The sequence below is a fragment of the Xanthobacter dioxanivorans genome (genome assembly GCF_016807805.1).
In the GTDB taxonomy this organism is placed as follows: Bacteria; Pseudomonadota; Alphaproteobacteria; order Rhizobiales; family Xanthobacteraceae; genus Xanthobacter; species Xanthobacter dioxanivorans.
Genome location: NZ_CP063362.1, coordinates 3177822 through 3635695, shown reverse-complemented (window position 1 = coordinate 3635695; position 457874 = coordinate 3177822). Strand labels below are relative to the sequence as shown.

Here is a 457874-nt window from a genome sequence, read left to right as displayed (position 1 = left end):
CAGGTCGAGCGCCTGCGCCGCCGCCTCCAGCGGGGCGAAGCCGTAATGGTCGTCCAGGGGGTTGAAGGAGGAAAGGTGCAGGATGGCCGGCACCTCCGCCCCCTGCACCACGCTCTCTTGCGGGATGCGCACGCTCTGGCCGCCCAGGGTGTAGTCGAACGCCTCCGGCCAGCCGTCCGGACCGGGCACCACCCGCATCCGGTCGGGCCGCAGCAGATGCAGCTCGCGCAGGCGCCCGTCCACCGCCACCGCCTCCACATAGGCGTTGCCGGCCACCAGCAGGTGACAGCAGACCGCCTCCATGAAGGCGGAGCCGGTGAGGCGCGGGTTCGGCCGGCGCAGGAGGTCGAGGAGCGGATGGGTCTCCATCTCCTCGCGGCCCGCCATGAGCACCAGCGGCAGCGCTGAGGCCGCCTCGCCGATCAGGCGCACGGCGCGATAGGCGATGGCGTTCTTGGCGAAGCCCTCGCGGGCGAGGGAGGCATAGTCGCGCGGGGTCCAGCGCGGCCGCCCGGCGGAGAACAGGGCGACGAGGCCGGCGGTGCGGCTCGCCTTCGCCTCGGGCGGGGTGCGGCGGAACGGGGCGAGAAGCGCGGCCAGCATGGAGAAGGCTCCGGAAACGAAAAAGGGCCACCCCGAAGGGTGGCCCGAGTGGCGCGCCAGCAGACCGGCGTGCGGGGACGGGCGGCCTGCCGGGGCGGGCCGCGATTGCCGTGGCCGCGATCAGAAGATGCGGCGCGGATATTCGTGATGCTGCGGCGGCAGCCGGTGATAGAGGCTCGTCAGCGCCACCAGGGCGATGCTGCCGGCGAAGACGATGCCGGCGAGCTGGAACGGGTCGCCGGGCGAGATCACCATCAGGATCGGCACCGCGCCCGCGGGCGGATGGGACACGCGCAAAAGCAGCATCGCCAGGATGGCGATGCCCACGCCGAGCGCCGCCGCCCACCAGGCGCCGGGAAACAGCACGGCGACCACCAGTCCCAGCATGGCGGAGACCGCATAGCCGCCGATGACGTTGGCCGGCTGGGCCAGCGGCGTCGCCGGATGGCCGAACAGCAGCACGGCGCTGGCGCCGAACGGGGCGATGAGGAACGGCAGGTGCGTGAAGGCCGCGGCGCCGCCCACCAGCCCCATTCCCAGCATGCCGCCGGCGCCGGACTTGAGCCCGACGAGGACGGAGCCGCAATGGGGCTCATGGCGTGTGAAGAACGCTTTCAAATGCTGTCGCATGGCACCTTAAGGGGCAGAGGGAGCCAATGGGGAGCAAATGTCTGCACACTTCGTTGTCATGCAGCCTCATTTGTGGGCACGATGATGCACGTATTTTGAATTCAAGGCAAATGCGCCGCGCGGGAAACAGCACCCTGCCCGCCGTGCGGCGGCGGCAACCTCGCATCGTCGGCCTTGTCGCGCCGACCTCGTATCGTCGCCGGGCGAACAGGCGTATAAGTCAGGGTGCGGATGGCCCCGGTGATGGATCGGGGCATGGGGGCCGCATCGGGAGGGCGCCATGCTCTATGCCCTGGTCCTCATCGTCACCACCACCACGCTCCAGCCCGTCGCCTCCGGTGCCATGGGCTATGCGCCCGGCGCCTATGCCACGGCGCCCTATATGACCAGCCAGACCTCGCAGCAGATCATCGGCTATTACCGCACCGAGCGCGGCTGCCTCGGCGCCAGCCTCAAGCGCAACCAGAACTGGCCGGATTTCGCCCCGGGCCAGAGCGTCACCGGCCTGTGCGTGCAGGTGGAGATCCCGGTGGGCGCGGACATCATCGGCGGCAGCTGAAGCCCGCTGCGGGACTCGTGCCCCGGCCGACTGGAGCGACAGCGGAAGGAGAGCCGGGGCCCAGCGCAAGGGTTCGCCGAAGGCGGCATGACCGGAGAATGCGGGGTCCAGCGCGAAGGTCCTCCGAAGGCGGCTCCCTCGGAGAAAGCCGCCGATATCGCCGGCTTCGCCGACTTCTCCCCCTGGGCCCCGGCTCGGCGCTCAGGCTGCGCCTTCGCTGGTCCGGGGAACGGGGGAAACCCTCACAGCCCCCGCACCCGCGGCGCGCCGGCCTTGGGGCCGAGCGCCAGGGCGGTCACCGCCCACACCAGCGCATCCAGGCGGTCCGGCGAGCGGCCGGAGGAGAGGCCGTCGGTGCCGAAGTCGCACATCTCGTCCTCCAGAGCGGGAAAGGCGCCCGCATGGCGCACCCGGCCCTGCTCGTAGAGCGCGGCCACCGGCTCGGCGCGCAGATACTTGCCGCGCGTCGCCCGCACCTGCTCCACCGGAACGGCGGGGTTCACCTCGGCGATGACGGCGCGCACCATCTCGCCGCCCTGGTTGACCTCGGCGACGATGAGGTCCGCCTCGAAGCGGGCATAGAGCGCCACCGCCCGCGCCGCCCATTGCGCCGGGCGCAGGCCGCGCTCGCTCTCGTCGGCCAGAACGTGCACCACCCCCGCCGCGTCGATGCCGGCGCAGACGAGGCCGCAGGCGTCGGCCCCGGCGCGGGAGGACGCCGGCGGATCCACCGCCACGCAGATGCGCGCCAGCGGCGGCGCCGCCGCCTCGCGCAAGGCCTCCAAGGCGGGGCGGGAGAACAGGGCGTCGGGGCGGTCCTCGATGATCTCGCCGTCCAGCTCCTGCCGGCCGAGCCGGGTGCCGCCATAGCGCGCCAGCACCTGGCCGAGGAAGGTGGGGGCGAGGTGGAAGGCGTTGTCCGCCGTCTTCGCCCGCGTCACCGCCGTCGCCGGATCGGCGAGGAGCCGGCGCAGCAGCGCGGTGGGGCGCGGCGTGGTGGTGACCATCTGGCGCGGCTGCTCACCGAGCCTGAGGCCGAACTGCAGCATGTCGAAGGTGGCCTCGGCCCGCTTCCACTTGGCGAGCTCGTCCAGCCAGGCGGCGGAAAATTGCGGGCCGCGCAGGCTTTCCGGGTCCTCCGCCGAGAAGCCCTGCGCCACCGCGCCGTTGGGCCATTCGAGGCGCCGGCGGGTGGGCTCCCAGCGCGGGCGCTCGGCCGGCGGATGCACGGCGAGGACGCCAGAGACGCCCTCCACCATCACCTCGCGCACGTCGGACATGGTCTCCGCCACCAAGGCGATGCGGCCCACCGGCCGGTCGGCGAACGGCTTGCGGCCGAGGGCAAGGCCGCGCACCCATTCGGCGCCGGCGCGGGTCTTGCCGGCGCCGCGCCCGCCCAGCACCAGCCAGGTGGACCAACTCGCCCCGCCTTGCGCCACCTGCGGCGGCAGCTGGTCGGGCCTCGCCCACAGCTCCCAGTCGGCCAGGAGCTGCGCCGCCTCGTCCTCCGGCAGGTCAGCCAGCAGGCTCCGCGCCGTCCCCGCTTTGGCGCAGGCGATCAAGGCGGCGCGCAAGCTCGCGGCGGAAGGTGTCGAGGTCTCGGACGGCGTCATCTTCGGCCTTGCCCTTCCTGCTGTCGTGCCAACTCTTGCGCGCCTCGGCCTCCAGAGCGGAGAGCTCGCGCAGGGTGCGCGCCAGCACCGCCAGGGCGCGGGCATCCTTCTCGCTGTCGGCGGCGGCGCGCGGCGACTGCGGCTCACCCTCGGCGGGCGGAACGGCGGCGTGGGCGAGCCGTGCCTCGATCTCGTCGAGCTGGCGTTCCGCCGCCCGCCACAGCCGGATGAGCAACCGGCCCCGCGCCGGCTTTCCCGGTGTGGGCGGCTCGGCGGCGGGCGCGATCCGTCCCGGCGCATCGGGGGCGGCCGCGGCGGCCTCCACGAGATCCGCCCGGCGGCGGGCGGCGGGGCGCAGCGTCACGCTGCCGTCGGGCGCGACCTCCCGGTCGGCCCAGTAATAGACGCTGGCGCGCTTCAGGCCGGTGCGGCGGACGATCTCCGCCACGGCCACGCCGTCGAGATAGAGCCGGCGCGCAACGCCCGCCATCGCGGGCGCCTTGCCGGGCGTCAACGGTTTGCGCATGAGCATGTCCGGAAAGAAGGAGGCCCCAGGGGCCGGCGCCCCGGTGATGATCCACCCGGCGCCGCGAGCGGCGCCTGTCAGGCACACGTCTCGAACATGGGGAAAAGCTACCGGGGCAGCGTCACGCTGTCAATGGATAAATTCCTATTCTAGGAAAAAAACCTCATATCGCGACGCCTCAGCCTGTCCCGCCGGTGGCGGAAGGATCGATGCGCACCCGGTTGCGCCCGTCCAGCTTGGCCAGATACAGGGCGCGGTCGGCGCGGCCGTAGATGTCGGCGAAGGTGTCCCCCGCCCGCGCCTGGGCGATGCCGGCGGAAAAGGTATAGGCGAAGGCCGGATGCTCGGGCTGCGGCCGCGACAGCCGCACCGCCGCCAGCATGCGCTCGACGATCAGCTCGGCCTCCACCACCCCGGTGGCCGGCAGCACCAGCACGAACTCCTCCCCGCCCACCCGGCCGAAGCAGTCCGAGCGGCGCACCTGGCCGACGATGCGGACGGCGAAGTCGCGCAGGATGCAGTCCCCGGCCTGATGGCCGTAGCGGTCGTTGATGTACTTGAAATTGTCCAGGTCGAGCACGCACAGGCAGCCGCCCGGACCACCCGCCGCCAGCATGTCGGCGGCCCGCGCGGCGACGAAGCGGCGGTTGGAGACGCTGGTGAGCTCGTCCGTGTGGGACGCGGAGATGGCGCGGTCGCGGTCCTGCCGCACGGCCCGCTCGTCGCTGCGGAAGGCGGTGACGTCCACCGCGATGGTCAGCATCCAGCCGTTCTCGGCGACGGTCTCGGTGACCAGCACCCAGCGGCCGTCGTAAAACCCGGTCTCGAAGGTCCGGTAGGGCACCTTGCCCCGCCGAGACCGGGTGGAAACGACCCAGGCGTCGAAATCAGCGGTGGTGATGACGACCCCGCGCCGGGCCGCATGGTTGCGGCGCACCATTTCCTCCCAGGTGGGGGTCTCGCCCTCCGCGATGAAATGCGCGGCGCGGCAGGCCGCATTGGCGTAGCGCATGCGGTCGGAGGGGTCGTAAAGGGCGACGAGGAGCGGCGTGATCTCGTACAGGGCGCGGGTATGGTCGAGAAGCTCGGTCATGCGTCGGGCAAGGATAGTGCAAGTCGGCGCGCCGCGCACGGGCTGAACCGGCGCGAGCGCCGCTCACCCCACCCCGGCGGCCGGCGGGGCCATCTCGTCGTCCACGTGGATGCGGTTGCGCCCTTCCATCTTGGCCACGTAGAGCGCCCGGTCGGCGCGGCCGTAGATGTCGGAAAAGCTGTCGTCCGGGCGGGCCTCGGCGATGCCGGCGGAAAAGGTGTAGGCAAAATCCGGCCGCTGCGGCAACGGGCGCGACAGGCGCACCACCGCCAGCATGCGCTCGACGATCAGCTCGGCCTCCACCACCCCGGTGGCCGGCAGCACCAGCACGAACTCCTCTCCGCCCACCCGGCCGAAGCAGTCCGAGCGGCGCACCTGGCCATTGATGCGGGTGGCGAAGTCGCGCAGGATCACGTCGCCCGCCTGGTGGCCGTAGCGGTCGTTGATGTACTTGAAATTGTCCAGGTCCAGCACGCACAGGCACCCGCCGCCGGGACCGCCCGGCGCCAGCATGTCGCCCACCCGCGCGGTGACGAAGCGGCGGTTGGAAATGCCGGTCAAGTCGTCCGTATGGGCGGCGCGCAAGGCGAGGTCGCGGTCCTGGCGCACCGTGCGCTCGTCGGGCCGGAAGCTGGTGATCTCGGAGGCGATGCACAGCATCCAGCCATCCGCCGAGACCGCCTCGGTCATCAGCAGCCAGCGGCCGTCGGCGAGGTCGGTCTCGAAGGCGCGGTAGGATTCCTTGCCCCGCCGCGAGATGGTGGAGACCAGCCACGCTTCCATGTCCGGCGTGTTGACTACCGTGCCGCGTCCCATCCGGTGGTTGCGGCGCATCAGCTCGGCCCAGGTGGGCGCCTCGCCCGGCTCGACGTGGAAGGCGGCGCGGAACGCGGCGTTGGCATAGCGCAGCCGATCGAAGGCGTCATAGGCCGCGACGAGAACCGGCGTGGTCTCGTAGAGCGCAAGGAGCTGGTCGGAAATTTCGCTCATGGACAAAGCTATTATATCGCAAATGCACGATGCTGGCAGCATATCGTGCAGTCCATGTGCGCTTTGGGCGCGCCGTCGCCATCGCACCGCCATCCATGGCTTCGCACCGCAACATGCGCTATGAAAACGGGCCGCCTTGGTGGATCCCGCAACCAGACGTGAGCTTCGATGTCCCAGTTCGGATGGCCGGCGCTGCTGTCGCTCATTGTCGTCGCCGGCATGCTCGCCCCGGCCCATGCTTTGGCGCCGGGCGATCTGGCCTGGCCGGACACGCCGGAGGCGCGGCGGGCGGCGCAGGCGGCCATCGAGGCGCTGAACGCCGAGCTGCTGGCGCAGCCCAGCGCCACCGCCACGCTGGAGCGCTGGTGCGGCGCCCATGGCATCGCCGCGCGCGGCGAGGTCCGGGCCGAGCGCGTGCGCTCCGCCGAGGGGCCGGCGCCGCAGGAGGTGCGCGACCTGCTCGGGGCGGGCCCCGACACGCCGATCCGCCACCGCCGCGTGCAGCTACGGTGCGGCGCCACCATCCTGTCGGAAGCGGACAACTTCTATCTGCCGGAACGCCTGACGGCGGAGATGAACGCCACCCTCGACGGCACCGACACGCCGTTCGGCAAGGTGGTGCGCCCGCTGGATTTTCGCCGCCGCACCCTGGAGGCACGCCTGTTGTGGACGCCGGCCGAGGGCGCCCCGCCCGCCGCCGCGCCCGGCGCGGTGCTGGCCATGCCGCCTCTGGTGCTGGCCCATCGGGCGGTGCTGACACTGCCGGACGGCACGCCGTTCAGCGCCCTGATCGAGCGCTACACCTCCGGCGTCCTCTCCTTCCCGCCGCCGCGCTAGGGGCGCCGAAGGCGGCCTGTCAGAAAGCGGTTCTGGCGGAAACCCCGGCAGGTCCTGCCCGCTGCGCGGACGTTTCCCCGGGCCCCGGCTCGGCGCTCAGGCTGCGCCTTCGCTGGGCCGGGGAACCGGGCGCTCCCGCGCCCCGGCCGACTGGAGCGCCAGCGCAAGGAGAGCCGGAGCCCAGCGCAAGGGCGCGCCGAAGGCGGCGCTATCGGTGAATGCCGCGGCGGCTCGATCAGACGGTGGTGGACGGGCCGCGCGCGCCTCAGAGCGCGTCGCGCAGGCTCTTCACGAAGCTCGAAAGGCCGGTGAGGCGGCGCCGCTTCAGCCGTTCCGCCTGCAGGATGGCGGTGAGCTTGGCGAGACTGTCCTCCACCTCATGGTTGATGAGGATGTAGTCATACTCGGTATAGTGGCTGATCTCGTCGGAGGCCTTGGCCATGCGCTGGTGCACCACCTCCTCCGAATCCTGCGCCCGGGTGCGCAGGCGCTGCTCCAGGTCGGCGGCGGAGGGCGGCAGCAGGAAGACCTTCACGAGGTCCTGCTGCGCGCTCTCGCCCAGTTGCTGGGTGCCCTGCCAGTCGATGTCGAACAGCACGTCCCGGCCGGCCGAGAGCGCCGCCTCCACCGCCGCGCGGGGGGTGCCGTAGAGATTGTCGAACACCACGGCGTGCTCCAGCAGCTCGCCCTCCTCGCGCATGCGCTGGAAGGTGGGCACGTCGACGAAATAATAGTCCTTGCCCTCCACCTCGCCGGGCCGCGGCGGGCGGGTGGTGACGGAGACCGACATGGTGATGCGCTCGTCGGTCGCCAGAAGCTTGCGCGACAAGGTGGTCTTGCCCGCCCCCGACGGCGAGGAGAGCACCAGCATCAGTCCCCGCCGGGCAAGGACGCCCGCGCCCTTCTTCCACCCCGGCAGCGCGAAATGGGACGACACGGACGAGGCGGCGGAGTTGGGCATCGGGTCAGGCTTCACTCAAGATTCTGGATCTGCTCGCGGAACTGGTCCACCAGCAGCTTCAGGTCAAGCCCGATCTGCGTCAGCGCCACGGAATTGGACTTGGAGCACAAGGTGTTCGCCTCCCGGTTGAACTCCTGCGCCAGGAAGTCGAGCTTGCGCCCCACCGGCCCGCCGACGGCCAGAAGGTCGCGCGCGGCGGACAGGTGGGCGGCGAGCCGGTCCAGCTCCTCGCGCACGTCCGCCTTGGTGACGGCGAGCACCGCCTCCTGGTGCAGCCGGTCCGGATCGAGGTTGGCCGCCTCCATCAGCACCCGCACCTGGTCGGCGATGCGCGCCTTCACCTGCTCCGGCGAGCGCTCCGGCAGGCGCTCCGCCCGGAAGACGAGGGAGGCGATGGCGTCGAGCCGCTCGGACAGCACGCCGTGCAGGGCACGGCCTTCGCGGGCGCGCATGGCGCCGAGCTCGGCCAGCGCCTGGTCGAAGGCGGACAAGACGGCGCCGATGAGCGCGCGGCGCTCGTCCTCGCTCTCCTCGGCCTCGGCGATCTCCACCATGCCCTTCACCGCGAGCAGCGCATCGAGGGTGGGGGCCGGCGCGCCGAGCCGGCGGGCGCTGTCGGAGACGGCGCGAAACAGCGCCTCCAGCGCCGACTGGTTGACCCGCACGGTGCTCGCTTCGCCCTCGCGGGTGGCGCTGAGGGTGGCCGAGACCGAGCCGCGGCTGAGCGCCTGGCCGGTGTGCGCCCGCACGTCCGCCTCCAGCGCCTCGAAGCCCGGCGGCAGGCGCAGGCGCAGGTCCAGGCCCTTGCCGTTCACCGCCCGCACCTCCCAGCCGAAGCGCCACGCGCCGTGCGAGCCGGCCACGCGGGAGAAGCCGGTCATGCTGGCAAGGGGAGCGGCGGCCAGATGGCGGCCGGCGGTGGTGACGGAGGCGCGCTTCATGTTCGATCCCGCGAGCGCCCCGGCCCGGCGCTCGTGCTCAGTTCCCCGCGGCCGGCGCGGGCGCCGCCGGCTGGCCCGGAGCGGGCGGCGTCGCCGCGCCCTGCTCGATGGCCCGCCAGCGGGCGACGTTCTTGTTGTGGTCGTTCAGCGTCTCGGCGAAGGCGTGGCCGCCCGTACCGTCCGCGACGAAGAACAGGTCCCGGGTGCGGGCCGGGTTGGCCGCCGCCGCCAGCGCCTCGCGCCCCGGATTGCAGATGGGGCCCGGCGGCAATCCGTCAATGGCGTAGGTATTGTAGGCGGTCGGGGTCGAGATGTCCGTGCGGCTGATCGGCCGCCCGAGCGAGCCGCGCCCGCCGACGATGCCATAGATGATGGTGGGGTCGGACTGAAGCCTCATCTTCTTGCCGAGCCGGTTGACGAACACCGCCGCCACCCGCTGGCGCTCCTCGTCCTTGCCGGTCTCCTTCTCGACGATGGAGGCGAGGGTGACGAGCTCCTGCGGCGAGCGCAGCGGCACGTCGCTGGCGCGCTTGGCCCAGATGGCGGCGACCACCTTGCGCTGCGCCTCGGCCATCTGCTTCAGCACCTCGTCGCGGGACTGGCCACGGGTGATGCGGTAGGTCTCGGGCAGCAGCGAGCCTTCCACCGGCACCGCCGGGGTGCCGGTGAGCAGCTCGTTGTCCATCAGGCGCTTGACCACCTGCTGGCTGGTCAGCCCCTCGGGAATGGTGATCTGGTGCACCACCACCTTGCCGGAGGTGATGGTATCGATGACGCCGGCCAGGGACTGGGCCGGCTTGAACACATATTCGCCGGCCTGGAGCTTGGGGCCGTCCCCCTCGCCGGTGCCCTTCTGGCTGGCCACCAGCTTCTGGCCGGCGACGCCGGCGACGAAGAACAGGGCGTTGCCGATCACCCCCTCGCGCTCGAGGATGTCGCCCATGTCGCGCACGCCCGCCCCGCGCGGGATGTTCACCACCTTCTCGGTGGCGAGGGGACCGGGGCGTAGAAGGCGCGCTCCGCCGACCAGGCCATGAGCCCGCCGCCGACGGCGAGGAACAGCAGAAAGGTGAAGATGCCGCTCATGATCGTGACGGCGGGATGGCGGGCGCTGCGCGAGGGCTTGGGCGCAGCCGCCGCGCGGGCGGCGGCAGACCGGCCCGAGGGATGGGCGACGGTCGTCCTCGATACGGGGGATTTCCGCGGCGCCGGCTCGGGCGGCACACGCTCGGGCGGCGCCGGCTCCGGCGGCACCTCAGGCGGAACCTGCCCTGCGGCGGAGGCGCCGGCCGCCCCGGGCTGGCGCGACACGTCGCCGGCGGATGACGAATCGGCGTGCGGCTCCGCGCCCTCCGGCGCCCCGGCCTGCTGTGATCCGTCGTTGGACTGGGCCATACCGGGCTCCCGTGTGGTCGGCGAAGGCACGCGGTGACGCTTCAAGCCAGTCTGCCACGGCATGGATGGCTTGCTAAAGGCACATTCGGGCGCAACGGCGGCAGGTTACGCCGCCGCATCGGCCACCGGGCGGCACCGCGCGGATTTCCGCCCGGAAGGTGAATCCCTCCTGATCCGCCCGGCCGGACGGCGCCCCGCAACGCCCGCTCCGGCGCCGGGAGGCCCCGCCGTCACGCGTCGGGGCGGCGGAAGATCAGCGAGGCGTTGGTCCCGCCGAAGCCGAAGGAGTTGGAGAGCACCGTGTCGATCTTGCGCGCCTTCGGCGTGAGCGGCACCAGATCGATGGGGGTCTCCACCGACGGATTGTCCAGGTTCAGGGTGGCGGGGGCCACCTGGTCGCGGATGGCGAGGATGGAGAAGATGGCCTCCACCGCGCCCGCCGCCCCCAAAAGGTGGCCGATGGACGACTTGGTGGACGACATGGCGGTCTTGGCCGCCGCGTTGCCGAGCACCCGCTCCACCGCCTTGAGCTCGATCTCGTCGGCCATGGTGGAGGTGCCGTGGGCGTTGATGTAGTCGAGGTCGTCCGCCGCGATGCCCGCCCGCTTCAGCGCCGCCGACATGCAGCGATAGGCGCCGTCGCCGTCCAGGGACGGGGCGGTGATGTGGTAGGCGTCGCCGCTGAGGCCGTAGCCCACGAGCTCGGCATAGATCCTGGCGCCGCGCGCCTTGGCGTGCTCCAGCTCCTCGAGCACCACCACGCCGGCGCCTTCGCCCATGACGAAGCCGTCGCGGTCCCGGTCATAGGGCCGCGAGGCGCGGGTGGGATCGTCGTTGAAGGAGGTGCACAGCGCCTTGCAGGCGGCGAAGCCGGCGATGGAGAGGCGGCCGACCGGTGATTCGGTGCCGCCGGCCACCATCACGTCCGCATCGCCCAGCGCGATCAGCCGGCCGGCGTCGCCGATGGCGTGCGCGCCGGTGGAGCAGGCGGTGACAACCGCGTGGTTCGGGCCCTTGAGGCCGTGGGCGATGGAGACGTAGCCGCCGGCGAGATTGATGAGGCGCCCGGGAATGAAGAAGGGCGAGATGCGGCGCGGCCCGCGCTCCTTGAGCACCAGGGCCGCGTCGGCGATGCCCTCGATGCCGCCGATGCCGGAGCCGATCAGCACGCCGGTGCTGATCTGGTCCTCATGCGTGGAGGGATGCCAGCCGGCATCGTCCAGGGCCTGGGTGGCGGCGGCCATGGCGAAGACGATGAACTCGTCCACCTTGCGCTGCTCTTTCGGCTCCATCCACTGGTCGGCATTGAAGGTGCCGTCGGAGCCGTCGCCGCGGGGGATGTTCGCGGCGATCCTGCAGGCGAGGTCCGACACGTCGAAATGCTCGACCGTCTTCACGCCGCTCTCGCCGGCGATCAGCCGCCGCCAGGTCGGCTCGACGCCACAGCCGAGCGGCGTCACCATGCCGAGGCCGGTGACGACAACACGTCTCATGAGGAAAACTCCGGGAGGCGGGCCGATTGCGCGCCACAGGCGCAGCCCGGTGCAACAACGGCCGCGGGCGCAGAGCGCCGCGCGACCGTCGGGTGAAGGCGCCTGAAGATCAAGCCGCGTTCTTTTCCAGGAACTTGATGGCGTCGCCGACCGTCAGGATGGTCTCGGCGGCATCGTCCGGGATCTCGCAGTTGAAGGCCTCCTCGAAGGCCATCACGAGTTCCACGGTGTCGAGGCTGTCGGCGCCGAGATCGTCGATGAAGGAAGCGTTTTCCGTGACCTTCTCGGCCTCGACCCCCAGATGCTCCGCGACGATCTTCTTCACCCGCTCGGCGATGTCACTCATCGATGCAACCCTCGTTGTTCGGATAATCCCGTTGCCGTTCGGCGGCTGGAGGAGGGCATAATGCCTTTTTTCCGCCGTGCCCAGCCCCCTCCGTCGCGAGCCCCCTCCGTCAAGAGGAAAGCGCGGATCCGGCTGGCCGGTCCTCGCGCCGCACACGGGTGGCGAGCCTTTGTTTGCGCCTTTACCCAGCCCAGCAATGCGGCTCGTTAGCACACTCCCCGCGGCAAGGCCAGTAAGGCTCATGCCCGGTGCGCGTGCGAGTTCGAGGCGAACCGCCGGTGCCCCTGCCCGTCCCGCGTGCAAGCGGGTGCCGGGCCGGCGGCGATCCTCTCCCGTGAGCGCGTGAAATTCAAGCAAAAGCGATGTTTTCCCGCCCCTGGCCGGCCCCCGGCCAGCCCCGCGGCCCGCGCCTGCCTCGCCGGGCGCGTCATCTTGCGCGGGGGATCGCGCCTCGCTACCGAGGATTGCGACGACCCCCGCCCCGAAAGGACCGCCGGTGGAAAAGGACAAGTCGGACAGGCGCGCCGCTGCGCTTCGGGCGAACCTCGCGCGGCGCAAGGAGCAAGCGCGCGGCCGCAAGGCCGCCGCAGAACCCGGGGAGCCGCGCGGCCGCAAGGCCGCCGCAGAACCGGGGGAGCCGCGCGGCGGCGGCGCCGAGGAGGCTGCAAGCCCAGGTAGTGCCAAGCTCACGCCGCGTGAGCCGCCGATTGTGCCGGACGACGAGCCGGGCTAGAGCTTCTCCCTTGATATGAAGCCGGCGGCCCACCGCGCCGGCCCGAGCCCGGGACTGGATCGGCATGGACAAGATTCGCATCGTCGGCGGCAACGAGCTGAAGGGCTCCATTCCCATCTCCGGCGCCAAGAATGCGGCGCTTCCGCTGATGATCGCGAGCCTCCTCACCGAGGAGAAGCTGATTCTGGAGAACGTGCCCCGCCTCGCCGACGTGGCCCTGCTCCAGCGCATTCTCGGCAATCACGGGGTGGACATCACCACCAACGGCAAGCGCAACGGCGACGATCCCTTCGCCGGCCAGACGCTGGAGATCGACGCGCGGGTGATCGTGGACACCACCGCGCCCTACGACCTCGTCTCGCGCATGCGCGCTTCCTTCTGGGTGGTGGGCCCGCTGCTGGCCCGCATGGGCGTGGCCAGGGTCTCGCTGCCCGGCGGCTGCGCCATCGGCACCCGGCCGGTGGATTTCCACCTCGATGCGCTGCGCGCGCTCGGCGCCGACATCGAGATCGATGCCGGCTACGTGGTGGCCAAGGCGCCGAAGGGGCTCATCGGCGCCCGCATCGTCTTCCCCAAGGTGTCGGTGGGCGCCACCCACACCGCGCTCATGGCGGCCTCCGTGGCCCGTGGCGAGAGCGTGATCGAGAACGCCGCCCGCGAGCCGGAGATCGTCGACCTCGCCGACTGCCTCATCAAGATGGGCGCCCGCATCGAGGGCGCCGGCACCTCCACCATCCGCGTGGAGGGCGTGGCGCGCCTGAAGGCGGCCCGCCATGCGGTGCTGCCCGACCGCATCGAGACCGGAACCTATGCCATGGCCGCGGCCATGACCGGCGGCGACGTGATGCTCGCCGGCGCCCGGCCGGACCTGCTGGAAGGCGCGCTCGAGACCCTGCGCCAGGCCGGGGCGGAGATCGACGCCACCAACGAGGGCATAAGGGTGCGCCGCAACGGCGCCGGCATCCTGCCGGTGGACGTGGCGACCGCTCCCTATCCGGGCTTTCCCACCGACCTCCAGGCCCAGTTCATGGCGCTGATGACCAAGGCCAGGGGCCGCTCGCGCATCACCGAGACCATCTTCGAGAATCGCTTCATGCACGTGCAGGAGCTGGCCCGCCTCGGGGCGAAGATCCACATGGACGGGGATACCGCCACCGTGGAGGGCGTGGAGCGCCTGACCGGCGCGCCGGTGATGGCCACCGACCTGCGCGCCTCCGTCTCCCTCGTCATCGCCGGGCTGGCGGCGGAGGGGGAGACCATGGTGCAGCGCGTCTACCACCTCGACCGCGGCTTCGAGAAGCTGGAGGAGAAGCTGTCCGGCTGCGGCGCCGAGATCGAGCGCATCAGCGGCTGAGCCCACGGGAACAGGGGCAAAAAGGCCGTGCTCCAGCTTGAGCGAAGCCCGCGGCGGGCGGCGTCCTCCGGTCCGGGGCGTGGGGCGCGGCCGCCTCTGCGGGCCCCGGCCCGCCCGCCATCCCCCTCACGGCCCCGTTCCCCGGACCCGCGACGGCGCAGCCGGAGCGCCGATCCGGGGCCCGTGGGAAATGTCCGCGCAGCGGGCGATATCCTCCGCGCTCTCCGCCGGAGCCGCCTTCTGATGGCGCCGCCTGCGGCAAACCCTTGCGCGGGGCCCCGGCTCTCCTTCCGCTGGCGCTCCAGCCGGCCGGGGCACGAGATGGTTTTGAATTCGGGCATCCTACCCCGGCGCGCCGGCCACCCCCGCGACACCGGCGCCCCCGCCACCCCGGAGGGCGTGGCGTGAGCCTGCCGAACATCATCACCCTCATCCGCATCCTGCTGGTGCCCCTGGTGGTCTGGGCCATCGCCTCGGGCGAGCCGCTGATCGCCTTCTGGCTGTTCCTGGCCGCCGGCATCTCGGACGCGCTGGACGGCTTCATCGCCAAGCGCTTCCACCTGCAGACCGAGCTCGGTTCCTATCTCGACCCGGTGGCGGACAAGGCGCTCTTGATCTCCATCTATGTGTCGCTGGCGGTGGCGGGCCTGATTCCGCGCTGGGTCGCCATCGCCGTGGTGTCGCGGGACGTGATGATCATCGGCGCGGTGGTGCTGTCCCTGGTCATGGCCAAGCCGGTGGCCATGAGCCCGCTGCTGGTGTCCAAGGTGAACACCGCCATCCAGATCGCCTTCGCCGCCTTCGTGCTGGCCTCCAGCGGCTTCGGACTGGCCCTTCCGGGGCTGTTCCAGCTGGGGCTCGTTCTGGTCGGGGTCTTGACGGGCCTTTCCGCCGCTGCCTATCTCGCCGCATGGACGCGCCATATGGCAAGCTGACCGGGGAGCCATCGGGCGAGCAGCGCCCGCAGGGCCCAAGCCCCCGCGCCCCGAAAGCCGCCACGCCGCCCGGCGTGGGGATGGCGCATGCGCACGCCGCGCTGCCCATGCGGCTGCAGATCCGCTTCTGGGTCGGCGCCCTCCTGCTCACCGCCTTGGCGCTGTGGCTGCTGGCCGGCATCCTGCTGCCGTTCGTCGCCGGCATCGTGCTCGCCTATTTCCTCAATCCGGTGGTGACGCGGCTGGAACGCGTCGGCATCGCCCGCACCCTGTCCGCCCTCGTGGTGGTCGGCATCATGCTGCTGGTGGTGCTGCTGTTCTTCCTGCTGGCGCTGCCGGTGCTGTCGTCCCAGCTGTTCGAGTTCATCCAGCGCCTGCCCTCCTACGTGACCCGCCTGCAAGGCCTGCTCACGGAGGAGAACCGCGAATGGCTGAGCGGCATCGTCGGCGACCGCCTGCCGGACATGCAGCGCTCGGTCTCCGACCTGATGACGCAGGGGGTGAGCCACCTTCTGGGCCTGCTCTCGTCGGTCTGGTCGGGCGGGCAGGCGCTGATCTCCCTGTTCGCGCTGCTGGTGGTGACGCCGGTGGTGGTATTCTACATCCTGTGCGACTGGGACGAGATGATCGGCTTCGTGGACCGCCTCGTCCCGGTGCCGCAGCGCCCGGTGGTGCGGGGCCTCGCCTGCTCCATGGACAATGCGGTGGCCGGCTTCGTGCGCGGCCAGGCCCTGGTGTGCCTGCTGCTCGGCACCTTCTATGCGGTGGCCCTGTCCATGGTGGGGCTGAATTTCGGCCTGCTCATCGGCATCGTCTCCGGCGTCATCACCTTCATCCCTTATGTGGGCTCGCTCACCGGCTTCGTCCTGGCCATGGGGGTCGCCATCGTCCAATTCTTCCCGGACTGGAGCATGATCGGCACGGTGCTCGCCATCTTCGTCGCCGGCCAGACCATCGAGGGCTACGTGCTCTCGCCCAAGCTGGTGGGCGATTCGATCGGCGTGCATCCGGTGTGGCTCATGTTCGCCCTGTTCGCCTTCGGCTACCTGTTCGGCTTCGTCGGCCTGCTGCTGGCGGTGCCCCTCACGGCGGTGGGCGGCGTCCTGGTGCGCTTCGCCATTGCCCGCTACCTCCAGTCCTCCCTCTACACGGGACCGGACGACGACGCCCTGCCGCCGCCCGAGAGCGCCTGAGCATGGCCGGCCGCGATCCCCGCCCGCGCCAGCTGCCCCTCGATCTGCCGGCGCGGCCGGCGCTCCATCGCGAGGATTTCCTCGCCGCCCCCGGCAATGCCGCCGCCTTGGCGCTGATCGACGCCTTTCCCGACTGGTCGGCGCGGGTGGTGTGCCTGGTGGGTCCGGAAGGCGCGGGCAAGTCGCATCTGGCCGCCATCTTCGCCGAGCGCGCGGGTGCGCGCACCCTGGCCGCGCGCGACCTGCAGCGGGAGGATGTGCCCGCGGCCCTCGCCGCCGGCGCGCTGGTGCTGGAAGACCTGGAGCCGGGCGACTTCAGCGAGGCGGCGCTGTTCCACCTGCTCAACCTTGCCCGCGAGCAGCAGGCCTGGCTGCTGATGACCGCCCGCACGCCGCCGGCGCAGTTCGTCCTGGCCACGGCCGATCTCGCCTCGCGGCTGCGGGCGGTGCCGGTGTTCGAGATCGCCCCGGCGGACGACGCCCTGCTGGCGGCGGTGCTGGTGAAGCTGTTCGCCGACCGGCAGCTCGCTGTGGACGAGGCGACGGTGCAGTATCTGCTGCTGCGCATGCAGCGTACGGTGGCCGGAGCCAAGCGCATCGTCGAGGCCATCGATGCCGCCGCGCTCGCCGCCCGGCGGCCGGTGACGCGGGCGCTGGCGGCCCAGGTGCTGCGCGAGGAGGCGGCGCTGCGCGAGGAGGCCGGCGGCGCCGGCGAAGCCGACGACGAGGACGAATGACGCGGCAAGCCGCGGGCCGCACGCGACGGGACCGGGGCGGCGACGTCATAGAGTGGTCATCTAAGCTGGCCATGGTCCGGCCAAACCTCTCGGGGGACCGAACATGGGTATGAACGAGGCCGCCGCGCTCGCCGAGACGGAACTCGCCGCCGACACGGCGCAGCTGGAAGCGACGCAGAGGGAAGCCGCTGACGTGTTTGCGCTGTCGCAATCGCCGCAGCGCTTCATCAACCGCGAGCTGTCCTGGCTGCATTTCAACCGCCGGGTGCTCGAGGAAGCGGCCAACAAGAATCACCCCCTGCTGGAGCAGTTGCGCTTCCTGTCCATCTCCGCCAACAATCTCGACGAGTTCTTCATGGTCCGCGTGGCCGGCCTGAAGGAGCAGGTGCGCGAGGGGGTGCAGGAGCTGAGCCCGGACGGGCTCACCCCGTCCGAGCAGCTCGTGGTCCTCCAGGCGAGCGCCACCCAGCTCATCTCCGACCAGCAGGCGCGCTGGCGGGAGCTGCGGCGCGAGCTGGCCGGAGCCGGCGTGGTGCTGGTGGACGGCGCCGACGCCACCGCCGAGGACATCGGGCTGCTGGAGCGGCACTTCCTCAACTACGTCTTCCCGGTGCTCACCCCGCTGGCCATCGATCCGGCGCACCCCTTCCCGTTCATCCCCAACCTCGGCTTCTCGCTGGCGCTGCAATTGGTGCGGCAGTCGGACGGGCGGGGCATGAACGCGCTGATCCGCATTCCGGCCAAGGTGGACCGCTTCATCCGCCTGAGCGACCTCGGCACCGGCGCGCTGCGCTTCATCACGCTCGAGCAGATGATCGGCCTGTTCATCACCCGCCTGTTCCCCGGCTATGCGGTGAAGGGACAGGGCGTGTTCCGCGTGGTGCGCGACAGCGACCTGGAAATCGAGGAGGAGGCGGAGGACCTCGTCCGCCTGTTCGAGACCGCCCTCAAGCAGCGCCGCTACGGCGAGGTGATCCGCATGGAGGCCGACGCCGCCATGCCGGAGGAGCTGCGCACCTTCGTCGCCCGCGAGCTGGGCGTGAACGACGACGAGATCTTCGTGGTGGACGGCGTGCTCGCCCTCAACGAATTCTCCCAGCTGGTCTCGGTGGACCGGCCGGACCTGAAGTTCACCTCCTTCAATGCCCGCTTCCCCGAGCGCATCCGCGACCATGGCGGCGACTGCTTCCTCGCCATCCGCGAGAAGGACATCCTGGTCCACCACCCCTACGAATCCTTCGACGTGGTGGTGCAGTTCCTGCGCCAGGCCGCCCGCGATCCCAACGTGGTGGCCATCAAGCAGACCCTCTACCGCACCTCCTCCGACAGCCCCATCGTGAAGGCGCTGGCGGAAGCCGCCGAGGCCGGCAAGTCGGTGACCGCCCTGGTCGAGCTGAAAGCCCGCTTCGACGAGGAGGCCAACATCCGCTGGGCGCGCGACCTGGAGCGCGCCGGGGTGCAGGTGGTGTTCGGCTTCATCGAGCTGAAGACCCACGGCAAGCTGTCCATGGCGGTGCGCCGCGAGGGCACCTCGCTTGCCACCTACGTGCATGTGGGCACCGGCAACTACCACCCCATTACCGCCCGCATCTATACCGACCTGAGCTTCTTCACCGCCGACCCGGTGATCGCCCAGGACGTGGCGCGGATCTTCAACTTCATCACCGGCTATGCCAGCCCCGGCGAGCTCGACGCCATGGCGGTCTCGCCCACCGGCCTCAAGCCGCGCCTGCTGAACCACATCGCCGACGAGATCGAGTTCGCCCGCGCCGGCCGCCCCGCCGCCATCTGGCTGAAGTGCAACTCGCTGGTGGATCCGCAGATCATCGACGCGCTCTACGAGGCGAGCGCCGCCGGGGTGCAGGTGGACTGCGTCATCCGCGGCATCTGCTGCCTCAGGCCCGGCATTCCCGGCCTGTCGGAGAACATCCGGGTCAAGTCCATCATCGGCCGCTTCCTGGAGCACTCGCGCATCTACTGCTTCGGCGCCGGCCACGGGTTGCCGAGCCCGAACGCGGTGGTCTACATCTCCTCGGCCGACCTCATGCCGCGCAATCTCGACCGCCGGGTCGAGACCTTGTGCCCCATCACCAACCCCACCGTGCACGAGCAGGTGCTCGACCAGATCATGGTCGCCAACCTGATCGACAACCAGCAGAGCTGGCGGGTGTTGCCCGACGGCGCCTCCGAACGCATAGTCCCCGCCCCGGGCGAGGAACCGTTCAACGCCCATCAATATTTCATGACCAACCCGAGCTTGTCCGGACGTGGAAAGTCTCTCAAAGATTCTTCGCCGCGCAGCCTTTTCGTCCGGCGCTGAAGTCGACGATCATCCCCACCGCGCGCCCGGCCGGCTTCCGGCCGGCCCGCCGGTGGCGGTGATCGACATCGGCTCCAACTCGGTGCGTCTCGTGGTCTATGAGGGGCTGAGCCGCGCGCTCACCCCCATCTTCAACGAGAAGGCCCTGTGCGGCCTCGGCCGCGAGGTGCTGTCCACCGGGCGCCTGCCGCAGGACGCGGTGGACCGCGCCTTCGCGGCGCTGCGGCGCTTCCGCGCCTTGTGCGAGGCCATGCAGGTGGGCGAGGTCCATGCCCTGGCCACCGCCGCCGCGCGCGACGCCGAGAACGGCCCCGCCTTCATCGCCGAGTGCGAGGCCATCTGCGGCACCCGGATCGAGCTGCTCACCGGCAAGCGCGAGGCGGAGCTCGCCGCCGGCGGCATCGTCGCCGGCATCCACGCGCCGGACGGCGTGGTGGGCGACCTCGGCGGCGGTTCCCTCGAGCTGGTGGACGTGAAGGGCCTCGCGGTGGGCACCGGCGTCACCCTGCCGCTGGGCGGCCTCGCTTTGCAGGACCGCTCCGCCCGCTCCACCCGCAAGGCGGAGAAGATCGTCAAGGACATCATGCCGGAAGCCGGCGTGCTGGAAAGCCTCGCCGGGCGCACCTTCTACGCCGTCGGCGGCACCTGGCGGGCGCTGGCGCGGCTGCACATGTTCCAGAAGGGCTACCCGCTGCACGTGATGCACGGCTACGTGATCCCGGCCCGCGAGGCGCTCGACTTCACCCGCATCGTCCACCGGGCCGACACCGAGACCCTTGCCCATATCGACGTGATCTCCGACGCCCGGCGCCCGCTGCTCGCCTATGGCGCGGTGGTGCTGGAGAACATCGTCCGGCAGGGCCGCCCCTCCGAGGTGGTCATCTCCGCCCTCGGCGTGCGCGAGGGCCTGCTCTATTCCCTGCTCACCGACGAGGAGCGCGCCCGCGACCCGCTGCTGATCGCGGCGGCGGAGATGAACCTGCTGCGCTCGCGCTCGCCGCGCCACGGCGAGGAGCTGGTGGCGTGGACCGACGCCTTCTTCGCCTCCGCCCCGGTGCTGGAGGAGGCCGAGGACGAGAAGCGCCTGCGCCGGGCGGCCTGCCTGCTGGCCGACGTGGGCTGGCGCGCCCATCCCGACTATCGCGGCGAGCAGAGCCTCAACATGATCGCCCACGCCGCCTTCGCCGGCATAGACCATCCCGGCCGGGCCTATGTGGCGCTCTCGGTGTTCTTCCGGCACGTGGGCCTGGGCGCGGACGAATCGGACACGCGCATCCTCGAGCTCACCACCACCGGCATGCTGGACCGCGCCCGGATCCTCGGCGGCGCCATGCGGGTGGCCTACATCCTCTCGGCCGCCATGCCGGGCATCCTGCCGCGCATGCCGCTCGCCGTCCGCGGCGAGCAGCTGGTGCTGGGCGTGCCGCGCGCTTTGATACCGCTGGTGAACGACCGGGTGCAGAACCGCCTGCGCCAGCTCGCCCGCCTCATCGGCCGCGAGCCCTTGACCGAGCAGCTGGACTGAGCCGCTGGACCAGGTAGCTGGACGGGGTAGCTGGACGGGGTAGCTGGACGGGGTAGCTGGACTTGGGCCGGCGCCCCGGTCCCCGGCCGCGGCCGGGAAGAGACCGCCCGATGGCGGGGCGAGGCCGTCCCGCCGGCCGGCGGGGCGGTCGCAAGTCCGCCCCAATCGCCCGGCACGATTCCAACCATGAAACAGCTTCTCAATCTGTTCGGCGGCGTCGCGGGCCTCGCGGTGGCGGGGCTGGTGGGCTTCGCCCTGTTCACCCTGGTGGGCGGGCTCATCATCGTGGCCGGCATCGTCATCACCGCCCTGGTCGTGGGCGGGGGCGTCTATGCCCTCCTCACCGGGCGCGCCCCCGCCATGCGGCGTGGCGGCTTCGGCACGGTGCGGGTGTTCGACCTGCGCACCGGCCAGCCCTTCGGCGAGCGCCCGTCCGAGGGCGAGATGATCGACGTCACCCCGCCCAAGGACCAGCGCCGCAGCTGACGGGCGGACCCCCGAACGGGGGGCGGCGTTCCCCGGGCCCCCGGAAGGGACTAACCTCATCATCGGCGCGATGATCCGCGCGCGACGGGTGAGGGGAGCCGGCACGGCACATGACCGGGGGATTGGGATCGGGCGCCTACCTGGCGCTGCTGGTGGTCTGCGCCGCGCTGGCGATGCTCACGGTGACCTCGCACGCGATCGCGCTGGCCATCATCCGCCGGCGGCTCAGCCGGCGGATCAGCGGCAAGACCTACGCGGACCACATGTTCACCGAGGCGGTGATCATCAGCACCACGGTGCTGAGCCTGAGCCTCGCCCACCTGTTCGAGATCTGCATCTGGGCGGCGGCCTATGTGGCGCTGGGCGCCATCGCGAACCCGCAGGACGCGATCTACTATTCCACCTCCACCTACACCACCCTCGGCGCGGACGGCGTGTCCATCGAGCGGACGTTCCGCGCCATCGCCGGGTTCGAATCCCTCATCGGCCCGATGATGGTGGCGTGGTCCACCGCCTTCCTGGTGGAGTTCGTCGTCCGCATGCGCGGCGGTTCCGGCTCCAACTGAGGCGGGCGGACTTTTGTCGTCGAGCGATCCGGCGGGCGCACGCCCGCGCGGCGCGCGGGCCATGACCGACGGCGACGACGGCCGCTGAATCACCCGCATCGGCCGTCGGCAGGAGCCGGGCCGCGCGCGCATCCGCCCGCCCATGCCGACACGGGGAGGCCGGTGAGGAGCGCGAAGCGCGCGAGGTCGGCGGCATACGTGGCGGCGAGATAGGCCACGTCCTGCGGTGCCGGCGCCTCGGACGCGGCGCCTTCGAAGATCCGGCACGGCTCGATCTTCGCCGGCGGCAGCCCGAGAAAGGCGAACACGCGCGCGAGCGTCGCCGCGTGGTCGTTGGCGAGGTCCTCCTTCCGCAGCATCAGCACCTGCCGGCGCGGGAAGACGTCATACAGGCGGTCCACCTGCTGCCCGTAGAATCCCCGCGCCACATAGGACAGGTGCCGGCGCTCCGGCGCCTGGGGCGCGAGGCCGTCGAGGCGACGGCCCTCGGCGCGGATGGCGGTGGAGAAGTCCAGCGCGTCCAGCCCGCGCGCCCGGCTCATGCGCCAGTGGGCGTGGGCGCGGTCCACCGGATCCCGGAACAGGGCGATGACCTTGAGGCGGGGATTGTAGTCGGCCAGCCGCGCCAGCGCCCCCGGCCACCAGATGTAGGAGGGCGTCGCCTCCCCCACCACGCAGCCGCGCCGGCGCGGAAAGCGGCCGTGGTAGTCCCGGTAGTCGGGCGCGTCCCAGCAGCGCCGGTCATCGTCGAAGAAATGCAGCTCCTTGACGGTCGGCATCGCGACCTGGGGGTGCTGCGCCAGGAAGTGGAACAGGGCGGAGGTGCCGGCCTTCTGCACGCCGACAACGACGAAATTCACAAACGGGGTGGGCGGCACGTCCATGGGAGCAGTCCGGTCGTGGGATCGCACCCCCGCGTCGCCCGCGAAGCCACGATCCCAAGCCGCCCTCGTGTCCCGTTTTACCCCTGGGTCATACCGTTGAGGAAGCGGTAGTTGATTGCTGCCCGGTTACGTCTTGTTAACGGATTGTAAAAAACCCGCCCGGCAGGGCCGGACGGGTTCCGATTCCGGGCGATGGCCCGCGGGGCCGCCGCCGGTCACACGCTGGTGGGATAGTTCGGGCTCTCGCGGGTGATGACCACGTCATGCACGTGGCTCTCGCGCAGGCCGGCGGAGGAGATGCGCACGAACTGCGCCTTCTCGCGGAACTCCTTGAGGGTGCGCCCGCCCACATAGCCCATGGCGGCGCGCAGGCCGCCGGCGAGCTGGTGCAGCACCGCGCCCACCGGGCCCTTGTAGGCCACCTGCCCCTCGATGCCTTCCGGCACCAGCTTCAGGGTGTCGCGCACCTCCGCCTGGAAGTAGCGGTCGGCCGAGCCGCGCGCCATGGCGCCCACCGAGCCCATGCCGCGATAGGACTTGTAGGAGCGGCCCTGGAACAGGAACACCTCGCCGGGGCTCTCGTCGGTGCCGGCGAGCAGCGAGCCCACCATGGCGGCGGAAGCCCCCGCCGCCAGCGCCTTGGCGAGGTCGCCGGAATACTTGATGCCGCCGTCCGCCACCACCGGGGTGCCGGTGGCGTAGCACGCCTCCACCGCGTCCATGACGGCGGTGAGCTGCGGCACGCCCACGCCGGCGACGATGCGGGTGGTGCAGATGGAGCCGGGGCCGATGCCCACCTTCACCGCGTCCGCGCCGGCATCGATCAGCGCCCGCGCGCCTTCGGACGTGGCGATGTTGCCGGCCAGGATCTGGGTCTTGTTGGACAGGCGCTTGATGCGGCTGACCTGGTCCAGCACCTTGCGGGAATGGCCGTGGGCGGTATCCACCACCACCAGGTCCACGCCGGCGTCGATGAGGCGCTCGGTGCGCTCGAAGCCGTCCTCGCCCACCGTGGTGGCGGCGGCGACGCGCAGGCGGCCCTGCTCGTCCTTGGCGGCGGTGGGATAGGCCACCGCCTTCTCGATGTCCTTCACCGTGATCAGGCCGACGCAGCGCTCGTTGTCGTCCACCACCAGCAGCTTCTCGATGCGGTACTGGTGCAGGAGGTGCTTGGCCTCCTCCTGGTTCACCTGCCCCTCGCGCACGGTGATGAGCCGGTCCTTGGTCATCAGCTCGGCCACCCGCTGGTCGGGATTGTGGGCGAAGCGCACGTCACGGTTGGTGAGGATGCCCACGAGGCGGCCGGCGATGCCGCCGGTGCCGCGCTCCACCACCGGGATGCCGGAGATGGAATAGCGCTTCATCAGCGTGAGGGCATCGGAGAGGGTCTCGTCGGGATGGATGGTGACCGGGTTCACCACCATGCCGGATTCGTACTTCTTCACCTGCCGCACGTGCTCGGCCTGCAGCTCGGGCGAGAGGTTGCGGTGGATGACGCCGATACCGCCGGCCTGGGCCATGGCGATGGCGAGGCGCGATTCGGTCACCGTGTCCATGGCGGCCGAGATGATGGGCAGGTTGAGGGAGATGGTCCTGGTGAGCTGGGTGGAAACCTCCACCTCGCCGGGCATCACCTCGGAGGCGCCGGGGGTCAGCAGCACGTCGTCGAACGTCAGCGCCTCGCGGAAGCGCGCACGTCCGGGGGCGGCTTCGACGACGGGGGGCACGTTCGCAATCGGGGAGGTCATGGCCAACTCCTGGTGGCGGTGCGAGAGGCAAACCGCTGGATCGGGGCCGGAACGGGATGCGGTGCCGAAGAGGCCTTGGCACCCCGCTACGAGTTGGCAGTGGCCGATACCATGTGTGCACGACGAATAGAAGACCTGTTGCGAGGCATTCGCTGCAGGGCACCCATGCAGCAGGGCGGGCAACGGTGCCCCCGCCGCGCTTCCCGGCGGCCGCGCCTGCCGGGGCAAGCGGCGCCATGGATGCGGGGCACGCCCGGCGCGATCGCGGTCAGCGCGTGACGAGAATCACCGTGTTCCCGGCGCCATAGGTCTGCACCAGGCCGTAGAGGGTGGCCGCGTTGCCCGGATGCAGGCGGACGCAGCCATGGGAGGCCGGGGCGCCGAGGCGGCTCACCTCGTAGCTGCCATGGATCGCGTAGCCGCCACGGAAGAAGATCGAGTAGGGCATGGGTGAATTGTAATATTTGCGCGAGAAATAGGTGCGGTACATGCGCTGGGGCCTGTACGCGCCGGTGGGGGTCACGTAGCCGCGCCGGGCGGTGGAGACCGGCCAGGAATATTGCGGCATCCCGTTCACGCTCACCGTCATGCGCTGGCTGGACAGGTCGATGCGCGCCACCACGGCGGCGGTGCCGGCCCGCGCCGGCAGCACCGCGAGGACAAGGCCGGCCAGCACGGCCAGCACAAGCCTCAGGCCCCACACCGCCGCCTTCCGCATCGCGCCCGCCGACATCTTTCGCCCCTCTTCCCCACCGGGCAGGGATACTGCCACGCCGCCGCTGCAACGCAAGGCTGCAAACCCCTTTCCGGTCAAGCACTTTGCCGTGAGGCCGGGGCGGACTTCCGGGGCGCCCCGCCGCCCGCCGACGCCGCGCCGGACGCGACGGCACGGATGACAAGCACCCGCCCCGCGCACTACTGTCCGCGCCGGCCCGCGGGCGCCGGAGCGGCTTTTCCGGCGACGGCCCCTTTGCGGTGCGTGGAGACGGTTCCATGGTGATGATGCTGCTCGGCCTGTTCGTCTTCCTCGGCATTCACGTGGTGGGAAGCTTCCGGGGCCTGCGCGCTCAGCTCATCGGCCGCCTGGGGGAAGGCCCGTACAAGGGCTTCTTCTCGCTGGTGGCCACCGGCGGCCTGCTGCTCACCGCCTACGGCTTCGCCTTGTGGCGCGCCTCCGGCTCGGCCGTCATCTGGACCCCGCCGGCGGGAATGCGCCATCTCACCCTGCTGCTGATGCTGCTGGCCTGCATCTGCGCGGTGGCGGCCTATGTGCCGAGCCACATCAAGGCCGTCCTCAAGCACCCGCTGCTGGTGGCGGTGAAGACCTGGGCGCTCGCCCACCTGCTCGCCAACGGCGATGCCGCCTCGATGGTGCTGTTCGGCGCGGTGCTGGCCTGGGCGGTCTATCTGCGCATCGCGGCGAAGCGCCGGGGCGCGCCGCTGCCGGTGGCGCCGAAGAACTATGCGGGCGATGCGCTCGCCGTGGGCGGGGGGCTGGTGCTCTATGCCGCGCTCGCTTACCTATTCCATCCCTATGTGATCGGCGTTCCCGTCCTCTGAGGCGGGCGACGACACGGTCCGGAACGCGAAAAGAGGAACGCCATGTCCACTCAGGCCGATGCCCGCCGTGTCACGGCGCCGGAGATCCACGCGCGCAAGGGCGGCGACCCCATCGTGTCGCTGACCTCCTACCATGCCCACACCGCGCGCCTGCTCGACCGCCACGTGGACCTGATCCTGGTGGGCGACAGCCTGGGCATGGTGATGCACGGGCTGGAGACCACCGTGCCGGTCACGGTGGAAATGATGATCGTGCACGGCCGCGCCGTGGTGCGCGGCACCCGGCGCGCGCTCATCGTGGTCGACCTGCCCTTCGGCAGCTACGAGGCCAGCCCCACCGAGGCCTTCCACACCGCCGCCCGGGTGCTGAAGGAGACCGGCGCCGGCGCGGTGAAGCTGGAGGGCGGCCGCCGCATGGCCGAGACGGTGCGCTTCCTGGTGGATCGCGGCGTGCCGGTGATGGGCCATGTGGGCCTCACCCCGCAGGCCATCAACACCCTGGGCTCGTTCAAGGCCCGCGGCCGCGACGACGCGGAGGCCAGCATCATCCTCGACGACGCCCGCGCCATCGCCGAGGCCGGGGCCTTCTCCATCGTGCTGGAGGCCATCGCCGAGCCGCTCGCCCGCCGCATCACCGAGGAGGTGGCCCCGCCCACCATCGGCATCGGCGGCTCCCCGGCCTGCGACGGCCAGATCCTGGTGCTCGAGGACATGCTGGGCCTCGGCGAGCGGGTGCCCAAGTTCGTGAAGAAGTACGCCAATCTCGGCCCCGACATCGAGAAGGCGGTGGCCACCTATGCGGAGGAGGTGCGCGCCCGCACCTTCCCCGCCGCCGAGCACACCTATGCCCCGCGCCTGGTGAAGCCGGCGAAAGCCTCCTGATGGCGAAGGCGGCGGCTGTGCGTGCGCCGGGCCGCGCGCACCTCACGGTGCTCCTGTCCCTCGTCGCCGGCGCGGTGCTGGCCGCCGCCCCGGCGCGGGCGGCGGAGGACTGCCTGCTCGTCACCGACCTCGAAACCGGCCGGGTGCTGGCGAAGCAGGGCCTGTGCGCCACGCGCCATCCGCCCAATTCCACCTTCAAGGTGGCCCTCGCCCTCATGGGCTTCGATGCCGGGCTGCTGAAGAGCGACAGCCAGCCGGTGATCGAGCCGCCGCCGGACGCGGATCTCTCCCGGCCGGAGACGCGCGGGCCGCAGACGCCGCGCTCCTGGATGCAGAATTCGGTGGTCTGGTACTCGCAGGTGCTGGCCCGCCAGCTCGGCGCCGAGCGCATCGCCCACTATCTCAAGGCCTTCGCCTACGGCAGCGAGAACATCGGCGGGGTGAAGGGCGACGACGAGCCGCTCGCGCGCTTCTGGATCTCCTCCTCCCTGCGCCTGTCGCCGCGCGAGCAGATCGACTTCCTGCGCAAGATGCTGAAGGGCGAGCTCCCCGTCTCCGCCGACGCGGTGCGCGAGACCATGCGCATCCTGGCCCTCGACGCCCAGCCGGCGGGCTGGCTCACCTTCGGCAAGACCGGCTCCGGCTTCGGCCGCACCGCCGAGGGGGCCGTCGACCGCGGGCGGCCGTTCGGCTGGTTCGTGGGCTTCGCCCAGAAGGCGGGCCGCACCGCCGTGTTCGTGCGCTACACCGCCCTCGACATCCCCTCCCCCGAGCCCCTCGGCCTGGTGGCGAAGCGGCAGACGCTGGCGGCCCTCGTCCCGGTGCTGGGGGCGCAGGCGCCCTGAGCGCCGCCGCGCGCGGCCCGTCTCCTCCTCCATCCCTTCCGTTCGTCCTCCCCCCTCTCTCTCTCCCCCTCCCTCCCCCGTCCCCGGCAAGGACTTCAAGCCGTGCGCGTCTCCGTCATCGTCTCCGCCTTCATCGCGGCGCTCGTGGGCTTCGGCGGAACGCTCGCCATCATCCTCGCCGCCGCGGCGGCGGTGGGGGCGAGCCCCGGGCAGGCCTCGTCCTGGGTCTGCGCCATCTGCCTCTCCATCGCCGGCACCAGCGCGTGGCTCTCCATCCGCCACCGCATGCCCATCATCACCGCCTGGTCGACGCCGGGGGCGGCGCTGGTGGCCGGCTTCGGCTCGGGCATGGGCATGGAGGCGGCCACCGGCGCCTTCCTCGTCGCCGGGCTGCTGGTGGTGCTGTGCGCCGCCATCCGGCCGCTGGGCGCGCTGGTGGCGCGCATTCCGGTGGCGGTGGCGGCGGCCATGCTCGCCGGCGTGCTCGCCCGCTTCGTGATGGCGCTGGCCGAGCATGCGGTGGCGAGCCCGGCGCTGGTGCTGCCGGTGATCGCGGTGTTCTTCGTCGTGCGGCGGCTTTCGCCCAACTGGGCGGTGCCGGCCGCCCTCGTCGCCGGCATCGGCGGGGCGCTGCTGCTGGGGCGGGTCGGGACCATGCCCGCGCCCGAGCTGTCGGCGCTGGTGTGGACCACGCCGCGCTTCGACGGCCCGGTGCTGCTCGGCCTCGCCGTGCCGCTGTTCCTGGTCACCATGGCGTCGCAGAACCTGCCCGGCTTCGCGGTGCTGCGGGCGAGCGGCTACACGCCGCCGGTGCGCTCCATCCTCGCCGCCACCGGCGTCGCCTCCATGGTCAGCGCCCCCTTCGGCGCCCACGCCACCAACCTCGCCGCCATCACCGCCGCCCTGTGCACCGGGCCGGAGACCCATCCGGACCCCAGGCGGCGCTGGGTGGCGGGGCCGGTCTATGCCGGCTTCTACGTGCTGCTGGCGGCGGCGGGCGCCTCGATGGTGGGGGTGTTCGCCGCCTTGCCGCCGGCGCTCGTCGCCACCATCGCCGGCGTTGCCCTGCTGTCCCCGCTCACCGGCGCGCTGACGGCGGCGCTGAACGAGGAGAAGCACCGCATCGCCGCCGTGGCCACCTTCGCCACCACCGCCTCCGGCATCTCGGCGCTGGGGCTCGGCGCGCCGGTGTTCGGGCTGGCGGCGGGCCTGCTGATCATCGGCCTCGACGCCCTGCGCCGGCGCTGAGGGCGGCGGCGCGCCGCCTACCGCTCGCGCTCGACCACCACCACGCGCGGCGCGCCGGCGCGGCTCTGGCGGCCGAACAGGTAGCCGATGGCGGCGACGATGATCAGGTGCAGCGCCGCGGTGAAATCCGCCGAAACCTGCGACGCCCCCATCCCCGGCACCGGCCCGCCGAACAGCAGCCATGCCAGCGCCGCGATGAGAGCCACCAGCACCGGCCCCGCCCCCTTGAGCTGGTCGAAGAGACCGGGCGGCGGCTCCGGACGCACGCTCGCCCGGCGCGCGGCGGGCGTTGCAGCCGAGGCGGAGGCGCCGGGTGCGGCGGGCGAAGCCCCGTCCCCGGCCACGCCGGCCGGCGGCGCGGCCTGCGCCCCGGCCGGAGCCTCCTCCCCGGCAACCACTTCGGCGGCGGCCACCTCGGCGGCGAAGCGCTTGAAGAAGGCGGCGGACATCTGCCGCGCGGTGGCGTCGATGAGCCGGCCGCCGAGCTGGGCGAGCTTGCCGCCCACCTGCGCCGCCACCTCGTAATGCAGGATGGTGTCGTCCCCGTCCGCCTCAAGGCGCACCCGCGCCTCGCCCCTGGCGAAGCCGGCCACCCCGCCCTGCCCCTCGCCGGAGATGCGGTAGCTGTTGGGCGGGTCGAGGTCGCAGAGCGTCACCGCCCCCTGGAAGCGGGCGGAAACCGGGCCCACCTTCATCACCGCCGTGGCGGTCATCTGGGTGTCGGAGGTCTTCACCAGCTCCTGGCAGCCGGGGATGCAGACCTTAAGGATTTCCGGATCGTTCAGCGCCCGCCACACCGCCTCGCGCGGCGCCGGGATGCGCTGCTCGCCGCTCATGTCCATGTTGGTTCCTCCCTGTCGTCGCCGTCCTGTCTGCCCGCCGCCTCAGCTGTCGAAATCCACCACCAGGCGCACCACCGAGCCGTCGTGCAGGCGGTCGAAGCCGGCATTGATGTCGGAAAGCGGAATGGTGCCGCTCATCAGCCGGTCCACCGGCAGGCGGCCGGCCTTGTGGAGGGCGATGTAGCGCGGCACGTCGCGCACCGGCACGCAGGTGCCGATATAGGAGCCCTTCACCGTGCGCTCCTCCGCCACCAGGCTCACGATGTTGACCGGCAGGGTGGCATCCGGCGGCGGCAGGCCGGCGGTGACGGTGGTGCCGCCGCGCTTCGTCATCTGGTAGGCGCTCTCCAGCGCCCGGGCCGAGCCGGCGAACTCGAAGGCGAAGTCGGCGCCGCCGCCGGTCAGCGCCCGCACCTGCTCGACCGCGTCCGGGGCACGGGCGTCCACCACGGCGGTGGCGCCGATGGCGGAGGCGAGCTCCAGCTTTTCGGCCGACAGGTCCACCGCCACCACCTGTGACGCGCCGGCAGCCATGGCGCCGAGCACGGCGGCAAGGCCCACCCCGCCGAGGCCCACCACCACCACGCTCTCGCCCGCCCGCACCCGCGCCGTGTTCACCACCGCGCCGACGCCGGTGAGCACGGCACAGCCGAACAAGGCGGCGACGGGAAAGGGGATATCCTTGTCTATCTGGACCAATGAGCGGCGCGACACCACTGCATGATCGGCGAAGGCGGAGCAGCCGAGGTGATGGTGCACAATCTCCTCGGCGCAATGCAGGCGCACCGCCCCGGACAGCAATCGGCCCTTGCCGTTGGCCACGGCGCCGGGCTCGCACAGGGCCGGACGCCCTTGCGCGCAGGGCTGGCAGTGGCCACAGCTGGGCATGAACACCATGACCACATGGTCGCCGGGAACGAGGTCGTCCACCCCCTCGCCCACCTCCACTACCGTGCCGGCGGCCTCGTGGCCGATGGCCATGGGCAGAGGGCGCGGGCGGCTGCCGTTGATCACCGAGAGGTCCGAATGGCATAGGCCGGCCGCGGCGATCCTCACCAGCACCTCGCCCCGGCCCGGCGGGTCGAGCTCCACCTGCTCCACCCGCAGCGGCCGGCTGTCGGCATAAGGGTGCGCGGCGCCCATGTGGCGCAGGACGGCGGCGGAAATCTTCATGGCGCGGGCTCCTCCCTGGCGTCGCGCACGGTGGGCCCGGCGGGGCCGCTCCGGCGCGCGGCGGCTTGACATGCAGTATCATAGTCTAATAATGCAAGTCACTAGGGAATGGAAACACCGATGCCGGAGCACAACGCATGAAGCCCGCCCGGTTCGACTATGTTCGCGCCGAGAGCGTCGCCCATGCGGTGGAGGCGCTCGCCCGCGCGGGCGGCGACGGCAAGGTGATGGCCGGCGGCCAGAGCCTGATGCCGATGATGAATTTCCGGCTGGTGCAGCCCTCCGTGCTGGTGGACATCAACCGCATCGCCGGCCTCGACCGCATCGCGCGGCGCGGCGACCGGCTCGCCCTCGGGGCGCTGGTGCGCCACCGCATGACCGCCGAGGACCCGCTGATCGCCCGCCACGTGCCGGTGCTGCACGCCGCCATGAAGCACGTGGCGCACCTCACCGTGTGCAATCGCGGCACCTTCTGCGGCAGCGTCTGCCATGCCGATCCCGCCGCCGAGATGCCCATGATGAGCCTGCTGCTCGACGCCACCCTCGCCATCACCTCCCCGCGCGGATCGCGCACGCTTCCGGCGCGCGACTTCTTCGTCGGTTCGCTCGCCACCGCGCTGGAGCCGGACGAGATGGTCACCGAGATCGAGATGGACATCCCGCCTCCCGGCACCGGCTGGGGGTTCGAGGAATTCGCCCGCCGCCACGGCGACTACGCCCTCGCCGCGGTGGCGGTGACGCTGGAGCGGCGCGACGGCCGCGCCCACGACGTGCGGCTCGCCGTCATGGGGGTGGGCGAGATGCCGGCGCGCCTGGGCGCGGTGGAGGCCCTGCTGGAAGGCGCCACCCTGGACGCGGCGCGGCTGGATGAAGCGGTGGACGCCCTGCGCGCCGCCATCACCCCCACCGGCGACCTCAACGCCTCGGCCGACTATCGCCGGCACCTCGCCGGCGTGCTCGCCCGCCGGGCGCTCAAGGATGCCTGGACCCGCGCCGGGGAGCTGCCGGCATGAGCGCGCGGGCCGAGATCACCGTCACCGTCAACGGCCTGAGCACCACCCGCGCGGTGGACCCGCGCCTGCTGCTCAGCGATTTCCTGCGCCACGAGCTGGGCCTCACCGGCACCCATGTGGGCTGCGAGCACGGGGTGTGCGGCGCCTGCACCATCCTCCTCGACGGGCGCAGCGCCCGCGCCTGCCTGATGCTGGCGGTGCAGGCGGACGGCGCAACCATCGACACCGTGGAGGGCCTCGGCAGCATGGAGGCGCTGGGACGCGTGCAGACCGCGTTCCGCGACCATCACGCCCTCCAGTGCGGCTTCTGCACGCCGGGCTTCCTCATGACCATCACCGACATGCTGCGCCACCACGCTCTGGAGAGCGACGCGCAGATCCGCGAGGCCCTGTCCGGCAACATCTGCCGCTGCACCGGCTACGAGCACATCGTCAACGCCGTGCGCGAGCTGGCGCGCGAGAGGGGACCGCTCAAGTGACCGGCATCGACGCCTCGGTGGAGCTGCGGCCCAGGCTCGTCGGCCAGCGCATCAAGCGCACGGAGGATCCGCGCCTGCTCACCGGCTGCGGGCGCTACGTGGACGACATCACGCCCCCCGGCACCCTGCACGTGGCCATCCGCCGCTCCGACCAGCCCCATGCCCTGATCCGCGGCATCGAGGCGGGCGAGGCCTTCGCCGTGCCGGGCGTGGTCGGCGTGTTCGACGCGAGCGACCTCGACGCCGACATGGCCCCGGCCATCCCCACGTCCCGCATGACGGGCTATTACGCGACGCCCTTCCGCCCGCTGGCGCAGGGCAAGGTGCGCTATATCGGCGAGCCGGTGGTGGCGGTGGTGGCGGAGAGCCGCTACGCCGCCGAGGATGCGCTGGAACACATCGTCATCGACTACGAGCCCCTGCCCTTCGCCATCCGCCCGGCCGAGGCGGCGCAGGACGACGCCCCGCTGCTGCACGAGGAGGCCGGCACCAACGTCATCGTCGCCCGCACCTTCGCCCGCGGCGACGTGGACGCCGCGTTCGCGCGAGCCGCGGTGACGGTGCACGGCCGCTTCCGCATGACGCGCAAGAGCCCCGCGCCCATGGAGAACCGCGCCTACCTCGCCGAGTGGGACCGGCGGCGCCAGGCGCTGACGCTGCATTCCACCACCAACATCCCCGGCATCATCCGCGACGTGCTGGCGTCGAGCCTCGGCCTGCCCGGCAACCGCATGCGGGTGGTGGCGCCGGACGTGGGCGGCAGCTTCGGCGGCAAGGGCTCGCTGAACCACGAGGAAATGCTCGTCTGCGTGCTGGCGCGCAAGCTGGAGCGGCCGGTCAAGTTCGTCGCCGACCGCATGGAGGATCTCACCGCCATGAGCCAGGCGTTCGACGAGCGGATCGACGCCCGGCTCGCGGTGGACGCGGACGGGCGGCTGCTGGGCCTCGACGCCGACGTCATCGGCGACATCGGCGCCTATTCCATCTATCCCTGGACCGGAGCGCTGGAACCGGTGCAGGTGGTGAGCTTCCTGCCCGGTCCCTACCGCATGGAGCACTATCGCGGCCGGGTGCGCGGCGTGCTCACGCCCAAGCCCCCCACCGGCCCCTATCGCGGCGTCGGCCGGCCATCCTCCACCTTCGCCATGGAGCGGCTGATGGACATGGCGGCGCGCGCGCTGGGGCTCGACCCGGTGGAGATGCGCCGACGCAACCTCGTCACCACCGAGGAATTCCCCTACCGCACCGGCTCCGGCATCATCTGGGACCGCTCCGCCTTCCAGGAGTGCCTGGAGGCGGTGTGCCGGCATGTGGACTATCCGGCGCTGGTGAAGGCGCGCGATGCCGCGCGCGCGGCCGGGCGCTGGGTCGGCATCGGCCTTGCGAGCTATGCCGAGCTCACCGGCATCGGCTCGCGCATCGCGGTGGCGCCGGGCATGCCCATCAATACGGGCACCGAGACCGCCGCCATCCGCATCGACGCCACCGGCGCCGTCACCGCCGCCTTCGGCATCTCCTCCCACGGGCAGGGGCTGGAGACCACGCTGGCGCAGATCGTCGCCGACGAGATCGGCTGCCGGCTGGAGGACGTGGAGATCCAGCACGGCGACAGCGCCCTCGTGCCCATGGGCACCGGCACCTATGCCAGCCGCTCCGCGGTGCTCGGCGGCGGCGCCGCCACCAAGTCGGCGCGGGTGGTGCGCGGCAAGCTGCTGAAGGCCGCCGCCCATCTCATGCAGGTGCCGGTGGAGGACCTCGACGCCGAAGCCGGCATCATCCGCGCCCGCTCCTCCAACGCCACCATGACGGTGAAGGAGGTGGCGAACGCCGTCTACTCGCAGATGGGGCGCATCCCCCACGACCAGCGCGAGGACCTCGTCGCCGCCGAGACCTACGATCCGTATCTGGGGACCGCCTGCTCCTCCACCCATCTCGCCATGGTGGAGATCGATCCCGAAACCTACGGCGTCACCATCACCCGCTACGCGGTGGCGGAGGATTGCGGGCGCCTCATCAATCCGATGATCGTCGACGGGCAGGTGCACGGCGCTGTGGCACAGGGCATCGGCGCGGCGCTGCTGGAGGAGGTGGTGCACGACGACGACGGCCAGCTCGTCACCGCGAGCCTTGCCGACTATCTGGTTCCCGTCGCCACCAGCGTGCCGGACATCGGCATCGTCCATGTGGAGGCGGCGCTGCCCAACACCCTCGGCGGCTTCCGCGGCATGGGCGAAGGCGGCACCATCGGCGCCCCCGCCGCCATCGCCAATGCGGTGTCGGACGCGCTGTCCCATCTCGGCATCGAGGTGGACACCCTGCCCGTCACCCCCGACCGCATCTTCCGGCTGGTGGAGGCGGCGCGGGCGAAGGGGATGGGATGAGGCGGGGCTGTGCCGACGCGGCCGACTGCAGGGGTAGCGGACTGCGAGCCGGGCCCCCGCGCAGGGACCCAGCGCAAGGGCTCACCGCGCAGCGGGCGGTGCCCTCTTCCCCTCTCCCCTCGCGGGAGAGGGTGGATCGCGGCGCAGCCGCGAGACGGGTGAGGGGGCTGGTGCCGCTGGGCGCAATTTCTCCGAACCGGGAGAGAGCCTGCCCCCTCACCCCGACCCTCTCCCGCACGGGGAGAGGGGGCGGGCCGGTGCCAGGCCGCCCGGCGGTGGTGTCTTATGAGGCTCTGCCGCCGCCTTTCCCCTCTCCCCTCGCGGGAGAGGGTGGATCGCGGCATAGCCGCGAGACGGGTGAGGGGGATGGTGCCGCTGGGCGCAACTTCTCCGAACCGGGAGAGAGCCTGTGACCCCTCACCCCAACCCTCTCCCGCAAGGGGAGAGGGGGCGGGCCGGTGCCTCACCCCTCCCGCACCATCTCCCGCAGCCGGAAACGGATGATCTTGCCGGAGCCGGTGCGGGGGATCTCGTCCACCTGGTGCACCATGTGGGGGATCTTGTAGGCGGAGAGGCGCGCGCGGCAGTGCTCCAGCAGCGCCTCCACGTCGAGCGCCCCCTCGCGCGACACCGCGTAGAGGGCGGGCACCTCGCCGAGCTGGGCGTGGGGGATGCCGGCGACGGCGCAGTCCAGCACCCCGGCAAACGCCAGCACCACCTCCTCGATCTCGGCGGGGGCGATGTTCTGCCCGCCGCGGATGATCAGGTCCTTGAGCCGCCCGGTGATGGTGACGAAGCCGTTGCGGTCGGCCCGGGCGAGGTCGCCGGTGTGGTACCAGCCGTTGCGCAGGGCCTTGGCCGTCTCCTCGGGCTTGTTGTGGTAGCCGAGCATGACGTTCGGCCCGCGCACGATCAGCTCGCCCTCTTCGCCCGCGTCGAGGTCGCGCAGGCTGGCGGGGTCGACGATGCGCAGCGCCACCCCCGCCAGCGGCAGGCCGCACGAACCCATGATGCGGGTGCCGCCGGCGGAATTCATGGTGACCATGGTGGAGGTCTCGGTGATGCCGTAGCCGTCCAGCAGCGGCACGCCGAAGGCGGCCTCGAAGGTGGCGTTCAGCGTCGCCGGCAGGATGGCGCCGGCCGAGACGCACACGCGCAGGCCGTTGAGGCTGGTGCGTCCTTCCGCCTGTGCCGCCTCCATCAAATAGTGGAACATGGTGGGCACGCCGGGAAACACGGTGAATTCCCCGGTCTCCAGCAGGCGCAATGCCTCGCGGGTGGAGTATTTCTCCAGGATGTACTCGCTCGCCCCCACGGCGAGGATGGAGAGCACCGAGAAGTTCAGCGCGTAGGAATGAAACAGCGGCAGCGGCGAGAGCACGCTGTCGTGCTCGCACAGACCCACCACCGGCCCCCAGCAGGCCGCGGTGATCCACAGCATGCTGCGGGGCGTCAGCAGTACGCCCTTGGCCCGCCCGGTGGTGCCCGAGGTGTAGATGATGAAGCCGGCGGCATCGATATCGTCGGGGTCGCGCGGCGGCAGCGGCGGGGCAGTCCCGGCGAGGTGGTCGAAGCCGAGAGGATCGCCCGCCGGCGCATCGGTGAGGACGAGGGCGCCGACGCCGGGCGCCTGCCCCCGCAGGGCCTCGATTTGCCCGGCGCGGGACGCGGTGGTCACCACGAGGCGGCAATCGGCATCGGTGAGGCGGTAGGCGATCTCCGCCGGGCTCGCCTCGGCAGAGATGGGCACCGAAATGGCCCCGGCGCGGGCGATGGCCAGGCACGCCTCCACCCACGCCACGCCGTTGGGCAGGAAGATCGCCACCCGGTCTCCGGCGCCGACGCCCAGCGTCGCCAGATGCCCGGCGAGGTTGCCGGTGCGCCGGTCGAGGTCGCCATAGGTGACGCCGCCCGCCGCGTCGCGGAACGCGACTTTCGATCCGCGCGCCGCCGCGTGGCGCCTGAGCAGCTCCGCGATGGGAGCGATGAAGTCCGCCTGGAGCATGAAGCCTCCCCGTTCTGGCCGCCGCGCTCTTGAGGTCGCGGTCGTGGTCACACCATGCAGAAGCCGCCGGAGATGGAGACCACCTGCCCGGTGATCCACGAGCCCTTCGGCGAGGCGAGCAGCGCCACCGTGGGGGCGATGTCCTCGGGCTGGCCGAGGCGGCGCAGGGGGTAGAATTTCGTCAGCTTGTCGCGGTTGGCCTCCACCCAGGACTTGTCGTGGGCGGTCTCAATGAGGCCGAGCGAGATGGTGTTGGCGGTGACGCCGGAGCGGCCGAGCTCGCGCGCCAGCGACTTCATCAGCGCGATCACCCCGGCGCGGGCCGCGGCGACGATGGCAAGGCCGCTTTCACCCACCCGCGAGGAGTCCCCCACCACCGCGATGAGCCGCCCGTTTCCGCTCTTCTCCAGATAGGGCACCGCCGCGTGCGCCAGGTGGATGGCGCCATAAAGGCAGGTGTCGATCTGGCTCTTCCATTCCTTCTGGGTGCTGTCGGTGAACTTCTGCCGGATGGCAAGGCCCGCATTGTTGACGACGATGTCGAGGCCGCCGAAATCGGCCGCCACCGCGTCCACCATGGTCTTCACCTCGGCGAGATCCGCCACGTCCGCCTTGTAGGCCTTGGCGCGGCCGCCGCGGGCGGCGATCTCGTCCACCACCGCCTGCGCCTCCTCGGCGGAGTTGCGGTAGTTCACCGCCACCATCGCGCCCTCGCCGGCGAGCGCCAGGGAGATTTCGCGGCCCACGTCGCGCGCGCCGCCGGTGACGAGGGCCACCTTGCCCTTCAGGTTCAGGTCCATGGAAATCGTGCCTCGTTGCAGGTGTTGAGCGATGGCGGGGGACGGCGCGCGGCCGGCCTATTCGTAGGCGTCGGCGCCCTTGCGCAGGCCCGCATATTGCGCGTCGTCATGGCCGCACAGGACGGTGGCGCCCGCCGCCTCGATCCGGCGGATCTCGACGATGGTCTTCACGTGCTGCTCCACGTTCCAGGTGTTCTTGGGCACCACGCCGGCGTCGAGGCTGGACCTGAGGCTCACCGCGTCCGAGGCGAGCAAAAACGGCCCGTCGCGATCCAGCGTCACCAGCGCCCCGGTGAGCCCCGGCGTGTGCCCCGGCAGGGGGATGAGGGTGACGCGGCCGTCGCCGAACAGGTCCTTCTCCCCCTCGATCAGCTCCAGGGGATTGCCCTGGTCCCAGTCCACCGCCAGGTAGCCGGCGGCCTGGGCGTTCTCGGCCTTGGCGGCGGCGAGTTCCAGCGCGTGCACCACCACCGTTGCCTTGCGGAAGAAGCCGTTACAGCCGCAATGGTCGGGATGGAAGTGGGAGCAGATGACCACGTCGATGTCGTCCGGCGCGAGGCCGACGCAGGCGAGCTGCGACACCACGTTGTCGTCGGGGCCCATGATCGGCGTCATGGCCCGCGCCACCCCGCCCCAGCGGCCCTCCGCATCGGTGACCACGGCGGGGTTGCAGCCGGTGTCGAACAGCACGTTGCCCTGCGCATGGCGCAGGAGGAACGAGGACACGGGCAGCTCGATGGTCTCGGCGCGGTCGGCGTCGGGCTGGTAGACGTGCTTCTTCATCCGCAACCGCCCGCCGTTCAGGACATGCATCTTCATGGCTAGTCTCCCTCCCGGCGCTCAGCGCCCCTGGAAGCGCGGCGGGCGCTTCTCGGCGAAGGCGGCGCGGCCTTCCTGGTAGTCGAAGCTGCGCGAGGCCTCGTCGATGAGCCGCTGCGCCGCCGTCACGTCGAGCGCCCCCGGACCCATGGCGAGGCCGTCGAGGATGAACTTGGCGCCGGCCACGGAGAGCGGGGCATTGGCGGCGATCCTGGCGGCGAAGGCGCGGGCGGCGGCGGGGGCGTCGTCCGCCACCTCGTCGGCGAATCCGGTCTTCAGCGCGGCGGCGGCATCCAGCCGGTCGGCGGTGAACAGCAGGCGCTTGGCCTGCGCCAGCCCCACGAGGTTCAAGAGCCGCTGGGTGCTGCGCACGCCGTAGACAATGGACAGCCGCGCCGCCGGAATGCCGAAGATGGCGGAGGGCGCGGCGAAGCGGAAGTCGCAGGACATGGTGAGGTGGCAGCCGCCGCCGAGGCAATAGCCCGAGACCACGGCGATGGTGGGCTTGCCGGCGCCGGCGATGGCGTCCGAGGAGGCGTCCACCGCCTCCTCGTAGGCGATGGACTGCTCCACCGTGTGGCGCACCTTGGGAAACTCGGAGATGTCGGCGCCCACGGAGAAATCGGCGCCCGCCCCGACGAGGAGGATCGCCCGCACCTCCGGGTCGGCGCCCAGCGTGGAGAAGAGGCGCGCCACGTCCTGCCACATGGCCAGCGTCATGGCGTTGCGCTGCGTCGGACGGTTCAGGGTGACGGTGGCGACATGGTCGTGAACGGCGACTTCGATATCGGACACAGCGGGCCTCCTAAAGCGCGCCGTCGCGGGGCGCGACGAGGAGGACAGAAAGCACCGCCCGCAGCTTCTCCGGCAAGGGGACCGGGCGGTTGGTCGCGCGGTCCACATAGACGTGGATGAAATGGCCCTGCGCGCAGGCGAGGTCGTCATCGTCGCGGAACAGGCCGATCTCGTAGCGCGCGCTTGAGGTGCCGAGCCGGCCGACGCGCAGGCCGGCATGCACCAGCGAAGGAAACGACAGGGACGAGAAGTATTGGCAGCGGGTTTCGGCGACGAGGCCGATCACCGGGCTGGTCTCGATGTCCAATGCGCCAGCCTCGATCAGGTAATGGCCGACTGCCGTATCGAAGAAGGAATAATAGACCACGTTGTTCACGTGCCGGTAGACGTCGTTGTCCATCCAGCGCGTGGTGATCTTCCGGAAGTGGCGATAGTCGGCGCGGCGGTGTGGGGCCGCGCGCTCACTCACCGCCGGTCTCCCGGCCGGGCGCGGCGCCGGCTGCGCGGCGCGGACGATCCCCGCAAGCATCGAAACCTCGCACGCTCATCTCCCTCCCAGGGCGCCGCCGGAGGACCGGTTCCGACGATCAATTCATAGCTTGCATTAATAGACTAAAAATGCTCTTGTCAACGCCGTCTTGAGAGTTTCTGCCGTGGGTACCCCCCGTAGATGACGGTTATTCCAAGCGATCAAAGGCTTTGCTGCATTGCGACAGACGAGCCGTCGAGCAGTCTCAAGCATTAGGTTCACCTAAGAAATGGACATGGCGCACGCAGCCGGCCGGCAGGCCCGCTGCGGCCCCAATGCGCAGAAGGGCGCGCGCCAGTCGGGGACACCGGAGGAAACGATGCCCAAGTTCGCCCAGATCACCCTCATGTGCGCCGCGCTCGCGGTGCCGCTGCCGGCGCTGGCCCAGCCGCAGCCTGGCAAAATCTCGAACGACGTGGTGAAGATCGGGGTCCTGACCGACATGTCGGGCCAGTTCTCCCACGAGGCGGGCGAGGGCTCCGTCACCGCCGTGAAGATGGCGGTGGAGGATTTCGGCGGCAAGGTGCTCGGCAGGCCCATCGAGGTCATCGTCGCCGACCACCAGAACAAGACCGAGATCGCCATCGCCAAGGCCAAGGAATGGTTCGATGTCGATCACGTGGACATGATCGCGAACCTGATCAATTCGGCGGTGGCCATCGGCGTTGCCGGGGTCGCGCGGGAGAAGAACGGCATCGCCATCGTCAACGGCTCGGGCTCCTCGCGCCTCACCGGCGATGCCTGCACGCCCAATTCCATCCACTATGCCTACGACACCTACGCGCTGGCCGTCGGCACCGGCAACGAGCTGATCCGCCAGGGCAAGAAGCGCTGGTTCTTCCTCACCGCCGACTACGCCTTCGGCCACGCGCTGGAGGCCGACACCGCCACCGTGGTGAAGGCCGGCGGCGGCGAGGTGGTGGGCGCGGTGCGCTATCCCATCAACACCCTCGACCACGGCTCGTTCATGCTCCAGGCCCAGGGCTCGAAGGCCGACGTGGTGGCGGTCGCCGGCTCCGGCACCGTGTTCATCAACGCGGTGAAGGCGGCGCGCGACTTCGGCCTCACCCAGTCCGGCAAGCAGGTGCTGGCGGGGCTTTTGGTGTGGATCACCGACATCCACGCCATGGGCCTTCAGGCGGCGCAGGGGCTGGTTCTCACCAATGCCTTCTACTGGGACCGCGACGAGGAGACCCGCGCCTTCTCGAAGAAGTTCGAGGCGAGGATGGGCCGCAAGCCGCACATGGGCGATGCCGGCGACTATTCCTCCACCATGCACTACCTGAAGGCGGTCCAGGCCGCCGGCACCGACGAGGCGCAGGCGGTGATGGCCAAGATGCGCGAGTTGAAGGTGAACGACTTCTTCGCCAAGGGCGGCACCATCCGCGCGGACGGCCGCTTCATCCACGACATGTACGTCTACCAGGTGAAGACGCCGGCCGAATCCAAGGGCCCGTGGGACTATTACAAGCTGGTCAGCGTCATTCCCGGCGAGAAAGCCTTCCGCCCGCTGTCGGAAAGCGCCTGCCCGCTGGTGAAGAAGCCGTGAGGCGCGCGGCGGCGCCGGGCGGTCAGTCCTCGCCGGGCGCCGCGTCCACGAAGATGCGCTCCATGCGGTCGCCCGCCTGGGGCGCGCCGAACCGGGCCGGATCGTAGTTCAGCCGGTAGCGCATGGCGTGCGCCTCGATCGGCTTGCGGCAGCGGTCGCAGATGACCACGGCGCTGAAATCGTGGCCGCAGTCGCGATGGGTGAGGATGAGCGGCGGATCCCCGCCCGCCAGCCACCGGTCGCCCCAGGCCGCCATGGTGATGAAGGCGCCGTAGAGGTCCTTGCCCATCTCGGTGAGGCGATACTCGTGGCGCTCCGGCAGGTCCTGGTACTTGCGCCGCTCGAACACCCCGCGCGCCACCAGGCGCGAGAGGCGCTCGGTGAGGATGTTGGGGGCGATCTTCAATTCGCTCTGCAGCTGGTCGAACCGGCGCACGCCGAAGAACGCCTCGCGCAGGATCAGGAAGCTCCAGCGGTCGCCGATGATCTCCAGCGCGCGCGACACCGAGCTCGGCCGCCCGCGGGAGAAGTTCGCCGATTCGGCCGTGCGCCGCGCCCGCTTCATGGGCTCCAGCGGCGTGCGGCCGGCGCCCGGCCCGTCGCGATAGGTGACCCGCGTCGCCTTCACCTCCGCGAGGCAGTGGGAGCAGGCCACATAGGGCTGGCACGCCTGCCCGCAGGTGGCGTGGATGAGCTTGAGCGGCGGCCCCTCCGGCCCGGCCAGCCAGCGGTCGCCGAAGCCGATCAGGGCGACGAAGCTCGGATAAAGGTCCATGCCGCAGCGGGTGAGGTGATACTCGACCCGGCTCGACTTGGCGGAATAATGCACCTGCCGGAAGATGCCGCGCAGGGTGAGGCGCTTCAGCCGCTCTGAGAGGGTGCCGCGCGGCAGGCCCAGCGCCGTGCGGAACTCCTCGAACCGGCGCGCCCCGAAGAACGCCTCGCGGATGACGAGGAAGCTCCAGGCATCGGACACGATGGCGATGGTGCGGCCCACCGAGCAGTTGCGCTCGAACAGCTGGGCGCCGCCGCGGCTGCGCACTCCACTGCGCGCGTCACGCGGCACGCTGGCGCGCTCCTCGGTCGACATGGGCGCTCCTGTCCCTGCGCGGCTCTGCTTCGGTCCAGATATAGTATCAACCCGGCCCGACCGCACGCGCCGCGGGGAGGCAATTCGGCGCATCCGCCCCCGCCTCCCGGACGCGGGCCCTTGAGACGCCGGCCCCCCGAAACGAAAATCCCGCGGCGGGCGCAAGGCCGGCCGCGGGACGAAAGCGGGAACCGCGGTGGCGCGGATGTCAGCCCTGCGACTTGCGGGCCTTCATCTGCTGGGCGATGGCGATGATCTCGCCCACAAAGCCGCGGCGGAACAGGGAGACGGCGAGGACGAAGATGACGCCCTGGATCACCAGCACCCATTCGCCGAGGCCGGCCAGGTAGTTCTGCATGGTCACGATCACCGCCGCGCCCACCACCGGGCCGAGGATGGTGCCCATGCCGCCCACCAGGGTCATCAGCACCACTTCGCCCGACATCTGCCAGGCCACGTCGGTGAGCGAGGCCAGCTGGAACACCAGCACCTTGGTGGAGCCGGCAAGCCCCGCCAGCGCCGCCGAGAGCACGAAGGCGAGCAGCTTGTACTGGTTCACCCGGTAGCCCAGCGAGATGGCGCGGGGCTCGTTCTCGCGGATGGCCTTGAGCACCTGGCCGAACGGCGAGTGGATCGCCCGGTAGATGACCAGGAAGCCGAACACGAAGATCGCCAGAACCAGGTAATAGAGGTTGATGTCCTTGGAGATGTCGATGAGGCCGAACAGCGCCCGGCGCGGCACCGCCTGCAGGCCGTCCTCGCCGCCGGTGAACTTGGCCTGGAGGCAGAAGAAGAAGAACATCTGCGCCAGCGCCAGCGTCACCATGGCGAAGTAGATGCCCTGGCGGCGGATGGACAGCAGCCCGGCGAGAAAGCCCAGCACGACCGAGAACAGGACGCCGGCGGCGAGGCCCAGCTCCGGCGAGAAGCCCAGCACCTTGACGGTGTGGGCGCACACATAGGCCGAGCCGCCGAAGAACATGGCGTGGCCGAACGACAGGAGCCCCGTATAGCCGAGCAGCAGGTTGAAGGCGCACGCGAACAGCGCGAAACACATCACCTTCATCAGGAACACGGGGTAGACGCCGAACGGCGCGACCAGCAGGACCAGGACGGCGAGGATGCCGAACACGAGCCCGTAGTTCACGCCCGCCTCTGCGGGAGCGGCGGCGGCGGGGGGAGCGGGATGGGTGGAGGATGAAGTGCTCATCGCGCCCTCACTTGGCCGTGCCGAACAGGCCGGCGGGTTTCACCATGAGCACGAGGGCCATGATGACAAAGATCACGGTGGACGAGGCCTCGGGGTAGAACACCTTGGTGAGGCCCTCGATGACGCCCAGCCCGAAGCCGGTGATGATGGCGCCCATGATGGAGCCCATGCCGCCGATCACCACCACCGCGAACACCACGATGATGAGGTTGGAGCCCATGGTGGGGCTCACCTGGTAGGCGGGCGCCGCGAGCACGCCGGCGAGGGCGGCAAGGCCCACGCCGAAGCCGTAGGTGAGCGTGATCATGCGCGGCACGTCGATGCCGAAGGCCTGCACCAGGTCCGGCCGCTCGGTGGCGGCGCGCAGGTATGAGCCGAGCTTGGTGCGCTCGATCACGTACCAGGTGGCGATGCAGACCACGAGGGAGGCCACCACCACGAAGGCGCGGTAGTTGGGCAGGAACATGAAGCCGAGATTGGTGCCGCCTGGCAGCGGGTTGTTGTAGGGCAGGCCCGACGAGCCGTACTGCCGGCGGAACAGGCCCTCGATGATGAGGCCGAGGCCGAAGGTGAGCAGCAGGCCGTACAGGTGATCGAGATGGTAGAGCCGTTTGAGCAGCGTCTTCTCGATGGCCATGCCGATGATCGCCACGATGATCGGCGACAGCACCAGCGCCCCCCAGAAGGGGATGCCCAGATAGTTGAGCAGCATCCACGCCCCGAACGCGCCCATCATGTACTGGGCGCCGTGGGTGAAGTTGATCACGTTCAAAAGGCCGAAGATCACCGCGAGCCCGAGGCTCAGCATGGCGTAGAACGCGCCGTTGATCAGGCCCAGAAGCAATTGCCCGAACAGGGCCTGGGGGGGAATGCCGAGTAGCTCGAACATCGATGATCCGTCTCGTCAGGAAGAGGCGGACCGGCCCTGAAGGCCAGCCCGCCGGTGTTTCAGGTTCAGCCCTTCTTGACGAGCGGGCAATCGCTCTCGCTCAGCGGGCGGAAGGCCTCGTTCGCCGGAATGGTGGCCTTCAGCGTGTAGTAGTCCCACGGGCCCTTGGACTCGGAAGGCTTCTTCACCTCGTACAGGTACATGGGATGAATCGTGCGCCCGTCGGCCCGCACCTCGCCCTTGCCGAACAGCGGGTCGTCGGTGGGGATGTCCTTCATCTTGGCCACGACGGCGGCGCCGTCCTTGGCCGACTTCAGAGCTTCCACCGCCTTGAGGTAATGCAGCGTGCCGGCATAGACGCCGGCCTGCACCATGGTGGGGCGCTTGCCGCCGTTGGCCGCCGCGAAGGCGTCGGCGAACTTGCGGTTGGCGTCGGTCTGGTCCCAGTACCAGGCCTCGGTCAGGGTCAGGCCCTGCGCGGTCTTGAGGCCGAGGGAATGCACGTCGGTGAGGAAGATCAGCAGGCCCGCGAGCTTCTGGCCCTGCTCGACGATGCCGTATTCGGCCGCCTGCTTGATGGAGTTGATGGTGTCGCCGCCGGCATTGGCGAGGCCGACGATCTTGGCCTTGGAGCTCTGCGCCTGCAGCAGGAACGACGAGAAGTCGGCATTGTTGAGCGGCACCTTCACGGAGCCCACCACCTTGCCGCCGTTCTCGGTCACCACCTTGGAGGTGTCGCGCTCCAGCGCGTGCCCGAATGCATAGTCGGCGGTGAGGAAGAACCAGGTGTCGCCGCCGGTCTTCACGATCGCCTTGCCGGTGCCGTTGGCCAGCGCCCAGGTGTCGTAGGTCCAGTGCACGGTGTTGGGCGTGCAGGCCTTGCCGGTGAGGTCGGAGCTGGCGGCGCCGGAATTGATGAAGACCTTGTTCTTTTCCTTGGTCACGCCGGCGACCGCGAGGGCGACGCCGGAATTGGGCACGTCGAGGATGACGTCCACCCCGTCCACGTCGTACCACTGGCGGGCGATGGACGTGCCCACGTCCGCCTTGTTCTGGTGGTCGGCCGAGACGACCTCCACCTTCAGGCCCTTGGCGGCGGCGCCGAAGTCCTCGACCGCCTTCTTGGCGGCCCAGACCGAGCCCTGGCCGCCGAGGTCGGCGTAGAGGCCGGACTGGTCGTTGAGCACGCCGATCTTCACCGGTGTCTGTGCGCTGGCCGCGCCGGCGCCCGCAAGGCAGCTGGCCGCCAGGAAAATGGCTGCAAGACGCATCTGTTCTCCTCCCGCCGGCTTCGAGGCCGGCTTCTCTCTGTCAGGAACCCGGCTTCAGACGCCGAGGAACGCTTCGAGACGCGCCGCGTTTTCCGCGATCTTGTCGTTGGGCACCATGTCCACCACGCGTCCGTGCTCGACCACGTAGTGGCGGTCGGCGACGGTCGAGGCGAAGTGGAAGTTCTGCTCCACCAGCAGAACCGTGAACCCCTTCTTCTTGAGGGTCCTGATGATCTCGCCAATATGCTGCACGATCACCGGGGCGAGCCCTTCCGTGGGCTCGTCCAGCAGCAGCAGCTTGGCGCCGGTGCGCAGGATGCGGGCGATGGCCAGCATCTGCTGCTCGCCGCCGGACAGCTTGGTGCCCTGGCTGTTGCGCCGCTCTTCCAGGCGCGGGAACAGCTCGTGGATCTCGTCCACGGAGAGCCCGCCCGGCAGCACCACGGGGGGCAGCAGCAGGTTCTCGCGCACCGAGAGCGAGGCGAAGATGCCGCGTTCCTCGGGGCAGATGGCGATGCCGAGGCGGGCGATCTTGTTGGGCTGGAGCCCGACCGTCTCGGTCCCCTCGTAGCGGATCGAGCCGGCGCGCTTGCGCAGGAGGCCCATGATGGCGCGCATGGTGGTGGTCTTGCCGGCGCCGTTGCGGCCGAGCAGGGTCACTACCTCGCCGGGATGCACGTCGAAGGTCATGCCGTGCAGCACGTGGCTCTCGCCATAGTGGCCGTGCAGGTCCTTGACCGACAGGAGGGGGGCTCCGTTCGCGGGTGCCATTCTAATGTGCTCCACCGGTGCCCATGTAGGCCTCGATCACCTGCGGGTTCTTCGACACCTCGGAATAGGGTCCCTCGGTGAGGATCTCGCCGCGGGCGAGGACGGTGATCCGGTCGGACAGGTCCGACACCACCGAAAGATTGTGCTCCACCATGAGCACGGTGCGGCCCGCCGACACCCGGCGGATGAGGTCCGCCGTGCGGGCGATGTCCTCGCGGCCCATGCCGGAGGTGGGCTCGTCCAGGAGCAGCATCTCCGGCTCCAGCGCCAGCGTGGTGGCGATCTCCAGCGCCCGCTTGCGCCCGTACGGCAGCTCGACGGCCAGGTGCCGCGCATACTGCGTCAGGTCCACGTCGGCGATGAGCGCCATGGCCCGGTCGTTCAGCGCGTCGAGGCTCTTCTCCGACTTCCAGAAGTGGAATGAGTTGCCGATCGGCCGCTGCAGCGCGATGCGCACGTTCTCCAGCACCGAGAGGTGGCCGAACGTGGCGGAGATCTGGAACGAGCGCACCATGCCGAGCCGGGCGACGTCGGCCGGCGGCGTGCGCGTGATGTCCCGCCCGTTCAGGCGGATGGTGCCGCGCGTGGGCTCAAGAAACTTGGTGATCAGATTGAAGCAGGTGGTCTTGCCCGCGCCATTCGGCCCGATCAGGGCGTGAATGGTGTGTCGCCGGATCTTGAGGTCAACATTCTTGACCGCAGCAAATCCTTTGAATTCCTTCGTAAGACCTGATGCTTCAACGATGTAGGGCACGTCTGAGACAGTGTCCATGATCGTAGGGCGCCCTCGCTGTTCCCGGCCCTGACGCGCTCCAGGTGAGCGCCGGCCACATTCCTCGGATCGGGCATCTTGAGCGATGCGCTTGATCTTGCGGCGCAAGGTAGCATGCCGCGCCGTGACCGCGTCAATAGACTGCCCGGACGCGGCATGTCTAGGGCCATCTTACGTTACCGTACGGCGAGCCACAGCCCTTTACACAAGCGTGCGGTGCACTTCGTCCGCAGGTTGAAATGCGGCGGATTATGCCCGCAAAGTGCGGGCCTGGGCGTGGTAGGCCTCGTTGGGCCGCATGTCGGTGGCCGAGGCGATGCGGTTCGACATGTTGAAGAAGGCGGTCACCGCCGCCACGTCCCAGATGTCCCGCTCGCTCAGGCCGACGCGGCGCAGGCCCGCGCGGTCCTCTTCCTCCACCTCGTGCGGCCGCTCGGTGAGCTTCACCGCGAAGTCGAGCATGGCGCGCTGGCGCGGATCGAGCCGGGCGGCGCGATAGTTCATCACCATCTGCTCGCCGAGGATGGGATCGCCGGACAATTGGCGCACCGCCGCGCCATGGGCGGTGAGGCAGTAATAGCAGCGGTTCACGCTGGACACCGCCACCGCGATCATCTCCCGCTCCAGCTTCGAGAGGCCGGAGGGCGCCAGCATGAGGTCGTTATACATGGCGGCGAAGGCCGAGAGCTTCGGAACATCGAACCCATAGGCCTGCAGCACATTGGGAATGAAGCCGAGCTTCTCCATGCACTTGTCGAAATAGGCGCGGTTCGCCGGATCAAGCTCGGCGGGCGGCAGGGCAAGGGCGATGGCCGGCGCGTCGTCGCGCAGCCGGGCCGGCGCGGCGGCGGCAGGCACCACCGAGACCGGGGCAGCCGCCTTCGCCTTCGCCCGCGGGGCGGCTTTCGCCGGCGTCCGCGCCTTCGCGGCGGCGGGCCCCGCGGCCGGCTTCGCCTTCGCGGTCACCACCGCCTCTTTCTGAGGCGCGCCTTTATTTGCAGCAGTCCTGCTTTTGCCCTTTTCCGCGCCCACCCCAACCTTCACCTTCGATGCCATAGCGTCGCCTCGTCATTCTTGCGTCGCCGCACTGCGCCAGAACGTCTCCCGTGCCCGCCATCGGGGCACGCCGTCCGGCAGCGGCGGACCTCACTGGGGAAAGGTCATGAACATCATGGGATTTCAAGCCGGCGCGGACAACTGGAACAGCGGCTCCGGACGCTCCGAGCTCATGGCCCGGCTGGCCGCCGAGCCGTCGGCCCCGCCCGAGGGCTTCGCCGATGTCTTCATCGCGGCGGTGGCCCCGGAAGACCTTGCCCCCCTCACCCCCGCCTGCCTCGCGGTGCTGCTGACGCAGGCCTGGTCCCACGTGGCCGGCCGTCCCGCCGGCCGCCCGAGCGTGCGGGTGTTCAATCCGCAGCTCGCGAGCGGCGCCGTCACCGTGGTCGAGGCGGTGAATGACGACATGGCCTTCCTGTTCGATTCGGTGGCCGGCGTCCTCGCCGAGCGCGGGCTGGAGCTGAAGCTCGCCGCCCATCCCATCCTGCATGTGGAGCGAAACGCCGACGGGGCGGTGACCGGGCTGGAGGCGCCCACTAGCCGGGGCGAGCGCTCCGAGGACAATCGCGAGAGCCTCATCCACATCCATGTGGCCGCCATCGGCGAGGCCGAGCGCGAGCACCTGGCGCAGATGCTCGCGCGGACGCTGGCGGACGTGGGGGCGGCGAACGAGGACTTCGCCGCCATGCGCAAGGAGATCAGGAGCCTCTCCAAGGGCTACCGCCGCGAGAAGCGCCCCTATGCCTCCGACGCCCAGGAAGAGGCGGCGGACGTGCTGGAATGGTTCACCGAGGACAATTTCATCTTCCTCGGCCTGAGGCATTACGAGCTCACCGCCGATGGCGGCCTGGAGGCCGAGCGCAACAGCGGCCTCGGCATCCTGCGCGATCCCGGCGTGCACGAGCTCAGGCTCGGCGACGCGCCGGTGGTGACCACCCCGGAGATCAAGGCCTTTCTCGAAGGCCCCTCGCCGCTGCTCTTCACCAAGGCCAGCCTGCGCTCGCGCGTGCACCGGCGCGACGTGATGGACTATGTGGGCATCAAGTCCCACGACGAGAAGGGCCGCCTCGTGGGCGAGGTGCGCCTCATCGGCCTGTTCGCCGCCACCGCCTACACCCACTCGGTGCGGGACATCCCCTTCCTGCGCCTGAAGGCGGCCTCCGTCATCCGCGGCGCGGGGCTGGAGCCCGACAGCCATTCCGCCCGCGCCCTGCAGACGGTGCTGGAGACCTATCCGCGCGACGACCTGTTCCAGATCGACGCCGGCACGCTGCTCGACCACGCCCGCGAGGTCCTCTCCCTCTACGATCGCCCGCGCCTCAAGGTGCTGCCGCGCGCCGACCGCTTCGACCGCTTCGTCTCGGTGCTCGCCTTCCTGCCGCGCGAGCGCTTCGATGCCCAGGTGCGCGACACGGTGGGCGCCATCCTCGCCCAGGCCTACGGCGGCACGGTCTCCTCCGTGGACCAGGACTTCGTCACCGGCCTGCCGCTGATCCGCGTGCATTACGACATCGGCCGCAGCGGCGGGCGCATCCCGCAGGTGGACCGCGCCGCCCTGGAGCGGCAGGTGGCCGACGCCATCCTTTCCTGGAGCGACCGCCTGTCCGCCGCCATCTCGGCCCTGCCCGGCCTCGGCGGCGAGGCGGCGGCGGATCTCATCCAGCGCTACGCCGGCGCCTTCGGCGCGGGCTACGAGGCGGCCTACGACGTCACCACCGCCCTCGCCGACATCGACCGGCTGGAGCGTCTCTCCGCCGCCCGGCCCATCGCCCTCGACTTCTACCGCCGGCCGGAGGACGACGAGCGCCGCATCTCGCTGCGCCTGCTCTCCTTCGACGCGCCGCTGCCCCTCTCCACCCGCGTGCCCATGCTGGAGAACATGGGGCTCAAGGCCATCAACGAGCGCACCTACCGCATCGAGCCGGAGGGCGCCGCCGCGCGCTCCTGGCTGCACGACATGACCCTGGAGCGCGCCGACGGCGGCTCCATCTCGGTGGAAGGCTCCGCCGAGCGCCTGGAGGATTGCCTCAACGCCGTGCTGCGCGGCACGGCGGAGAATGACGGCTACAACGGCCTCGTGCTCGACGCCGGCCTCACCTTCCGCGAGGCGGCGCTGGTGCGCACCCTGGGCCGCTACCTGCGGCAGGCGGGCATCCCCTTCTCGCAGGACTATATCTGGCAGACCCTGAACGCCCACCAGGCGCTGGCCGGCCACATCGTGGCCCTGTTCGAGGCCCGCTTCGACCCCGCCTTGGATCGCTCGGCGGAAGCCCGCGCCGCCCGCGAGGCGCCCCTGCGCGCCGCCATCGACGAGGCGCTGGCCGCCGTGTCCAGCCTCGACGAGGACCGCATCCTGCGCCGCTTCGTGAACCTCGTGGACGCGGCCATCCGCACCACCTACTTCCAGCGCGACGACGAGGGCCGGCCGAAGGACGCCATCGCGGTGAAGTTCGAGAGCGCCCGGGTGGAGGGCCTGCCCCTGCCCCGCCCGCTCTACGAGGTGTTCGTCTATTCGCCGAGGGTGGAGGGCCTGCACCTGCGCTTCGGCAAGGTGGCGCGCGGCGGCCTCAGGTGGTCCGACCGGCCGCAGGACTTCCGCACCGAGATTCTCGGCCTGGTGAAGGCCCAGCAGGTGAAGAACGCGGTGATCGTGCCGGTGGGCGCCAAGGGCGGCTTCGTGCCCAAGCGCCTGCCCCCCGGCGGCAGCCGCGAGCAGGTGTTCGCCGAGGGCACCGCCGCCTACGAGGTGTTCGTCTCCGCCCTCCTCGACCTCACCGACAACCTGAAGGCCGGCGCCCTGGTGCCCCCGGCCGATACGGTGCGCCTCGACGGCGACGACCCCTATCTGGTGGTGGCCGCGGACAAGGGGACCGCCACCTTCTCCGATACCGCCAACGCCATCTCCGCCCGCCACGGCTTCTGGCTCGACGATGCCTTCGCCTCGGGCGGGTCGGTGGGCTACGACCACAAGGCCATGGGCATCACCGCCCGCGGCGCCTGGGAGGCGGTGAAGCGCCACTTCCGCGAGATGGACATCGACATCCAGACGACAGCGGTGACGGTGGCCGGCGTCGGCGACATGTCGGGTGACGTCTTCGGTAACGGAATGCTGCTGTCGCAGGCGCTGAAGGTGGTCGCCGCCTTCGACCACCGGCACATCTTCCTCGACCCAAATCCGGAACCCGCCACCTCCTTCGCCGAGCGGCGGCGGCTGTTCGACCTGCCACGGTCATCCTGGGCGGACTATGATGCGGGGCTCATCTCGAAGGGCGGCGGCGTCTTCCCGCGCAGCGCGAAAAGCCTTGATCTGTCAGAGGAAATCCAGGCGCTGCTGCGCTTCTCCAAGGCCCACGCCACCCCCGCCGAGCTGATCACCGCCATCCTGAGGGCGCCTGTGGATCTTCTCTTCTTCGGCGGCATCGGCACCTATGTGCGGGCCGCCTCCGAGACCGACGCCGAGGTCGGCGATCGCGCCAACGACGCCATAAGAATCAATGCCTTGGAGCTCAGCGCCAAGGTCATCGGCGAAGGCGCCAACCTCGGCATGACCCAGCGCGGCCGCATCGAGGCGGCCCGGCGGGGGGTGCGGCTGAATACCGATGCCATCGACAATTCCGCCGGCGTGAACACCTCGGACGTGGAGGTGAACATTAAGATCGCCTTGGCCCAACCCCTTGAAAGGGGCGAGCTTTCCACCCCCGACCGGGCGGCGCTGCTGAGGGTGATGACGGACGAGGTCGGCCACCTCGTCCTGCGCAACAACTACCTGCAGACCCTGGCGCTGTCCCTCGCCGAGCAGAAGGGGGCGGACGACCTCGCCTTCCAGCAGCGGCTGATGCAGATGCTGGAAGCGCGCGGCGAGCTGGACCGGGCGGTGGAGTTCCTGCCCTCCGATCCCGAGATCGCCGACCGCCGCTCCCGCGGCGAGCACCTCACCCGGCCGGAGCTGGCGGTGCTGCTGGCCTACGCCAAGCTCACCCTCTCCGCGGACCTCGTGGCCTCCAATGTGCCTGACGATGCTTATCTTTCCGGCGAGCTGGTGAACTACTTCCCGCACGAGATCCAGCAGCGCTACCCGCACGCCATCGAGACCCACCGGCTGCATCGGGAGATCATCGCCACCGGCCTCGCCAACGCCATCGTGAACCAGGGCGGGCCCTCCTGCCTCGCCCGCATCGCCGACCAGACCGGGGCGGACGCGGCCACCATCGCCCGCGCCTTCGCCGCGGTGCGCGACAGCTACCACCTGCCGGAGCTGAACGCCGCCATCGACTCCCTGGACAACACCGTGCCCGGCGCGGTGCAGCTCGGCCTCTACGGCGGCGTGCAGGACCTGATGATCGGCCGCACCATCTGGTTCCTCGGCAACGTCTCCTTTGCCGACGGCATCGCCGGCGTGGTGGAGCGTTATCGCACCGGCATCTCGGCGGTGGCGGCGGTGCTGGAGGCGAGCCTGCCCCAGGCCTGGCGGGCGGGCCGCGAGGCGCGCATCGCCGAGCTCGTGGCGCAGAACGTGCCAGAGGATCTGGCCCGGCGCCTCGCCTTCATGCCGGCCATGGCGGCGGCCTCCGACATCGCGCTCATCGCCGAGACCACGGGCAAGGCGATCCCCAGCGCCGCCACCACCTTCTTCGCGGCGGGACGCTATTTCGGCATCGACGACCTCGTGGTGCAGGCCCGCTCCATCGTGGCGCCGGACTATTACGACCGCCTCGCCCTCGACCGCTCGCTGGCGCAGCTGGAGACCTTCCTGCGGCGCGTCACCGAGCAGATGCTGGGGAACGGGGTGGCCGGCGAAGCGGCGGTCGACGCCTTCGTCGCCGCGCGGCGCGACGAGGTGGAGCGCATGCGCCGCACCGTACGCGACATCGCCCAGTCCGGCCTCAGCCTGTCCAAGCTGACGCTGGCGGCGAGCCTGCTGGGAGATCTTGTGCAGCGATAAGGGGTTGCCCGGACACGTCGCGGCACCGAAGCGGGACCGGGAGGGCCGTCGCAGGCCGCGGACGAACGGCAACCCCATCCCAGGGGTCGAATCCCGTCTTGACAGCCGCTCCGCCGGCTGAACAGGCGAAGGGCGTCTGGGCACGGGACCGCGCCGCAACCCGTTGCGACGGTTTGCCGTCCCCGGGGGATGCTGGCGCGGGACAGGGCAGGCGCCACGGGCCCCCTTCCCCGCCGCCGGCCATTGACAGGCAGGGCCCTTCCGCATGCTCTTCAGCCCCGGTACAGACGGGTTTCCTCCAGCGGGATCGCACGGTGACGTCCGAAGGCCATATCCTCATCGTCGACGATGACGCCGAGATCCGCCGCCTCGCCGGTCGCTTCCTGCGCGAGAACGGCCATCGCGTCACCCCCGCCCGGGACGCCCGCGAGATGTGGGAGGCGCTGGAGGCCGGCCCGGTGGACCTCGTCATCCTCGACGTGATGCTGCCGGGCGCGAGCGGGCTCGATCTATGCCGGGAGATCCGCAGGACCTCACACGTGCCCATCATCATGCTCACCGCCCGCGACAGCGAGGTCGACCGCATCGTGGGGCTGGAGATCGGCGCCGACGACTATCTGGTGAAGCCGTTCAGCCCGCGCGAGCTGCTCGCCCGCATCCACGCGGTGCTCCGGCGCATGCGCATGGCCGGCGGCACGCCGCGGGCCGCCGGCCACCTGCTGCGCTTCTCCGGATGGACGCTGGACACTCGCCGGCGCGAACTGACCAATCCGGAGGGCGCGGTGGTGGATCTGTCCACCGGGGAATACGACCTGCTCCTCACCTTTCTCGAAAATCCACAGAAGGTGCTGTCCCGCGACCATCTCATGGACGCGGCCAAGAACCGTACGCCCACCGGCTTTGACCGGGCCATCGACATCCAGGTGAGCCGGCTGCGTCGCAAGATCGAGCGGCGCGAAGACCCGGAGATGGTGAAGACCGTGCGCGGCACCGGCTATTTCTTCGCCCCGGAGGTGGAGCGCGCGTGATCCGCGTTCTCGACAGCCTCGCGGCCCGCACGGCGGTGGTGGCGGTGCTCGGCATCGTTGTCGTCCACCTCGCCAGCCTGTGGACCTACGAGCACGCCATCGAGAGCGAACGCCACGCCGTCCACGCCACCCGCCTCGCCGACCAGCTGGTGGTGATGAAACGCACCCTCGCGCTCGTGCCGCCGGCCGAGCGCGAGGGCGTGGCGCATGACTTGTCCGGCGGCGCCCTCGATGCCCACTGGAGCCGGGAGCAGATCACCGCCCGGGGACCGGGCGCGCCGGCAGCCTCCGAGGCGGGACGCGCAGCCGATGCGCCGCCCCCCCAAGCCCCTGCCACCAATGCCCTTGCGGCCGAGCTCAGGACGCTGGCGCCGGAACTCGGTGCCTCCGACGTGGTGGTCGGCGCGGGGGCCGATCCGCACCTCGCGGTGGTGGGCCTGCGCCTGCCGGACGGCAGCTGGCTGAACGTGCGTCTGTTCGCCACGGCGCCGCCGCCGGCGGGCGGGCACGGCTCGGTGCTGTCCACCAGCCTGATGGCGGCGGGGGTGCTGCTGCTGTCCCTCGCCATCTCCGTCTGGCTGACGCGGCCGCTGCGGGCCATGGCGAAGCGGGTTGCGGGCACGGCGCCGGATGCGCCCCTCGCGCCGCTGCCGGAGACCGGGCCGCGCGAGGTGCGCGAGCTGGCCCATGCCTTCAATGGCATGCAGGCACGCATCGCCGACCTCATCGCCCGCCGCACCCGGGCGCTCGCCGCCGTCTCCCACGATCTGCGCACGCCCATGACGCGGCTGCGCTTTCGCCTGGAGGAGATTCCGGAGCCCGATCTGCGCGCGGCCATGGCAGCGGACATCGGCGAGATGGAGCAGATGGTGGAGGCCACTCTCTCCTATCTGCGCGGCGACGCGGAGGCCGAGCCCGTGCGCGCCCTCGACCTCGTTCCCCTGCTGACGACGCTGGTGGACGATGCCCGCGACCGCGGCCTCTCCGCCACCCTCGAGGCACCGGCGACCCTGGTGGTGCCGGGGCGGCTCGTGGCCCTGAAGCGGGCCATCTCCAACCTCCTCGACAACGCCCTCGCCTATGGCGGCGCGGCCCGGCTCTCCCTGTCCGAGGCGGACGGATGGGCGGTGCTGACGGTGGCCGACGACGGGCCGGGCATCCCCGAGGAACAGCTTGCGGCGGTGCTGGAGCCGTTCGTGCGGCTCGAGGCCTCCCGCAGCCGGGCGACGGGCGGCGTGGGCCTCGGCCTGACCATCGCGGATGCCGCCATCCGCGCCCATGGCGGCACCCTCTCCCTCGCCAACCGTCCGCAGGGCGGCCTGACCGTCACCGTACGCCTGCCCCGGACCCGCTGAAACAAACTGATACGCAAGCGACACGCGGCGTGACGGCAACCACGCTATCGAGGCGATGACAGGTCCAGGGAGCGTGGAAGGTCGAGATCGCAAGATCTGATCGCGCCCCCTCGCTCCAGCGGCCCCCGACCGCTTCGGCCGATTGTCGGCGGCAGGGCGACCGCAGCCCCGTGCGATTTCAGGAACGAAGGCCATGAACATCCAGCCCCTCGCGCCGACGGCCGTCCTCACCCGGCGCCGCGTGCTCGCCCTCGGCGCCGGTGCCGGAGTCGCGGCACTCCTCCAGCCGCGCGCCGCATGGCCGCAGCCGGCCCCGCTGCTCGCCGTGGAAAGCACGACCATCGAGGTCAACGGCAAGCCGGCCAAGGTGTTCGCGGTGAAGGGACCGGCCGGCAGCGGGGTGATGGCGCGGCAGGGCGATCGCCTGACCGGCGCGCTCCTCAACGCCTCCGGCATTCCCCTCCAGATGCACTGGCACGGCCAGGTTCTTGCCCCGCCCGACCAGGACCGCGCCCGCCCGGGCGGCGGCGAATTGCCGTCCGGAGGAAGCGACCAGGTCGACTTCCTCCTCACCCCCGGCACCCACTGGATGCATTCCCATACCCTGGCCGAGCAGCAGCTCCTCGCCGCACCGCTGGTCACACGCGAGGCGGATGCCGGCGACGTGCAGGATGTGGTGGTGATGCTGCACGACTTCGCCTTCCGCAGCCCCGAGGAGATCCTCGCGGAACTGGGAGGAACCGACGCCCACGGGGGCGGCCACGGGGCCCACGCCATGGGCGGGGCGGCCCCGCATGCGGGGCACCCGATGCCCGGGATGGGTGGCCAGTCCATGATGGACCAGGGAATGGGCCATCAGGGCATGTCCATGCCCGGGATGGGCGGCATGGGCGGAGGCATGACGGGGGCGTCGGGCCACGCCATGGGCGGCATGCCCATGGTCCATGCCAACGACGTGGCCTACGATGCCTTCCTCGCCAACCATCGCACTCTCGCCGATCCCGAGGTGGTGCAGGTGGAAAAAGGCGGCCGGGTCCGCCTGCGCATCATAAACGGCGGCACCGCGACGGCTTTCTTCATTTCCATGCCGGGGCTCGCGCCGCGCTGCATCGCCGTGGACGGCTCTCCCTGCGCTCCGGCGCCGGCGGCAGCCTTCCCGCTGGCCCAGGGCCAGCGCATCGACCTCCTGGTGGAGATCCCCGCCGGCGGCGGCGCCTTCCCGGTGCTGGCTCAGGTGGAGGCGGCAGCCCCGCGCACGGGCATCATCCTCGCCACCGCCGGCGCCGCCGTGTCGAGGGTCGCCGAGACGGCGGGCCGGCCGGCGGGCCTCCTCGACCTCGCCTTCGAGAGCACCCTGTCCGCGACCTCGCCCCTTGCCGCCAGAACCCCCGACCGCACCTTCGCGGTGATGCTCGGCGAGGCGCCCGGCTATCGCTGGACCATCAACGGCCGCATCCATGGCGAGCACCAGCCCTTCGTGGTGCGCCAGGGCGAGCGGGTGGAGATGACGTTCATGAACCCCACCGCCATGACCCACCCCATGCACCTGCACGGGCACCATTTCCAGGTGGTGGGCATCGGCGGGCGGCGCGTTTCGGGGCCGGTCCGCGACACAGTGATCGTGCCGCCGCACGCGCCGGTGACGATCGCCTTCGACGCCGGGCAGAAGGGCGAGTGGTTCCTGCACTGCCATCACCTCTACCACATGGCCACCGGCATGATGACGGTGCTTCAGGTGACGTAGGGAAAGATCAGAAGAGACGGAAACCCGCCCCCTTCCGGCCTCAGGCGCCCGTGCTGTAGTGTCGGTCGCAAAAGGGCGGAAAACGGGATGCGCCTTCTTCTGGTGGAGGACAATCTGGATCTGGCCACGTGGCTGGCGAAGATCCTGCGGCGGGACAATTACGTCGTCGATGTCTTCCACGACGGCGAGGAGGCGGACCACGCGCTGAGCGTGACCACCTACGACCTGGTCATCCTCGACCTCGCCCTGCCGAAGATCGGCGGCATGCAGCTCCTGCGCCGCATCCGCCGCCGGCAGGATGCGGTGCCGGTCATCATCCTCACCGCCAATGCGAGCCTCGACGGGCGCGTCGCCGGCCTCGACGAGGGCGCGGACGACTATCTCGCCAAGCCGTTCGACATCGCCGAGCTGGAAGCGCGCATCCGCGTGCAGCTGCGCCGCTCGGCGCGGCGGCCCGACCTGGTGATCAGCTGCGGAGCGCTGGCCCTCGACACCAACACCCGGCTGTTCCAGCTCGCCGGCGCGCCGCTGGCCCTGACCCCGCGCGAGCATGCCGTGCTGGAAATGCTGCTGCTGAAATCGGGGCAGACGGTGAGCAAGACCCAGCTCTCGCAAAGCGTGTTCAGCCTCGACGACCTCGCCGACCCCAGCGCCATCGAGATCTATGTCCATCGCGTGCGCCGCAAGCTGGAGGGATCCGACGTGCGGATCGTGACCTTGCGCGGCCTCGGCTACCTGCTCCAGCATGCGCATTGACAGCCTGCGCCTCCAGCTCCTGTGCTGGCTCCTCCTGCCGCTCGCCGGCCTCGTGGCGGTGAACGTGTGGACGAGCTGGCGCGCGGCGCGCGCCACCGCCGACCTCGTCACCGACCGCACCCTCGACGCCTCCGCCCGCGCCATCGCCGAAGATGTGCGCCTCGATCGCGGCGTGGTGGACGCCACCATCCCGCCGGTGGCGCTGGAGATGTTCGACACCGGCCATCGCGACCGGGTCTATTACCGGGTGGACGGTGCGAGGGGACGCCTGCTCACCGGCTATCCGGACCTGCCATTGCCGCGCGGCACTCCCAAGGAAGGCGTGCCGCTGCCCTTTTCCGGGACCTATCGCGACCAGGAACTGCGGCTCGTGGCGCTACATTACCCCGTGGTCGGCGCCCCCGACGGCGAGCGGGTGACGGTGGTGGTGGGAGTGACGCTGGCGGGACATGCGGCCATGGTCCGCGAATTGTGGATCGGCAGCTTCAGCCAGCAATTGGTGCTGCTCGCCGCGGCGGGCCTCCTGGTGCTGGTGGGACTGCGCCAGGGCCTTGCCCCGCTGCTGCGCCTGCGTGATGCGGTGATGGAGAAGGGCCGCGACGACCTCACGCCCTTGCCCGACCAGGCGGTGCAGAGCGAGCTGCGCCCCCTCGTCGTCGCCCTCAACACCTACATGGCCCGCGTCGCCGGGCAGATGGCGGCGCAGCGCCGCTTCGTGGCCAATGCCGCCCACCAGTTGCGCACGCCGCTGGCGCTGCTGGGCACCCAGGTGACCTATGCCCGGCGCACCACCGATGCCGGCGAGCGGGAGGAGGCCCTCGCCGCGGTCCAGCAGAGCACCCATCGCCTGGCCCGGCTCGCGAGCCAGCTCCTTACCCTGTCCCGCTCGGAGCCCGGCAGCCGCCGCCCGCGCGCCGAGGATATCGACCTGTCCGCCTCGGCGCGGCTGGTGCTGGAGGGGCTCGCGGATCTCGCGGTCCAGCGCGGCATCGACCTGGGGCTCGAGGCGGACGAGCCGGTCGCCACAAGCGGCGATGGCGCCATGGTGCGCGAGGCCATCGTCAACCTGGTGGACAATGCCCTGCGCTACACGCCGACGGGCGGCACGGTCACCGTGGCGGTGCGGCGGGACGCGGATTGGGCGGTGCTGGCGGTGGAGGATTCCGGGCCCGGCATCGCCCCTCAGGAACGGGACAAGGTGTTCGAGCGCTTCTACCGCATGCCGGGAACGCCGGGCGAAGGCTCCGGCATCGGCCTGTCCATCGTGCGCGAGGTGGTGGACGGGGCCGGCGGCACGCTCGCGCTGGTCACCGCGTCCAGCGGCGGGCTGCGGGTGGAAATGCGCTTGCCGGCGACATCCGCCGCCGGCAAGCCGGTAGAAAGTGCGCGCGGGGCCTGAGGACCCGCTCCGAGGCCAGCAGTCACCCCCGCGCGCGAGCCGGGAGGAGGCTCAGTTCTGTTCGCTGTAGGGCACCGGCCGCCACTTCACGAGCCGGTTTTCCACCAGCGTGATGAGGAACTCCATCGCCAGCGCCAGCACCGCAAGGATGATCATGGCCGCGAACACGCCATTGGCGTTGAAGGCGCCCTGCGCCGTGGCGATGAGCAGGCCGACACCCTGCTTGGCGCCGAGGAACTCGCCCACCACCGCGCCCACCAAAGCGAAGCCGAAGGAGACGTGCAGCGAGGCGAGGATCCAGCTCATGGCCGAGGGGATGATGACGCTGGTGGTGATCTGGAAGGGCGAGGCACCGAGGATCTGCGCATTGGCGATCATGGCGCGGTCCGCCTCGCGCACGCCCTGGAAGGCGTTGGCGAACACCACGAAGAACACCATCACCACCGCGAGTGCCACCTTGGACGCCATGCCGAGGCCCAGCGCGATGATGAAGATGGAGCCCAGCACCACGCGGGGGATGGAGTTCGCCACCTTGATGTAGATGGAGAACACATCCGCCAGCAGCTTGTTGCGACCGAGCACGATGCCGCAGACGATGCCGCCGGCCGCGCCGATGAAGAAGCCGAGCACGGTCTCCTCCAGGGTGACCAGGATCTGCACCCAGAGCGAGCCTTGCGAGGTGCCCTCGGTCATCCACACCCAGATCTGCTCGGCGATGCCGGAGGGGCTGGCGAAGAAGAAGGGGTCGATGAAGCCGGTCTGCGCCCCCAGCTCCCAGATGCCGAGCACGCCGACGAGGATGGCGATGCGCAGGGTGATGACGAGGGCGCGGCGGGCCTTGAGCCGGGCGCGGGCCTTGGCCTCGATCTCGGCTTCGGTCGGCACGGCGCGCGGGGTCGCCTGGAACCGGGCGGACGGGGCTTCTGCCTGCATGGTCATGTTTGTCCTCCCTGTGTGTCAGTGGCCGGTGTCGAGGGTGCGCTGCTGGCCGATCTGCACTTCCTCGCGCAGGTCGTCCCAGATGGTGCGGCACTTCTCGACGAAGGCGGTGTCGTAGCGGATCTCCGCCATCACCCGCGGGCGCGGCAGGTCGATGTGGTAGACGCTCTTCACCGTGGCCGGGCCGGCGGTGAGCACATAGACCTTGTCGGCGAGCGCCACCGCCTCTTCCAGATCATGGGTGACGAACACCACCGAGGCGCCGGAGCCGGACCACAGGTCCAGCAGCTCGTCCTGCATGTTGGTGCGGGTCTGCACGTCGAGGGCCGAGAACGGCTCGTCCATGAGCAGGATCTTCGGCTCGTTGATGAAGGTCTGGGCCAGCGCCACGCGCTTGCGCATGCCGCCGGACAGCTGGTGCGGGTAGTGGCTCTCGAAGCGGGCGAGGCCCACGCGGGCGATCCAGTCGCGCGCCTTTTCATAGGCCTGGGCCCTGGGCAGGCCGCGATAGAGGGGGCCGGCCGCCACGTTGTCGAGCACCGAGCGCCAGGGGAAGAGCGCATCCGCCTGGAACACGAAGCCCACGTCCTTGTGGATGCCGGAGACCGGCTCGCCCATGACCCGCACCTCGCCGGCGCTCGGACGGGCGAGGCCGGTGACCAGGTTGAGGATGGTGGACTTGCCGCAGCCGGTGGGTCCGACCACGCAGGCGAACTCGCCGCGATCCACCGTCATGGTGAAATCGCGCAGCGCCGTCATGGACTTGCCGTCCGGGGTCAGGAAGCGGCGGGTGACGTTGTCGAGCTCGATGGCCGGCGCCAGAGCGGCGGCGGGCATCAGCGGCGGGCGCGCGGCCGCAATGGATTGAAGAGACATGCGTTTCCTCCCGTCGCCAGCGCGGGGCGCGGCGACCTGCTGTTCGCAGATGTTGAAAAGGGCCGCGGCGGGTCAGGCCGTGGCGGGGGCGCTGAGCGTCAATTCCCCAGCGTCTTGGCCGAATTGTCGACGAACACGGTGGTGTAGGTCTTCGACAGGTCGATCTGCTTGCCCTGCACATTCTTCGAAAAGGCGGAGAGCACCTTCAGCACCGTCTCGGGGCCATCCTTCGGCATGCGGCCGTCCGGGGTGAACTGGGCTTTGCCCTCGGCGAGACCCTGGATGTAGAGGTCCTTGTCGCCGACATAGTAATCCTTCGGCATCTTCTCGGCGATCTCGGCGGCCGAGTGGCTGGCGATGAAGCGCATGGTGCGCACAAAGGCGTTGGCGAGCTTCTGCGCCTCGTCCTTGTGGCCGTCGAGCCAAGCGTTCTGCACGTAGAAGGAGGCAGCGGGATAAGGTCCGCCGAGCGCTTCCAGGGTCTTGCCCGGGGTGCGCATGTCCACCAGGATCTTCGCGACGCCGGTCTTCACCAATTGCCCGATGGTGGGCTCGGTGGTCATGCCGGACTGGATCTGGTCCTGCTTCATGGCGGCGATGAAGGTATTGCCGGCGCCCACCGGCAGCAGCGAGAAGTCGCCGGGCTTGAGGCCGGCCCGCGCCGCGAGATAGCGGGTGAGGAAGTCGGTGGACGAGCCGAGGCCCGTCACACCCAAGGTATGGCCCTTGAAGTCGGCCGGCGACTTGATCTGGTCGGCATATTTGGTGGCGACCATCTGCACCTCGCCGGGCGCCTGGCTGAACTGCACCACGGAGGTGATGAACTTGCCCTTGGCCTGCAGGTCGATGGTGTGATCATAGAAGCCGACAACGCCCTGCACGGCCCCGGCGAGCAGCTCGTTCTCCGCCTCCACGCCGGCGCGGGTGTTGATGAGCTCGATGTCGAGCCCCTCGTCCTTGAAGTAGCCGAGCTCGCGGGTGAGCACGGCCGGCAGGTAGATCTGCTTCTCCATGCCGCCGACGATGATGGTGAGCTTTTCCGCGAACGCGCTTCCAGACACCAGAAGGCCGGCGGCGACGGCAAGCGAGCCGGCGAACGCGCATAGGCGCAGGTTCGGGCGCTGTCCCGCCTTGCGGGAGAGGGGGAATTTCATGGCATGACCTTCCTTGAAGGGCGCTGTGCGCGCTCGTTTCCTCGTAGCGGCGATGCCTTGGGGCATTCTTGGTGGTGCGGCCGTGGAGGTTTCCGACCCGGCCATTCCACCCTTCATAGGCGCCCCAAGCTTTCAGCCGGCTTTCATTGCGAGGCCACGATCCATCGTTTTGAATTTTTCGCCGCGCCGACGGCACCCGTGTCAGCCGAAGCGGCGGGCGGCCTCGATGGTGAGCCCGATGCCCACCGAGCCGAACGTGTCGCCGTCCACCACCTTCGCATCCGGCAGGGCCCTCGTGATGGCGCGGCGCACATGGGCGAGGCGCGTGGAGCCGCCGGTGAGGAAGAGGGCGTCGATCTGCCCGGCGGCGAGGCCGGCGGCTTTCAGGATCTTGTCCATGCGCGCGCCGATGCGGGCGGCGAGCTCCGCGGTGTTGCCGGCGAGATCCTCCCGGGTGAGGGAGACCCCGAAGCCGTCCTCCATCCAGCCGAGGGGGATGCGGGCGGCGGGCGCGTCGGCAAGATCGATCTTCGCCGCCTCCACCGCGCCGGCCAGGGCATGGCCGCGCCGCTCCTCGATCACCTGCACAAGCCGGTCGAGGCGATCGGGCTCGATGGCGTCGCGCCGCACCTGGCGGATCTCGCGCAACACCTTGGGCTCGTAGACCCGGTTGATGGAATGCCAGCTGGCGAGATCGTGGAAATAGGCCGAGGGCACCTCGAGATTGTCGCGCTTCATCGCCGAGCGGAAGCCGAGCAGCGGCATGAGCGAGCGCAGGCTCAGCACCCGATCGAAGTCGGTGCCGCCGATGCGCACGCCGTCATTGGCGAGGATATCGCCCGCCCGCTCCACCGCCCTGCGGCGATCGGGGCTGATGCGGACGATCGAGAAGTCGGACGTGCCGCCGCCGATGTCGGCGATGATGGCGAGTTCCTCGCTGGAGATGTGCTGCTCGTAGTCGAGGGCGGCGGCGATGGGCTCGTACTGGAACAGCACGTCCCTGAAGCCCACCTCGTGGGCGATCTGGCGCAGCGTGGCCTCCGCCTTGCGGTCGCCCTCGGCATCGCCGTCGACGAAATGCACGGGGCGTCCGTGCACCACCGCGGTCAGGGCGCGGCCGGCCTCCGCCTCCGCGCGGGCCTTCACCTCGGCGATGAAGCGCGCGATCACCGCGCGGAACGGCGCCCGCTGCCGGCCGATCGGCGTCGCCTCGTCGATCAGCGCGCTGCCGAGCACGGACTTGAGGCCGCGCATCAGGCGCCCGTCGACCCCCTCCACATAGGCCTCGATGGCAGCGCGGCCGATACGGCTCGACCCGTCGGTGCCGAAGAAGATGGCGCTCGGCACAGTCTTGTGGTGGCCCTCGAGATCGCACAGGGCCGGCACGTCCCCGCGCGACACGCCGAGAGTCGTGTTCGAGGTGCCGAAGTCCAGTCCGCAGGCGCTCATCCGATTCTCCAAAGCGGGGCTTCTTGATCGACTTCCGCGGCCAATTCAAGCCGCCGTCGGCGCATGCCAGGCACGCCGGCTCGCCCCCCGGGGTCGCTCATGCCGCAATGCGGCAATGCGGCACGCGGCGCTTGTAGTCATCGACGGGCCGGGTGGATGCGGCTATCGTCAAGCGCTGCCGTGTGGAATCGGGATCATCCCCGCGCGGGGCTCCATCGGGGGCCGGCGCGGCAAGCGGCCAACGGACCAAAGGAGCGGGCCAATGGATTTCGATCCGGTCACCCTCGCGCGCATCCAGTTCGCCTTCACCGTCTGCTTCCACATCATCTTCCCCGCCTTCACCATCGGGCTTTCCGCCTTCATCGCGACGCTGGAGCTGATCTGGCTGAAGACCGGCAAGGACGTGTTTCACCGCCTCGCGCGCTTCTGGACCAAGATCTTCGCCGTCTCCTTCGCCATGGGCGTGGTGTCGGGCATCGTGCTGTCCTACCAGTTCGGCACCAACTGGAGCCGCTACGCCGAGTTCGTCGGCTCGGTGGTGGCCCCGCTCATCGGCTTCGAGGTGCTCACCGCCTTCTTTCTGGAGGCCACGTTCCTCGGCATCATGCTGTTCGGCTGGAACCGGGTGCCCCCTTGGCTGCACGTGCTCTCCTGCTGCGTCGTGGCGTTCGGCACCTTCATGTCCGCCTTCTGGATCCTCGCCGCCAACAGCTGGATGCAGACCCCCGCCGGCTTCGAGCTGCGCGACGGCGTGGCCTATCCCCTTGACTGGCTGGCCATCATCTTCAACCCGAGCTTCCACTGGCGCCTGCCGCACATGCTGCTGGCGGCCTATCTCACCACCTCCCTCGTGGTCCTGTCGGTGGGCGCGCGCTATCTCCTCGCCGGCAAGTTCCAGGAGGAATCGAAGGTGATGATGGTGATGGGCATCGGCATGCTCGCCATCGTCGGCCCCATCCAGGCTTTCGTGGGCGACAGCCACGGCCTCAATTCCGCCCACTACCAGCCGGCGAAGATCGCCGCCGTGGAGGCCCACTGGGACAGCAGCAAGCCCGCGCCGCTGGTGCTGTTCGCCTGGCCGGACGAGAAGGCGGAGAAGAACCTGTTCGAGATCTCGATCCCGCACGGGGCGTCGCTGATGATCACCCATCGCCTCGACGGCTTGTTCCCGGGGCTGAAGGACTTCGCGCCGCAGGACCGCCCGCCGGTGTTCGGCCCGTTCTTCGGCTTCCGGGCCATGGTGGGCGTCGGCGTCATCATGATCCTTATGGGCTGGATCGGCGCCTGGCTCATCTTCAGGGGCCGGGTGACCACCACGCGCTGGTACCTCCTCGGCTCCTCCTGGGCCTGGCCGCTCGGCTTCATCGCCATCCTGTCCGGCTGGATCGTCACCGAGCAGGGCCGCCAGCCCTGGGTGGTGGAAGGCCTGCTGCGGACCGAGGACGCCATCTCGCCCATTGCCGGCTGGACCGTGGGGCTGACGCTGGCGCTGTTCCTCATCGTCTACGCCATCATCTTCGCCACCGGGATCTATTTCATGAACCGCCTGATCGTGCGCGGTCCCGGCGGCGTGCTCATCGAGCCGCCGGCGAAGGACCGTCCCAGCCGCCCCCTCGCCGCCGCCCATGGCGAAGGCCAGATGACCCCGGGCACCTGAGCCCGGCGTCGCTCCCTCCCAACCTTTCGACGTGTGAGAGGATCAGGCCATGGAATGGTATCTCCCCGTCATCTGGGGCCTCATCATCGGTGTCGCGGTCATCATGTACGTGGTGCTCGACGGCTTCGATCTTGGCATCGGCATCCTCTTTCCGTTCGCGAAGGAGGAGCGCGAGCGCGACACCATGATGAACACGGTGGCGCCCTTCTGGGACGGCAACGAGACGTGGCTCATCCTTGGCGGCGGCGGCCTTTGGGTCGCCTTCCCCAAGGCCTATGCCGTGGTGATGCCGGCGCTCTATTTGCCGGTCATCATCATGCTGCTGGCCCTGGTCTTCCGAGGGGTCGCCTTTGAATTTCGCTGGGTGGCCATGAGCAGCCGGCGCTGGTGGAACGCCGCATTCGCCGGCGGCTCGCTGGTGGCCGCCTTCTCCCAGGGGGTGATTCTCGGCGGCCTCGTCCAGGGCATCACGGTGAAAAACGGCGCCTTCGCCGGCGGCCCGCTCGACTGGGCGACCCCCTTCGCCTTCCTCTGCGGCGTCGGCGTGGTGATGGGCTACGCTCTGCTCGGCGCCACCTGGCTGCTCGTCAAGACCGACGGCGCGGTGGCCGCGCGGGCGCGCCAGCACGCCATTCCGCTGCTCCTCGCCGTGCTGGTGCTGATGGGCCTCGTGAGCCTGTGGACGCCCATCGCCTTCGAGCGCATCGCCACGCGCTGGTTCTCGCGGCCCAACATCTTCTTCCTGGCGCCGGTGCCCATCGTCACCGCGCTCCTGGCCTATGCCGTATGGCACTGGTTGCGAACGGGGCGGGAGATGCTGCCCTTCTTCGGCACGGTGGGGTTGTTCGTGCTCGGCTTCCTGGGCCTCGCCATCTCCACCTTTCCCTATCTGGTGCCGCCGAGCCTCACCGTGTGGCAGACCGCCGCCGCCGCGCCGAGCCAGATCCTGATGCTGTTCGGCGTCATCTTCCTGCTGCCGGTGGTGCTGGGCTACATCGTGTTCGTCTACTGGATCTTCCGCGGCAAGGTGCGCGAGGGCGAAGGGTACCACTGAGGCGCACGTCCCTCCGGGGCCTTCAGTCCGCCTCTTCCAGCTCCCCTGCCGCTGAAAACAGGGCGAGCTGCTGCTCACGCACCGGAGCGAAGGAACGGCGATGGTGCAGGCACGGGCCGTGCGCGCGCAACGCTGCGCCATGTTCCGGCGTGCCGTAGCCCATGTGGCGCTCGAAGCCATAGGCGGGAAAGGCGGCGCCGACCCCCGCCATCAGCCGGTCGCGCACCACCTTGGCCACGATGGACGCCGCCGCGATCGAGGCGATGAGCCCGTCTCCCCCCACCACCGCCTCCACGGCACAGGCGACCTGCGGCGGATCATTGCCGTCCACCAGCAGGAAGGCGGGGCAGCGGGGCAGTCCGCGCACGGCATTGGCGAGGGCCCAGAGCGTCGCCTGGCGGATGTTGTCGCGATCGATGCGGACCGGCGGAGCGAGCGCCACCGCCACCTCTGCGGTGGCGCAGATCTCGGCATAAAGCGCCTCGCGCCTGGCGCGGGTCAGCTTCTTCGAATCGTCGAGGCCCTGCGGCACCCGCGCCGGGTCGAGCACCACGGCGGCGGCCACCACCGGCCCGGCGAGGGGCCCGCGTCCCACCTCGTCGGCACCGGCCACGGGCGCAAAGCCCCCCGTGTAGAGCGCGCGCTCGCGGGAAAAATCGAGACCTCTCCAGGCCGGCATGCCGGCCACGTCGCTCGCCTTGGGCGGCCGACCGCGTCGCCGTCCGGGGACAAGCTGGGTCTGGGCAGGCGGGGCTTTGCCGCGGGGAGCCATGGCGTCCGGTGAAATCCACTCGGTCACAGGGGCGGACGATTCGCGCCCTTTCGCGTCCTGATAGCATGCCACGGGTCGGGGAACTGGGCATTCCCCCGCGGGCGTTGTAAACCCATCTTCCGGCGAGGGAGGCCCCCGCCGGAAGAGTTTCGGCAATGGCGGCGTGGGCCGCCGAGTGGCGCTGCGGGAGGCGAGCCATGCGTTGGGAGGATTTCCGCTCCAGCGACAATGTGGAGGACCGGCGTGGCGGCGGCGGTGGCGGGTTCCAGATGCCGGGGGGCCGGGGCGGCCTCGGCATCGGCACCATCCTCGTGGTCGGCCTGATCGGCTGGGCGCTGGGCATCAATCCGGCCGTGATCATCGGCGGGCTGGAGGCCATCAACGGTACGAGCGGCAGCGCCCCGCAGCAGAGCGCGCCGCGCACCACCCAGAGCGGCCCGCCGAAGGACGATCTCGGCCGATTCGCCGCCGCGGTGCTGGCGCAGACCGAGGACGTGTGGACCGAGATCTTCCGCTCCGAGGGCAAGACCTACCAGGATCCCAAGTTGGTGCTGTTCTCCGGCGCGACGCGCTCGGCCTGCGGCGGCGCCCAGTCGGCGATGGGTCCGTTCTATTGCCCGCTGGACCAGAAGGTCTATCTCGACCTGTCCTTCTTCCGGGAGATGAAGGAGCGCTTCAGGGCGCCGGGCGACTTCGCCGCGGCATACGTCATCGCCCACGAGGTGGGCCACCACGTGGAAAACCTCATCGGCCTCCTGCCCAAGGTGCAGCAGGCGCAGGCGCGCGCGTCCTCGCGCGCCGAGGCGAACAATCTCTCCGTTCGCGTGGAGCTGATGGCCGATTGCCTCGCGGGGGTGTGGGCCTACCACGCCAATGCCCGGTTCCGCATCCTTGAGCCGGGCGACGTGGAGGAGGCGCTGGGCGCGGCGAGCGCCATCGGCGACGACCGGCTGCAGAAGCAGGCACAGGGCTATGCGGTGCCGGACAGCTTCACCCATGGCACGTCGCAGCAACGCGTGAACTGGTTCACCCGCGGACTGAAGAGCGGCTCCATGCAACAGTGCAACGCATTTTCCGGACCCATCTGACCTCCCGGCCGGAGGACCCCGAGGGGCTCATCGCGGCGGCTTGCCTTGCATTTTGCGGCGAATGCTCGCACGACTTGCAGACGGCCAGAGCCCCGGCGTGCATCGGTGGACGGCCGTTTCTGGCTGCACGATTCCGGCAGAGGAGCGGACGGCCAGCGGGGAGGACGCCATGGACACTCCGCAGCATGATCGCGCGCTCCCTCCGGACGATCCCAGCAACCAGCCGCCCCCCTTCGCCGACTTGAACCTTGCTGCGCTCGACGCCCCGCTGATGGCGGCCGTCGCGCGTGACGGGGCAACGGACGAGATCCTCGCCTTCGGCAGGGACTGGGGCGCATCCGAGCAACTGGCCCTCGGCCGGCTGGCCAACGAGAACCCACCCGAACTGCACAGCCACGACGGCAACGGCCGGCGCTGCGACATCGTGGAGTTCCATCCCGCCTACCACGCCCTCATGGCGCAGAGCGTCTGCGCCGGGCTGCATTCATCAAGCTGGGACCGCTCCGACCGGCGGGGGCAGGCGACCCGCGCGGCACGCCTCTACCTGGTGAGCCAAGTGGAGGCGGGGCACGTTTGCCCCCTCACCATGACCCACGCCGCCCCCGCGAGCCTGGCCGCCGCCCCCCATCTCCTGCGCGACTTCCTGCCGCGCATCCGATCGCGCACCTATGACGGGCGCTTCCTGCCGTTCTGGGAAAAGGCCGGCGTCACCCTCGGCATGGGCATGACGGAACGGCAGGGTGGCACCGATGTGCGCTCCAACACCACGCGGGCGGAACGCACCCAGGGCGACGAGTATGAAATTACCGGAGCCAAATGGTTCTTCTCCGCCCCCATGAGCGACGCCTTCCTCGTGCTGGCGCAGGCGCCGGGCGGCCTCACGGCGTTCTTCATGCCCCGCTTCCGCCCGGACGGGACGGTGAACGGGCTGCGGCTGGTGCGGCTGAAGCGCAAGCTCGGCAACCGCTCCAACGCCTCCTCCGAGGTGGAGTTCGAGCGGGCCTTCGCCTGGCGGCTGGGAGAGGAAGGGCGAGGCATTCCCGCCATTCTCGAGATGGTGCAGCTGACACGGCTCGACTGCGCCGTCTCCTCCGCCGGCCTGATGCGCATGGCGCTGTCCCGCGCCCTGCACCATGCCCGCCACCGCACGGTGTTCCAGCGCAAGCTCCTGGACCAGCCGGCCATGGCCATGGTGCTGGCCGATCTCGCCCTGGAGGCGGAGGGAGCGACCGCCCTGACACTGCGCCTCGCGCGCAGCTACGACCTCGCAAACGGCGCCGGCGAAGGCCGGCAGGAGGAGGCGGCCCGTGCCCGCGTGCTCACCCCCGTGGTGAAATTCGCCGTGTGCAAGGCCGCCCCGGCCTTCGTCGCGGAAGCCATGGAGGCGATCGGCGGCAATGGCTACGTGGAAGACAGCGGCCTGCCGCGGCTTTATCGCGAGGCGCCGGTGAACGCCATCTGGGAAGGCTCCGGCAACGTGATGGCGCTCGACCTCGTCCGCGTCGCCCAGCGCGAGCCGGACGCCCTCGAAACCATGCTGGCCGACCTCCTGCGGGATGCCGGCGCCCTGCCCGGCGCCGCGGCCGCGGCGGAAATCGTGTCCACCTGCCTCAGGTCCGGCGACCGCGAGGCGCATGCCCGCCGGGCCGCCGACCGGCTGGCGGCCCTGGCCACCGCCGCCGCGCTGGCCGAATCAGCCCCCGCCGCCGTGGCCGAGGCGTATGCGGCCACGCGCCTCGCCCGCCCTGCGGCGGTCTATGGCGCCAATGCCGTGGACAGCGCGCGCAATCTCCTGCTGGAGCGCGCGTTCGCGGCCTGAGGCCGGCCGTCGGGCGCAAGCCGCCCTTGCCCTTGGGCCGACATCGTGCGAAGGACGCGGGAACGCACGGCACCGCCGCGGGAGAACCTCCCGCGCGAGCCGTTCGGCGTCGGCCATTGAAACCTCTTGCAGCCTTCGCTATAGGGGCCGACAAATCATTCCGAAGGGGCCATGCGGCCAACCCTCGGCCCTGGCCGGTGCCCGTGCATGATGCGCGAGAGCATGATGCGCGCAGCGGCCGCGGCCGGACCGGCCGAGTACACGAGAGGCGTCAGTCCATGTCTTCGACGTTCGACACGGTGGCCAACATCATCGCGGAAACCTGCGACATTCCGCGGGACACCATCACGCCGGACAGCCACGCCATCGACGATCTCGGCATCGACAGCCTCGACTTCCTCGACATCGCCTTCGCCATCGACAAGGCGTTCGGCATCAAGCTGCCGCTGGAGCAGTGGACGCAGGAAGTCAACGACGGCAAGGCGACCACCGAGCAGTATTTCGTGCTCAAGAACCTCTGCGCCCGCATCGACGAGTTGGTCGCTGCGAAGGCCGCGTGAGGCCTGACTAGATGCGTCCTGAAGTTTTCAAGATGATCGACCGGGTCGTGACCATCGACCCGTCGCTCCAAAAGATCCACTGCCAGGGAATGGTACCCGAGGAAAGTTCCATCTTCGATGGGCACTTTCCCGGCTACCCCATCATGCCCGGCGTGCTGCTGATCGAGGCCATGGCGCAGACCACCGGCTGGCTGGTGCTGGCGCGCAACCGCTTCAACAAGATGCCCTTCCTCGCCACCGTGAAGGAGGCGAAGCTGCGCACCTTCGTGCTGCCGGGGCAGAATCTCGACCTCTTCTCGGAAATCCTGCACGAGGGTTCGGGTTTCGTGGTGGCCAAGACCCACGCGACGCTCGAGGGCAAGCCCATCTGCAGCGCCGAACTCACCTTCCGCGTGCTTCCCTGGCCCGAGGGCAAGATGAAGCCGGTGGTGATGAAGGTGGCCGAGCACGTCTCCTTCCCCCTCGCGGACTTTGCCGATGCCTGATCCCAAAGCCGGCCGGCTCCACCGCGACGTGTGGATCACTGGCATCGGCCTCGTCTCCTCCCTCGGGGAGGGGCTGGACGCCCACTGGGAGGCGCTCTCCTCGGGCGCCGGGCCGCGGACGGACGCGACCACCTACGCGCCGTATGTGGTCCACCCCCTCGTCAAGGTTTCCTTCGACAGCCAGATCCCCAAGAAGGGCGATCAGCGGCAGATGGAGCCCTGGCAGCGGATCGGCACCTACGCGGCGGGCCTTGCGCTCGATGCCGCCGGAATCGCCAAGAACACCGAGATCCTGTCGAAGACCGACATGATCGTCGCCGCTGGCGGCGGCGAGCGGGATTTCCAGGTGGACGCGTCGATCCTCAATGACCTGTCCGCCTCCAACGATCCCGGGCGGCTGTTGAACGAGCGGCTGCTGTCGGACCTGCGGCCCACCCTCTCTTTGGCCCAGCTCTCGAACCTGCTCGCCGGCAATATCTCCATCGTGCACGGCGTCACCGGCTCCTCGCGCACCTTCATGGGCGAGGAAAGCGCCGGGGTGGATGCGACGCGCGTCGCCTACTCGCGCATCGCGGCAGGCCAGAGCGAGATCGCCCTGGTGGGCGGCGCCTACAATGCGGAGCGCGAGGACACGCTGCTCCTCAACGACCTCGACGGCTTCTGCCTGAAGGGCGAGTTCCGGCCGGCCTTCACCGCGCCGGGCATCGCCTCCGGCTCCATGGGCGCCTTCCTGGTGCTCGAATCGCCCGAGCACGCCACGGCGCGCGGGGCGAAGCCCATCGCCAGGCTCTCCGGCGTCTGGTCGGAGCGGGCGAAGCGGGCGGTGGCGGGCGCCATCGCCGAGAAGGTCAGGGACCTCCTCGCCAATGCCGGCACCGGTGCCGGCACGGCGGTCATCTCCGGCACCACCGGCGCCCGGGAGGCGACCGAGGCCGAAGCGCAGGTGCTGGTCGAAACCGGCCTGCCCGTGCGCGCGGTGGCGAACCGCATGGGTCACGGCTTCGAGGCGCAGTTCATCGCCGGCCTCGCGCTGGCCGCCCTCGCAGTGTCGAAGGGCACGCTCTTCCCACCGCTCCCGGCGATCCGGTGGAGAAGGGCGGCGACGGTGTGACACGCGTGGTGGTGACCCAGGTCGGCCACTGGCGTGGAGAAGGCGCGGGCCTCGTCGAGAAGGCGTAGGGCTGCGGCCCGACGCAGCGTGCGGGTCGCCCCCCGGCCTGACGGCGACAGGAGGCCGGGCGCCGGCGCATTGTCCTCGAAGCCGGCTTCGGCTTATTTTCCAGCCCGTCGGCGGGAACGGCCGCGCAGCCAGCCTGCGCGGGGCCGGCGGAATCAAAGGACAGGCGCCTGGGGCGGGCGCGCTTCACGCAAGGGAGCCGCGAACATGACACAGGCGCATTTGGACAAGTTCGGACGCCCCATCGTGGTGGTGACGGGCATCGGCGTCGTCACCTCCCTGGGTCAGGGGAAGGACGACAACTGGCGCCGCCTCACGGCGGGCGAATCCGGCATCCACACCATCACGCGCTTCCCCATCGAGGGCATGCGCACCACCATCGCCGGCACCGTGGACTTCCTGTTCGACAGCCGCGTCGCGGCGCCCAACCTGTCGGAAAAGCTCGCGACGCTTGCCGCGGAGGAAGCCATTTCCGAGGCCGGCATCGGCACGCCGGGTGATTTCCCCGGCCCGCTCTTCGCCGCGGTCCCCCGGTGGAGCTGGAATGGCCCGAGCGCCAGCAGATCGCCGATGCGGTGGGCCACTATCCCATCGTCTACCACGATCTTCTGGGCGCCGCGGCGTCCGGCAAGTTCCGCCCGTGGCACGAGCGCTTCCTGTTCGGCTCGGTGGCAGACCGCCTCGCCGACCGCTTCGGCACCCGCGGCCAGCCCATCTCCCTGTCCACCGCCTGCGCTTCGGGCGCGACCGCCATCCAGCTGGGCGTCGAGGCCATCCGCCGTGGCGACACCGATGTCGCCCTTTCCCTCGGCACGGACGGCTCGGTGCATCCGGAGGCCCTGATCCGCTTCTCGCTGCTCTCCGCGCTCACCACCGCCAACGACAAGCCGGAGGAAGCCGCCCGCCCCTTCGCCAAGAACCGCGACGGCTTCGTGATGGCCGAGGGCGCCGCCGCGCTGGTGTTGGAGAGCTACGAGCATGCGGTGGCGCGCGGTGCGAAGATCCTCGGCGTGCTGGAAGGCTGCGGCGAGATGGCGGACAATTTCCACCGCACCCGTTCCAGCCCGGACGGCCGGCCCATCGTCGGCTGCATGAAGAACGCGCTGGAGGATGCCGGCGTGACGCCGGACGACGTGGACTACATCAACGCCCACGGCACCTCGACGCCCGAGAACGACCGCATGGAATATGTGGGCCTGAAGGGCGTCTTCGGCGAGGAGAAGCTCGCTCAGATCCCCATCTCGTCCAACAAGTCCATGATCGGACACACCCTGACGGCGGCGGGCGCCATCGAGGCGGCGGTGTCGCTGCTCACCATCGCCCATGGGCGCATTCCGCCCACCATCAACTACAACATCCCCGACCCGGCCATTCCGCTGGACGTGGTGCCGAACGTCGCCCGCGATGCGCGGGTGACGCGGGTGATCTCCAACTCCTTCGGCTTCGGCGGACAGAATGTCTGCCTGGTGCTGGCGGGGGAGCCGGCGTGAGGGTGCGGACCGTCGACGCATGGGCGCCGCGCCCCTTCTCCCGCTTGCGGGGGAGGGTCGGGGTGGCGAACCCCTCCGTTGGCGCCACGCTCGGATGTCTCACAGCCCCCGCGCGATCCTGCCCCCTCCCTAACCCTCCCCCGCGAGCGGGAGAGGGGATGCCATCGTGAGCACCGCATCCAAACCCATCCTTGTTACCGGCGGCGGGCGCGGCCTCGGCGCCTCCATCGTGCGCGCGCTGGTGGCGGCGGGATACCCGGTCACCTTCACCTACCGCTCGGCGGTGGCGGAGGCGGAGGCGCTGATCGGCGACATTCGCGCCATCCATCCGCAGGCGCAGCTGACCTCCCGCTCCCTCGACCTTGCCGACCGCGCGGCGGTGGAGGCCTTCGCCGAGGAGCTGGAGGCCGGCGAGACGCTCTACGGCCTGTGCCACAATGCCGGCGCCTCCTATGACACGCTCGCCGCCATGATCGACCAGGACAAGGCGGAAGGCGTGATGCAGGTGAACCACTTCGCCTTCGTGCGCCTCGCCCGGGCCGTGGTACGGCCCATGACGCGCGCCCGGCAGGGCCGCATCGTCGCTATCGGCTCGGTGGCGGCGCTCCAGGCCAACCAGGGCAATGCGGCCTATGCCGCCTCCAAGGCAGCCCTTCTCGCCCACGTGCGTGGCCTTGCCATCGAGACGGCGCGGCGGGGCGTGACGGTGAATTACGTGGCCCCCGGCTTCATCGATACCGCCATGCTGGAGAAGTTCGCCGACTACCGCGCGAAGATGGAAGCCCAGATCCCCGCCGGCCGGTTCGCCACCCCGGATGACGTGGCGCAGGTGGTGGCCTTTCTCTTCTCCCCCGGCGCGGGCTATATGACCGGCGCCATATTGCCGGTGGATGGCGGGCTTTCCGCCTCGCTCGCCGCCCACCGCTGACTTCAAATCCAGAGAATAACAATGCGTGGCCTCCAGCTCGTCTCCGACCGCAAGCTCGAACTCGTCGACTTGCCCGAACCCGACGCCCCCGGCGCCGGCGAGGTTCAGATCCGCGTGAAGGCCCTGGCGCTCAACCATATCGACGTGTGGGGCTGGCGCGGCATGGCCTTCGCCAAGCGCAAGATGCCCCTCGTGGTGGGGGCGGAAGCCGCCGGCGAGATCGTGGCGCTCGGCGCCGACGTGCGCGGCCTGAAGGTGGGCCAGACGGTCGCCATGTACGGCGCCATGACCTGCGGCCACTGCAAGAACTGCCTTAAGGGCCGCGACAATCTCTGCCAGAACGTGGGCGGCGTGCTCGGCTTCCACATCGACGGCTTCGCCCGCGACGTGATCAACATGCCCGAGCGCCTCGTCATTCCCGCCCCCGAGGGGGTCTCGTTCGAGGACGCGGCCTGCGCCGGCATCACCTTCTCCACCGTCGAGCACATGCTGTTCGACAATGCCGAGCTCGAACAGGGCGAGACCGTGCTGGTACATGCGGGCGGCTCGGGCATCGGCTCCGCCGCCATCCGCCTGGCGAAGGACGTGGGCGCCACCGTCATCACCACCGTGGGCGACGACGAGAAGATGGCGAAGGCCCTGGCACTGGGCGCCGACCACGTCATCAACTACCGCAAGGACCGCTTCGAGCACGAGGTCCGCAAGATCACCAAGAAGGTCGGCGTGGACGTGGTGTTCGAGCATGTGGGCGCCGACACCTGGAACGCCTCGCTGCTCTCCATGAAGCCCGGCGCGCGCCTCGTCACCTGCGGCTCCACCTCGGGCGTCTCGGTGCAGATGAACCTGATGCAGCTGTTCCAGCGCCAGTACAAGATCTTCGGCTCGTTCGGCGCCACCATCCGCAATGTGGCCGACGGACTTGAGAAGATGGGCCGTGGCGTCATGCCGGTGATCGATACCGTGGTGCCGCTGGAGAATTTCAACGAGGGGCTGGAGCGGCTGGAAAGCCGCAAGGTCTTCGGCAAGATCGTGGTGAAGTTCTGAACGCGATGCCGGCACAGGTGAAACGGGGCCCCGCCGGCGACTTCCCCTGTTCCCCGGACAAGCGGAGGCGCAGCCGGAGCGCCGATCCGGAGTCCAGCGCAAGACTCCTGCGCAGCAGTCAAATACTCCGGGACGTGGAAGACGAAGCCGCCTCCGGCGAGTCCTTGCGCTGGCCCTCGGCTCTCCTTCCACTGCGCTTTCGCTCCGCTCCTGTCGGCCGGGGCGCGAGCCGGTGGCTGACGAGGCGCTGACTGTGCCCATATTTCCCCGCCCCGTCCGCAAGGCCCTGCACCGCCTGAAGCTCGCCCTCGCGCCGGCGGCCGAGGCGCTGGTGGCGGGCTATGTGCGCTTCTCCATCTGGTGGCTGAGGCTATGGCCGCTCTGGCTCTCCGCTGGCGGCATGGCCTTCTGGGCGCGCCTGCTCGGCCCGTTCTTCGCGGTGAGCAAGGTGGCGCGGCGCAACCTTTCCGCCGCCTTCCCCGAGAAAAGCCCGTCGGAGATCAACGCCCTCGTGCGCGGCATCTGGGCCAATATGGGCCGGCTCTCCGCCGAGTTCGCCCAGCAGGACCGCCTGTGGGACTACGATCCCCAAAGCCCCGATGCCGGACGCGTCGAGGTGAAGGGGGCGGACATCATGGCGCGGCTGCGCGAGGACGGCCGCCCGGCCCTCTTCTTCACCGCCCATACGGGCAATTGGGAAATGTGCGCCATCGCCGGGGCCAAGCTGAACGTGCCCGGCGGCGTGCTCTACCGAGCGCCGAACAACAAGCGCGCTGCGGCCATGATCGAGGAGATGCGCTCCGGCACCATGCCGGGCCTCGTCCGCGCCGGACGCGATGCCGGCCGCGTGATGGCGCGCATGCTGGCCGATGGTCAGCACCTGGGCATGCTGGTGGACCAGTACTGGACCGGCGGGCCCGAAGTGGTGTTCTTCGGCCGGCCCTGCGCCACCAATCCCACCCTCGCGCGCCTCGCCCGGCAGTTCGATTGCCCGGTGCACGGCATGCGCGTCGTCCGCCTGCCCGGCGCCCGCTTCCGCGTGGAAGTCACCGAGGAAGTTGCCCTGCCCCGCGATGCCGATGGCAAGATCGAAGTGGTGGGCGCCATGCAGGCGGTGACCTCGGTGATCGAGGGCTGGGTGCGCGAATATCCGGACCAGTGGCTGTGGCTGCACCGCCGCTGGCGATGAGAGGCCCTTGCCCCGGGGGCGACGATCCTATAAAGCCGCGCTTTCCTTTTTGCGGGGTCTTGAGGGATGAGCGCGGCTGAAGTCGCCGTCATCATGGGCAGCCAGTCCGATTGGGACACCATGCGCCACGCAGCCGAAACGCTGCAGGCGCTGCAGATCCCGCACGAGACCCGCATCGTTTCCGCCCATCGCACGCCGGATCGCATGTACGCCTTCGCCAAGACGGCGAAGGCGGATGGCATCAAGATCATCATCGCCGGCGCCGGCGGGGCGGCGCACCTGCCGGGCATGGTGGCGGCGCTGACGACGCTGCCGGTCTTCGGCGTGCCGGTGCAGTCGAAGAGCCTGTCCGGGCTCGACAGCCTGTATTCCATCGTCCAGATGCCGGCTGGCGTGCCGGTGGGGACCCTCGCCATCGGCGCGGCGGGGGCGACCAATGCGGCGCTGCTGGCCGCCGCGGTCCTCGCCCTTTCCGATCCCGCCCTCGCCACGCGCCTCGAGAACTGGCGCGCCGCGCGCACCGAGGCGGTTGCGGATCGTCCGTCCTGACCATGCTCGTTCCCGGCAGCGTCATCGGCATCCTCGGCGGCGGCCAGCTCGGCCGCATGATCGCCCTTGCCGCTGCCGAGCTCGGCTTGAAGACCCATGTCCTCTGCCCGGACAAGGACAGCCCCGCTTTCCAGGTGAGCGCGCACCACATCTGCGCCGCCTATGACGACCGCGACGCGCTGGACCGCTTCGCGGCGGCCGTGGACGTGGTCACCTACGAATTCGAGAATGTGCCGCTTTCGACCGCGGAGTTCCTGGTGGCCCGCGTGCCGCTGAAGCCGGGGGCGAAGGCCCTCGCCGTCACCCAGGACCGGCTGCTCGAAAAAACCTTCGTGCGCGACCTGAGCATCGAGACCGCGCCGTTCGCGGCGGTGGACGACCTCGCGGGCCTTGAGCGGGCGGTGGCCGCGCTCGGCCTGCCGGCGGTGTTGAAGACGCGGCGCTTCGGCTATGACGGCAAGGGGCAGGTGATGATCCGTCCCGGCGACGACCTGACCGCCGCCTGGCATGCTCTGGGGCGGCAGAGCGCCATTCTGGAAGGGTTCGTCGCCTTCGAGCGCGAGGTCTCTGTGGTCGCGGCGCGGCGCGGCGATGGCGCCTTCTCCGCCTTCGACGTGACCGAGAACGTGCATCGCGAGCACATCCTGCACACATCGACCGTGCCGGCGGCTCTCACCGCCGAGACGGCGAAGCGGGCGCGCATCATCGCGCGCACCATCGGCGATGCCCTCGACTATGAAGGCGTCTTCGCGGTGGAGCTGTTCGTGGTGGGGCGCGGCGCGGGCGAGCGGGTGGTGGTCAACGAGATCGCGCCCCGCGTCCACAACAGCGGCCACTGGACCCAGGACGGCGCCGTGACCTCCCAGTTCGAGCAGCACGTGCGCGCCATCGCCGGCTGGCCTCTGGGCGAGGTCTCGCGGATCGGCCGGGCGCAGATGACCAACCTGATCGGCGCCGACGTGCATGACTGGCATGCGCTGCTCGCCGAGCCCGGCGCCCATGTGCATCTCTACGGCAAGGACGAGGCCCGCGCCGGCCGCAAGATGGGGCATGTGGTGCGGGTCAAGCGTGATCCGGACGTGTGCGCCAATATCCCCGAAGAAGGCTGCTGAGCAGCGGTTTCCTTGGCGTGGAGACAGTCCGGAAGGGGTGTCGAATCGCTGTCATGTGCCGTGCCTATGATACCTCGTCGCCCGAAGGGGAACCCGCGACCTTACGGTGGTGGACGGCGACAAAAGGCGCATGGAAGTCAGACGGCCGACGGTCTATTCTTCATTATCATATTACCATACGGCTGCGGGGAGGCCGATGGCTGAAGATCATTTCCTACAGCGGCTGCGTGATCTTGCGCGGCACATGGCACAGTCCGGCCGCTATTGCAGCTGGCGGCTGATCCTGATCGAGCTGCGCTTCATGCGCGGCATTCGCGAGGCGGCCTTGTGCTTCGGCGATACGGACATCCGCGCCGAACTCGATACCTTGTGCCGCCAGGCGCAGAAGCAGCGCGCGCTGCGCACCCTGCCCCTGCCGGCGGCGTCGGTACCGGCCTCCGATTCCCTGCCCGCGGGCCTCGCCGCTGCTGCCCATTGACCCACCCTCGGGGCAGCACACGGAAAAGTAAGCCGGCGCAACGCTTCGACGGCCGTTTTCCCGGCACGGGAGATGTGGACACCTGAGAGGCGTTCTGATAAGAGAGCGGCTCCTTCGGGCATGCTGAGGACGAGCGCAACGTCTCGTCTTCAAGGGCCCGGACGTCTCAGACCAGGTTCGGCTCCGGATCGGCGCACCAGCTCGAAGAGGTAAACACGTGCAAGTTCTCGTCCGCGACAACAATGTTGATCAGGCCCTCAAGGCGCTCAAGAAGAAGATGCAGCGCGAGGGGATCTTCCGCGAGATGAAGCTGCGTGGCCACTACGAGAAGCCGTCCGAAAAGCGGGCCCGCGAGGAGGCCGAGGCCATCCGCCGCGCCCGCAAGCTGGCCCGTAAGCGTGCCCAGCGCGAGGGGCTGATCCCCTCCAAGCCGCGCCCCACGCGCTGATCGCGACCGGCGCGCCGGGTCGTTTCCCGGCGCATTCGGGCGCTTCTTCGCGTCGACCTCCGAAGTTCTGAGCCTGAAGTCTCCGCGCGAGCCGCCTCGCGCGGATTTTGCTTTTGTGTCCCCGACGCGCCAGCCGCCCCCCACCGACCTTGCGAGCCGGGTGCGCACGCGGATTTTTTAAGCCTGACGGCGGATTTACGGCTCTCCTTCATTCAATCTGCTCCCAACCGGAACTAGAGTGCGGACCCGGTGCCGCAAAGGGACGCAACGTGTCGCACCGCGCGCTGCGGACCCGGACCAGCGCCGAAGGCGTTGAAAGTCCTGTGGCACGATCGTCCGGGCGTCTCCGCAAGGAAACGGCCCGAGCGGGCGGGAGGCCGGGCATCTCGGGAGGTCGGGCATCCGCGCCATCGAGGCGTCCGGCGCCTCCGGGGGTATCCTCGCCTTCCGGGCATCCTCGCTTTCCGGGCATCCTCTTGTGGGAGAAGCGTATGGTCGCGCGCGTGGTCACGGTCGAGCCCTTCGATATCGTCGTCTTCGGCGCCACGGGAGACCTCGCCCGGCGCAAGCTTCTGCCCGCCTTGTTCGAGCGGGACCTCGCCGGGCAGCTCCCGGAGGAAGCACGCATCATCGGCGTCTCCCGCCGCCCCATGCCGCGCGATGAATTCCAGACGTTCGCCCACGAGGCGGTGGGCCTGTCCGACGGCATCGAGGAGGTGGCGCCCGCGCGCCTCGCCGGCTTCCTCGATCGGCTCGATTATGTGGCCGTCGACGCCGTGACCGACGAGGGCTGGGCAAACCTCGCCCACACGCTGGAAGAAGGCCGCGAACGGGTGCGCGTCTTCTATCTCGCGGTCGGACCTGACCTTTTCGACCCCATCTGCTCACGCATCGGCGCCCACGGCCTCGTCACCGAGAAGACGCGGGTGGTGGTGGAGAAGCCGGTGGGCAAGGACCTCGCCTCGGCGCTCGAGGTGAATGCGGCGGTGGGCCGGGTCTTCCGCGAGGAAGCCGTGTTCCGCATCGACCACTATCTCGGCAAGGAGACGGTGCAGAACCTGATGGCGCTGCGCTTCGCCAATGCCCTGTTCGAACCGGTGTGGAACAACGCCCATATCGACCATGTGCAGATCACGGTGGCGGAGAGCATCGGGACAGCCGGCCGCGCCGGCTATTACGACACCGCCGGCGCGCTGCGCGACATGGTGCAGAACCACATCCTCCAGCTGCTGTGCCTCGTCGCCATGGAGCCGCCGGTCTCCCTCGACGCGGACGCGGTGCGCGACGAGAAGCTGAAGGTGCTGAAGGCGCTGGAGCCCATCGACGAGCGCAATGCCGCCCAGTTCACCGTGCGCGGCCAGTATCGCGCCGGAGCGTCCGCCGGCGGCGCCGTGCCGGGATATCTGGAGGAGCTGGGCTCCGGCCAATCCGAAACGGAGACCTTCGTGGCGCTGAAGGCGGAGATCGGCAACTGGCGCTGGGCCGGCGTGCCCTTCTACCTGCGCACCGGCAAGCGCCTCGCCGCCCGCGTCTCGGAGATCGTGGTCGCCTTCCGCCCCATTCCCCATTCGGTGTTCGACGGCCAGGCCGGCCCCATCATGGCCAACCGCCTCGTCATCCGCCTGCAGCCCGACGAGGGTGTGAAGCTGTGGCTCATGATCAAGGATCCCGGCCCCGGTGGCATGCGCCTCCAGCACGTGCCGCTGGACATGAGCTTCGCCAGCGTGTTCGGCGTCCGGAACCCGGATGCCTACGAGCGCCTGATCATGGACGTGATCCGCGGCAACCAGACCCTGTTCATGCGCCGCGACGAGGTGGAGGCCGCCTGGCGCTGGGTCGGCCCCATCCTCGAGGCCTGGCGCGGCTCCCGCGAACCGCCCAAGCCCTACACCGCCGGCACCTGGGGTCCCTCGGCCGCCATCGCCCTGATCGAGCGCGACGGGCGCACCTGGACCGACGACGCGTGAGCGGGCCCGTGCGCCGCCCCTCCCCCATCGCCCTCGCGACCTATGCGGACGCCGCGGCCCTCGCCCGGGCCCTCGCCGCCCACGTGGCCGAGGCGCTGCGGGCCCGCATCGCGCGGGACGGCACCGCGAGCCTCGCCGTCTCCGGCGGGCGCACGCCGGTGCGCTTCCTCGAAGCCCTGTCGGGCGCGCCCATCGACTGGAGCCGGGTGGCGGTGACGCTGGTGGACGAGCGGTGGGTTCCGGAGAGCTCGGAGCGCTCCAACGCCGCCCTCGTGCGCCGACACCTGCTCGACGGCCCGGCGGCCGCAGCGCGCTTCGTGCCGCTCTATACCGGCGATCCGACACCGGAGGCGGGCCTCGCCGCCGCCGAAGCGCGCATCACCAGCCTTCCCGCCCCCTTTTCCGCCGTGGTGCTGGGCATGGGCGATGACGGGCACACCGCGTCCTTCTTCCCCGGCGCCGAGGCGCTTGCCGACGCCATCGACCCGGCGGCGACGGCGCCGCTCGTCGCGGTACGGGCCGAGGCGGCGGGCGAGCCGCGCATCACCTTCACCCTGCCCCGCCTCGTATCGGCCGACACGCTGCTTCTGCACATCGAAGGCATGGGCAAACGCGCGGTGCTGGAGCGCGCCTGCGCGCCCGGCGATGTGGCCGAGCTGCCCATCCGTGCCGTGCTCGACAACGCCCGCGCACCTCTCGACGTGCTGTGGTGCCCCTGACGGAGGTTCTTGCCGATGACCGCTGATCGTTCCGCGATCGACTCCGCCTTCGAGGCGCTCGTCACCGTCCGGCGGGGACAGACCGGGCAGATCCTCGATTTGTTCGCGGTGCCCGACCGGTTCGAGCGCTTCTCCTGTGCCTACGGCGACCTGCTTCTCGATTTCTCCAAGACCGCCATCTCGCAGGAGGCGCTGAAACGGCTCCTGGACCTCGCCGCGGCGGCGCAGGTGGAGACGCAGCGCGAGGCCATGTTCGCCGGCGACCACATCAATCTGACCGAGGATCGCGCGGTGCTGCACACCGCTCTGCGGGAGCGGTCCGGCGATCCCCTCCCGGTGGACGGCATCGACGTGCAGCCCGGCATCGAGGAGACGCTGCAACGCCTGTCCGCCTTCGCCTCCGGCGTGCGCGACGGCCGCATCGCCGGCGCCCGCGGGCATGCCTTCACCGACGTGGTGAACATCGGCATCGGCGGGTCCGACCTTGGCCCCGCCATGGTGACCGGGGCTCTCGCCCCCTATCATGACGGCCCGCGTTGTCACTTCGTCTCCAATGTGGATGGCGCACACATCGCCGACCTGCTGAAGCGGCTCGACCCGATCTCCACCCTCTTCATCGTCGCGTCGAAGACCTTCACCACGGTGGAGACCATGTGCAACGCGGCCACCGCCCGCGCCTTCATCGCCGGCGCGCTGGGCGAGGAAGCGGTCGGCGCCCATTTCGCCGCCGTCTCCACCGCGCGCGACCAGGTGGCGGCGTTCGGCATCGCGGCGGAGCGGACGTTCGGCTTCTGGGACTGGGTCGGCGGGCGCTACTCGGTCTGGTCCGCCGTCGGCCTGCCGGTGATGATCGCCATCGGCCCGGACCGGTTCGGCGAGTTCCTGGCAGGCGCGGCGGCCATGGACGCGCATTTCCGCTCGGCGCCGCTGGACCAGAATCTGCCGGTTCTGTTCGCCCTCGTGGGGCTCTGGCACCGCAACGTCTGCTCCTATCCCAGCCGCGCCATCATCCCCTACGACCAGCGCTTGGCGCGTCTTCCGGCCTATCTCCAGCAGCTGGACATGGAATCGAACGGCAAGAGCGTGACGCGCGACGGACAAAAGACGGCGCGCGCCACCGGCCCCATCGTCTGGGGCGAGCCGGGCACCAATGCGCAACACGCCTTCTTCCAACTGCTCCACCAGGGCACGGACATCGTGCCCGTGGAGTTCCTGGTGGCGGCGGAGGGACACGAGCCGGAGCTGAGGAACCACCAGGACCTGCTGGTCGCCAACTGCCTCGCCCAGTCGGAAGCGCTGATGCGCGGGCGGAGCCTGGAGCAGGCAGCGGCGCAGCTCGCGGCCAAGGGCCTCGCCGAGGAGGAGGTGGCACGCCTTGCTCCGCACCGCGTCTTCCCCGGCGACCGCCCATCGGTGACCATCGCCTATGCGGTGCTGGACCCGTTCACGCTCGGACGGATCATCGCCCTCTATGAGCACCGTGTGTTCGTCGAGGCGGCGGTGTGGGACATCAACGCCTTCGACCAGTGGGGCGTGGAGCTGGGCAAGGAACTCGCCACCCAGTTCCTGCCGGCCATGACCGGCGCGCCCCTTCCGGCCGGGACCTCGCCCTCCACCGCCGGCCTCCTTGCCCATCTCAAGGGGCTCGCCCAGGCCTGAGGCGGCGCGGCGCCTCGTCGCGCCGGCAGCTCTCCCGTTGATGGCGTCCCGCAACGATGCTGCTATGCAGCATTGAGGGGGAACCCGTGCGTATTATGTATACCACGGCATGGCCCGGATGGGCTAGAACGCTCTCAGCTCAAGGGCGCGTGGTGGCGCCTGGCTTCGGCACTTGAGGTGCCGGGAGAAAGAATATGAACGCACTGGAACTTACGGCCCTTGGCCTTTTCGGGATCGTGCTTTCGCTGGCGGTCACCGGCATCTCCGCGGACAAGCCCTACATGACCGCCGCAGGCGGCATGGGCATTCCGGTGGAGGACGTCCTTCTGCAGGCCCCCGAACCGCGCTTCGCCCAGGTGCGCCACGCGGCGAACGACGCGGTCGCGCCCGCCATGGCGGTGCCCCGCGGGAACTGATCGGAAAAAAGGAAAAAGAGGGAGCGGCAAGCCGCCCCCTCCAGGTGGGCCCGGGGTAGGTGGGCCAAAGGCGTTTTCGGCGGGCCGGTTCGGCCCGCGCGCTCAGCCGGCGACCTTGGCGCCGCTCGCCTTCACCACCTCGGCGGCGGTGGCGCCGGCCACGAAGCGGGCGCGGAGCGGCTTGAGCACCAGGAGGGCCATGAGCGCCGCGACGGCGTTGACCGCGGCGGTGATCATGAACACCAGGTCCCAGTTGCCCAGGCTCGCCACGGCGACCGATGCCATGGGGACCACCAGCGATGCGGTGCCCTTCGCGGTGTAGAGGAGACCGGCATTGGTGGTGGCGTAGCGCGAGCCGAACGTGTCGCCGCAGGTCGCCGGGAAGAGCGAGTAGATCTCGCCCCAGGCGAAGAAGACGAGCCCCGTCAGCAGCACGAACAGCACCGGGTTGGAGCCGAAGTGGGCGAGCGCCAGCACGCCGACAGCCTCCAGGCCGAAGGCGATGAACATGGTGTTCTCACGCCCGATATTGTCCGACACCCAGCCGAAGAAAGGACGGGTCAGGCCGTTCAGCACCCGGTCGATGGACAGGGCGAAGGTCAGCGCCGGCATGGTGAGGCCGAGCAGCGACACCGGCACGTCGGCGATCTTGAAGTCCTTGGCGATGGAGCCGAGCTGGGCCGTCGCCATGAGGCCGCCAGCCGCCACCAGCACGAACATCAGATACATGACCCAGAACACCGGGGCCTTCAGCATCTCGCCTGGGCCGTAATTGCGCCGGCTCTGGTTGACCGTGGGGACGGCTACCACCGGAAGCTGGCCTTCCTTCGGAGCCGCCAGGAAGAACGAGAGCACGAGAACGACCGCGCCCTGGATCAGGCCGAAGAAGAGAAAGGTGTGCTCGTAGCCCTGCGACTTGATCATGGCCGCGATGGGCACGATCGTCAGGGCCGATCCGGCGCCGAAGCCGGCGGCGGTGATGCCGGCGGCAAGGCCGCGGCGATCCGGGAACCATTTCAGCGCCGAGCCGACGCAGGTCCCGTAGACGGCGCCCGCACCAGTACCGCCGAGGGCGGCCGAGATGTAGAGCATGGTGAGGCTGTCCGCCATCGAGTTCAGCACCCAGGACAGACCGCAGAGAATGGCGCCGACGAAGACCACGATGCGCGGGCCGAACTTGTCCACGAACCAGCCCTCGACCGGCACCAGCCAAGTCTCGAACACGACGAAGATGGTGAAGGCCACCTGGATGGCGGCGCGGCCCCACTGGTGCTTCTCGTTCATCGGCTCGACGAACAGCGTCCAGCCGTATTGCAGGTTGGCGATCATGGACATGCACACGACGCCAATGGCGAGTTGCAGCCAGCGCCCGCCCAGGGGACCCGCGACGGGGCCTGCGGCGGGACCGCGCGTGGGCGCGGAGGTGTTCTGAGGCATTTCCTTCCCTTTCTCACTGGGGATCATCGAGAGCGATGAACGGCCCGTGACGGTCGCCATTCTGTTGCGGGCTTCTTTGCGCCGTTGATGTTCGGCCGACCCGCTCGCGTACCACGGAGAAAGGTGTATCGAAAATATCGTATACATAATGCATGTAACAGCTACCTAACCGCTACATCCGCTGTATTACAGGCTTTCAGGGGCGACTGCGACAGCCTGAAGGCGAATACCCCCGGCCTTCAGTGGCCTTTTTCTTGATTCCTTCTGCGCCACGCCTGCGCGAATATCTGCCCAACACTTTGCCATACGCTCTTACAATTGCGGCAATGCATCATGCGGGCTGCCGATACCGTCGTGACCGCGGTGCGCATGGGGCGGATGGGCGTATGCGTGTACGGGCTTCGGTCCTTCGCCAGGCACGGCGCGGACAAAAAAAGCCCCGGCGCAGGCCGGGGCTTGAGGAACCGCCACAAGGACGGTGGAGGGACTTTTTATCCGCTCACGTGATCACGGACCCCCGGCGTCGGGTAAACCCGCCATGCGGCACGTGGCGGCATGATGCGACCATGATGGGACAAGGCTCAGGCCGTGACCTCGCGCGTCGCCGCGGCCCGCGCCGCAGCCTCCGCGTTGAGGCGATGGTGGCGCGCCAGCATGGGCCGGAGCACGAACAGGGCGCCGAAAGCGGCCGTCAGGTCCATGGCCGCCACGGTGTAGAGCACCGTGGTCCAGCTTCCCGTCGCCTCCATCAGGATGTTGGCGAGCGGCACCAGCAAGGCGGCGAAGCCCTTGGCCGTGTAGAGCATGCCGTAGATCTTGCCGATATGCTTGGAGCCGAACGTATCCGCGGCCGTGGCCGAGAACAGGGAATAGACTTCGCCCCAGGCCAGGAAGACCACGCCCGAGAGGATGATGAAGGCCCATGGATTGTGGCCGAACGTCCCCAGCGCGACGATGCCGATGCCTTCCATGGCGAAGGCGAAGAACATGGTCTTCTCACGGCCGATATGGTCCGAGATCCAGCCGAAGAAGGGCCGAGAGAAGCCGTTCAGGATGCGGTCCAGCATCAGCGCGAACGGCAGAGCGGCCATTGCGAAGAAATAGAGGTTCACCTCGATATGCTTCACGCCGAGGTCTTCGGCGATCACGCCCAGCTGCGCCACCGCCATGAGGCCGCCGGACACGGTGAGGACGAACAGGGTGAGCATGATCCAGAACACCGGGGTCTGGAGCGCCTCGCCCAGGGTGTAGTCGCGCCGGCTCTGGGCCACGGTGGAGGAATAGACGACCTCGGTCTTCGACGGCGCCCGCAGGAAGCCGGCGGCGAGCAGGATGACCGCGCCCTGCACCAGGCCGAAGGTGAAGAAGGTCTCCTGGTAGCCGCTCGACTTGATCATGGCGGCGATGGGCAGGATGGTGAGCACCGTGCCCGAACCATAGCCGGCGGCGGTGAGCCCCACGGCGAGGCCGCGCCGGTCGGGAAACCACTTCAGCGCGGCGTTCACGCAGGTGGCATAGACACAGCCGACGCCGATGCCGCCGACGGCGGCGGCCACGTAGAGCGCGGTGAGCGAGGTCGCGTAAGAGTTCAGCACCCAGGAGAGGCCGGTGAACAGGCCGCCCACCATCACCATCACCCGCGGCCCATACTTGTCGATGAAATAGCCTTCGATGGGGGTGAGCCAGGTCTGCACCACCACGAACACGGTGAAGGCCACCTGCACCGAGGCGCGCGTCCACCCGTGGGTGCTGACGATCTCGGGCACGAACAACGTCCAGGAATACTGAATGTTCGCGGCGGCAACCATGCAGACCACGCCGGCGATCAATTGCATCCAGCGATTCGTCGCTGGTGCCTTAACTGCAGCTTCAACCATCTTCCTACCCCTTGGCACAATTTCTTATTTTGGTGTTGGTAACCGCCTCATCCTCTTTTCCCTCATGAGGCGGCGGATTGCTCGGACGGGTGATTTTTGCTCCCGTCAGACGGCACCGGCGGCACGCATGCCGGCGATCTCTTCTTCAGTGAAACCGAGGTCGGCGAGCACCGCCTGCGTGTGCTCGCCCAGCAGGGGAGCACGGTCCACCGGAACATGGCTCGCCGAAAGCTGTATCGGCGAGCCGAGCGTCACGTAGCTGCCCCGCTCGGGGTGCGGCACCTCCACCAGGAAGCCGCGCTCGTAGAGCGCCCGGTCGTCCAGGATGTCCCGGGTGGAAAGCACCGGGCCGCAGGGCACGTCGATGGCCTTGAGCGCGGCCATGACCTCGAACTTGGTGCGCTTCACCGTCCAGCGCTCGATGATCTCGAAGCACTGGTCGAGGCGCTGGGCGCGGGCCTCGTGGGCGGCGAACTTGGGATCGTCGATGAGGTCCTTGCGGCCCACCAAACGCATCAGCGGCGCCCAGCCCTGGGGCTGGATGATGACGTAGCAGAAGTCATTCTCGCCCCCCGGCGCGCAGCGCAGCGCCGCTCCCGGCTGGCCGCCGCCGGACGCATTGCCGGCGCGGGGAACGCAATCGCCCTCGGGAGCGCCGGGATATTCGGTGAGCGGACCCGCGTCGAGACGCTGCTGGTCGCGCAGCTTCACGCGCAGCAGGTTCATGACGCAATCCTGCATGGCCACGTCCACCCGCTGGCCCTCGCCCGTCACCGTGCGCTGATAGAGGGCGGCGAGGATGCCGGCGACGCAGTGGATGCCGGTGCCGGTGTCGCCGATCTGGGCGCTGGAGGCGGTCGGCGGGCCGGACCGCCATCCGGTGGTGCTCATGGCGCCACCCATGGCTTGGGCGATGGTCTCATAGGCCTTGGCATCAATGCCGGAGGCCTCCGCGAAGCCGCGGATGGAGGCATAGATCAGGCGCGGGTTACGGGCGCGCACCGCCTCGTAGCCGAAGCCCTGGCGCTCGAGCACGCCGGGGCCGAAATTCTCCACCATCACGTCGCAGGCGTCGATGAGGCGCCCCAGCGCCTCCTGGCCCTGCGGCGTCTTGATGTTCAGCGTCACGCTGCGCTTGTTGGCGTTCAGCATGGTGAAATAGAGACTGTCCACATTGGACTTGTCCCGCAGCTGCGAGCGGGTGATGTCCCCCCGCCGCGGCATCTCAACCTTGACGACATCCGCCCCCAGCCACGCAAGAAGCTGCGTCGCCGACGGGCCGGACTGCACGTGCGTCATGTCCAGGACGCGTACGCCGTCGAGCGCGTTGCCCATGCACCACTCCCGGATTTCCTAGCCCTTGTCTTGCTGGGTGCCGGTCTGCGCCGGCTTGGACTGACCCTGAGGATCATCGCCCGTGGCACTGTGTACGACATTACGTATGCCAGATACCAAGACTAACATCATCATTTCCCCGCCGCAATCTTCTTCAGCGACGATGGGTCAGCTCCCCCCGCCGGGCTCAGCGCAGCGGCGTGAGGTGGGCGTCCATGCCGCCCAGCGCGGGATCGAGAAGGGTCTTCATCTCCGCTTCCCGCAGGTAGTGGCGCATGAGGTCAGTGGCGCTGATGACGCCGATGAGCGTGTATTCTTCCATCACCGGCAGATGCCGCACCTGGTGCTCGTCCATGAGACGCAGGACGGTGGCGATGCCGTCGTCGAGGCGGCAGGAGATGACCTCCCGCTTGAGCAGGCTCGCAAGCAGCATGCGCGGGGTGTTGCTTCCGTGCTCCAGAAGCGCGCGCGTCACGTCGCGCTCGGAGAACACGCCCATCACGGTGCTCCCCTCGGTGCCGCAGATGTCGGTGACGATGACGGAGGAGATGTTCTCCCGCTTCATCACCCGGACGGCGTCGGCCACGGTCTCCTGCATGCGCAGGGTGACAACGCGGGTATGGCGCTTCTCGCGCAGGATATCGTCGACGGTGATCATGATGTCCTCCCCTGGCGGCGCCTGCCGCCTCGTATGCGGACCGTTCAATGCGGCCCTTGGACACTGATGCTGGTATTCAGAATACATTCTGTCAACGCGCAGTGCGGGAGGAGGGAGGGGGGATTTTGCTGCATCGCAACGACAGGGCGCAGCTATCCATGCGTCATTACCTGCCCTAACGCCTATTCGGCGATCTGATATGATGTATTCAATACGCCGCGCGGAGAATCACACGTTGCGGCGGGCGGTGGGAATTCCGGCGACCGGCCGAGCGCGTCGACGAGCCTAAGGCGAAGGGGTGCGATGACGTACCAGGATATCAACGTGAAGCCGATCGAGACGGAATCGAGCTTCCGGATGAAGGCCTACAAGGCGCTGAAGGCGGCCATCATGGAGATGGACATCTACAGCCACCCCGAGGAAATCCGCCTCGAGGAGCGTCAGCTCTCCGAGAAGCTGGGCGTCTCCCGCACGCCGATCCGCGAGGCCATGACCCTTCTGGAGCAGGAAGGGTTCGTGCGCTCGGTACCGCGCCGCGGCATCTTCGTGGTCCGCAAGTCCAAGCGGGAGATCATCGAGATGATCACCGTCTGGGCCGCCCTAGAGGGCATGGCGGCGCGGCTGGCCTGCGAGCGGGCGAGCGAGGCCGAGATCCGCCTCCTGCGCGAGAATGTGCGCGCCTTCGCCAACCGCGACCCGGAAGAGTTCGTGTCCGAGTATTCGGAGGCCAACCTCGCCTTTCACAAGCTCATCATCCGCATGTCCGGCTGCGCGCTGATCGGCGAGACGACCGAGAGCCTGTTCCCGCATATGCGCGGCGTGCGCAAGGTCACCATCGGCCAGGATCACCGGGCGCAGCGCTCCATCCTCGACCACACCCGCATCGTGGAAGCCATCGAGAAGCGCGACGCGGATCTTGCCGAGCGTCTGGTGCGCGAGCACACGCTGGGCCTCGCCCGGCACGTGGCAGAGCACGGCCACTTCCTCGACTGACCTTGCCTGGACTGACCTTGTCCGGACGGACCTTTCCGGACTGACCTTTCCGGACTGACCTTTCGGTGTTTTCGGATTAAAGAGGGGGGCGCCCCTCCGGGGGAGAAGGGACCCATGCGGCATGGGTCCGCACAAGGGCAGCCTCCTCATCCCATGCGCTATGCCAATCTCGTCAAGAACATCTCCAACTGGCCCACCTACTTCGCCTTCAAGTACGGCCTGACCCAGGCGCCCGTGGCCCATTTCCGGCTGCGCTCGGGCGTCGAGGTGAAGGTGCCGCGCGAGGTGCTGCACGAGTTCAAGGAAGTGTTCTTCGACGAGGCCTACCTCAAGGGGATGCCGCTCCCGGTGCAGCCCGGCGATACCGTCGTCGACATCGGCGCGAACATCGGCGCCTTCAGCATGTTCGCCCTGCATCGCCTGGCGGCCGGACGGGTGATCGCCTTCGAGCCGGACCCGGTCAATTTCGCTCACCTGTCCGCCAACGCCGCCCTCGCCGCCGGCCGGCTGGTGCCGGTGCCGCAGGCCATCTCCGACACGGCGGGGGAAATGACCTTCCATCGTGGAAATGCAGGCGGCGTCTCCACCTCCGGTTCGCTGCTGAGCACGAAGGGGGAGAAGGTGACGGTGGCGACGACGACGCTCGAGGAGGCCTTTGCCCGCCACGGCATCGAAAGCTGCGCCTTCCTCAAGATGGATTGCGAGGGCGCCGAGTTTTCCATCCTCTATGGCGCGTCCGACGGCGTGCTGAAGCGCATCCGCCAGATGGTGATCGAGGTGCATGACCAGAAGCAGTCGCCGCGCACCCGCGCCGACCTGAAGGCCCACCTCGTCGCCAAGGGCTTCCGTCTCAGGGACGGCATGCACGATCTGCTGTGGGCGTGGCGGGAGGACTGAACCTTCCCGAAGCCCTCGCCACTCCGAGGCCTCCCTGGCCCCCCAACGAAAAAGGCCGGCTCCAGGATATCCCCGGCGCCGGCCTTTTCAGTCCAGGGGCGGCGCGCTCAGGCCGCCTTGCTCTTCTCGATCATCTGCACGAAGCGATCGAAGAGATAGTGGCTGTCGTGCGGGCCGGGGCTCGCCTCGGGATGGTACTGCACCGAGAAGACCGGCCGGTCGGCCAGCGCGATGCCGGCATTGGAGCCGTCGAACAGGGAGACGTGGGTCTCGATCGCATTTTCCGGCAAGCTGCCACGATCCACGGCGAAACCGTGGTTCATGGAGGTGATCTCCACCTTGCCGGTGGTGAGGTCCTTCACCGGGTGGTTCGCGCCGTGGTGCCCCTGGTGCATCTTCATGGTGCGCCCGCCCACCGCGAGGCCGATCATCTGGTGGCCGAGGCAGATGCCGAAGGTGGGCACGCCGCTGGCGATGATCTCGCGAATCACCGGCACCGCATATTCCCCCGTCGCCGCCGGATCGCCCGGGCCGTTGGAGAGGAAGACGCCGTCCGGCTTCAGCGCCAGGATGTCCCCGGCCGAGGCCGTGGCCGGCACCACCGTCACCTTGCAGCCGGCGCTGGCGAGCAGGCGCAGGATGTTGCGCTTCACGCCATAGTCCACCGCCACCACATGGTGGCGGGGCGCATCCTCGCGGCCGTATCCGGTCGCCCAGCCCCAGGTGGTCTCGTCCCAGGCGAAGCGCTGGGCCGAGGTGACGCCAGGCACGAGGTCCATGCCCACGAGGCCGGGCCACTGGCGCGCCTCGGCCTTGAGCGCGTCGAGATCGAAGACGCCGTCGCGGGAATGGGCGATGACCGCGTTGGGCATGCCGCCCTCGCGGATGAGGGCGGTGAGCGCGCGGGTGTCGATGCCGCTGATGCCGGGGATGCCGCGCGCCTTCAGCCACTCGTCGAGGTGGCGGGTGGCGCGGTAGTTGGACGGCTCGGTCACCGCTGTGCGCAGCACCACGCCGCGCACGCCGGAGGACTGGGCCATGGACACCGTCTCGATGTCCTCTTCGTTGGTGCCCACATTGCCGATGTGCGGGAAGGTGAAGGTGATGATCTGGCCCGCATAGGAGGGATCCGTGAGGATCTCCTCGTAGCCGGTGATGGCGGTGTTGAAGCACACCTCGCCAGCCAGGCTCGCCTCGGCACCGATGCCGAAGCCTTCGAGCACCGTGCCGTCGGCGAGGACGAGCACAGCCGTGGGCTTGGGCTCGCTCCAGCCTTCGGCGGGGGGCGTCGCATCCCGGCCCGCGGCCGGGGCGGTCAGGGCGTGGTCTTGTTCGTTCGTCATGGATCGCCTAGATAGAGGCTCACGCGCGACGTTTCCAGCGTCAAGCGCGTGAATTTGTGCGTCGCGGTGCATGTGGACCCGCAGATGTCGGGCCACGGCTGCGGTCGAAAGCGCGGTCGAGCGGACGCAGGGAGCCTCCTGCGGAGGCGTGGCGGCCACGCGGAAGAGGCCCGGCCGCCTTCTCCCTCCCGCGCCAGCACTTCCATCCGGATCACAATTGCAACAAGGACAACGTTCCGTGCTTCGTGACGACATCAATGCGGCTCTGAAAGAGTCACTGAAGGCCCAGGACAAGCGCCGCACCGGCACGCTGCGCCTGATCAACGCGGCGCTGAAGGACCGCGACATCGAGCAGCGCGGCCACGGCAAGGACCCCCTGACCGACGACGAACTGCGGGCGCTCCTCGCGAAGATGGTGAAGCAGCGCGAGGAGAGCGCGAAGATCTATGACGAGGCCGGGCGCCCCGAGCTCGCCGCGCAGGAGCGCGAGGAGATCACCTACATCCAGGCCTTCCTGCCGCAGCAGCTCTCCGAGGCCGACACCCGCGCCGCCATCGCCGCGGTGATCGCCGAGATCGAGGCCAAGGGCATCAAGGACATGGGCCGCACCATGGCGGTCCTCAAGGAGCGCCATGCCGGCGCCATCGACTTCGGCAAGGCCTCTGGCTGGGTGAAGGACGCGCTCACCAACGCGGGCTGACGCTGTCCGCCCCACCTTTGGGGCCGCCCCGACCACGCGTCGGCGGCGGCTCCAGGCCCCGCCCGCGCGCAAAAGGCGCGTGCGCCGGCAACCCGATGGCGGGGACGGCCGGCGTCCGGCAGCAGCGCGCCTGACCGCGGGCAGGCCGCAGAAAGAGAATTTAACACCGGAAGGTGGTATTCAGGACATCGGCCAGCGAACCCGTGACAGCCGGGCCCGTGCCGAAAGGGCCGGCCGATCAGCGATTGCCTTGGCCCCGACTGCGGCGGGCAGCATGTGCGCACGCATTTCGCGAGATGACCGGCTGTGGATAACGAGGATAGTGCGAGCCGGCGCGGCCGGCGCGGCCGCGCCCCCCACCGGCATGCGATCGGCGCTGCCGCACCCGCTCCTGTTTCGCTAGACTGATGGGCTGACGCCCCGGACCCTGACCCGAATGCGCTTCCCACCCGCCTTCCTCGACGAGATCCGCGCCCGCCTCCCGGTGTCCGAGGTGGTGGGCCGGCGGGTCCGGCTGAAGAAGCAAGGACGCGAGTTCGCCGGCCTCTCCCCCTTCAACGCGGAGAAGACCCCGTCCTTCTTCGTCAATGACCAGAAGGGCTTCTACCACTGCTTCTCCTCCGGCAAGCACGGGGACGTGTTCGACTTCCTGATGGAGACCGAGGGCGTGCCCTTCGGCGAAGCGGTGGAGCGTCTCGCCTCCATGGCCGGCCTGCCGGTACCGCAGGCCACCCCCGAGGCGGCGAAGAAGGAAGAGCGCCGGCGCACCCTGTTCGAGGTGATGGCGCTGGCCGCCCGGCATTTCGAGGAGACGCTGCAGTCACGCCTCGGCGCGAAGGCGCGCGGCTATCTCGCCGACCGCGAGCTCGGCGCCGCCACCCAGAAGCGATTCGGCCTCGGCTACGCCGCGGGGGAGCGCTTCCACCTCAAGGAGGCCCTCGGCAAGGCAGGTGTGCCGGTGGAAGACATGGTGGAAGCCGGCCTGCTCATCGCCGGCGACGACATTCCGGTACCCTACGACCGTTTCCGCGACCGGGTGATGTTCCCCATCACCGACCTGAAGGGCCGTATCGTCGCGTTCGGCGGCCGGGCCCTGGAGAAGGACGTCCCGGCCAAGTACCTGAATTCGCCGGAAACCCCGCTCTTTCACAAGGGATCACTGCTCTATAACGGCTTCGCCGCCCGCACCGCCGCCCAGTCGGGGGCGCGGGTGATCGCGGTGGAAGGCTATGTGGACGTGATCGCCATGGCGGAGGCCGGCTTCGGCGCCACCGTCGCCCCCCTGGGCACGGCGCTGACGGAAGAGCAGCTGCAGCTGCTCTGGCGCATGTCCGAGGAGCCGCTGCTGCTGTTCGACGGCGACAAGGCCGGCCGCCGCGCCGCCCATCGCGCCATCGACCTCGCCTTGCCGCACCTGAAGGCCGGCCGCAGCCTCGCCTTCGCCGCCCTGCCGGAGGGGCAGGACCCGGACGACCTCATCCGCCGCTCCGGCCGCGAGGCCATGGAACAGGTGCTGGTGCAGGCCCGGCCGCTGGCGGCGGAATTGTGGGCGCGGGAAAGCGAGGCCGCCTCCCTCGACACGCCGGAACGCCGGGCGGCGCTGGAAGGGCGCCTGAACGAGGTGGTCTCGGCCATCGCCGACGAGACCGTGCGCAAGCACTACCGGCAGGACCTGCTGGGCCGCTTCAACGCCCTCATCGCCCCCCAGGAACGCGGGCCGGCCAAGGGACGACGCGAGAGCTGGCAGGCGGGCCCCCGGGCCCGCAAGGGCACTCCCCTTCCCCCGCCCCTGGTGCCCCGAGGCACGGAAATCGCCCGCAGCGCCCTGGTGCGCGGACCCATGGCGGCGTTGCCGCGCAATGAGGCCCTGCTGCTGTTCTGCCTCATCAACCACGCCTTCCTCCTCGACGAGGCCAGCGAGGAGGTGGCGAACCTGCCCTTGGCCAATCCGGAAGCGGACCGGATGCGCCGGGCGCTGGTCGAAGCCAATCTCGACGGCCTCGACGCCGCGAGCCTTGCCGAACGCCTCGGACAGGCGGATCTTGAGGCCCTGACCCGCCGGGTAAGAGCCCTGGCCGACCCGCGGCACGACTGGCCGGCATATCCTGATACCGCACCAGCCGACGTCCGGCTCTGGTGGCATCAGCGTATGGCCTTGCATCACAAGGCTCACGCGCTATCTAGAGAGTTGAAGGAGGCCGAGCGCACCTTGGGGGAGGACCCCAGTGAAGCGAATTTCGCCTGGCTTCGGGATGTCCGCGAGCGCCTGTCGGCGCTGGACGGGACCGAGGCATTGGTGGAAGGCTTCGGTGCGTCGTCAGGCCGGAGCGCGGCGCGATCCATCTAGGAGCGGGCATGCGAATTTTTATTTCGCCCGGGCGGGCATGGCGCTGAAAGATGCCATAGTCCGGCGCGAAGCAGAACGGAAGGCAGCCTAGCGCATCCACCATTGGGGTTGGAAGGACGTTCAGGCTGGTTTAACGGGATGGCGTCAAAAAAGCCGCTCCCGGGCACAAGGGCAAAAGGTGGCGAGGCCGAGGGGCCGCGCCGCCGTTCTGCTGTTGTCATTCGGCGGGATCAGCAGGAGAAGTCTATGGCGAAGCAAGCTTCCGAGACGACCGAGGCTCCGGAGAAGGAGACCGACGCGCCCGACGGCCCGTTGCTCGACCTCTCGGACGCCGCCGTCCGGAAGATGATCAAGAACGCCAAGCGGCGGGGCTACGTGACCTACGAGCAGCTCAATGAGGTGATGCCCTCCGAGGAGGTCACCTCCGAGCAGATCGAAGACACCCTCGCCATGCTCAACGACATGGGCATCAACGTCATCGAGGCCGAGGAAGCCGAGGCCGAAGAGGGCAGCGAGGAGGCCGAGACGGCCGACGAGCCCGAGGAGAGCGAGGGCGGCGAGATCGCCGAGGCCGCGCCCGCGTCGCGTGCGGTCACGCGTTCGGAGGCCAAGTCCGAGCCGGCCGAGCGCACCGACGATCCGGTGCGCATGTACCTGCGCGAGATGGGCTCGGTGGAGCTGCTCTCCCGCGAGGGCGAAATCGCCATCGCCAAGCGCATCGAGGCCGGCCGCGAGGCGATGATCGCCGGCCTGTGCGAGAGCCCGCTGACGTTCCAGGCCATCATCATCTGGCGCGACGAGCTCACCGAGGGCCGCGTGCTGCTGCGCGACATCATCGACCTCGAAGCCACCTACGCCGGTCCCGAGGGCAAGAATCCGCCTGCGGCATTGGGCGAGGAAGCAGCCCTTTCGCCCGAAGCCGGCGAGGACGGCCTGCTGGGCGATGCCCCCGGCCCGGAGGGCGACGACGACGACATGGAGAATTCCATGTCCCTCGCCGCCATGGAGGCGGAGATCAAGCCGAAGGTGGTGGAAACCTTCGACCGCATCGCCTCGTCCTATACCAAGCTCCGGCGCCTGCAGGACCAGAACGTCGAATCGAAGCTGAAGAACGAGACCCTGTCGCCGGCGCAGGAGCGCAAGGCGAAGAAGCTCAAGGAAGACCTCGTCGGCGACGTGAAGAGCCTGTCCCTCAACCAGGCGCGCATCGACGCCCTGGTGGAGCAGCTCTACGAGATCAACAAGCGCCTCGTGGGGCTGGAAGGGCGGCTGCTGCGCCTCTCCGACAGCTACGGCGTGACCCGCGACGACTTCCTGAAGAACTACATGGGCTCGGAACTCGATCCCAAGTGGGTGCTACGCGTCTCCAAGCTCGGCTCGCGCGGCTGGAAGGGTTTCGTCGCCCACGAGAAGGACACCATCCGCGACCTGCGCGGCGACATCCATGCCTTGGCCACCGAGACCGGGCTGGAGATCGCCGAGTTCCGCAAGATCGTGCAGATGGTGCAGAAGGGCGAGAAGGAAGCCCGCCAGGCGAAGAAGGAAATGGTGGAGGCCAATTTGCGCCTCGTCATCTCCATCGCCAAGAAGTACACGAACCGCGGCCTGCAGTTCCTGGACCTGATCCAGGAGGGCAACATCGGCCTGATGAAGGCGGTGGACAAGTTCGAGTACCGGCGCGGCTACAAGTTCTCCACCTACGCCACGTGGTGGATCCGGCAGGCCATCACCCGGTCCATCGCCGACCAGGCGCGCACCATCCGCATTCCCGTGCACATGATCGAGACGATCAACAAGATCGTGCGCACGAGCCGGCAGATGCTGCACGAGATCGGCCGCGAGCCCACTCCGGAGGAACTGGCCGAAAAGCTCGGCATGCCGCTGGAGAAGGTGCGCAAGGTGCTGAAGATCGCCAAGGAGCCCATCTCCCTCGAAACGCCCATCGGCGACGAGGAGGATTCCCACCTCGGCGATTTCATCGAGGACAAGAACGCCATCCTGCCCATCGACGCGGCGATCCAAAGCAATCTTCGCGAGACGACGACGCGGGTTCTCGCGTCGCTGACCCCGCGCGAGGAACGCGTGCTGCGCATGCGCTTCGGCATCGGCATGAACACGGACCACACCCTCGAGGAGGTGGGCCAGCAGTTCTCGGTGACCCGCGAGCGTATCCGCCAGATCGAGGCCAAGGCGCTGAGGAAACTGAAGCACCCGAGCCGCTCGCGCAAGCTCAGGTCGTTCCTCGACAACTGAGCCGCGCCCCTCGCCCACGATCGGACGGCAGGCCTCGGCCTGCCGTTTGCTTTTGCGCGTCTTTCCGCGGTGCACGCCGCTTCGGAATGATCCCCCGACAGCTGTGCCGCGCAAGGCAATCACCGTCGTCCTCCGGCTTGACCGGAGCACCCATCCCGCCCTTTGCACCGACCGATGGATGCACCTTCGGTCAAGCCGGAGGGCGACGGCGGTGACAAATCTGCTATCGCGTCCCGGACGCATGGAGCGTCCCGTGGGACGTCCCATGGGGCGTCAGCGGAATGCGAGCCGGGGCCCAGCGGACGGGCTCGCCGAAGGCGCTTCCTGATCCAACGGTTCCGGGCATTGCCCGCTGCGCGGAAGTCTCGCGCTGGACCCCGGATCAGCGCTCCGGCTGCGCCGTCGCTTGTCCGGGGAGCAACCTCACACCCCCAGATAGCGCGACGCCAGCCCCGCATCGGCCACGAAGGCCGCGGCCGGCCCCGCGTGCACCACCCGCCCCTTCTCCATCACCGCCGCCTGCTCGCACACCTGCGCCAGCGCGGAGACATGCTTGTCGATGACGATCAGCGACAGCCCCTCCCCTTTCAGCATCGACAGGACGGCCCAGATCTCCGCGCGGATGAGCGGGGCGAGACCCTCCGTCGCCTCATCCAAGATGAGGAGGCGCGGGTTGGTCATCAGCGCCCGGCCGATGGCCAGCATCTGCTGCTCGCCGCCGGAGATGCGGTTGCCGAAATGCCGTCGCCGCTCGGCGAGGCGCGGAAACAGCCCGTAGACGCGCTCCAGCGTCCACGCCCTCTGCCCCGCGCGCGGCAGGGCAGCGGTGGCGATCAAATTCTCTTCCACCGTCAGCGTCGGGAAGATCTGCCGCCCCTCGGGCACGAGGCCGATGCCAAGCCGCGCGATCCGGTGGGGCTTGAGCCCGGCCAGCGGCACGCCATCGAACGTCCGGCTCCCCCCCGTCGGCGGCACCAGCCCCAGGATGGCGCGCACGGTGGTGGTCTTGCCCATGCCGTTGCGGCCCATAAGCGCCAGCGCGGCCCCCGCCGGCACGTCGAGATCGACGCCGAACAGCACCGGCGCGCCGCCATAGCCGGCGGTGAGGCCGCGCAGGGCGAGAAGTGCGGTCATGCCTCCTCCCCCAGATAGGCGGCCTTCACCCGGTCATCGGCGCGCACCTCGTCCGGCGTCCCGCAGGCAATGATGCGGCCAGCCACCAGCACGCTGATGCGATCGGCGAGGCGGAACACCGCTTCCATGTCGTGTTCCACGAGCAGAATGGCATATTGCCGCTTGAGGCGCTCCAGCAGGGCCACCATGGCGGCGGATTCCGTCGGCCCCGTCCCGGCCATGGGCTCGTCGAGCAGCAGCAGGCGCGGCCGGGCGGCGAGCCCCATGGCGAGCTCGAGCGCCCGCTTCTCCCCGTGGCTGAGGCCCGATGCGGCCACACGGCTGCGGCCGGCGAGCCCGACCTCGGCCAGCAGGAGCTCCGCCTGCGCATTTGCCTCGCGATCGGCGGAGGCGGGTCGCAGCAGGCGGAAGGTGCGCCCGCGCGCAGCCATCACGGCGAGCGCCACGTTCTCCCGCACGGTGAAGCCCGGAAAGACCGAGGTGATCTGGAAGGACCGGGCCAGGCCGCGCCGCGCCCGCCGGTGCACCGGCAGGCGCGTGATGTCCGACCCGGCAAAGCGGATGGCACCGGCGTCTGGCATCACCTCGCCGGCGATCTGCGCGACCAGCGTGGTCTTGCCCGCGCCATTGGGGCCGATGAGGGCATGGATCTCGCCGGAATGGACCGAAAGGTCCACGCCCGCCGTGACGTGCAGCGCGCCATAGGCCTTGGCGAGGCCGGAGATCTCCAGCAGCACCTCAGCCATCGCGCCGTCTCCCGAAAAGGGCGGAGAGGCCGCCGCGAGAGAGGACCAACAGCACCAGCAACGGGCCAAAGAGGATGCGCCAGTGCTCGGTGAGCCGGGACAGGCCCTCTTCCACCAGCACCACGCCCAGCGCTCCGATGACCGGCCCCAGAACCGTTCCGGCGCCGCCGGCCACCACCATCACGATGAGCTCGCCGGAGCGGTGCCAGGACAGATAGGCCGGGCTGACGAATTCGGCGAGGTTGGCATAGAGCGCGCCGGAAAGGCCCGCCAGCGCCCCGGCAATGGTGAAGGCGAGGAGGCGGTAGGGATAGGGATCCACCCCCAGGGCCCGCAGCCGCCGCTCGTTCTCCTTGCCCGCCGCCAGCACCCGGCCGAAGGGCGATGCCGCCAGAACGTGGCACGTGAGAACCGTGGCAACGAGGAGCCCGAGCACCGTGAAATGGAAGATCTTCGGATCCTTCAGCCAGCGCTGGCCGGCCACGGTGGAACGGGCGGCGAGCGTCAGGCCGTCGTCGCCGCCATAGGCCGAGAGGCTCTGGGCGACGAAGAAGGCCATCTGCCCGAAGGCCAGCGTGATCATGATGAAATAGACGCCCCGCGTCTTCAGCGAGACCGCGCCGGTGGCAAGGGCGAACAGCCCCGCGGCGGCCATGGCCACGGGGAAGGAGACGAGGGCGTCCCTCCCCCCCTCTTCCATCAGGATGCCCACCGCATAGGCGCCGATGCCCATGACCGCCGCATGGCCGAAGGAAACCAGCGCCCCTTGCCCCAGGATGAAGCCGAGGCTCACCGCCGCGAGCGCGAAGATCATGCCGCGCGCCACCAGCGACAGGGTGAAGGCGTCGGCGAACAGCGGGACCGCCGCGAGCGCACCGAACAGGAGGAAAGGCAGGAGGCGCCTCATGCCGGCGCCGGGAACAGGCCGCGCGGGCGGAAGAACAGCACCAGCGCCATCAGCAGGTAGACGCTCATGGAGGCGAGCGCCGGCCCCGCCGCGCTGGCGGCGCTGGCCGACATCACCAGCTTCAGGATGTCGGTGAGGAAGGAGCGGCCCAGCGTGTCGATGAGGCCCACCATGAGCGCCGCCACGAACGCCCCGCGGATGGACCCGATGCCGCCGATGACGATGACCACGAAGGCGAGGATGAGCAACCCGTCGCCCATGCCCGGCTCCACCGAGAGGATGGGCCCGGCCATGGCGCCGGCGAAGGCCGCCAGCATGGCGCCGAAGGCGAAGATGCGGGCAAACAGCCCGGCGATGTCCACCCCCAGCGCCGAGACCATGGGCGCGTTGGTGGCCCCCGCCCGCAGCAGCATGCCGGTGCGGGTGCGGGTGACGAGCACATAGAGCAGCCCCGCCACCAGCAGGCCGGCGCCGATCAGCACCAGCCGGTAGACCGGATAATTGAGCCCGTCCATGATCCGCACGGAACCCGAGAGCGCCTCCGGCATGGGGATGGCGAGGGGCGCCGAGCCCCACGTCATCTTCACCGCTTCGTTGACGAACAGGATGATGCCGAAGGTGGCGAGCACCTGTTCCAGGTGGTCCCGCCCGTAGAGCGGACGGATGACGAGCCGTTCCAGCACCAGCCCCAGCGCCAGCGCGGCGGCGAGGGCCAGCGGCAGGCCGAGCCAGAAGCTGCCGGTGAGCGCGGTGGCGGTGACCATGAGATAGGCGCCCAGCATGTACTGCACGCCGTGGGCGAGGTTGATCACGTCCATCACCCCGAACACCAGCGTCAGCCCTGCCGCCACCAGGAACAGCAGGATGCCGAGCTGCAGACCGTTGAGGATCTGGACGAGGAGGAGGGTGAGGGTCATGGATCGCAAAGGAGAGGTGGCGCCCCGGACAAGCGACACCGCAGGTGGAGCGCCGATCCGGGATCCAGGGGAAAAGTCGGCGAAGCCGGCAAAGCCCCGTCGCGGTCTCAGGTCACGCCGCCTACGGCGTAGCCTTGCGCTGGGCCCCGGCTCTGCTTCCGCTTAAGCTTCAGTCGGCCGGGGCGCGAGGGCGATTCACTTCATGTCGCACTTTTCCGCATAGGCGTCGCCATAGTTGGAGAAGATCTTCTCCGCCACCATGGTCTCCACCTTGCCGTCGCCGCGCTTGCCCACCTTCACCAGGTAGAAGTTCTGGATGGGAAACTGGTTGGTGTTGAACTTGAAGTCGCCGCGCACGCTGGAAAAGTCCGCCTTCTTCAGCGCCGCCCGCAGCGCCGCCTTGTCGGCGGTCTTGCCGCCGGTGGCCTTGAGCGCGCTGTCGATCAGCTTGGCCGCGTCATAGCCCTGCGCCGCGTAGAGGGCGGGGATGTAGCCGTATTCCTTCTCGAAGGCGGCAACGAAGGTCTTGTTGGCGGGCACGTCGAGGTTCGGCGCCCAGGCCGCGCCGGAATAGAAGCCCAGCGCCGCCTCGCCGGTGGCCGGAAGCGTGGTCTCGTCCACGGTGAAGGCGGAGAGGAAGGGCGTCGTCTCGGCAAGGCCGGCCTGACGGTACTGCTTCACCAGGTTCACGCCCATGCCGCCGGGCATGAAGGTGAAGACGGCGTCGGGCTTCGCCGCCGCGATCTTGGCGAGCTCGGCGGAGAAATCGAGCTGGCCGAGCTGGGTGTAGATCTCGTCCGCCACCTCGCCCTTGTAATAGCGCTTGAAGCCGGCGAGCGAATCCTTGCCAGCCTGGTAGTTCGGGGCCATCAGCACAACCTTCTTGTAGCCCTTGGACTGGGCATACTGGCCGAGCACCTCGTGGTTCTGGTCGTTCTGGTAGGAGGCCGAAAAGAAGAAGGGATTGCACCCCGCCCCGGCGATGGTGGACGGCCCCGCGTTGCCGGAGATGAGGAAGGTCTCGCTCGCCGTCACCGGCTTGGCCACCGCGCCCATGACGTTGGAGAAGACGACGCCGGCGACGAAGTCCACCTTGTCGCGCTCCAGGAGGCCCTTCACCTTCTGCACCGCGATGTCGGGCTTGAGCTCGTCATCGACCACGACCACCTCGGTCTCCTGCCCGCCAAGCTTGCCGCCGAGCTCCTTCACCGCCAGCAGGAAGCCGTCGCGCATGTGCTGGCCGAGCACGGCGGACGGGCCGGACAAAGTGGAAACGAGTCCCACCTTCACCGGATCGGCGGCGGCCGCGCCGGCGAGGGCGAACGTGCCTGCGAGAGCGGTTGCGGCGAGAAGTCCCTTGAGCTGCATGGCCGGATGGTCCCCACGATGGTCATGACGTGCCGGCACCCTTGCAGAGGCTCAAGCCGCGCACAAGGTGGAGGCCGCCGGGAAAAGGCGCAGGCGCACCTCCCCCGGCCACCTCCGCAGGAATGGACGGCTCAGTTCCCCTCGAATCGCGGCGCGCGCTTCTCCACAAAGGCGGCGGCACCCTCGTGGAAATCCCTGGTGCCGGCACTGGCCACGAAGGCATCGCGCTCGGCATGGAGCTGGTCGGACAGGCTGTGGCTGAAGGACGAGCGCAAGAGGTGCTTGATGCGGCCATAGGCCAGCGTTGGCCCGGCGGCGAGGCGCCGGGCCAGGGCGTCGGTTTCCGCGGCGAGGTCGGCGGCCGGCACCACCTTGTTGACGAGACCGAGGCGCAGGGCTTCGGGAGCGTCGATGGTGTCGGACAGGAGCGCGATCTCCATGGCCTTGCGCAGCCCCACCACGCGCGGCAGGGAGAAGGTGGAGGAGCCGTCCGGCGAGGTGCCGATGCGGGTGTAGGCCAGGGTCATCTTCATGTCGTCGGCGGCGATGGCGAGGTCCGCCGCCAGCGCCACCGAGACCCCCGCCCCCGCCACCGCCCCGTGCAGGCTGGCGATGACCGGCGCGGACATGGCGGAAAGCGACAGGATGGCGTGGTGGAACGGGTCGATGATGGCGTTCACCACCTTCGGCGCGTCCCGCCCCGCCTCGTGGAAGCGCGCCACGTCGCCGCCGGCGAGGAAGGCCCGCCCCTCGCCGGAGAGCACCACCACCCGGACGCTCTCGTCCTTCGCCACCTTGTCCACCGCGGCCTTCAGCGCCACCACCGCCCCCTCGTGGATGGCGTTGAGCACCTGCGGCCGGTTGAAGCGGATGCGCGCGATGCCATCGGCAATGTCGAGCAGGATGGGGGTCTCGTCGGTGGCGGCGGTCATCGGCGTTCCTCGGATTGGCCAACGGCGCGGAATGCGGCCGGCAGGGCCGCCAAGCTGCCAAAGCGCGCCGGTCCTCACAAGTCGCCGGTCGCGGCGCATGCGGTGGCGCGCGGGGCTTTTCGCCAAATTCTACCAATCTGATAGATTTTACATTTGTGTGTCGCGGTTATTTTCATATTGCGCATTTTTATTCGGTGATTTAGTTTAAGACACATAGGACTTGTAATAATTAGCGCTCGCCCGATGTGAGATGGGAAATTGGAGCGCGGAGCCGCAGACCCATGACCTCTCCCCTGCAGCGCAAGCTGAAAATCACGGGCCCCACCGTCGTCACCGCCAACCGACTCGCGGACGGGGTGGTGGTGTGGCTCACCGCCGACGGCCGGTGGACAGAGACCATCGGCGAGGCGGCGGTGGCCGGCTCGAGCGAGGCGGTGGACGCTCTGCTGGACGTGGCCCATGCCGACGAAAACACCGCGGTGGGCGCCTACCCCGCGCGCGTGGACATCGCGGCGAATGGCACGCCCGCGCCCGCCAACCTGCGCGAGCGCATCCGCGTCGGCGGCCCCACCGTTTCCCTGCCCGGCGCCGCCTGAGGCCACAAGGCCCGTCCGACGCGCGCACATCCGATATCGAAAGTCCGACCCCGATGTATGTCTACGACGAGTTCGATCGCACCTTCCTCCAGGAGCGCGTCGCCGAGTTCCGCGATCAGGTGGCGCGCCGCCTCTCGGGCGAGCTGAACGAGGAGGAGTTCAAGCCCCTCCGCCTCATGAATGGCGTGTACCTGCAGTTGCACGCCTACATGCTGCGCGTGTGCATTCCCTACGGCACCCTGTCCTCGACGCAGCTGCGCGCGCTCGCCGCCGTGGCCCGCAAGTACGACCGGGGCTACGGCCATTTCACCACGCGGCAGAACATCCAGTTCAACTGGATCAAGCTCGCCGAACTGCCCGACGCCATGGCCGACCTCGCCGCCGTGGGCATCCACGGCCTCCAGACCTCCGGCAACTGCATCCGCAACACCACCACCGATCCGTGGGCGGGCGCGGCGCAGGACGAGCTGGAGGACCCGCGCCTTTATGCCGAGGTAATCCGGCAGTGGTCCACGCTGCATCCGGAATTCGCCTACCTGCCGCGCAAGTTCAAGATCGCCATCACCGCGGCCAAGCACGACCGCGCCGCCATCCGCGTCCATGACGTGGGCCTGCGCCTGCGCCAGCGGGACGGGGAGACCGGCTTCGAGGTGATGGTGGGCGGCGGGCTCGGCCGCTCGCCCTATATCGGCAAGACCATCCGCGACTTCCTGCCGAAGGAGCACCTGCTCTCTTATCTCGAAGCCATCCTGCGCACCTACAACCTCGGCGGGCGGCGCGACAACATCTACAAGGCGCGCATCAAGATCCAGGTGCACGAGCTCGGCACCGAGGAATTCGCCCGCCTGGTGGAGGCCGAGTGGGCCGAGATCCGCGACGGCGCCCTGACGCTCGACGACGCAGCTCTCGATGCCATCCGCGACCGGTTCGTGAACCCCGCCTTCGAGGCGCTGGAGGACACGCCGGCGGTGCTGGCGCAGGCGCTCGCCACCGACCCCGCCTTCGCCCGCTGGCACGCCAATTCCGTCGCCCCGCACAAGGTCGCGGGCCATGCCATCGTGACCTTGTCGCTGAAGCCGGTGGGCGGACCGCCCGGGGACGCGACCGCCGACCAGATGGACGCCATCGCCGACCTCGCGGACCAGTACGCCCACGGCGAGATCCGTGTCGCCCACGAGCAGAACCTCACCTTCCCCCATGTGCGGCAGAAGGATCTGCCCGCCCTGTGGGCGAAGCTGAAGGCCATCGGCGTCGCCACCCCGAATGTGGGCCTGGTGACCGACATCATCGCTTGCCCGGGCCTCGACTACTGCTCGCTGGCCAACGCCCGCTCGATCCCCATCGCGCAGAAGCTCACCGAACGCTTCGCGGATGACGCCCGCATCGCCGACATCGGCCGGCTGCACCTCAACATTTCCGGCTGCATCAATGCCTGCGGCCACCACCATGTGGGCCATATCGGCATTCTCGGGGTCGAGAAGAAGGACGAGGAGTTCTTCCAGATCACCCTCGGCGGCAAGGGCAATTCCAAGGCGCGCATCGGCGAGCTGCTGGGCCCCGCCGTTCCCGAGAGCGAGATCGTGGACGTGGTGGAACGCCTGGTCGACACCTATCTCGACCTGCGCACCTCCCCCGCCGAGACCTTCATCGCCGCCGTCGAGCGCCTCGGCCTCGAGCCCTTCAAGGAGCGCGCCTATGCCTCTCGTTAAGAACGGCGCGCCCGCCGCCGACGCCTTCGTCTCCATCGCCGATGGCGAAGCCCTGCCCGACGGGCCGGTGATCGTCTCCGCCGAACGGCTGCTGTCGGAGGGCCCCGCCTTGTCCGCCCGCAACGGCGACCTCGGCGTCGCCTGGCCGAACAACCGGGACGTGGCGGAGCTCCAGCCCTTCCTCTCGCGCCTGTCGCTGATCGCCCTCACCTTCCCGAAGTTCCGCGACGGACGCGCCTACAGCCAGGCGCGGCTCCTGCGCGAGCGCTTCGGCTTCAAGGGCGAGCTGCGCGCGGTGGGCAACGTGCTGCGCGACCAGGTGCTGTTCATGGTGCGCGCCGGCTTCGATGCCTTCTCGTTGGAGAAGGAGGCGGACGCCGCGGCCTTCGGCAAGGCGGTCGCCACCTATTCCGTCTTCTACCAGCCCACGGGCGACGGGCGGGCCACGGTCCGCGACGCGCGACGCGCCGAACTTGCGGCGCAGGGGTGACCCATGAATGCCATTGAACGCACCCTCCCCCTGATCGACGTGCCGGCGCTCGACGCCCGGCTGCAGGCTGCCCCGCCCCTGGAGATCATCGCCGCGGCGCTCGACGCCTTCCCCGGCCGTGTCGCCGCCGTATCGTCCTTCGGCACGGAATCGGCGGTGCTGCTGCACATGATCTCGCAGGTGGACAAGGCGACACCGGTGCTCTTCCTCGACACCGGCCACCTGTTCGAGGAGACGCTCACCTACCGCGACACGCTGGCGGAGAGCCTCGGCCTGACCAACGTGCAGACCTTCAGCCCGGACCCGATCGCCCTGGCGGCGCGGGATGCGGAGCGGGCCCTGTGGTCGGAGAATCCGGACGCCTGCTGCGCCGTGCGCAAGGTGGAACCGCTGGCCCGGGCGCTGGCGCCCTATGCGGCGTGGATCAACGGGCGCAAGCGCTACCAGGCGACCACGCGCACCGCCATTCCCTTCGTCGAGCTGGACGGGACGCGGGTGAAGTTCAATCCCCTGGCCGCATTCGGGCGCGACGACCTCCTTGCCTACATGGAGGCCCACCATCTGCCGCGCCATCCGCTGGAGAAGCACGGCTTTGCCTCCATCGGCTGCATGCCCTGCACCACCCGCGTCCAGCCGGGCGAGGATCCGCGCGCCGGCCGCTGGCGCGGCAAGGCCAAGACGGAGTGTGGTATCCATTTCGGCGATGGGATTTAACTTAATTCCATAGAATTGGTGATATTACGTATTGACACCCGGATGAGGCCGGTGGCATCGTTCGCTACATCGAACGAATGATCCGTTTGCCGGACCCTTTTCGCCGGAGGTTTACATGCCGTCTCGCCGCACCTTCCTGGGCACCGGGCTCGGCGCCGCCGTTGCCGCGCTCGTCCTCTCGGCCGGAGCAGCGCTCGCCGCCGAGACTGTGCTCCTGAACGTGTCCTATGACCCCACCCGCGAGCTCTACGTGGCCGTCAACAAAGCGTTCGGCGCGGAATGGGCCAAGAGCCACCCAGGCGACACGCTCAAGGTCAACCAGTCTCACGGCGGCTCGGGCAAGCAGGCCCGCTCGGTCATCGACGGCCTGGACGCGGACGTGGTGACGCTCGCCCTCGCCTATGACATCGACGCCATCGCCGAGAAGGGCATCCTTGCCAAGGACTGGCAGAAGCGGCTGCCGGACAATTCCGCGCCCTATACCTCGACCATCGTGTTCCTGGTGCGCAAGGGCAACCCGAAGGGCATCAAGGACTGGGACGACCTGGTCAAGCCCGGCATCAAGATCGTCACTCCCAACCCGAAGACCTCCGGCGGCGCCCGCTGGAACTATCTTGCCGCCTGGGGCTACGCGCTGAAAAAGAACGGCGGCGACGAGGCCAAGGCGAAAGACTTCGTCAAGGCGCTGTTCAAGAATGCCCCTGTCCTCGACACCGGTGCCCGCGGCTCCACCGTTACCTTCGTGGAGCGCGGCATCGGCGACGTGCTGATCGCCTGGGAGAACGAGGCTTACCTCTCGGTGAACGAGCTCGGCCCGGACAAGTTCGACATCATCACCCCGTCCCTCTCCATCCTCGCCGAGCCGCCCGTCGCCGTGGTGGACAAGGTGGTGGACAAGAAGGGCACCCGCGCCGTCGCCGAGGCCTACCTCCAGTTCCTCTACACGCCGGAAGGCCAGGAGATCGCGGCCAAGAACTACTACCGCCCGCGCGACGAGCAGGTCGCGGCCAGGTACAAGGACAAGTTCGCCCCGGTGCAGCTGTTCACCATCGACCAGGTGTTCGGCGGCTGGCAGAAGGCTCAGAAGACCCATTTCGGCGACGGTGGCGTGTTCGACCAGATCACCGGCAACTGAACCGCGGCTTTCGCCGCACCCTCAACCGCAGCCGCCTCCCGGTGCTCTCGCCGGGGGGCGGTTGTGCTGTCGGGGCCCCGAGACGCAAGACCCGCCAGAGCCTATAAGAACGTCCCCATGAGCGCCTCACCACCCCGCCTCGCCTTTCGCCAGCCGAGCGTCATCCCCGGCTTCGGCATTGCGCTCGGCCTGACCCTCACCTGGCTCGGCCTCATCGTGCTGCTGCCGCTCTCGGCGCTGTTCATCAAGACCAGCGAGCTCACCTTCGAGCGCTTCATCGCCATCGTCACCGCGCCGCGCACGCTGCACGCGCTCCAGGTGTCGTTCGGCCTGTCGCTCGCCGCCGCCCTGGTCAACGTGGTGTTCGGCTCCATCGTGGTGTGGGTGCTGGTGCGCTACGAGTTTCCGCTCAAGAAGGTGGCGGATGCCATCATCGACATCCCCTTCGCCCTGCCCACGGCGGTGGCCGGCATCGCGCTGACGGCGCTCTATGCGGAGAACGGCTGGATCGGCTCCCTGCTGGCGCCGCTCGGCATCCAGGTGTCGTTCACGCCCCTCGGCATCCTGGTGGCGCTCGTCTTCATCGGCCTGCCCTTCGTGGTGCGCACGGTGCAGCCGGTGCTGGCCGACCTCGACAAGGAGCTGGAGGATGCCGCCGCCAGCCTCGGCGCCAGCCGCCTGCAGACGCTCACCCGGGTGGTGCTGCCCTCGGTCTGGCCGGCGCTGCTCACCGGCTTCGCCCTCGCCTTTGCCCGCGCGGTGGGCGAATACGGCTCCGTCATCTTCATCGCCGGCAACCTGCCCGGCGTGTCGGAGATCGCCCCGCTGCTCATCGTCATCCGCCTCGAGGAGTTCCGCTACGCGGATGCGACCGCCATCGCCACGGTGATGCTGCTCGCCTCCTTCGTGCTGCTGCTCATCATCAACCGCCTGCAGCGCTGGGCCGAAGAACGCGGGGGTCGGAACGCATGAGCGCCCTCGACCACGTCGCCGCCAGCGAGGGCATGCCCTCGGCGCTCGCCCAGTCGCGCGCTTATACCGGCCATGGCGGCCGGCCGGTGCGCACCGAGCCGCGCTGGGTGCGCATCACGCTCACGGCGATCGCGCTCGCCTTCCTGTTCCTGTTCATCGGCCTGCCGCTGGTCACCGTCTTCTACGAAGCGTTCCGGCGCGGCTGGGCGGCCTATGTGGCGGCGCTGGTGGAGCCGGACGCGCTCGCCTCCATCCGCCTCACCCTGATCGTGGCGGCCATCTCGGTGACGGCGAACCTGCTGTTCGGGCTGGTGGCGGCCTGGTCCATCGCCAAGTTCGAGTTTCCCGGCAAGAGCCTGCTCATCACCCTCATCGACCTGCCCTTCTCCGTCTCCCCGGTGGTGGCCGGCCTCGTCTACGTGCTGCTGTTCGGCGCGCAGGGCCTGTTCGCGGCCGAGCTGGCGGCATGGGACATCAAGATCATCTTCGCCCTGCCGGGCATCGTGCTCGCCACCATCTTCGTCACCTTCCCCTTCGTGGCGCGCGAGCTGATCCCGCTGATGCAGGAGCAGGGGACGTCCGAGGAAGAAGCGGCCATCTCGCTGGGCGCCTCCGGCCTCTCCACCTTCTTCCGTGTGACGCTGCCCAACGTGAAATGGGCGCTGCTCTACGGCGTGCTGCTCTGCAACGCCCGCGCCATGGGCGAGTTCGGCGCCGTTTCGGTGGTCTCGGGCCATGTGCGGGGCCTCACCAACACCATGCCGCTGCACATCGAGATCCTCTACAACGAATATCAGTTCGTCGCGTCCTTCGCGGTGGCGTCGCTGCTGGCGCTGCTGGCGCTGGTGACGCTCATCGCCAAGACCATCCTGGAACACCGCCTCGCCGAGGGAGACAGATGACCATCGACGTCGTCGGCGTCACCAAGCGCTTCAAGACTTTCGCAGCGCTCGACAATGTGAGCCTCACCATCCGCTCGGGCGAGCTCGTCGCCCTGCTCGGCCCCTCGGGGTCGGGCAAGACCACGCTGCTGCGCATCATCGCCGGCCTCGAATGGCCCGACACGGGAGAGGTGCGCTTCGACGGGGAGGACGCGCTGTCGCGCTCCGTGCGCGAGCGCAACGTGGGCTTCGTGTTCCAGCACTATGCCCTGTTCCGGCACATGAACGTGTTCGAGAACGTGGCCTTCGGCCTGCGCGTGCGGCGCGGCGCGGACAAGCTGCCCGAGGCCGCCATCCGCGAGAAGGTGAACGAGCTGCTCTCTCTGGTGCAGATCGACTGGCTGGCCGAGCGCTATCCCTCCCAGCTCTCCGGCGGCCAGCGCCAGCGCGTGGCGCTCGCCCGCGCGCTCGCCATCTCGCCCCGCGTGCTGCTGCTGGACGAGCCATTCGGGGCGCTGGACGCCAAGGTCCGCAAGGAGCTGCGCCGCTGGCTGCGCCACCTGCACGAGGAGCTGCCGGTCACCTCCGTGCTCGTCACCCACGACCAGGAAGAAGCGCTGGAGCTGGCCGACCGCGTGGTGGTCATGGGTCACGGCCGGATCGAGCAGGTGGGCTCGCCCGCCGAGGTCTACGACAATCCGGCCACGGCCTTCGTGCACGACTTCATCGGCGAGACCATCGCTTTGCCCGGCGAGGTGCGCGGCGGCGCGCTCTATCTCGGCACGCGGGCGCTGGGTCTCGATTCGCAGGGCGTCGCGGACGGGCCGGCGCGCATCCTCGCCCGCCCCCACGACGTGGACCTCGCCGACCCGGCCGCCACCCCCTTCGCCGGAAAGGTGCTGGCGGTGCGCACCTTCGGGCCGACCCGGCGGGCCGACGTGGCGCTCTCCGGCTCGAGCGGCCCGGTCATCGTCGAAGCCGCGGTTCCCCACGGCCAGACGCTGGAGCCGGGCACCGAGGTGGGCCTGATGCCGCGTCGCTACAAGGTATTTCCTCAGGCTTCGCATTAGGGCGAGGCGGCGAAAGCCCCGCTGCGACAGGGATGTGTCCCGGTGGGGGGGACGACCGGCGGCCGGCGCCGCGCCGGTTTCGCACGGCCTGACGATTTTTCGCCACGGGGCCGTGGTGAATGAATCATGCGGCATGCCGCATCGGCGGCCGGAAGGGAGAAGGCCCGTGCCCGCGTTTGTTCTCGTCGCATTGGGTGCCCTCGGCGCCGTCGCCCTCGCGCGGGTGATCACGGCGGAGACACGTCGGATCAACGAGGCCCTCGACCGCCACCGCGCGGCCGACACCGGCGAGCTGGAAACCATCCCGCTGGAGCGGGACCCGGTCACCGGCGACTATCGGCCACGAAAGAACTGACCTTCAAACGCACGGCATCCCGGCACAACCGCTTTCGCCGGATCCGGGAGGCCCACCGCTCAGTCGTGCGAGGGGCCGCAGGCGGGAGCCGGGCGACCGGAGGCCGTGGCCCCGCCACGGCCGGAGGCGCCGGCGGCGGCACGGCGCGCCGCCTGGCTTTTCTGGCGCTCGCTCTGGAGCGCATAGAGGCCCGCGCCCACCACCAGGGCCATGCCGATGGCGGTCCAGCCATCCGGCAGGTCGCCGAAGACAAAATACCCCGACACCAGCGCACCCAGCACCAGGAGGTAGCGCATGGGCGAGACCGAGGCGACGGGCGCGCTGCGGAAGGCGAAGACAAGCGCAAGCGTACCGACCGCGAACACGATCCCCGCAACGGCGAGATACGCCAGCACCCGTGGTGAAGGCATGATCCAGGTTTCGGAAAGGGCGAAGACGGCGCTGGTGGCGCACAGCACCAACGTGCCGGAAAACCCGACCACCGCGCCGGGAATCTGCATGCCGATGCCGCGCGTGGAGACATCGCGCACCGCACCGAAGAAGGCGGCGAGCAGCGGCAGGATGGCGACGATGTGGAAGGTCGAAGGCTCCGGCCGGGTGACGATGACCGCGCCGAGAAAACCGATGATGATCGCGCACCAGCTGCGCCAACCCACCTTTTCGCCCAGCATGGGAACGGCGAGCGCCGTCGTGATGAGGGGCGTGGCCATGTAGATGGTGGTCGAGGAAGCGATGGGCATCACCGCGAGCGCCGCCACATAGACGAACGTGGTCAGCATATCGAGCGAGGACCGCAACGCCACGCGGGGGTGAAAGGCGTAGCGCAGGGCCGGCAGGTCCCCACCGCGCACGATGAGGAGGAACAGCACCACCCCCGCAAGCAGCGAGCGCGCCCCAAGCGCCTCGCCGAGCGGTATTTCCTGCAAAGACAGCTTCAGGAAGGTGTCGTGGGTCACAAACATCGCCATGGCGAGTCCCATGGCAACCACGCCCTTCAGGCTTGAAGAGGCTCTTGCTGCGGTGCTCATGAAGCGCACCCCCGCTCTTGCCCGCGCGCGGCCCGCGCACAGGACACAAGACAGGAAGGCGTCCGGGAAACGAAAGCTTCGCCAGCGCGGAAGCGCGCGGCGGGCCGGGGCAGGATCACAGCCGTCCTCTTTGGGTTTTCTCCCGCAGGGCGAACCGGTCGTCCGCCCCTCATCGATTTGATAGAGGAGATTTAGCCTACGGCGGGTAAACCGCGCCCTGCTCAATTGCCGGAGCTGACCGGCGAGCCCTTCGCCCCCGGCATGCCACCGCCACCTCTTCGCCGCAATCCGGCCAGAGCGCGTTCCGATCGGATCGAAACAGAAGCTGTTTCCGGTGATCGGCGAAGCTCCCTCCGGCCTATTGAACCAGGCCGGATTCAGCAGTCTCGACGGTCAGCCGCCGGTGGTGCTCATGTGCCGGCCCACGGCGGGCTGGCGGGTGCGGCGATCGATGACGAAATCGTGGCCCTTGGGCTTGCGGAAGATGGCCTCGTCGATGGCCGCCTGCAGGACCGCATCATCCCTGGTGGCCCGCAGCGGCGCGCGCAGGTCCGCCGCATCCTCCTGACCGAGGCACATGTAGAGGGTGCCGGTGCAGGTGACCCGCACCCGGTTGCAGCCCTCGCAGAAATTGTGGGTGAGCGGCGTGATGAAGCCGAGGCGTCCGCCGGTCTCCTTCACCTCCACATAGCGCGCCGGGCCGCCGGTGCGGTAGGCGATGTCGGTCAGGGTGAAGCGCTCTTCCAGCCGCGCACGCACGTCGGACAGCGGCAGATACTGGTCGACCCGTTCCTCGCCCACCTCGCCGAGCGGCATCACCTCGATGAGGGAGAGGTCGTGACCCTCCCCGTGCGCCCATTCCATCATGGACGCGATCTCGTGCTCGTTCACGTCCTTGAGGGCGACGGCGTTGATCTTCACCTTGAGCCCGGCCGCCTTGGCGGTGCTCACGCCTTCCAGGACCTTGGAGAGCTCGCCCCAGCGGGTGATGGCGCGGAACTTCGCCGGGTCCAGCGTGTCGATGGACACATTGATGCGCTTCACCCCGCAGGCCGCAAGGTCCGCCGCATGGCGGGCGAGCTGGGAGCCGTTGGTGGTCAGCGTCAGTTCCTCGAGCTGCCCCGTCTCCAGATGGCGCGAGAGGGAGCGGAACAGGGTCATCACATCCCGTCGCACCAGAGGCTCGCCGCCGGTGAGGCGCAGCTTGCGCACCCCGCGCAGGACGAAGGCGCTGCACAGGCGGTCCAGTTCCTCCAGGCTGAGCAGATCCTGCTTGGGCAGGAAGGTCATGTGCTCGGCCATGCAATAGACGCAGCGGAAATCGCAGCGGTCGGTGACGGACACGCGCAGATAAGTGACGGCACGGCCGAACGTGTCCATCAGCGGGCCGGCCTTGGCCGCAGCCGCCACGCTCGGTCGGTCGATCAGATCCCTCGGCATGTCGCTCACAGGCTTACTCCCGGTCACCACGCTGCGCCGCCCCGGCCTGCCGACTTTATCGCCCGCCGATCTTCAGGACCGCCGCGATCCCACGGCTGCGGCAGACGGCGGACTTCGGCACTTGGTCTATATATCGTATGCAAGGCTCGGATGGATAGGGCGCGGCGGGCAACACATTCCGGTGTGGCCGCCAGCGCCGTGCAATTGGAGAAAATCATGGCAGCGACTGCCCCGCGGCCCCCTGGCCCACCGAGCTGCGCGTGGTGAACGAGCGCCACGCCCTCGCCGTCACCTTCGATGATGGCACCAGCTTCACCCTGCCGGCCGAATATCTGCGCGTGGAAAGCCCCTCCGCCGAGGTGCAGGGCCACATGCCGGAGGAAAAGATCACCATCCCCGGCAAGCGCGCCGTGCGCATCGCCCAGGTGGAGCCGGTGGGCAACTACGCCGTGCGCCTCATCTTCGACGACGGCCACGGCACCGGCCTCTACACGTGGCCGCTGCTCTACAGCTACGGCCTGGAGCAGGAAGAGAAGTTCGGCGCCTATCTCAAGGCCCTGGAGGCGCAGGGGTTGTCGCGGGGATAGGCGGCTTTCCCGGCGTGCGAACGAGGGCGGGAGCAGCGCCGTGGCGCGTCCGAAAGGCGTTCGCCTCCTCTCCGGAAAGCACGCCGTCGGCGTCCGTGTCCGCCGACGTGAACAGCGCTTCCACCAGCGCGTCGTAGCCTGCTCGCTGCAGCGCGGGATCGTCGGGCGTCAGCGGAGCTTCGCTTTTCGGGCCGCGGATAGAGGGGGTATGCGCGGGTAGCGCGGCGAGCATCTCGTCCAGGGAGACTCGCCCGTTCTTGTCGAGGTCATAGGTGGCCACGGCGCTGCGGAACAGCATATCGGGATCGTAGGTCTGGCCTGCACGGGTGGGGCGCTGGGAAACCGCTATGGTCCTCGCCTCGCGTTCGGTGACCACCTTGTCCCCGTCGAGGTCCAGCGAAAGGAAATAGGCGATGGCCATCGCGCGGCGCGACGCCATGTCCAGCTCAAGGACAATGGTATCGTCTCGCCAGTCGATGACTCCATCGTCATTCTTGTCGAAGGCGACGAACCATTCCCCGGCCCGCGCGGCCAAATCCTTCCGCGCCAGGCCCGGTTGAAAACGGCCCACAAGCCGCCACTCCACGGTGCCCAGCGTATGCACGAACATCAGGGCTCCGGCCGGCGCGCTCGCAAACAAGGCGGCGACCAGAAACAGGCTGGACAGGGGCACGCTCCAGGCGCTCCCCTGCCGCCGGCACCGGCCCCGGCCGGCTGGGCGAACGAGCCTCACTTCACCCGTTCGAGGATCGACACGTAGTTGGCGACCGCCGCCCCGCCCATGTTGAAGATGCCGGCCACCTTGGCGCCCTCGATCTGCATGTCGCCGGCCTCGCCCATGAGCTGCATGGCCGAGAGCACGTGCATGGAAACGCCGGTGGCGCCGATGGGGTGGCCCTTGGACTTGAGGCCGCCCGACGGGTTCACCGGCAGCTTGCCGGTCTTCTCGGTGATGCCCTCGCGCACCACCTTGTAGCCTTCGCCGGCCTTGGCGAGGCCCATGGCCTCGTACTCGATCAGCTCGGCGACGGTGAAGCAGTCGTGGGTCTCCACGAGATCAAGGTCGTCAAGGCTGAGGCCGGCCGCCTCCAGCGCCTTGGCCCAGGCGCGGCGGGCGCCCTCGAAGGCGATGGGATCGCGCCGCGACAAAGGCAGGATGTCGTTGGCCTGGGCCCGGGCGCGGAAGCCGACGGCGCGCTGCAGGGTCTCGGCCACGTCGGGCGAGGCGATCACCAGGGCTGCCGCGCCGTCGGAAACCAGCGAGCAGTCGGTGCGGCGCAGCGGCCCCGCCACGTAGGGGTTCTTCTCGGAGACGGTGTTGCAGAACTCGAAGCCGAAATCCTTGCGCAGCTGCGCATAGGGATTGGAGACCCCGTTCCTGTGGTTCTTCGCGGCGATACGGGCGAGCTCCTCGGAGCGGTCGCCGTAGCGCTGGAAATAGAGCTGGGCGATGCGCCCGAACACGCCGGCAAAGCCGCCGTCAATGTCCGCCTCTTCCTTGCGGTAGGAAGCGTTCAGCAGGATGTCGCCCACCTCCGCCGTGGGCTTGGCGGTCATCTTCTCCGCCCCGACCACCAGCGCGATGCGCCCCTGCCCGCTCTCGATATAGTTGAGCGCCGAATGGATGGCGGCGGAGCCGGTGGCGCAGGCGTTCTCCAGGCGCACCGCCGGGGTGTGGGCGAGCTCCGGCACGCTCAGCGCCGGCATGGCGCCCTGGAAGTCCTGCTTCTGGAAGCCGGCGTTGAACACGCCCACATGGATGGAATCCACGTCCGTAGGCGAGATCCCCGCATGCTCGATGGCGGCGCCGGCGACCCGACCCATGAGGGCCTCGGTGTCGGCGTCCTCAAGCTTGCCGAAGGGCGAATGCGCCCAGCCCACGATGGCGGCCTTGCTTTCCATAGGTTTCCTCCCGGCGGCGCGACGCCGCGCTGGCGTTGGTCTGACGATCAGATAAGGGTGCGCCGCGCCTTATGACAGGCCGGCGATGAACCCGTCCGGCATCACGAAGATGTCGCGGGCGGCCGGCACCGAGGGCAGGCCGGGCATGGTCATGATGTCGCCGGCGAGCGCCACCACGAACCCCGCCCCCGCCGACAGCCGCACCTCGCGCACCGGCAGCACATGCCCCGTCGGGGCATTGCGGGCGGCCGGATCGGCGGTGAAGGAATATTGCGTCTTCGCCATGCACACCGGGAGCGCCCCGAAGCCGGCGGCCTCGAACTCCTTCAGGCGGGCCGTCGCGGCGGAAGAGAAGTCCACCCGCTCCGCCCGGTAGATCTGGCGGGCCACGGTCTCGATCTTCTGCGCCAGCGGCATGTCCTCGGGGTAGAGGAAGCGGAAGGTGGAAGGTCGCTCCACCAGCTCCATCACCGCCCGGGCCAGATCCTCGGCCCCGCTGCTGCCGTTGGCCCAGTGCCGGCAGACATGCACGCCGACGCCGAGGCCGGCCAACGCTTCGGCCACGGCGGCCACTTCTTCCGGCGTGTCGCCGGTGAAATGGTTGAGCGCCACCGCCACCGGCAGGCCGAATTTGGTGAGGTTCTCCACGTGGCGCTTCAGGTTCTCGCAGCCACGCGTCACCGCCGCCACATCCGGCGCGCCAAGCCCCTTGAGCGGCACGCCGCCGTGCATCTTGAGCGCCCGCACCGTCGCCACCACCACGGCGGCCGAGGGCGCGAGCCCCGCCTGCCGGCACTTGATGTCGAGGAACTTCTCCGCACCAAGGTCGGCGCCGAAGCCTGCCTCGGTCACCACCACGTCCGCGAGCGCGAGGGCGCTCCTGGTCGCCATCACCGAATTGCACCCGTGGGCGATGTTGGCGAACGGGCCGCCGTGGACGAAGGCGGGCGTGCCCTCCATGGTCTGGACCAGGTTCGGCTGGAAGGCGTCGCGCAGCAGCGCCACCATGGCGCCGATGCCCTCCAGCTCCGCCGCCCGCACCATGCGCCTGCCGCGCGTCTGGCCGATGACCATGCGGGAGAGGCGTGCCTCCAGGTCCTCCAGCCCGTCGGCGAGGCAGAGGATGGCCATCACCTCGCTCGCCACCGTGATGTCGAAGCCGTCCTCGCGGGGAAAGCCGTTGGCCGGGCCGCCGAGACCGATGGTGACCTGCCGCAGCGCGCGGTCGTTGAGGTCCATCACCCGCCGCCACGCGATGCGCCGGGCATCGAGGTCGAGGGCGTTGCCCCAGTGGATGTGGTTGTCGATCAGCGCCGACAAAAGGTTGTGCGCGGCGGTGATGGCGTGGATGTCGCCGGTGAAGTGCAGGTTGATGTCCTGCATGGGGATGATCTGGGCCCGGCCGCCGCCCGTCGCCCCGCCCTTGGCGCCGAAGACCGGGCCGAGCGAGGGTTCGCGCAGGCACACCGCGGCCTTCATGCCGGCGCGGGACAGGGCATCGCCGAGGCCGATGGTGGTGGTGGTCTTGCCCTCGCCCGCCGGCGTCGGATTGATGGCGGTGACAAGCACGAGCCGCCCGCGCGGGCGGTCTTCGAGGTCGGCGATGAAATCGAGGGAGAGCTTTCCCTTGTGGGGGCCGTAGCGGTAGAGCGCCTCCGCCGGAATGGCGAGCTTCGCCGCCACCTCCCCGATCGGCAGGGGGGTGACGCTGGCTGCGATGGCCGCGTCGGACGCGGGATCGAGCGGGCGGGCAGTTCTCTGGTGCATGAATGGGTCCCCGGACCGCCAGAACCTACCGGGTCCCGCCGCCAGAGGGAAGCATCCTTGCCCCTGACGCCTTCCCGCTCGCCCGGCAGGCCGCCACCGGTCCGGGTTTGGCGCGCATTTGGGCACCGGCCCCGATCAGACGGCAACAAGCGGATCGGTGATGTCTCCGGCTCCAGCGCCCGGCCCCGAGACCGCGCCATCCGGCGCGCCCTGGTGGATACCGGAGATGAGCCTACTGGGCGGCGGTCGCCGCGGCAGGGGCGGCGGTCTGGTCCTCCGCCTTGCGCACCGGCGGCGCCGGCTGCTCGGCCGTGTCGAGACCCTTCTCGATCTTCTGCACGATCTTCGGCAGGTCATCGGGATCGGGCTTCAGGTCGCGGGCATGGGCCCACTGGAAGGTCGCCTCCAGCTTGCGGCCCACCTTCCAGTACGCGTCGCCGAGATGGTCGTTGATGACCGGGTCCTGCGGCATCAGCTCGACCGCCCGCTCAAGCTCCGTCACCGCCTCATCGTAGCGGCCGAGCTTGTAGTAGACCCAGCCGAGGCTGTCGACGGTGGGACCGTCATCGGGGCGAAGCTTCACCGCCTTGCGAATCAGGTTGAGCCCCTGGTCGAGGTTCATGCCCTGATCCACCCAGGAATAACCGAGATAATTCAGCACTTCAGGCTGGTCCGCACTGAGCTCGATGGCGCGCTTCAGGCTCGCCTCGGCCACCGGCCAGTTTTTGCTGCGCTCGTTGCACATGCCGTTGAAGTAGAACAGCGGCCAGTCGGCCTTGCTCGGCTGGGGCACGAGCGTGATGGCCCGGGAAAACGTCGCGGCGCACTCCCCGAACATCTTGTGGGTCATTTCGATCATGGCCAGGGCACGCAGGGCGCCGAGGTCCTTCGGATCGGCCGCGATCAGCTTTTCGAGGCTGGCGCGTCCGTCCACGAATTTGTCGATGGCCGCCAGGTTCACGGCGCGGCGGATCTCCGCCTCGCGCTTGAGCGGCGAGTCGGCCGGCACCGCCTCATAGAACGTGATCGCCTTGCCCGGCTGCCGCACGCGATCGTAGATATCTGCGAGGCTGAAGCTGGCGAGGGGGTGATCGGGCTGGAGCCAGGTGGCGAACTGGAGATAGAGAAGCCCCAGGTCCTCGCCGCCTTGCCGGCCGAGCTGGGAGCCGAGGTCGAAGAGCACCTCGGCAGCCCCTTCCTGCGGCGTCTTCACCCGCGGGGGAAGCGACTTGCCGGCCTTGAGGTCCTTGATCGCCTGCTGCGCGAACACATCGCTGGACGCCAGCTGGGCGAAACTGGAATAAGCCGCCAGCGCCGCGGGGATGCCCTCGTTGCGCGATGCCCAGCGGGCGTAGGCGTCCACTGCCGGCGACCAGCCCGGATCCATCTTCATCGCCTGTTCGAGGCGCTTGCCGGCCTCCTTCTTCATGCCCGCGGCATCGAGGATGAGGCCGGCGTGAAGTTCCTTGAGCGGCGCGGACCCGGCCGGGCCTTCGAGGCGGTCGAGATGCTCAACCGCGCCCTTGGCGTTGCCGGTGCCGAGGAGGGTCCAGGCGGCGAGGAGGGTCTTGGTGAGATCGCCCACCGGCCCGGCCACCGAAAGGGCGAGATGAGTGCGCGCACTCTGGTAGTGGCCCTTGCGGATGGCCCGCACCGCCAGCGCGAGCCGCGCGATCCGATTGGTCCGGTCCGTCTTGATCAGGCGATCGGTGAGCTTCATCGCCTCGTCGATCTGGCCGTCGACGAGCATGAGGTAGAAGGTGCGCTCGACGATCTCGTCGTTGCGCGAATCGAGCCGCAGCAGGTTGCGCAGATAGGTGATGGCCGCGTCGTTGTCCCGCTCGGAAATGGCGAGGCGCGCTGCGAGGTAGCTTCCGGTGAGCGATGCGTCCACGTCCGGCGGCGTATCAGCGCGAGCCGGCCCGGCGAAATGAAGCACTGCAGCAAATCCCGCAGCCAGGGCCACGGAGAAGAAGGGGCGTGAATTCGTCACCGATCGCGTGTCCTGAAGTGCCGGCCGGGGGAAACGAATGTGCCATCCACCACGGCGAGATGGCGGGAGGATGGCGGCTTTCCCGGGCTGCCGCAAGTTTTGCGGGTGCACACACGCGCCGCCGCGTGGCGCCGCTGCCGCCTTGCCGCACCGTCGCCGTCGCGGCATAAGCCCCGACCATGGACATGCTTCGCGCCCGCGCACCGGCCAAGATCAACCTGACGCTGCGGGTCACGGGGCGGCGGGCGGACGGGTTTCACGATCTCGCGAGCCTCGTGGCCTTCGCCGGCGCGGGCGACCTCTTGACCTTGATACCGGAGTGCCCGCTTTCGCTTGCGGTGGCGGGCCCTACGGCGGCGCTCGCCGGCGCGGACGCGGACAATCTGGTGCTGCGCGCCGCCCGCGCCTTCAGCGAGGCGGTGCCCGAGGCGCGGTTGGGGGCGTTCGTCCTGGAGAAGCGCCTGCCGGTGGCGGCCGGGCTTGGTGGCGGCTCGTCCGACGCGGCGGCGGCGCTGCGACTGCTCGGCGCGCTGAACGGCTTGGCGCCGGACGATCCGCGCCTGTTCGAGGCCGCCCGCGCCACCGGCTCCGACGTACCGGTATGCCTTGATCCCAAGGCGCGGATGATGACCGGCGTGGGCGATCGTCTCTCCGCCCCGCTCGCGCTTCCCCTGCTGCCCGCCGTGCTGGTGAATTGCGGCGTCGGCGTGCCCACCCCCGCCGTGTTCCGCGCCCTCGGCCTCGCGCCGGGCGAGGACCTGCCCGGCCCCGCCCATCCGCCAGCCCTGCCGCGCGAACGGTCCGCGCTGGCCGCCGTCCTCGCCGCGATCCCCAACGATCTCGAGCCGCCGGCGATGCGCCTCGCGCCGGAGATCGCCCGCGCGATGGGGATCCTCGCGGCCTCGCCCGAGGCCCGCTTCGTGCGCATGTCCGGCTCCGGCGCCACCGTATTCGCCCTCACCGACACCTGCCGCACGGCCGCGGCGCTGGCACGGCGCGTGCTGGCGCAGGAACCCACCTGGTGGGTCAAGCCCACGGTGCTGAGGTGACGAGATGACGCTGCCGGCTTTCCTGCTCGCCGCCCTCGGGGAAATCGCCGGCTGCTTCGCCTTCTGGCATGTGGTGCGGCTCGGCGGCTCGCCATGGTGGCTACTCGCCGGCGTCGGCAGCCTCGCCGGTTTTGCCTATGCGCTGACCTTCGTGGAGGCGGACGCGGCAGGCCGTGCCTTTGCCGCCTATGGCGGCGTCTACATCCTTGCCTCCCTAGCCTGGCTGTGGGCGGTGGAAGGCGTGCGCCCCGATCGCTGGGACGCGACCGGCGCGCTCCTATGCCTCGCCGGAGCGGCCGTCATCGTCTTCGGCCCGCGCGGCTGAGGCCGGGCCTCAGGAGGCGGCTTCGCCCGGACCTGAAGCGGCCGGACCTGAAGCGGCCGGGCCCGAGGCGGCCGCCGGTGGCTTCTCCCGCGCCAGCAGGCGCTGGTAGAGCCAGCCCATGGCCACCAGCACCAGGCCGAGGCCGATGAAGGACAGGGCCCGCAGGACCCCCTCCAGATCCGCCATGTCGGACACGAACACCTTGACGACAGTGGCGACCATCACCGCCGCCGAGGCGAGGCGCAGGGTCCGCGAGCCGCGCCACAAGCCGACGGCGAGGAGCAGGATGCCGAAGGCGAGCCACGCGGCGGAATAGGCGTACCACTCGCCCGACGTGATGGCGTCCGCATCGAGCACCGGCCCCTGGAACAGCCGGCTCACCTGGAAGGTGACGTAGGCCAGCGCCAGCACCACTGCCAGCGCCCGGGCGGCGAGCCGCGCCTGGGCCCGCCCGGGCGGCTGCATCGCCGCGAAGCCGAGGGCCAGCGCCGCCGGAAGCGCATAGGCGAGGAGGAGGTCGTTGAACACCGGCCCGCCGACGCCCTGCCCGGTGGCAAAGGGATTGTTGCCAAGAAGGCCCGCCACCGCGCAAAGCGCCGCGAACGCGGCGACCAGATCGGAAAACAGCCGGTACAGCCAGCGCCCGGTCACCGTGGCGAGGCGCGACAGGCCCACCGCATAGGCACCATAGATGGCGGCGAGCAGCCCGGTCTCGAACAGGCGTGTGCCCGGCGCATAAACATCGCCCCCGTGGGCGAGATGGCGCACCTCGAACGCGACGAGCAGCACGGCGAACAGCAGCGCGAGGCATTCGTGCACCCGCCGGCTCCAGTCGTCCCCGCCCTTCGCCAGCAGGAAGGCCGCGCCGGCGAAGGCCAGGGCCGGCACGCCATAGCCCCACAGCAGCCAGTTGAAAATGGGGGTCGCGCCCGGATCGCCCCCGGCGATGGTGGGCAGCCACACGATGCGCGCCAGCACCACCATTGCGAGGGCGGCGGAGAACTGCCGCATTCCCGGCAGCGGCCGCTGGGTGGACACCCAGGCCACTCCGAGCGCCGCCAGGGCGAGGCTCACCGTGAGCCAGCCCTTCTCCAGCGCGAAGGTGAGGGCGAGGGCGAGGCTGACCACGCCGCCGGCGGCGAACACCGTCGCCCCGTTGCGCCGGCCGGCCTTGGTCAGCATCTCGGATGCCAGGGTGAAGACGAAGGCCAGCGCCAGCGCCAGCGCGGCGAAGGGCAGGCTGCGCTCCAGCTCGGCGAGGCGGGCATAGGCGGCGATGAGCATCAGCACCGGGCCGAGGGTGCCCGCCACCGCCCAGCCCAGCGCGAACACGCCCCGCCCGCGCCGCCGCGCGCCGCCAAGGCCGAAGCCGAGCAGAAGGGCCCCCATGCCGAAGCCATAGGTGACGAAATGGCCCACCGAGAGCCGCGCCGGCTCCGGCAGGGCGCCGGCCATGGGCCCCGCCGGGGCGAGCGCCGTGCCCGGCTCGGCCGGAAACACCCACTGGGTGAGGATGGCGGGCGCCAGCAGCGCGATGGCCAGGGTGGCGAAGGTGGCCGGCCGCACCCGCCAGGCCAGGGCGAGCACCCCGATGGCGCAGAGCACGAACAGCGCGAGCGGCGCCGCCGCCACATGCCCGGAGACGGCCGCCGCTGCCGTCACCGCCAGCGCGCCGGTCGCGCCGAGGGAGGACACCGGATCCGGCCGCGGCCCGGCCTGTGGTCCCCACAGCAGCCCGGGGGCGAGCAGGAGCACGGTGAACGCCAGCAGCACGAGGCCCAGGGCCCCGGAGGCACTCACCGCCTGCGGCACGTCGAAGACGACGAGGGTCAGCCCCCAGGCCACCACGCCGGCGATGGCGAGATAGGCAAGCCACGCCCAGCGCCGCACCCGCGCGACACCAAGCGCGCTCCCCGCCACGGCGGCGACGAGCAGCGCCACGCCCCAGGCATTGGGGTCGCTGGTGGTGATGAGGAAGGGCGTCACCGCCGCGCCGACGAAGCCGAGCGCCGCCAGCGCCGGCCCGTGCAGCAGCGCCGCGAGGAGCGTCGCGATGCCCGTCGCCGCCAGCAGCAGGAACGCCACCTGCGGCGGGATCAGGTGATAGAGCTCGTAGGCGGCATAGAGACTGCCGAAGGCGGTCATGGTCCCCGCGGCGGTGAGCACGCTCGGCACGTCGGGAATGTAGCCCTGGGCCGTCGGCACGCCCTCGAAGCCCGCCTTGCGGTCCTTGCGCCGCAGCCATTCCCCGGCGGCCAGCAGGAGGGCGGCGAGCAGCAGGCCGAATCCCACCCGCGCGGCGGGGCCGATGAGATCCTGCTCCACGGCGAAACGCACCAGGAAGACACCGCCCAGCGCCAGCGCGAGCCCGCCGACCCACACGGCCCAGCGCGCGCCGACCTTCTCCTCGAACCCGGCGAGGCGTTCCTTGAGGTCGCCCGGCGCCCAGGCAGGCGGCGCGGGCGGGGCGCCCGGCGCGGAGGGCGCGTCAGGCCGGGCGAAGGGCGGCGGCTGTGTCACGTCCTGCAGCGGCATGGATGCGTCGGCCGGCTCGGGAGCGGGCTCCGGCGGCAGGATATGTTCAGGCGCGGGCTCGGCCGGCGCCTCCGGGGGACGGGCCACGGGAGCTGCGGCGAGGGGCGCGGCCGCGGGCGGCGCGAAGGCCCGCGCGGCGACCTGCGCCTCCAGCGCCACGACCTTTTCCTCCAGCAGGCGAATGCGTCCGCGATGGGTCAGCGACAGCACGAACGCCACCAGCGTCATCACCGGAAAGGCGAGGACCACCAGACCGAGCAGCACCCATTCATCCATCGCACGCGCACCCGTTCCGCCGGCCGTCTCGGAGGTGACGTCACCGACCAGGTCGAACCAACCTGGCGGATACGCCCTCCCGGCCGCACCAGCGCGAGCCTAGCAGACTTAAGTTCGCAATTCTAAACGAACTTTTCCACCGCAACCGTGGCGGTAGGATGCACACGACAGGCGGCGGGCGGAGCCCTGCCCTCAGCCCTCGCTGAAGCGGTTGGTGACGGGATAGCGCCGGCCGCGGCCGAAATTGCGCCCCGTGACCTTCACCCCCGGCGCCGCCTGCCGGCGCTTGTATTCGGCGGTGTTGAGGAGGCGCTCCACCCGCGTCACCGTCTGCGCGTCGAAGCCGTCGGTGATCACCTTCGCCACCGGCTCCTCCCGCTCCACGAGGCGTTCGAGGATGGCGTCGAGCTCGGCGTAGGGCGGCAGCGAATCCTCGTCCTTCTGGCCCTCCGCGAGTTCCGCCGTGGGCGCCTTGTCGATGACCCGCTCGGGGATGACGAGGCCATCGGGGCCGAGCGCGTCCGCCGGCTTCCAGCGGTTGCGCAGGCGGGCGAGGCGGAACACCTCGCTCTTGTAGAGGTCCTTTACGGGGTTGAAGCCGCCGTTCATGTCGCCGTAGAGCGTAGCGTAGCCGGTGGACATCTCGGACTTGTTGCCGGTGGTCAGCACCAGCGACCCGAACTTGTTGGACACCGACATGAGCAGGGCGCCGCGCACGCGGGACTGGAGGTTCTCCTCCGTCACGTCGCGCCGGGTGCCCGCGAACAGCGGCGCCAGCGTTGCCTCGACCCCCTCGACCGCCGCGGCGATGGGCACGATGTCGTAGCGCACCGCGAGCGCCTCGGCGACGGCGGCGGCGTCCGACCGGCTTTCCTGCGACGTGTAGCGATAGGGCAGCATGATGCAGTGGACCCGCTCCGGCCCCAGCGCATCCACCGCCATGGCGGCGACGAGCGCGCTGTCGATGCCGCCGCTGAGACCCAGCACCACGCCGGGAAAGCGGTTCTTGTTCACGTAGTCGCGCAGGCCCACGACGCAGGCGGCATAGTCCGCCTGATCGCCCTCGATGCGGTCCGCCATGTTGGCGCCGAGGCACTTCCAGCCGTTCTCGAAGCGCTGCCACCTGGAGAGCCGCACCCGCTCCATGAAGCCAGGGAATTGCAGGGCGAGGAAGCGATCGGGATTGAGGGCGAACGAGGCGCCGTCGAAGACCAGTTCGTCCTGCCCGCCCACCTGGTTCACATAGAGCAGCGGCAGGTTGCTCTCCACCACGCGCGCCACCACCGTATTCTCGCGCTCGGCATAGACCGAGCGGCGATAGGGCGAGCCGTTGGGCACGATCAGGATCTCGGCGCCGGTCTCGGTGAGGCATTCCACCACGTCCGGACCCCAGATGTCCTCGCAGATGGGCACGCCGAGGCGCACGCCCCTGAACGGGATCGGTCCCGGCAGGGGACCGGCGGCAAACACGCGCTTTTCGTCGAACACCCCGTAATTGGGCAGGTCCACCTTGTGGCGGATGGCGGAGATGCGGCCCTCTTCCAGCAGCAGCACGGAATTGTGGAGCCGCCCCTCATCCACCCAGGGAGAACCGATGAGCAGGGCCGGGCCATCCACGCTCTCGTCCGCGAGCGTCTCGATGGCGGCGCGGCAGGCCTGCTGGAAAGCCGGCTTCAGCACGAGGTCTTCCGGTGGATAGCCGGAGATGAACAGCTCCGGGAAGACCACGAGGTCCGCCCCCGCGTCGCGGGCGCTGGCCGCGGTGCGCCGGGCGAGGGCGAGATTGCCGGCCACGTCGCCCACCGTCGGGTTGAGCTGGGCAACAGCAATGAAGAGCGTGTCTGCGGGACCGCTGGTCTCGGGGCTGGTCATGGCTTCCCTGTAACCGCAGGCGCTTGCGGGGAAAAGGAGAAGAAAAAGGCAGGCGCCCGTTCTGCCTCATCTCGCGCCACGTTCATCCCGCGACACGTTCATCTCGCGCCCATTTGGCGAGCATCTCGCGTCATTTGGCCGGTCAGAGCCCGAGCCGGGCCCACAGGGCGCGCTCTTCCGCCGCGCCGATCACCCCCTCGGCCGCGGAGCGGGCGAGACCGCCGGCAAAGCCGCTGGGCCGGCGCAGGAAGAAGGGGGAGGAGCCTTGCACCAGCGGCATCAGGACATCCTCGCCGTAGCGGGCCTTGAGGATGCCGCGCACGTCGCCGAGGCCGTCCACGAGGCCGAGGCCCGCCGCCTGGGTGCCGAGCCAGAACTCGCCGGTGAAGAGCTGCTCGTCTTCCCCGACGAGGGCATCGCCGCGTCGGGAGCGCACGAGGTCCACGAACACCGTGTGCAGTTCCTTCAGCAGCGTGTCGAGCCGCTCCACGTCCTCGGGCCGGGTCGGGCGGAAGGGGTCGAGCGTCACCTTGCGCTCGCCGGCGGTGAAGACGCGGCGCTCGATTCCCAGTTTCTCGATGGCCTTGTCGAAACCGAAGCCCGCCGTCACCACGCCGATGGAACCGACGATTGAACAGGGATCGGCGAAGATCTCGTCGGCCGCGCAGGCGATCATGTAGCCGCCCGAGGCCGCCGCATCCTCCAAGAAGGCGAAGACGTGCTTCTCCTTTTCCTGCGCCAGCGCCCGGATGCGGCGGAAGATCAGGTGCGACTGCACCGGCGAGCCGCCCGGCGAATTGATCAGCAGCGCCACCGCCGGCGCGCCCTTCACCGCGAACGCCTTGTCGAGGACCTTGGAAATGCCGGCGAGGGTGAGGCTCTGGCTGAAGGGCGTCGACATGCCGATGGGGCCGGACAGCCGCACCACGGGCACCACGGGGAGGTCCCGGCGCCACTTTTTCGGAAGGATGCCGCGGGCACGGCGCGAAAGGGAGGAGAGAAGGGTGTCGGCCATGCCCCAAGATGTAGGAGGTCGCAGCCACCGGCTCAAGGCGCGAGCAAGCCGCGGCCGTCCCGCAGCGCCGCCGCGGCCGCCCGCGTCGCGCTCCCGTCGCGCTCGGCCAGGACGAGCCCCGGCAGCAAGATGGGCGGCGTGCGACGCCCCTTGACCGCGCGGACGAGGATCCGCACCGCCGGCCGGTCGGGGCGCGGGTGAACCGGCAGGATCTCCACCGCGCCGAAGCGGCCATGGAGCGCCGCGAGCACCTCCGCCAACGCTTCGGGCCGATGGATCAGGCACAGCACGCCGCGCGCGGCGAGGCAGCGGTCGGCGGCCCGCACCCAGTCCTCCAGCAGCCCTTCCCCGGCCATGTGGGCACGGGCGCGACCGTCATGGGGAGAGGTGCGATGGCGCGTCTCGGCGTTGAAGGGCGGGTTCATCAGCGCGAGGTCCGCGGCCCCGGCCGCAGGCTCCGGCGGGCCGGACGGGCGTGCGAGCGCCAGTACGTCGGCGGCGACGACCCGTGCCCGGCCGGCAAGGCCGTTCAGCGCGACGTTTTCCTGCGCCAGGGCGGCGAGTTCGGGCACCACCTCCACCAGCGCGGCGGAGGCCTGCGGGACACGCACGAGGAAGGCGAGGCCGGCGCTGCCGACCCCTGCGCCGAGGTCGATGGCGCGGCGCCGGTCGGCCGGCGCGAGGGCGGCGAGCAGGAGCGCATCGTGCCCCACCCGGTGCCCGTCACGGAGTTGACGCAGCGTAAGTCGGCCATCGAGCACACCGTCGACGGTCACGCCGCCGGTCGACGCGGCGTCAGTCTCCATCGCGGAGCGCCGCGCCGAAGCCGGCCTCCTTCAAGAGGCGGCGGGCGCGAACGGCGTCCTCGTCGACGACCAGAAGCCGGCGGGGAAGAATGCCGATATAGCCCTCCATGGCGCTCATGTACTGATCCGCGACCATGTGCCCGATATCGGCGGAGGTAAAAAGCGCCTCGATGGCGCCGAGCAGCACCAGATCGTTGGTCCGCACCAGCTCCTGCATCATATACCACCCGACGTCGCGGCAATGTGCCCGCCCGTGCCGACGAAAGACGGCCTGCCGGAGCTTGCACGGAACCCGTCAGCATCCCTATGGTGCGGCCCAAAGAATGACAAGCGGGAGCGTTTCTTGGCGCTAGTCCTTCCGTTCGAGCCGAACGAGCCCTCCATCGAGGCCCTGGTGGCCCTGGTGAAGGCGGATATGGAGCGCGTGAACGCCGCCATCCTGGCGCGCACGGGCTCCGACGTGGCGATGATTCCCGAGGTGGCCAACCACCTCATCTCGTCGGGCGGCAAGCGGCTGCGGCCGATGCTGACGCTCGCCTGCGCGGCGCTCTCCGGCTACCGGGGCGACGGCCACATCAAGCTCTCGGCTTCCGTGGAGTTCATGCATACCGCCACGCTGCTGCATGACGACGTGGTGGACGAGAGCGACATGCGCCGCGGCAAGCTGGCCGCCCGCAAGCTCTGGGGCAACGAGGCGAGCGTGCTGGTGGGTGACTTCCTGCTCGGCCAGGCCTTCAAGATGATGGTAGAGGTGGGCTCCCTCACCTGCCTCGACATCCTCTCCAACGCCGCCTGCGTCATCGCCGAGGGCGAGGTGATGCAGCTCGCGGCCGCCAAGAACACCCATACCTCCGAGGACGACTACCTCGCCGTGATCCGAGGCAAGACCGCCGAGCTGTTCGCCGCCGCCTGCGAGGTGGGGGCGGTGCTCGGCCAGCGGCCCAAGGCGGAGCAGGCGGCCTGCCGCTCCTACGGCATGAATCTCGGCATCGCCTTCCAGCTGGTGGACGACGCCCTGGACTATGGCGGCAGCCAGGCCAAGCTCGGCAAGAACGTGGGCGACGACTTCCGCGAGGGCAAGATCACCCTGCCCGTGCTGCTGGCCTTCCGCCGCGGCGACGAGAAGGAGCGTGCATTCTGGCAGCGCTGCCTCGAGAAGGGCGAATCGGGTGATGCCGACCTCGCCCAGGCCATCGGCCTGCTCACCAAGCACCGGGCCATCGCCGACACCGTGGAACGGGCCCGCCATTACGGCGCCATCTCCAAGGACGCGCTGGCTCTCTTCCCGGCGTGCGCGGCCAAGGACGCCCTGATGGAGGCGGTGGACTTCTGCCTGTCGCGCGCCCACTGAGCGCCGGCCGGGGCTGAGAGGGGCGAGACCGGATTTCCGGGGTCCCGCACTCGAAGCCCCTTCCCGGCGCGCGGGGAAACTCCCGCCCGTCCGCTCCAGCTGCGATCTGCTATAAGGCCCGGCGTCCGCGCCCGGAGGTCTGCCTCATGTTCCGTATCGCCCATCTCTCCGATCCTCACCTCGGCCCCATACCCGAGGCGCGGATCTCGGAGCTGCTGGGCAAGCGCTTTTTCGGGATGATGAACTGGATCGGCGCGCGGCGGCGCAATTTCGGGGCGGCCACCCTCACCCCGCTCATCGACGACCTCATCGCCCAGCAGCCGGACCACATCTGCGTCACCGGCGACCTGGTGAACGTGAGCCTGCCGGCGGAATTCGACACCGGTGCCACCTTCCTCGCCTCGCTGGGTACCCCGGACCAGGTGAGCGTGGTGCCGGGCAACCACGACGCCTATGTGCGCTCGGCCATGCACTACCATCTCGAGCACTGGGCCCCCTTCCTCGCCGGCGACGACACCCATCCGCACACGCCGGTGGACGTGGACGCCTTTCCCTATGTGCGGCGCCGGGGGCCGGTGGCGGTGGTGGGGGTTTCCACCGCCGTGCCCACCGCGGTGTTCCTGGCCAGCGGCGAGGTGGACCGGGGCCAGCGCGCGCGCCTCGCGGCCCTGCTCGCGACGCTCAAGTCGGAAGGGCTGTTCCGCGTGGTGATGATCCACCATCCGCCGGTGGGCGAGCGCCCCTTCCATCGTGACCTGCGCAATGCGGCTGCGGTGCGCGCCGTGCTGGCCGAGGCCGGGGCGGAACTGGTGCTGCACGGTCATGACCATCGCGCCTCCCTCGGCCACATTCCGGCGACGGGCGGCGCCATTCCGGTGGTCGGGGTGCCCTCCGCCTCCGCCGGGCCGGACGATGATCGCGGTCCCGGCGGATATTGCCTCTACCGCATCTCGGGCACGCCGGGCGCCTGGCGCTGCGAAATGGAGCGCCGGGGCTATGCCAACGGCACGGCGGCCGTTCTCTCTCTCGACACGAAGGTTCTCGTGGGCGAAGGCGCGGCCGCGTAACAGTTGTGGCGGCATCACGTCTATGGCGTGGCGATGTCCTTGCGGCGCCCGGAATTGTGTAACGCCTTGCTACATTTGTTTAATTACAGAACTTTAAGTTGCTCGCAGGGGCTACTGCGCCGATCCTTCCTTCGTCCCTTGAAGGAGGACTTCACATGAAACGAGCCGTCATTGCCGCCACCGCCGCTGCGCTCATCGCCGGCTCTGCAGCGACGTACGCCGCCAATTCCAATGCCGGGGCGGATCGCACCGCTCGCTGGCAGCCGACCGCCGAGGATCGCGTCATCCTCACCGACGCGCGCCTCGCCGCGCTCAAGACCGCCCTGAAGCTCACCCCGGACCAGGAAAAGCTGTGGCCGAGCGTCGAGGCCACGCTGAAAGACGTGTCCAAGGATCGGGCGGCGCGCCGCGATCAGGCGCGCACGGCCCGCGAGGCGGCAAGGCAGGCGAACACCGCGCCTGATCCCATTGCCCGCATGCGCGCCATGGCAACCCGCATGGACGCCAGCGCAGCCGACCTGCGCAAGATCGCCGACGCGGCCGATCCGCTCTACAAGACCCTCGACGACGCCCAAAAGCATCGCCTCAACGTGCTGATCCGGCAGAACTTTCATGGCATGGGCGGTCATCACGGCCCGCGCGGCGAGGGCCCCCGCCGCGGCTGAAAATGCGGCGATGCCCGGGCGGTCTCCCACGGCCGCCCGGGCATTCATGAGATTGTTTCATGGATGCGTTGACGAATATTGATTTTCATTGGAGGCGCCAGTCCCCCTAGAATAGCTGTGAAACGCCCTTCCGGGCGGCACAGCGAGCGCGTTCATGTCGTCCTCATCTTCCACGCCCATCCCTGCCGGGAGCGGGCGCGCCGCGATTCCCGCCATCCTCATCGTGATCGCGGGCTGCGCGGTCGCCCTCATCACCTTCGGCCCGCGCTCCGTGTTCGGGCTGTTCCTGCTGCCCATGTCGCAGGAATTCGGCTGGGGCCGTGACGTGTTCGGCTTTTCCGTCGCCATCCAGAACCTGCTTTGGGGCGTGGGCTCGCCCTTCGCCGGCGCCGTGGCGGACCGATTCGGCACCGTCCGCGTCATGTGCGTCGGCGCCCTGGTCTACGCCGCCGGCCTCGTGCTGATGGCCTATGCCACCACGCCCGGCCTGCTCCACCTCAGCGCCGGCGTGCTGGTGGGCTTCGGCCTCTCGGCCGCATCCTTCAACCTGGTGCTCGCGGCCTTCGGCAAGATCCTGCCCAACGAGTGGAAGTCCATCGGCTTCGGCGCGGCGACGGCGGCTGGCTCGTTCGGCCAGTTCCTGTTCCCGCCGCTCACCCGTGGGCTCATGGACTCCATCGGCTGGCACGAGACGCTGATCGTGTTCGGTGTCTCCATGCTGCTGGTGATGCCCTTCTCCCTCGCGCTGGCGACGCGCGGGGCGGCCCAGCGGCAGACGACGGGCCCCGCCCACGCGCCGCAGCAGGGCATCGGTGCCGCCATCGGCGAGGCGCTCCGGCACCCGAGCTACGTGTTGCTCGTGCTTGGCTTCTTCACCTGCGGCTTCCAGCTCGCCTTCATCACCGTGCACATGCCGGCCTTCCTCGTGGACAACGGCATGAGCCTCACGGTGGGCGCCTACACGCTGGCGCTTATCGGCCTGTTCAACATCTTCGGCTCGCTCACCGCCGGCTACCTGACCAACCGCATGTCACGCAAGTGGCTGCTCGCCTGGATCTATGCCGGGCGCGGGGTGGCCATCGCACTATTCGTGCTCACGCCGATCACGCAACTCTCCTGCTACATGTTCGGCGCGGCCATGGGCTTCCTTTGGCTGTCCACCGTGCCGCCCACGTCCAGCCTCGTGATGCTGATGTTCGGCACCCGCTACATGGCGATGCTCTACGGATTTGCCTTCTTCTCCCACCAGGTCGGCGGCTTCCTGGGGGTATGGCTGGGTGGCAAGCTCTACGTGGCGACGGGCTCCTACAACTGGGTGTGGTGGCTTTCGGTGGCCCTTTCCTTCGCCTCGGCGGCCATCAACCTGCCGATCAAGGAACGCCCCGTGGAGCGCGCGCCCCTGCCCGCCTGACGGCGGACCGGAACAACACGCCCGCCGGAAATCGACACCCCGCCGGGCGCTTCCGGCTCCCTGTGGCGCCACGACTCTTGACAAAAGCAGGCCCCGTCTGCGCAACGTGGTACAAGATCAACAGGTATTCGCGAACGAGCCATGCGCAGCACGCTTCTCGCGGCCTTGGGCTTCGCCGCATTGGCGTCGGCTCCGGCCGCCGCCCAGCAGCTCACTGCCGATCAGGCGCGGGAATTCGTCGTCGGCCGCAATTTCACGTTCAACTGCTTCGAGGGAACGAAGGGGTCTGGACGGGTGTATCCCGACGGCTCCGTCGCCGGCATCATCACCATCCGGGACAATGCTCCCCGCTTTGTCCGCCTGCCGCCCAACACGCTGCGCGTGCGGGGCGAGGCGGTGTGCGGCTTCGTCAAGGGCATGACCTTCGAGCCTTGCTTCGACCTGGTGAAGACCAGCACCACCACCTTCCGCGGCTCGCTGTCGGGAGTGCAGACCATGTGGTGCGACTTCGTCAGCTTCGGCACGGAGCGCCAGCAGGTGGCCTCGCGCCGCTCCAAGTCGAAGGCGCGCAGCCCGGCGGAAGCTTCAGCCGAATAGCAGGGCAGCGGGCCAGGTTCTCGCTCCGGTTCGCTCCCCGGTTCATTCCTCGCCGCGCTTCAGGCGGGAACGCCCGGCTCGGTGGCCGGCGCGCCCGGGGCGGTTGTGTCCGGCGCCTGCCGGCCCTCGATACGCGGGCGCATGCGACCCAGCTCCCGACCCGCATGCTCCATGAAGGTGCGCACCCGCGCGGTCGACTTGATGTCCGGGTGGGTGAGCAGCCAGAGGCCCGATTCCATCTCAGCCTGTGGGCCGATGAGCTGGACGAGGCCCGGCGTCACCGCCGCGATGAAACACGGCAGCACGGCGAGGCCAATGCCCGCCGCCGCCGCCTCGGCCAATCCCAGCACCGTATTGATGCGGTAGACGAGCTTTTCCTCGCCCACCCGCTCGCGCAGCCATTTGGCCGGCTTGATGGAGCCGAGATTGTCGGAGAAGCCGATCCAGTCGAACCGGCGCAGGTCGCCGGTGACGAGCGGCTCCTTCGGCGCCAGGTCCGCACGGCAATAGATGCCCCAGGCGATGGAAGCAATCCTCCGCCCGACCAGCGTATCCCCCGGACGGTCGCTGGCGCGCACGGCTACGTCGGCGTCGCGCTTGGACAGGCTGAGCGACTGGTTGGAAATGACCACGTCCAGCCGGATTTCCGGATAGGCCGCGCGGAAGGAGGCGAAAACCGGGGTCAGCATGTGCACGAGCAGCGTGTCATTGGTGGTGACGCGCAATTCGCCGGAGGGGCGCAGGTCCTGCCCGGTGATGCGCCGCTCCACGGCGGTCACCTCCTCGCCCATGCGCTCGGCAAGGCGGACCATCTCCTCGCCCGTGGGGGTCACCACGTAACCGGAGCGGGCCCGCTCGAACAGGCGTGCACCCAGTTGCTCCTCCAGCGTCCCGAGGCGGCGAAAGACCGTGGAATGGTTCACGCCCAGCTGCTCCGCCGCTCCGGCGAGCGTCCCGCTCTCGGCAATGGCCCGCACCAGGCGGAAATCATCCCACGCAATCATTTGAATTGCACCGATGCAAGTTTGATCTGGTTTTTATAAGTATGGCTTTGCGTCGCTGCGAAAGCTAGATCGATAGTCACCTTGAACCGGAGACTCCTCCCATGGTTGACCCCCGCACCGCTCCCTACGGCCTTCTCCTCCTTCGCCTCGCGCTCGGCCTCATGTGGATCTCGCACGCGCTGTTGAAGGTGTTCGTCTTCACCGTGCCGGGCTTCGCCGGCTTCCTGACCAAGATCGGCATGCCCCCCGCGCTCGCCCTTCCGATCATCGCCGTGGAACTGATCGGCGGCATCCTGATCGTGGCCGGCATCTACGCCCGGCAGGTGGCCATTCTGCTCATTCCGATCATGCTCGGCGCCCTCAACTACCACGCCCCCAACGGCTGGGTGTTCTCGGTGGCCGGCGGTGGCTGGGAATATCCCGCTTTCCTCGTGGTGGCGTCGCTGACCCTGGCCCTGGCCGGCGAGGGCGCCTATGCGCTGAGGCCCGCCGCCCTCATCCCCGGTGGCCGCCGCGCGGTGGCGTGACACCGACCTCGCGACAAGCATGCGGCCGGCCCCGGACGGGACCGGCCGTTTTTCATGGGTGCGCCGCGCGCCGTACCGGCATCAGGCGCTGAGGCGCTGCGGCGCCGACCGGAAGGCCGCCTCCATCTCGCGGCGGATGCGCACGGTGTCGCTGTCGGCCATCTCCACATCGGCCCAGCCCACCGTTCCGCCCTTCGTCACGGGGCGCTTCAGCACCACATTGTGGGCAAGACCGATGGGCAGCGCCCCCGCCCGAAGGGAATCCTCCGCCCGCATGATCCTGCCGTAGACGGTATAGCCCCCTTCCCCGTCCAGCCTTTCGCCGGCGGCGAGATCGCGCTTGGCGGTGGCGGCGACATCGGAGAAGAAGCCGATGGCGGAGCCCGTCGCCTCGCCCCGCAAGGCCGCAGCCGCCACCGACACGCCGAGTTCCAGCCCGATGAGGTGATAGGGCCGGTAGAGTGCCGTGTAGCGACCGGACGGATCGGTCACCATGCCGTATTCCTTGAAGCAGCGCCGGGCATAGTCGCCGCGGGCGGAAGGGTCGGCCTCCAGCACCACATAGACTCCCCAGCGCAGGTCGCGGAACACCGGCCGCCCGTCGAGCTCCAGGGAGGAGACCACCTCGACCATGCCCGCCTCCTCCAGCACGCCGCCATCGGCGCGGGGCTTCAGCAGGCGCGGAAGGTCGTCCACGCCGCAGGGCGGGAAGAGCAGTCCGTCGCGCGGCGCCTTCAGGCCGGTCATGTTGGAGATGGCGGCCATCTCGATGGCCGATTTGGTGCCGTCGACGAAGGAATTGAACATCTGCGGATTCATGCCGCCTGCCTCGGCCATCTCCCGCGGGATGGCGAGGTTGTCCCACACGGTCTGCGGCGTGGAACCGTGGAAGGCCGGCAGATGCCGCGTGCCCTTGCCCGCCGCCACCACGCGGAAGCCGCAGGTCTCGGCCCAGTCCACCATGTCGCAGACGAGGGCCGGCTGATCGCCATAGGCCGCCGCATAGACGACGCCTGCCGCCTGTGCCCTGCGGGCAAGGAGGGGACCGGCGAGCACGTCCGCCTCCACCGTCACCATCACGACGTGCCGTCGGTGGGCGATGGCGGCCAGCGCATGGCGGATGCCCGCGGCCGGGCTGCCGGTGGCGTCCACCACCACTTCGAGTTCATCGGCGGCGATGAGGGCCGTGGCATCCTCGGTCACCACCGTGCGGCCGGTGCGGCGGGCATCGTCGAAATCCCGCGTCACAGCCGTGTCCGCATCCCACCCCGTGGACTTCAGCGCCGCGACGGCGCGGTCGCGGGAGAGGTCGGCGATGCCATACAGATGCATGCCGGGTGTGGTGCGCACCTGGGACAGGAACATGGAGCCGAACTTGCCGGCGCCGATGAGGCCGACGCGGACAGGCCGCCCCTCGGCCGCCCGGGCCTTGAGCTTCCGCGCGAGGTTCATGGAGCGAGGTCCTCCCATTCTCGTTGGCTGCGGCGTCGTTGGCGCACCGCGGCTTGGACGCACCGCCGTTTGGGCGCCACGTGCCGGCGCTTGAAACGATTTGCAACACCCACAATAAGTTGATGTTGCGGCCCCTGTCTCGCACCCTTCATGGTGCAATGCAGTCATGCCCCGCCTTTCAACACGAGTCGCCTTCCGTGCGTGCAGCCTCCCTCCTTGCCTTTTGTGCCCTCCTCCTCCCGCTTCCGCTTCACGCGGCCCAGGTCAGCGTGCGCGGCACGGAGATCCTGGTGGACGGCCGCCCGTTCGTGCCCAACGGCGCCAGCGGGGAGACCCGCCTCGTCGAGCTCAAGGCCCTCGGCGCCAACGTGCTGCGCACCTATGGCCAGGAGCCCGGTGAAATTCTCGACGCCGCCCAGCGCGCGGGGCTGAAGGTGATCGTCGGCTTCTGGATGGGGCATCCCCGCCTCGGCTTCGATTACGCGAACCGAGGCGCGGTGAGCGCGCAACTCGAGGCGCTGCGCCATATGGTGGAGCGATACCGCACCCATCCCGCCCTGCTCATGTGGGGCATCGGCAACGAGGTGGAGAACGAGCTATCCCCGGAAGAGGCCATGCCGGTCTGGCCCGCCATCGAGGAGGCAGCGAAGCTGGTCAAGACGCTGGACGGCCAGCACCCCACCATGGCGGTGGTGGCGGAACTGGGGGGCGAGAAGGCAGCGACCCTCAAGCGCCTCGCCCCGAGCATCGACGTGCTCGGTATCAACGGCTACGGCGACGGCCTGCTGACGGTTCTCGCCCGCGCCCGGGCGCAGGGCTGGACCGGCCCGGTGATCCTGACGGAGATGGGACCGCTTGGTCATTGGGATGCTCAGCGCATGCCCTGGGGGGCGCGACAGGAGCTCACATCCAGCGAGAAGGCCGCCCGCACGCAGCGCTACCTTGTGGCGGCCCGGCTCGCGGGCGTGGGTGTCCTGCCATTTCTATGGGGCCAGAAGCAGGAGGTGACCCCCACCTGGTATTCCCTGTTTCTGCCCACCGGCGAATGGACCGAGACCGTGGAGGTGATGGCCGGCGCCTGGGGCGGCACGGTGCCGGGCGGGCCGAACCGGGCGCCGCGCATCCTCTCGCTCGGCTTCGCCGGATCGGCAGCCATCGGGGAGAAAGAAGAGCGGCAGGTACGGCTTGCCGCCACCGATCCGGACGGGGACCCTCTCAAGGCCGAATGGCAGATCATGGCCGAGACCACGGCGCGCAGCGTGGGCGGGGATCCCGAGAGCGTGCCGCCCAGCTTCCCCGAGGGCCTTCATGATCCCGCCCTCACCGGGGTGCGCATCGGCGGGCTGGCGCCGGGCCACTACCGCGTCTTCGTGGTGCTGCGCGACGGCCGCGGCGCCGCCGCGACGGGCAACCTGCCGTTCGAGGTGCGATAGAACGGTTTCGTGCGAGGCGGCTGCCGGCAGCCTTGAAGGGCGGCTTGGTTGCTGGGCGACTCAGTTGCTGGGCGACTTGCAGAAATCGCGTCAGGCTGACCTCGGCCGGGCCTTCCACAGTTCAGCGAAATGCGATCCCTCCGGAGCGGGCTGGAGCTTGCATGGGGCCGCAGCCGCCGTCCGGCGGTGCTCACTTTGCGACATCCGCCTGTTCCATCCTTCTTTCTCGGAGACCTTTGATGGCGAAGATCGACAGGCTCATGGTGGGCGAAGCCCTCGTGGGCGACGGCAACGAGGTGGCCCATATCGATCTGATCATGGGCCCCCGGGGCTCCTCGGCCGAGACGGCCTTCGTCAATGCCCTGACCAACAACAAGGATGGCTTCACGACCCTGCTCGCCGTGGTGGAGCCGAACCTGCTCGCCAAGCCTGCGACGGTGCTCTTCAACAAGGTGACCATCAAGGACGCCAGGCAGGCCGTCCAGATGTTCGGTCCGGCGCAGTATGCGGTGGCGAAGGCGGTGACCGATTGCGTGGCGGACGGGACCATTCCGGTCGAGGAGGCGGACGACATCTTCATCTGCGTCGGCGTGTTCATCCATTGGGATGCGACCGACAATGCGAAGATCCAGGCCTTCAACCACGAGGCAACGCGGCTTGCCATCACCAGGGCCGTCACCGGCACGCCGCGCCCGGAAGAGGTCCTGGCGCGCGTTTCGACCGCACGCCACCCGTTCGCAGCGGACTGAGAGGACCGCCGCGAGACGTGCCGGCAGGATCAGTCGCGCAACAGGGCGATGAGGTCGCGGGCGATCCAGGTTCCCGCGCCGGCAAGCGCCGCACCGGCGACGAAGGCGAGCGCCATCCAGTGCGTGCCGGCGAGGCAAAGCCCCACAAGCAGACCCGACATGGCGCAGGAAAATGCCACCACCAGCACCGCAGCGCTGTGACGAGCCACATCGTCCCCCGCCGCGAAGCTTCTTGCCGCGGCACGCGCGGCGGGCGGGCCTGCCCCCCCCTCCCATTCATAAGCCACGTTGTCCTCCCCGCACCGCAGTCCTGCGGCTCACAATGTTGAACGATGATTAGAACAGAAAGATAAGTCGTTTTCACTCGTTTTTTTGGGCGACCACAGATGACCATCGCCGCGATGGATTGAAAAGCCCGGCGCGCTGCATAGCAACACGTCGGCAATGGATGTTATCGCATGCTTTTCCGATCGCCCCGCTGCACCGCAACACGATCATGCCTGACCAATTGCATGCAATTGGCGCGGGAACGCCGTCGAGTGCCGCACTGATCCTCTGACCCCTGCCGGGCAAGCGTCCACACGTCCCCATGCGTCCCAGCTCCGCGCCAAAAGAAAAGGCCGCCCGAAGGCGGCCTTTCCGTTGTCCGAGGCTATTCGCCCTGGATTATTCCGCCGCGTCGGCGGGACCTTCCACCAGAGGGTGGCCTTCGGTCTGCTCGTCGCGGGTCGCGACGATGAGGTCGTCGCGGCTGTTGGCGATGGTGCGCAGGCGGTTCATCTGGGCGCCGGTGCCGGCCGGGATCAGCCGGCCGACGATGACGTTCTCCTTCAGGCCTTCCAGCGGATCGACCTTGCCGTTGACCGCCGCCTCGGTGAGGACGCGGGTGGTCTCCTGGAACGACGCCGCCGAGAAGAAGGAGCGCGTCTGCAGGCTGGCCTTGGTGATGCCCAGGAGCACGGGATGGCCGGTGGCGGGCTTCTTGCCCTCCTCGGCGGCCTTCTCGTTCGCCTCGATGAATTCGAGCCTGTCCACCTGCTCGTTGTCGAGGAAGTCGGTCTCGCCCGAGTCGTCGATCTCCACCTTCTGGAGCATGTTGCGGACAATCACTTCGATGTGCTTGTCGTTGATGTTCACGCCCTGGAGCCGGTAGACTTCCTGGATTTCGTTGACGAGGAAGGCGGCAAGCTCTTCCACGCCCTTGATCGCCAGGATGTCGTGCGGCGCCGGGTTGCCATCGACGATGAAATCGCCCTTCTCCACCACGTCGCCGTCCTGGAGATGGATGTGCTTGCCCTTCGGGATCAGGTATTCCACCGCATCCCCGCCGTCGGTCGGCTCAATGGAGAGCCGGCGCTTGTTCTTGTAGTCACGGCCGAACCGGATGGTGCCGGAAATCTCGGCGATGATGGCCGCATCCTTGGGACGACGCGCCTCGAACAGCTCCGCCACGCGCGGCAGGCCGCCCGTGATGTCACGCGTCTTGGCGCTTTCCATGGGCACGCGGGCCACCGCGTCGCCGGCCTTCAGGGTCTGGTTCGGGTCCACCGAGATGATGGCCTCCACCGGCAGGGCATAGCGGGCATCGCCGCCGCGCGGCAGCTTGATGATCTTGCCGTCCTTGCCCTTGATCAGGATAGCCGGCCGCAGCTCCGGCCCGCGGCCGGCGCGCGAATCCGTCACCACGCGCTTGGCGATGCCGGTCGACTCGTCGACCTGCTCGTTCATCGAGGAGCCTTCCATCAGGTCCTCGAAAGCCACCGTGCCGTCCACCTCGGAGAGGATGGGGCGGGTATAGGGGTCCCACTCGGCGATGCGCTGGCCGCGCTTGATGGTGTCGCCCTCGTCCACCCGCAGGCGGGCGCCGTACTGCACGCGGTTCACCGCGCGCTCGGTCCCGTCATGGTCGACGATGACCACCGCGAGGTTGCGGACCATGACCACGAGGTCGCCTTCCGAGTTCCGCGCCACATTGCGGTTGCGGATACGGACCGTGCCCTCGAAGTTGCTTTCCACGAAGGAGCTATCGGCGAGGGTCGCCGCGCCGCCGATGTGGAAGGTGCGCATGGTGAGCTGGGTACCCGGCTCGCCGATGGACTGGGCGGCGATGACGCCCACCGCCTCGCCCATGTTGACGGGCGTGCCGCGGGCAAGGTCGCGCCCGTAGCAAGTGCCGCAGACGCCGTTGCGGGTCTCGCAGGTCAAGACCGAGCGGATCTTGATTTCCTGGATGCCCGACTTGTTGATCCGTTCGACGTGCCATTCCTCGATCATCGTGCCGCGCGGCACGATGACGGCGCCGGTCGCCGGCTCGACGATGTCTTCCGCTGCGGTGCGGCCGAGGACGCGCGAGGCGAGCGAGGCCACCACCTGGCCCGCATCGATGATGGCGCGCATGTGGATCCCCTTCTCCGAGCCGCAGTCGCGCTCGGTGATGATGGAATCCTGCGCCACGTCCACGAGGCGGCGGGTGAGGTAACCCGAGTTCGCGGTCTTCAAGGCGGTGTCGGCGAGGCCCTTGCGCGCGCCGTGGGTGGAGTTGAAGTACTCCATCACGGTCAGGCCTTCCTTGAAGTTCGAGATGATCGGGCTCTCGATGATCTCGCCCGACGGCTTGGCCATGAGGCCGCGCATGCCGGCAAGCTGCTTCATCTGAGCGGGCGACCCACGCGCTCCGGAGTGGCTCATCATGTAGATCGAGTTGATCTGCTTCTCGCGACCCGTCTTCGGATCCTTCTTCACGGACGAGATTTCCTTCATCATCTCGTCGGCGATGCGGTCCGTGCACTTGCCCCAGGCGTCGACCACCTTGTTGTACTTCTCGCCCTGGGTGATCAGGCCGTCATTGTACTGCTGCTCATATTCCTTGGTGAGGGTGCGGGTCTCCTCGACCAGCTCCCACTTCTTCTTCGGCACCACCATGTCGTCCTTGCCGAACGAGATGCCGGCGCGGAACGCGTTGTAGAAGCCGAGGGACATGATGCGGTCGCAGAAGATCACGCTCTCCTTCTGACCGCAGTGCCGGTAGACGGCATCGATCATGTTGGAGATTTCCTTCTTCGTCATCAGCTTGTTGACGACGTCGTAGGAGAGCTTGGGATGCTTCGGCAGAAGCTCGCCGATCTTCATCCGGCCGGGCGTGGTCTCGTAGATCTTGGAGTAGGACTTGCCTTCCGCGTCCAGGCCGATGTAGCGGCCGCGGATCTTGGTGGCGAGCGTGATCGCCTTGGCGTTCAGCGCGTGGTCGATCTCCGCCATGTTGGCGAACATCATGCCCTCGCCCGGCTCCTTCTCCTTCATGATGGAGAGGTAGTAGAGCCCCAGCACGATGTCCTGCGACGGCACGATGATGGGCTGGCCGTTCGCCGGGTGCAGGATGTTGTTGGTGGACATCATCAGCACGCGCGCTTCCAGCTGGGCTTCCAGCGAAAGCGGGACGTGCACGGCCATCTGGTCGCCGTCGAAGTCGGCGTTGAAGGCCGAGCAGACCAGCGGGTGCAGCTGGATCGCCTTGCCCTCGATCAGCACCGGCTCGAACGCCTGGATGCCGAGGCGATGGAGCGTCGGCGCGCGGTTCAGCATCACCGGGTGCTCGCGGATCACCTCGTCGAGGATGTCCCACACCTCGGGACGCTCCTTCTCCACCAGCTTCTTGGCCTGCTTCACGGTGGCCGAATGGCCCTTGGCGTCGAGGCGCGAATAGATGAACGGCTTGAACAGCTCAAGCGCCATCTTCTTCGGCAGGCCGCACTGGTGCAGCTTCAGCTCCGGGCCCACCACGATCACCGAACGGCCGGAATAGTCCACGCGCTTGCCGAGCAGGTTCTGGCGGAACCGGCCCTGCTTGCCCTTGAGCATGTCGGCGAGCGACTTCAGCGGCCGCTTGTTGGCGCCGGTGATGACGCGGCCGCGGCGGCCGTTGTCGAACAGAGCGTCAACCGCCTCCTGAAGCATGCGCTTCTCGTTGCGGATGATGATGTCCGGGGCGCGCAGCTCGATCAGCCGCTTCAGGCGGTTGTTGCGGTTGATGACGCGGCGGTAGAGGTCGTTGAGGTCGGAGGTCGCGAACCGGCCGCCGTCCAGGGGCACGAGCGGGCGCAGGTCCGGCGGGATCACCGGGACGTGGGTGAGGATCATCCACTCCGGCTTGTTGCCGGACAGCTGGAAGGCCTCGACGATCTTGAGACGCTTGGCGAGCTTCTTGGGCTTCAGCTCGGTGGTGGCCTCGGAAATCTCCACGCGCAGGTCGGCGGCGATCTTGTCGAGGTCCATGCCGCGCAGGATCTCGCGGATGGCCTCGGCACCGATCATGGCGGTGAAGGCGCTCTCGCCATACTCGTCCTGGGCGCGCAGATACTCGTCTTCCGACAGGAGCTGACGGTACTTCAGCTTCGTGATGCCGGGCTCGGTGACCACGAAATACTCGAAGTAGAGAATCCGCTCGAGATCCTTCAGCGTCATGTCGAGCAGAAGGCCGATGCGGCTCGGCAGCGACTTCAGGAACCAGATGTGCGCCACCGGCGCGGCGAGCTCGATGTGGCCCATGCGCTCGCGGCGCACGCGCGAGAGGGTCACCTCGACGCCGCACTTCTCGCAGATGATGCCCTTGTACTTCATCCGCTTGTATTTGCCGCACAGGCACTCGTAGTCCTTGATGGGACCGAAGATGCGCGCGCAGAACAGGCCGTCACGCTCGGGCTTGAACGTGCGGTAGTTGATGGTCTCCGGCTTCTTGATCTCACCGTAGGACCAGGACTTGATCTTCTCCGGGCTCGCGATCGAGATGCGGATCTGATTGAAGGTCGGGGCCGGAACGGTCGGATTGAAGACGTTCAGGACTTCCTGGTTCATAAGCTGGCTCCCAAACGAAGTGGGCCTTAATCTCAAATCCTGACCGGCCGATGCGCCGGTCAGGCGAACCGCTTGCGCGGAAGACGGGGCGGACGCGCGCCCGTCAGGTGTTCTCGAGATCGACGTTGAGGCCGAGCGAGCGCATTTCCTTCACGAGCACGTTGAAGCTCTCGGGAATGCCGCTCTCGAAGGTGTCCTCGCCGCGAACGATGGCCTCGTAGACCTTGGTGCGGCCGGCCACGTCGTCCGACTTCACGGTCAGCATCTCCTGCAGCGTGTAGGCGGCGCCGTAGGCCTCCAGGGCCCACACCTCCATTTCGCCGAAGCGCTGGCCGCCGAACTGCGCCTTGCCGCCCAGGGGCTGCTGGGTGACGAGCGAGTAGGGGCCGATGGAACGGGCGTGGATCTTGTCGTCGACCAGATGGTGGAGCTTCAGCATGTAGATGTAGCCCACCGTGACCTTACGATCGAACGGCTCGCCGGTGCGTCCGTCGAACAGCGTGGACTGGCCGGAGCGGTCAAGCCCCGCCCGTTCTAGCTCCTGCTCGATGTCCGCCTCATGGGCGCCGTCGAACACCGGCGTCGCCATGGGCACGCCCTTGCGCAGGTTCTCGCCCAGCTCGGGAAGTTCCCCATCCTGAAGCTGGTCGATCTCCGGCTTGCCGTAGATGGTCTCCAGCCGGTCCCGCAGGGGCTTCAGATCCTGCTTGGCGTAATAGGCGTCCACCGCGGCCGCCACCTGCCGGCCGAGGCCCGCGCAGGCCCAGCCGAGGTGCGTCTCCAGGATCTGTCCGACGTTCATGCGCGAAGGCACGCCCAGCGGGTTCAGAACGATGTCGACATTGGTGCCGTCCTCAAGGAAGGGCATGTCCTCCACGGGCACGATGCGCGAGACCACGCCCTTGTTGCCGTGGCGGCCGGCCATCTTGTCGCCGGGCTGGATCTTGCGCTTCACCGCGACGAAGACCTTGACCATCTTCATCACGCCGGGGGGCAGCTCGTCGCCGCGCTGCAGCTTCTCGACCTTGTCGAGGAAGCGCTGCTCCAGGCGCTTCTTCGAGTCGTCGTACTGGGCGCGGATGGCTTCCAGCTCCGCCATGATGGCGTCGTCGGCCACCGCGAACAGCCACCACTGCGAGCGCGGGTACTCGGTGAGGAGCTCGCGGGTGACCACGCTCTCCTTCTTGAATCCCTTGGGCCCGGCGATGGCGGTCTTGCCGTCGAGGATCTCGATCAGTCGGCCATAGACGTTGCGGTCGAGGATCGCCTGCTCGTCGTCACGGTCCTTGGCGAGGCGTTCGATCTCCTCGCGCTCGATGGCGAGGGCACGCTCGTCCTTGTCCACGCCGTGGCGGTTGAACACGCGCACTTCCACGATGGTGCCGGTGGTGCCGGGGGGCAGGCGCAGCGAGGTGTCGCGCACGTCGGCGGCCTTCTCGCCGAAGATGGCGCGGAGCAGCTTCTCCTCCGGCGTCATCGGGCTCTCGCCCTTGGGCGTGATCTTGCCGACCAGGATGTCGCCCGCGCGGACCTCGGCGCCGATGTAGACGATGCCGGCCTCGTCGAGATTCTTCAGCGCCTCTTCCGAGACGTTGGGAATGTCGCGGGTGATTTCCTCAGGCCCCAACTTCGTGTCGCGGGCCATGCACTCGAATTCCTCGATGTGGATCGAGGTGAACACGTCTTCCTTGACGATGTTCTCCGAGAGCAGGATCGAGTCCTCGAAGTTGTAGCCGTTCCACGGCATGAAGGCGACGAGCACGTTGCGGCCGAGCGCGAGCTCGCCGAGCTCCGTGGACGGGCCGTCGGCGATGATGTCGCCCTTGCGCACCTGGTCACCCACGCGCACCAGCGGACGCTGGTTGATGCAGGTGGACTGGTTGGAGCGCTGGAACTTCATCAGCCGGTAGATGTCGACGCCCGACTTGGACGGATCGGCCTCTTCCGTGGCGCGGATGACGATACGGGTGGCATCCACCTGGTCGATCACACCGGTACGGCGGGCGGCGATGGCGGCACCCGAATCCCGGGCGACGACGGCCTCCATGCCGGTACCGACGAGGGGCGCCTGCGAGCGCACCAGCGGCACCGCCTGACGCTGCATGTTGGAGCCCATCAGCGCGCGGTTGGCGTCGTCGTTCTCCAGGAACGGGATCAGCGCCGCGGCCACCGACACCAGCTGCTTGGGCGACACGTCCATGAAGTCGACGCGGTCGGGGGCGACCAGGAGCACGTCGCCCGCATGGCGGCAGACGATCAGGTCCTCCTCGAAGCGGCCGTCCTTGTCGAGCGGGATATTGGCCTGCGCGACGTAGTACTTCCCCTCCTCCATGGCGGAGAGATAGACCACCTCATCGGTGACCTTCGAGTCCACCACGCGGCGGTAGGGCGCCTCGATGAAGCCGTACTTGTTCACGCGGGCGAAGGTCGCCAGCGAGTTGATAAGGCCGATGTTCGGGCCTTCCGGCGTCTCGATGGGGCAGATGCGGCCATAATGGGTCGGGTGCACGTCGCGCACCTCGAAGCCGGCGCGCTCGCGGGTGAGGCCACCCGGGCCAAGCGCCGAGAGGCGGCGCTTGTGGGTGATCTCCGAGAGCGGGTTGGTCTGGTCCATGAACTGCGACAGCTGGGACGAGCCGAAGAACTCGCGCACCGCCGCCGCCACCGGCTTGGCGTTGATGAGGTCCTGCGGCATCACGGTGTCGATGTCGACCGACGACATGCGCTCCTTGATGGCGCGCTCCATGCGCAGCAGGCCGACGCGATACTGGTTCTCCATGAGCTCGCCCACCGAGCGCACCCGGCGGTTGCCCAGGTGGTCGATGTCGTCGATCTCGCCCTTGCCGTCGCGCAGCTCCACCAGCGTCTTGATGACGGCGAGGATGTCGTCGCGGCGCAGCACCCGCACGGTGTCGGGGCAGTCGAGGTCGAGGCGCATGTTCATCTTCACGCGGCCGACCGCGGAAAGGTCGTAGCGCTCCGGATCGAAGAACAGCGAGTGGAACATGGCCTGCGCCGAATCGATGGTCGGCGGCTCGCCCGGGCGCATCACGCGGTAGATGTCGAAGAGCGCGTCCTCGCGGGTCACGTTCTTGTCGGCCGACAGCGTATTGCGGATGTAGGCGCCGGTGTTGACGTGGTCGATGTCGAGGACCGGAATCTCGTTGTAGCCGGCTTCCTCAAGCAGCTTCAGCATCTTCTCGGTGATTTCCTCACCGGCTTCCGCATGAATCTCGCCGGAGCGCACATCGACGAGGTCCTCGGCGATGTACTGGCCGATCATCTCCTCGTCGGAGATCTTGAGGCCCTTGAGGCCCTTCTCGGCGAGCTGGCGGGCGGCGCGCACGGTCAGCTTCTTGCCGGCCTCGAGCACAACCTCGCCGGTGTCGGCGTCCACCAGGTCGGAAACGGCCTTGTAGCCCTTCATCCGCTTGGGATCGAACGGCATGCGCCAGCCGCCCTTGGCCCGCTCGAAGGGGATCTTCTCGTAGAAGGTCGAGAGGATCTCCTCGTTGTCGAGGCCGAGGGCATAGAGCAGGCTCGTCACCGGGATCTTCCGGCGCCGGTCGATACGCGCATAGACGATGTCCTTGGCGTCGAACTCGATGTCGAGCCAGGAGCCGCGATAGGGAATGATGCGCGCGGCGAAGAGCAGCTTTCCGGAGGAGTGCGTCTTGCCCTTGTCGTGGTCGAAGAACACGCCCGGCGAACGGTGCATCTGCGAGACGATGACGCGCTCGGTGCCGTTCACGATGAACGTGCCGTTCATGGTCATCAGCGGGATGTCGCCGGTGTAGACGTCCTGCTCCTTGATGTCCTTCACCGACTTGGCGCCGGTATCGGGATCCACATCGAACACGATGAGGCGGAGCGTCACCTTGAGCGGGGCGGCAAACGTCATGCCGCGCTGGCGGCACTCGTCCACGTCATACTTGGGCGGCTCGAACTCGTAGCGCACGAACTCCAGCATGGCCGCGCCGGAGAAGTCGGAAATAGGGAATACCGACTTGAACACCGCCTGCAGGCCGTCGTCGTCGCGGCCGCCCTTGGGTTCCTCGATCTGCAGGAACTGGTCGTAGGATGCCTTCTGAACCTCGATGAGGTTCGGCATCTCGGCCACTTCCTTGATCTTGCCGAAGAACTTGCGGATCCGCTTACGACCGGTGAACGTTTGCGCCATCTCGATCCTCGTCCGTCCTGGTCCTCATCGGGCCGGCACCCTGGCGTTCGTCATGAAACGCAAGAGCTCGCCGCGCCGGCACCGGAACCTCATCGACCGTCCGGTCCGAAGGGGTGGGGGCACAAGGCCATCCCCCTTCAGCACCATGACGGCTCTCCCGGCAGCCGCGCGAACCCATCCGCGTTGGCTGCCGGGAGAACCGTCCTCTCCCGCGACGCCGCCCCGGCAAGCCGGCGCGGCGCTATGGACGGGGTCCGGCGGACCGGACCCCGAATGTCAAAAGCTCACTTGAGCTCGACCTTGGCGCCAGCCTTCTCGAGCTGGGCCTTGAGCTTCTCGGCCTCGTCCTTGGAAACGGCTTCCTTGACGGGCTTCGGAGCGCCTTCCACCAGGTCCTTGGCTTCCTTGAGGCCGAGACCGGTGATGGCGCGCACTTCCTTGATGACCTCGATCTTCTTCTCGCCGGCGGCGGCGAGGACGACCGTGAACTCGGTCTGCTCTTCCACCGCGGCGGCGGCAGCGGCCGGGGCAGCGGCAACGGCCACGGCGGCGGCGGCGGAAACGCCCCACTTCTCCTCGAGGAGCTTCGCCAGCTCGGCGGCCTCGAGAACGGTGAGGGAGGACAGCTCGTCGACGAGCTTGGTCAGATCAGCCATGGGAATACGTCCTTAGATAGGTTCGGATTTGGATATTGCGAGATCGGGCCGCGGTCACGCGGCCGTGTCCTCACGCAGCTTCGTCCTGCTTGGCATAGGCCCCGAACACGCGGGCGAGCTTCGTCGCCGGTGCCGTGGTGAGCTGCGCGATCTTGGTCGCCGGGGCCTGGATGAGGCCGACGAGCTTTCCGCGCAGTTCGTCCAGGGACGGCAGTGTGGCGAGCGCCTTCACACCGTCCACGTTGAGGGCCGTGGTGCCCATCGCTCCGCCGAGGATGACGAACTTGTCGTTGGCCTTGGCGAATTCGACGGCAACCTTCGGCGCCGCCACCGGATCGCTGGAATAAGCGATCACCGTGGGCCCCTTGAGCAGGGACGCCACGTGGGCGACGTCGGAGCCTTCCAGAGCGATCTTGGCGAGGCGGTTCTTGGCCACCTTCACGGTCGCACCGCTTGCCTTCATCTGCCGGCGCAAGCGCGACATCTGGGCAACGGTGAGGCCGGAATAGTGGGCGACCACGACGACGGACGTGCTCTTGAACACATCCGTGAGCGTCGTGACGAGCTGTTGTTTTTCCGCTCGATCCACGTCTGGCTCTCTTTAAGCCTGTGGCGGCTCCTTCGCCTCCGAGGAGGCACCGGACCCGCCGGTTGCGCCTTGCCGCGTTCCACGGCCAACCTGTCGTCACGACATGAAGGCCGCGATCCGCGACGCTCACATGCCCTGTCCCCTCATGCCCGGGCACGGAAAACCGTGTCGCGAAGCGCAAGGCGCTGGTTCCGAACCGATCTTCATCTTCGCGCGACACGAGCCGGCGAAGGCCGAAATCCGCTCTTCCCCGTCTATGCTGGCCTCCCAAAGCCCGCCTCGGCGAGGCGGGTGCGGAAATTAAGCCTTGAAAGAACGCCAGATTGAGCGAACATCAGGGCACCGGCAGTCTCGGACAGGACTTCCGTCTGTTCACGATCCGTCAAAGTTGACAGGTCATTACAGACGATAAGGCCGGGCGGGCGAACCCTCCCAGCCCTTCCGCCCACTCAAGGGCGAAAGCTCCACACTTCAGAATCTCCCGCATGTCGCCACGCAGGAGAGCGGCGCTTATAGCCGACTTCGGCACGCTTGTCACCCCTGGCACTTGACAAATCGCAAAGCCTGCGATCGCACCGGCCAACGGCGGCAGCGGCGCCCCGTATCCCCTTCCCGCGCAAACAAAAAAGGGAGGCTGCGTGGCAGCCTCCCTGCTTGTCCGGGACGAAACCCGATCAGGCGGTGAGAACAGTCGCCGGCTCCACCTTGATGCCGGGGCCCATGGTGGAGGAGACCGCCACGCGCTGCAGGTACGTGCCCTTGGCGCCGGCGGGCTTGGCCTTCACCACCGCGTCCACAAAGGCGCGGATGTTCTCGGCCAGCTTGTCGGCCGGGAACGAGGCCTTGCCGATGCCGCCATGGATGATGCCGGCCTTCTCGACGCGGAACTCCACCGCGCCGCCCTTGGCGGCGGCGACGGCGCCCTTCACGTCCATGGTCACGGTGCCGACCTTCGGGTTCGGCATCAGGCCGCGCGGGCCGAGGATCTTGCCGAGACGGCCGACCAGCGGCATCAGGTCCGGGGTGGCGATGCAGCGATCGAAATCGATGGTGCCGCCCTGGATGCTCTCCAGCAGGTCCTCGGCGCCGACGATGTCGGCACCGGCCGCCTTGGCCTCGTCGGCCTTGGCGCCGCGCGCGAACACGGCGACGCGCACGGTGCGGCCCGAGCCGTTGGGCAGGTTGCACACGCCGCGCACCATCTGGTCCGCATGGCGGGGATCGACGCCGAGGTTCAGCGCAACCTCGATGGTCTCGTCGAACTTGGCCGTGGTCCGCTCCTTGAGCAGCGTCAGTGCCTCGTCCAGGGGGTAGAGCTTGACACGGTCAATGCCCTCGTTGACGGCGCGGATGCGCTTGCCTTGCTTTGCCATGGCGCTCACCCCTGAACCTGCAGGCCCATGGACCGGGCCGAACCTTCGATCATCTGGACGGCGGCCTCGACGGTCTCGCAGTTCAGATCCTTCATCTTCTTCTCGGCGATCTCCGCGAGCTGGGCGCGCGTGACCTTGCCGACGAAGGTGCCCTTGCCGGGCGTCTTCGAGCCGGAGCCGGGCTTCTTCTTCGTCTCGAGGCCGGCGGCCTTCTTGAGGAAGTAGGAGACCGGCGGGGTCTTCAGCTCGAAGGTGAAGGAGCGGTCCTGGTAGGCGGTGATCACCACCGGGATCGGCATGCCCTTTTCGAGCTGCGCGGTCTGGGCGTTGAACGCCTTGCAGAATTCCATGATGTTCAGGCCGCGCTGACCGAGCGCGGGGCCGATCGGCGGGGCCGGATTGGCGCTGCCGGCGGGCACCTGCAGCTTGACGTAACCCGTAATTTTCTTCGCCATTTCACAACTCCCCAAATGCGCCGCGCGCCCCCTCGGGGGCTTGCGGCCGGGATCGCGTGGTGCGGATCAAAGGGCGCTTGGCGAGACGCCCCCTCCCCTCCCACGCCGGTGCCGCCACCCAAGGCGGGGGCGCCAGGTACGGCGGCGCAACCGCCGCCGATTGCGCTCAGACCTTCTCGACCTGAGCGAATTCCAGTTCCACCGGCGTCGCGCGGCCGAAGATGGACACCGCCACCTTCACGCGCGAGCGGCTTTCGTCCACCTCTTCCACGATGCCGTTGAAGGAAGCGAAGGGCCCGTCGGCCACCTTGACCGTCTCGCCCACCTCGAAGGTAATGGAGGGCTTCGGCCGCTCGATGCCTTCCTGCACCTGCTGCAGGATGCGCATGGCCTCGGACTCGGAAATCGGCATGGGCTTGTTGTCGGCGCCCAGGAAGCCGGTGACCTTCGGCGTGTTCTTGATGAGATGGAAGGCCTCGTCGGTGAGGTCCATCTTCACCAGCACGTAGCCGGGGAAAAACTTGCGCTCGGTGTCCACCTTCCGGCCCCGGCGTACCTCCACCACCTTCTCGGTGGGCACGAGGATCTGCTCGAACAGGTCGGTGAGATTACGCTGCTCGGCCTGCTCGCGGATGGAGTCGGCCACCTTCTTCTCGAAGTTGGAATAAGCGTGAACGATGTACCAGCGCTTCGCCATGTCTGCCGCCCTTCCGCTCAGTGCCCGAGGGTGAGGAGGGTGGAGACGCCGAACCGGATGATCTGGTCGACGATCAGGAAGAAGATCGAGGCGAGAAGCACCATCACGAACACCATGGCGGTGGTGATCAGCGTCTCGCGCCGCGTCGGCCAGGTGACCTTCGCCGTCTCGGCGCGGACCTGCTGAAAGAACTCGACGGGACTGTTCTTCGCCATGACGCTCTTCGCCACCTGTGCCGGGCGGCCCCGCCGGAAAACCGGCAGCCGCCATATCAATGCCGCGGCGCATGCGCCGCTGGAATTTGCTCGACCCGCCGGCGCCGGCTCTTGCGAGACGTTGCTTCGGGATCCTTCGGGCGGCCCAAGCTCGCGCCCCGCCCCTCGGCTCGCTGGACCTGCCGCTCTTTTCAGGAGTGGCAGGAGTGGAGGGACTCGAACCCCCAACCCCCGGTTTTGGAGACCGGTGCTCTAACCAGTTGAGCTACACTCCTAGGCCGGAACCTCGATGCGGAGACCAGGGGTCCGCCTGCGTCGAGGGTAGACTCCGCCGCGCCGGGAAGTGACCCAGCGCATCGGACGCGTGTATCTAGAGAGATGCGCGGCGCCTGTAAAGGGGCACGCTACTGCGCCGCCGCGTCGGCCACAGGTTCCGCAGGCGTGGCCGGCGCCCCCTCGCGTGCCGGATAGAGGCCTTCGCTGAAGCCGCCATTGGCCGGCGCGTAATACGGCGTCGTGCGCATCACGGCGGCAAACTTGTCGTTGTCCGCCTTGCTGCTCACATAGGGCACGTCGCGCTTGGTCTTGAGCGCGAATGCATCGCCCTGGAAATGATCGAACTCGACGGCGCTCGAATCAAAGCCGAGGCAAGCCTCGCGGTCGAAGGGCCCGCCCATCATTTCCTTGTAGTAGACATTGGGCTTCACGCAGAGCTTGAAGTTCCTTACCGTCCATTCGCCCTGGATCACCTCGCGCCGCCCCTCCTCCCAGACGAGGAGGCGACCGCCCTTGGCGCCCGGAGGCGGAGGCTCGAAATAGGCGGCGATGGGGCCGCTGAAGCGATAGGCGCCGATCAGGGTGCGCCCGCCCCAGCTTGCGGCGCGCTTGGCCTGCGCGTCCTCCACCTGCTCCGGTGTGGCGCAGCCCACCAGCGCCCCACAGAGGGCCGCCACCGGCGCGTGGACGCGAATTGCCCTGATCATGGTCATCCCTGACGCAAGAAAGGCAGGCCTCGGCCTGCCTTTCTATTGTTCACTCCGAGGCGACCGCCCGATCGGCAGCCCTCAGATCACTCGATGATGGCGGCGACGACGCCGGCGCCACAACCCGTCCGCGCTTGTCGCGGACGGGCCGATGGCTGCGATCACTCGATGATCGCAGCCACCACCCCTGCGCCAACCGTGCGGCCACCCTCGCGGATGGCGAAGCGCAGCTTCTCTTCCATGGCGATCGGCACGATCAGCGCCACGTCCATGGACACGTTGTCCCCCGGCATCACCATCTCGGTGCCTTCGGGCAGCGTGCACACGCCGGTCACGTCCGTCGTGCGGAAGTAGAACTGCGGCCGGTAGTTGGTGAAGAACGGGGTGTGGCGCCCGCCCTCTTCCTTGGTCAGGATGTAGGCCTCGGCCTTGAACTTGGTGTGCGGCTTCACCGTACCCGGCTTGCACACCACCTGGCCGCGCTCCACGTCCTCGCGCTTGGTGCCGCGAACCAGGATGCCCACGTTGTCGCCGGCCTGGCCCTGGTCCAGAAGCTTGCGGAACATCTCGACGCCGGTGACCGTGGTCTTCTGCGTCGGGCGGATGCCCACGATCTCGACTTCCTCGCCCACCTTGATGATCCCGCGCTCCACGCGGCCCGTCACCACCGTGCCGCGCCCCGAGATCGAGAACACGTCCTCGATCGGCATCAGGAACGGCAGGTCCACCGGACGCTCGGGCTGCGGGATGTAGGCGTCGACCGCCTCCATCAGCTTCAGAACCGCTTCCTTGCCCAGCTTCGGATCGCCGTTCTCAAGCGCCACCAGCGCCGAGCCGCGGATGATCGGGATGTCGTCCCCGGGGAAGTCGTACTTGGACAGAAGCTCGCGCACTTCCAGCTCGACCAGCTCGAGAAGCTCCTCGTCGTCGACCATGTCGCACTTGTTGAGGAACACCACCAGCGCCGGCACGCCCACCTGGCGGGCCAGAAGGATGTGCTCCCGGGTCTGCGGCATGGGGCCGTCGGCCGCCGAAACCACCAGGATCGCGCCGTCCATCTGCGCCGCGCCGGTGATCATGTTCTTCACATAATCCGCGTGCCCGGGGCAGTCCACGTGCGCGTAGTGACGGTTCGCCGTCTCGTATTCCACGTGCGCGGTCGAGATCGTGATGCCCCGCGCCTTCTCTTCCGGCGCCTTGTCGATCTGGTCGTACGCCGTGAACGTCGCCCCGCCCGTCTCCGCGAGGATCTTCGTGATCGCCGCCGTCAGCGACGTCTTGCCGTGATCAACGTGACCGATCGTGCCGATGTTGCAGTGCGGCTTCGAGCGGTTGAACTTCTCTTTGGCCATCGTTCTCTCTCAGTCGGTCAGCGCCCCGCACGGGCCGCAAAAAAAGCCGCCGTGGGATAGGGGGTTTCGGTTGCGGATGCAAGAGCCGGCCTCGCATCCGGCTCCACCCCGCCCTACGGGCGCCCCGCCGGCCGGGCCGGGGCTGTGCCCGCGGAGGCACACGTGGCCCGCAATCGCCTTCCGCTACGGAATACCCCTTGCCCCCCGCTACCTCCGCAACCAAAAGTCGCAAGGTGACATGCCGGGGGCCCTTTCCGTGAACGCACTTATTCGCGTCGTCGCGACCGCTTTCGTCGCGCTGCTGGTCGGCGCCTGCGCGACGTTGCCGAAACACGCTTTGTCCGAAGCGGAGATCGCAAGCCTCACCCTGGCGAAGGTGAAGGTCACCTTCCCCTCGGACGGCAGCGTCAAGTGGGCCGAGGCCGACGCGCTGGAGACGAAGGAGCGCGAGACCCCCCGTCCCGATCTCCACCAGATCGAGCGGGCCGGCTTCCGCTCCTACGCCGAGCATCGGGTGGCGGCCGCGCTCACCACGGAGAGCCACCGCCTGCTTGGCGGTATCCTCCAGGGCACCCGCCCCGCCCGGCTGGAGATCACCGTGCGCAGCCTGCTCATCCCCACGACCCAGGAACGCACCGGCCAGGTGCTGGCGGCCACCGCGCTCACGGTGGTTCTGGCGGGGCCGATCGCGGCCGGCGTCGCGGCCAGCACCACGCAGGGCATTTTCATCACCTGCGACATCGCCATCGTCGACATGGCCACCAATGCCGTGCTCGCCTCGGTGGACGGGGTGAAGGCCAGCAGCGCGTCGGCCCAGTTCAGCGGGGAATCGGTGGACAGCATCGCTGCCGCCGTGCTCGCCAAGGTGAAAAGCTGGCTGTCGGAAAAGGCGTCCGCCTGAAAAAGACTGGAGCGGGTGAAGGGAATCGAACCCTCGTATTCAGCTTGGAAGGCTGCTGCTCTACCATTGAGCTACACCCGCGCGGGCAGGTCCGTTTCCGGGCCGGCCCGGATGTCTTCTTGCGGTCGACGGGTGGTGGAGGGGGTTGGATTTGAACCAACGTAGGCAGAGCCAACGGATTTACAGTCCGTCCCCTTTAACCACTCGGGCACCCCTCCAACGACGCCCGTCGCACCGGTTCTTCCCGCCGCGGCGGGAAGACTTCCCGGCAAGCTGGGATCAAGGAACCCCAGCACGCCGAAGCCGACGATGAGCGTGCGCAAATCGCCGTCCGAGGCCGGGTTTATGTGAAAGCGGCGCGCCGAAGTCAACCGGAAATGAGCGCCGCGCCCGCGCCTGTGGACGAAACCCGTCCCTGCCCGCCCGCGCACTTCCTCCTGCCGTTGCTCTTGCGCCCCGCCCCGGGCTCTGACAAAGCCTCATCATGTCCGAACGCCCGCCCCGCGAACCCCGCCGCCCCGGCGCCCGCCCCACCTTCGCCAGCCGCGCCGGCCGGACCGGCGGCGGCCCCTTTCCACCGCGCCGGGCAAAAGGCGGCAAGGCTCCGCCCTGGACAGGGGCTGAGGATGTGGCCCTGCTCTATGGCTGGCACACCGTGGCCGAGGCCATCGCCAATCCGAAGCGCCGTTTCCGGCGCATCCTCGCCACCGAAAACGCCGTGAACCGCCTGGCCGAGGAAGGGCTCACGCCGCCCATCGCGCCCGAGCTGGTGCGCCCCGGTGACATCGACAAGCTGCTCGGACCCGATGCGATCCATCAGGGCCTCCTTGCAGAGGCGGACCACCTGCCCTCCCCCCACCTGAAGGACATCGCCAAGACCGACCTCGTCCTGGTGCTGGACCAGATCACCGACCCGCACAATGTGGGCGCCATCGTGCGTTCGGCGGCAGCGTTCGCGGTCAGCGCCATCGTCACCACGGCGCGCCACAGCCCGGCGGCCACCGGCGTGCTCGCCAAGAGCGCCTCGGGCGGGCTCGAGCACGTGCCCTTCTGCCTGGTGACGAACCTGGCGCGGGCGCTCACCGAGCTGCGCGAGAACGGCATGCTGGTGGTGGGGCTCGACAGCGAAGGCGCCGCCGACCTTGAAGACACCCGGCTCAGGGCGCCCCTCGCCCTCGTGCTCGGAGCGGAAGGCAAAGGCCTGAGGCAGCTCACCCGCGAGACCTGCGACGTGCTCGCCCGCATCGACCTGCCGGGCGTCATCAAGAGCCTCAACGTGTCGAACGCCGCCGCCCTCTCCCTCGGCATCGCGCGACGGGCGATGAAGCGCGGCTGAGACAGAGCCGTCCGGTGCACGCATTCTCCTGCCTGCCAGGTTCCCTGCCTGCCAGCAAAAGCGGAGTTGCCCGTCGGGTTGTTTCAACCGGACCGTTTACCCCTGGAAACGAAGGCGCGGACGCGCACCAGATCTCTTCGCGCCTGCACCTAAGACCAATGACCAATCGCAAATTTACCATTCCTTCGCCATGCTGATGTCATGGCGCTGAATTGCGCCCAGCCCTGCCGGACATTCGCACACTAAAACGATGCGAAACGGAGGGCCGACGGAGGAACGCCCTGATCCCGCTGCCACGCCTGCGTGGCTGCGCGCAATGGGCCGTGCCCGCCCGGCCCCCCTCCCGGCATTGCCTGTGATCGGCTCGACTTCCGCCCCCCGGCGGAGCCCTGAACGACGGGAGGACAACATTCCATGAGCGTGACGACAGCAGGGGTGGCCGCCAAGCCCCGTCCCATGACCCGCGAGGAGAAGAAGGTCATCTTCGCCTCCTCCCTCGGCACCGTTTTCGAGTGGTACGACTTCTACCTGTACGGCTCGCTCGCGGTCATCATCGGCAACCAGTTCTTCAACGTCGCCGGCGCCGACGGCAAGCCCATGTTCGACCAGGCGACGCGCGACATCTTCGCGTTGCTGGCGTTTGCCGCCGGCTTCCTGGTGCGCCCCTTCGGCGCCGTCGTGTTCGGGCGCATCGGCGACCTGGTGGGCCGCAAGTACACCTTCCTCGTCACCATCCTCATCATGGGCCTGTCGACCTTCATCGTCGGCATCCTGCCCTCCTCCGCCTCGATCGGCATCCTGGCGCCGATCGTCCTCATCGCCCTGCGCCTGCTCCAGGGCCTCGCCCTCGGCGGTGAATATGGCGGCGCGGCGACCTACGTGGCGGAGCACGCGCCCCACGGACGGCGCGGCTTCTACACTTCCTGGATCCAGACCACGGCGACGCTGGGCCTGTTCCTGTCTCTGATCATCATCCTCGTCACCCGCACCCTCGTGGGCGAGCCGGCGTTCGCGGCCTGGGGCTGGCGTATTCCGTTCCTCGTCTCCATCGCGTTGCTCGGCATCTCGGTGTGGATCCGTCTCCAGCTCTCCGAATCGCCGACCTTCCAGAAGATGAAGGAAGACGGCACCACGTCGAAGGCGCCTCTGTCCGAAGCGTTCGGCCGGTGGTCGAACCTGAAGATCGTGCTGCTCGCCCTGTTCGGCCTCGTCGCCGGCCAGGGCGTGGTCTGGTACACGGGCCAGTTCTATGCCCTGTTCTTCCTGCAATCGATCCTGAAGGTGGACGGCTACACCTCCAACCTGCTCATCGCGTGGTCGCTGCTGTTCGGCACGGGCTTCTTCGTGTTCTTCGGATGGCTCTCCGACAAGATCGGCCGCAAACCCATCATCCTGGCGGGCTGCCTGATCGCGGCGGCGAGCTACTTCCCGCTGTTCAACATGATCACCTCCTACGCCAACCCGGCGCTGGAAAAGGCGATCCAGAACGTGCGGGTGTCGGTGGTGTCCGACCCGGCCAATTGCGGCAGCCTGTTCAACCCGGTCGGCACCCGCATCTACACCGCGCCGTGCGACATGGCCCGCGACTTCCTCGCCAAGTCCTCGGTCAAGTACTCGACCGAGGCCGGCCCCGCCGGCACCCCAGTGCAGCTCAAGGTGAACGACGTGGTGGTGCCCTACGGGCCCGACTTCAACAAGACCGCCTTGGCGGCCTTGCAGGCGGCCGGCTACCCAAGCGCGGCCACCAACAAGGACATCATCAAGATGTCGAACCCGTTCGACATCTTCCAGCCCCGCACCGCGGCGGTGATCGGCCTGCTGTTCATCCTCGTCCTGTTCGTGACGATGGTGTACGGGCCCATCGCGGCGGCGCTGGTGGAGCTGTTCCCGGCGAGCATCCGCTATACCTCCATGTCGCTGCCCTACCACATCGGCAACGGCTGGTTTGGCGGCCTGCTGCCGGCCACCGCCTTCGCCATGGTGGCGGCCACCGGCGACATCTATTACGGCCTCTGGTACCCGATCGTGGTGGCCCTCATGACCTTCGTCATCGGCCTCCTGTTCGTGCCGGAGACCAAGGACCGCAACATCGACCACTGGCACTGAGGCGCCGCGCGCCCAGGGCGCGCTCACCAACCGAACGGCCCCGCCTGCGCGGGGCCGTTCTCGTTCCGCACCCCGGCGCACGGCTTGTCCGCCTCGAATGTCGCTGGTAGAGCATGGGGCAGGAAAGCCGGTTTAGCTCAGCGGTAGAGCAGCGGTTTTGTAAACCGAAGGTCGGGGGTTCAATCCCCTCAACCGGCACCACTTACGGGTCGACGAGCGTCGTTCGACGTCGCAAGATTCTCTGATTTAAAAGATTTATCCGGCCATGTCGGCCGGCGGCGCCTTGGAAGCGCGGCCGGCTATTCGGCAGACATGGACAGGTCCCTCGCCGCCGCCAGGAGCTTCTCCAAGATCTCGCCTTCCAGACGCGCGCGCGGTGTGCGACCGAGATTGGCACTGAGATTGATGGCCGCGACCACCGCACCGCTGGTGTCGCGGATCGGGGCGGCGATGCCGCAGGCGCCGAGTTCCAGTTCCTCGCAGACCAGCGCCCAGCCTCGTCGCCGCACGGCGTCGATTTCATCCACCAGCTTCTCCACGTCGGTGACGGTCTGCTGGGTGTAGGCCGGCCGCTCGATGCCGGACAGCAGGCTGCGCAGCGCGTCCGGCGCCAGGCTCGTGAGGAGCACGCGGCCCATGGAGGTGCAGAACGCCGGCAGGCGGCTGCCCACAAGAAGCCGGCTGCGCAGGATGCGGGCCACGTCGGCCCGCGCCACGAACGTCACCTCGGCACCGTCCAGCACGGAGACCGCCACCGTCTCGTCGGTCGCCTCGGACAACGCTTCGACGACCGGCCGGGCGCGCTCGGCGATGTCGAGGGAGGTGAGATAGGAATAGCCGAGCCGGAGCACACTGGAGGTGAGGAAAAAACGCCCCCCTTCGTTCTCCTGCGCGAGGCCGAGCTCCACCAGCGTGTGGAGCAAGCGTCGTACGCCGGCACGCGTCAGCCCCGTGCGCTGGGCGGTCTGCGAGATCGTGAGGCCGCCGGACGCGCCCTCGAACGCTGCGATCACGGCGAGCCCCTTCGCGAAGGCTTCCACGAAGCTGTCGCCACCTTTCGGCCAGCCGGCGATCGCCTGCGCACTCCATAGCTGCTTCACAGCCGGCTCCTTATCCCATAGGATGTTCGTTGTACGACAATATGTTCGTTCAACGAACATGACAAGGGAGGAATGAATGCGATTTCCAAGATTGGCGCCGGCGTTCGCGCTGGCTGCCGCGCTCGCGGCGCCGCTGCCCGATTCGGGGCTTGCGGACACGTTTCCGAGCCGCCCCATCAGGCTCGTCGTGCCGGCCGCGACGGGCGGGCCCACCTATCTCACCGCGAAGATGGTGGCCGACCACATGTCGGAGACCTTGAAGCAGCCGGTGGTGGTGGAGCCGGTGCCGGGCGCCGGGGGCAACACCGGCGCGCTGCAGGTGGCCCGCGCGGCACCCGACGGCTACACGCTCCTGGTGGCCACCATCGGCACCCACGCCATCAACCGGACGCTCTACAAGACACTGCCGTTCGACCCCATCGGCGACTTCGAGCCGGTGTCCCAGCTGGTGCAGTATCCGCTGGTGTTGGTCGCGACCCCGTCGCTGCCGGCGAACACCGTTCCAGAGCTGATCGCCTATGCCAAAGCCAATCCGGGCAAGGTGATGCGTGCCTCCGGCGGCAGCGGCACCTCCATGCACCTCACCGGGGAACTGTTCCGTGCCCAGGCCGAGGTGGACATGCCCCATGTGCCCTATAAGGGCAGCTCGCCGGCGCTCACCGATCTCGCCGGTGGCCATGTGCAGGTCATGTTCGATTCGCTCATGACGGCGATGCCGCTGGTAAAGGCCGGCAAGCTGAAGGCGCTTGGCGTCACCGGCGTCACGCGCTCGCCCATCGCGCCGGACGTTCCCACAATCGCCGAGCAGGGGCTGAAGGGGTACAGCGCGTTCGGCTGGATCGGCATCGTCGCGCCAAAAGGCACGCCTCGCCCCGTGGTGGACACGCTCGCCTCCGCCGTTGCCGGCGCGCTGAAGGATCCGAAGATCCACGAGATGCTGATCGCCCAGGGCGCCGAGCCGGTGAGCTCCACGCCGGACGCGTTCCGCGCGTTCATCGCCGACCAGACGAAGCTCTGGGCGGTCGCGGTCAAAGCTTCGGGCGCGCAGGTGGAGTGAGGCTCATGATTCCTTCATCCGAATTCACCGATCGCGTCGCGAAGCTCGCCGCCCGGCTGCGGGCGGAAGGCGCGGGGGCCTATGTGGGCACCCGCCAGGCCGCGCTGCACTATCTTGGCGGCGTCTTCATGCCGTGGCGGGGCGCCGTCGTCGTCACGCGGGACGGTCATTGCGAGATCGTCTACTGGGCCATGGATTCCGAGCGCGTGCGCGCCGAGGGATGCGCCCAGCCGGTCACCGACTTCACCGGATCCGCCCTGGTCGAAGCCGTCGCCGGCATCCTGTCCCGCACGGGCGTGGACCGGCTTGCGGTGGGGCTGGACATCGAGCATCCCGGCGCCGCCCAGGTCGCGCCGGGCATGCTCACCGCCGGCGAGTTCCTTGCCTTCGGCCGGGCGCTCCCGCAGGCGCGCCTCGTGAATGGCGTCGACTGGATCGACGACCTCATGCTCATCAAGTCGCCTGCCGAGATCGCACTCCTACGCAAGGCGGCCGAGGTCGCGGCGGCCGGCTATGAGGCCGGCGTCGCGGCGGTCGCGGAAGGCGTCACCGAGAACCACGTGGCGGGCGTGGTGGAGGCGGCGATCCGGGATGCGGGATCGTCCTGGGCCTGGGCCGTGACCGGCGGCACCGAGGTGGGCGCCGGTGGGCGGACCGCCTTCGCCCGGGGTGTCACCCAGCAGGCGACGGACGCCGTGATCCGGCGTGGGGAATTCGTGGTGATCGACCTGCACAGCATGGTGGGGGTCTATCTCTCCGATCTGTCCCTTCCGGTCTTCCTCGGCCCGCCGGACGCGGAGCAGAAGGCGCTCGCCGATTGCTGGGAGGACGTGGCGTCGACCATGCTCGCCGCGCTCCGGCCAGGCCGGGCGGTGAAGGACTGCGTGGCGGAAGGCCGGGCGGTGTTCGCGCGCCACGGCCTTGCGGAGCATGGCCTGCCCCTGTTCGGCCATGGCCTCGGCACCTGCGCCCGCACGCGGCCTTTCCTCAACCTCGCCAGCACCGATACCGTCCAGGAAGGGATGGTGGTGGCGCTTGGCACGCATCTCTATCGGCCCGGGGTGGGGGCCTGCGCCTCGAATACCCCGCCGTGGTCACCGCGACCGGCGCGGCAGGGCTCAGCGGGCTCGCCCCGACGGTGCGCTCCCTGCCCTGAGAGAGCCCGGCCCTTCGCCGCACGCCTTTCTCCGCGATCCGGGAGAGGCGTGCGGCGGGCGAAGGATCGTCACGCGCGAAGGTGGCGATGGAAGCGATCACGCGTCCCCCGGACTATTCTTTCTCGGACACGTTCCGACGGATGTGGGCCGCGAGGTGGTCCGCGGCTGGAGAGCCACCCGGGTGACGCTCCCACAGGATGAGGTCGACGCCCTGGAGCGGCGGCAGCCCCTCGGCGTTGCCCAGGCGCGAAAGCCCGGACGCACGCACGGACTGGGCGAGAACACACACCGCGGCATCGGCCAGCGCCATGGACTGGAGACCGGCGATGCTCTCCGAGATGCAGGCGATGCGCCAGCGCCGGCCGATGCGGTCGAGGGCCGCAAGGGCATAATCCCGGTAGAGGTTGCCGTCGGGCAGCATGGCGAGCGGGAGGGGGTCGGCGAGATGCGCGACCCCGCCCGCCGCGCCGAGCCAGATCAGCGGCTCCGGGCGCAGGAGGGTGCCGGTGCCGACGCGCGGCGCGACGCCCGGCATGCGGGTAGCGATGGCGATGTCGAGCAGCCCCTCCCCCATGTCTTGCGCCAGTTGGCGCGACAGGGCGCATCGCACCGTCACCTCGACGCCCGGATAGCTCGCGCGGAAACGGGCGAGCGTCTGGGGCAGGAGGAAGGCGGCGTAGAGGTCCGGGCAGCCCAGCGTCACGCGCCCCGCCACGTCGTCGGCCGACAGCCGCAGCCGCGCCTCCTCGTCGAGGCGCAGCATGGTGCGCGCATGGGGCAGCAGCATCTCGCCGTGGCGGGAAAGCTTCAGGTGCCGCAGGTCCGGCTCGAACAGGGAAAAGCCGGCCGCCTCCTCGAGCCGTCGGATCTGCAGGCTGATGGCCGGCTGGGTGCGGTTCAGCCGGCGCGCGACACGGGTGACGCTCTTCTCCTCCACCAGAAGGACGAAGGTGCGCAGCAATCCGATTTCCAGCGTTCGCGACATGCGGATATGATAAATTTTATTTAGCTTCGTGCAAAGCAATATAAATTTGATTTGATCTCAATGCCTCGATCTAATCTCCCCGACAGGTCAGATCATCTGTCCAACGACTGATCAAAACCTTCGACTTTGATGCACATCAAAAAGGCGCCTGCACAGCGGTGAGGCATTCTTGCCTGCCGGGCGCCACGGGGAAGACGTGACATTGAGCCCATTCCTGCAGGTGTGCGGGCTGACGCGGCGCTATGGCGGCGTCGCCGCGCTCGACAGCCTGACCCTCGATATCGCCCGTGGTCAGGTCACCGGCCTCATCGGCCCCAACGGCGCCGGCAAGACGACGCTGCTCAACGCCCTCACCGGCCTGGCGCGGCCGGATTCCGGCAAGGTGCTGCTGGAGGGCGACGACGTGACCGGCCTGCCCGCGCACCTCATGGCCGGCAAGGGCGTCGTGCGCTCCTTCCAGATCGTGCGGGAGCTCTCCAGCCTCACGGTGTTCGAGACGCTGCTCGTCGCTCCGCCGGGGCAGAGGGGGGAAACCCTGCTCGGCGCCCTGTTCGGTCGCCGGAAATGGTGGGCGCAGGAGCGGGAAAATGCCGGCGCCGCGCGCGCCCTGCTGGAGCGGGTCGGGCTTTTGAAGCTCGCCGACCAGCCCTCCTCACTGCTTTCGGGCGGCCAGAAGAAGCTGCTGGAGATGGCCCGCGCGCTGCTCATGCGGCCGAAGCTGATCCTGCTCGACGAGCCAGGCGCCGGCGTGTCGCCGCCGCTGCGGCTGGAGATCGTGCGGCTGGTGCGGGAGCTGAAGGCGGAAGGCCTCTCCTTCGGCATCGTCGAGCACGACATGCACCTGGTGGAGGAGGTGTGCGACCGGGTCCACGTCCTGGCCCAGGGCCGTGCCCTCGTTTCCGGAACCTTCGCCGAAGCCACCGCCGACCCGCGCGTGGTCTCCGCCTATCTCGGGGTCGCCGCATGATGACGCCGCCGCCCGATCCCCGCGACCACGCCCTCGCCGTCAGCGGCCTGCGCGCCGGCTACGGCCGCGGCGGCGACATCGTCTGCGGCATCGACTTCGCCCAGAAGCCGGAGAGCATCGTCGCCGTCATCGGCCCCAACGGCTCGGGCAAGTCCTCCTTTATCAAGACGCTCGCTGGCCTCGTGCCCACGCGCGCCGGCAGCGTGGTCGTCACCGGCCGCGACATCACCGCGCTCTCGCCGGCGCGGCGGGTGGCGGCGGGCCTCGCCTATGTGCCGCAGGAAGCGAACATCTTCGCCACCCTCACCATCGCTGAAAATCTCAAGCTCGCCACCGAGTTCCTGCGCGGCCGCGCCGGCGTCGGCCCGGAACAGCGGGCGCGCGTCCTCGACCTCTTCCCCGAGCTCGGGCAGCGGCCGCGGACGCTCGCCGGTAACCTCTCCGGCGGACAGCGGCAGATGCTGGCCTTCGCCTGCGCGCTCCTCGCCAATCCCGAGGTGCTGCTGCTGGACGAGCCGTCCGCCGGACTGTCTCCCCGGATCGTCGGCGAGACTATGGAAGCGGTGGTGCGCGTGCGCGAGGCCGGCGTCACCGTGCTGCTGGTGGAGCAGAACGTCGCCGCCGCCCTCGGCATCGCCGACGAGGTGGTGGTGCTGGTCGCCGGCCGCCTCTCGCTCAGGGCCTCGGCCGCCGACATTCGCCAGGCGGACCTCGCCGGCCTGTTCTTCGGAAAGGCGGCCTGAGCCATGGTCCTCCAGCTTCTCCTCAACGGCATCGTCACCGGCCTCCTTCTGGCCCTGCCGGCGCTCGCGCTGACGCTCGTCTTCGGCATCCTGCGGTTCGCCAATTTCGCGGTCGGCGCCATGCTGACCCTCGGCGCCTATGCGGCCTACACCGCCAACGTGCTCCTCGGCTGGCCGCTGCCGCTGGCCGCCGCCTGCGCTGCGGCCAGCGTCGCCCTTGCCGCCCTGCTTGCCGAAACGCTGGTATTCGAGCGGCTGCGGACGCGCGGCTCCATCACGCTCCTGGTCGCCTCCATGGGCGTCTCGCTGGTGATCGAGAACTTCTGCCGCTTCACCTTCGGCAACGCCGCCCGCAGCTTCGATCTGGCGGTGGCGCGGCCGATGCGCTGGAACGGCCTGCGCATCAACCACGAGCAGATCATCACCGCCGGCGTCGTGCTGGTCGCCCTGGTGCTGCTCCACCTGCTCATCACCGCCTCGCCCCTCGGCCGCGCCATGCGCGCAGTGGCGGACAATGCCGCCCTCGCCGCCGTGCGCGGGGTGGAGCGGCGCACGGTCGCGCGCATCACCTTCGCCCTCACCGGCGCGCTCATCGGGCTTGCCGGCGTGCTGGCGGGGCTCGACCGCGCCATCGATCCGCTGATGGGCTGGAACTACCAGACCCCCATCTTCGCCGCCGCGATCCTCGGCGGCCTGGGAAGCCCCATCGGCGCGGTCGCAGGGGCGATCCTCATTGGCGTCGCGGAGGAGATGTCCGCGCTCATCCTGCCGGTCAGCTTCCGGCAGATCGTCAGCTTCGGCGTGATCCTGCTGCTGCTCCTGTTCCGTGCCAACGGCCTGTTCGGGGCCAAGGCCATCCGCAAGTGAGGGCCGCACGATGATCTCCTACCTCGTCACCGTCGTCATCTTCGTTTCCATCGCAGCGCTGGTGGGGCTTGCCCTCAACCTGCAATGGGGGCTTGCGGGGCTGGTCAATTTCGGCGTCGCCGGCTTCGTCGCGCTCGGCGCCTACACGCTCGCCATCACCGCGCCGCACGTGGGCTGGTTCGCCGGTCTGGCGCTGGCCGCGGCCGTGTGCGCGGTCGTCTCCATGCTGCTGTCGCTGCTCACCATCCGGCTGGAGGAGAATTACCTCGCCATCGTCACCATCGGCTTTGCCGAGGTGGTGCGCATCCTGCTGCTCAATCTCGGCGACCTCACCGGCGGGGCGCTGGGCATCGCCGACATTCCCCGCCCCTTCGCCGGCCTCACGCCGGCCGGATGGGGTGACGGGGCGATCCTCGCCTTCGCGCTCACGCTGGTTGTGGTGGTGTTCGCCTTCAGCGAGGCGCTGGTGCGCTCGCCGTTCGGGCGGGTGCTGCGCGCCGTGCGCGACGACGCCACCGTGGCGGCAGCCCTCGGCAAGCCGGTGCTGGCGCTCCGGGTGCGGGCCTTCGCCGTGGGCGGCGCGATCATGGGGATGGCCGGGGCGCTGCACGCCTTCTTCCTCACCTATATCGACCCGAGCCAGTTCACGCCCATCATCACCGCCTACGCCTTCATGGCGGTGATCGCCGGCGGGCGCGGCTCCAACCTCGGCCTCGTGCTTGGTGCCGGGTCCATCATGCTGATCCTGGAGGCAACGCGCTTCCTCAAGGATGTGATCCCCGGCATCGACGGCGTGCAGCTCTCGGCGCTCCGGCTGGGGATGATCGGGGTCGGCATCGTCCTGCTGCTCATCATGAGGCCCGAGGGGTTCGTGGCCGAGCCCCACCGGCGCCTCGCCGACTTCTTCCCGCCGGAAAGCGAGAAAGCCTGATGCCCCGCGTCACCCCCCTTTCAGCGGTGGACCTGCCGCCGTCCCTGGCTGACGTTTTCTCCGCCTTCGCCGGCGGCTATTCGGACTTCCGCGACCAGGCGGCCGTGCTCGCCCACGTGCCGCCGGCCCTCGACCACCTCTATCGGATGCTGATGGAGCTGCGCGCGCGGGAAGGCGTGCCCTTCCGCTACATCGAGCTGGCGGTCGTCACTGTCTCCAAGCTCAACGCGTGCCCTTACTGCGTCTCGCACCATACCCCTCTGCTGGAGGTGGAAGGCGTGCCGGCCGAGGCGGTGGCGGTCCTGCCCGAGAGCGACCATCCCGCCTTCGATGCCGCCGACCGCGCGGTGATCGACTATGCGCGGCTCGTCACGACGCGCGCCTGGGGCATCCGGGAGCAGGCGTTCGTGGAGCTGCGCCGGCACTTCACTGAGGCCCAGATTGTCGAGCTGACGCTGCGCGCGGCGCTCGCCGGCTTCTTCAACCGCTTCAACGACGCGCTCCAGATCGACGACGGCGCCGCCGAGGCGCTGCTTCACCTTCACCCCGAACCGAACACAGCAACAGGAGACACGCCGTGAGCCATGGTCTGCCCCTCACCCGCCGGCACGTGGTCGCCGGCCTCGCCTCGCTTCCTGCGGCCGCTCTGCTGCGCCGGCCGGCCGCGGCGCAGGCTGCCGAGATTCCGATCGGCATGGTGCTGCCCTTCTCCGGCGCGACAGGGCCCTATGGCCCGGACATGAAAAAGGCCGCGGAGATGGTGGTGAAGAAGGTGAACGATGCCGGAGGCCTCCTCGGCGGGCGCCCCCTGAAGCTGTTCATCGAGGATTCCGAAACCAACCCGACGGTCGGCGTCACCGGTACGAAAAAGCTGCTGGAGGTGAACAAGGTGGAGCTCGTGGGCGGCTTCTGGGGCAGCCCGATCGCGCTTGCGGCCAAGCCTATCATCCTCGCCGCCGACAAGGTGCAGATGGTGTCCTGCGCCGCCAATGCGGTGACCGAGGGCGACACCAAGGGCCTCGTCTTCCGCTTCCAGGCGAAGAGCACCTCCTGGGGCCCGGCAGGCGCCAAGGTGATGGAGAAGATCGGCGCCAAGACGGCGGTGGTGCTGGCCCAGCAGAATCCCTTCGTGGTGGCCATGATCGAGCCCTTCAAGGCGGAGTTCGCCAAGCTCGGCGGCAAGGTCACCGAGGTGGTCATGTACAACCCCGACCAGCCCTCCTACCGCTCCGAGGTGGAGAAGGCCTTCGGCGGCGAGCCGGACGCCGTCTTCTGCCTGTCGCTGCTCACCGACTTCGTCTCCATCGCCAAGGAGGCCTATCGCGGCGGCTTCAAGTCGAAGATCGTCGCGCTCTCCATCGGAGCCGACGCGGAGGGCAAGTTCCTCCAGGCCGTGGGGCCGGAGGTGGCGAACGGCATCTATCACCTCCAGCCCGCGCCGCCGCTCGAGTCCGCGTCCTATAAGAAATTCGTGAAGGAGATGGGCGCGCCCGCCGGCACGGTGTTCCTGTTCGCCGGCAACGCCCACGACCAGATCTGCGCCACCGCCCTCGCCATGGAGCACGCCAAGTCTTCCGACGCGAAGACATGGGCCAAGTCGGTCTTCGAGGTCTGCAATCCTCCGGGCGAGGAGGTGGACGACGTGGTGAAGGGACTCGAACTCATCCGCGCCGGCAAGAAGATCAAGTTCGTCGGCGCCGGCGCCACCTGCGACTTCGACGCGAAGGGGACCAGATCAACCGCTCGTTCCTCGTCCAGGTGATCAAGGACGGGAAGAATCAGACGGTGAGCGTCATCTCCTGACGGCTGCGAGGACGCCCTCCTCCCCGGCCTGTGCGGGGAGGAGAGACGGAACAGCGAAGGTTTTCACATCCACGCGCGGGGTCGCCGCACGTGAACCGACAAGCCTTGCCCGAACCGGGACAAGGGAGGATCAACTATGCCCAAACCCATGCATCTGTGCGGTTTCCTGATCGCCGGCCCGGTGGTTCACAGCCACGCCATCTGGCGCAACCCGGCTCACGAGACGCCGTTCCTCAGCCTCGACCATTACGTGCGGATCGCCCGCCTGCTGGAACAGGGCTGCTTCGACTTCCTGTTCTTCGCCGACCGCCTCGCCATCGCCGACCGCTACGGCGACAGCCATGCGGCGGGCCTGAGGCGAGGCGACCAGGACGCGACGCGCATGGACCCCATGCCCATCCTCGGCGCCATGGCGGCCGTGACGCGTCATATCGGCCTCGGCGCCACGCGCTCCACCACCTATGATGCGCCCTACAACCTCGCCCGCGAGTTCGCGACCCTCGACCACATCTCCGGCGGCCGCGCGGCCTGGAACGTGGTCACCTCCATGAACGACGGCGAGGCGCTGAACTTCGGTTCCGTACCCCACCTCGGCCATGACGAGCGCTATGACCGGGCCGACGAATTCATGGAACTGGCGTTCAAGCTCTGGGACAGCTGGGACGAAGACGCCCTCGTGCTCGACCGGGCAGCCGGCATCTATGCCGATCCCGACAAGGTGCATTACGCCAACCACCAGGGGAAGTGGTTCCAGTCCCGCGGCCCGCTCAACATCCCGCGCAGCCCGCAGGGGCGGCCGGTGATCGTGCAGGCGGGCTCGTCGGGGCGGGGCAAGGCGTTTGCGGCGCGCTGGTCGGACATCATCTTCGCGCTCCAGCCGAACCTCGAGCGCATGCGGGCCTTCAAGACGGATGTGGCAGCGGCGCTGGAGGCCGCCGGCCGCCCGCGCGGCGCCAGCAAGGTGCTGATGGCCATCATGCCCTTCATCGGCGCCACCCGCACCGAGGCGGAGGCGAAGCAGGCGCTGCACGATTCCCTCGCCGATCCCGTCGCCGGCCTCTCGACGCTGGCGGCCCACGCCAACACCGACTTTTCGGGCCTACCCATGGACGCCACGGTGAAGGAGATCGCAGCCTCGGGCAGCCAGGGCAACCTTGCGGCGCTGCGCAGCATCACGCCCGACGGCGGCATGACCATCGCCGAGGCCGGCGGCGTCTATGCCCGCGGCGTCATGTGTCCGCGCGCGGTGGGCACGGCGCAAGAGGTGGCGGACCAGCTCATCGCCATCATCGACAGCGGGGCGGCCGACGGTTTCGTCATTTCCCCCGCCTTCCTGCCGGACACGTTCGAGGATTTCGTGACCCAGGTCGTTCCCCTGCTCCAGTCCCGTGGATACCTGAGGCGGGGCTATGCCGGAGGACACTTGCGCGACCTCCTCGCGGAGGGAGCGCAATGATGCAAGCCTCCCGCAGCGACGACGCCCCGCCAGCCGTCGATGCGGCGACGTTCAAGGCCGCCATGCGCGCGCTCGCCGCCAGCGTCACAATCATCACCTCATGCAGGGATGGCCAGCTCAACGGCATGACGGCGACGGCCGTGTGCAGTGTCAGCACCGCGCCGCCGCAGATCCTCGCGGTCATCAACCGGGACACCACCTCGCATGGCCTGATTGCCGAAAGCGGCGCCTTCGCCGTCAACATCCTCGCCGAGCACCAGCAGCATCTCGCGGGCCGCTTCGCGCAGCGCCTCGACGACCCCTTCGACGGCGTCGCGCATGAGCGCGGCGGCACCGGTTGCCCCGTCGTCGCGGATGCGGTCGCCGTGCTCGAATGCCGGCTCCGCGACCGGCACCATGCGGGCACGCACACCATTTTCGTGGGTGAGGTGGTGGCTGTCCATACCCGCGCCGCCTCGCCTCTGCTCTACTTCGACGGCGGCTATCGGCGGCTGGCCGGATCGGGCCCAGCGGCCTCGTAGCGCGGTCGCCGGGCCGGACCCAGCTCCTTCGTGACGTTGAACGATCTGCCCGGGCGCAACGGCGCAGAAGTGGGCGCCTTCGTCCAGCCGGGCCTGCGGCTTGGTCGCCCGGAGCCTCGACCGGGCGCTGGAGGAGGCGTGAGCCCTCCTCCCGGCTCATCACATCAGAATGGTGGCACTTCCGTTGGCACCTGGTTCGTGCCGCAAACAAAATATAATTATTCTCCGCCGCTTATGTGAAACTTGCGGCGCCCTCGACCGGCACCACCTGCAAAACGATCAACGCGGGTCGACGCTCGCATTCCGGCCAGTGACATGCTCCTGCAACCTTCCTATGTTGGCACCGTCGGCGCGAAGCGGAAGGGAGAGGCCTGCGGATGCCTGAAGCAACCAACGTGCTCCTCGTCTACCCCCGTTTCACGCAGCCCTCCTTCTGGCGCAACCTGGACATGGCGCGTGTCCTGGGCGCCCGTTGCATGGCGCCGCCTCTGGGTCTCGTCACCGTCGCGGCCATGCTTCCGGCCACATGGAAGCCGCGACTCCTGGACTGCAACGTCGAGGATCTGACCGCCGACGCGCTCGGCTGGGCCGACTTGGTCTTCGTGAGCGGAATGCTGCCGCAGCGACCGGAGGCCCTGCGGGTCATCGCCATGGCGCAAGCCGCCGGCAAGGTGGTCGTGATGGGCGGACCCGATGTCTCATCGAGCCCCGATGCCTATGCCATCGCGGACTTCCGGGTCGTCGGCGAGGCCGAGGGCGTCATCGACAGCTTCGTCGCGGCGTGGGAGGGCGGCGCCCGCAAGGGGCTCTTCACGGCGCCGGAGACCAAGCCGGACGTCACCACGACGCCCGTGCCCCGCTTCGATCTGCTCAAGCTTAAGCATTATCTCTTTGTGGGCGTGCAATATTCCCGTGGATGCCCCTTCACCTGCGAGTTCTGCGACATCATCGAGCTCTACGGCCGTGTCCCGCGCGCCAAGGGCACCGCGCAAATGCTCGCCGAGCTCGATGCACTTTACGAGCTCGGCTATCGCGGCCATGTCGATTTCGTCGACGACAACCTCATCGGCAACAAGAAGGCGGTCAAGGCCTTCCTGCCGCACCTGATCGCCTGGCAGAAGGAACGGGGCCATCCCTTCCAATTCTCCACGGAGGCCTCTCTCAACCTCGCCGACGATCCGCTGCTGCTCTCCCTGCTCTCCGACGCCGGCTTCTTTCTCGTCTTCATCGGTATCGAGAGCCCGGACGATGAGGTGTTGCGCTCGACGCTGAAGAAGCAGAACACCAAGCGAAACATCGCCGAGAGCGTGCATCGCATCTATGCCGCCGGGCTGCTGGTCATTGCCGGCTTCATCATCGGGTTCGACAACGAGCGGCCGGACGTGGGCGAGGCCATGGCGGAACTGATCGAGGCGGCGGCCCTCCCGGTGGCGTCGCTGGGCCTCCTCTTCGCCCTGCCGGACACCCAGCTCTCGCGCCGGCTGGAGCGGGAGGGGCGGCTGTTCCCCCTCACGAGCGAGATGTTCAAGCACGGCGACCAGACGGGCGCCGGCCTCAACTTCACCACGCTCCGATCCCGCGCGGAGGTGCTGCGCGGGTATCGCGACGTCTACGCCCGCATCTATGCGCCGAAAGCCTTTTTCGCCCGCGTGCGGCGCGTCGTCAGCCTGGTGAAGGGTCGGCAGCCCGACGGGGAGGCCGCACCGATCGATCCGCGCCAGCTCGCCGCGGACCTCGCGCGTCTCTTCCGCCTGCTCTTCAAGATCACCGTCCGCCACCCCGGGACGGCCGTCCACCTCTGGCCTCTGGTGCTGCGCGGGCTCAACGGCCGGCTGGAAACCATCGAGCCGCTCATGGTGATGGCCCTGTTCTATGTCCATCTCGGCCCCTTCGCGCGGCAGGTGACGAAAGAGATTTCCGAGCAGATCGCCGACATCGAGGCCGGGCGCTGGGTCGATCCCCACGTACCGGCGCCGCCCCCGGCGCTCGCCGCCGCCGGGTGAGGCCGCTCACGCGGGTCTTGCCAGCGGATCCTTCCGTTCAATTCTGTTCTGTGCAAACCCGGACCGACGGGCGCGACCCCTCCCCGCTCCGCGCGCCGAAGGCATTCACCCCGCGCGCGCCTGCGGCGCGGGACCCGTCCATTTCTCCATCTTCCCGAGGAAGCCCCAGGCGGTCATCGCGAGGAAGACGGGAAGGGCAACGCTGCCGATGCCCGGCAGAAGGGTTGCGGCCGGCCCCGCCAGAGCGGGGGCGATCTGCGGGACGGCCTCCATCAGGCCGGCGGCGAGCGAGCCGATGATGCCGATGGCCGACTTCTTGCCGTTGAGCAGTCGGCCGATCGTCTGGCCGAGCGCGCCGTTGACCGTGCCGAGCCGCGGGCTGCCGCCGGCGATGGCAGTCACGGCTTGGATGATCTTCTGTAACTGCTCGGGGAGGTGCCGCCCGCCGCGGCACCTCCCTGGCTCTGGACACCCGAAAGGGCACCCAGAAGGTCGACCGGTCCGGCGATGGGCGTTGGCGGGAGGGTGGCCGGCGGGATCGGCGCGGGAGGCTTCGGCGCCAGCGCGGTGCCGCCCGCCGCCGCCGATGGCGCGAGGCCCTGAACCAGCGCCTGCAGCAGCATTGGCAGCACAAGCGCGAGCGGATCGGCGGTCACCGGCTGCGGCACAGCCGCATCCGGCCGCACGGCGGGGCGCGGGTCGACCGCGAGGTCGCCCGCGACAGCCGGCCGGCCGGCGGCGAGGGATTGCAGCAGCGTGGCGAGGACGATCCTGAGGGGGTCGCCCTGGCCCTGCGCGCTGGAGGCGTCCTGCATGGGCTTCTCCTTCAAGAGTGCCGCGATCACGAGCAGCAGAAGGTGAACAGGGTCGAGGGAGGCTGGCACGGGAAAGTGCTGCGGCAGCGGCACATCCCGTGGCACCGGGACATCCTGCGGCACAGGCGCGACCGCGATGGCATCCACCACCTCCTGGACCTTGCGGAGCAGCGCGTCGGCCTCGGGCCGGATCTCCGCCTCGCGGCGGCTGATGGGTCCCCAGTGCTTGCGCAGGACGCGCATCCCGACGGCCGCCGTCTCGACCGCAAAGATCGGGCGAGACTTGCACAGCTTCTGAAAGGCGACGCCTTCCCCGGTGCCGAAGTTCGCCGTCTCCCGAGGCCTGACACCCTCCTGGAAGATGGACAGGTAGCCGTCGTCGTCGCCCTTCGAATGGAGCGCGAACAGGCGGGGCAGCTCGGAGCTCGCCGCCCGCGCGTTCCAGCTCATCTGGAACAGTCCGGCTTCGGCCGTCTCGGCGTCGGTATTGTCCGCCGACACATCCCGCCCTTCATTGTACTTGCCGCCGCTCTCGCGCATCCCAAGTCCGATCAGCAGCACGAAGAGGTGACGGAGCGGGGCCGGGCCCGAGGAGGCATTCTCCATTCCGGCGGCGCGGAACTCGGCCGCGTACCAGGCGAGAGCGTCGGTCGCCTCCTTGCCACCGTCGGCGGCCGCCATGATGAGCGCCGCGGCATCGCGCGCCTTCCATTTGGCGTAGACGTGCGCGAACGCGACGGCCATCCCCTTGATGTAGCCGCGCGGGGCGAGACTGCCGCTCCACTTCTGCCGGATGAGGGGCGAGCCGGCGGCAAGCCTCACGATCTCCTCGATGGCCTCGGCGGTGAGGCGCACTTCCGGCGCCGCGGCCGGCCGGACGGTGGACGACGCCAGGAGAATTCCCCAGGTGTGCGATCCGACGACGCCGTCCACGAAGAGATTGTTCCGCAACTGGAACGCGCGCACCGCTGCATCCGTGTCCTCGCCGAAATCACCGTCCGCCTCGATGCCGAGGAGGGTCTGGAGGTCGACCACGGCAGGCCCGCTGTCGCCCCGGCGGAGCCGCGGCGGAAAGACGGGAGAAGGACTGAGCGGCACGCCGGAGAGGTCATACGTCCAGGGAGACGGGTCGTCATAGAGCGCGGGATCATCGATCACCGAGATGTGGATATGCTCGCTGTGGTCGCCGGGCCCCTGGTTTCTTCTGCGCCATTTCCATGGATCGACGGTACTGCTGAAGATCTGGCCGTTGAAGATGACGTATTTGATCCGGCGGTCCCGTTCTTCGCGGAGCGAATCGGCGAAGGCCTGCGCGTCGAAGCCGTGTTCGGGATCGTGGGTGACGTCGAGTGCCGTGACGATGCCGGCGCCATCCCGATGGACGTGGGGGTTGTGGTCGGTCTTGTTGCCGAGGGCCCGATGGCGGGTATCCCCGATGGTCCCGTCATTGTGCCGGTCTCGATCGGGAAACTTGTGGTCGATATCGTCGATCAAGGCTTCGAGGCTTCTCGCCAGGCGGTCCTGGCCGTCGGTCTTCCACACCATGTCCGCCCTCCCATGTGAGCGCTATGGCATCGAACTCCAGCTTCGCGAGAACTTGGATGTTGCATTCGATCGGCCGCGCACGGCCCGCCGCCTGATGTTCACAGGCGGTGGGCCGTTCCGGCCAAGTGAAGGCTCAACAAGTGGGGCTGAGGAAAGACAAGATCGGGCCGCTCCGCATCCCTCATTTGGGTGATACGAGCGCCTTACCACGCCGTCACGCGCGAAGGCCGGCGGCTTTCGCGCGGACCCGTTCGAGCCGATGGACCTGATCGGCCGCGACGCAGGCCGGGCCCGGGACGCGCGCGCGGAGCGCCCCATGTGCCCTTGCGCGACCGGGGGGACGCCGGCGCCGGCCCCGATAAATCGCGCAGCGCCCCTTGCGGCGGGATCGCCCCATGACCATCTGCCATCCACATGGATGGTGCAGGGATGGTAAAATGGCTGAGAAGGTGCACGAACTGCGTCCGCGGCCTCCGGAGAGCGAGAAGATCACCATCAACCTCGGCTATGTCGACCTGGGTCAGGTCGACCTGCTGGTGCGCGAAGGGTTCTATTCCAACCGGACCGATTTCATTCGCACCGCCATCCGCAACCAGCTCGACCGGCACGACGAAGCTCTCAGGAAATCCCTGGCGCGACATCAGCTCGACCTCGGCCTCCGGCGCTACAGCCGCGCGGATCTCGAGGCCGCGCAGGCCGCCGGCGACATGCTCCATATCCAAGTCCTCGGAATGGCCGTCATCGCCGATGACGTCTCGGCGGAGCTTGCCCGCTCAACCATCGCATCCCTTCAGGTGCTCGGCGCCCTGCAGGCCAGCACGGCGGTCAAGGCGGCGCTGGCCGATCGCATCTGCTGACCACACGAAACCGCCAGCGCTGGACACCGGCCCTTCCCGCAGGCCGCGCTCCGCGCTTTGCCGAACTGATCCGAGAGGAGCCATTCCAAATGGCGATACGATCCAAGATCGACTTTGTGGAAGCCACGCGCCTCACCCGCCTGGGGCGGCTTGACGAGGCCATGGCCGTTCTGCGCGGGAGCCTTGCGGAACCCCGTCACGCCGATATGCCGCCCGACGTCGATGAGGGCGCGACGTCCTTCGTCGATCTGCTGCCCCCATCGGCGGAGACCGGAAGCGCCTGGACGGCGCCCGGGGTTCCATCTCCGGCGCAGCCCGGCACCGCGAATTCCCCTACAGGTCTATGGATCGAGGGGCTGCTCGATCTCGTGCGCAATCGGAAGCCGGCGAGCGGCCGCGACGCCGGCATTTCCGGCATCACAACGCCGGTGCCCACGGCCCGGGACGCGCACTTCGAGGAGCGCAGCTTTGTCAATGAAGCGGGGCGCCGGGCCTACAAGCTCTACGTGCCGGGCAGCTTCGACGGCGAGCCGCTGCCGCTCCTGGTGATGCTGCACGGCTGCACCCAGTCACCCGACGATTTCGCGGCCGGGACGCGCATGAACGAGCTTGCGGAAGAGCACACCTTTCTTGTCGCCTACCCGGCCCAAAGCCACGACGCCAATGCCTCCGGATGCTGGAACTGGTTCAATGCCGGCGACCAGCGGCGCGACCGGGGCGAGCCTTCGCTGATTGCCGGCATCACGCGCCAGATCATGTCCGATTTCCCGGTCGACCCCGAGCGGGTCTTCGCCGCCGGCCTGTCCGCCGGGGGTGCGACAGCCGCGATCATGGGCGCGACCTATCCCGATCTCTATCGGGCCATCGGCGTGCATTCCGGACTGGCCTGCGGCGCCGCTCGCGACATGCCGTCCGCGTTCGCGGCCATGCGCCAGGGCGGCAATCCGGCCGCGACGGGAGCCTCCCATCGCACCGGCGGACGGATCGTCCCGACCATCGTTTTCCACGGCGACGGCGACAGGACGGTACATCCGCTGAACGGCGCCCAGGTGGTCGCGCAAGTGGCCGCTCAGGTCCATGCCGAGGTGAAGCTCGGGACGACGGTCACGTCCGGACAGACCCCCGGCGGCATCGGCTATACCCGACAGGTCCAGAGCGACGAGACGGGACGCAGCGTGCTGGAGCACTGGGTGCTCCACGGCGCCGGCCACGCCTGGTCCGGCGGCAGCGCATCGGGCTCCTACACCGAGCCACGGGGGCCGGACGCCAGCCGCGAAATGGTGCGCTTCTTCCTCCAGGACAGTCCGCCGCCAGCCGGCGGCTGACCGGGCGGCGGATGAGCGGGCGGCGGGCCTGCCCCCGTCCCATGCTCCGGAGTGCGTGGCGGCATCGTCTTCCACTCCTCCGGGCGCTCAATGCGGCGGCATCGGAATGAAAACGGGCGGGACGCCGGGGAAATTGCTGCGGGCCTTGATGGCTGCATCGTCCGCGCCCTGCGGCTTCAGATAGACATAGAAGCGGTTGTTCCGCTCGACGATGTCGTCCCGCGGGGCGCTGCTGCGGCTGATGAGCATGTCGCTCTGGATGAGGACATGCATATAGCCGGGAATAAGCTGGGACCAATCGTCCACATCCGCCTGAAACAGCAGCGAATAGGCCTGTCCTCCCTGCAGCTTCACCACGCCCCAGCCGGTATTTTGAGGTGCCTGCGAGGGAACTTCCCGCCAGCTGAGGCCGACTTGCACGAAGGCCCGCGCGGGGCTGAGCATGACGTAGAGCGGATGTGCCGGGTCGCGATTCTGCATGTTCAGCGTGGCGCGATAGGACTTTCCATCGGGCTCGTAGGACACGCGCACGAGCTCGACGTAAAGCCCCTCCATGGCGGCGCTGCGCAGCGCCAGCGCCGCTTGGTCCTGCTGGGCGAGGGCCCGGCGCTGGTACCAGCCGACGCCGAAGTCGGCGAGGAAGCCGAGGCCCACCAGCAGCACCAGCCAGTGCAGCGGCCGCCATTCCAGAACATCGGAGACCTTGCCCAGGCGCGCCGCCGATGGTGCGGAGGCCCGTGCCCGCCGCGAGGGGGCGGTGTCGCGAATGCGGGCGCTCAGCGTTTCGGGTGAGGTTCCGACCGACGCCGGCGGAGCCTCGTCGGCACCGGGCCCCGGCCCCTCCGCCGCATCCATGGCGACGAGCGTCTCCCAAAGGCTGACGATGAGCTCGTCCTTCTGCGCCTGCGTGAGACCGGCCAGGTCCGGAAGCTTGGGTCGGCTCACGGAACGATCATCCCGTCGGCGATATGGATCACCTCATCCGCCTGCGCCGCCAAAGCGAGATTGTGGGTGACGAGCAGAAGCGTCGTGCCACGTTCGCGGTGGACCCGCCCCAACAGCGCGATGATCTCGCGCTCGGTCTGTTCGTCGAGGTCGGCGGTGGGCTCGTCCGCCAGCAGCAGCGCCGGCTCGCCGATGAGGGCGCGGGCGATGGCGACGCGCCTTTGCTCGCCCGCGGACATTTCCGAAGGAAAGGCGTCGAGATGGGCGCCGAGGCCCAGCTCCTCCAGCAAGGCGGTCGCGCGGTCATAGGCATCGGCATGCCCGCCGTCGAGCAAAAGAGGCAGCGCGGCATTGTCGAGCGCGCGCAAGGTCGGCAACAGGCTGGCGAACTGGAAGACGTGGCCCACCCGGCGATTGCGGAAGCGCGCGAGATCGCGGCGTCCCAGCGCCCAGATGTCGACGCCCTCGATCACCACCCGGCCGGCGGAGGGCCGGCTCAGCCCGCCGATCATCGCCAGGAGCGAGGACTTCCCCGAACCCGACCTGCCGATGATGGTGGTGTACCGCCCCGCAGCCACATCGAGGTCGACGCCGCGCATGGCGTGCACCGGCCCGCGGTCGGTGGCGTAGCTCTTTTCCAGCGCACGGCAGGCGAGCATATCAGCCCTCCCCCCGGATCAGGTCGTAAGGCTCGGCGCCACTGGCGCGCCAGGCCGGGACCAGCGCCCCGAGGGCGCCGATGAGCGCGGCAGAAAGAATGCACGCGACCGCCAGCAGCACCGTGGAGGGCCGGTCGAGCCACAGGAAGGGCACGCCCATCTGCGTGAGGTGGACGACCAGGGACCGCTCGAACAGGCGCAGCACCAGCGCGCCGATCAGAACGCCGGCAATCCCCCCGGCGCCGGTCGCAATCACCGCCTCCAGGACCGTCATGCCCACCACCTGCCCGCGCCGCGCGCCGATGGCCTTCAGGAGGCCCAACTCCGCGCGGCGCTCGGACACGATGGCGGAGAACAGCACGCTGATCATGATGGCGGTGGAGGCGAACATGAGCGTCACCAACGCCACCACCCCCCCCAGCAAGGCGGCAAGGCCCTGCCGGATGCCGGTGAGCAGGGACGCGCCGGTGACCACCTTGATGCCCGCCAGACGCGACAGGAGCGCGAAGCGCACCTGCAGTTCTCCCGCTCCGGGCGAAAGCTCGATGAGGAAGCCGCTCACCCGCGCGGGATCGAGCATGGGCGGCGTCACGCCCGTGCGCGCCAGGATCGCGGGCCCCAGCGCCAGGAGGCCCGTGGCGTGCAGGAACACCCCACGCTCGTGCGTGCCCACGCCGGTCGGGGACAGCTTCCCGTAGACCCGGAAGGGCGTTCCGAAGATCACGACCTCCGACCCCAGCGGCAGGCTGCGGGCGGCGCCGACGATGATGTCCCGCGGCCCCATGGCGCGCGGCAGGCGCTCAAGGATCCACGGCTGGACCGTGAAGTCCGTGTCCGGATCGAAGCCGATCAGGTCCACGCTCTCGCCATGGCCGCCGACGCCGGACAAGCTGGTGCGGAACACCCGTTGCGGCGTGGCCCGGCCGATGCCCGGAATGTCTGCCATCTCCAGAAGACCGGCCGGTACCGTGCTGTCGGTCGGCTCGACGGTCAGGAGCGCGACCGTGATGTTGGCGAGGGCGTCCTGCGCCACCACCATGAGGTCGGCGCCGAGGCGGCTGAAGCCCACTTCCATGCTGGTCTCGATGGAACGCATCATCACCGCGCCGGCAAAGGCGATGGCGCTGCTGATGGCGACCGCCGCCAGAATCAGGCCGGTGCGGGTGCGCCGGCGGCCGAGATTCTGGAGCGCGAGGCGCAGGATCAGGAAGCGCGCGCCCGGGGCGTGAGCCATGAGCCGCTAGGTCCGTTCGCGGGCCGGGACGGGGCGCAGTCGCCGGTTCATAGCGTGCACGAGCGGGTGTGCTTCATGTGGGCCATTTCGGTGGGCACGATCACGCAGTCATGGTGACCGCCGGTGCTCGGCAGGATGCCGATGAGGGTGTCGGTGGCCGTCTCGATCACCGCGATGCCGCTCGACAGGCGCTGGAAGCCGCTGAAGGGCACCACCACATACTTGCCGTCGTAGGTGATGGCTGGGGTCTGAAGATCCGGGCCGATGCCCTGGATCTCCTTCCGGATGGTCCAGGTGTCGGTGTCCACCACCATGATCCCGCTGGCTGCCGGCGAGGGATGCAGCACCGAGAGGTAGAGCGTCCTGGAATCCAGGGAGAAGACCATGTGGAAGGGATTGGGATACTTGCCCCGCCATAGTGGATCTTCCACGTGGGCGATCTTCTTCCATTTACGTGGGTCGGGATCCTGCGTCGAGAAGACCGAGCAGTTGTTCTCGCGCAGGTTGTTCATCATGCACAGGTAGCGGCCGTCGGGGGAGAAGCCGATCTCGTGGCCGGGAGAGTGGATCTTGTCGAAGGTCACCTCCCAGTGGTCCTTGTCGATCTTGGCTACCTCGTACTGGTCCTGCGATGCGGTGTTGAACTGAAGGAAGGCAACCGGCTCGAAATTGTTCTCCGCATCCAGGATGGCGATGCCGCCGCACAGGCGGACCACGGTGGCGGCCCAGCGGCCGGTGGGGTGCCAGATGGTGCCGTCGGCACCGGAAAGCCCCATGGGATCGTCGCCGGGCAGCGTGCCCTCCTCGACGAACAATTCACCCATGGGCACCATCTCCCACTCGATCTTCTGCCCCTTGGTGCCGAGATAGTCGTATTTTCCGGTGGCGGCGTCGGGATAGATCTTCGAGATCTTAAGCACTCCGCCATCCTGCCAGGCGCGGTCGAGCCTGGTGGAATTGGCGACCCAGTCGAACTTCAGCGCCGCCTTCACCCGCGAGGTGGTGCGATCGAAGCAGGCGGCGATGTCCTTCTGCCCGTCGGTGACGAAATAGGACTGGGCGTCCTTGGGGTTGACCGTGACGTGTACGCCGAGGCCGAGGCCCGTGGCCTCGGAGACGTTTTCCAGCAGCTGCATCTGCGCGCCGTCAAAGCGCACACGGTAGATGTTGAAGCCGGGGGCCGGCTCGACGATGTTGGTGGGAATCCCGTAGATCAGCGAATTCTTGCCGCCCTGCGTGCTGTTGATGAACTCGAAGCCGTTGTAGGGATCGGCGCTCGGGAAGGCGCACAGGTGGTGGGCGATGGGGTTGAAGTCGCCGTAGTTCCAGTACCAGATGGAGGCCATCACCCGGTTGGTGTTGAGGTCGAGCGCATAGGCGCCGCCGCCCATCTTGGTGGGCAGCACCGCCACCCATTTGCCGAGGCTGCGGCCGTCGAAATTGGCGCGGGACTCGACGAGCTCGCGGGCGATGGGCGCGCTCTGGGCCTGGGCGACCACGGCGCCGCCCGCGCTCTGGCCCGGTCCCGACCCGCCCAGGACGCCACCCAGGACACCGTCCAGGGCGCCGCCCTGCACCGCGTGATAGCCCAGCGCCGCCGTCTCGCCCACCACGGCGGTGGCGGCGGCGATCTTGAACATGTTGCGGCGGGTGAAGGCGGGTTCCCGGTCCTGCTCCGTCACCGGCGCGGCCTTGGCCCTCGCCGCCAGGGCATGGGCCTGCTTCTCGCGCAGATACGTTTGGAACGCCTCGTGGTCTGACCGGGTGACTTCCGTCCGGCGGGCCAGGAAGGCGCTCACATCCGAGGGCGTCGCAGGCGCACCGCCGATCTCCTCCTGCGCCGGCGGCGGCATTTCCAGCCGCGGGCGCTCCGCGTGTTCCGCCTTCGCAGGCTCGCTGAACTCGCTCATGTCCCCAAGCCCTCCTGCGATGCGATGCGGTCCCGGAAAATCCTGGCGCGGGACACTAGGGTTCGGCGTCCTTCGGCGCCGTGCGCCTGGCGCTCCGGCGCGCGGTGCTCCGCGCGGGCACGGAACGGGCCGCCTCCGCCAGCAGCACATCCTTGGCGCGGTTGATCTTGGTCGAGAGATAGTTGGAGCCGCCCCGGTCGGGATGCACCAGCTGCATCAGCCGGCGGTGAGCCGCCCGCACCGCCGTTGCCGAGGCGCCGCGCTCCAGCCCGAGCACGTCCAGCGCCTCCTCGGCGCTCATCTCGCCATCCTCGTGGCGCACCACATGCCGCCGTGTGCGCGGGGTCGCGCCGGAATCGATTCGCGTGGAAATCTCCGGCCGGCCCGCATGGATGAGATAGTCTTCCAGAACGATGGCGGCGCGGCGCGCCAATTCGGGATCGGGCGGCGGCTGTCCGAAGTCTCCACGCATCTGGTCCACCGGCGGCTCGCCCTCGCGCCACAGGGGACGGAAGGCCTGGCGCGGGAGGAAAACCCGCCAGTTGAGGAACGCCGGCACCGCCAGCATCGCCGCGCCCAGCACCATGGCGGCCGTGTGCTGCTCATGGACCAGCAGCAGGATCAGGCTGGGAACCGCCGCCACCGCGGCGCCGAACAGCAGCCAGCGACCGGCCCGCACCAGGGTCCCGGGGTCGGAATGGAGCAACCAGTCCGCGAATTTGAAGGCGGTGATGACGAACGAGATGCCGAGCGCGACGGAGCTGAGGATCATGCCGAGGCTCATGCGGACCTACCTTCAGCGGAGCGGCAGAAATAGCCACGTCCAGGTTGGTATTGAAACACCTCGATACCCTTTGCCGGAAGCAGAGAGTATCGCGGCTGAAGACCTGCAAGAGAGTCGGAAGAAACATTTCCTATTGCGCCGAAGGTATGGGTGGCGCTTGAAAATAGCAACGATTTCCCGCATCGCCTTCTGGTCCGCGGATGCCGTTTTCAGTAGGGTTGCCGACGAGATGCACCTATTGCGGAGCATCCGTTCCGAGGCCGCCATGGCGAGGCTCACGCCCTTCATCACGCGCAATCCTGTCGCCGCCGGAGCCTTTGGATTCGCCGCCCTCGGATTGATGGCGTTCGCCCTGTCGGACCTTCACCGGACCGAAGGCTTCGGAACCGCGCGCGCCGTTGCGCCGCGTTCGGCCCAGGCGCCGGAGGGTCTGTCCGTGCGCCTCGAAAGCCTCGCCCGCGAGGCGGATATGAACCCGGACCAGATGCCGGCGTGGCGCGCCTTCTCCGGCGCAATGCTCGACCTGCAGCTCATGACCCGCAGGTTCGAGGCGCGGGTGGCGGCGGGCGAGGCCGTTGAGGAGCCCCGGGAGCGGGCGACCCACGCCCTGATGTTCGGGGCGGCGCTGTCCGAGATCGACCGGAGCCTGTCGCCCCGGCAGGCGCAGACCGTCCGTCGCGCCATTGACCGAATGATGCCGACCCTGATCTGCCGGGGCCTTTCGGCGAGCTGAGCCATGGTGCCGATCCGCGCGATGCCGGTTCCGGCAGTCCGGGCTGGGAAAGGAGCGAAGCGTGTGGCGATGGCTTCCGGTCGGGCGGGCCGCCCGGCGGAATGGCTCATGGCGCACATATCCGATCGAGCGCGTGCCTGAGCAGCGCGATCCCGGCATCGATCTGATGCGTCTCCACATGGGTGCGGTGGTCATCGGCACCGTGGGCTCCAGGGAAAAGCCGAGATCGCCCGCAGCAACGGCTGCCGGCATGCGATCGTGAGGGGCGAGCAGGACTTCGTGAAGGAGGTGCGGGGCATCACCGGCGGGGAAGGCGTGCGCGTGGTCTATGATTCCATCGGCAGGGACACCTATGCCGGCTCCATCGACTGCCTGCGCCCGCTGGGCATGATGGTGAACTACGGCAATGCCTCAGGTCTCGTGGAGTCCGTCAACACCCGCGAGCTGACGTTGAAGGGCTCGTTGTTCTTCACCCATCCAAGCCTGTTCGTGTATATGCGCAAGCGCAGCGATCTCCTGGCGTCCTCCCGGCATTTCTTCGAACTGGTCGAGGCGGGAGTGCTGAAGATCCACGTCAGCCAGTCCTATCCCCTGGCTGAGGCGGCCAGGGCCCATGCCGACCCGGAAGGCCGGCGCACGACCGGCTCCTCCATCCTCGTCCCTTGAACACCCCGGCGCAGCAGGGCACGGACCAGTCGAGCCGGACGTTCCGCGCGGATAAGCCCAGCCCCCGCCGGTCGGGCATGCGGGCGGCGGCAGATGCGCTCCGTCGCCCGCGTCGGTCGACCTGTCCCCGGGACAGGCGAAACTCAATCGGCGGCCCCGTCGGTCGCATCCTGGGCCGCGCCCCAGTGCGGGTCCTGCGCACCGGCAAAGGTCGGGATGCTGGAGGACGCGGGCAGCTTGCGCAGTCCGGCCGGCACGCGCACCGCCGGCGCAGCCTCGTTGAAGAACAGGGCCGGCGAGGTCTCGTTGCCGTATTTCTGGAAGAACTGCTCCTGCTCCATGTTCTCCTTGGTCACGGTCTCGTCGGCATACGCGTTGCCGACGATCCCCATGCCGACCAGGGCGAGCGTGCCGAAAGTGGTCAGGAGCTTCAGGCGGGTATTCATGTTCGTTCTCCATGTCTGGTGTGGAGAGAACATAGAAAACGCGCGGCGCCGCCGAAATCAGCCGTCGATTTCGTGGGCTAGTCCTTACATCTGGGCGCAATACACCTTGGTATGATCCGGCCGTCCCGGCCCCTTCCGCTCAGGACAGGAAGTGGCCCATGGCGATGCCCGCCAGGGCCGCCGACGCGGCGATGCCCAGGGTCTCCAGCGTCGCGCGGACCACCGAGCGCTTCGCCACCAGCCCTCGGCCGACGCCGAGCACCACCAGCAGCACGGTGGTGAGGCCGAGCGAGACCATGCGGGCGCTGTCCATGGGCAGGAAAGCGAACGGCAGGACCGGCGTGAACCCGGCGAACAGGTCGGATACGAACATCCAGAAGGCATGCGAGGTGGGGCTCGCCCCGTCGTCAGCCTCCGCGAGTTCCGTGCGCAGGCCCGCCACGGCGCGCGGCGCGCGGGCAAGCGCGTCGGCCACCCGCGTCACATCCTGGGGGGCCATGCCGCCACGGGTCAGCGCCGCCGTGATGGCATCGGCCTCGGTCCGCGCCACCGCCGGATCCACCGGCCCGTCGCGCCGAGCCCGGCGGGCATCGCGCACCGATTCCGCATCGAGATAGCTTCCGGCCATCATGGAGACGGCGGCGGCCGCCGCGCCGGTGGCGCCGGCGATCAGCACCGTGCGCGGATCATTGGTGCTGATGGCGACACCGAAGACGAGGCCGAAAATGGAGACGGTGCCGTCCTCCATGCCGAACACCACATCGCCGATGGAGGCCTTGAGCGAGGCGAGGACACGCGCGGACGCCGACATTCGTATTCTCCTTCCGGCCGACCTTTGCTGTCTTCCACGCCCGGGTGCGGAAGAAAATGGATTCCCGCCGGTGCGAACCAGGAGGCAGGAAGCGCATACCACATCCCGCCCGCCTTCGTTGCCGGCGCAGGCGTGTCCATGCGTCGCGATCCGTGATCAACCAGCTGAGCCGGCGAGAGGTTCGCAAGGCCATCGGCGCGGTGCGATCGACGCGGAAGGCGAAGGCCGCTCACACTTCGGCCCGAACGGCGGCGATCATGACGCGGTCGCGGCCGGCGCCCTTCGCGGCGTAGAGCGCTTCGTCCGCCCGGTTGATGATCGTCGCCGGCGGCTCTCCCGGCGCGATGTGGCGGATGGCGATCCCGATGCTCACGCTCACGCGTTCCAGCGACAGATCCGCCGGCGACGGGACCATCGCCGCGACGCCGGCCCGGATCCGCTCCCCGACATGCAGCGCGCCGGTCGCATCCGTTGCCGGCAGGATGACCACGAACTCTTCGCCGCCGTAGCGGGCCGCGAAATTGCCCGGCCGGCGGATGGAACGCAGGATCTGCCGGCCGACGCGCGCCAGCACCTGATCGCCCACGCCATGGCCATGGCGGTCGTTGACCTTCTTGAAGTCGTCGATATCGATCATCAAAACGGCCAGGCTGGTCTTGTCCCGCGCCGCGCGGCGCACTTCCGTCGCGACCGCCATGTCGAAGGCGCGCCGGTTGGGTAGCCCCGTCAGCCCGTCGGTCACGGCAAGCATCTCAAGCTCGGCCTCCATCTCGCGGCTGCGCAGCAGGGCCAGCTGCAGCGAGCGGAACATCAGCAGGATGATGACGCACATGGCGGCGGTCACCGCGGACCATATGATGGCTTGCTCGTTCCACTCACGGAGGGCTTCGGCGGTGGAAATGCCGACGGACAGCACGAGCGGAAAGTTCCCCACCACGGAATAGACGTAGTAGCGCTCCGTCCGGTCGAAGGCCGACCGCTCGGTGAACGGCCGGTAGCCGTTCATCATCCTCAGGAACACCGGAGACCGCGCAACGCTGGCACCCACGTTGCCGTGGCCGTCCGTCGAGGGAAACCTTAGAATCACGGTTCCGTCGGTCCGCGTCAACGCGATGGCGGTTCCCGCCCTAAGGGTCACCGTCTCGAGGAGTGATTGAAAATACGCGATGCGGACCGCGCCAAGGACCACCCCGTAAAAGCGGCCATCGTGATCTGAGACACGCCGGCTCAGGGCGATGCTGGGATCGCCGCCGCGAAGCCGACTTGCAAACGGCGCGCTGACATAAGTGCCGACATAAGGCTGGAGTTGCGCCTTGAAATAGTCCCGGTCGGCAAAATTTCCCCGACGTGGCGGCGTCTCGACTGAATCGTAGACGATGTCACCCTCTCGATCGAGGACCAGCATCGAGCCCAGATATTGCGCCCCGGCGGCCCGATCGAACAGCACCATTCTTCTCAGATCGGATGGCAGGTCGGCGACGCCGGGCGCGGTCACCGCATCTTCCAGCCCGATCAAGGACAGCTCGATGACGCTGAGGTTGCGCTCGATGTTCGATGCGACCGTTCGCATCACGTTCTCGGCTGAGCGCGTAGCGAGCAACCAGGTCGCCTGGTACGATCTCCACAGGGACAGGCCCTGGGCGAGCAGGATGACGATGACCAGGGCGCCCAGAGCGAACGACTGGTAGTTGCCGCCAACCAGACGCCTCCAGACGCTATCCATTGCGAGGCATCCTCATTGGCCCCGAACTCGCTCGGCCAGAAAGCTTGCTCGGACCAGCAGGAAATTTCAACGCGGAATTATTCTGGATGAAAGGCGCAGCATTGTTCCTGCCGCCAGACGCATAGGTGTGCGTCCATGAAGGGCGTTCCGCAAAATGGGGAGATCACGGCTCATGATTTCCGCAGTTCCGCAGGAAATGTTGATCCGCTCCGGTTTCAAAGTCAGCCGCCGTCGCCGGCAATTGGGTGAGGATACGCAACGCGCGAGGGCATAAGACACGAAGGCGCGCTCCGCATCCCGCATTCTTCCATTGCGCGCCGGCGCAATTCGCACGTGGCACCGGAGCCGAATCGCGGTTACGGCGCCCCGCCGTGCCGATCGAGCTGGCATGCCCCCTTGCGAAGACACGCCGAACAGCCGCGCTGCCGCTTGCCTTTGGCCTCTGAGCCCCGGGGAGATATCCTTCTCCGCCCGGAGGCTTCCGGGGGGACAATCCGGGCGGGGAAACGAGAATGGCGGGCAAGTCCGCGACGCTGAGTTCGAGCGCGCTGTCGGCGGAGATATCGGCACTCGGCGCCGAGCTGGTGCAGTTGCGCGACCGCGACGGGCGCGACCTCCTCTGGCACGGCGATCCGGCCTTCTGGGGCGGCCGGGCGCCGCTGCTGTTTCCCATCGTGGGCCGGCTGCCCCACGACGAACTGGTCCACGACGGACGGCGCTACGGCATGAAGCAGCACGGTTTCGCCCGGCGCAGCCTGTTCGATCTTGTGGAACTGCAGCCGCAACGCGCCGTTTTCCGGCTCCTCCCGAACGCGGAAACCCGCGCGCAATACCCCTTCACCTTCGCCCTCGACGTCGCTTATGAGCTGACCGGCGCGTCGCTTGCGATCGAGGCCACGCTCCGCAATCGCGGACCCGAAAGCCTGCCGGCGAGCTTCGGCTTTCATCCGGCCTTCCTCTGGCCCCTGCCCTATGGCGGGCGCCGTGCCGACCATCGGCTGATCTTCGAGCAGCCGGAGACCGGGCCGGTGCACCGTCCGTCCGGGGGCCTCCTTTCGGCCGCGACGGAACCCAATCCCGCGGCGCGCGCGATCCTCACGCCCGACGATGCGATGTTCGAGCGCGACGCGCTCATTTTCCTCAATGTCCGCTCACGCCATGTCCGCTACGGTGTGCCGGACGGGCCGGGTCTTGAGATCGCCTTTCCGGGGATGCCGGACCTCGGCCTCTGGACCAAGCCGGGTGCGCCGTTCCTGTGCATCGAACCCTGGGCCGGCCATGCGACGCCGGAGGGAGATGAGCGCCCCTTCGTGGAGAAGCCGGGGCTCGTGCATCTCCCGCCGGGCGCCGAGCACGACTTCGCCATGACGATCAGGTGGCTGCCCGACATCACCGCCTGATCGGCAAACCTGCGGGAGTCACGCCGGGGTCCGGGCCGGCTTGACCGGTCCCACATCGACCAGGATCTCGTCGCCCTCCACCCGCAGCTCGTACGGGTGAAGCGCATTGCGAACCAGGTGTGTCACACACTTGCCGCTGGTGCCGTCGAAACCCCACATATGGATGGGGCAGGTGACGGTCTGCCCGTTGAAGGTGGCGTCGCTCAACGGCATGTCCGCATGCGGGCAACGCCCGCGAAAGGCCTTGAGCTCCCCGCCCGTGGGCCAAACCAGGAGCACGCTTTTGCGGCCGGCCTGGAAGAGGCCCATGCCCCCTTCGCTCACGGCACTCGTGTGACAGATAGAGGTGAACGCCATCGGGCCTGCCTTCTGAAAAGAACGTTCGCCCGAAGACACGCAAATTGCGGACCAGCAGACATTCCCTCCGGGAGGCCCCGTGCGGCCGAAGAATGTCGTGAACACGACGCGCGTCGCTTACCTCGACCCGGCCTGCAAACTTTGGCCATTGCGCCGTGCGGGCGCGTCAACGCCGGGCATCCCGGTGCACGGGCGGCTCGTGTTGACCGTCCGGAGACGAGGCGTGCAACGCCGACTTGCGGGCGCCGGGACGGGGATTCGCTGCTTCATGCATATCTTTGGTTGCATTTTTTAAAACTTCAATCTTCTATTCCGACCCGGGGGCGATGACGATGCGCCAGGATCTCGGGGTCTCAAGACGGTTCGGCCGGGCGCGGCACCCGCTGGCCATTGCGGGGCTACTCGCCACGCTGTTGCTGTGCGCCACGGGCGCGATTGCGCCGGCCCGTGCCGCCGCCGATGCGGCGACTGTGAAAATTCAGGGCCCCGCCGTCGTGCGCATGTTCGGCGCCAACTGCCTGTCGGCGGGCTGCTGGCTGTCGGGGCTTTTCGCCCCCATCGTCGTGCGCGAGAACACCGCGGTCGTCACCCTCGCCAATGGCGGAAGCACTGCGGTCACCCTCACCGCACGCTTCACCCCCACCAACGGGCTCGCGGTCGCCCTCGGCGACACAACCCCATTCGGCGCGCTGAAGACCATGACGATCGCACCCGGCGAGATCAGGGCACTGCCGCTGTCCCTTCCCAATGGCGGGCTTCAGGCCGGGCTCTATACCGGGGAGCTGGGCTTCGCGGGCGCGGACGGCAAGGTGCTGAGCGTGCCGGTGGAAGTCCGAATCCGCAGTTCCGCCGTCTGGGCCCTGTTCACCGCGCTCTGCGGCATCGTGCTCGGGCGCCTTGCGCAGCTGACCTACGACCCGAGGACGGTGGCGCGGCTGCAGCTTCTGGACCGGCTCAACGAATTGGAACCGGGCCTCGCCAGTCTTCCCGGCGGCGACCAGGCGCGCCTGAAGCCCCTCTTTGACAGCCTGCGCCGGCGGCTCGCCGAGCGTTCGGCGGACGCCGCCACCCTGCAGCCGGAGGTCGAGGCGCTGGAAGCGCAGATCGAGGCCGCCCGCCGCGCCCCGCCGCCGGCGACGGCCCAGCTCGATGCGGGCGCGGAACAGGTGCAGCCGGCGGGACCGGCGCCCGGATTTCGCAGTCCGGGCATCGGCCGGCGGGTCCTCCTGTGGCTCGCCGGCATCTCGCCGGTGCCGCTGCAATTCACTTACGACTGGCTGCTCCCGGTCTTCACGCTGCTGACCCTGGCCGCGCTCACCATCGTGTTCGTGCTGCAGCAATACGGCGGGTCAGGCACGGCGGAGACATTCGGGGCCGGCGGCCTCGCCGACTATGCCGGCCTGTTCCTGGCCGGCATCGCCTCGGAGGCGATCGCGGGCGGCCTGCGCAAGGTCAAGCTCGGCTAGGGCGGCAGATCTCGGCCGTCCAGCACAGGCGAAACACGCGAGGCACGGCGCCCGTGGGCCCCGTGACGCCATCGCACACACGGCAAACCGGGAGGACGGAACGTGGCTGAAGAACCCGAAATGGAGAACGAAACCGCCGCGGCGGGCATGATGGCGACCGCGGGGCACACCGAACGCGATATCGCCCAGGGCGTCACCCGCTGGCTGATCGGCCATTTCCACTCCGAGCTGACCGACGCCGTCAAGTCGACCCCCTTCACCGTGCCGCTGCTGTGCGCGATCGCCTGCCGGGAGGCCGGCATCTACTGGCTGCCGCTGACCCCGAACCGGCCCGCAGCCGAGATCCTCGGGCTGTGCATCTATGATGCGAGCGGGGATGTGGCCGGCGCGCCGCGCAGCGCCTTCCCCACCAACACCGCGCAGTTCCGTCTCGCCTATGGCGATGCGTTCACCAACCTGCTCATCGCCGAGACCAACAAGGCGCGGGCGGTGCGCGGCTATTCCGCCGCGTCCATGGTCTACAAGGGCTACGGCATCTTTCAGTACGACCTGCAGTTCGTGCGGACGGACGAGGCGTTCTTTCGCGGCAGGCAATGGTACAGCTTCAGCGCCTGCGTGGAGCGGGCGGTTTCGGAGCTCACCGGCAAGTACCAGGCCTTGGGCGACATCCAGGAGGCGGTCCGGGCCTATAACGGCTCCGGTCCCAGGGCGCAGCAATATGCGCGGGATGTGATGCGGCTGCTGCCCTATTGCGAGGAAGCCGCCGCCGCAGGCCCGGCTGTCGTGGCGGGCGGCGAGGCGGCGCGCAGTTACACCATGCTCGAGAGCGCGGCCCGGACCGCGCAGGACGACGACCCGGCTTTCCCCGACGGTGGCGACGCCGACGATACCGCCGATTTCGAAACGGCGCGCTTGCTCGCCAATCTCGGCGCCCCCGGCGCGTCGGAAAGCGGTGATCCCGGTGGGTCGACCTTCGCCGCCGGCGGGGTCATCGATCTCGACATCGCGCGGGCGCGGGCCTTCCTCGAAGCCTGCCGCACCTCCCGGCCACGCGTCACCTACGGCCTCGGCAAGAAGGTGCCGTTCCTCGGCGCCGTCCCCGGGCGCGACTTCACGCGGGTGGACTGCAGCGGCTTCGTGCGCGAGGCCATCCGTCGCTCCACCAACCCCATGCTGCGCTTTCCGGACGGGTCGGTGGTCCAGCACGACTGGGTGCGCGACCGCGGGCTGGAAAGATCCACCATCGCCGACGGCATGCGCAGCGACGGGCTCGTGCGTCTCGCCTTCCTGCGGCCGCAGGATTCGCCGCAGGGCATTGGCCACGTCGTGCTGATCAGCGACGGCTGGACGCTGGAATCCCATGGCGGGGTGGGGCCGAACACCCGCGAATGGAAAGGCGAGGGCTGGCAGGCGAAGGCCTATGTCTATGTCCTCGCACGCGCCGCGAGGTTCGCCGCGCCAAACCTTGCTTCGACGAATCTTGCTTCGACGAGTCTTGCCTCACCGAATCTTGCCTCGGCGAGTCTTGCCTCGCCAAACCTTGCCTCGCCAAACCTTGCCTCGGCGGAACTGCCCGCCGTGATGTTGGCGCTGTTGGCCGCGCTGGCTCCGGCCGACAAGGCCCCGGCTGCGCAAGCCCCGGCCACGCGCTTCACGGTGCGCACCGGACACCGCTACCGGGCAACCATATCGCTCGGCCCGCTCGAACGCTTCGCCGGCAATGACACGGTCGCCGGCGTCCTCGGCGGCTACGGCTTCAGCAATGTGGTCGTCACCGGAAGCGGTGCGACCCGATACGCCGAAGCCACCTGGAGCGGCCCCGATACCACCGCGCCGGTCGACGCGCGCCTGTCGGACATCACCGACACATCCCCCGTGGCCGCGCCGCAAGGCGCGTTCGTCCCGTCCGCTCCAGCCGTCGTCCGGGGCGACACGTCCACGTCGGGCCGTGTCGCCGCCAGTGTCTTCACGGCACAGTCGCTGCCGGAGCATCATGACGGGCTGCTGGTGGTCAAGATGCGGCAGGAGACGCTGCGCTACGCCCCCGAAGGCGCCATGATGGCAGCCGCGGCCGCGGCCCCGGCGCCGGAGACCCAGGGCCTCGATGCGCTCTCGTTCTTCGAGCGCGCCGGGCGGGTGAAGCAGGTGATCCCGTTGCGGGAGCGCCCGGCCCCGGACGGCGCCTCCCCGGCGCGGGTGGAGGCGGTGACGGCCCTCACCTTCACCGCACGGCGCCCGGAGCAGGCGGATTCCACCACCGGCGTGCGTTTCATCGAGATGTCCAGTGAAGGTGACACCAGGCAGCTCCTCGACGCGCTGGCGGGCGATCCGAACGTGCATTCCGTGTCCCAGGTGCCGATCCGCTACCTGGCTGCGCGCCGGCCCGGTCGCGCCGGCATCCAGGCGACGCCGCCCGCGGCTCCGGCCCTGTGGAACCTTGAACGGATCCGGTGGGCGCAGGCACGGCAATCCGCCACCTTCGAGGAGGCGCGCGACATCCGGGTTGCCGTGCTCGACACCGGCGTGGACGACGCGCACCCGGACCTCGAGATCGACCAATACCACTGGCAGCACGGCGACCTCGCACGGCGCGTGACCAAGAGCGATATCATCGGGCACGGCACCCATGTGGCCGGCACGATCGCGGCGCGGATCGACAACGGCCCCTCGGTGCAGGGCATCTGCGCGTGCAAGCTCAGCGTCTTCAAGATCTTCGACGACGAACCGACGGACGCGCCCGGCCAGGGGGCGTTCGTCTACTACGTCAACCCGGTCATGTACCGCCGGGCGCTTTCGGCCTGCATCGAAAACCCGGTGGACGTGATCAATCTCAGCATCGGCGGTCCGGCCCCGCCCGATGCGACCGAGCGCTACCTGTTCGAGCAGCTTCTGGAAGCCGGCGTCACCATCTGCGCCGCCATGGGCAACGAGCGCCAGTACCACAGCCCGACCTCCTACCCGGCGGCGATCCCCGGCGTCATCGCCGTCGGCGCCACCGGGCTCGACGATCGCGTCACCGCCTTCTCGAATTCGGGCACCCACATCGCCGTAGCGGCCCCCGGCAAGGCGATCTGGTCGACGCTGCCCACCTATTCCGGACAGACCAGGTTCGACCGCACGCTCGGCCCCGACGGCCTGCCGAAACCGGCCGCGCCGGTGCGGCGGGAGCTCAATTACGATGCCTGGGACGGCACCTCCATGGCCACGCCCCACGTCTCCGGGTGCGCCGCCCTGTTCCTCGCCAGGGGCATCGCCGCGAAGCAGCGGCCGACCCCGGCGCAGGTGCGGGAGGCGCTCATGAAGTCGGCCGACAAGGTGCCGGGCATGGGCGGGGCGGACTTCAGCACCGACTACGGGGCCGGCCGCCTCAATCTGCTCAACTTGCTGGCCTAGATCACGCTTCCATGAAGAGCGTCATGTTCATCTTTGGCGAGCAGACGTCGGACGAAGGCCAGGACCGGATCGGAAACCAGATCCTGGCATTGCCCGGCGTGCGGACTGTCGGCCGCCTCAACCCCCGGGCGACGAAGCCGGCCCTGCGGCGCATGTGGTTCGCCGAGGTCGAGGACGAGACGGCGGCGGCCAACCTCGTGCGGCAACTGCGCCGGCACGAGGAGGTGCAGGCCGCCGATCTGCCGGCCGAACGCGGCCTCCTCTAGAGGATTTCGCGCCCTCCCGCCGGTTTCGATCCGCCGCCACGACGCCGGCGCCCCTCCCCCAGCGCACGGGCTTGAGCCCGCACGAAGCAAGGCCTGCGGTAAGGGCGCCCATCCACGCAAACGATGGTGAAGACGAGCCTCTGGTGGGCCCGTAAAGCGCCGTCGTGGGAAGGGCCGCCGCTACCGCCCTGCAACGGCCGTAGACCGGCGGAGGGAGCGCCGCCGGCGGGATTCACGCGGGGAATTTCACGCGGGGAATGCGGAGGCGTAGCGGCCGGTGGTGTTCACCCACACGCTCTTAGTCTGCAGATAGGCATCGATCATGGCCTGTCCGCCCTCGCGTCCGACGCCGGAAAGGTCGTAGCCGCCGAAGGGGCTGGTCTGCGAGGTCATGCGGTAGGTGTTCACCCACACCGAACCCGCCCGCACCTTCGCCGCCATGCGGTGCACCCGGCCCGCATCCTGGCTCCAGATGCCGGCGCCGAGACCAAAACGGCTGTCATTCGCCATGGCGACAGCCTCGTCCTCGTTCTTGAAGCGCAGCACCACCAGCACCGGGCCGAACACCTCGTCGCGCACGATGGTCATGTCCGGCGCCACATCGGCGAAGATGGTGGGGGTGACGAACAGGCCGCCCTCGGCGCCGGTCACGGCGGTGCCGCCGCACACCAGGCGGGCGCCCTCGGCCTTGGCGGCTTCGATCATGCCCATGATGCGTTCGAACTGCGGACGGTTGGCCACCGGGCCCACATGGGTCTTCGGATCCATGGGATCGCCGAGGCGGATTTTTTCCGCCGCCGCCGCGAGGCGGGCGACGAAATCGTCATGCACGCTGTCGGCCACCAGCAGGCGCGAGCCGGCGACGCAGCTCTGCCCGCCGGAGGCGAAGATGCCGGCGAGAACGCCATTGACCGCCGACTCAATGTCCGCATCCTCGAACACGATGTTGGGCGACTTGCCGCCCAGCTCCAGCGTCGCCGGGCGCAGCCGCTTGGCGGCGGCCACATAGACGGCGGTGCCCGAGCCCACGCCGCCGGTGAAGGCGACCTTGGCCACGTCTGGATGGTCGGTCAGCGCCGGGCCGATCTCGGCGCCGAGGCCGCTCACCACATTGACGACGCCGTCCGGAATGCCGGCTTCCTTCACCAGCCGGGCGAAGGTCAGCGTGGAGGTGGTGGCGAATTCCGAAGGCTTGATCACGCAGGTGTTGCCCGCCGCCAGCGCGGGGGCGAGCTTCCACGCCAGCAGCCGCACCGGCGAGTTCCACGGGATGATCATGGCGATCACGCCCAGCGGCTCGCGGATGGTGTAGTTGAGGTGGCCCGGCGCCTCCACCGGGATGACGCGGCCTTCGATCTTGTCGGCGAGCCCGCCGTAATAGCGATACCATTCCGCCGTGTTGCGCATCTGGCGGAACATCTCGCTGAAGGTCTTGCCATTGTCGCGGGTCTCGGCGACGGCGAGATTTTCCGCCTCGCGCTCCACGAGGTCGCCCAGCTTGCGCATCAGGCCGGCGCGCTCGGTGGCGGACATGGTGGCCCATTTGGAGGTGCGGAAGGCGCGTTCGGCTGCGGCCACCGCCGCGTCCACATCGGCGGGCGAGGAGCGCGGGATCTCGGCGAAGGGCAGGCCGGTCCAGGGATTTTCGGTCGGCAGATAGCGCCCCTCCACCGGGGCGACCTCCTGGCCGTCGATCAGATTGGCGAAACGCTCCATGATGTCCTCTGGTCCTGTGGTCTCAGGTTTATTGGGGGTCAGGCGGCTCCGGCGTCGGTGCGGGCGGCAGAAAGCTCATGGAGGCGCTTCACTAGCGCCTTGCCCACGCGGGCGGCGGCACGCTCCAGATGGGTCTCGCACAGGGTGCGGGCGCGATTGGTGTCGCGCTTGAGCAGGGCGGTCACCAGCACCTCCTTCTCCGCGAAACTCGCCCGGGCGGCGGAGGCATCGGACAGCGAGGCCCGGCGCAGCCAGCCCAGCCAGCGGCCCTGCTCGTCCAGCGAGGCGTTGAGGCGCGGATTGGCGGCGGGAGCCAGCAGCGCGGCATAGAAATGAGCGATGGCCTGCGTCTGCGCCTCGGGCGCACCGCGATCAGCAGCGTCCTTCATCTCTGCCAGCGCGGCGGATAGCGCGGCATCATCGGCGTCCGTTGCCCTGGCGCAGTATTGAGCGGCTGCATAGCCCTCCAGCGCCGCGCGGATGCCATAAAGCTCGGTGACGTCCTGCGGGGAGATGGAGCGGACAGAGGGGCCGATATAAGGCACATTGTCCACCCATCCTTCGGCAGCGAGCTGCCGGAGCGCCTCGCGGACCGAGGTGCGCGAGACGCTCAGCCATTCACAAAGCTTGCGTTCCACCAGCTTCTCGCCGGGGCGAGCGTGCCGTCGAAAATGGCATCACGGATCGCCACCACTGTGCGGTCACGCAGGGTCTCGGTCTGCCTGGCAATGGGTTGAAGCATGAGAGGGCCTTCTCAGCAGGATTATCATACAATATTCTGACAGACGTTCGGACGCAAGCAACGTCCGGTCGACGGCCGGCAATGACCGGCGCAGAGTGTCGGAACGGAGCAGGCGGATGCGTTACACCACGGCCCATTGGGGCATTTATGAGGTGGAGGAGACCCGGAAGGGGCCGCGCCTGCTACCCTTCCGCGAAGATCAAGACGCATCTCCCATCGGCCTGCACCAGCTCGCCCCGGAGCTGATGGCCCTGCGCGTCAAGCGCCCCGCCGTGCGCAAGAGCTGGCTGGAGCGGGGGCCGGGCGCGGCGCCGGAGAAGCGCGGTCGCGAGCCTTTCGTGGAGGTGAGCTGGGAGGAAGCCGCCCGCCTCGTCGCCCGGGACATCGCGCGGGTGCGGCAAGCCCATGGCAACGAGGCCATCTTCGGCGGCTCCTATGGCTGGGCCAGCGCCGGACGCTTCCACCATGCCCAGAGCCAGATCCACCGCTTCCTGAACTGCGCCGGCGGCTATGTGGCCCATCGCGACAGCTATTCGCTGGCCGCTGCCCGTGTGTTGATGCCCCACATCGTGGCCCCCATGGACACGCTGATGAAGGATCACACCTGCTGGAAGGTGCTGGCCGAGGAGTGCGAGCTGTTCGTGGCCTTCGGCGGCGTGCCGGCCAAGAATGCCCAGATCGCGGCCGGCGGCGTCGGCCGCCATCAGGTGCGCGCGGGCCTGCGCGCCATGGCCGGCAATGGCGTGGAGTTCGTCAATGTCTCGCCGATCGCCGGCAATCTGGAGACCGGCGGGCCGGTGGAGTGGATCCGCATCCGCCCCAATGGCGACACTGCCATGTTGCTGGCCCTCGCCTTCGAGGTGCACAGGGCCGGCCGGCACGATCTCGATTTCCTGAACCGCTGCTGCGTCGGCTGGGACACCTTCGAGGCCTATCTCACCGGCGCCACGGACGGCATTCCCAAGACCCCGGACTGGGCCGAGCCGCTCTGTCAGGTGCCGGCGCAGACCATTCGCGGCCTGGCCGCGAAGGTGATGACCAAGCGCACCATGATCAACATCGCCTGGGCGCTCCAGCGCGCCGACCATGGCGAGCAGCCCTTCTGGGCGACGGTGACGCTGGCCGCCATGCTGGGGCAGATCGGCCTGCCGGGCGGGGGCTTCGGCCTTGGCTATGGCGCTGAGAACACCATGGGCAGCCCGCACGCCCGCCTCTCCGGCCCCTCACTTCCCCAGGGCCGCAATGCGGTGTCGAAATTCATCCCCGTGGCGCGCATCGCCGACATGCTGCTCAATCCCGGTGCGCCTTTCCACTACAATGGTGGCGATTACACCTATCCCGACATCCGCCTGATCTATTGGGCGGGCGGCAACCCCTTCCATCACCATCAGGATCTCTCGCGGCTCGACATAGCGTGGCGCAAGCCGGAGACCATCGTGGTGCACGAGCAGTTCTGGACCCCGGCCGCCAAGCGCGCCGACATCGTGCTGCCGGTGACCACCACCATGGAGCGGGAGGACATCTCCTATGCCACGCTGGAAGGCATGCTGGTGGCCTCGCGACCGGTGATCCCGCCCGCGGGCGAGGCGCTGGACGATTACGAGATCTTCCGTCGTATCGCCGCCGAGCTGGGCTGCGAGGAGGCTTTCACGGAAGGCCGCACGGGGGATGAGTGGCAACGCCACCTCTATGACATCATGCGCCAGAGCTGGAGCGCCTCCGGCGTCGAGCTGCCCGACTTCGCCGCCTTCCGCGAGATCGGCAAGATCGACCTTGCCGCCCATGACGTGGACCGGGTGATGCTCGCCGATTTCCGCGCCGACCCGGAGGCGCATCCGCTCAGGACGCCTTCCGGCAAGATCGAGATCTTTTCGCAGACCATCGCGGGCTTCGACATCGCCGACTGCCCCGGCCACGCGGTGTGGATCGAGCCGCGCGAATGGCAAGGCAGCGAAGGCGTGGCGCGTTATCCGCTGCACCTCATCTCCGACCAGCCGGAGCGCCGCCTGCATAGCCAGCTCGATCCTTCGCCGCACAGCCGCGCCGGCAAGATCGGTGGCCGCGAGCCAGTGATCATGCACCCCTCGGACGCCGCCGCGCGCGGGCTGGCCGAAGGCGCGACGGTGGAGCTGTTCAATGATCGCGGCCGCTGCCTCGCGGGCCTGAGGATCTCCGGCGAGGTGATGCCCGGCGTGGTGCGCCTGTCCACCGGGGGTGGTACGATTTCGACGATGCCGCCGGGCAGGAGCGGCACGGCAACCCCAATGTGCTGACCGCCGACCGGCCGGCCTCCGGCCTCAGCCAGGGCTGCTCGGCGCACAGCTGCCTCGTGGAGGTGCGCTTGCCGGAAGGGCCGGTGGCCGCCCCCCGCGCCTTCGATCTGCCAGCCTTCGCGGCCCGCGCCTGAGGGGCACGCCAAACGGAAAAGGGCGAGATGCATATGCGCCTCGCCCTTTTCTTGTCCGCTGCGAACCTTCAAAGCAGTCGCATCGCCCGCGCCAGCTTCCAGGTGGGTTCTATCAGCAGGTTGCTGAGCACGACCCGCACCAGATGGAAGCCCAGCACCAGCGGCACGGAGGCCCCCAGCGCATGGGCGGTCACCGTCATCTCCGGCATGCCGCCCGGCGCCATGCCCAGCAGCGAGGCGCTCATGGGCAGGCCGCTGCCATAGGACACCAGCGCGCCCAGCGCCAACAGCAGAGCGGACAAGCTGACGGACGAGGCCAGAGAGGCGAGCACCAGCTTGTGGGAGCCCCTGAAGAAAGCGGGCGTCATACGCGAGCCGAGCGAAACACCGAGCACGATCTGGCCTGCGATCAGCAGGCCATCCGGCACCATGGCGGGCAGGGCACCAAGCGAGGCCAGCGTGATAGCGAACACGCAAGGGGCCAGCATCCACGGGTTCGGCAGGCCGATGGTCTTGCCGACCTGCGCCGCACCAAGCCCCGCGCAGCACCACATGATGAGGGTGGTGAGGGTGGTGGGCTGGATCATCGCCGCCTCCTGCGCCAGCTGGGCGGCGTCGGGCGGCAGCAGGTAGGCGATCAGCGGCGGATAGAGCACCACCACCACCAGCAGGCGGATGGTCTGCGCCAGGGTGACATGGCTCTCCGAGATGCCGGAGCGCTGGGCATGGATGGCCATCAGCACCACGCCGCCGGGCACACCGCAGAAGAAGGCTGTCTTGGGATCGAGCCCGGCGATGCGTGTATAGGCGCGGGCACCGACGATCCCGGTCGCCATGGTGGCGGCGGAGCAGACGAACAGCAGCGGCAGGTTGCCCGCCAGCGCCGCGAGCACGGGGGCGGTGAACGACTGGCCAAGGCCGAGGCCGAGGATCACCAGCGCATAGTGCCGCGAGATGCCCACCTCGATCTCGCGGCCGGTGGCGGCGAGACCTGCCGTGGCGAACAATGCGCCCAGCAGCCAGGCGAGCGGCAAATGCGCCAGATGCGCCAGCCACCCCCCACGCTGCCGAGCGCCAGCGCGAGGGCCAGCCACAGCAGCGCGGCGCCACGCTTCTTGATGTGATGCGACCAGCCTTTGGGTTGCAGGGCCTCGGCGGCCTGCAAGGCGTCGTCGGCCCGCCGGGAGGCGGGTCCGTCCAGTTCCATCTCACTCATCCCGCCGTCCCGGTCGCTCTCCCGCCGCTTCTCGTTGTCGTTTTTCAGGTCCACACGTCCGACTTCTTGGTGTCGACCAGGCGCAAAGCGGCGGTCCAGGCCATGTCCACCCAATGGGGGATCTCGTCGTGGCGATACTGCGCCGCCGTGTGCTCCTGGATCTCCTCGTCGGGCAGCAGCACCAGCTCGGCGCCGCCGGACTGGGCGGCGAGCTGGGCCTCGCAGGCCTTCTCCAGGAAGTAGATGTGGTCGAACGCTTCCGGGATGGTGCGCCCGCCCACGAGCAGACCGTGGTTGCGCAGGATCATGGCCCGGTGGTCCGGGCCGAGGTCGCGCACCAGACGCTCACGCTCGTCGAGGCCGAGGGCGATGCCCTCGTAATTGTGGTAGGCGAGATGGCCGTGGAACTTCAGCGCGTGCTGGCTCATGGGCAGCAGGCCGCACTTCTGCGAGGCCACCGCGATGCCCGCGCGCGTATGGGTGTGCACGATGCAGAGCAGGTCCTCGCGATTGGCGTGCAGCGCCGAATGGATCACGAAGCCGGCGCGGTTGACCACCTGATCCGGGCGGGACTTCTCGTCGATCTTGTTGCCGTCGAGGTCGATCTTCACCAGGTCGGACGCGCGCATCTCGTGGAACATGCGGCGGTAGTCATTGATGAGGAAATGATGCTCGGCGCCCGGCAGGCGAGCGGAGATGTGGGTGTAGATGAGGTCCGTCATCCGGTAGTGGGCGACGAGCCGGTAGAGGGCGGCGAGATCGCAGCGGATCTCCCATTCCTCGGGGCTGATGTCGGTTGGGCGGTTGGCTTGGCGGTCCATACGCAAGCTCCTCATTTCACAATGCAGGCGACATCATCGAGCGCGCCGCGGAACCGGGCGAACATGTCGTCCACCTCGGAAGCCGTAATGATCTGGGGCGGGGACAGGGCCGCGCGGTTGCCGATGAGGCGGGTAATGAGGCCGCGCTTGCGGGCGGCGGCGTCGAACTGCGCCATCACCTTCTGGCCGGGCTCGTGCATGGCCTTGGTAGGCTTGTCGGCGACGATCTCCACCGCGCCGATGAGGCCGACGCCGCGCGCGTCGCCCACCAGCGGATGATCCCTCAGCGCCTCGAAGCCGGCGAGGAAACCCTTGGACACGGACTTCACATGGCCGACGAGATCCATCTCCTCATAGATGGCAAGGACCTCGTTGGCGACAGCGCAGGCGACGGGGTGGCCGCCATAGGTGTAGCCGTGGACGAAGGTGCCGAAGCGATCGCTCTGGGCGAGCATGGCCTCGAATACCCGCGCACCGATGATGACGGCGGAGACCGGCAGCATGGCGGCAGAGAGCGCCTTGGCGCAGCAGATCATGTCGGGGCGGATGCCATAGGTCTGGCTGCCCCACATCTCGCCGGTTCGGGCGAAGCCGCAGATCACCTCGTCGGCGACGAACAAGATCTCATACTTGTCCAGCACCGCCTGGATCTTGGGGAAATAGCCCTCCGGCGGCGTGATCGCACCGCCCGAACCCATCACCGGCTCGGCCCAGAAAGCCGCGATGGTTTCCGGGCCTTCCTTCAGGATCATGGCTTCCAGCTCGGCGGCGAGGCGGTCGGAGAAGTCCGTCTCGCTCTCGCCGGGCTCCGCCATGCGGTAGTGATAGGGCATGGTGGTGTAGAGGAAGCCGTCGAACGGCAGGCCGAAGCCGGCGTGGAAATTGGCCTTGGCCGTCAGGCAGGAGGTCAACGTTCCGGTGCCGTGATAGGCGCCCGTGCGCGAGATGATCTTGCGCCGGGCGGGCATGCCCTTGGCATCCCAGTAATACCAGACCAGCTTGAGCGCGGTGTCGTTGGCCTCAGTGCCGGAGGACTGGAGCAGGATCTTGTCCATGCCCTCGGGCGCGATGCCGGCCAGCTTGGCGGACAGCTCGGCGGCGGGCACCGTCGAGGCGCCACGGAAGTTGTGATAATAGCCAAGCTCGGTCATCGCCTTCTTGGCGACCTCGCCGAGCCGCTCGCTGCCGAAGCCGAGCGAGGCGCACCACAGGCCCGCCGCGCCTTCCAGATAACGGTTGCCGTTCTCGTCGAAGACATGGATGCCCTCGCCGCGCGTGATCATCAGCGGGCCGGTGTCGAGATGCTTGCGCAGGTCGGTGTGGGGATGCACCGAATGGGCGGCGTCGAGCTGCGAGGCGGTGTTGCGGAGAAGCTGCTGCATCATCGGAAGAAGCCTTCAGGAAAAGCGATAGTCGCGGGCGGCGCCTTCAGGCGTCACATAGCCGTCTTTCAGATCTGCCTCGATGCGGGCGGGATCGCGCTCGCTGGCGGGGCCGTAGCCGCCCGCGCCGGCCAGCCGCAGTTTCAGAATGTCGCCGCGCTTCATCTCCAGCATCTGCTTGGAGATGAGGGCGGTTTCCTCGCCGTCGCGCAGCAGGGTGGAGGAAGCCAGCGCCCCGGAGCCGCCGCCGAAGAAGCCGTGCGGCGGCTTCACATGGCGGTCGCCCAGCAGGGTGAGGGTGCCGGCGGACGCCAGCAGCTCGATATCCTTGGCAATGCCGCAGCCGCCACGCGTCGCGCCGGCGCCGCCGGTGTCGGGCCGGAAGGTGAGCTGGTGGATGATGACCGGATTATAGGTCTCGTGCACCTCCACCGGGATGTTGGCGCAGTTGATCACCGGCGCAACGCCTTCCAGGCCGTCGGCGGCCTTGCGGGCGCCGTAGCCGCCGAAGATCAGGTCGTAATAGATGAAGCGCTTGCCGGTCTCCTCGTCCACACCGGAGAGGATGGGGTTGGACCAGTGGGAGAAGGCCGCCATCACCCGGTCGGGCAGGGCCTTGGCCATCGCGCCGTTGATCAGCTCGAAGATGCGGATCTGGATCGCCGCGCGCCCGCCGGAGGGCGCGGGGAACTGCGGATTGAAGAAGCAGCCGGGCCGCGCCTTCACCTCGATGGCCCGCAGACCGCCCTCGTTCTGCGGCAGCTCGGGGTCGGTGAACACCTTCACCGCGAAGAAGCCGTGGGCGCGGGTGTAGTTGAAATAGGCATTGATGGCGGCGGCCACCTGATCGCCGGAGCGGGAGAAATCGATGACCATGCGGTCGCCGCTTACGGTCACATCCACCGCCACCGGGATCAGCCCGTCTTCGCCGGCACCGATGCCGTCGAGATAGTCGTCGAAGCTGTAGGTCCCGTCCGGGATCTCGGCGATGCGCTCGCGCATGCGCTTCTCGGACGCCGCGAGGATGGCGTCGATGGCCTCGTCCAGCGTCTCGCGGCCCACCGCCCGCACCAGATCGGCGAAGCGGGCGACGCCCACCTCATTGGCGTTGCGCTGGGCGGCGAGATCGCCTTCCACCGCCGCCGGGATGCGCACATTGCCGGTGATGATGCGCATCAGCTCGGCATCGAACACGCCTTCGCGCACCAGCTTCACCGGCAGGATGCGGATGCCTTCCTGATAGGCCTCGGTCACACCGATGACCTTCTGCGAGCCCGGCGCCGCGCCGCCCACGTCCACATGATGGGCGATGTTGACGATCCAGCCGGAGAAGAGGCCGTCCACGAAGGCCGGCGTCACCATGTAGAAGTCGGGGAAATGACCGGAGCCGAGGCCGCTGTCGTTGAGCACCACCGCATCGCCGGGCTTCAGCGTCTCGCCGGGATACATGCCGGAGACGGTGGCCACCACCGCCGGCATGGAGCCGAGATGGCCGGGGGTGAAATTGCCCTGCGAAAGCAGGTGGCCGTGACGGTCGAACACGCCGGTGGAGAAGTCGTCCGCCTCGCGCACGGCTTCCGAGAAGGCGGTGCGGCGCAGGGTTGAGCCCATTTCCTCGGCGATGGAGACGAGGGTGTTCCAGACCAGCGACTGGGTGATGGGATTGACGCTCATGCCTGCCCCCGATGGCGATGACGAGGTTGCCGCAGGCGCTGATCTCGGCGCGGTCGCCCGCGAGCAGCACGATGGTGGTCTCCGCTTCCTCGATGACACAGGGACCGGTCACTGCGACGCCGGGCGCCATGCGGTAGCGGTCGTGGATGTCGATCTCGATGCCCTGCGTGCCTGGATCGAACCAGGCGCGGCGCCTGCCGATCACGCTGTCGCCGTCGCCCTGCGTGCTCGTGGCGGAGAGGCCGGCGCCGATACCGAGCGCGGCATGGAAGGTCCAGTCCACCGCCTCGATGGCGCGCTCCGCGTCATGATAGCCGTAGGTGCGCTTGTAGGCCTCGCCGAAGGCGGCACGGAAGGAGGCGAGGAACTCGGCTTCCGGCATGTCGGGATCGGGCACGGGGAAGCTGATCTCATAGCCCTGCCCGGTATAGCGGGCGGAGGCGACGAGGCCACGCGTGCGCTCCCCGGTGCCGGAGAGGCGGTCGAGATCGCTGTCGGCGCGGGCGCGCAGTTCATCGCGCAGCAGGCGGATGGCGGTGGCGGAGCCGGGCGCGATGGGGATGAGGCGGGTGAGCGCGTAATCCACCTTCGGGTCGGCCGCCAGCAGGCCCACGGCGGAGCCGACGCCGGCACCGCGCGGCAGGATGAGCTGCGGAATATTCAGGCTGCGGGCGAGGCGCGCCGCATGCACCGGACCGGCGCCGCCGAAGCCCACGAGGGCGTACCGGCGCGGATCGCGCCCGCGCTCCACGGAGACGATGCGCAGCGCCCGGTCCATGTTGGCGGTGGCCATGAGATGGATGCCGAGCGCGGCTTCCTCGATGGAAAGGCCGAGCGGCCCGGCCACATGCACGCGGATCGCCTCGCGGGCGCCCGCCAGATCGAGCTGCATGTTGCCGCCGTTGAAGGCGCCGGGATTGAGATAGCCGAGCACCAGATTGGCGTCGGTGACGGTGGGCTTCGTGCCGCCCCGGCCATAGCAGACGGGGCCGGGCTCGGAGCCGGCGCTCTCGGGGCCGATGCGGATTCCGCCCAGATGCGGGGTCGCGATGGAACCGCCGCCGGCGCCGATCTCCAGCAGCTCGATGGCGGAGATGTTCAGCGGCAGGCCGGAGCCCTTGGTGTACTGCACCTGATCGACCTCGAAGGTCGGCAGGATGGCCGGCTCGCCATTGTCGATGGCGCCGAGCTTGGCCGTGGTGCCGCCCATGTCGAAGGTGAGGAGATCCTTGATGTTCTCCTCGATGCCCACCGCCCGGCACATGAGCACGCCCGCCGCCGGGCCGCTCTCCACGATGCGCACCGGCATGCCGGTGGCCAGCTCCGGTGAGACGAGGCCGCCGTTGGACTGCATGATGTAGAGGTCGGCGCCGATGCCTTCGGCCTTCAGCGCGGTCTCCAGGCGCTTCACATAGCGCGCAACGATGGGCTTTACATACGCATTCGCCACCACCGTGGAGGTGCGCTCATATTCGCGATAGCGCGGCGACACGTCGGACGACAGCGAGACGTCGATGGCAAGGCCAAGAGCCTGCGCGCGCTCGCCCACGAGACGCTCGTGGGCGGGGTCCTGATAGGCGTGCAGCAGGCAGACGGCCACCGCCTCGTAGCCGGCTTGCGTGATCTGCGCCAGCAGGGCGTCGATCTCGGCCGCGTTCGGCGCCTTGGGCGCGCGACCCCTCAGGAACATGCGCTCGTCCAGCTCGAAGATGTCCCGGCGCTGGATCAGCGGCTCGGGCTTGGCGAGGTGCATGTTGTAGGTGGAATAGCGCTTCTGCCGGCCGAGCAGCAGCACGTCGCGAAAGCCCTTGGTGGTGATCAGGGCGGTCTTCGAGCCCTTGCGCTCGAGGATGGCGTTGGTGGCCACCGTGGTGGCGTGCAGCAGCATGCCCACGCGCGAGGCGGGCACGCCCTCGGCTTCCAGCAGCTCCTTGATGCCCTTCACCACCGCCTTTTCGGGGGCGTGGGGCGTAGACAGGGTCTTCCAGAAGCGGGTGCGGCCGCGGGCGGGGTCCTGCAGGACGAAATCGGTGAACGTGCCTCCGATGTCGAACGAGAGGCGAACGGTGTCGGTCATTGCTTTTCCGGGCGAAAGGGGCGGGCCGGGACGGTCAGTGTCCGTTGAGGCTGGAGAGGAACTCCCTGGTGCGTGGATGCTGGGGCGCGCCGAAGACCTGCTCGGGCGGACCCTGCTCCACGATGACACCATCGGCCATGAAGATCACGCGGTCGGCGGCGTCGCGGGCGAAGCGCATCTCGTGGCTGACCACCACCATGGTCATGCCTTCCTCGCGCAACTGGCGCATCACTTGCAGCACGCCGCCCACCAGTTCCGGGTCGAGTGCGGAGGTGGGCTCGTCGAACAGCACCACCTTGGGGCCGAGGGCCAGGGTGCGGGCGATGGCCACGCGCTGCTGCTGGCCGCCCGACAAAGCGGAGGGATAGAAGTCCGCGCGCTCGGCGAGGCCCACTTGGGTGAGGAACTTCAAGGCGATGGCCTCGGCCTCGGCCTTCGACTTCTTCTGCACCTTGCGCAGCGCCAGCATCACATTCTGCTTGGCGGTCATGTGGGCGTAGAGATTGAACGACTGGAACACCATTCCGATGTCCTGCCGCAGCTTGTTGAGATTGGTGGAGGGCGCGCAGATGTCCACGCCGCCGACCCAGATCTTGCCGTCGGTGGGCTCCTCCAGCCTGTTGCAGCAGCGCAGCAGCGTGCTCTTGCCCGAACCGGAGGGGCCGATGATGAAGACCATCTCGCCTCGCATCACCTTCAGGTCCACCGCCTTGAGGATGTGGGTCTGGCCGAAGGATTTGGTCAGGCCGCCAAGCTCGAGGATGGGCGCGACATAAGGCGTGGAGGATAAGGGCAGGCTCACGTAATCAGGCCCCTCTGCGACCAAGTTTAGCCGACGTTCCATTTGATAGAACATCATGCTGTAAAATGGAACGCCCATGACGCCACTTCGTCAAGCTTAATTTTTGAGCGAGCCCACTCTCTTTCCGTTTTGGCATTTGTCTGACGGGGTCGAGTACCATCCCCCTCCGCGTTTTCGCCAGAAGCCGCGAGAATCTGCTTGACGGATGAGCAAGCAGAAGTTCTGATTAAAGAACTATCGTTCTACACAATAGAACGTTCTATGAGATGTTTCCGGCATTCCGGCCGCTGCCCCCCCCTTTTCCCTGCCTGGTTCTTCGACTGGAGGCTCCATCGATGAAGCGTTTTGCCGTGCCGTTCGCCGCATGCCTGTGCGCCGCTGTCACCTGCGCTCAAGCGCAGGAAAGCATTACGGCCGCTTCCGACGTGGGCTTCGCGCCCTATTCCATGCAGAGCATGGACGGCAGCTTCGAGGGCATCGACATCGATGTGGCCAAGGGTATGAGCAAGTATTCCGGCATCGACATCAAGGTGATCCAGCAGCCCTGGTCCACCACCTTCGCCGGTCTCGCCGCGGGCAAATTCACCGCCATGTGGTCCGCCGCCGCCATCACGCCCGAGCGGGCCGAGAGCATGGCCTTCATCGAGGGCTATGGCGAGGCGATCGACTCTTTGCTGATCCGCGCCAACGGCCCCGACATCACCAAGCCCGATGACCTGAAGGGCAAGACCATCGCCATCAACAAGGGCTCCAGCGCCGACAAGTGGCTGACCGAGCGCGAGAAGGAATTCGGCATCACGGTTGCCCGCTTCGAAACCTCGCCGGATGCGGTGCAGGCGGTGCTCTCCGGCCAGGCCGACGGCTACATGATGTACCAGACCGCCGCCGGCTATGCCTCAAAGAAGAACCCGCAGCTCAAGGTCTCCTCTTTCGTCATCCGCAAGGGCGTGCCCTATGGCTATGCGGTGCGGCCGGACAATATCGCCTTGCGCAATAAGCTCGATGCATCGCTGGAATGCATGAAGGCCTCGGGCGAGCTGGATGCCATCTTCGTCAAATGGACGGGCATGCAGCCCATGAAGGGCGGCATCACCAACACGCCTCAGCCCGGCTACGGCCAGCCCGGCACCAAGTATTACGAGGACACCCCGCACGATATGAAGTGCAGCCGCTGACCGGCTTCCGGTCCGGTGGCCGCCGGGGCGCGTGCGCGATGTCCCGGCGGGTTCGTCCGCCCCCCTGTCTTCGCCTACCGTGCTGGAACCCGATGGACGCCTTCATTGCCCAGTTCCTGAACCCCGCCATCATGCAGGCGGCCCTGCCGGACATTGCGGAGGCCTTCCTGCGCACCGTCTGGCTAAGCCTCGCCATCATCTTCACCGGCACGCTGGCCGGCCTCGCGCTGGCCGTGCTGCGGGCGGTGGGCAAGGCGCCGCTCACCTTCGCGGTGCGCGCCTATGCGGATGTCACGCGCTCGCTGCCGCCGCTGGTCATCATCATCCTGTGGTTCTTCGGGCTGCCCTATTTCGGCATCCGCATGAGCGGTTTCATGGTGTCCTGGCTGGTGCTCAGCCTCGTACTGGCGGCGTTCGCGGAAGAGATCTTCTGGTCCGGCATCAAGAGCATTCCCAAGGGCCAGCTCGAGGCCGCCCGCTCCACCGGGCTGAGCTTCGGCGCGGCCATGGCCCATATCATCCTGCCACAGGCGATCCAGCACACCCTGCCGCCCATGACCAGCCGCATCATTTCCACGGTGAAGAATACCGCGCTGGCCGCCACCGTGGCGACGCCCGACCTCCTGGGTGTGGCGCTGACCGTGCAGGGCAAGCTTGCCAACACCACCCCCCTGGTGATGGCGGCGGTGGCCTATCTGCTGATGATCTATCCGCTGGTCATCCTCACCAAACGCATCGAGCGCCGCCGGGCATGGGGTTGAGCCTTGGACCAGTTCATCCAGACCTTCTTCAATCTCGAGGTCATGCGCCTCACCCTTCCCTTCCTCCTGAAGGGGCTGTGGGTGACGGTCTATGTGTCGCTCATCGTGGTGCCGCTCGGCGTTGGCCTCGGGCTGCTGCTGGCGCTGTTCCAGACCTTCCGGCACCCGCTCGCCAGCGCGCTCATCACGCACTATGTGGACTTCTTCCGCGCCTTTCCCTCTTTGGTCCTGCTGATCCTCATCTATTACGGCCTGCCCTTCTTCCATCTGAACATCGACACGCTGGGCTCGGTGGTGCTGGCCATGACGCTGAATGTCTCGGCCTACTTCGCCGAGATCTTCCGCGCCGGCTTCGAGAGCATCCCCAGGGGCCAGTCGGAGGCCGCGCGCGCCACCGGCCTCAGCCAGTGGCAGGTGCTGATCCATGTGATGCTGCCGCAGGCGACGCGGAACATGATGCCGGACATCGTCACCAACATCGTCGAGACGGTGAAGACCACCTCGCTCGCCAGCACCGTGGCCCTGCCCGAACTGCTGCGCGTCGCCCGCCTGGCGCAGGGCAACACCTACAGCCCGACACCGCTGGTGGTCGCCGCGCTGCTCTATTTCATCATGCTGTTCCCCTTGTTCAGGTGCTCAACCGCATCGAGGACAGGCGGCGCGCGGCCTGAGACACGCGAGGAGCCCCATGAACAGCCATTCGCCCGCGCCCGTCGCCGTGGACAGCCCCACCGCCGCGCTCGCCGCCTGGGCCTCGGGCCTGCGCTACGAGGACATTCCGGCCGATGTGGTCGCCCGCGTGCAGATCACGCTGCTGGATACGCTCGGCGTCGCCATCGCAGCCCTGGAGGCGCCAGATGCGGCCCCACTGGTGGAGACGGCGCTGGAATTTGCGGGCGAGGGGCCGTGCCTCGTGCCCGGCGCCGGGCGCACCGCCGCGCCGGCGCCCGCAGCGCTCGTCTGGGGCACGCTCACCGATATCTTCGAATTGCAGGACGGTTGGCGCTTCGGCGGCATCCATGCCTCGCTGGTGTTCGGCGCGGCCCTGCCCCTGGCGCAGGCGCTGGGCAAGAGCGGGCGCGACCTCATCACCGCCGTGGTGGCGGGCTATGAGGCGGCCCATCGCGTGGCGTGGTCGGTGCATCCCGAGCACATGGGACGCGGTCACATGCCCAACGGCACCGCCGGCACCGTGGGGGCGGCAGCGGCCGCTGCCCATCTGCTCGGCCTTGATGCACAGACCTTTGCGGGCGCGCTCGGCACCGCCGGTTTCCTTCTGCCCTATGCCACGGCGGAGACGCTGTGGGCCGGCCATTCCGCCAAGCCTCTGCACACCGGCTGGGCGGCCAAGACCGGCATCGAGGCGGCGCTGATGGCCCGCAAGGGGTTTTGGGGTTGCCCTCTGGAAGGGACGCCCGGCACCGGGCGCGGCTTCCTTCAGCTTGCCGCCGATACGGCGATGCCCGAGCGGCTGACGGAGGGGCTCGGCACGCTCTACACCCTGCGCGACACCTACTTCAAGTTCTACCCCATCTGCCGGCAGGCGCAGTCCGCCGCCGAGGCGGCCATCACGCTGGCGCGGGCCGAGGCCATCGCGCCGGATCAGATCGCGGGCGTCACCGTCTCCACCTGGGATCTCTCGGCCAAGATGCTCACCCGCTATATCGGCGTCGAGAGCGGGCGCATCGCGGCCCAGTTCAGCCTGCCCTATATCATTGCCGCCAGCCTCACCGATCGGGAGATGGGCGTCGCCCAGCTCTCGCCCGAGCGGCTGGCAGACCCGGCGCTGCATGGGCTTGCGGCCAAGGTGGTGGTGGTGGCCGATCCGGAGAAGACGGCGGCCTATCCGGACCACACGCTGGCCGAGGTGACGGTGACGCTGACCGACCGCAGCACCCGCACCCATACGGTGGATGCGCCGCGCGGCGATCCGCGTGTGCCGGTCACCGATGCCATGCTGATCGAGAAGTTCTTCGTCCTCGCGCAGGGGCCGATGGATTCGGCCGGCGCGCAGGCCCTGGTCGCCGCGGTGCAGGAGCTGAGGGAGGCCCCGTCGTTGGATGCACTGATGGCGCCCGTGGCCGCGCTGCACGTAAAGTAAGTCCGGCCGTCTTTCGGTCCATCGTGTAGAACGCTATGCTGCGCTACGGAAGCGGGTGGGCGCCTTTCGTTCACCCCACGAATCCCGCGGGAGGCCAGATGTCGGAACTGAAGACGAAGTCTGTGGATGCGGTTGTCCGGGCGCTCCAGATTCTGAAGAGTTTTGACACCAACGCCAAGGACATGTCGCTGGCGGACATCTGCCGGCGGACCGGCATCGTAAAGAGCACGACATTGCGCATGCTGCTGTCGCTGGCGGAGGAAGGCATGGTCACCATCACGCCCGACCGCCGCTATGCGCTCGGGCCGGAGCTGTACCGGCTCGGCAAGCGCTATGCCGACAATGTGGAATTCGAGGACCATATCCGGCCGGTGATGAAGGAGCTGGTGACGAGCACGCAGGAATGCGTCTCCTTCTTCCAGCGGGTGGGCAATAAGCGCATGTGCCTGTTCCGCGAGGACAGCGACCAGCTGCTGCGCGAGCATGTGGCGGAAGGCGATACGGTGTCGCTAGACAAGGGCGCGGCGGGCCGCGTTCTGACTCATTTCACCAAGCACGACGCCATGGTGCCAGGGCCGGCCAAGACGCTGGAGAGTCTGCCCTTCGTCTCCATCGGCGAGCGTGATGCGGAGATCGGCGGCATCGCGGCCCCGGTCTTCTCCAATGTGGCCGGACTGGTCGGCGCCATGACCATTTCCGCCCCGCTGACGCGGCTGACAGAAAGTCGGATCGCGGCCCTCCAGCCCCTGGTCTACGAGGCCGCGGCGCGGGTCTCCAAGGTGCTGGGCGCGCGCTTCTACGGATGAGGCGCCCCTTGGTCCGCACGGGGGCCCGCGGGGCTGGTGAGCGGCTGGATATGGCGCGCCAGACGGCATTGGGCGGGATCATTTGCCGCCCCGTTGGGCATTTGAGGGCGAGACACGATTTTTATGCTGCTTGATGCAGATCAAGTCTTGACCCCGTTCAGACATGTGTTCCAATTAACGAAAGACCGTTCTACTGAACGAAACGGTTATCAGACCTTCCAGAGACAGGAGACCTGAATTGAAGCTGCTGCACACGGTTCTGCTCTCGGCCGCCATGCTGGCGTCCGTGTCGGCCGCGAAGGCCCAGCAGGCGATCGTCGCCGCCGCCGACGTGGGCTATCCGCCCTTCGCCGTGTCCGGCGACGACGGCAAGTTCAAGGGCATCGACATCGACATCGCCGCCGCGCTGTCGAAGGAGATGGGCGTAGAGATCAAGGTGATCGACCAGCCCTGGGCCGCGACCATTCCAGGCCTGATCGCCAAGAAGTTCAACATGATCCTCGCCCCGGCGACGATCACCGCCGAGCGCGCCCAGAACATCCTGTTTGCCGAAGGCTATGGCGACGCCACCTACGGCTTCCTGCTGAATGCCAAGGGCGGTGACGTGAAGTCTCTGGATGACCTGAAGGGCAAGGTGGTCGCCACCAACAAGGGCAACCTGTTTGATCGCTGGATCAGTGCAGAGGCACCCAAGTACAACATCACCGTGCAGCGCTTCGACAAGCATTCGGATGCCGCTGCCGCCGTGGCCTCGGGCCAGGCGGACGCCGCCGTGATGTATTCCGCTTCCGCCGGCTGGCTCGCCAAGGAAAACCCGGTATTCAAGCCCTCGACCTTCTATGTCGATCGCAAGGAGTATTTCGGCTACGCCTTCCATCTGGACGATGCCGCCACACGCAACAAAGTGGATGCGGCGCTGGAATGCCTGAAGGCGAAGGGCGTGGTCAGCCAAATCTTCGAGAACTGGACCGGCGTGAAGCCGATCAAGGGCGGCATGACCGAGACCGTTGTGCCCGGTTACGGCCCCGAGGGCATGCCCAATTACGACGCGACGCCGCACGCGGCGAACTGCAAGGCCTGAGCGAACCGCACCCCGCCGGCCATGCAGCCGGCGGGGCCTCGCTTGATGCCGCGCCCGACTTTCCGGACCTGATTGATGAACCAACTCGCACACTCCTTCTTCAACATCGATGTGGCGCTGCGCTACCTGCCGGACCTGCTGAAGGGGTTGCTCGTCACCATCGAGCTGTCGATCATGGTGGTGTTGACCGGCGTCGTGCTTGGCGTGCTGCTGGCCATGCTGCGCAGCGCCGGCTGGCGCGGCGTGAACGCACTGATCATCCTGTTCGCCGATATCCTGCGCTCCCTGCCGCCGCTGATGATAATCGTGGTGGGCTTTTTCGGCATGCCCTATCTCGGGCTGCGGCTTAGCGGCATGTTCGTGTCCTGGTTTGCGCTCAGCCTGGTGCTCGCGGCCTTCACCGAGGAACTGGTGTGGGCCGGCCTCTCCTCGCTGCCGAAAGGGCAGGACGAGGCCGCCCGTTCCACCGGGATGTCGCACAGCCAGGTGCTCATCCATGTGCTGGTCCCGCAGGCGCTACGCCGGGTGATGGCGCCGCTCACCAGCCGCATCATCGCGACCGTGAAGAACACCTCTCTCGCCTCCGTGGTGGCGGTGCCGGATCTGCTGGCGGAGGCGAGCGCCGCGCTCGGCTATGCCTCCAATGCCACGCCGCTCATCGTCGCGGCCATCGGCTATCTGCTCTTCCTTGTTCCCCTCGTCACCTTCAGCCGTCGCCTTGAGCGACGCTTCCGCTGGGCCTGACCGGAGGCCCGCCCGTGGACACCTTCATCAATCAGTTCCTCAACCTGGCCATCGCCGAGCGTGTGCTGCCGAACCTGCTGACGGGTCTGAAGATGACCGTGCTCCTGGCGGTCATCACCGTGCCGCTCGGTCTCGTTGTCGGCCTCGCCATCGCCGCGCTGCAGGAAGTGCGCAGCCGGCTGCTGGATGCCGCACTCATCGTCTATATCGACTTCCTGCGCGCCTTCCCGCCGCTGGTGCTGCTGGTCTTCATCTATTACGGCATGCCCTTCCTCGGGCTGGAGCTCTCCTCCATCCAGGCGGTGTGCGCCGCGCTCATCCTCAATACCTCGGCCTATTATGCCGAAGTGTTCCGCGCCGGCATCGAGAGCGTGCCGAAGGGGCAGGTGGAGGCGGCCCGCTCCACCGGGCTCGGCATGGTCGCGACGCTGCGTTTTGTGGTGCTGCCGCAGGCCATCCGCAACGTGCTGCCGGACCTGATGTCCAACATCCTGGAGGCGATCAAGCTCACTTCGCTGGCCTCGGTGGTGACGCTCCCCGAGCTGCTTCGCACTGCCCGCCTCGCTCAGGGTAACTTGTTCAACACCACGCCACTCATCGTGGCGGCGCTCCTTTATCTCATGATGCTCTGGCCGCTGGTCCGCTGCATCACCGTTCTGGAGCGCCGCGCTATCGCAAGGTGAGGGCAGCGGGGTGCTCTCCGCGGGATCACAGGCGGTCGAGGCCTTCACCCATCGGGATCGGCAGGCGGAAAGCTGGAGCCATCCGGAATTTCTACGTATCCGAGGCGAACTGCTGCTGAACCACCCCTTCCACGAGACCGAAGCGGGGGAAGCGTCCATGCGCGCAGCTTTACTGATGGCGAGACGCCATAACGCCAGTACTTGGGGGCGCCGCATAGCTGAGCGACTTACTGCTCGCCATAACCGGCGAGGCGATTAAGAAGGCGGATGAGCTTCTGCACGACCACACAATGATTTGCCCAAGCCTGACAGCTGGACGTACGCGCTCAATCGCCGGACGGCGCCAGGAGCAGAAATTGCGCTGGCGCCGACAAGCAGACATCGCAGCCCTTCTGCGGGGCGGACTTTCAGCGTGGGAACTCCCGCTGGCGTTGCACGAACCATTTTCCCAGACGTCGTCTTGTTCACGAAAGTGGCCGCGAAGCTCGCTGGTTCAAGCCGGGCCGCCATCAATGAACACATTACTTCGCTGGCATTGCCTCGGGGAACTTCCAGGCTCCGTCCAGCACCTTCTCGCGAGGCCGGTAAAGGCGGACCATGTAGTTCCAGCCCTGAACGATCGGCAGGCAATTGGTGGAATTCCTGATGCACCCGCCAAATTGGACTTGAATGGAGCCGTCCTTGTCCTTCTTTGCCGTGATGTTGTTTAACGAGTACGCGTTGATGTCGTTTGGCTCAAAATAACCGTCTGCATTGTAGACGCTGATCGACCAAAAACCGTCAACCGGAACGTCCTTCACCTTGAGTTTGTAGACCGTCGTCCCGTCGTTCTCGGGCGGGGTCACATTGAGATAGAGCGCTTCGCTGGGAGGATTGGCTCCCCAGCCCATGGCCGCGCCGATCAGGAAGCGAACCGGATCGACATCATTTTTGCTGCCGAACATGCGCTTCGTGTCGGACAGCAAGGTCGCGAGCGTCAGCAATGCGTCGCGCACCTTTTTCTGGCTGACGTGGTCCCAGTCCGGGATCTCGAAGCTGCCGGTGGCCGGTTGGCTTGCCGTGACCGTGTCCTGCAGAGCATGCACCTTTTTCACGTCTTCAGGATCGGACGGGTCCACCAGCGTGCGGATGGCGACCGCGGCATAACGGGTGCCGATGTCCTTCTTGGTGAGCGTATACTGGCCCGGCTTGTAATGGACGCCGTGGGTATACTGGTCTTCGTCGAACACCTGCATGGACATGAACCGGCTGCCGGCATCCGGCAGCGTGATGGTGACGGGACCAGCATCGAGATCGAACACCGCCGAGGAGTAGAGCGTATCCCGGTTGAGACGAATGACGGTCTGCTTGTCGATCGGCGCCGGCTCCCGCGTATGGTCGAACTTGCCGAAACCGCCATTCTTGACGATCCCAGCGAAGTAGAGGTCCGATTCGGCCCGCACAAAATTGTCGGTGGAAACCGGGATCGCAGCCGCCGGATCGGCGCGCACAGGCAGTGTGCCGGCAAGGCTCATGACCAAGGCGGCGACGGTCTGTTTCAAGTTCATCATAGGGCCTCGTTCAGTTCTGCGCCGCGCGCTCGAGTAGCGGGGCCTTCCATTTCCCGTCGAGCGCGGCGGGCTGCGGCCAGTATAGCCTCATGGTTGCCCAGAAGGGACCGGCCGGCGCCGGCAGCCAATTGGATTCCACGTCCTTGCCGGGAGACTCGTGCTGGAGGTAGAGCGTGATGCCGTCATCGGCATCACGCTTCAGGCCCGGCAGCATCGCCGAATTGATCAGGTATCGCTTGAGCGGATTGGCAACGAGCAGGCTGGCGGGCAATTCATACATGGTGAGTGACCAGAAGGCGTTGACCGGCGGCAACGCACCGGGCCCGAAGCGCAACGTGTACCGATGCTTTGTCCCATCGAGCGACCGCCCCTCGGAATCGACGAAGTAGGCGGGGTAGATCGCCTCTTCCTTCGAGTTGCCGTAGATGCCGAACGCGGCCGACGCCATGCGGCCGAGATAATCGCCATTCAGGAATTCCCGGTTGCCGAATCCGTCGGCGGAGGTTCGCTTGCCCGTGTCGATCAACTGTGCCTTGAAATCGGCGAGGGCTTTCCAGGCATCCGCCATGCCCTCCGAAACGGCCTGGCGGACTTCGGCGGACGTCTGATCCGCATCAAATGGCTTGCCGGGCACGATGCCGATCGTCGCAAGGCGGGCCCTCAGCTCCACTTCGCTGGGATGGGGCGGAGCAAACTGCAGGATGAAGTTCAGCTCGTCGAAAAAGCGCAGCGATGTACGCTCTTCTTCCGCCGTCAGCGGCTTGAAAAAATCGACCTTCGGCGCCGGCGCAGGAGCGGGCTGGGCGAGAAATGTCGATAGCGGCTGAACCTTGTACTCTGCCTGGGTCTTCCTGACGTTCTCGATGTCGCCTGGACCTTTGAGCTGGGTGCGGTACAGGACGAAGGCAAAGTCCGTTTCCGAGCGGATGACCTCCTTGATGCCGGCCGGCTTCTCGCCTTTCCAACCTCGGCCCGCGAGCAGAAAATTCCCTGCCGCATTGCCGGTCGCGCGACTGCCGACATAGGCAAAGTTGTAAGTATAAAGATCGATGAACTGCAACGAATAGTAACGATCCTTTTCGACATCCGGCACCGACAGGACGAGCGGCTCCACCCTCAGGTCTGCGCCCAGAAATGAATAGGGGGTATCCGAATTGGGTGTCTGGATCGCCTTATCGTCGGGCGTGAAGACCCGCGCGACGTTGTAAAGTGTATTCCATGGCGCCTTGAATTCCGGATTTTTAGCGTCGACAAAGTAGGAGTGCAGAACGCGATAATTATCGACCAGTGGAAAGCCGTAGATAACCGCCTCCTTGGCGATGGTGCGTACGTCGTTCGTCGCAGGGGCCTGCGCGTTTGTCGTCACCGGCTGAGCCATGAGTAACGCCACTATGGCGAAGCGCGCTGCCTCGACGGGAAACCTTCGTGTCATTTGCGTCCCTCGCTGCCAGTATCGTGTTCTGGACCAAGATGGAATTGGCGCTGTGACCGCGGGCCTCGCCACCTCCGAAAGGAACCGTCAGCTGGCGGCAAGAACCAACAAGTCGTGGAGACGATCATCGTGCAACGGCGCGATGGTTTCCAGTGCTGCGAGTTGGCGCATAGGACAACCCGCTCGTCGCTCCGTTCAGCGGGACATATGCGGATGAGCAGGCGGTGGCCGTCTCATTTGAGAGCGGATCAGGGATCGCTATCTCGCGGCCAAGACACGACTCCTGATCGACTTCCTGCTTCGGCAGCCCGCTAAGCTGGGATGCATTCTGATGGGATGTGAACGTCGTCCGCCGTTGGCGTGGGCTGGCCGAAGGACAAGAAGCCGGCGGACGCCCGCAACCGGCCGCCGGAAGCAACAAGCGCCCGGGCCGTGCAAGGTCCGGGCGCTCGCGCATCCCCCCGTCGCGGGACAATGGACGGGCGGAATGGTGTGGGATTGCGATGTCTCAGCCGGGGAACACCACCACCTTCGTGCCGTTCGGCACGCGGCGGTAAAGGTCGATCACATCCTGGTTCATCATGCGGATGCAGCCGGAGGAGACCGCCTCGCCGATGGTCCAGGGCTCGTTGGTGCCGTGGATGCGGTAGAGCGTATCCTTGCCGTCCTTGAACAAATAGAGGGCGCGGGCGCCGAGGGGATTGGTCTCGCCCCCGGCCATTCCACCGGCCCAGGGCCGGTACTTGGCGGGCTCGCGCGCGATCATGGCGTCGGTGGGCCGCCAGCTCGGCCATTCGCGCTTCGTGCCCACGTTCGCCGTGCCGGAGAATTCGAGCCCCGCGCGGCCGACGCCCACGCCATAGCGCAGCGCCTTGCCGTTCTCCTGCACGAGATAGAGGAAGCGGTTCCGGGGATCGACCACCAGCGTGCCCGGCTCCTGTCCGGTAGGGTTGTTCACCAATTGGCGGACATTGCGTGGCTTGATGTCGTCGGGATCGGCGGCGGGAATGCGGAAGCCATTGTCCTCCAGCGCGCCATAGCGCGCGGCATCGGTCAGCGCGATGCGCGGCGCCTTCACCAGCATCTCCTCCTGCGTAGTCACGCAGGCTCCGAGGGCCAGCGGCAGGATTAGGGTGGTGAACAGGCTGCGACGGGAGAGCATGTTGGCGGCAGAGAGAAGATCCACGTGCGGCATCATTCCCCCGCGGTCTGGCGGCGGCGGGCTTCGGCCACGGCGCGCTTGAAGCTGGCATAGTCGAGGGTCGAGGCGAGCAGGGGGCCGACCAGATAGGTGGGCGTGCCGCTGAGGCCGAGGGACTCCGCCTGCGCCGCGTTGCGCTTCAGGAGCGCGCTGATGTCCGCGATGTGGGCTTTGAGATCCGCCATCAGCCGGTCGAGGTTGACGCCCGAGCCGGCCACCGCCTTCAGCATGGTCGGCTCGTCGATGCGGCGGCCGGGGATGGCCATCAGGGCGTTATGAACCGTCTCGTAGCGCCCCTGGTAGGTCGCCGCGAGCGCCATCTGCGCGCCGTAGACCGAAGCCTCGGTCAGCACCGGCCAGTCCTTGTAGACGAGCCGGATATGCCCGTCCTCCTTCACCACGCGGGCGAGGTCCGGCGCCGATTTCTTGCAGAAGGGGCAGTTGTAGTCGAGGAAAGCGACGATGGTGACGTCGCCGTCCGCATTGCCGAACGTGGGCGCGGCCGGGTCGCGGAGGATGGCGTTGACGTCGACGCCTTCCGCCCGTGCCCCGCGCGTGCCCGCCAGCGCGGCCGGCACGAGCGCCGTGAGCGCGACGATGCGGATGAAGTCCCTGCGTCGCATGGGTCGTCCTTCGGTCATGGGGTCAGAGGCCCGCTTGAATGGCGAGGTGGTCGATGTCGGCGAGGGTCAGCGCGCCCACGCGGCGCGATCCCGGCACCTCGCGCCCGGTGGGATCGAGGAGGAAGAGGGTGGGCGGGCCGATGACCGCGTAGCGGCCCATGAGGGCCTGCGCGCCGTCGCCATACCGGGTCACGTCCACGGCGATCCGATCCAGCCCGGACAGGCGCGCGGCTGCGGCTGGGGCCGCCATGGCCGTCTCGTTGGACTTGCAGACCGTGCACCAGTCGGCGGTGAAGGAGACGAGGGTGGGGCGGCCGTCCTGACGGGCGGCGAGCGCCTGCGTCAGCGCCGCGGGAGATGACACCCGCACCTCCCGCGATTCCGCGGTGGCTGAGCGGGCCGGCGCGGCGAGGAAGCCGAGGGGGCGCAGCGGGTCGTTCGCGCCGCCGGCGGCGCCGACCAGCAGCAGGAGCCCGCTCGCCACGGCGGCGATGCCTGTCGTCTTGCCGATCCGGCGGCCGGCATCGGCGTCGGAGGCCAGCGCATCGAAGCCGCCTGCGAACACGCCGAGGCCGATGGCGAGAAGGCCGTAGAGGGCAAGGCCGGCGGCGTCGGGCAGCACGCGCGCCGCGAGCCATGCGGCGATGGCGAGGAAGAGCACGCCGCAGCCCTGCTTGGTGGCGACAAGCCAGCGTCCCGAGCGGGGCAGGATCTGTGCGCCGAATGCCCCCACCGCCACCAGCGGCGTCGCCATGCCGAGGCCCAGCATGAACAGGGCGGAGGCGCCGCGCGCGGCATCGCCCGTCTGCGCCGCATAGAGCATGGCGGCGGCGAGCGGCGGCGTCACGCACGGCCCCACCACCAGCGCCGAAGCGAAGCCGAGCCCCGCCGCCCCCGAGATGGAGCCGCGCCCGCCCGACGGCAGCCGCGCCATCAGCGCGGAGGGCACGGCGAGATCGATGAGACCGAACATGGCGCCGGCCAGCACGACGAACACGGCGGCCATCAGGCCGATGGCCCATGGCGTCTGCAGAGCCGCCTGAAGATTCGCGCCGGTCCAGGCGACGGTCATGCCGAGCACGCCATAGGCCGCAGCCATGGCAAGGCCATAGGCGCCGGACAAGGCGAGGCCGCGGGCCGGTGTCGGCTTCGCGCCGCCACCGGCGAGGATGCCCGAGAGGATCGGCAGCATGGGGAAGACGCAGGGCGTGAAGGCGAGCAGCAGGCCGAGGCCGAAGAAGGCCCCGAGCAGGGGCAGCAGGCCTCTTTGGAAGAGCGCATCCATGGCGGCCGGCTGCGCGGGCTGGGCTGGAGCCTCTGGCGTCGCGGCGGGCTCGGGTGGGGAGGCGGCGGTCCCCTGCGGTGCCGCTCCCCGCGCCTCGCCCACCGGCGCGCCGGGGTTCGAGGCTTCGGACGGCGGTCGGGCAGCGCTGACGGCAAGGGTTGAAAGATCCACCCGCCGTGTCACGGCGGGGTAGCAGACGCCTTGCTCGGCGCAGCCCTGGAAAGTGACGTCCAGTGCCCCCGTGGTCGGCAGGCCGGTGGCCTCGGCCGTCACCGAGCGGTGATAGATTTCCACCGGCCCGAAATTCGGATCGTCCTTCTGCTCGCCCGGCGGCAAGGCGAGGGGGACGGATGCGCCCCCCATCCCGGCCTTCAGGCTCTCGCGATAGAGATAGGTGCCCGGCGCGATGCGCCAGCTCAGGGACAGGCCGCCGTCCGTCCCTCGTGTTGCCGAGACGGTGAAGGCCTCGTCCGCCTTCAGGATGCGGCCCTGCGCCAGCGCGGGGGTAGCACCGATGGCCGACAGCACGGCCAACACCAGAACGGCGCGCGTGCGGCGGAGGGGCAGCAGGAGAAAGCGTGGCGTGTTCGCGACCATGAACGCTCCCTCGGATGCCCACCTTAAGCGGGCCTTAAGGTCGGGGTAGAAGGAAGGGGCAAGGAGAGCGGTGTAATGCGCATACTGGTCGTCGAAGACGATCCGGTCCTGATGGACGGCCTCAAGGTGGGGCTCGGCCTCGCCGGGGCGACGGTGGACCATGCGACGACCTGCGCGGATGCGCGAGCGGCGCTCGAGGCCGCCCGCTTCGATGCGGTGGTGCTCGACGTGATGCTCCCGGACGGCTCCGGCCTCGACATGCTCGCTGGCCTGCGCGCGCGGGGCGATGCGACGCCTGTCCTCCTGCTGACCGCGCTCGACGAGGCGCCGGACCGGGTGCGCGGCCTCGACGGCGGCGCCGACGACTATCTCGGCAAGCCCTTCGACCTCGACGAACTCAGCGCCCGCGTGCGCGCCATCGCCCGCCGTGGCCACGGCCGGGCCGGCCCCCTGCTCAAGGTGGGCGCGCTGGTGCTCGATCCCGCCACCCTCGCGGCGACGCTGGACGGGAAGTCCATCGCCCTGTCGCGGCGGGAATTCGCGGTGCTCTCCACGCTCATGGAGCGGCCCGGGGTGATCCGCTCCCGCATGGAGATCGAGGAGCGGCTCTACGGCTGGCAGGAGGAGGTGGAGAGCAACGCCGTGGAGGTGCACATCCACAACCTTCGGGCCAAGGTCGGCCGCGAGACCATCGAGACCGTGCGTGGCCTCGGCTATCGCGTCAGGGGGCCGGCATGAGCTCGCTCAAGCGCAGGCTGGTGCTGATCCTGCTGGCGGCGACGGGCGTCATCTGGCTGTGCGCCACCGGCTGGATCTACGCCTCCAGCCGCAGCGAGCTGGAGCATGTGCTGGATACCCGCCTGCAGGAGGCGGCGCGCATGGTCCATTCGCTGGTGGCCGGCGGCAACATCGCGGCCGCCGAGGCCGTCGCGCAGGCCGCGAATCCGCCCGAGGCGGGATACGAGCGCCAACTCTCGTGCCAGATCTGGTCGCTGGACGGGCGCCTCGTCGCGAAATCCGGCGGCGCGCCGGAGGAGGCGCTGGCGGGTCCCGCGGAAGGCTTCTCTGAGCGCACGGTGAACGGAGAGCCGTGGCGGGTCTATACCATCCTCGATCCGGACAAGGGCGTGCGGGTGATGGTGGGCGACCGCATTGGCCTGCGCGACCGGCTGGTGCGCGATCTGGTGACGGGGCTGCTGGCGCCGGTGATCCTCGTCGTGCCCCTGCTCGGCCTGCTCATCTGGATCAGCGTGGGCCGCGGGCTCGCCCCGCTCAATGCGGTGGCCGGCGACATCGCCGCCCGTGACGGCGAGGACATGCGGCCCGTGGCGCCCGCCGCGGCCCCGGCCGAGATTCGCCCGCTGCTGGAGGCCATCAACGGCCTGTTCGCCAAGGTGGAGGCCGCGCGGCGGCAGGAACGCGACGTGACCGCCTTCGCCGCGCACGAATTGCGCACGCCCCTCGCCGGCCTTAAGACGCAGGCCCAGATCGCGCTGGCGGCGCACGATGCGCCGACGCGCGAGGGCGCGCTCAGGCAGATCCTCGTCTCGGTGGACCGCACCACTCGCCTCGTGCGGCAACTGCTGGCGCTCGCCAAGCTCGAAGGCACACCGTCCCCGCCGCTCGAGGCCTCTGGCGAGACGGAGGCGGGGGCGCTGCTGCGCGACATCGTGCGCCAGACGGCGAAGCCCGCGACGGCGCATGTGGTGGTGGACGACGCCCTCGACGCCGTGATGCTGAAGGGCGACCACGAGGCACTGCACCTGATGCTGCGGAACCTGCACGAGAACGCGGTTGAGCACACCGTCGAACATATGGACGGCGGCGGCACCATCGCCTGGCGCCCGTGCGCCGGCGGGCTGTGTGTGGAGGACGAGGGGCCGGGCATTCCCGAGGATGAACTGCCGCTGGTGACGCGCCGCTTCTATCGGGGCCGCACCCGGAGCGGGGCCGGGAGCGGCCTCGGCCTTACCATCGCCACCATGGCCGCCGCTCGCGCCGGGGCGCGGCTCACGCTGGAAAACCGCCGTGATCGTGGCGGTCTTAGAGCGAGCATCGTATGGCAGCGCGGCGCCGCTTGAGGTGGCGTTTCACTAGATCGTTTTCCATGTGGGTGGAATCGTATGGGGATTCCCAAATCGGCGGCGTTCTGATGCAAGCTTCGTGTCGGATCAGAAGCAGACATAAGTGGCCAGGACGTTCTCTTTGGACCTGTGCGAGCGGGTGGTCGCCGCCGTCGGGGGCGGGATGTCGCGGCGGCGGGCGACGGAGCGCTTCGGGGGTGAGCATCGCCAGCGCGGTGCGCGCTGTCGCAGGCGATCGGCAGCGTCGCGCCGAAACCGCGCGTCGGTCACCCTCTCCGCCCGGATCGAGGCGCAGCCCGACCTCATCCTGAATTAGCCCTGGCCCGGATTGCCCCCGTTATTCTCCCGGTGATTCCTCCGCCTTCTCGAGAGGGCATGGCGATATCAGCAGTCGATCAAATTCGCAGTTATCGCAGCCATTAACGCGCGAGGAAGCCACCGTCACACGGAATGACTGTACCGGTAATATAAGTCGACGCATCAGACGCCAGAAGCAGTGTCAGGCCAGCTAGATCCGCTGGCGTACCCCAGCGGCCGGCTGGCACTCGCTTCAGGACTTCGGCCGACTCGTCGGCCTTTGCCGCGACTGGAGCAGACAATGCAGTAAGGATATAGCCTGGCGCAATCGCATTGACTCTGACGCCCAGGCGAGCCCATTCGTTTGATAGCGATCGGGTCATTGCTGCAATTGCACCTTTGCTCGTACCGTAAGCCGCAGCATCGAGCGATCCGACGAATGCCCGAATGGATGCAAGATTGATGATGCTTCCGCAGCCCCGTTGCGTCATCAGCTTGCCGCCGATCTGGCAGCATTCGAACACAGCGGAAACGTTTAGTTCCAGCGTGCGGTCCCAACGCTCCATGTCATGGTCCAGCGCCGGAACTGCGTAGCGAACGCCAGCGCTGGTTACCAGAATGTCAAGCACGCCGCCGAGCATTTCTACCGCCATGGCAAATGCTGTGCGCAGTTCGGTCCGGTCGAGCAGATTTGCTTTGATGCCGCGGATCCTGCCACTGCCCGCTTCGATTTGCTGTGCGGCTGCCACGGTATCGCAAGCGACATCGATGATCACGACATTGCAGCCAGCTCCCGCAAGTGTCTGGACCATCGATCGACCAAGACCGTCACGCCCGCCAGTGACGATCGCTGTCTTTCCCGTAAGATCAAACATCATGAGCTTGGCACTCCCTGTTACTGATAAATCGCAGCACAAGGCCTCTATTGGATCAACAAAATGAAAAACTATTGTCATTATTGTTGATCAACGCCGGACGATCAGCAGAAGAAATTCGGCCGCAACCCCGCGGTCTCCCACGGAAACGCAATGACGCGTCCCAGGCTGGACAAGGTCACGTAGGCTGTTCTGAGGTCGGGGCCGCCGAAGCAGACATTGGTCGCATAGGCGCCGGGAAGCTTCACGTGCCGAAAGGCACCGCCCGGTGCGATCACGAACAGGCCATTGGACACAATCGCGGCGACGCAGATATTGCCCTCCCGATCGATGGCCATGGAATCGAGCCGCTCGTAGCCACCGAAACCCGCGACGAGGCGTCCCCCATTGGGTGAGGGCCACGGTCTCTTGCGGATCTGCCCGGGAGCCTCCAGATCGAAAGCCCACACGCGGGCCGGCTCGGTTTCGCTCACATAAAGGACCGTCTCGTCGGGGGAGATGGCAACGCCGTTCGGCGTAAGCAGCGGAAAGGCGACCTCCCGGATCATGCTGCCGCCTGCCGTTGCGTAGAAGACCGCGCCGCGGTCCTGGTGCCGTCGGCGGATCTTGCCGAAATCGGTGAAATAGAAGCCGCCGGCCGCATCGAAGACGAGATCGTTGGGACCGTTCAGCGGCTCCTGATCGCAGCGGTCATAGACCGTCTCGACATGACCCGTCTTGAGGTCGACGCGTTGAATTGATCCGCTTTGGTAATCGGGGGCGATGCCATGCGGGCGCAGCCCGAATGCGTCCTCCACCCAGGCGAAGCCGCCATTGTTGCAGACGTAGCAATGCCCATCCGGCCCGATCGCCGCACCATTCGGCCCGCCCCCAAGCTGGGCGACGACGGCCTGCCCGCCGTCCTCGCCGATCCGTGTCAGGGTTCCCCGCTCGATCTCGACGACAAGCAGCGATCCGTCGGCCATGGCCACCGGTCCCTCGGGAAAGCGAAGCCCCGACGTTATGTCAATAACATCCATGATCGATTGCCTCGATATCTGCGCGGGAGGCAACAGGTCGCGCATTGGAGAGTCAAGAACCGAATGGTCATACGAGATATCATCTCTTTTTACTTGGACGGGCACCCCTTTCGCTCTGATCCGGCCGTGGCGGAGATCGGGGACGTCCCTCCACGCCGGGGAAAGCGGCGTCTTTCATGCCATGACGCTTCCGCCTTTGGCCGGCGCCGGCAGAGGAGCCCGCGGGGCGCCCTGGAATTCCATCAACTGGCCCGCCATGATCTGCAATTGGCTGTCGACCTCCGGCAGGAGGCATTCGCCCTCCACTGTGAAAAGCTTGACCTGCGAGTTCAGCGCGGCGCCCAGAGGCGTCGGCCAGCCGCGCAGCGCGTGCACGATGCTGCGGAGAACGCCCAAGGTCGTGTTTGCGCCCTGCCAGCCCGCTCCCGTTGCCAGGCAGGCGACCGGGCGCCCGGTAAAATAAGGCAGCGCATCGCCAGCCGTTGCTTCCACGTAGTCCAGCGCGTTCTTGATGAGCCCGGAAACGCTGCCGTGATATCCCGGCGAGCCGATGACGACGGCATCGGCCCTGCGGAGCGCGCTGATCAGGGGCGAGGCCGCGGCAGGCAGAGCGGCGCTGGGATCATAGAACGGAAAGGCGAGATCCGCTCCGGCGAACATCTCCGTCTTGGCACCGAGATCGGACGCATGCTTCAGCACGCGCCTGACGGCAAGTTCCGTCGAAGAATTGATGCGAAGCGTTCCGCCTATGCCCATGATGTATTTGGGATGACCGATCATCGTTCCTCTCCTCGCATATTCGCCTCGCCCTGCCTGGGGGCGGCTCCGGTTATCATTTATGCTTGAGAGATTGAGGCGAGGAGTGCCAATAGATATTACATTATCCTGATATCAGCGCCCGTTATGGAGACGCCCTCGGAATGCGAGGGTCGAATAAGAAAACTCTATATCGGATACAAAAAAATTATATTGGCAAGGGAGGCTCCGGGAGCGGTCCAAATGGGGGCAACGATAACCCTTCAGCGCATGGACCGGGAGCCTCAGATGGAATTTGGCATTCTCTTCACCTCGCATCCCAATGTCGATATCGAGCCGTATCCGCATCGCGGTGTCCATGCGCGGGTGACCAGCCAGATCATCGCGGCCGACGCGCTGGGCTATGATTGCGCTTGGCTTGCGGAGCATCACTTCAGCAACAAATACGGCATCATGCCCGATGTGAACGTATATATGGGCTATCTCGCCGGCCTGACCAAGACCATCAAGCTCGGCGCCGGCATCGTCACGCTGCCGCTCAACAATCCGGTGCGCGTCGTCGAGAATGCGGCTCTGCTCGACATTCTCACCAATGGCCGCGTCTCCATCGGCTTCGGGTCGGGCTACCGCCCCTACGAGTTCGAGGGATTGGGCGTTCCCTTCGAGGAGCGCCGCGACATCATGGAGGAAGCGCTGCCGCTGATGCTGGACCTGTTCACCAACCAGCGCGCGACGCACAAGGGCAAGTATTTCAACATCACGATTCCGGAAGGGTTTGAGATCTTTCCGCAGTCGATCCAGCAGCCCTATCCCCCGCTCTATCTTGCCGCGGCAACCGACCGGTCGCTGGCGACCGCCGGCGAGATGGGCTTTGGGCTCATGCTGTCGTCGCTGACGCCGATCGCCGACTTGGCGAAGGACGTGGCGAAATACAAGGAGGCTCTGGAGCGGGCGCCCGATCATCTGCGTAGGAACGTCGCCTTCGGGGACATCGATGTCGCGCGCTGGGTCTATGTGGCCGAGACCGACGCGCAGGCCAAGCGCGACAGCGAGGCCGGCATTCTCCGGCACTTTGCCGCCTTCGACGGCAAGCAGACCGTGGGCTATCTTGGCACGACGCGCGCCAAGAGCGGAGAAGTCCAGCAGACCACGTACGACAATATCAACGAGACCACGATCATCCACGGCTCGCCCGCAACCGTGCGTGATCGGATCAAGGATCTGCACGACAAGACCGGGTTTACATCGATGATGCTGCACTTCCCGCCCTATTATGGCAGCGAGAACACGATGAAGTCGCTCGAGCTCTTCGCCAAGGAGGTCATGCCCGCCCTGAGGCAAACCAAGCAGGCGGCCGCCGAGTGACGGCTCCATCCGCCTCCAGCGTCGCGAAGACGGGGTGCGGTGGTTGAGGCGATTGGTTGCGGGGGCCTTGGAGGCGACGAGCGTGCTCATGGCGAGCCCAGTTCGTCGCCTCCATACATGCTGCGGTCGCGCACGATCCGACCGGCAAGACCGCCGCCTCCGCTCCGGGGTTGGGGCATCGGGCTCGGCGATTGCCCGCACAGATGGCCAGTTCGGCGCTTGGCATGAAAGTGTTGATCTACTGAACACATCCGCATCGATAAGAATCGCGGCCGGTCCGCCGGTCGGCTTGCTTGCGCCCATGCCGCGACGGGAGGCTCGGAAGCCGGATCTATACAGTCCGCGGGGCTTGGGCTATACGATCTCGTATGAGTCTTCGGCAGGGATGGCGTGCACCGCGGGCGGAACAGAAATCGGCATCGCTTATCGTGACGCTTGGTGCATATCAAAATAACATGGGTTGCATCCGAAGAGGCGGCCACGGACTTGCCGCAGAGGCTCGCGCTTCTCTGCATGTTGACACATTGTAGGGCGCCGGGATGGACCTTCGCCAGTTACGTACATTCGTTCACGTCGCCGAACTCAAGAGTTTTACGAAGGCCGCGTCGCTGCTGAATATTTCGCAGCCGGCGCTGAGCCGGCAGATGCGGCTTCTGGAAGAGGAGCTCGGCACCAAGCTCCTGCATCGCACCGGACGCGGCATCTGGGTGACCAACGACGGGCTCGCCCTTCTCGAACGGTGCACCGCCCTTCTGAACGAGTTCGAGAGCATCCGCGTCGATTTTTCGTCGAGCGCGAAGATGGCGATGGTGAGCGGGACGGTGGGCGTCGGCATCCCGGTTCCGGCATCGCGCATTCTGACCGACCTCGTCGCCAATGATCGCGCATCGAGAATGCCCGGCGTGTCATTGCGCGTGGTCGAAGGCTTCAGCGCTCTGATCCATGAATGGCTCATCAGCGGCAGCATCGACTTAGCCATTCTCTATGGCCCCAAGGTGCACCGGGTGCTGGACCGGGAGGTCGTGCTGGTCGAGAAGCTGTTCGCCATCATGCAGGCGACGGATGAAAATCGCGCCCGCAAGGCGATCTCGCTGGCCGAGCTGAGCTCAAGGCCTTTGATCGTGCCACACGAGCCGCATGTGATCCGCGACCTGCTCGACATGAGGGCCGGAAGGACGCCGCAGCTCATGCAGGTGGATTCCATCACCCTCATGGTGGGCCTCGCGCGTGCGGGGAGGGGAAGCGCCCTCCTGCCGCGGGGCGGCGTCGCCGAAGCCATCGATGCGGGATACGTGGTCGCCGTGCCCATCGAGGAAGATCTGAGCTGGGACGTCTCGATCTGCTATTCCAACCTGCGCCCGCTGACCGAAGCCGCCCAACTCACGATGCGCATCATCCGTGAGGAAATGGTGCGGCTCGTCAAGCATGGCCATTGGCCGGACGCGGTCTTGAGGTGACCTGGGAGCGGGGCCTCCAAGCGCGAATGGCCCCGGCGTCCGATCGCTAAGACAGACATCGCGACACGCGCCGCAACGCTCCACCATCGCTGCATATACTCGATGTTCTTTCGAAAAATCGGTCGGTCTTGGCCGGTATTGTGCTTTTGCATTTTGTGTGGAAGCCATCTGATCTGCCAAATTTATGGCTGTTGAGGCGCTCCGCGCTCGTTTAAGCGATCGCGTGATAAGCGAAGTATTTCGAATTTCAATTTATTTATAACTGAAATTAGATTTTTCTATGGGATAATATATAGTTTTCTGATTTAGTGTTTGGCCTTGTCCTGCAATGCTGGTCGCAATTCGGGCGATGAACCAACCCCACATGAGAGTCTGATGCGAAATTATCCGAGGTGTGAGGCTGTTGCGGAATCCCCACCTTCACCGATGCTCACCGCTTGCGCCAATGACGGCATGCTGATTCCCTCGGCACAGGCAACGTGAGGTGGAAGACAGCGTGTAGCGCCCGAGTGGTGTCGGTCGACATCGCTGACTTCCTTCGGCCTGTGATAAAATTACGGCATCAACGATCGGGTACACGTCAAGAGTAACCCGCTGAAATCACTCAATCTAGTTTCGGATCAGGCTCTGAGAGGCTTGGCCGGTGGAGAGGAACGAGCCCATGAAGCGCAAAACGGTAGCATTTCTATTTGCCTTCGGTGCCTTGACGATGTCGTCCTTTGCTCATGCAGCGGAAGGGCCCGTCCGGATCGGCGTCCTCTCTGAAATGACCAGCATCCTGGCTGCCCAGCAGGGCCCGGGGGATGTCGTTGCGGTGAAGATGGCGGTCTCGGATTTCGGCGGCAAGGTTCTCGGGCGTACCGTCGAGGTCCTGTCGGCGGATCCCATGAGCAAGCCCGATCTCGGAGCGCTGATCGCTCGCAAATGGTATGACGAAGACAACGTACAGGTGATCGTCGGCGGTGCCACCTCCGCCATCGCGTTGGCGGTCCAGGACATTTCGCGGGCCAAGGGGCGTGTCCAGCTCAATACCAATGTCGGCACCACCGAGCTCACCGGCAAGCGCTGCTCGCCCACCAGCGCCCAGTGGGTCTTCGACACCTACGCGCTCGCAAAGGTCGCCACCGCGGAGGCCCAGAAGGACGGCAAGAAATCCTGGTATTTTATTGCCCCCGACTATGCTTTTGGGCACTCCATGGTAAAGGAGGCCACGGGCTTCATCGACAAAAGCGGCAGCAAGGTTGCCGGCGTGTCCTTTTATCCCTCCGGCTCGCCGGATTTCTCGTCTTTCCTGCTGACGGCACAAGGATCGAAGGCCGACATTCTGGGCATGGCGAATTCGGGCGAAGACCTCGTGAACACGGTCAAGCAGGCTTATGAGTTCGGCAATGTGGCGGCCAATCAGAAACTGGTCGCGCTCATGGCGTTCCTGACCAATGTCAAGGCGGCCGGCGCGGCGAGCACGAAGGGGCTCACCTTCGCCGAGGCCTTCTATTGGGACCAGAACGAGAAGACGCGGGAATTCTCCAAGCGTTTCGCCAAGCTGCACAATGGAGCCCCGCCCACCAGCATGCAGGCCGGCGCGTATAGTGCCACGCTGCATTATCTTCGCGCCGTCGAAGCGGCCGGCACCCTTGATGCGGTGAAGGTGATGGAGAAGATGCGCGAATTGCCGGTCAACGACTTCATGACCGACAATGCCAAGCTGCGTGAAGACGGATCTCTGCTTCGCGACATGTATATTCTGCGGGTCAAGGATCCGGAGAAGGTCAAGGGTGAATGGGATCTTCTTGACGTGATCGGCAAGGTGTCCGGTGCCGATGCCTTCCGGCCCCTCTCCGAGAGCGAGTGTCCCTACATCAAGAAATGAGCCGGCGTGAGCCCGCTCCGGCAATGCGCTGTCGAGGCCGCCGCTCTGTGGCGGCCTCGCATCGTCAATAAGCGATCCCGGGACCCGAGCTGGCGTGCGGGCACCCAGACCCAGGGCATCCCGCTTCGATCCATCCCGCAGCCTACTGGCGCTCGACGATCATGGCGATGCCTTGGCCTCCGCCGGTGCGTTGCAGCTCGTAGATCGTCTCGCCCCGACCGGATAACCGAGCGCGATGGCACCCCCATTGAAATTCACTCTGGCAGGATCGAACCCGAGCGCCTTCGACACCGCGCAGGCCTGGGCCGCGAAGGCCTCGTTTGATTCGATCACGTCAAGGTCGCCGACGGTAAGCCCCGCTTTCTTCAGCGCGATCTCCACCGCCCCCTCCGCTCAAACATCCCTGGTCAATCATCCATGCCGTCCGGCGCACCCTGCAGCGTGTGCGAGGTCGCTAGCCGCCGACAACGCCCGCCGCCCGCAGCTCCGACACCTCGGTCTCGGAAAGGTTGAGCAGCGTTTGCAACACCTCGCCCGTTTGCGCGCCGAGCGCCGGAGGAGGAGCGCGGTAAGTCGCGGGCGTGGCGGAGAGCTTGACCGGAAAGCCCACCGCCCGGAACGAGGTGCCGGACGGCAGCCTCATCTCTTGCACCAGTCCGCGCGCCGCGATCTGTGGCTGCTCAAACACCTGATCGATGCGGTTGATGGGCCCACCCGGCACACCCGCCTCCGCCATGGCGGCGATGAAATCGGCGGTGGCCCAGCCGGCGATGGCGTCGCCAAGGGGCTTCTCCACCTCGGCCCGGTACGCGACACGCGACGCATTGTCGAGGAAACGCGGATCGGTCGTCATCTGCTCCAGCCCCAGAAGCCGGCACAAGGCATGGAACTGGCGGTCGTTGCCCGTGGCGACGATGGCGTGTCCGTCGCGGGTGGGAAAGGTGCGGTAGGGCACCACATTCGGGTGTAGGTTGCCCATGGGCTTGGGCACCATGCCGCCCACGAGCCAGTTCATGGCCTGGTTGGCGAGGACCGCCACCTGGGTGTCGAGCAGCGCGCAGTCGAGGTGCTGGCCTTCTCCCGTCGCATCCCGGTGCCGCAGGGCGGCGAGGATGGAGATGGTGGCATAAAGGCCCGTGAAGATATCGGAGACCGCCACCCCCACCTTCATCGGCTCGGCGCCCGGAGTGCCTTCGGGCTGGCCGGTGATGCTCATGAGCCCTCCCATCCCCTGCACGACGAAGTCGTATCCCGGTCGCGAGGCCAACGGCCCGGACTGGCCGAAACCCGTTATGGAGCAGTAGACGAGCGCAGGATTGATGGTCGCGAGGCTGGCATAGTCGAGCCCATAGCGCTCCAGCGCGCCGACCCGAAAATTTTCCAGCACGACATCAGAATCCTTCGCGAGCGCGCGGATGAGAGCCGCGCCCTTGGGATTGGCGATGTCGACGGCGATGGACCGCTTATTGCGGTTGCATCCGAGGAAATAGGCGCTGAACCGCTCGTCAGGCCCGGCATCGCCATCGGCAAGGAAAGGTGGGCCCCAGGCGCGGGTATCGTCGCCGCTGTCGGGCTGCTCCACCTTGATCACCTCGGCGCCGAGATCCCCGAGAATCTGTGAGGCCCAGGGACCCGCAAGCACACGGCTGAGATCCAGGATCCGAAGGCCCTTAAGGGCGCCGGATGAAGCATCGGCGGTGGTGTCCGGGCCATGAGATACCGTATCGCTATCAGCGGTCTGCATCATAATTTCATCTGTTGAAAATACATTTCATCAAAAGTAACGTGGTCGGCGCGCTCATGCAAGCCATGTTCTGGCCCGCCGTTGCGCGATGAACAGCGCGTGCTAAGAAACGCCAGCGCCCCGGAGAATGAGCTCTGGCCGTCTGCCTTGCAGTCCGATCCCATGCGGCGGTGTCCGTGCGGCACGAGCAGGAAACACCTGAATGCCCTCGTTTAAGCCGGTGGTCGCCGTGTTGCGCGGTCTCGACGTGCTCCGAGCCGTCAATGACACGCACGCCGCCACGGTGGGCTCCATCCACGCCGCAACCGGTCTCGACAAGGCCACCATCGTGCGCATGCTGGAGACCTTGGAGCATGGTGGCTACGTGGTGCGCAGCGGCAAGCGCGGCACCTATGCGCCGGCCGGCCGCACCCTGCAGCTCAGCCAGGGCTATGACCTGCACAAGCGCCTCCAGGCGGCGGCAGACCCGATCCTGGCCGCCTTCCGCCGCCGCGTGGGCTGGCCGTCGGACCTCGCCATCTGCGAGCGGGACGAGATGATGGTGGTGCAGACCAGCCGCGAGCAGGGGCCGCTGCATCTCAACCGGCGGCCCGGCTATCGCGCCCCGGTGCTCGTCACGTCGATGGGGCGGGCCTACCTCGCCTTCTGTGCGGAAAAGACACGCCAGGCCATCCTCGATCGCCTGGCGATGAAGGCCGAGGGCGGATCGCTCGACCTGCCGCGGATCGAGGCCATGCTGGCCGAGGTGCGTGTCCGGGGCTTCGCCGTGATGGATGACACCTACAGCGCCAGCGAGTACGAGAATTTGGTGTGGGCCATGGCGGTGCCGGTGATGGACGGCCCCTTCGCCTGCGCCGCGCTCAATATCATGATGCTGCGTTCGGCGGTGTCGTTCGAGGCCGCCATCAGCCAGTTTCTGGAGCCTCTGCGGGAGACCGCCGCCCAGGTGGCGGAGGCGATCCGGGCCGAAGGTGGCATTCCGGATTTCCACACCGCCAGCTGAGGCGCGCCCCGGCGCGGACGAGCTGGCTCGCACGGTCGACCCCGCACCGTCGACAACGAACGCGCGGGCCTGCGCGCCCGCTCCCGTGCGCCCCTCACCCGCTCAGCGGCCGGTGAAGGCCGGAGCGCGCCGCTCCAGCAGCGCGGCCACGGCCTCCACGTGATCGGCGGTGGCGTGGGCCAGGGCCTGCATGGCGGCGGAGGTTTCCAACAGCGCGTCGAGGCTGGCCCCGCGGCCCTGGCGCAGCAGGCGCCGCGTCATGCGCACCACGTGGGTCGGATTGGCTGCAATGCGGTGGGCCATGCGCAGGGCTTCCTCCATCAGCTCGGCATCCGGCACCACTTTCGAGACGAGGCCGCAAGCGAGCGCCTCGGCCGCGTCGATGGCGTCTCCGGTGAGCGCCATCTCACATGCCTTGGAAAAGCCCACCACGCGCGGCAGGAACCAGGCTCCGCCGTCGCCGGGCACGATGCCGACCTTCACGAAGCTCTCCGCGAAGCGCGCGCTCTGCGCGGCGATGCGCACGTCGCACATGAGGGCGAGATCGAGGCCGGCGCCGATGGCTGGTCCGTTCACCGCCACAACCACCGGCACTTCCATCGCCTCAATCAGCAAAGGCAGCCGCTGGATGCCATATTTGTAGTTCATGCGGGTGCGCGCCGGCAAAGGATCGTTGAGGCCGCCCGCAGCGCCCATGGCCTTGAGATTGCCGCCTGAAGAGAAGGCGGAGCCGGCGCCGGTGAGGATGATGACCCGCGTCTCCTTGTCCGCATCGAGCCGGGTCAGGGTCTCGATCAGGGCTTCGAGGAGATCGGGATCGGAGATGGGGTTGCGCAGTTCCGGCCGATTGAGCGTGAGGGTGATGATGCCGGCTGCATGGGTCTCCACGAGGATCGGTGCGTGATCCGTGCGATCGGGGGCGGTCACGGGCGTTTCTCCGGTTTTTCAGCGCAGGCCGAGGCCGCGGGCGATGATGCCACGTAGGATTTCCCGCGTCCCGCCGCGCAGCGAGAAGCACGGGGCGGCAAGCACGATGTGCGCGAGCACCGCTGACAGGTCGCCCGAGCTACGCAAGGAGGGTTCCACCGCCACGATGGCGCGCACCACCTCGGGGATCTCCTGCTCCAGCAGCGCGCCCTGGTCCTTCACCAGCGCGGCGTGGAGCGCCGGGTTCTCGCCCTTCTGCAGCAATCCGGCCACCGAGCGCGACAGGCGGCGCAAGGTGACGATGTGGCCGGTGAGCCGGCCGATGGCGGCCCTGGCCGCCGGATCGGGATTTGGTCCCAAGGCTCGGACCGCCTCCACCAGCAGGGTGAAGGAGGAGAGGAAGCGCTCCGGCCCGGACCGCTCGAAGGCGAGCTCGCCCATCACCTGGTTCCAGCCGTCGCCCAAACCTCCGATGACGGCCGACGCCGGCAAGAACACATCCTCGAACACCACCTCATTGAAATGGTGCTCGCCGGAGAGGTCCGCGATGGGGCGGACGGTGATGCCGGGAAGGGAAAGATCCACCAGCAGCTGGCTGGTGCCGCCATGCCGATCGTCGGCCGCTCCGGTGCGGCAGAACAGGATCATGTAGTGGGACTTGTGGCCATAGGTGGTCCACAGCTTGGTGCCGTTGACGCGGAAGCCGCCGTCCACTTGGGTGGCGCGGGTGCGCACGGCGGCGAGGTCCGAACCGCTGTCGGGCTCGCTCATGCCGATGCAGAAGAAGCATTCGCCGGCGGCGATGCGAGGCAGGATGGCGTTCTTCTGCTCCTCGGTGCCGCACTTGAGCAGCAGGGGCCCGCTCTGGCGGTCGGCGATCCAGTGGGCGGCGACGGGTGCGCCGGCGGCGAGCATCTCCTCGAGCACCACATATCGCTCCAGGGCGCCGCGCTCATGGCCGCCATAGGCCTTGGGCCAGGTCATGCCGATCCAGCCGCGCGCACCCATCTGGCGACTGAAATCGGCGTCGAAGCCGGCCCAGGAACGGGCGCGGTCGCGCGGCTTGCGGGCGGCGAGCGTGGAGGAGAGGAAGTCCCGCACCTCGGCGCGCAGGTCGTCGAAGGCATCGGCCGGCGGCGGCGGGAAGGTGATGGTGAGGCTGGTCATGATGGGTCCCGCATTCAGGCCGCGGTGATAAGGGGCCAAAGGCCGTCGGCCCCGGCGGCGGCGACGGCGGCGCCGACGCGGGTGTTCCACAGGACGTCGGCGCCGAATTCATCGCGCCAGGACCACAGCCGCCGTGTGAAGCGGTGCAGTTCGTGCTCGTGGGTGAATCCGATGGCGCCATGGACCTGGTGGGTGATGGCGCAAGCGATGCTCGCGGCCTCTCCGGCGCGGGCCTTGCCGATCGCGATGGGCAGGACGTCGAGGGTGCCCGCGAGAGCGTTGATGGCGAGGCCGGCCGCGCCGTCGGCAACGGCCGCCTGGCCTGCGAGCATTGCAAGATTCTGCTGCACCGCCTGGAACCTGCCGATGGGCCGGCCGAACTGCACGCGCTCGCCGGCATAGCGCACGCTGAGCTCCAGCACCTTTTCCAGGGCGCCGGCCATCTGCACCGTGCGCAGCGCCGCGCCGGCTTCGAGCAAACGGGCAGCCGCCGCCGGCGCCGGGGCACAGGCGTCAGCCGGCAGGTCGCAGGAGAAGGCGATGTCGTCGCGCGGCTCGCCCGCCAGATTGTCGCCGGGCGTGACGGTGAAGGCGCCGCGAGGCAGCCGGACGAGCATCGGGGCTTCGTCATGGGTCGCGAGCGCCACCACCACATCCACCTGGCCGCCCCAGGGCACTCGCGCCAGGCTTCCCTCCAGATGCCAGCCGGCGGCGGCGCGCGTGGCGCGGGGCAGGTCGCCTTCCGGCGATACGGCGAAGCTCGCGGGGCCTTCCGCCAAGGGCAGTCCGGCGGCCGCTAGCAGCCGGTTGGCCCACAAGGTCTCTGCCAGCGGCAGCGGGACCGCGAAGCGGGCCGCGACGCGCACCACCGCCAGCGCCGCCTCGGGCTCCAGCCCGTGCCCGCCGTCCGCCTCCGGTACCAGGGCGAGGGGCAGGCCGAGCTCGGCCACGGCATGCCACAGCGCCTGAGGCCAACCACCTTGCTCGGCGGCATTCAGGACCGCCGGTGTGGCCTGATCGGCGAACAACCGCGTGGTCGTCTCGACGATGATTTGCTCGATCTCGCTCACTCGTCCTCCAGCGCCCTGATGTATTTCATTGAATGAAATGATTTTTCATTTAATTGAGATTACCGAGGCCCGGCTGGAAGCGCAACGGGGTCCGCGACTAGGTCCGCGGCGGGCGGCGGAGAAGCCCTTTACATGCGCGGCGATGGTGCTAGCCTTAAAATGAAGTGTCACTTCATTCTATGAAACGTGCGGACGAGGCTTCGGCCGAGGCCGTCCGTGGGGTCGAGGTCCGCGAGGACGAGGGAAAGAATGGCAATGCGCGGGATGAACGAGTGCTCCGGTGCCACTCCCGCCAGGGAATCGGCCATGGGATGGGCGCCGCGCGAGCGGGGCCACGGCCCCGCCGTCCTGACCGAGCTTGATCTGGGCGCCCGCATCATGAACGAGGAGCCGTTCGGTCCGATGGTTCCGAGCCTGCCTTTCGCCGATGCCGACGCGGCGCTCGCGGCGGCGAACGGGACGCCCTACGGCCTCGCCGCCTTCGTCTTCACCATCAGCCTGGAGACAGAGCACACCTTCAGCCGCGGGCTCGCGGCGGGTGCCGTCGCCGTCAATCATTTCGCGGTCGTGGCAGCGGAGGTGCCGTTCGGCGGCGTTGGCGACAGCGGCTTCGGGTCCGAGGGGGACGCGAAGGCATCCGCAATTACGTCACGTCCAAGTACGTGACGGTTTCGCCCGGTACCCTGTGAAGAACAAAGGGAGTGGAGCAGTGCAAACGAACAGAAGCGGAATCAGGACGCCTGATGACCGGCGCGCAGCCGCCGCGGCGCAGGCGCTCGTCGCGGGGGCGTCCCTGCCGGCCCATGCCGGTCCCACGCGGGTGAGCATCGGCCTGCACGACACGCAGGCCTGCGTGCCGTTCGCCGCTGGCGCTTCCCGGCTCGTCTCCAGCGCGATGAAGGGGTGACGGCGATGTCCAGCTCTCCTCGCGTCGGCTTTCTCGGCCTCGGCAACATGGGGGCCCAGATGGCGCGGCGATTGGCGCCCCATTTCGACCTTGCGGTGGCGGACAGCAACCCGAACGCATGCGCCCCGTTCGCTGAGCTCGGCTGCCGAACGCTCGCGAGCGCGGCGCAAATGTCCGCCGCCACCGACATCGTCCTGATGAGCCTACCTACGCCTGCGGTGGTGCAGGCGGTGTGCAGGGGAGAAGCTGGCCTTTTTTCCGCGCCGGGGGCGAAGATCGTGGTGGACCTGTCCACCACGGGCCCGGCGACCTCAAGGATGCTGGCGGAGGAGGCCGCAGAAAGGGGCATAGCCTTCGTGGACGCGCCGGTGAGCGGCGGCGTGCCGGCGGCCCGGAGCGGCGGGCTCTCGATCATGATGTCCGGACCGCCGGAGGCCATCGAGACGGTGCGGCCGATCCTCGCTCTGCTCGGCTCGCGCCTTTTCACCATCGGCGACCGCGCGGGTCTGGGACAGGCCATGAAGCTGGTCAACAACGTGATCGTCGCCTGCACCGCCGTCGCTACCTTCGAAGGGCTCGTGCTCGGCGCGAAGATGGGTCTCGATGGGAAGACCATGACCGATGTGCTCAACAGCTCCAGCGGCCGGTCCTTCATCACCCAGGACAAGCTGCCCAAATCCCTGCTCGACCGCAGCTTTCCGCCGGGATTTGCGACCGCTCTGCTGCTGAAGGACGTGCGGCTCTGCATCAGCGAGGCGGAGCAGGCCGGCGTCGCGCTGCATCTCCCGGAAACGACGCGCCATTTTCTTGAGGAGGCGGTCGCGGAAGGCTATGGCGAGGAGGACTACGCCCGCACCATCGAGCTGCTCGAAAGGGCGGCGGGCGCGCAAGTCCGCTCGGCGCCGTCCTGACCGGCGCACGTCCGCAGCAAGCATCCGCGCCGGACCGCGGGCGCGGGCTCCGCCTGAGCGGATCGAAGCTTGGCGGAGCTTGTCACCAAGTTTCATGAAAGAGAACGCCCATCCTGACGCTCCGCGGTGCGATCCGGCTGACGTTCACCGCTTGAGGTCTGGCATATGCGCCAGATGCTCCGTCGTTATTGACCAAAACCAGGAGAAGGCCATGGGCGATCGCCGCGAGAGAGGCCGCGAGATCATGCGGGAAGTGCTCGGCGAGGAGTATTTCAACCGGCGCGACAAGAGCACAAACGACTTCAACGCCCCCTTGAGATGCTATTCTGAGCGGACATGCTTTGGCGACGCTTGGGATCGCCCCGGCCTGGAGCGGCGCGAGCGGTCGCTGATCCTGCTGGGAATGCTAACCGCCCTCAATCGCCCGCACGAGCTCAAGACGCACGTGCGGGCTGCGGTCCGCAACGGTCTTTCAGTCGCGGAGATCCAGGAGGTGCTCTATCTCACCGCGGTCTATTGCGGACTGCCGGCGGCGGTGGACAGCTTCCGCATCGCGGAGGAGACCTTGCGTGAGATGGACTTGCTCGCGAAGGAAGCCCCGCAAGGGTGAGTGTGCATCGCCGGAGCGCGGAGCGCTCGCGGGCCCGCCGGCGCGGTGTTGCCGATCTGCTCGGATTGGCGCGGGCACCTGCTGACAGGGATCAGAATATCTGGGCTCAGGAAGGCCCGGATGCTTTCGGCTGCGCTCCAGATAATGCCCCATGCCCCCCGAGGCGCATCAGCAACTTCCCAATCTGAGCACCGCAGAGCCGTCGCCCGTCAGCCGCATGTAATCGCCCATGCTGGCGAAGCCGATCTTCGCCAGCTCCTTCAGCACGCGATCGGCCGTGATCTCGGTTCGAGCGGCCCGTTCGGCCATTGCCGCCTCGATGGCAGCTTTGACCCCAGCATTTCCTAACAATCGGATGCTCTGCACATCCGCCCCGCGATCGCTGTCGCCAGCCTAAAGGACAGTTCGGAAGCTTAAGAAATATCAGGAGCCCCGCGATCGGATCCGGCGTGCCCATCTTGTCTGGACGTGTTTTGTCGCCGCTCGCGCTGTCCATTCAGGGTCAACAAAAATCAACAGGGCCGGCCATTAGGACACCCAGGCGAGGCCGATCCAACTCCAACATTTACCAACATCTGTTCATCAAAGCCGTTGCAATTAAACGGCTCTCGCACTGGCACGCATGCGATTTTCGGATCAGCTCAAGGCGCCCGAGCCACATCCCCCGACCAAATGGATGAATTTTTCGCCCAAAAGCACCCTCTTCCTGGCCGTTTCCACCGGTCCGGCCGCGCGCCATGGCGGTCGCGTCATGACGGAAGGACAGAGATGCGCGGATCGCCGTCATATGCGGCTACCGCGCGACGGAAGTCCGGCAGCTCCTCGCGCGGCATCGCACGATGGGTGCTGCTGCCGGCCGGCAGGCTTCAGGGCGCCGCGAAGGTCTTGGGTTGGATCACGTGTCGCCCTGCCTGTCGCAACAGCGTAGCGGAACACCGCGCCGACTGCCTGCATCTCGTGCCCGGCGAGATCGAGGGCACCGCGCGCCTCCACCTTTCGGATCGCGGCGAGAATTTCAGGCGGCTCGATATCCGCGATAGGTCGGCGCCCGATCGCGGGAAACACGTCGGCTTCCAGCCGGCTGAGGATGAGCTTGGAGTACGAGGCCACCCAGGCTGAGGATTTCAGGGCATGCCACTCCCTGGCGATCACCTCGAACGTCGGATCTGTGCCCAGAGCAGCGGCGGCCTTGCTCGCTCGGCGCTCCACGCTTGGATCCACGCCGTTCGCGAGTTGCTCCTTGATTTCATCGCGTCGCTTCCGCGCCTCAGCAAGCGTGACAGCGGGGTACACGCCAAGCGAGAGCGTTTTCTGCTTTTCCGCAAAACGGTAGGACATCCGCCAATAGCGACGGCCATCCGGATTCACCAGCAGGAACAGCCAGCCACCATCGCCGAGCGAGGCATTGAATGGCTGGGGGACCTGGATTCGAACCAGGATTAACGGAGTCAGAGTCCGCGGTTCTACCGTTGAACTATCCCCCACCAAAGGTCGCGCAGCGGCGCCGCGAGCGGCGTTCCTGCGGGCGCGCCCCGAAGGCAGGTGCGCTCTATACGCAATTCGCCGCGCACGGTCCAGAGCCTTTTCGCACCACCCACAGCCGGCCCTGGTATACGGCATTTGCAATGGTGCCATGCACAATCCGCCATGTTGCGTCGCAGCGATTTGGCCTATCTCTACGTCAACGAATGGAGACCCAAATGGCTACGATCACTGTGAACGCCTCCCGCGAGACCGGGTTGTTCGGGCGCATGGGCGCCGCGGTGTCCGATTTCTTCGCCGCTGTCGCTGAAGGCCGCGCCATGGCGCTGCGCTATGACCGCCTGAGCCACCTCACCAACAGCGAACTCGCCCGCATGGGCATCTCCCGCGAGGAGATCCCGCAGGTGGTGGCCCGCGGCCACTGATCTGACGCGCGCTTCCGGCGGCGCGGAGTTCCGCCGCAGCCGGAATCGCCTCTGGAATTCACGTTTACCGACTTCGCGTTTCCTCCCAGCCTTGTCCCGCCCGCCTTTCGGCGCGGCGGGATTTTTCTTTTGTGCGCCCGCATGCGCGGGCGCCGCGCCGGCCGGAGCGTCCTACTCCACCCGCACCGTCACGCTGTCGGTGACGCCCGCCGCGTCCATGACCGTGAGCCGCGTGAAGCCCCGCCCTGGCGGCCGCCAGGTGAAAGTGTGCGCATTTTCCTCCCGTGCCACCGGCCGCCCATCCATCAGCAGCGTGAGGGGGAAGGTGCCGCCATCCACCTTCAGCACCAGCCCGGCCGCTTCTTCCCCGGACAGGCTGACCCGCGCCCCGTCCGGCGGGAACACCACCTGCAGCGGCTGCTCCTTCCGTGACGTTCCGAAATGGCGCTGCGGGACCGGCAGGCGGGCATTGGCCGCCACCACCGCCCCGCGCGGTACCGGCCTGAGCGCGGCCGGCGTGCGCACGATGCGGGCGAAGGCATCGAACAGCAGCGGCGCGGCAGCCGCCCGGCCGGTCAGGTCGGGCACCGCCTGCCCGTCCGGCCGCCCCACCCAGACACCCACGGTGCGGCGCCCGTCGAACCCCACCGCCCACGAATCGCGATAGCCGTAGGAGGTGCCGGTCTTGAAGGCGATGCGCCCGCCCAGCGCGTTCTCCGGCGCGGGCGTGCCCAGGAGGCACTGGCCCACATACCAGGCCGCCACCTCATCCACGAGCCGCGACCGGCGCGGCGCGGCCACCGCCGCCCCGTCCTGCCGGAACACGGGCGGATGCGCCTCGCCGCCCCGCGCCAGCGCCGCATAGAGGCTGGTGAGGTCGATAAGGCGGATGCCCACCCCGCCGAGCCCCATGGGCAAAGCCGGCGCCGCGCCCGCCGGCAGCTCCAGCCGCGCCCCGGCCTGCTGGAGGCGGGTGGCGAGGCGCTGCGGCCCCACCGCGTCCAGCAGGCGCACCGCCGGCACGTTCAGCGACATCTGCAGCGCCTTGCGCACCGAAAGGGTGCCCTGGAAGCTGCGGTCGAAATTCTCCGGCCGCCACGCGCCGAAACGGGCGGGCCGGTCCTCGATCAGGGTCTCGGGATGGGCGATGCCGTCCTCGAACGCCATGGCGTAGATGAAGGGCTTCAGCGTCGAGCCCGGCGAGCGCACGGCGCGGGCGAGGTCCACCTCCCCGGCGCGGGCGCGATCGGCGAAGTCGGCGGCGCCCACATAGGCGCGCACCTCGGAGCTGTCATTGTCCATCACCACGACCGCCGCCGAGAGCCCGCGGCCCAGCGCCTTCGTCCGCTCGCGCAGCAGCTCCTCGAGCCGCTCCTGCAAGGGAGCGTCGAGGGTGGAGGCATGGCGCGACACCGCCGGGCGCTCGGCGATGAGATCCTCCGCAAGGTGCGGGGCGAGCTGCGGCATGGCGCGGCGCGCCCTCGGCACCGGCTCGCCCTTGGCCATGCGCACCTCGTCCGCCGAGAGCACGCCCTGCGCCAGAAGCCGGTCGAGCACGCGGTCCCGCGCCCCGCGCGCGCGCGCGGCGAAGCGGTCCGGCCGCCGTGCCTCCGGTGACTGCGGCAGGGCCACCAGCAGCGCCGCCTCGCCGAGGGTGAGATGGCGGGGCTCCTTGCCGAAATAGGTCAGCGACGCCGCCCGCACCCCCTCGATATTGCCGCCGTAAGGCGCGAGGGTGAGGTAGAGGCGCAGGATCTCGGCCTTCGGCAGCCGCGCCTCCAGCTCGATGGCGCGGCGCATCTGCTCGAGCTTGGCGGCGAGGGTGCGGGCGCGCGGCGGCGCGGTGAGGCGAGCCACCTGCATGGTCAGCGTCGAGCCGCCGGAGACCACGCGGGCCGACAGCGCCGCCTGCCCGGCCGCGCGGACGAGCGCGATCAGGTCCACGCCGGCGTGCGCCTCGAACCTCTTGTCCTCATAGGCGAGGATCATGGCGACGAGGCGCGGGTCCACGTCCTCCACGCCGGCCGCGAGGCGCCAGCGCCCGTCGGGCAGGGCGAAGGGGCGCAGCAGGCGGCCCTCCCGGTCCACCACCTCCGCCGAGACATTCGGCTCGGGTGCGGGCGGCGCCTGCGCGCGCAGATGAAGCAGGCCGGCGCCGGCCCCGCCGGCCAGCAGGCCCATGGCGAAGACGGCCGCCGCCCCCGCCTGCCACGCCCGGCGGCGGGAGCGCGAGGCCGCGCCCTCCGGCGCGGGACCTTGCGGGCGGTCCTCGCTCATCGGGCGGGCGCGACCTCCACGGTGCCGGCGGCGGTGCGGGCGAAGCGGTCCGGCCGGTACATGTCCTCCACGAAGGCCGGCGGATGCGCGTAGCGGCCGGGCGAGACGGCCCGCACCACATAGGCGACCACGAACGGGTCCTCGCCCTCCTGCCGCGTCACCGAGGCGACGAAGCGGTCGTCGCGGAACTCCACGTGGCCGGCCTCGCTGGTCTCGTCGAGCCAGGCGAAGCCGCCGTCCCCGCCCTCGACGAGGTTCGGATTCTCGATCTCGAACCCGGCCGGCAGGTAGTCCACGAGGAGCACGTCGGCGAGCGCGCTTTGCGCCTCCTTGAAGGTGAGCACCACGGCGAAGCGCTGGTTCTGCACCGCCTTGGACGGATCGGCCGGCTTGCCGTCGAGGCTGAAGTAGCGCCGTTCCAGGGTGAACCCCTTGGAGATTGCCGGCTCCGGCGCGATGGGGGCGCCCGAGACGCCGTACACCACCTTCACCGCCTCCGGCCCGGCATTGCGCAGGACCACCGGCCCGCGATCGAGATCGGCGCGGGTGAGCCTGCGGCCATAGGGACCGCGGGTGAGCGCGCCGTCCACCTCCAGCACCATGTTGCCGGCGCTGGCGACGAGGCTGCGGGCGGCAAGGATCAGCCACGCATTCTCCTGGGTAGAGGTGCGCTCGGTGCGGGTGCGCGCCACGTCCACGCGGGCGAGCGCCACCTCGGCGAGCTTCTCCATCCCGGCCTCGCGGGCGAGCACGGTGAGCGCCGCCGCGTCGCGCAGGGCCGAGCCGAAGTCGGGGCGGCCCACCTCCGGTGCGGTCGCCGTCGCCGGAAGGCCTTCCAGCGCCACGTTGAAGGCCCGCTCGGCGCGGGTACGGTCGCCGAGCAGGGCCAGCGCGGCACCCACCTGCGCCCTGGCGAGGGGCGAGGACAGATCCTTCAGCCGGGTGTCGGCGAGATAGCGCAGGTCGCCCAGCGGCGCGCGGCCGTTGCGGGCGAGCACGTAGAGGGCATAGGCCAGCCCCTCGCTGGCCGAGCGCATGTCGGCGCCGGCGAGGCTCACCACGTTGCGCAGCCGGTCGAGAACGAGGGCGAAGGAGGCCTCCGGCACCGGGAAGCCCTTCTCCTTCGCCCGCGACAGGAAGTCCGCCACATAGGCGTCGAGCCAGGTATCGGTGCCGCCCGGCGACCACAGGCCGAACGAGCCGTCCGACCCCTGCCGCGCCAGCACCCGGACGATGGCGTCGCGGATGCGCTGGTCCGCCTCCGGATCGGCCGCGCGGCCCACCAGCACGCTGAGCTCGTTGTAGGAGATGAGCGGCAGGGCGCGGCTGGTCACCTGCTCGGTGCAGCCATAGGGGTAGCGGTCGAGGGCGCCGAGCAAGGCCGGCACGTCGATGGTGGAATTGGGCGTCACGCTCACCGCCACGCTGCCGGTGCCCGGCAGGAGGTCGACGAGCAGGTCCTTGTTGAGCGTCAGGCTCTCGCCGGGGGCGAGGGTGCGCACCGTGCGCCGCTCGATGTCCGGATAGGCCGGGCGCACGTTCATCTCGTAGGTGCGGGTGATGTCGAGCCCCTGCCCGGTCAACCGGGCAGTGACCGTGGCCGGCCCGACGCCCCGGCCCTCCAGGGCAAGGCGCAGGGACTGGCGCTGCTTTGCCGCGAGCTTCACGGCGGGCGCGGGCGAAGTCACCGCCGCGGCGCCGCTGGCCGAGACGTCGAGGCGGTATTCGCCCTCCGGCGCCTCCACGTTGGTCAAATCGAGGTTGAGGGTGGAGCGGTCGCCGGCGGCGAGGAAGCGCGGCAGGGTGGCGAGCATCACCACCTTGTCGCGCACCACCACGTCGGTCGAGGCGTGGCCGAGCTTGTCGGCGCTCCACGCCATGGCCATCACCCGCGCGGTGCCGTCGAAGGCGGGGATGGGGAAGGAGACGGCGGCGGTGCCGTCCGGACCCACCTCGACGATGCCGGAGAACAGCGCCAGGGGCGGGCCCGAGGGCGGGCTCGCCTGAAGGCCGCCTTCCCCGCCATCGCCGCCCGAACGCAGCCGGCCGGCGCTGCCCTGCATGCCGTCGATGAGCGCGCCATAGAGGTCGCGGATTTCCGGCGAAAGACGCCGCTGGCCGAAGATGGCGGCGTCCGGCGCCGGCGGCTTGTAGCCTGTGAGGTTGAGGATGCCCACGTCCACCGCCGCCACCGTCACATAGGCCTTCTCGCCCGCGGCGAGGCCGCCGATGCGCACGGGAATGGCGAGGGGCGCGTTGGGGCGCATCTCCTTCGGCGTGCCGAGGTCCACCTTCAGGGTCCGCGCCTCCCGGTTCACCGAGAACCAGGCCAGGCCGATGGCGCGGCCCGGCATGCGGCCGGCCGCCACGTCGAGGGGACGGTGCATGAAGGCGACCACATAGGCGCCCGGCCCCCAGCCCTCGGCCACCTTGAAGCTCACCTTGTTGGCGCCGGCTGCGACCTTGATGAAGCGCTGCTCCAGCAGCCCCTCGTTCAGCACCAGCACCGAGGCGGTGCCGGCGGTGCGGGCGGTCAGGGTGGCATCCAGCGTATCCCCGGTAGCGTAGGCGGCGCGGTCGAGGGACAGCTCCAGCTTGTCCGGCGTGTCCGCATTGCCGTCGCCGCCGAAGCCGGCCTCGAACGGCACGCTGGTGAGCGGCAGCCCGTCACCCGTGATGTCCAGGCGGTAGCGGCCGTACTGAGTGGGCACGGAAAGGCGCACCGGCCCGTCCGCCCTGGCGTCGAGCCGGCCCTCGGCGAGGCGGGTGACGATCTTCACCGGCTCATAGTCCCAGGACCCGCTCACCCGATACCACTGGTAGCGGGTCTCCAGGCGCGAGAGCTTCCAGGTGAGGCCGGGCGCGGCGAGGCGCTTGTCGTCAATGCCGGCGACCACCACCTCGAAATTCGCCACCTCCCCTTCGCGCACCCGATCGGCGAAGAGCGGCTTGACGCCGATCTGGCTGCCGGCGGGTGCCACGGGGATCACGAGGGTGCGCTGCACCGCCCGGCCGCCCGTCTCCACGAGGCGCACGATGGTCTCCACCTCCAGCGGACGCGCGGTGCGGGGCGGATCGGCGGCGAGGATGCGCAGGCTGGCGCGGCCGCGCGCGTCGGTCCGCGGCGCGTCCGCCACGGGCTGGCGATCGGCGAGCACCTGGTCCTCCGCATTGCCGAAGCGGAAGCCGGCGAAGCCCGGCCGCTCGGCGGCGGCGCGCAGTTCGGTCTCGGCCTCCACGTCGAGGCCGGAGGCGGGCGCGCCGAACAGGAAGCGGCCGTCCACCAGCACCTCCACCGGGCGGGTGCGCGGCAGCGCGGCTTCGCGGGCGGTGAGGTCGAACTCCACCCGGTCGGGGACATAGTCCTCGACCAGGAAGGTGATCTCGCCGACGGGCGGCGCCTTGGGATCGGTCAGCGCCTTGATGCGCCAGGTGCCGGTCATGGCGCCCTTGAGCAGCGGCAGGTCCACGGTGCGCCCGCCCGCCGACTGATCGGCGACCACGAGCCGGCGGTCGTCCACGCCGTCCGGCCGCACCAGCTGGAGGATGACCGGCACGCCCACCGCAGCACGGCCCTGGGCGTCGCGCAGCAGCGCGGTCAGGTGAACGGTTTCGCCGGAGCGGTAGACGCCACGCTCGGTGGCGAGGAACGCATCGAGCGCGCCGGGCGAGTCCCGGCCGGCGACGCCCCGGTCGGTGAGGTCGAAGGCGGTCTCCTTGAGGGAGAGGAAGGCATAGTCCCCCGCCTCGGTGCGGGCGATCACCACTTCCGGCGCGAGGCCGGCGGGGCCGCGCGACAGGCCGGGATCGAAGCGCACATGGCCGTTGGCGTCGGCCTTGGCGGTGCCCAGCACCTCGTTGGAGCGCGCGACGAGGCGCACCTCGGCCCCCGCCACCGGCTCGGCGCTGCCGAGGGAGCGCACCAGCACGTGCACCCCATCCTGCCCCGACAGGGCGGTGAGCCCGAGGTCGGAGACGATGAACCACTGGGTCGCCTCGCTGCCGTAATCGTCGTCGGTGGTGCCCTTCTCCGGCACGGCGGTCATCACGTAGACGCCGGGCTCCAGCTTGCCCACGGCCTCGGTCACCGGCACGGCGGTGGTCACGTCCTGGTTGAGCGGGCTGTCCACCTCCAGCACGCCCTTGAAAACGGCGATGGCGGTGCCGTCGGCGAGGCGCTCGCGCACGTAGCTGTCGAGCCCCTGCCGGAACTCGCCCTGGATGGCGGTGGGCACGAGGCCGCGGTCGCCGATGCGCAGGATGTTCACCGTCACCGCGCTGGTGTTCACCGAGGAGAGCGGGATCCCCTTCTGCCCGGTGCGCGGCAGCACGTAGTTGCGGCCGGTGAAGTGCACGGAGGGTTGGCGGTCGCGCACATAGATGGTGAGCTCGGTGGGCTTCTTCGTGCGCTCGCCGGCGGTCGAGGGGATGCCGGGGCGCACCACGAGGCCGTAGCGCTCGCCGTGCTTCAGGCCCTCCACGCAGATCTGCCGGGCCTCGGCGGTCACCGCCGGCTTGTCCAGGCCGCGCATCTGCACGAAGGCGGAGAAATCCGTGTTGGTGGCGAGGTCCTCGGAGAACTGCACGCAGACGCGCGGCGCCGCGAGGTCGGACTCCACCGTGTAGTCCACGAGGCGGAAGCCGTGCTCCTCCTTCAGCTTCTCGTAGAAGGCCCGGTCGGCCGGCGTGTCGCGCGCCTCAAGGGCGATCTTCAGCGTATCGAGGGCCGCGTTCCACAGGCTGCGGCTGGCGTAGATCTGGCCGATGAAGGTCAGGGCATCGCCCTCCTCCGCCCGCGTGGCGGCGCGGCGGTAGGCGATGAAGGCGGCGGCCTGGGCATTGTCGATGAAGGTGGAGGCGTCCTCGTCCTCGTTGGGCTTGATGCCGGCGAGCGACCGGGCGAGACGCAGCCAGATGCCCGCGTCGTTCGGATCGGCGACCGCGAGGCTGGCATAGAGCGCCGCCGCCGAGCGGAAATCGTTGCGCTGCAACGCCTGGGCGGCATCACGCCGGGCCTTGTCGAGAGGCTGGGCGGGGGCAGTGGTGTCGCGCTTCAGCAGCCGCTCGTAGCGCTTGGCGCCGGCGATCAGGTCGGAGCGCTGGAAGGTCTTCGCGCTCGCCGGCCGGGGCGGCTGGGGCGCCTGCGCCGCCGGCGGGTTGGCCGGCAACGCCGGCCGCGCCTGCTGGCCGTAGGCCGAGGAGCCGGCGGCAAGAAGGCCGGCGGCGAGCGCTCCGACGCGGACGAAATTCCGGAGACGACGGCAAAGGTCCATGGACCGCTCCCTCGGTGCGCAGCACCATCCGGGAGGCGGGCGTTCGTCGGCGGACGCGCCCTCAAGGCAGCGCACCGCGGATCGCTCGACCGGCCTCCTCACGAGAAATGACCGACCGGTTCCCGCCCTCGCCTCTCGGCGCGGCAGGTCCGACCCCGCGCCGCCATCTATGCGCAACCGGGGCCGTTCGCCAAGCGGAAGTTTCGCGACATGTCGGCGACATCGCACATGTCGGGCAGTGTCGAGCGGGTGTCGATGTCAGCCCTCGGCGCGCTCGGGCAGGAGCACGTGGGGACGCAGCAGGTGGATGCGCCGGCGCCCGATCCGCGCCACCAGGCGCCGCTCCGCCTTCACCCCGGCGGGATGGCCACCGAGCCGCTCGTAATGCTTGCGCGAAATCAACAGCCCCTGCCCGGCGCGGGGCAAGCCGAGCAGAGCGAGGCGGGCCACCGCCATGGCCTCCCCGATCCGCGGCCCGATGCCGTAGCCGTCCACCGCGAGGCGGAAGGTGGCGGCGATGCGATCCGCCTGGCCGCGCCGCTCCGCGGTCTCGATGAAGGTCATCACCTCCCGCGCCCAGCCCTCTTCCAGGATGGAGCACGGCGACAGGAACAGCAGCCACCGCCCGCGCGACTGCGCGGCGCCCTGGCGCAGGCGCAGGCCCATGTCGTTCACCGAATGGAGCAGCGTGCAGCCGGCGGCATCGGCGATGGTGGCGGTGCCGTCGGTGGAGCCCGAATCCACCAGGATCACATCGCGCAGGACGCCGGCCGTCACCCCCTGCACCAGCGCGGACAGGACGGGGACCAGCTGGCGTTCGGAATTGTGCGTTGCGATGACGACGGACAGCACTGGAAACGTTCTCGTTCTGCTTCGCCCAGCTATACCGCCGTGCCGCGGCCGCGTCGATGCCGCGTTGCACCATGCCCGGCGGCCTTGCGGATCGCCGGGGCCCGCTCCCCCCTGCCCGCCCCGCGTGCTATGCGCAGATGAAGATCGGGAGGACACGACAAGGCCATGGATTTCGAGAACTGGGACAAGGACGAGGCCGGCCGGCTCAAGGTGTGGCCGCTGCAGGCCTTCACCACCGCCGTATTCGACGGCACCACTGGCGGGGTGCGGCTCGAGGTGGGCGTTCCCAAGCCCGGCAAGCCCTCGCCGGCGGTGCAGGTGTCCCTGCCGGTGGACCTGCTGCGGGCGCTGGCCGCCGCCCTGACCGAGGTGGCCGACCGCATCGAGGCGGGACCGGCGAAGCCCTCCTAAGGCCGGAAAAGGGTGCGCCCTAGAGCCGGATGCGCTGGCAGGCGGCGCCCAGGGCCCGCTCGGCCGCCTCGCCCACATGGGCGTGGTGGGTGAAGACGATCACCTGGGTCAGCGCGCCCAGCTCGGCCAGGAGCTTCAGGCCCGCCTCGGTGCGGGCCTCGTCGAAGGTGACGAAGAGATCGTCGGCCATGAAGGGCAGCGGCGTCGCCCGGCGAGCGTGCTCCTCGATGGCGGCGACGCGCAAGGCGAGGAAGAGCTGGTCCGCCGTGCCTTCCGAGAGCTTCTCGACCCCGTGGAACTCGCCGGCCCGCATGGCGCCGAGACGCGGGGTCGAGGCCTCGTAGTCCACGCCGATGCCGCTCCAGCGGCCCAGCGTGAGGGTGGCGAAGGCCTGCGCGGCACGGCTGACGATGGGGTTCTGGTGCGCCTCCCGGTAACGCTCGATGGCGCGGCCGAGAAGCCGCGCCGCCACGTGGTTGCGGCCGAAATCCTCCACCGCCTCGGCGATGGCGGCGGCGGCGTCCTGCTCCGCCTGGGCGGCGTGGGCCGCGCCTTCGCGCATGTCCAGGGCCCGCAGGGCCGCTTCCGCCTCCGCATGGCGCGCCACCGCCTCGTCGCGCGCCGCCCGGGCCAAAGCGTGAGCGGCCCCGGCCTCCTCGGCGCGCGCCGCGAGGGTGGCGTCGTCGTGCCCGGCTGTGGCCGCGCGCACCGCCGCCACATCGCGCCCGCGGCACATGTCGGCGAGGCGCCGGCGCGCCTCCTCCGCCCGTCCCGCCATGGCCGAGGCCGCGTCGAGCCGGTCCAGCACCGCCGCGAAGGCATCGGGCGGCACCGCGCCGGCAGACGCCCGCAGGGCGGCGACCGCCGCATGCGCCCGGTCGCGCTCCCGCGTCGCCTCGGCGACGGCGGCCCGGCGGGCGTCCAGGGCGTCCCGCGCGGCCTGGGCGCGGGCGGAAGCCTGCCGCGCTTCCTCCAGCCGCTTTCGCAGATGCCGCGCCAGGGCGATCGGATCGCCCGCGGGGTCCTCGCCCGTGCGCCGGGCAAGGTCGGCGACACGGCCCGCAAAGGCCGCCTCGTCGCGCTCGATGGCGGAGATCTGGTGCTCGACCCCCGCCAGCCCGGCCGTTTCGGACGTGGCCGAACGCCAGAGGCCGAGCGCCGCGCGCATCTCCTCGGCCGGCGCGCCGGGACGGATGGCGAGGCGCGGCAGCACGTCCGCCGCCTCGGCGTCGAGGGCGGCGCGCTCGGCGTCGAGGTCGGCCTTGCGGCGGGCGAGGTCGTCCCGCGTGCGAGCGAGGCGGGCGAGGTCGCGCGCCTGGTCGCGCACGTCCCGATGCTGGCGCTCCAGCCGCTCCACCGCATCGCGGATCTCCGCCATGCGCAGGGGGGCATCGCCGAGGGCGGCAAGGCCCAGGTCCTGCCTCAGCGCCGCCACCGAAGTGCGGTCGAAGGCCACGGCGGCGCGCGCCGTTTCGCCCTCGGCCTCCTGCCGGCGCAACTCGTCCCGCGCCTCGCGGATCGCTTCCACGTCCTTCAGGAAGGCGATGGCGCGCGCATCGGCCGGGAAGGACAGGCCCGATGCGGTGAACAGGCTCGTCCACGCCGCCCGCGCCGCCGCCGCCTGGGCGTCGGCCTCCCCGCGCCGGCCGCCGGCCGCGCCCAGGCGCAGGTCGAGGTCGGCCATGTCGCGGGCGAGCCGGGACAGCTCGGCAAGGCGATGGGTCTCCCGCTGGCGCTCGTCGGCCACATGGTCCGCCGCTGCCAGCGCCCCATCCAGGTCCAGCGCCGCATCCCGGTCGGCGTCGCCGGCCGGCCGTTCGCCCAAAGCGAGCGGGCGCAGGCGCTGCCACAGCCCGTCGCGGACCGCGCGGGCGGCGGCGACGGCGGCCTCGGTGGGCGCGGTGCCCCCGCCATCGAGGGCCGCATGGCGCGCCGCCGCCAGTTGCTTCTGCTCCGCGAGGTCGGCGATCGCGGCGTCCTGGCGGGCGCGCGCCTCCGCCGTCTCGACCACCTGGCGCAGCAGCGCCTCGGCCGCCGCCACCGCCGGCAGCGGCAGGACCGCCAGCGCGTCCAGGGTGAGGCCCGGCTGGCCAAGGCGCAGCACCCGCCCGTCGAGCGCCGTGCCCGCCGCCGCGCGCCGGGCGAGGCCCGCCTCCAGACCCCGCGCGCGCTCCTCCGCCCCATCCAGCGCGTCGAGGCGCCGGCGCAGGGGCGCGGGGTCCTCCACCGGGCCGAGCCCCGCCTGCGCGGCCTCCACCCGGGCCAGCTCGCGGGCGTGCTCCTCGAGGCCGGAGGCGAGGGCCTGCGCGCCGAGGCTGCACGCCTTGAAGCGATCGGCCAGCGCCTCGGCGCGGGCCAGCAGCGGCGCCGGCGGCAGGCCGGCGCACAGGGTGTCCACATCGGGCAGCCCGAGATCGGCGGCGATGCGCGCCAGCAGGGCGCGGGCCTCCGCTGCCCTGGCCCGGCGCCGCGGCAGGTCCTCGCGCGCCTTGTTCACGGCGGCGCGCGCCTCGTCGCAGGCCTCCACCTCGGTCGCGAGGTCGAGGATGACCGCATCCACCGCCACCGCCCCGTGGGCCGCATCCGCCCGGGCCTCCTCCGCCACGGCGCGGGCCAGCGCCGCCGTGGCCGTCTCCAGCGCGGCCAGCGCCGCACGGGCCTTGTCCACGAACCCGGCGGGCATGTCCGGCAGGGCGCCGAGGGCCGCGAGCGCGGTCTCCTCGGCCTCGATCTGGCGCAGCACGCCGGCGGCCCGGCAGAGCAGTTCCGCCCAGGCGGCCTCCTGTGCCGCCGCCATGTCCGCCTCCACCGCCGCCGCGCGGGCCAAAAGCGCGGCCTCGGCGGCGCTGCGCAGGCGGCGCACGTCGACGGCCAGTAATTCCTGCTCGCGGATGTTCTGCCGCGCAGCCTTGCGGGCGTCGAGGGCCTGGTAGAACAGGTGGGACGCGGTCTTGCGGGCGGGGTTGAACACCTTGCCCGCCTCCTCGGCATAGCGGGCGCGCAGGGCGTCGATGCGCCGGAGGCCGGGCGCCGCGGTGACCAGCGCGTCGGCGAGCTCCCCTCCCCCCGCCAGCAGGTCCTCTCCGCCCTTGCGCAGGCGCTTCTGGTCCAGCCCGAAGATTTCCAGGAAGGAGCCGCGCTGGTGCGTGCCGAGGAAGGGCGCGAGGGCGTCGTCGGGCAGCGGCGCGTCGGTCAGCGGGTCGAGCAGCGTGCTGCGGTCCCGCTTCACCCGGATGAAGGCGAACGCGCGGCCATCCGGCCCCAGCACCGTCGCCGACAGGCGCATATCCTTGTAGCGGTGCAGGAAATTGAAGGGCGAGGTGCGCTCGATGCCGAACAGAACGTCGCCTGCGGCCCGCAGCGCGGTGCTCTTTCCGGCCTCGTTGGCGCCCTCGATCACCACGAGGCGCGCCGCCGGATCGAACACCAGCTCGCGATCGGTGAAGCCGCCGTAGCGGTCGAGGCCGAGCCGGGCGAACCTCATCGCTCCGCCTCCCCCCCGGCCGCGGCGCCGGACGCGGGATCGGACAGGCGGGCGGCGATTTCCTCCCCGGCCGCCGCGAGGGCGGCATCGGCCATGGCGGCCTCGTCGAGGCCGGCCAGGCCCATGGCCTCCAGCACGTCCGAAGGGATCTTGGCGCGCAGCTCCTTCAAAGTCGCCGCCACGTCGGCGCGCAGGGCCGGGTCCGCCGCCGCCTCGGCGAGGACGTCGGCGAAGCCGGGCAGGCCGAGGTCGCCGGCGCCGCCGGGGGCGCGCGTCTCGAACCGCACCTTCTCGATGAGGATATCGGCGCCGGTCTCGTAGGCATGCGCCTGCATGTCCTGCGCCACCTGCTCGGGGCTTGCGAGGAAATGCCCGTGGAGCGGCGTCTGCCCGGTAAAGGTGAGGCGCAGCGCCAGCGGCCGCCCGCCCGCCTCCGCCGCCGCCTCGGCGATGGCGGCCCGCGCCAGGCCGGTCACGTCGGCGAGATCGGCGATGCCGGCGAGATCGAGGCGCTGGTGCGCGAAGCGCGCGGCATCCAGCGTGAGCGCCTCCAGCTCGGTGATGCGCCCGTCGGCGACGCGCACGAGGGTGGCGCCCTTGGGTCCGCTCTCGCGGGCGTGGCGGCCCTGCAGGTTGCCGGGAAAGACGATGGCCGGCTGCGCGTTCACCACCTCGCGCCGGTGGATGTGGCCGAGCGCCCAGTAGTCGTAGCCGGCGCGCACCAGGTCCTCCACCGTGCAGGGGGCATAGGTGTTGTGCCCATCGCGCCCGGTGAGGGAGGTGTGGAGCAGGCCGATGTTGAACTGCCCCGCCACCGCCGCCGGATAGTCGCGGGCGAGATTCACCGCCTCGGCCCGCTCGGCAAAGCCGCGCCCGTGCAGCACGACGCCCAGCTCAGGCAGCGCGACGCTCTCCACCGCCGTGTCGGAGAGGAGGCGGACGTTGTCCGGCAGCGGCAGATCGCGGCTCATCACCGAGGCGGCGTCGTGGTTGCCGCGGATCATGAACACGCGGATGCCGGCGCGGCCGAGCAACCCCATCTGCCGCACAAAGAATTGGCCGGTGGCGAAGTCCTTCCAGTCGCCGTCATAGACGTCGCCGGCGATGAGGACGAAGGCGACCTTCTCGGCCACCGCCGCGGCGACGAGGTTCTCCAGCGCCCGGCGCGAGGCGTCGAGGAAGGCGCGCGCGTGTTCCTTCTCCCGCCGGGCGAGGCCGCGCAGCGGGCTGTCGAGATGGATGTCGGCGGCGTGCAGGAAGGAGAAGGCGGACGGCATGGGCGGCGCAGGCGGGAACGGGGTTCGGGCGGACGCGAATCGCGCCGCCCCGGGGGCGCCACTCTAGAGCCGGATCCGCCCCGGTTGAAACAACCGGATCGGCGCATCAGCGTTTCGCGCCGGGACGGCGCCCCGCACCCCGCGCCGGCGCAGCCGGCCCGCCTTCACCTATCCGCCTTCCCCATCCGCCTCACTTGGGACAGGCCACTTCCTTGTAGACGGCGTCGGCGAACTGCTTCACGCCCACATTGATCCGCAAAGGCGAGGTCCAGGTCTGGTAGGTGACGATGCCGCGGGTGAGGCCGATCACCTTGTAATTCTCGGGACCCTTCGTCTTGTAGCACTTGCCGAGCTGAATATCCTCTTCCCTCAAAGGCATGGCAAAAATCCTGATCACGGTCTGAAAACCCGCCGAGTATGAGCGCGGGGCAGGCCTGAATCAAGGATGGGCGCCGCGCCCCGGCGGGTGCCGCCGCCGCTCAGGCCTCGTGCGCGGCTCCCGCGTCCGGCGCCGCCGGACGCACCTTCGGCCGCGCGCCCGGCCGCAGCTTCTCGCGGATGCCCTGGAACATGACGTAGAGCGGCGGGATCACGAAGATGCCGAGGAAGGAGGCGGCGATCATGCCGCCGAACACCGGCGTGCCCACGTTCTGCCGCGCCATCTGCGCCGCCCCGGTGGCCACCACCAGCGGGTAGAGGCCGAGGATGAAGGCCAGCGAGGTCATCATCACCGGCCGGAACCTGAGGCGCGAGCCCTCGGTGGCGGCGACGAGCAGGTCCTCGCCGTGCTCGCGCCGCTCCTTGGCGAACTCGACGATGAGGATGCCGTTCTTGGCCGCGAGGCCGATCAGCACGATCATGCCGATCTGCCCGTAGAGGTCGAGGGTGAGCTGGCCGATGACGATGGCGGCGAACGCCCCCAGCATGCCCACGGTGACCGAGAGCAGCACCGGCACCGGGATGGACCAGCTCTCGTACAGCGCCACCAGGAACAGGAAGGCGAACAGCACGGCGAAGGCGAGGATCATCCCCGTCTTGCCCTCCGCCCGCTTCTCCTGGAACGAGGTGTCGGTCCAGGCGCCGGAGAAGCCCTGCGGCAGGGTCTTGGCCGCCACCTCGTCCATGGCCGCCAGCGCCTGGCCGGAGGAAACCCCGGCCGCCGGCGCGCCCTGCACGGTGACGGCGCGCTTGTTGTTGTAGCGGATGAGCGCCGGCGGGCCGACCTCCACCCGCACTTCCACGATGGAGCGCAAGGGGATCATCTCGCCTTTGTCGTTGCGCACATGGATGCGGTAGATGTCGTCGACGCCCTTGCGATCCGCCGCCTCCGCCTGCACCTGCACCTGCCAGGTGCGGCCGTAGAGGTTCATGTCGTTGACATAGAGCCCGCCCAGGGAGGTCTGCAGCGCCTGGAACACCGAGTCCAGCGGCACCCCCAGCACCTGCGCCTTGTCCCGGTCGATGTCGAGCTGGATCGAGGGGTTCGTCGCCGAATAGGTGGAGAAGACGCGGGTCAGCCGCGGGTCCTGGTTGGCGGCGATGAGCAGGCCGCGCAGCACCTGTGCGAGCACCTTCGGGTCGCCGGCGCGCAGGTCCTGCAGCACGAAGGAGAAGCCGCCGCCGGTGCCGAGGCCGACGATGGGCGGCGGCGCCAGCGGCACCACCGTGCCGCCGGAGATCAGCCGCATCTTCTGCCCGAGGCGGGCGAGGATGGCGGCGGCGCCGTTCTCGGCCCCCTTGCGCTCCTCGAACGGCTTCAGCGTGACGACGATGAAGGCGGCGTTGGGCTGGGAGTAGTTGTCGATGAAGTTGAGGCCGACGACGGAGGTGTAGTCCTCCACCATGTGCTCGTCCTTCAGCAGCGCCTCGGCCTTGCGGATCACCTCCGTGGTGCGGCCCACCGAGGCCCCGCCGGGAAGCTGCACCACCACGAAGAAGGCGCCCTGGTCGTCTTCCGGCAAAAATCCCGTGGGCGTGACCTTCGACAGGGCGAAGATGCCACCCGACGCCACGAACACGCACACGAGGCCGATGGCCGAGAAGCGCACGAGGCGCGCCACCGCCGAGCCGTAGGCGTCGCGCACCTTGTCGATGCCGCGCATGACGTAGCCGATGGGCCCCCGCTTCGGCCCGTGGGCGGGCTTCAGCAGGATGGCGCACAGGGCCGGCGAGAGCGTCAGCGCGTTGATGGCCGACAGGAACATGGCCACGGCCACGGTGATGGCGAACTGGCGGAACAATTCGCCCGAGATGCCCGGGATGAACGCCACCGGCACGAACACCGAGAGCAGCACCAGGGTGATGGCGATGATGGGCGCGGTGATCTCGCCCATGGCCTTCTTGGTGGCGTCGGCGGGGGAGAGCTCGGGATGCTCCTCCATCACCCGCTCCACGTTCTCCACCACCACGATGGCGTCATCCACCACGATGCCGATGGCCAGCACGATGGCCAGCAGCGACACCGTGTTGGCCGAATAGCCGATGGCGTTCAGCACGATGAAGCAGCCGATGAGGCTCACCGGCACGGCCAGCGTCGGGATCAGCGTGGCGCGGAACGAGCCGAGGAACAGGTAGACCACGATCACCACCAGCACGAACGCCTCGATGAGGGTTTTCTGCACCTCGTGGATGGTGTCGGTGACGAAGATGGTGGGGTCGTAGGTGACCTTCCAGGCGAGGTCCTCGGGAAAGGCCTTCGCCAGCTCGTTCATGCGCGTGCGGATGGCGCCGATGGTGGTGATGGCGTTGGCGCCGGGGGACTGGTAGAGCGCCAGCACCGCCGCCGGCCCGCCGTTGAACAGGGTCTCGCGATCGAGGTTGGCCGCACCCAGCTCGAGGCGCGCCACGTCGCCGAGGCGCAGCAGCGAGCCGTCGGAATTGGTGCGCAGCACGATCTTCTCGAATTCCTCGACGCTGGAAAGCCGTCCCTTGGTGCGCAGGTTCAGCTGCAATTGCTGATCGTCGGAGATGGGACGCGCGCCGATGCGGCCCACCGCCGCCTGGATGTTCTGCGCCTTGATGGCGGCGACCACGTCCTGGGTGGTGAGGCCGAGGCCGGTCAGCCGGTCGGTGCGCACCCAGGCCCGCATGGCATAGTCCTGCGGCCCCCAGAGCGCGGCGTCGCCGACGCCGGGAATGGACTTCAGCTCGTCGAGGATGTTGATGGTGGTATAGTTGGAGATGTAGAGCGGATCCAGGCTCCTCTTCGGCGAATAGATGGCGAGGACGCCGAGCAGCGCCGACGACTTCTTCTTCACCACCACGCCCTGGCGCTTCACGTCCTCCGGCAGCTTGGACAGGGCCACCTGCACCCGGTTGTTCATGTTGACGGTGTTGATGTCGGGGTCTGTGCCCAGCTCGAACGAGCCGGTGAGCGAATAGGATCCGTCGTCGCCGGACACGCTCTTCATGTAGATGAGCTTGTCCACGCCCACCACCTGCGCCTCGATGGGCTGGGCCACGGTGGAATCCACCACCTCGGCGGAAGCGCCGGGATAGGCCGTGGTCACCGACACCTGCGGCGGGATGATGTCGGGATACTGCGCCACGGGAATGGCGAAGAGCGAAAGCAGGCCGGCGATCACCGTGACGATGGCGATGACGATGGCGAGCCGCGGGCGGTCGACGAAGACAGAGGAGAGCATGTCTCAGCCCTTGAGGCCGGTGGCGGGGGTCGCGCGCACCCCGATGCCAGGGCGCAGCGCCTCGAAGCCCTCGACGATCACCGGATCGCCGACCTTCAGGCCCTCCACCACGATGTTCGCCCCGAGCGAGGCGCCCGGCTTCACCCGGCGCACCACCGCCTTGCCGTCCTCCACCACGAACACGTAGACGCCGCCCTGGTCGGCGATGAGCGCCGACTGGGGGACGACGATGCGCTCCTCCGGCGTGCCGGCCTTCAGCTCCACCCGCACCAATTGCCCGTCCACCAGCTTGCCGGCCGGGTTCGGCACGTCGGCGCGCATGATGACCGTATCCGTGGTCCGGCTCACCGACACGTCGATGAAATTCACCCGTCCGACCTCGCCATAGACGGTGCCGTCGGGAAACTTGATGCGCACCTCCACGTTGGAGAGGTCCACCTTCCCCTCCTCCTTCTGCGCCTCCAGATAGTCGCGCTGGCTCACCGGGAAGGTGACGTACATGGGATCCTGGCTCACCACCGTGGCCAGCACGCCGCTCTCCGGCCCGACGATGTGGCCGCGCGTCACCGCCGTCCGGCCGATGCGGCCGGTGATGGGCGAGACGATGTCGGTGTAGCCGAGATTGATCTTGGCGGTGTTCAGCGCCGCCTCGGCGGTGAGCAGCGCGCCCTTGGAGGATTCCTCGTTCGCCACCGCCTGGTCACGCGCCACCACCGTGCCGGCATTCTTGGCGAGCAGTTCTTCCGAGCGCTCGCGCTGGATCTTGGCCAAAGCGAGGGCGGCCTTGGCCCGCTCCACGTCGCCCTCGGCCTGCTGCACGTCGGCGGCGAACAGCGGCTTCTCGATGCGGTAGAGCGGCGCGCCCTCCTTCACCGTCTCGCCTTCCTTGAACAGGACGGCCTCCAGCATGCCCTTGACGCGGGCGCGGATCTCCACCCGCTCGGGCGCCTCCACGCGGCCGACGAACTCCATGGCGTCGGACACGGACTTCAGCTCCGCCGCCACCACGCCCACGGGGATGGCGCCCGCAGGCGCCGCGCCCTGCGCCCGCGCGGCGGGAGACACGGCGGGGGCGGCGAGAAGGCCGAAGAGGAGCGCCGCGGCGGCGCCTCGGGCGTAGGTGCGAGACATAGGATCCTCCCCTTCCTGCGACCCCAGGGTCCGCGCGGACCGGGCGTGGCGCGGAGGTGAAAACATCTCCGCCCGCAAGCAATCGCCCCGGCGCGCGAAACTCTTTTTACTTTAACGGCGAAGTGTGCCGCGCCTGATGGTACGGATTTACTTTTGCCGAAGTCGAATCTAGCTTAGCCTCAATTGCCCCGCTTGTGAAAGCACCGCCCGCCGCCGGGACGTCCGCCTCACGCCATGATCGAGAGGCCCCCGTCCACATAGACGGTCATCCCGGTGAGGCGCCGGGCGAAGGGGGTGGCGAGGAAGGCGGTGGTGAGGCCCACGTCGTCGATGTCCACCAGTTCGCCGATGGGCGCGCGCTGGGTGGCTTCCGACAGCAGCACGTCGAAGTCCTTCAGTCCGGAGGCCGCGCGGGTCTTCAGCGGGCCGGGCGAGACGGCATGGACGCGGATGTCCTTCGGCCCGAGCTCGTAGGCGAGGTAGCGCACGGCGCTTTCCAGCGCCGCCTTCACCGGACCCATGAGGTTGTAGTTGGGCACCACCTTGTCGGCGCCGTGATAGCTCATGGCCATCAGCGTCCCGCCCGACCCCATCAGCGGCTCGGCGAGGCGCGCCATGCGGATGAAGGAGTGGCAGGAGATGTCCATGGCCAGCTTGAACCCCTCGGCGGAGGAATCCACCAGCCGGCCCTGCAGGTCCTCCTTCGGCGCGAAGGCGATGGAGTGCAGCGCCACGTCGAGGCCGCCCCACTCCTTTTCGATGCGGGCGAAGACGGCGTCCAGCTCGCCCTCCCGGCTCACGTCGCAGGGAGCGAAGATGCCGGCGCCGAGCGCCTCGGCGAGCGGCTCCACATGGGGCCTCGCCTTCTCGTTGAGATAGGTCACCGCCAGCTCGGCCCCGAGCCGGCGCATGATGCGGGCGCAGCCATAAGCGATGGAGTGTTCATTAGCGATGCCCAGCACCAAAGCGCGCTTGCCCTTCAGCGCGGAGCCGAGGAGGTCCATCTCGGCTCCGGTCATGGCCTGGCTGGTCATGCGCCCTGCCCCGCCACATAAGAGGGAAACGGTATCACGCGGCCGTCCGGCGACGACTGGGTCGCCCCGGCGATCAGGCCGCGCACCTCGCCGACGAAGGCGGTGATGTCCGGGCCGAACGCGATGTGCGCCATCAGCCGGTCCACCAGGGCGAGGAAGCGCGAGCGTTCCTGCGGCGTCTTCAGCAGAAGTGGCAGGGTGGCGAAGGCCTCGTCCGGCGCGCGGTCGACGATGATCGCCTGCCGCCGGATCACCGCCTGCGCCGCGTCCGCCGGCAGGGCGAGAAGCCCCACCTCGTGGCCCACCAGCTCGCGGATCTGCTTCAGGGTGGAGAGCCGGCGCTGGCCGCCGCCGCGCTTCTGGGCGAGCAGCGCCACCCGCACCGCGGCCTCGGTGAAACCGCCCGCGCGGATCGAGGCGAGCGCCGCCGCCACTTCCGCCGGCGCCTGCTCGACGATGGCGGGGGTGGACGGGGCGGTAAGGTCCGGGTCGGCCATGGCGAGGGTGCCGTAGAGGCGGAAGAACTCCGTCTCCACCGTGGCGTCGCGCAATTGCCGGTAGAGGTCCCACCCGGCGGTGATCGCCTTGGCGCCGAACTGCTCGGCCGCCACCAGCGGCCCGTTCTCGTTGCGCGGGGTGCGCTGGCTGCGGGCGAAATCGGCGATGGGCGCGAGGTGGAGCAGGAAGGGATTGAGGTCCGACAGGCCCCAGCGCGCCGCCCGCAGCGGATGCACCGCGCGCAGGCCGCGCCCCATTTCCGGCGTCACCACCGCCGACAGCAGCGGATGCACCAGGCTCTCGTAGGCCTGCGAGACGGTCTGCGAGACGTTGGCCACCACCTCGAACGGGATCTCGTCCCGCCGATCGTATTTCTGCAGCGCGGCAAGGTCCTCCACGCGCCACTCGGTGAGGGTGACGTCGTACTTCACCTCGCCGCCGGAGTGGTCCTCCTCGATGGTCATGCCGTAGAGGCCGGGGGGCAGCGCCTCCACGTATTCGAGGAGGTCGACGATCTGCGAATGCTCGCGCCGCGCGATGGCGCCGGAGACGAAGATGCCGAGATGGCCGACGCTGTCGTGCATCAGGCCCACCACCACCTGCCCGGCATCCTTCAGCGCCTGGGTGGTGGGGTAGATGTCCGCCACCCAGTTGATGGCCTGCTGCGGCGGGGTGATGTTGTCGCCCAGCGAGGCGAAGACGATGATCGGCGCGTGGACCGCCTTCAGGTCAAAGGTCTTGCCCGGCGCCCATTCCGCGTGGCCGCTGGCGAGCTTGTTGCCGACGAACAGGTTCTCCACGATCCACTTGATCTCGGCCCGGTTCATCAGGAAGTAGCCGCCCCACCAGCGCTCGAACTCGAGGAAGCGGTCGGGCTCGCTGTCGATGCGGGAATACAGGTTGTAATACTTGCTGAAAAAGGTGTTGCCGGGGTTCAGGTACTCGAAATTGTCCACCAGGTAGGCGCCGTCGAACACCCCGCCACCGAGGTCGGAGGCGAGCAGCGCGGTCCACGAGCCGCCGAGCACGCCGCCGGCATAGCGCATGGGGTTCTCGGCGTCGTTGCCGGCCCAGTAGGACATGGGCGCGCCGTTCATCACGATGGAACCCACGTTGTCCGGGTCGAGGGCCGCCACCAGCATGGCCGCCCAGCCGCCCTGGCAGTTGCCCATCACCACCGGCTTGCCGCGGGTGGGATGGCGCTCGCGCACGATGCGCAGGAAGTCCGCCTCGGCCAGCGACACGTCGGCCAGCGTCTGCCCCGGCACCGGATCGGGGAAGAAGATGACCATGTAGACCGCATGCCCCGCCTTGAGCGCGAAGCCGACCTCCGAATCCTTCTTGAACCCGCCGATCCCCGGCCCGTGGCCGGCGCGCGGATCGATGATGAGGAAGGGCCGCTTGTCCGGGTCCAGGGTCACCCCGTCCGGCGGCGTGATCTGCACCAGGGCGTAGTTGGCCGGCCGGGCGAAGGTGCGCGCGTCGGCGATGATCTCGTAGTTAAAGGCGAGCAGCGGCGGCTTGCCGGCCTTCTCGTGGGCGATCCAGTTGTTGCCGCGCTGGCGCAGGGTGTCCCAGAAGATGAGGTTGCGCTGGGCGGCGTCGGACCAGTAGGAGACGGCGTCGCGCCAGGCGGCGGCGGGCTCCTGCGGGCGGGCGGCGGCGGCGAAGGTGCCGGCGGCGCCGCGCATGGCCTCCCCGTAGGCGGAAACGGCCTCGCCGAGGCGCAGCCGGTAGATTTCCGCGACCCGGCCGTAGACCTTCATCATGTCCAACGGGTGCATGGCTTGCTCCTTCGGGCGCCTTGGCTCGGCATGAACCGGCGAAACCGCTCCGGCTGGTTGGCCTGACCTGCCTTCCTCAGGCGGAACGGGGCCCGCTCCGCTCGAAGGCGCGTGCTTTCCTCTAGTCCGCTCCGGCCGCCTGCCGGTCCTGCGCCAGCACCGCCCGCATCTCGCGGACGATGGTCCATTCCTCGTCGGTGGGGATGACAAAGGCCTGCGGGCCGCTGCCACGGGTGATGCGGGTTGCCCCCGCGCGGTTGGCCTCCGGGTCCAGCTCGAAGCCGGCCCAGCGCACCGCCTCCAGCACCTCGGCGCGGGTGGCGGGGTCGTTCTCGCCGATGCCGGCGGTGAAGACCAAAGCGTCGATGCCGCCCAGCCCCGCCACCAGCGAGCCGAACTCCCGGTTGATGCGGTAGACGAAAAGGTCGATGGCGCGCTGCGCCCCCGGCTCCGCCTCCGCCTTCTCGCGCAGCTCGCGCATGTCGTTGGAGATGCCGGAGACGCCGAGCAGGCCGCACTTGGTGTAGAGGAAGTGCTCGGCCTCGGCCGCGCTCATGCCCAGCTCGCGCTGGAGGTAGAACACCACGCCCGGGTCGATGGTGCCGCAGCGCGTGCCCATCACCAGGCCGTCGATGGCCGAGAAGCCCATGGTGGTGACGACGCTGCGCGCGGCCTCGTAGCCGCACAGGCTGGCCCCGGAGCCGAGGTGCGCCGCCACCACCTTGCCGTGGGCGAGGCGCGCGTCCACATGCGGGAACTGGGTGGCGAGGTAGGCGTAGGACAGGCCGTGGAAGCCGTAGCGCTTCACCCCCGCATCGGTCAGCGACTGGGGGATGGCGAAGAGCTGGGCGATCTCGGGCTGGGTGCGGTGGAAGGCGGTATCGAAGGCCGCCACCTGCGGCAGGCCCGGCACCCGCCGGGCGATGATGCGGATGGGCTCCAGGCTGCGCGGCTGGTGCAGCGGCGCCAGCGGGGAAAGCCTGTCCAGCTCGGTGATGATCTCCGGCGTCAGGCGCACCGCATGGGTATAGTTCGGCCCGCCATGCACCACCCGGTGGCCCACCGCCGCCAGCTGGTGGCCGCCGCGATGGGCGCCGAGCCAGTCGGACAGGTGCGCCAGCGCCTCCTCGAAGCCGAAGGCGCCGTCGTCCGCCCAGCGCGCCTCGCCGGCGACCGCGCCGTCGTGATCCTTCACCTTGAAGTGGGGATTGGTGCCCAGCCCTCGAACAGGCCGCGATAGAGGCGGTTGGGCACGTCCGCCCCGTCATCCAGGAACACCTGGAACTTGAGGGAGGAGGAGCCGGCGTTGAGGACGAGATGGACCTTGGCCATGCTCAGACCTCCACCGCTTTCGCCGCCGCCCGCTGGGCGTCGGCGAGCAGCGAGGCAACGGCGCAGGAGGCGAGCCGCGTGGTCTTGGAATCCGCCCGGCTGGTGAGGATGATCGGCACCCGTGCCCCGACCACGATGCCGGCCGCATCCGCGCCGGCGAGGAAGGTGAGGCTTTTGGCCAGCATGTTGCCGGCCTCCAGGTCCGGCACCACCAGGATGTTGGCGCGGCCGGCCACGGGCGAGCGGATGTGCTTGATGGCGGCGGAGCCGAGGTCGATGGCGTTGTCGAGGGCGAGCGGCCCGTCGACGATGCCGCCGGTGATCTGGCCGCGATCGGCCATCTTGCACAGGGCCGCCGCCTCGATGGTGGAGGGAACCGACGGGTTCACCGTCTCCATGGCCGAGAGGATGGCCACACGCGGCTCCTCGAACTTCAGCGCGTGGGCCAAGTCGATGGCGTTCTGGACGATGTGGCACTTGTCTTCCAGCGACGGGGCGATGTTGATCGCGGCGTCGGTGATGATCAGCGCCTCGGGATGCGACGGCACGTCCATGACGAAACAGTGGCTGATGCGGCGGGCGGTGCGCAGGCCGGTGTCGCGCGCCACCACGGCGCTCATGAGCTCGTCCGTATGCAGGGCCCCCTTCATCAAGGCGTCCGCCTCGCCGCAGCGCACCAGCGCCACCGCCTTCTCGGCGGCATCGTGGCTGTGGGCGGCGTTCACCTGCCGCACCGCGGAGATGTCGAGCTTCGCCGCGGCGGCCGCGGTGGCGATCTTGGCCGGGGGGCCGACAAGGATGGGCTCGATGAGGCCCAGCTCCGCCGCTTCCAGCGCCGCGCCCAGGGAAGCGGCATCGCACGGATGCACGACGGCCACGCGCAGCCTCGGCAGGCTCTGGGCCGCGGCGATCAGGCGGTCGTATTTGTCGTGGCGGGGTTGCTCGGGCCGGGCGGCAATCGAGGCGGGCATCAAGGCTCCTGTCGTCCAGCCGGATGATGGCCCCGCACAGGGCGCCCCACGCCGGAATTGAAGATGAAATCCGCGACCAGGGTATGCTTATCCGGCTTTCATCTTACTCCTATGGCTGCGAGAAGCTCTCGTCTTCCATGACGCAAATCAATCCCCAAAATCATGACGCTTTCGTATCAGCCCCATCCGGCCCCTCGGCAGGGGGCGAAACCGGCTCGGCCAGCCCCTTCACTGCGTGCCGCAGGGTGGGGTAGATCTGGAAGGCGTCCGGATTGAACCCGCGCTGCGTCATCCAGTTGCGCCACTCCGTCTGGCGGCCGGCGCCCACGAGGCGGGTGCCGCGCCGGTCAAGGAGGACCGCCAGCTCCTTCAGGGCGAACAGCCCGGTCACGTCCACCTCGGTTACCGGCAGAAGGTCGAGGATGACGGCTGAGGGCGGCGGCGTGCCGCGGGTGGCGTCGAGCAGGGCATGGCGGAAGTGCCCGGCATTGAAGAAGACCAGCGGGCCGTTGAAGCGGAAGATGACGAGGCCCTCCGGCGCGGTGGCACTCTGGTGCCGCGACAAAGCGTGGAAGCCCGGCATGCCGGCGACCCGGCCGAGGACTTCCACCCGGGGCCGCGCGGTGAGGCGCACGAAGCGCAGCAGCGCCAGCACCACGGCGACGAGGATGCCCTGCGTTGCCCCCAGCCCCATCACGCCCAGCGTCGCCAGAATGGAGATGGCCGCCTCGGTCCGGTCGGCCCGCCAGATGAGGCGCAGGGTGGAGAGGTCCACGAGGGAGAGGCCGGCCATCACCAGCACCGCCCCCAGCGCCGCCGTGGGCACGTAGCGGAGCGGCGCGGTGAGGAAGACCAGCACCAGCGCCACCGCCAGCGCCGCGAACAGGGCGGTCGCATGGGTGCGCCCGCCGGCCGCGTCCGCCATGGCGGTGCGCGAATCCGCCCCGCTGACGGCGAAGCCGTGGGTCAGGGCCGAGACCACGTTGGCGGCCCCCAGCGCGGCGAAATCCTTGTCCGGATCCACTTCGTAGCCGTTCTTCGAGGCGAAGGAGCGCGAGGTGAGCATCATGCTGGTGAAGCTCACCAGGGCAAGGCCCCCCGCCGCCGGCAGCAGCCCCAGCAGGGCGTCGGGATCGAGATGGACGGCGCTGATGCCGGGCAGGCCCGCCGGCACGATCCCCAGGGTCTTCACCCCCTTGAGGTCCAGCCCGAGCAGGAACACCGCCAGCGCGCATCCGCCCATGGCGAGGACCGCGGCCGGAAAGGCGGGCAGCCAGCGCCCGCCCGCCAGCATCAGGCCGAACGCCCCGAGCGCCACCAGCAGGGTCGGCGGATGCGCCTCGCCGAGGCGCAAAGCGAGGTCGAGGACGGCGCGCACCGGGTGGGCGCCATGGGCCTCGATGGCGGTGATCTTGCCGAGCTGGCCGAGGATGATGGTGATGGCGATGCCGTTCAGGAACCCCACCAGGATCGGCTTCGACAGGAAGTCCGCCATCACGCCGAGGCGGAGGAAGCGGGCGAGGATGCAGATGAGGCCGGTGAGCAGCGCCAGCTGGGCGGAGAGTGCCGCATAGGCGCTGGCATCCCCCGCCGCCAGCGGCGCCACGGCCGAGGCGATGACCGCGCAGGTCGCCGCATCCGGCCCCAGCACGAGCTGGCGCGAGGAGCCGAAGACGGCATAGGCCAGCAGCGGGAAAACGCAGGAATAAAGCCCCACCTCCGGCCGGAAGCCCGCCAGCTCGGAATAGGCGATGCCCACCGGGATGGCGACCGCCGCCACCGCGAGCCCGGCCCTGAGGTCGGGGCCCAGATCGACCCGCCGATAGGCGAGGAGGGCCGCAAGGCCGGGCGCCCACCGCCCCATGATGCGCGCCCATTCGTCCCGCACGGTGGTCTCCCCGCCTCGCCGGCGCACGCGGCACAGGGCCCGCGCGGCAGGGGCGCACGCGCAAGCAGGGTCTCGCGCCGGCGCGTCCTTGGATACGAGGTTTTAGACGAGGAGCGGCCGGGCGCATAGCGCCGGCCCGGCTTTGAAAAAACCCGGCCGGGCCGCCATTGCGGGGGATAGGCGGCCCGGCCGGCGCGGCCCGGGAGGTCTCGTGCAGCGCGGGGGCATATTTCACCGGTCCGGCCGCCCCCCGCATCCCCCAAACGCAGGACGGGGGCGGTCTTTCATGCGGCAATCGGTGCTGCGGCGGCCGGCTACCGCGCCGGCGGCTCGAAGGCGAAGACGCGCCTCCAGTCGTCCTTCATGCTGATGACGTGCCAGCCTTTGGCCTTCGCCTCGTCATAAAGGCCCTGGGTGAAGGTCCCCACCTCCGAGGCGGGCAGCCCGAGGGCGGGGCCGTAGGCGAACTCGCGCACCGCGTCGTCGTGGAGCACCAGCATGGCCAGCCGCGCGCCGGTGCCGGCCCTGGCATATTCCAGCATCTGGCGGTCGCCGGTGGAATTGCCGAACGCGGCCTGGGGCCGCTTGCCGATGACCAGGTGGATGCCCTCCGGCTTGCCGCCGAAGATGTCCTCCAGCAGCAGGCTGGGCTCCAGCGTCAGCACCGGGCTGCCGGAGGCGTCGTAGCCGAAATTCACCGCATCCGCCGTGCCCACCACCTGCTCGGGCGGGATGCCGTAGACCTGCTCGGAATAGGTGCGCACGAAGTCCTGGCCGCCGCCGGTGACGATGTAGGTGCGGAAGCCGTTGGCCCTGAAATAGGCCAGCACCTCCTTCATGGGCGCGTAGGCGAGCGCGGTGCGCGGGCGGTTGAGGACCGGGTTCTTCGACGTGGCGATCCAGCGCGCCACCTCGGCGCGGAACTGGTCCACCGGCAGGCCGGTCATGGCCATGAGCACGATCTGCTTGAGCTGCTCGTAGGACATCCGGCCCATCGCCGCCTCGTCGCCGGCGATGGCGGTGCGGAAGGGCTCCTCCACATGCAGGCCCGGATTGCCCCCGGCGAGGTCGTGCACCCGGCTCGCGGCGAAGGCCACCTCGGTGTAGACCGGCTTCTCCACCCAGAGCGTGCCGTCCTGGTCGAAAGTGGCGATGCGGTCGGAGGGCGGCACGAAGTCCGGCCCCGCCGGATCGGTGGTGGCCCTGACGAAGGCGAGGATGGCGGCCTTGCGCGGCCCCTCGTTCCACGAAGGCAGCGGATCCGCCACCTGTCCCGCCGCCAGCGCGAGGGACCCTGCCGACGCCGCCAGGGCAAGGGCGCAGGCGAACATCAGATGCCGGATCGGTCCGGCCAAGCGTGACACAGGCAGCATTCCCGCCCCTTGGAAAGCGTACGAAGATGGCGCGCGGTGCCCGCCGCGTTCCATTCTGCCTGATTCTGCGCCAGCTCCGCGACGTGCCGGAAGGACAGGCCGGCGCGCCGGCTCACGCCAGGAAGGAAAAGCCCATGGTGCGGGCGTGGTAGTGCAGCCCGCCGTCCTGCACGATGAGGAACAGCGCCCGTTCCCCGCCCCCATTGTGGTGGGAATGGGGGGCGCCGGGCGGCGTCACCAGCGTCGCCCACGGCGACCAGGGGCAGCGCGCGCCGTCCACGAGGGAATGGCAGCCCTCCCCCTGCACCACCAGGGTGATGGCCGCCGAATTGTGCCGGTGCGCCCGCTGGTGCTCGCCCGCCGGCAGCGTGTTCAGCGACAGGGTCAGGCTGGGCAGGATGTTGCGCGCCGCCGCCTGGGTGTCGCAGGAGAAGATCAGCGCGATACCGGAGGTCTCGGCGTTCTGCGCGTGGTCGTAGATGATCTCCACCTGCCGGGCGATCTCGGCGGCGGGATAATGCACCGGCGCCACCGGGCGGTGCGCGGCGTCGGGCGGCAGGTCGCCGTCGAGGGCGAGCTGCGGCTCGTTGGTGACCACCCACAGCACCACCCGGCCGGCGCCGGCGCGGATCTCCGCCGGCGCGCCGGGCAGCAGCAACACGTCGCCCGGGCCGAAGGCGAGGCGCTCGCCGGCGCAATCGGCCTGCCCCGCCCCGGCGATGACGTACCAGATGGAGCCGGTGGCGCAAAAATCCACCGCCAGCCGCCCGCCCGGCGCCACCACCGCGTAGCGGGCGAGCATCAGCGGGGTCGTGGCGGGGAAGGCGCAGCCGAGGGCCGCCGACTGGTCGCAGGCGATGAAGCCGGTGGACGCATCGGCCAACAGCGCCCGCGCCGGCTCAGCCGTGAACAGGCCGCCCGGCACCGGCGGCAGCTTGATGTTGAAGGCGTTGCCGGAATTGAAGAACCGCGCCCGCGCCTCGGCCGCGGAGGCCGGGGCGGCGGCGAGCTGGGCCGGCAGGTCGGCCATGTCGGGCTTTGCGAAGGCTTTGGCGGCGGCGTTGCTCATGGTGCGAGCTCCTGGGCGGCAAGGTCCTGGGCGGCAAGGTCCAGCGTGGCGAGGTCCTGGGCGGCGAGGAGCCCGGCGAGCGCGTCGGCCAGCACCTGGGTGCCGGCGGCGAGGTGGGCGGGCTCGGCATGTTCGTTCTCGGCGTGGGAGACGCCGTCGCGGCAGGGAATGAAGATCATGGCGCTCGGGCACACCTTGGCCAGATGGCGCGCATCGTGCCCGGCGGCCGACAGGATGGGCATGGACGCCACGCCGCGCCGGGTGGCGGCGGCGGCGATGCGGGCCATCAGGCCGGCATCGAAATCGTTGGGCGGCGCGTCCACGAGGCGGGTGAGGGTGAGGCCGCAGGGCGCCGCCTCGGCGGCGCAGATGGCCTCGAAGCGCTCCCCGAGACGGTCGAGGTCGGCGCCGCGCGGGTGCCGCAGGTCGACGCGGAAGGTGACGCGCGCCGGCACCACCGAGGGGGCGTTGGGCTCCACCATCAGCCGGCCGATGGTGAACATCACGGCCCCGTCATGCCCGCCGATCTCGGGATAGAGCCGGTGCGCCATGCGGGTGAAGGCGGCCAGCGCATCGCGCCGCTCCGCCATGGGCAGGGTACCGGCATGGCCCGGCGTGCCCTCCAGCACCACCTCCCAGGTCTTCTTGCCCTGGATGCCGGTGACCACGCCGACGACCCTGCCGGCCGCTTCCAGCAGCGGCCCCTGCTCGATGTGCAGTTCGAGATAGGCCGCGGCCGGAAAGCCCGGCGGCCGGGGCGCCAGCTCGGGGAAGGCGGCGTGGAGCGCGTCGAGGGCAGAGGCGACGCTCACGCCCCGCGCGTCCTTCACCGCGCGGATGTCGTCGAGGCCGCGCACGCCGGCAAAGACCTCCGAGCCCATCATGCCGGGGGCGAAGCGCGAGCCCTCCTCGTTCATCCAGGCTACCACCGCCAGGTCGCGCCGGCGCGGCAGGCCCGCGGCCTTCAGGGTCACGGCCGCCTCGAAAGCGGCCAGCACGCCGGCGGCGCCGTCATATTTTCCGCCGGTGGGCTGGGTGTCGAGGTGGCTGCCGGCGATCACCGGCGGGAGGGTCCGGTCCGCCCCCGGAAGGGTCAGGAACAGGTTGCCGGCGGCATCGCAGGACGGCTCCAGCCCCTCCGACTCCGCCCAGCCGACGACGAGCCGCCAGGCGTCGATCTCGCCCTCGCTCAGCGCCTGCCGGTCGACGCCGCCCCCGGACAGGGCGCCGATCTCCGCCAGCGCCATGAGCCGGCGCCAGAGGCGATCGGGATCGATGCGGGGCAGGTGTGTGTCAACCATGGGAACATGCGCCTTCTTCTCGCACCACCGTCACGCCCCGCCATTTGCCCGGCCGTGTGCCGGGCATCCCCACCGTGCCGCTGGCGCAACGTTCGGCACATCGCGTGCGGACCCGCCGCATGCATGCATCATGCCCCGGCGCGCGGCCATCGTTCCTCATGCGGTGCGCATGATCTGGCCGGGACTGGCGCGCGGGTCGCGCGGCAGCCACTTTCCGGCCTCCACCTGGGCGATGAACTCGGCGAGCTGGGCGTTGAACAGGGCCGGCTCCTCCAGGTTCAGCGTGTGCCCGGCCTTGGGGAACACCGAGAGGCCGCAGGCGGGGATGGTCTTCTTCAGGAAGATGCCGGGCTGCAGGCAGTGGTCGTCCTCGTCGCCCACCATGACGAGGGTGGGGACGGCCATCGCCTTCAGCTCCTCCTCCAGGTCCCAGAAGGACGGCCGGCGCGCCTGCACGCCGCGCATGGTGAGGGCCGCGCCGGTGTCCGAATGGGTGGCAAGGCGGTCGGCGAACTCGCGCCAGCCGCGCGGATCCTTGGTCTCGAACTGCACCCGGCTCGCGCCCAGCGCATAGATCCTGGAGAATTCCCGGGCGCCGATCTTCTCGAAATTCTCCGCCACCTGGAGCGAGACGCCGCGGAAATAGTCCTCGAACACCTTCTCGCAACCATACCCCGCGCCGGCGACGGTGAGCGAGAGGGCGCGCTCGGGGGTCCTCAGCCCGAAATGCACGGTGCAGAAGCCGCCCATGGAGAGGCCGACCACATGGGCCTTCTCGATGCCGAGGGCATCCAGCACCGCCACCGCGTCGTCCGCCGCGATGGCCTGGGAATAGGCCTCCACGTCGGTGGGGATGTCGGAGGGGGCGTAGCCGCGCGCGGCGTAGGTGATGCAGCGGTGGCGACGGGCGAAGAACCGCATCTGCGGCTCCCAGCTCGCATGGTTGCCGCCGAACTCGTGGATGAAGAGGATGGGCGTGCCCTGCCCCGCCTCCTCCACGTACAGGCGCACGCCATCCTTGGCGGCGACGGCGTGGGTGGCGGTGAGGTCGGCATAGGTCATGGCAATGGTCCTGAAGCTGTGACGAATTGGCGTTTGGCCTGCACTTTCGATTTCACTCGCATCGCCACCCCCCGGCTTGTCCGGGGATCCACGGAGCGGCCCGGTGGATGCCCCAGACAAGCCGGGGCATGACGGCTGAAAACCGGGGGGATGACGGTCCGCAATACACCCGACTTCAGAACTGGGCGGGCACGTCGTTCAGCGTGCGCGCCTCGGCCACCAGCGCCGGCAGAAGCTCGACGAAGCGGTCGGCCCAGTCCGGCGGCACCGAGGTGGACACCTTGATGAAGCGATCGCCGAAGCGGGCGGTGTGGTAGGTGCCCTGGCGGATCATGATGTCCTTGCGGCGGGCGGCCTCCACCAGTGCCTCGGGGCGGATGCCGGCGGCCTCAGTCTCGATGACCAGGAAGTTGCCGTGGGAGGGGTAGACCGGCAGGCTCAATCCCTCGATGGCCTGGGCGGCGACGCGGATCTTCTCCTTGTTGGCGCGGTCGATGGCGCGGACAGTGCCCATCCACTCGCCCTTCACCTTCAGCCCGGCCTGCGCCGCCCGCTGGGCGACGACGCTGGCGCCGAGCACCGAGGTGGCGCGCGCCGCGCATTCGTCCAAAAGCCCCGGCGCGCCCACCAGCGCGCCGATGCGCAGGCCGGCAAGCCCCAGCCACTTGGAGAAGGAGAGCGACACCAGCGCCCCCTCCGGCGCCGCCAGCAAGGCGGGATAATGCCCGTCGGCGAAATCGCGGTAGGTGCAGTCGTGCACCAGCAGCGCGCCGCAGTCGCGGGCGATGGCGCAGAACGCCTCGATCTCCTCGCGGGTGTAGCGGATACCGAGCGGGTTGTTGGGGTCCACGAGGTAGATGACGGCGGTGCGCTCATCCACGTGGGCCTTCAGCGCCTGCGGGGTGAGGCGGTAGTTCACCGCCGGATCGTAGATGGGGATCTCGATCACCTGCGCGCCCATCTGGGTGGCGAACAGGCACGGCCACTTCCAGGTCGGGTCGGTGGTGACGAAGGTGGTGCCCGGCCGGCAATACGCGCGGCAGACCAGGGCCAGGGCGTTGACGCCGCCCTCGGTCACCAGCGCCTCCGCCCCCGGCGTGCCGAGGTCGGCGACGATGGCGGCGCGCAGGGCCTCGAAGCCCATGGGCGGGGCATAGGCGTTGAACTCGTGGGCGCGGATGGAGGCGACCATGGCCTCCTCCACCGCCGGATGAGCGGGAATGTGGTTGGTGTTCTGCCCCAGCCACATGAGGCGGGGGTTGTTGAACAGCTCGTCGAAATAGCGATTGCGCAGCCGGGCAGCGGACATGAAGGGGTCCTTGGAAAAGGGGCGTCCTCCGGTGCCCGCGGGGCCGCGGGCGCCGGATGGAAAACGCGTCAGATGACCGAGCCGCGGGCAGAGATGCCGCCGTCGATGGTCACGTTCGTGCCGGTGATGTAGCCGGCGCGCGGCGAGGCGAGGAAGGCGACGAGGTCGGCCACTTCCTCGGCGGTGGCGGGGCGCTTGCCGGGATACTTCTCGAACAATTCCTCCCAGCGCTCTTCCGCGCCGAGCATGTCGATGGCCTTGCGCTTCATGATCTTCAGCATGCGATCGGTGGCCACCGGGCCGGGATTGACCCCCACCACGCGCACGCCCTCGTTCAGGCTCGCGCCGCCCAGCGCCTTGGTGAAGCTCATGAGCGCGGCATTGCCGGTGGAGCCGGCGATGTAGCTCGCGTCCCAGTTCTCGCCGGAATTGCCGATGACGTTGATGATGACCCCGTCCTTGCCGCGCATGCGCCCGTAATAGGCGCGCGACAGGGTGATGTAGCCGAAGACCTTCAGGTCGAAGCCCCGGCGCCAGGCGGCGTCGTCCACCACGTCCAGCGAGCCGGCGGGGATGTCGCCGGCATTGTTGACGAGGATGTCCACGTCGCCCGCGTCGGCCACCAGTTGCTCCATGGCCGCGGTCGAGGACAGGTCCACCGGATAGATGGCCACCGTCACGCCATGGGCCGCCTCCAGCTCCGCCTTGGCGCTCGCGAGGGCCTCGCCGTTGCGCGCGGCCAGATGCAGGTGGCAGCCTTCGGCGGCCAGCACGCGGGCCACCGCAAGGCCGATGCCCTTGGAGGCGCCGGTGATGAGGGCGGTCTTGTTCGTGAGGTCGAGGTTCAAGTTTGCATCTCCGGGGGTCGGATTAGATATACAAACTCATGCAATCTGCATACCAAGAACGCAAGCCCTCTCAGCCATAGGCGGCGAGGAAGTCCAGGAGGTCGTCGCCCAGGAGGTTCACGTGATCGCGCATGGCGGTCTGCGCCGCCTCGTCATCATGTGCGCGCATGGCGGCGATGACGGCGCCATGTTCCTTCAAGGTCTTGGAAATCCGGCTCGGGCGGTGGGTGACGCGGCGGCGATAGGCGGCCACCTGGTTGCGCAGGCGGCGGGTCTGGTCGGCGAGGAAGCCGTTGGCGGAGGCCTCGTAGACGGCTTCGTGGAAGTCCTGGTTCACATCATAGAACAGGTCGATGTCGCCGGTGGCGGCAACCTCTTCCAGACGCGCGTGAATCGCCTCGATCCGGGCGAGCTGGGCCGCGCTTGCGCGCCGCGCGGCGAGCCTTGCGCACAAGCCCTCCAGCTCCGCCATCACCTGGAACATCTCGATCAGCGCATGGGCGGAAATGCTGCGCACCACCGCCCCCTGGCGGCCGCGCAGCTCCACCAGGTGATTGGCCGCGAGCAGCCGGAACGCCTCGCGCACCGGGGTGCGCGAAACGCCGAACTTCACGGCGATCTCCTGCTCGTCCAGCCGGCTCCCGGGCTCCAGCGTGCCGGAGGCAATGGCGGCTTCCAGCTCGCGGCGGATGCGATCCGCGAGGGTCGCGCCGCCCGGCCCGCCGCGGCCATTCTGATCAATCGGCAGGCAGCTGCTGCCTCCTTGTGCACTGATATCGGCCATTTGCATTCCTAAAATCAAAATTAGTATACATTGAGGGAGGCCCCGGCCTCCTCCGCATTTGCTTTGCAATCCGCAAGCCAGCGCTATCATGCTCCGACCGGTACATCTGGCGCACGCAGCCCCGGCCTGGAATGGGCAGTGTGGCACGTCGATTGCAGGAACGGAAGCATGACGACCGCACTCCCGCATGCGCCGTGGCGCCTGCATTATACAAAAAGGAAAGGGGCGCGTTTGCCCGTTGCACCCGCTCATCCCGGCGCAGCCAGCCTCGCTCGCGACGATGCCGCTCCCGCGGCGACCCGGGGCCTTCTCGACCTCTCCGGCCTCACCAAGACGTTCGGAGCGGTCACCGCCCTCGACGGCTTTTCCGCCACCGTGGAGGAAGGCGAGTTCGTCACCGTGGTCGGCCCCTCCGGCTGCGGCAAGAGCACGCTCTTCAACATCGTCGCCGGGCTGGAGGAGCCGGACCCGGGCAGCGCCATGCGCTTCGAGGGCAAGAGCGTGCACGCCGCCGACCTGCTCGGCCGCGTCTCCTTCATGCCCCAGCGCGACCTGCTCCTGCCCTGGCGCACGGTGATCGACAACGCCATCCTCGCCATGGAGGTGGAGGGCACCCCGCGCCGGGAAGCCCGCGCTCAGGCGGAGAAGATGCTGCCCGAGTTCGGCCTCGCCGGCTTCGGCCAGCAATATCCCCACCAGCTCTCCGGCGGCATGCGCCAGCGCGTGGCGCTGATGCGCACCTTCCTGTTCAAGCGCGACCTGATGCTGCTGGACGAGCCGTTCGGGGCGCTGGATGCCCTCACCCGCACCATGATGCAGCGCTGGCTGCTCGACGTGTGGCAGAAGAACCGGCGCACCATCCTGTTCATCACCCACGACGTGGACGAGGCCCTGTTCCTCGGCGACCGGGTGCTGGTGATGAGCGCCCGCCCCGGCAAGGTGAAGCTGGAGCAGAAAGTGGACCTGCCGCGCCCCCGCCCGGCCGAGATCGTCATCTCCCCCGAATTCATCCGCCTGAAGCGCACCCTCCTCGAAGCCATCGAGGAGGAGGCCATGAAATCCTTCCTCGCCCCGGGAGCCGCCTGATGCCCCCCGCCCCCGCCTTCAAGCCGCACGCCATGGACGCCGCCGAATGGGACGCGCGCGTCAAGCTCGCCGCCTGCTACCGCATGGTGGCCAGGCTCGGGATGGACGACCTCATCTACAACCACATCTCCCTGCGCGTGCCGGGGCATGAGGGCCAGTTCCTGCTCAACCCCTACGGCCTGCTGTTCGAGGAGATCACCGCGTCGAGCCTCGTAAAGATCGACATCGACGGCCGAAAGCTCGACGACAGCCCGTACGACATCAACCGCGCCGCCTTCGTCATCCATGCCGCGATCCACAAGACCGGACACGACGCGGCCTGCGTGCTCCACACCCATTCCGATGCCAGCGTCGCCGTCTCCGGGCAGGAGGAGGGGCTGCTGCCGCTGAGCCAGTTCGCCATGCGCTTCTACCGGCGGCAGGCGTTCCACGATTACGAGGGCGTCGCCATCGACCTGGACGAACAGGCGCGCCTTGTTGCCGACCTCGGCCCGCACAAGGTGATGCTGATGCGCAACCACGGCATCCTCACCATCGGCCGCACGCCGGGCGAGGCGTTCATGCTGCTCTATTATTTCGAGCGCGCCGCGCGCATCCAGCTCGACATGCAGGCGGCCTGCGCCTCCGGCATCAAGCTGGTGCTGCCGCCCCACGAGGTGTGCGAGAAGGCCGCCCGCCAGTTCTGGGAGCTTCAGGGCGACATCCTCGTGCCCGGCGAGCGCGAGTGGCCGGCCCTCATGCGCCAGCTCGACCGCGCCGATCCGGGCTACAGGAGCTAGGGCGGCGATGACGCCCCAACGCCATTTGCTCCGTCATGCCCCGGCTCGTCCGGGGCATCCACCGTGCCGTGCGGCCGGTGCAGGAGACCAGGCACCGGCCTGGCCCCGAAGCGGATCCCCCGGACAAGCCGGGGGATGACGCGGGGAAAGCCTCAGCCCGACCCATTCCAACAAAACACCAAGAACGCCCCCGACCTTCCAGCGGAGAACAAGACATGATCCCTCGCCGAACCTTCCTCTCCAGCCTCGCCGCCGGCGCCGCGCTCCTCTCCACCGCGCTCACCGCCCTGCCCGCCGCGGCGGCCGATCCCGTGCCCGCCACCCTGCGCCTCAAGTGGCTGCCCCAGGCCCAGTTCGCCGGCTTCTACGTGGCCGTGGCCAAGGGCTACTACAAGGCCGAGGGCATCGACCTCACCATCAATCCCGGCGGCCCCAACATCCTGGCGGAGAACCTGGTGGCCACCGGCGCCGACACGTTCGGCCTGTCGGGCGGCCTCGACAGCGTGTTCGCCGCCCGCGACAAGGGCCTGCCGGTGGTGTGCGTGGGCATCTCCCACCAGCTCACGCCGTTCGTCTTCGTGGTGCGGGCGGACGGGCCCATCAAGTCCATCCAGGACTTCAAGGGCAAGAAGGTCACCACCTGGTTCACCGGCGCCAACCACGTGCTCAAGGCCATGCTGACCAAGCAGGGGCTCGACCCGGCGCTGGTGGACATCCAGCCGCAGCAGGTGAGCGTGACGCCCTTCGTGGACGGACAGATCGATGTGATCACCGCCACCCGCTACAACGAGTTCTACACCATCAAGACCCGCATGGGCGAAGAGAAGCTGCGCACCTTCGTGGCCGAGGATTCCGGCGTCACCTTCCCGCGTGACACGCTCATCGTCTCCGAGACCACCGCCAAGGAGAAGCCGGAGCTGGTGAAGGGCTTCCTGCGCGCCTCCATCAAGGGCTGGAAGGACGCCTTCGCCGATCCCAAAGGCGCCGTGGACGCGGTGATGAAGGTGGCGCCGACCCTGGACCGGGCCCACCAGGAATTCATGCTGACGGAAGTGCAGAAGCTGATGACCGCCGGCAAGGTGAAGGAAGACGGCCTGTTCTGGATCGACATGGACGCGGTGAAGATCACCCAGCAGCTGTTCCTCGACGCCAAGGTCATCGCCAAGCCCGTCGACCTCGACGCCACTTTCAACCGCTCGTTCCTCGAAGCCATCCCGTTGGCGGACCGCCGTCCGTGAGCAGCACCGCCCTCCAGCCCCCGGCGATCCGGCCGGGGGCCACCCCTTCCCCCCTTGCGCCGCTGGCGGGCGTCCTCCTGCGCGGCGCGCGGGGCCTCGCCATCCTCCTCGCCGTGCTGGTCGCCGCCGAGGGGCTGATCGTGCTGTTCGGCGTGAAGCCCTGGTACGTGCCGCGCCCGAGCCTTGTCATCGGCGCCATCCTGGCGACGCCCGAGCCCTACGTGCAGGGTTTCCTGCGCACGCTCACCGAGACGCTGATGGGCTTTGTCTCCGGCGCCCTGTTCGGCATCGCCACCGGCGTCGTCTTCTTCCGGGCGAAGGTGCTGAAGGAGCTCATCTTCCCCATCTTCGTGGTGTCCCAGACCATTCCCGTCATCGCCTTCGGGGCGCTGGTGGTGCTGTGGTTCGGCAACACGCTGATCGCCAAGGCGGCCATCTCCTTCTACCTCACCTTCTTCCCGGTCACCGTGAACACCCTGCTCGGCCTCGAAAGCGTCGATCCGCGACAGGAAGCGCTGCTGCGCTCCTTCGGCGCCGGCCGCTTCCAGCTGCTGCGGCGCCTGCAGCTGCCCGCCGCCCTGCCGCAGATCTTCGTGGCGCTGCGCCTCGCCTCGGCCCTGTCGCTGGTGGGCGCCATCGTCGGCGAGTGGTTCGGCGACACGGTGGGCCTCGGCGTGCTGCTGCTGCAGGGCATGTACAACGAGAACGTGGTCGCCATCTGGGCCGCCATCGCCATGTGCGCGCTGCTCGGCACCGGCTTCTATGCCGTGGTCGCCGCCGCCGAGCGGGCCCTCGTTTTCTGGGGAGCCGAGCAATGAGCGCCCGCTTCCACCCCTCGCGCGCCACCCAGCGCGGCATTCTCGGCATGGTGCTGCTGGTGGCCGTGTGGGAGGGCGTCGCCCGCGGCTTCGCCCTGCCCGCCTACACGCTGCCCTCGGTCTCCGCCATCCTCGGCTCCATCTGGGACCACCGCCAGGTGCTGTTCGCCGCCGGCGCCTACACCTTCGCCGAGGCCGTGGTCGGCTATGTGCTGGGCGCCCTCATCGGCATCGTGCTGGCGGTGGTGATCACCCTGGTGCCGATGACGCGCAACGCCATCGTGCCGGTGGCCACGTCCATCAATTCCGTGCCGGTGGTGGCGTGGTCGCCGCTGATCCTGTTGTGGTTCGGCATCGGCATGCCGTCGAAGTTCGTGATGGTGGCGCTGGCGGTGAGCTTCACCGTATTCGTCTCGGCTCTGGCCGGCCTCGACCGGGTGGACCGGCGCTCGGTGGACCTCATGCGCTCGTTCGGCGCGGGCCGCCTCGCCATCCTGTTCCGCCTGCGGCTGCCCACCGCCTTGCCGCTGATCGCGGCGGGGCTCCGGGTCTCCACCGTGCGCGCCATCATCGTCGCCATCGTCACCGAGATGCTGGGCGCCTATGACGGGCTCGGCTGGGTGATCTACCAGGCGGTGCTGCAGGTGGATTTCGTGAAGGTGTGGTCGGCCATCTTCGTCGCCTCGGCCGCGAGCCTGCTGTTCTTCGGCCTGGTCGGTTTCGCCGAAAAGCGCCTCGTCTTCTGGAAGTAGCCTCCCATGACCCGCAAGATGCATTTCGGCCTGTTCCTTCTTGGCACGGGCAGCCACATCGCCGGCTGGCGCACCCCCGGCGCCATCGACACCTTCCAGGACATCGGCAGGGTGGCGGAGATCGCGCGCATCGCCGAGCGCGGGCTGTTCGACCTGATCTTCATGGGCGACAACCTCAATGCCGATCCGGCCGCCCACCCCTCCTACACCGCGCGGCTGGAGCCGCTGACGCTGCTGTCCGCCATCGCCGGGGCGACGACCCACATCGGCCTCGCCGCCACCGTCTCCACCACCTATAGCGACCCCTATACGGTCGCCCGCGCCTTCGCCTCCCTCGACCACATCTGCGGAGGGCGCGCCGCCTGGAACGCGGTGACCACCGCCGCCCCCGCCGCGGCGGCGAATTTCGGCACGCTGCATCCCGACCATGCGCGGCGCTACGAGATCGCCGGCGAATTCCTCGACGTGGTGAAGGGCCTGTGGGACTGCTGGGCCGACGACGCCATCGTCGCCGACCGAGAGACCGGCCTTTATATCGACCCCGCCAAGGTGAAGCCGCTCGACCATGACGGGCCGTTCTTCAAGGTGAAGGGGCCGCTCAATATCGGCCGCAGCCCGCAGGGCCACCCGATCATCTCCCAGGCCGGCGGCTCCGAGCCGGGCCAGCAGCTCGCCGCGCGCACGGCGGACATCGTGTTCGCCGTGGTGCAGGACATGGGTGAGGCGCAGGCCGGCTACAAGGCGCTCAAGGACCGCCTGCCCGCTTTGGGCCGACGCCCGGAAGACGTGTGCGTGCTGCCCGGCGTGATGCCGGTGGTGGGCCGCACGGCGAAGGAGGCGCGCGAGAAGCTGGCCGACCTCATGCGCTTCGTGGATGCGAAAAATGCCCTCGGCATGCTCTCCGAGCGCTTCGGCACGGACATGAGCGCCTACGACCTCGACGGCCCCATCCCGGACCTACCGGAGGCCGACACCTACAAGTCGTTCACCGGCGTCATGCTGGCCAAGGCCCGGCGCGAGGGCGGCACCCTGCGCGACGTCTACAACATGGTGGCGGCCGCCCGCGGCCACTGGGTGCTGGTGGGCTCGGCGGAGGAGGTGGTGGACACGCTCCAGCTCTGGTTCGAGAGCGGCGCCGCCGACGGCTTCAACGTGATGCCGCCCTACTTCCCCGGCGCCTTCGACGATTTCGTCGACCTCGTCATCCCCATCCTGCAGGAACGCGGCCTGTTCCGCACCGCCTATGAGGGGCCGACGCTACGCCACCTCCTGGGGCTGGAGCGGCCGGCGAACCCGAACTTCTGAGGGCGCACGGGGAAACGCGGCGCGACGGCATCCGCGATCGATCCGTCATGGCGGGGCTCGACCCGGCCATGACCGCGGTGAGGGACCCACTGGGCGCTGGCCCAGACAATCCCTCAATCCACCGGGCCGCAGTCCGGCGGCAGGCGGGCGTGGAAATCCGTGCGGCGCTGGTAGGCGTCTCCGGCCTGAAGCAGCGCCGGCTCGGCATAGGGCCGGCCCACCAGCTGGAAGGCGGCGGGCATGGCGTTGGCGGTGAAGCCGCACGGCACCGACAGGCTCGGCAGGCCGAGATAGTTGATGCCCCGCGTGCAGGCGGTCACGCGGCCCAGCGCGGCGCCGATCTCCTCCGGCGTGCCCTGGGTGGTCTCGGCGATGGTGGGCACGGGGATGCCCAAGGTGGGGATCAGCGCCATGTCCGCATCGCCCATGGCGGCGGCGAGCCATTCGCGGGTGATGCCGGCACGCAGCATCAGCGCCTCGGCATAGCGGGTGGCGGGCAGGCCGAAGCCGGGCAAAATGCGCGCGCGCACCTGCGCCCCGTAATCCTGCGGCCGCTCGGAAAGCCAGCGCCGATGGAGCGTCGCCGCCTCCACCGTCATCATCACCTGCATGAGCGCATTGACGAGGGCCATGTCCGGCGTCCCCGTCTCGACGATGCGCGCGCCCGCCTCCTTCAGAACGGCGACCGCGGCGTCCATCAGCGCCTGGATCTCGGGGGTCGTCGCCTCGCGGTAGTAGCCGCCCGGCACGGCAATGGTGCGGCCCTTGAGGTCGCCGGTGAGGCCGCCCTCGAAGTCCAGCCGCGGCGCCGGCAGGCTCGCCGCGTCGCGCGGGTCCGGGCCGGCGATGACGGACATGATCCGTGCCGCGTCGCGCACGGTGCGGGTGAGCGGGCCGAGGGTGTCGAGGCTGGGCGCCATGGGCATGGCGCCGAAGGCGGGCACCAGGCCATGGGTGGGCTTCAGCCCCACCACGCCGCTCATGGCGGAGGGATGGCGGATGGAGCCGCCGGTGTCCGATCCGAGCGCCGCCGGCACCAGCCGGGCCGCCACGCTCGCCCCCGAGCCGGAGGAGGAGCCGCCCGCGCCATAGGCGGTGTTCCAGGGGCTCAGCCCATGGCCGTAATGGGCGTTGAAGCCGGTGGGCGAGAGGGCGAACTCGGCGAGGTGCAGCGTGCCGAGGTCGAGCGCCCCGGCACGATCGAACCGCTCCAGCGCGGTCGCCGTCACGTCCGGCACGAAGTCCTTGCGGATGATGGAGCCGCCGGTGCACACGCGGCCGGCGCGATAGAACAGATCCTTGTGCGCCAGCGGCACGCCGGCCAGCGGGCCCAGGGGCTGGCCCGCCGCCCGCGCCCGGTCCACGCCGCGGGCGGCTTCCAGCGCCGTGCCGCCGTCGAGCGCCATGATGGCGTTGTAGCGCGGGCCGAGCGTCTCCAGCCGCTTCAGCGCCACCTCGGTGAGGGCGAGCGCGGTGACCGAGCCGTCGGCGACGGCATCCGCCATCTCCACGAGGCCGAGGGTGAACAGCCCGCTCACTTCACCGTCTCCGCTGTCTCGGCGCAGAAGGTGGAAAAGCTCCATGGCGCGGCATCGAGGGTGAGGCGCGCCAGCGCGCCTTCCGCGACCCGCGCGTTCAGGTCACCCACCAGCCTCTCCAGCGCGGCCGCCTCGGCGGCGGCCAGGGCGATGGCGTTGTCGGCCTTTATGCGGCCGGCAAAATCGGTCTCGAACATGGAGCACTCTTCAGTGGACGCCCAGATAGCGCGTCAGGGTGGCGGGATCCTCGGCGATGTCCGCCGCGCGCGCCTCGTGGACCACGCGGCCCGTTTCCAGCACATAGGCGCGATCGGCCACCGCGAGGGCACTGTAGAGATTCTGCTCCACCAGGAGAATGCCGAGGCCGGCCTCCCGCAGCTGCGCGATGATGCCTTCCAGGTGCTGCACCATCACCGGCGCGAGGCCCTCGGACGGCTCGTCCATGAGGACCAGCGCCGGATCGGTCATCAGGGCGCGGGCCACCGCCAGCATCTGCCGCTCGCCGCCGGAAAGCTGGTTGCCGCGATGCTGCCGCCGCTCGGCGAGGCGGGGGAAGAACTCGAACGCCTTGGCCACCGTCCAGCCGGTGGAAACGCTGGCCGGCTTCAGCACGGTGAGATGCTCGGTGACGGTGAGCGAGGGGAACAGGCGCCGGCCCTGCGGGACGTAGCCGAGGCCGCGCCGGGCGATCTCGAAGGCGGCGAGGCCGGACAGATCCTCGCCCTGCCAGCGCACGCGCCCCTCCCTCACCCGCGGCGGAGCAAGGCCCATGACCGAGCGGATGAGGGTGGTCTTGCCCATGCCGTTGCGCCCCAGCAGCGCCACCACCTCGCCCTTGGCCACATGGAGGGTGACGCCGTTGAGCACGTGGGCCTCGCCGTAGAAACTGTGCAGGCCTTCCACCTCAAGCATGGTGCCGCGCCTTTCCCAGATACACGTCCTGGACCAGGCTGTTGGTGCGGATCTGGTCGGGCGGGGCCTCCACCAGCATCTTGCCGTTGTTGAGGCAGGTCACGTAGTCCACCAGGGTCAGCACCAGGTCCATGTCGTGCTCGATGAGCACGAGGGTGAGGTCGCGCGGCAAGGCGCGGATGATGTCGGAGACGATGACCCGCTCGGCCGGGGAGAGGCCGGCGGCGGGCTCGTCCAGCAGCAGCAGCTTGGGCTGCGCCACCAGCGCCATGGCCAGCTCCAGCTGGCGCTGCTCGCCATAGGAGAGCGCCTTGACCAGCGTGCCATGCCGGGCATGCAGGCGCGAGATGGCAAGCGCCGCCCGCGCCCGCTCCTCCTCCTCGGGGGTGAGGGCCGCCGGGCCGAGAAGCGAGAACTTGCGCGCCGAGAGCCCGCGCAGCGCGAGCTGCATGTTCTCGGCCACGGTGAGGTTGGGGAAGAGGTTGGTGATCTGGAAGGTGCGGCTCATGCCGCGCTCGGCGCGCACGTGGACGGGCGCCCGCGTCAGGTCCCGCCCGTCGAACAGCACGCGGCCGGCGGTGGGGCGCACCACGCCGGTGATGGCGTTGAACAGCGTGGTCTTGCCCGCCCCGTTCGGGCCGATGATCGCCCGCCGCTCGCCGCGCGGCACGCGGATGGTCACCTCGTCCACGGCGCGCAAAGCGGCGAACTGGACGGTGATGCGCTCGAGATGGAGGAAATCGCTCACGGGATGGGAGACCTTCGCGGGGCCGGACGCGGGGAAGAGGGGCCGGCGCGCGGCCGACCCCGAGGGCGGATCAGGACTTCTTGATGCCCTGGAAGTCGCGCGAATACGGCGGCTGCTTCATGTAGGTGGCCGGATCGTACGTCCAGAACTGGGAGACGTTCGGATACTGCGCGATGGGCATGTTCCAGTACTTGCCCTGCGGCCCCTTCACCACCTTGCGGATGGCCACGTCGTAGATGGGGTTGCCATAGTCGTCGAGCTTCACCACCTTGCCCAGCGGCGAGCCGGTGAGGTCGGTCTTCATCACCGCGCCGAGGAAGACGTCGCGGTCCTCCACGTTGCCCTTCACGGTCTTCAGCGCCTCGTCCACCCACATGGCGCCCGAATACATGGAGAAGCCGTAGAGCGACGGCAGCTTCTGGAACTTCTTCTGGTAGCGGGCGACGAAGTCCTTGGTGACCGGGTCGGGCGAGCCCTCGGCGAAATGGGCGGCGACGATCACGCCGTCCACCTCGTCGCCCATGGTGCGGATCACCGACTGGTCGGTCATGTTCATGGCGCCGATGAGCGGGATCTGCCCCTTCAGGCCGAAGGAGGCGTATTGCTGCATCAGGCGGGTGGCGTCGGCGCCGGTCTCCATGGCGAAGACGGCATCGACGCCGAGGTTCGCCAACTGACCCAGATAGGGGCTGAAGTCGGAGGTGTTGAGCGGGTGCCAGAACTGGCCCAGCACCTTGCCGCCGCCCTCGGTGAAGGTCTGGCAGAAGCCGCCGCACTGCTCGTGGCCGAAGGTGTAGTCCTGGCTCACCGTCGCCACCTTGCGCCAGCCCTGCTTCAGCGCCCAGTCGGCGAGCGGGCGGGGGAACTGGCTGGCGGTGTAGCCGGCGACGCGCACCACGTTCTTGATGCGGGCGCGCTGGGTCAGGTCGTCGGCGGCGATGATGGGGATGAAATAGGGCATGCCGTTGCCCTTCACGTAATTGGCCACCGCAAGGCCGGTGTTGGCCAGCAGGTCGCCGAACAGCATGGAGACGTTGGCCTGCTCCACCAGCCGGCGCGCCTTCTGCAGGGCGGTGTCGGGGTTGGCGGCGTCGTCCTCGACGATCACCTCCACCTTGCGCCCGGCGATCTCGCCGCCGTGCTCCTCGAAATACATGTTGAAACCGTCCACCATCTCGCGTCCGCCGGCGGCGACCACGCCGGTGAGCGGGGCGAGGAGGCCGATGCGCACCGGCCCGCTCTGGGCGCGGGCCACGTACGGCGCGGCGATGGGGGCGGCGGCAGCGAAGGCGGCGCCGGTCTTCAGAAACGTCCTGCGATCCATAGGTCCCATCCTTCTGGTTGGCCGTTCGGCTTCTTGTCGGTGTGTCAGCGGGCGCGGCGGCCGAGAAGGTCGCGCACACGCCCCAGCACCCCTTCCGGGGCGAAAATCATGGTGATGATGAACATCAGCCCCAGCACGCTCTGCCAGCGCTCGGTGTAGAGACTAACGAGGTTTTCCAGCCCGATGATGGCGGCGGCGCCGATGAAGGCGCCGAACAGGGTGCCGATGCCGCCGGTGATGGCCATCAACAGGCCCTCCACCGACTGGGAGAGGGCCACGGTGGAGGGGCTGACGAAATCGTTGAACACCGCGTAGATCGCCCCCGCCAGCCCGGCGAAGAAGCCGGAGATGGTGAAGGCGAGGAAGAGATGCAGCGACACGTTGTAGCCCAGCGCCCGCATGCGGCTCTCGCTGTCGCGGATGCCGCGCAGCGTCATGCCGAAGGGCGAGCGCACGAAGCGCCACATGAGGAAGGTGATCACCGCCACGGCGGCGAACACGGCATAGTAGAAGGCCATGTGGCCGGAAAGGACCTCCGGCCGCGCGGCGCCGCGCAGGCCGTTCTCGCCCCCGGTCACCGAGGTCCAGCGCAGGCACACGCCCCACACGATCATGCCCAGCGCCAGCGTCAGCAGCAGGAAGTAGACGCCGGAGGTGCGGATGGCGAGGAGGCCGAAGATCGCCGCGACACCGGTCGCCGCGGCGACGCCGAGCGCGATGCCCGTGAGCGGCCCGCCGCCGTGCTGGCTCCAGTAGATGACCACGTAGGTGGCCACCCCGAAGATGGCGCCGTGGCACAAGGGCGTGCGCCCGGTATAGCCGGCGAGCACGTCCACCGCCATGGCCAGCACAGCGAAGATGAGGATCTCGGTGAGGATGCTCACCTGGTAGATCGGCACGACCAGGGGCAACAGGGCGAAGGCGAGCGCGCCGCAGGCGACGGCGGCAAGGCCGAGCCGGGAAGCGGGCGCCGGAACGGGAGCCGGGGCGACGGGATGGGGCATCAGGCGGCCTTTCCGAACAGGCCGAGGGGCCGGAAGGCGAGGATCGCCGCCATGGGTCCGAAGATGACGAAATAGGCGAATTCCGGGAACATCACCTGCCCCACCGTGTTGAGCAGGCCGACGATGAGCGCCCCCACCGCCGCGCCCACGAGGCTGCCGCGCCCGCCGATGATGACCACCGCCAGGGAGAAGACGAGGATCTCCGCGTCCGCGCTCGGATAGAGGGTCAGGAACGCTCCCCCCACCGCGCCGCCGAGGCCGGCCAGCGCCGCGCCCAGCAGGAAGGTGAGCAGGAAGATGCGACGGATGTTGATGCCCATGGCGGCGATGGTCTCGGCATCGTCCACCCCGGCGCGGATCAGCGCGCCGAGGCGCGTCTTGTTGATGAGCAGCCAGAGGGCGATGAACACCACGACGCCCAGCGCCAGAACGAACAGCCGGTACTTGGGATAGAACAGGCCGGCGAAGCGCACCGCGCCCTTCAGCGGCTCCGGCGTCGGCATGGTGTAGGTGTCGCCGCCGAAGATGACGAGGGTCAGGTCGTTGAGCAGGAAGGCGACGCCCAGCGTCAGCAGCACCTGCCTCAGCTCATGGCCGCGCACGAAGCGCAAGAGGCCCTGGTCCAGCACGAAGCCGATGACGGCCACCGCCGCCATGGCCCCGAGCACGCCGAGGAGGAAACTGCCGGTCAGGCTGGCCAGCGCGTAGCCGGCATAGCCGCCGGTGAGGTAGAGCGCGCCGTGGGCGAGGTTGACGATGCGCAGCAGGCCGAAGATCAGCGTGAAGCCCGACGCGACGATGAACAGCAGCGCCGCGAAGGTGAGGCCGTTGAGAAGCTGGAAGGCGTTGAGCCCGCTCATGCCGGCGCCCCGGCCTTCGCCTCTTCGTCCGCTTTGGCGGCGAGGTACCAGTCGAGGATCTCCTCGCCGGTCATGAACGCCACGTCGGAAAAACCGGCGATGTGGTCGATGATCTTGCGGAAATACTTGGCCCGGTGCGGCGCGCCCATGATGTAGGGGTGGACCACCAGCGCCATCACCCGCGCGCTGTCGCGGGCATCCTGGTAGAGCTGCTCGAACTGGTCCAGCGCCCGCTCGTAATACTCGCCCGCCTTGTGGTGCTGGATCAGCATCATGGCCACGTCGTTGCATTCCTGGGTATAGGGAATGTTGACGATGGGCGTGGTGCGGGTCTTCAGCTCCACCGGCTGGTCGTCGAGCACCCAGTCGCAGACATAGTGGTAGCCTTCCTCCACCAGGATGTCGGGGGTGTCCCAGGTCTCGGTGAGGCCCGGCCCCAGCCAGCCGCGCGGCGGCTTGCCGGTAACGGCGCGGATGGCCTCGGTGGTGCGGCGGATGTCGTCGCGCTCGTTCTCCACCTTCTGCATGTTCTTCTGGGTGTAGCCGTGGCCCATGAACTCCCAGCCGCGCGCCCGCGCCGCCTCGGCGATGGGGCCGTAGCTGGCGATGGCGGTGCCGTTGATGGCCAGCGCCGCCGGCAGCCGATGCTTGTCGAACACCTCCAGCAGCCGCCAGAAGCCGACGCGGTTGCCGTATTCGTGCCAGGCCCAGTTGGGGATGTCCGGGCTCGGCGAGCCGCCGGCCGGCGGGGTCAGCACGGTGCGCGGCATGGTCTCGCGCGGGTTCCATTCCTCCACGTTCACGATCACCCACACCGCCATCCTCTTGCCGCCGGGCAGGGTGAGGCGCGGGCGCTGGGTTATGGCGGAATAGCTGATGCGTTCGGTGGGCAGCATGGCTCAGGCCTCGCGGGGCGCGATGGAAAGGGTGAGGGATCCGAAGCCGTCGATGGCGCCTACGATCACGTCGCCGGGGCCGACGGGGCCGACGCCCGCCGGGGTGCCGGTCATGATCAAGTCGCCGGGCTCCAGCACGTAGGAGCGCGACAGGTTGGCGACGATCTCCGGCACGCTCCAGATCATCTGCGAGAGGTCGCCGCGCTGGCGCTCCACCCCGTTGACGGCAAGCGTGATGGCGCCGCGGGAAGGGTCGCCCCCCGCCCCCTTCGCGATGATGGGACCACAGGGCGCGGACTGGTCGAACGCCTTGCCCGCCTCCCACGGCAGGCGCTTGTCGCGGCAGTCACGCTGGCGGTCGCGGCGGGTCATGTCGAGGCACACCGCATAGCCGAAGATCACGCCGTCCGCTTCGCCGACGGAAATGTCCTTCGCCCGGCCGCCGATGGCCACCGCCAGCTCCACCTCGAACTGGTAGTCGTCCGTATCCGGCGGATAGGCGATCTCGGCGCCGTCCGGCACGATGGCGTCGCGCGGCTTCTGGAAGAAGAAGGGCGGGTCGCGCTCGTCCTCCGCCTCCTTCATCTCGCGGATATGGGCGAGATAGTTGCGGCCGACGCAATAGATGCGCCGCACCGGGAAGCGCTCGGCGCGTCCCTTCACCGGCAGGTCCACCGGCGCCGGCGGCGGCAGGACGAAGCCGGCAGGAGCGGCTGCGGATCGGAGCTCCATGGTGCGCCTCACGCCTTCGGCTTTTCCGCCTGGTACCAGTCGAGCAGCTCCTCGCCGTTCCAGAACACCACGTCGCCGAGGCTCGCCGCATAGGCGTAGATCTCCTCGAGGTAGCGGATGCGGTGCGGCTGGCCGGACAGATAGGGATGGATGGCCACCGCCAGCACCTTGGCGCGGTCGGCGCCCTCGGCGTGCAGCCGGTCGATGGCGTCCTTGAAGCGCTGCAGCCAGTAGGGCGATTCGTGGTTGGCGATCGCCATCATGGGGATGTCGTTGTGCTCGACCGTGTAGGGCATGGTGACGAGCGGGCCGTGGGCGGTGGCGATCTCGCTGGGCTCGTCGTCCCACACCCAGTCGCCGATATATTTCACCCCGGCTTCCGCCAGCAGGTCCGGCGTCTCCAGCGTCTGGGTCAGGCCCGGGCCGAGCCAGCCCTTGGGCCGCTTGCCGGTGAAGCGCTCCAGGATGTCCAGGGAGCGGTGGATGACGGCGCGCTGGTCGTCCAGCTTGTGGATCGGCCCCTGCTCGTAGACATGGCCCATGAATTCCCAGCCGGCATCGCGCGCCTGCGCCGCCACCCGCTCGTAATCCTCGCAGACCCGCGCGTTGATGGACAGGGTCGGGCGGATGCCGAGCTGCTCGAACAGCTTGAAGAAGCGCCACACGCCCACCCGCATCCCGTATTCGTGCCAGCTCCAGTTGGGCACGTCGGGCAGCAGGGTCTGGCCGGTGGGCGGGGAGAGCACCTGCCGCGCCATGGGGCGGGAGATGTCCCACACCTCGAGGTTCACGATGGTCCACAGCACCACCCGCGCGCCGCCGGGCAGCTTCAGCGGCGGGCGGTCGACGATGGCCGAATAGGGCGCGCGGTCGCGGGGCAGCATGCTCATGCGTGGTCTCCGTGGGAGATCCCGGCGCCCGCCTTCAGGCCGGCAAGCCCGGGCCTCAGCAGCGCGTCCAGGGTGGTGTACAGAAACAGGGCGCCGCGCCGGGTGAGGCCGGCGACGGTGGCGGGCGTGACCGGCAGGCCGAACGGCCGGCCGAGGGCGCCGAGGCGGGTGATGATGTCGTCCACGGCGGCGACCAGCTCGGGCCGCGACGTATCGCCGAGGAAGCCCATGGAATGGGCGAGGTCGTTGGGGCCGACCAGGACGAGGTCGATGCCCGGCGCCGCGGCGATCTCCTCCAGCCGGGCATGGCCGGCCACCGTCTCCACCTGGGCGATGAGCAGCAGGTCGCCTTCCCGCCCCCTGGTGGCGGCGCGGGCGGTGGCGACGAGGTCGGCGCAGGCACGCGCATCCTCCACCTGCGGCAGGACGATGCCGTCCACCCGGCAGTCGAGATAGCGGGTGATGAAGGCCGGCTCGCGGGTGGGCACGCGCACCACGGCGCTCATGCCGCCGGCCTGCGCCGCGCGGGCGAGCTGCGGCACGCTCTCCACCGAGACGGCGGTGCGCTCGCAATCGATAAACAGGCAGTCCGCGCCGGCCGCCGCGAGGGCATCCACGGCGGGCAGGGCCACGCCGCCGGCATTGACCGCGACGACCGGACGCCGCGCCCGGATGGCCGCCTTGGCGGGCGAGGGGCCGGCCCGCGTGATCATGCCGCCCCGCCCCATATGGCGCGGCGCGCCGCCGCTGCGGCCGAGGCGCGCGCGGGGACGAAGGCGGCGCGAGCGCAGGCGAGGCGCGCGGCATGCGGCTCGGGCCCGTCCATGGTGTCCACGCCACCGATGACTTTCGCCACGCTCCGCACCTCCCGCTGCCGCCGCATCCACGACGTCGTGCGAGCCGCAGAGTTGGATACAATCTGCCTGCCGTCAAGAAAAGATGTATACATTTTCTGCATCAAATTGTGCCCGCGCATGCCCGGCTTTTGGGCAAGGAGCTGATTTTTAACACCGAAAAGCTTGGATGACCGGTACCCCCCGCGACTTCGCTCGCATCCGCACATTGTATGCTTGCGATGCAACGCCGCCGGGGCTTATCTGTGCCAAACAGCTTCACGGGCCAGAATGACCGACACGAGCCTCGACCCCAGCGATCCGGTGCCCGCGCCGCCGACGCGCTCCCTCTCGGTGACGGACCGGATCCGGGCCCAGATCCTCGCCGGCGAGCTGGAGCCGGGCGCCCGCCTGCACGAGGTGCGCCTGAGCGCGCATCTCGGCGTGTCGCGCACCCCCATCCGCTCCGCCTTGCAGATGCTCGCCAGCGAGGGTCTGCTCGAATACGCGCCGAACCGCGGCTACGCGGTGCGCCGCTTCAAGACCTCCGAGATCGTCGACGCCTACGAGATCCGCGCCATGCTGGAATCGCTGGCGGCCCGCTTCGCCGCCGAGCGCGGGCTGACCGACGAGGAGCGCGCCACGCTGGAGCGTGTGCTCGACGAGGGCGACCGGCTGCTCGAGCAGGAGGTTCTGGGCGAGGAGGAGCGCATCGCCTACAGCGCGGTGAACTTCACCTTCCACGACACCATCCACAACGCCGCGCGCAGCCGCATGCTCGGCGACATGATCCGCCTGTGTCACTCCGTGCCCCAGTCGTCCCATCGCAACGTGGTCTCGTTCGAGTATCAGGACGTGCGGCGGCGGCACGACGACCACCACCGCATCTACGACGCCATCCTGCTCTGCGACGCGTATCGCGCCGAGATGCTCATGCGCGAGCACGTCACCAGCGTGAAGACCAGCCTCGTGCGCGCCCTGTCCGGCCGCCCGGCCCCGCGCCGCGGGCGCTGAGGCCGGGGCCCTCCTCACGCGGGCTCGCCGAGGAGGGCCTGCGCCGTGCCGGCGGTGATCGCCGCGCGCTCCTGCGCGGTCAGTCCCGGCACCTGGTCGAGGCTTTCAAGCGGCGTCTCGTCGCCCATGTCGAAGGGCGCGTCCGTGCCGAGGCACACATGCGGCGCCCCCACCACGTCGATCAGGTGGCGCAGGGCCTGCGGATCGAACACGATGGTGTCGAAGTAGATCTGCTTCATGAGATCCTTCGGGGACGCGGTGGTGTTCACCCGCGGCTCCTGTCGCACCTTGTGGCCGTGGACGAGGCGGCCGATCTGGTAGGGCAGGTAGCCCCCGCCATGGGCGGCGAGCAGCTTCAGGCCATCCAGCTCCTCCAGCGCGCCGGAGAAGATGAGGTTGGCCAGCGACACGGTGGTGTCGAACGGGTTTCCGGCGAGGTTGGTGAGGTAGTAATTCTCCAGCCCGGCCTTTGAACCCACGTAATAGGGATGGATGAAGACCAGAACGCCCAGGTCCCTCGCTTTCCTCAGGAACGGGCGGAAGCGCGGGTCGGCGAGCTGGACGCCCTCGATGGTGGTGCCGATCTCCACCGCCTTGAAGCCGTGGGTGGCCACCACCCGCTCCAGCTCCGCCATGGCCAGCTCGGGATATTGCAGCGGCACGCTCGCCATGCCGCGCAGGCGGTCCGGCGCCTGCCCCACCATGTCGGCGATGCCGTCGTTCACCAGGCGCGCGGCGCGCGCCGCCAGGTCCATCTCGGCCCAGTAGTAGAACATGGGCGGGGCGGGCGAGACCACCGAGAGGTCGAGCCCCTTGCGGTCCATGGCGGCGAGCTTGGCCTTCACGTCGGTGAACTCGGCGAAGAGCGGATAGACATAGCCCTGGTCGTGGCGCATGCGGCGGTTGTCGCCGCCGCCCTCGACCCGTGCGGCGAAGCCCTCCGGGTCGGCGGCGATGGCCTCCACCATGGCGGGCGGGATGACGTGGCTGTGGATGTCGATATGCAGGGTCATGACGTCCTCATTGCCCCGCCGCGGGCGACGGGCCGGGCGAAAATCCCGTTCGGGAAACCGACGATTGCGCTCCCGCTCCGGGAGGATGCGCAGGGGCCACCATGTCCGACGTCGCTCAGGCCGCACCCGGCGCGGCCGCCCGCGCCGCCGCGACCTGCGCCACCAGCTCGGCGGTGGAGCGGAAATGCTCCTCCAGCACCGCCTGCGCCCGTGCCACGTCGCGCGCGCGGCAGGCCTCGTAGAGGGCCCAGTGCTGGCGCTGGGGCACCTCGGTGCCGCCGATGTCCACCCAGATGCGCACGTAGCGCTCCACGTTCCGGCGCAGCACGTCGATCTGCTCGATGAGGCGCGGCCAGCCGCAGGCGCCGTTGAGGATGGAGTGGAACTTCTGGTTCAGCGCCCGCCAGCCCTCGCGCTGGGCCGGATCGTCCATGGCGAGGAGCAGCTCGCGCATCTTGCCCAGCTCGTCGCCGGTGAGGCCCGGCACGGCGCGGGTCAGGGCCAGGCCTTCCAGCGCGATGCGCATGGCGAACAGCTCTTCCACCTCGTCCGCGCGCAGCTGCGAGACCTCGGTGCCGCGGAACGGGTAGCAGGTGACGAGGCCTTCCGCCTCCAGCCCCTTCAGCGCCTCGCGCACCGGCATGCGGCTGCAGCCGAGCTCCAGCGCGATGCGGTCCGGCTCCAGGCGCGCGCCGGGCGCGAGCCGCCCCTCGACGATGGCATCCCGCAGCACGCCGAGCACCACATCCTTGCGGCTGGGAATGCCGGCGATCAGCAGCCTGTCACGTTCACCGAGCGCCATCGCGCCGCCTCCCTGCCCGCCCCGCCGGCGATGCGCGCCGCCGGCGAAGATCCCCATGCATAGATATCTGATCCGATATATCGCTTAGGGGCCCCACGCCGGGCCGTCGAGCGCAAAGGCGAGGCAACGCCGTCCAAATTCCGGGCAGTCGTCCCGCTGCTCGCCTCGCGGACATAGGTGGGGGACATGGGCGGGGGACATGGGCGGGGATCTGGGACAGGGATCTGGGCAGAGGCCCATCCGTCATGGAGCCGGAACCGCCTGCACGGCCAGGGGCACGCACGCGAACACGCACGCGGGGGGATTTCCTTCGGCCGGGAAAACCATCATGAGGGGGATGCGCCGCGCCGCGGCATGCCGGAGGAAACCGATGCTGCACCTGCTCCTGCGCCATGAAACCCGGATCTGGACGGTGCTCGCCGTGGCGCTGTGGATGGTGATCGCCATCCTGTCCCTGCTGCCGGGGTCGGAGCGGCCGCACACCGGCTATTCGGGCAACCTGGAGCATGTGGCGGCCTATCTCGGCGCGGCCACCGTCACCGCCCTCGCCTTCCGCGCCGTGCCCCTGCTGTGGCTGGTGCTGCCCTTCTCCATCGCCTCGGCGGTGTTCGAGGTGGTGCAGCTCGCCATTCCCGGCCGCACCTCCCTGGTCGAGAACTGGGCCGCGAGCACCCTGGGCGCGCTCATCGGGGTGCTGGCGGCACGCCGTGTCGCGCGCCCCCTGCTCGATCGCCTCATCGCCGCGATCGCCGCGCCCGCCGCGCGCGGATGAACCACCCGCGGGCGTTCAGGCCGGCGGGCGGCGGGACGCGCGGGCCCTGGCCACCACATCCTCCGCCGTGGGCGGGTTCGCCGGATGGTGGCTGAGGCAGAGCGGCGTGCGGATCTTCACCGGGCGCGCCAGCCCCTCGGTGGAGAAGTAGAACACCCCCCGCCCCAGCCGGGCGAGGTCGTCGGCGTCCCCGCCCTTGGCGGCCATCAGTTCACGCGTCGCCTGGATGGTCGCCGGCGCGCTCATGCGGCCGTAGAGGTGGGTGGTGCAGTTGGAGACGATGCCGTTGTCGATGCCGCGCGGCAGCTGGGTGGCGAACACCATGCCGAGCCCGTACTTGCGCGCCTGCGCCGCCAGGGCGCGGGTCGACGCCTTGCAGGCGGTCATGGCCTGGGACGGGGCGAAATTCTGCGCCTCGTCCAGCACGTAGAGCCGCCCGGTGGGGCTCGGATGCTGCTTCAGCCAGGTGAACAGGGTCATCTGCAGCTGGTTCACGAAGGCCTCGCGCGCATCCTCCGAGGCGAGGCCCGACAGGTTGAGGACGGAAATGCGCGTGCGCTCCGGGTCCGGCCCGTGGAACAGAAGCTGCGGGTCAAGCCCCGGCCCGCCGGAGCGCAGCAGCGGATTGGTGGCGATGGCGGCGCGCAGCTGGTTGGCCATGGCCTCCGCCAGCTTGCCGGCATTGCCGATCTCGCTCGCGCCCTCCGGCAGCTCGGCGAGGAGGTCGACGAGTTGGCGCAGGGTGCCGCCGCCGCGGCGGGCGAACAGGCGCAGGGCATCGGCCAGCACGCCGCGCCGCTCGTTGGCCTTCTGCCCGCCGCCCGCCACATAGGGATCGAGGGTGGCGCGGGCCATGTCCACCGCCTGCGCGCGCTCGTCCTCGCTTTCCGGGTCGCGGCCGTCGCCGATGGCGGAAAAATCCGGAAGGAGGTCGAGAGAGAGCGGATTGCCGCTGGCGATACCGGGGGTCCACACCACCACCTCCACCGCCGCCCGGTAGCGCGCCGCCTTCCGCGCGTCCTCCGCCGTGAAGCCCTCGGGGGGCGCGGGCCAGGGATCGCCGAGGCGGGCGAGGTCGTTGTTGATGTCGAGCACGATGGCCGGCATCCCCCGAAGTGCCGCCTCCTCCACCAGCCGCCGCAGCAGCACGGTCTTGCCCGAGCCCGAGCCGGCGAACACCGCCACGTGCCGGGGCAGCAGCGACGGCGCCAGCCCCACCGGGTCCCCGGCGCCGGCCGGCCCCGCGCGATGGCCGACGACGATGTCCGGAACCGCACCAGCGGGCGACGGGGGCGCAGGCGGCCCGCCGTCCGGCGGTGAAACCGGAGCACCCGGCACGGCCGGGGACGGCGCGGGGGGCTGCGGATCGGGCGTGGTGGCGGCGAGGAAGGGTGGCGGGCACAGGCCGGCGGCCACGAACAGGGGCGCATCGAACAGGGGCTTGCGCTGCCGCAGCCAGACGGCGAAATCCGGCGCGCCGGCGAGCGCCCGCAGCGCCACGAAGGCGCGCAGGTCCGCATCGGCGGGGGCGATGAAGCGCCCGCCGGCCTTCAGGAACTCCGCCGCGAGCTGGTGCGACTTGGGCCCCTTCGGCGGCTCCGAGGCGCGCAGCAGGATGAGATGGCGCCCGCCGAGCCTCGTGCCGATGCCGGAGGCGGTCATGGCCGCCTTGATGCGCGACTGAAAGGCCAGGTGGTTGGCATGCCCGAGCAGGCGGAAGCAATAATGCTGCTCCCGCTCCCCTTCGGCGTGGAAAGTGAAGCTGAGGCGCCCGTGGAGCGAGGGCCGCTTCTGGTCCGGATCGAGCTGCACCGCGCTGTCCACGTCGTCCGGCAGATCGAGCTGGCGCTCGAACAGCTGGAGCGCGTGGGCGAACACCGCGCGCAGGTCGTCCTCGCGGTCCGGATCAAGCAGGCCGGCGATATCCGCCGTGGACAGCGCCTCGGCATATCGCGCATCGAGGCCCGCGACGGCAGCCGGAGGCCGGACCGGCTGGGGTCCGTCATCGAACCGCACCAGCTCGAACACCTGCCCCCGTGCGACGCAGGCGAGGCGATGGCTCTCGCACGACTTCAGCAACTCGCGCGGCGAAAGCCCGGCCGCGGCGGCGAAAGCCTCCCGGCGAAACGGCCATGTGGGATAAGGCGGGGTGAAGCTGGCGGCGGAATAGGTGGCGGCGAGGCGTGCCTCCACCAGCGCGGCGGCGCGCGCTTCGTCGGGAAGGGCTTCGAGGGCCACCGGCGCCCGGAAACGGGCGTCCACCGGCACGCTCGCCGTCTCCTGCACCACCTTCCAGGTCGCCTCCAGGCAGGACAGCACGGTCACCGCCCGGCGCTTCACCTCGTGCAGGTCCATGAGGCCCTGCGCCAGGGCCTCGACGATGGAGCGGGCTTCCGCCTGTTCCGCATCCGTCAGCGTCTCCGCCGCGCGGGAACGCGCATTGCCCGCGGTGACGATGGCGTCGATCTGGTCCACCGCGATCAGGGTCGGGCCGACGAGGCTCATGAGCCAACACAACCCCTTCACCACGGTGATGGGTGCATTGCCGCCCATGAAGCCGAACTGCCCCAGGTCCTGCGCCGCCGGCATCATCCCCTGGAGCCAGGCATGGGCGATGCTCTGCTGGTCGAGATCGTCGGAGGTGAGGAAGATGAGCGCCGTGAGCACATCCCGGTGCTGAAGCGTGCCCTGTCGATCGTAGCGGGCGAGGGCGTTGCGGAACAGCGCCGCCATGTCGTTCATGAGGCTGCGCGGATCGTCCGTCGGCCGCGTCGCGATGGCGCTGGCCTGATCGGAGATGCCGAGCAGCTCCGCGAGCTTGAGGATCAGCAGGTCGTATTGCGTCATGCCCTCGGCGCGGTGGACCTGCAGGGAGTTCACGAAGCCCAGCGCGACGGACGACCAGAAATCCTTCACGCCCACGAGGTCGAGGAGGACGAACCAGCCGTCCCGCTCCCAGACCCCCTGCCGCAACCCGCCGATCAGGTGCGTCTTGCCATAGCCGGCCGGCCCGACGACGACGCAGCCCAGCGGCTCCGGGTCGGGGTCGCGCTCTGCCGTCTTGGTGTCGAAATAGGTCAGGATGTCGCCGATGCACCGCCCGTGCAGCGCCGGCACGTGATGCAGAGGATCCCGCCAGATGCTGCGCAGCTGGCGGGTCCAGTCGAAGCTGACGCCGTTGAAGGCGGCAAGGCCTGACATGGCCGCGTCCCCTGTCGCGTCGCTCATTGTTCGATCCAGAGAAGGTGGCGAGGCTCGCCGGCGATCTGGATCGCGGCGAGGCGGTCCGCATCGGTGATCTCGATGCGGTTATCGATGCGGTAGAGGCGCGCCCCGCCCTCCCGCTGCATCCGGATCAGCGCCTCGTCCAGCGTCGCGGCCGGAACCTCCGGAAGGCGGGGCCGCAGGTCCTTCAGCAGGGCGCGGGTGTTGAGGCGGCCACCGGTGACGGCGAGATAGGCCGCGCGGATGCGCGCCGGAAGGTCGTCCGCCGGCCCGTCATCCGGGCGAGCCGGAGCCGCTGCGGCGGCGTCCACCGCGGCCGTCGCCAGCAGGTCCGACAGGGCGAGGCCCTGCGCCGCCATGTAGCCGGACAGGTGCGCCAGCCAGGCCCGCAGCACGCTGCCGGCGCCCTGGACATCCTCGGGCAGCAGGGCCGCGAGCCGGCCGCCGGCCGTGTCCCACCCCTTGTCCGTCACCTCGAGCCAGATCTTGCGGGCGCGCACATCCTTGCGGATCAGCCCGTCTTTCACCAGGGCGTCGCGGACGGGCACGTCCGGCGCCGGCGACAGCTCCTTCTGGAAGGCGCCGCCCCCCTCCCGCGCCAGCAGGGCCAGCAGCAGGATGCCGCGCTTCTCCTCCACCGACTTCTTCCTCTCGGCCACCTATCCCTCCCGTGGCAGGACCTTCCGGCGGCGCCGGACGAGGTCGCGGATCTTCTCCAAGGCCAGCCCGCAGTCCTGCACCACCTCCTCGTTGGGCAGGCGCAGCACCGTGTAGCCGCTCAAGGTGAGCTCGTAGTCGCGGTGGCGGTCGCGCACGAAGGCGGTGCGGGTGCCGTGGTCGGCATAGCCGTCGAGCTCCACCACGAGACGCCCTTCCGCCCACAGGAGGTCGACCCGCGGGCGCGAGCCCCGCACCGTCTCCACCACCTGGTTAAAGCTGAACAGCGGGCCGAGCTCCCCGTCCGCCCCGAGGAGGCGGGCGAGGCGCTGCTCCACCTCGCTCAGGGGATGCGGCCGCCCGCGCCACGGCAGCAGCCAGACCTCGGCTTGGGCCCCCTCCCCGCGCGCCCGCTCCGAACGCCCCGCCAGCGCCGGGGCGGCCCCGCCCAGCTGCGGCGCGGCCCCGTCCGCCGCCAGGCGGTACGGGCGATGGCGAATGCGATCAAAAGGAGAGCCATCCGCCGGCGGCTCGGGGAACAGCGCCGCCACCGCCCCGCGCATGTGCCGCGCGATCCATTCCAGCCCATGCACCAGCGCCGCCGCCTGCGGCCCGGCCGGCGCCACGGGCGGGACCTCCGCCACCAAGACCAGCCCGTCCGGCCCGATCAGGCGGGCAAGCTGGCTCAGCTGGGTTCCGTCCGGGGTGTGGGGCACGTGCGGGGCGCGCCCCTCCAGCGCCAGAAGCGCCGCCGCCTCCGCCCAGGTCGACAGCACGCCGGGCACCGCGCCCGCCGCCCGCCGCGCCGTGGCCGTCGCCGCCAGGCGCGCCAGCGTATCCGTCCCGGATCGGGGAAATTCCACATCTTGATACCATGTGGGCCAGAGCCGCAGGGCCACCTCCGCCAGCCGGGCGATCACCTTCTCGATCACCTCGGTGGCGGAAGGGGACGGTGGCAGCGCCAGGAACAGCAGGCGCGACTGCCCGCTCGCCGGCTCCACGGCATCGAATACGGCGCGCAGGGTGTCGAGGCGGGCGCCGTCGATGGCCAGCACATCGCCGTCGCGCGCGCGCAGCAGGTGCGCTGACATGACGTGCGCCGAAAGGAGATCCGGACCGTTAGCCAACAGAAGGTTGCCCCCGCGATTCGCGCTACCGGAACGCGAACCACATGGTTAGGTCCTTCCCCGACGACGCGCAATGCCGGCCACCGCGCGCCAAGCGCGCATCCGGGCATGAAGCCCCCTCCCCCGTGGCGGCTTTGGCATCTGCGGCTTTTGAGCTAAAGGAGGGCGCCCGTCCCGACCGCCAAGGCCCCGCGCATGTCTTCTCCCACCTCCCAGGACACCGTTCTCATCATCGATTTCGGCAGCCAGGTGACGCAGCTCATCGCCCGCCGCGTCCGCGAGGAGGGCGTCTATTCGGAGGTGGTGCCGTTCCAGAAGGCGGCCGAGGCCTTCCGGACGTTGAAGCCGAAGGCCGTCATCCTCTCCGGCGGGCCCGCCTCGGTGCCGGACGGGGACAGTCCGCGGGCACCGCAGGAGGTGTTCGAGGCGCAAATTCCCGTGCTCGGCATCTGCTACGGCCAGATGACGATGGCGGAGCAGCTGGGCGGGCAGGTGGAGAGCGGCCACCATCGCGAGTTCGGCCGCGCGACCCTGAAGGTGGAGGCGGAATCAGACCTCTTCGAGGGCCTGTGGCAGCCCGGTGAAGGCCATACGGTGTGGATGAGCCACGGCGACCGCATCACCGCTTTGCCTCCCGGCTTCAAGGTGAAGGGCACCTCGGCCAACGCGCCCTTCGCGCTGATCGAGGACGAGGCACGGCGCTTCTACGGGCTGATGTTCCACCCCGAGGTGGTGCACACCCCCGACGGCGCGCGCCTCATCTCCAATTTCGTGCGCAAGGTGGCCGGCCTCGAAGGCACCTGGACCATGGGCGCCTTCCGCGAGCGCGCCATCGCCCGCATCCGGGCACAGGTGGGCAAGGGCCGGGTGATCTGCGGCCTGTCCGGCGGGGTGGACTCCTCCGTCGCCGCCGTGCTCATCCACGAGGCCATCGGCGACCAGCTCACCTGCGTGTTCGTGGACCATGGCCTGATGCGCCAGGCGGAGGCGGACGAGGTGGTCTCGCTGTTCCGCGGCCACTACAACATCCCCCTGGTCCACGTGGATGCCTCGGAGCTGTTCCTGAAGGAGCTCGCCGGCGTCGAGGATCCGGAGGCGAAGCGCAAGACCATCGGCCGCCTGTTCATCGACGTGTTCGACGCGGAGGCATCGAAGGTCGGCGGCGCCGACTTCCTCGCCCAGGGCACGCTCTATCCGGACGTGATCGAGAGCGTCTCCTTCGCCGGCGGCCCCTCGGTGACCATCAAGAGCCACCACAATGTGGGCGGGCTGCCCGAGCGCATGAACATGAAGCTGGTGGAGCCCCTGCGCGACCTGTTCAAGGACGAGGTGCGCGCGCTCGGCCGCGAGCTGGGACTGCCGGAGAGCTTCGTCGGCCGCCACCCCTTCCCCGGCCCCGGCCTCGCCATCCGCTGCCCCGGCGCGGTGACAAGGGAGAAGCTCGACATCCTGCGCCAGGCCGACGCCATCTATCTGGAGGAGATCCGCTACGCCGGCCTCTACGACGTGATCTGGCAGGCCTTCGCGGTGCTGCTGCCGGTGCGCACCGTGGGCGTGATGGGCGACGGGCGCACCTACGACAACGTGCTTGCCCTGCGCGCGGTGACCTCCGTGGACGGCATGACCGCGGACTTCTACCCCTTCGACATGGCCTTCCTCGGCCGGGTGGCCACCCGCATCATCAACGAGGTCAAGGGCGTCAACCGCGTGGTCTACGACGTGACATCGAAGCCGCCGGGGACCATCGAGTGGGAGTGATTTTTGCCCCTCCGGCGTTATCCGAAATTGCGCTGCGGCACTACGCAACTAATTGATCTAAAATAAAATTATCGTCGGAATCGTTCGACACCTATCGGTGGGTGAGAGTCGCATCTGACGGGTTGCCTGACGCTGGCCGGGACTCTTGTTAGTTCAAATTTCAGCAACCACCGTCAGGGGCAGATGACCGATGACGGTAGTTTTCTTATGCCTAAAACATTGAAGAATATGGCGTAATTCTCCTGTTGGCCTGCCGAAATCGACTGACGGCAGTTTTCTGAGGAGGGCGCGCCATGCTGACCGACTCAGCACTTAGAGTGTTGAAACCAAAGGAGAAAGACTTCAAGGTCGCGGACCGTGACGGGATGTACGTCCACGTCACGACCAAGGGCGCGATGTCCTTTCGCATGGACTACCGTCTGAATGGGCGGCGGTGCGCCAATGTCGCGCGCCACGTTCAATCGCGTGACCTATTTGGTTGTGGAGCTGGCGAAGAAGGAAGGACTGCCGCTTGAGCCGTTCACGGTGCACGACCTGCGGCGAACCGGATCAACGCTTCTGAACGAGCTGGGCTTCCACAGCGACTGGATCGAGAAGTGCCTGGCTCATGAGGACGGCCGTTCGTCGCGCGGAGTTTACAACTAGGCGGAGTATGAAATTCAGCGGCGCCACATGCTGCAGCAGTGGGCGGACATCATCGATGCCTGGGTCGAGGGGCGTAAGCATATGCCCGCGCTGATGCCGCCCTCTATGCCGATGTTCGAGCCGGATCCTCGGTGAACAACTGACTCATGTCAATTCCGGTACCTCTGATCCCGTAGTCACGTGCCCAAGTGCACAGCATCTCGCCCGAACCGCGGCCCAGGTCCAGCACACGCGTCCCCGGTTCCAGGCGCAACGCCGTGCCGAGAGTGGCGAGTTTTTCAGGTGTGAAGGGGTTATGGATGCGGTGAGCGCTTTCGGTGATGTTGAAGATCCGTGGAATGTCCACTGCAGAAGCGCCTTTCGTGTGTGAATAGATTCGGTGTTCAGTCTTGTCGGATCAGCTACTGGCAGGCCGGTTTCGCACCCGAGCGCCTCGGCATTTATCTTGGTTTTGCGAGGTGTCTCATCCGTGTGATGATCGCTTTATGCCATCTGCAGGTTCTCTTCGATGGACCGCCCTTCACCGGAGCTCACGATGCCTTCGACTGCACGAAGCGCCGGAACAGCAAAGTCTGTGAACGCCCGCACGACCGGTCGCATGAAACGCACGGATGGATAAGCAAGGAAAGCCTCCGTCGGCTTGACCTCATAGTCGGCCAGGATGTGCACGAGACGCCCCTGCGCGAGTTCGTCGTTGACGAGAAGTTGCTGGACCGGGCCAGCAGCGTGGCCCTCTATCAGTGTCGCAGCGATGACGTTGGCGTTGTTGGTGCGCAGAACGGCGCGAACCGGAACATCGATCAACTTGCCGCTGCTATGACGGAGCGGGAGGACATCACGCGAGGCGAGCAGGGCGGCGCTCGTAATGATGCCAACCTCCGACAGACGTTCCACGGTGTCGATCGGGCCGAACTGATTCAAAAATTCCGGCGAGGCGACGAGAATGCGTCGGACTGAGCCAAGCCGGCGGATGATGAGCTCTTGATCAACCGGGCGCCCATATTTGATCGCAAGATCGAAATTCTCGTAGACGAGATCGACGTCGCGGTTGTCGAGAACAAGATCTGCCGTGACATCCGGATAGCGACGTTGGAAAGCCATCATGATGCCATGGAGATGCTTCGCCCCGAGGCATGACGGAGCGTGAACGCGTAGATTTCCTTCTACCGCGCCCATGTCGCGACGAACACCTTCAAGCGCGGCCTCGATCGTGGCCAGCGCCTCCCGGCTCGCGTCATAAAGAGCCTGACCCTGGGGTGTCGGGCGCACGATCCGTGCCGAGCGCTCCAGGAGCCGCGCGCCGACATGGCGTTCGAGATTACGAAGATGCTTCGTGACACCGGGCTGGGAGATCGCGAGATCACGTGCGGCCGCGGTCACGGAGCCGCGCTCGACGGTGCGGACGAAAGCTCTCAGTGCGGCGGCAATATCCATCGGCTGCGACCTCAACTTCCAACCTGCGAGCGATACGAAGCGGTGTCCGGAACATCCATCCTTTGCGCGGAACGGAACTCGTCCGCCGCCCGCCATTCTACGGCATGATCTTATCATAACCATCGGTTATGGGGACAATTACATCATAATGTATGGACGCGACTCGCGCCATCTGTTTCTGATTACAGGGATTTTTGGCTCTCGCGAGGTGCGAACGAAGTATGAGTATCAGCAGACGTGGCTTTATGGCCGCATTTCCCTTGGCATTGGCCGGTTGCGTCACGCGCGAGCAGCCGAGCTTCGGTCTGGCCGAACCAACCATCAACCCCTTCTACGCCTCCATGTATGCGTCGGTCGACACGGAGCCGTTTCCTGTGCCAGCGATCGATGTGACGGAGGTCAAGCCGGAATTTCTTCGCCAGGAGGTTGCCTATCGGACAAATGAGCCGCCGGGCACGATCGTCGTCGATCCGGCGGCCCGCTACGCCTATCTGGTGTTGGAAAACGGCCGTGCTCTTCGATACGGCGTGGGCGTCGGCAAGCAGGAAGCGTTCAATTTCCGCGGCGAGGCGACGATTGCCCGCAAGGCCGAATGGCCGGGCTGGCGTCCGACCCCCGACATGATCAAGCGTGATCCTGAGAGATACGGCCCCGTGAAGGACGGCCTTCCCGGTGGTGCCGGCAATCCACTCGGGCCGCGCGCGCTCTATCTCTATCGCGATGGCCAGGACACCTATTACCGACTTCATGGCACCGTGGAGCCGTGGACCATCGGCACGATGGTCTCGTCGGGCTGCATCCGACTGCTCAACCAGGACATCATGGATCTCTACAGGCGCGTCCCCGTCGGCGCGAAGGTCGTCGTCCTGCCCGCCAGTCCTGCAACAAGCTGAAGCCGGCCGAAACACGAGGGGGAGAGCGACGATGCCGGCGACAGGCAGAAGCAGGACGAGCCGTCGGTCGTTGCTGGCAACAGCAGCAGGCGCCATCTACGCAGCCGTTCTTATCGGCGCCTGCGGTACGGGCTGGGCACAGTCAGGCGGACCAGATCGTCTCCCCGCACATAGACGGCCGATGTACACCGCCGCGCTCATCATCGACATGCGGGACAATGGCGGCGGACACCCGGCGTCGGTAGCTTACCTTGTCCGTTTCTTCCTCGATTCGGGCGCGCGTGTTCATATCAACGACCTCATCTGGCGCAATCGCGGAACTTCCACCTTCAGAAGGGAGTCGTTCTGGAGTTCATCGACGCCGGTGCGCTATCTCGGCAGGCCCGTCTATGTTCTGGTCGGTCCAAGGACTTATTCAGCCGGTGAGGAGTTTGCCTACGACCTGCAAGTGCTCAAGCGCGCTACTGTGGTCAGCTCAACAACACGCGGAGGAGCGAATCCCGGCGGGCTGAATGACCTCGGTTCCGACCTCTTCGTTGTTGTGCCGACTGGCAGGGCTGAAAATCCGATCACGCGAAGCAACTGGGGAGGCGTTGGCGTGCGACCCGACGTTCAGGCTGTGCCTGAGGCCACACAGGAAACTGCCGTGGCCTTGGCGATGCGCCAGCCAGTCACGCCGTTGGCAAGATAGAGAAATGGGTTGCCCTTTGGGCCGCATTCTCGGCTGCGCCAGAACCACTGCGATGACGGCCGGACGCTCAAGCCCTCTCGAACCATGGAGCCTCCGCCATCTTTCCGGCCAGCCAGTCGACAAACGCGCGCGTCGTTGACCTCGGCGGCGACCAAGCGAGCCTGAGCTGGATCGTCAACGCCTACGCGATCGCCTTCGGCGGCTGCGTGATGGCGGCGGGCGCGCTCGGCGATCAGATCGGCCGCAAGCGCTGCTTCGTCACGGGCCTCATCATTTTCGCGACGACGTCCATCCTCACCGCCTTTGCCCACAGCTTGCTGATGCTCAACCTGCTCCGCGGCCTCGAAGGGCTCGGCGGCGCCTTGGTCCTGACCTCGGCGACATCGCTACTGGCGCAGGAGTTCGAAGGTGACGAGCGGACCCGCGCTTTCAGCTTTCTCGGCGCCTCATTCGGCATAGGGCTCGCCTTCGGGCCAATGGCCTCAGGTTTCCTCATCGAACACCTGGGATGGCGCTCCCTCTATGTCGCGATCACCATCATCTCGCTGCTCATCTTGATGCTCGGCGCCCCACGCATCCGGGAGTCTCGCTGGCGCTTTCCATCACGCCGGTGGTGTCGTCATCGACGGTCGCAGGTCGGGCGCAAGGTGGATGTGCGGCGTGCGGGCCATCTCGTCGATGAAGCGATCGACGAACAGGCTGACGCGGCGGCTGGCGGCAAGGCCGGGAGCGCGGATCAAATAGATCAGCTTTGGGACCAGCCGGTGTTCGGGCAGGATTATTTCGACATCGCCCCGGGCCAGAAGGTCGGCCACGAAATAGCGCGGCGCCTTGGCAAATCCCAGATGGTTCTCAACCGCGTGCAGCAGCAGGTTGGGCATCTGCGCGGCAAACGCGACGGTGACGACGGCCGTGCCGCCATGGGCGAAAACGATGGTGTTTTCATCGGGATCATCCCGATACTGGATATAATCGAGGGGACTGAGGTCTTCGGGCGTTCCGGGTCTGCCGACCCGGTCGAGATAGGCACGCGAGGCGACGAGGCATAGCTCGACCTCGGCCAGTTTGCGCACCGTGCCGCTGCCAGCCCCGCCGGTGCCGGCCTGGATCGCCAGATCGAGCCCGGCGTCGGCAAGATCGACCTGTTCGTCGCTGGCGTGCAGATCGATCTTCAGCTTGGGATAGCCGAGGCGCAGATCGGCCAGCACCGGAACCAGCAGGCTTTGCGCCATCAAGAGCGCACACCAGAGGCCCAGTCGCCCCTCAGGCTCGGTACTCAGAGCGGCCAACGCATCCTGCATCTGCGACAGGCGATCCAGCACTTCTGCCCCGTGGTGGACGGCGAGGCGGCCCGCCTCGGTCGGACGAACGCCGTTGCGGCCACGCACGACCAGGGCCACCCCAAGCGATTGTTCCAAGGCGGCGATCTGCTGGCTGACCGCCGGTTGGCTGATGCCGAGACGACGGGCGGCGGCCGACAGCGATCCGGCTTCACAAGCGGCTACAAGCGATCGAATGGCGGCGATATTTTCCATAAGGCCTGCTTATATTATCCATAAAAGTCTCAGTGATACCGTCTGTCTATCATTAGCGTTACTTATCGATCTGAACAATGGGTTCAACGGAAGGATCTGATGATGACCGTTTCCAGACGGATTTTCATGCGTAGCGCGGTATTGGCGCCTGCCGCTTTGGCGACCCCAGCGCTCTTGCGTTTCACCGACGTGGCCGAGGCCGAGGGCACCGGCGCGGCAGCGACGCCGCACTTCCAGAGCCGGATGGTCGGCGAGATCGAGGTCATCGCGCTGATGGACGGGATGATCCGGCGCCCGCCGGCAATGATGCCAGGCTATGACGAAGCCAAGGCAAGGGCGGCCGCCAAACTGGCGCACCGGCCGCACGACCCTGAAGGGATGACGCTGGGCATCAATGGCTATGTCATCCGCATGGTGGATCGGGTGATCGCCGTGGATACCGGGTCGCCGGCCGGCCTGGCACCCACGCTGGGCGGCTGGCACACCGCGCTGGCGGCGGCGGGGATCGCGCCGGAGCAGATCGACACGGTGTTCCTGACCCATCCGCACCCCGACCACGTCGGCGGCATGGCCGACCTGAAGAGCGGCGCGGTGCGGCTTCCCAAGGCCCATGTGATCACGTCCGAAACGGACTGGGCCTTTACCTTCGACGTGGCGGTCTACGCGTCGTCGCCCAAGGAGGTGCAAGGCGGCTTCGATGTCACGCGCGCGATGATCGCTCCCTATGAGACAAGGAAAACGCTGATCACGCCGGGAGCCGAAATTGCGCCGGGCCTGACGACGGTGCCGATGCCCGGCCACACTCCGGGGCACATGGGGCTGCGGGTAGAGAGCGGCGGCGAGAACCTGCTGATCTGGGGCGATCTGGTGATCGCGCCGGCCTATCAGTTCGCCAACCCCGATTGGGCCTTTGCGCTGGACAACGACAAGGCGGCGGCGGCGGCAACGCGGAAAAAGGTGCTGGACATGGCGGCGACGGATGGCGTGATGGTCGCCGGCATGCATCTCGATTTCCCCGGCTTTGGCTATGTCGAACGCGCAAAACAGGGCTATGCCTTCGTCTCGGCCCCCTGGGACTACCGGATCTGACAAAATGCCCGCGTCCGATGCAGGGCGCGGGCCCAGGCCTCTGCTGTCACGCCGACGAACGTCGGCAGTGCGAAGACAGCCAGCGAAGCAGGCCGACGGGTGCGAGTATTTCGAGGATGATCATGGTGGTGTCCTCCGTGAGAAAAGTCTGACGGTCGCGCCACCACCACGGCGCACTCGAACTATAGCGGAAACGCGACGCTCAATCGCGTGATCGACGCCGTCGTGGAGCGCATCCGCGAGGATGACCCGGGTTTTCAGAGCTTCGGTGTTCAAGACCTGCGCCGCGCATTCTCGACCGCCGGCTGTTGACGTGTGGTGGGGTGGGGGACGCTTACGTGAACCCGTACTCGCTCCAGCGCCGACGCACGCGGTCGACGATCTCCGCCGGATAGCCATGACGGAACGAGGCCCGCACCGGCAGGGCTTCGCCCCATTCGTCCGGGGCAAGGCAATTGTAGACGATCTTGCCGGTGCTGGCGGCCACCTTCTCGTTGGTGCGCCGATAGCCGACCAGCGGGTCCTCGGGCTCGTGGCGGAAGATGGCATGGCCGAGCAGCGGGTGGCAGCGCGTGGCGAAGGCCCAGACCAGTTCCTTGAGATCGTTCGGATCGATGTCGTCGCTCAGCACGACCACTTTGGGGACGATGACGCCAGCCTTGGTCGAGAACATGACTTCGCCAATGCGCCGACACAGCGCGTGCGCGGTGTCGATGCCGGTGCGACGGCGCCAGTCGCGCGGAACCGTCACCACCAGCCAGTGCAGTGCGCTCTGCAGTGGGATCCACGCCGTGGTCGCGGCGATCCCGGCGGCCCTGAGATCGTGCAGAATCTGGGCCGAAGTCATGGTCCCCCAGACGGTGTGGTTCTCCTCCGCCGGCTCCCCGGCAGCGACGACCGGCAGGATGGCATCGTCGCGATGGCTGATCGCCGAGACATGGTAGACCGGGCCGTCCTCGGCGGGTCCGATCGGGATGTAGCCCGGATACTCCCCCATGGGCCCTTCCATTGCCTTCTCGCCGAGATGCAGATGGCCCTCGATGAGGATTTCCGCGCTCGCCGGAGCTTCGAGGTCGACGGTCCGGCAGCGCACGGTCCGGATCGGCCGACGCATCAGGGCGCCGAGCCGGCCGCTCTCGTCCACGTTGGCCGGCAGCGGCATGGCGCAGATGAAGGGAATGGATGGCTCGACGCCGAGCGCCAGGGCGAAAGGCATGGGCTCGTCCTTGTCGGCCCAGGCCTTGGCCACCATGCCGATATGCTGCTGGGGCGAGACGAGCCCGGTCATGCGCTTGCCGTCGACCACCATGATGCGGGCGATCGACCAGTTGGTCCACGCACCGTCCGGCGTGCGCGCGACGATGCAGCCGAAGGTGTTGACATATCGCCCGCCGTCGCCGTCATGCAGCATCGGCACCGGCAGGCGGTTCAGATCCACATCGTCGCCGGTCGATATGTTCTCGAAGCAGGGCGCGCTATCGACAATCTCCGGGTCGATGGCGGGCAGATCGAGGCTGGCTGCGACGGCCTCGGCGATATCGGTCCCGCTGGATGTCGGAGGCAGTTCGAGCGATGTCGCCGCACGAACCATCTCGAGGCTCCGCTGGGCGCTGGCCGCGGCGGGCGCGCCGAGAATGCGGAAGCCTGTGGGATGATCAGAAAACGCACGGAAGAGCGGCGCGGGCGAGCCCGTCTCCGCGCAGTGTCGGATGATGGCGCCGAGTTCCAGGTTCAGCGAGACCGGAGCCGCAACGTCCTGAACTTCTCCCAGGTTGCGCAAGGCCTCGATATATTGGCGTAGATCGAGCAGGGGCATGACGGGTGCTCCTAGGCCACCGTGCCAGCGGTGGGAGTGCTGGCGGTCGGCTTGCCGCTCCAGCGGCGCACCAGGCCCGCATCCACGTCGAACAGGTCGAGCACGCGCCCGACGGTGTGGTTCACCATGTCGGAAAGCGAGGCGGGCCGGTCGTAGAAGGCCGGAACAGGCGGGAAGACGATGGCGCCGTTCTCGGTGGCCTGCGCCATGGCGCGGATGTGGCCCGCATGCAGGGGCGTCTCGCGGAACATGAGAACGACCCGGCGACGCTCCTTCAGGCAGACGTCGGCCGCGCGCGTGAGCAGGCCATCGGTGTTGCCGGTGGCGATGGCCGACAGGCTCCTCGCCGAGCACGGCGCAACGATCATGCCCATGGTTCGGAACGAGCCCGAGGCAATTGCGGCGCCGATGTCGGCATCCGCATAGGAGAAGTCCGCCATGGCGCGCACGTCGCGCACCTTCAAATCCGTCTCGCAGGCGAGCGTGCGCTCACCCGGCTTCGACATGACGAGATGGGTCTCGATGCCGAGGCGCCGCAGCACCTCCAGGATGCACAGCCCGAAGATGATCCCGGTGGCGCCGCTGATCCCGACGATCATCCGAGGGCGGGGCGCAGGGGTGACGTGCTGTTGCATGGCGCACATTCGGTCCGGTTCGAATGGACGCAGCCTAGCCAGCCGGGCGCGACGCCTCATCGTCAGAACTGTCTATGCGGGACGCGAGCCGACCGACGGGCCGGCCGAACACCCTTCAGCGCAGCTGCGGCACGAGTGCGCCGAGGGTCGCCATGGTGCGCTCGAAGTCGCGCAAATTCTCTGCTTCCGACTTGCCCAGGATCGATCGGATCTGGCTGCGGACGGTCATGAGCGAGACCCCGCGTCCGCGCGCCACATCCTCGGCGCTGGCGCCGCCGGTAAGCGCGACGGCGACCTCCGCTTCGGCCCGGCTGAGGCCGAACATCTCGCACAGCATGTCCGCCTGCGGCACCACCTTGCGGTTGAGCGGCCGCAGGAGGATGAGAGCCAAAGGGTCCCTGGTATCGCCTTCGTCCCGCCCTCTCACGTCATTGGCAAGGCCTAGCGGCGCCGGGGCGACCGTCAGCGCCGCGATTGCGCCGTTGCGCGAGGTGACACGCATAGCACCTCCGGAGCCTCCCGACGTGGCGGATGCAACGAGTTTGCGGAGCACGCCGGCCTCTCCGCGGGACATGGCCGCGAGGTACACGCCACTGCCGGCATAAGGGCCCGAGCGCATGGAGAACAGGCCGGAATCGGGCCCGGCCAGATACCTGCGGGCGAGATCGTTGATGAAGCGGATCTTCAGCCCCGCATCGACGACGCCCACGCCCACGGGAAGCGCGTCCAGGGCGGCCCGCGTCAGGGCGACCGCCTCGTCATCCCGCCCCAGCCGTGCGCGCAGCTCGATGGCGCGCTGGACGTGCGGCATCAGGGTCTTGAGCAAGCGGACATGGGTTTCGTCGAATGCGCCCGTGTCGTCGCCGCGGGACACCAATATGGGCGTCGCCTCCGTGAGGCCGGCCATGCCGCCGATCACATGGCGACGCTCGTGATGCCGGGCGAAGTCGAAGTAATATTCGCTGCGGAGGAGTTCGGTTTCGGCGACCAGCTCGGCGCCGAGCTTCGCGTTGCCGAGGTGGTAGGCCCGCGCTGTCGCAAAGTCGTAGCGGGCCTTGGCAGCATAGGGGTCTCTGGCGTGGAAATAGTCCGAATATGCGCTCTCGCTGCCGTCGGCAGGCATCAGCAAGTTGCGAGGCCCCCCGGGGCCGCCGAGGTTCAGCAAAGCGCGCCGGGCATCCATGATCCGGCAGATGCGGTCGCCAACGTCGAACCAGCTGCCGTCCCCGGCGCCGGCCTGATAGATGGCGCCGACGCAATCGGCGAGTTCGCGCTCCGTGTCTTTCACGCTCGGACAGCCCCGAAAGTAGCCGGAAGATGGCAGAGAATCCCAGCCCGTTCAACGCATCCCGACCTGCCGGGATGCGGCTGAGGCGGCTCGACCCTGGTCCGCCGCTCTTCTTTCAACCCAAACGACGAGCTTGTGGATTGTCGGCCGCAAGTCGATGGAACCACAGCTGCACGGGTGAGTGCTTCCGCCTCAGTCGCCGAACTTGCGGGCGGCATAGTCGATGCCCGACTGCACCTCGTGCATCGCCTGACGGATCAGTTCCATCGCGCGCTCCCGGTGGCCGCCCTTGTCGGGCGTCGCCTCGCGCAGCGAGCGCAGGGCGATCTCGAGTTCGCCGATGGCGCGCTCCATATTGCCCTGGTACGCCTTCGCGCTTTGAGCGGAAGCTGCCGCCACGGCGGCGCCGGCGGCGATGCTGGCAAGACGGAGCATGGCGCGGCGGGATGAGGTTCTCTCGTGCATGACCTTTCCTTCCTTCGGTGCGGCAGGGCATGGACTGGGGGCGGCGTTGAACGTGACGTCATCCTCGTGCGATCACGGAGATATGGTCAGATCGGTGAGGGGCACCGCCTGACAGGCGAGGCAGGTGCCGGCATCCGCCTCCACCGGCACGAGGTGGGCGACCTGGCCGTCCACCAGCGCGACGGCGCAGCTTTCGCATTGACCCACCCGGCAACCGCTGCGCAGCTGGATCCCCGCCGCCTGCGCCGCATCGAGCAGCGAACCGGCTTGCGGCGTCCACACGAAAGACTGGTTGGCTCCCGCCACGGTCACGCGCCTCGGTGCGAGCCGGCGCGGCATCTCGGCCGCGATGGAAAAGGCCTCGGTGAAGATGTCGAAGCCCGGCACACCCCATCGCATCAGCCCCTGCCGCATGGTGGCGATGAAATCCGGAGTTCCGCAGATGTAGGCGATCGGCCTGCCCACCGGCGCATCGGGCAGGGCACCGCTGGCGCACAGGGCGTCGATGTCGAGGCGCCCCTCCACGAACCGGTGCGCGGCGCGGTCCTGCGCATCGGGCCGTGAATAGGCCGTGATCCTGCGCAGCGATGGAATGCGCACTGCGAGGGCATCAAGCCGGTCGGCGAGCGGGTGTTCAGCGCGGCAGCGGCAGCCGTGCAGCAGCAGTACATCTCCGGCGCGGCCGGCCGGCGCCTCCGCCAACGCTTCAAGAAGCGATGCGAACGGGGTGATGCCGATGCCGTTGGCGATCAGGAGGAGCGGGCGGGTGCCGTCCACCGGGGGAGTGAACACGCCGGCGGGCGGTTCCAGCAGCAAAGCGTCGCCGGCCTCAAGCTCCTGGATGCGGTGAGAGAGAAAGCCGGCCTCCTCGCCATCCGCACAGGCCGGATTGCGTCGCACGGCGATGGAGAAGGTCCGGGGCGCGGCGGGCGGCCCGGTCAAGGAATAGGCCCGCGCCGGACCGCCCTGCTGCAGGCGTACCACCACATGCTGACCAGGCAGGAAGCCCGGCAGCGCGTCGCCATCCTCTGGCACCAGCGTCAGGGCGCGGGTCTGCGCATCCGCCGCATGCGCGGCGGCGACGATGAAGCGGCGCTCACCCTGCCATCGGCCGCGATTGGCCTCGGGCAGCGGCATGATCTCGCAGCGCACCGCCCTGAGCGGCACCGACCCGCTGACCGGATCGCGGGCGGCATCGCTGAGGGCGGCGTTGATGTTCGCGGTGTCCGGCCCATGGCTGCCGGTGCCGGGCCGGCCGAGGGGCACGCACGCCTCCCACCAGCCGAAGTCGGCCACCACGGTCGCATCATCGAGCGCCGTGTTGATGCGCACCCGAAGGCGCGCTGCCCCATCCCGCGTGCGCACCTGGGCCCAGTCCCCGGCCGCAAGGCTGCGGGCGGCGGCGAGGTCCGGGCTGATCTCGACCGCAGGATCCGGCGCCTTGCGGCGCAGCGAAGCCACATGGCGATGGGAGGTGTGGACGAACCAGCCGCTCTTGGCGGTGGTGAGGATGAGCGGCAGCGCCTTGTCCTCGTCGGCATAGGGCGGCACGAAATCGGGCAGCGGGTCGTGGCCATGCTCCAGCAGGCGCGCGCTGTAGAGCTCCACCCGGCGGGTCGGGGTGTCGAAGCCGCGCACGGTGCCATCAGCCTCCTGCGTAGCGAACTTCGCATGGGCGAAAGGCTGCGGCACGCGCACCCCGTCCGGCGTGTCACGCAGGTCTTCGACGGTGAGGCCGAGGGGCGCCAACTGGTAGTTCCAGCCAGCCTCGATGTCGCCGCCGAAGAATTCGGCTGCCATCCCGAGGCGCGTCGCCAAAGCCATCACGATCTCATGGTCCGCCCTGCCTTCTCCGAGGGGCTCCAGTACTTTCCGGCGGAACTGGATCGTCTCCACCGCCGCCTGGGTGATCTCGAAGCCGATGCGCAAGGCGTCGCGCTCCCACGGCATGTTCACCGGCAGCACGATGTCCGCGCATGCGGCGGTGGGGTTCATGAACATGTCGGCGTGGACATGGAACTCGAGGGCTTGCAGCGCCGCGAGGTTGCGGGCCGTGTCGGCCTGCGAGACCGCGAAATTGGTGCCGAAGCTCATCAGCGCACGCACCTTGTAGGGCACGCCGTCGATGGCAGCGCGTGCGAAGTCGCGGGCGGTGATCCAGCCATGAGCAGGCGGACCGAGCGGCAGCTCCGCGAGGCCGAGCGCTTTCTCCTTCTGGCCCGGCGGCAGCAGGGACAGGTCGTTCAGCGCGTTGGCCGGCGGCGGGACGGTCCAGATGTTGCCGCCCTCCCGGTCGCAGGAGCCGACGAGAGCGAACAGGGTGGCAATGGCACGCTCGGTCTGGGTGGCGTTGGTGTGCTGGCCGACGCCGGTCCAGGCGTAATAGGCGGCGCGCGGGGCGCCTTCCAGCAGCGCGTAGAAGGCCTCGACCTCCGCCGGGCCGAGCCCCGTCAACTCGCAGACGTGGGACAGCGGATATTGCCGGGCGCGCTCGGCGAGGCGGCGGAAGACAGTCTCCGCCTCGATCGCGCGGCCATCCGTTCCGGCGAGGTGCGCCTGCCCGTCCAGCCGGACGCCTTCGGCATGCTCCAGAACCCGGGTCGTGTCGCAGGGCTGCGGCTCGCCTGCCGCGTCGAGCACGAGGAAGCACTCCGCGCTGCCCAGGCCCACCGCGTCGGCACGCATCGGGCGGCCGGTGCGGATATCCACCAGCAATGGCGCATTGGTCCAGCGCCGCACGAAGTCGTCTGCGAAGCGCCCGCTCGCGATCAGATGGTGGATGGCACCCATGGCGAGGGCCGCGTCCGCACCCGGCCGCATCCGCAGCCACAGGTCTGCCTGCTGGCCCGATCCATCCGGTTTGGGATCGATCACCACCACCTTCGCGCCGCGCCGGCGGGCCTCCGCCACCCGGCTCGCCTGGGCCAGCCAGGTCCGCGCCGGATTGTGCCCCCACAGGACGATCACATCGGCGTGGTCGTAGTCCGGCACGCCGAGCCCGCGCCCGAACGTGAGCGCGTGGGCATAGTCCTTGTGCCAGCCGCAGATCTCGATGGCATAGATGAGGTTCGGGCTGCCGAAGCAGCGCACGAAGCGCTCGACCCACTCGTAGCTGTCGACGATGGGCGAGCCGCTGAAGGTCGTGGCGGCGAAAGCCACCGCCTCCGCGCCGGATTCGTCCCGGATGGCGACGAGGCGGCCTGCGATCTCGTCCAGCGCCTCGTCCCAGCCGATCTCCTCCCAGCGCGCGCCCTCGCCCTTCGGCCCGATGCGGCGCAGCGGCGTGGTGAGGCGGTTGGGGCTGTGCACCAGCTCCGGCGCGGCGCGGCCCTTGGCGCACAGCGCCCCGCCGGTGGGATGGCCCGGGCGCGGCTCGACACCGACCATCCGCCCGTTCTCCACCAGCGTGATGGAGCCGCAGCGCGAGCGGCAGAGGGTGCAGTAGCCTTGGTGTCGTTCAGCCATGGTCCGTCTTTCGCGCGTCGCAGGGCGCGCGGGTTCTGCGGCCGTCGGAACAGCCGTTACATCGATCGAGGGGTTCGGGCGCCTGCGACGGCGCGGGTTCAAGGCTCAGAACAGCATGGACGCATCCGCCGGCCAGGAGGCGATCACCCGGTCTCCCGGCCGCAGTTCGTAGCGGCCGAGGCCGGCATTCTGCAGATGCGCGGCGAGCTTGGCGCCCGAGGCGGTGCGCACGACGAACTCGGTCAGGGCGCCGCGATAGATCACGTCCTCTACGGTCGCCTCCACCGCGCTTTCGCCATCCGGCGCGGGAACCCCGCGCACCAGGCGGACGTGCTCGGGGCGGATCGCAAGCACCGACGCGTTCGACGGCGCGTCCGTGGTGGTGACCGCGAAGCACTCCCCATCCTCGCAGCGGAATCGGCCATGGCCCTCCAGTCCACCCGGGAACAGGTTGGTGAGGCCAATGAACTCCGCGACGAAGCGCGTCGCCGGCCGCTGGTAGATCTCGCGCGGCGTGCCCACCTGCTCCACCCGTCCCGCTGACATCACCACGATGCGGTCGGCGACGCTCAACGCCTCGTCCTGGTCATGGGTGACGAAGATGGTGGTGAGCCCCAGCGCCGACTGGAGCCGCCTCAGCTCGGTGCGCACCTCTGTGCGCAGCTTGGCGTCGAGAGCGGAGAGCGGCTCGTCCAGCAGCAGCACCTCCGGCTTGTAGACGATGGCCCGCGCCAGCGCGACGCGCTGCTGCTGGCCGCCGGAGAGCTCTTTCGGCAGGCGTCCGGCGAGGTGCGCGAGCTTCACGAGGGAGAGCGCCTCCTCCACCCTGCGCCGCTCTTCCTCGTGGCCCACCTTGCGCATCTGGAGTCCGAAGGCGACATTCTCCGCGACGCTCATATGCGGGAACAGGGCATAGCCCTGGAACACAAGGCCGGCGTTGCGCAGATAGGGTGGCAGGTGGGTGACCTCGCGCCCGCCGAAGTGGATCGAGCCGGCACTCGCCTCGGTGAGGCCCGCGATCATGCGCAGGGTTGTCGTCTTGCCGCAGCCGGAGGGGCCAAGAAAGGCGATGAACTCGCCCTGGCCGATCTCCAGGGAGACGCGGTCGACAGTCACCTGCGCACCGTGGCGCTTCACGAGGCCCTGGATGAGGATGCTCGACATCTTCGTTCCTCAGAATGCGCGCGCAAGCTTGAAGTAGCGGTCGGTCAGGACGAGACCCGCCGAAATGATGGCGATCTGGACGGTTGCGACCGCGGCAATGGTCGGGTCGATGCTCCACTCCAGATAGTTGACGATGACGATGGGCAGCGTCGTCATTCCCGGCCCCACCAGGAACAGCGATTTCTCGAGGTCCACGAAGGATGCGATGAAGGCGAACAGCGCTCCCGCCACCACTCCGGGCCGGATGAGAGGCCACGTCACCAGCCGGAAGGCGGTGAATTCCCGCGCGCCCATGGTGAGCGCGGCTTCCTTCAGTTGGGGATCCAGGCCCACCAGCGAGGCCGTCACCAGCCGAACCGTCCAGGGCAGCGCGATCAGGCTGTGGGCGATGGCGAGGCCGGTAAAGGTCATGGCCACCTGAACGCCGCTCGCCAGTTCCACCTCGATCAGAAACATGTAGAGCGCCGCCCCGGCGACGATGCCGGGCACAATGAGCGGAGCCAGCAGCAGCGACTGGATCGCCTCGCGTCCGGGGAATCGCCCCCTGGCCAGCACGAGGGCCGCCGGCACGCCGACGATAAGGCTCACCAGCGTCGCGACGACGCCCAGTTCCAGGCTGGTGAAGAAGCCGTCGCGGAACTGGGGCATCGCCGCTGCGGCCCGATACCAGTCGAAGCTGTAGCCGGTCGGTGGAAAGCTGATGATCTTGTTCTCGAAGAAGCTGACCCAGATGATCGCCGCCAACGGCGAGAGCACCATGATGAAGGCCGCGATGCAGCCGCCGACCATGACCGGCCGGAACGATCCGTCCGACAAGAAGCGCGGGAAGGGGGAGCGCGAGCCGGTCATGGTCACAGCACTCCGTAGCGCTTTTGCAGCGCAAGGCTGGAGGCGACGCTCAGCACCAGCGTCACGGCCATCAGCACCAGAGCGATGGTGGCGGCGAACGGCCAGTTGTACACCTTGATCGCCTGCTCGAAGACCTTCGGCGCCATCATCTGGAACGACGGGCCACCGATGAGGACCGGCGTCGCATAGGCGTTCATCGCCAGCACGAAGCACAGCAGGCAACCGGAGAAGACGCCGGGCATGGCGAGCGGAAGGGTCACGCGGAAGAATGCCGTCCACGGTGGCGCCCCCATGGTCTGGGCGGCTTCCTCATAGGCCGTGCCGATGTTCTCGAACACGCTCTCGAGCGAGATCACCATGAACGGCAGCAGCACGGCGATGAGGCCGATCACCACCGCGGATCCGGTGTAGAGGATGCGGACCGGCTCGGCGATGAGGCCTGCAGAAAGCAAGGCGGAATTGATCAGCCCCTTGTCGGCGAGCAGCACCATCCAGCCCGCCGCGCGCACCGCGTTGCCCATCAAGAGCGGAATGATGGTGGCGAGGATGAGCGCTGTCTTCAGCGTGCGGCTCTCGACCCGGCTGATGACGAACGCTGCGGGGACGCCGAGGACCAGGCAGATGGCCGTGCAACTCAGCGCGACCAACAGCGTGCGGGCGAGGATCATCAGATAGAACGGCTCGCCGAAGAAGCGGGCATAGTTTTCCAGCGTGAAGCCCACGAGGTCCGGCGACGCGGCATCGAAATGGGCGACGCTGGTACGGGCCATGAGGGCAAGCGGCAGGATCAGGCCTGCCAGCACCAGCGTCAGGCTGGGAAACAGCAGCCAGCCGGCGGTGGAGCGCCTGCGCCGGCGGTCGGTGCCGCCCGGCGCAGGCCGTCCGCCGGTCAGGCTGCCCTCCCCGGTGGTGGCCAGCGCGCTCACGCCTTGAATTCCTTGTTCCACCACTCGATCCATTGGGCGTCGCTCTTCGCCGCATAAGGGTAGTCGACGAAATTGAGCTTCGCGATCTGGTCTGCGGTGAATTCGAGGCGCTTGCGATCCTCCACGGGGACGTCGGCATTGTCGGTGGCGACGGCATAGGAGGTGGCGAGGGAGATGGCGCCCATGGCCTTGGGCTGGAGCATCGCTTCCAGATAGGCGTAGGCGCCATCCACGTTGCGCGCCCGCTTCGGGATGCCCGCGCCGAACGAGATCGCGACGGCGCCCTCCTTCGGATAGGACCAGCGCAGGGGCAGGCCTTCCTTCTCCCACTGGATGGCGCGGGCGCTGTAGTTTGCCGAGATCCAGATCTCCTCGGCCTTGAAGGCCGCGGCCAGTGCCTGGTGGGAGGGATAGAGCCGCGGCTGGACCTGCTTCTTCATCTCCATCAGCGCCGGAAAGGCCTTGCTCACGTCGCTCATGGAACCGCCGTGGGAAAGCGCCGCGGCATAGATGTAGTTGAAGTAGAGCTGATCGATGATGCCGACGCGGCCGGCATATTTCGGGTTCCACAGATCGGCGAAGCTTGTGGGCGGCTGCGGAATCCTGGCCGGATTGTAGAGCAGGACCACGCCGCCATAGGCCGCGGGAATGAAATAGGGCCGGCGCAGTTTCTCGATGATGTGGCCGGCGCTCGGAATTCGGGACATGTCGAGGGTTTCGAGCACGCCCTGGGCGCTCATCTCGTAGGCGTCGGCGTCGCTCAGCCAGGTCACGTCGACGCTGGAGCGCGGCAGGCGCCGCTCCGCCAGCAGCTTCGCCTTGCGCTCCGGCACCGGGGCAAGATCATGGATGATGCGCATGGCCGAGGCGGCGAAGGCCGGTTCCTCGAACCCCTTGGCGATGCGCTCGTTCCAGTCGCCGCCCCAGTTGGAGACGACGAGCTCGCCGCTCTGCGCGCGGCTGGCGCCGGGGAGCAGGGCGGCGGTGCCGAGGACGGCTGCGCCAGCGAGGAGACGCCTGCGATCCAGCGCAGGGCCCAGAATGGTTTGATCGGTCACGAAGTTCCCCTCACTTCTTCTCTGGATTGTGGCAGGAGGCCGTGCGCGTGTCTCCGCGCTTCGGCCGGTTGTGGGAAGGCGCGCCGTTCCCGGCGCCGGTTATCAGGCCGGGTCTGCGGTCGCGGCTAGCAGCCGCGGCCGCAGCGAGGGCAGCATTCCGCCGGTATCGGCGGGATAGCCCGCCGCCACCATGGACCGCGCCTTGGCCTCGAAATAGGCGCGCGACCAGAGCGGTCGGGGGCCACCGTCCTGGCCCACCGTCCTGGCGATGGATTCCAGGCTGATGGGCTGGCCGCCGTCGCCCCAATTGCCCTCGGTCACCTCGTTGATGACGGTGAGCAGGCTGCCGGCCGGATCGGTGCAGCCCGTCGCCCCGGCGATCGCTTCCGCCACCCAGGCATGAACCTCGTTCTTGTGCGTGACGTTCATGTAGCCTTCGGGGATGAAGACGTTGACCAGGAACTTGCCCGGACCGGTCACGTAGGTTCCGTCGGTGTGGCCGCCGATCCACCAGTCATCCGCGGCGAAGGCGGTGAAGAACACCCAGGCGAAGGCCCGCCCGCCGGGCGTGTTGGCGCCGCCCTCCATTTTGATGAGCACGTCGGTGAGGCGCGCGGCAAGATCGGCTTTCGCCGCCGCATCGAGCGTCCCGGCGGCATAACGCACGTCCATGATCGGCATTGTCATCTCCCTTGGGGACGGATCGCCCGGCGCGCCTTCAGTCGAGGAGGTCGGCGCCATTCGCCTTTTCCCAGGCGCGGATGCGGGCGTCGTCGAGCATGGCGGTCTCGACGAAGAAGATGTCGGAGCTGTCGGGAACATCGAGCGCGAGAGCCCCGGCGCCGGTGATGCCCATGCTGTCGCGACGCGCCAGCGCCGCCCCGTTTACGGTGGCGCCGCCCTCCGCGACGAACACATACACCCCATGCTCCGGGGTACGCGGGGTGTAGGTGAAGCGGCCGGCGCGGTCGGTCACCAGACGCGAGACACGCAGATCCTGCGCCACCGGCAGCGCGCCGTCGGCGTCGCCCACCAGCTGGACGATGCGGTTGCGCCGCGTGCGGATGTCGAAATGGGCGCGATGGTAGCTCGGCGGCAGATAGAGCTGGCCGGGCATGAGCCACAGATAGATCGCGTTCATGTTCTCAGGACTGATGGAAAGCTCGCAGTGCTTCCCGCCAGAGCCCGCCGAAAACACGTAGTAATCGCCCTGCCGAAGCTGGTCGACCATGCCGCGGCCGGCGGTGTTGATGTGGGTCAGCTCGCCTTCCAGCACAAAGGCGCAGATGATGAAATTGTGGTGCGGATGCATGTTGTAGCCGCACCCGGCGCCATTGAAGACTTCATCACCGAACACGCGGACGGTGCCGAAGCCGGGGCGGCCATCCTGGTATTGATGGAAGTTGAAGCTGGACTCGCGGCTGATGTGGCTGCCCGGATGTCCGGCCACGTAGGACGAGGCGCTGCCGTCTGAATAGATGACATCGTGGCCGCGCTCGCCCGCCCGAAGCACGAAAGACTTGCTCATGGTTGCCTCCCTTGGTTCCGGTCGGCTCAGGCGATGCGCGCCAGATCGGCGCCGCCTTCCGAATAGCCCATCTCCACCATCTCGAACTGGCCCTTTGGGGTGCCGCAATCGGGGCAGACCCAGTCGTCGGGCACGTCGGCCCAGCGGGTGCCCGGCGGCAAGCCGTGCTCCGGAAGGCCGAGGGCCTCGTCATACGAGAAGCCGCATCCAAGGCAGAGCCACCGCGTCAGGGGCGTTTCCATCGCTTCCTCCCACGCTATAGTAGCGCGTCACACGTCACGTTTTATATTGACGCACTACAAGCTTCAAGATGAAAATTTGCGCACGCCCTTCTGGTCCGCATATCCTGCGGAATATATTATCTTTTTCAAACGCCATGCACTCGGGCGGGGCTTGCTTGAGGCGCTGTGGCGCGCTATTGTAAAGCGCCACTCTCCTCCGACGTGGAGGGGAGCGCAGGCATTGGATGGCCGATGGATCAGAATTTGCGTGAGCAGGTGTTGCGGCATGTGAGGTCGGAGATCATCTCTGGCCAGAGCGGGCCGGGGAAAATGTACTCCGTGCCGACCCTTGCCGCCGACCTCGGCGTGTCCACCACCCCGGTGCGCGAGGCGCTGCTGGAGCTGGCGCGCACCGGCCTCATCGAACCCATGCGCAACCGCGGCTTCAAGGTGGTCGAGCCGACCGTGGACGATCTGCGCAACCTGTTCGAGATGCGAAATCTGCTGGAGGTGCGAGCGGCCGAGCTGTTCGCGCTGAAGTCGCGCAAAAAAAAGAAGACCCTTGAGCACCTCACCGGCCTCGCCGATGCCGTCAGGGCGGCTGTAGAAGAGGATGACCTCTACGGATATCTGGAGAGTGACCGCAATTTTCATCTCGCATTCATCAGCGCTGCCGAGAATTCCCTGCTGACAGAGATGGCCATGGGCCTGCGGGACAAGATGCGGCTGCACGGCATCTCCTCCCGCAGCGGCATGGAGCGTCAGGCCTCTTCTGTCGCGGAGCACTACCGCCTTGTGAGCCTCGCTGAGTCAGGTGACGTAGAAGGGATCAAGGCTCTCATGACAAGCCACATCCTGACTTGGGAGCCGATCTTCATCGAAGCGCTCCTGAAGAGCAGACGTGAGGTAGGCGCTGCGCTTGCCTGACCGATTCATAGGACGGAAAAAACATTTGCGGAGCGGCTGAAGGTAAACCCGGCTCCTACGACAAAATAGGTCTTTGTCACGGGCTTCTCGCCTTATGCTCAATACACCGGCGCCCTGCCAAGCTGGATTCAGGTGCCGGCCTCAGGAGTTCTCGATCGCGGACGGCAGGCCAGCAGGGGAGTGTTGCAATTGCTCAAGCGAACGCTCATCGGCTTGATGTCACTCCTTGTGATCGGGGTCGGAGGGTTCGCAGCCCTGGCCTGGCGCCCGGCGATCGCGCCCATCACGCCGCCCGCAGTCTCAAGCTTCGCTCCGGACCTCGTCGCCCGCGGCGCGGTGCTGGCCGGCGCCGGCTATTGCGCCACCTGCCACACCGCGCCGGGCGGCGCGCCCTATGCCGGCGGTTATGCGATGCAGACCGGCTTCGGCACCATCTATTCCACCAACATCACCCCCGAAGTGGAGACGGGCATCGGCAGCTGGTCGGAGGCCGCCTTCCGGCGGGCCATGCATTCGGGCGTGTCGCGCGACGGCTCGCATCTGTTTCCGGCTTTTCCCTATGACCACTTCACCAAGCTGACCGACGCAGACGTCGCCGCGCTCTACGCTTACATGATGACGCGTACCCCCGTGCGGGCGGCACCCCTTGAAAACGGCCTGCCGTTCCCGCTCAACCTGCGCCCGCTTCAGGCGGGATGGAAGCTGCTATTCTTCCAGCCGGGGCGCTATGTCGAGCAGCCCGCGCGCGGCGAGGTCTGGAACCGAGGCGCCTATCTGGCAGAGGGCATCAGCCATTGCGGCGCCTGCCACACGCCCCGCAACGCGCTGGGCGCGGAGGAGCGTGGGAACGCCTTCGCGGGCGCGCCGATCGACCATTGGGTGGCGCCGCCCCTGACGAAGGCGAACCCTTCGCCGGTGCCGTGGAGCCAGGATGAGCTCGTCACCTATCTCCGCCGCGGCGTCAGCCGGTTTCACGGCGTCGCGGCCGGTCCGATGTCGCCCGTCGTCCACGATGGCCTCGCCCGCCTTCCCGACGCGGACATCGCCGCGCTCGGCCTCTATTTCGCCGATGTCGGGCAGGCGGCGGCGCGGGCCGCCGAGGCGCAGCCGGCGATCGAACGGGCGCTGGCGATGAATGCGCACGACCCCGGGCTTCCCTACGATCCGACAGCACGCCTCTATGCGGCGGCCTGCGCCTCCTGCCACTTCAACGGCGGCGGGCAGGTCAACGCACTACGGCCCGATCTGGCCCTGAACAGTGCGGTCTCCCTGTCGGACCCCACCAATCTGATCCGGGTGATGCTGTACGGCGTGACCGCGCGCGAAGGTGCCCCTGGCATCGTGATGCCAGGCTTCGCGCCGGCCCTGAGCGATGCCGACATCGCCCGCATCGCCGCCTATCTGCGCGCCACCCGCACGTCCCATCCGGCGTGGCCGGATCTCGAAAAGACCGTTGCCGCCGTCCGCGCCCAGGGTCGCGGACAGGAGTGAGGCCATGAAGATATCCGGAGCCGCGCAGCCATGACCCGCTTCACCCTCAACGGTCGCGCCACGACGGTGGATGTCGACGACGACACGCCGCTCCTCTGGGTCCTGCGCGACGAGATTGGGCTGACCGGCACCAAGTTCGGCTGCGGCATCGGCATGTGCGGGGCCTGCACCGTCCATGTGGGCGGTCGGGCAACGCGCTCCTGCATCACTGCGGTGGGCACGGTGGAGGGGGCGGAGGTCACGACCATAGAGGGACTGGACCCCCATGGCGCCCACCCGGTGCAGACGGCCTGGAAAGACTTGCAGGTGCCCCAATGCGGCTACTGCCAGTCCGGCCAGATCATGCAGGCGGTCGCCCTGCTCAAGGACTTCCCGCACCCCACGGATGGGGAGATCGACGCCGTCATGACCGGCAATCTCTGCCGCTGCATGACCTATGTGCGCATCCGCGCAGCGATCAGGAAGGCAGCCGAGGCGAACCATGGCTAGAGGGATGAATCCGGGCGCGCCCGTGTTGACCCGGCGCGGCTTCCTGGTCGCCAGCGTCGGCGCGGGTGTCGGTGCGAGCCTCGCCTTCGGCTTTCCCCGCGGTGCCGCGGCGGCGATGGATCCCGCCGTGCCGGGCGGCATGCCACCGGCCGAGGCCGGGCCCCTGTTCGAGCCCACGCTGTGGTTCGCCATCGACGGTGAGGGTTGGGTGAGCATCAACATCATCCGCGCCGAGATGGGCCAGCATGTGGGCACCGCGCTCGCCCGCATCCTTGCGGACGAGCTTGGCGCCGACTGGGACAAGGTGCGCATCCTCCATGTGGACACCGATCCGAAATGGGGTCTGATGGTCACGGGCGGCAGCTGGTCGGTGTGGCAGAGCTTCCCCCTGTTCAGCCGGGCCGGAGCGGCCGGGCGCATCGCGCTGATCGAGCAGGGCGCGAAGCGCCTCGGCGTCGACCCGTCGGCATGCCGGGTCGAGAATGGCACCGTGGTTGCGGGTGGCGCTTCCCTCACCTTCGGCGAGATCGCCCGGCAGGGCGTCCCCGTGCGTCGATTTTCTGCGGACGAACTCGAGAAGTTGCCCATCAAGCCGGCCTCCGAGCGGCGCCTGGTCGGCCGGCCGGTTCAGGCCCTCGACATCCCGCCGAAGACCGACGGCACGGCACGCTATGGCATCGACGCCAAGGTCCCCGGCATGGTCTATGCCCGGCCGAAGATCCCCCCGACGCGGAACGGCGCGAAGGTCAACGGGGTCGACGACAGCGCGGCCAAAGCGGTGAAGGGCTATGTCGGCAGTCTCGTGCTCGATGATCCCTCGGGCACCGTGCCGGGCTGGGTGATGGTGATTGCGCAAAGCTATCCCGCCGCCATCCGCGCCGCCGATCTCGTCCGGGTGGACTGGACTCCTGGGCCGACGTCCGCCGTGTCCGAGAAGGATATCCAGGATCACGCCGCCCAGTTGATCGCCCAGCCGGACGCCGGCGCCGTGCTCGACACCGGGGGCGGTGACACGGCGGCGGCGTTCAAGGCGGCGCAGTCGACGCTGGAGCAGACCTACACCACCGCGACCGTGCTGCATTTCCAGCTCGAGCCCGTCAACGCGCTCGCATTCGAGAAGGACGGCGTGTTCGAGATCCACACCGGCAACCAGTGGCAGAGCCTGATCCTGCCGACGCTGGCCAAGGCGCTCGGGCGACCCGAGACCGGCATCATCCTGCGCACCTACCTGATCGGCGGCGGTTTCGGCCGCCGGCTGAACGGCGATTACGCAGTGCCGGCCGCGCTGGCGGCGAAGGCGCTCGCCAAGCCGGTGAAAATGGTGCTCACGCGGGAGGACGATGCCCGCTTTGATTCCCCCCGCTCGCCCTCGGTGCAGCGGCTGCGCATGGCATTCGGTGCGGGCGGCGAGGTGACCGCGATGGAGCACGACGCGGCCGCCGGGTGGCCGTCGCAGGTCATGACGCCATCCTTGATGCCGAAGGGCGCGAACGGCGTTCTCTACGATCCGTTCTCCATCTCCGGTGCCGACCATTGGTACAGTGTCGGCGCGCAGAAGGTGCGCGCCATCTCGAACGATCTGGCGAACGCCGCTTTCCGTCCGGGCTGGCTGCGTTCGGTGGGGCCGGGCTGGACCAACTGGGCGCTGGAAAGCTTCATGGACGAGGCCGCCCACCATGCCAAGGAGGACCCTGTCGCCTTCCGGCTGAAGCTGCTCGACGCGAAGGGTCGCAACGCCGGCTCGGCGCCGAACGCGGTGGGCGGTGCGCTGCGGCAGGCTGAGGTCGTCCGCCGGGCGGCCGCGCGGGCCGGCTGGGGCGCTCCGCTCCCGGCCGATACCGCCCTCGGGCTGGCCACCAGCTTCGGGCAGGAACGGACCATGCCGACCTGGATCGCCTGCGTGGCGCGGGTCCACGTCGACCGGCCCACAGGCGCCGTCCGGGTGGAGAAGCTGACGCTCGTCGCTGATGCCGGCACCGTGGTCGATCCCGACGGCGCGCGCGCGCAGGTCGAGGGCGCCGCATTGTGGGGCCTCAGCATGGCCCTGCACGAGGGGACCGTTTTCGAGCGCGGCCAGGTGAAAGATACCAATCTCAACAGCTACATGCCGTTGCGCATCAGCGACATTCCGCAGATGGACACCGGCTTCGTCGACAGTATCGAGGTCCCGGTCGGGCTGGGAGAGCCGGCCACGACGGTGGTGGGGCCGGCCATCGGCAATGCCATCTTCAACGCCGTCGGTGCGCGGCTGCGGCACATTCCCATCACGCCGGACGCCGTTCGCTCCGCCATCGGATGATTGCTTTCCGGCCTCCACGAGTCGGCCCGGTCTTGCCGGCAGCTCCGCCAAGCAAGGCATTTGGTGCGACGGGCAGGGCGCTATGCGGGTGTCGGACGAGGCGGCGGCAGGAAGGGCCGGGAGAAGAAGCAGGGCGCATCACCACTTCTGTAGATGTATCCCCCGAATGGCATCGAATAAGCTCAAGCAACATCGATCACAGTCGAGCGGTGCATCAGCGACCACCGGACATTCCAGAGGCGTATCATGACCACCATCCGCGACCTGACCTACGATCTGCTGCGCCGGCACGACATTACCACCATCTTCGGCAATCCCGGCTCGAACGAGCTGCCTTTCCTTGAGGATTTCCCGTCCGACTTCCGCTACATCCTCGCCTTGCACGAGGGCGCGGCCATCGGCATGGCCGACGGCTACGCGCAGGCCACGGGCCGCACCGCCTTTGTCAACCTCCACTCCGCAGCCGGCACGGGCAACGCCATGGGTGGCTTCGCCAACGCCTGGAATGCCCATACGCCGCTGGTGGTGACTGCGGGCCAGCAGGTTCGTGCCATGATGGGCATCGAGGCGCTCCTGACCAACATCGATGCGACCACGCTGCCAAAGCCGCTGGTGAAGTGGTCCTGCGAGCCGGCCCGCGCGGAGAACGTGCCCCTTGCCATGAGCCACGCCCTGCACCTGTCGGCCTTGCCCGCGCCGGGGCCGGTCTATCTCTCCATCCCCTATGACGACTGGGACAAGCCCGCCGAGCCGGAATCCTTGCGGCTGCTGACGCGCACGGTCTCCGCCGCGGGCGCGCTCGATACCGGAGCGCTTGCCGCGCTTGCCGCGCGCCTTGATCGCAGCACCAATCCTGTGATCGTGCTGGGGCCGGACGTGGACGCGGCGCGCGCGAACGCGCACGCGGTGCGCCTCGCCGAGCGGCTGAAGGCACCGGTGTGGGTCGCCCCTTCGGCGCCGCGCTGCCCCTTTCCCACTACCCATCGCAATTTCCGCGGCCTCCTGACCGCCAGCATGGCCGATATCTCCAGGCAGCTGGAAGGCCACGATTTGGTGCTGGTGGCCGGTGCGCCGGTGTTCCGCTATCACCAGTACGAGCCCGGCCCCCTGCTGCCGCCCGGGGCCGAGCTGATCCAGATCACCTGCGACCCCGACGAGGCGTCGCGCGCGCCCATGGGCGATGCGGTGGTCGGCGACATTGGCCTTATCCTCGCAGCGCTCGCCGACAAGGTCAGCGATGCGGCACGGCCGGAGCCGCAGCCGCGGGAGACACCGACACGGGCCGCGGCGGGCGTTGCCCCCCTCGCCGCCGAGCGCGTCCTCGACCTCATGGACGAGCTCGCCCCGCGCGACGCCATCTATGTGAACGAATCCACCTCCACCATCGAGGCCATGTGGGAGCGGATGCGCTGGGAGCAGCCGGGGAGCTATTATTTCGGGGCGGCAGGCGGCCTCGGCTTCGCCATGCCGGCCGCCGTTGGCGTGCAGCTCGCCGAGCCGGACCGGCAGGTGATCGCGCTCATCGGCGACGGCTCTGCCAATTACAGCGTCACCGCCTTGTGGACGGCGGCGCAGCATAAGGTGCCGGTGGTGTTCGTCATCATGCGCAACGGCACGTATGGCGCCCTGCGGTGGTTCGCCGGCGTGCTGAAAGCCGAGCACGTGCCTGCCCTGGACGTGCCGGACATCGATTTCGTCGCCATCGCCACGGGCTACGGGGTGGAGGCGGTGCGGGTCGACACCGATGCGGCCTTCGCCGCCGCCTTCACCCGCGCGCTCAAGGCCGGCAAGCCCTCCCTCATCGAGGTCGTCACCGCCTGGCCCCCGACTTGAGCATCCGGAACTTCTTCTCTCGACGCTGAAATCACAGCTTGTGCAAGGGAGCGGATGCCATGGATGGCGCATTTCTCGATCTGACCGTTCCGGCGCGTGATGCAGTTGGACAAAAGACGCTCGACGATGACGCGGCCCTCATCGGGCACCTTCAGGACATCGTCGGTCGATCGCATGTCCTGACAAGCCCCGAGGCGACGCGGCGCTTTCGCACCGGCATCCGGTTCGGCAACGGGCCGGTGGTTGCCGTGGTGCGGCCGGGGTCGCTGGTGGAGCAGTGGCGGGTGCTGAAGGCCTGCATCTCGGCAAACAAGATCATCATCCTGCAGTCGGCCAACACCGGCGTCACCGGCGGATCGACCCCTGACGGCGACGACTATGACCGTGGCGTGGTGCTCATCAACACCATGCGTATTGAGGGCCTGCATCTGATCAACGATGGAACACAGGTGGTGTGCCTGCCGGGCACGACCCTGTTCCATCTGGAGAAGGCGCTGGACAGGATCGGCCGCGCGCCGCACTCGGAAATCGGCTCGTCCTGCATCGGCGCATCGGTGTTCGGCGGCGTCTGCAACAATTCCGGCGGCGCCCTGATCCATCGTAGTCCGGCCTTCACCCAGCTTGCCCTGTTCGCCCGGCTGGATGAGGCGGGCGGGCTGCATCTCGTCAATCACCTGGGCATCGCGCTGGGCAACGACCCGGAGACGATCCTTCGGCGGATCGAGAGCGGCGATTTCACCCCCGCCGACATCGTCAACGACCCCTCCCGCGCCGCCTCGGACCATGACTATGCCGACCATGTACGTGACATCGAGGCGCCAACCCCCTCCCGCTTCAACGCCGATCCACGCCGCCTGTTCGAGGCCTCCGGCAGCGCCGGCAAGGTGATGCTGATGGCGGTGCGGCTCGACACCTTCCTGAAGGAGAAGGAACAGGTCGTCTTCTACATCGGCTCGAATGACACCAGCGAGCTCGAAGGCATCCGCCGCCATATCCTCGGAAGCTTCAAGGAGCTGCCGATCGAAGGCGAGTACATGCACCGGGACTCCTTCAATTGCGCGGAGGTCTACGGCAAGGACACCTTCGTGGTGATCCATTATCTCGGCACCGACATGATCCCGCGCCTGTTCGCCCTTCAGGCGGCATTCGACAATTTCTGCCGGCGGATCGCGTTCCTGCCGAAAAATCTCAGCGCCAAGATGCTGCAGGCCTTGAGCCACCTCTTCCCGAAGCATCTGCCCAGGCGCATGACGGACTACCGCGACCGCTTCGAACACTATCTGCTCCTGAAGATGGGGGACGACGGCATCGCGGAAGCCCGCGCCTATCTGAAGTCGATCTTCCCTTCGAAGTCCGGGGACTATTTCGAGTGCACGCGGGACGAAGGCGACAAGGCCTTCCTGCACCGCTTCGCCGCCGCCGGCGCCGCCATCCGCTATCGCGCGGTCCACGACAAGGAGGTGGAGGATATCGTGGCGCTCGACATCGCGCTCCGCCGCAACGACGAGAACTGGTTCGAGACGCTGCCCGAAGAGATCGACAAGCACATGATCCGCAAGCTCTATTGCGGCCACTTCTTCTGCCACGTCTTCCACCAGGACTATATCGTGGCCAAGGGCGGCAATTGCGAGGAGATCGAGCACGCCATGTGGAAGCTCCTCGATGCGCGCGGCGCGGAATATCCCGCCGAGCACAATGTGGGGCACCTTTATTTTGCGAAGCCCGCCATGGTCGACCATTTCAAGGCGCTCGATCCCTGCAACGCGTTCAATCCGGGGATCGGCCGCACCACGAAGTGCGCACACTGGATGCCGCGCGGACAGGCGTCCGCCAAGCCCGCGCTGCGCTGCGACGGCTGACCGCGGTCGCCCGCAGCGGCTGGGCGCTGGAACAGGCCGCGTAAAGCAACCCAAGCAGGGAGACGTTCATGTCCGGAGATTTCGAGAAAGAGCTGACCAAGCGCGTCTGGACCGACGACGCCTTCGCTGCGCAGGTGGAGAGCGATCCCGTCGAGGCGCTCAAGACCATGGGCGTCGAGGTGCCGGCCGGCGTCAAGGTGAAGGTGGTGGTGCAGCGGCGCGACCGGGTCTACTTCACCATCCCGCCCGCCCGCGCACCGCAATCGCCCCCGCCACCGGCGCCGCTCAACCAGATGGACCTGTGGTCCAGCCAGGGCCTGTTCATCTGGCTCGTGCCCGTGGCCGCCAAATTCAAGCTGCTGGCCCTGCGCAACGCGGCCCGCACCGAGGGAGATCAGCCGTGAGCAATGCCGATTTCGTCGAGAAGAATTACGAGCGCATCGCCACCGATCCCCATTACCGCGCGAAGCTCCTCGCCGACCCGGTCGGGGTGGTCTGCGCCGAGTTCGGCTACACGCCCGATCCGGATTTCAGGATCGAGATCATCGAGCAGGCGGAAGACACCATCGTCATCGTGGTTCCGCCGAAGCCCGAGGCCGAGACGGATCTGGAGCAGGCACTCACCGAGGTGACGGAGCGTGTCTTCGATCTTTTGTTCTCGTCCGGAATCGGCGGCTTTTTCATTCCGGATGACAAGCAGAAATGGGTCGTGCGCGAGATGCGGCTGGCCGCGCAGAAGAAGACCGGCCTCGACATCTCGCAATTGTAGGAAGCCAGGCCGCGATCTGGCGCGCCGGTCCTGAGACGGGGGAGAACGCACATGGCGGACAAGAACGGGAAGCCCGGCTTCTGGGACAATCTCATCGCGCCGAAGGGCGGCCTGTTCGGCGCGCAGCTCGCCGGCTGGACGCCGGGACCCGCCGCGAAGTCCGGGCTCGGATGCCGCGTCCTCGCGGACCAGATGGTCGAGGTCGCTCCGTCCATCGCGCTCGCCGCCGATGTCTATGTGCCCAAGGCACCCGGCCGCTATCCGGCGGTCATCGCCTTCGCCGCCTATTCCAAGGAATTGCAGGCCGCCGGCGTGCCTGCCGGCAACAACGAGACCGGCAGCCCGCCGGTCTTCACCGATCGCGGCTATGCGCATGTGATCGTCACCCGCCGTGGCATGGGCCGCTCGGGCGGCGCCGAGGCCGTCTACCTCAACGACACGGACGTGGAGGACCACGCCAAAGTCATCCAGTGGGCGGCCGCCCAGCCCTGGTGCGACGGGCAGGTGGTGCTGTTCGGCACCTCCTATTACGGGCTGACCCAGCCACAGGTGGCGCGGCTTCGCCCGCCGGCCCTGAAGGGCTTCTTCACCAACGAGATGTGCACGGACTACTTCCGCCACATCGCCATGTTCGGCGGTGCGCCGCAGCCCGATTTCTTCGCGCTCTGGATGGGCGCGAACTTCACGCCCCTGCAGTTCCGGCTGCGCGTGCCGCCGCTGCTGCGGGCGGTGGTGAGCCACATCACCAACTCAGCCCTGAAGCACGTGTGGTGGCCGCAGCTGAAGAAGCGCATGGCGCGGATCATGAAGGCGTTCCAGCGGCAGGTGCCGACGCCGCGGACGCGTCAGCTGTTCGCCGGCCTCATGCTCGACGGCAAGACCCGGGCGACCAGCGTGCTACCGGCCGGCCCGTCCGGCGCGCTGGGCGACATCGAGGTGCCGTTCGTGGTGGTACAGAACGCCGGGTACCTCAACCTGCACCAGTTCGGCGCCTACGATCTGTTCGAGAATGCCGGCACGCCGAAGGATCAATGCTGGCTGATCGTCGGCCCTGCGACCTATGACCTGCCGGTCTATGCGTGGCAGCTGGAGGCGCTCGCCTTCTTCGACCATCTCGTCTACGGCGCGGACAACGGCTATGCTGCCCAGCCGCGGGTGCGATACTGGACGGAAGGCGCGAAGGACTATCGCAGCGCTTCGGATTGGCCCCTTCCGGGCAGCACGGCGCTCCGCCTCTACCCGGCCTCCAATGGCGCCGACGCCGCAACCCATCGCCTCGACCGCGCGCCTGGCGAAGGCGGGACGAACCGATGGGCGGCGGTGCCGCTCGGCGCCATCGTGACGGCGGGCTTCGACGAGGTGGAGAGCCAGCGCCTCACCTTCGAGCTGCCGATCGAAGAGGAGATGGAACTGACCGGCCCGGTGACCGTGAGCCTTTCTTTCAGTTGCAACGAGATCGATTCCTACGTGGTGGCCCGCACTGGCCTCGTCTCGGCGGACGGCGGCTACCAGATCCTTTCCATGGGCGCGATCCGACCTGCCTGCCGCAGGATCGATGTGGCGCGCTCCACCATGACCGAGATCGCCATCGACATCGACACGCCCGAGCCCCTGACACCCGGCGTGCCGGTGACGCTGCGCTTCAGCCTCACGCCCCAACCCGTGGTGCTGATGCCGGGCGAGCGGCTGCGCCTCGACATCGCCAGCCGCACCGATCTCCTGCGCAGCGACGTGAGCCACGGGCACGCCCAGTTCGACGTGCAGGTGCCGCCCTATTACGCCCGCAACACCCTGCATTACGGGCCGGACACCTTCATCGAGCTGCGGCGTACCGGTCAGGGGTAGGAGAGATCTTCATGTCTGAGGCGACGGCATCAATGGCCACCGCGCTGAGCGGATACGAACTGCTGGCCGATCCCCAGCTCAACAAGGGTACTGCGTTCTCCGAAGCCGAGCGCGACGCCTTCCATCTGCACGGATTGCTGCCGCCGCACGTCTCGACCCTGGACGAGCAGATCTCCCGCGCACTCCAGTCGCTGCGCCAGTTCGAGACCGATCTCGAACGCTACGCCTTCCTCCGCGAGCTTCAGGACACCAACGAAACCCTGTTCTACGCGACGCTGGTCGGGAACCTGGAAGAGCTGCTGCCCATCGTCTACACGCCCACGGTCGGTGCCGGCTGCCGGCAGTTCAGCCGCCTCTACCACAAGCCGCGCGGCCTCTTCCTCAGCATTCCGCACCAGTCAAGGCTCGATCAGATCTTCGCGCAGCCGCGCTTCGACGCGGTGGAGGCGATCGTCGTGACCGACGGGGAGCGCATCCTGGGGCTGGGAGACCAGGGGGCGGGCGGCATGGGCATCCCCATCGGCAAGCTCGCGCTCTATTCCGGCTGCGGCGGACTGCATCCCGCGACGACTTTGCCGATCCTGCTCGACGTGGGGACCGACAATACAGACTGCCTCGCAGACCCGCTCTATGTGGGCTGGCGCCACGAGCGGGTGCGGGGCCAGGACTATGACGACTTCATCGAGGCCTTCGTCTCGGCCGTCATCCGGCGCTGGCCACGGGTCCTGCTGCAATGGGAAGACTTTGCGAAGGACAATGCGACGCGCCTGCTCGAGCGCTATCGCGACCGGCTTTGCACCTTCAACGACGACATACAGGGCACGGCCGCGGTAGCGACCGGCACCTTGCTGGCGGCCATCACTGTCACCGGCGTGCCGCTGACCCAACAGCGTGTGGCCGTCTTTGGCGCAGGCTCGGCCGGCTGCGGCATCGCCGGCCTGATCCGCGCGGCCATGTGCGACGCCGGCCTGTCGGAGAGCGAGGCGGCGGCGCGCTTCTTCATGGTCGATCGTAACGGCCTCCTGGTCGAAGGCATGGACGGCCTCGCCCCGTTCCAGGTCCCCTTCGTGCAGAAGCGGCAGGCGATCGACGGCTGGACGCTGGGCCATCCCGACAGGATCGAGCTTCTCGACGTGGTGCGCAATGCGCGACCAACGGTGCTGATCGGCGTCTCCGGCCAGGCCGGCGCCTTCGGCGAGCCGGTGGTCCGCGCCATGGCCGAGTGCAACCAGCGGCCGGTGATCTTTCCGCTGTCGAATCCGACCTCGCGCGCGGAAGCGACGCCGGCGGATATGGAAGCCTGGACCGGAGGACGGGCGCTGATGGGTGTCGGTAGCCCGTTTCCCCCGCTCATGCGCGACGGCGCCCGCTTCAAGGTGGACCAGACCAACAATTCCTACATATTCCCAGGTGTTGGCCTCGGCGTTCTGGCGGTCGGCGCGAGCCGCGTCACGGACGGCATGTTCATGGCGGCAGCGAAGGCGCTGGCCGATGCGTCGCCTGCGCGCGACAACCCGAAGCACAATCTCTTGCCCCCGGTCAGCGCGCTGCGCGAGGTCGCGGCGAATGTCGCGCTCGCGGTCGCGATGCAGACGCACAAGGAAGGCCATGCTCCCGGCGTGAGCGTCGATCAGATCGAGGAGCGTATCCGCGCCAAGATCTGGACGCCTTGCTACGTGCCGCTCACCGCAAAGCAGAAATAGCGGCTCGGGAGGAAAGGGCCCGAACGTCGCTGGATCCGGAACAAGGGATGAAATGAACCCACGCGGCCGCTGGACCGCCGGGCGATGCATCGGATGGCGCCGGATATTCCGCCGCCATCCGGGGGACCCGCTAGGCAGTGAGCCGTGCGACATCCCCGATGACCCGCACGCGGACGCGCCGCGCATTGCCGGGCAGATAGGCGATCGGAATGTCCTCCATGTCGAGCGTCTGCACGGGTGGGCAGGCCGATGCGCAGCGCCGCGACGCGATCCAGATGGCGGCGCTCTACCACGGCATTGGTGAAATGCGTGGTGCCGATCATCACCGCTTCGATCCGCCCCAGCGCCGGACGGCCGGCGGCCGCGGCGACCAGATCGACCAGCGCCTGGCGCACGCCGTCCGCGACATCGACGGTGGTCGGCCGCTTCAGCGCGGCGAGCACCTTGCCGCCCTCGAGCAGAACGGCATCGGTATTGGTGCCGCCGACGTCGATTCCGATGCGGCTCATGCCGGCTCCTCCCCGAAGACGCTGCGAAATTCGACGTCGGGGCCGAAGGCGCGCGGACCGACGTGGCGCAGCCCCTCCACGCTCCGATGTATCGGCTGCGACGGTAGGGCGATGACCGTGACCCTCTGACCGTAGCGCAAGCTCTCCGTGCCGATGGCCTCTCCCGAGATGCTGTCGAGCACGCAGATCAGGTCGGGCGTGGTGACGATCACCGCGCCGTCGCGACGGCCGATGGTGAACTCGTTCTGGAAGGCGATGTCGAAGGACGCGCCGGCATCGTCACCGAGGCCCGCCAGGTTGAGGGATCCGCGCAGGAAGCCCTCGGTGCGGCGGGCTGTCATTCCGACCGCCAAGACCGTTCGGGATCTGTCTTAAGCAATGAGCGCTCAGCGCTCCGCCTCGATCTGGTGGAGATAGGGGACGAGAGCCTGCCAGTCCGCATCCTCCACCTGGGCTGCGAGGTAGCCGTCCGGACGGACCAGCGAGATGAAAGCTCCGCCGTCGGATCGAGGCGACGACGCCACGAGCCGGGGAAAGCGGGAGGCGAGTTCGGTCGCGCCGGCTCCGCCGCACGCGGCGAACAGCGGCGTGTCGCCCGAGCCGAACGGCACCTCCCCCACCACCGGCCGCACCCGCGACCCCGCAGCCGCTTCGCCCCGGGATGGGCCGTTGAGCGGGCTATGGGGATAGCCGATGGAGACTTCCGCCATCAGCCCGGTCATGGCCCGCTGCACCGGCGCGAGCCCCAGCAGCAGATGGACGGCCACGTCGCGCAGATGCTCCAGGATGGGGTTGGCCAGCGTCGCCATCCGGGTCATCCGCCCGGATGCCTCGATCACCTGTGCGCCCACCGGGCGGCGCTCGGGGTCATAGCTGTCCAGAAGCGCCGGGGCGGTGGCGATGCCGCGGCTCACCAGCGCCAGCTTCCAGGCGAGATTGATCGCATCCTGCATGCCGGTGTTCATGCCCTGCCCGCCAGCCGGGCTGTGGATGTGGGCCGCGTCGCCGGCGAGGAAGACCCGTCCGGTCCGATAGCTGTCCACCTGCCGCTCGTTGATGTGGAAGGCGCTGATCCAGACCGTCCCGGTGAGCGTGATGCCGCCGGGGCCACGCACATCCAGCACTTTCTGGAAGGCGTCCTGGTCCAGCGGCACCGCTGGCTTTCCGGTCGTCGGGCCGAGGCTGGTGATGATGCGGGCGCGATCGGGCCCCATGGGGAAGAACAGCATCGGCCCGTCCTCGTGACAGAAGATGGACATCTGCGACGGCGGGAAGGGATATCCGCTCAGGTGAAAGTCGCCCTGGGTCCAGTCGAGGCCCATGGTGTCGCCCTTGAAGTCGAGGCCGAGGCGGTGGCGCACCACGCTGTGCGCCCCGTCGCAGGCGACCAGAAAGGCGAAGCGCTCGGTGCTCTCGGCACCATCGCTGCCGCGCAGGCGGGCCGAGACGCCGTCCGCATCCTGTTCAAAATCGAGCAGCTCGATGCCGAGGTCAGGCGCGACCCCGTGGGCCGCGAGATGACGCCGCAGCACGGATTCGGTGTCGTACTGCGGCACCATGAGCACGAAAGGATAGGGTGAGGGCACCTGATCGAGAGACAACGCCGCCACGCGCCGGCCACCCGACAAGAGGTTGGCGACGGTCACCTTGTTCCCCAGAGAAATCAGGTCGGCTGCCGCACCGGAGCGGTCGAGAAGCTCCAGCGTGCGCGGCCATACCGCGACCGCACGCGACGTGTGCTCCGCGTCCGGGATCTTGTCGATGATACGGGCCTGCACGCCGTAGCGCGCCAGCTCCAGAGCCATGGTCAGTCCGACCGGTCCCGCGCCGACGATGAGAACGCGATCAGTCACGATGTCCTCCCGAATGTCTCATGGGTCGGCCCGCGCCGCGGGCCGTGGTTTGGGTCGATGGGGGCGGCCGTACCCGCCTCAATCCGTGGGCTGGTCGTTCTTGCTCACCGGCGGACCGAGGAACTCCACGTGCCACTTCAGACCGAAGGCATTGAGCGCAGCCTGGTCGGGGATGCCGTCGTGCATCACGCCGGCGAGCTCGGTGAAGAAGGCAGCCGCATCGAGGGCCGGCGCCATCAGGATGTATTGGCGGGCGGGCTTGTCGGTCACGTTGCAGAAGCCGTGCTCGACCCCGCCGGGAATGCTGACCACGTCGCCCGCCTCGGCATAAAAGCGTCGGCCGTCCGCCTCATAAAGATATCGGCCCTCGATGACGCGGAAGATCTCGGCTTCGCGGTGGCGATGGCGGGGGGGACCGGCGCCCGGGGCATTGATGGTCTCGATGAAGCAGAACTCGCCCGAGCTCGCCGCCGGCGGCATGCGCACGAACAGATCGAGCCCAATGGCGGGGATCTTGATGGGCGCTTCTGTTCCCTTGGAATGCAGGAAGGATATGGACATGGAAGCCTCCTTAAGGCGCGTAAGTTGGCGAGATGATATTGTTTTGACCCTAGTTTTCTTCTTCGAACAGCCAGATCTCGGCGGTGGGCTGGGGCAGGCCGGAGCTTTCGCGCAGGCCGAGGAAGGCGGGAATGCGCCGCTGCTGCTCCGGCGTGAGAGACGCGACGAGAGGCTTCAGCGCGGCCGTCACGCTCTTCAGGTCCCGCGCGCGCAGCGCCTCGGCATCGGCGGTGCGCTCCAGGATCGCTACGAAATCAGCCGGCGGCGGCGCCTTGGCCCGCTCGGCCCGGCGCTCGGCGGACAACTTCGCCACCGCGCGGATGGCGGCTTCCACCGGCGGCCAGAGCTTCTGCTGCTCCGGGGTGAGGGTCATCACCGTCTTCAGCGCGAGAAGGCGCGCCTCGAGCACGGCCTGGGCATCCGCCCCGCTGTAGAGCTCCACGGCGGGGGGCTCCGGCAGTGCGCCCGCCGGCAGCGCCGTCTGGGCCTGCGCTGTGGGCGCCGCGATGACAAGCGCACCCATCAGGGCGGCCATGAGAGTGCGGTTCATGATCAATATCTCTTGTCTCATTGGATCTGAGCGGGAGACGGTCGTCACCGTCACTGCCATCCGCCGCCGGGCAGCCGGCCGTGATAGGGGGTATCGCGACAATGCCCCCAGGGCCCATGCCAGTAGCCGGGTGGGCAGCCATTGCCGAAATAGCCATAGGCGGGGGGCAGGTCGTAGACCCACCCGCCGCCCGGCACGCGGCCGGTATAGGGAGTGTCGCGGCAATGGCCCCAGGGCCCGCGCCACCAGCCCGGGCCACAGCCCTGGGCGACCAGTGTCGTGGAGGCGGTCGCCGGTACAGGGGATGGGGCAAGGGGCATCGCCGAAGCCGGCAACGCCGCCAGCGTGCCGAGCCACAAGCCGGAAACCAGTCGAAAGGTGTTTCGCATGGGATCACTCGCGGTGAGACATCCCGGGCCTCGAAGATCGCAGCCCGCACCAAGGGCCCCTTTGCGGACCCGAGTGCCAAGGAATTATCTCCACCGCCTTGGAGGCGCATCGGCAGAACTGGTGATGCGCCCTGTCGTCTTTCGGCGCTCCGGCATCGAAACGGTCGCGACCATCGGCGCCACCGGGGCCGAGGGCGAACAGATCAAGCTGGGTGCAGATCCGCGCAATCCGAGGTGCGGGGTGTGCGCCAGTAGCGATCAGGTGTTGAGCCATCACCCCTGGGGCCTGCATTCTCGCGGACCTCGTTTATGATGCGCCCACGTTTGTGGCGAGAAGAACCACTATATCGGATCCGCAAATACACCGCTGTTCAACGAAAGGTATCGGACTTGGTATAGACTTGCACCGCAGGCGGAAATCTCAATAACTACATTGCGAAATCAAGCTTGTTGGCCATCGAACGGGAATGAAAGATGCACGTTCGCGGCCTCTCGCGAACGATTGCCACACCCTAATAACCAGCTGAAATCAAACAAAAAATCAAGCACTCCCTATCGGAGCCTATCGCCCTGAAACGATGGGCTCCGGCCGTGCGCGCGACGGTATGCGCTTTTCGCCGTCCAGCGAATTTCTGCCCTACCGTCAGGCCAGAAACCGAGGCAACCCGGTCGCGGGAGACGGACGGTGTCGACCTCGGCCTCTCGCCCGGGCGCATTTGGGGTGGGGCCCCTGTGCCCAGAGCGTTTTCGAGCGAAGTGGAGACCGATTCGCGTGAAGAAAACGCGATCACGCAGAGATATAGGCGTTTCCCCGATTCCGTGAAACGGGGGAACGCCCTAGCCACGCACCGCGCTCCTGAAGGCGGCCGAAAGCGCGGCGAGCGCATCGCGCGGGCGGCCGTCCCTGATCCTCGTGTGAAGCAGCACCGGCAAGCGCGGAAGGTCCGGAAGGCCGAGCCTGCGGCCGACTTCGACGGCGCCGAAGGGCAGCATGCGCGGAGCCAACGCAGCAACGCCGAGCCCGGCCATGACGGCGGCCGCGACCGCCGTGACGCCCCCGCCGACGAAAATCTCCGTCCAGGGCACGCCCGCCGCATCGAGGAGCTGCCCCGCCATGGCACGCACGCCGCACGGTTCGGCCATCGTGGCCAGCGGCAGGGGCTCGCCCGCGCGGTGCTGCCAGCCTGGTGACGCGAACCAGCCGAACTTTTCTTCCGTGAGCATCTCCCCGTCGCTCCGCCCGGCATGCAGGCGGACGATCACCGTGTCGAGCTCGCGCCGGTCGAAGCTTTGAAGCAGATCGCCCGATGATCCGATACGGATTTCGATCAACAGCTGCGGGTCTTGCGCGTTCATGCGCGCGATCAAGGCGGGAAGCTCAGGCCCCGCCACATGGTCGCTGATGCCGATGGTGAGGCGTTCCCGGGTTTGGACAAAGAGGGCGAGCGCGCGGTCGTGCGCTTCCAGCAGCGCGCGGGCATGTTCCAGGAAGGCATCACCCCGCGCCGAAAGCTGCACATACCGGGGCGTCCGCTCGACGAGCCGGCAGCCCACCCGCTCTTCAAGCCGCTTCAGCTTCAGGCTGATCGCAGCCTGCGTCGTCCCCATCGCCTCAGCCGCGCGGGTGAAGTTGCCAAGCTCGGCGATGCAGATGAAAGCCCGGACGGAGTCCAGGTCGAGGGGGCGCCCAATCATTTTCAGTCGTTATTATTGATATCAGCATCCATATAATACCAAAATGATAGAGCGGCGTCTAACCTCGAAGCGGGTCACAGAAGCAAAGGGGTCGCGATGCCGCTCATTCACATCTCCATGCGCGCCGGAAAGCCCGAAGCCTACCGGCAGGCCATGTTCGACAGCCTCTACCGCGCCCTGCGCGAGACGCTCGGCGTGCCCGAAGACGACCAGTTCATGACCATCAGCGAGCATGACGCCGCGAACTTCCGCTACGGTGCGGCCTTCGGTGTCACGCGGAGCGACGATCTCGTCTATATCGGGATCACCGTCTTCAATACCCGCACGGGGGAGCAGAAGAAGACGCTCTTCAAGCGCATTGCGGAGCTGCTCGGCGAGAACCCGGGCATCCGGCCGGAAAACGTGTTCGTGGTCATCGCCGATGCCGCGAAGGAAAATTGGTCCGTTGGCCACGGCCTCCAGCAATTTGCCTGAGATGGTGGGAAAATCGCGCACGGTGAGCCCGATGGCTGATCCCGACATGCGCTCATCCGGAGGCGGTCGCGGACGCCCATCTCATGCAGGGCTTACCACCAGCGCGACGGCCAGCTTCCCCGCCGCGCCAGGTTGTGCCAGCCGAACGCATACAGCGACAACAGCACCGCGCCGAAACCCACCGGGACCAGCAGGAAGCCGGGCTTCATGGCCTCCATCACCACGATGATGGGATTGATGGCCGCCGGGGGATGCATGGTGCCGGTGGCCCGCATGGCGACCATGGCGAGCCCCACCGCCGCCGCCGCGGCCGGTTCGGAGCGGCCGAAAACGGCGAGCATGGCCAGGCCCACCAGCGTCGAGACCAGATGGCCTCCCACCAGCGCCCGGGGCTGGGCCGCCTCTGCCTCCGGCATGCCCAGAACCAGGACGATGGAGGTGGCGAACGGAATGAGGGCCAGCGGCGTCTCACCAAAATAGGCCGCGATTTCCATGGCGGCGACCGCCAGCGTCCCGCCCAGCCCCTGCCAGCACCAGAGCAGGAGCGTGCGCCCGTCTCTGCCAAGAAAGGTACGCGCCCCAGGGCGGGTATCGGATGAGGAGCCGGGCGGTGGCGCGGAAGGAGGCATGCCTCATTTTGCAACACTGCGCGAGCCATTCGCAAATGCGAATTGGCCCGATCGGCAAACCGGGACGGGCGGCTGCCCCTCCCCGGCCCTCCCCCGCAAGCGGGAAAAGGGGCGGCAACGCATGGCTTTCAAACTGGGATATGACCACGGCCGGCCGGATTTTGCGTTTTAGATCGACCGATATAGAATGTGCCCGAGGCGGGGGCCACAAGCTCCCTTCGGGCGATTTTTGCGCGATGCGGGTGTTCTCGCGTGGCGTTCGGCGCATCAGCGAGGCTGAAGATGATCGATCTTTATTATTGGCCGACTCCGAACGGCCACAAGATCACGCTCTTCCTGGAAGAATCAGGGATCGACTACCGGATCATCCCGGTGGATATCAGTGCGGGCGACCAATTCAAGCCGGACTTTCTTGCGATCGCCCCCAACAACCGCATGCCGGCGATCGTCGACCTCGACCCCAGCGACAAGGGCGCGCCGATCCCGGTGTTCGAATCCGGCGCGATCCTGCTTTATCTCGCCGAGAAGACGGGGCGCTTCATTCCCTCCGAACCGCGCGCCCGCACGAGCGTCATGCAATGGCTGTTCTGGCAGATGGGCGGGCTTGGCCCCATGGCCGGACAGAACCACCATTTCAGTCAGTATGCGCCGGAGAAGATCCCCTACGCCATCGAGCGCTACGTGAAGGAGACAAACCGGCTCTACGGCGTGCTGGACCGCCGGCTGGCGGCAAACGCCGAGGCCGGGGGCGCCTATGTGGCGGGTCCGGACTATTCCATCGCTGACATGGCCATCTATCCCTGGATCGTGCCCCACCAGCGCCAGGGCCAGGATCTTGCCGATTTCCCCCATCTCAGGCGCTGGTTCGAAGCCGTGGCGGCGCGGCCGGCGACCATCGCCGCCTATGCCAGGGGCGAACCCTATTCCAACCGCCCGACCGTGACGGAGGAAGGCAAGAAGATCCTCTTCGGGCAAACCGCGCGACGCGCCGGGTGACGGAAGCCGGAGCACGCGCCCATCGCACCGCAAGCCGATGGGATAATGCGATCTCTTTCCGAAAGCTCAGGGGCGGGCGTCAGGCGCGCCCGCATTGCCCACGACAATGAAAGACGACGCGCGACATGGCACGGCCACGGGCGTTCGACGAAAACGAGGTTCTGGACGCGGCGATCCGCTGCTTCTGGATGCGCGGCTACGAGGCCACCTCGGTGCGCGACCTCGCGTCCAGCATGGGGCTCACCGGCGCCAGCCTCTACAACGCCTTCGGCGACAAGCACGCGCTCTATGAGCGCGCGCTTCAGCGCTATGTGGATGAGAGCGTGGCCGACCGCATCCGTCGCCTCGAGGATCCCGCCATCGGTCCGCGCGCGGCCATCGGCGCCTTCTTCGACGAGGTGGTGGAGCGCTCGCTGGACGATCCGGACATGAAGGGCTGCATGATGGTCAATGCCGCCGTGGAGCTCGGCCCCCACGATCCCGACATGCGCGCCGCCGCAGGCCGGACCCTCGGCGAGATCGAGGCCTTCTTCCGCCGTCGCGTGGCGGCGGGCCAGAAGGACGGCGCCATCGCCGCCGACCTGTCGCCCGAGGACTTCGCGCGCATGCTGCTCGGCGTGCTGCTCGGCATCCGCGTCCTGTCCCGCATCCGGCCCGAGCGGGCGCTGCTGGAAGGCGTCCTGCGTCCTGCCCTTGCCGCGCTGGAGCCGCGCTGAGCCGGGTTGTCCGCAGCGCAGGCGGCGGCCCTGGCCCGGCGTCACGCCATTCAGGCCCGCCGCGAGGAGACCGGCAGGGCCGCGAGCCGCGCCCTCAGGCGGGGCACCGCGAAGTCGACGAAGGCGCGCAGCTTTGCCGCCTGGAGCCGCGCCCCCGGATAGACCACGTGCACCGGCAGCGGCTCGCCTTCGAAATCCTCCAGCACCAGGCGCAGGCGCCCGGCGGCCACCGCGTCCTCCACCTGATAGGACAGCACGCGGGTGACACCGCGGCCCCGCGCCGCCGCCGCGATGGCCGCATCGGCGCTGTTGACGGTGAAGCGCGCATGCACGCCCACCTGCTTGCGCGCCCCGCCCGAAGGCCCCGGGGCGAAGGTCCAGACCGCATTCTCGGTGATCTGCGAGAACGAGACGACCTGATGCGTCGACAGGTCCGCCGGCACGGTGGGCGTGCCGCGGGCAGCGAGATAGTCCGGGCTCGCGCACACCACGCGCCGCACCTCGCCCACCCGCGCGGCGACAAGGCTCGAGTCCGGCAGACGGCCGATGCGCACCGCCACGTCGTGGCCCTCGTCGATCAGGTTGACCACCCGGTCCACCAGCAGCAGCCGCGCCTCCAGCGCCGGGTGCGCCTCGATGAGATCCTCGATCACGGGTGCCACGTGCAGGCGGCCGAACGTGGCCGGCGCGGTGACGGACAGGACGCCCCTTGGATCGGTGCGCTCGCCGGCGGCAAGCAGGTCCGCCTGGGCGAGATCGGCAAGGATGGCGCGGCAGGAGGCCAGATAAAGCTCGCCCGCCTGGGTCAGGTGCAGGGCGCGCGTGGTGCGGTGGAGGAGGCGCGTGCCGAGATGCTCCTCCAGCTGCGCCACGGCGCGCGTGATCGCCGCCGGCGAGCGGCCGAGCCGACGGGCGGCGCGGGCGAGGCTGCCCGCGTCGAGGGCCGTGACGAAGGCGGTCATGGCGTCGATCCGGTCCATGCCATGATTTCACTTTTCGGAATAATGACTTTCAAACTCTAATCATTCTGCACAACAACGGGAAGACCTAGCTTTCCGGAGCGGCGCCCATCAAGAGCCGGGCCCGAAGAGGCCACAGCGGCTTCATCGCGCCCTCCGTCTCTGCCCTGAAGCGGGGACTCCGAAGGAGGATCAACCCATGAGCCGCATTCCCGCCCTCGATCCCACCGCCGCCACCGGCAGGGCGAAAGACCTTCTCGCCGCCGTCGCGGCAGAGTTCGGCTCGACCCCCAACCTGTTCAAGGTTGCGGCCCAGTCCCCGGCCGTTCTCGAAGCCCTCATCGGCCTGTCCGGCGCCCTCGGCGGCGGCGCGCTCCCGGCCAGGATCCGCGAGAGCCTCGCCATCGCGGTGGCCGAAGTGAATGGCTGCGACTATTGCCTCTCCGCGCATTCGCTCATGGGCAAGGGCGCCGGCCTCAGCGACGCCGACATCAGCCTCGCCCGCTCCGGCCGCGCCGCCGACAGCAAGGCCGAGGCGGCGCTTTCCTTCGCCCGCGCGGTGGTCGCAAGCCGCGGCAAGGTGAGCGATGGGGACCTCGCCCACGCCCACCAGGCCGGGCTGGGTGACGGCGATATCGTGGAGATCGTGGCGCTGGTCGCCATGAACATCTTCACCAATTACCTCAACAGCGTCGCGGAAACCGAGAGCGACTTCCCGGTGGTGCGCTCCGGCGCCCCGCGCGCCGCCTGACCCCGCATCCGCCAGGACCGTCATCCGGTCCCGACCTCACCCACTCGTGGAGGGATTCCCGTGCCCGATCCGTCAGACCCGCTTCATCCGGTGCCCGCCAGCGATATCGCCTTCACACCCGCGGTGAAAGCCGCGCAGGCCGAGCGCGGCTCGCGCGCCATGTACGCCCGCGTCGAGGCGCGCGGCGGCTTCCGCACCCGCATCACGCCGGATCTCGTCGCCTTTCTCGGCGAGGTGGATACGGCCTATCTCGCCACGGCCAACGCGACCGGGCAGCCCTACGTGCAGCATCGCGGGGGTCCGAAAGGCTTCATCCGCGTCGTGGACGAAGGAACCCTCGGCTTCGCCGACTTCAGCGGCAATCGCCAGTATGTGACACTGGGAAACCTGAGCGAGAACAGGAAAGCCTTCTTGTTCCTCATGGACTACGCCCACCGCCGCCGCATCAAGATCTGGGGCGAGCTCGAGGCGGTGGAAGACGACCCGGCGCTCCTCGCCCGCCTGATGCCGGAAGGCTACGACGCCCGGCCGGAGCGCGCGCTGCTGTTTCGCGTGCGCGCCTGGGACATCAACTGCCCGCAGCACATCCCGCAGAAGATCGACGCCCCCCTCGTCGCCGCGGCGCTCCAGGCGCGCGACGACCGCATCGCGGCGCTGGAGGCGGAGGTCGCGGACCTGCGCGCGCGGCTCGACGCCGGTGCGGACAGGGCCGGGAAGGACGGCGACCACGCTGGCTGAAGGATACGCGTTCACTCTTCGTGAGGCGTGTAACGCGCGGCCCGCGCCGGGCGAATTCCAGACCAACGACACCACGGCGCGGCGGCTTGCGATGACTGAACAGACGGCGTTTCTTTTTCCAGCGTTTCCTCTTGCGCCATCGCCATCACGGCGAAGGCCTCTGTGGCAGGCCGCACCAAGACGCGGCTCTGCCCACAGTTGTCGCCCCACGAGGCCGCCGCCTTCAACACCGCCGTCATACAGGACCCCGTCGGCAATATCCTCGCCGCCGGCGCGCTCGCGCGGGTGACGCCCTACGTGGCTTACGGGCCGTCGGGCGCCGGCCATTTCTTCGGCGCCCTCCTCCGCCCCGATGTCGGCCGCGTCGAAGCGGCACTGCCCGGCTTCGGCGCCTGGACGAAGAGACGTCCGCCAGCGCGCGGCTCGACCTGGAGCGGCTCCTGGACGGCCTCCTGACCGATGTCCCGCCGACGGTGATGCCTGCCACCGGTGGGCCGCGCGCACCCTTCGCGCATCTGACATGCCGTGAGCCGAACGGGTCGGATCGCGCTCCAGCTCTAGGACGGGAAACGCCCTAGCCGAGCCGGACGTGGATGACATGATCTCCGCTTCGATCCTCAAGGGCGATCAGGAGCGGGTCCGTTGCCAGTGTCGTTCCATCGAGGGTGGCGGAAGCAATCCCGCGGCTCACCCCGTTCGGGTTCTCGACGACGATGCTGTATCGCGCGCCCGCGCGGCGGATCGTCAGCTCAAAGCCCGGCCAGTCCTTGGGAATGCACGGATCGAGGCGCAGCATGTCGCCTTCCTTCCGCAACCCGAGAATGCTCTCGATCCCCGCCCGCTGCATCCAGCCGGCGGAGCCGGTGTACCAGGTCCAGCCGCCGCGTCCCACATGGGGCGGCTCGGCGTAAACATCGGCGGCGAGCGCATAGGGCTCCACCTTGTAGCGCAGAACGTCCGAGCGTGTCCGGGCGTGATTGATGGGGTTGATCATCGCGAACAAAGCGGTCGCCTTGTCGCCCTCGCCCAACGCCGCGAATGCCATCACCGACCACAAGGCGGCATGGGTGTACTGGCCGCCATTCTCGCGGATGCCCGGCGGATAGCCCTTGATGTAGCCCGGATCGAGCGCCGTCCTGTCGAACGGCGGCGTGAACAGCAGCGCCAGCCCGTCGCTGGGGCGGATCAGTTCCCGCTCGACCGCCGCCATGGCCCGCCCCGCTCGCGCAGGGTCAGCGGCGCCCGACAGCACCGCCCATGACTGCGCGATGGAATCGATGCGGCATTCCCCGTTCACGGCCGAACCGAGCGGAGCACCATCGTCGAAGAACGCACGGCGATACCACTCGCCGTCCCAGGCCTCGCCTTCGATCGCCGCGGCGAGTCCCTCCGCATGCCGCCGCCATCGGATCGCGCGCTCGGTCTCACCCCGCTTGTCCGCAAGGGGAGCGAAGGCGCTCAAGGCGGCATGCAGGAACCAGCCGAGCCAGACGCTTTCGCCCTCGCCCCGCTCGCCCACGCGGTTCATGCCGTCGTTCCAGTCGCCGGTGCCGATCAGCGGCAGGCCGTGGCCGCCCAGGGCGAGGCTCTGGTCCAGGGCGCGGGCGCAATGCTCGAACAGGGATGCGGTCTCGTCGGAGACGGTGGGCGGGAAGAAGCTGTCGTGCTCGCCCACGTTGAGCCTCTGGCCTTCCAGGAAGGGGACCCGTTCATCAAGGGCACCGGCGTCCCCGCTCACTTTCACATAATGGGCGGTGGCATAAGCGAGCCAGGCGCGATCATCGGAAATGCGGGTGCGCACGCCCCGGCCGGAATGGGGCAGCCACCAATGTTGGACATCGCCCTCCACGAACTGCCGCGCGGCGGCGCGCAGCAGGTGGGCGCGGGTCATGTCCGGACGGAGCGCGGCGAGCGCCATGCCGTCCTGGAGCTGGTCACGGAAGCCATAGGCGCCACTCGCCTGATAAAAGGCGGCGCGCGCCCAGACCCGGCAGGCGAGCGTCTGGTAGAGCAGCCAGCCGTTCAGCATGATGTCCATGGCGCGATCGGGGGTGCGAACCTCCACGGCGCCGAGGATGTCGTCCCAGCTCCGGGTCACCTCGGACAGGGCCGCACCAAGATCGGCAGCGCGGAAGCGGGATAGGAGGCCGCGCGCCTCCTCGCCATCCGCCGCCTCGCCCAGGAAGACGACACGCTCCACGCTGCCATGCGGGGGCAATTCGATCTGGGTGCGCATGGCTCCGCACGGGTCGAGGCCCGCGCCCACCAGTCCGGAGAGCGGCACCGCGCCCCTCAGCGCGGCCGGATCGGCCAGCGTCCCGTTGCGGCCGATGAATTCCCGACGGTCCCCGGTCCAGCCGGTCTGCCGCCCGGCCATGTCCAGGAAGGCGACGCGCGATCCGAAATCGGGGTTCCAGGGATTGCGCGCGAACAGGGCGCCGGTTTCGCCATCGATCTCGCTCGTCACGAAGGGCGCCGTGGCGGCCCGGGACGGGCCGAGCACCCATTCCGCATAGGCGGTGAGCGAGATGCGCCGCGGGCGGTTCGTCAGATTGCGCAGGGTGAGGCGCGAGATCTTGATGGCCCCTTCCACCGGGACATACTGGACAAGCTCAGCGGCGACGCCGTGCGCCGTATGCGTGAAGAGGCTATAGCCCCGCCCGTGGCGGCACACATAGGTCCCCGCCTCGTCGCGGACCGGCAGGGCCGTGGGCGTCCACACCGCCCCGGTATCCTCGTCGCGCAGGTAGAAGACTTCTCCGGCATGGTCGGTGACGGGATCGTTGGACCAGGGCGTGATCTGGTTTTCACGGGCATTCAGGGACCATGTGTAGCCGCTGCCTTCGGTCGCCACCTGGAAGCCGAAGCCGGGGTTGGCGATGACGTTGATCCAAGGCGCCGGGGTCGACCGGCCCGGCCCGAGCACGCTCACATATTCCCGCCCACCGTCGGCGAAGCCTCCCAGGCCGTTGAAGAACTCGAGCTCCGGTGCGACCGCAGGCGGCTCCGGAACCACCGCGAGGCGTCTGGGATGGGATTTGGCGGCGCCCGCCGCTTCGACGATCCGCTCCAATTGCTCAGCAAGGCTTCCGCGTTGGGCGACGAGCACGATGCGCGCCGCCGCGGTGAGCAGGGCGCGCGTCTCTGCCGGGATGAGGTCGGCGCGCATCACGAACACCCGCCCCGCCGTCCCGGCTCGCCCGATCTGCGGCCGCGACTGGCTGGTGAGGACCAGGGTTTCGAGCGCGGTCTGCAGATCCTGCACGTAGGAGGACTGGCGCTCGTTCATGATCACCAGATCCACCGCGAGCTGCTTCATGCGCCAGTATTCGTGCGCCTTCAGCACTTCATGCGCGACGTTGAGATTGTCCATGTCGGCGATGCGCAGCAGCACGATGGGCAGGTCGCCGGAAAGGCTCTGCCCCCAGAGGCCGGACTGGGGGCCGCCGCCGCGCAGGATTGTCTCCGAGGCCGGACGCAGCGTCGGCGCGGCATAGATCGCGTATCCGGCGAGCCGCTGGTACACGGCCGCCTCGCCCGCCGTGACGCCCAGATGGTAGAGTTCCACTTGGGCCTGCGTCCAGGCAAGCGTTGCCGCGCGCCCGTAGGCGGCGGTGTCGCGATGCTTGTCCATGCCATCCAGCAACGCCTCGCGGGTGGCGGCGGCCATGGTCCAGAAGGCGATGCGCGCCATGCCGCCCGGCTCGATCCGCACGCGCCGCCGCAGGGCGAAGACCGGGTCGAGCACGGTGCCGACCGTGTTGGAGAGCGGGCCGCCGTTGCTCACGGCGATGGGCGCGCGGACACCATGGCCGCGTCCAAGGAAGCGGGCCCGGTCGGTTTCGATCTCGGGGCCGCCCACGCCCTGGCCTTCGAGCACGCTGAAATGGGCGGCCCAGATCTCCGGCTCGGACGGCGAACGCCGCCGCCGCGTGGCGAGGATGGCGCCGATGTCGGCGAGGTATTCGGTTTCGACGAACAGTTTGGAGAAGGCGGGATGGGCGATGTCCGCCGCCTGCGGAGCCAGCGCCAGCTCGGCGTAGGAGGTGATCTCCACCTCCCGCACGCGGGGGCCGGTGTTGGTGATGGAAACCCGGCGGACCTCGGCATCGTCCTCGGCGGAGACGAGCACGTCCAGCGTGGTCTCCAGCGTGCCGTCGCGGCGGGCGAATTCGGCCCGGTCCTCGTGGAATGTCACAAGGCAGGCGTCGGGCTCCACGCCGCTCGGCTGGAAGCCGGCCGACCAGACGTCGCCGCTGCGCACGTCGCGCACGAAGACGTAGGAACCGGAATCATCGCACGTCGGGTCCTCGCGCCAGCGGGTGACGGCGAAGTCGCCCCAGCGGCTGTAGCCGGAGCCCGCTGCGGTGAGCATGGTGGCATAGCGGCCGTTTGAGAGCAGATGGGTCGCAGGTGTCGCCTGTCGGCACGAGGTGAAAACCCGCTCCGCGGCCGGCTCAAGATCCAGCACGCGGGCGGCCGAGCGCACCTGCGCCGACCAGGGCCGGACGACCGCCACATCGCGGGGCGTGCGCTCTTGCAGCAAGAGCTCGGTGGCCTGGATCATCGGTTCGGCATGGAAGCGCGCGCGCATGACCCCGCCCATCAGCGCGTCGGCGATGGCGACGATGCTCATGCCCTGATGGTGCGCCATGAAGGCCCGCACGACAGCGAGGCTCTCGCCTGCGGGAATACGGCTCGCGGTATAGTCCAGCGCCTCATAGAAGCCGTAGCGGCCGCGGGCTCCGGCGGCACCGAGGCGCGCGAGATTGGCACAGGCCGCGGCCGGGTCCGCCATGGCGGCCAGCGCCGTCGCATAGGGGGCGACCACCAGATTGTCGCCCAGCCCGCGCTTCAGCCCCAGATCCGGGATGCCGAAGTTGGAGTATTGATACGTCAGCTCCAGGTTGCGGGCGTTGTAGGCGGATTCGGAAATCCCCCACGGCACCCGCCGGCTCGCGCCATAATCGATCTGCCGGCGCACCACCAGCCGGTTGGTCTGATCCAGCAGGCTGCCGGCCGGCGCGCGCATGATCAGCGACGGCATCAGATACTCGAACATGGAGCCCGACCATGAGATCAGCGCGGCGCCGTGCGCGACCGCGGTGACCGAACGCCCGAGGCGGAACCAGTGGCGGGCGGGGACATCCCCCTTGGCGATGGCGAAGAAGCTGGCGAGCCGCGCTTCGGACGCCAGGAGGTCGTAGCAGTTCGAATCGAGCGTGCCCTCCGACATCAGATAGCCGATGGACAGGAGGTTGCGGTCCTCGTCGAGCAGGAATCCGAACTCCATCTCCAACGCCATGGACCGGGCGGTGTCCTCGAGCGCCGCGAGGCGGGCCGCCAGTTCGGCGCCCGCGGCGGCATCCGATGTGAGATCGCGGCGATGGCTATCGATGGCGTCGAGGCTCGCCTGGGCCCAGAACAGCATGTCCGAACCCGCCGGATCGCCACGCTCGGTGGCCAGCGCGCGCGCGATATCGAGCATGGTGTCCGCCGCGGCAGCGAGGTGGTCCAGCCGCCGTGACAGATTTTCCTCGGGCAACGGCATCCGCCGCACGTCGCTCGCCAGCGCGGCGAGGGCTTCATCCAGCTGGCGCAGGGTCACGGTCTGCGTGCGGCGCCCGTCGCGCAGGCCGACGGCCTCCGCGCGGGTGAGGTCCAGCGCGTCGGCGATCCCGGCGAGGCATTGGGACGGCGAGCGCGCACCGGTACGCCATTCCTTCAGTGCGTTGGCGAGGGCAATGAGATGCCCGGCCAGATTTCCGCTGTCGACGGTCGAGATGTATTTCGGCTCCAGCGGGCGCAGGTCGCCGGTGTCGTACCAGTTGTAGAAATGACCGCGGAAGCGGCTGAGGCAGGCCATGGTGGTCAGCGCCGCGTCCAGCCGGTCCACGGCCTCGCGGGTTCCCAGCCAGCCGAAGTCGTGGGCGCTCGCCACCGAGAGCAGGTAGAGCCCCATATTGGTGGGGGAGGTCCGGCGCGCCAGCGCAGGTGCGGGATCTTCCTGGAAATTGTCCGGTGGCAGATTGTGATCCGCGTCGGTCACGAAGGCCTCGAAGAACCGCCATGTGCGGCGAGCCGTCAGCCGCAGGGTGTGGGCATCCGCGTCGGACATCTCCAGCCGGGCCGCCGGCCGGGGCGATCGGCTGACGAGGCGCGCCACCGCCGGCGAGGCGGCCCACACTGCGGCGAATGCGACCGCCAAAAGCCAGGCGCCATGCCCGCCGGCCCCCGAGACGACCAGCGCAACCGCGGCGATGACGAGAGCACCCGCCATCCGCCGATAGAACGCCATGAGATCCAGGCGCCGGGTCGAGGTGGCCGCAGCGGCGGGAACCCATTCCAGCAGATGCCGCCTTGTGACCAGCAGGCGCCAGAGGGTGCGCACGATGGCGTCGCCCATCAGCCACGCCTCATGCGCCAGGAACACCACCATGAGCGCCGACTGGAGCAGCGCGAGGCGGAGATCCCCCATCAGCGCGCGCAGGTGGCTCGCAACGGCAATCCCCCGCTGGCAGGGCACGATCGCGCCGAGGACAGGAATGAGATTCGGCAGCGCGAGGGTGACCAGCACGAACGCGGTCCAGATCAGCGCGGCGGTCCATGGCAGGGTCCAGCCCGCAATCAGGGCGGCGACGGCAAGGGGCGCGGAAAGGGAACGGCGCAGGTTGTCCAGCATCTTCCAGCGCCCCATGGCCGGAATGTCGCCGAAGCCGTGAGCCGCATGATCCGGCTGGGGGCCGCACCCGACGATCCAGGGCAGAAGCTGCCAGTCCCCCCGTGCCCAGCGATGGCGCCTGAAGGCGCTGACGTCGTAGCGGGCGGGGAACTCCTCCACCACCTCCACGTCGGAAGCAAGGCCGGCGCGCGCGAACACGCCCTCGAACAGATCGTGGCTGAGCAGGGTCGAGTCGGGCACCCGCCCGGCCAGCGACGCCTCGAACACGTCCACGTCATAGATGCCCTTGCCGGCATATGAGCCCTCGCCGGACAGGTCCTGGTAGACGTCGGACACGGCCGAGCCGTAGGGATCGATGCCGCTCATGCTGGAGAAGGTGCGCTGGAACAGCGAGCCCTCCCGGCCCATGGGCAGCGACGGCGTCACGCGCGGCTGGAGGATCCCATAGCCTTCCACCACTCGCCCGGACGCCACATCGAACCGTGGTCGGTTGAGGGGATGGGCCATCTTGCCGATCAGCCGGCGGACCGTATCGCGCGGCAGCCGTGTATCCGCGTCGAGCGTCACCACGTAGCGCACATCCGCGGGTACCGTGGGCGGGTGCCCTTCGATGTCCGTGAAGGTGGTGTCGGCGGCGCCGCGCAGGAGGCGGTTCAGCTCGTGCAGCTTGCCGCGCTTGCGCTCCCAGCCGATCCACCGCCGCTCGCTTTCGTTCCACACGCGGCGACGATGCAGCAGCAGGAACCGCGCGCCGCCGGGCGCCGGTCCATAGCGCGCATTGAGCCGGGCGATCCCCGCCGCAGCGGCGGCGACCAGGGCGTCGTCGTCCGCCGCATGCTCCGCATCGGCATCGGTCCAGTCGGACAGGAGCGCGAAATGAAGGTCGCCTTCGGGGCTGGCGAGGTGGTGAATCTCCAGGTGTTCGATATTCTCCTCGATCGAAGCCGGACTGGCCAGCAGCGTCGGCACCGCCACCAGCGTGCGCAGGTGGGAGGGAACGCCGTCACGCAGCTCCAACGCCGGCAACGCGGTCGCTCCGAAACCGAAGCTCATGGCACGGTTGACCAGAGCCACTGCGGCATCGAGGGCCGGAACCGTTCCGAGCAGCGTGAGCAGGACGAGCTGGACCCCACCCACGCCGGCATGGCCGAGCGCCAGCAACGGCAGGGCCAGGAGCCCGGCGGCGGCGATGGCGATCGCCCCCACATAGCCGCCGACACCGAAGGCCCGGTTCAGGCGCGTGGAAATGTTTCCGAGCGGCAGGCGAAAGCCGATCTCCTGCTCGAACGCCCGCCGCCCACCTCCGATGAAGTGGTAGCCGGGATCGCTCTCCCGCCGGATCGGGGCGCTGTCGCCGGGCTCCGGGACACGCGTGGTCGCCGCGATGGCGGCCTCGGCGATCTGAAGCTCCGTGAGGTGCGAGCCGCGCGCGAGCTGCTCGATGGCGTTGCGGTAGAGATTGCGGGTGGCAAAGTCCATGGCCGTGAAGGCACTGCCCGCGGTGAGCATCCCGTCTACAAGGCTTGTGCGCTCGAACATCCCCTTCCAGTCCAGATCGGAGATCAGCCGCAGGCTGGTGATGATGTTGCGGACCGTGACGTTCGCGGCGCCCTGGCTGCGGTGCACGTCGCGCACGACCGCATCGGCGTTGGCACCCTGCAGCGCGAGGCGCTGGTCCAGCCATGTCAAGGCGGGCGTGATCCTCGGGTCCTGGTCGCGCAGCCGATGGACCAGCTGCACCGCGAGCGCATCGGCGATCGGGCCCTGTTCGTGAGCGACAAGCACCGACGCGACCGGCTCGGGCGGGCGCCCGCTCAGCCCGAGCAGGCGATCGGCCAAGGCATCGGCATCGCGCCGCGCAACGCGATCCTCCACGATCCGCTCGGCCATGCGCCTCAAATTTTCGATGAGAACGATCCGCAAGGTGATGGACACCGCCCACAGCTCGCCGATGGTAAGCGGCTGGACGCTCTGATAGGCGCGCAGATAGCGCGCCAGCATCTCCGGATCGAAGCGGCTGTCGGTATGGGCCACGAACGCCCATGCCACTCCGAACACGCGCGGATAGCCGACGAACGGCCCGGCGGCGAGCTTTGGCAGTTGGCGATAATAGCCCGGCGGCAGATCGGAGCGGATCTGCCGGATCTGCTTTTCCACCAGATGGTAATTGTCGATCAGCCATTCCGCCGAGGGGGTGATGGCGCCGCCCTCGGTGATGGCATCGGCGATCGCCCGGTAGGCCTCCAGCAGAACGACACCGTTGTCGGCGAGGCGGCCCGAGAGCGCATGCCCCCTGGCCAGCCGGGGCTCCACGAGCTGGGCTGCGGCGAGACTGCGGGCATGCTCCTCCAGCCGCTCGACGCTGAACAGTTCCTGGCGGATGGGTTCTCGGTCATTCCAGGGAGAAGACGCAGGTGAGCGCCCGATGGTGGTGAGGAGGAGAGAGAGCAAATGAACCTTTCTGCCGCGCTTTCCGGCGCGCGGTGGACCTGAACGAGCGTGTTTCCAAGGCCGCGCGGGTCGCCCCCGCGCTCGCCATCCGCTCACCCCTCGATCGTGTCGGCGAAAGCACGGGCGAACCGCACCGCCAGAGCCCGGGCATCGGCCTCAAGCTCCGCATGGGGCTTCGGCGCGACGGAGGCGTTGCGGACAGGAATTTCGAGCGTGAGGCAGCCGCCGCCGACATCCCGTTCGCGCCAGATGATCCGGGCGAGGACGTGATCGGCGTCGAGCGACTGGAAGATGATGTTGAGGCCTTTATTCATGTGGACCTCTCTGGCGGTGCGTCCGGGCAAGTGCGGCACAAGTCAAATGCCCCTCCACATCGGACCCACGCGTCGCGGCTCAGGCTGCTTCCGCCTGAGCGGATCGCGATCTGCCTAAAGATAGAGAACGCGTTTTCCGATCGGCTTGCGATGCAAGTCGATCGTCGCGTGCTCTAGAAATCGGAAACGGAGAGCCGATTGAAATTCTGTCGCCGCCGCGCATAGATGCCGCCGGCGACACGCTCGATCCGTGTCCGGTTTACGTCGAAAGCCCGCAGCGACGCGGTTTCACCCTGCTCTGCCCCGGGGCTGAACTTATGCAGGACATCCACGTCCACATGAAACGAGATCTCGAACGTGGAATCGTGGCCCCAAAAGGTGACGCAGCGTCTGGTCGGGTCGTAGACCCGGCTTGCGTTGAGAAACTGGAGCGACATTGGAATTCCCCGTGATGGTCACGTCCATCCGCTCGGCCGTGACGGGAAAAAGGGACCTAATGGCTCTCGACCGACTGCTGCCGATCCTTCATCAACGCGGCGTCCAGCTCGACTGCCTCGATGGCGAGGCACGCGCTTCGGCCCTGAGGCGCCGAAACCGCCGGCGTGTGCAGCATGGTCGCCACGCGGCGGTAGGCCGTGAAGGAGAGGCCGAGAAGCTCCTCCTCATCGATCGCCACGCGATAGGTTCCCGCGGGCAGGACGCCATCGGCCCCGCTCATCCGGAAGGGATGATCGAACGTGACCATCGTTTCGTGAGTTCTGATCATCATGATATTTCTCCTGTCGAATCCGCATCGCCCCGGTCGAAGCTGCCGGTACATCCGCGGCCAGCCGCGCGAGGGCGATGCGGCGGCCGGCCGGTTCCGAAAGACACGGAGCCGACCGGCGGGATCAGCTCAGATCCTGAAGTTTTTCAGCCGAAAGCTTGCCGCTCTTGCTGTCGGTGACGAGCTCGAAGCTCACCTTCTGGCCTTCGCGCAGATCGCTCAGGCCCGCCCGTTCCACCGCGCTGATATGGACGAATGCATCGCTGCCGCCCGCGTCGGGGGCGATAAATCCAAAGCCCTTCTGGCTGTTGAACCACTTGACGGTTCCCTCAATCATGGGAAACCCTTTCATTTTCGAGATATAGCTTGCCGAGCCTCGCCCGGTCGTCGAAATCGCTTGTTTCTGGCGAGAGATATTGGTTGGGCGCCGAGATAAATCCCGCGCAAAGCCAAGTTATCCGACTTTCTATCGACGAAAATAATATGACCCTGAATGCAGAAAATTGCAATAATATTCTTGACGGCAAAGATCCCGTTGCGTTGACGTGTCACCGCGGGTGGAAAGACGCGAGCGTTTTTTAAAGGCTCATCCCGCCAGAACGCACTCCATGCGCATCGACAAAGCTGCACGGGCGGCCTGCAGGGGCCATCGTTCCGTGGATCGAGCCTAGTCCCGCGGACCACCACCGGCCTGAGCCTTGGGGCCGTTGTTTCGGTTTCCCGCGGTCATCTCGAGGTTCGCGGGCCGCTCGGATTGGTCGACCTGATCCAGCGCGAGCAGGAGGGACGCAACCCGGTTCGCGGAAGACCTCCACTCCGCGAGACGGGCATAACTGTCGGTGATCCAGTTGAATGCCCCCTGCACGATGGTGAACGCCGCGGCAGCCTGGACGACCTCGCCGAGGCTCATCAGCCCGACGAGATATTTCGGCATGCAGAGCAGCAATCCGATCACCGGCGTCAGCAGCAGATTGGTCTGCGAAACCAGCGTCATCCGCATAAGCTGCCAGCAGAGCGCGCGCCATTGGGCAATCACCTTCGCCAGCGCCTCGCCGATGACCTGTCGTCCGTCTCGCCTTGCATCTGGATGCACAGGCCCTTCGCCGCTCTCGCGCAAATGGGACCCGATCGCCCGCAGATCGGCTTCGGCGCGTTTGCTTTCCGCCAACACGCGCATCAGGTGACGGCCGATGAACATCATCGCGGCCGTAACCAGCACGGAGTAGGCGACAACCGCGAGCACAAGATATCCGGGGATGGAGACATGCCGCCCGAAGACCGGGAGGACGAGTGAGCCCCCGACGCTCCAGAGGACGCCAATGAAGGTGATCGCGTTGAGCACCGACGAAAGCAGCCCGACCACCAGGTCCACGGGCACGTCGGTTGCGACCTTGGCGTCCTCGGCGATCCGATACTCCGGCGTTTGATGCTCCCCCAGCATGAACCTCAGCCGGCGGTGGCGACCGCCTCCCAGCCAGAAATCATAAAGGTGGCTACTGAGCCATTTGCGCCATTCGCGCTGCGTCGTCATGCGCACCCAGACCGAGATGATGACGAGCGCGATGCTGGCGGCGGCCAGCGGCACGAAGTGCTGCGCCTGCCTCCAGAGTTCCATGCCGTCCTTTCTCCCGACGGCATCGAAGAAATCACGGTTCCAAAAATTCAGCCGATACTGAGTCCACAATTGCAGAAAAACCGTGATCACCATCACCGCCACCAGGAGCCAGGCGCGCCAGGCCGCGCGGCCGCGCCAGAACCCCGATGCGCTTTCCCAGAAGCGGGAGATCAGGCGCCTTTGATCTGGAGGAAGGTACGGATCAAGAGACATCAGAACCATCCAGGAAACGCCAGATCGACCCCGCGGCACGCCACGCGGGACGTGGGGCCCGCGGCAGCGTCACCCACGCTCGCGTCACGGGTCAAGAGGCCGCGTCCCAGTAGGCGGAGGCAAGGCTTCCGCGCCCAACGCGGGACGCCGCCATCCGGGGGTAAGCCGCTTGGTTCAGGCGAATGTTTGCCTTACGCTTATGCTTCGGCTTCACGGCGGCATGTCGCATGCCCGGGAGACAGCCGCGACGCGTTCATCGGGGCGAGCCGACGACAATTGGGACGGGTTGCAATCGGGCCCGCGTCTGTTTGCCACCCGCGGCGACGGGGCTCCTCCGGCATCAAAGGGGATCCGCATGCTCGGCCACCCCGGCCCGTGAACCCGCCGCGGCCCCGCATGTGAAATCGAAGGGAATTTCGGAATGTACTGGAGCGTCTGCTCCCGGGCACTGCACGAAGGTCGAATGAGATGAACCGGAATATTCTTTACCTCGCCATCGGCGTACTCGTGGCCGCCGTCGCTGTTGTCGGCTACCAGCTTTACAAAGAACGGCAAAAGCCGTCCGGCATCGAGATCAATATCGGAAAAGGCGGCATCTCCATCGAGGAGAAGTAGGGCGCCGGCGTTCAGGCGACGCAAAGGGAATGCCGCTGTCGCCAGGCGGACACCTCCGCGATCCCGCAAAACCCCTGCGCCTTCAGCGGTGTTCCCGACCCGGCCGACGGCTGGCCATGCAGGTGAGTATTTTCCGACCCTGCTCTTTCGTCTTTCCGGTGCGCTAACGTGCAGATGGTGCGGTTCCCCCCGCCGCGGCATGCCGCGATCGCGCCCTGCCGGCGGCAGCGTTCTGCCGCCGGTTGACTTTTCGGCTGCTCCAACCGGGAGACCCAGACATGGTGTTCATGCACGATACGCAGTCGGCGAACATCCGCGTCCAATCGGTCGAGCTGCCGAACAAGCACCTTGCGGCCACCATCGATCGGCACGCCAGGCAATGAAGAAGGGCCTCCGGATTCTCATCGTCGAGGACGACGCCATGATCGGCATGCATCTTGCCGAAGTGCTCGAGGAGATGGGTCATGAGGTCTGCGCCGTCGAAGCGACCGAAGCCGACGCGGTCGCAGCCGCGGAACGCTGCATGCCGGACCTCATGATCGTGGACGCATGGCTGCGAAACGGCAGCGGCATTTCCGCGGTCGAGAGCATATGTCGAAGCAGGCCTGTGCCCCACGTGTTCGTCAGTGGTGACGCGGCGAGCGTCAAGGCGATCCTGCCGACGGCCGTCGTCGTGGAAAAGCCGTTTCGGGAGGAAGTCCTCGCCCGCGTCATCCAGCGTGTCATCGACGGCATGGCCACGCCCTGAGCCACGCCCTGAGATCCACGCTGTTCGCCTGACATCGGCGGCGGGCAGGCCGAAACGACGGCCGGCCGACAGATCAAGGCACCCGGGATACCGGCGCATGGGTCGGTGATATCGGCGGCAGCCGCCGCCTGATCTCGATGCGGTGAAGATGACCCCCGGCGCCGGCGCACCGCTCACTGCGCGACGGTTGCCGTCATTCGCCCTGCCCGTTCACCGTCGCGGCGGAGAACCTCAGCTTACATGCGGCCGAGATTCAGCCCCTGGAGGCCGCCCACCAGCCACAGCACGACGATGATGAGCAACAGAAGGCCGAGCACGCCGCCGAGGCCGCGGCCGCCATAGCGATTGAAGCCGTAATAGCCTCCGCCGCCGAACAGCAAGATCAGAATGACGATGAGCAATAAGGTGGACACGTTTGGATCTCCATGGACTGAGGCTTCAGCCGAGGCCTGTCTTTGCCGCTCGATCACACGGACGCTACGGAAGCATCCGATGCGTGAGGCATCGCGCCGTGGCCGCACTTCGTCCGGTCCCGCCGGGCGTCGCCTCAAGCCCAATATGATCCCGTAGAGAGCGAGGCGGCAGGATCGGAAACTACTTAGCGCACCCGTGCCTCTGAGTAGTTTCCGATCCCCGTCCAGGTGGCGGCGAGCGCAAGGCGAGCCAGTGCCGGCAGTGATTTCGCGCCGGTCTTCTTCATGATCGCCGCGCGATGGTTCTCCACCGTGCGCTGGCTGATGCCGAGGTCGGCGGCGATGTTCTTGCTGGGATGCCCGGCCAGCACAAGATCAAGGATCTCGCGCTGGCGATCCGTGAGGGACGCCAGCTGTTCCGCAGCGGTCGCGTGCCACACCGGCCGCCTGTCCGCGCCGCGCGCCTGTTCGAGGGCCTGCTCGACGCAGGCGAGCAGTTCCTCGCGGCCGACCGGCTTCTCGATGAAATCGAACGCGCCGGCCTTCATGGCCTGAACCGCCATGCGCACATCACTGTTGCCGGTGATCATGATGGCAGGCAGGCCGTCGCCGCCGTCGTGGAGCCGCCGCAGCAATTCCAGGCCCTTCATGCCGGGCAGGTAGGCGTCGATGAGGAGACAGCCTTCGCGGCCCGCCCGATAGACGGCCAGAAAGGCTTCGCAGCTGTCGTAGTCCTCGACCGTCCGCCCGTCTTCCTCCAGCACGCTGCGCATGCTTTGCCGGACATGATCGTTGTCATCCACGATGAAGATGACCGGCGGTGCCGCGGGCCCGAAATCTCCCGCCGAGGGCGGCGCGCTTCGCGTCATGCCCGGCGGATGATCGCCGAGTTGCTCCTGGATGATCCGCGCCAGCTCGTCCGACTTCACCGGCTTGTTGAGCTGCACGCAGTCATGGGCCGCGATATCGCGCAGGGCGTTCGTCGATATGTCGCCGGTCACGATCACCACGGGAACCGGGCTGCACAGCCTGGCGCGCAGCCGCGCCGCGGCTTCGAGACCGGTCATGCCGTTGGGCAGGTTGTAGTCGGCGAGGATGAGGTCAGGCCGGATGGCGCTGCGGTCCACCAGGCCAAGCGCCACATCGCCGTCGGGCGCGGCTGAGACCGTGTGTCCCTCGCCGGCGAGGAGGAGTTCCAAAAGGGAGCGGACGTCGGGATCGTCCTCGATCACCAGGATCGCCGCCTTCCGCCCCGCCGGCGCGTCGATCAGGCCGGGGACGTCGACCGGCGGGGCCACGCCCTGGCGCGCCGGGACGCCGGGCGAGAGCCTGACGTCGACCGAGAAGACCGAGCCATGGCCGGGACGCGAGCGCACCTTGACAGGATGACCGAGCAGGAGCCCGAGCCGCTGCACGATGGAGAGGCCGAGCCCGAGGCCGAGATTGCGCTCGCGGGCCGCGTTGTGGAGCTGGTGGTACTCATCGAAGATCGCCTGCAGCTCGGTTTCGGGAATGCCGATCCCGGTGTCCCACACCTCGATGCGCAGCCGCGGTCCATGCCTGCGGCAGCCCACCAGCACGCGGCCGCGCGGGGTGTATTTCAACGCGTTCGAGATGAGGTTTCGCAGCATCTGCTCCAGCAGGCGCGGGTCGCTTTCCACCGAAAGCCCGCATGGGATCACCCGCAGGGTCAGCTTCTTGGCGCGCGCGTGATAGGTCAGCTCTTCCCGCATGCGGTCGAGCACGTCGTTGATCGGGAAGCCGACGACGTCTGCCCGGATGGTGCCGGCCTCGATCTGGTTGATGTCGAGCAGCGCGTTCAGCATGCCCGACATGGCGCTGATGGTTTCATCCAGCCGCTTGACCAGCCGTTCCGCCTTCTCGCCCTCCGCCGCCTTCGCCAGGAGCCCCTGGAGCAGAACGAGCGACTGCAGCGGTTGGCGCAGGTCGTGGCTCGCGGCGGCCAGGAAGCGCGACTTGGCGCTGTTGGCCAGCTCCGCATCCCGCCTCGCGGTCTCCAGCGCGTCGGCGGCCCGCCGACGCTCGGTGACATCGACGAAGGTGATGACGACGCCGTCGACGCCGTCATCCTGGGTTCGGTAGGGCAGGATACGGCGGACATACCACGCCCCGTTCCGCGTCCCGATCTCCCGCTCGTGCGCCACGGAACCCGCCAGCACCGCCTGGATGTCCGGCATCAGCGTCTCGTCGGCGGCCAGCGAATTGAGGTCGGACAGGGGCCGGCCCACATCGCTCGGGATGACGCTGAAGAGCGACCGGGTGGCCGGGGTGAAGAAGCGGATCTTCAACTGGGTGTCGAGGAACAGGGTCGCCACGTCGGTGCTGTAGAGCACGTTCTGAAGGTCGCTGGAGGTGGTGCGCTGCCGCTCCAGCGTCTCCTGGAGCTGGCCGTTGAGGGCGGTGAGTTCCTCGTTGAGGGATTGCAGCTCCTCCTTGGAGGCCAGGAGCTCCTCGTTGGTGGACTGGAACTCCTCGTTGACGGAGAGCGCCTCCTCGTTGACCGCCTTCTGCTCCTCGGTGGACAGCTCGAGATTGCGGATGGCGCTCTCGAGCTCGGTGCGCGTGGATGCCAGCTCCTGTTCGAGTTCGGCCACGCGCCGCAGCTCACGCTCGGGCATCGGCCGGTCGGAGCGGCCGCCGGAGACTACGGGACTGTCGAGAAAGCAGACCAGCAGCAGCTCTTCACCCTGGCTCAGCACCGGGTGCACGGCGATGCTGAAGGCGACGGCCTTGCCGTCCCGGTGGGTCCTGCCACCCTCCACCACGACGCGCGTCTTGTCCTGGGTGGCCCGCTGGATCCCCGCCCTGAGCTTGGTGCGCACGCCCTCCCGCGCCATGGAGAGCAGATCAAGGGTCGGCTGCCCCGGGGCCAGCCTCAGATAGGCGTCGGTCGATCCCAGGGAATACAGGCACTCGTAGTTGCGGTTGATCAACACCGCCGCCGGCGCATAGGTCTCCAGAACGAGCCTCCGGCAGAGCTCGGCGAGCGCGGTTTGGCGGGATGGCGAAGAGACCTGTGCGGGACGCGCGGAAAGGCTCACCCCGCCCGAGGCGCCGATCGAGAAGCTCAGATCACCCGGCCGGCGCTGCCCAGTGCGCCGGTAGACCCGCGCGGGCTTGGAGACGACCTCGAACCGGGCATCGGCGCTCCCGACCTCCTCCGACGTTCCAAGCAGCAGAAGCCCGCCCTCGATCAGCGCGAAGTGGAACAGCGAAACGATCCTGGCCTGCGCCTCGGGCCCCAGATAGATCAGGAGGTTGCGGCACGAAATCAGATCGAGGCGCGAAAACGGCGGGTCCGCCAGCACGTTCTGCACCGTGAACACCACCGCGGCGCGCAGGTCCGGCGTGATCCTGAAGCCGTGCGCGTCCTTGGTGAAGAAGCGTTCGAGCCGCTCGGGCGACATGGTGCCTGCAATGGTCTCGGGATAAAAGCCCTCCCGCGCCTTCGCGACGGCATCCGGATCGATATCCGAGGCGAACACCTGGACCCGGACGTTGCGCCTGGCGGCGGTGATGGCCTCGAAGAACAGCATGGCGAGGGAATAGGCTTCCTCCCCGGTGCTGCAACCCGGCACCCAGATGCGAAACGGGCGATCGAGGGGATGCTCGCGCACCAGCTCGGGGATGATGTCCCTGGCGAGAAACTCGAACACCTGGGGATCGCGGAAGAAGCCGGTGACGTTGATGAGCAGGTCCTTGGCCAAAAGATCGAGCTCGGCCGGATTTTTCCGCAGCAGCTCCAGGTAACGCTCCATGTCGCTGCCACCCATGGACGCCAGGGCCATGCGCCGTTCGGTCCGGCGCTGCAGCGTCCCGGGCTTGTAGAGGGTGAAGTCGAACGCCGTGCTGGCCCGCAGGAGATCGACGATCTGCGCCAGGGCGACATTCGCCGGTCCGTCGTCCGGCTGCCGGCCGTGCGTCAGCAGCGCTGCGGGGATCTTCCCCACCGGCAGCACGAGATCCACGGCGCCGGCGGCAATGGCGCTGCGCGGCATGCCGTCGTAGTCGGCCTCCTCCGGGTCCTGGGCGAGGGTGAAGCCGCCCTTCTCCTTTACCGCCTTCAGGCCGGCGGTGCCGTCCGCCCCGGTGCCCGAAAGGATCACGCCGATGGCGTCGGGGCCATAATCGTCCACCAGCGACTTCAGGAGAAAGTCGAACGGCAGCCGCGCGCCATGCGGTTCTTCGGGTGCGGAGAGACGCAGATGGCCGGCATCGACCGACAGATAGAATCCCGGCGGGATGATGTAGAGGTGATCGGGCTCGATCGGCATGCCGTCCGCGGCCTGCTGCACCACCATCGAGGTGTGGGTGGCCAGAAGATCCGCCATCATGCTTTCGTGGGTGGGGTCGAGGTGCAGGACGAGAATGAGCGCCATCCCGTGGTCGCCGGGAAGGGCGTCAAGCAGCTTCTTGCAGGCCTCCAGACCACCGGCTGAAGCCCCCACCCCGACGACGGGAAAGTCTCGGGACCAGCGAGCCGGGGCTGCCGCCAAGGGAGGTCCCTTTGATCTTGGCGCGTTCCCTCGGGCCGCGCGGGCTGGCAACTTCGGCATTGTTTCTCATCTGCCCGCTTCGCGAGGAACTTTCGCGGACATCATCTAAGTCCTTTTATCACAACGATAAGTAATTTAGCGAAAAATCGCTCCGACACGTTGATACCCATCATATCCAGCGTTCCGGAAATCGCCTTGATGGGGAAGGCGCGGGACCAGCCTGCCGGGCTCTCACGCTGATGAGGCCGCAACATGCGCCGCCCGGAAGGGTCCGGGCGGCATGGATGCGCAGGTGCAGACCGGCGGAAGCGGCGCCGTGTGGATGGGGATGCAAGCTTCTCAGTCGAAGCCGTAGAGGCGCGCGGGGTTGTCCACGAACACCAGGGATTGCAGCTCACGCGGCGTCTCGGTCAGGCCCAGGGCGCCGGCAAGCTCCCCATCGTCCGGCATGCCCGCCCACAATTCCGTATGGGGCCAGTCGGTGGCCCAGAGCAGGCGATCCGGCCGGTGGGCGAGCAGGGTATCGACGAAGGGGCGCAGGTCCGCATAAGGAGGACCCTGCCGGCTGATCCGGTAGGGCGCGGAGAGCTTCAGCCAGAGGCCGCCGCCGGCCAGAAGACGCAGGAGCCCGGTGAAGGCCGCGCTCGTGACCGACCAGCGCGGGTCCAGAAAGCCGAAATGGTCGAGCACCAGTGGCGCCGGGCAGTCCTGCGCCAGTGCGGCGAGATCCGCCCCACGGGACAATTCCACCTGGAGCTGGATGTGCCAGCCGAGGGGCGCCACCCGCCGCGCCAGCCCCGCCACATCCTCCAGCGCCAGGCCTCCCGGATTGCGGCGGTTCACCCGGATGCCCCGCACGCCGGTTTTATGCAGCGCCATGAGGTCGTGGTCGGCCATGTCGGGGCGCACCACCACCACGCCGCGCAGGCGGTCCGGCATCTGCCGCAGGGCATCCAGCAGGGCCGAATTGTCGGTGCCGTAGACGCTGGGTTGCACCAGCACGGCCCGGTCGATGCCCAGTGCCGCCATGACGGGTCGGTAGTCCTCCAGCGTGACCGGCTGCGGCGTGTAGCTGCGCCCCCGGCGAGGGGGTAGCGCGCCGCCGGGCCGAACACATGCATGTGCGTGTCGCAGGTGCCCGGCGCCAGCACCCGCCCGGTCCCGGTGGTGGCGAGGGGACGCGGCGGCAGGCAGAGCGGCGCGCCCGCGCTCAAGGCGCCTCGCCGGGATGGCGGACCATGAAGTCGAAGTCGCAGCCTTCGTCGGCCTGGGTCACGCTCTGCTGGAACAGGCGGGCATAGCCGCGCTCCGGCAAGGGCGGCGCGAGTTCCGCCGACAGGGCGGCGCGCCTTCTGGCGAGCTCGTCCTCGCCGACCAGGAGATCGATGCGGCGGCCGGCCACGTCGAGACGGATCATGTCGCCGCTCACCACCAGAGCCAGCGGGCCGCCGATGGCCGATTCCGGGGTGATGTGCAGCACGATGGTGCCGAAGGCCGTGCCACTCATCCGCGCGTCGGAAATGCGCACCATGTCCTTCACGCCCTGGCGGCCGAGCTTCTTCGGGATGGGCAGGTAGCCCGCCTCCGGCATGCCCGGCGCGCCCTTGGGGCCGGTGTTGCGCAGCACCAGCACGTCGTCGGCGGTGACGTCGAGGTCGGGATCGTCGATCCGCGCCGCCATGTCGCCGACGGATTCGAACACCACCGCGCGGCCGGTGTGCTGGAGCAGCCGCTCGGTGGCGGCCGCCTGCTTGAGGATGGCGCCACGCGGCGCGAGGTTGCCCGTGAGCACCACCATGGAGCCCTGCGCCTTGATTGGCCGCCCGCGCGGCCGGATCACATCCTGCCCAGGCACGTCCTCTGCGGCGGCCACCACCTCGCGCAGGGTCCCGCCGGCGACGGAGGGCGCGTCGAGGTCGATCAGGTCGCCGAGCTGGGCGAGCAGCTTGGGCACGCCGCCGGCATGGTGGAAGTGCTCCATGTAGTGGGCGCCGGAGGGCTTCAGGTCCACCAGCACCGGCACGTCGCGGCCGATGGCGTCCAGGGTGTCGAGGGTGAAGCGGTGTTCGGTGCGGTTGGCGATGGCGGTGAGGTGGACGATGCCGTTGGTCGAGCCGCCGATGGCCTGCAGCACCACCATGGCGTTGCGGAACGCGGCCGGGGTGAGCAGCGCGGAGGGCCGTGGCCCGCCGTCCACCGCAAGGCGCGCGGCGACCTTGCCGCTCGCCTCGGCGAGGCGGACGCGCTCCGCATGAGGGGCCGGGATCGTCGCGCTCATGGGCAGCGACAGGCCCATGGCCTCGGTGATGCAGGCCATGGTGCTGGCGGTGCCCATGACCATGCAGGTGCCGACGGAGGGGGCGAGGCGCCCGTTGACCGTCTCGATCTCCCCTTCGTCGATCTCGCCCGCCCGGTGCGCGCTCCACAGGCGCCGGCAGTCGGTGCAGGCACCCAGCACCTCGCCGCGGTGATGGCCGACCACCATGGGCCCCACCGGCACCACGACAGTGGGCAGGTCCACGCTGGCCGCCGCCATGATCTGGGCGGGAAGGGTCTTGTCGCAGCCGCCGATCACCACCACCGCATCCATGGGCTGGGCGCGGATCATCTCCTCCGTGTCCATGGCCATGAGGTTGCGCAGGAACATGGAGGTCGGGTGGGCAAAGCTCTCGTGGATGGAGATGGTGGGGAACACCATGGGCATGGCGCCGGCGAGCATGACGCCGCGCTTCACCGCCTCGATCAGCGCCGGGGCGTTGCCGTGGCAGGGATTGTAGTCGCTGTAGGTGTTGGTGATGCCGACGATGGGGCGGTCGAGGGCATCGTCGGAATAGCCCATCGCCTTGATGAACGCCTTGCGCAGGAACAGCGCGAAGCCGTCATCCCCATAGCTCGTCAGTCCCTTTCGCAGTCCTCGGGCCATCCTCGCCTTCCCTCGCGTCGATCATCGCCGACTGGGTCCGGACAATCCGCGCCAGCCATTTGATTGTCAATAATATGAATGCGCGATTGGCGAATAATGCGAAATTTAACGCGCAACTGCGTTTCATTATTGACAATAAAATGCCCCGCCCGCACTCTCCCGCCAAAATCAGAACAGGCATCCACAGGGAGCAACGCCAATGAAGAGCATTCGGAGGATCGGCATCGCAGCGATACTGGCCGCCGCGGCAGGGGGAGCGGGCCCCGCGCTGGCGCAGGAGCCGACCCAGATCACCATGTGGAGCAACTGGCCGGACGAGCCGGCGAAGAAGGATTGGGTGACCGCGCGGGTCAAGGACTTCGAGGCGGCCAACAAGCAGTGCACGGTGAAGCTGAGCTTCATCCCCAAGGCGGACATCTACACCCAGGCCAAATCCGCCGTGCGCACCGGCCAGGCGCCGGACATCTTCTACATGGAGCCCGACCAGCCGGAATTCCTCGCCGGCGGCTTCCTCGAACCGCTCGACGGCTACATCGACCTTGCCGGCCTCGAAGACTGGGCAAAGCCCGCCTGGACCTCCAAGGGCAAGGTCTATGGCGTGCCGGTGGAGGCCTATACGGTCGAGCTCTACTACAACAAGGACCTGGTCAAGAAAGTCGGCATCGACGTTCCCGCCTCCGGCCAGCTCACCCAGGCGCAGTTCGCCGACCTGGTGAAGAAGGGCGCCGCCGCCGGCATCACCCCGGTGGCGCAGGGGGTCGGCGACCGGCCGTTCCCGGGCGGGCTGCTGCTGTTCGAATCCCTGCTGCGCAAGCTCGGCAAGGACGACTACGGCAAGCTGCTCACCGGCGAATTGTCGTTCAAGGACCCGCGGGTCGCCGAAGTGATGACCTGGTTCAAGGGGCTGGTGGACGCCGGCGCCTATCCCAAAAGCTTCTCCACCCTGAAGCTCGGCGAGAGCCACTTCTACTTCTACAATACGCCCGGCGCGTTGACCTTCCCCGATCCCAGCTGGTTCACCGGCCGCGCCTTCGCCCCGCCGGAGAAAGGCGGCATGCCGGACAATTTCCCGCTCGGCATCATGCAGTTCCCCGCCATGGACAAGGGCGCCTGCCCGGATTGCAAGACCCTCGCCGTGGCCGGCAGCTTCGTGATGTATTCCAAGGGCAAGAACAAGGACTGCGCCGGCGCGCTCCTCAAGTCCATGGCCACCGCCGAAAACGGCACCAAGTGGATCAGCCAGGTGTCGCTGCAGAGCGGCCTCAAATCCGATCCCGCCAAGATCGAGAGCCCGCACAAGGCATATTTCGCCGACCTGAACGCCCGCAACACGAACGTGAACTACTTCTTCGGCACCCCGCTTCTCTACTATCGGGCCAAGTGCGCCGACACCTATGTGCAGGTGATGAACAGCGCATTCCCCGCCGGCCTGATCAGCGTGCAGGAGGCGGCGGAGAAGATGGACGCCGCCTGCCTGAAGAACTGACCCATGCCCGACGCCGCCGCCTTGCAGGGCAAGTCCAGGAGCGGGGAGGCGCAAGCCTCCTCCTCCGCCTCCTCCTCCCTCGCCGATCCGCGCCGCGCCAGCCGCCTGGTGCTCGCCGTCTTCCTTGGGCCGGGCCTGCTGGTCTATGGCGGGCTCACCGCCTACCCCGCCTTCCGCACCATCTATGACAGCTTCTTCACCATCGAGGGCATGGACGCCACCTTCGTCGGCCTTGCCAACTATCGCGATCTGATGGGCGACGAGACCTTCTGGATCGCGGTGCGCAACACCTTCATCTGGTCGTTCGTGGCCCCCGTGCTCGACGTGGCCACCGGCCTTCTGCTGGCGCTGGCGCTCTATGCCGGCGTGCCGTTCGCCCGCTTCCTGCGGGTGGCGTGGTTCACCCCGGTGCTGCTCTCCTACGTGGTCGTCGCGATCCTGTGGATGTGGATCTACAATTACGATTGGGGCGTGCTGAACGTGCTGCTGCGCACCGTCGGCCTCGACGCCCTCGCCTCCTCCTGGCTCGGCGACCCCAAGCTCGCGCTGGCCTCGCTCATCGTCACCCATGCCTGGAAATGGGCGGGGTTCAACATGGTGGTGTGCCTCGCGGCGATCCACTCGCTGCCAAAGGAAGTCTTGGAGGCGGCCGACCTCGACAATTGCGGCTGGGGAGCCAAGTTGCGCTTCATCATCATCCCCATGCTGCGACCGACGTTGCTCAGCCTCTACATCCTTGCCTTCATCGGCAAGATGAAGATCTTCGACCTGGTCTGGATCATGACGCAGGGCGGGCCGCTCTGGGCCACCGAGACGGTCTCCACCTACGTCTACAAGCGCGCCTTCAACTGGAACACCTTCGACCTCGGCTATCCCTCGGCCATCGCCACGGTCTGGTTCCTGGTGGTCTGCGCCTCCGTCATCATCCTCAACCGCGTGCTCGGCTCGCGCGAGCGGCTGGAGTATTGAGATGGCCACCATCGCCGCCCGCGAAGGCCCCGCGCCCCTGCCGCGCCTGTTCGGCCGGGGCATGCTCGCCCTGGTTCTGGGCGTCTACACCGTCTACACGCTCGGCCCGTTTTTGTGGCTCGCCACCATGTCGGTGCGCACCACGGCGGAGATCAGCGCCGATCACTATGCCTGGCCCAAGCCCTTCCACTGGGAGCAGTTCCGCAGCGCCTGGGTGGATTCCGACTTCGCAACCTATTTCTGGAACTCCACCCTCGTGGTGGTGGGCGCGGTGGCGGTGGTCACGCTCATCGGCGCGGGCGCGGCCCACGCTTTGGCGCGCTACCGCTTCCGCGGCAACCGGCTGATCTACGGCATCTTGTTCTCGTCCATCATCTTCCCGCCGCAGATCACCTTGATCTCGTTGTACCAGATCCTGGTAGACTACAATCTGTACAACAGCCTTCTTGGCCTCTCCCTGGTCTACATCTCGCTCCAGCTGCCACTCACCGTCTATCTGCTGGAAGGCTTCTTCGCCCGCATCCCGCAGGACCTGTTCGACGCGGCCAAGATCGACGGCTACGGCGACCTGGAGATCTTCTGGCGCATCGTCCTGCCGGTGGGCATGCCGGCCATCGCCACCACGCTGATCCTGAACTTCATCCAGCTGTGGAACGAGTTCCTGTTCGCCGTGGTGCTCATCACCGATCCCGACAAGCGCACCCTGCCCATCGGCATCCGTGCCTTCATGGGCGATCATTTCCAGGACATCGGCATGATCGCCACCGGGGTGATGATCTCGGTCATCCCGGTCATCATCGCCTACGTCTTCTTCTCCGAGAAACTCATCCGCGGCATGACCGCGGGCGCCATCAAGTGAGGCAGCCATGGCCGTCGTGAAACTCGACCGCATCGTCAAGCGCTATGGCGGCGGCGGACCGACCGTGGTGGAGAACGTGGACCTCACCGTGAACGACGGCGAGTTCATGGTGCTGCTCGGCCCGTCCGGCTGCGGCAAGTCCACCACGCTGCGCATGATCGCCGGGCTGGAGACCATCTCCGGCGGCACCCTCTCCATCGACGGGCGGGTGGTGAACGACGTGCCGGCCAAGGACCGGGACATCGCCATGGTGTTCCAGTCCTACGCCCTCTATCCGCACATGAGCGTGGCGGAGAACCTCGCATTCGGCCTGCGCCGGCGCAGCCTTCCCGGTGCGGAGATCGACCGGCGGGTGGCGCAGGTGGCGGACATCCTCGGCCTCGCACCATTGCTGGCGCGCCGGCCCAGCGCCCTGTCGGGCGGCCAGCGCCAGCGCGTCGCCCTCGGCCGGGCCATGGTGCGCGAGCCGCAGGTGTTCCTGTTCGACGAGCCGCTCTCGAACCTCGACGCCGCCCTGCGCGTCAACACCCGCAGCGAGATCATCAAGCAGCATCACCGGCTCGGCTCGACCATGATCTACGTGACCCACGACCAGGTGGAGGCGATGACCATGGGCACCCGCATCTGCGTGATGAATGCCGGGCGCGTCGCGCAGATCGGCGCGCCGCTCGACGTCTACTGGCAGCCCGCCAACACCTTCGTCGCCCGCTTCCTGGGCTCACCGCCCATGAATCTCATGGCGGCGAGCCTGGCGGCGGAAAGCCGGCGCGCGGCGAGCCCGGCGCTGGATGCCCCGCTCTCCCGCTGGACCGACGCCGTGCTCGGGTCCTATGACGGCCGCACGGTCACCCTCGGGGTGCGGGCGGAGGACATGATGATCGACGCGGCGGCCATGGAGGGACAGCCCTACGGCACCGTCCGGGGCCGCACCATCGCGGTGGAGCCGCTGGGCGCGGAGACGCTGCTGCTGGTGGAGCTGGAAAGCGGCGGCGAGATCACCGCCCGCCTGCCCCGCCACGTGGTGGCGGCGCCGGAGCAGAAAGTGGAGCTGTTCTTCCGCGCCGACGCGGCCTATCTGTTCGACGCCGACAGCGGGAACGCCATCGCGTCCCACGAGAGCGGCGCGGCCGCCATCCGCGCCGCCGTCCAGCGGAGGACGCACTGATGTCGGAGCCGTTGCGGGTCGGCCTCATTGGCGCCGGCTGGGTCACCCAGCACCACCTGAAGGGCTGGCGGGCGCAGGGCGACGCGGCGCGTGTGGTGGCCATCGCCGATCCCTCGCCTGAGCACGCGGCGGAACGGGCGGCGGCGTTCGCCATCCCCGCGGTGTTCACCAGCGCGCAGGCGATGCTGGCGGCGGGTGGCATCGATGCCGTGGACATCGCCGCACCCCGCGCCGTCCATGCGGATCTGGCGCGGCTCGCGGCGGACCACGGCCTGCCCATCCTGTGCCAGAAGCCGCTGGCGCCCACCCTTGCGGAGGCCGAGCGGCTGGTGGCCGACATCGGCGGCCGGGTGCGCCTGATGGTGCACGAGAACTGGCGGTTCCGCGCCTATTACCGGCAGGCGGCGGACTGGATCCGCTCCGGCGCCATCGGGCAGGTGAAGGCGGCCGCGCTCACCCTCGTCACCTCGGGCACGGTGCCGGATGCCGACGGCCATCTCTGGGCGCTGGAGCGCCAGCCCTTCATGCGCACCGAGGCGCGGATGCTGGTGGCGGAGGTGCTGATCCATCACCTCGACACGCTGCGCATGCTGCTCGGCCCGCTGAAGGTCGAGGCCGCGGCCCTGAGCCGGACCTGCCCCGACATGCGCGGCGAGGACGGGGCGGTGATCCATCTGCGCACGGCGGACGGCGCCGGCGTCGCGGTGTTCGCCAGCTTCGCCGCCCATGGCGCGCCGGCCCAGCAGGTGGACCGGCTGGTGGTGCTGGGCGATGCGGGCGCGGTCCGCCTCGACGGCGTGGACCTGTCCCTGTCCGGCCGCCGGGACGAGCGCCTCGCCTTTGACCCGGACGCGACCTATCTCGGCTCCTACGCCGCCACCATCGCCCATTTCGTCGATGGCCTGCGCACCGGCGCGCCGTTCGAGACCGCGCCCGAGGACAATCTGGAGACCCTGCGGCTGGTGGAGGACTGCTACCGCATCTCCGGCTTCGAGACCGCCCGCAGGGACGCCGCATGAGCGAGCTGCCGTTTTCCGCCACCCGCGCCGACGAGCAGGCCGAGATCCTGCGCCGGCTGGAGGAGGACATCATCTTCGGCCGCCTCGCGCCGGGCTCGCGCCTGGTGGAGGACACCCTCATGGCCCGCTACGGCGCCTCCCGCCATTATATCCGGCAGGCGCTGGTGCAGTTGGAGCGCACCGGCGTCGTGCGCCGCGAGAAGAACGTGGGTGCCACCGTCTGCTCCTATTCGGCGGACGAGGTGCGGCAGATCTACGAGGTGCGCGAGATGCTGACCCGGCAGGCCGCGCTGAAAATCCCGCTGCCCGCGGCGCCGGAGCTCATCCACAGGCTCAAGGAGATCCAGGCGGACTATTGCCGGCATGCGGAGGCCGGCGACCTGCGCGGCATCCACGAGACCAACGATGCGTTCCACATCACCCTGTTCTCCGGCTGCGGGAACCCTTATCTGGTGCGCTCGCTCCAGGATTATATGGGACTGACCCTGCCCATGCGCGCCAAGAACCTCGCCGACCGCGACGGCCTGCTTCTGTCCCGCCGCCAGCACGACGTGATGATCGAGCTGCTGCAGGGCACGGACAGCTGGGCCCTCGCCCAGCTCTGCGTCGATCACATGCAATACAGCAAGGCCGACTATATCGAGCGCTCCGCCACCGGCGCGCCCAAGGGCCACCTCGGCCTTGCCGACTGACTCCGGGCCGTGCAACGCATGCCCGTCATCGTGAAGGAATGTCCATGGACCTCGGATTGAACGGAAAGGTCGCCCTCGTGCTCGGCGCGGGCGGCGGTCTCGGCACGGCCATAGCCACCACCCTGGCGCGGGAAGGCATGCGCGTCGCCCTCGGCGACATCGACCCGGCGGCGGTGGAGCACACCGCCGCCGCCATCGCCGCGGCCGGTGGCACCGCCCTTGCCCTGCCTTGGGACCTGGCGGACCTGTCCGTGGTGGAGGCCCGCTTCGCCGCCATCGAGGCGGCGCTGGGCCCGGTGGACGTTCTGGTGAACAACACCGGTGGCCCGCCCCCCACGCCGGCCGGCGGCCAGTCGCCGGAGCTGTGGGCCAGGAGCTTCCAGCAGATGGTGCTCTCGGTGATCGCCATCACCGACCGCGCCTTGCCGGGCATGCGGGCGCGCAAGTGGGGCCGCATCGTCACCTCCACCTCCTCCGGCGTGGTGGCACCGATCCCCAATCTCGGCATTTCCAACGCGTTGCGTCTGTCGCTGGTGGGCTGGTCCAAGACCCTGGCGCGCGAGGTGGCGCGTGACGGCATCACCGCCAACATCGTCCTGCCCGGCCGCATCGCCACCGACCGCATCAAGTTCCTGGACGAGCAGAAGGCGAAGCGCGAAGGGCGCACGGTGGAAGAGGTCTCCACCGAGAGCACCGGCTCGATCCCGGTCGGCCGGTATGGCGAGCCGCAGGAATATGCCGACGTGGTCGCCTTCCTCGCCAGCGCCCGCGCCTCCTACCTTACCGGCTCCGTCATCCGCGTGGACGGCGGGCTGATCGCCAGCATCTAGAGCACGTCCGGCGAACTCCGTTCACCGGACCAGCTCTAGCTCATTGTTTCAACGCGTTTTCCGGTCGCGAACCGGTCCCCACTTCGCCCGAAAACGCTTCCAAGGATCTCCCCATGGCTCTCGACGTCACTGCAAGCGGCCTGTTCCCCATCGCCCCGACGCCGTTTTTGCCCGACGGGCGCATCGACGACGCCTCCGTGGCCACGCTGATGGAGCGCTACCTGGCGGCCGGCGCCACCGGCGTGACCGTGCTCGGCATCATGGGCGAGGCGCCGAAGCTGGAGCCGGAGGAATCCCTCGACATCGCGGCGCGCTTCGTCACCGGCATGGCCGGCCTTCCGGTCATCGTCGGCGTCTCGGCGCCGGGCTTCGCCGCCATGCGCTCGCTGTCGCGTGCAGTGATGGACAAGGGCGCCGCCGGGGTGATGATCGCGCCGGTGCCGAGCCTGCGCACCGACGACCAGATCCTCACCTATTACCGGCAGGCCATCGAGGCCATCGGCGACGACATCCCGTTCGTGATCCAGGACTATCCCCTCACCCTCACGGTGCAGATGACGCCGAAGGTAATCCGCCAGATCGTCCAGGACCATCCCTCTTGCGTGATGCTCAAGCACGAGGACTGGCCGGGCCTGGAGAAGATCTCCACCCTGCGCGGCTTCCAGAAGGACGGGTCCATGCGGCCCATCTCCATCCTCACCGGCAATGGCGGCCTGTTCCTCGACTTCGAGATGGAACGCGGCGCGGACGGCGCCATGACCGGCTACGCCTTCCCCGAGATGCTGGCGGACGTGGTGCGCCTGCAGAAGGCCGGGCAGCGCGACGCCGCGCACGATCTGTTCGACGCCCACCTGCCGCTCCTGCGCTACGAGCAGCAGCAGGGCGTGGGACTTGCCGTGCGCAAATACGTCCTGATGCGCCGTGGCTTCATCGGCTCCGATGCCCAGCGTAAGCCCGGCGGCGTGCTCGGTGCCGCCGCGCGGGCAGAAGTGGACTATCTCCTCTCCCGCCTCGCCCGCACCGACCCCCGCGCGAACATCTGACCCGCGCGCGGCGCGCGGCGGGGCCCTTTCCTGCAGCATCGGTCCGCCGTAAGCCTTCGCCCTCGAATGGACGGGTCGCGGGTGGCGCAGGCCCGCCGGGGGAGCGTGCAATGTCCAGGACGACCCGCGCGACGATGATGCTGGAGCAGGCCGGCATCGCCTTCACGGTCCACAGCTACGACTATGATCCCGATGCCGAGCGCATCGGCCTACAGGCGGCGGAGGCCCTGGGCGAGGCGCCCGAGCGCGTGCTCAAGTCGCTGATGGCGCTGGTGGACGGCAAGCCGGCCTGCGTGATCGTGCCGTCCGACCACGAGGTGTCCATGAAGAAGCTCGCCGCGGCCCTCGGCGGCAAGGCGGCGCAGATGATGAAGCCGGCGGATGCCGAGCGCATGACCGGCTACAAGGTGGGTGGCATCAGCCCGTTCGGCCAGCGCCGCGCGGTGCCCACCCTCATGGAGCAGCAGGCGATGGCCCACGAGCTCGTGTTCATCAATGGCGGCCAGCGCGGCCTGCAGGTGCGCCTTGACCCGCGCGATGCCGTGACCGTGCTGCGCGCCACCGTGGCGTCGCTGGTGGCCTGAGCCGTTCGCGCCGCATTAAGCCGGCGGCAACCCGGCCTGGGGCAGCGTGGACGCCCCGGCCCTCGCTTCGTGCGCGGCAACCCGGCGACCGCGCGAGATCCCCATGCCCTTTTCCCTCGCCCCTGCCCTGCCCGCCCATCGCCCCGCAATGGCGGAGCTGTGGGTGGAGAGCTGGGCGCGGACCCTGCCGGAGATCGACTTCGTCGCCCGCCGCCCGTGGCTCGAAGGCCATCTGGACCAGCTGGCGGCCGGTGGCGCGCTGACGCGGGTGGCGCTGGCGCCGGAGGGGACGGTGGCCGGCTTCGTGGTCATCCATCCCGGCACCGGCTATCTGGACCAGCTCGCCGTGGCGCCGCGCTTCTGGGGCCAGGGCGCGGCGGAGGCGCTGATGGCGGAGGCGCGGCGCCTCTCGCCCGCCCTCGTCGCCCTCGACGTGAACCAGGACAATCCGCGCGCCGTGCGCTTCTACGAGAAAATGGGCCTCGCCGTCGTGTCGGAAGGCGAAAACCCCATGTCCGGCCGCCGCACCTTTCGCATGGAGTGGCGGCCGTAAACAGCCTCTCGTCGCATGGAGTGGCGGCCGTAAACAGCCTTTCGTCGCATGGATGACGGCCGCAAACGGCGGCCCGGCCCTTACGCCCCGGCGTTGAACTGGAGCTGGGCGAGGCGGGCGTAGAGGCCGCCCTTGGCCACCAGTTCCGCGTGGGTGCCCTCGTCGACGATGCGGCCGGCCTCCATCACCAGGATGCGGTCCGCGGAGAGCACGGTGGCGAGGCGGTGGGCGATGACGAGGGTGGTGCGCCCCTCCATGGACCGCTCCAGCGCCGTCTGCACCAGGGTCTCGCTCTCGGCGTCGAGGGCGCTGGTCGCCTCGTCAAGCAGCAGGACCGGCGCCGCGCGCAGGATGGCGCGGGCGATGACGATGCGCTGGCGCTGGCCGCCCGAAAGGGTCACCCCCCGCTCGCCGACGCGGGCGTCCCACCCCTGCGGCAGGCGGGCGACGAACTCGTCCACCAAAGCGGCACGGCCGGCGGCCTCCACCTCGGCGTCGCTGGCGTCCGGCCGGCCGAGGCGGATATTGGCGCGCACCGTGTCGGCGAAGATGGACACCTCCTGCGGCACCAGGGCGAGCTGGCGGCGCACCGCCACCGGATCGGCGGCGTGGATGTCCACGTCGTCGAGCAGGATGCGCCCGGCCTGCGGGTCGTAGAAGCGCTCCAGCAGCTGGAACACGGTGCTCTTGCCGCCGCCGGAGGGGCCGACCAGAGCCACCCGCTCGCCGGGGCGGATGGCGAAGGACACGCCGTGCAGCGCCGCGTGGTCCGCGCGCGTGGGATAGGAAAAGGACACCTCGTCGAAGCGGATGGCGCCCGAGATCCGCGCCGGCAGCGCGCGCGGCTGCGCCGGGGTGCGCACCTGGGGCTCGGTCGCGAGCAGCTCGCCGATGCGCTCGGCCGCGCCGGCGGCGGCGGACACCTCGCCCCAGGTCTCGGAAAGATTGCCGAGGGAGGCGGCGGCGAACACCGCGTAGAGCACGAACTGGCTCAGCTCGCCCGAGGTCATGGTGCCCGCAAGCACCGACTGGGCGCCGGCCCACAGCACCGCCACGATGCTGGCGGTGACGAGGAAGATGGCGACGCCGGTCAGCCACGCCCGCGCCCGGGTGGCATCGCGCGCCGCGCCGAAGGCCTCCTCCACCGCCCCGTCGAATCGCCCGCGTGCAATCGACTCGGCGCTCGACGCCTGCAGCGCGCGCATGGCGTTCAGCGCCTCGGCGGCATAGGCGGAGGCATCGGCGAGGGTGTCCTGGGCGTGGCGGGACAGGCGCCGCACCTTGCGGCCGGAGGCCATCAGCGGCAGCACGATGAGGGGAATGGCGATAAGCACCAAAGCCGACAGACGCGGGCTCGTCACCACCATCATGGCGATGGCGCCGAGGCACAGCACCAGGTTGCGCAAGGCGGTGGAGGCGGAGGCGCCCACGGCGGACTTGATCTGCGTGGTGTCGGCGGTGAGGCGCGAGGTGAGCTCGCCCGAGCGCGCGGTATCGTAGAAGGCGCCATCCAGCGTCACCAGCCGGGCGAAGACCGCGGTGCGCAAGTCCGACACCACCCGCTCGCCGAGGGTGGTCACCAGATAATAGCGGGCGGCGGAAGCGAGGGCGAGCACCGCCACCACCCCGACCAGCACCGCGAAATAACGGTCGACCAGCCCGGCATGGTCGGCGGCGAAACCGAAATCGATCATGCGGCGCACGGCCACCGGCAGCGCCAGCGTGGTCAGCGCCGCCAGCAGGATGGCGGCGAGCGCCGCGCAGACCCGCCCGCGATAGCGCGCCAGATAGGGCCAAAGCCCCTTCAGCGGCGACAGGCTGCGCCGCGGCTTGCCGGCGGCGGGGAGGGCTGCGGAGGCAGGTGAGGTGTCGACTTGTGTCAAGGCATGCACTCGGCTATAGACCCGCCACTTCCGTCAGGAACCGAAATTGACGCTGCTGGCCCGGCAAGCGGTACGGCGTGGCGATAAAGGATTGAACCAATGAAGAGCGACATCCACCCAGATTACCACTTCATCAAGGTGCTGATGACGGATGGTTCGGAGTACACGACCCGGTCGACCTACGGCAAGGAGGGTGACACCCTTCAGCTCGACATCGACCCGCGCACGCACCCGGCCTGGACCGGCGGCACCCAGCAGCTGATGGATCGCGGCGGCCGTGTTTCCCGCTTCAAGAGCAAGTTCGGCGCCCTGCTGAAGGGCTGATCCGCCCGCTTGCGGCGGAACGGCCTGCGCGCCTCCGTCGCAGGCCTCTCCGGGCAGATGCCGCAGGGCCCCTCAAGGGGCGGGCGTCACCACATGAAGCCGCGGGCGGCTCGGCCGCCGTCGCGGCTTTTCGTTTTTGCCGGGCTCCGTCGCGTCCGCCATCAGCCGCGCGCCGATGCGCCCGGCCAGCAACTGGGCCTCCACCGCGACGAGCCGGGCCGGCTGTGGCAGGCGGGCGAGCCGCGCGGGATCGAGCGTGAGGCAAAGGCGGCCGGCCTCCCGCGCCATTGCTGCCGCCGGCAGGTCGCCGGCGCTGCGGGCGCGCAGCAGCAATAGCCCCGCCTGGGCATCCCGCAGCAGGGTGAGCAGCGCTCCGGCATCGGACGGCGGCAGGCCGGACGCGAGGGCGCGCAGCCGCGCCACATGGGATGCGAGCCGCGCCATGCCGTCCTGAAAGAGGCCGTCGAACGCCCCACCCGCCACGCCTGCCACCCCGCTCCTCCGCCTGCGCCCGCTGCCGCCCGCATGGCGCAAAACGGCTCCGCCCCGGCACCGGTGCCGCCCGTGCGGCTCCCGCGCCAAGGCCAGGTGGCGCATCAAGCGGCAGCGGGCCCGGCAGGTAAAGACCTTCGGGCGCAGGCGGGCTGGGGATATCGGGCAAGGCGCCGCGTACGGGGGAAAAGGTCGCCGCAGGCAGGGGAAATGGGCGCCGCGGGCATGGAAAAAGTTCGCGCGGGCAGGGAGAGATTTCGCCACGGGCACAAAGAAGAGCCGCCTTGCGGCGGCTCGAAGTCCGACAGGGAGAGTTGCCAGATGTCCGGGAGGAATCCTGAATCCCGCGGACAAGGACAGCATGCCGCACCCGCGTTAACGCGGGATTAACGCGCACGCCCTAAAAGCGCGCCCCCTCCCGCGGACGCCGGTCAGAGCCTGAAGGCCGCATCCGCGGCGGCGCGGGACGCCTGCTTCTGCGCCAGGGCGGCCTCAAGCCGCGTGATCTCCGCCCTCAGCCGCGCGATTCGGCTTTCGATCTCATCCACGGAAAGGCGCGATAGGTCCGCCTCCACGAGCACCTCGCGCGGCGGGGGTGCCGGCTCCTCATCCATTGGCTTCTCCCAGGCCTGTCCCTATTCTCGCCCGCCGCACGCCCCGGCCTCAGGCCGTCGGGCGGCCGGCCCTATCTTGCGCGTCCCGCACGCGGTTTAAAGCCCCCTTCCCGCACGCCCCCGGAGGGCCGCCCTCAGGGCCGCGCCCCATCCGTCCGGAGCCCGAAATGTCGCTGCCACCCGAAATGTCGCCGCCACCCCTGCCCGCCACCATGACCGTCGTCACCATCGCCGCCCCCGGCGGGCCCGAGGTGCTGGTTCCCGCCACCCGCCCCGTGCCCAGCCCCGCGCCGGGCGAAGTGCTGGTGAAGGTGGAGGCCGCCGGCGTGAACCGCCCGGACGTGATGCAGCGCAAGGGCCTCTATCCGCCCCCGCCCGGAGCCTCCGACATTCCCGGCCTGGAGATCGCCGGCACCGTGGTGGCCCTCGGCGCGGGCGCCAGCCGCTTCCGGCTGGGCGAGCGGATCTGCGCCCTCGTCACCGGCGGTGGCTATGCGCAATATTGCACCACCCACGAATCCACCGCCCTGCCCATCCCGGACGGCCTTTCCGCCGCCGAGGCCGCGGCCCTGCCCGAGACCGTCTTCACCGTGTGGAGCAACGTCTTCGAGCGCGGCCAGCTGAAGGCGGGCGAGACCCTGCTGCTGCATGGCGGGGCGAGCGGCATCGGCACCACCGCCATCCAGCTCGCCAAGGCGTTCGGTGCCCGCGTGGTGGTGACGGCGGGCTCCGACGAGAAATGCGCCGCCTGCGTGAGGCTCGGCGCCGACCTCGCGGTGAACTACCGCACGCAGGACTTCGTCGCCGAGGTGAAGAGCTTCACCGCCGGCAAGGGCGCCAATGTCATTCTCGACATGATCGGCGGGCGCTACATCCAGAAGAATTACGAGGCGGCGGCCCAGGACGGGCGCATCGTGCAGATCGCGTTCCAGGAGGGCGCCAAGGCGGAGGTGGACTTCATGCGGCTGATGCTGAAGCGCCTCACCCATACCGGCTCGACCCTGCGCTCGCGGCCCGTGGCGGAAAAGGCGGCCCTCGCCGCCGCCATCGTCGAGACGGTGTGGCCGCTGGTCCGCGCCGGCACCGTCCGGCCGGTGGTGGACGCGACCTTCCCCCTGGCGGATGCCGCCTCGGCCCATGCCCGCATGGATGCGAGCGCCCATGTGGGCAAGATCGTGCTGGTGGTGGAATAGGCGCACGCCCTCGTGAGCCACGCCCTTGTGAAGCCACGCCCTTGTGAACCTCCGCCCGCCCCTGTCGGGACGGGCGGCAAGGGGAGCGCGGCGGACGGCCCGGCGCCTACGGCCGCCAGTCGCGCGGCGGCACGCCGCTGCGCTCGATGGCCTCGATGACCTCGCGCTGGCGCCGCTCGGTCCGCTTCATGTGCACCGCGATCACCGCATGGGCCGAGGGCACCAGGAAGAACAGCGGAAAGATCAGGCCGAGCAGGATGCAGGGCACGATCATCACCAGATTGACCAGCGCCGAGATCGGCTGCGCGTTCACCAGAAGGCCGAGCGGCGGAAGCAGAGCGGCGAGAATGTAGATCATGGTCTTTCGAGGCCCTCCTTTGAGGCCCGCCATGCATATGGTGCGGATCAGGGCCGCTTCAAGCATCGCAGGCGGTTGATCGCGGGGCGGTTGATTGCGCGTGAGGGAGCCCGTATTCGGGAACAAGGGATGTCTGCGCTCCGTTGCCCCGGGACGCGCGGCCCCATGGAAACGCCCATGCCGATCAAGGCTCTGCCGCCGCAGGTCCTCATCCCCCTCATTGTTGCCTGCGCGCTCTTCATGGAGCAGGTGGACGCGACCGTCATCGCCACCTCCCTGCCCGCCATCGCCGCGAGCCTCCATGAGGATCCGGTGGCGCTCAAGCTGGCGCTGACGTCCTACCTCCTCTCCCTCGCGGTATTCATCCCGGCCAGCGGCTGGGCGGCGGACCGCTATGGCGCGCGCACCGTGTTCCGCTCGGCCATCGTCATCTTCACGGTGGGCTCGGTGCTGTGCGGGCTGTCCACTTCGCTCACCGATTTCGTCATCTACCGCATGATCCAGGGGATGGGCGGAGCGATGATGGTGCCGGTGGGCCGTCTCGTGATCCTGCGGTCGGTGCCCAAGTCCGAGCTGGTCTCGGCGCTGGCGTGGCTGACCATTCCGGCGCTGCTGGGGCCGGTGTTCGGGCCGCCTTTGGGCGGCTTCATCACCACCTATTTCGACTGGCGCCTCATCTTCTTCATCAACGTGCCCATCGGCGTGCTCGGGTCTACCTCGCCACCCGCTTCATCGAGAACGTGCGCGAGGAGGATGTTCCCCCCCTCGACCTGAAGGGACTGGTGCTGTCGGGCATCGGGCTGTCAGGCCTCGTCTTCGGCTTCGCCGTGCTGGGGGAGGAGTTGATCCCGGTGTGGACGGCCTTGGCGGTCGCCGGTGCCGGCGCGGTGGCCATGGCCTTCTATGTCCGCCATGCCCGGCGTACGCCGCACGCGGTGCTGGACCTGAAGCTGCTGCGCCACCCCACCTTCCGCGCCGGCGTCATCGGCGGCTCCTTCTTCCGGGTGGGCATCGGCGCCATGCCCTTCCTGCTGCCGCTGATGCTGCAATTGTCCTTCGGCCTGTCCCCCTTCGCCTCCGGCCTGCTCACGTTCGCGGCCTCGGCCGGGGCCATGGCCATGAAATTCACCGCCGCGCCCCTGCTGCGGCGCCTCGGCTACCGCAACGTGCTGCTGGTCAACACCTTCGTCTGCAGCGCCTTCATCGCCGCCAACGGCCTGTTCACCATCGAGACGCCGCACATGGTGATCGTGCTGGTGCTGCTCGCCGGCGGCTTCCTGCGCTCGCTCCAGTTCACCGCCGTCAATGCCCTGAGCTATGCCGAGGTGGAGACGCAGGAGATGAGCCGGGCCACCTCGTTCGCCAGCGTCGCCCAGCAGGTCTCCCTGTCCTGTGGCGTGGCCCTGGCCGGCCTGGTGCTGGAAACCCTGCGCTCCAACCGCGGCGAGACCACCGTGACCCATGACGATTTCTCGGTGGCGTTCGTGGTGGTGGCGCTGGTGAGCCTGGTCAGCCTGTTCTTCTTCCTGCGGCTGCCCAAGGATGCCGGCGCGCAACTGACCGGGCCGAAGCCGGAACACACCGACCCGCGCAGCGACGTGGCGACGGAGCCGTAGGGTTTCCGGGAGGCCTCAGCCGGGCGAGGCCGCCTCGTCCGCATCGCCGGGGGCCGGCTCGGCTGCATCCGCCAGCGCCCGCCCCCTGAAGCCGGTGGCCAGCACGTAGAGCTCGGCCGAATCGGCGCGGCTGGCGGCGGGCTTGATGTGCCGGATCTGGGCGAAGTCGCGCTTGAGGTCGCCGAGCAGCGTGCCCTCGGTGCCCCCCTGGATCACCTTGGCCAGGAATGTCCCGCCCGGCGCCAGCACCTGCCGGGCGAACTCGGCGGCAAGTTCCACGAGGCCGACGATGCGCAGGTGGTCGGTCTTCTTGTGACCGGTGGTGTTGGCCGCCATGTCTGACATGACGAGGTCGGCCTGGCCGCCCAGCATCTCCATCAGGCGCCCGGGGGCTTCGGGGGTAAGGAAGTCCATCTGGGCGAAGGTCACGCCGGGAATCGGGTCGATCTCCAGGAGGTCGATGGCGACGATCTTGCCCTGCCCTTCCTCAAGCCCGATCTTCTTCGCCGCCACCTGGCTCCAGCCGCCGGGGGCGGCGCCCAGGTCGACGATGCGCAGGCCGCGCCTGAGGATCTTGGCCTTCTCGTCCAGCTCGATGAGCTTGAAGGCGGCGCGCGAGCGCCAGCCCTCCCGCTGCGCGCGGGCCACATAGGGATCGTTGAGCTGGCGTTGCAGCCATTTCTGCGACGAGGTGGTGCGGCCGCGCGACTTCTTCACGCGCACCTTCAGGGGCCGGCCGTCGGGCCCGCGGGGAGAAGTTGTCACGCGCCGCCACCCTCGCGCGGATCGCCACTGCGCGGATCGCCGCCGCCGGCAGGCTCGCGCCGGGTTCGGCGCCATGCGCCGTCGGCCCGCATCAGTTGCACCAGCATGCCCTCGCGCAGGCCGCGATCGGCGACTCTCAATCGGTCGGTGGGAAACACGCGGCGTACCGCCTCCATGATGGCGCAGCCGGCCAGCACCAGGTCCGCCCGCTGCGCGCCGATGCACGGATTGGCTACCCGCTCCTCGAACGACATGTCCATGAGCCGGTCCACCACCCGTTCAATATGTGCCGCGCCGAGCCACGCCCCGTCCACCCGCGTGCGGTCGTAGCGGTCGAGGCCGAGATGGATGCCGGCCACCGTGGTCACCGTGCCCGAGGTGCCGAGCAGGTGCAGGCGCGCCGGCGCGCGCACGCCCCAGCTCTGGCGCACGCCGTCGAGCATGCCGCACACCTCATCCACCATGGCCCGGAACACCGCCGAAGAGACCTTCACCCCGCCATGCCGCTCGGACAGGGACACCACGCCCACCGGCAGCGAGACCCAGGAGCGGATGCGTGCCCGCGGCGGCCCGTCGTCCCCCGCCGGGCGGCGGCCGAGCCACACCACCTCGGTGGAGCCGCCGCCGATGTCGAACAGCACCGCCCCGTCGCAGGTGGGGTCCACCAGCGGCGCACAGCCGGCCGCGGCCAAGCCGGCCTCGGTGCGGCGGTCCACCACTTCGAGGGCAAGGCCGGTGCGCGCCTCCACCCGGGTGCAGAAATCCTCGCCGTTGACCGCCGACCGGCAGGCCTCGGTGGCGACGATGCGGGCGCGGGAGACGCCCCGCATCTCCATCTTCGCCGCGCAGATCTCCAGCGCGGCCACCGCCCGGTCCATGGCGGCATCGCACAGGCGGCCCGACGCGCCGAGGCCCTCGCCGAGGCGCACGATGCGCGAGAAGGCATCCACCACGCGGAAACTGCGCGCGGTCGGCCGGGCGACGAGCAGGCGGCAATTGTTGGTGCCGAGGTCGATGGCGGCGTAGACCGGGCCACAATGGGAGCCGAACGGCGCCGTCGCGCCGTCGCGCCGCACCGGCGATCCCGACTGGACGCCAGCGGCCGGATTAGCGCTTGCCGCCGGCTGGACGCTCGCCGCCGGCAGGACATTCGGCGCCGGTGGGACCGCCGCGCGGCGCCCCTCCGCCCCGCCTTCCGTAGCGTTACGCTCACGGCAAGACGGCTCCGGGCCTGACGCGGGCCCGTGCGTCTCGTCCCTCATGTCCATCCCCTCGCCACATGGCGGTCCATGCGCTCCCGTCGGTCCGCATGGCGCGCGGCCGACTGCGCCTTGCCGCCAGTGTAACAGGGTAGGCCGCGTGCGCAATGGCGCGGCCTGCCCGCGGAGCAGGCAGGCCGCTTAAATGCACAGGACCGACGCCGGGTGGGCGGGGCCGGCGGCCGGCCGCTCATTCCGCCGCGGCGCGGCCCTTGAGGTCGAGGGTGAGGCCGGCTGCGAGGGCGTCGGAGCGGAAAGCCTTCACCGCGTCCAGCGAGAGTTCCGCCGCCGTCCTGGAGCCCAGCGCCGGCAGCTTCTTCAGCACGTCGGCGGGGGCGGTAATGATCTGGCAGCCCATCTGGTCCGCCTCGATCACGTTCCACACCTCGCGGGTGGAGGCCCAGATGACCTCCACGTTCGGCGTCTGGCGCGACAGGTCCACCGCCCGCGATATGGCGGGCTTGTAGTCGATGCCGAGGTCAGCGAGGCGGCCGGCGAAGACCGAGATGATGGAGGGCGCGCCGCCGGCGAGGGCCTTCACCCCCTCCTCCACCTGCGGCACGTCGAAGATGGCGGTGAGGTTCACCTTCACCCCGTCGCTCACGAGGTCCCGCACCAGTTCATAGAGCGTCTCGCCCCTGGTGGTGGAGACCGGCAGCTTGACGTGCACATGCTCGCCCCAGGTGGCGATGACGCGGGCCTGGGCGCGCATTTCCGGAATTTCGTCGGAAAACACCTCGAACGAGATGTGACGGTCCGGCACGGCGGCCACCAGGTCCCGGGCATAGGCCTCGTAATCGGTCACGCCGGCCTTGCGCAGCAGGGAGGGATTGGTGGTGAAGCCGGCGATGTGAGGCTGCTTCGCCATCTCCACGATCTGTGCCTTGTCGGCACCGTCGGTGAAGAGCTTCACCTTGAGATCGCTGAGCTTCACGGACATGACTGGCTCCCTTCTCGCCGGATCCGGCCGCACCCCGCCCCCGACCGGGGGCCGCCGAGGCCTGCAGCCTAAAGCGCGCCACCGGATGCACGCCCGGCGGCGCGGATCACGCATGCACCGGCCATCCGCGCACGGCAAGGGGAAAATCCGGCCGGACCCGCGCCGCCGCCGGGCGGTCCCGCCGCCGCCGGCTTTACGCTTTGTTCACCATGACCGCACGCGGGCCGTCGCTGGCAACTTCCGGGAAAGGTGCCCGGCCTAATTTGGCTTTCGCCGGGGTCCCGGACTTCAGAAGTGTGACGGCGTGAAGAGGCGGGGATGATCTCGACCGACATGGTGGAGCGCATGGCGCGCGCGATGCATGCATTCTCCCGGCAGCGTTATCCGCTGCTGGAAGCATGGGACAACCTTTCTCCGGAACGGCGCGCCTACCAGCGCCAGCTTGCGGCCCACGCGCTCCAGGCCCTTACCCCGCACGACGTGATCGAGATCACCTCCCACGCGGCGCCGCAGATCGTCGCCATCCCGGTGGAGCCCGGCCCGTGGGCGCTGGCCGAATTGCAGGAAGCGGCCATCTCCGACAACGGCACCGCCGTGGACGCCCGTCGCCGCTACCGGTCCTTCCTCGCCACGGCCTCCCTGCCGCTGGCGACGCGCCACGCCGAAGGCGAACAGGGCCACTGAGCCTCCCCAGGGCCGCGACACCCAGAGCGGCGCATGCGCTCCGAACGCGCGGCGGAACGGGGTCCGGCTCACTCCGCCGCGAGGACGACCGGCCCCGCCCCGCCGCACCCGGTGCGCGAGAGATAGCGCCGGCACTGCTGCTCCCGGTCGTAGCCGAGCAGCGTTCCCAGCATGAAGTCCTCTTCCGGCGTCAGCGTGTTGAGCGGGCGCGTGACGATGGCCCGCGCCACCGCCACGAAGGCGGAGCGGCCAAAGAAGAGGTTCACCTTGGCCGGGCTCACCTGCTGCACGAAATGGTCGATGCCCTGGTTCTCGAGGCGCACCGCCACCAGGGCCAGCTCCTCGCGGCTGATGGTCATGAGGAACAGGGCGCGCACGCCCCGTCCATATTCATAGACGTGGTGATGGAACAGCCGCAGCACGCCCGAGGCCGGTTGCCCGAGCGCGCCGAGCGCCGCGTGGGGCGTGCGCGCCTCGCCGTTCACAGCAGCTTGCTCAACCATGCCGTCACCCTCTTTTCGGTCATGCCCGACTGCGTGTCCTGATCGAGGGCGAGGCCGACGAACTGGCCCTCCCGCTCGGCGGTGGAGCCCACATAATCGTAGCCGGCGGTCTCGGTGAAGCCGACCACCACGGCGCCGAGCTCGGACACCTCGTCAAAGAGGATGCCCATGGCGTCGACGAAGGAGGTGGGATAGGCGGACTGGTCGCCGGTGCCGAACAGGGCCACCTTCTTGCCCTTCAGCCGGGCGCCGCGCAGCTTGTCGATATTCTCTTCCCAGTCGGTCTGCAGCGTGCCGTCGCCGTAGGTGGGCGAGCCGAGGATGAGCAGGTCGCAATTCTCGAAATCGGCCTGGGACGCCGCCTTGATGTCGACGGAACGGCCCTGGCACTTCTTGGAGATCTTGGAGGCAACGCCCTTGGTGGCTCCGCCGTCGGAGCCGAAAATGACAGTGACGATCATGTCCTCATCTCATTTTTGAAGAATTCAAATTCAAAACTCGACGCCCCCGATTCAAACAGAGGCGAACAACCCATCAACAAAACAATTGATATCTGGAACAGTGACAGAGGCAACACAGGACTTCAACGGATTGATGGAAGCCGAAACCTCTGGTATAGATCAATGCAGTCAATCCGGAAGCACTCAAGAATAATTACAATTCGAATATTCTGCTCGCATCGGCTGAGGTGCGGACGGAGGCATGGTGCCAAGGCGGCGCATGAGTGCCATCGCCCTGAGCCGACGCACCGCCGGGAATTTTCCCGCGCTGCGGCGGCCGGCCTTGGCCTCGGGGCCCGGCCCGCTCCCGGTCATCCGCCTCCGTGTCAGCCCGCGTGACTTCTCACGGCCGCACCGCTTGGACGCCCCTGTCAGACGCGGGCATGGCAGGTGCGGGACGGCGCTCACTCCGGCAGTCGCCTCCGCTCCCCTGTCACCGCACAACCCGACCTTACAAATAAAAAGCCCCGGAGCGGCAAAAGCCGTTCCGGGGCGGAGACGCGAACGACGAGAATCAGTTCTTGGTCTTGTCCACCAGGGCCTTGGCCTTGATCCAGGGCATCATGGCGCGCAGCTTCTCGCCGACTTCCTCGATGGGATGGGCGTTGGCGCGGGCGCGGGTGGCCTTGAACGAGGCCTGGTTGACCTTGTTCTCCAGCATCCAGTCGCGGGTGAACTTGCCGGACTGGATGTCGTTCAGCACCCGCTTCATCTCGGCCTTGGTCTCGGCGGTGATGATGCGCGGGCCGGTGACGTATTCACCGTACTCGGCGGTGTTGGAGATGGAGTAGTTCATGTTGGCGATGCCGCCCTCATAGATGAGGTCGACGATCAGCTTCACCTCGTGCAGGCACTCGAAATAGGCCATCTCCGGGGCGTAGCCGGCTTCCACCAGGGTCTCGAAGCCGGCGCGGATCAGCTCCACGAGGCCGCCGCAGAGCACCACCTGCTCGCCGAACAGGTCGGTCTCGCACTCTTCCTTGAAGGTGGTCTCGATGATGCCGGCGCGGCCGCCGCCGATGGCCGAGGCATAGGAGAGGCCGAGGTCATGGGCGTTGCCCGAGGCGTCCTGGGCGATGGCGATGAGGGTCGGCACGCCGCCGCCGCGCTGGTACTCGGAGCGTACGGTGTGGCCGGGGCCCTTGGGCGCCACCATCAGCACGTCGAGGTCGGGGCGCGGCTCGATCAGGTTGAAGTGCACGTTGAGGCCGTGGGCGAACAGCAGCGCCGCGCCGTGCTTCATGTTGTCGGCGAGGCTCTCGCGGTAGATGTCGCCCTGCAGCTCGTCGGGGGTGAGCATCATCACCACGTCGGCCCACTTGGCGGCGTCGGCCGGGCTCATCACCTTGAAGCCCTCGGCCTCGGCCTTCTTGGCGGTGGCGGAGCCGGGACGCAGGGCGACCACGACATCCTTCACACCCGAGTCACGCATGTTGAGCGCATGGGCGTGGCCCTGGCTGCCATAGCCGACGACGGCGACCTTCTTGCCCTTGATCAGGTTCAGGTCGGCATCGCGATCGTAGTAAACGCGCATCGTTTTCTCCTTGTGGGCGTTGTCTTGAATGTCGGTGTGATCCGCGCCGGGCGTCCCTTTGCACCGGATTGCGGGAAATGGGAACAGCCGTTCGCGCCGGACGGCGGCTTTCCCGCCCTGCCCCGGCGCGAGGCGCTGCCTCAAATGATGAACGGGAACATTCCGTCCTACATGGCCTCCGGCCCGCGGGAGATGGCCACCACGCCGGTGCGCGCCACTTCCACCAGGCCGAGGGGCTCCATGAGCCAGGCGAACTGGTCGATCTTGTCGGACTTGCCTGTGATCTCGAACACGAAGCTCTCGCGCGTGGCGTCGATGACGCGGGCGCGGAAGGCCTCGGCCAGCCGCAGCGCCTCGCCGCGGGCCTCGCCCACGCCGCGCACCTTCACCATGGCGAGCTCGCGCTCCAGCGAAGCGGCCTCCACCGTGAGGTCGCGCACCCGGTGCACCGGCACCAGGCGGTCGAGCTGGTTCTTGATCTGCTCGATCACCATGGGCGTGCCGGTGGTGACGATGGTGATGCGCGAGAGGTGTCCCTCGTGGCTCACCTCGGACACGGTCAGGCTGTCGATGTTGTAGCCGCGGCCGGAGAACAGGCCGATGACGCGGGCGAGCACGCCCGGCTCGTTGTCGACCAGGACGGAGAGGGTATGGCGCTCGATGGGCTCGGGAGGCTGGGACATGATGGTCTCGGATGGGGAAGGACGGCGGGGCGCCGGGAAGAGACTCCCTCTCCCCTTGCGGGAGAGGGCTGGGGTGAGGGGTATGTCGCGGTCCGTCAGACGCCGGGGTTTGATCCCGGCGTCCTCCCCCCTCACCCCCCGGCCCCTCTCCCGCCCGAACTCGGCTGTTGGCGAGTTCGGGAGGTGAAAGTCGAAGTCGGCAACAGCCGACTTCGAGGGGAGAGGGGAGGAGCACGAAAGGGAGAGGCGCGGAGCGCGGAAGAAGTCCGCCGCCTCACACCAGCATCTTGCCCTCGTCGGTGATCGCGTCGTCGAGATCCACGGCCATGTCGCCAAGGATCATCTCGTTGTGGGCGCGGCCCGAGGGGATCATGGGGAAGCAGTTCTCCTGCTGGTCCACGATGCAGTCGAAGATCACCGGCCGCTTGATGTTGATCATCTCCTGGATCGCCCCGTCGAGGTCGGCCGGCTTGTCGCAGCGGATACCGACGCCGCCATAGGCGTCGGCGAGCTTCACGAAGTCGGGCAGCGCCTCCGAATAGGAGTGGGAATAGCGCCCGCCGTGCAGCAGCTCCTGCCACTGGCGCACCATGCCCATGTACTTGTTGTTCAGGATGAAGATCTTCACCGGCAGGTCGAACTGCACCGCCGTGGACATCTCCTGCATGTTCATGAGGATGGAGGCCTCGCCGGCGATGTCGATGCACAGCGCGCCCGGGTGGGCCTTCTGGGCGCCGATGGCGGCGGGCAGGCCGTAGCCCATGGTGCCGAGGCCGCCGGAGGTCATCCAGCGGTTCGGCTCCTCGAAGCGGAAGAACTGCGCCGCCCACATCTGGTGCTGGCCCACTTCCGTGGAGATGTAGACGTCCTTGTCCTTGGTCGCCGCATAGAGGCGCTCGATGGCGAACTGCGGCTTGATGATCTCGTCCGAGGCGCGATAGGCGAGGCAGTTGCGCGCGCGCCAGCGCTCGATCTGCGCCCACCAGTCATCGAGCGCGGGCTTGTCGATCCTGAGGTCGCGGCCCTTCCAGGCCGAGACGAGATCGGCGAGCACCCGGCCGCAATCGCCGATGATGGGCAGGTCCACCTTCACATTCTTGTTGATGGAGGAGGGATCGATGTCGATGTGGATCTTCTTCGAGCCCGGCGCGAAGGCGTCGAGGCGGCCGGTGATGCGGTCATCGAAGCGCGCGCCGATGCACACCATCACGTCGCAGCCGTGCATGGCCATGTTGGCCTCGTAGGTGCCGTGCATGCCCAGCATGCCGAGCCACTGCCGGCTCGCCGCCGGGAAGGCGCCGAGGCCCATGAGCGTCGAGGTCACCGGCACGCCGGTGAGGCGCGCCAGCTCGCGCAGGAGCCGGCTCGCCTCGGGCCCGGCATTGATGACGCCGCCGCCGGTATAGAAGATCGGCCGCTTCGCCGCGGCGATCATCTCCACCGCCGCGGCGATCTGCGGCGCCTCGGCATTGAGCTTGGGCCGGTAGGTCTTGTGCTGGATGTTCTCCCGGCCGACATAGGTGCCGGTGGCGAACTGCACGTCCTTGGGAATGTCGACCACCACCGGGCCGGGGCGGCCGTTCTGGGCGACGTAGAAGGCCTCGTGCAGCACCCGGGCGAGGTCGTTCACGTCGCGCACCAGGTAATTGTGCTTGGTGCACGGCCGGGTGATGCCCACCGTGTCGCATTCCTGGAACGCATCGTTGCCGATGAGGTGGGTCGCCACCTGCCCGGTGATGCACACCACCGGGATCGAGTCCATCAGCGCGTCGGTCAGCCCGGTGACGGCGTTGGTGGCGCCGGGGCCGGAGGTGACGAGCACGACGCCCACCTGGCCGGAGGAGCGGGCATAGCCCTCCGCCGCGTGCACGGCGGCCTGCTCGTGGCGCACCAGGATGTGCTCGATGGCGTTCTGGTGGAACAGGGCGTCATAGATGGGCAGCACCGCCCCGCCCGGATAGCCGAAGATGTGCTCCACGCCCTGGTCGGCGAAGGCCTGGATCACCATTTCGGCGCCGGTCATCTGCTTGGTCATGGTCTCGAACTCCCGCGAGGCGCCTTGCAGCCCCGATCGGCCCTCAAGGCCGGCATTGCATTCCAGAACGGTGAAAGGCCCTTAGAAACGACGAAGGGGCCCGAAGGCCCCCAAACGCGCGCCACCTCGTTCGATTGAGCCCTCAGGCTGAACCGAAAGTGGCGCGCCCACCTACGAGAAGAATAACGATCTTGCGCATGGCCGCGCCATCCCTTCCAAAAGTTGCGCGAAACTACCGGCGCGGAACCCGCTCGTCAAGCGCCCTCGCGGGCGATTGAATCCTGATTGCGCCGGCCGCCCCAAGCTGGCGGCCTCAAGCGGGCGGACGCCGCCGCGATTTCGACACTCCGTTAGGGAATGTATGAGAACTTCACGCAGCGCCGCCGTGATATTGCCCTATCTTGGGGCTCTCTATATCAACGTCAACGTTCCGCTGGGGCGGTCGAGGAGGGGCACAGCCGCATGAAGACTCTGACGCTCGTGATGTCGGCCGCATGTGTTGCGACAGCGCTTGCCGCCGGCGCCGCCCGTGCCGACTGCCAGAGCGACGCCGCCTCGATCCGCCAGGAGATCGACGAGAAGGGCAAGACGTTGCAGGCCGCCATCAAGAAGAAGGCCGACCCGATGACCCTGTGCCCGTTGTTCAAGGCCTATACGGCGGTCGAGGCGAAATGGGTCAAGTTCCTGGGCGACAACAAGGATTGGTGCCAGATCCCGGCCCAGGTGGTGGAGCAGGCCTCCACCGGCAGCAAGAAGACCATCGAGGTCCGCAACAACGTCTGCAATGCGGCCGCCAACGGCGGTGGTGCCGCCGGTCCCGTCAAGCTGCCGCCGCAGGGCTCCCTCTCCAGCGCCCTCGGGGTCACCACCGGCTACAGTATCGGCCAGTCGAAGAATAGCGTCTTCGACACGCTCAACGGCAACGCGCTGAAGTGAGGCCGATCGATTGAGTTTCAGCCAAGGGTCCATGGGCCCAACTGTCGCAGATGCCCCCGGGGCAACTGGGTGGACCGGTTTGCGCCGGCGCGGATGCGCCCGTTCCTGCACCTCGCGCGCCTGGATCGCCCCATCGGCTCCTGGCTGCTGCTCCTGCCCTGCTGGTGGTCCACGGCGCTCGCCGCCATCGCCGACGACCGGCCCTATCCCGACCCCGTCCTTCTGGTGCTTTTCGCCGTCGGCGCCGTCGCCATGCGCGGCGCGGGCTGCACCTGGAACGACATCCTCGATCGCAAGATCGACCGGCAGGTGGCGCGCACCCGTGAGCGGCCGGTGGCGAGCGGCGCCGTCAGCGTGCCGGCAGCCCTGGCCTTCCTGGTGTTTCAGGCGCTGATCGGCCTCGCCGTCCTGCTCAGCCTGCCGCATTTCGCCATCGTCACCGGCCTCGCCTCCCTCGGCGTGGTCGCCATCTACCCGCTGATGAAGCGCATTTCCTCGGTGCCGCAGCTCACCCTGGGCATCGCCTTTTCCTGGGGCGCGCTCATGGGCTGGGCGAGCGTCATGGAGACCATCTCCGACCCCGCTCTGCTGCTGTTCGCCGGCTGCGTGCTGTGGGTGTTCGCCTACGACACCATCTATGCCCACCAGGACAAGGAGGACGACGCCGTCGTCGGCGTGCGCTCCACCGCCCTCCTGTTCGGCCGCAGCACCGGCCTCGTGGTGGCCCTGAGCTACGCCGTGGTGGTGATCCTGTTCGCCATGGCCTTCCTGTCGGTGCCGACCGGCTTCTTCTCCGCCCTCGGCCTGGTGGGCTTCGCCCTGCACCTCACCGGGCAGGTGCGACGGCTCGACATCGACGACCCGGCCCGCTGCCTCGCCGTCTTCAAGTCGAACCGCGATGCCGGCCTCATTCTTTTCGCCGGGCTTGCTCTCGACAGCCTCGTCCCCAACACGCTGGCACCGCTTCTGCCGTAAGGGTCGGCCCGGCATCCGGCGAAGACCGATTGCCGCAGCGCAACATGCGCACGCTTGCCTCCGGCGGCGCGCCCGCCTATCTGGCAGGCGCATGAGCATCGAGCCCACCCGCCCTCCGGTCGGGGCGCATCCCGCGCCGACCGATACGCTCGCCCGCCAGCTCGCCGAGACGGTGACGGAAGCGGGAGCGATGGCGCTCGCCATGTTCCGCGCCGGCGTGAAGTCCTGGACCAAGGCCCATGATTCCCCGGTGACCGAGGCCGACATGGCGGTGGACCGGTTCCTGAACGAACGCCTTTCCGCGCTCGCGCCCGAAGCCGCATGGCTGTCCGAGGAGAGCGCGGACGGCCCGGCCCGCCTCGCCGCGCGGCGGCTGTGGGTGGTGGACCCCATCGACGGGACCCGCGCCTTCATGGCCGGCGGGGCCGACTGGGCGGTCTCGGTCGCCCTGGTGCAGGACGGCCGCCCGGTCCTGGCGGCGCTGTTCGCCCCTGCGAGCGACGAGCTGTTCACCGCCGTGGCCGGAGGTGGCGCCACGCGCAACGGCGCGCCGCTGCATGCGGGAACCCGCGCCACGCTGGAAGGCGCCGCCGCCGCGGGGCCGGCCGCCGACCTCGACGCCCTGTCCCGCATGGCCGAGGTGCGGCGGCTGCCGCGCACCCGGTCCCTCGCCTTGCGCATCGCGCGGGTGGCGACGGGGGAGATCGACATCGCCTTTTCCGGCGGCAACAGCAGCGACTGGGATCTTGCCGCCGCGGATCTCGTGGTGCACGAGGCGGCGGCGCGGCTGACGACGCGCGAGGGCGCGCTCCTGCGCTACAACGCCCCGGTGCCGCGCCACGCGCCGCTGATCTGCGCCGGAACAACCCTTTATCCGGCGGCGCTTGACGCCGCCCGCACCGCTTTCAAACGCAACTGACCTTTTGGGGACACCATGACCGAGACCAGCGCCCGCAAGCAATTGCCTCATCTCGTATTCGGCGGCGAGCTCACGTCCATCGACGGCGCCGAGTTCAAGGACCTTTCCAAGCTCGACATCGTCGGCATCTACCCCGATTATGCCAGCGCCGCGGCGGCCTGGAAGGGGAAGGCGCAGCAGACCGTGGACAACGCCATGATGCGCTACTTCGTGGTTCACCTGCACCGCCTGCTGGATCCCGAAACCGGTAAGGTGCAGGGCGACTGAGGCTCCCGCGCCCGCGGCGACAGAAAGAAAAAGAAAGCGAGCAGACCCGAAGATGTGGCGGCGACTGAGGACAAACCGCGCCTTCCAGGTGGCGGCAGGCACGACGTTTGCGTCCTATTTCAAGTTCGTGGCGCACACCACGCGGTTCGTGATCGAGCCGCCGGACATCTTCGACACCATCGACGAGCGCATGCCGGTCATCATGACGTTCTGGCACGGGCAGCATTTCCTGGCCCCGTTCGCCATGCGGCCGCACCACAAGGCCAAGGTGCTGATCTCCCGCCATGCGGATGCGCAGATCAACGCCATCGCGGCGGAAAAGCTCGGCGTGGGCACCATTCGCGGCTCGGGAGCCACCTCCCGCCGCGACTTCCACCGCAAGGGCGCGGTCTCCGCCACCTACGAGATGCTGCAGACCCTGTCCGAGGGCATCAACGTGGCGATGACCGCGGACGTGCCGAAGATCGCCCGCCGGGCCGGCCTGGGCGTCGTTACCATTGCACGGTATTCAGGACGCCCTATCATCCCGCTCGCCATGGCCACCCGAAACCGTATCACTCTCAAGAGCTGGGACCGCGCCAGCCTCAACCTGCCGTTCGGCCCGGGGGCCGCGGTGGTGGGCGAGCCGGTGTTCGTCGCCCGCGACGTGGACGAGGCTGGCCTCGCCGCCGCGCGCGACCTGCTCCAGGCGCGGCTCGAAGCAGTGACCGCCCGCGCCGAGGCGCTCGCGGCCGGGTCGAGGGGCGCATGAAGGGCCGGGCCCTGCCGCTGACCCTTCGCCTGTACCGTGGCGCCAGCTCCGCGGCTGCCCTTCTCGCCCCCGCCTGGCTGTCCTACCGCGTCCGCAAGGGCAAGGAGGATCCCTCCCGCCTCGCCGAGCGGCGCGGCCGGGCCAGCGTCGAGCGGCCGGACGGTCCGCTGGTCTGGGTGCATGGGGCGAGCGTCGGCGAAGTCATCTCGGTTCTGCCGCTGATCGAGCGGTTGGACGCGCGCGGCTTCCGCGTGCTGCTCACCTCCGGCACCCTCACCTCCAGCCGCGTGGCGGAGCGCCGGGCGCCGCCGGGGTGATCCACCAGTTCGTGCCCCTCGACGCGCGCGGCTTCGTGGCCCGCTTCCTCGACCACTGGGCGCCGGACCTGGTGCTCATCGCCGAATCCGAGCTCTGGCCGAACCTCATCGCCGAGCTGGGCCGGCGCGGCACCGCCGTGGTGCTGGTGAATGCCCGCCTCTCCGAGCGCTCCGCCAAACGGTGGGCGCGCCTGCCGAAGAGCGCCCGCGCCCTGCTCTCGCGCATCGACCTCTGCCTCGCCCAGAGCGAGGAGGACGGCAGCCGCTTCCGCGACCTCGGCACCCCGCGGGTGGAAGTGAGCGGCAACCTCAAGTTTGACGTGCCCCCGCCCGCCGCCGATTCTGGGGAGCTCCAGACCCTCGCCCGCGCCTGCGCCAACCGGCCGATGCTGCTCGCCGCCTCCACCCACGAGGGCGAGGAGGAGGCGGTCATCGAGGCGCACGAGATGCTGGCCTCCAAGATCCCGGGCTTCCTCACCGTCATCGCTCCCCGCCATCCCGACCGCGGGGTGGATGTGGCCGCCCTGGCCCAGGCCGCCGACCTCACCACCCGCCAGCGCAGCCTGGGCGAGCTGCCGGATCGCGAGACCGACGTCTACGTGGCCGACACCATCGGCGAGCTGGGCCTGTTCTACCGCCTCGCTCCCGTCGTGTTCATGGGCGGCTCGCTGGTGGAGCATGGCGGGCAGAACCCGATCGAGCCGGCGAAACTCGGCGTCGCCGTGGTGCACGGCCCGCATGTGTGGAACTTCGGCCCCGTCTATGAGCGCCTCGACAGCGAGGAAGGCGCCTTCGAGATCGGCGACGCCCTCGGCATCGCCCGTGCCACCTACGCCCTGCTCAGGGACCAGGAGCTGCGCAGCCACACCGTCGATTCGGCCTTCGCCACGGTGACGGCGCTGGGCGGCGCGCTCGACCGGACGCTCGCCGCCATCGAGCCCTACCTCATCCAGATCCGCCTGCAGAGGCGCTGATGCGCGCCGCGCCGCGCTTCTGGTGGCGTCCGCCGGGCCTCGCCAGCGCCCTGCTCGGCCCCGTCGGCGCGCTGGTGGGCGCGGTCGCGCTGCGCCGGATGGACGCGCCAGGCGGCATGGTCGGGGCCCCGGTCATCTGCATCGGCAATCCCACCGTGGGCGGGGCGGGCAAGACCCCCACCGCCATCGCCCTCCTCGACCGCCTGGCGGCGCGCGGCGCGCGGCCCTTCGCCCTGTTGCGCGGGCATGGGGGCACGGCGCGCGGCCTGCTCCGGGTGGATCCGGCCCGGCACGGCGCGGCGGAGGTGGGCGACGAGGCGCTGCTGCTCGCCCGCCATGCCCCGACCATCGTTGCCGGCGGCGACCGGATCGGCGGCGCCCGCCTCGCCGTTGCCGAGGGGGCAAGCCACATCGTCATGGACGACGGCTTCCAGAACCCCTCCCTCCACAAGGACACCGCCCTGCTGGTGGTGGACGGCGCGGTCGGGGTCGGCAACGGCCGGGTCACCCCCGCCGGCCCGCTGCGGGCGCCCCTCGCCCCCCAGCTCGCCCGCGCCGATGCGGTGCTGGTGGTGGGGGACGGCGCCGCCGGGGAAACCGTGGCGCAGGCGGCGCGCCGGGCCGGGGTAAAAGTGCTGCGCGGGCGCCTCGCCCCCGATCCGCGGGCCATCGCGGCCTTGCGGGACGCCCCGCTGCTGGCCTTCGCCGGCATCGGGCGACCGGAGAAATTCTTCGCGACGCTGGCGGCGGAAGGGCTGGCGCTGGCCGACCGCCGCGCCTTCCCCGACCATCATCCCTTCCGGATCGGGGAAATCGAGGCCCTCGTGGCGGAAGCGGCGCGGCTGAAGGCGCGGCTGGTGACCACGGAGAAGGACATGGCGCGCCTGTCCGGAGCGGGCTTCGCCGCATGGCGCGGCGCCATCGCCGTCCTGCCCGTCACGCTCCGGCTGGACACGCCGGAGGCCCTCGACGCGCTTATCGCCGGGGCCGAAGCACGGTGCGCGGAGCGCAGGGGAAAAGGCTCATAGCGGCGGAATGCCCCCCCGGCAGCGGGCGCACCGCTGAAGCCCGATTTGGCAGGCGGGGACATTCGGCCCGGCGCCCGGGCTTCAGCCGGCGGAGCGCTCGCGCACGCGGGTCAGCACCGCTTCCGGGTCCAGATAGGCCTCCTGCAGGTCCACGCTCCAGTAGCGCAACTCGTCGAGAGGGATGGTCTGGCCGGTTACCGCGCAGCGCACGAAGCTGCCGGGCCGCAGGATGCGGAATTCCCCGTCAAGGTAGCGGACTTCTGCCTCGCCATGGGGCTCGGAGAAGCGTTCAAAACGATTCATCACCGGGGTCGAAATCCTGCTTGGTGTCGCAGACAAGATAATCCCTTATCCCGCAATGCGAAAGGGGCGCCGTCACGGATCGAACAGGGTCGGCCCCGTCTCGGCCTTGCGCGCTCGCCGCGCCGGCGGCTTGGGACGGGGTGCTCCTCCCGCCGGCAGAAGGTCCGGCGCGCGCCCCACGGTGACGCCCACTCGGCCGTCGGCAAACTCCAGATCGAGCGCCGATCCCGGCACGGCGGCGGCGGCGCTGCGCACCGGCTGGCCGGCGGCGTCGCGCACCAGGGCGAAGCCGCGGCTGAGCACGCCGTGATAGGACAGGGCCTCCAGCAACTGCCCCGCGGCCTTGAGCCGCGCGGCGCGCCGCTCCGCCGCGACGGCGAAGGCCCGCCCGAGCCGGTCGCCGAGCCCCTCCACCCGCTCCTGCCCGCGTACGACACGCGCCTTCAGCGCCTCCGGCGACAGCCGGGCGCGGATCGCCACGAGGCTCAGCCGGTGCGCGCCCGCATTGGCCTTCAGCGCCCGCGGCAGCCGCTCGCCGGCCACGTCGAGGCGCTGGCGCGGAACGGCGAACAGGCTCTCCGCCGATGGCAGGAGGCGCGCGAGCGCCCTCAGGTCCGCCTTGCGCCGATCCAACAGCCGCAGCGGCGCGGCGACGAGGCGGGCGCCCAGGTCCTCCACCGTGGCGACGAGGTCGGCCCGCACCGGCACCACCATCTCGGCGGCGGCGGTGGGGGTGGGCGCGCGCACGTCGGCGGCGAAATCGATGAGGGTGACGTCGGTCTCGTGCCCCACCGCCGCCACCAGGGGAATGGCGCTCTCCGCCGCCGCGCGCACCACCGCCTCGTCGGAAAATCCGAGCAGGTCTTCCAGCGCGCCGCCGCCGCGCGCCACCACGATCACGTCCGGCCGGGGAATCGCGCCGCCTTCCGGCAAGGCGTTGAAGCCGCGGATGGCCGCCGCCACCTCCGCCGCCGAGGTTTCCCCCTGCACCCGCACCGGCCACACCAGCACCCGGCGCGGAAAGCGGTCCGCCAGGCGGTGGAGGATGTCGCGGATCACCGCGCCGGTGGGCGAGGTGATCACGCCGACCACCAGCGGCAGGAACGGCAGGGGCACCTTGCGGGCGGGATCGAACAGGCCTTCGGCGGCGAGTCGGCGCTTCCTCTCTTCCAGCATGGCCATGATGGCGCCGGCGCCGGCGAACTCCAGCGCCTCGATCACGATCTGGTAGCCGGACTTGCCCGGATAGGTGGTGAGACGCCCCACCGCCACAACCTCCAGCCCCTCCTCCGGCCTGAGGCGCAGGCGCTGGAAGGTGCCTTTCCAGATGACGGCATCGAGCCGCGCCCCGGCATCCTTCAGCGAGAAATAAGCATGGCCCGACGAATGCGGCCCGCGATAGCCGGAGATTTCACCGCGCACGCGCACGTGGCCGTAGGCGTCCTCCACCGTGCGGCGGAGCGCCGCCGAAAGCTCGGAAACGCTCCATTCGGGCGCATTGGCGCGGGGTTCTGCGACATCCACCATCGAATCGCGGTCCAGCCTGCTCATGAAAACAGCATAACGGGAAGAGGGCCCATGCGGCGAGCGCAGAGCCGAAGCCCTTGTTTGCGCGGCCCCGAGCCGATAGGCGATTGGGACAAGATACGACGGGGAGGCCGCATGAACATCCTGCTGCTCGGTTCCGGGGGCCGCGAGCATGCGCTCGCGTGGAAGCTGGCGCAGAGCCCGAGCCTGGGCCAGTTCTACGCCATACCCGGCAATCCCGGCATCGCCGAGCATGCCGACCTGATCGAGGGCATTCCGCTCTCCGCCCACGACACCATCGTGAAATGGTGCCTCGACCACACCATCGACTTCGTCGTGGTGGGCCCCGAGGCGCCCCTCGTGGCCGGGCTGGTGGACCGGCTGGAGGCCGCCGGCATCCCCGCATTCGGCCCGACCGCGGCCGCCGCCCGCCTTGAGGGCTCCAAGCTCTTCACCAAGGAATTGTGCCGCGCCCACGGCATTCCCACCGCCGCCTTCGCCCGCTTCACCAGCCCGGCCGAGGCCGCCGCCTATGTGCGCGCCGAGGGCGCGCCCATCGTGGTGAAGGCCGACGGCCTCATGGCCGGCAAGGGCGTGGTGGTGGCGCTTTCGGTCGAGGACGCGCTGGAAGCGGTGGAGCAGGTGTTCGCCGGTGGCGGCACCGAGGTGCTGATCGAGGAGTTCATGGAGGGGGAGGAGGCGAGCCTCTTCGCCCTGGTGGACGGCGAGACGGTGGTGCCCTTCGGCAGCGCCCAGGACCACAAGCGCGCCTTCGACGGCGACCTCGGCCCCAACACCGGCGGCATGGGCGCCTATTCGCCGGCCCCGGTGCTGACGGCGGAGCTGGAGCGCCGGGCGATCGAGGAGATTCTCGTCCCCACCGCCCGCGCCATGGTCAGCGCCGGCACGCCCTATCGCGGCGTGCTCTATGCCGGCCTCATGCTCACCACCGCCGGACCGAAGCTGGTGGAATACAATTGCCGCTTTGGCGATCCCGAATGCCAGGTGCTGATGCCGCGCTTCGCCGGCGACCTGCTGGAGGTGCTTCTCGCCACCGCCACCGGCCGCCTCGCGCAGGTGACGCCGCTGTGGTCCACGGACGCGGCCCTCACCGTGGTCTATGCCTCCCGCGGCTATCCCGGCCCGCACCAGACCGGCAGCGCCATCGGCGGCCTGGAGCAGGCGGGCGAGGTGGAGGGCGCGCTGGTGTTCCAGGCCGGCACGCGGCGCAAGGGTTCCGGCCTCGTCTCCAACGGCGGGCGGGTGCTGAACGTGACCGCCACCGGCCCCTCCCTCGCCGCCGCCCGCGAGCGCGCGTACGCGGCGCTAGCGCGCATCGACTGGCCGGACGGCTTCTACCGCACCGACATCGGCTGGCGCGCCCTGGGGCCCGGCGCCTGATGTCCGCCCGCGCAAGGCCCCCTTTGCCGCGCCTGGAGGACTTCCCGGTCAAGGCGGTGGACACCATCCGCTACGGCGACACCGACAAGCTCGGCCACGTGAACAACGCGGTGTTCTCCACCTTCCTGGAAACCGGGCGCACCCGGGTCCTGCTCGATGCCGGCCGGCCGATCGCGCCGGCGGGCGCCGGCTTCGTCATCGCCCGTCTCGTGCTCGACTACATCGCCGAGATGCACTGGCCGGGACAGGTGGAGATCGGCACCGGGGTGACGGCGATCGGGCGGTCCTCGGTGACCATGCGGCAGGCCCTGTTCCAGAACGGCGCCTGCACCGCCACGGCGGAAACCGTGATCGTGTTGTTCGACATGGCGCACCGCCGCCCCCTGCCCCTGCCGGAGGCGAGTCGCGCGCTGCTCGGCGAACTCCTCCCCCGCACCGGGTCCTGATCCGCCGACGGCGCTGAACCCGGGCCTTCGGCGGGCACGATCCCGCAGGCCCGCGTTGCCAGCGGGTCGGCCCCTGCTCTAGAAGGGAGGGGAAACTCCCTAGGACGTGCCGTGCGCCTCCTGCCCCTCGCCTTCACGCTTCTCGTCGCCACCATGCTCGGGCTCGGCGTCACGTGGTTTTCCGTGACCCATTCGCGCGGGCTCGACGTGGTGCGTTCCGGCGCATGGGAAGGCTGGCCGCGCGCCGGCACGGTGAAGGCCGACCCCTATGCCCGCGCCGCCTTCGCCCGCTCGGGCGAGCTGCCGCTGGAGCTGGCGGACGGCTTGCTGTTCCTCGCCACCACCGATGACGGGGGCGCGCCGCTGGACGGGCGCTGCGAGACACGCATCGTCGGCATGCTGCCGCAGGCACGGCTGTGGACCCTCACCGTGATGGATCAGGACGGCCAGCTCATCGCCAACGATGCGGGCCGCTACGGCTTCACCAGCGCGGAGACGGTCTATCGCGACGACGGGGCCATTGACATCCGCCTCTCACCCCGCGCCCGCCCGGGCAACTGGCTGCCCACCGGCGCCCGGCCGCGGCTGAAGGTGGCGCTGCGCCTCTACGACGCGCCGTTTTCCTTTACCTCCGGCGCCGCCGATGCGGGCGGCCTGCCGCGCATCAGTCGGGAGGCCTGCCTGTGACCGCCCTCGACGAGCTGCGCGAGGAGGCCGCCGGCCTTGGCGTCCGGCTGCGCCGGCTGGCGGCGCGGATCCCCCGGCCGCACATCCACCTGTCGCGCCCGCGCATCGGCTCGCCGCTGGGGCTGCTGCTGCCGGCCGCCTTCACCCTGGTGCTGGCCGCCATCGCCCACATCGTCTCCATCCTGGCCATGCCGGCGCTGGCCGAGCGCAACGCCTATGCGCGCCTGTCCGAGCGCACCGACGCCAACGTGCTGGTGCTGCTGCCGGACCCGACCCCGCGCGAGACCGCACTGCCAATGATGGACCCGGCTTTCATCTCCGCCGTCTGCCTCTACGACCTCTCCGAGGGCGCGCTGAAAGTGCGGGTGCCGGCGACGGCGGATTATACCTCCGTCTCGTTCTACACGGCGGAGGGACTCGCCTTCTATGCGCTGAGCGACCAGGCGGCGGGCAAGGTCATCGAGCTTGATCTGATGACGGCGAGCCAAAAGGCCGCTCTGCCGGAAGACGAGGAAATCACCGCCGCCGACCGCCTCGTCATCGAATCCCCGGCGCTGGAGGGCATCGTGGCGGTGCGGGCCTTCGTGCGCGAGCGGGGCATGCGCGAGCTGGTGCGCAAGCAGCTGGAGGCCGCGAGCTGCTCGGTCGGCGGCTGAGATCCGCCTCCATTCCATGGTTTAAAGGGCGATTCACCGAGCAAATTGAACCAATTGGCTCGGATCGCGCTCTAGAGCACGCGCCGACCGGCTTGCATCGCAAGCTGGTCGGATAACGCGTCCTCTTTCTTATAGTTAGAGGGCGATTCACCGAGCAAATTGACCCAATTTGCTCGGATCGCGCTCTAGCGGATCATGAAGCCGATGGCGAGCGCGTTGGCGATGTCGATGAAGAAGGCCGAGACCAGCGGCAGGATGATGAAGGCGAGCGGCGCCGGCCCGTGGGTGCGCGTCACCGCCGTCATGTTGGCGATGGCGGTGGGCGTCGCCCCGAGGCTGATGCCGGTGAAGCCGGCGGAGAGCACCGCCGCCTGGTAGTTGCGGCCCATGGCCGGGAACACCACGAACAGGATGAAGGCCACCGCCACCAGCGTCTGCAGCCCGAGCACCAAAGCCAGCGCCGGCCCGAGGCCGCCCAGCGTCCACAGCTGCATGCTCATCAGCGACATGGCGAGGAAGATCTTCAGCGACAGGTCCGAGATCAGCGCCAGCGCCGACGTGCGCGCCGGCCAGGCCATGCGCGGCATGGCGTGGGGCAGCGTGTTGGTGAGCACGATGGCCACCAGCAGGCACACCACGAACAGCGGCAGCTTGATGCCGGTCATCTCCACCACCCCTTCCAGCGAATAGGCGATGAGGATGACCACGTTGAGCACCAGCAGCGCGCTCAGGATGTTGCGATAGGTGACCTTGCCCGCCTCGGGTCCCACGTCGTTGTCGGGCAGGCCGACCATGGGCGGCAGCAGCTCCTCGCTGCTCAGCTTGAAGCGGTTGATGAGGATGCCGGCCACCGGACCGCCCACGAGGCTGGCGATGACCAGGCCGAGGGTGGCGCTGGCGATGCCCACCTCCAGCGCGTTGGGCAGGCCGAAGCGCTCCGAGATCAGCGGCGCCCAGGCGATGGTGGTGCCGTGGCCGCCGATGAGCGACACCGAGCCGAGCAGCGGCGCGATGCCCTTGGGCAGGCCGAGGGCGGCGGCGCTGCCCACCGCCACCACGTTCTGCACGGCAAGGTAGACCACCGTCAGCAGCAGCAGGATCAGCAGCGGCCGCCCGCCGGTGGCGAGGTCCGACAGCCGCGCGTTGAGGCCGATGCCGGTGAAGAAGTAGAGCAGCAGCATGTCGCGTGCCGCAAGGTCGAAGGAGATGGCGAGGCCCAGGGCGCGATAGGCGAAGAGGGTCGCGAGCGCCGCGAGGATGCCGCCGGTGACCGCCTCCGGAATGTTCCAGCGGCGCAGCGGCGCGATCACGCCGTTGAGCCCCGCGCCGATGAAGTACACCACGATTGCGAGGGTGAACGTGATGAAGCCCGAAACCTGGAAGGTGGCCGGCATGTCCCCCGCTGTGCGTGCTGGTGGTCGGATAACGTTTGATCTAGAGCATTTTCGCCGGTCCTTGAAACGCGAAAATGCGCCCGATCCCGATCCTCGCGGCGATCCCGATCCTCGCGGCGAGGCCGGCGGCGATGAGCCTGCCCCGTCAGAAGCTGCCGACCAGGGAGCCGAGCACGATCACCGCGGCGAGGGCGATGAGCGCGCCCACCACCGCCGCCATGACGATGTCGAGATAGCCTTCCTTGTGGGTGACGCCGCACACCGACAGCAGCGTCACCACCGCGCCGTTGTGGGGCAGGCTGTCGAGGGTGCCCGAGCCGATCACCGCCACCCGGTGCATGAGGGCGGGGTCCATGCCGATCTCATGGGCGATCTTCATGTAGGTGGGCCCCAGGGCGTCGAGGGCGATGGTGAGGCCGCCCGAGGCCGAGCCGGTGAGCGCCGCGAGGATGTTGGTGGCCACCGCCAGCGACACCAGCGGCCCGCCGCCGATGCCGAGCACCCAGTTGCGCACGTCGGCGAAGGCGGGAAGCGCGGCGACGATGGCTCCGAAGCCGACCAGGCTCGCCACCGACAGGATCGGCAGCACCGAGGCGTTGGCGCCCGCCGTCATGGTGGCGCGCAGCTCCGGCACGCTGCGGAAGTTGATGGCGATCACCGTGACGATGGCGGCGGCCAGCGCCACGATCACCGACCACACGCCGCCCACCGCCGACAGGCCGATGCCGCCCCATTCCGGCTTGGCCAGGAAGGAGGTGTCCATGCGCGGCAGGATGGCGAAGGACATGAGCAGGTTGACAACGATCACCACGACGATGGGCAGGGCCGCAAGCAGGATGGGCGGGTTCTTTTGCGCCGCCTCGCTGCGGTGGATCTCCGCCGGGTCGAACGGGCCGGCGGTGGTGGCCCGCTCGCGCACGATGGGATCGTCCGCCGCCTCCTCCGCCGATTCGTCGGCCGGCGCGGTGAAGGCGCCGAAGCCCTCGCCCAGCGCCCGCGCCGCCGTCTCCCGCCGCTTCAGCCACCACATGCCGAAGGCCAGCATGATCAACGAGGCAATGATGCCCAGCCCCGGCGCCGCGAACGGCGTGGTGCCGAAGAACGGCATGGGAATGGCGTTCTGGATGGACGGCGTGCCGGGCATGGCCGACATGGTGAAGGTGGAGGTACCGAGCGCGATGGCCGCCGGCGTCAGCCGACGCGGCACCCCGGCCGAGCGGAACAGGGCGACGCCCATGGGCGCGAGCACGAAGAAGGCGACGAACAGGCTCACGCCGCCATAGGTGACGATGGCGCCCGCCAGCACCACGGCGAGGATGGCCCGCTGGGCGCCGAGCTTCACCGTCATGAAATTGGCGATGGAGGTGACCGAGCCGGAATCCTCCATCAGCTTGCCGAACAGCGCGCCGAGCAGGAACAGGGGGAAGAACTGCGCGACGAAGTCCGCCGCGTTGCGCATGAAGGTCTGGGTCCAGCTCGCCAGCAGCGGCTCGCCGGAGAAGGCGGCGGCGATGAGGCCCGCGATCGGCGCCAGGATCAGGATCGAGGAGCCGCGGAAGGCGAGGTAGATGAGGATGGAGAGGCCGACGAGGATGCCGATCAGACCCATGGCTCACACTCCTTCCAGCAGCACGTCGAGGTCCACCGTCGACTCGATCCCGAGCCGGTCGCCGAAACGTTCGAGGAATTCGTCGCCCGCCTTGCGGCCCTCCGCCTTGAGCATGCTCAGGAAGTCCCATTCGGCATTGAGCTTGGAGGAATAGCCGAGGTTCGCCATCAGCCGGTTGGGCACCATGTGGATGCGCATCTTCGCCCATTCGGCGCCCTCGGAATTGCCGGGGTCCGCCACCTTGCGCAGCAGCGCGATCATGCGCAGCTCCTTGAGCAGCACCGAGTTGAACGACACCTCGTTGAGGCGGTTCATGATCTCGGCCGCCGAGCGCGGCGTGCCCGGCCGCTCCACCGGATTGATGGGGATGAGGATGGTGTCGTCGGAGCTCAGCTCCCGCACCAGCGGCGTCATGGTGGGGTTGCCGGAATAGCCGCCGTCCCAATAGGCCTCGCCGTCGATCTCGATGGCCTGGAACATGGTGGGCAGGCAGGCGGAGGCGAGCAGCACGTCGGCCGAGATCTCGGCGTTGCGGAACACCCGCCCGCGCCCGGTGCGCACGTTGGTGGCGGTGATGAAGAGGCGGATGGGCGAGCCCTTCAGCCGCTCGAAGTCGATGTTCTCGTCGAGGATCTTCTTCAGCGGATTGATGTTGCCGGGATTGAGGTCGTACGGGGAGAACAGGCGGGACATGAGGTCCATGCCCACGAAGAGGGGCGAGTTGTCCAGCGTCCAGCGGCCCATCATGCGGTCGAGCGGGCCGCGCTGGAACGGGCTGAAGCGGGCGGCGTCGGCCACCGCGCGCCAGTAGCGGTCGAGCGCCGCGCGTGCCCCCTCCGATCCGCCGGCCGCGTAGCCGTCGGCGAGCACGGCGGCGTTCATGGCGCCGGCGGAGGTGCCGGAGATGCCGTCGATCTGGAGCCAGCTTTCCTCGAGCAGCCGGTCGAGCACGCCCCAGGTGAAGGCGCCATGGGAGCCCCCGCCCTGCAAGGCGAGGTCCACGAGGAGAGGGGAGCGGTCCATGTCACGCGTCTCCAGATCTGTCGTCCCGGCGTCGTCCGGATGGATGAGCCGTTCAAAGGCGCCTGCGCGTTCCCCGTTTCTTTTTTTGCCGCGCGTCTCAGCCGCGCGCGGTCTGGGCCGTGCCCTCCGCCGCGGCGCGCGCGGGGCGGGTCTCGGGTCCCGTATCCGGCCCGAACCACGCCACGTAGAGGGCCGGCAGGAAGATGAGGGTGAGCAGGGTGCCCACCAGCAGCCCGCCCATGATGGCGAAGGCCATGGGGCCCCAGAACACGGTGGGGGCGATGGGGATCATGCCGAGCACGGTGGACACCGCGGTGAGCATGATCGGCCGGAAGCGGATGGACGAGGCGTGCACCACCGCGTCCCACACGGTCTTGCCGGCGGCCCGGTCCGCCTCGATCTGGCCGATGAGGATGACCGCGTTCTTGGTGATCATGCCGATGAGCGCCAAGACGCCGAGGATGGCGACGAAGCCGAGCGGCCGGCCGGAGGCCAGCAGCGCCGCCACCACGCCGATGAGCCCGAGGGGGGCCACCGACAGGACGATGATCAGGCGCTGGAAGCTCTTCAGCTCGAACATCAGCACGGTGAACATGAGCAGCAGCATCACCGGCACCACCGCGACGACGGAGGCGAGGGAGGCGGCGCTCTCCTCCACCGTGCCGCCCACCGCGATGGCGTAGCCCGGCGGCAGGGTCTTGCGCAGGGCGTCGATCTTCGGCTCCAGGGCGACCACCACCCCCTCGGGCAGCACGCCGCGCACCACGTCCGCCTGCACGGTGAGGGTGGGCACCCGGTCGCGCCGCCAGATGGCGGGATAGTCCTGGCCGTACTCGAACGTGGCGATCTGCGAGAGCGGCACGGTGCGCCCGCCCGGCAGCGGCACCTGGAGGGTGGCGAGGGTGGCGAGGGAGACGCGCTCCTCGTCGGTGGCGCGGGCCACCACGTTGACGAGGTAGATGTCGTCGCGCACCTGCGTCACCGCCTGGCCGGACAGGACGGTGTTGAGCACCCCGGCGAGCTGCGCCGTGGACAGGCCGAGCAGGCGCGCCTCGTCTTGGTCCACCTTGATGCGCACCTGCCGCGCCGGCTCGATCCAGTTGTAGTTGATCTTCTCCGCCTTGGGATTGGACGCCACCACGGTGGCGAGATCGAAGGCGATGGCGCGCACCTTCTCGATGTCCGGGCCGGAGACGCGGTACTGCACCGGCCAGCCCACGGGCGGGCCCAGCTCCAGCGGGGCGATGCGCGCCACCAGCTGCGGGAAGTCCTGCGCCAGCGCCTTCTCCAGCTTCGCCCGCAGCCGGTCGCGCGCCTCGACGCCCCGCGCCACGATCACCGTCTGGGCGAAGAAGTCGTTGGGCAGCTGCACGTCGAGGGGCAGGTAGAAGCGGATGGCGCCGCGGCCCACATAGGTGGACCAGCGCGCCACGTCCGGATCGCCGTCCAGCAGCTTGTCGAACGTCTCCGCCACCTTCTCGCTGGCATAGATGGAGGCGTTCTGCGGCGAGGCGAGGTCCACCAGCAGCTCCAGCCGGTCGGACGAGGGGAAGAACTGCGACGGGATCAGCGGCAGCGCCAGCACCGACAGCACGAACAGGCCGAGGGTGACGGCGATGGTGACCCAGCGCAGCCGCAGGCACAGCACCAGGAAGGCGCGATAGATCCCCATCACCCCGGTGGGCGGGGCGTCGGGATCGGGCACCTTGTCCCGCGCAGGCGCCTTCAGGATCAGCACCTGGAGCAGCGGCGCGAACAGCACCGCCACGAACCAGGACACGATGAGGGCGATGGCCACCACCGCGAACAGGGTGAAGGTGTATTCGCCCGCCGAGGAGGCGGCGAAACCCACCGGCACGAAGCCGGCCACCGTCACCAGCGTGCCGGCCAGCATGGCCGCCGCGTAGGCCTTGAAGGCGTAGGAGGCCGCCGTGATCTTGTCGTCGCCGGCGGCAAGCCGCGTGAGCGTCGCGTCGGTGGTGGTCATGGCGTCGTCGACCATGAGCGCCAGCGCGATGATGAGCGCGCCGAGCGAGATGCGCTGCATGTCGATGTGCGCGAGCTGCATGAGCGCGAACACGATGGCGAGCGTGAGCGGGATGGCCAGCGCCACGATCGCCCCCGCCCGGACCCCCAGCGCGATGAACGACACCACCAGGATGATGCCCACCGCCTGCCACAGGCTCTCCATGAATTCGGCGATGGCGCTGTTCACCGTCACCGCCTGGTCGGCCACCAGGTGCGCCTCGATGCCCACCGGCAGGTTGGCGACGAGGCGGTTCATGGTGCGGTCGATGTTCCGGCCCATGGCGAGGATGTCGCCGCCGTCGCGCATGGCGATGGCGAGGCCGATGGCGGGCTTGCCGTTCACCCGGAACAGGGGCTGGGGCGGGTCCGCATGGCCGCGCCTGATGGTGGCGATGTCGGCGAGGCGGATGAGGCGGCCGCCCACCACGAAATTCACGTTGGCGACGTCCGCCTCCGAGGTGAAGGCGCCGGAGACGCGCACGGAAATGTTCTCGTTGCCGGTCTGGATCTCGCCCGCGGGGCGCACGATGTTCTGGCTCGCCAGCGCCTGGAGCACCGCCGTCCGGTCGATGCCGAGGCTGGCCAGCGCCTGCATGGAGAACTCGATGAAGATGCGCTCGTCCTGCGCGCCGAGGATCTCGATCTTGGAGACGTCGGGAATGTGCAGCAGCTCGGAACGCGCCTCCTCCACGTAGTCGCGCAGCTCGCGATGGGAGAAGCCGTCCGAGGTGAAGCCGTAGATGATGCCGAAGGTGTCGCCGAACTCGTCGTTGAAGAACGGCCCGACGATGCCCTGCGGCAGGGTGTGGCGGATGTCGCCGACGCTTTTCCTCACATGGTACCAGATGTCCGGCACCTCGGCGGCGGTGGCCGAGCCCTTCAGGTGCACGAAGATGGTGGTGGTGCCGGGCCTGGTGTAGCTCTCCAGGTAGTTGAGCTGCGGCACCTCCTGGAGCTTGCGCTCCAGGCGCTCGGTGACCTGCTTGAAGGTCTCCGAGAGGGTGGCGCCCGGCCAGTTCGCCTGCACCACCATGGTCTTGATGACGAAGGTGGGGTCCTCGGCCCGGCCGAGGCCCTTGAAGGCCATGATTCCGGCCACCACCGAGATGGCCATGAAATAGATGATGATGGAGCGGTGCTTGAGCGCCCAGGCGGAGAGATTGAAGCCGCTCACAGCTGCGTTCCCAGAAGGCGGACCTTCTGCCCCGGATGCAGCGCCTGCACGCCGGCCGTCACCACGATCTCCGAGGGCTTCAGCCCCTCGGCCACGCTCACCGAGGCGGGCGAGAAGCGCAGCACCTCGACGTTGCGCAGCGACACCGTCTGCGCCTTCGGGTCCACCACCCACACCGCCGGCTTGTCGTTGAGCCGCGTGAGCGCGCTCGCCGGAATCTCGATCACCGGGCCGGAATCCACCACCACGCGGCCTGTCACGGTGGTGCCGAGGCGCAGGGCCTCCGGCGGATTGGCGAGGCCCACCCGCACCCGGAAGGTGCGGGTCACCGGATCGGCCTGCGGCGCCACCTCGCGCACGCGGCCGGTGGCCCTGGCCGACGGGTCGCTCGACAGGCTCACCTCCACCTCGGGATCGGCCGGCAGGCCGGCGAGGAGCTGGGCGGGGACATCGAACACGGCGTCGCGCCCGTCTTGCCGCGCCACCTCCACTACCGGCTGGCCCGCCTGCACCACCTCGCCGGGCTCGGCGCGCCGCTGGGTGACCACGCCGGCGGAATCCGCCTTCAGATCGGTGAAGCCCAGCCGGTCCTGCGCCATCTGCAGGCGCGCCTCGGCGTCCTCCACCTGGGAGCGGGCGTTGAGGAAGGCCTGCTCCGCCTGCTCGTACTGCGCGCGCGGCGTGAAGCCCCGCGCCAGCAGCTGGCGCTGGCGCTCATACTGGTTGCGCGTCTGGGCGAGGTTGGCGTTGGCGGCGGAAAGCGCCGCCTGGGCCGATCGGATGCCGTTCTGCTCGTCCTGCGGATCGAGGCGCGCCATGACCTGGCCGGGCACCACCCGGTCGCCCACGTTCACCAGGCGCTCGATGATGCGGCCGCCGATGCGGAAGCCGTAGGTGGCCTCGTTCTGCGCTTCCACCACGCCGGTGAGCGTCACCGCATCGCTCGCCGCCCGGCTGGAGGCGAGGACGGTGCGGACCGGGCGCGGCTCTGGCGCCTGAGCCTCCTGCTTCTCGCCGCATCCCGCCAGAAGAAGGGCGGCGCAGCAGGCGAGCGCCGGCACGAACCGGCGCTGCGACGCTGCAGGATGGGCGATCGGCGTGCGGGGCATCACATCGGCCACGGGGTACTCCTTGCGCTGTGCAACTGCCACCCTATAGCTGAGGCGGCGCACGGCGGCCAGAGCCGCCTCGCGCGGCCGCCGACGACGTGATCGGCGGTAGCCACATAGCTCACCCGCGCCTGCCGCCGCACGAAAGCGCTGCGGCACGACCGGGAAGGTCAAGCTCCCGCGGCGGCCGGCTCCGCCTTGTCCATGACGGCGGCGACGAGGGCGTTGATGCGGCCGAAAGCCAAGCGGCTGAGCTCGCTCGCCCGCATCATGGAATCGACGCAGCCGCCGAGATCCTGGTCGGTATGGGCCGACAGCGCCGCCACCAGCTCGCTCTGGCCGATGGCCAGGTTGCGCAGGGCGAGCAGCAGGTTGTCGAGATCGGCCTTGGTCAGGCGGACATCGAGCGGCGCATCGTCGGCGAAGGTCTGCCAGCGCTCCAGGGCCGCCGTAGAAATCTGCGGCGCCACGGTTTCCTCGCCCTCGCCAGCCTGGGTCATGAAATCCTCGCAAAAATGTCCGGCGCGGCCGCATACCGGCCGCTGAAAGGAAAAGCCGGCCCGAAGGCCGGCCCTACCTTACACCCGAACGCAGCGACACCCGAACGCGGACCGGGGCGGCGCCGGCCTCGGCCCCCACTCGCCGACCACACAAGCCGACTTTCTTCGCCCTTCGTCACGGCCAAGTCGCGAAAGCGCCGGATGCTGCGCGCAAAGAGGCGGCGGCTGCGGATTGACCGGCGTCAATGCCCCCGCGCGATGCCTCGCCTAACGAAGTACCGCGCCACTCAAGCGCGTCCCTGCGCCTTCGGCCCCGGGGACGGAAAGGAAGGAGCGCCATGACAGACATCCTCGCCACCCCCCGCCCCGGTATCGTCGAACGCCACCGCCCGGCCCGGGCAAAGATGAAGGCCGCCATCTTCGTGGAGAAGGGCCGCATCGTCCTCGACGAGAAGCCCATCCCGGAGGTGGGCCCCCTCGACGCCCTCATCCGCATCACCACCACCACCATCTGCGGCACCGACGTACACATCCTCAAGGCCGAGTATCCGGTCGAGAAGGGGCTCACCATCGGCCACGAGCCGGTGGGCATCATCGAGAAGCTGGGATCGGCGGTGGAAGGCTTCACCGAGGGCCAGCGGGTGATCGCCGGCGCCATCACGCCGTCGGGCTATTCCAACGCCTGCCTGTGCGGCTGCGCCTCCCAGGACGGGCCGCGCATGAAGCACGGCTTCAAGCCCATGGGCGGCTGGCGCTTCGGCAACACCATCGACGGGGCGCAGGCGGAATACCTCATCGTCCCCGATGCCATGACCAACCTTTGCCATGTGCCCGAAGCGCTCTCCGACGAGCAGGTGCTCATGTGCCCGGACATCATGTCCACCGGATTTGCCGGCGCCGAGAGCGGCAAGGTGAAGATCGGCGACACGGTGGCCATCTTCGCCCAGGGGCCCATCGGCCTGTGCGCCACGGCCGGCGCGAAGCTCATGGGCGCGACGCGGATCATCGCCGTGGACCGGGTGGGCGAGCGCCTCAACGTCGCCCGCGCCATGGGGGCGGACGAGGTGGTGGACTTCTCCAAGGTCGATCCGGTGGACGAGATCCTGCGCCTCACCGACGGGCGGGGCGTGGACGTGGCCATCGAGGCACTGGGTCGGCAGGAGACCTTCGAGGCGGCGCTGCGGGTGCTGCGGCCCGGCGGCACCCTGTCCTCGCTGGGCGTCTATTCCAGCGACCTCAGGATCCCGCTCGACGCCTTCTCGGCCGGGCTCGGCGACAATGCCATCGTCACTTCGCTGTGCCCCGGCGGCAAGGAGCGCATGCGACGGCTGATGAGCGTGGTGGCCTCGGGCCGGGTGGATGCCCGCGCTCTTGTCACCCATCGCTTCAAGCTGGACGACATTGAGGCCGCCTACGACCTCTTCGCCAACCAGCGCGACGGCGTTCTCAAGGTGGCCATCACGCCCTAAGCTGATGCCGCCCCGGCGACGACGCCGGGGCGGTTCCATCCCTGGATCGGCCATGACCGCGCCCCCTGACCCGAGCCGGACGCCCGCCGACCATGTGGTGGCGGACCAGAGCGCCGTCTTCGCCTTCCTCGCCGACCCCGCCACCCATGGGCTTTCCGAGCCCGTGACGCGCATCGACACCCACGGCGCCGCGGTCTTCCTCGCCGGGCCCTTCGCCTACAAGGTGAAGCGGGCGGTCTTCTTCCCGTTCATGGACTTCTCCACGCTGGAGAAGCGCCGCGCCGCCTGCGCCGCCGAGGTGGAGATCTCCGGGGCCGGGGCGCCGGGCCTCTATCTCGGCGTCGTGCCCATCGTGCGCACCGCCACCGGCCTCGCCCTGGGCGGGAACGGCGAGGCGGTGGAGCATGCGGTGAAGATGCGTCGCTTCGACACCACCCTCACCCTCGACAAGGTGGCGGAGCGCGACGAGCTTGCGCCCGACCTCGTCAAGGCGCTGGCGGCAGCCGTGGTCGCCGCCCATGCCGCCGCCCCGGTGCTACGCGGCTTCGACACCGCCTCCCGGCTCGCCTCCTATCTCGCCGACAACACCAAGGAATTTGCCGCCCGGCCGGAGCTGTTCCCGCCGGAGGACGTGGCCCGGCTGGCGCGGCTGTCGGAAGACGCGCTGGCGCGCCTCACGCCCCTGCTGAAGGCGCGCAGCGACGCCGGCTTCGTCCGCCGCTGCCACGGCGACATGCACCTGCGCAACATCGTGCTGCTGGACGGCAGGCCGGTGCTGTTCGACGCCATCGAGTTCAACGACGACATCGCCACCTGCGACGTGCTCTACGACCTCGCCTTCCTGCTGATGGACCTGTGGCAGGAGGGCCTGACGAAACAGGCCAACGCGGTCTTCAACCGCTACCTGTGGGCGAGCGACGACGCGCAGATCGAGGGGCTCAAGGCCCTGCCCGTGTTCCTCAGCCTGCGCGCCGCCATCCGGTCGAAGGTGGAAGCGGCGGGGTTTTCGCATCTTGCGGGGGAGAAGCGGGCGCAGGCGGAGTGGCGGGTGCGGGCGGAGTTCGCGCAGGCGCTGCGCTTTGCTGATGTGGAGGCGCCCCCCAGCAAGACCGTGGCATCCATCTCCGGAACCGCCACCTGGTCGATCGCAGGCCCCCGCCGTCCGACGCTCTGCGCGGTGGGCGGCCTGTCCGGCAGCGGCAAAAGCACCTGGGCCGCGAACATGGCGGCTTCGTTCGGGCTCGCGCCCGGCGCCGTGATCGTGCGCTCGGACATCGAGCGCAAGCGCCTGTTCGGCGTGGGCGAGACCGACAGGCTGCCGTCCGCGGCCTACACCCCAGAAGCCGGAGAGCGGGTCTATGAGCGCCTGCGGACGCTGGCGCGCCGGGTGCTCGCCACCGGCTACAGCGTGATCGTCGACGCGGTCCATGCCCGGCCGCACGAGCGCGACGCGATCGAAAAGGTGGCCCAGGCGGCAGGGGCGCGATTCTACGGCTGGTGGCTGGACGCGCCGGAGGAGGAACTGGTCCGGCGCGTCGACGCCCGCACGGGCGACGCCTCCGATGCCGACGCCGCCGTGGTGCGGCACCAGCTCGCCTATGATCTCGGCGATGTCCGGTGGCACAGGACGGAGTTCATCGACCTTGCGCGGCGTTGAGTCCTAGCAGCGTGCCTGCGGCTCCGCCTTCGGATCCAGCCCCGTGACCACTGCCGGCTGGCGGTCGGGCGAGGCATGGGTCCCGGCCTGGGGCGTCGTGCCGATGTTCGAGCCGCCGGTGCCGCCGGACCAGCCGGTGGAGCCGGCCCCGCCCGGCTGGGTGCCGGAATCGGCGCCGCGGGCGGGCGGCGTGGCCGGGGTGTGCGGCGGCTGCTCGCAGGCGCCGGTCTGGACCGATTGCGGGTTGCCCTGGGCGGCGGCCGGGGCCGGAACCGATGATGCCAGAACGAACATCACCCCGCCGACAAGGCCGGTTCCAAGGATGCGCGTCCAGGTCACCGCGCCCGCCGGAACAATGACGGGAGACGCGCGCCGGGGCGCCGACATACGGGGCGCCGTCGTGAATGCGTTTAAGGCCATGGCGTTCTCCTTTCGGGAAGAGAACGTCCCTCAAAAGCGCATGGTTCCTTGCGGCTGCGCGCCGGGCCCGGATCGGGACGCGGATCAGGCGCCCACCACCACCCGCCCCGGACCTGCTTCCACCGTGCCGATGCGGGCGGCGGCGGGGTAGCCGGCGGCGATGATCTCGCCCAGCAGCCGGTCCGCCTTTTCCGCCGCGCAGGAGACGAGGAGGCCGCCGGAGGTCTGCGGGTCGGTCAGGAGGTGGCGCCGCCAGTCGGGCGTGCCCTCCGGCAGGTCCACCTCGGCCCCGTAGCTCGCCCAGTTGCGGTGCGAGGCGCCGGTGATGTAGCCCTGCTGCGCCAGCGTCTCGGCTTCGGCGAGCAGCGGCAGCGCGGCCGCCGAAAGCTTGAGCGTCGCGCCCGAGCCGCGCGCCATCTCCAGCCCGTGGCCGAGGATGCCGAAGCCGGTGACGTCGGTCATGGCGTGCACGTCCTCGTCCTTCGCCAGCTCTGCGCCGACCCGGTTGAGCCTGGTCACCGAGGCGATCATCTCGTCATAGGCGGCGGCGGAGAGCGCATCCTTCTTGAAGGCGGCGGAATAGACCCCCACCCCCAGCGCCTTGGTGAGGATGAGCGCATCCCCTGGCCGGGCCGTGGAATTGCGCCGGATGCGCTCGCGCGGCGCGGCGCCGATCACCGCGAGGCCGTAGACCGGCTCCGGGCAGTCGATGGAATGGCCGCCCGCCACCGGGATGCCCGCCTCGGCGCAGATGGCGGCTCCCCCGGCGAGGATGGCGCGCACCGTGGCGGTGTCGATCTTGCCCAGCGGCATGCCGAGGATGGCCAGCGCCATCAGCGGCGTGCCGCCCATGGCGTAGACGTCGGAGATGGCATTGGTGGCGGCGATGCGGCCGAAATGGTCGGGGTCGTCCACCATGGGCATGAAGAAGTCGGTGGTGGCGATGATGGCGGTGGCGCCATCCAGGTCATAGGCGGCGGCGTCGTCTCCCGTCTCGGTGCCCACCAGCAGCCGGGCGAAGGGGCCGGTCTGCGGCTGACCGGCGAGCAGGTCCTGCAGCACCGACGGGGCGAGCTTGCAGCCGCAACCCCCGCCGTGGGCAAGGCTGGTGAGGCGGACCGAGGGCACGTCGAGCATATGGATCACATCCCGTTTTGGTCTCGCCGGGGGCTACCCCCGTCAGTCTTGCCACGCCCCGACATGGCTGACGGGGGCTTCGCCCCGACCGGCGAGGGAGTGTCACACCGCGATTTCGGAGGCGCGGATGACGTATTTGAAAGTGTCGGGATCCAGGCAGTCCAGCAGGCCGCCCGCGCTCACCGCCTGCGGATACATGAGAAAGCCGAGGCGCGGGCCGGCGAAGCCCGGCAAGGCCACGTCGTGCGCCGTGTTGTAGGCGAACCAGTTGCCCTCCCACGCGCCGAACAGCGCCTTGCGCGCGGCCACCACCTTGGGATCATCGAGGGCGAGCTTGCCCGGAGGCTCCTCCAGCACCACCTTGCGCACGTCCGCCGGATCCATGGGCACCCAGCCGAAGTCGGAGAGAAACACCTCGGCCCGGCAGTGCTGCGCCTTGGTGACGATCTCGGAATTGGCTCCGAGGCTCTTGTAGCCGAAGCGCGAGGGCACCACGCGCAGGCCATAGACGTCGCGCGCCGCGATGCCCTGGGCCCGCACCAGGCCCACGAACAGGGCGTTGAGGTCGGCGCACTTGCCGCCGAGGTCGCCACTCTTCAGCAGCGCGGCGATATCGCCGATGCCGCAGCCGCGCGTCGCCGGGTTGCGATAGGTGTTCTCGACGATCCACTGGAAGATGGCGCCCACCTTGTCGAGCTCGCTCGCCTTGCCGGCGACGATCTTGTCCGAGGTCGCCTTCACGATGCCGTCGGTGGGGATGAGATCGGTGGCGGCGGTGTTGCGCGCGCGCTCCTCCGCACTCAAAGGGGCGGGCTTGCCGGGCTTCGACAGGTCCACCGCCCAGTCGCGGGAGGTGGCGCGGCTGGTCAGCTCCACCTTGGGCGCGGCCTCGCCGTCCGCCCAGACCAGATGCAGCATGTCGGCGCCCGAATGGGCATCGCGCACCAGCTGCGCCGACCGGGCGTTGGTGGTCCAGGTGTTCTCCCCGGCTTGAACCAGTCGGGATTGGAGAAGGACGCCACCGGCAGCCAGGCCTGCACCTTGCCCGCGGGCTTCAGGATCTCCACCGTGGTCACGATCTGATAGCTGCGCCACTTGCCCACGGTGGGGGCGAAGACCTCCTGCGCGAACGCCCCGCGTGGCAGGAAGGCGGCGGCGGACGCGAAGGCGCCGGCCTTGAGCAGGTCTCGTCTCGTGGTCATGTCACAGTTCCTCCTGGCTTCCTGTTTTGGGGGGCGCCTGCGGCGCGCCGCCGGCCGGCTTGGAGAGGGCGATGATGCGGCTGTCGGTTTCGGGGCTGTCCCAGGCCGCCTCCCCTTCCAGCGCCAATGCGAGGCGCCCCCGCGCCACCACGAAGGTGGCCGGCAGCAGGCTCACGCCCCAGGCGCGCGCGGCGGACCGGTCGACATCCATGAGAATGCGGTCCGTCCGCAGCCCTCCGGTGCCGGGCAGGTTGTCGAAGAACCGGCGCACGCGCGCCTCCACCTCCGCCACGTCCACCATCACCACCTCGACCTGCGGGGCGCGGGCGGCGAAGCGCGCGAGCGCCGGCAGCTCGCTGCGGCAGGGCTCGCACCAGGTGGCGAAGAAATGAACGACCGTCACGCCGGGCGCCGCGGCGAGGTCGAAGGGGGTCCCGTCGAGGGCCGCGAGCTGCAGCCGGGGCGCCGGCGGGGCGCCCTCCACCGCCTGGAGCGGACGCGGCGCCTGCCGCTCCGGATCGGCGGCCGCCACGCCGGGCAACCCCAGGGACAGGAGGAGAGGAAGCACCACACCCGCGCCGAGCATGCGCGCAGGCCGAAGGCGCGCGCCGGAACAACCGGGCACCGCGTGATCTTTCGTGGGGAAAGATGAGTTCAGCTTTATGCCCCGATCCTCGGGCGCCTGGCGTGTCTGCACCCGCGCAATCTGTGACACGGCCACACACCGGTCAACGCTCAATTGCGTGAACAACCGCCGCGTTTGCAGGACACACATGCGGCATTAGACGAAAGTCGCATGCCACGGTGGAAAATTGCCTGCAGCGCACTGCGCTACACTGCAATGCAGCACGGGCGTCACGGACAAATGTCCTAAATGCACGCTCGCCTGCTCTTACGTAAATTGACATCATTCCAGTTCCAAAATACCGTCAATCAAGGCCGGAAATCCGGCATCGGGCGGCACTTGGACGACCACCCGCAATGGTCCCCGGTCGGGGCATAAGCAGTCGGAGGCTTCCTTCGATGAATATGGAGCTCACGCGGCGCCAGTTCCTGAGAACGGCGGGCGCGGGCGTGGCGGGCACGACGCTTGGAGCGATGGGCTTCGGTGCCATCGAGGAGGCCTACGCCTCCACCATCAAGCCATTCCGCCTCGTCAACACCACGGAAGTCCGCAACACCTGCACCTATTGCTCGGTGGCCTGCGGCATCCTCATCTTTGCCAAGGGGAACCTCGCCAAGGGCGAGAAGGCGCAGATCACCCATATCGAGGGTGACACCGACCACCCCACCAATCGCGGCACGCTCTGCCCGAAGGGCGCGGCCCTCCTCGACATCGTCAAGTCCGCGTCGCGCCTCACCTCCCCCATGATCCGGCGCGCGGGATCCGACAGCTTCGAGAAGATTTCCTGGAACGAGGCGCTCGACAAGATCGCCCGCGCCATGAAGGACGACCGCGACGCGAACTTCATCGCCAAGAACAAGGACGGCGTGACCGTGAACCGGTGGGTGACCACCGGCTTCCTCGCCGCCTCGGCGACGACCAACGAAACCGCCTGGTGCACGTACAAGGTCGTGCGCAGCACCGGCATGCTGGTGTTCGACAACCAGGCGCGGGTTTGACACGGCCCCACGGTGTCCAGTTTGGGCCCAACTTTTGGCCGTGGCGCGATGACCAATTCGTGGACCGACATCCGGAACACGGACCTCGTCATCATCATGGGCGGCAATGCCGCCGAGGCGCATCCGTGCGGATTTAAATGGGTGACGGAGGCGAAAGCCAACCGGGGCGCCAAGCTCATCGTCGTGGACCCGCGCTTCACGCGCTCGGCCGCGGTGGCGGACTATTACGCGCCGATCCGGCAGGGCTCGGACATCGCCTTCCTGAACGGCGTCATCAACTATTGCATCGCCAACGACAAGGTGCAGTGGGATTATGTGAAGGCCTTCACCAACGCGACCTATGTCGTGAAGGAGGGCTTTGCCTATCAGGACGGCCTCTTCACCGGCTATGACGAGGAGAAGCGCGACTACAACCGCTCCACCTGGGACTACGAGATCGGTCCCGACGGCTTCGCGGTGGTGGACGAGACGCTGCAGAATCCGCGCTGCGTGTGGAACCTGCTGAAGCAGCACGTCGCCCTGTACACGCCGGACCTCGTCGAGCGCATCACCGGCACGCCCAAGGACAAGTTCCTGAAGGTGGCGTCGATGATCGCGGAATGCGCGTCGCCCACGAAGACGATGACCTCCATGTATGCGCTGGGCTGGACCCAGCATTCCAAGGGGTCGCAGAACATCCGTACCATGGCGATGCTCCAGCTCATCCTGGGCAATATCGGCGTGCGCGGCGGCGGCATGAATGCGTTGCGCGGGCACTCCAACATCCAGGGGCTGACCGACGTCGGGCTCATGTCCAACATGATCCCCGGCTACCTCACCCTGCCGACGGAGCGCGAGCCCGACTTCAACGCCTACATGTCGACCCGCGGGTTCAAGCCGCTGCGGCCGAACCAGATGAGCTACTGGCAGAACTACAAGAAGTTCATGGTCAGTTTCCAGAAGGCCATGTGGGGCGCTTCCGCGACCGCCGACAACAACTGGGCGTTCGACTACCTGCCGAAACTCGACGTGCCGGCCTACGACATCCTGCGCGCCTTCGAGCTGATGAAGCAGGGCAAGATGAACGTCTATATCTGCCAGGGCTTCAACCCCCTGCAGGCGTTCCCCAACAAGGCCAAGCTCGCCGACGCGCTGTCGAAGCTCAAGCTGCTGGTGGTCATGGATCCGCTCCAGACCGAAACCGCCCGCTTCTGGGAGAATCACGGCGTCTACAATCCCGCTGACCCCGCGAAGATCCAGACCGAGGTGATCCAGCTGCCCACCACCTGCTTCGCGGAGGACGAGGGCTCCCTCGTCAATTCCGGGCGGTGGCTCCAGTGGCACTGGCCGGCCGGCTCGCCTCCGGGGGAGGCGAAGACCGACGTGGCGATCATGGCCGGCATCCACCTGCGGCTGAAGGATCTGTACCGGAAGGAAGGCGGCGCCTTCCCCGATCCGATCCTCAACCTCACCTGGACCTACAAGGACGCGCACGAGCCCACCCCGGTCGAGCTCACCAAGGAGCTCAATGGCTACGTGATCTCGGACGTGCTGGACCCGAGCGACCCCACCAAGAAGGTGCTCGAGGCCGGCAAGCAGGTGGCGACCTTCGGCGTCCTGCGCGACGACGGCTCGACCGCCTGTGGCAACTGGATCTATTCCGGCTCCTACACGGAGGCCGGCAACATGATGGCGCGCCGGGACAATTCCGATCCGGACAACACCGGCGCCTATCTGAAGTGGTCGTTCGCCTGGCCGGCGAACCGCCGCATCCTCTACAACCGCGCTTCCTGCGACATCAACGGCAAGCCGTGGGACCCCACGCGCAAGCTTCTGGAATGGGACGGGTCCAAGTGGACGGGCTACGACGTGCCCGACATCGCCCCCACCGCCAAGCCGCAGGACGTGGGCCCCTTCATCATGAACCCGGAAGGCGTCTCGCGCCTGTTCGCCCGGGGCATGATGCGGGAAGGCCCGTTCCCGGTGCACTACGAGCCGTTCGAGAGCCCGGTCGCCAACCTCGTCGCCCCGAAGATCCGGGGCAATCCGGTGGCGCGCGTGTTCAAGGACGACTTCGCCCAGTTCGCCGAGCCGGCGTCCAAGGAGTTCCCCTACGCGGCGACCTCCTATCGCCTGACCGAGCACTTTCACTACTGGACCAAGAACAACCACGTGAACGCGGTGCTCCAGCCCGAATTCTTCGTGGAGATCTCCGAGGAGCTGGCCAAGGAGAAGTCGATTGCGAATGCCGGCTGGGTGCGGGTGTGGTCGAAGCGCGGCTCGGTCTTCGCCAAGGCCTACGTGACCAAGCGCATCCGTCCGCTGACGGTGGACGGCAAGCTCGTCCACATCGTCGGCATCCCCATCCATTGGGGCTTCGTCGGCGCGGCCAAGAAGGGCTTCCCGGCCAACGTGCTCACCCCGTTCGTGGGTGACGCCAACATCGAAACGCCGGAATTCAAGGCGTTCCTGGTCAATATCGAGCCCTCAACCGGGCCGGTGGCATAGGTAAGGAGAGCATCATGTTTCCTCCGATCCCGAACCCCACCACCGCCCCGGTCGCGCCGAAGTTCGGCGACGCGGACCTCATCCGGCGCTCGGCGTCCTCGCTGAAGGTGCCGGTGGAGTTCAAGGAGCCGGTGGCCAAGCTGATCGATGTGTCCAAGTGCATCGGCTGCAAGGCCTGCCAGGCGGCGTGCCTCGAATGGAACGAGCTCCACGAGGAGATCGGCACCTTCAACGGCACCTACACCAACCCGCCGGACCTGACCCCGGCGTCGTTCACGCTGATGCGCTTCACCGAGTGGGTGAACCCCGAGACCGACAATCTCGAATGGCTCATCCGCAAGGACGGCTGCATGCATTGCGCCGATCCGGGCTGCCTGAAGGCCTGCCCGGCGCCCGGCGCCATCGTGCAGTATTCCAACGGCATCGTGGATTTCGACCACGACAAGTGCATCGGCTGCGGCTACTGCGTGAAGGGCTGCCCCTTCAACATTCCGCGCATCTCGCAGGTGGACCACAAGGCGTACAAGTGCACCCTGTGCTCCGACCGCGTGGCGGTGGGCCAGGGCCCGGCCTGCCAGAAGGCGTGCCCCACCCAGGCCATCGTGTTCGGCACCAAGACGCAGATGAAGGAATGGGCCGAGGGGCGCATCAAGGACCTGAAGTCGCGCGGCTACCAGAATGCAGGCCTCTATGATCCGCCGGGCGTGGGCGGCACCCATGTGATGTATGTGCTGCAGCACGCCGACCAGCCCTCGATCTATGCGGGCCTGCCGGACAATCCGCGCATCAGCCCCATCGTCGAGGTGTGGAAGGGCGTGACCAAATATGTGGGTCTCGGCGTCATGGGCTTTGCCGCCATCGCCGGGGCGCTCCACTATCTCGTCAACGGCGCCAACAAGGTGACGCCCGAGGACGAGGCCAACGCCGAGAAGCTGACGCAGCAGGGAGGCCGTTCATGAGCGCGCCCTATGACGTCGAGACGGGCGACGCGGTCCATCCGGGTCGCCCGGTGCAGGTGGACCGCTACACGGTCGGCGCCCGGATCAACCACTGGATCACGGCCATCAGCCTGATCCTCTTGGCCATCTCGGGCCTCGCCCTGTTCCATCCGAGCCTGTTCTTCCTCACCGGCCTGTTCGGTGGCGGGCAGATGACGCGCACCATCCATCCCTGGATCGGCGTGGTGCTGTTCTTCTCGTTCTTCGGCATGTTCCTGCGCTTCTGGAAGGCGAACCTGTGGAAGAGCGAGGACGGCACCTGGATGCGCCGCCTGCGCGACGTGATCGCCGGCCACGAGGAGAAGCTGCCCGAGCTCGGCAAGTACAATGCCGGCCAGAAGCTGGTCTTCTGGGGCATGAGCTTCCTCATCGTCGTGCTGATCGCCTCCGGCGTGGTGATCTGGAACGCCTATTTCTCCACCTTCACCAGCATCGAGCAGCAGCGCGTCGCGCTCCTGGTGCATGCGGTGGCGGCGGTGGCGATCATCTGCGTGTGGATCGTGCACGTCTATGCCGCCATCTGGGTCAAGGGCACCATCGGCGCCATGACCCGCGGCCAGGTGACCGGCGGCTGGGCCTGGCGGCACCACCGCAAGTGGTTCCGCGAGCTCGTCTCCTCGCGTAAATCGGGTACGCGGGGTACTCTCGCCGAGTGATCGGCCTTATATAGTTCGAGTCCGGCGCCCCAAGGGGAGCCGGCTCGGGTAGCACGTGACCCGTGAGGTTCGTGAGGTGGCCATGTCGCGTCTGTCCGGCCCTCCGGGGGCCGCAATCCCGGATCCGTCCGTGCTGGAGGGGGTGACCGCCCCGGCCTTCGCACACCTGCCAGACCCGACCACCCTGTTCGAACGGCGGGCCGCCCGCTTCCGGCATCTGGCCGCCGGCAACCCGCTCGGCCCCTACCTCGCCTTCCTCGGCCATGTCTGCACCGCGCAGCAGCGCGCGGCCGGTGCCGCTCCCCAGCCGGAGCCGCCGGACGCGCCGACGCTTGAGCGTGCCCACACCCACCACATGCCGCCGCTGGATCGCGCCCGCTTCACCGCGGATGCGGCCTTCGACGCGGTGTTCGAGCGGCTGCTGTCCGAGGCCGCCGCCATGGACAAGCCGGCCCAGGCAGCGGCGGCGCTGGAGCGGCTGCGCGCGGCCTCCGACGTGGCGCGCGGCGAGATGGTGCGCAATGTGCTGGCCGATTCGATCCCCATGGAAGCCCTCGCCGAGCATCTCTACGTCTCGGCGGCGCTCCAGGTGCATTTCACCCGGTTGGCGGCGAGCCTCGACGCGGCCAGCCTCGTTCCGGTCGGCGATGGCGTGTGCCCCACCTGCGGCGGCCCGCCGGTGGCGAGCCTCGTGGTCGACTGGGCGGGCGCCCACGGCGCGCGCTACTGCGCCTGCTCCCTGTGCAACACCCTGTGGAACTTCGTGCGGGTGCGCTGCACCGCCTGCGGCTCCACCGGCGGCATCGGCTACCAGGAGATGGAGGGTGGCAACGGTTCGGTGAAGGCGGAGACCTGCGACGCCTGCCATTCCTACGCCAAGGTGCTCTATTTGGCGCAGGACGGCGGCCTCGACCCGGTCGCCGACGACGTGGCGAGCCTCGGCCTCGACCTCAAGCAGAAGGAGGGCCCCTACCGCCGGTCCGCCTTCAACCCGTTCCTGCTCGGCTATTGAGGAGGCATGGCATGTCCTCCCCCGCCGTGTCCCGCGCCGAGCCGCCCTCCCCTGATCTCTCCTCCCCCGTGGCCCCCGGGAGCGCGGCCGGCGCCCCGTCACCGTTGCGCCACCTGCCCTCCGTGGACGCGGTGCTGAAGGAGGAGGCCGGCCTTGCCGCCGTCGCGCGCCACGGCCGCCAGTCGACCACCGCCGCCGTGCGCGCCGCCCTCGACGAGCGCCGCGCCGCCCTGCGGGCCGGCGCCGGCGGCCCGGCGGCGCCCGGCGAGATCGCCGCGGCGGCCCTCGCCCGGCTCGATGCGGCGGCCGCACCGAGTCTCAAGCCGGTGTTCAACCTCACCGGCACGGTGCTGCACACCAATCTCGGCCGCGCCGTCTTCGCCGAGGCGGCGGTGGCGGCCGCCACCCGCGCCATGCGCAGCGCGGTAGCCCTGGAATATGACCTCGACGGCGGGCGGCGCGGCGAGCGCGACGACCACGTGCGCGACCTGATCTGCGAGCTCACCGGGGCGGAGGACGCCACCCTCGTCAACAACAATGCCGCCGCCGTGCTGCTGGTGCTCAACACCCTGGCGCTGGGCAAGCCGGCCATCGTCTCGCGCGGCGAGCTGATCGAGATCGGCGGCGCCTTCCGCATGCCGGAAATCATGCGCCGTGCCGGGGCCGAGCTGGCCGAGGTGGGCACCACCAACCGCACCCACCCCCGCGACTACCGCGAGGCGATCCGGCCCGAGACCGGCCTGATCCTGAAGGTGCACACCTCCAACTACCGGGTGGAAGGCTTCACCGCCGAGGTGGCGCCCCGCGACCTCGCCGAGATCGCCCATGCCCAGGGCGTGCCCCTGGTCAACGACCTCGGCTCCGGCACCCTGGCCGACCTCTCCCGCTACGGCCTCGTCCACGAGCCCACCGTGCGCGAGGCGGTGGCCGAGGGAGCGGACCTGGTGACCTTCTCCGGCGACAAGCTCCTGGGCGGCCCGCAGGCCGGCTTCATCGTCGGCCGGCGGGACCTGGTGGCGAAGGTGAACCGCAACCCCATGAAGCGGGCGCTGCGCGTGGACAAGGTGCGCCTCGCCGCCATTGAGGCGACACTGCGCCTCTACCGCGATCCCGACAGCCTGACACGACACCTGCCGACACTGCGCTTCCTCACCCGGACGTCAGCCGACATGTCGGCCCAGGCGGGACGGCTCGGGCCGGTGCTGGCGCGGGTGCTCGGACCTGATTTTACCGTGGCGCCTGAGCCCTGCCGCAGCCAGATCGGCTCCGGCGCCCTGCCGCTCGAGACCCTGGAAGGGGTGGGCCTCGCCATCCGTGCCCGCGACGGCAGCGGCGGCGCCCTCTCCCGCCTCGCCGATTCGCTGCGCCGGCTCCCTGTTCCCATCATCGGACGCATTGACGCGCAGGCCCTCGTGCTGGATCTGAGATGCCTCGAAGACGAGGCGGCGTTCATCGCCTCCGTCACCACTCTGGAGGGGGCGCATGAGTTGGCTTGATCGACTGAAGGGCAAGGGCGGCGCCCCGCGCGAGCCGGAACCCGAGCCGGAGGCGCAGGCGCCGAATCAGCCCTATCCCCGCCTGACCGGCTTCCGAAAGGGCGAGCCGCAGGAACCGGTCCCGCATGCGCGCGAGCCGAGGGAGCGGGAGCCGAGGGAGCGGGAGCCGAGGGAGCGGGAGCCGAGGGAGCGGGAAGCCCGCCATCCGGAGCTTCGCCCGCGCGAGCCCCGCATCCCGGAACCGCGTACGCCGGAACCGCGCGGCCCCGAGCCCCGCGGCCTGCCCGAGGACGACCTCGACGCCCTCCTGAACGACATCGTCAGCGGCCTCGGCACCGGCACGCCTCCGGCGGCGGAACCGACCAGCGCCACGCCCCCGGCGCGGGACCCCCCGCGCGAGGCGCGCCGTGAGCCGCCGCCCGACGAGACCCCCTCGCACCGATTCGAGGAATTGCTTCGCGAGGAACTGCTCGCGCCCGAACCGGAACCCGAGCCGGAGGCCGAGCCCGCTCCGCCCGAGGAGGTGGAGGACGCCCGCCCGCCCGAGGAGCGGATGGCCGAGGCGCTCGCCGCCGCCACCGCCGGGAATTTCGAGGCGGCCCTCGCCCTGTGGGAGCCGCTCGCCCGCAACGGCCATGCCCGCGCCCAGAACAATATCGGCGCCTGCTTCGTGGACGGGCTGGGCGTCGAGCAGGACCTCGACCTCGCCCGCCGCTGGCTCGAGCTCTCCGCCGACGGCGGCGACCCGGTGGGCCGGCGCAACCTCGCCACCCTTTACTTCAAGGGTCAGGGCATCGAGCCGGACTATCTCCGCGCGGCCGATCTCTACCGCGCCGCCGCCCGGGACGGCGATGGCCCGGCGCAGGACATGCTGAGCTGGATGCTGCTGGAGGGCGAGGTGATCCCGCCCGATCCGGTGGAGGCACGCCGCTGGGCCCTCGCCGCCGCCGAGCAAGGCATCGCCTCATCCATGACCCGCCTCGGCATGATCGCCAACAATGCCCTCGGCATGGAGCGCGATCCGGCCGAGGCCGCCCGCTGGTGGCGCAAGGGCGCCGAGGCCGGCGATGCCGACGGGCAGGCCATGCTGGGCGCGGCCTGCCACATGGGCCAGGGCGTGGCGCGCGACAGCGTCGCCGCGTTCGCATGGCTGGTGCGGGCACGCGCAGGCCACAGCGCGCTGGCCGAGAAGTTTTTCGAGCCGGTGCGCGCGAGCCTGAGTCCGGACGAAGAGGCGGCCGCCCGGCGCCGCGCGGCGCTGCCCCTGAGGGAGGCCCCCTGAGGTGATCATCGGCACGGCCGGCCACATCGACCACGGCAAGACCACGCTGGTGCGTGCGCTCACCGGTGTCGACACCGACCGGCTGAAGGAGGAGAAGGCGCGCGGCATCTCCATCGACCTCGGCTTCGCCTACCTGCCGGTGGGCGGAAGCGAGGCGAACGAGGTGCTCGGCTTCATCGACGTGCCGGGGCACGAGAAGTTCGTGCACACCATGCTGTCCGGCGCGGGCGGCATCGATTTCGCCCTGCTGGTGGTGGCGGCCGACGACGGGGTGATGCCGCAGACGCGCGAGCACCTCGCCATTCTCGATCTGCTCGGCATCGCCCACGGCCTCGTGGCCCTCACCAAGGCCGACCTCGTCGACGGCGACCGCCTGGCTGCGGCGGAAGCCGAGATCCGGGCGCTGCTCGCCCCCACGGCGCTGGCCGACGCGCCCATCCTGCCCGTCTCCGCCACCACCGGCGCGGGAGTGGAGGCGATCCGCGAGGCGCTCGCCGACGCGGCCCGTCAGCTCGGCCGGCGGGCCGCGGCCGGACGGTTCCGTCTGGCGGTGGATCGCAGCTTCACCCTTCCCGGCGCCGGGACCGTGGTGACCGGCACGGTGCTGTCGGGCAAGGTCAGCGTGGGTGACCGGGTGGTGGTGAGCCCCTCGGGCCTCGCCGCCCGCGTGCGCTCCATCCGCGCCCAGGACCGGCCGGCGGAGACCGGCGTCGCCGGCGACCGCTGCGGCCTCAACCTCGCCGGTGAGGGGGTGAGCAAGGCGGCCATCACCCGCGGCGACGTGGTGCTGGACCCGGTGCTGCACGCCCCCGCCGACCACATCGACGCCGAGCTGGCGGTGCTCGCCTCCGAGCCCCGGCCCATCGGCCAGTGGTTCCCGGTGCGCCTGCACCACGCCGCCCGCGAGGTGGGCGCGCGCGTTGTGCTTCTGGGCGATGCCATCGCGCCGGGCGGGCGCGGGCGCGTCCAGCTGGTGTTGGATGCGCCCATCGCCGCTGCCGCCGGGGACCGGTTCGTCATCCGCGACACCTCGGCCCAGCGCACGGTGGGCGGCGGCCGCTTCCTCGACCTGCGCGGCCCGGCCCGCAAGCGGCGCGCGCCGGAGCGCCTCGCCCAGCTCGACGCCCTCGCCGAGGCCGATCCGGCGACGGCGCTGCAACGCCTTCTCGCGGTGCGGCCCTTCCAGGCGGACATCGCCGTCTTCGCCCGCGACCGCGCCCTCGCCGACGACGAGATGGAGGCCATCGCCACCCGGCTCGATGTGGTGCGGCTGGCCGTGGGGGCCTCGGTGCTCGCCCTCTCGGCGGAACGCTTCGCCGCCCTCACGCGGGAGGTCATGGCCACCCTCGACGCCTTCCATGCGGACAACCCCGATCTTCCAGGCCTGGGCCGCGAGCGCCTGCGCCTGGCGATCGAGCCGCGCCTGCCGGGCCCCGCCTTCCTCGTGGCGCTCCAGAGCCTGCCCCCCGGTCTGGTGAAGCTCGAAGGCGCCTGGGTGCGGCGCGCCGGCTTCGAGGTGCGGCTCACCCCCGCCGACGAAGCCCTGTGGGCGCACATCGCCCCGCTGCTCCGCGGCGAGGAACGCTTCCGGCCGCCGCGCGTGCGCGATATCGCCGGCCTCCTCGGCGTGCCCGAGGCGGACGTGCGCCGCCTGATGAAGCTGCTCGCCCGCCTCGGCCGGGTCGACGAGGTGGCGCACGACCACTTCTTCCCGCGGCCGGTGGTGGCGGAGATGGTGGAGATCCTGCGCCGGCTCGCCGGTGCCCGCATGAAGGACGAGTTCACCGCCGCCCACTTCCGCGACGAGGTTGCAAACGGGCGCAAAGTGGCCATACAGATCCTGGAATTCTTCGATCGCCACGGCGTCACGCTGCGCCGGGGAGACCTCAGGCGAATCAATCCCTTCCGGCTGGATCTGTTTGCCGGGCCGGTGGATGACGCGCCGGCGGGTCACGGCGCGTCGGACAAACACGCGGCGAGCCCGCGGGGAAGAGAAGCGTCCCTGGTGGGGCGTCCGGACTTCAAATCCGGGAGGGGCCGCGAGCCGGTCCTTGGTGGGTTCGACTCCCACTCTCTTCCGCCAAGGTCCAGCTCCCCGAAATCCGCGCGCCCGGGCGCGCGGGAGGGCCGATGACCAGCGAGACCGAGACCACCACACCAGCGGCGGCGGCGCGCGCCGCCTTCCTCGCCCGCCTCGATGCCGACAAGCGCGCCGCGGCGGTGACCGAGGAGGACTTCCGCCGCGAGGCCGCCGCCCGCACCGAGGCCCTCGCCGCCGCCCGCGCCTATGCCTGGCGCCGCGCCGACCTCATGGCATCTTTGTGCGACGTCGTGGGCGCGGCCGAAGATGCCGAGATGGCGGCGGCCGCCGGACTGGCCGTGCTGCGCGCCCGCCTGGGCTGGGACGAGGACAGCGCCGCGCGCACGGAGGTGCTGGCCCGCTTCGCGCCGGTGGCCGTCGCCCTGTTCGAGGTGGCGGATGCAGCCGGTCCGGATGCGGCGCTGGCCGACTTCGAGCAATGGTACCTTGAGACGCGGCAGAGCCCGTTCTGGTACCTGTTCGAGCATTACCTGCCCGACACGCCCCGCGTGGATTTCTGAGCGCGCCGCCCATGGCACCGACGACCGATTTCGACCTCTGGCTCGCCGGCACGTTCCGCGAGCATGGCAGCTTCACCGCCCTGGTGGTGCTCGTGCGCATCGCCGAGCCCGCGGTAACGCCGCTCGCCTCCACCTTCCTCACCGTGGTGGGCGACGAGGTGGGCTGGGCCGACATGGCCGCCCTCTTCACCGGCGCGGGACGCGCGTGGGACGGCGCCGTCTTCTTTGCCCAGCTCGATGCGGGACCGCTGGAGAACGGCGCGGCCCGCGCCCGGCTGCGGGCGCTGGAACAGCGCATGTCCGCCGACCGGCTGGTCATCAATGAAGGCGACTTCTTCGACGCCCTCGGCCGCCGGCTGAAGGTGGAGGAGATCCCCGCCCATTGAGCGCATGCATCCCGGAGGCCGACGGGATGCGCCACGCTCATGCCGTCGGCCTGGCCACCAACCTCGGTCTTCGGTCGACGCCGGGCGGGGTTTCGCTCACCTGCCGGGCGGGCTTGAGCGCGGGCCATCACGTCAGGCACATCGGCCCCGGCGTTAGGACGTTTCTCCGTTTCACGGTATCGGGAAAACGCCCTAAGCCTTTGCGCGATCGCGTTTTCTTCACGCGAGCCGGTTTCCACCACCCTCGAAAACGCTCTATTCGATGGGAAAATCGAAATAGGTGTCCGGATAGGGCTCGCTCTTCAGGGTGAAGTGCCACCATTCCTTGTCGAACGGCTTGAAGCCGTGGCGCGCCATGAGGTCGGCGAGCAGTCGGCGGTTGGCCTTCTGGGCAGCCGACACGGCGCTGGATTGCGGCCAGGACTTCGGGCTGAACAGGTCGAAGGGCGTGCCCATGTCGAGGTCGGCGCCGGTGGCGCTGCTGAACAGGGTGAGATCGAGGGTCGACCCACGCGAATGGCCGGACCGGGCGGCGATGTAGCCCTCGGCGAACAGGTCCTTCTTGTCCACGTCCGGATAATAGGCCGCCTTGCTCCGGGTGTCGGCCAGGTCGCTCGCCCAGCGGGCGAAATGCGCCACGGCGCGGGCCGGGCGATAGCAATCGAAGATGCGCAGGCCGAGCCCCTGCTTGCGTGCGTCCGCAGCCACCCCCGCCAGCGCTTCGGCCGCCGGCCGGGTGAGGAAGCAGCGGGCCGCGCCGTAGCCGTCCACCCGCGCGCCGACAAAGTTCTGCGTTCCAAAATAGCGCACGTCGAACACGGCGTCGGGCACCACGCCGGCCACGTCGACAAACAGGTCCGGTCGGTCGGTGCGGGCATCGGCCGCCAGCGGCAATCCGGCAAGGCTCAGGGCGAGGGCAGCGGGCTTCACCAGTCGGTCCATCAGGAAGGAGGGCATGGCGGTTCGCAAGGGGGTTCGCAGCCAGCATAGGGCCGCTCCGCCCCGAGGGGAACCACCGGGACCTTCGCCATGCGCGAGTCAGCCGGCGCGCGCCGGCTCCTCGGGCCGGGCCGGAGGGTCATCCATGGGGACGGGATCGGGAAAGGGATCGCGCCGCGGCTCGCGGGAAGGATCGTCCTCCGGCAGCGGGGGAAGGTCGGGGCCCGGCTCCGGCGGCGATGGCGGCTCCTCGAAGGGATGCGGCGGCAGGATCGGGGGGTCCGGCGGCCGGAATGGATCCGGATGAAGCGGGGCCGCGACCTGGACCGCAGCGGGTGGGCCACCCGCCATCGGGGAAAGAGCGCCGGCTGCGGGCGCCATGACGCGGGCCGGTGCGTTCCCGGCCGGATGGGTCAAGCGTTCCATCCGGGCGGAACGCGGCTCCCGCCGGCATGTTCCGCCGGCGGGCCCCATGTCCGCTGCGGCAGCCCGCGCCGCCGCATCCGCTTCAGGAGAAGAATTCGGTGATGGACTGCCAGATGCTCTTCTTCGGTGCGGCGGCCGCGCCCGCCTCGGCCGGCTTGCCGCCGGCGCTCACGGTTCCGGGCGCCGCCTGGGACTTGGCCACAGCCTCGGGCGAGAACGCCGCGGCGAAGACATCGATCTTCGCGAGGGTCACCGGCCCGGCCATGCCGTCGGCCTCCAGGCCGTTCTTCTCCTGGAACGCCGACACCGCCTTGGCGGTGCCCGCGCCGTAGGCACCGTCAGCGGTGATGCCGAGGGCGGCCTGCAGCTTCTTCACCGTCTCGCCCTTGCTGCCCACCGTCAGCAGGACCAGTTCCGGCAGGGCGAGGGCGGCGAAGGTGTCCGGCCCGGCGATGCCGTCCGCGGCAAGACCGTGCTGCTTCTGGTAGGCCTTCAGGGCCTCCTCGGTGGCGGGGCCGAACTGGCCGTCCGCATTCACCCCGAGCTTGGCCTGGAGGATTTTCACCGGCTCGCCGGCGAGCCCGCGTTTCAGTAGAGCCATTTTAGTCCCCGTTGCAGGAGGGTTGGGCCAACAGCACAGTTATAGACGCTGCCGATGACAACGGCAGCGGAACTGAACGGGGTCCAAAAAGAAAAATGCCGGGCCCGGTTAGGAGCCCGGCAAGTATCGCCGCAGAGCGGCGAACCTTCCAGAGGGGAACAGCTGACGCACCGCACAGGATGCAATCAGCGCTTGGGTAAAGTGCCCGTCCGTTAGGCATTTTGCAATGGAGACTGATCGCATATCAGGCATGTGCCCAGCGCTTGGCTCGACGGCGTGACAGGCACCAGTTTACCATCGACGGTCATAAATCAGTAATTCCAGCGCTGCGCCTTGGAGATGAGAAAGTCGCGGAAGACCTGGATGCGCGCCACCGAGCGCATTTCCTGCGCGTAGGTGAAATAGGCCTCCAGCTTCGGCGTCTCGCGGTCGGTGAAAAGCTGCACCAGGGAAGTGGAATCGTCGGAGAGGTAGTCGGGCAGCGTGCCGATGCCCACCCGCGCTCCACGGCGCGCTTGAGGCCGAGCACGTTGTTCACCTCGAAGGCGGGAATGCGCGGGGTCGAGCCGTCGCGGCCGGCATGCTCCAGCCAGTTGAGCCCCTGGAAGTAGGAGGGAATCGGCCCGCCCAGCAGCAGGATGCGATGCTTGTCGAGCTCGTCCAGCGAGCGCGGGTGGCCGTGGCGCTTCAGATAATCGGCCGAGGCGTAGGCGTGGAAGTGAACGGTGAACAGCTTGCGCTGCACCAGGTCCGGCTGGACCGGCTGGCGCATGCGGATGGCCACGTCCGCCTCGCGCATGGCGAGATCCAGTTCCTCGTCGGTGAGGATGAGCTGGATGCGGATGTCGGGGAACAGGTCCACGAACTCGCCCACCCGCGCCGTCAGCCAGTGGGTGCCGAGCCCCATGGTGGTGGTCACGCGCAGGTCGCCATTGGGCTTCTCCCGGCTGTCGGTGAGCTGCGCGCGCGCCGATTCGAGCTTCAGGAACACCTCATGGGCGGTGCGGTAGAGCAGCTCCCCCTGCTCGGTGAGGATGAGGCCGCGGGCGTGGCGGTGGAACAGGGGTACCTTCAGCTCGGCCTCGAGCGCGGAGACCTGCCGGCTCACCGCCGATTGCGACAAGCCCAGCGTCTCGCCCGCATGGGTGAACGAACCGGCTTCGGCGGCGACGTGGAAGACCTTCAGCTTGTCCCAATCCATCAGCCCCAGCCCCTCACCCGTCACCGGCCATTCTCCGCCGGGACTGCCACATGGTTCAATCGGTTAGAACGAAGAGTCCGGCGCCGCGCCTTCACACAGATGCCTCCATCGCGGAAGCACCTGCCTCCGGGACGGGGCGCGGCGGGAGGCGGGCTATTCGGCCGCCTTCGCCACGCTTTGGTGCGCCAGGAAGCGTTCCGCCTCCAGTGCGGCCATGCATCCACGGCCCGCCGCCGTGACCGCCTGGCGATAGATGTCGTCGGCCACGTCGCCCGCCGCGAACACGCCCGGAACCGACGTGGCCGTGGAATCGGGAGCGGTCCAGACGTAGCCGCTTTCCTTGAGCCTCAACTGGTCTTTCACCAGCTCTGTGGCAGGCGCATGGCCGATGGCGATGAATATGCCGTCAGCGCCGAGCTCGGTGAGGGCACCGGTCCGCACGTCGCGCAGCCTGGCGGCGGTGACCTTGGTGATGGCGTCGTCGTTCAGGCCGACCACCTCGGCGAGCTCCGCATTCCAGACCACGTTGACCTTGGGATTGGCGAACAGGCGCTCCTGCAGGATCTTTTCGGCGCGGAAGCCGTCACGGCGGTGCACCACCGTCACCTTGGAGGCGAAGTTGGTGAGGAACAGCGCTTCCTCTACCGCCGTGTTGCCGCCGCCCACCACGACCACCTCCTTGCCGCGATAGAAGAAGCCGTCGCAGGTGGCGCAGGCGGAAACGCCGAAGCCGCGATAGGCCGCCTCGCTCTCCATCCCCAGCCAGCGCGCCTGGGCACCGGTGGCGAGGATCACCACGTCGGCCACGTAGGTCGCGCCGGATTCGGTCACCATCCGGAACGGCCGATGGGAGAGATCAAGGCTCGCCACGTGGTCGGCGATGATCTTCGTGCCCATGTGCTCGGCCTGGGCGCGCATCTGCTCCATCAGCCACGGACCCTGGATCGGGTCGGCGAAGCCGGGATAATTCTCCACATCGGTGGTGATGGTGAGCTGGCCGCCGGGCTGGATGCCCTCGAAGAGCACCGGCTCCAGCATCGCGCGGGCCGCATAGATGGCCGCAGTATAGCCGGCGGGGCCAGACCCGATGATGACGACCTTCACGTTCTGGGCAGTCATAATGTCCTCGGAAAACGCTGCGTCGGGCCCTGCGCCGACGCCATGCGGCGCGCCCGGAGCCTGTCCCGCGCCAGCGCGGGAGCCATGCGCGAATGTAGGGGCTCTCCTGCACCGCCACAAGGCACCGGCTCCGCTGCCGATCGAAGCGTTCCGCCGCAGGGCCGCGCACGGCGGCGGAACGCTTCGCGGACGCACCCCGCGAAAGATTATTTCGTTGCGTTGCGGCAAACGCGCACTAAGGTGCCGCTGTCCGTTGCCCCACAGGAGCCTCGCCTTGACCGTTCGCCTCGACGCTGTCGATTGGAAGATCCTCGACGAGCTGCAGCGGGATGGGCGCATGACCAACGTGGAGCTGTCACGCCGCGTCGGCATCTCCGCCCCGCCCTGCCTGCGCCGGGTGCGGGCGCTGGAAGAGGACGGCATCATCCTGGGCTATCGGGCGCTGCTCGAGGAAAAGCGGCTCGGCTACGACCTGATGGCCTTTGCCATGGTGCACCTCATCAGCCAGGCCGAAACGGACCTCGACGCCTTCCAGCAACGCATCGCCCAATGGCCTCTCGTGCGCAGCGCCTGGATGCTCTCCGGCGACGTGGACTTCCTGATGCTGTGCGTGGCGCCGGACCTGCGGACCTTCCAGGCCTTCGTGCTGGAGATCACCGCCGCGCCGAACGTGCGCAACGTGAAGACGGCGCTCACCCTGAAGCAGGCCAAGAACGCCCCCGTTGTGCCGCTGGAATCGGGAGTGCCGAAAGGCGCCTGAGGGCGGCTCCGCAGCGCGAAGCCCGTGCGGAGCGATGTTCCCCCCGGGCGAGCCGGGGGACCACGCCGCCACAAGAGGCGAGAAGCGGGAAAGCCGGCGCCCGGACCGTCGAGCCGGCGTATCCGGCTCAGGCCCAGCGCACCCCGACGATCTCGAACGATCGCGCGCCCTTCGGGGTCACCACCTCCACGGAAGAGCCCTTCTTCTTGCCGATGAGCGCCCGCGCCACGGGAGAGGAGATGGAGATGCGGCCGGCCTTCGCGTCAGCCTCGCTGTCGCCGACGATCTGCCAGACCTTCTCCTCCTCGGTATCCTCGTCGACGAGGGTGACCGTGGCGCCGAATTTCACCACGTCGCCCGAAAGCTTGGACACGTCGATCACCTCGGCGCGCGACAGCTTGTCCTCCAGGTCGGCGATGCGGCCCTCGTTCAGCGACTGCTGCTCCTTGGCGGCGTGATACTCCGCATTCTCGGACAGGTCGCCATGGGCGCGCGCCTCGGAGATGGCGGCGATGATGCGCGGACGCTCCACCTGCTGACGCTGCTTCAACTCTTGCTCGAGGGCGGTGTAGCCCCCCGCCGTCATGGGAATCTTCTCCATGGGTCCTTCTTCAGACCTCCTGAAATGTCGGCGCGCCGGATTCGCCGTGAACCGGCGCATCCGACGCCTGAAACAGAGCCGCGGCCTGAAGCGCGGCGCTCCAAAACCTCGGCGACCGCCCGCGCGGGGAGACATCTCCCACAGCGAAGGCTCCGCCGCCCCCCTCGGCCATCCGGCGAGGGGAGACGACAACGAAAACGCCCGTGGCGGAACGAGATTCCACGCGCGCCGCGTCCAACCGGGGACGCAGAGTCAGGCGACGGAGGCTTTCCCCCGCGCCAGATCGGACGCCCCGTGCCCACCGGCACTGAAATAGCCCTGCAGCGGGCGCACCGTCAGATCGCCGCCCACATAGGCCTTGATCCCCTGCGCCGCAGCTATGGCTCCCGACAGCGTGGTGTAATACGGCACTTTCTGCAAGAGGGCCGCCCGCCGGAGCGAACGGCTGTCGGCCAGGGCCTGCGCCCCCTCGGTGGTGTTGAAGACGAGCTGCACCCCGCCGTTCTTGATGGCGTCCACGATGTGCGGCCGGCCTTCCAGCACCTTGTTGATCTTCGCGGCGGGCACGCCCTGCTCCTCCAGGAAGCGCTGGGTGCCGGAGGTGGCGATCACCTTGAAGCCGAGCTCCACCAGCATCTTCATGGTGGGCAGGATGCGGACCTTGTCGGCATCCTTCAGCGACACGAACACCGTACCGGACTTGGGCACCTTGGTGCCGCCGCCGAGCTGGCTCTTGGCGAACGCCACGCCGAAATCGGTGTCGAGGCCCATCACCTCGCCGGTGGAGCGCATCTCCGGCCCCAGCACGGTATCCACGCCGGGGAAGCGGGCGAAGGGGAACACCGCCTCCTTGATGGCGATGTGGCCGATCTTCGGCTGCACGAGATGGAAGCCGGCGAGCTTCTCCCCCGCCATCACCCGGGCCGCGATCTTGGCGATGGGCAAGCCGATGACCTTGGCCACGAAGGGCACCGTGCGCGAGGCCCGCGGATTGACCTCCAGCACGTAGATCTCGTCGCCCTTGATGGCGTACTGCACGTTCATGAGCCCGACCACGCCCAGCGCCAGCGCCATGGCGGCGGTCTGCTTCTCCAGCGCGGCGAGGATGTCGGGCGTGAGGGAATAAGGCGGCAGGGAGCAGGCGCTGTCACCCGAATGGATGCCCGCCTCCTCGATGTGCTCCATGATGCCGGCGATGAACACGTCCTTGCCGTCGCACAGGGCGTCGACGTCCACCTCGATGGCGTCGGACAGATAGCGGTCGAACAGCAGCGGGTTCTTGCCCAGAACGGTGTTGATCTGGCCGGTCTTGTCGTTGGGATAGCGGGCCTTCACCTCCTGCGGCACCAGGCCTGGGAGGGTCTCCAGCAGGTAGTCGCCGAGCTGGCTCTCCTCGCGGATGATCTGCATGGCCCGGCCGCCCAGCACGTAGGACGGGCGCACCACCATGGGGTAGCCGAGCTCGGCCGCCACCAGGCGCGCCTGCTCCACCGAATAGGAGATGCCGTTGGCCGGCTGGCGGATCTTGAGGCGATCCAGAAGGGTCTTGAAGCGGTCGCGGTCCTCCGCGAGGTCGATGGCGTCCGGCGAGGTGCCGAGGATCGGCACTTCCGCGTCTTCCAGCGCCTTGGCGAGCTTCAGCGGCGTCTGGCCGCCGAACTGCACGATGACCCCCTTCAGCGTGCCGTTGGTCTGCTCGCGGGCGATCAGCTCCAGCACGTCCTCGGCGGTGAGCGGCTCGAAATAGAGCCGGTCCGAGGTGTCGTAGTCGGTGGAGACCGTCTCCGGGTTGCAGTTGACCATGATGGCTTCATAGCCCGCGTCCTTCAGGGCGAAGGCGGCATGGCAGCAGCAATAGTCGAACTCGATGCCCTGGCCGATGCGGTTCGGCCCGCCGCCGAGGATGATCACCTTCTCCCGGCCGGAGGGTTGCGCCTCGTCGGCGAGCGTGCCGGCGAAGGGTGTCTCGTAGGTGGAGTACATGTAGGCGGTGGGCGAGGCGAACTCGGCCGCGCAGGTGTCGATGCGCTTGTAGGCGGGGCGCACGTCGAGGGCCTGGCGCCGCGTGCGCACCTGCGCCTCGGTGAGGCCGGCGAGGCTGGCGAGGCGCGCGTCGGAAAAGCCCATCGCCTTCAGCCGGCGGAAGGCGCCTTCGGTGCCCGGCAGGCCGAAGCGGCGGACCTTCGCTTCCATCTCCACGATGCCGCGGATCTCGGCGAGGAACCACGGATCGATCTTGCAGGCCGCGTGGATCTGCTCGTCGGTCAGGCCGAAGCGCATGGCCTGCGCCACGTACAGCAGGCGGTCCGGCGTGGGCGTGCCCAGCGCCGCGCGAATGGCATTCTTGTCGTCGCCCTGCCCGAGGCCCTCGATCTCGATGTCGTCGAGGCCGGTGAGGCCGGTCTCCAGCGAGCGCAGGGCCTTCTGCAGGGATTCCTGAAAGGTGCGGCCGATGGCCATGGCCTCGCCCACCGACTTCATGGCGGTGGTCAGGGTCGGCTCGGCACCGGGGAACTTCTCGAAGGCGAAGCGCGGCACCTTCGTCACCACGTAGTCGATGGTGGGTTCGAAGGAGGCCGGCGTCGCCCCGCCGGTGATGTCGTTCTCGATCTCGTCCAGCGTGTAGCCGACCGCGAGGCGCGCCGCGACCTTGGCAATGGGAAATCCCGTGGCCTTGGAGGCCAGCGCCGAGGAGCGCGACACCCGCGGGTTCATCTCGATGACGATGAGCCGGCCGTCCTCGGGATTGACCGCGAACTGCACGTTGGAGCCGCCGGTCTCCACCCCGATCTCGCGCAGCACCGCAAGCGATGCGTCGCGCATGATCTGGTATTCCTTGTCGGTCAGCGTCAGCGCCGGCGCGACAGTGATGGAATCGCCGGTGTGCACCCCCATGGGGTCGATGTTCTCGATGGAGCAGATGATGATGCAGTTGTCCGCCTTGTCGCGGACCACCTCCATCTCATACTCCTTCCAGCCGAGCACGCTCTCCTCGATCAGCACCTCGGAGGTGGGCGAGGCGTCGATGCCGCGCTCGACGATCTCGATGAACTCGGCCTTGTTGTAGGCGATGCCGCCGCCGGTGCCGCCCATGGTGAAGGACGGGCGGATGATGGCGGGCAGGCCCACCACCTCCAGCGCATCGAGCGCCTGGGAGAGGGTCTTGATCTGGCGCGAGACGGGCGTGGACAGGCCGATCTTGGTCATGGCCTCGCGGAACAATTCGCGGTCCTCGGCCTTGTCGATGGCCTCGGCGGTGGCGCCGATCATCTCCACGTCGTATTTTTCGAGCGTACCCATCTTCTTGAGCGACAGCGCGCAGTTGAGCGCGGTCTGCCCGCCCATGGTGGGCAGCAGCGCGAAGCCCTTGGAGCGGTCGCCGCGCTCCTTCTCGATGATCTTGGTGACGATCTCGGCGGTGATGGGCTCGATATAGGTGGCGTCCGCCATGTCCGGGTCGGTCATGATGGTCGCGGGATTCGAGTTGACGAGGACGACCCGGTATCCTTCCTCCTTCAGCGCCTTCACCGCCTGCGTGCCGGAATAGTCAAACTCGCAGGCCTGCCCGATCACGATGGGACCGGCGCCGATGATGAGGATGGTTTCGATATCGGTGCGTTTCGGCATTTCTGTCTGGCGCTCTCCACCGTCGCCGACCGGCCCGACAAGGCCCGGATCCGGCAGCGGGATCAGTTTCGTCGAAGCATCGGGGCGTGGATGCCGGCCGGCGCTCGCAGCCTTTCCCTATCGCGCTCCGGGCGCAAAAAAAGGGCCGCGGGTCACGCGCCCCCGAAAGGATCGAGCACCGCCGCGGACCTCGTCCGAAGCGTGCGCGCATGAAGGCGGAGCGAGTGCGAGGACATCACACCTCGAGAATTCTCTTCACCCTGCGCGCTGATGGGCTTCCTTAGACCATAATTTACGGCGACGGAAGCCGCCACCCGATCCTTCATCGCCGGAGCCGACACAGGTGCCGTCTTCCCTCGCCGGTCTGGTCCACAGATACCGCGACCTCGTCCGGCAGTTCTCCACTTTCGTCGGGGTGGGGCTCGCCGCCACCGCCGCGCATTTCGCCGCCCTCACGCTGGTGGTGGAGGAGGACCTGCTCGGCCCGGTGGCCGGCTCCGCGGTGGGCTTCGTGGTGGGCGGGATCGTGTCCTATTCCCTCAACCGCCGCTACACGTTCGAAACCACCCGCTCCCACGCCGGAGCGGTGCCGCGCTTCATGGTCATCGCCGGGGTGGCCTTCGGGCTCAACGGCCTGCTCATGGAGCTGCTGGTGCATCGGCTGGGGCTGTTCTACCTCCTTGCCCAGGCCATCACCTCCGGCCTCATCATGCTCTGGACATTCTCCGGCTACCGCCTGTGGGCGTTCGCCCACCGCCCCGGCGCGCGCCAGGCCTGAGGGATCCGACCGGTCAGGGCCTGAACGCCTGGAAGGCCATGCGCTGCTGGTTGTGGCCCACATTGGGCTGCACGCGACGCGCTACGAAGCCCGCTCCCTCCAGCAGAGCGCGCATCTCGCTTTCCTCATAGGTGGTGAGGCCCAGCTCGCCCCGCAGCCGGCGATAGGGCGAGAAGTACATCCGCGCGAGGCCGGTGAGCGCCGCCGGCAGGAATTTCTCCCGGATGGCGAGGCCGAGCAGCGCGCCGGCGTCCACCACCGCGCTCACATGCGGGGGAATCACGTCGGCAACCAGGATGCTGCCGCCCGGCGCCAGCTGCACGCGCCAGCGGCACAGCAAAGCGGACAAGGCCTCGCGCGTCAGATACTGGGCGACGGAATTGCACACGATCAGGTCGAAGCTCTCCGGCGGAAGGGCTTCCACCTCCTCGGGGGAGCGCACGCAGATGTTCGGCACCCGCGCGAACCGCTCCGCCAGCCGCGCCCGCACGGCGGGGGCCGCGTCGCTCAGCACGAGCAGGCCGCAGCGACGGGCCATGGCCTCGGCGCCAAGCGCGTCGCCGCATCCGAAATCGAGCACCCGCGCCCGCGGCCCGGGAACGAAGCGCGCCAGGTCGGCGGCGATGCGCGCATAATGCACCTGCCGGTGACGCTCGTTCACATAGATGGCGTTCTCGCCATTCCAGAACGAGATCCAGTCCGCCATCCGGCCATCTCCATCCCCCCAAGCCATGCCGCTAGGGAAGCTCGAGAGATATCCGACGTACCGGGCAACCTCAACGATAATTCACCCAGAATACGCCGACCGTCGGGTTCGCGGCGCGCACGGCCGGATCGCTGGACGCCACGCTTTTCGGCCCCGAGATCCGCGCCTGCGCCGCGCCGCCGAGGCTGGCGGGCAAGGCGAGCTGCACGCCGAGCTCGCAGCCCCCGCCGATATTGGCGAGCTTGCCGCCGCGCCAGTCCCCCACCACGCCCCCGGCCGCCCCGCCGAAGCCCTGGATGCGGAAGGGCTTGCCGTTCGCCTTCTCGAGGTCGGCGAGGCTGGCGCCGATGGAAATGCCGTTGACGCTCCAGGCGCTGGTCTCGGTGAATGCCACGCGGCGGGGAAAGGCGAGGCTGGCCGGGTCCTTCCAGGCGATCTCGAGGCTCAGGGCCGGGTCGTTGGGCAGCAGCACGATGCCGGGGGCGGTGCTGCCGTCCGGCGAGATGATGTTGCCGCTCACCACGTTGCCCTGGCCGAAGTCGGCGGCGATGTTCACCGCCGTCGTATTGGGCGCGAACGGCCCTGCGCACTGGAACTGGCGCGGCCCGGCGGTGGGCTTCGGGATGGACACGATGGTCTCGGAATAGTCGCCGAAATCGTCGGTCTGCTTGACCACGCCGGTGCCCCAACTGTCCGGGTTGCCCTGGCAGGCGGCAAGGGTCGCGGCCCCGGCGAGCGCGAGAACGAGGCGGGCGGGGAGGCGACGCGAAACCATGGCACTCTTCTCTACCGGAGGGACGCTGCGCCGGCCCGCGGCGCCGCCCGGCCGCCAGGTCCGGGCCGCCCTGCCCCCGCGGCCGGCGAAATGCCTTTCTAGAGCACGCGCCGATCCGCGCGCAATGCGGGCGAATCGGCGCGTCACAGGGCATTCATCGGCGGCGGTTTTTCTGCTCCGGTGGGCGGACGGGGGGAGGTCACGATGAACGAGATGCGGACGACACCCGCCGAGGAGCTCGGCAGATCGGTCCAGGACTATATCGACGAGGCGCCCGTCTGGCGCGACGGCACCCGCGTCGCCAGCGTCCCCATGACCGGCATGCAATGGCGCATCTGGTGGCTCGCCGCCGCCGGCAAGTTCTTCGAGGGCCTGGTGGTGTTCATGACCGGCGTGGCCCTGCCGCTCATGGCGAAGGAATTCGGCATGGACGCCTTCCAGCACGGCATCCTGAGCGCGGCGAGCCTGGCCGGCATCCTCGTCGGCGCCCTGCTGCTCGGCGGCCTTGCCGACCGCTTCGGCCGCAAGTTCATGTTCGTGTTGGAGATGATGATATTCATCGTCTTCCTCGCTTTGCTCGCCGTGAGCCCCACCTATGGCTGGACGGTGACGTTCCTGTTCGGCATGGGCGTCGCCCTCGGCTGCGACTACCCCACCGCCCATCTCGTCATCTCCGAGAGCATCCCGACGCCGGCCCGCGGCCGGCTGGTGCTGAGCGCCTTCGGCTTCCAGGCGGTGGGCGCCCTCATCGGCACCCTGGTGGGCTACGTGGTGCTCTCGAACCTGTCGGAGGTCAGCGCCTGGCGCCTCATGTATGCGGCGGCCATCCTGCCGGCGGCCGCGGTGGCCCTCGGCCGGCTCTTCGTGCCCGAGAGCGCCTCCTGGCTGGTCGCCCGCGGACGGGTGGCGGAGGCTGAGCATCACGCGGAGCTGCTGCTGCGGCGCAGCCCGGCCTATCCCAAGGCCATCCACCTCGCCCGGCGGCACCGGCACCACCAGGGGCAGCAACGCCATCTGGCGGTGCTGTTCCAGGGACCCACCCTGCGCGCCACCATCCTCGCCGGCGTGCCGTGGTTCCTGCAGGACCTTGCCACCTACGGCATCGGCATCTTCACGCCCACCATCCTCGCCGCGGCGCTGGGGCATGCGGCCGTCCACGCCCAGGACCTCACCGATATCGTCGCCGACGACATGCTGGCGGCGGAGGGGGCCGCGCTCATCGACCTGCTGCTGCTGGTCGGCATCGGCACGGCGGTGGCGCTGGCCGACAGGGTGGGCCGCATCCCGCTGCAGATCCTCGGCTTTCTCGGCTGTGCCGCCGGGCTGCTGGTGGCCTCCCTGTCGACCTTCTACGACGGGCAGACGCGCATCCTCCTCGTCTTCGCCGGCTTCATGCTGTTCAACTTCATGACCAATCTCGGCCCGAACGCGCAGACCTATCTTCTGGCGGGCGAGGTCTTCCCCACCCACATCCGCGGCATGGGTGCGGGGTTCGCCGCCGCCTTCGCCAAGATCGGCGCGGTGATGACGGCGTTCCTCTTTCCCATCCTGCTGGTGGATCTGGGCACGCGCGCGCTGCTCTACCTGCTGGTGGGCGCCTCGCTCCTCGGGGCCGTCGTCACCTACCTGTTCCGCATCGAAACCACGGGCAAGAGGCTCGACGACATCGGCCTGTAAGGGCAAAGGCGGGCGCTTCCCGGCATGGGGCGGCGTCGGCCGCCGGCCGTTTCAGCCCGCCACCTTCTCCGCCACGGCGCTCCACCAGGCATCCACCGCCGGCAGGCTCGCCGGCGCGATCTCGGCGAGGTCGCCGACGAAGCCGTCCCATTCGGCGCGCACCGTGGGCGAAAGGGAGGTGAGGACGCGGAACTCCGCCGCCACGGCCGCGTGGAAGGCGCTGGTGAGCCCTCGCCCGTCGGCCTCCTGGCGACCGAACTTGGAAAGGATGACCACGGTGTCGGTCAGGTCGCCGCCTTCCGCGAGGCGGGCGGCGATCGCCCGCTCCACCCCCGCCGCCGCGGCGGCAAGGCCCGCCGGGTCGAGGCTGCACCCTGCCGCGCCCGGCCCGAGGTCCTGGTGCAGCCGGTTGGCCTCCCCGGAGACGAGGTCGAGCAGCAACACATCTTCGTGAGCGCAGCCCGGAGGCAAATGCTCGACCACGCCGAGCACGCGCACGCCGGCGGACCGCAACTGCCCCGCCGCCTCGGCGAGAAGGGACTGGATCACCTCCCGGTCCCCGCCCTGCAATGCGAGGATCATCGGCCGCTCACCCACCATCACCGCTTCCTCTGGCCCGGCTCCGTCGCCGGGGCACACGGCGAAGCTGTATCTTGCGCAACATGACACATCCTGGCGCCAAGGGGAGACGGCCGGATCGTTCGGCCTGGCCCTTCCCGCCATATGCCCCCGCCGAACGCCCCGGAACGATGCCTCAGCGACGCCACAAGGCTGCATTATGCGCTGGCATCAAGCCGCGTGTCAGCCGGAGATGCCTGAGCCCGTGACGTCTTACCGACCGCTTTTTTCCACCCTCGTGGCGCTGAACCTTGTCGCCGGCGCGACGGTGCTCCACGCGTCCCCCGCGGCTGCGGCCAAGCGGCACCCGCAGAAGGCCACCGTGCAGACCGAGACCCAGCGGGACCCGGCGATGCTCCGCGTCGACCCGGCGACCCGCGTAGAGCAGCGGTGCAATGCCCGCGCCATGGGTGTCGTGGGCCGCGAGCAGCAGGGCATGCGGCCGGACGAGCTGGTGGCCTACGCCTTCGCCGACACCCAGCAGAAGGACGGCGCGATCAGTGCCCCCGGAGCAGCCATCCGCAGCGCCGGGCGCTGGTACCACCTCTCCTACCGTTGCCACACCGGCGCGGACGGCATGGACGTTACCGACTTCACCTACGTGCTGGGGGCCGAGGTGCCGAAGCAGGACTGGTCCGAGCACAGCCTCGTGCCCTGACACGCCGCGCCGGCTGACGCCGCCGGCAGCGCCTCGCGCGGCAGGCAGGGTCGTGCGGCGCGCCGGTCGGGGAGGAGCATACGCCGCATGCCCGGGGCGCCGCGCCCGTTCACACGGCGCCGCCTTTCCGGTAGATGAGCCAAAGTGCGTCGGTCGGTGATCGGCAGCAGGCTCGAGAGGTTTCTTGTGAACGATCCGGTGAAGCTCGTCCTTGCCTCCGGCTCCCCGCGCCGGCTCGCGCTGCTCAACCAGGCGGGGATCGAGCCGGACCTGCTGATGCCCGCCGACGTGGACGAGACTCCGGAGCGCGGCGAGCTGCCGCGCCGCCTCGCCCAGCGGCTCGCGGAGGAGAAGGGCAAGCTGGTGGCGAAGCGCGCGCAGGAGGCCGGCATGACCGCCCTCGTGCTCGCCGCCGACACGGTGGTGGCGGTGGGCCGGCGTATCCTGCCGAAGCCCGACCTCGTGGACGAGGCGGAGGGTTGCCTGCGCTTGCTGTCGGGACGCACGCATCGCGTCTACACCGGCTTGTGCCTCGTCGATGCCAAGGGGCGCAGCCACACGCGCCTGGTGGAGACGCGCGTGCGCTTCAAGCGTCTCTCCCGCGACGAGATCAACGACTACCTCGCCTGCGGCGAATGGCGCGGCAAGGCGGGCGGCTATGCCATCCAGGGGATTGCCGGCGGCTTCGTGGTGAAGCTCGTGGGATCCTACACCAATGTGGTGGGCCTGCCGTTGTCCGAAGCCGTCGGGCTGATCGCCGGCCAGGGCTACGACGTGCGCGCCGGCTGGGTCGAGCGCGCCGCATGAGCGGCCCCCAGAAGCCGGCCATCGGGGACAAGCCGGCACCCGCCAAGCCCTGCCCCATCTGCCGCAAGCCTTCGGTGGAACGCTACCGCCCCTTCTGTTCCAAGCGTTGTGCCGACGTGGACCTGAACCGCTGGCTCTCCGGCTCCTACGCCATTCCCGGCCGGCCCGAGGACGACGAGGACGGGGAAGGACAGGACGGCGAGCGCTGAGCCCGCTCCCCTGCGCCGGCTCCCGTGCCGGCGGCGCGGGCGGTCGCGCCGCTCCGGCCCCGCCTTGACGCGCCCCCCGGCGCCGCGCGAGGCTGCTTCGACGGAGCGGGCGAGGAGCACATCATGGCGGCGGCGGAACGCACGGTCGACCCTCTTCCCGCCTTCCGGACGCTGGCCTTCATCGATGGCGCCTTCGCGCCGGCCGCATCGGGGCGCACCTTCACCGCAATCAATCCCGCCACCGGCAAGCCGCTGGCCGAGGTCGCCGCCTGCGACACGGAGGATATCGACCGCGCGGTGAAAGCCGCCCGCGCCGCCTTCGAGGATCGCCGCTGGGCCGGGCTCCGGCCGCTGGAGCGCAAGCGCATCCTCCAGCGCTTCGCGCAAGCGATCCGCGACCACGGCGACGAGCTCGCGCTCACCGAGACCCTCAACATGGGCAAGCCCGTCTCCGACGCCCGCGCCATCGACGTGCGCGCCGCGGCCGACTGCTTCGCCTATTACGGCGAGTGCTGCGACAAGGTCTATGGCGAGGTGGCGCCCACCACGGCGGACAATCTGGCGCTCGTGCTGCGCGAGCCGCTGGGCGTCGTGGGCTGCGTGACGCCGTGGAACTTTCCCATGATCATGGCCGCCTGGAAGGTCGGCCCGGCGCTGGCCATGGGCAATTCGGTGGTGCTGAAGCCGGCGGAGGAATCCCCCTTACCGCCTTGCGCCTCGGCGAGCTGGCGCTGGAGGCCGGGGTGCCGCCCGGGGTGTTCAACGTGGTGCCGGGGCTCGGCGCCGAGGCGGGGCGCGCGCTCGGCCTGCACATGGACGTGGACGCCATTGCCTTCACCGGCTCCACCGAGGTCGGGCGCTACTTCCTGCGCTATTCGTCCGACAGCAACCTGAAGCGCGTCTACCTGGAGCTCGGCGGAAAGACCGCCGTCCTCGTCGCCCATGACGCGCCGGACCTTGGCCAGGTGGCTGAGGCGGTGGCCGGCGGCATCTTCTTCAACCAGGGCGAAATGTGCACCGCCGCCTCGCGGCTGCTGGTGGACAACCGCATCCGCGACGAACTGGTGGCGCGCGTGGCGGCGCTGGCGCCGCGCTGGATGCCGGGCGACCCGCTCGACCCCGCCGCCTCCGCCGGCGCGGTGGTGAGCTTCGAGCACCAGCGGCGCATCCTCGCCGCCATCGACGAGGGTGTCGCCTCCGGCGCGCGGCTGGTCACCGGCGGCGGCGCCGTGCGGCAGGAGAGCGGCGGCGCCTTCGTGGCCCCCACCGTGTTCGACGCGGTCGCTCCCGGCTCGGCCCTGGCGCAGAGGGAGATCTTCGGGCCGGTCCTCTCCGTCATCGGCTTCGACGGCCTGGACGAGGGCGTGCAGATCGCCAACGGCACCGTCTACGGCCTCGGTGCCGCGGTGTGGAGCGCGGACCTCGCGAGCGCTCACCGCATCGCCCGGCGCTTCAAGGCCGGCATCGTCTATGTGAACTGCTTCGACGCCGACGACATCACCACCCCCTTCGGCGGCGTGAAGCAATCCGGGTTCGGGCGCGACAAGTCCCTGCACGCATTGGAGAAATATTGCGACCTGAAGACCGTGTGGACGCGGCTGTAGAGGCTGTCGGCACCATCTCCGGGCCGATCGAGGGATCGTCGTGCCCGGCTTATCGGGCAACCGGCCTGACGGATTGGCTGCCCCTGTCGGATCTCCTCGGCGAGTCGATGGGCAGATCCGGGTCCGGCGCCTCCCCGACCCGTCAGGCCCGGTCGAGGAGCCAGACGTGCTCGATCGCCTCGTGCTTGCCTTTCAGGCCGCCGGCGAGCCACGTGCTTTCCAGGAGCGACACGCCATAGGCCGCGCCGTAGAGCGCGCGGGTCTCTTCGGGAGGCACCGAGAAGGGCGGGCCGTCCACCAGGGACTGGTCATAATCGAAGCAGAGCAGCAGTTGCGGGGCGGTGGCGGTGATATCCATGAGGTGGACGGCGTAGCGCGCGCGCATGGGTGCCGGCAGCGCCACGAGGGCGGCCCTGTCATAGATCGCATCGACGGGCCCGAGGGTTTGCCGGGACAGATCGAAAATGTCGCCCTGGAAGATGTCGAGGGCGGGGGCGCTGTAGTGCGTGAGCGGTCCGGCGGCCGAGATGACAGGCGCGATGCCAAGCTCCGCGAACAATTGCTCCACCGCAAGCGCGCTCAGCTCCGCACCGGCAACCTTAAATCCCTGGGAGAGCAGCCAGAAGATGTCCCGCGTCTTGCCGCACAGGGGCAGGAAGATGCGCGCGCCCCGGTCGAGGGACAGGCGGGGGAAATGCTTCAGCAGCAGGGCATTGGGCTTGCCTTCATGGAAGCCGATCTGGTTGTTCGCCCATCTGCTTTGCCAGAAATCCGGTTCCATTCGATACGGCCTCCCAAGGGCGCGCGCCATGGCGCGGCTTCAGGCGTCCTAGCAGATCCGGCGCTTGCTCGGCACCCGGCGCAAGGGCGCAGGGCATATGGGAACGGGTCGGCTTTCGGGATATGAAATCTTCCGGTTCCAAAGGAGCATCGCCATCGTGACGTCCGTCCCCCTGTCCAACTCCACCGCCCACTGGCGCGCGCTGGATGCGGCGCATCACCTGCACCCCTTCTCCGACACCAAGGCGCTGAACGCCGAGGGGGTGCGGGTGATCACCCGGGCCGAGGGGGTCTATGTCTATGACAGCGAGGGCAACAGGATCCTCGACGGCATGTCGGGCCTGTGGTGCTCGCAGGTGGGGCACGGGCGCAGGTCCATCGTCGACGCCATCGCCCACCAGCTCTACCAGCTCGATTATTACAACACCTTCTTCAAGACCACCCATCCGGGCGCAGCCGAGCTCGCCGCGGCCATCTCCGAGGTGGCTCCGGCGCACATGAACCGTGTCTTCTTCACCTCCGGCGGGTCGGAGGCGGTGGACACGGTGCTGCGCATGGTGCGCCACTACTGGGCGGCGCTGGGCAAGCCGGAGAAGTCCATCTTCATCTCGCGGCGCAACGGCTACCATGGCTCCACCATGGGCGGGGCCTCCCTTGGCGGAATGAAGCCCATGCATGCCCAGGGCGGCCTGCCCATCCCCGGCATCATCCACGTGCAGCAGCCCTATTGGTGGGCCGAGGGCGGCGAGATGAGCCGCGAGGACTTCGGCCTCTACGCCGCCCGGGAGGTGGCCCGCGCCATCGACGAGGCCGGGCCGGAGAACGTCGCCGCCTTCATCGGCGAACCGATCCAGGGCGCGGGCGGCGTGGTGATTCCCCCGCCAATTACTGGCCCGAAGTGGAGAGGATCTGCCGCGAGCGCGACGTGCTCCTCGTCTGCGACGAGGTCATCTGCGGCTTCGGCCGGACCGGGCAGTGGTTCGGCGCCCAGCTCATGGGGGTGAAGCCGGACCTCATCACCTTCGCGAAGGGGGTCACCTCCGGCTATTTCCCGCTGGGCGGCGTCATCGTGGGCGACCACTTCGCCGAAGGCTTCATCGAGCACGGCGGCGACTTCAACCACGGCTTCACCTATTCGGGCCATCCCGGCGGCTGCGCGGCGGCGCTGGCCAACCTGAAGATCATGCACGAGGAAAAGCTGGTGGAGCGGGTGCGCACCGACATCGGCCCCTACCTCCAGGAGCGCTGGCTGAAGCTCGCCGACCATCCGCTCGTGGGCGAGGCGCGCATGGTGGGCCTCATCGGCGCGCTGGAGCTGACCCCCGACAAGGCGTCGCGCGCCGCCTTCGCGGCCGAGGAAGGGACGGTCGGCCTCATCTGCCGCGACTTCTCCTTCCGCGAGGGCCTCATCATGCGCGCCGTGCGCGACGGCATGATCCTCGCCCCGCCGTTCACCCTGTCCCACGAGGAGGCGGACGAGCTGGTCGCCATCGCCTGGCGGGTGCTGGACCTCACCTACGCGGAACTGCACAAGCGGGGAATGCTGGTTCCAATCCCGCGCGTCCCGATGCGCACCGCTGAAGCTTTTGAGTGAGCCGGCGGCGGCCGAAATGGAAATATCCGGCGAGTGAAAAACAATCCCTGAAGTTTTACCTTCAATTCTTTCGCCGTTTTCCCGCCACTGTTGCTTGAGCTCGGCGCATGCGTTTCCTCGCCTGGGGGAACGATTGTGCTGCGCTGGGGTTTCTCCTGAGATTGAACACAACAGGAGAAATGAAATGCGCAACAAAATCCTGATCGGCTCCGTTCTGATCGGCCTCGCGGCCCCCTCCGCAGCCTTCGCCCAGGCCTCCACCGCCACCGGCGCGGTGGGCGGCGCCGCCATAGGGGCGGTGGTTGGCGGCCCTGTGGGAGCGGTCGTGGGGGGCGTCGCGGGGGCCACCGTCGGCGCGGCAGCGGAGCCGCCGCCCGAGGTGCGGACCTATGTCATGAAGGAGCGTCGCGCCTCGGTGCGGGTGGAACGCGAAGTGGTGGTTGGAGAGCCGCTCCCGCCCAACGTCGTGCTCTACGAGATCCCGAACAACGATGCGTACGAGTACACCGTGGTCAACGACCGCCGGGTCATCGTGGAGCCGAAGACCCGAAAGGTCGTCTATATCGTCCAGTAACAGAGCAGCGATGCATGACCTGAAATAGATGCGTCGAGGCGGTGCCGGAGTTCGGGGCCGCCTCGGTCTTATGGCGTCCCGTGGCAAACCCCCACGGGGCTCACCCCACCGGCTTCGTTTCCGCGAAGCCGGGGCAGCGGCCGACGAAGTCGTCGAACCAGGCGACCAGCTTCGGCCGATCCGCCCGCCACTTGCCCTCGAAGCGAAAATCAAACCAGCCGAGAGCGGATCCGAGCGCGATGTCGCCCACATGTATGGCGCCGGAAGCAACGGGCGGCGCCGCTTCGAAGGCGTCGAGCGCCCGCTCCATCTTCTGCGCCTGATGCTCCAGCCACTTGGGCTCGTGCCGCTCCGCCGGGCGGAAGCGGCCCTCATAGATCCGCAGGATGCCCGCATCCATCATGCCGTCGGCCAAGGCTTCCATCCGCAGGGCGGCGAAGCGTGCGGCCGGATCGGTCGGGATGATGCGGCCGCCGCCCGCCAGCTGGTCGAGGTAAGCCAGGATCACCGGCGAATCGAACAGCACCATCCCGTCTTCGGTCAGCAAGGCGGGGATCTTGCCGAGCGGGTTCTGCTGGCGCAGCGAATCATTGGGGTCGAGCGTGTCCGCCGGCTCCAGCTCGAGAGCCTGACCGAGGACCGCAGCCGCAAGGCGCACCTTGCGCACGAAAGGCGACGTGGGGGAATGGCGCAGTTTCATGGGGAGTCCCGGAGGGGCAGAGGGAAGGCGCCCCTGGATAGCGCGCAAGGCCATCGGGAAAAAGCGAAAACCGCGCCGCTCAGCCTTCGGCCGTCAACCACGACACCCGTGCCCGTCCCTTCCCATCGCGGGAGAGCAGCGGCGCGAGGGCGTTGAGGAGCGTGCGCAGCTCCTCCGCCAGCGTGAACGGCGGATTGATGATGATGAGCCCGGAGCCCGACAGGGCATCGAGGGTGCGCACCGTGGCGAAGTCGAGCTCCACCCGGAGCGTCTTCGGCAGGCGCAGCCGCGCCACGTCCCGGCGGAACGCATCCACCGCGCGCAGGTCCTTGATGGGATACCAAAGCATGAAGATGCCGGTGGCGAAGCGCAGATGCGCGGCCTCGAGCCCCGCCACCATGCGCGGGAACTCGCCCGGCTCCTCGAACGGCGGATCCACCAGCACGACGCCCCGCCGCTCGCGCGGGGGCAAATGCGCCGACAGCGCCTGCCAGCCGTCCTGGGCGAGGATCTTGACGCGCGGGTCGTCCCCCACCCGCTTCTCCAGCTTCGCCCGCTCTTCCTTGTGCAGCTCGCAGAACAGGAAGCGGTCCTGCGGCCGCGACAGGGCCAGGGCCAGGGCCGGCGATCCGGGATAGAGCCGCCGGCCGCCCGCACGCAGGGCCCGCACCGCATCGAGATAGGGGGCGAGAAGCTCTGCCGCCGCCGGAGGCAAGGGCGCCGCGAGCACCTTCTCGATGCCGCCGTCCGCCTCCAGCGTGCGCTGGGCGCTGGCGCCGTCGAGGTCGTAGATGCCCGCTCCCGCATGGGTGTCGAGCACGCGATAGGGAGCGTCCTTCTTGCCGAGATAGGCGAGGACACGCGCCAGCGCCGCGTGCTTCATCACGTCGGCGGCGTTTCCCGCATGGAAGGCGTGGCGGTAATTCATGGGTGAAGACTGCGTCCTCAGCGGCCGCCGCGCACGGGGGGCATCACCATGCGCGACAGGCGGCAGGCGCGCCGGTCCACGTCCGGGCAGGCACGGAAGGCGAGGTCGCGGCCCATGCAGATGCGCACTTCCTTCAGCCGCCGCCGGTCGCATTCCACCGACATCATGTCCGGCGCGAGGCCGGGATTGGCGGCCCGGAACGCCGCCTCCATCTCGGCCGGCGCGATGGTGCGGTAATCGTCGAGGCGGACGAAGTCCGGCGGAATCACCACCTTCTCCCGCGCTGCCCGCACAAGATCGAAATATCCCTGCGGCGACAGGCCGGAGCAGGTGCCGTGCGTCTTCCATTCATGAATGACGAGGCCCCGGCTGGGCATTACGTCGAGCATGCTCCTGACCAGAGGGTTGGGCACATAAGGCGGCGGACGCTGGCAGTTTTGCGGAAAGCCACGCTCATATTGCGGCCACAGGCCGTGCACCACGAAGGCATATGGCCGCGCGATGCTGCACTGCGGCTCGTTCGCCGCGCGCGCGCCCCGGTCCTCGCACCAGGTGGGCGACCAGGACAAGGAGAGGACGTAGAAATCGAACTGGCCCGGCTCGTTCTGCTGCGCTGCCGCCGGCACCGCGAGCATGGACAAGGCAAGCATGGACACGGCGAGCGCGCAGGCCGAGAGTACGGCGAGGGCGGGCCCGCCGGCCGGGCGCCGCATCCGCAGCAGGCGAGAGATCACGGACCCGCCATCTTGCAGGACGGCGCATAGGCATAGTTGCGGTCGAGCCCGACGATGCACCACTCGACGCCCCAGGTCGCGCCGATGAAGCCGCCATCCTCGATGATGGAATAGTAGATGGCGCGCTTGCGGGCATCGTTGGTGTAGATGGTGCCCTGGCAGTAGCGACGCGGCTGGTACTGCGGCCCCCACGGGCGGAACGCGATCTCGTGGACCTTCACGAATTCGGTAATGGAGAGAGTGGAATCCCAGAACCGGCGCTCGGTCTCGGCAAAGCGGCTGGCGATGAGGTCGAGCGCCTGCTGCTCGTTGCAGGCCGGCACGACGCCCGAATAGTTCGGTCCGGACAGCCAGAAATTCAACTCAAGCAGGTTCGCCGCCTTCGTTTCCCCAACCCCGCCGAAGGCAAGGCAGGCGATCCCCGCAGCCACAACGGCGCCGGTCGCCTTCGTCCGGGAACAGGCGTTCCGCACGAGCGCCATCGCGCGCTTCGCCTTCGCCGCCGCGCCCCGTGCCCGATCCACCATGGTCCACTCCACTTTCCGGCCCCCGGATTCCGGCCCCGCCCGGTGAGGCGGACTTGCGGTGGACGATGCGGCGCCGCTTCTTCCCGGTCAAGCGCACGGCGGCCACACCTTGACAGAAAATTAACCTCACCCGGGCGCTCCGGCGCCAGACGCAGGTGAACCGGCCGCCTGCCAGCGGGCGCCGGTCGAGCGGGGCCGGGGGAGCCGCCCAATTGCGGCCCGGTGTCGCCGATTGCAGCCGCGTGTCGTGCTCTCGCCGGAAAATGCCGGCATGCTGCACCCGAGTCCCGCGCCACCGCGGGCACCAGGACCACAGGCCGGGAGAGTTCATGCCGCAGTCCCGCTTCGCCCCGCCCCTGCCCGCCGCATCGGGGACCCCGGCCCTGCCCCGCTTCTCCAGCGGACGGGAGGCGGCGCTGGAATTGCGCCCCGACCAGCCGGTCTACTGCTTCCGACCGCAGGTGCTGGCCGAGGATGCGAGCGCCTTCCTGAAGGCCTTTCCGGGCAAGACCGCCTATGCGGTGAAGACCAATGGCGAGGCCATGGTGCTCGATGTGCTGGCCCGTGCCGGCATCTCGGCCTTCGACGTGGCCAGCCCCGCCGAGTTCGCCGCCGCGCGCGCCGCGGCGCCGGGGGCGGAGCTGCTCTACATGCATCCGGTGAAGGCGCAGTCGGATATCCGGCTGGCGCTGGAGCACTACCGCATCCGCGCCACCGCCCTCGACCACGAGGACGAGGTGGCCAAGATCCTGCGGATCGTGCGCGCCCTCGACCTCGACCCGGAAGACCTCACCCTTTTCGTGCGCATCGCCTCCCGGGGCGATGCCGCCTACGAACTGTCGAAGAAGTTCGGCGCGGCCCCCGGCCATGCGGCGGAGCTGCTCCAGCGCATCCACGGCCTGGGCATCGGCTGCGGCCTGTGCTTCCACGTGGGTAGCCAGGTGGAGGACCCGGACACCTACGTGCGCGCGGTGGCCACGGCGGCGGATGTGCGCGAGGCCGCCGCCGTTCCCATCCTCGCCCTCGACGTGGGCGGCGGCTTTCCTGCCGCCTACGCGCAGGACCCGCGCCGCCCGGCGCCACTCATGCCGCCCCTCGGGGAGATCGTCTCCGGCCTGATGGGGGCGGTCGAGCGGCACGGCTTTTCCGGCACGCCGCTGGTGGCGGAGCCGGGGCGGGTCATCGTGGCCCGCGCCTTCTCGGTCATCGTGCGGGTGCTGCTGAAGAAGGGCCAGCGCCTCTACATCAATGACGGAATATGGTCCTCCCTCTCCGATTCGTGGACCGGCAAGATCCTGCTGCCGGTGCGCCACATTCCCGATCCGGCCCGCCGGCGGCGGTCGGGACGGGCCCACCAGATGGAGCCCTTCCGCATCTACGGCGCCACCTGCGACAGCGTCGACGTCTTGTCCCGCCCCTTCTACCTGCCCGAGAGCGTGGACACGGGCGACTGGATCGAGATCGGCCACATCGGCGCCTATTCCCTGTCCCTGCGCACCCGCTTCAACGGATTTTATCCAGATACCTTCGTCGAGGTGGACACGCCCTTCGAGGCAGGCGACGCCCCGGAGGGCTTCGCCGAGCCGGAGCGTCGCGGCGGAGTGGAACCTTAGGGCCAGAGACGCCTTCGGCGCCCGGCGGGAGCCGCCCAAGCTCCCGTCCGGCGGCATGCGAGGCCCCGTCAGAACCAGATCTTCTCCGCCTCGCGGCCCTTGTAGAGATCGGCGACGAATTCGCCGTAACCGTTGAAGAGCAAGGTGGGCCTGCGGTTGCCCGTGGTGATGTCCTCCTCGCTCGCCTGGCTCCAGCGGGGGTGGGGCACCTTCGGGTTCACATTGGCCCAGAAGCCGTATTCGCCGCCCTGCACCTCTTCCCAGAAGCTCACCGGCTGCTTGTCCGTGAACGAGAAGCGGACGATCCCCTTGATGGACTTGAACCCGTATTTCCACGGCGTGACAAGGCGAAGCGGTGCGCCATACTGGCCCGGCGCCGGCTTGCCGTAGACACCGGTGACGAGGAAGGCGAGCTCGTTCGTCGCCTCGGCGAGGGTCAGGCCCTCCACGTAGGGCCAGGGGAAGCGGAAGTCCTTCTGGTTCGGCGCGACCTTCGGATCGAGGAAGGTCTCCATCCGCACATATTTCGCCGCCGAGGTGGGGGCGGCCAGGGCGACGAGGTCCTTCATGGGAAAGCCGGTCCAGGGCACCGCCATGGACCACGCCTCGACGCAGCGGTGGCGGTAGAGCCGCTCTTCCAGCTGCACCTTTTTCAGCAGGTCGTCGATACCGAATTCCTGGGGCTTTTCGACCAGCCCGTCGATCTTCACCAGCCATGGCCGGCGCTGGAAGCGCCCCATGGAGGGAGCGACGTTCTTGCCGTAGCTGAACTCGTAGTAATTGTTGACCACGCTGGACTTGTCCTGCGGCGTCACCGGGCGGTCCAGGGTATAGCGGGGGTTCTGCGCGGCCGGATAGAGGCCGGCGGAGGGGTCCGGCAGATCACCCACCCGCTGCGCCACGGCGGGACCTGCGACAACGCCGGCCGCGAGCAGAGCCGCGCCGGCTCCCATCAGCTCTCGCCGGGAAAAATAGAGCGCTTCGGGCGTCGCGGAGGACGAGGGCAGCTCCCATCCGCGCGTGCGACGAACATGCATGCTGTGTGGTCTCCAATCGCGCCGGCACGATCGAAGAGCACGGCCGCCGGGGCAACTCAAACGGCCGTGTGCCGGCTCAATCCCGCGTGAGGCCGAAATCCCCCCGTGAGCCCGAGGCCACCCGCGCGGCTCAGCGATGGCTCGGCGAGGACGGCTCCAAGGTCAGGGTCGCGCCGGCGAAGGACACGCTGAGACCGCTGTCGGCGGAAACGCTGAGCGGCTGGAGCGTCACCTGCCGCGTCGCATCCTGCGAGGCGAGGAGGTTGGCAGAAAAGCCGGGGCCGATGGCGAAGCCGGTGGAAAGGCCCACATACTTGCCTGTGAGCGCTCCGGCCTCCACCTGGGGGGCCGTGGCGAACACCGCCCACAGCATGCTGCCCTGGTCGGATATCCCGAAATCGAGACCCATCCTGTCGAGGGTTCCCGCATAGTAATGGTTCACGCCCATGGAGGGGCGGAACTCGCATCGCACGCGGCGGGTGGAGCCGAAGCCGTACGCGGTGGCGAACTCGCCCCGGCACTCCAGAAGACCGGCTGACACCTGCGGCATGCCTTCCGCGCCGATGGCCAAGGCCGGCAGGAGGGCTGACCCGGCAAGCGCGAGCGGCAGAAAGCGGCGCATCTCTTCCCCCTTCGCCCGAAGCGAGGCCGGGCTCCGCAATCGCGCCCGCGCCACTCTCCGAACGAATCGAGTATGCCCTGCCCTTTGGTCTTTTTGGTGAATCTTTCCGGCTGGACCGGAAAAACCTCGCCTGCCCGATCAGTTCGGCAGGAGAATCAGCGTGAGGTCGGCGATCCCGGCCGCCACGTCCGCGCCGACCATGCCTTCCACCGACACGGTCTGCAGCGCGATCTGGTTGTTCGAGCCGCCGAGCAGCACGTTGGCCCCGGCGCCGATGGTCCAGGCCGCATCCGCCGAGACACCCACATAGCTGCCGGCAATGTCGCTGGGGACCGGATTTGCGGTGGGCGCGAACACCGCCCAGGCCAGGGTGTCGGCGGCGAGCACGCCGATGTCGATGCCGAAGCGGGCGATGGTCCCCTTGTAGCGGGACTTCACCACATAAGGCTGCACGCTGGTATTGCGAAACTCGCAGACCATCTCGCGCATGGAGCCGAGAACGAAGCCGACGGAAGGGGCCACCTTGCAGACCAGCATGCCCGACTGGACCTTGGCCGCGGACTGCGCGGCGGCCGGCGTCGTGGCAGCGGCGAGGGACAGGGCAAGAGCGGTGACGGCGGCAAAGCAAGCGCGCATGAGGTCCCCCTGAATTTCAGTGCGCGCAGACCTAAGGCGCCGAACCTCGGGACGCAACTGCCACGTTGCGGCCGTCCCGCCGCGCCCACCCGGACCATCCTCCACACATGCGGCGCGACCCGCACCGGGCCTTGAAAACGCCTGCGCCCCCAACCTTGCGGCAGGGGGCGCGGCGAGAACCTGCATGCGGCGCGAATGCCGCAGCGGAACTGACTTTTCAGGAGTGCTCCGGCTGCGGTTCGCGGCCGAATCAGCGCAGGGTCAGGCCGGAAACGCCGAGGGCGAGATTGAGGCCGGTCTGGCCCTCGAGGGACAGCGGCTGAAGCGCAAAGGTGTTCTGCGAGCCGCCGACCAGCACGTTCGCGCCGAGGCCGACGCCGATGGAGGCCGAGCCGGCGGCGCCCACATAGGTGCCACGCAGGGCGCCGGCGGGAACCTTGGCGGAGGGGGCGAACACGGCCCACACGAGCGTGCCGCGGCCGTTCACGCCGATGTCGAGGCCGACGCGGGTGACGGTGCCCTGATACGAACTGCGCTTGACCCCACGCACCGCCGGACGGAAGAGGCAGCTCATCTCGCGCACGGAGCCGATGATGAAGGCCACGTTCGGCGCCATGTTGCAGGTCAGCGTGCCGACCTGGACGCGCGACTGGGCGGACGCAGGCAGTGCACCAACGACGAGCAGGGCAGCCGCCGCGAGGCCGGCCTTGAGAACAGTCTTCATGATGTCGTTCCTCCTGTAGGAAGCGGGCGGGTTGATCCCTGCACCCGACGACAGCGAAGCCTTAGCCCAGACTTCACTGCTGCGCCAACGCTTCAATCGGGCACAAGTTCCTTTTTCGGCTGAACTGTGCCTGTTTCAGCCCAGTGAGCCGCAGAAGCGCTGAATACGACGGCACGCTTCCTCAAGGTCAGAGGTGGCGGTGGCGTAGGAGATGCGGAAGGCCGGGCCGAGGCCGAACGCCGAGCCGTGCACCACCGCGACGCCCTCCGCCTCGAGGAGCTGGGTGGCGAAATCCTCGTCGGTCTCGATCTTCACGCCCGAGGGCGTCGTCTTGCCGATGGTGCCGGCGCAGGACGGAAACACATAAAATGCCCCCTCCGGCTTGGGGCAGGTGAGGCCCTTCGTCTGGTTCAGCATGGAGACCACGAGGTCGCGGCGCTCCTTGAACACCTTGTTGTTGGCGGCGATGAAGTCCTGCGGCCCGTCGAGCGCCTCCAGCGCCGCCCACTGGGCGATGGAGGAAGGGTTGGACGTGGACTGGGACTGCAGCGTGCCCATGGCCTTGATGAGGACCTCGGGGCCAGCCGCGTAGCCGATCCGCCAGCCGGTCATGCAATAGGTCTTCGACACGCCGTTCATGGTCAGCGTGCGGTCGTAGAGCCGCGGCTCCACCTGCGCCGGGGTGACGAACTTGAAGTCGTCATAGACGAGGTGCTCGTACATGTCGTCGGTGAGGATCCACACTTGGGGATGCTTCACCAGCACGTCGGTGAGCGCCTTCAGCTCGCCGAAAGTGTAGGCCGCGCCGGAAGGGTTGGACGGGGAATTGAAGATCAGCCACTTGGTCTTCGGCGTGATGGCCGCCTCCAGCACCTCGGGCTTGAGCTTGAAATTGTCCTCGAGCCGGGTCATGGCCGGAACCGGCTTGCCGCCGCAGAATTCCACGATGTCCGGATAGCTCACCCAGTAGGGCGCAGGGATGACCACCTCGTCGCCGGGGTCAATGGTGGCCACCAGGGCGTTGAACAGCACCTGCTTGCCGCCCGTGCCCACGGACACCTGCGAGGGCTTGTAGGTGAGGTCGTTGTCGCGCTTGAACTTGCGGCAGATGGCGGCCTTCAGCTCGGGAATGCCGTCCACGGCGGTGTACTTGGTCTCGCCCCGGCGGATGGCGGCGATGGCCGCTTCCTTGATGTTGTCGGGCGTGTCGAAGTCCGGCTCGCCGGCCGAGAGCGCGATGATGTCCCGCCCCGCCGCCTTCAGCTCCCGCGCCTTGTTGGAGATGGCGATGGTGGGGGAGGGATTGATGCGCTTCAGTGCGGACGAGATGAGGCTCATGGCCTTGAGGCTCCGGACACGCCCTGCCGCACGGGGGGGCCGGCGGAGGGGCAGAACGTTGAGGAATGCTGCATCGGCAGGACGCGCGTCAGCATCGCGCACCGGCAAGGGCCGGCGCGGGCGGACACTAGTTCAGCCCTTGCGCGCAAACAAGCAAGGATCGTGAATGTGCGGGCACGCGCGCGTGATGGAACGACGGGCCGCCCCGCAGGCCTTGCGGCGAAGCCTGCGGCCCGCCACATGCGCGGCACGCGGGGCGAGGAGACGGGACAGGTGCTGACGCTCTATTCGACGCAGTCCTCGGGCAATTCCTACAAGGTGCGCCTGATGCTGGCGCGGCTCGCCCGCGCGTTCCGCCTCGTCGAGGTGGACATCTTCGCCGGCGAGAACCGCACCCCCGAATTCCTCGCCATGAACCCGGAGGGCCGGGTGCCCCTGCTCGCGGTCGGCGGGCGCATGCTCGCCGAA

General features: G+C 68.8%; 397 protein-coding genes, 6 tRNA genes and 16 pseudogenes (2 of these 419 cut by a window edge). 195 read left to right on the top strand and 224 right to left on the bottom strand.

Annotation, left to right across the window (positions count from 1 at the left end):
- Together EZH22_RS16900 and EZH22_RS16895 are read right to left on the bottom strand one after the other, a co-directional pair.
- Positions 1-603, bottom strand: partial view of a phage portal protein gene (locus EZH22_RS16900; RefSeq protein ID WP_203191700.1) — the 5' portion only. Its footprint begins 564 nt before the window's first position; only the first 603 of its 1167 coding nucleotides appear in the window; its start codon is at positions 601-603; the stop codon falls past the left edge of the window.
- Between the two features lie 120 nt (positions 604-723).
- Complete coding sequence (locus EZH22_RS16895) at positions 724-1233, bottom strand: HPP family protein (protein WP_203191699.1); 510 nt, start codon at positions 1231-1233, stop codon at positions 724-726.
- A gap of 280 nt (positions 1234-1513) precedes the next feature.
- On the opposite strand from EZH22_RS16895, the gene EZH22_RS16890 reads away from it, so the two are divergent.
- Positions 1514-1792 (top strand): hypothetical protein, encoded by a 279-nt coding sequence (locus EZH22_RS16890; RefSeq protein WP_203191698.1) that lies wholly within the window; start codon positions 1514-1516, stop codon positions 1790-1792.
- A gap of 242 nt (positions 1793-2034) precedes the next feature.
- On the opposite strand, the gene EZH22_RS16885 is transcribed toward EZH22_RS16890, so the two are convergent.
- The 4 genes from EZH22_RS16885 to EZH22_RS16870 all read right to left on the bottom strand — a co-directional run bounded on the left by EZH22_RS16885 (position 2035) and on the right by EZH22_RS16870 (position 6014).
- Entirely contained in the window at positions 2035-3405 is a 1371-nt protein-coding gene (locus EZH22_RS16885; RefSeq protein ID WP_231711011.1) for a DNA-packaging protein, read from the bottom strand.
- Complete coding sequence (locus EZH22_RS16880; protein ID WP_203191697.1) at positions 3308-3931, bottom strand: terminase gpP N-terminus-related DNA-binding protein; 624 nt, start codon at positions 3929-3931, stop codon at positions 3308-3310. Before EZH22_RS16880 ends, EZH22_RS16885 begins: the two co-directional genes overlap by 98 nt.
- 178 nt (positions 3932-4109) lie before the next feature.
- On the bottom strand, positions 4110-5024 hold the full coding sequence (locus EZH22_RS16875; protein WP_203191696.1) for a GGDEF domain-containing protein: 915 nt from the start codon (positions 5022-5024) through the stop codon (positions 4110-4112).
- Positions 5025-5087: 63 nt separating this feature from the next.
- Positions 5088-6014, bottom strand: coding sequence for a GGDEF domain-containing protein (locus EZH22_RS16870; protein ID WP_203191695.1), 927 nt, complete (start codon positions 6012-6014; stop codon positions 5088-5090).
- Positions 6015-6182: 168 nt separating this feature from the next.
- Here EZH22_RS16870 and EZH22_RS16865 point away from each other — a divergent pair, with 168 nt between their 5' ends.
- Positions 6183-6851, top strand: coding sequence for a hypothetical protein (locus EZH22_RS16865; protein WP_203191694.1), 669 nt, complete (start codon positions 6183-6185; stop codon positions 6849-6851).
- Between the two features lie 265 nt (positions 6852-7116).
- On the opposite strand, the gene gmk is transcribed toward EZH22_RS16865, so the two are convergent.
- From gmk to EZH22_RS16835, 6 genes are all read right to left on the bottom strand, one after another.
- Positions 7117-7812, bottom strand: coding sequence for a guanylate kinase (gmk, locus tag EZH22_RS16860; protein WP_408647609.1), 696 nt, complete (start codon positions 7810-7812; stop codon positions 7117-7119).
- 11 nt (positions 7813-7823) lie between these two features.
- Positions 7824-8753 carry a YicC/YloC family endoribonuclease gene (locus EZH22_RS16855; protein ID WP_203191693.1) on the bottom strand — a complete coding sequence of 310 codons (930 nt, stop codon included), beginning with the start codon at positions 8751-8753 and terminating at the stop codon, positions 7824-7826.
- Between the two features lie 37 nt (positions 8754-8790).
- The gene (gene mltG / locus EZH22_RS16850) at positions 8791-9729 is read right to left on the bottom strand and encodes an endolytic transglycosylase MltG (protein WP_203191692.1); all 939 of its coding nucleotides are present in this window, start codon (positions 9727-9729) and stop codon (positions 8791-8793) included.
- The gene (locus tag EZH22_RS16845; RefSeq protein ID WP_203191691.1) at positions 9726-10148 is read right to left on the bottom strand and encodes a hypothetical protein; all 423 of its coding nucleotides are present in this window, start codon (positions 10146-10148) and stop codon (positions 9726-9728) included. Before EZH22_RS16845 ends, mltG begins: the two co-directional genes overlap by 4 nt.
- A gap of 230 nt (positions 10149-10378) precedes the next feature.
- Positions 10379-11641 (bottom strand): beta-ketoacyl-ACP synthase II, encoded by a 1263-nt coding sequence (fabF, locus tag EZH22_RS16840; protein WP_203191690.1) that lies wholly within the window; start codon positions 11639-11641, stop codon positions 10379-10381.
- 109 nt (positions 11642-11750) lie between these two features.
- A complete protein-coding gene (locus EZH22_RS16835; protein WP_203191689.1) occupies positions 11751-11987 on the bottom strand; it encodes an acyl carrier protein in 237 nt (78 codons plus the stop codon).
- 496 nt (positions 11988-12483) lie between these two features.
- Between EZH22_RS16835 and EZH22_RS16830 the strand changes: the two genes are divergently transcribed.
- The 9 genes from EZH22_RS16830 (at position 12484) to EZH22_RS16790 (ending at position 21836) form a co-directional block, all read left to right on the top strand.
- Positions 12484-12720: a hypothetical protein gene (locus EZH22_RS16830; protein ID WP_203191688.1), complete on the top strand. Its 237-nt coding sequence runs from the start codon at positions 12484-12486 to the stop codon at positions 12718-12720.
- Positions 12721-12784: 64 nt separating this feature from the next.
- Positions 12785-14074 carry a UDP-N-acetylglucosamine 1-carboxyvinyltransferase gene (gene murA / locus EZH22_RS16825; protein ID WP_203191687.1) on the top strand — a complete coding sequence of 430 codons (1290 nt, stop codon included), beginning with the start codon at positions 12785-12787 and terminating at the stop codon, positions 14072-14074.
- Between the two features lie 404 nt (positions 14075-14478).
- The gene (locus tag EZH22_RS16820; RefSeq protein WP_203191686.1) at positions 14479-15009 is read left to right on the top strand and encodes a CDP-alcohol phosphatidyltransferase family protein; all 531 of its coding nucleotides are present in this window, start codon (positions 14479-14481) and stop codon (positions 15007-15009) included.
- Positions 15010-15089: 80 nt separating this feature from the next.
- A complete protein-coding gene (locus EZH22_RS16815; protein WP_203191685.1) occupies positions 15090-16202 on the top strand; it encodes an AI-2E family transporter in 1113 nt (370 codons plus the stop codon).
- 2 nt (positions 16203-16204) lie between these two features.
- Positions 16205-16939, top strand: coding sequence for a P-loop NTPase family protein (locus EZH22_RS16810; protein WP_203191684.1), 735 nt, complete (start codon positions 16205-16207; stop codon positions 16937-16939).
- 109 nt (positions 16940-17048) lie between these two features.
- Complete coding sequence (locus EZH22_RS16805; protein ID WP_231711546.1) at positions 17049-19259, top strand: RNA degradosome polyphosphate kinase; 2211 nt, start codon at positions 17049-17051, stop codon at positions 19257-19259.
- A gap of 52 nt (positions 19260-19311) precedes the next feature.
- Entirely contained in the window at positions 19312-20784 is a 1473-nt protein-coding gene (locus tag EZH22_RS16800) for a Ppx/GppA family phosphatase (RefSeq protein ID WP_203196592.1), read from the top strand.
- Between the two features lie 186 nt (positions 20785-20970).
- The gene (locus EZH22_RS16795) at positions 20971-21270 is read left to right on the top strand and encodes a hypothetical protein (RefSeq protein WP_203191683.1); all 300 of its coding nucleotides are present in this window, start codon (positions 20971-20973) and stop codon (positions 21268-21270) included.
- A 110-nt stretch (positions 21271-21380) separates the two neighbouring features.
- Positions 21381-21836, top strand: coding sequence for an ion channel (locus tag EZH22_RS16790; protein ID WP_203191682.1), 456 nt, complete (start codon positions 21381-21383; stop codon positions 21834-21836).
- Between the two features lie 89 nt (positions 21837-21925).
- Here EZH22_RS16790 and EZH22_RS16785 read toward each other — a convergent pair whose 3' ends face one another.
- From EZH22_RS16785 to EZH22_RS16775, 3 genes are all read right to left on the bottom strand, one after another.
- A complete protein-coding gene (locus tag EZH22_RS16785; RefSeq protein WP_203191681.1) occupies positions 21926-22720 on the bottom strand; it encodes a sulfotransferase family protein in 795 nt (264 codons plus the stop codon).
- A 215-nt stretch (positions 22721-22935) separates the two neighbouring features.
- Complete coding sequence (guaB, locus tag EZH22_RS16780) at positions 22936-24468, bottom strand: IMP dehydrogenase (protein WP_203191680.1); 1533 nt, start codon at positions 24466-24468, stop codon at positions 22936-22938.
- Positions 24469-24736: 268 nt separating this feature from the next.
- Positions 24737-25201 carry a L,D-transpeptidase gene (locus EZH22_RS16775; RefSeq protein WP_231711010.1) on the bottom strand — a complete coding sequence of 155 codons (465 nt, stop codon included), beginning with the start codon at positions 25199-25201 and terminating at the stop codon, positions 24737-24739.
- Positions 25202-25461: 260 nt separating this feature from the next.
- Here EZH22_RS16775 and EZH22_RS16770 point away from each other — a divergent pair, with 260 nt between their 5' ends.
- The 4 genes from EZH22_RS16770 to EZH22_RS16755 all read left to right on the top strand — a co-directional run bounded on the left by EZH22_RS16770 (position 25462) and on the right by EZH22_RS16755 (position 29003).
- The gene (locus EZH22_RS16770) at positions 25462-26028 is read left to right on the top strand and encodes an NnrU family protein (protein WP_203191679.1); all 567 of its coding nucleotides are present in this window, start codon (positions 25462-25464) and stop codon (positions 26026-26028) included.
- Positions 26029-26070: 42 nt separating this feature from the next.
- On the top strand, positions 26071-26910 hold the full coding sequence (gene panB / locus EZH22_RS16765; RefSeq protein WP_203191678.1) for a 3-methyl-2-oxobutanoate hydroxymethyltransferase: 840 nt from the start codon (positions 26071-26073) through the stop codon (positions 26908-26910).
- The gene (locus tag EZH22_RS16760) at positions 26910-27755 is read left to right on the top strand and encodes a penicillin-binding transpeptidase domain-containing protein (RefSeq protein ID WP_203191677.1); all 846 of its coding nucleotides are present in this window, start codon (positions 26910-26912) and stop codon (positions 27753-27755) included. Before panB ends, EZH22_RS16760 begins: the two co-directional genes overlap by 1 nt.
- A 102-nt stretch (positions 27756-27857) precedes the next feature.
- Positions 27858-29003, top strand: coding sequence for a benzoate/H(+) symporter BenE family transporter (locus EZH22_RS16755; protein WP_203191676.1), 1146 nt, complete (start codon positions 27858-27860; stop codon positions 29001-29003).
- A 17-nt stretch (positions 29004-29020) separates the two neighbouring features.
- On the opposite strand, the gene EZH22_RS16750 is transcribed toward EZH22_RS16755, so the two are convergent.
- Positions 29021-29845: an SRPBCC family protein gene (locus EZH22_RS16750; protein WP_203191675.1), complete on the bottom strand. Its 825-nt coding sequence runs from the start codon at positions 29843-29845 to the stop codon at positions 29021-29023.
- 42 nt (positions 29846-29887) lie between these two features.
- Complete coding sequence (locus EZH22_RS16745; protein WP_203191674.1) at positions 29888-31018, bottom strand: zinc-dependent alcohol dehydrogenase family protein; 1131 nt, start codon at positions 31016-31018, stop codon at positions 29888-29890.
- Between the two features lie 137 nt (positions 31019-31155).
- Between EZH22_RS16745 and EZH22_RS16740 the strand changes: the two genes are divergently transcribed.
- The 3 genes from EZH22_RS16740 to EZH22_RS16730 are packed head-to-tail and all read left to right on the top strand — an operon-like array spanning position 31156 to position 34891.
- A complete protein-coding gene (locus EZH22_RS16740; RefSeq protein ID WP_203191673.1) occupies positions 31156-32031 on the top strand; it encodes an FAD binding domain-containing protein in 876 nt (291 codons plus the stop codon).
- Entirely contained in the window at positions 32028-32510 is a 483-nt protein-coding gene (locus tag EZH22_RS16735) for a (2Fe-2S)-binding protein (RefSeq protein WP_203191672.1), read from the top strand. Before EZH22_RS16740 ends, EZH22_RS16735 begins: the two co-directional genes overlap by 4 nt.
- Positions 32507-34891: a xanthine dehydrogenase family protein molybdopterin-binding subunit gene (locus EZH22_RS16730; RefSeq protein ID WP_203191671.1), complete on the top strand. Its 2385-nt coding sequence runs from the start codon at positions 32507-32509 to the stop codon at positions 34889-34891. Before EZH22_RS16735 ends, EZH22_RS16730 begins: the two co-directional genes overlap by 4 nt.
- 463 nt (positions 34892-35354) lie before the next feature.
- Here the strand turns inward: EZH22_RS16730 and EZH22_RS16725 are convergent, their stop codons facing one another.
- From EZH22_RS16725 to EZH22_RS16705, 5 genes are read right to left on the bottom strand one after another with little or no spacing between them, the layout of a single operon-like run.
- Positions 35355-36896: a class I adenylate-forming enzyme family protein gene (locus EZH22_RS16725; protein ID WP_203191670.1), complete on the bottom strand. Its 1542-nt coding sequence runs from the start codon at positions 36894-36896 to the stop codon at positions 35355-35357.
- A 47-nt stretch (positions 36897-36943) separates the two neighbouring features.
- Positions 36944-37696 (bottom strand): SDR family NAD(P)-dependent oxidoreductase, encoded by a 753-nt coding sequence (locus tag EZH22_RS16720; protein WP_203191669.1) that lies wholly within the window; start codon positions 37694-37696, stop codon positions 36944-36946.
- A 57-nt stretch (positions 37697-37753) separates the two neighbouring features.
- Entirely contained in the window at positions 37754-38515 is a 762-nt protein-coding gene (locus tag EZH22_RS16715; protein WP_203191668.1) for an N-acyl homoserine lactonase family protein, read from the bottom strand.
- Positions 38516-38536: 21 nt separating this feature from the next.
- Positions 38537-39310 carry an enoyl-CoA hydratase-related protein gene (locus tag EZH22_RS16710; RefSeq protein WP_203191667.1) on the bottom strand — a complete coding sequence of 258 codons (774 nt, stop codon included), beginning with the start codon at positions 39308-39310 and terminating at the stop codon, positions 38537-38539.
- 10 nt (positions 39311-39320) lie between these two features.
- On the bottom strand, positions 39321-39779 hold the full coding sequence (locus EZH22_RS16705; protein ID WP_231711009.1) for an acyl-CoA thioesterase: 459 nt from the start codon (positions 39777-39779) through the stop codon (positions 39321-39323).
- A 406-nt stretch (positions 39780-40185) separates the two neighbouring features.
- On the opposite strand from EZH22_RS16705, the gene EZH22_RS16700 reads away from it, so the two are divergent.
- A complete protein-coding gene (locus EZH22_RS16700) occupies positions 40186-41388 on the top strand; it encodes an ABC transporter substrate-binding protein (protein ID WP_203196589.1) in 1203 nt (400 codons plus the stop codon).
- A gap of 22 nt (positions 41389-41410) precedes the next feature.
- Here EZH22_RS16700 and EZH22_RS16695 read toward each other — a convergent pair whose 3' ends face one another.
- From EZH22_RS16695 to EZH22_RS16665, 7 genes are all read right to left on the bottom strand, one after another.
- Positions 41411-42478: a winged helix-turn-helix transcriptional regulator gene (locus EZH22_RS16695; protein ID WP_203191665.1), complete on the bottom strand. Its 1068-nt coding sequence runs from the start codon at positions 42476-42478 to the stop codon at positions 41411-41413.
- A 208-nt stretch (positions 42479-42686) separates the two neighbouring features.
- Complete coding sequence (locus EZH22_RS16690) at positions 42687-43688, bottom strand: branched-chain amino acid ABC transporter permease (protein WP_203191664.1); 1002 nt, start codon at positions 43686-43688, stop codon at positions 42687-42689.
- A 7-nt stretch (positions 43689-43695) separates the two neighbouring features.
- Positions 43696-44577: a branched-chain amino acid ABC transporter permease gene (locus EZH22_RS16685; protein ID WP_203191663.1), complete on the bottom strand. Its 882-nt coding sequence runs from the start codon at positions 44575-44577 to the stop codon at positions 43696-43698.
- A 65-nt stretch (positions 44578-44642) separates the two neighbouring features.
- Positions 44643-45848 (bottom strand): ABC transporter substrate-binding protein, encoded by a 1206-nt coding sequence (locus tag EZH22_RS16680; protein WP_203191662.1) that lies wholly within the window; start codon positions 45846-45848, stop codon positions 44643-44645.
- 54 nt (positions 45849-45902) lie between these two features.
- The gene (locus tag EZH22_RS16675; RefSeq protein WP_203191661.1) at positions 45903-46619 is read right to left on the bottom strand and encodes an ABC transporter ATP-binding protein; all 717 of its coding nucleotides are present in this window, start codon (positions 46617-46619) and stop codon (positions 45903-45905) included.
- A 1-nt stretch (position 46620) separates the two neighbouring features.
- A complete protein-coding gene (locus tag EZH22_RS16670) occupies positions 46621-47391 on the bottom strand; it encodes an ABC transporter ATP-binding protein (RefSeq protein ID WP_203191660.1) in 771 nt (256 codons plus the stop codon).
- 249 nt (positions 47392-47640) lie between these two features.
- On the bottom strand, positions 47641-48252 hold the full coding sequence (locus tag EZH22_RS16665; RefSeq protein ID WP_203196588.1) for a peroxidase-related enzyme: 612 nt from the start codon (positions 48250-48252) through the stop codon (positions 47641-47643).
- Positions 48253-48553: 301 nt separating this feature from the next.
- Here EZH22_RS16665 and EZH22_RS16660 point away from each other — a divergent pair, with 301 nt between their 5' ends.
- The 6 genes from EZH22_RS16660 (at position 48554) to EZH22_RS16635 (ending at position 59671) form a co-directional block, all read left to right on the top strand.
- Entirely contained in the window at positions 48554-53389 is a 4836-nt protein-coding gene (locus EZH22_RS16660; RefSeq protein WP_203191659.1) for an NAD-glutamate dehydrogenase, read from the top strand.
- Between the two features lie 314 nt (positions 53390-53703).
- Complete coding sequence (locus EZH22_RS16655; protein WP_203191658.1) at positions 53704-54417, top strand: response regulator; 714 nt, start codon at positions 53704-53706, stop codon at positions 54415-54417.
- Entirely contained in the window at positions 54414-55772 is a 1359-nt protein-coding gene (locus EZH22_RS16650; RefSeq protein ID WP_203191657.1) for an ATP-binding protein, read from the top strand. Before EZH22_RS16655 ends, EZH22_RS16650 begins: the two co-directional genes overlap by 4 nt.
- A gap of 193 nt (positions 55773-55965) precedes the next feature.
- Positions 55966-57516 (top strand): multicopper oxidase family protein, encoded by a 1551-nt coding sequence (locus EZH22_RS16645; protein WP_203191656.1) that lies wholly within the window; start codon positions 55966-55968, stop codon positions 57514-57516.
- 87 nt (positions 57517-57603) lie between these two features.
- A complete protein-coding gene (locus EZH22_RS16640) occupies positions 57604-58272 on the top strand; it encodes a response regulator (protein ID WP_203191655.1) in 669 nt (222 codons plus the stop codon).
- Positions 58262-59671 (top strand): sensor histidine kinase, encoded by a 1410-nt coding sequence (locus EZH22_RS16635; protein WP_203191654.1) that lies wholly within the window; start codon positions 58262-58264, stop codon positions 59669-59671. Before EZH22_RS16640 ends, EZH22_RS16635 begins: the two co-directional genes overlap by 11 nt.
- A gap of 51 nt (positions 59672-59722) precedes the next feature.
- On the opposite strand, the gene EZH22_RS16630 is transcribed toward EZH22_RS16635, so the two are convergent.
- From EZH22_RS16630 to EZH22_RS16615, 4 genes are all read right to left on the bottom strand, one after another.
- Positions 59723-60610, bottom strand: a complete 888-nt coding sequence (locus EZH22_RS16630; protein ID WP_408647608.1) for an ABC transporter permease — start codon at positions 60608-60610, stop codon at positions 59723-59725.
- Positions 60611-60628: 18 nt separating this feature from the next.
- Entirely contained in the window at positions 60629-61486 is an 858-nt protein-coding gene (locus EZH22_RS16625; protein WP_203191653.1) for an ABC transporter ATP-binding protein, read from the bottom strand.
- Between the two features lie 98 nt (positions 61487-61584).
- Positions 61585-62640 carry an ABC transporter substrate-binding protein gene (locus EZH22_RS16620; RefSeq protein ID WP_203191652.1) on the bottom strand — a complete coding sequence of 352 codons (1056 nt, stop codon included), beginning with the start codon at positions 62638-62640 and terminating at the stop codon, positions 61585-61587.
- A gap of 201 nt (positions 62641-62841) precedes the next feature.
- A complete protein-coding gene (locus tag EZH22_RS16615; RefSeq protein ID WP_203191651.1) occupies positions 62842-64089 on the bottom strand; it encodes an Hsp70 family protein in 1248 nt (415 codons plus the stop codon).
- A gap of 262 nt (positions 64090-64351) precedes the next feature.
- On the opposite strand from EZH22_RS16615, the gene EZH22_RS16610 reads away from it, so the two are divergent.
- Together EZH22_RS16610 and cydB are read left to right on the top strand one after the other, a co-directional pair.
- Positions 64352-65746: a cytochrome ubiquinol oxidase subunit I gene (locus EZH22_RS16610; RefSeq protein WP_203191650.1), complete on the top strand. Its 1395-nt coding sequence runs from the start codon at positions 64352-64354 to the stop codon at positions 65744-65746.
- A 49-nt stretch (positions 65747-65795) separates the two neighbouring features.
- The gene (cydB, locus tag EZH22_RS16605; protein ID WP_203191649.1) at positions 65796-66800 is read left to right on the top strand and encodes a cytochrome d ubiquinol oxidase subunit II; all 1005 of its coding nucleotides are present in this window, start codon (positions 65796-65798) and stop codon (positions 66798-66800) included.
- A gap of 22 nt (positions 66801-66822) precedes the next feature.
- Here cydB and EZH22_RS16600 read toward each other — a convergent pair whose 3' ends face one another.
- Positions 66823-67479 carry a ribonuclease HII gene (locus tag EZH22_RS16600; RefSeq protein ID WP_231711544.1) on the bottom strand — a complete coding sequence of 219 codons (657 nt, stop codon included), beginning with the start codon at positions 67477-67479 and terminating at the stop codon, positions 66823-66825.
- Positions 67480-67769: 290 nt separating this feature from the next.
- On the opposite strand from EZH22_RS16600, the gene ypfJ reads away from it, so the two are divergent.
- The 17 genes and pseudogenes from ypfJ to EZH22_RS16515 all read left to right on the top strand — a co-directional run bounded on the left by ypfJ (position 67770) and on the right by EZH22_RS16515 (position 84700).
- Positions 67770-68660, top strand: coding sequence for a KPN_02809 family neutral zinc metallopeptidase (ypfJ, locus tag EZH22_RS16595; RefSeq protein ID WP_203191647.1), 891 nt, complete (start codon positions 67770-67772; stop codon positions 68658-68660).
- A 169-nt stretch (positions 68661-68829) separates the two neighbouring features.
- Positions 68830-70479, top strand: a complete 1650-nt coding sequence (locus EZH22_RS16590; protein WP_203191646.1) for an acyl-CoA dehydrogenase family protein — start codon at positions 68830-68832, stop codon at positions 70477-70479.
- A 278-nt stretch (positions 70480-70757) separates the two neighbouring features.
- Positions 70758-71039 carry an acyl carrier protein gene (locus EZH22_RS16585; RefSeq protein WP_012113283.1) on the top strand — a complete coding sequence of 94 codons (282 nt, stop codon included), beginning with the start codon at positions 70758-70760 and terminating at the stop codon, positions 71037-71039.
- A gap of 32 nt (positions 71040-71071) precedes the next feature.
- The gene (locus EZH22_RS16580; protein WP_231711008.1) at positions 71072-71524 is read left to right on the top strand and encodes a 3-hydroxyacyl-ACP dehydratase FabZ family protein; all 453 of its coding nucleotides are present in this window, start codon (positions 71072-71074) and stop codon (positions 71522-71524) included.
- Positions 71517-72703: pseudogene (locus EZH22_RS16575) on the top strand (beta-ketoacyl-ACP synthase). Before EZH22_RS16580 ends, EZH22_RS16575 begins: the two are co-directional and overlap by 8 nt.
- Before the next feature lie 205 nt (positions 72704-72908).
- Positions 72909-74191, top strand: a pseudogene (locus EZH22_RS16570) (beta-ketoacyl-ACP synthase).
- Positions 74192-74357: 166 nt separating this feature from the next.
- The gene (locus EZH22_RS16565) at positions 74358-75119 is read left to right on the top strand and encodes an SDR family NAD(P)-dependent oxidoreductase (protein WP_203191644.1); all 762 of its coding nucleotides are present in this window, start codon (positions 74358-74360) and stop codon (positions 75117-75119) included.
- A gap of 21 nt (positions 75120-75140) precedes the next feature.
- Positions 75141-76163, top strand: a complete 1023-nt coding sequence (locus tag EZH22_RS16560; RefSeq protein ID WP_203191643.1) for a zinc-binding dehydrogenase — start codon at positions 75141-75143, stop codon at positions 76161-76163.
- A 253-nt stretch (positions 76164-76416) separates the two neighbouring features.
- Complete coding sequence (locus tag EZH22_RS16555) at positions 76417-77352, top strand: lipid A biosynthesis lauroyl acyltransferase (RefSeq protein WP_203191642.1); 936 nt, start codon at positions 76417-76419, stop codon at positions 77350-77352.
- A 66-nt stretch (positions 77353-77418) separates the two neighbouring features.
- On the top strand, positions 77419-77901 hold the full coding sequence (gene purE / locus EZH22_RS16550; protein WP_203191641.1) for a 5-(carboxyamino)imidazole ribonucleotide mutase: 483 nt from the start codon (positions 77419-77421) through the stop codon (positions 77899-77901).
- 2 nt (positions 77902-77903) lie between these two features.
- Positions 77904-79013 carry a 5-(carboxyamino)imidazole ribonucleotide synthase gene (locus EZH22_RS16545; RefSeq protein ID WP_203191640.1) on the top strand — a complete coding sequence of 370 codons (1110 nt, stop codon included), beginning with the start codon at positions 77904-77906 and terminating at the stop codon, positions 79011-79013.
- Between the two features lie 196 nt (positions 79014-79209).
- On the top strand, positions 79210-79491 hold the full coding sequence (locus EZH22_RS16540; protein WP_203191639.1) for a hypothetical protein: 282 nt from the start codon (positions 79210-79212) through the stop codon (positions 79489-79491).
- 217 nt (positions 79492-79708) lie between these two features.
- Positions 79709-79939 (top strand): 30S ribosomal protein S21, encoded by a 231-nt coding sequence (gene rpsU / locus EZH22_RS16535; protein WP_012113273.1) that lies wholly within the window; start codon positions 79709-79711, stop codon positions 79937-79939.
- A gap of 491 nt (positions 79940-80430) precedes the next feature.
- Positions 80431-81906, top strand: a complete 1476-nt coding sequence (gene zwf / locus EZH22_RS16530; protein WP_203191638.1) for a glucose-6-phosphate dehydrogenase — start codon at positions 80431-80433, stop codon at positions 81904-81906.
- Positions 81903-82625 (top strand): 6-phosphogluconolactonase, encoded by a 723-nt coding sequence (pgl, locus tag EZH22_RS16525; protein ID WP_231711007.1) that lies wholly within the window; start codon positions 81903-81905, stop codon positions 82623-82625. Before zwf ends, pgl begins: the two co-directional genes overlap by 4 nt.
- A 15-nt stretch (positions 82626-82640) precedes the next feature.
- On the top strand, positions 82641-84284 hold the full coding sequence (gene pgi, locus EZH22_RS16520; protein ID WP_203191637.1) for a glucose-6-phosphate isomerase: 1644 nt from the start codon (positions 82641-82643) through the stop codon (positions 84282-84284).
- Positions 84285-84478: 194 nt separating this feature from the next.
- The gene (locus EZH22_RS16515; protein ID WP_203191636.1) at positions 84479-84700 is read left to right on the top strand and encodes a hypothetical protein; all 222 of its coding nucleotides are present in this window, start codon (positions 84479-84481) and stop codon (positions 84698-84700) included.
- Between the two features lie 102 nt (positions 84701-84802).
- On the opposite strand, the gene oxlT (EZH22_RS16510) is transcribed toward EZH22_RS16515, so the two are convergent.
- The 4 genes from oxlT (EZH22_RS16510) to EZH22_RS16495 form a co-directional block, all read right to left on the bottom strand.
- Positions 84803-86137 (bottom strand): oxalate/formate MFS antiporter, encoded by a 1335-nt coding sequence (gene oxlT / locus EZH22_RS16510; protein WP_203191635.1) that lies wholly within the window; start codon positions 86135-86137, stop codon positions 84803-84805.
- Positions 86138-86718: 581 nt separating this feature from the next.
- Positions 86719-87945, bottom strand: a complete 1227-nt coding sequence (oxlT, locus tag EZH22_RS16505) for an oxalate/formate MFS antiporter (protein ID WP_231711543.1) — start codon at positions 87943-87945, stop codon at positions 86719-86721.
- A gap of 174 nt (positions 87946-88119) precedes the next feature.
- Entirely contained in the window at positions 88120-89349 is a 1230-nt protein-coding gene (gene frc / locus EZH22_RS16500; RefSeq protein WP_203191633.1) for a formyl-CoA transferase, read from the bottom strand.
- Between the two features lie 187 nt (positions 89350-89536).
- Positions 89537-90007 (bottom strand): CBS domain-containing protein, encoded by a 471-nt coding sequence (locus EZH22_RS16495; RefSeq protein WP_203191632.1) that lies wholly within the window; start codon positions 90005-90007, stop codon positions 89537-89539.
- A 303-nt stretch (positions 90008-90310) separates the two neighbouring features.
- Here EZH22_RS16495 and EZH22_RS16490 point away from each other — a divergent pair, with 303 nt between their 5' ends.
- Positions 90311-91000: a GntR family transcriptional regulator gene (locus EZH22_RS16490; RefSeq protein WP_203191631.1), complete on the top strand. Its 690-nt coding sequence runs from the start codon at positions 90311-90313 to the stop codon at positions 90998-91000.
- A gap of 114 nt (positions 91001-91114) precedes the next feature.
- Positions 91115-91897 carry an FkbM family methyltransferase gene (locus EZH22_RS16485; protein ID WP_203191630.1) on the top strand — a complete coding sequence of 261 codons (783 nt, stop codon included), beginning with the start codon at positions 91115-91117 and terminating at the stop codon, positions 91895-91897.
- Between the two features lie 107 nt (positions 91898-92004).
- Here the strand turns inward: EZH22_RS16485 and carA are convergent, their stop codons facing one another.
- Positions 92005-93240, bottom strand: a complete 1236-nt coding sequence (gene carA / locus EZH22_RS16480) for a glutamine-hydrolyzing carbamoyl-phosphate synthase small subunit (RefSeq protein ID WP_231711006.1) — start codon at positions 93238-93240, stop codon at positions 92005-92007.
- A gap of 238 nt (positions 93241-93478) precedes the next feature.
- Between carA and EZH22_RS16475 the strand changes: the two genes are divergently transcribed.
- The 3 genes from EZH22_RS16475 to rpoD all read left to right on the top strand — a co-directional run bounded on the left by EZH22_RS16475 (position 93479) and on the right by rpoD (position 98540).
- Entirely contained in the window at positions 93479-93940 is a 462-nt protein-coding gene (locus EZH22_RS16475; RefSeq protein WP_203191629.1) for a GatB/YqeY domain-containing protein, read from the top strand.
- Positions 93941-94376: 436 nt separating this feature from the next.
- Positions 94377-96287 (top strand): DNA primase, encoded by a 1911-nt coding sequence (dnaG, locus tag EZH22_RS16470; RefSeq protein WP_203191628.1) that lies wholly within the window; start codon positions 94377-94379, stop codon positions 96285-96287.
- 246 nt (positions 96288-96533) lie between these two features.
- Positions 96534-98540: an RNA polymerase sigma factor RpoD gene (rpoD, locus tag EZH22_RS16465; RefSeq protein WP_203191627.1), complete on the top strand. Its 2007-nt coding sequence runs from the start codon at positions 96534-96536 to the stop codon at positions 98538-98540.
- 423 nt (positions 98541-98963) lie between these two features.
- On the opposite strand, the gene EZH22_RS16460 is transcribed toward rpoD, so the two are convergent.
- The 6 genes from EZH22_RS16460 to EZH22_RS16435 all read right to left on the bottom strand — a co-directional run bounded on the left by EZH22_RS16460 (position 98964) and on the right by EZH22_RS16435 (position 104544).
- Positions 98964-99674, bottom strand: coding sequence for an ABC transporter ATP-binding protein (locus tag EZH22_RS16460; RefSeq protein WP_203191626.1), 711 nt, complete (start codon positions 99672-99674; stop codon positions 98964-98966).
- Positions 99671-100420: an ABC transporter ATP-binding protein gene (locus EZH22_RS16455; RefSeq protein ID WP_203191625.1), complete on the bottom strand. Its 750-nt coding sequence runs from the start codon at positions 100418-100420 to the stop codon at positions 99671-99673. Before EZH22_RS16455 ends, EZH22_RS16460 begins: the two co-directional genes overlap by 4 nt.
- Positions 100413-101327, bottom strand: a complete 915-nt coding sequence (locus tag EZH22_RS16450) for a branched-chain amino acid ABC transporter permease (RefSeq protein WP_203191624.1) — start codon at positions 101325-101327, stop codon at positions 100413-100415. Before EZH22_RS16450 ends, EZH22_RS16455 begins: the two co-directional genes overlap by 8 nt.
- Positions 101324-102244 (bottom strand): branched-chain amino acid ABC transporter permease, encoded by a 921-nt coding sequence (locus EZH22_RS16445; protein ID WP_203191623.1) that lies wholly within the window; start codon positions 102242-102244, stop codon positions 101324-101326. Before EZH22_RS16445 ends, EZH22_RS16450 begins: the two co-directional genes overlap by 4 nt.
- Before the next feature lie 195 nt (positions 102245-102439).
- Positions 102440-103612 (bottom strand): ABC transporter substrate-binding protein, encoded by a 1173-nt coding sequence (locus tag EZH22_RS16440; protein WP_203191622.1) that lies wholly within the window; start codon positions 103610-103612, stop codon positions 102440-102442.
- Positions 103613-103743: 131 nt separating this feature from the next.
- The gene (locus tag EZH22_RS16435) at positions 103744-104544 is read right to left on the bottom strand and encodes an enoyl-CoA hydratase/isomerase family protein (RefSeq protein WP_203191621.1); all 801 of its coding nucleotides are present in this window, start codon (positions 104542-104544) and stop codon (positions 103744-103746) included.
- A 281-nt stretch (positions 104545-104825) separates the two neighbouring features.
- On the opposite strand from EZH22_RS16435, the gene EZH22_RS16430 reads away from it, so the two are divergent.
- From EZH22_RS16430 to EZH22_RS16390, 9 genes are all read left to right on the top strand, one after another.
- On the top strand, positions 104826-105140 hold the full coding sequence (locus EZH22_RS16430) for a DUF2849 domain-containing protein (protein WP_203191620.1): 315 nt from the start codon (positions 104826-104828) through the stop codon (positions 105138-105140).
- 53 nt (positions 105141-105193) lie between these two features.
- On the top strand, positions 105194-106849 hold the full coding sequence (locus EZH22_RS16425; RefSeq protein WP_203191619.1) for a nitrite/sulfite reductase: 1656 nt from the start codon (positions 105194-105196) through the stop codon (positions 106847-106849).
- Positions 106836-107339, top strand: a complete 504-nt coding sequence (locus EZH22_RS16420) for a DUF934 domain-containing protein (protein ID WP_203191618.1) — start codon at positions 106836-106838, stop codon at positions 107337-107339. Before EZH22_RS16425 ends, EZH22_RS16420 begins: the two co-directional genes overlap by 14 nt.
- A 3-nt stretch (positions 107340-107342) precedes the next feature.
- On the top strand, positions 107343-108053 hold the full coding sequence (locus EZH22_RS16415; protein ID WP_203191617.1) for a phosphoadenylyl-sulfate reductase: 711 nt from the start codon (positions 107343-107345) through the stop codon (positions 108051-108053).
- Between the two features lie 115 nt (positions 108054-108168).
- Positions 108169-109188 (top strand): sulfate ABC transporter substrate-binding protein, encoded by a 1020-nt coding sequence (locus EZH22_RS16410; protein ID WP_203191616.1) that lies wholly within the window; start codon positions 108169-108171, stop codon positions 109186-109188.
- 117 nt (positions 109189-109305) lie between these two features.
- The gene (gene cysT / locus EZH22_RS16405) at positions 109306-110160 is read left to right on the top strand and encodes a sulfate ABC transporter permease subunit CysT (RefSeq protein ID WP_203191615.1); all 855 of its coding nucleotides are present in this window, start codon (positions 109306-109308) and stop codon (positions 110158-110160) included.
- A gap of 32 nt (positions 110161-110192) precedes the next feature.
- Positions 110193-111062, top strand: coding sequence for a sulfate ABC transporter permease subunit CysW (gene cysW / locus EZH22_RS16400; protein WP_203196584.1), 870 nt, complete (start codon positions 110193-110195; stop codon positions 111060-111062).
- Positions 111059-112111: a sulfate/molybdate ABC transporter ATP-binding protein gene (locus tag EZH22_RS16395; RefSeq protein WP_203191614.1), complete on the top strand. Its 1053-nt coding sequence runs from the start codon at positions 111059-111061 to the stop codon at positions 112109-112111. The genes cysW and EZH22_RS16395 overlap by 4 nt, the downstream gene beginning before the upstream one ends.
- A gap of 166 nt (positions 112112-112277) precedes the next feature.
- A complete protein-coding gene (locus tag EZH22_RS16390) occupies positions 112278-112466 on the top strand; it encodes a hypothetical protein (protein ID WP_203191613.1) in 189 nt (62 codons plus the stop codon).
- A gap of 59 nt (positions 112467-112525) precedes the next feature.
- On the opposite strand, the gene EZH22_RS16385 is transcribed toward EZH22_RS16390, so the two are convergent.
- Both EZH22_RS16385 and moaA read right to left on the bottom strand, forming a co-directional pair.
- A complete protein-coding gene (locus EZH22_RS16385; RefSeq protein WP_203191612.1) occupies positions 112526-113434 on the bottom strand; it encodes a DMT family transporter in 909 nt (302 codons plus the stop codon).
- A gap of 453 nt (positions 113435-113887) precedes the next feature.
- The gene (gene moaA / locus EZH22_RS16380) at positions 113888-114934 is read right to left on the bottom strand and encodes a GTP 3',8-cyclase MoaA (RefSeq protein ID WP_203196583.1); all 1047 of its coding nucleotides are present in this window, start codon (positions 114932-114934) and stop codon (positions 113888-113890) included.
- Positions 114935-115197: 263 nt separating this feature from the next.
- Here moaA and EZH22_RS16375 point away from each other — a divergent pair, with 263 nt between their 5' ends.
- Positions 115198-115521, top strand: a complete 324-nt coding sequence (locus EZH22_RS16375; RefSeq protein ID WP_231711005.1) for a gamma-butyrobetaine hydroxylase-like domain-containing protein — start codon at positions 115198-115200, stop codon at positions 115519-115521.
- Here EZH22_RS16375 and EZH22_RS16370 read toward each other — a convergent pair.
- The 4 genes from EZH22_RS16370 to EZH22_RS16355 form a co-directional block, all read right to left on the bottom strand.
- Positions 115484-116194 (bottom strand): EF-hand domain-containing protein, encoded by a 711-nt coding sequence (locus tag EZH22_RS16370; protein WP_203191611.1) that lies wholly within the window; start codon positions 116192-116194, stop codon positions 115484-115486. The genes EZH22_RS16375 and EZH22_RS16370 overlap by 38 nt on opposite strands.
- Positions 116195-116250: 56 nt before the next feature.
- Positions 116251-117423 carry an acetyl-CoA acetyltransferase gene (locus EZH22_RS16365; RefSeq protein ID WP_203191610.1) on the bottom strand — a complete coding sequence of 391 codons (1173 nt, stop codon included), beginning with the start codon at positions 117421-117423 and terminating at the stop codon, positions 116251-116253.
- 69 nt (positions 117424-117492) lie between these two features.
- Positions 117493-119190 (bottom strand): formate--tetrahydrofolate ligase, encoded by a 1698-nt coding sequence (locus EZH22_RS16360; protein WP_203191609.1) that lies wholly within the window; start codon positions 119188-119190, stop codon positions 117493-117495.
- Between the two features lie 232 nt (positions 119191-119422).
- Positions 119423-121183 carry a tetratricopeptide repeat protein gene (locus EZH22_RS16355; protein ID WP_203191608.1) on the bottom strand — a complete coding sequence of 587 codons (1761 nt, stop codon included), beginning with the start codon at positions 121181-121183 and terminating at the stop codon, positions 119423-119425.
- Between the two features lie 179 nt (positions 121184-121362).
- Between EZH22_RS16355 and EZH22_RS16350 the strand changes: the two genes are divergently transcribed.
- Positions 121363-122232 (top strand): 4-(cytidine 5'-diphospho)-2-C-methyl-D-erythritol kinase, encoded by an 870-nt coding sequence (locus tag EZH22_RS16350; RefSeq protein WP_203191607.1) that lies wholly within the window; start codon positions 121363-121365, stop codon positions 122230-122232.
- A gap of 4 nt (positions 122233-122236) precedes the next feature.
- On the top strand, positions 122237-122557 hold the full coding sequence (locus EZH22_RS16345) for a YnfA family protein (RefSeq protein WP_203191606.1): 321 nt from the start codon (positions 122237-122239) through the stop codon (positions 122555-122557).
- Between the two features lie 9 nt (positions 122558-122566).
- Here EZH22_RS16345 and EZH22_RS16340 read toward each other — a convergent pair whose 3' ends face one another.
- From EZH22_RS16340 to EZH22_RS16320, 5 genes are all read right to left on the bottom strand, one after another.
- On the bottom strand, positions 122567-125368 hold the full coding sequence (locus EZH22_RS16340) for a DUF2339 domain-containing protein (protein ID WP_203191605.1): 2802 nt from the start codon (positions 125366-125368) through the stop codon (positions 122567-122569).
- A 192-nt stretch (positions 125369-125560) separates the two neighbouring features.
- A complete protein-coding gene (locus EZH22_RS16335) occupies positions 125561-127240 on the bottom strand; it encodes an NAD+ synthase (RefSeq protein ID WP_203191604.1) in 1680 nt (559 codons plus the stop codon).
- Positions 127241-127382: 142 nt separating this feature from the next.
- Positions 127383-128255 carry a S49 family peptidase gene (locus EZH22_RS16330; protein ID WP_203191603.1) on the bottom strand — a complete coding sequence of 291 codons (873 nt, stop codon included), beginning with the start codon at positions 128253-128255 and terminating at the stop codon, positions 127383-127385.
- 32 nt (positions 128256-128287) lie between these two features.
- Positions 128288-129061 carry a tRNA1(Val) (adenine(37)-N6)-methyltransferase gene (locus EZH22_RS16325; RefSeq protein WP_203191602.1) on the bottom strand — a complete coding sequence of 258 codons (774 nt, stop codon included), beginning with the start codon at positions 129059-129061 and terminating at the stop codon, positions 128288-128290.
- Complete coding sequence (locus EZH22_RS16320) at positions 129051-129281, bottom strand: putative signal transducing protein (RefSeq protein WP_408647607.1); 231 nt, start codon at positions 129279-129281, stop codon at positions 129051-129053. Before EZH22_RS16320 ends, EZH22_RS16325 begins: the two co-directional genes overlap by 11 nt.
- Before the next feature lie 123 nt (positions 129282-129404).
- Here EZH22_RS16320 and EZH22_RS16315 point away from each other — a divergent pair, with 123 nt between their 5' ends.
- The 5 genes from EZH22_RS16315 to EZH22_RS16295 all read left to right on the top strand — a co-directional run bounded on the left by EZH22_RS16315 (position 129405) and on the right by EZH22_RS16295 (position 134152).
- A complete protein-coding gene (locus EZH22_RS16315) occupies positions 129405-130412 on the top strand; it encodes a polyprenyl synthetase family protein (RefSeq protein WP_203191601.1) in 1008 nt (335 codons plus the stop codon).
- Between the two features lie 146 nt (positions 130413-130558).
- Positions 130559-131479, top strand: coding sequence for a metallophosphoesterase family protein (locus EZH22_RS16310; protein WP_203191600.1), 921 nt, complete (start codon positions 130559-130561; stop codon positions 131477-131479).
- A gap of 155 nt (positions 131480-131634) precedes the next feature.
- Positions 131635-132144, top strand: coding sequence for a Spy/CpxP family protein refolding chaperone (locus tag EZH22_RS16305; RefSeq protein WP_203191599.1), 510 nt, complete (start codon positions 131635-131637; stop codon positions 132142-132144).
- 154 nt (positions 132145-132298) lie between these two features.
- Positions 132299-133555 carry an MFS transporter gene (locus tag EZH22_RS16300; protein ID WP_203191598.1) on the top strand — a complete coding sequence of 419 codons (1257 nt, stop codon included), beginning with the start codon at positions 132299-132301 and terminating at the stop codon, positions 133553-133555.
- A gap of 141 nt (positions 133556-133696) precedes the next feature.
- Positions 133697-134152: a hypothetical protein gene (locus tag EZH22_RS16295; RefSeq protein WP_203191597.1), complete on the top strand. Its 456-nt coding sequence runs from the start codon at positions 133697-133699 to the stop codon at positions 134150-134152.
- 59 nt (positions 134153-134211) lie between these two features.
- On the opposite strand, the gene EZH22_RS16290 is transcribed toward EZH22_RS16295, so the two are convergent.
- Positions 134212-135156, bottom strand: a complete 945-nt coding sequence (locus EZH22_RS16290; RefSeq protein ID WP_203191596.1) for a LysR family transcriptional regulator — start codon at positions 135154-135156, stop codon at positions 134212-134214.
- Between the two features lie 101 nt (positions 135157-135257).
- Between EZH22_RS16290 and EZH22_RS16285 the strand changes: the two genes are divergently transcribed.
- Positions 135258-135683 carry a DoxX family protein gene (locus tag EZH22_RS16285; RefSeq protein ID WP_203191595.1) on the top strand — a complete coding sequence of 142 codons (426 nt, stop codon included), beginning with the start codon at positions 135258-135260 and terminating at the stop codon, positions 135681-135683.
- 81 nt (positions 135684-135764) lie between these two features.
- On the opposite strand, the gene EZH22_RS16280 is transcribed toward EZH22_RS16285, so the two are convergent.
- On the bottom strand, positions 135765-137135 hold the full coding sequence (locus EZH22_RS16280) for an NAD(P)H-dependent oxidoreductase (protein ID WP_203191594.1): 1371 nt from the start codon (positions 137133-137135) through the stop codon (positions 135765-135767).
- A 197-nt stretch (positions 137136-137332) separates the two neighbouring features.
- Here EZH22_RS16280 and EZH22_RS16275 point away from each other — a divergent pair, with 197 nt between their 5' ends.
- Together EZH22_RS16275 and fae are read left to right on the top strand one after the other, a co-directional pair.
- Entirely contained in the window at positions 137333-138568 is a 1236-nt protein-coding gene (locus tag EZH22_RS16275; protein ID WP_203191593.1) for a glycoside hydrolase 5 family protein, read from the top strand.
- Between the two features lie 239 nt (positions 138569-138807).
- Complete coding sequence (gene fae, locus EZH22_RS16270; RefSeq protein WP_203191592.1) at positions 138808-139317, top strand: formaldehyde-activating enzyme; 510 nt, start codon at positions 138808-138810, stop codon at positions 139315-139317.
- 29 nt (positions 139318-139346) lie between these two features.
- On the opposite strand, the gene EZH22_RS16265 is transcribed toward fae, so the two are convergent.
- From EZH22_RS16265 to tuf, 12 genes are all read right to left on the bottom strand, one after another.
- Positions 139347-139526, bottom strand: coding sequence for a hypothetical protein (locus EZH22_RS16265; RefSeq protein ID WP_203191591.1), 180 nt, complete (start codon positions 139524-139526; stop codon positions 139347-139349).
- Positions 139527-139983: 457 nt separating this feature from the next.
- On the bottom strand, positions 139984-144168 hold the full coding sequence (gene rpoC, locus EZH22_RS16260) for a DNA-directed RNA polymerase subunit beta' (RefSeq protein ID WP_203191590.1): 4185 nt from the start codon (positions 144166-144168) through the stop codon (positions 139984-139986).
- A gap of 103 nt (positions 144169-144271) precedes the next feature.
- A complete protein-coding gene (gene rpoB, locus EZH22_RS16255; protein ID WP_203191589.1) occupies positions 144272-148348 on the bottom strand; it encodes a DNA-directed RNA polymerase subunit beta in 4077 nt (1358 codons plus the stop codon).
- A gap of 284 nt (positions 148349-148632) precedes the next feature.
- Complete coding sequence (gene rplL / locus EZH22_RS16250; RefSeq protein WP_203191588.1) at positions 148633-149004, bottom strand: 50S ribosomal protein L7/L12; 372 nt, start codon at positions 149002-149004, stop codon at positions 148633-148635.
- 70 nt (positions 149005-149074) lie between these two features.
- Positions 149075-149593, bottom strand: a complete 519-nt coding sequence (gene rplJ / locus EZH22_RS16245; protein ID WP_203191587.1) for a 50S ribosomal protein L10 — start codon at positions 149591-149593, stop codon at positions 149075-149077.
- 674 nt (positions 149594-150267) lie between these two features.
- Positions 150268-150966: a 50S ribosomal protein L1 gene (gene rplA / locus EZH22_RS16240; protein ID WP_203191586.1), complete on the bottom strand. Its 699-nt coding sequence runs from the start codon at positions 150964-150966 to the stop codon at positions 150268-150270.
- A 5-nt stretch (positions 150967-150971) separates the two neighbouring features.
- The gene (gene rplK / locus EZH22_RS16235; protein ID WP_203191585.1) at positions 150972-151421 is read right to left on the bottom strand and encodes a 50S ribosomal protein L11; all 450 of its coding nucleotides are present in this window, start codon (positions 151419-151421) and stop codon (positions 150972-150974) included.
- 166 nt (positions 151422-151587) lie between these two features.
- Positions 151588-152118, bottom strand: coding sequence for a transcription termination/antitermination protein NusG (gene nusG / locus EZH22_RS16230; protein ID WP_203191584.1), 531 nt, complete (start codon positions 152116-152118; stop codon positions 151588-151590).
- A gap of 17 nt (positions 152119-152135) precedes the next feature.
- Positions 152136-152333, bottom strand: a complete 198-nt coding sequence (gene secE / locus EZH22_RS16225; RefSeq protein WP_203191583.1) for a preprotein translocase subunit SecE — start codon at positions 152331-152333, stop codon at positions 152136-152138.
- Positions 152334-152531: 198 nt separating this feature from the next.
- Positions 152532-152608: transfer RNA gene (locus EZH22_RS16220), tRNA-Trp, on the bottom strand.
- 129 nt (positions 152609-152737) lie between these two features.
- Positions 152738-153316 (bottom strand): hypothetical protein, encoded by a 579-nt coding sequence (locus EZH22_RS16215; RefSeq protein WP_203191582.1) that lies wholly within the window; start codon positions 153314-153316, stop codon positions 152738-152740.
- 161 nt (positions 153317-153477) lie between these two features.
- Positions 153478-154668, bottom strand: a complete 1191-nt coding sequence (gene tuf / locus EZH22_RS16210) for an elongation factor Tu (RefSeq protein ID WP_203191581.1) — start codon at positions 154666-154668, stop codon at positions 153478-153480.
- A 256-nt stretch (positions 154669-154924) separates the two neighbouring features.
- Here tuf and EZH22_RS16205 point away from each other — a divergent pair, with 256 nt between their 5' ends.
- Positions 154925-155569 carry a hypothetical protein gene (locus EZH22_RS16205; RefSeq protein ID WP_203191580.1) on the top strand — a complete coding sequence of 215 codons (645 nt, stop codon included), beginning with the start codon at positions 154925-154927 and terminating at the stop codon, positions 155567-155569.
- Positions 155570-155576: 7 nt separating this feature from the next.
- On the opposite strand, the gene EZH22_RS16200 is transcribed toward EZH22_RS16205, so the two are convergent.
- Positions 155577-155650: transfer RNA gene (locus EZH22_RS16200), tRNA-Gly, on the bottom strand.
- A 52-nt stretch (positions 155651-155702) separates the two neighbouring features.
- Positions 155703-155787, bottom strand: a tRNA-Tyr gene (locus EZH22_RS16195).
- Positions 155788-156053: 266 nt separating this feature from the next.
- Between EZH22_RS16195 and EZH22_RS16190 the strand changes: the two genes are divergently transcribed.
- The 3 genes from EZH22_RS16190 (at position 156054) to EZH22_RS16180 (ending at position 159212) form a co-directional block, all read left to right on the top strand.
- Positions 156054-156905, top strand: a complete 852-nt coding sequence (locus EZH22_RS16190; RefSeq protein ID WP_203191579.1) for a TrmH family RNA methyltransferase — start codon at positions 156054-156056, stop codon at positions 156903-156905.
- A 414-nt stretch (positions 156906-157319) separates the two neighbouring features.
- Complete coding sequence (locus tag EZH22_RS16185) at positions 157320-159011, top strand: MFS transporter (RefSeq protein ID WP_203191578.1); 1692 nt, start codon at positions 157320-157322, stop codon at positions 159009-159011.
- Positions 159012-159137: 126 nt separating this feature from the next.
- Positions 159138-159212, top strand: a tRNA-Thr gene (locus EZH22_RS16180).
- A gap of 98 nt (positions 159213-159310) precedes the next feature.
- Here the strand turns inward: EZH22_RS16180 and EZH22_RS16175 are convergent.
- Positions 159311-160111: an IclR family transcriptional regulator domain-containing protein gene (locus tag EZH22_RS16175; RefSeq protein WP_231711004.1), complete on the bottom strand. Its 801-nt coding sequence runs from the start codon at positions 160109-160111 to the stop codon at positions 159311-159313.
- 76 nt (positions 160112-160187) lie between these two features.
- Here EZH22_RS16175 and EZH22_RS16170 point away from each other — a divergent pair, with 76 nt between their 5' ends.
- Both EZH22_RS16170 and EZH22_RS16165 read left to right on the top strand, forming a co-directional pair.
- Positions 160188-161168, top strand: a complete 981-nt coding sequence (locus EZH22_RS16170; protein WP_203191576.1) for a Bug family tripartite tricarboxylate transporter substrate binding protein — start codon at positions 160188-160190, stop codon at positions 161166-161168.
- A 5-nt stretch (positions 161169-161173) separates the two neighbouring features.
- Entirely contained in the window at positions 161174-162526 is a 1353-nt protein-coding gene (locus tag EZH22_RS16165) for a M24 family metallopeptidase (RefSeq protein ID WP_203191575.1), read from the top strand.
- Here the strand turns inward: EZH22_RS16165 and EZH22_RS16160 are convergent.
- Positions 162438-163310: a LysR substrate-binding domain-containing protein gene (locus tag EZH22_RS16160; RefSeq protein WP_203191574.1), complete on the bottom strand. Its 873-nt coding sequence runs from the start codon at positions 163308-163310 to the stop codon at positions 162438-162440. The two genes, EZH22_RS16165 and EZH22_RS16160, sit on opposite strands and share 89 nt — an antisense overlap.
- A 202-nt stretch (positions 163311-163512) precedes the next feature.
- Here EZH22_RS16160 and EZH22_RS16155 point away from each other — a divergent pair, with 202 nt between their 5' ends.
- The 9 genes from EZH22_RS16155 (at position 163513) to EZH22_RS16115 (ending at position 172601) form a co-directional block, all read left to right on the top strand.
- Complete coding sequence (locus tag EZH22_RS16155; RefSeq protein ID WP_203191573.1) at positions 163513-164277, top strand: ABC transporter ATP-binding protein; 765 nt, start codon at positions 163513-163515, stop codon at positions 164275-164277.
- Positions 164274-165020, top strand: coding sequence for an ABC transporter ATP-binding protein (locus EZH22_RS16150; protein WP_203191572.1), 747 nt, complete (start codon positions 164274-164276; stop codon positions 165018-165020). The genes EZH22_RS16155 and EZH22_RS16150 overlap by 4 nt, the downstream gene beginning before the upstream one ends.
- Before the next feature lie 3 nt (positions 165021-165023).
- On the top strand, positions 165024-165887 hold the full coding sequence (locus EZH22_RS16145) for a branched-chain amino acid ABC transporter permease (RefSeq protein ID WP_203191571.1): 864 nt from the start codon (positions 165024-165026) through the stop codon (positions 165885-165887).
- A gap of 10 nt (positions 165888-165897) precedes the next feature.
- Positions 165898-166818, top strand: coding sequence for a branched-chain amino acid ABC transporter permease (locus EZH22_RS16140; RefSeq protein ID WP_203191570.1), 921 nt, complete (start codon positions 165898-165900; stop codon positions 166816-166818).
- Positions 166818-167399, top strand: coding sequence for a carboxymuconolactone decarboxylase family protein (locus EZH22_RS16135; protein ID WP_203191569.1), 582 nt, complete (start codon positions 166818-166820; stop codon positions 167397-167399). The genes EZH22_RS16140 and EZH22_RS16135 overlap by 1 nt, the downstream gene beginning before the upstream one ends.
- A complete protein-coding gene (locus tag EZH22_RS16130; RefSeq protein WP_203191568.1) occupies positions 167396-168580 on the top strand; it encodes an ABC transporter substrate-binding protein in 1185 nt (394 codons plus the stop codon). The genes EZH22_RS16135 and EZH22_RS16130 overlap by 4 nt, the downstream gene beginning before the upstream one ends.
- Before the next feature lie 177 nt (positions 168581-168757).
- Positions 168758-170077, top strand: coding sequence for an LLM class flavin-dependent oxidoreductase (locus EZH22_RS16125; protein ID WP_203191567.1), 1320 nt, complete (start codon positions 168758-168760; stop codon positions 170075-170077).
- Positions 170074-170598, top strand: a complete 525-nt coding sequence (locus EZH22_RS16120) for a flavin reductase family protein (protein WP_203191566.1) — start codon at positions 170074-170076, stop codon at positions 170596-170598. Before EZH22_RS16125 ends, EZH22_RS16120 begins: the two co-directional genes overlap by 4 nt.
- A 377-nt stretch (positions 170599-170975) precedes the next feature.
- The gene (locus tag EZH22_RS16115; protein ID WP_203191565.1) at positions 170976-172601 is read left to right on the top strand and encodes a B12-binding domain-containing radical SAM protein; all 1626 of its coding nucleotides are present in this window, start codon (positions 170976-170978) and stop codon (positions 172599-172601) included.
- Between the two features lie 105 nt (positions 172602-172706).
- On the opposite strand, the gene EZH22_RS16110 is transcribed toward EZH22_RS16115, so the two are convergent.
- Complete coding sequence (locus EZH22_RS16110; RefSeq protein ID WP_203191564.1) at positions 172707-173003, bottom strand: hypothetical protein; 297 nt, start codon at positions 173001-173003, stop codon at positions 172707-172709.
- The gene (locus tag EZH22_RS16105; RefSeq protein ID WP_203191563.1) at positions 173000-174961 is read right to left on the bottom strand and encodes a peptidoglycan-binding domain-containing protein; all 1962 of its coding nucleotides are present in this window, start codon (positions 174959-174961) and stop codon (positions 173000-173002) included. Before EZH22_RS16105 ends, EZH22_RS16110 begins: the two co-directional genes overlap by 4 nt.
- A gap of 437 nt (positions 174962-175398) precedes the next feature.
- Between EZH22_RS16105 and EZH22_RS16100 the strand changes: the two genes are divergently transcribed.
- Both EZH22_RS16100 and EZH22_RS16095 read left to right on the top strand, forming a co-directional pair.
- Complete coding sequence (locus EZH22_RS16100; RefSeq protein WP_203191562.1) at positions 175399-175818, top strand: CopG family transcriptional regulator; 420 nt, start codon at positions 175399-175401, stop codon at positions 175816-175818.
- 89 nt (positions 175819-175907) lie between these two features.
- Positions 175908-177143: an extracellular catalytic domain type 1 short-chain-length polyhydroxyalkanoate depolymerase gene (locus EZH22_RS16095; protein WP_203191561.1), complete on the top strand. Its 1236-nt coding sequence runs from the start codon at positions 175908-175910 to the stop codon at positions 177141-177143.
- Between the two features lie 87 nt (positions 177144-177230).
- Here EZH22_RS16095 and EZH22_RS16090 read toward each other — a convergent pair whose 3' ends face one another.
- From EZH22_RS16090 to EZH22_RS16070, 5 genes are read right to left on the bottom strand one after another with little or no spacing between them, the layout of a single operon-like run.
- Positions 177231-178088, bottom strand: a complete 858-nt coding sequence (locus EZH22_RS16090; RefSeq protein ID WP_203191560.1) for a hypothetical protein — start codon at positions 178086-178088, stop codon at positions 177231-177233.
- Positions 178085-178747: an ABC transporter ATP-binding protein gene (locus EZH22_RS16085; protein ID WP_203191559.1), complete on the bottom strand. Its 663-nt coding sequence runs from the start codon at positions 178745-178747 to the stop codon at positions 178085-178087. The genes EZH22_RS16090 and EZH22_RS16085 overlap by 4 nt, the downstream gene beginning before the upstream one ends.
- A 1-nt stretch (position 178748) precedes the next feature.
- A complete protein-coding gene (locus EZH22_RS16080) occupies positions 178749-179981 on the bottom strand; it encodes an ABC transporter permease (RefSeq protein WP_203191558.1) in 1233 nt (410 codons plus the stop codon).
- A 47-nt stretch (positions 179982-180028) separates the two neighbouring features.
- Entirely contained in the window at positions 180029-181891 is a 1863-nt protein-coding gene (locus EZH22_RS16075; protein WP_231711003.1) for a hypothetical protein, read from the bottom strand.
- Between the two features lie 55 nt (positions 181892-181946).
- Positions 181947-182675: a J domain-containing protein gene (locus EZH22_RS16070; RefSeq protein WP_203191557.1), complete on the bottom strand. Its 729-nt coding sequence runs from the start codon at positions 182673-182675 to the stop codon at positions 181947-181949.
- Positions 182676-182940: 265 nt separating this feature from the next.
- Between EZH22_RS16070 and EZH22_RS16065 the strand changes: the two genes are divergently transcribed.
- Positions 182941-183408, top strand: coding sequence for a hypothetical protein (locus EZH22_RS16065; RefSeq protein WP_203191556.1), 468 nt, complete (start codon positions 182941-182943; stop codon positions 183406-183408).
- 258 nt (positions 183409-183666) lie between these two features.
- Positions 183667-184074: a zinc-binding dehydrogenase gene (locus tag EZH22_RS16060; protein WP_203191555.1), complete on the top strand. Its 408-nt coding sequence runs from the start codon at positions 183667-183669 to the stop codon at positions 184072-184074.
- Positions 184075-184217: 143 nt separating this feature from the next.
- Here EZH22_RS16060 and EZH22_RS16055 read toward each other — a convergent pair whose 3' ends face one another.
- From EZH22_RS16055 to EZH22_RS16045, 3 genes are all read right to left on the bottom strand, one after another.
- Positions 184218-184520, bottom strand: a complete 303-nt coding sequence (locus EZH22_RS16055) for a hypothetical protein (protein ID WP_203191554.1) — start codon at positions 184518-184520, stop codon at positions 184218-184220.
- Positions 184521-184659: 139 nt separating this feature from the next.
- The gene (locus EZH22_RS16050; RefSeq protein WP_203191553.1) at positions 184660-185331 is read right to left on the bottom strand and encodes a VIT1/CCC1 transporter family protein; all 672 of its coding nucleotides are present in this window, start codon (positions 185329-185331) and stop codon (positions 184660-184662) included.
- Between the two features lie 229 nt (positions 185332-185560).
- Entirely contained in the window at positions 185561-187054 is a 1494-nt protein-coding gene (locus tag EZH22_RS16045; protein ID WP_203191552.1) for a sensor domain-containing diguanylate cyclase, read from the bottom strand.
- 512 nt (positions 187055-187566) lie between these two features.
- On the opposite strand from EZH22_RS16045, the gene EZH22_RS16040 reads away from it, so the two are divergent.
- Positions 187567-188454, top strand: coding sequence for an aldose 1-epimerase family protein (locus EZH22_RS16040; RefSeq protein ID WP_203191551.1), 888 nt, complete (start codon positions 187567-187569; stop codon positions 188452-188454).
- An 18-nt stretch (positions 188455-188472) separates the two neighbouring features.
- Here the strand turns inward: EZH22_RS16040 and EZH22_RS16035 are convergent, their stop codons facing one another.
- A complete protein-coding gene (locus EZH22_RS16035) occupies positions 188473-188811 on the bottom strand; it encodes a Rieske (2Fe-2S) protein (RefSeq protein WP_203191550.1) in 339 nt (112 codons plus the stop codon).
- Between the two features lie 332 nt (positions 188812-189143).
- Here EZH22_RS16035 and EZH22_RS16030 point away from each other — a divergent pair, with 332 nt between their 5' ends.
- The 3 genes from EZH22_RS16030 to EZH22_RS16015 all read left to right on the top strand — a co-directional run bounded on the left by EZH22_RS16030 (position 189144) and on the right by EZH22_RS16015 (position 193936).
- A complete protein-coding gene (locus EZH22_RS16030) occupies positions 189144-190277 on the top strand; it encodes a hypothetical protein (protein ID WP_203191549.1) in 1134 nt (377 codons plus the stop codon).
- Between the two features lie 102 nt (positions 190278-190379).
- Complete coding sequence (locus tag EZH22_RS33165) at positions 190380-193670, top strand: S8 family peptidase (RefSeq protein WP_231711002.1); 3291 nt, start codon at positions 190380-190382, stop codon at positions 193668-193670.
- Positions 193671-193681: 11 nt separating this feature from the next.
- Positions 193682-193936 (top strand): hypothetical protein, encoded by a 255-nt coding sequence (locus EZH22_RS16015; RefSeq protein WP_203191548.1) that lies wholly within the window; start codon positions 193682-193684, stop codon positions 193934-193936.
- A gap of 246 nt (positions 193937-194182) precedes the next feature.
- On the opposite strand, the gene EZH22_RS16010 is transcribed toward EZH22_RS16015, so the two are convergent.
- Genes EZH22_RS16010 through EZH22_RS32410 form a run of 3 tightly spaced genes read right to left on the bottom strand, consistent with a single transcriptional unit; the run spans position 194183 to position 196394 of the window.
- Positions 194183-195652 (bottom strand): aldehyde dehydrogenase, encoded by a 1470-nt coding sequence (locus EZH22_RS16010; protein ID WP_203191547.1) that lies wholly within the window; start codon positions 195650-195652, stop codon positions 194183-194185.
- A gap of 38 nt (positions 195653-195690) precedes the next feature.
- Positions 195691-196290 carry a GntR family transcriptional regulator gene (locus tag EZH22_RS16005; protein WP_203191546.1) on the bottom strand — a complete coding sequence of 200 codons (600 nt, stop codon included), beginning with the start codon at positions 196288-196290 and terminating at the stop codon, positions 195691-195693.
- Positions 196263-196394, bottom strand: a complete 132-nt coding sequence (locus tag EZH22_RS32410) for a hypothetical protein (protein WP_269902885.1) — start codon at positions 196392-196394, stop codon at positions 196263-196265. The genes EZH22_RS16005 and EZH22_RS32410 overlap by 28 nt, the downstream gene beginning before the upstream one ends.
- Positions 196395-196510: 116 nt before the next feature.
- Here EZH22_RS32410 and EZH22_RS16000 point away from each other — a divergent pair, with 116 nt between their 5' ends.
- Complete coding sequence (locus tag EZH22_RS16000) at positions 196511-198667, top strand: molybdopterin-dependent oxidoreductase (RefSeq protein ID WP_231711001.1); 2157 nt, start codon at positions 196511-196513, stop codon at positions 198665-198667.
- Positions 198661-198801, top strand: coding sequence for a hypothetical protein (locus EZH22_RS31880; protein ID WP_231711000.1), 141 nt, complete (start codon positions 198661-198663; stop codon positions 198799-198801). Before EZH22_RS16000 ends, EZH22_RS31880 begins: the two co-directional genes overlap by 7 nt.
- A gap of 68 nt (positions 198802-198869) precedes the next feature.
- Here EZH22_RS31880 and EZH22_RS15995 read toward each other — a convergent pair whose 3' ends face one another.
- From EZH22_RS15995 to EZH22_RS15975, 6 genes and pseudogenes are all read right to left on the bottom strand, one after another.
- Positions 198870-199835, bottom strand: a complete 966-nt coding sequence (locus EZH22_RS15995) for an AbrB family transcriptional regulator (protein ID WP_203191545.1) — start codon at positions 199833-199835, stop codon at positions 198870-198872.
- Positions 199836-200061: 226 nt separating this feature from the next.
- On the bottom strand, positions 200062-200838 hold the full coding sequence (locus EZH22_RS15990) for a class II aldolase/adducin family protein (RefSeq protein WP_203191544.1): 777 nt from the start codon (positions 200836-200838) through the stop codon (positions 200062-200064).
- An 11-nt stretch (positions 200839-200849) separates the two neighbouring features.
- The gene (locus EZH22_RS15985) at positions 200850-202223 is read right to left on the bottom strand and encodes an aminotransferase (RefSeq protein ID WP_231710999.1); all 1374 of its coding nucleotides are present in this window, start codon (positions 202221-202223) and stop codon (positions 200850-200852) included.
- A 12-nt stretch (positions 202224-202235) separates the two neighbouring features.
- Positions 202236-203831, bottom strand: coding sequence for a hydantoinase B/oxoprolinase family protein (locus EZH22_RS31875; RefSeq protein ID WP_231710998.1), 1596 nt, complete (start codon positions 203829-203831; stop codon positions 202236-202238).
- A 706-nt stretch (positions 203832-204537) separates the two neighbouring features.
- Positions 204538-205971: pseudogene (locus EZH22_RS31870) on the bottom strand (hydantoinase/oxoprolinase family protein); the annotation flags it as partial.
- A gap of 34 nt (positions 205972-206005) precedes the next feature.
- Positions 206006-206734 carry an amino acid ABC transporter ATP-binding protein gene (locus tag EZH22_RS15975; protein WP_203196577.1) on the bottom strand — a complete coding sequence of 243 codons (729 nt, stop codon included), beginning with the start codon at positions 206732-206734 and terminating at the stop codon, positions 206006-206008.
- A gap of 374 nt (positions 206735-207108) precedes the next feature.
- On the opposite strand from EZH22_RS15975, the gene EZH22_RS15970 reads away from it, so the two are divergent.
- From EZH22_RS15970 to EZH22_RS15935, 8 genes and pseudogenes are all read left to right on the top strand, one after another.
- The gene (locus EZH22_RS15970; RefSeq protein ID WP_203191542.1) at positions 207109-207948 is read left to right on the top strand and encodes a substrate-binding periplasmic protein; all 840 of its coding nucleotides are present in this window, start codon (positions 207109-207111) and stop codon (positions 207946-207948) included.
- A gap of 92 nt (positions 207949-208040) precedes the next feature.
- Complete coding sequence (locus tag EZH22_RS15965) at positions 208041-208709, top strand: amino acid ABC transporter permease (protein ID WP_203191541.1); 669 nt, start codon at positions 208041-208043, stop codon at positions 208707-208709.
- A gap of 42 nt (positions 208710-208751) precedes the next feature.
- A pseudogene (locus EZH22_RS15960) lies at positions 208752-209276 on the top strand (amino acid ABC transporter permease); the annotation flags it as partial.
- 121 nt (positions 209277-209397) lie between these two features.
- Complete coding sequence (locus tag EZH22_RS15955) at positions 209398-210810, top strand: MmgE/PrpD family protein (protein WP_203191540.1); 1413 nt, start codon at positions 209398-209400, stop codon at positions 210808-210810.
- Between the two features lie 98 nt (positions 210811-210908).
- Positions 210909-211616 (top strand): IclR family transcriptional regulator, encoded by a 708-nt coding sequence (locus tag EZH22_RS15950; protein ID WP_203191539.1) that lies wholly within the window; start codon positions 210909-210911, stop codon positions 211614-211616.
- Between the two features lie 238 nt (positions 211617-211854).
- Positions 211855-212697 carry a substrate-binding periplasmic protein gene (locus EZH22_RS15945; RefSeq protein ID WP_203191538.1) on the top strand — a complete coding sequence of 281 codons (843 nt, stop codon included), beginning with the start codon at positions 211855-211857 and terminating at the stop codon, positions 212695-212697.
- A gap of 75 nt (positions 212698-212772) precedes the next feature.
- On the top strand, positions 212773-213441 hold the full coding sequence (locus EZH22_RS15940) for an amino acid ABC transporter permease (protein WP_203191537.1): 669 nt from the start codon (positions 212773-212775) through the stop codon (positions 213439-213441).
- 14 nt (positions 213442-213455) lie between these two features.
- Positions 213456-214124, top strand: a complete 669-nt coding sequence (locus tag EZH22_RS15935; protein ID WP_231710997.1) for an amino acid ABC transporter permease — start codon at positions 213456-213458, stop codon at positions 214122-214124.
- Positions 214125-214645: 521 nt separating this feature from the next.
- On the opposite strand, the gene EZH22_RS15930 is transcribed toward EZH22_RS15935, so the two are convergent.
- From EZH22_RS15930 to dsbD, 5 genes are all read right to left on the bottom strand, one after another.
- Entirely contained in the window at positions 214646-215671 is a 1026-nt protein-coding gene (locus EZH22_RS15930; RefSeq protein ID WP_408647735.1) for a DUF1254 domain-containing protein, read from the bottom strand.
- 13 nt (positions 215672-215684) lie between these two features.
- Positions 215685-217052, bottom strand: a complete 1368-nt coding sequence (locus EZH22_RS15925) for a DUF1254 domain-containing protein (protein WP_231710996.1) — start codon at positions 217050-217052, stop codon at positions 215685-215687.
- Between the two features lie 562 nt (positions 217053-217614).
- The gene (locus EZH22_RS15920) at positions 217615-218301 is read right to left on the bottom strand and encodes a L,D-transpeptidase (protein ID WP_456300861.1); all 687 of its coding nucleotides are present in this window, start codon (positions 218299-218301) and stop codon (positions 217615-217617) included.
- Positions 218301-218930 (bottom strand): DsbA family protein, encoded by a 630-nt coding sequence (locus tag EZH22_RS15915; protein ID WP_203191534.1) that lies wholly within the window; start codon positions 218928-218930, stop codon positions 218301-218303. The genes EZH22_RS15920 and EZH22_RS15915 overlap by 1 nt, the downstream gene beginning before the upstream one ends.
- A gap of 22 nt (positions 218931-218952) precedes the next feature.
- Positions 218953-220812: a protein-disulfide reductase DsbD gene (dsbD, locus tag EZH22_RS15910; RefSeq protein WP_203191533.1), complete on the bottom strand. Its 1860-nt coding sequence runs from the start codon at positions 220810-220812 to the stop codon at positions 218953-218955.
- Positions 220813-220887: 75 nt separating this feature from the next.
- Between dsbD and EZH22_RS15905 the strand changes: the two genes are divergently transcribed.
- Complete coding sequence (locus tag EZH22_RS15905) at positions 220888-221550, top strand: response regulator (RefSeq protein WP_203191532.1); 663 nt, start codon at positions 220888-220890, stop codon at positions 221548-221550.
- A complete protein-coding gene (locus tag EZH22_RS15900) occupies positions 221547-222893 on the top strand; it encodes an ATP-binding protein (protein WP_203191531.1) in 1347 nt (448 codons plus the stop codon). The genes EZH22_RS15905 and EZH22_RS15900 overlap by 4 nt, the downstream gene beginning before the upstream one ends.
- Positions 222894-223315: 422 nt before the next feature.
- Here EZH22_RS15900 and EZH22_RS15895 read toward each other — a convergent pair whose 3' ends face one another.
- The 3 genes from EZH22_RS15895 to EZH22_RS15885 all read right to left on the bottom strand — a co-directional run bounded on the left by EZH22_RS15895 (position 223316) and on the right by EZH22_RS15885 (position 225867).
- Positions 223316-224071 carry an SDR family NAD(P)-dependent oxidoreductase gene (locus EZH22_RS15895; RefSeq protein WP_203191530.1) on the bottom strand — a complete coding sequence of 252 codons (756 nt, stop codon included), beginning with the start codon at positions 224069-224071 and terminating at the stop codon, positions 223316-223318.
- A gap of 101 nt (positions 224072-224172) precedes the next feature.
- Complete coding sequence (locus EZH22_RS15890; protein ID WP_231710994.1) at positions 224173-225132, bottom strand: SMP-30/gluconolactonase/LRE family protein; 960 nt, start codon at positions 225130-225132, stop codon at positions 224173-224175.
- A 129-nt stretch (positions 225133-225261) separates the two neighbouring features.
- Positions 225262-225867, bottom strand: a complete 606-nt coding sequence (locus EZH22_RS15885) for an NADPH-dependent FMN reductase (RefSeq protein WP_203191529.1) — start codon at positions 225865-225867, stop codon at positions 225262-225264.
- 264 nt (positions 225868-226131) lie between these two features.
- On the opposite strand from EZH22_RS15885, the gene EZH22_RS15880 reads away from it, so the two are divergent.
- The 3 genes from EZH22_RS15880 (at position 226132) to EZH22_RS15870 (ending at position 230535) form a co-directional block, all read left to right on the top strand.
- On the top strand, positions 226132-227208 hold the full coding sequence (locus EZH22_RS15880) for an LLM class flavin-dependent oxidoreductase (protein ID WP_203191528.1): 1077 nt from the start codon (positions 226132-226134) through the stop codon (positions 227206-227208).
- Positions 227209-227747: 539 nt separating this feature from the next.
- Positions 227748-228665 carry a LysR family transcriptional regulator gene (locus tag EZH22_RS15875; protein ID WP_203191527.1) on the top strand — a complete coding sequence of 306 codons (918 nt, stop codon included), beginning with the start codon at positions 227748-227750 and terminating at the stop codon, positions 228663-228665.
- Between the two features lie 661 nt (positions 228666-229326).
- Complete coding sequence (locus tag EZH22_RS15870) at positions 229327-230535, top strand: ABC transporter substrate-binding protein (RefSeq protein WP_203191526.1); 1209 nt, start codon at positions 229327-229329, stop codon at positions 230533-230535.
- Between the two features lie 142 nt (positions 230536-230677).
- Here the strand turns inward: EZH22_RS15870 and EZH22_RS15865 are convergent.
- Together EZH22_RS15865 and EZH22_RS15860 are read right to left on the bottom strand one after the other, a co-directional pair.
- Positions 230678-230919, bottom strand: a pseudogene (locus tag EZH22_RS15865) (acetyl-CoA C-acyltransferase); the annotation flags it as partial.
- A gap of 70 nt (positions 230920-230989) precedes the next feature.
- Complete coding sequence (locus tag EZH22_RS15860) at positions 230990-232177, bottom strand: CaiB/BaiF CoA transferase family protein (protein WP_231710993.1); 1188 nt, start codon at positions 232175-232177, stop codon at positions 230990-230992.
- A 304-nt stretch (positions 232178-232481) separates the two neighbouring features.
- Between EZH22_RS15860 and EZH22_RS15855 the strand changes: the two genes are divergently transcribed.
- Positions 232482-233282: an IclR family transcriptional regulator domain-containing protein gene (locus EZH22_RS15855; RefSeq protein ID WP_203191523.1), complete on the top strand. Its 801-nt coding sequence runs from the start codon at positions 232482-232484 to the stop codon at positions 233280-233282.
- A gap of 102 nt (positions 233283-233384) precedes the next feature.
- On the opposite strand, the gene EZH22_RS15850 is transcribed toward EZH22_RS15855, so the two are convergent.
- The 4 genes from EZH22_RS15850 to EZH22_RS15835 all read right to left on the bottom strand — a co-directional run bounded on the left by EZH22_RS15850 (position 233385) and on the right by EZH22_RS15835 (position 236754).
- On the bottom strand, positions 233385-234209 hold the full coding sequence (locus EZH22_RS15850; protein WP_203191522.1) for a crotonase/enoyl-CoA hydratase family protein: 825 nt from the start codon (positions 234207-234209) through the stop codon (positions 233385-233387).
- An 18-nt stretch (positions 234210-234227) separates the two neighbouring features.
- Positions 234228-235376, bottom strand: a complete 1149-nt coding sequence (locus EZH22_RS15845) for an acyl-CoA dehydrogenase family protein (RefSeq protein ID WP_203191521.1) — start codon at positions 235374-235376, stop codon at positions 234228-234230.
- 14 nt (positions 235377-235390) lie between these two features.
- Positions 235391-236446: an acyl-CoA dehydrogenase family protein gene (locus tag EZH22_RS15840; RefSeq protein WP_203191520.1), complete on the bottom strand. Its 1056-nt coding sequence runs from the start codon at positions 236444-236446 to the stop codon at positions 235391-235393.
- Between the two features lie 167 nt (positions 236447-236613).
- Positions 236614-236754: a hypothetical protein gene (locus EZH22_RS15835; protein WP_203191519.1), complete on the bottom strand. Its 141-nt coding sequence runs from the start codon at positions 236752-236754 to the stop codon at positions 236614-236616.
- On the opposite strand from EZH22_RS15835, the gene EZH22_RS15830 reads away from it, so the two are divergent.
- From EZH22_RS15830 to EZH22_RS15815, 4 genes are all read left to right on the top strand, one after another.
- The gene (locus tag EZH22_RS15830) at positions 236753-237112 is read left to right on the top strand and encodes an aldehyde dehydrogenase family protein (protein ID WP_203191518.1); all 360 of its coding nucleotides are present in this window, start codon (positions 236753-236755) and stop codon (positions 237110-237112) included. The two genes, EZH22_RS15835 and EZH22_RS15830, sit on opposite strands and share 2 nt — an antisense overlap.
- Before the next feature lie 43 nt (positions 237113-237155).
- Complete coding sequence (locus tag EZH22_RS15825; protein WP_203191517.1) at positions 237156-237353, top strand: hypothetical protein; 198 nt, start codon at positions 237156-237158, stop codon at positions 237351-237353.
- 5 nt (positions 237354-237358) lie between these two features.
- The gene (locus EZH22_RS15820) at positions 237359-238264 is read left to right on the top strand and encodes an NAD(P)-dependent oxidoreductase (RefSeq protein ID WP_203191516.1); all 906 of its coding nucleotides are present in this window, start codon (positions 237359-237361) and stop codon (positions 238262-238264) included.
- Between the two features lie 211 nt (positions 238265-238475).
- Complete coding sequence (locus EZH22_RS15815; protein ID WP_203191515.1) at positions 238476-238874, top strand: carboxymuconolactone decarboxylase family protein; 399 nt, start codon at positions 238476-238478, stop codon at positions 238872-238874.
- A gap of 168 nt (positions 238875-239042) precedes the next feature.
- Here EZH22_RS15815 and EZH22_RS15810 read toward each other — a convergent pair whose 3' ends face one another.
- The 3 genes from EZH22_RS15810 to EZH22_RS15800 form a co-directional block, all read right to left on the bottom strand.
- Positions 239043-239240 carry a terminase small subunit gene (locus tag EZH22_RS15810; RefSeq protein ID WP_203191514.1) on the bottom strand — a complete coding sequence of 66 codons (198 nt, stop codon included), beginning with the start codon at positions 239238-239240 and terminating at the stop codon, positions 239043-239045.
- 417 nt (positions 239241-239657) lie between these two features.
- Positions 239658-240242, bottom strand: a complete 585-nt coding sequence (locus EZH22_RS15805; protein ID WP_203191513.1) for a tyrosine-type recombinase/integrase — start codon at positions 240240-240242, stop codon at positions 239658-239660.
- Between the two features lie 42 nt (positions 240243-240284).
- Positions 240285-240358: transfer RNA gene (locus EZH22_RS15800), tRNA-Gln, on the bottom strand.
- 216 nt (positions 240359-240574) lie between these two features.
- Between EZH22_RS15800 and EZH22_RS15795 the strand changes: the two genes are divergently transcribed.
- Positions 240575-240781 (top strand): hypothetical protein, encoded by a 207-nt coding sequence (locus EZH22_RS15795; protein WP_203191512.1) that lies wholly within the window; start codon positions 240575-240577, stop codon positions 240779-240781.
- Between the two features lie 171 nt (positions 240782-240952).
- Here EZH22_RS15795 and pbpC read toward each other — a convergent pair whose 3' ends face one another.
- From pbpC to EZH22_RS15780, 3 genes are all read right to left on the bottom strand, one after another.
- The gene (pbpC, locus tag EZH22_RS15790; RefSeq protein WP_203191511.1) at positions 240953-243058 is read right to left on the bottom strand and encodes a penicillin-binding protein 1C; all 2106 of its coding nucleotides are present in this window, start codon (positions 243056-243058) and stop codon (positions 240953-240955) included.
- On the bottom strand, positions 243055-248331 hold the full coding sequence (locus EZH22_RS15785; RefSeq protein WP_203191510.1) for an alpha-2-macroglobulin family protein: 5277 nt from the start codon (positions 248329-248331) through the stop codon (positions 243055-243057). The genes pbpC and EZH22_RS15785 overlap by 4 nt, the downstream gene beginning before the upstream one ends.
- A gap of 258 nt (positions 248332-248589) precedes the next feature.
- The gene (locus tag EZH22_RS15780) at positions 248590-249183 is read right to left on the bottom strand and encodes a glycosyltransferase (protein ID WP_203191509.1); all 594 of its coding nucleotides are present in this window, start codon (positions 249181-249183) and stop codon (positions 248590-248592) included.
- A gap of 165 nt (positions 249184-249348) precedes the next feature.
- Here EZH22_RS15780 and EZH22_RS15775 point away from each other — a divergent pair, with 165 nt between their 5' ends.
- Positions 249349-249594, top strand: coding sequence for a hypothetical protein (locus tag EZH22_RS15775; protein ID WP_203191508.1), 246 nt, complete (start codon positions 249349-249351; stop codon positions 249592-249594).
- Positions 249595-249613: 19 nt separating this feature from the next.
- On the opposite strand, the gene EZH22_RS15770 is transcribed toward EZH22_RS15775, so the two are convergent.
- The 17 genes and pseudogenes from EZH22_RS15770 to EZH22_RS15690 all read right to left on the bottom strand — a co-directional run bounded on the left by EZH22_RS15770 (position 249614) and on the right by EZH22_RS15690 (position 274383).
- Positions 249614-253078 carry a YhaN family protein gene (locus EZH22_RS15770; RefSeq protein ID WP_203191507.1) on the bottom strand — a complete coding sequence of 1155 codons (3465 nt, stop codon included), beginning with the start codon at positions 253076-253078 and terminating at the stop codon, positions 249614-249616.
- Positions 253075-254355: a metallophosphoesterase family protein gene (locus tag EZH22_RS15765; protein ID WP_203191506.1), complete on the bottom strand. Its 1281-nt coding sequence runs from the start codon at positions 254353-254355 to the stop codon at positions 253075-253077. Before EZH22_RS15765 ends, EZH22_RS15770 begins: the two co-directional genes overlap by 4 nt.
- 190 nt (positions 254356-254545) lie before the next feature.
- Positions 254546-254734, bottom strand: a complete 189-nt coding sequence (locus tag EZH22_RS15760) for a hypothetical protein (protein ID WP_203191505.1) — start codon at positions 254732-254734, stop codon at positions 254546-254548.
- Between the two features lie 100 nt (positions 254735-254834).
- On the bottom strand, positions 254835-257999 hold the full coding sequence (locus EZH22_RS15755; protein ID WP_203191504.1) for an efflux RND transporter permease subunit: 3165 nt from the start codon (positions 257997-257999) through the stop codon (positions 254835-254837).
- A 3-nt stretch (positions 258000-258002) separates the two neighbouring features.
- Positions 258003-259130, bottom strand: coding sequence for an efflux RND transporter periplasmic adaptor subunit (locus EZH22_RS15750; RefSeq protein ID WP_203191503.1), 1128 nt, complete (start codon positions 259128-259130; stop codon positions 258003-258005).
- A gap of 227 nt (positions 259131-259357) precedes the next feature.
- Entirely contained in the window at positions 259358-260164 is an 807-nt protein-coding gene (fabI, locus tag EZH22_RS15745; RefSeq protein WP_231710991.1) for an enoyl-ACP reductase FabI, read from the bottom strand.
- On the bottom strand, positions 260161-262446 hold the full coding sequence (locus EZH22_RS15740; protein ID WP_203191502.1) for a DUF3141 domain-containing protein: 2286 nt from the start codon (positions 262444-262446) through the stop codon (positions 260161-260163). The genes fabI and EZH22_RS15740 overlap by 4 nt, the downstream gene beginning before the upstream one ends.
- A gap of 121 nt (positions 262447-262567) precedes the next feature.
- Positions 262568-263778: pseudogene (locus tag EZH22_RS15735) on the bottom strand (acetate/propionate family kinase).
- 2 nt (positions 263779-263780) lie between these two features.
- Entirely contained in the window at positions 263781-264749 is a 969-nt protein-coding gene (locus EZH22_RS15730; RefSeq protein WP_203191501.1) for a phosphate acetyltransferase, read from the bottom strand.
- A 160-nt stretch (positions 264750-264909) separates the two neighbouring features.
- Positions 264910-266637, bottom strand: coding sequence for a SulP family inorganic anion transporter (locus EZH22_RS15725; RefSeq protein ID WP_231710990.1), 1728 nt, complete (start codon positions 266635-266637; stop codon positions 264910-264912).
- 314 nt (positions 266638-266951) lie between these two features.
- Positions 266952-268010 carry an HAD family hydrolase gene (locus EZH22_RS15720; protein ID WP_203191500.1) on the bottom strand — a complete coding sequence of 353 codons (1059 nt, stop codon included), beginning with the start codon at positions 268008-268010 and terminating at the stop codon, positions 266952-266954.
- Between the two features lie 112 nt (positions 268011-268122).
- Positions 268123-269079: a cupin domain-containing protein gene (locus tag EZH22_RS15715; RefSeq protein ID WP_203191499.1), complete on the bottom strand. Its 957-nt coding sequence runs from the start codon at positions 269077-269079 to the stop codon at positions 268123-268125.
- Complete coding sequence (locus tag EZH22_RS15710; RefSeq protein WP_203191498.1) at positions 269076-270380, bottom strand: Zn-dependent hydrolase; 1305 nt, start codon at positions 270378-270380, stop codon at positions 269076-269078. The genes EZH22_RS15715 and EZH22_RS15710 overlap by 4 nt, the downstream gene beginning before the upstream one ends.
- Positions 270381-270536: 156 nt before the next feature.
- Positions 270537-271442, bottom strand: a complete 906-nt coding sequence (locus EZH22_RS15705; protein WP_203191497.1) for an alpha/beta fold hydrolase — start codon at positions 271440-271442, stop codon at positions 270537-270539.
- Positions 271443-271617: 175 nt separating this feature from the next.
- Positions 271618-272751: a pyridoxal phosphate-dependent aminotransferase gene (locus tag EZH22_RS15700; protein ID WP_203191496.1), complete on the bottom strand. Its 1134-nt coding sequence runs from the start codon at positions 272749-272751 to the stop codon at positions 271618-271620.
- Between the two features lie 68 nt (positions 272752-272819).
- On the bottom strand, positions 272820-273599 hold the full coding sequence (locus EZH22_RS15695; RefSeq protein ID WP_203191495.1) for an SDR family oxidoreductase: 780 nt from the start codon (positions 273597-273599) through the stop codon (positions 272820-272822).
- 70 nt (positions 273600-273669) lie between these two features.
- On the bottom strand, positions 273670-274383 hold the full coding sequence (locus EZH22_RS15690) for a GntR family transcriptional regulator (RefSeq protein ID WP_231710989.1): 714 nt from the start codon (positions 274381-274383) through the stop codon (positions 273670-273672).
- A gap of 231 nt (positions 274384-274614) precedes the next feature.
- On the opposite strand from EZH22_RS15690, the gene EZH22_RS15685 reads away from it, so the two are divergent.
- From EZH22_RS15685 to EZH22_RS15660, 6 genes are all read left to right on the top strand, one after another.
- Positions 274615-275469 carry an ABC transporter ATP-binding protein gene (locus EZH22_RS15685; protein WP_231710988.1) on the top strand — a complete coding sequence of 285 codons (855 nt, stop codon included), beginning with the start codon at positions 274615-274617 and terminating at the stop codon, positions 275467-275469.
- Entirely contained in the window at positions 275469-276248 is a 780-nt protein-coding gene (locus EZH22_RS15680; RefSeq protein ID WP_231710987.1) for a class II aldolase/adducin family protein, read from the top strand. The genes EZH22_RS15685 and EZH22_RS15680 overlap by 1 nt, the downstream gene beginning before the upstream one ends.
- A gap of 215 nt (positions 276249-276463) precedes the next feature.
- Positions 276464-277486, top strand: a complete 1023-nt coding sequence (locus tag EZH22_RS15675) for an ABC transporter substrate-binding protein (RefSeq protein WP_203191492.1) — start codon at positions 276464-276466, stop codon at positions 277484-277486.
- Positions 277483-278304 (top strand): ABC transporter permease, encoded by an 822-nt coding sequence (locus tag EZH22_RS15670; RefSeq protein WP_231710986.1) that lies wholly within the window; start codon positions 277483-277485, stop codon positions 278302-278304. Before EZH22_RS15675 ends, EZH22_RS15670 begins: the two co-directional genes overlap by 4 nt.
- Positions 278301-279056: an ABC transporter permease gene (locus EZH22_RS15665; RefSeq protein WP_203191491.1), complete on the top strand. Its 756-nt coding sequence runs from the start codon at positions 278301-278303 to the stop codon at positions 279054-279056. Before EZH22_RS15670 ends, EZH22_RS15665 begins: the two co-directional genes overlap by 4 nt.
- A gap of 6 nt (positions 279057-279062) precedes the next feature.
- On the top strand, positions 279063-280361 hold the full coding sequence (locus tag EZH22_RS15660) for an LLM class flavin-dependent oxidoreductase (RefSeq protein WP_203191490.1): 1299 nt from the start codon (positions 279063-279065) through the stop codon (positions 280359-280361).
- 113 nt (positions 280362-280474) lie between these two features.
- On the opposite strand, the gene EZH22_RS15655 is transcribed toward EZH22_RS15660, so the two are convergent.
- The 12 genes from EZH22_RS15655 to EZH22_RS15600 form a co-directional block, all read right to left on the bottom strand.
- Positions 280475-281899, bottom strand: coding sequence for an amidase (locus EZH22_RS15655; protein WP_203191489.1), 1425 nt, complete (start codon positions 281897-281899; stop codon positions 280475-280477).
- Positions 281896-282096, bottom strand: coding sequence for a hypothetical protein (locus EZH22_RS15650; RefSeq protein WP_203191488.1), 201 nt, complete (start codon positions 282094-282096; stop codon positions 281896-281898). The genes EZH22_RS15655 and EZH22_RS15650 overlap by 4 nt, the downstream gene beginning before the upstream one ends.
- A 10-nt stretch (positions 282097-282106) precedes the next feature.
- A complete protein-coding gene (locus EZH22_RS15645; RefSeq protein WP_203191487.1) occupies positions 282107-282811 on the bottom strand; it encodes an ABC transporter ATP-binding protein in 705 nt (234 codons plus the stop codon).
- Entirely contained in the window at positions 282804-283559 is a 756-nt protein-coding gene (locus EZH22_RS15640) for an ABC transporter ATP-binding protein (RefSeq protein WP_203191486.1), read from the bottom strand. The genes EZH22_RS15645 and EZH22_RS15640 overlap by 8 nt, the downstream gene beginning before the upstream one ends.
- Positions 283560-283629: 70 nt before the next feature.
- Positions 283630-284883, bottom strand: a complete 1254-nt coding sequence (locus EZH22_RS15635; protein ID WP_203191485.1) for an ABC transporter substrate-binding protein — start codon at positions 284881-284883, stop codon at positions 283630-283632.
- Positions 284884-284927: 44 nt separating this feature from the next.
- Positions 284928-285887 carry a branched-chain amino acid ABC transporter permease gene (locus EZH22_RS15630; RefSeq protein WP_203191484.1) on the bottom strand — a complete coding sequence of 320 codons (960 nt, stop codon included), beginning with the start codon at positions 285885-285887 and terminating at the stop codon, positions 284928-284930.
- Entirely contained in the window at positions 285887-286747 is an 861-nt protein-coding gene (locus tag EZH22_RS15625) for a branched-chain amino acid ABC transporter permease (protein WP_203191483.1), read from the bottom strand. The genes EZH22_RS15630 and EZH22_RS15625 overlap by 1 nt, the downstream gene beginning before the upstream one ends.
- Positions 286744-287643, bottom strand: coding sequence for a polysaccharide deacetylase family protein (locus EZH22_RS15620; protein ID WP_203191482.1), 900 nt, complete (start codon positions 287641-287643; stop codon positions 286744-286746). Before EZH22_RS15620 ends, EZH22_RS15625 begins: the two co-directional genes overlap by 4 nt.
- Before the next feature lie 3 nt (positions 287644-287646).
- The gene (locus EZH22_RS15615; protein WP_203191481.1) at positions 287647-288375 is read right to left on the bottom strand and encodes a fumarylacetoacetate hydrolase family protein; all 729 of its coding nucleotides are present in this window, start codon (positions 288373-288375) and stop codon (positions 287647-287649) included.
- An 8-nt stretch (positions 288376-288383) separates the two neighbouring features.
- Positions 288384-289265 (bottom strand): polysaccharide deacetylase family protein, encoded by an 882-nt coding sequence (locus EZH22_RS15610; RefSeq protein WP_203191480.1) that lies wholly within the window; start codon positions 289263-289265, stop codon positions 288384-288386.
- The gene (locus EZH22_RS15605; RefSeq protein WP_203191479.1) at positions 289262-289978 is read right to left on the bottom strand and encodes an aldolase/citrate lyase family protein; all 717 of its coding nucleotides are present in this window, start codon (positions 289976-289978) and stop codon (positions 289262-289264) included. The genes EZH22_RS15610 and EZH22_RS15605 overlap by 4 nt, the downstream gene beginning before the upstream one ends.
- On the bottom strand, positions 289975-290121 hold the full coding sequence (locus EZH22_RS15600) for a hypothetical protein (RefSeq protein WP_203191478.1): 147 nt from the start codon (positions 290119-290121) through the stop codon (positions 289975-289977). The genes EZH22_RS15605 and EZH22_RS15600 overlap by 4 nt, the downstream gene beginning before the upstream one ends.
- A 268-nt stretch (positions 290122-290389) precedes the next feature.
- Here EZH22_RS15600 and EZH22_RS15595 point away from each other — a divergent pair, with 268 nt between their 5' ends.
- Positions 290390-291112 carry a GntR family transcriptional regulator gene (locus tag EZH22_RS15595; RefSeq protein WP_203191477.1) on the top strand — a complete coding sequence of 241 codons (723 nt, stop codon included), beginning with the start codon at positions 290390-290392 and terminating at the stop codon, positions 291110-291112.
- Between the two features lie 14 nt (positions 291113-291126).
- On the opposite strand, the gene EZH22_RS15590 is transcribed toward EZH22_RS15595, so the two are convergent.
- Positions 291127-292125 (bottom strand): amidohydrolase family protein, encoded by a 999-nt coding sequence (locus tag EZH22_RS15590; protein ID WP_203191476.1) that lies wholly within the window; start codon positions 292123-292125, stop codon positions 291127-291129.
- 115 nt (positions 292126-292240) lie between these two features.
- On the bottom strand, positions 292241-292927 hold the full coding sequence (locus tag EZH22_RS15585) for a GntR family transcriptional regulator (protein ID WP_203191475.1): 687 nt from the start codon (positions 292925-292927) through the stop codon (positions 292241-292243).
- Positions 292928-293297: 370 nt separating this feature from the next.
- Between EZH22_RS15585 and EZH22_RS15580 the strand changes: the two genes are divergently transcribed.
- Entirely contained in the window at positions 293298-293699 is a 402-nt protein-coding gene (locus tag EZH22_RS15580; protein ID WP_203191474.1) for a VanZ family protein, read from the top strand.
- Positions 293700-293714: 15 nt separating this feature from the next.
- On the opposite strand, the gene EZH22_RS15575 is transcribed toward EZH22_RS15580, so the two are convergent.
- Genes EZH22_RS15575 through EZH22_RS32405 form a run of 3 tightly spaced genes read right to left on the bottom strand, consistent with a single transcriptional unit; the run spans position 293715 to position 298672 of the window.
- Positions 293715-296927, bottom strand: coding sequence for an ATP-binding protein (locus EZH22_RS15575; RefSeq protein WP_231710985.1), 3213 nt, complete (start codon positions 296925-296927; stop codon positions 293715-293717).
- Entirely contained in the window at positions 296924-297583 is a 660-nt protein-coding gene (locus EZH22_RS15570; RefSeq protein WP_203191473.1) for a hypothetical protein, read from the bottom strand. The genes EZH22_RS15575 and EZH22_RS15570 overlap by 4 nt, the downstream gene beginning before the upstream one ends.
- Positions 297584-298672, bottom strand: coding sequence for an endonuclease domain-containing protein (locus EZH22_RS32405; RefSeq protein WP_203191472.1), 1089 nt, complete (start codon positions 298670-298672; stop codon positions 297584-297586).
- A gap of 231 nt (positions 298673-298903) precedes the next feature.
- Here EZH22_RS32405 and guaA point away from each other — a divergent pair, with 231 nt between their 5' ends.
- The 3 genes and pseudogenes from guaA to EZH22_RS15555 form a co-directional block, all read left to right on the top strand.
- The gene (gene guaA, locus EZH22_RS15560) at positions 298904-300466 is read left to right on the top strand and encodes a glutamine-hydrolyzing GMP synthase (protein ID WP_203191471.1); all 1563 of its coding nucleotides are present in this window, start codon (positions 298904-298906) and stop codon (positions 300464-300466) included.
- Positions 300467-300759: 293 nt separating this feature from the next.
- Positions 300760-300981, top strand: coding sequence for an Arm DNA-binding domain-containing protein (locus EZH22_RS32905; RefSeq protein ID WP_408647606.1), 222 nt, complete (start codon positions 300760-300762; stop codon positions 300979-300981).
- A pseudogene (locus EZH22_RS15555) lies at positions 300902-301246 on the top strand (tyrosine-type recombinase/integrase); the annotation flags it as partial. The gene EZH22_RS32905 and the pseudogene EZH22_RS15555, both read left to right, overlap by 80 nt.
- A gap of 348 nt (positions 301247-301594) precedes the next feature.
- Here EZH22_RS15555 and EZH22_RS15545 read toward each other — a convergent pair.
- Positions 301595-302545, bottom strand: coding sequence for a LysR family transcriptional regulator (locus EZH22_RS15545; RefSeq protein WP_203191470.1), 951 nt, complete (start codon positions 302543-302545; stop codon positions 301595-301597).
- 221 nt (positions 302546-302766) lie between these two features.
- Between EZH22_RS15545 and EZH22_RS15540 the strand changes: the two genes are divergently transcribed.
- The 3 genes and pseudogenes from EZH22_RS15540 to EZH22_RS32900 all read left to right on the top strand — a co-directional run.
- Positions 302767-303438, top strand: coding sequence for a L,D-transpeptidase (locus tag EZH22_RS15540; RefSeq protein ID WP_203191469.1), 672 nt, complete (start codon positions 302767-302769; stop codon positions 303436-303438).
- 181 nt (positions 303439-303619) lie between these two features.
- On the top strand, positions 303620-304129 hold the full coding sequence (locus EZH22_RS15535; RefSeq protein WP_231710984.1) for a S41 family peptidase: 510 nt from the start codon (positions 303620-303622) through the stop codon (positions 304127-304129).
- A 98-nt stretch (positions 304130-304227) separates the two neighbouring features.
- Positions 304228-304830: pseudogene (locus EZH22_RS32900) on the top strand (MFS transporter); the annotation flags it as partial.
- Here the strand turns inward: EZH22_RS32900 and EZH22_RS31850 are convergent.
- Entirely contained in the window at positions 304732-305664 is a 933-nt protein-coding gene (locus tag EZH22_RS31850; RefSeq protein WP_231710983.1) for a LysR family transcriptional regulator, read from the bottom strand. The pseudogene EZH22_RS32900 and the gene EZH22_RS31850 overlap by 99 nt on opposite strands.
- Positions 305665-305763: 99 nt before the next feature.
- Between EZH22_RS31850 and EZH22_RS15525 the strand changes: the two genes are divergently transcribed.
- Positions 305764-306753 carry an MBL fold metallo-hydrolase gene (locus tag EZH22_RS15525; RefSeq protein ID WP_203191468.1) on the top strand — a complete coding sequence of 330 codons (990 nt, stop codon included), beginning with the start codon at positions 305764-305766 and terminating at the stop codon, positions 306751-306753.
- A gap of 334 nt (positions 306754-307087) precedes the next feature.
- Here the strand turns inward: EZH22_RS15525 and EZH22_RS15520 are convergent, their stop codons facing one another.
- The 12 genes from EZH22_RS15520 to EZH22_RS15465 form a co-directional block, all read right to left on the bottom strand.
- On the bottom strand, positions 307088-308569 hold the full coding sequence (locus EZH22_RS15520; protein ID WP_203191467.1) for a UbiD family decarboxylase: 1482 nt from the start codon (positions 308567-308569) through the stop codon (positions 307088-307090).
- A gap of 11 nt (positions 308570-308580) precedes the next feature.
- Positions 308581-309204: a UbiX family flavin prenyltransferase gene (locus tag EZH22_RS15515; protein WP_203191466.1), complete on the bottom strand. Its 624-nt coding sequence runs from the start codon at positions 309202-309204 to the stop codon at positions 308581-308583.
- 115 nt (positions 309205-309319) lie between these two features.
- Positions 309320-310492 (bottom strand): hypothetical protein, encoded by a 1173-nt coding sequence (locus EZH22_RS15510; RefSeq protein ID WP_203191465.1) that lies wholly within the window; start codon positions 310490-310492, stop codon positions 309320-309322.
- A 192-nt stretch (positions 310493-310684) separates the two neighbouring features.
- On the bottom strand, positions 310685-310957 hold the full coding sequence (locus EZH22_RS15505; protein ID WP_203191464.1) for a hypothetical protein: 273 nt from the start codon (positions 310955-310957) through the stop codon (positions 310685-310687).
- 72 nt (positions 310958-311029) lie between these two features.
- Positions 311030-314422 (bottom strand): molybdopterin-dependent oxidoreductase, encoded by a 3393-nt coding sequence (locus EZH22_RS15500; protein WP_203191463.1) that lies wholly within the window; start codon positions 314420-314422, stop codon positions 311030-311032.
- 105 nt (positions 314423-314527) lie between these two features.
- Positions 314528-315586 (bottom strand): ABC transporter ATP-binding protein, encoded by a 1059-nt coding sequence (locus EZH22_RS15495; RefSeq protein WP_203191462.1) that lies wholly within the window; start codon positions 315584-315586, stop codon positions 314528-314530.
- A 9-nt stretch (positions 315587-315595) separates the two neighbouring features.
- Positions 315596-316435, bottom strand: a complete 840-nt coding sequence (locus tag EZH22_RS15490; RefSeq protein ID WP_203191461.1) for an ABC transporter permease — start codon at positions 316433-316435, stop codon at positions 315596-315598.
- Between the two features lie 2 nt (positions 316436-316437).
- On the bottom strand, positions 316438-317361 hold the full coding sequence (locus EZH22_RS15485) for an ABC transporter permease (RefSeq protein WP_231710982.1): 924 nt from the start codon (positions 317359-317361) through the stop codon (positions 316438-316440).
- Positions 317358-318419: an ABC transporter substrate-binding protein gene (locus tag EZH22_RS15480; protein ID WP_203191459.1), complete on the bottom strand. Its 1062-nt coding sequence runs from the start codon at positions 318417-318419 to the stop codon at positions 317358-317360. Before EZH22_RS15480 ends, EZH22_RS15485 begins: the two co-directional genes overlap by 4 nt.
- Positions 318420-318521: 102 nt before the next feature.
- Positions 318522-319100: a tautomerase family protein gene (locus EZH22_RS15475; protein ID WP_203191458.1), complete on the bottom strand. Its 579-nt coding sequence runs from the start codon at positions 319098-319100 to the stop codon at positions 318522-318524.
- Positions 319101-319137: 37 nt separating this feature from the next.
- Positions 319138-319947, bottom strand: coding sequence for a pirin family protein (locus EZH22_RS15470; protein ID WP_203191457.1), 810 nt, complete (start codon positions 319945-319947; stop codon positions 319138-319140).
- A 26-nt stretch (positions 319948-319973) separates the two neighbouring features.
- Positions 319974-320189, bottom strand: a complete 216-nt coding sequence (locus EZH22_RS15465) for a rubredoxin (protein WP_210352024.1) — start codon at positions 320187-320189, stop codon at positions 319974-319976.
- A gap of 231 nt (positions 320190-320420) precedes the next feature.
- Between EZH22_RS15465 and EZH22_RS15460 the strand changes: the two genes are divergently transcribed.
- From EZH22_RS15460 to EZH22_RS15415, 10 genes are all read left to right on the top strand, one after another.
- Entirely contained in the window at positions 320421-321095 is a 675-nt protein-coding gene (locus tag EZH22_RS15460; protein WP_203191456.1) for a GntR family transcriptional regulator, read from the top strand.
- A gap of 216 nt (positions 321096-321311) precedes the next feature.
- Entirely contained in the window at positions 321312-322586 is a 1275-nt protein-coding gene (locus EZH22_RS15455; protein WP_231710981.1) for a cytochrome c, read from the top strand.
- Between the two features lie 30 nt (positions 322587-322616).
- Entirely contained in the window at positions 322617-323075 is a 459-nt protein-coding gene (locus EZH22_RS15450; RefSeq protein ID WP_203191454.1) for a (2Fe-2S)-binding protein, read from the top strand.
- Entirely contained in the window at positions 323068-325374 is a 2307-nt protein-coding gene (locus EZH22_RS15445; RefSeq protein ID WP_203191453.1) for a xanthine dehydrogenase family protein molybdopterin-binding subunit, read from the top strand. Before EZH22_RS15450 ends, EZH22_RS15445 begins: the two co-directional genes overlap by 8 nt.
- A 246-nt stretch (positions 325375-325620) precedes the next feature.
- The gene (mdlC, locus tag EZH22_RS15440; RefSeq protein WP_203191452.1) at positions 325621-327207 is read left to right on the top strand and encodes a benzoylformate decarboxylase; all 1587 of its coding nucleotides are present in this window, start codon (positions 325621-325623) and stop codon (positions 327205-327207) included.
- A 59-nt stretch (positions 327208-327266) separates the two neighbouring features.
- Positions 327267-329066, top strand: coding sequence for a D-lactate dehydrogenase (dld, locus tag EZH22_RS15435; protein WP_203191451.1), 1800 nt, complete (start codon positions 327267-327269; stop codon positions 329064-329066).
- Between the two features lie 68 nt (positions 329067-329134).
- Positions 329135-329470: a hypothetical protein gene (locus EZH22_RS15430; protein ID WP_203191450.1), complete on the top strand. Its 336-nt coding sequence runs from the start codon at positions 329135-329137 to the stop codon at positions 329468-329470.
- Positions 329467-329835 carry a hypothetical protein gene (locus EZH22_RS15425; RefSeq protein ID WP_203191449.1) on the top strand — a complete coding sequence of 123 codons (369 nt, stop codon included), beginning with the start codon at positions 329467-329469 and terminating at the stop codon, positions 329833-329835. The genes EZH22_RS15430 and EZH22_RS15425 overlap by 4 nt, the downstream gene beginning before the upstream one ends.
- A 51-nt stretch (positions 329836-329886) precedes the next feature.
- Positions 329887-331680, top strand: coding sequence for a CocE/NonD family hydrolase (locus tag EZH22_RS15420; RefSeq protein WP_203191448.1), 1794 nt, complete (start codon positions 329887-329889; stop codon positions 331678-331680).
- Positions 331681-331691: 11 nt separating this feature from the next.
- Complete coding sequence (locus EZH22_RS15415; RefSeq protein ID WP_203191447.1) at positions 331692-333383, top strand: NAD-dependent malic enzyme; 1692 nt, start codon at positions 331692-331694, stop codon at positions 333381-333383.
- A 230-nt stretch (positions 333384-333613) separates the two neighbouring features.
- Here the strand turns inward: EZH22_RS15415 and EZH22_RS31845 are convergent.
- The 7 genes and pseudogenes from EZH22_RS31845 to EZH22_RS15380 all read right to left on the bottom strand — a co-directional run.
- Positions 333614-333892 (bottom strand): annotated as a pseudogene (locus EZH22_RS31845) (hydantoinase/oxoprolinase N-terminal domain-containing protein); the annotation flags it as partial.
- Positions 333889-334233 carry an S-methyl thiohydantoin desulfurase domain-containing protein gene (locus tag EZH22_RS15405; RefSeq protein WP_203191445.1) on the bottom strand — a complete coding sequence of 115 codons (345 nt, stop codon included), beginning with the start codon at positions 334231-334233 and terminating at the stop codon, positions 333889-333891. The gene EZH22_RS15405 and the pseudogene EZH22_RS31845, both read right to left, overlap by 4 nt.
- A gap of 45 nt (positions 334234-334278) precedes the next feature.
- Positions 334279-335745 carry an FAD-dependent monooxygenase gene (locus EZH22_RS15400; protein WP_203191444.1) on the bottom strand — a complete coding sequence of 489 codons (1467 nt, stop codon included), beginning with the start codon at positions 335743-335745 and terminating at the stop codon, positions 334279-334281.
- Between the two features lie 78 nt (positions 335746-335823).
- On the bottom strand, positions 335824-336306 hold the full coding sequence (locus EZH22_RS15395) for a cupin domain-containing protein (protein WP_203191443.1): 483 nt from the start codon (positions 336304-336306) through the stop codon (positions 335824-335826).
- A gap of 49 nt (positions 336307-336355) precedes the next feature.
- Complete coding sequence (locus EZH22_RS15390; protein ID WP_203191442.1) at positions 336356-336856, bottom strand: Spy/CpxP family protein refolding chaperone; 501 nt, start codon at positions 336854-336856, stop codon at positions 336356-336358.
- 50 nt (positions 336857-336906) lie between these two features.
- Positions 336907-337245 carry a GCG_CRPN prefix-to-repeats domain-containing protein gene (locus EZH22_RS15385; RefSeq protein WP_203191441.1) on the bottom strand — a complete coding sequence of 113 codons (339 nt, stop codon included), beginning with the start codon at positions 337243-337245 and terminating at the stop codon, positions 336907-336909.
- An 837-nt stretch (positions 337246-338082) separates the two neighbouring features.
- On the bottom strand, positions 338083-338940 hold the full coding sequence (locus tag EZH22_RS15380; RefSeq protein WP_203191440.1) for a LysR family transcriptional regulator: 858 nt from the start codon (positions 338938-338940) through the stop codon (positions 338083-338085).
- 96 nt (positions 338941-339036) lie between these two features.
- Here EZH22_RS15380 and EZH22_RS15375 point away from each other — a divergent pair, with 96 nt between their 5' ends.
- Positions 339037-339414: a tautomerase family protein gene (locus tag EZH22_RS15375; RefSeq protein WP_203191439.1), complete on the top strand. Its 378-nt coding sequence runs from the start codon at positions 339037-339039 to the stop codon at positions 339412-339414.
- A gap of 92 nt (positions 339415-339506) precedes the next feature.
- Here EZH22_RS15375 and EZH22_RS15370 read toward each other — a convergent pair whose 3' ends face one another.
- On the bottom strand, positions 339507-340043 hold the full coding sequence (locus tag EZH22_RS15370) for an HPP family protein (RefSeq protein ID WP_203191438.1): 537 nt from the start codon (positions 340041-340043) through the stop codon (positions 339507-339509).
- 282 nt (positions 340044-340325) lie between these two features.
- On the opposite strand from EZH22_RS15370, the gene EZH22_RS15365 reads away from it, so the two are divergent.
- On the top strand, positions 340326-341039 hold the full coding sequence (locus EZH22_RS15365; protein ID WP_203191437.1) for a glutathione binding-like protein: 714 nt from the start codon (positions 340326-340328) through the stop codon (positions 341037-341039).
- 125 nt (positions 341040-341164) lie between these two features.
- The gene (locus tag EZH22_RS15360; RefSeq protein WP_203191436.1) at positions 341165-341755 is read left to right on the top strand and encodes a TetR/AcrR family transcriptional regulator; all 591 of its coding nucleotides are present in this window, start codon (positions 341165-341167) and stop codon (positions 341753-341755) included.
- Positions 341756-341805: 50 nt separating this feature from the next.
- Here EZH22_RS15360 and EZH22_RS15355 read toward each other — a convergent pair whose 3' ends face one another.
- The gene (locus EZH22_RS15355; protein ID WP_203191435.1) at positions 341806-342735 is read right to left on the bottom strand and encodes a LysR family transcriptional regulator; all 930 of its coding nucleotides are present in this window, start codon (positions 342733-342735) and stop codon (positions 341806-341808) included.
- A gap of 178 nt (positions 342736-342913) precedes the next feature.
- Here EZH22_RS15355 and EZH22_RS15350 point away from each other — a divergent pair, with 178 nt between their 5' ends.
- The 3 genes from EZH22_RS15350 (at position 342914) to EZH22_RS15340 (ending at position 344659) form a co-directional block, all read left to right on the top strand.
- On the top strand, positions 342914-343465 hold the full coding sequence (locus EZH22_RS15350) for a carboxymuconolactone decarboxylase family protein (RefSeq protein WP_203191434.1): 552 nt from the start codon (positions 342914-342916) through the stop codon (positions 343463-343465).
- 60 nt (positions 343466-343525) lie between these two features.
- Complete coding sequence (locus EZH22_RS15345; protein WP_231710980.1) at positions 343526-344203, top strand: pyridoxamine 5'-phosphate oxidase family protein; 678 nt, start codon at positions 343526-343528, stop codon at positions 344201-344203.
- Positions 344204-344365: 162 nt separating this feature from the next.
- Positions 344366-344659 carry a glycosyltransferase family protein gene (locus EZH22_RS15340; RefSeq protein WP_203191433.1) on the top strand — a complete coding sequence of 98 codons (294 nt, stop codon included), beginning with the start codon at positions 344366-344368 and terminating at the stop codon, positions 344657-344659.
- Between the two features lie 118 nt (positions 344660-344777).
- Here EZH22_RS15340 and EZH22_RS15335 read toward each other — a convergent pair whose 3' ends face one another.
- The 6 genes from EZH22_RS15335 to EZH22_RS15310 form a co-directional block, all read right to left on the bottom strand.
- Positions 344778-353336 (bottom strand): GH36-type glycosyl hydrolase domain-containing protein, encoded by an 8559-nt coding sequence (locus EZH22_RS15335; protein WP_203191432.1) that lies wholly within the window; start codon positions 353334-353336, stop codon positions 344778-344780.
- Positions 353337-353428: 92 nt separating this feature from the next.
- Positions 353429-353650 carry a hypothetical protein gene (locus tag EZH22_RS15330; protein ID WP_203191431.1) on the bottom strand — a complete coding sequence of 74 codons (222 nt, stop codon included), beginning with the start codon at positions 353648-353650 and terminating at the stop codon, positions 353429-353431.
- A 173-nt stretch (positions 353651-353823) separates the two neighbouring features.
- A complete protein-coding gene (locus EZH22_RS15325; RefSeq protein ID WP_203191430.1) occupies positions 353824-354087 on the bottom strand; it encodes a DUF1488 family protein in 264 nt (87 codons plus the stop codon).
- A 56-nt stretch (positions 354088-354143) separates the two neighbouring features.
- On the bottom strand, positions 354144-354419 hold the full coding sequence (locus tag EZH22_RS15320) for a hypothetical protein (protein WP_203191429.1): 276 nt from the start codon (positions 354417-354419) through the stop codon (positions 354144-354146).
- A gap of 121 nt (positions 354420-354540) precedes the next feature.
- Positions 354541-354753, bottom strand: a complete 213-nt coding sequence (locus tag EZH22_RS15315; protein WP_203191428.1) for a cold-shock protein — start codon at positions 354751-354753, stop codon at positions 354541-354543.
- A gap of 330 nt (positions 354754-355083) precedes the next feature.
- Positions 355084-356244: an SbmA/BacA-like family transporter gene (locus EZH22_RS15310; protein WP_203191427.1), complete on the bottom strand. Its 1161-nt coding sequence runs from the start codon at positions 356242-356244 to the stop codon at positions 355084-355086.
- Between the two features lie 468 nt (positions 356245-356712).
- Here EZH22_RS15310 and EZH22_RS15305 point away from each other — a divergent pair, with 468 nt between their 5' ends.
- Positions 356713-356859 carry a hypothetical protein gene (locus EZH22_RS15305; RefSeq protein ID WP_203191426.1) on the top strand — a complete coding sequence of 49 codons (147 nt, stop codon included), beginning with the start codon at positions 356713-356715 and terminating at the stop codon, positions 356857-356859.
- A 379-nt stretch (positions 356860-357238) separates the two neighbouring features.
- Positions 357239-357607: a response regulator gene (locus EZH22_RS15300; protein ID WP_203191425.1), complete on the top strand. Its 369-nt coding sequence runs from the start codon at positions 357239-357241 to the stop codon at positions 357605-357607.
- A 236-nt stretch (positions 357608-357843) separates the two neighbouring features.
- On the opposite strand, the gene EZH22_RS15295 is transcribed toward EZH22_RS15300, so the two are convergent.
- From EZH22_RS15295 to EZH22_RS15280, 4 genes are all read right to left on the bottom strand, one after another.
- Positions 357844-358020, bottom strand: a complete 177-nt coding sequence (locus EZH22_RS15295; protein WP_203191424.1) for a DUF3309 family protein — start codon at positions 358018-358020, stop codon at positions 357844-357846.
- 185 nt (positions 358021-358205) lie between these two features.
- Positions 358206-362597, bottom strand: coding sequence for a chemotaxis protein CheB (locus tag EZH22_RS15290; protein ID WP_203191423.1), 4392 nt, complete (start codon positions 362595-362597; stop codon positions 358206-358208).
- A gap of 279 nt (positions 362598-362876) precedes the next feature.
- Positions 362877-363671: an amidohydrolase family protein gene (locus EZH22_RS15285; protein WP_231711540.1), complete on the bottom strand. Its 795-nt coding sequence runs from the start codon at positions 363669-363671 to the stop codon at positions 362877-362879.
- A gap of 76 nt (positions 363672-363747) precedes the next feature.
- Complete coding sequence (locus EZH22_RS15280; protein WP_203191422.1) at positions 363748-365460, bottom strand: IlvD/Edd family dehydratase; 1713 nt, start codon at positions 365458-365460, stop codon at positions 363748-363750.
- Positions 365461-365659: 199 nt separating this feature from the next.
- Between EZH22_RS15280 and EZH22_RS15275 the strand changes: the two genes are divergently transcribed.
- The 10 genes from EZH22_RS15275 to EZH22_RS15230 all read left to right on the top strand — a co-directional run bounded on the left by EZH22_RS15275 (position 365660) and on the right by EZH22_RS15230 (position 374660).
- Positions 365660-366946, top strand: a complete 1287-nt coding sequence (locus tag EZH22_RS15275; protein ID WP_203191421.1) for an ABC transporter substrate-binding protein — start codon at positions 365660-365662, stop codon at positions 366944-366946.
- 3 nt (positions 366947-366949) lie between these two features.
- A complete protein-coding gene (locus EZH22_RS15270; RefSeq protein WP_203191420.1) occupies positions 366950-367915 on the top strand; it encodes a carbohydrate ABC transporter permease in 966 nt (321 codons plus the stop codon).
- A 1-nt stretch (position 367916) separates the two neighbouring features.
- Positions 367917-368774: a carbohydrate ABC transporter permease gene (locus EZH22_RS15265; protein WP_203191419.1), complete on the top strand. Its 858-nt coding sequence runs from the start codon at positions 367917-367919 to the stop codon at positions 368772-368774.
- A 7-nt stretch (positions 368775-368781) separates the two neighbouring features.
- On the top strand, positions 368782-369939 hold the full coding sequence (locus EZH22_RS15260; RefSeq protein ID WP_203191418.1) for an ABC transporter ATP-binding protein: 1158 nt from the start codon (positions 368782-368784) through the stop codon (positions 369937-369939).
- Positions 369939-370958 (top strand): Gfo/Idh/MocA family protein, encoded by a 1020-nt coding sequence (locus EZH22_RS15255; RefSeq protein ID WP_203191417.1) that lies wholly within the window; start codon positions 369939-369941, stop codon positions 370956-370958. The genes EZH22_RS15260 and EZH22_RS15255 overlap by 1 nt, the downstream gene beginning before the upstream one ends.
- On the top strand, positions 370955-371650 hold the full coding sequence (locus EZH22_RS15250; RefSeq protein ID WP_203191416.1) for a GntR family transcriptional regulator: 696 nt from the start codon (positions 370955-370957) through the stop codon (positions 371648-371650). Before EZH22_RS15255 ends, EZH22_RS15250 begins: the two co-directional genes overlap by 4 nt.
- 44 nt (positions 371651-371694) lie before the next feature.
- Positions 371695-372480, top strand: coding sequence for an SDR family oxidoreductase (locus EZH22_RS15245; protein WP_203191415.1), 786 nt, complete (start codon positions 371695-371697; stop codon positions 372478-372480).
- 113 nt (positions 372481-372593) lie between these two features.
- The gene (locus EZH22_RS15240) at positions 372594-373523 is read left to right on the top strand and encodes a dihydrodipicolinate synthase family protein (RefSeq protein WP_203191414.1); all 930 of its coding nucleotides are present in this window, start codon (positions 372594-372596) and stop codon (positions 373521-373523) included.
- A gap of 110 nt (positions 373524-373633) precedes the next feature.
- Entirely contained in the window at positions 373634-374107 is a 474-nt protein-coding gene (gene ybaK, locus EZH22_RS15235) for a Cys-tRNA(Pro) deacylase (RefSeq protein ID WP_203191413.1), read from the top strand.
- A 103-nt stretch (positions 374108-374210) separates the two neighbouring features.
- Positions 374211-374660: a GNAT family N-acetyltransferase gene (locus tag EZH22_RS15230; RefSeq protein ID WP_203191412.1), complete on the top strand. Its 450-nt coding sequence runs from the start codon at positions 374211-374213 to the stop codon at positions 374658-374660.
- 80 nt (positions 374661-374740) lie between these two features.
- Here EZH22_RS15230 and EZH22_RS15225 read toward each other — a convergent pair whose 3' ends face one another.
- Positions 374741-376552, bottom strand: coding sequence for an ABC transporter transmembrane domain-containing protein (locus EZH22_RS15225; RefSeq protein WP_203191411.1), 1812 nt, complete (start codon positions 376550-376552; stop codon positions 374741-374743).
- 90 nt (positions 376553-376642) lie between these two features.
- Between EZH22_RS15225 and rpmE the strand changes: the two genes are divergently transcribed.
- Complete coding sequence (gene rpmE, locus EZH22_RS15220; RefSeq protein ID WP_203191410.1) at positions 376643-376867, top strand: 50S ribosomal protein L31; 225 nt, start codon at positions 376643-376645, stop codon at positions 376865-376867.
- A 72-nt stretch (positions 376868-376939) separates the two neighbouring features.
- Here the strand turns inward: rpmE and EZH22_RS15215 are convergent, their stop codons facing one another.
- Positions 376940-377359, bottom strand: coding sequence for a hypothetical protein (locus tag EZH22_RS15215; protein ID WP_203191409.1), 420 nt, complete (start codon positions 377357-377359; stop codon positions 376940-376942).
- A 431-nt stretch (positions 377360-377790) separates the two neighbouring features.
- A complete protein-coding gene (locus EZH22_RS15210; protein WP_203191408.1) occupies positions 377791-377973 on the bottom strand; it encodes a DUF1192 domain-containing protein in 183 nt (60 codons plus the stop codon).
- Positions 377974-378140: 167 nt separating this feature from the next.
- On the opposite strand from EZH22_RS15210, the gene EZH22_RS15205 reads away from it, so the two are divergent.
- Entirely contained in the window at positions 378141-379166 is a 1026-nt protein-coding gene (locus EZH22_RS15205) for an NAD(P)H-quinone oxidoreductase (protein WP_231710978.1), read from the top strand.
- 106 nt (positions 379167-379272) lie between these two features.
- Here the strand turns inward: EZH22_RS15205 and EZH22_RS15200 are convergent, their stop codons facing one another.
- Positions 379273-379524: a hypothetical protein gene (locus EZH22_RS15200; protein WP_203191407.1), complete on the bottom strand. Its 252-nt coding sequence runs from the start codon at positions 379522-379524 to the stop codon at positions 379273-379275.
- 177 nt (positions 379525-379701) lie between these two features.
- Between EZH22_RS15200 and EZH22_RS15195 the strand changes: the two are divergent.
- Positions 379702-381140: pseudogene (locus EZH22_RS15195) on the top strand (MFS transporter).
- A gap of 15 nt (positions 381141-381155) precedes the next feature.
- Here EZH22_RS15195 and EZH22_RS15190 read toward each other — a convergent pair.
- The 3 genes from EZH22_RS15190 to EZH22_RS15180 form a co-directional block, all read right to left on the bottom strand.
- Positions 381156-381905: an RlmE family RNA methyltransferase gene (locus EZH22_RS15190; protein ID WP_231710977.1), complete on the bottom strand. Its 750-nt coding sequence runs from the start codon at positions 381903-381905 to the stop codon at positions 381156-381158.
- The gene (locus EZH22_RS15185; RefSeq protein ID WP_203191405.1) at positions 381902-382981 is read right to left on the bottom strand and encodes a Ppx/GppA phosphatase family protein; all 1080 of its coding nucleotides are present in this window, start codon (positions 382979-382981) and stop codon (positions 381902-381904) included. The genes EZH22_RS15190 and EZH22_RS15185 overlap by 4 nt, the downstream gene beginning before the upstream one ends.
- 373 nt (positions 382982-383354) lie before the next feature.
- Complete coding sequence (locus tag EZH22_RS15180; protein ID WP_203191404.1) at positions 383355-384104, bottom strand: transaldolase family protein; 750 nt, start codon at positions 384102-384104, stop codon at positions 383355-383357.
- Between the two features lie 318 nt (positions 384105-384422).
- Here EZH22_RS15180 and EZH22_RS15175 point away from each other — a divergent pair, with 318 nt between their 5' ends.
- On the top strand, positions 384423-384788 hold the full coding sequence (locus tag EZH22_RS15175; protein ID WP_203191403.1) for a hypothetical protein: 366 nt from the start codon (positions 384423-384425) through the stop codon (positions 384786-384788).
- Positions 384789-384856: 68 nt separating this feature from the next.
- On the opposite strand, the gene EZH22_RS15170 is transcribed toward EZH22_RS15175, so the two are convergent.
- From EZH22_RS15170 to EZH22_RS15150, 5 genes are all read right to left on the bottom strand, one after another.
- Entirely contained in the window at positions 384857-385291 is a 435-nt protein-coding gene (locus EZH22_RS15170; protein WP_203191402.1) for a DUF2023 family protein, read from the bottom strand.
- The gene (fldA, locus tag EZH22_RS15165; protein ID WP_203191401.1) at positions 385270-385752 is read right to left on the bottom strand and encodes a flavodoxin FldA; all 483 of its coding nucleotides are present in this window, start codon (positions 385750-385752) and stop codon (positions 385270-385272) included. Before fldA ends, EZH22_RS15170 begins: the two co-directional genes overlap by 22 nt.
- A gap of 553 nt (positions 385753-386305) precedes the next feature.
- Entirely contained in the window at positions 386306-387325 is a 1020-nt protein-coding gene (gene ilvC / locus EZH22_RS15160; RefSeq protein WP_203191400.1) for a ketol-acid reductoisomerase, read from the bottom strand.
- 167 nt (positions 387326-387492) lie between these two features.
- Entirely contained in the window at positions 387493-388008 is a 516-nt protein-coding gene (ilvN, locus tag EZH22_RS15155) for an acetolactate synthase small subunit (RefSeq protein ID WP_203191399.1), read from the bottom strand.
- A gap of 274 nt (positions 388009-388282) precedes the next feature.
- The gene (locus EZH22_RS15150) at positions 388283-390043 is read right to left on the bottom strand and encodes an acetolactate synthase 3 large subunit (protein ID WP_203191398.1); all 1761 of its coding nucleotides are present in this window, start codon (positions 390041-390043) and stop codon (positions 388283-388285) included.
- 462 nt (positions 390044-390505) lie between these two features.
- Here EZH22_RS15150 and EZH22_RS15145 point away from each other — a divergent pair, with 462 nt between their 5' ends.
- The 7 genes and pseudogenes from EZH22_RS15145 to lpxK all read left to right on the top strand — a co-directional run bounded on the left by EZH22_RS15145 (position 390506) and on the right by lpxK (position 396210).
- Positions 390506-390979, top strand: coding sequence for a hypothetical protein (locus EZH22_RS15145; RefSeq protein WP_203191397.1), 474 nt, complete (start codon positions 390506-390508; stop codon positions 390977-390979).
- Between the two features lie 93 nt (positions 390980-391072).
- Positions 391073-391954, top strand: a complete 882-nt coding sequence (ubiA, locus tag EZH22_RS15140) for a 4-hydroxybenzoate octaprenyltransferase (protein WP_203196563.1) — start codon at positions 391073-391075, stop codon at positions 391952-391954.
- A 91-nt stretch (positions 391955-392045) separates the two neighbouring features.
- Positions 392046-392873 (top strand): 3'(2'),5'-bisphosphate nucleotidase CysQ, encoded by an 828-nt coding sequence (locus EZH22_RS15135; protein WP_203191396.1) that lies wholly within the window; start codon positions 392046-392048, stop codon positions 392871-392873.
- Between the two features lie 15 nt (positions 392874-392888).
- The gene (locus EZH22_RS15130) at positions 392889-393140 is read left to right on the top strand and encodes a DUF4170 domain-containing protein (RefSeq protein ID WP_203191395.1); all 252 of its coding nucleotides are present in this window, start codon (positions 392889-392891) and stop codon (positions 393138-393140) included.
- Positions 393141-393192: 52 nt separating this feature from the next.
- Positions 393193-393891: a lysophospholipid acyltransferase family protein gene (locus EZH22_RS15125; protein ID WP_203191394.1), complete on the top strand. Its 699-nt coding sequence runs from the start codon at positions 393193-393195 to the stop codon at positions 393889-393891.
- Positions 393888-395182: pseudogene (locus EZH22_RS15120) on the top strand (3-deoxy-D-manno-octulosonic acid transferase). The gene EZH22_RS15125 and the pseudogene EZH22_RS15120 overlap by 4 nt, the downstream one beginning before the upstream one ends.
- Positions 395182-396210: a tetraacyldisaccharide 4'-kinase gene (lpxK, locus tag EZH22_RS15115; RefSeq protein ID WP_203191393.1), complete on the top strand. Its 1029-nt coding sequence runs from the start codon at positions 395182-395184 to the stop codon at positions 396208-396210. Before EZH22_RS15120 ends, lpxK begins: the two are co-directional and overlap by 1 nt.
- An 81-nt stretch (positions 396211-396291) precedes the next feature.
- Here lpxK and EZH22_RS15110 read toward each other — a convergent pair whose 3' ends face one another.
- A complete protein-coding gene (locus EZH22_RS15110; RefSeq protein ID WP_203191392.1) occupies positions 396292-396513 on the bottom strand; it encodes a DUF2093 domain-containing protein in 222 nt (73 codons plus the stop codon).
- Between the two features lie 72 nt (positions 396514-396585).
- A complete protein-coding gene (gene xseA, locus EZH22_RS15105) occupies positions 396586-398064 on the bottom strand; it encodes an exodeoxyribonuclease VII large subunit (protein WP_231710975.1) in 1479 nt (492 codons plus the stop codon).
- Positions 398065-398175: 111 nt separating this feature from the next.
- On the opposite strand from xseA, the gene purD reads away from it, so the two are divergent.
- The 4 genes from purD (at position 398176) to EZH22_RS15085 (ending at position 401230) form a co-directional block, all read left to right on the top strand.
- Positions 398176-399441 (top strand): phosphoribosylamine--glycine ligase, encoded by a 1266-nt coding sequence (gene purD / locus EZH22_RS15100; protein WP_203191391.1) that lies wholly within the window; start codon positions 398176-398178, stop codon positions 399439-399441.
- Positions 399441-399887 (top strand): acyl-CoA thioesterase, encoded by a 447-nt coding sequence (locus EZH22_RS15095; RefSeq protein ID WP_203191390.1) that lies wholly within the window; start codon positions 399441-399443, stop codon positions 399885-399887. Before purD ends, EZH22_RS15095 begins: the two co-directional genes overlap by 1 nt.
- A gap of 111 nt (positions 399888-399998) precedes the next feature.
- Positions 399999-400574: a DUF1214 domain-containing protein gene (locus tag EZH22_RS15090; RefSeq protein WP_203191389.1), complete on the top strand. Its 576-nt coding sequence runs from the start codon at positions 399999-400001 to the stop codon at positions 400572-400574.
- Positions 400575-400696: 122 nt separating this feature from the next.
- Positions 400697-401230 (top strand): DUF1254 domain-containing protein, encoded by a 534-nt coding sequence (locus tag EZH22_RS15085; protein WP_203196561.1) that lies wholly within the window; start codon positions 400697-400699, stop codon positions 401228-401230.
- Between the two features lie 185 nt (positions 401231-401415).
- On the opposite strand, the gene gltS is transcribed toward EZH22_RS15085, so the two are convergent.
- The 6 genes from gltS to EZH22_RS15055 all read right to left on the bottom strand — a co-directional run bounded on the left by gltS (position 401416) and on the right by EZH22_RS15055 (position 410067).
- Positions 401416-402624 (bottom strand): sodium/glutamate symporter, encoded by a 1209-nt coding sequence (gene gltS, locus EZH22_RS15080; protein ID WP_203191388.1) that lies wholly within the window; start codon positions 402622-402624, stop codon positions 401416-401418.
- Positions 402625-402769: 145 nt separating this feature from the next.
- Positions 402770-404233 (bottom strand): GntP family permease, encoded by a 1464-nt coding sequence (locus EZH22_RS15075; RefSeq protein WP_203191387.1) that lies wholly within the window; start codon positions 404231-404233, stop codon positions 402770-402772.
- Positions 404234-404236: 3 nt separating this feature from the next.
- Positions 404237-405256, bottom strand: coding sequence for a patatin-like phospholipase family protein (locus EZH22_RS15070; protein ID WP_203191386.1), 1020 nt, complete (start codon positions 405254-405256; stop codon positions 404237-404239).
- 97 nt (positions 405257-405353) lie between these two features.
- The gene (locus EZH22_RS15065; RefSeq protein ID WP_203191385.1) at positions 405354-408458 is read right to left on the bottom strand and encodes an efflux RND transporter permease subunit; all 3105 of its coding nucleotides are present in this window, start codon (positions 408456-408458) and stop codon (positions 405354-405356) included.
- Positions 408455-409579: an efflux RND transporter periplasmic adaptor subunit gene (locus EZH22_RS15060; RefSeq protein WP_231710973.1), complete on the bottom strand. Its 1125-nt coding sequence runs from the start codon at positions 409577-409579 to the stop codon at positions 408455-408457. The genes EZH22_RS15065 and EZH22_RS15060 overlap by 4 nt, the downstream gene beginning before the upstream one ends.
- A 158-nt stretch (positions 409580-409737) precedes the next feature.
- The gene (locus EZH22_RS15055; RefSeq protein WP_203191384.1) at positions 409738-410067 is read right to left on the bottom strand and encodes a hypothetical protein; all 330 of its coding nucleotides are present in this window, start codon (positions 410065-410067) and stop codon (positions 409738-409740) included.
- A gap of 404 nt (positions 410068-410471) precedes the next feature.
- On the opposite strand from EZH22_RS15055, the gene EZH22_RS15050 reads away from it, so the two are divergent.
- The gene (locus EZH22_RS15050) at positions 410472-411536 is read left to right on the top strand and encodes an NAD(P)-dependent alcohol dehydrogenase (protein ID WP_203196559.1); all 1065 of its coding nucleotides are present in this window, start codon (positions 410472-410474) and stop codon (positions 411534-411536) included.
- A gap of 52 nt (positions 411537-411588) precedes the next feature.
- On the top strand, positions 411589-413193 hold the full coding sequence (locus EZH22_RS15045; protein ID WP_231710972.1) for a bifunctional aminoglycoside phosphotransferase/ATP-binding protein: 1605 nt from the start codon (positions 411589-411591) through the stop codon (positions 413191-413193).
- A gap of 3 nt (positions 413194-413196) precedes the next feature.
- On the opposite strand, the gene EZH22_RS15040 is transcribed toward EZH22_RS15045, so the two are convergent.
- The 4 genes and pseudogenes from EZH22_RS15040 to EZH22_RS15025 form a co-directional block, all read right to left on the bottom strand.
- On the bottom strand, positions 413197-413613 hold the full coding sequence (locus EZH22_RS15040) for a hypothetical protein (protein ID WP_203191382.1): 417 nt from the start codon (positions 413611-413613) through the stop codon (positions 413197-413199).
- A gap of 84 nt (positions 413614-413697) precedes the next feature.
- Positions 413698-414750 (bottom strand): selenide, water dikinase SelD, encoded by a 1053-nt coding sequence (selD, locus tag EZH22_RS15035; RefSeq protein ID WP_203191381.1) that lies wholly within the window; start codon positions 414748-414750, stop codon positions 413698-413700.
- A gap of 102 nt (positions 414751-414852) precedes the next feature.
- Positions 414853-415952 (bottom strand): annotated as a pseudogene (locus EZH22_RS15030) (transglutaminase-like domain-containing protein).
- A gap of 1 nt (position 415953) precedes the next feature.
- Positions 415954-416520, bottom strand: a complete 567-nt coding sequence (locus EZH22_RS15025) for a TlpA family protein disulfide reductase (RefSeq protein ID WP_203191380.1) — start codon at positions 416518-416520, stop codon at positions 415954-415956.
- A gap of 455 nt (positions 416521-416975) precedes the next feature.
- Here EZH22_RS15025 and fdnG point away from each other — a divergent pair, with 455 nt between their 5' ends.
- The 10 genes and pseudogenes from fdnG (at position 416976) to EZH22_RS14975 (ending at position 428493) form a co-directional block, all read left to right on the top strand.
- Positions 416976-420062: a formate dehydrogenase-N subunit alpha gene (fdnG, locus tag EZH22_RS15020; RefSeq protein WP_203191379.1), complete on the top strand. Its 3087-nt coding sequence runs from the start codon at positions 416976-416978 to the stop codon at positions 420060-420062.
- A 14-nt stretch (positions 420063-420076) separates the two neighbouring features.
- Positions 420077-421021 carry a formate dehydrogenase subunit beta gene (gene fdxH / locus EZH22_RS15015; RefSeq protein ID WP_203191378.1) on the top strand — a complete coding sequence of 315 codons (945 nt, stop codon included), beginning with the start codon at positions 420077-420079 and terminating at the stop codon, positions 421019-421021.
- A complete protein-coding gene (locus EZH22_RS15010) occupies positions 421018-421716 on the top strand; it encodes a formate dehydrogenase subunit gamma (protein WP_203191377.1) in 699 nt (232 codons plus the stop codon). The genes fdxH and EZH22_RS15010 overlap by 4 nt, the downstream gene beginning before the upstream one ends.
- 82 nt (positions 421717-421798) lie before the next feature.
- Positions 421799-422728 (top strand): formate dehydrogenase accessory protein FdhE, encoded by a 930-nt coding sequence (gene fdhE, locus EZH22_RS15005; protein WP_203191376.1) that lies wholly within the window; start codon positions 421799-421801, stop codon positions 422726-422728.
- Positions 422729-422739: 11 nt separating this feature from the next.
- A complete protein-coding gene (gene selA, locus EZH22_RS15000) occupies positions 422740-424224 on the top strand; it encodes an L-seryl-tRNA(Sec) selenium transferase (protein ID WP_203191375.1) in 1485 nt (494 codons plus the stop codon).
- A gap of 553 nt (positions 424225-424777) precedes the next feature.
- The gene (locus EZH22_RS14995) at positions 424778-425506 is read left to right on the top strand and encodes a tetratricopeptide repeat protein (protein ID WP_203196558.1); all 729 of its coding nucleotides are present in this window, start codon (positions 424778-424780) and stop codon (positions 425504-425506) included.
- 1 nt (position 425507) lies between these two features.
- A pseudogene (gene selB, locus EZH22_RS14990) lies at positions 425508-427343 on the top strand (selenocysteine-specific translation elongation factor); the annotation flags it as partial.
- Positions 427344-427493: 150 nt separating this feature from the next.
- Positions 427494-427589, top strand: a tRNA-Sec gene (locus tag EZH22_RS14985).
- Between the two features lie 47 nt (positions 427590-427636).
- Positions 427637-428107: a hypothetical protein gene (locus EZH22_RS14980; protein ID WP_203191374.1), complete on the top strand. Its 471-nt coding sequence runs from the start codon at positions 427637-427639 to the stop codon at positions 428105-428107.
- 11 nt (positions 428108-428118) lie between these two features.
- Complete coding sequence (locus EZH22_RS14975) at positions 428119-428493, top strand: hypothetical protein (RefSeq protein WP_203191373.1); 375 nt, start codon at positions 428119-428121, stop codon at positions 428491-428493.
- A 255-nt stretch (positions 428494-428748) separates the two neighbouring features.
- On the opposite strand, the gene EZH22_RS14970 is transcribed toward EZH22_RS14975, so the two are convergent.
- The 4 genes and pseudogenes from EZH22_RS14970 to trxB form a co-directional block, all read right to left on the bottom strand.
- A complete protein-coding gene (locus EZH22_RS14970) occupies positions 428749-429450 on the bottom strand; it encodes a M15 family metallopeptidase (RefSeq protein ID WP_231710971.1) in 702 nt (233 codons plus the stop codon).
- A gap of 490 nt (positions 429451-429940) precedes the next feature.
- On the bottom strand, positions 429941-430459 hold the full coding sequence (locus tag EZH22_RS32400; protein ID WP_203191372.1) for a peptidoglycan-binding domain-containing protein: 519 nt from the start codon (positions 430457-430459) through the stop codon (positions 429941-429943).
- Between the two features lie 311 nt (positions 430460-430770).
- Positions 430771-431660: pseudogene (locus EZH22_RS14960) on the bottom strand (LysR family transcriptional regulator).
- A 153-nt stretch (positions 431661-431813) separates the two neighbouring features.
- Positions 431814-432782: a thioredoxin-disulfide reductase gene (gene trxB / locus EZH22_RS14955; protein WP_408647734.1), complete on the bottom strand. Its 969-nt coding sequence runs from the start codon at positions 432780-432782 to the stop codon at positions 431814-431816.
- Between the two features lie 271 nt (positions 432783-433053).
- Between trxB and EZH22_RS14950 the strand changes: the two genes are divergently transcribed.
- Entirely contained in the window at positions 433054-433539 is a 486-nt protein-coding gene (locus EZH22_RS14950) for an Lrp/AsnC family transcriptional regulator (protein WP_203191370.1), read from the top strand.
- Between the two features lie 127 nt (positions 433540-433666).
- On the opposite strand, the gene greA is transcribed toward EZH22_RS14950, so the two are convergent.
- A complete protein-coding gene (gene greA / locus EZH22_RS14945; protein ID WP_203191369.1) occupies positions 433667-434140 on the bottom strand; it encodes a transcription elongation factor GreA in 474 nt (157 codons plus the stop codon).
- 252 nt (positions 434141-434392) lie between these two features.
- Entirely contained in the window at positions 434393-437767 is a 3375-nt protein-coding gene (carB, locus tag EZH22_RS14940) for a carbamoyl-phosphate synthase large subunit (RefSeq protein ID WP_203191368.1), read from the bottom strand.
- 343 nt (positions 437768-438110) lie between these two features.
- Here carB and EZH22_RS14935 point away from each other — a divergent pair, with 343 nt between their 5' ends.
- On the top strand, positions 438111-438545 hold the full coding sequence (locus EZH22_RS14935) for a GtrA family protein (RefSeq protein WP_203191367.1): 435 nt from the start codon (positions 438111-438113) through the stop codon (positions 438543-438545).
- A gap of 13 nt (positions 438546-438558) precedes the next feature.
- On the opposite strand, the gene EZH22_RS14930 is transcribed toward EZH22_RS14935, so the two are convergent.
- Together EZH22_RS14930 and EZH22_RS14925 are read right to left on the bottom strand one after the other, a co-directional pair.
- Entirely contained in the window at positions 438559-439251 is a 693-nt protein-coding gene (locus EZH22_RS14930; RefSeq protein WP_203191366.1) for a class I SAM-dependent methyltransferase, read from the bottom strand.
- 70 nt (positions 439252-439321) lie between these two features.
- Positions 439322-440026: a hypothetical protein gene (locus EZH22_RS14925; protein ID WP_203191365.1), complete on the bottom strand. Its 705-nt coding sequence runs from the start codon at positions 440024-440026 to the stop codon at positions 439322-439324.
- Between the two features lie 204 nt (positions 440027-440230).
- On the opposite strand from EZH22_RS14925, the gene EZH22_RS14920 reads away from it, so the two are divergent.
- A complete protein-coding gene (locus EZH22_RS14920) occupies positions 440231-441703 on the top strand; it encodes an MFS transporter (protein WP_231710970.1) in 1473 nt (490 codons plus the stop codon).
- 51 nt (positions 441704-441754) lie between these two features.
- Here EZH22_RS14920 and EZH22_RS14915 read toward each other — a convergent pair whose 3' ends face one another.
- Positions 441755-442303 carry a DUF2478 domain-containing protein gene (locus EZH22_RS14915; RefSeq protein WP_203191364.1) on the bottom strand — a complete coding sequence of 183 codons (549 nt, stop codon included), beginning with the start codon at positions 442301-442303 and terminating at the stop codon, positions 441755-441757.
- A gap of 223 nt (positions 442304-442526) precedes the next feature.
- On the opposite strand from EZH22_RS14915, the gene EZH22_RS14910 reads away from it, so the two are divergent.
- The 4 genes and pseudogenes from EZH22_RS14910 to EZH22_RS32895 all read left to right on the top strand — a co-directional run bounded on the left by EZH22_RS14910 (position 442527) and on the right by EZH22_RS32895 (position 445599).
- The gene (locus tag EZH22_RS14910; RefSeq protein WP_231710969.1) at positions 442527-442979 is read left to right on the top strand and encodes a DUF930 domain-containing protein; all 453 of its coding nucleotides are present in this window, start codon (positions 442527-442529) and stop codon (positions 442977-442979) included.
- 186 nt (positions 442980-443165) lie between these two features.
- Positions 443166-443786, top strand: a complete 621-nt coding sequence (locus tag EZH22_RS14905; RefSeq protein ID WP_203191363.1) for a Maf-like protein — start codon at positions 443166-443168, stop codon at positions 443784-443786.
- On the top strand, positions 443783-443995 hold the full coding sequence (yacG, locus tag EZH22_RS14900; protein ID WP_203191362.1) for a DNA gyrase inhibitor YacG: 213 nt from the start codon (positions 443783-443785) through the stop codon (positions 443993-443995). Before EZH22_RS14905 ends, yacG begins: the two co-directional genes overlap by 4 nt.
- Positions 443996-444118: 123 nt before the next feature.
- Positions 444119-445599: pseudogene (locus EZH22_RS32895) on the top strand (aldehyde dehydrogenase).
- A gap of 142 nt (positions 445600-445741) precedes the next feature.
- On the opposite strand, the gene tmpT reads toward EZH22_RS32895, so the two are convergent.
- Complete coding sequence (gene tmpT / locus EZH22_RS14890; RefSeq protein ID WP_203191361.1) at positions 445742-446380, bottom strand: thiopurine S-methyltransferase; 639 nt, start codon at positions 446378-446380, stop codon at positions 445742-445744.
- Positions 446381-446537: 157 nt separating this feature from the next.
- On the opposite strand from tmpT, the pseudogene EZH22_RS14885 reads away from it, so the two are divergent.
- Positions 446538-447973: pseudogene (locus EZH22_RS14885) on the top strand (aspartate aminotransferase family protein).
- 184 nt (positions 447974-448157) lie between these two features.
- Positions 448158-448547, top strand: a complete 390-nt coding sequence (locus EZH22_RS14880) for a DUF1236 domain-containing protein (protein WP_203191360.1) — start codon at positions 448158-448160, stop codon at positions 448545-448547.
- A gap of 100 nt (positions 448548-448647) precedes the next feature.
- Here EZH22_RS14880 and EZH22_RS14875 read toward each other — a convergent pair whose 3' ends face one another.
- The 4 genes from EZH22_RS14875 to EZH22_RS14860 all read right to left on the bottom strand — a co-directional run bounded on the left by EZH22_RS14875 (position 448648) and on the right by EZH22_RS14860 (position 451436).
- Complete coding sequence (locus EZH22_RS14875; RefSeq protein ID WP_203191359.1) at positions 448648-449247, bottom strand: glutathione S-transferase N-terminal domain-containing protein; 600 nt, start codon at positions 449245-449247, stop codon at positions 448648-448650.
- Positions 449248-449326: 79 nt separating this feature from the next.
- Complete coding sequence (locus EZH22_RS14870; RefSeq protein WP_203191358.1) at positions 449327-450175, bottom strand: 23S rRNA (adenine(2030)-N(6))-methyltransferase RlmJ; 849 nt, start codon at positions 450173-450175, stop codon at positions 449327-449329.
- A gap of 17 nt (positions 450176-450192) precedes the next feature.
- A complete protein-coding gene (locus EZH22_RS14865; protein WP_203196554.1) occupies positions 450193-450888 on the bottom strand; it encodes a ribonuclease T2 family protein in 696 nt (231 codons plus the stop codon).
- A gap of 17 nt (positions 450889-450905) precedes the next feature.
- A complete protein-coding gene (locus tag EZH22_RS14860) occupies positions 450906-451436 on the bottom strand; it encodes a hypothetical protein (RefSeq protein WP_203191357.1) in 531 nt (176 codons plus the stop codon).
- A 329-nt stretch (positions 451437-451765) separates the two neighbouring features.
- On the opposite strand from EZH22_RS14860, the gene EZH22_RS14855 reads away from it, so the two are divergent.
- Complete coding sequence (locus tag EZH22_RS14855; protein WP_408647604.1) at positions 451766-453049, top strand: type III PLP-dependent enzyme domain-containing protein; 1284 nt, start codon at positions 451766-451768, stop codon at positions 453047-453049.
- A 68-nt stretch (positions 453050-453117) separates the two neighbouring features.
- On the opposite strand, the gene msrP is transcribed toward EZH22_RS14855, so the two are convergent.
- The 5 genes from msrP to EZH22_RS14830 all read right to left on the bottom strand — a co-directional run bounded on the left by msrP (position 453118) and on the right by EZH22_RS14830 (position 457406).
- Positions 453118-454086 (bottom strand): protein-methionine-sulfoxide reductase catalytic subunit MsrP, encoded by a 969-nt coding sequence (gene msrP / locus EZH22_RS14850; RefSeq protein ID WP_203191356.1) that lies wholly within the window; start codon positions 454084-454086, stop codon positions 453118-453120.
- A 130-nt stretch (positions 454087-454216) separates the two neighbouring features.
- On the bottom strand, positions 454217-454708 hold the full coding sequence (locus EZH22_RS14845) for a DUF992 domain-containing protein (protein ID WP_203191355.1): 492 nt from the start codon (positions 454706-454708) through the stop codon (positions 454217-454219).
- A 138-nt stretch (positions 454709-454846) separates the two neighbouring features.
- Positions 454847-455344: a DUF992 domain-containing protein gene (locus EZH22_RS14840; RefSeq protein ID WP_203191354.1), complete on the bottom strand. Its 498-nt coding sequence runs from the start codon at positions 455342-455344 to the stop codon at positions 454847-454849.
- Positions 455345-455594: 250 nt separating this feature from the next.
- Positions 455595-456068, bottom strand: coding sequence for a DUF992 domain-containing protein (locus EZH22_RS14835; protein WP_203191353.1), 474 nt, complete (start codon positions 456066-456068; stop codon positions 455595-455597).
- A 135-nt stretch (positions 456069-456203) separates the two neighbouring features.
- The gene (locus EZH22_RS14830; protein ID WP_203191352.1) at positions 456204-457406 is read right to left on the bottom strand and encodes a pyridoxal phosphate-dependent aminotransferase; all 1203 of its coding nucleotides are present in this window, start codon (positions 457404-457406) and stop codon (positions 456204-456206) included.
- Positions 457407-457646: 240 nt separating this feature from the next.
- On the opposite strand from EZH22_RS14830, the gene EZH22_RS14825 reads away from it, so the two are divergent.
- On the top strand, positions 457647-457874 hold the 5' end (the start) of the coding sequence (locus EZH22_RS14825; RefSeq protein ID WP_408647602.1) for a glutathione S-transferase family protein. 429 nt of this gene lie beyond the right edge of the window; the window shows 228 of its 657 coding nt (coding positions 1-228); it begins with the start codon at positions 457647-457649; the stop codon falls past the right edge of the window.

Excerpts from the sequence above, each read along its gene's own strand:
- EZH22_RS16895 (WP_203191699.1), bottom strand. The coding sequence starts at position 1,233 with ATGCGACAGCATTTGAAAGCGTTCTTCACACGCCATGAGCCCCATTGC.
- EZH22_RS16890 (WP_203191698.1), top strand. The coding sequence starts at position 1,514 with ATGCTCTATGCCCTGGTCCTCATCGTCACCACCACCACGCTCCAGCCC.
- EZH22_RS16885 (WP_231711011.1), bottom strand. The coding sequence starts at position 3,405 with ATGACGCCGTCCGAGACCTCGACACCTTCCGCCGCGAGCTTGCGCGCC.
- EZH22_RS16880 (WP_203191697.1), bottom strand. The coding sequence starts at position 3,931 with ATGCGCAAACCGTTGACGCCCGGCAAGGCGCCCGCGATGGCGGGCGTT.
- EZH22_RS16875 (WP_203191696.1), bottom strand. The coding sequence starts at position 5,024 with ATGACCGAGCTTCTCGACCATACCCGCGCCCTGTACGAGATCACGCCG.
- EZH22_RS16870 (WP_203191695.1), bottom strand. The coding sequence starts at position 6,014 with ATGAGCGAAATTTCCGACCAGCTCCTTGCGCTCTACGAGACCACGCCG.
- EZH22_RS16865 (WP_203191694.1), top strand. The coding sequence starts at position 6,183 with ATGTCCCAGTTCGGATGGCCGGCGCTGCTGTCGCTCATTGTCGTCGCC.
- gmk (WP_408647609.1), bottom strand. The coding sequence starts at position 7,812 with ATGCCCAACTCCGCCGCCTCGTCCGTGTCGTCCCATTTCGCGCTGCCG.
- EZH22_RS16855 (WP_203191693.1), bottom strand. The coding sequence starts at position 8,753 with ATGAAGCGCGCCTCCGTCACCACCGCCGGCCGCCATCTGGCCGCCGCT.
- EZH22_RS16845 (WP_203191691.1), bottom strand. The coding sequence starts at position 10,148 with ATGGCCCAGTCCAACGACGGATCACAGCAGGCCGGGGCGCCGGAGGGC.
- fabF (WP_203191690.1), bottom strand. The coding sequence starts at position 11,641 with ATGAGACGTGTTGTCGTCACCGGCCTCGGCATGGTGACGCCGCTCGGC.
- EZH22_RS16835 (WP_203191689.1), bottom strand. The coding sequence starts at position 11,987 with ATGAGTGACATCGCCGAGCGGGTGAAGAAGATCGTCGCGGAGCATCTG.
- murA (WP_203191687.1), top strand. The coding sequence starts at position 12,785 with ATGGACAAGATTCGCATCGTCGGCGGCAACGAGCTGAAGGGCTCCATT.
- EZH22_RS16815 (WP_203191685.1), top strand. The coding sequence starts at position 15,090 with ATGGCGCATGCGCACGCCGCGCTGCCCATGCGGCTGCAGATCCGCTTC.
- EZH22_RS16810 (WP_203191684.1), top strand. The coding sequence starts at position 16,205 with ATGGCCGGCCGCGATCCCCGCCCGCGCCAGCTGCCCCTCGATCTGCCG.
- EZH22_RS16805 (WP_231711546.1), top strand. The coding sequence starts at position 17,049 with ATGAACGAGGCCGCCGCGCTCGCCGAGACGGAACTCGCCGCCGACACG.
- EZH22_RS16795 (WP_203191683.1), top strand. The coding sequence starts at position 20,971 with ATGAAACAGCTTCTCAATCTGTTCGGCGGCGTCGCGGGCCTCGCGGTG.
- EZH22_RS16790 (WP_203191682.1), top strand. The coding sequence starts at position 21,381 with ATGACCGGGGGATTGGGATCGGGCGCCTACCTGGCGCTGCTGGTGGTC.
- EZH22_RS16785 (WP_203191681.1), bottom strand. The coding sequence starts at position 22,720 with ATGGACGTGCCGCCCACCCCGTTTGTGAATTTCGTCGTTGTCGGCGTG.
- guaB (WP_203191680.1), bottom strand. The coding sequence starts at position 24,468 with ATGACCTCCCCGATTGCGAACGTGCCCCCCGTCGTCGAAGCCGCCCCC.
- EZH22_RS16775 (WP_231711010.1), bottom strand. The coding sequence starts at position 25,201 with ATGTCGGCGGGCGCGATGCGGAAGGCGGCGGTGTGGGGCCTGAGGCTT.
- EZH22_RS16770 (WP_203191679.1), top strand. The coding sequence starts at position 25,462 with ATGGTGATGATGCTGCTCGGCCTGTTCGTCTTCCTCGGCATTCACGTG.
- panB (WP_203191678.1), top strand. The coding sequence starts at position 26,071 with ATGTCCACTCAGGCCGATGCCCGCCGTGTCACGGCGCCGGAGATCCAC.
- EZH22_RS16760 (WP_203191677.1), top strand. The coding sequence starts at position 26,910 with ATGGCGAAGGCGGCGGCTGTGCGTGCGCCGGGCCGCGCGCACCTCACG.
- EZH22_RS16750 (WP_203191675.1), bottom strand. The coding sequence starts at position 29,845 with ATGGACATGAGCGGCGAGCAGCGCATCCCGGCGCCGCGCGAGGCGGTG.
- EZH22_RS16745 (WP_203191674.1), bottom strand. The coding sequence starts at position 31,018 with ATGAAGATTTCCGCCGCCGTCCTGCGCCACATGGGCGCCGCGCACCCT.
- EZH22_RS16740 (WP_203191673.1), top strand. The coding sequence starts at position 31,156 with ATGAAGCCCGCCCGGTTCGACTATGTTCGCGCCGAGAGCGTCGCCCAT.
- EZH22_RS16735 (WP_203191672.1), top strand. The coding sequence starts at position 32,028 with ATGAGCGCGCGGGCCGAGATCACCGTCACCGTCAACGGCCTGAGCACC.
- EZH22_RS16725 (WP_203191670.1), bottom strand. The coding sequence starts at position 36,896 with ATGCTCCAGGCGGACTTCATCGCTCCCATCGCGGAGCTGCTCAGGCGC.
- EZH22_RS16720 (WP_203191669.1), bottom strand. The coding sequence starts at position 37,696 with ATGGACCTGAACCTGAAGGGCAAGGTGGCCCTCGTCACCGGCGGCGCG.
- EZH22_RS16715 (WP_203191668.1), bottom strand. The coding sequence starts at position 38,515 with ATGAAGATGCATGTCCTGAACGGCGGGCGGTTGCGGATGAAGAAGCAC.
- EZH22_RS16700 (WP_203196589.1), top strand. The coding sequence starts at position 40,186 with ATGTGCGCCGCGCTCGCGGTGCCGCTGCCGGCGCTGGCCCAGCCGCAG.
- EZH22_RS16695 (WP_203191665.1), bottom strand. The coding sequence starts at position 42,478 with ATGTCGACCGAGGAGCGCGCCAGCGTGCCGCGTGACGCGCGCAGTGGA.
- EZH22_RS16690 (WP_203191664.1), bottom strand. The coding sequence starts at position 43,688 with ATGAGCACTTCATCCTCCACCCATCCCGCTCCCCCCGCCGCCGCCGCT.
- EZH22_RS16685 (WP_203191663.1), bottom strand. The coding sequence starts at position 44,577 with ATGTTCGAGCTACTCGGCATTCCCCCCCAGGCCCTGTTCGGGCAATTG.
- EZH22_RS16680 (WP_203191662.1), bottom strand. The coding sequence starts at position 45,848 with ATGCGTCTTGCAGCCATTTTCCTGGCGGCCAGCTGCCTTGCGGGCGCC.
- EZH22_RS16675 (WP_203191661.1), bottom strand. The coding sequence starts at position 46,619 with ATGGCACCCGCGAACGGAGCCCCCCTCCTGTCGGTCAAGGACCTGCAC.
- EZH22_RS16670 (WP_203191660.1), bottom strand. The coding sequence starts at position 47,391 with ATGGACACTGTCTCAGACGTGCCCTACATCGTTGAAGCATCAGGTCTT.
- EZH22_RS16660 (WP_203191659.1), top strand. The coding sequence starts at position 48,554 with ATGAACATCATGGGATTTCAAGCCGGCGCGGACAACTGGAACAGCGGC.
- EZH22_RS16645 (WP_203191656.1), top strand. The coding sequence starts at position 55,966 with ATGAACATCCAGCCCCTCGCGCCGACGGCCGTCCTCACCCGGCGCCGC.
- EZH22_RS16640 (WP_203191655.1), top strand. The coding sequence starts at position 57,604 with ATGCGCCTTCTTCTGGTGGAGGACAATCTGGATCTGGCCACGTGGCTG.
- EZH22_RS16635 (WP_203191654.1), top strand. The coding sequence starts at position 58,262 with ATGCGCATTGACAGCCTGCGCCTCCAGCTCCTGTGCTGGCTCCTCCTG.
- EZH22_RS16630 (WP_408647608.1), bottom strand. The coding sequence starts at position 60,610 with ATGACCATGCAGGCAGAAGCCCCGTCCGCCCGGTTCCAGGCGACCCCG.
- EZH22_RS16625 (WP_203191653.1), bottom strand. The coding sequence starts at position 61,486 with ATGTCTCTTCAATCCATTGCGGCCGCGCGCCCGCCGCTGATGCCCGCC.
- EZH22_RS16620 (WP_203191652.1), bottom strand. The coding sequence starts at position 62,640 with ATGAAATTCCCCCTCTCCCGCAAGGCGGGACAGCGCCCGAACCTGCGC.
- EZH22_RS16615 (WP_203191651.1), bottom strand. The coding sequence starts at position 64,089 with ATGAGCGCCTGCGGACTGGACTTCGGCACCTCGAACACGACTCTCGGC.
- EZH22_RS16610 (WP_203191650.1), top strand. The coding sequence starts at position 64,352 with ATGGATTTCGATCCGGTCACCCTCGCGCGCATCCAGTTCGCCTTCACC.
- cydB (WP_203191649.1), top strand. The coding sequence starts at position 65,796 with ATGGAATGGTATCTCCCCGTCATCTGGGGCCTCATCATCGGTGTCGCG.
- EZH22_RS16600 (WP_231711544.1), bottom strand. The coding sequence starts at position 67,479 with ATGCCGGCCTGGAGAGGTCTCGATTTTTCCCGCGAGCGCGCGCTCTAC.
- ypfJ (WP_203191647.1), top strand. The coding sequence starts at position 67,770 with ATGCGTTGGGAGGATTTCCGCTCCAGCGACAATGTGGAGGACCGGCGT.
- EZH22_RS16590 (WP_203191646.1), top strand. The coding sequence starts at position 68,830 with ATGGACACTCCGCAGCATGATCGCGCGCTCCCTCCGGACGATCCCAGC.
- EZH22_RS16585 (WP_012113283.1), top strand. The coding sequence starts at position 70,758 with ATGTCTTCGACGTTCGACACGGTGGCCAACATCATCGCGGAAACCTGC.
- EZH22_RS16580 (WP_231711008.1), top strand. The coding sequence starts at position 71,072 with ATGATCGACCGGGTCGTGACCATCGACCCGTCGCTCCAAAAGATCCAC.
- EZH22_RS16560 (WP_203191643.1), top strand. The coding sequence starts at position 75,141 with ATGCGTGGCCTCCAGCTCGTCTCCGACCGCAAGCTCGAACTCGTCGAC.
- purE (WP_203191641.1), top strand. The coding sequence starts at position 77,419 with ATGAGCGCGGCTGAAGTCGCCGTCATCATGGGCAGCCAGTCCGATTGG.
- EZH22_RS16545 (WP_203191640.1), top strand. The coding sequence starts at position 77,904 with ATGCTCGTTCCCGGCAGCGTCATCGGCATCCTCGGCGGCGGCCAGCTC.
- EZH22_RS16540 (WP_203191639.1), top strand. The coding sequence starts at position 79,210 with ATGGCTGAAGATCATTTCCTACAGCGGCTGCGTGATCTTGCGCGGCAC.
- zwf (WP_203191638.1), top strand. The coding sequence starts at position 80,431 with ATGGTCGCGCGCGTGGTCACGGTCGAGCCCTTCGATATCGTCGTCTTC.
- pgi (WP_203191637.1), top strand. The coding sequence starts at position 82,641 with ATGACCGCTGATCGTTCCGCGATCGACTCCGCCTTCGAGGCGCTCGTC.
- EZH22_RS16515 (WP_203191636.1), top strand. The coding sequence starts at position 84,479 with ATGAACGCACTGGAACTTACGGCCCTTGGCCTTTTCGGGATCGTGCTT.
- oxlT (WP_203191635.1), bottom strand. The coding sequence starts at position 86,137 with ATGCCTCAGAACACCTCCGCGCCCACGCGCGGTCCCGCCGCAGGCCCC.
- oxlT (WP_231711543.1), bottom strand. The coding sequence starts at position 87,945 with ATGGTTGCCGCCGCGAACATTCAGTATTCCTGGACGTTGTTCGTGCCC.
- frc (WP_203191633.1), bottom strand. The coding sequence starts at position 89,349 with ATGGGCAACGCGCTCGACGGCGTACGCGTCCTGGACATGACGCACGTG.
- EZH22_RS16495 (WP_203191632.1), bottom strand. The coding sequence starts at position 90,007 with ATGATCACCGTCGACGATATCCTGCGCGAGAAGCGCCATACCCGCGTT.
- EZH22_RS16490 (WP_203191631.1), top strand. The coding sequence starts at position 90,311 with ATGACGTACCAGGATATCAACGTGAAGCCGATCGAGACGGAATCGAGC.
- EZH22_RS16485 (WP_203191630.1), top strand. The coding sequence starts at position 91,115 with ATGCGGCATGGGTCCGCACAAGGGCAGCCTCCTCATCCCATGCGCTAT.
- carA (WP_231711006.1), bottom strand. The coding sequence starts at position 93,240 with ATGACGAACGAACAAGACCACGCCCTGACCGCCCCGGCCGCGGGCCGG.
- dnaG (WP_203191628.1), top strand. The coding sequence starts at position 94,377 with ATGCGCTTCCCACCCGCCTTCCTCGACGAGATCCGCGCCCGCCTCCCG.
- rpoD (WP_203191627.1), top strand. The coding sequence starts at position 96,534 with ATGGCGAAGCAAGCTTCCGAGACGACCGAGGCTCCGGAGAAGGAGACC.
- EZH22_RS16460 (WP_203191626.1), bottom strand. The coding sequence starts at position 99,674 with ATGACCGCACTTCTCGCCCTGCGCGGCCTCACCGCCGGCTATGGCGGC.
- EZH22_RS16455 (WP_203191625.1), bottom strand. The coding sequence starts at position 100,420 with ATGGCTGAGGTGCTGCTGGAGATCTCCGGCCTCGCCAAGGCCTATGGC.
- EZH22_RS16450 (WP_203191624.1), bottom strand. The coding sequence starts at position 101,327 with ATGAGGCGCCTCCTGCCTTTCCTCCTGTTCGGTGCGCTCGCGGCGGTC.
- EZH22_RS16445 (WP_203191623.1), bottom strand. The coding sequence starts at position 102,244 with ATGACCCTCACCCTCCTCCTCGTCCAGATCCTCAACGGTCTGCAGCTC.
- EZH22_RS16440 (WP_203191622.1), bottom strand. The coding sequence starts at position 103,612 with ATGCAGCTCAAGGGACTTCTCGCCGCAACCGCTCTCGCAGGCACGTTC.
- EZH22_RS16435 (WP_203191621.1), bottom strand. The coding sequence starts at position 104,544 with ATGACCGCCGCCACCGACGAGACCCCCATCCTGCTCGACATTGCCGAT.
- EZH22_RS16430 (WP_203191620.1), top strand. The coding sequence starts at position 104,826 with ATGACCTCTCCCCTGCAGCGCAAGCTGAAAATCACGGGCCCCACCGTC.
- EZH22_RS16425 (WP_203191619.1), top strand. The coding sequence starts at position 105,194 with ATGTATGTCTACGACGAGTTCGATCGCACCTTCCTCCAGGAGCGCGTC.
- EZH22_RS16420 (WP_203191618.1), top strand. The coding sequence starts at position 106,836 with ATGCCTCTCGTTAAGAACGGCGCGCCCGCCGCCGACGCCTTCGTCTCC.
- EZH22_RS16415 (WP_203191617.1), top strand. The coding sequence starts at position 107,343 with ATGAATGCCATTGAACGCACCCTCCCCCTGATCGACGTGCCGGCGCTC.
- EZH22_RS16410 (WP_203191616.1), top strand. The coding sequence starts at position 108,169 with ATGCCGTCTCGCCGCACCTTCCTGGGCACCGGGCTCGGCGCCGCCGTT.
- cysT (WP_203191615.1), top strand. The coding sequence starts at position 109,306 with ATGAGCGCCTCACCACCCCGCCTCGCCTTTCGCCAGCCGAGCGTCATC.
- cysW (WP_203196584.1), top strand. The coding sequence starts at position 110,193 with ATGCCCTCGGCGCTCGCCCAGTCGCGCGCTTATACCGGCCATGGCGGC.
- EZH22_RS16395 (WP_203191614.1), top strand. The coding sequence starts at position 111,059 with ATGACCATCGACGTCGTCGGCGTCACCAAGCGCTTCAAGACTTTCGCA.
- EZH22_RS16385 (WP_203191612.1), bottom strand. The coding sequence starts at position 113,434 with ATGGCGATGTTTGTGACCCACGACACCTTCCTGAAGCTGTCTTTGCAG.
- moaA (WP_203196583.1), bottom strand. The coding sequence starts at position 114,934 with ATGCCGAGGGATCTGATCGACCGACCGAGCGTGGCGGCTGCGGCCAAG.
- EZH22_RS16365 (WP_203191610.1), bottom strand. The coding sequence starts at position 117,423 with ATGGAAAGCAAGGCCGCCATCGTGGGCTGGGCGCATTCGCCCTTCGGC.
- EZH22_RS16360 (WP_203191609.1), bottom strand. The coding sequence starts at position 119,190 with ATGCACCAGAGAACTGCCCGCCCGCTCGATCCCGCGTCCGACGCGGCC.
- EZH22_RS16350 (WP_203191607.1), top strand. The coding sequence starts at position 121,363 with ATGGACATGCTTCGCGCCCGCGCACCGGCCAAGATCAACCTGACGCTG.
- EZH22_RS16345 (WP_203191606.1), top strand. The coding sequence starts at position 122,237 with ATGACGCTGCCGGCTTTCCTGCTCGCCGCCCTCGGGGAAATCGCCGGC.
- EZH22_RS16340 (WP_203191605.1), bottom strand. The coding sequence starts at position 125,368 with ATGGATGAATGGGTGCTGCTCGGTCTGGTGGTCCTCGCCTTTCCGGTG.
- EZH22_RS16335 (WP_203191604.1), bottom strand. The coding sequence starts at position 127,240 with ATGACCAGCCCCGAGACCAGCGGTCCCGCAGACACGCTCTTCATTGCT.
- EZH22_RS16330 (WP_203191603.1), bottom strand. The coding sequence starts at position 128,255 with ATGGCCGACACCCTTCTCTCCTCCCTTTCGCGCCGTGCCCGCGGCATC.
- EZH22_RS16325 (WP_203191602.1), bottom strand. The coding sequence starts at position 129,061 with ATGGAGACTGACGCCGCGTCGACCGGCGGCGTGACCGTCGACGGTGTG.
- EZH22_RS16320 (WP_408647607.1), bottom strand. The coding sequence starts at position 129,281 with ATGATGCAGGAGCTGGTGCGGACCAACGATCTGGTGCTGCTCGGCGCC.
- EZH22_RS16310 (WP_203191600.1), top strand. The coding sequence starts at position 130,559 with ATGTTCCGTATCGCCCATCTCTCCGATCCTCACCTCGGCCCCATACCC.
- EZH22_RS16305 (WP_203191599.1), top strand. The coding sequence starts at position 131,635 with ATGAAACGAGCCGTCATTGCCGCCACCGCCGCTGCGCTCATCGCCGGC.
- EZH22_RS16300 (WP_203191598.1), top strand. The coding sequence starts at position 132,299 with ATGTCGTCCTCATCTTCCACGCCCATCCCTGCCGGGAGCGGGCGCGCC.
- EZH22_RS16295 (WP_203191597.1), top strand. The coding sequence starts at position 133,697 with ATGCGCAGCACGCTTCTCGCGGCCTTGGGCTTCGCCGCATTGGCGTCG.
- EZH22_RS16290 (WP_203191596.1), bottom strand. The coding sequence starts at position 135,156 with ATGATTGCGTGGGATGATTTCCGCCTGGTGCGGGCCATTGCCGAGAGC.
- EZH22_RS16285 (WP_203191595.1), top strand. The coding sequence starts at position 135,258 with ATGGTTGACCCCCGCACCGCTCCCTACGGCCTTCTCCTCCTTCGCCTC.
- EZH22_RS16280 (WP_203191594.1), bottom strand. The coding sequence starts at position 137,135 with ATGAACCTCGCGCGGAAGCTCAAGGCCCGGGCGGCCGAGGGGCGGCCT.
- fae (WP_203191592.1), top strand. The coding sequence starts at position 138,808 with ATGGCGAAGATCGACAGGCTCATGGTGGGCGAAGCCCTCGTGGGCGAC.
- rpoC (WP_203191590.1), bottom strand. The coding sequence starts at position 144,168 with ATGAACCAGGAAGTCCTGAACGTCTTCAATCCGACCGTTCCGGCCCCG.
- rpoB (WP_203191589.1), bottom strand. The coding sequence starts at position 148,348 with ATGGCGCAAACGTTCACCGGTCGTAAGCGGATCCGCAAGTTCTTCGGC.
- rplL (WP_203191588.1), bottom strand. The coding sequence starts at position 149,004 with ATGGCTGATCTGACCAAGCTCGTCGACGAGCTGTCCTCCCTCACCGTT.
- rplA (WP_203191586.1), bottom strand. The coding sequence starts at position 150,966 with ATGGCAAAGCAAGGCAAGCGCATCCGCGCCGTCAACGAGGGCATTGAC.
- rplK (WP_203191585.1), bottom strand. The coding sequence starts at position 151,421 with ATGGCGAAGAAAATTACGGGTTACGTCAAGCTGCAGGTGCCCGCCGGC.
- nusG (WP_203191584.1), bottom strand. The coding sequence starts at position 152,118 with ATGGCGAAGCGCTGGTACATCGTTCACGCTTATTCCAACTTCGAGAAG.
- secE (WP_203191583.1), bottom strand. The coding sequence starts at position 152,333 with ATGGCGAAGAACAGTCCCGTCGAGTTCTTTCAGCAGGTCCGCGCCGAG.
- EZH22_RS16215 (WP_203191582.1), bottom strand. The coding sequence starts at position 153,316 with ATGATCAGGGCAATTCGCGTCCACGCGCCGGTGGCGGCCCTCTGTGGG.
- tuf (WP_203191581.1), bottom strand. The coding sequence starts at position 154,668 with ATGGCCAAAGAGAAGTTCAACCGCTCGAAGCCGCACTGCAACATCGGC.
- EZH22_RS16190 (WP_203191579.1), top strand. The coding sequence starts at position 156,054 with ATGTCCGAACGCCCGCCCCGCGAACCCCGCCGCCCCGGCGCCCGCCCC.
- EZH22_RS16185 (WP_203191578.1), top strand. The coding sequence starts at position 157,320 with ATGAGCGTGACGACAGCAGGGGTGGCCGCCAAGCCCCGTCCCATGACC.
- EZH22_RS16170 (WP_203191576.1), top strand. The coding sequence starts at position 160,188 with ATGCGATTTCCAAGATTGGCGCCGGCGTTCGCGCTGGCTGCCGCGCTC.
- EZH22_RS16165 (WP_203191575.1), top strand. The coding sequence starts at position 161,174 with ATGATTCCTTCATCCGAATTCACCGATCGCGTCGCGAAGCTCGCCGCC.
- EZH22_RS16160 (WP_203191574.1), bottom strand. The coding sequence starts at position 163,310 with ATGTCGCGAACGCTGGAAATCGGATTGCTGCGCACCTTCGTCCTTCTG.
- EZH22_RS16150 (WP_203191572.1), top strand. The coding sequence starts at position 164,274 with ATGATGACGCCGCCGCCCGATCCCCGCGACCACGCCCTCGCCGTCAGC.
- EZH22_RS16145 (WP_203191571.1), top strand. The coding sequence starts at position 165,024 with ATGGTCCTCCAGCTTCTCCTCAACGGCATCGTCACCGGCCTCCTTCTG.
- EZH22_RS16140 (WP_203191570.1), top strand. The coding sequence starts at position 165,898 with ATGATCTCCTACCTCGTCACCGTCGTCATCTTCGTTTCCATCGCAGCG.
- EZH22_RS16135 (WP_203191569.1), top strand. The coding sequence starts at position 166,818 with ATGCCCCGCGTCACCCCCCTTTCAGCGGTGGACCTGCCGCCGTCCCTG.
- EZH22_RS16125 (WP_203191567.1), top strand. The coding sequence starts at position 168,758 with ATGCCCAAACCCATGCATCTGTGCGGTTTCCTGATCGCCGGCCCGGTG.
- EZH22_RS16120 (WP_203191566.1), top strand. The coding sequence starts at position 170,074 with ATGATGCAAGCCTCCCGCAGCGACGACGCCCCGCCAGCCGTCGATGCG.
- EZH22_RS16115 (WP_203191565.1), top strand. The coding sequence starts at position 170,976 with ATGCCTGAAGCAACCAACGTGCTCCTCGTCTACCCCCGTTTCACGCAG.
- EZH22_RS16105 (WP_203191563.1), bottom strand. The coding sequence starts at position 174,961 with ATGGTGTGGAAGACCGACGGCCAGGACCGCCTGGCGAGAAGCCTCGAA.
- EZH22_RS16100 (WP_203191562.1), top strand. The coding sequence starts at position 175,399 with ATGGCTGAGAAGGTGCACGAACTGCGTCCGCGGCCTCCGGAGAGCGAG.
- EZH22_RS16095 (WP_203191561.1), top strand. The coding sequence starts at position 175,908 with ATGGCGATACGATCCAAGATCGACTTTGTGGAAGCCACGCGCCTCACC.
- EZH22_RS16085 (WP_203191559.1), bottom strand. The coding sequence starts at position 178,747 with ATGCTCGCCTGCCGTGCGCTGGAAAAGAGCTACGCCACCGACCGCGGG.
- EZH22_RS16080 (WP_203191558.1), bottom strand. The coding sequence starts at position 179,981 with ATGGCTCACGCCCCGGGCGCGCGCTTCCTGATCCTGCGCCTCGCGCTC.
- EZH22_RS16075 (WP_231711003.1), bottom strand. The coding sequence starts at position 181,891 with ATGAGCGAGTTCAGCGAGCCTGCGAAGGCGGAACACGCGGAGCGCCCG.
- EZH22_RS16070 (WP_203191557.1), bottom strand. The coding sequence starts at position 182,675 with ATGAGCCTCGGCATGATCCTCAGCTCCGTCGCGCTCGGCATCTCGTTC.
- EZH22_RS16065 (WP_203191556.1), top strand. The coding sequence starts at position 182,941 with ATGGCGAGGCTCACGCCCTTCATCACGCGCAATCCTGTCGCCGCCGGA.
- EZH22_RS16055 (WP_203191554.1), bottom strand. The coding sequence starts at position 184,520 with ATGAATACCCGCCTGAAGCTCCTGACCACTTTCGGCACGCTCGCCCTG.
- EZH22_RS16050 (WP_203191553.1), bottom strand. The coding sequence starts at position 185,331 with ATGTCGGCGTCCGCGCGTGTCCTCGCCTCGCTCAAGGCCTCCATCGGC.
- EZH22_RS16045 (WP_203191552.1), bottom strand. The coding sequence starts at position 187,054 with ATGGATAGCGTCTGGAGGCGTCTGGTTGGCGGCAACTACCAGTCGTTC.
- EZH22_RS16040 (WP_203191551.1), top strand. The coding sequence starts at position 187,567 with ATGGCGGGCAAGTCCGCGACGCTGAGTTCGAGCGCGCTGTCGGCGGAG.
- EZH22_RS16035 (WP_203191550.1), bottom strand. The coding sequence starts at position 188,811 with ATGGCGTTCACCTCTATCTGTCACACGAGTGCCGTGAGCGAAGGGGGC.
- EZH22_RS16030 (WP_203191549.1), top strand. The coding sequence starts at position 189,144 with ATGCGCCAGGATCTCGGGGTCTCAAGACGGTTCGGCCGGGCGCGGCAC.
- EZH22_RS16015 (WP_203191548.1), top strand. The coding sequence starts at position 193,682 with ATGAAGAGCGTCATGTTCATCTTTGGCGAGCAGACGTCGGACGAAGGC.
- EZH22_RS16010 (WP_203191547.1), bottom strand. The coding sequence starts at position 195,652 with ATGGAGCGTTTCGCCAATCTGATCGACGGCCAGGAGGTCGCCCCGGTG.
- EZH22_RS32410 (WP_269902885.1), bottom strand. The coding sequence starts at position 196,394 with ATGCTTCAACCCATTGCCAGGCAGACCGAGACCCTGCGTGACCGCACA.
- EZH22_RS16000 (WP_231711001.1), top strand. The coding sequence starts at position 196,511 with ATGCGTTACACCACGGCCCATTGGGGCATTTATGAGGTGGAGGAGACC.
- EZH22_RS15990 (WP_203191544.1), bottom strand. The coding sequence starts at position 200,838 with ATGGACCGCCAAGCCAACCGCCCAACCGACATCAGCCCCGAGGAATGG.
- EZH22_RS15985 (WP_231710999.1), bottom strand. The coding sequence starts at position 202,223 with ATGATGCAGCAGCTTCTCCGCAACACCGCCTCGCAGCTCGACGCCGCC.
- EZH22_RS31875 (WP_231710998.1), bottom strand. The coding sequence starts at position 203,831 with ATGGGCTCAACCCTGCGCCGCACCGCCTTCTCGGAAGCCGTGCGCGAG.
- EZH22_RS15970 (WP_203191542.1), top strand. The coding sequence starts at position 207,109 with ATGAAGCGTTTTGCCGTGCCGTTCGCCGCATGCCTGTGCGCCGCTGTC.
- EZH22_RS15965 (WP_203191541.1), top strand. The coding sequence starts at position 208,041 with ATGGACGCCTTCATTGCCCAGTTCCTGAACCCCGCCATCATGCAGGCG.
- EZH22_RS15955 (WP_203191540.1), top strand. The coding sequence starts at position 209,398 with ATGAACAGCCATTCGCCCGCGCCCGTCGCCGTGGACAGCCCCACCGCC.
- EZH22_RS15950 (WP_203191539.1), top strand. The coding sequence starts at position 210,909 with ATGTCGGAACTGAAGACGAAGTCTGTGGATGCGGTTGTCCGGGCGCTC.
- EZH22_RS15940 (WP_203191537.1), top strand. The coding sequence starts at position 212,773 with ATGAACCAACTCGCACACTCCTTCTTCAACATCGATGTGGCGCTGCGC.
- EZH22_RS15930 (WP_408647735.1), bottom strand. The coding sequence starts at position 215,671 with ATGAACTTGAAACAGACCGTCGCCGCCTTGGTCATGAGCCTTGCCGGC.
- EZH22_RS15925 (WP_231710996.1), bottom strand. The coding sequence starts at position 217,052 with ATGGCTCAGCCGGTGACGACAAACGCGCAGGCCCCTGCGACGAACGAC.
- EZH22_RS15920 (WP_456300861.1), bottom strand. The coding sequence starts at position 218,301 with ATGCCGCACGTGGATCTTCTCTCTGCCGCCAACATGCTCTCCCGTCGC.
- EZH22_RS15915 (WP_203191534.1), bottom strand. The coding sequence starts at position 218,930 with ATGCGACGCAGGGACTTCATCCGCATCGTCGCGCTCACGGCGCTCGTG.
- dsbD (WP_203191533.1), bottom strand. The coding sequence starts at position 220,812 with ATGGTCGCGAACACGCCACGCTTTCTCCTGCTGCCCCTCCGCCGCACG.
- EZH22_RS15905 (WP_203191532.1), top strand. The coding sequence starts at position 220,888 with ATGCGCATACTGGTCGTCGAAGACGATCCGGTCCTGATGGACGGCCTC.
- EZH22_RS15900 (WP_203191531.1), top strand. The coding sequence starts at position 221,547 with ATGAGCTCGCTCAAGCGCAGGCTGGTGCTGATCCTGCTGGCGGCGACG.
- EZH22_RS15895 (WP_203191530.1), bottom strand. The coding sequence starts at position 224,071 with ATGATGTTTGATCTTACGGGAAAGACAGCGATCGTCACTGGCGGGCGT.
- EZH22_RS15890 (WP_231710994.1), bottom strand. The coding sequence starts at position 225,132 with ATGCGCGACCTGTTGCCTCCCGCGCAGATATCGAGGCAATCGATCATG.
- EZH22_RS15885 (WP_203191529.1), bottom strand. The coding sequence starts at position 225,867 with ATGATCGGTCATCCCAAATACATCATGGGCATAGGCGGAACGCTTCGC.
- EZH22_RS15880 (WP_203191528.1), top strand. The coding sequence starts at position 226,132 with ATGGAATTTGGCATTCTCTTCACCTCGCATCCCAATGTCGATATCGAG.
- EZH22_RS15875 (WP_203191527.1), top strand. The coding sequence starts at position 227,748 with ATGGACCTTCGCCAGTTACGTACATTCGTTCACGTCGCCGAACTCAAG.
- EZH22_RS15870 (WP_203191526.1), top strand. The coding sequence starts at position 229,327 with ATGAAGCGCAAAACGGTAGCATTTCTATTTGCCTTCGGTGCCTTGACG.
- EZH22_RS15855 (WP_203191523.1), top strand. The coding sequence starts at position 232,482 with ATGCCCTCGTTTAAGCCGGTGGTCGCCGTGTTGCGCGGTCTCGACGTG.
- EZH22_RS15845 (WP_203191521.1), bottom strand. The coding sequence starts at position 235,376 with ATGACCAGCCTCACCATCACCTTCCCGCCGCCGCCGGCCGATGCCTTC.
- EZH22_RS15830 (WP_203191518.1), top strand. The coding sequence starts at position 236,753 with ATGGGATGGGCGCCGCGCGAGCGGGGCCACGGCCCCGCCGTCCTGACC.
- EZH22_RS15835 (WP_203191519.1), bottom strand. The coding sequence starts at position 236,754 with ATGGCCGATTCCCTGGCGGGAGTGGCACCGGAGCACTCGTTCATCCCG.
- EZH22_RS15820 (WP_203191516.1), top strand. The coding sequence starts at position 237,359 with ATGTCCAGCTCTCCTCGCGTCGGCTTTCTCGGCCTCGGCAACATGGGG.
- EZH22_RS15815 (WP_203191515.1), top strand. The coding sequence starts at position 238,476 with ATGGGCGATCGCCGCGAGAGAGGCCGCGAGATCATGCGGGAAGTGCTC.
- EZH22_RS15795 (WP_203191512.1), top strand. The coding sequence starts at position 240,575 with ATGGCTACGATCACTGTGAACGCCTCCCGCGAGACCGGGTTGTTCGGG.
- pbpC (WP_203191511.1), bottom strand. The coding sequence starts at position 243,058 with ATGAGCGAGGACCGCCCGCAAGGTCCCGCGCCGGAGGGCGCGGCCTCG.
- EZH22_RS15785 (WP_203191510.1), bottom strand. The coding sequence starts at position 248,331 with ATGGACCTTTGCCGTCGTCTCCGGAATTTCGTCCGCGTCGGAGCGCTC.
- EZH22_RS15775 (WP_203191508.1), top strand. The coding sequence starts at position 249,349 with ATGGATTTCGAGAACTGGGACAAGGACGAGGCCGGCCGGCTCAAGGTG.
- EZH22_RS15770 (WP_203191507.1), bottom strand. The coding sequence starts at position 253,078 with ATGAGGTTCGCCCGGCTCGGCCTCGACCGCTACGGCGGCTTCACCGAT.
- EZH22_RS15765 (WP_203191506.1), bottom strand. The coding sequence starts at position 254,355 with ATGCCGTCCGCCTTCTCCTTCCTGCACGCCGCCGACATCCATCTCGAC.
- EZH22_RS15760 (WP_203191505.1), bottom strand. The coding sequence starts at position 254,734 with ATGCCTTTGAGGGAAGAGGATATTCAGCTCGGCAAGTGCTACAAGACG.
- EZH22_RS15755 (WP_203191504.1), bottom strand. The coding sequence starts at position 257,999 with ATGCTCTCCTCTGTCTTCGTCGACCGCCCGCGGCTCGCCATCGTCATC.
- EZH22_RS15750 (WP_203191503.1), bottom strand. The coding sequence starts at position 259,130 with ATGTCTCGCACCTACGCCCGAGGCGCCGCCGCGGCGCTCCTCTTCGGC.
- fabI (WP_231710991.1), bottom strand. The coding sequence starts at position 260,164 with ATGACCAGCCAGGCCATGACCGGAGCCGAGATGGACCTCCTCGGCTCC.
- EZH22_RS15740 (WP_203191502.1), bottom strand. The coding sequence starts at position 262,446 with ATGCACCCGTTGGACATGATGAAGGTCTACGGCCGGGTCGCGGAAATC.
- EZH22_RS15730 (WP_203191501.1), bottom strand. The coding sequence starts at position 264,749 with ATGCCCGCCTCGATTGCCGCCCGGCCCGAGCAACCCCGCCACGACAAA.
- EZH22_RS15720 (WP_203191500.1), bottom strand. The coding sequence starts at position 268,010 with ATGCTGCCTGTGTCACGCTTGGCCGGACCGATCCGGCATCTGATGTTC.
- EZH22_RS15715 (WP_203191499.1), bottom strand. The coding sequence starts at position 269,079 with ATGAGCAACGCCGCCGCCAAAGCCTTCGCAAAGCCCGACATGGCCGAC.
- EZH22_RS15710 (WP_203191498.1), bottom strand. The coding sequence starts at position 270,380 with ATGGTTGACACACACCTGCCCCGCATCGATCCCGATCGCCTCTGGCGC.
- EZH22_RS15705 (WP_203191497.1), bottom strand. The coding sequence starts at position 271,442 with ATGACCTATGCCGACCTCACCGCCACCCACGCCGTCGCCGCCAAGGAT.
- EZH22_RS15700 (WP_203191496.1), bottom strand. The coding sequence starts at position 272,751 with ATGTCCGCTGCCCGGCTGCGCAATCGCTATTTCGACGAGCTGTTCAAC.
- EZH22_RS15690 (WP_231710989.1), bottom strand. The coding sequence starts at position 274,383 with ATGGCCGATATCAGTGCACAAGGAGGCAGCAGCTGCCTGCCGATTGAT.
- EZH22_RS15680 (WP_231710987.1), top strand. The coding sequence starts at position 275,469 with ATGCCCCCCGCCCCCGCCTTCAAGCCGCACGCCATGGACGCCGCCGAA.
- EZH22_RS15675 (WP_203191492.1), top strand. The coding sequence starts at position 276,464 with ATGATCCCTCGCCGAACCTTCCTCTCCAGCCTCGCCGCCGGCGCCGCG.
- EZH22_RS15665 (WP_203191491.1), top strand. The coding sequence starts at position 278,301 with ATGAGCGCCCGCTTCCACCCCTCGCGCGCCACCCAGCGCGGCATTCTC.
- EZH22_RS15660 (WP_203191490.1), top strand. The coding sequence starts at position 279,063 with ATGACCCGCAAGATGCATTTCGGCCTGTTCCTTCTTGGCACGGGCAGC.
- EZH22_RS15650 (WP_203191488.1), bottom strand. The coding sequence starts at position 282,096 with ATGTTCGAGACCGATTTTGCCGGCCGCATAAAGGCCGACAACGCCATC.
- EZH22_RS15645 (WP_203191487.1), bottom strand. The coding sequence starts at position 282,811 with ATGCTTGAGGTGGAAGGCCTGCACAGTTTCTACGGCGAGGCCCACGTG.
- EZH22_RS15635 (WP_203191485.1), bottom strand. The coding sequence starts at position 284,883 with ATGGATCGCAGGACGTTTCTGAAGACCGGCGCCGCCTTCGCTGCCGCC.
- EZH22_RS15630 (WP_203191484.1), bottom strand. The coding sequence starts at position 285,887 with ATGCCCCATCCCGTCGCCCCGGCTCCCGTTCCGGCGCCCGCTTCCCGG.
- EZH22_RS15625 (WP_203191483.1), bottom strand. The coding sequence starts at position 286,747 with ATGAGCGGGCTCAACGCCTTCCAGCTTCTCAACGGCCTCACCTTCGCG.
- EZH22_RS15620 (WP_203191482.1), bottom strand. The coding sequence starts at position 287,643 with ATGCTGCCCACCGAACGCATCAGCTATTCCGCCATAACCCAGCGCCCG.
- EZH22_RS15615 (WP_203191481.1), bottom strand. The coding sequence starts at position 288,375 with ATGGAGCTCCGATCCGCAGCCGCTCCTGCCGGCTTCGTCCTGCCGCCG.
- EZH22_RS15610 (WP_203191480.1), bottom strand. The coding sequence starts at position 289,265 with ATGAGCATGCTGCCCCGCGACCGCGCGCCCTATTCGGCCATCGTCGAC.
- EZH22_RS15605 (WP_203191479.1), bottom strand. The coding sequence starts at position 289,978 with ATGATCACGCGGGCCGGCCCCTCGCCCGCCAAGGCGGCCATCCGGGCG.
- EZH22_RS15595 (WP_203191477.1), top strand. The coding sequence starts at position 290,390 with ATGACCGACACGAGCCTCGACCCCAGCGATCCGGTGCCCGCGCCGCCG.
- EZH22_RS15590 (WP_203191476.1), bottom strand. The coding sequence starts at position 292,125 with ATGACCCTGCATATCGACATCCACAGCCACGTCATCCCGCCCGCCATG.
- EZH22_RS15585 (WP_203191475.1), bottom strand. The coding sequence starts at position 292,927 with ATGGCGCTCGGTGAACGTGACAGGCTGCTGATCGCCGGCATTCCCAGC.
- EZH22_RS15580 (WP_203191474.1), top strand. The coding sequence starts at position 293,298 with ATGCTGCACCTGCTCCTGCGCCATGAAACCCGGATCTGGACGGTGCTC.
- EZH22_RS15575 (WP_231710985.1), bottom strand. The coding sequence starts at position 296,927 with ATGAGCGACGCGACAGGGGACGCGGCCATGTCAGGCCTTGCCGCCTTC.
- EZH22_RS32405 (WP_203191472.1), bottom strand. The coding sequence starts at position 298,672 with ATGTCAGCGCACCTGCTGCGCGCGCGCGACGGCGATGTGCTGGCCATC.
- guaA (WP_203191471.1), top strand. The coding sequence starts at position 298,904 with ATGTCTTCTCCCACCTCCCAGGACACCGTTCTCATCATCGATTTCGGC.
- EZH22_RS32905 (WP_408647606.1), top strand. The coding sequence starts at position 300,760 with ATGCTGACCGACTCAGCACTTAGAGTGTTGAAACCAAAGGAGAAAGAC.
- EZH22_RS15545 (WP_203191470.1), bottom strand. The coding sequence starts at position 302,545 with ATGGATATTGCCGCCGCACTGAGAGCTTTCGTCCGCACCGTCGAGCGC.
- EZH22_RS15540 (WP_203191469.1), top strand. The coding sequence starts at position 302,767 with ATGAGTATCAGCAGACGTGGCTTTATGGCCGCATTTCCCTTGGCATTG.
- EZH22_RS15535 (WP_231710984.1), top strand. The coding sequence starts at position 303,620 with ATGTACACCGCCGCGCTCATCATCGACATGCGGGACAATGGCGGCGGA.
- EZH22_RS31850 (WP_231710983.1), bottom strand. The coding sequence starts at position 305,664 with ATGGAAAATATCGCCGCCATTCGATCGCTTGTAGCCGCTTGTGAAGCC.
- EZH22_RS15525 (WP_203191468.1), top strand. The coding sequence starts at position 305,764 with ATGATGACCGTTTCCAGACGGATTTTCATGCGTAGCGCGGTATTGGCG.
- EZH22_RS15520 (WP_203191467.1), bottom strand. The coding sequence starts at position 308,569 with ATGCCCCTGCTCGATCTACGCCAATATATCGAGGCCTTGCGCAACCTG.
- EZH22_RS15515 (WP_203191466.1), bottom strand. The coding sequence starts at position 309,204 with ATGCAACAGCACGTCACCCCTGCGCCCCGCCCTCGGATGATCGTCGGG.
- EZH22_RS15505 (WP_203191464.1), bottom strand. The coding sequence starts at position 310,957 with ATGCACGAGAGAACCTCATCCCGCCGCGCCATGCTCCGTCTTGCCAGC.
- EZH22_RS15500 (WP_203191463.1), bottom strand. The coding sequence starts at position 314,422 with ATGGCTGAACGACACCAAGGCTACTGCACCCTCTGCCGCTCGCGCTGC.
- EZH22_RS15495 (WP_203191462.1), bottom strand. The coding sequence starts at position 315,586 with ATGTCGAGCATCCTCATCCAGGGCCTCGTGAAGCGCCACGGTGCGCAG.
- EZH22_RS15490 (WP_203191461.1), bottom strand. The coding sequence starts at position 316,435 with ATGACCGGCTCGCGCTCCCCCTTCCCGCGCTTCTTGTCGGACGGATCG.
- EZH22_RS15475 (WP_203191458.1), bottom strand. The coding sequence starts at position 319,100 with ATGCCGATCATGGACGTGCGTTATGCCGCCGGGACGCTCGATGCGGCG.
- EZH22_RS15470 (WP_203191457.1), bottom strand. The coding sequence starts at position 319,947 with ATGAGCAAGTCTTTCGTGCTTCGGGCGGGCGAGCGCGGCCACGATGTC.
- EZH22_RS15465 (WP_210352024.1), bottom strand. The coding sequence starts at position 320,189 with ATGGAAACGCCCCTGACGCGGTGGCTCTGCCTTGGATGCGGCTTCTCG.
- EZH22_RS15460 (WP_203191456.1), top strand. The coding sequence starts at position 320,421 with ATGGATCAGAATTTGCGTGAGCAGGTGTTGCGGCATGTGAGGTCGGAG.
- EZH22_RS15455 (WP_231710981.1), top strand. The coding sequence starts at position 321,312 with ATGTCACTCCTTGTGATCGGGGTCGGAGGGTTCGCAGCCCTGGCCTGG.
- EZH22_RS15450 (WP_203191454.1), top strand. The coding sequence starts at position 322,617 with ATGACCCGCTTCACCCTCAACGGTCGCGCCACGACGGTGGATGTCGAC.
- EZH22_RS15445 (WP_203191453.1), top strand. The coding sequence starts at position 323,068 with ATGGCTAGAGGGATGAATCCGGGCGCGCCCGTGTTGACCCGGCGCGGC.
- mdlC (WP_203191452.1), top strand. The coding sequence starts at position 325,621 with ATGACCACCATCCGCGACCTGACCTACGATCTGCTGCGCCGGCACGAC.
- dld (WP_203191451.1), top strand. The coding sequence starts at position 327,267 with ATGGATGGCGCATTTCTCGATCTGACCGTTCCGGCGCGTGATGCAGTT.
- EZH22_RS15430 (WP_203191450.1), top strand. The coding sequence starts at position 329,135 with ATGTCCGGAGATTTCGAGAAAGAGCTGACCAAGCGCGTCTGGACCGAC.
- EZH22_RS15420 (WP_203191448.1), top strand. The coding sequence starts at position 329,887 with ATGGCGGACAAGAACGGGAAGCCCGGCTTCTGGGACAATCTCATCGCG.
- EZH22_RS15415 (WP_203191447.1), top strand. The coding sequence starts at position 331,692 with ATGTCTGAGGCGACGGCATCAATGGCCACCGCGCTGAGCGGATACGAA.
- EZH22_RS15405 (WP_203191445.1), bottom strand. The coding sequence starts at position 334,233 with ATGACAGCCCGCCGCACCGAGGGCTTCCTGCGCGGATCCCTCAACCTG.
- EZH22_RS15395 (WP_203191443.1), bottom strand. The coding sequence starts at position 336,306 with ATGTCCATATCCTTCCTGCATTCCAAGGGAACAGAAGCGCCCATCAAG.
- EZH22_RS15390 (WP_203191442.1), bottom strand. The coding sequence starts at position 336,856 with ATGAACCGCACTCTCATGGCCGCCCTGATGGGTGCGCTTGTCATCGCG.
- EZH22_RS15385 (WP_203191441.1), bottom strand. The coding sequence starts at position 337,245 with ATGCGAAACACCTTTCGACTGGTTTCCGGCTTGTGGCTCGGCACGCTG.
- EZH22_RS15380 (WP_203191440.1), bottom strand. The coding sequence starts at position 338,940 with ATGATTGGGCGCCCCCTCGACCTGGACTCCGTCCGGGCTTTCATCTGC.
- EZH22_RS15375 (WP_203191439.1), top strand. The coding sequence starts at position 339,037 with ATGCCGCTCATTCACATCTCCATGCGCGCCGGAAAGCCCGAAGCCTAC.
- EZH22_RS15370 (WP_203191438.1), bottom strand. The coding sequence starts at position 340,043 with ATGCCTCCTTCCGCGCCACCGCCCGGCTCCTCATCCGATACCCGCCCT.
- EZH22_RS15365 (WP_203191437.1), top strand. The coding sequence starts at position 340,326 with ATGATCGATCTTTATTATTGGCCGACTCCGAACGGCCACAAGATCACG.
- EZH22_RS15360 (WP_203191436.1), top strand. The coding sequence starts at position 341,165 with ATGGCACGGCCACGGGCGTTCGACGAAAACGAGGTTCTGGACGCGGCG.
- EZH22_RS15355 (WP_203191435.1), bottom strand. The coding sequence starts at position 342,735 with ATGGACCGGATCGACGCCATGACCGCCTTCGTCACGGCCCTCGACGCG.
- EZH22_RS15350 (WP_203191434.1), top strand. The coding sequence starts at position 342,914 with ATGAGCCGCATTCCCGCCCTCGATCCCACCGCCGCCACCGGCAGGGCG.
- EZH22_RS15330 (WP_203191431.1), bottom strand. The coding sequence starts at position 353,650 with ATGAATAAAGGCCTCAACATCATCTTCCAGTCGCTCGACGCCGATCAC.
- EZH22_RS15325 (WP_203191430.1), bottom strand. The coding sequence starts at position 354,087 with ATGTCGCTCCAGTTTCTCAACGCAAGCCGGGTCTACGACCCGACCAGA.
- EZH22_RS15320 (WP_203191429.1), bottom strand. The coding sequence starts at position 354,419 with ATGATGATCAGAACTCACGAAACGATGGTCACGTTCGATCATCCCTTC.
- EZH22_RS15315 (WP_203191428.1), bottom strand. The coding sequence starts at position 354,753 with ATGATTGAGGGAACCGTCAAGTGGTTCAACAGCCAGAAGGGCTTTGGA.
- EZH22_RS15310 (WP_203191427.1), bottom strand. The coding sequence starts at position 356,244 with ATGTCTCTTGATCCGTACCTTCCTCCAGATCAAAGGCGCCTGATCTCC.
- EZH22_RS15305 (WP_203191426.1), top strand. The coding sequence starts at position 356,713 with ATGAACCGGAATATTCTTTACCTCGCCATCGGCGTACTCGTGGCCGCC.
- EZH22_RS15300 (WP_203191425.1), top strand. The coding sequence starts at position 357,239 with ATGAAGAAGGGCCTCCGGATTCTCATCGTCGAGGACGACGCCATGATC.
- EZH22_RS15290 (WP_203191423.1), bottom strand. The coding sequence starts at position 362,597 with ATGCCGAAGTTGCCAGCCCGCGCGGCCCGAGGGAACGCGCCAAGATCA.
- EZH22_RS15280 (WP_203191422.1), bottom strand. The coding sequence starts at position 365,460 with ATGGCCCGAGGACTGCGAAAGGGACTGACGAGCTATGGGGATGACGGC.
- EZH22_RS15275 (WP_203191421.1), top strand. The coding sequence starts at position 365,660 with ATGAAGAGCATTCGGAGGATCGGCATCGCAGCGATACTGGCCGCCGCG.
- EZH22_RS15270 (WP_203191420.1), top strand. The coding sequence starts at position 366,950 with ATGCCCGACGCCGCCGCCTTGCAGGGCAAGTCCAGGAGCGGGGAGGCG.
- EZH22_RS15265 (WP_203191419.1), top strand. The coding sequence starts at position 367,917 with ATGGCCACCATCGCCGCCCGCGAAGGCCCCGCGCCCCTGCCGCGCCTG.
- EZH22_RS15260 (WP_203191418.1), top strand. The coding sequence starts at position 368,782 with ATGGCCGTCGTGAAACTCGACCGCATCGTCAAGCGCTATGGCGGCGGC.
- EZH22_RS15255 (WP_203191417.1), top strand. The coding sequence starts at position 369,939 with ATGTCGGAGCCGTTGCGGGTCGGCCTCATTGGCGCCGGCTGGGTCACC.
- EZH22_RS15250 (WP_203191416.1), top strand. The coding sequence starts at position 370,955 with ATGAGCGAGCTGCCGTTTTCCGCCACCCGCGCCGACGAGCAGGCCGAG.
- EZH22_RS15245 (WP_203191415.1), top strand. The coding sequence starts at position 371,695 with ATGGACCTCGGATTGAACGGAAAGGTCGCCCTCGTGCTCGGCGCGGGC.
- EZH22_RS15240 (WP_203191414.1), top strand. The coding sequence starts at position 372,594 with ATGGCTCTCGACGTCACTGCAAGCGGCCTGTTCCCCATCGCCCCGACG.
- ybaK (WP_203191413.1), top strand. The coding sequence starts at position 373,634 with ATGTCCAGGACGACCCGCGCGACGATGATGCTGGAGCAGGCCGGCATC.
- EZH22_RS15230 (WP_203191412.1), top strand. The coding sequence starts at position 374,211 with ATGCCCTTTTCCCTCGCCCCTGCCCTGCCCGCCCATCGCCCCGCAATG.
- rpmE (WP_203191410.1), top strand. The coding sequence starts at position 376,643 with ATGAAGAGCGACATCCACCCAGATTACCACTTCATCAAGGTGCTGATG.
- EZH22_RS15210 (WP_203191408.1), bottom strand. The coding sequence starts at position 377,973 with ATGGATGAGGAGCCGGCACCCCCGCCGCGCGAGGTGCTCGTGGAGGCG.
- EZH22_RS15205 (WP_231710978.1), top strand. The coding sequence starts at position 378,141 with ATGTCGCTGCCACCCGAAATGTCGCCGCCACCCCTGCCCGCCACCATG.
- EZH22_RS15200 (WP_203191407.1), bottom strand. The coding sequence starts at position 379,524 with ATGATCTACATTCTCGCCGCTCTGCTTCCGCCGCTCGGCCTTCTGGTG.
- EZH22_RS15180 (WP_203191404.1), bottom strand. The coding sequence starts at position 384,104 with ATGTCCGTGAAGCTCAGCGATCTCAAGGTGAAGCTCTTCACCGACGGT.
- EZH22_RS15175 (WP_203191403.1), top strand. The coding sequence starts at position 384,423 with ATGATCTCGACCGACATGGTGGAGCGCATGGCGCGCGCGATGCATGCA.
- EZH22_RS15170 (WP_203191402.1), bottom strand. The coding sequence starts at position 385,291 with ATGGTTGAGCAAGCTGCTGTGAACGGCGAGGCGCGCACGCCCCACGCG.
- fldA (WP_203191401.1), bottom strand. The coding sequence starts at position 385,752 with ATGATCGTCACTGTCATTTTCGGCTCCGACGGCGGAGCCACCAAGGGC.
- ilvC (WP_203191400.1), bottom strand. The coding sequence starts at position 387,325 with ATGCGCGTTTACTACGATCGCGATGCCGACCTGAACCTGATCAAGGGC.
- ilvN (WP_203191399.1), bottom strand. The coding sequence starts at position 388,008 with ATGTCCCAGCCTCCCGAGCCCATCGAGCGCCATACCCTCTCCGTCCTG.
- EZH22_RS15150 (WP_203191398.1), bottom strand. The coding sequence starts at position 390,043 with ATGACCAAGCAGATGACCGGCGCCGAAATGGTGATCCAGGCCTTCGCC.
- EZH22_RS15145 (WP_203191397.1), top strand. The coding sequence starts at position 390,506 with ATGAAGACTCTGACGCTCGTGATGTCGGCCGCATGTGTTGCGACAGCG.
- ubiA (WP_203196563.1), top strand. The coding sequence starts at position 391,073 with ATGCGCCCGTTCCTGCACCTCGCGCGCCTGGATCGCCCCATCGGCTCC.
- EZH22_RS15135 (WP_203191396.1), top strand. The coding sequence starts at position 392,046 with ATGAGCATCGAGCCCACCCGCCCTCCGGTCGGGGCGCATCCCGCGCCG.
- EZH22_RS15130 (WP_203191395.1), top strand. The coding sequence starts at position 392,889 with ATGACCGAGACCAGCGCCCGCAAGCAATTGCCTCATCTCGTATTCGGC.
- EZH22_RS15125 (WP_203191394.1), top strand. The coding sequence starts at position 393,193 with ATGTGGCGGCGACTGAGGACAAACCGCGCCTTCCAGGTGGCGGCAGGC.
- lpxK (WP_203191393.1), top strand. The coding sequence starts at position 395,182 with ATGCGCGCCGCGCCGCGCTTCTGGTGGCGTCCGCCGGGCCTCGCCAGC.
- EZH22_RS15110 (WP_203191392.1), bottom strand. The coding sequence starts at position 396,513 with ATGAATCGTTTTGAACGCTTCTCCGAGCCCCATGGCGAGGCAGAAGTC.
- xseA (WP_231710975.1), bottom strand. The coding sequence starts at position 398,064 with ATGAGCAGGCTGGACCGCGATTCGATGGTGGATGTCGCAGAACCCCGC.
- purD (WP_203191391.1), top strand. The coding sequence starts at position 398,176 with ATGAACATCCTGCTGCTCGGTTCCGGGGGCCGCGAGCATGCGCTCGCG.
- EZH22_RS15095 (WP_203191390.1), top strand. The coding sequence starts at position 399,441 with ATGTCCGCCCGCGCAAGGCCCCCTTTGCCGCGCCTGGAGGACTTCCCG.
- gltS (WP_203191388.1), bottom strand. The coding sequence starts at position 402,624 with ATGCCGGCCACCTTCCAGGTTTCGGGCTTCATCACGTTCACCCTCGCA.
- EZH22_RS15075 (WP_203191387.1), bottom strand. The coding sequence starts at position 404,233 with ATGGGTCTGATCGGCATCCTCGTCGGCCTCTCCATCCTCATCTACCTC.
- EZH22_RS15070 (WP_203191386.1), bottom strand. The coding sequence starts at position 405,256 with ATGGACCGCTCCCCTCTCCTCGTGGACCTCGCCTTGCAGGGCGGGGGC.
- EZH22_RS15055 (WP_203191384.1), bottom strand. The coding sequence starts at position 410,067 with ATGACCCAGGCTGGCGAGGGCGAGGAAACCGTGGCGCCGCAGATTTCT.
- EZH22_RS15050 (WP_203196559.1), top strand. The coding sequence starts at position 410,472 with ATGAAGGCCGCCATCTTCGTGGAGAAGGGCCGCATCGTCCTCGACGAG.
- EZH22_RS15045 (WP_231710972.1), top strand. The coding sequence starts at position 411,589 with ATGACCGCGCCCCCTGACCCGAGCCGGACGCCCGCCGACCATGTGGTG.
- EZH22_RS15040 (WP_203191382.1), bottom strand. The coding sequence starts at position 413,613 with ATGGCCTTAAACGCATTCACGACGGCGCCCCGTATGTCGGCGCCCCGG.
- selD (WP_203191381.1), bottom strand. The coding sequence starts at position 414,750 with ATGCTCGACGTGCCCTCGGTCCGCCTCACCAGCCTTGCCCACGGCGGG.
- fdxH (WP_203191378.1), top strand. The coding sequence starts at position 420,077 with ATGTTTCCTCCGATCCCGAACCCCACCACCGCCCCGGTCGCGCCGAAG.
- EZH22_RS15010 (WP_203191377.1), top strand. The coding sequence starts at position 421,018 with ATGAGCGCGCCCTATGACGTCGAGACGGGCGACGCGGTCCATCCGGGT.
- fdhE (WP_203191376.1), top strand. The coding sequence starts at position 421,799 with ATGTCGCGTCTGTCCGGCCCTCCGGGGGCCGCAATCCCGGATCCGTCC.
- selA (WP_203191375.1), top strand. The coding sequence starts at position 422,740 with ATGTCCTCCCCCGCCGTGTCCCGCGCCGAGCCGCCCTCCCCTGATCTC.
- EZH22_RS14995 (WP_203196558.1), top strand. The coding sequence starts at position 424,778 with ATGGCCGAGGCGCTCGCCGCCGCCACCGCCGGGAATTTCGAGGCGGCC.
- EZH22_RS14980 (WP_203191374.1), top strand. The coding sequence starts at position 427,637 with ATGACCAGCGAGACCGAGACCACCACACCAGCGGCGGCGGCGCGCGCC.
- EZH22_RS14975 (WP_203191373.1), top strand. The coding sequence starts at position 428,119 with ATGGCACCGACGACCGATTTCGACCTCTGGCTCGCCGGCACGTTCCGC.
- EZH22_RS14970 (WP_231710971.1), bottom strand. The coding sequence starts at position 429,450 with ATGCCCTCCTTCCTGATGGACCGACTGGTGAAGCCCGCTGCCCTCGCC.
- EZH22_RS32400 (WP_203191372.1), bottom strand. The coding sequence starts at position 430,459 with ATGGCTCTACTGAAACGCGGGCTCGCCGGCGAGCCGGTGAAAATCCTC.
- greA (WP_203191369.1), bottom strand. The coding sequence starts at position 434,140 with ATGGAGAAGATTCCCATGACGGCGGGGGGCTACACCGCCCTCGAGCAA.
- carB (WP_203191368.1), bottom strand. The coding sequence starts at position 437,767 with ATGCCGAAACGCACCGATATCGAAACCATCCTCATCATCGGCGCCGGT.
- EZH22_RS14930 (WP_203191366.1), bottom strand. The coding sequence starts at position 439,251 with ATGGCGGACTGGATCTCGTTCTGGAATGGCGAGAACGCCATCTATGTG.
- EZH22_RS14925 (WP_203191365.1), bottom strand. The coding sequence starts at position 440,026 with ATGGTTTCGCGTCGCCTCCCCGCCCGCCTCGTTCTCGCGCTCGCCGGG.
- EZH22_RS14920 (WP_231710970.1), top strand. The coding sequence starts at position 440,231 with ATGAACGAGATGCGGACGACACCCGCCGAGGAGCTCGGCAGATCGGTC.
- EZH22_RS14915 (WP_203191364.1), bottom strand. The coding sequence starts at position 442,303 with ATGGTGGGTGAGCGGCCGATGATCCTCGCATTGCAGGGCGGGGACCGG.
- yacG (WP_203191362.1), top strand. The coding sequence starts at position 443,783 with ATGAGCGGCCCCCAGAAGCCGGCCATCGGGGACAAGCCGGCACCCGCC.
- tmpT (WP_203191361.1), bottom strand. The coding sequence starts at position 446,380 with ATGGAACCGGATTTCTGGCAAAGCAGATGGGCGAACAACCAGATCGGC.
- EZH22_RS14880 (WP_203191360.1), top strand. The coding sequence starts at position 448,158 with ATGCGCAACAAAATCCTGATCGGCTCCGTTCTGATCGGCCTCGCGGCC.
- EZH22_RS14875 (WP_203191359.1), bottom strand. The coding sequence starts at position 449,247 with ATGAAACTGCGCCATTCCCCCACGTCGCCTTTCGTGCGCAAGGTGCGC.
- EZH22_RS14870 (WP_203191358.1), bottom strand. The coding sequence starts at position 450,175 with ATGAATTACCGCCACGCCTTCCATGCGGGAAACGCCGCCGACGTGATG.
- EZH22_RS14865 (WP_203196554.1), bottom strand. The coding sequence starts at position 450,888 with ATGCGGCGCCCGGCCGGCGGGCCCGCCCTCGCCGTACTCTCGGCCTGC.
- EZH22_RS14860 (WP_203191357.1), bottom strand. The coding sequence starts at position 451,436 with ATGGTGGATCGGGCACGGGGCGCGGCGGCGAAGGCGAAGCGCGCGATG.
- EZH22_RS14855 (WP_408647604.1), top strand. The coding sequence starts at position 451,766 with ATGCCGCAGTCCCGCTTCGCCCCGCCCCTGCCCGCCGCATCGGGGACC.
- msrP (WP_203191356.1), bottom strand. The coding sequence starts at position 454,086 with ATGCATGTTCGTCGCACGCGCGGATGGGAGCTGCCCTCGTCCTCCGCG.
- EZH22_RS14845 (WP_203191355.1), bottom strand. The coding sequence starts at position 454,708 with ATGCGCCGCTTTCTGCCGCTCGCGCTTGCCGGGTCAGCCCTCCTGCCG.
- EZH22_RS14840 (WP_203191354.1), bottom strand. The coding sequence starts at position 455,344 with ATGCGCGCTTGCTTTGCCGCCGTCACCGCTCTTGCCCTGTCCCTCGCC.
- EZH22_RS14835 (WP_203191353.1), bottom strand. The coding sequence starts at position 456,068 with ATGAAGACTGTTCTCAAGGCCGGCCTCGCGGCGGCTGCCCTGCTCGTC.
- EZH22_RS14830 (WP_203191352.1), bottom strand. The coding sequence starts at position 457,406 with ATGAGCCTCATCTCGTCCGCACTGAAGCGCATCAATCCCTCCCCCACC.